The organism is Paraburkholderia bannensis NBRC 103871, from assembly GCF_000685015.1.
In the GTDB taxonomy this organism is placed as follows: domain Bacteria; phylum Pseudomonadota; class Gammaproteobacteria; order Burkholderiales; family Burkholderiaceae; genus Paraburkholderia; species Paraburkholderia bannensis.
Genome location: NZ_BAYA01000005.1, coordinates 1 through 453,527, shown reverse-complemented (window position 1 = coordinate 453,527; position 453,527 = coordinate 1). Strand labels below are relative to the sequence as shown.

Annotated in this window: 408 protein-coding genes and 4 pseudogenes (1 of these 412 running past the window's edge); 203 read left to right on the top strand and 209 right to left on the bottom strand. The window is 64.3% G+C overall.

The features are described 5' to 3' along the window. Nucleotides 1-611, top strand: the 3' portion of a protein-coding gene (hutG, locus tag BBA01S_RS10845) for an N-formylglutamate deformylase (RefSeq protein WP_027816454.1). The gene continues 199 nt to the left of window position 1, outside the view; 611 of the gene's 810 nt are visible here — the last part of the coding sequence; the start codon falls outside the window, past its left edge; the stop codon is at nt 609-611. 221 nt (nt 612-832) lie between these two features. Here hutG and BBA01S_RS10840 read toward each other — a convergent pair whose 3' ends face one another. Further along, nucleotides 833-1,435, bottom strand: coding sequence for a helix-turn-helix domain-containing protein (locus BBA01S_RS10840; RefSeq protein WP_027816453.1), 603 nt, complete (start codon nt 1,433-1,435; stop codon nt 833-835). A 297-nt stretch (nt 1,436-1,732) separates the two neighbouring features. Between BBA01S_RS10840 and glnT the strand changes: the two genes are divergently transcribed. From glnT to BBA01S_RS10810, 6 genes are all read left to right on the top strand, one after another. After that, on the top strand, nt 1,733-3,121 hold the full coding sequence (gene glnT, locus BBA01S_RS10835; RefSeq protein ID WP_084162053.1) for a type III glutamate--ammonia ligase: 1,389 nt from the start codon (nt 1,733-1,735) through the stop codon (nt 3,119-3,121). 11 nt (nt 3,122-3,132) lie between these two features. Next, nucleotides 3,133-4,041 carry a class II glutamine amidotransferase gene (locus BBA01S_RS10830; RefSeq protein ID WP_027816451.1) on the top strand — a complete coding sequence of 303 codons (909 nt, stop codon included), beginning with the start codon at nt 3,133-3,135 and terminating at the stop codon, nt 4,039-4,041. Beyond that, entirely contained in the window at nt 4,029-4,718 is a 690-nt protein-coding gene (locus BBA01S_RS10825; protein ID WP_027816450.1) for a GltB/FmdC/FwdC-like GXGXG domain-containing protein, read from the top strand. Before BBA01S_RS10830 ends, BBA01S_RS10825 begins: the two co-directional genes overlap by 13 nt. A 54-nt stretch (nt 4,719-4,772) precedes the next feature. Next, nucleotides 4,773-6,134 (top strand): FMN-binding glutamate synthase family protein, encoded by a 1,362-nt coding sequence (locus tag BBA01S_RS10820; protein WP_027816449.1) that lies wholly within the window; start codon nt 4,773-4,775, stop codon nt 6,132-6,134. Nucleotides 6,135-6,326: 192 nt separating this feature from the next. Beyond that, a complete protein-coding gene (locus BBA01S_RS10815) occupies nt 6,327-7,718 on the top strand; it encodes an ammonium transporter (protein ID WP_027816448.1) in 1,392 nt (463 codons plus the stop codon). Between the two features lie 181 nt (nt 7,719-7,899). Then, nucleotides 7,900-8,586 carry a GntR family transcriptional regulator gene (locus BBA01S_RS10810; RefSeq protein WP_027816447.1) on the top strand — a complete coding sequence of 229 codons (687 nt, stop codon included), beginning with the start codon at nt 7,900-7,902 and terminating at the stop codon, nt 8,584-8,586. Between the two features lie 49 nt (nt 8,587-8,635). On the opposite strand, the gene BBA01S_RS10805 is transcribed toward BBA01S_RS10810, so the two are convergent. Continuing rightward, nucleotides 8,636-9,565: a LysR family transcriptional regulator gene (locus BBA01S_RS10805; protein WP_027816446.1), complete on the bottom strand. Its 930-nt coding sequence runs from the start codon at nt 9,563-9,565 to the stop codon at nt 8,636-8,638. Between the two features lie 130 nt (nt 9,566-9,695). Between BBA01S_RS10805 and BBA01S_RS10800 the strand changes: the two genes are divergently transcribed. After that, nucleotides 9,696-9,962: a DUF2798 domain-containing protein gene (locus BBA01S_RS10800; RefSeq protein WP_027816445.1), complete on the top strand. Its 267-nt coding sequence runs from the start codon at nt 9,696-9,698 to the stop codon at nt 9,960-9,962. 28 nt (nt 9,963-9,990) lie between these two features. Here BBA01S_RS10800 and BBA01S_RS10795 read toward each other — a convergent pair whose 3' ends face one another. Then, nucleotides 9,991-10,539 carry a GNAT family N-acetyltransferase gene (locus BBA01S_RS10795; RefSeq protein ID WP_027816444.1) on the bottom strand — a complete coding sequence of 183 codons (549 nt, stop codon included), beginning with the start codon at nt 10,537-10,539 and terminating at the stop codon, nt 9,991-9,993. A gap of 36 nt (nt 10,540-10,575) precedes the next feature. Continuing rightward, complete coding sequence (locus tag BBA01S_RS10790) at nt 10,576-10,842, bottom strand: hypothetical protein (protein ID WP_027816443.1); 267 nt, start codon at nt 10,840-10,842, stop codon at nt 10,576-10,578. A gap of 348 nt (nt 10,843-11,190) precedes the next feature. Here BBA01S_RS10790 and BBA01S_RS10785 point away from each other — a divergent pair, with 348 nt between their 5' ends. The 6 genes from BBA01S_RS10785 to BBA01S_RS10760 all read left to right on the top strand — a co-directional run bounded on the left by BBA01S_RS10785 (nt 11,191) and on the right by BBA01S_RS10760 (nt 16,956). Further along, nucleotides 11,191-12,153 carry a flavin reductase family protein gene (locus BBA01S_RS10785; RefSeq protein WP_027816442.1) on the top strand — a complete coding sequence of 321 codons (963 nt, stop codon included), beginning with the start codon at nt 11,191-11,193 and terminating at the stop codon, nt 12,151-12,153. A 134-nt stretch (nt 12,154-12,287) separates the two neighbouring features. After that, nucleotides 12,288-13,319, top strand: a complete 1,032-nt coding sequence (locus tag BBA01S_RS10780; protein WP_027816441.1) for an ABC transporter substrate-binding protein — start codon at nt 12,288-12,290, stop codon at nt 13,317-13,319. 133 nt (nt 13,320-13,452) lie between these two features. Further along, nucleotides 13,453-14,337 (top strand): ABC transporter permease, encoded by an 885-nt coding sequence (locus BBA01S_RS10775; RefSeq protein ID WP_027816440.1) that lies wholly within the window; start codon nt 13,453-13,455, stop codon nt 14,335-14,337. Between the two features lies 1 nt (nt 14,338). Further along, nucleotides 14,339-15,145 carry an ABC transporter permease gene (locus BBA01S_RS10770; protein WP_027816439.1) on the top strand — a complete coding sequence of 269 codons (807 nt, stop codon included), beginning with the start codon at nt 14,339-14,341 and terminating at the stop codon, nt 15,143-15,145. A 21-nt stretch (nt 15,146-15,166) separates the two neighbouring features. After that, nucleotides 15,167-16,255, top strand: coding sequence for an ABC transporter ATP-binding protein (locus BBA01S_RS10765; protein WP_027816438.1), 1,089 nt, complete (start codon nt 15,167-15,169; stop codon nt 16,253-16,255). Next, the gene (locus tag BBA01S_RS10760; protein WP_245641466.1) at nt 16,252-16,956 is read left to right on the top strand and encodes a GntR family transcriptional regulator; all 705 of its coding nucleotides are present in this window, start codon (nt 16,252-16,254) and stop codon (nt 16,954-16,956) included. Before BBA01S_RS10765 ends, BBA01S_RS10760 begins: the two co-directional genes overlap by 4 nt. Before the next feature lie 73 nt (nt 16,957-17,029). Here the strand turns inward: BBA01S_RS10760 and BBA01S_RS10755 are convergent, their stop codons facing one another. Then, nucleotides 17,030-18,541 (bottom strand): CoA-acylating methylmalonate-semialdehyde dehydrogenase, encoded by a 1,512-nt coding sequence (locus BBA01S_RS10755; protein WP_027816436.1) that lies wholly within the window; start codon nt 18,539-18,541, stop codon nt 17,030-17,032. Between the two features lie 203 nt (nt 18,542-18,744). Here BBA01S_RS10755 and BBA01S_RS10750 point away from each other — a divergent pair, with 203 nt between their 5' ends. Continuing rightward, a complete protein-coding gene (locus BBA01S_RS10750) occupies nt 18,745-19,686 on the top strand; it encodes a LysR family transcriptional regulator (protein WP_027816435.1) in 942 nt (313 codons plus the stop codon). Between the two features lie 5 nt (nt 19,687-19,691). Here BBA01S_RS10750 and BBA01S_RS10745 read toward each other — a convergent pair whose 3' ends face one another. The 7 genes from BBA01S_RS10745 to BBA01S_RS10715 all read right to left on the bottom strand — a co-directional run bounded on the left by BBA01S_RS10745 (nt 19,692) and on the right by BBA01S_RS10715 (nt 26,609). Further along, on the bottom strand, nt 19,692-20,930 hold the full coding sequence (locus BBA01S_RS10745) for an SAM-dependent methyltransferase (protein ID WP_027816434.1): 1,239 nt from the start codon (nt 20,928-20,930) through the stop codon (nt 19,692-19,694). Beyond that, nucleotides 20,927-21,718 carry a DUF1365 domain-containing protein gene (locus tag BBA01S_RS40860; protein WP_042296793.1) on the bottom strand — a complete coding sequence of 264 codons (792 nt, stop codon included), beginning with the start codon at nt 21,716-21,718 and terminating at the stop codon, nt 20,927-20,929. Before BBA01S_RS40860 ends, BBA01S_RS10745 begins: the two co-directional genes overlap by 4 nt. Next, nucleotides 21,715-23,037: an NAD(P)/FAD-dependent oxidoreductase gene (locus tag BBA01S_RS10735; RefSeq protein WP_042296695.1), complete on the bottom strand. Its 1,323-nt coding sequence runs from the start codon at nt 23,035-23,037 to the stop codon at nt 21,715-21,717. Before BBA01S_RS10735 ends, BBA01S_RS40860 begins: the two co-directional genes overlap by 4 nt. A gap of 110 nt (nt 23,038-23,147) precedes the next feature. Continuing rightward, nucleotides 23,148-24,239, bottom strand: coding sequence for an SAM-dependent methyltransferase (locus BBA01S_RS10730; protein ID WP_027816432.1), 1,092 nt, complete (start codon nt 24,237-24,239; stop codon nt 23,148-23,150). Next, on the bottom strand, nt 24,236-25,108 hold the full coding sequence (locus tag BBA01S_RS40855; RefSeq protein ID WP_042296693.1) for a DUF1295 domain-containing protein: 873 nt from the start codon (nt 25,106-25,108) through the stop codon (nt 24,236-24,238). Before BBA01S_RS40855 ends, BBA01S_RS10730 begins: the two co-directional genes overlap by 4 nt. A 140-nt stretch (nt 25,109-25,248) precedes the next feature. Next, nucleotides 25,249-26,007, bottom strand: a complete 759-nt coding sequence (locus BBA01S_RS10720) for an anti-sigma factor (RefSeq protein ID WP_027816431.1) — start codon at nt 26,005-26,007, stop codon at nt 25,249-25,251. Further along, the gene (locus tag BBA01S_RS10715; protein WP_027816430.1) at nt 26,004-26,609 is read right to left on the bottom strand and encodes a sigma-70 family RNA polymerase sigma factor; all 606 of its coding nucleotides are present in this window, start codon (nt 26,607-26,609) and stop codon (nt 26,004-26,006) included. The genes BBA01S_RS10720 and BBA01S_RS10715 overlap by 4 nt, the downstream gene beginning before the upstream one ends. Nucleotides 26,610-27,058: 449 nt before the next feature. Between BBA01S_RS10715 and BBA01S_RS10710 the strand changes: the two genes are divergently transcribed. The 3 genes from BBA01S_RS10710 (at nt 27,059) to BBA01S_RS10700 (ending at nt 28,844) form a co-directional block, all read left to right on the top strand. Further along, the gene (locus tag BBA01S_RS10710; RefSeq protein WP_027816429.1) at nt 27,059-27,451 is read left to right on the top strand and encodes a DUF4148 domain-containing protein; all 393 of its coding nucleotides are present in this window, start codon (nt 27,059-27,061) and stop codon (nt 27,449-27,451) included. Between the two features lie 88 nt (nt 27,452-27,539). Beyond that, a complete protein-coding gene (locus BBA01S_RS10705) occupies nt 27,540-28,328 on the top strand; it encodes an alpha/beta fold hydrolase (protein ID WP_027816428.1) in 789 nt (262 codons plus the stop codon). 180 nt (nt 28,329-28,508) lie between these two features. Continuing rightward, a complete protein-coding gene (locus tag BBA01S_RS10700; RefSeq protein ID WP_027816427.1) occupies nt 28,509-28,844 on the top strand; it encodes a hypothetical protein in 336 nt (111 codons plus the stop codon). An 88-nt stretch (nt 28,845-28,932) separates the two neighbouring features. Here the strand turns inward: BBA01S_RS10700 and BBA01S_RS10695 are convergent, their stop codons facing one another. Further along, nucleotides 28,933-29,661, bottom strand: coding sequence for a YceH family protein (locus BBA01S_RS10695; protein WP_027816426.1), 729 nt, complete (start codon nt 29,659-29,661; stop codon nt 28,933-28,935). 325 nt (nt 29,662-29,986) lie between these two features. On the opposite strand from BBA01S_RS10695, the gene BBA01S_RS10690 reads away from it, so the two are divergent. Then, nucleotides 29,987-30,214: a hypothetical protein gene (locus tag BBA01S_RS10690; RefSeq protein WP_245641465.1), complete on the top strand. Its 228-nt coding sequence runs from the start codon at nt 29,987-29,989 to the stop codon at nt 30,212-30,214. Between the two features lie 77 nt (nt 30,215-30,291). Here BBA01S_RS10690 and BBA01S_RS10685 read toward each other — a convergent pair whose 3' ends face one another. From BBA01S_RS10685 to BBA01S_RS10670, 4 genes are all read right to left on the bottom strand, one after another. Then, complete coding sequence (locus BBA01S_RS10685) at nt 30,292-32,181, bottom strand: phospholipase D-like domain-containing protein (protein WP_027816424.1); 1,890 nt, start codon at nt 32,179-32,181, stop codon at nt 30,292-30,294. 246 nt (nt 32,182-32,427) lie between these two features. Further along, nucleotides 32,428-33,165 (bottom strand): hypothetical protein, encoded by a 738-nt coding sequence (locus BBA01S_RS10680; protein ID WP_156965913.1) that lies wholly within the window; start codon nt 33,163-33,165, stop codon nt 32,428-32,430. 35 nt (nt 33,166-33,200) lie between these two features. Next, on the bottom strand, nt 33,201-34,007 hold the full coding sequence (locus BBA01S_RS10675) for a copper chaperone (RefSeq protein ID WP_063750537.1): 807 nt from the start codon (nt 34,005-34,007) through the stop codon (nt 33,201-33,203). Then, nucleotides 33,988-34,752 (bottom strand): DUF899 domain-containing protein, encoded by a 765-nt coding sequence (locus tag BBA01S_RS10670; protein ID WP_027816421.1) that lies wholly within the window; start codon nt 34,750-34,752, stop codon nt 33,988-33,990. Before BBA01S_RS10670 ends, BBA01S_RS10675 begins: the two co-directional genes overlap by 20 nt. Before the next feature lie 151 nt (nt 34,753-34,903). Here BBA01S_RS10670 and BBA01S_RS40850 point away from each other — a divergent pair, with 151 nt between their 5' ends. Next, nucleotides 34,904-36,163, top strand: coding sequence for a hypothetical protein (locus BBA01S_RS40850; protein ID WP_042296690.1), 1,260 nt, complete (start codon nt 34,904-34,906; stop codon nt 36,161-36,163). Beyond that, nucleotides 36,160-36,819: a Vgb family protein gene (locus BBA01S_RS10660; RefSeq protein WP_027816420.1), complete on the top strand. Its 660-nt coding sequence runs from the start codon at nt 36,160-36,162 to the stop codon at nt 36,817-36,819. The genes BBA01S_RS40850 and BBA01S_RS10660 overlap by 4 nt, the downstream gene beginning before the upstream one ends. Here the strand turns inward: BBA01S_RS10660 and BBA01S_RS10655 are convergent. Both BBA01S_RS10655 and BBA01S_RS10650 read right to left on the bottom strand, forming a co-directional pair. After that, nucleotides 36,816-37,529, bottom strand: a complete 714-nt coding sequence (locus tag BBA01S_RS10655; RefSeq protein ID WP_042296688.1) for a Type 1 glutamine amidotransferase-like domain-containing protein — start codon at nt 37,527-37,529, stop codon at nt 36,816-36,818. The genes BBA01S_RS10660 and BBA01S_RS10655 overlap by 4 nt on opposite strands. Before the next feature lie 75 nt (nt 37,530-37,604). After that, on the bottom strand, nt 37,605-38,564 hold the full coding sequence (locus tag BBA01S_RS10650) for a LysR family transcriptional regulator (RefSeq protein WP_027816418.1): 960 nt from the start codon (nt 38,562-38,564) through the stop codon (nt 37,605-37,607). Between the two features lie 129 nt (nt 38,565-38,693). Here BBA01S_RS10650 and BBA01S_RS10645 point away from each other — a divergent pair, with 129 nt between their 5' ends. The 9 genes from BBA01S_RS10645 to BBA01S_RS10605 all read left to right on the top strand — a co-directional run bounded on the left by BBA01S_RS10645 (nt 38,694) and on the right by BBA01S_RS10605 (nt 50,480). Beyond that, on the top strand, nt 38,694-39,860 hold the full coding sequence (locus BBA01S_RS10645) for a mandelate racemase/muconate lactonizing enzyme family protein (RefSeq protein ID WP_027816417.1): 1,167 nt from the start codon (nt 38,694-38,696) through the stop codon (nt 39,858-39,860). Between the two features lie 179 nt (nt 39,861-40,039). Then, nucleotides 40,040-40,888 carry an ABC transporter ATP-binding protein gene (locus tag BBA01S_RS40845; RefSeq protein WP_042296686.1) on the top strand — a complete coding sequence of 283 codons (849 nt, stop codon included), beginning with the start codon at nt 40,040-40,042 and terminating at the stop codon, nt 40,886-40,888. Nucleotides 40,889-41,072: 184 nt separating this feature from the next. Next, complete coding sequence (locus tag BBA01S_RS10635; protein ID WP_027816416.1) at nt 41,073-42,017, top strand: TauD/TfdA dioxygenase family protein; 945 nt, start codon at nt 41,073-41,075, stop codon at nt 42,015-42,017. A gap of 88 nt (nt 42,018-42,105) precedes the next feature. Continuing rightward, nucleotides 42,106-43,194 (top strand): ABC transporter substrate-binding protein, encoded by a 1,089-nt coding sequence (locus BBA01S_RS40840; protein WP_063750536.1) that lies wholly within the window; start codon nt 42,106-42,108, stop codon nt 43,192-43,194. 17 nt (nt 43,195-43,211) lie between these two features. Then, nucleotides 43,212-45,557 (top strand): TonB-dependent receptor, encoded by a 2,346-nt coding sequence (locus tag BBA01S_RS10625; RefSeq protein WP_027816415.1) that lies wholly within the window; start codon nt 43,212-43,214, stop codon nt 45,555-45,557. A gap of 44 nt (nt 45,558-45,601) precedes the next feature. After that, on the top strand, nt 45,602-47,212 hold the full coding sequence (locus BBA01S_RS10620; protein ID WP_027816414.1) for an ABC transporter permease: 1,611 nt from the start codon (nt 45,602-45,604) through the stop codon (nt 47,210-47,212). Nucleotides 47,213-47,275: 63 nt separating this feature from the next. Next, on the top strand, nt 47,276-48,901 hold the full coding sequence (locus tag BBA01S_RS10615) for an arylsulfatase (RefSeq protein WP_027816413.1): 1,626 nt from the start codon (nt 47,276-47,278) through the stop codon (nt 48,899-48,901). Nucleotides 48,902-49,045: 144 nt separating this feature from the next. Beyond that, nucleotides 49,046-49,885 (top strand): Crp/Fnr family transcriptional regulator, encoded by an 840-nt coding sequence (locus BBA01S_RS45130; protein ID WP_052391724.1) that lies wholly within the window; start codon nt 49,046-49,048, stop codon nt 49,883-49,885. A 46-nt stretch (nt 49,886-49,931) separates the two neighbouring features. Continuing rightward, a complete protein-coding gene (locus tag BBA01S_RS10605; protein WP_027816412.1) occupies nt 49,932-50,480 on the top strand; it encodes a glutathione peroxidase in 549 nt (182 codons plus the stop codon). A gap of 36 nt (nt 50,481-50,516) precedes the next feature. Here the strand turns inward: BBA01S_RS10605 and BBA01S_RS10600 are convergent, their stop codons facing one another. After that, nucleotides 50,517-51,944 (bottom strand): MFS transporter, encoded by a 1,428-nt coding sequence (locus BBA01S_RS10600; protein WP_027816411.1) that lies wholly within the window; start codon nt 51,942-51,944, stop codon nt 50,517-50,519. A 96-nt stretch (nt 51,945-52,040) separates the two neighbouring features. After that, nucleotides 52,041-52,847 (bottom strand): alpha/beta hydrolase, encoded by an 807-nt coding sequence (locus BBA01S_RS10595; RefSeq protein ID WP_027816410.1) that lies wholly within the window; start codon nt 52,845-52,847, stop codon nt 52,041-52,043. A 165-nt stretch (nt 52,848-53,012) separates the two neighbouring features. On the opposite strand from BBA01S_RS10595, the gene BBA01S_RS10590 reads away from it, so the two are divergent. From BBA01S_RS10590 to BBA01S_RS10570, 5 genes are read left to right on the top strand one after another with little or no spacing between them, the layout of a single operon-like run. Continuing rightward, a complete protein-coding gene (locus BBA01S_RS10590; RefSeq protein ID WP_027816409.1) occupies nt 53,013-53,762 on the top strand; it encodes a class I SAM-dependent methyltransferase in 750 nt (249 codons plus the stop codon). Nucleotide 53,763: 1 nt separating this feature from the next. Continuing rightward, a complete protein-coding gene (locus BBA01S_RS10585; protein WP_042296683.1) occupies nt 53,764-54,780 on the top strand; it encodes a phosphotransferase enzyme family protein in 1,017 nt (338 codons plus the stop codon). Further along, entirely contained in the window at nt 54,777-55,634 is an 858-nt protein-coding gene (locus BBA01S_RS10580) for a GTP 3',8-cyclase MoaA family protein (RefSeq protein ID WP_027816407.1), read from the top strand. The genes BBA01S_RS10585 and BBA01S_RS10580 overlap by 4 nt, the downstream gene beginning before the upstream one ends. Beyond that, the gene (locus BBA01S_RS10575; RefSeq protein WP_027816406.1) at nt 55,631-56,698 is read left to right on the top strand and encodes an asparagine synthase-related protein; all 1,068 of its coding nucleotides are present in this window, start codon (nt 55,631-55,633) and stop codon (nt 56,696-56,698) included. Before BBA01S_RS10580 ends, BBA01S_RS10575 begins: the two co-directional genes overlap by 4 nt. A gap of 7 nt (nt 56,699-56,705) precedes the next feature. Then, complete coding sequence (locus BBA01S_RS10570; RefSeq protein WP_027816405.1) at nt 56,706-57,938, top strand: glycosyltransferase; 1,233 nt, start codon at nt 56,706-56,708, stop codon at nt 57,936-57,938. Here BBA01S_RS10570 and BBA01S_RS10565 read toward each other — a convergent pair. Further along, on the bottom strand, nt 57,892-58,584 hold the full coding sequence (locus tag BBA01S_RS10565; RefSeq protein WP_027816404.1) for a cephalosporin hydroxylase family protein: 693 nt from the start codon (nt 58,582-58,584) through the stop codon (nt 57,892-57,894). The two genes, BBA01S_RS10570 and BBA01S_RS10565, sit on opposite strands and share 47 nt — an antisense overlap. A 25-nt stretch (nt 58,585-58,609) precedes the next feature. On the opposite strand from BBA01S_RS10565, the gene BBA01S_RS10560 reads away from it, so the two are divergent. Beyond that, on the top strand, nt 58,610-59,578 hold the full coding sequence (locus tag BBA01S_RS10560) for an aminoglycoside phosphotransferase family protein (protein ID WP_027816403.1): 969 nt from the start codon (nt 58,610-58,612) through the stop codon (nt 59,576-59,578). Here BBA01S_RS10560 and BBA01S_RS10555 read toward each other — a convergent pair. Next, entirely contained in the window at nt 59,546-60,142 is a 597-nt protein-coding gene (locus BBA01S_RS10555) for a polysaccharide deacetylase family protein (RefSeq protein ID WP_027816402.1), read from the bottom strand. The genes BBA01S_RS10560 and BBA01S_RS10555 overlap by 33 nt on opposite strands. Nucleotides 60,143-60,277: 135 nt before the next feature. After that, nucleotides 60,278-60,538 carry a DUF1488 family protein gene (locus tag BBA01S_RS10550; protein WP_027816401.1) on the bottom strand — a complete coding sequence of 87 codons (261 nt, stop codon included), beginning with the start codon at nt 60,536-60,538 and terminating at the stop codon, nt 60,278-60,280. Between the two features lie 168 nt (nt 60,539-60,706). Here BBA01S_RS10550 and BBA01S_RS10545 point away from each other — a divergent pair, with 168 nt between their 5' ends. Next, on the top strand, nt 60,707-61,033 hold the full coding sequence (locus BBA01S_RS10545; protein WP_027816400.1) for a DUF4148 domain-containing protein: 327 nt from the start codon (nt 60,707-60,709) through the stop codon (nt 61,031-61,033). Nucleotides 61,034-61,255: 222 nt separating this feature from the next. Beyond that, nucleotides 61,256-61,513, top strand: a complete 258-nt coding sequence (locus BBA01S_RS40830; RefSeq protein ID WP_027816399.1) for a DUF6723 family protein — start codon at nt 61,256-61,258, stop codon at nt 61,511-61,513. Nucleotides 61,514-61,522: 9 nt separating this feature from the next. Here the strand turns inward: BBA01S_RS40830 and BBA01S_RS10535 are convergent, their stop codons facing one another. The 3 genes from BBA01S_RS10535 to BBA01S_RS10525 all read right to left on the bottom strand — a co-directional run bounded on the left by BBA01S_RS10535 (nt 61,523) and on the right by BBA01S_RS10525 (nt 66,449). Next, nucleotides 61,523-63,076, bottom strand: coding sequence for a methyl-accepting chemotaxis protein (locus BBA01S_RS10535; RefSeq protein WP_027816398.1), 1,554 nt, complete (start codon nt 63,074-63,076; stop codon nt 61,523-61,525). 365 nt (nt 63,077-63,441) lie between these two features. Further along, complete coding sequence (locus tag BBA01S_RS10530) at nt 63,442-64,578, bottom strand: porin (protein WP_042296678.1); 1,137 nt, start codon at nt 64,576-64,578, stop codon at nt 63,442-63,444. Between the two features lie 278 nt (nt 64,579-64,856). Further along, entirely contained in the window at nt 64,857-66,449 is a 1,593-nt protein-coding gene (locus BBA01S_RS10525) for an MFS transporter (protein WP_084162047.1), read from the bottom strand. A gap of 119 nt (nt 66,450-66,568) precedes the next feature. On the opposite strand from BBA01S_RS10525, the gene BBA01S_RS10520 reads away from it, so the two are divergent. Next, nucleotides 66,569-67,489 (top strand): LysR family transcriptional regulator, encoded by a 921-nt coding sequence (locus BBA01S_RS10520; RefSeq protein ID WP_027816395.1) that lies wholly within the window; start codon nt 66,569-66,571, stop codon nt 67,487-67,489. An 11-nt stretch (nt 67,490-67,500) separates the two neighbouring features. Here the strand turns inward: BBA01S_RS10520 and BBA01S_RS10515 are convergent, their stop codons facing one another. After that, nucleotides 67,501-68,418, bottom strand: coding sequence for a LysR substrate-binding domain-containing protein (locus BBA01S_RS10515; protein WP_027816394.1), 918 nt, complete (start codon nt 68,416-68,418; stop codon nt 67,501-67,503). Nucleotides 68,419-68,556: 138 nt separating this feature from the next. Here BBA01S_RS10515 and BBA01S_RS10510 point away from each other — a divergent pair, with 138 nt between their 5' ends. Genes BBA01S_RS10510 through BBA01S_RS10490 form a run of 5 tightly spaced genes read left to right on the top strand, consistent with a single transcriptional unit; the run spans nt 68,557 to nt 72,650 of the window. Further along, the gene (locus BBA01S_RS10510; RefSeq protein ID WP_027816393.1) at nt 68,557-69,231 is read left to right on the top strand and encodes an RraA family protein; all 675 of its coding nucleotides are present in this window, start codon (nt 68,557-68,559) and stop codon (nt 69,229-69,231) included. A gap of 16 nt (nt 69,232-69,247) precedes the next feature. Continuing rightward, nucleotides 69,248-69,937 (top strand): RraA family protein, encoded by a 690-nt coding sequence (locus BBA01S_RS10505; RefSeq protein WP_245641464.1) that lies wholly within the window; start codon nt 69,248-69,250, stop codon nt 69,935-69,937. Beyond that, nucleotides 69,937-70,578: an RraA family protein gene (locus BBA01S_RS10500; protein WP_027816391.1), complete on the top strand. Its 642-nt coding sequence runs from the start codon at nt 69,937-69,939 to the stop codon at nt 70,576-70,578. The genes BBA01S_RS10505 and BBA01S_RS10500 overlap by 1 nt, the downstream gene beginning before the upstream one ends. Nucleotides 70,579-70,589: 11 nt before the next feature. Next, on the top strand, nt 70,590-71,804 hold the full coding sequence (locus tag BBA01S_RS10495; protein WP_027816390.1) for a pyridoxal phosphate-dependent aminotransferase: 1,215 nt from the start codon (nt 70,590-70,592) through the stop codon (nt 71,802-71,804). A gap of 12 nt (nt 71,805-71,816) precedes the next feature. Beyond that, nucleotides 71,817-72,650 carry an alpha/beta fold hydrolase gene (locus tag BBA01S_RS10490; RefSeq protein WP_027816389.1) on the top strand — a complete coding sequence of 278 codons (834 nt, stop codon included), beginning with the start codon at nt 71,817-71,819 and terminating at the stop codon, nt 72,648-72,650. On the opposite strand, the gene BBA01S_RS40825 is transcribed toward BBA01S_RS10490, so the two are convergent. The 3 genes from BBA01S_RS40825 to BBA01S_RS10475 all read right to left on the bottom strand — a co-directional run bounded on the left by BBA01S_RS40825 (nt 72,607) and on the right by BBA01S_RS10475 (nt 76,481). After that, nucleotides 72,607-74,283 (bottom strand): tannase/feruloyl esterase family alpha/beta hydrolase, encoded by a 1,677-nt coding sequence (locus tag BBA01S_RS40825; protein ID WP_084162046.1) that lies wholly within the window; start codon nt 74,281-74,283, stop codon nt 72,607-72,609. The two genes, BBA01S_RS10490 and BBA01S_RS40825, sit on opposite strands and share 44 nt — an antisense overlap. Continuing rightward, nucleotides 74,280-75,389 carry an OpgC domain-containing protein gene (opgC, locus tag BBA01S_RS10480; protein WP_027816388.1) on the bottom strand — a complete coding sequence of 370 codons (1,110 nt, stop codon included), beginning with the start codon at nt 75,387-75,389 and terminating at the stop codon, nt 74,280-74,282. The genes BBA01S_RS40825 and opgC overlap by 4 nt, the downstream gene beginning before the upstream one ends. A 228-nt stretch (nt 75,390-75,617) precedes the next feature. Further along, complete coding sequence (locus BBA01S_RS10475; RefSeq protein ID WP_027816387.1) at nt 75,618-76,481, bottom strand: NmrA family NAD(P)-binding protein; 864 nt, start codon at nt 76,479-76,481, stop codon at nt 75,618-75,620. Between the two features lie 148 nt (nt 76,482-76,629). Between BBA01S_RS10475 and BBA01S_RS10470 the strand changes: the two genes are divergently transcribed. Next, nucleotides 76,630-77,562 carry a LysR family transcriptional regulator gene (locus tag BBA01S_RS10470; RefSeq protein ID WP_027816386.1) on the top strand — a complete coding sequence of 311 codons (933 nt, stop codon included), beginning with the start codon at nt 76,630-76,632 and terminating at the stop codon, nt 77,560-77,562. Nucleotides 77,563-77,577: 15 nt separating this feature from the next. On the opposite strand, the gene BBA01S_RS10465 is transcribed toward BBA01S_RS10470, so the two are convergent. Genes BBA01S_RS10465 through BBA01S_RS10435 form a run of 7 tightly spaced genes read right to left on the bottom strand, consistent with a single transcriptional unit; the run spans nt 77,578 to nt 85,760 of the window. Further along, nucleotides 77,578-78,774: an efflux RND transporter periplasmic adaptor subunit gene (locus tag BBA01S_RS10465; RefSeq protein ID WP_027816385.1), complete on the bottom strand. Its 1,197-nt coding sequence runs from the start codon at nt 78,772-78,774 to the stop codon at nt 77,578-77,580. After that, nucleotides 78,774-80,354 (bottom strand): efflux transporter outer membrane subunit, encoded by a 1,581-nt coding sequence (locus BBA01S_RS10460; protein ID WP_027816384.1) that lies wholly within the window; start codon nt 80,352-80,354, stop codon nt 78,774-78,776. Before BBA01S_RS10460 ends, BBA01S_RS10465 begins: the two co-directional genes overlap by 1 nt. After that, nucleotides 80,351-81,307, bottom strand: coding sequence for a glycosyltransferase family 2 protein (locus tag BBA01S_RS10455; RefSeq protein ID WP_027816383.1), 957 nt, complete (start codon nt 81,305-81,307; stop codon nt 80,351-80,353). The genes BBA01S_RS10460 and BBA01S_RS10455 overlap by 4 nt, the downstream gene beginning before the upstream one ends. A 30-nt stretch (nt 81,308-81,337) precedes the next feature. Next, the gene (locus BBA01S_RS10450) at nt 81,338-82,909 is read right to left on the bottom strand and encodes a DHA2 family efflux MFS transporter permease subunit (RefSeq protein WP_027816382.1); all 1,572 of its coding nucleotides are present in this window, start codon (nt 82,907-82,909) and stop codon (nt 81,338-81,340) included. Continuing rightward, nucleotides 82,906-84,216: a glycosyltransferase gene (locus tag BBA01S_RS10445; RefSeq protein WP_027816381.1), complete on the bottom strand. Its 1,311-nt coding sequence runs from the start codon at nt 84,214-84,216 to the stop codon at nt 82,906-82,908. The genes BBA01S_RS10450 and BBA01S_RS10445 overlap by 4 nt, the downstream gene beginning before the upstream one ends. A gap of 16 nt (nt 84,217-84,232) precedes the next feature. Continuing rightward, a complete protein-coding gene (locus BBA01S_RS10440; RefSeq protein ID WP_027816380.1) occupies nt 84,233-84,802 on the bottom strand; it encodes a methyltransferase family protein in 570 nt (189 codons plus the stop codon). 49 nt (nt 84,803-84,851) lie between these two features. Continuing rightward, nucleotides 84,852-85,760, bottom strand: a complete 909-nt coding sequence (locus BBA01S_RS10435) for an alpha/beta fold hydrolase (protein WP_027816379.1) — start codon at nt 85,758-85,760, stop codon at nt 84,852-84,854. A 1,066-nt stretch (nt 85,761-86,826) separates the two neighbouring features. On the opposite strand from BBA01S_RS10435, the gene BBA01S_RS10430 reads away from it, so the two are divergent. Then, entirely contained in the window at nt 86,827-89,883 is a 3,057-nt protein-coding gene (locus BBA01S_RS10430) for a beta strand repeat-containing protein (protein WP_245641463.1), read from the top strand. 195 nt (nt 89,884-90,078) lie between these two features. Further along, nucleotides 90,079-90,717, top strand: coding sequence for a hypothetical protein (locus BBA01S_RS40820; protein WP_042296674.1), 639 nt, complete (start codon nt 90,079-90,081; stop codon nt 90,715-90,717). 23 nt (nt 90,718-90,740) lie between these two features. Here the strand turns inward: BBA01S_RS40820 and BBA01S_RS10420 are convergent, their stop codons facing one another. Then, the gene (locus tag BBA01S_RS10420) at nt 90,741-91,661 is read right to left on the bottom strand and encodes a 3-hydroxyacyl-CoA dehydrogenase family protein (protein WP_027816377.1); all 921 of its coding nucleotides are present in this window, start codon (nt 91,659-91,661) and stop codon (nt 90,741-90,743) included. 180 nt (nt 91,662-91,841) lie between these two features. Here BBA01S_RS10420 and BBA01S_RS10415 point away from each other — a divergent pair, with 180 nt between their 5' ends. Beyond that, nucleotides 91,842-92,996, top strand: coding sequence for a peptidyl-alpha-hydroxyglycine alpha-amidating lyase family protein (locus BBA01S_RS10415; protein WP_042296672.1), 1,155 nt, complete (start codon nt 91,842-91,844; stop codon nt 92,994-92,996). Between the two features lie 28 nt (nt 92,997-93,024). Here the strand turns inward: BBA01S_RS10415 and BBA01S_RS10410 are convergent, their stop codons facing one another. From BBA01S_RS10410 to BBA01S_RS10380, 8 genes and pseudogenes are all read right to left on the bottom strand, one after another. After that, on the bottom strand, nt 93,025-94,464 hold the full coding sequence (locus tag BBA01S_RS10410; protein WP_042296669.1) for a gamma-aminobutyraldehyde dehydrogenase: 1,440 nt from the start codon (nt 94,462-94,464) through the stop codon (nt 93,025-93,027). A 77-nt stretch (nt 94,465-94,541) separates the two neighbouring features. Beyond that, nucleotides 94,542-95,351 (bottom strand): ABC transporter permease, encoded by an 810-nt coding sequence (locus tag BBA01S_RS10405; RefSeq protein ID WP_027816374.1) that lies wholly within the window; start codon nt 95,349-95,351, stop codon nt 94,542-94,544. Further along, complete coding sequence (locus BBA01S_RS10400) at nt 95,341-96,303, bottom strand: ABC transporter permease (protein WP_042296781.1); 963 nt, start codon at nt 96,301-96,303, stop codon at nt 95,341-95,343. The genes BBA01S_RS10405 and BBA01S_RS10400 overlap by 11 nt, the downstream gene beginning before the upstream one ends. 2 nt (nt 96,304-96,305) lie before the next feature. Beyond that, complete coding sequence (locus BBA01S_RS48065; protein ID WP_245641475.1) at nt 96,306-96,545, bottom strand: TOBE domain-containing protein; 240 nt, start codon at nt 96,543-96,545, stop codon at nt 96,306-96,308. Nucleotides 96,546-96,904: 359 nt separating this feature from the next. Beyond that, nucleotides 96,905-97,228 (bottom strand): annotated as a pseudogene (locus BBA01S_RS48060) (ABC transporter ATP-binding protein); the annotation flags it as partial. Between the two features lie 156 nt (nt 97,229-97,384). Continuing rightward, on the bottom strand, nt 97,385-98,551 hold the full coding sequence (locus tag BBA01S_RS10390; protein WP_027816372.1) for an ABC transporter substrate-binding protein: 1,167 nt from the start codon (nt 98,549-98,551) through the stop codon (nt 97,385-97,387). A 293-nt stretch (nt 98,552-98,844) separates the two neighbouring features. Beyond that, a complete protein-coding gene (locus BBA01S_RS10385) occupies nt 98,845-99,762 on the bottom strand; it encodes a LysR substrate-binding domain-containing protein (protein WP_027816371.1) in 918 nt (305 codons plus the stop codon). A gap of 112 nt (nt 99,763-99,874) precedes the next feature. Beyond that, on the bottom strand, nt 99,875-100,696 hold the full coding sequence (locus BBA01S_RS10380) for a hypothetical protein (protein ID WP_156965912.1): 822 nt from the start codon (nt 100,694-100,696) through the stop codon (nt 99,875-99,877). 141 nt (nt 100,697-100,837) lie between these two features. On the opposite strand from BBA01S_RS10380, the gene BBA01S_RS10375 reads away from it, so the two are divergent. The 3 genes from BBA01S_RS10375 (at nt 100,838) to bla (ending at nt 103,949) form a co-directional block, all read left to right on the top strand. Next, a complete protein-coding gene (locus BBA01S_RS10375; RefSeq protein WP_156965911.1) occupies nt 100,838-101,863 on the top strand; it encodes a hypothetical protein in 1,026 nt (341 codons plus the stop codon). A 143-nt stretch (nt 101,864-102,006) separates the two neighbouring features. Continuing rightward, on the top strand, nt 102,007-103,035 hold the full coding sequence (locus tag BBA01S_RS10370; protein WP_156965910.1) for a hypothetical protein: 1,029 nt from the start codon (nt 102,007-102,009) through the stop codon (nt 103,033-103,035). A 38-nt stretch (nt 103,036-103,073) separates the two neighbouring features. Continuing rightward, nucleotides 103,074-103,949 carry a class A beta-lactamase gene (gene bla / locus BBA01S_RS10365; protein WP_027816367.1) on the top strand — a complete coding sequence of 292 codons (876 nt, stop codon included), beginning with the start codon at nt 103,074-103,076 and terminating at the stop codon, nt 103,947-103,949. A gap of 31 nt (nt 103,950-103,980) precedes the next feature. Here bla and BBA01S_RS10360 read toward each other — a convergent pair whose 3' ends face one another. Both BBA01S_RS10360 and BBA01S_RS10355 read right to left on the bottom strand, forming a co-directional pair. Continuing rightward, on the bottom strand, nt 103,981-104,385 hold the full coding sequence (locus BBA01S_RS10360) for a DUF934 domain-containing protein (protein WP_027816366.1): 405 nt from the start codon (nt 104,383-104,385) through the stop codon (nt 103,981-103,983). Then, the gene (locus BBA01S_RS10355; protein WP_027816365.1) at nt 104,382-106,172 is read right to left on the bottom strand and encodes a nitrite/sulfite reductase; all 1,791 of its coding nucleotides are present in this window, start codon (nt 106,170-106,172) and stop codon (nt 104,382-104,384) included. Before BBA01S_RS10355 ends, BBA01S_RS10360 begins: the two co-directional genes overlap by 4 nt. A gap of 218 nt (nt 106,173-106,390) precedes the next feature. Between BBA01S_RS10355 and BBA01S_RS10350 the strand changes: the two genes are divergently transcribed. From BBA01S_RS10350 to BBA01S_RS10340, 3 genes are read left to right on the top strand one after another with little or no spacing between them, the layout of a single operon-like run. After that, nucleotides 106,391-107,557, top strand: coding sequence for a phytanoyl-CoA dioxygenase family protein (locus tag BBA01S_RS10350; RefSeq protein ID WP_027816364.1), 1,167 nt, complete (start codon nt 106,391-106,393; stop codon nt 107,555-107,557). A gap of 53 nt (nt 107,558-107,610) precedes the next feature. Beyond that, on the top strand, nt 107,611-108,060 hold the full coding sequence (locus tag BBA01S_RS10345; protein WP_027816363.1) for a MarR family winged helix-turn-helix transcriptional regulator: 450 nt from the start codon (nt 107,611-107,613) through the stop codon (nt 108,058-108,060). A gap of 37 nt (nt 108,061-108,097) precedes the next feature. After that, nucleotides 108,098-108,418 carry a hypothetical protein gene (locus BBA01S_RS10340; RefSeq protein WP_027816362.1) on the top strand — a complete coding sequence of 107 codons (321 nt, stop codon included), beginning with the start codon at nt 108,098-108,100 and terminating at the stop codon, nt 108,416-108,418. Between the two features lie 31 nt (nt 108,419-108,449). On the opposite strand, the gene BBA01S_RS10335 is transcribed toward BBA01S_RS10340, so the two are convergent. Beyond that, on the bottom strand, nt 108,450-109,004 hold the full coding sequence (locus BBA01S_RS10335; RefSeq protein ID WP_027816361.1) for a flavodoxin family protein: 555 nt from the start codon (nt 109,002-109,004) through the stop codon (nt 108,450-108,452). 166 nt (nt 109,005-109,170) lie between these two features. Between BBA01S_RS10335 and BBA01S_RS10330 the strand changes: the two genes are divergently transcribed. From BBA01S_RS10330 to pdeM, 6 genes are all read left to right on the top strand, one after another. Further along, on the top strand, nt 109,171-110,127 hold the full coding sequence (locus BBA01S_RS10330; protein WP_027816360.1) for a LysR family transcriptional regulator: 957 nt from the start codon (nt 109,171-109,173) through the stop codon (nt 110,125-110,127). Nucleotides 110,128-110,233: 106 nt separating this feature from the next. Beyond that, complete coding sequence (locus BBA01S_RS40810) at nt 110,234-110,602, top strand: carboxymuconolactone decarboxylase family protein (RefSeq protein WP_042296779.1); 369 nt, start codon at nt 110,234-110,236, stop codon at nt 110,600-110,602. Nucleotides 110,603-110,748: 146 nt separating this feature from the next. Beyond that, a complete protein-coding gene (locus BBA01S_RS10320; RefSeq protein ID WP_027816359.1) occupies nt 110,749-111,786 on the top strand; it encodes a ligase-associated DNA damage response exonuclease in 1,038 nt (345 codons plus the stop codon). Further along, complete coding sequence (locus tag BBA01S_RS10315) at nt 111,783-113,432, top strand: ATP-dependent DNA ligase (protein WP_027816358.1); 1,650 nt, start codon at nt 111,783-111,785, stop codon at nt 113,430-113,432. The genes BBA01S_RS10320 and BBA01S_RS10315 overlap by 4 nt, the downstream gene beginning before the upstream one ends. Further along, on the top strand, nt 113,429-116,062 hold the full coding sequence (locus BBA01S_RS40805; RefSeq protein ID WP_042296665.1) for a ligase-associated DNA damage response DEXH box helicase: 2,634 nt from the start codon (nt 113,429-113,431) through the stop codon (nt 116,060-116,062). The genes BBA01S_RS10315 and BBA01S_RS40805 overlap by 4 nt, the downstream gene beginning before the upstream one ends. Continuing rightward, on the top strand, nt 116,052-116,717 hold the full coding sequence (pdeM, locus tag BBA01S_RS10305) for a ligase-associated DNA damage response endonuclease PdeM (RefSeq protein WP_027816357.1): 666 nt from the start codon (nt 116,052-116,054) through the stop codon (nt 116,715-116,717). Before BBA01S_RS40805 ends, pdeM begins: the two co-directional genes overlap by 11 nt. 33 nt (nt 116,718-116,750) lie before the next feature. Here pdeM and BBA01S_RS47860 read toward each other — a convergent pair whose 3' ends face one another. Then, nucleotides 116,751-117,398 (bottom strand): DUF2628 domain-containing protein, encoded by a 648-nt coding sequence (locus BBA01S_RS47860; RefSeq protein WP_218004236.1) that lies wholly within the window; start codon nt 117,396-117,398, stop codon nt 116,751-116,753. A 369-nt stretch (nt 117,399-117,767) separates the two neighbouring features. On the opposite strand from BBA01S_RS47860, the gene BBA01S_RS10295 reads away from it, so the two are divergent. Beyond that, nucleotides 117,768-119,564 (top strand): tannase/feruloyl esterase family alpha/beta hydrolase, encoded by a 1,797-nt coding sequence (locus BBA01S_RS10295; protein ID WP_042296663.1) that lies wholly within the window; start codon nt 117,768-117,770, stop codon nt 119,562-119,564. Between the two features lie 66 nt (nt 119,565-119,630). On the opposite strand, the gene BBA01S_RS10290 is transcribed toward BBA01S_RS10295, so the two are convergent. Further along, the gene (locus BBA01S_RS10290; RefSeq protein ID WP_027816354.1) at nt 119,631-120,473 is read right to left on the bottom strand and encodes a DMT family transporter; all 843 of its coding nucleotides are present in this window, start codon (nt 120,471-120,473) and stop codon (nt 119,631-119,633) included. Between the two features lie 122 nt (nt 120,474-120,595). Here BBA01S_RS10290 and gcvA (BBA01S_RS10285) point away from each other — a divergent pair, with 122 nt between their 5' ends. After that, nucleotides 120,596-121,486 (top strand): transcriptional regulator GcvA, encoded by an 891-nt coding sequence (gcvA, locus tag BBA01S_RS10285; protein ID WP_027816353.1) that lies wholly within the window; start codon nt 120,596-120,598, stop codon nt 121,484-121,486. Between the two features lie 258 nt (nt 121,487-121,744). After that, nucleotides 121,745-122,830, top strand: a complete 1,086-nt coding sequence (locus BBA01S_RS10280) for a porin (RefSeq protein WP_027816352.1) — start codon at nt 121,745-121,747, stop codon at nt 122,828-122,830. 25 nt (nt 122,831-122,855) lie between these two features. Here BBA01S_RS10280 and BBA01S_RS10275 read toward each other — a convergent pair whose 3' ends face one another. Then, nucleotides 122,856-123,749 (bottom strand): LysR family transcriptional regulator, encoded by an 894-nt coding sequence (locus BBA01S_RS10275; RefSeq protein WP_027816351.1) that lies wholly within the window; start codon nt 123,747-123,749, stop codon nt 122,856-122,858. Nucleotides 123,750-123,843: 94 nt separating this feature from the next. Here BBA01S_RS10275 and BBA01S_RS10270 point away from each other — a divergent pair, with 94 nt between their 5' ends. Then, the gene (locus BBA01S_RS10270; protein WP_042296661.1) at nt 123,844-124,371 is read left to right on the top strand and encodes a lactoylglutathione lyase family protein; all 528 of its coding nucleotides are present in this window, start codon (nt 123,844-123,846) and stop codon (nt 124,369-124,371) included. Continuing rightward, a complete protein-coding gene (locus tag BBA01S_RS10265) occupies nt 124,371-125,396 on the top strand; it encodes a zinc-binding dehydrogenase (protein ID WP_042296659.1) in 1,026 nt (341 codons plus the stop codon). The genes BBA01S_RS10270 and BBA01S_RS10265 overlap by 1 nt, the downstream gene beginning before the upstream one ends. A gap of 121 nt (nt 125,397-125,517) precedes the next feature. On the opposite strand, the gene BBA01S_RS40800 is transcribed toward BBA01S_RS10265, so the two are convergent. Continuing rightward, on the bottom strand, nt 125,518-126,444 hold the full coding sequence (locus BBA01S_RS40800) for an MBL fold metallo-hydrolase (protein ID WP_042296657.1): 927 nt from the start codon (nt 126,442-126,444) through the stop codon (nt 125,518-125,520). A gap of 477 nt (nt 126,445-126,921) precedes the next feature. Between BBA01S_RS40800 and BBA01S_RS10255 the strand changes: the two genes are divergently transcribed. From BBA01S_RS10255 to BBA01S_RS10185, 16 genes and pseudogenes are all read left to right on the top strand, one after another. Next, nucleotides 126,922-127,725: a DeoR/GlpR family DNA-binding transcription regulator gene (locus BBA01S_RS10255; protein ID WP_027816348.1), complete on the top strand. Its 804-nt coding sequence runs from the start codon at nt 126,922-126,924 to the stop codon at nt 127,723-127,725. A gap of 49 nt (nt 127,726-127,774) precedes the next feature. Next, nucleotides 127,775-128,158, top strand: a complete 384-nt coding sequence (locus BBA01S_RS10250) for a VOC family protein (RefSeq protein WP_027816347.1) — start codon at nt 127,775-127,777, stop codon at nt 128,156-128,158. 43 nt (nt 128,159-128,201) lie between these two features. Continuing rightward, nucleotides 128,202-129,377, top strand: coding sequence for an MFS transporter (locus BBA01S_RS10245; protein WP_027816346.1), 1,176 nt, complete (start codon nt 128,202-128,204; stop codon nt 129,375-129,377). Nucleotides 129,378-129,778: 401 nt separating this feature from the next. Next, complete coding sequence (locus BBA01S_RS10240) at nt 129,779-131,032, top strand: MFS transporter (protein ID WP_027816345.1); 1,254 nt, start codon at nt 129,779-129,781, stop codon at nt 131,030-131,032. A 293-nt stretch (nt 131,033-131,325) separates the two neighbouring features. Beyond that, a complete protein-coding gene (locus tag BBA01S_RS10230; RefSeq protein WP_027816344.1) occupies nt 131,326-132,255 on the top strand; it encodes a LysR family transcriptional regulator in 930 nt (309 codons plus the stop codon). A 126-nt stretch (nt 132,256-132,381) separates the two neighbouring features. Next, nucleotides 132,382-132,876, top strand: coding sequence for a cupin domain-containing protein (locus BBA01S_RS10225; protein WP_027816343.1), 495 nt, complete (start codon nt 132,382-132,384; stop codon nt 132,874-132,876). Between the two features lie 41 nt (nt 132,877-132,917). Continuing rightward, nucleotides 132,918-133,937, top strand: a complete 1,020-nt coding sequence (locus BBA01S_RS10220) for a hydroxyquinol 1,2-dioxygenase (protein ID WP_027816342.1) — start codon at nt 132,918-132,920, stop codon at nt 133,935-133,937. A 32-nt stretch (nt 133,938-133,969) separates the two neighbouring features. Beyond that, on the top strand, nt 133,970-135,436 hold the full coding sequence (locus BBA01S_RS10215) for an aldehyde dehydrogenase family protein (RefSeq protein WP_027816341.1): 1,467 nt from the start codon (nt 133,970-133,972) through the stop codon (nt 135,434-135,436). 7 nt (nt 135,437-135,443) lie between these two features. After that, the gene (locus BBA01S_RS10210; protein WP_027816340.1) at nt 135,444-136,511 is read left to right on the top strand and encodes a maleylacetate reductase; all 1,068 of its coding nucleotides are present in this window, start codon (nt 135,444-135,446) and stop codon (nt 136,509-136,511) included. A 40-nt stretch (nt 136,512-136,551) separates the two neighbouring features. Beyond that, nucleotides 136,552-136,701: pseudogene (locus BBA01S_RS48055) on the top strand (6-chlorohydroxyquinol-1,2-dioxygenase); the annotation flags it as partial. A 2-nt stretch (nt 136,702-136,703) separates the two neighbouring features. Next, the gene (locus tag BBA01S_RS10205) at nt 136,704-137,015 is read left to right on the top strand and encodes a YciI family protein (protein WP_027816339.1); all 312 of its coding nucleotides are present in this window, start codon (nt 136,704-136,706) and stop codon (nt 137,013-137,015) included. Between the two features lie 3 nt (nt 137,016-137,018). Continuing rightward, the gene (locus BBA01S_RS45840; protein WP_084162044.1) at nt 137,019-137,354 is read left to right on the top strand and encodes a Rieske (2Fe-2S) protein; all 336 of its coding nucleotides are present in this window, start codon (nt 137,019-137,021) and stop codon (nt 137,352-137,354) included. A gap of 91 nt (nt 137,355-137,445) precedes the next feature. Then, nucleotides 137,446-138,534, top strand: a complete 1,089-nt coding sequence (locus BBA01S_RS10200) for a porin (protein WP_027816338.1) — start codon at nt 137,446-137,448, stop codon at nt 138,532-138,534. A gap of 401 nt (nt 138,535-138,935) precedes the next feature. Next, nucleotides 138,936-141,452 carry a DNA ligase D gene (gene ligD, locus BBA01S_RS10195; protein ID WP_027816337.1) on the top strand — a complete coding sequence of 839 codons (2,517 nt, stop codon included), beginning with the start codon at nt 138,936-138,938 and terminating at the stop codon, nt 141,450-141,452. Between the two features lie 77 nt (nt 141,453-141,529). Beyond that, complete coding sequence (gene ku, locus BBA01S_RS10190) at nt 141,530-142,462, top strand: non-homologous end joining protein Ku (protein WP_027816336.1); 933 nt, start codon at nt 141,530-141,532, stop codon at nt 142,460-142,462. Continuing rightward, the gene (locus BBA01S_RS10185) at nt 142,462-143,298 is read left to right on the top strand and encodes a tetratricopeptide repeat protein (protein ID WP_027816335.1); all 837 of its coding nucleotides are present in this window, start codon (nt 142,462-142,464) and stop codon (nt 143,296-143,298) included. The genes ku and BBA01S_RS10185 overlap by 1 nt, the downstream gene beginning before the upstream one ends. A gap of 507 nt (nt 143,299-143,805) precedes the next feature. On the opposite strand, the gene BBA01S_RS10180 is transcribed toward BBA01S_RS10185, so the two are convergent. After that, entirely contained in the window at nt 143,806-144,009 is a 204-nt protein-coding gene (locus BBA01S_RS10180; protein ID WP_027816334.1) for a cold-shock protein, read from the bottom strand. Between the two features lie 437 nt (nt 144,010-144,446). On the opposite strand from BBA01S_RS10180, the gene BBA01S_RS40795 reads away from it, so the two are divergent. Continuing rightward, complete coding sequence (locus tag BBA01S_RS40795; RefSeq protein WP_063750535.1) at nt 144,447-145,295, top strand: PoNe immunity protein domain-containing protein; 849 nt, start codon at nt 144,447-144,449, stop codon at nt 145,293-145,295. Between the two features lie 41 nt (nt 145,296-145,336). Here BBA01S_RS40795 and BBA01S_RS10170 read toward each other — a convergent pair whose 3' ends face one another. The 3 genes from BBA01S_RS10170 to BBA01S_RS40790 form a co-directional block, all read right to left on the bottom strand. Further along, entirely contained in the window at nt 145,337-146,794 is a 1,458-nt protein-coding gene (locus tag BBA01S_RS10170) for an aldehyde dehydrogenase family protein (RefSeq protein ID WP_027816333.1), read from the bottom strand. Between the two features lie 608 nt (nt 146,795-147,402). Then, nucleotides 147,403-148,353, bottom strand: coding sequence for an agmatinase (speB, locus tag BBA01S_RS10165; protein WP_027816332.1), 951 nt, complete (start codon nt 148,351-148,353; stop codon nt 147,403-147,405). A 135-nt stretch (nt 148,354-148,488) separates the two neighbouring features. Beyond that, nucleotides 148,489-149,328 (bottom strand): helix-turn-helix transcriptional regulator, encoded by an 840-nt coding sequence (locus tag BBA01S_RS40790; RefSeq protein ID WP_042296652.1) that lies wholly within the window; start codon nt 149,326-149,328, stop codon nt 148,489-148,491. Nucleotides 149,329-149,598: 270 nt separating this feature from the next. On the opposite strand from BBA01S_RS40790, the gene BBA01S_RS10155 reads away from it, so the two are divergent. The 6 genes from BBA01S_RS10155 (at nt 149,599) to BBA01S_RS10130 (ending at nt 156,874) form a co-directional block, all read left to right on the top strand. Beyond that, nucleotides 149,599-149,946 carry a cupin domain-containing protein gene (locus BBA01S_RS10155; RefSeq protein WP_027816331.1) on the top strand — a complete coding sequence of 116 codons (348 nt, stop codon included), beginning with the start codon at nt 149,599-149,601 and terminating at the stop codon, nt 149,944-149,946. Between the two features lie 133 nt (nt 149,947-150,079). Beyond that, nucleotides 150,080-151,519 (top strand): NAD(P)/FAD-dependent oxidoreductase, encoded by a 1,440-nt coding sequence (locus tag BBA01S_RS10150; RefSeq protein WP_042296774.1) that lies wholly within the window; start codon nt 150,080-150,082, stop codon nt 151,517-151,519. Nucleotides 151,520-151,579: 60 nt separating this feature from the next. Continuing rightward, on the top strand, nt 151,580-152,509 hold the full coding sequence (locus tag BBA01S_RS10145; protein WP_027816329.1) for a LysR family transcriptional regulator: 930 nt from the start codon (nt 151,580-151,582) through the stop codon (nt 152,507-152,509). 230 nt (nt 152,510-152,739) lie between these two features. After that, complete coding sequence (locus BBA01S_RS40785) at nt 152,740-154,335, top strand: purine-cytosine permease family protein (protein ID WP_052391719.1); 1,596 nt, start codon at nt 152,740-152,742, stop codon at nt 154,333-154,335. 509 nt (nt 154,336-154,844) lie between these two features. Further along, on the top strand, nt 154,845-156,179 hold the full coding sequence (gene argG / locus BBA01S_RS10135; RefSeq protein WP_027816328.1) for an argininosuccinate synthase: 1,335 nt from the start codon (nt 154,845-154,847) through the stop codon (nt 156,177-156,179). 254 nt (nt 156,180-156,433) lie between these two features. Beyond that, nucleotides 156,434-156,874: a hypothetical protein gene (locus BBA01S_RS10130; protein WP_027816327.1), complete on the top strand. Its 441-nt coding sequence runs from the start codon at nt 156,434-156,436 to the stop codon at nt 156,872-156,874. Nucleotides 156,875-156,881: 7 nt separating this feature from the next. On the opposite strand, the gene BBA01S_RS10125 is transcribed toward BBA01S_RS10130, so the two are convergent. Beyond that, nucleotides 156,882-157,847 carry a GlxA family transcriptional regulator gene (locus tag BBA01S_RS10125; protein WP_027816326.1) on the bottom strand — a complete coding sequence of 322 codons (966 nt, stop codon included), beginning with the start codon at nt 157,845-157,847 and terminating at the stop codon, nt 156,882-156,884. 111 nt (nt 157,848-157,958) lie between these two features. On the opposite strand from BBA01S_RS10125, the gene BBA01S_RS10120 reads away from it, so the two are divergent. Continuing rightward, nucleotides 157,959-158,258, top strand: coding sequence for a muconolactone Delta-isomerase family protein (locus BBA01S_RS10120; protein WP_027816325.1), 300 nt, complete (start codon nt 157,959-157,961; stop codon nt 158,256-158,258). Nucleotides 158,259-158,297: 39 nt separating this feature from the next. Here the strand turns inward: BBA01S_RS10120 and BBA01S_RS10115 are convergent, their stop codons facing one another. From BBA01S_RS10115 to BBA01S_RS10095, 5 genes are all read right to left on the bottom strand, one after another. Next, nucleotides 158,298-159,329 carry an alcohol dehydrogenase catalytic domain-containing protein gene (locus BBA01S_RS10115; RefSeq protein WP_027816324.1) on the bottom strand — a complete coding sequence of 344 codons (1,032 nt, stop codon included), beginning with the start codon at nt 159,327-159,329 and terminating at the stop codon, nt 158,298-158,300. Then, nucleotides 159,326-160,441 (bottom strand): flavin monoamine oxidase family protein, encoded by a 1,116-nt coding sequence (locus BBA01S_RS10110; protein WP_027816323.1) that lies wholly within the window; start codon nt 160,439-160,441, stop codon nt 159,326-159,328. The genes BBA01S_RS10115 and BBA01S_RS10110 overlap by 4 nt, the downstream gene beginning before the upstream one ends. After that, nucleotides 160,438-161,124, bottom strand: coding sequence for a cupin domain-containing protein (locus tag BBA01S_RS10105; protein WP_027816322.1), 687 nt, complete (start codon nt 161,122-161,124; stop codon nt 160,438-160,440). The genes BBA01S_RS10110 and BBA01S_RS10105 overlap by 4 nt, the downstream gene beginning before the upstream one ends. Before the next feature lie 60 nt (nt 161,125-161,184). Then, nucleotides 161,185-161,529, bottom strand: coding sequence for a carboxymuconolactone decarboxylase family protein (locus BBA01S_RS10100; RefSeq protein WP_027816321.1), 345 nt, complete (start codon nt 161,527-161,529; stop codon nt 161,185-161,187). 67 nt (nt 161,530-161,596) lie between these two features. Then, nucleotides 161,597-162,376: an SDR family NAD(P)-dependent oxidoreductase gene (locus BBA01S_RS10095; protein WP_042296649.1), complete on the bottom strand. Its 780-nt coding sequence runs from the start codon at nt 162,374-162,376 to the stop codon at nt 161,597-161,599. 132 nt (nt 162,377-162,508) lie between these two features. On the opposite strand from BBA01S_RS10095, the gene gcvA (BBA01S_RS40780) reads away from it, so the two are divergent. Continuing rightward, complete coding sequence (gene gcvA / locus BBA01S_RS40780; protein ID WP_084162042.1) at nt 162,509-163,504, top strand: transcriptional regulator GcvA; 996 nt, start codon at nt 162,509-162,511, stop codon at nt 163,502-163,504. Here the strand turns inward: gcvA (BBA01S_RS40780) and BBA01S_RS10085 are convergent. Next, nucleotides 163,493-164,392: an NAD(P)-dependent oxidoreductase gene (locus BBA01S_RS10085; protein WP_027816319.1), complete on the bottom strand. Its 900-nt coding sequence runs from the start codon at nt 164,390-164,392 to the stop codon at nt 163,493-163,495. The two genes, gcvA (BBA01S_RS40780) and BBA01S_RS10085, sit on opposite strands and share 12 nt — an antisense overlap. Nucleotides 164,393-164,557: 165 nt before the next feature. Between BBA01S_RS10085 and BBA01S_RS10080 the strand changes: the two genes are divergently transcribed. The 6 genes from BBA01S_RS10080 to BBA01S_RS10055 all read left to right on the top strand — a co-directional run bounded on the left by BBA01S_RS10080 (nt 164,558) and on the right by BBA01S_RS10055 (nt 171,038). Beyond that, on the top strand, nt 164,558-165,478 hold the full coding sequence (locus BBA01S_RS10080; RefSeq protein ID WP_027816318.1) for a LysR family transcriptional regulator: 921 nt from the start codon (nt 164,558-164,560) through the stop codon (nt 165,476-165,478). A gap of 82 nt (nt 165,479-165,560) precedes the next feature. Further along, the gene (locus BBA01S_RS10075; RefSeq protein WP_027816317.1) at nt 165,561-166,235 is read left to right on the top strand and encodes a histidine phosphatase family protein; all 675 of its coding nucleotides are present in this window, start codon (nt 165,561-165,563) and stop codon (nt 166,233-166,235) included. A 27-nt stretch (nt 166,236-166,262) separates the two neighbouring features. Further along, entirely contained in the window at nt 166,263-167,279 is a 1,017-nt protein-coding gene (locus tag BBA01S_RS10070; RefSeq protein ID WP_027816316.1) for a phosphotransferase, read from the top strand. A gap of 65 nt (nt 167,280-167,344) precedes the next feature. Beyond that, on the top strand, nt 167,345-168,106 hold the full coding sequence (locus tag BBA01S_RS10065) for an SDR family oxidoreductase (protein ID WP_042296645.1): 762 nt from the start codon (nt 167,345-167,347) through the stop codon (nt 168,104-168,106). A 33-nt stretch (nt 168,107-168,139) separates the two neighbouring features. Continuing rightward, nucleotides 168,140-169,384, top strand: a complete 1,245-nt coding sequence (locus BBA01S_RS10060; protein ID WP_027816314.1) for an acyl-CoA dehydrogenase family protein — start codon at nt 168,140-168,142, stop codon at nt 169,382-169,384. Between the two features lie 409 nt (nt 169,385-169,793). Beyond that, the gene (locus BBA01S_RS10055; protein WP_027816313.1) at nt 169,794-171,038 is read left to right on the top strand and encodes an acyl-CoA dehydrogenase family protein; all 1,245 of its coding nucleotides are present in this window, start codon (nt 169,794-169,796) and stop codon (nt 171,036-171,038) included. A gap of 33 nt (nt 171,039-171,071) precedes the next feature. Here BBA01S_RS10055 and BBA01S_RS10050 read toward each other — a convergent pair whose 3' ends face one another. The 3 genes from BBA01S_RS10050 to BBA01S_RS10040 form a co-directional block, all read right to left on the bottom strand. Further along, the gene (locus BBA01S_RS10050; RefSeq protein WP_027816312.1) at nt 171,072-172,124 is read right to left on the bottom strand and encodes a threonine aldolase family protein; all 1,053 of its coding nucleotides are present in this window, start codon (nt 172,122-172,124) and stop codon (nt 171,072-171,074) included. Between the two features lie 142 nt (nt 172,125-172,266). Next, nucleotides 172,267-173,082 (bottom strand): AraC family transcriptional regulator, encoded by an 816-nt coding sequence (locus BBA01S_RS10045; protein WP_027816311.1) that lies wholly within the window; start codon nt 173,080-173,082, stop codon nt 172,267-172,269. An 86-nt stretch (nt 173,083-173,168) separates the two neighbouring features. Further along, nucleotides 173,169-174,245 (bottom strand): LacI family DNA-binding transcriptional regulator, encoded by a 1,077-nt coding sequence (locus BBA01S_RS10040; RefSeq protein ID WP_042296643.1) that lies wholly within the window; start codon nt 174,243-174,245, stop codon nt 173,169-173,171. 191 nt (nt 174,246-174,436) lie between these two features. Here BBA01S_RS10040 and BBA01S_RS10035 point away from each other — a divergent pair, with 191 nt between their 5' ends. From BBA01S_RS10035 to BBA01S_RS10025, 3 genes are read left to right on the top strand one after another with little or no spacing between them, the layout of a single operon-like run. Beyond that, entirely contained in the window at nt 174,437-175,753 is a 1,317-nt protein-coding gene (locus BBA01S_RS10035) for an LLM class flavin-dependent oxidoreductase (RefSeq protein WP_027816309.1), read from the top strand. A gap of 22 nt (nt 175,754-175,775) precedes the next feature. Then, a complete protein-coding gene (locus tag BBA01S_RS10030) occupies nt 175,776-178,199 on the top strand; it encodes a TonB-dependent receptor (protein ID WP_245641462.1) in 2,424 nt (807 codons plus the stop codon). Nucleotides 178,200-178,222: 23 nt separating this feature from the next. Continuing rightward, complete coding sequence (locus tag BBA01S_RS10025) at nt 178,223-179,203, top strand: aliphatic sulfonate ABC transporter substrate-binding protein (protein WP_027816307.1); 981 nt, start codon at nt 178,223-178,225, stop codon at nt 179,201-179,203. Nucleotides 179,204-179,220: 17 nt separating this feature from the next. Here BBA01S_RS10025 and BBA01S_RS10020 read toward each other — a convergent pair whose 3' ends face one another. Continuing rightward, a complete protein-coding gene (locus BBA01S_RS10020) occupies nt 179,221-180,078 on the bottom strand; it encodes a LysR family transcriptional regulator (protein ID WP_027816306.1) in 858 nt (285 codons plus the stop codon). A gap of 113 nt (nt 180,079-180,191) precedes the next feature. Here BBA01S_RS10020 and BBA01S_RS10015 point away from each other — a divergent pair, with 113 nt between their 5' ends. Further along, a complete protein-coding gene (locus BBA01S_RS10015) occupies nt 180,192-181,493 on the top strand; it encodes an aspartate aminotransferase family protein (RefSeq protein ID WP_027816305.1) in 1,302 nt (433 codons plus the stop codon). Between the two features lie 32 nt (nt 181,494-181,525). On the opposite strand, the gene BBA01S_RS10010 is transcribed toward BBA01S_RS10015, so the two are convergent. From BBA01S_RS10010 to BBA01S_RS40770, 5 genes are all read right to left on the bottom strand, one after another. Next, a complete protein-coding gene (locus BBA01S_RS10010) occupies nt 181,526-181,831 on the bottom strand; it encodes a hypothetical protein (protein ID WP_027816304.1) in 306 nt (101 codons plus the stop codon). 88 nt (nt 181,832-181,919) lie between these two features. Further along, complete coding sequence (locus tag BBA01S_RS40775; RefSeq protein WP_042296636.1) at nt 181,920-182,258, bottom strand: superinfection immunity protein; 339 nt, start codon at nt 182,256-182,258, stop codon at nt 181,920-181,922. Between the two features lie 237 nt (nt 182,259-182,495). Continuing rightward, on the bottom strand, nt 182,496-183,047 hold the full coding sequence (locus BBA01S_RS10000) for a cytochrome b (RefSeq protein ID WP_027816303.1): 552 nt from the start codon (nt 183,045-183,047) through the stop codon (nt 182,496-182,498). Continuing rightward, nucleotides 183,044-184,126, bottom strand: coding sequence for a catalase family peroxidase (locus BBA01S_RS09995; protein WP_027816302.1), 1,083 nt, complete (start codon nt 184,124-184,126; stop codon nt 183,044-183,046). Before BBA01S_RS09995 ends, BBA01S_RS10000 begins: the two co-directional genes overlap by 4 nt. A 122-nt stretch (nt 184,127-184,248) precedes the next feature. Next, nucleotides 184,249-185,226: a phosphatase PAP2 family protein gene (locus BBA01S_RS40770; RefSeq protein WP_052391718.1), complete on the bottom strand. Its 978-nt coding sequence runs from the start codon at nt 185,224-185,226 to the stop codon at nt 184,249-184,251. A gap of 281 nt (nt 185,227-185,507) precedes the next feature. Between BBA01S_RS40770 and BBA01S_RS09985 the strand changes: the two genes are divergently transcribed. Further along, entirely contained in the window at nt 185,508-186,242 is a 735-nt protein-coding gene (locus BBA01S_RS09985) for a metallophosphoesterase family protein (protein ID WP_027816301.1), read from the top strand. Nucleotides 186,243-186,282: 40 nt separating this feature from the next. Here the strand turns inward: BBA01S_RS09985 and BBA01S_RS40765 are convergent, their stop codons facing one another. From BBA01S_RS40765 to BBA01S_RS09960, 5 genes are all read right to left on the bottom strand, one after another. Next, nucleotides 186,283-186,753 (bottom strand): hypothetical protein, encoded by a 471-nt coding sequence (locus BBA01S_RS40765; RefSeq protein ID WP_156965909.1) that lies wholly within the window; start codon nt 186,751-186,753, stop codon nt 186,283-186,285. A gap of 153 nt (nt 186,754-186,906) precedes the next feature. Further along, nucleotides 186,907-187,527, bottom strand: a complete 621-nt coding sequence (flhC, locus tag BBA01S_RS09975) for a flagellar transcriptional regulator FlhC (RefSeq protein ID WP_027816300.1) — start codon at nt 187,525-187,527, stop codon at nt 186,907-186,909. Between the two features lie 21 nt (nt 187,528-187,548). After that, a complete protein-coding gene (flhD, locus tag BBA01S_RS09970) occupies nt 187,549-187,866 on the bottom strand; it encodes a flagellar transcriptional regulator FlhD (RefSeq protein WP_027816299.1) in 318 nt (105 codons plus the stop codon). Between the two features lie 428 nt (nt 187,867-188,294). After that, nucleotides 188,295-188,510 carry a DUF3820 family protein gene (locus tag BBA01S_RS09965; protein ID WP_027816298.1) on the bottom strand — a complete coding sequence of 72 codons (216 nt, stop codon included), beginning with the start codon at nt 188,508-188,510 and terminating at the stop codon, nt 188,295-188,297. A gap of 46 nt (nt 188,511-188,556) precedes the next feature. Continuing rightward, on the bottom strand, nt 188,557-189,372 hold the full coding sequence (locus BBA01S_RS09960; protein ID WP_027816297.1) for an AraC family transcriptional regulator: 816 nt from the start codon (nt 189,370-189,372) through the stop codon (nt 188,557-188,559). 177 nt (nt 189,373-189,549) lie between these two features. Between BBA01S_RS09960 and BBA01S_RS09955 the strand changes: the two genes are divergently transcribed. Further along, entirely contained in the window at nt 189,550-190,680 is a 1,131-nt protein-coding gene (locus BBA01S_RS09955) for an MFS transporter (RefSeq protein ID WP_245641461.1), read from the top strand. A 152-nt stretch (nt 190,681-190,832) separates the two neighbouring features. On the opposite strand, the gene BBA01S_RS09950 is transcribed toward BBA01S_RS09955, so the two are convergent. The 4 genes from BBA01S_RS09950 to BBA01S_RS09935 all read right to left on the bottom strand — a co-directional run bounded on the left by BBA01S_RS09950 (nt 190,833) and on the right by BBA01S_RS09935 (nt 194,717). Beyond that, nucleotides 190,833-191,240 carry a DUF2000 domain-containing protein gene (locus tag BBA01S_RS09950; RefSeq protein WP_027816295.1) on the bottom strand — a complete coding sequence of 136 codons (408 nt, stop codon included), beginning with the start codon at nt 191,238-191,240 and terminating at the stop codon, nt 190,833-190,835. A 43-nt stretch (nt 191,241-191,283) separates the two neighbouring features. Beyond that, a complete protein-coding gene (locus BBA01S_RS09945) occupies nt 191,284-192,141 on the bottom strand; it encodes an AraC family transcriptional regulator (RefSeq protein WP_027816294.1) in 858 nt (285 codons plus the stop codon). Nucleotides 192,142-192,226: 85 nt separating this feature from the next. After that, nucleotides 192,227-192,919 (bottom strand): phosphatase PAP2 family protein, encoded by a 693-nt coding sequence (locus BBA01S_RS09940; protein ID WP_027816293.1) that lies wholly within the window; start codon nt 192,917-192,919, stop codon nt 192,227-192,229. A gap of 130 nt (nt 192,920-193,049) precedes the next feature. After that, nucleotides 193,050-194,717 carry a hybrid sensor histidine kinase/response regulator gene (locus BBA01S_RS09935; protein WP_042296629.1) on the bottom strand — a complete coding sequence of 556 codons (1,668 nt, stop codon included), beginning with the start codon at nt 194,715-194,717 and terminating at the stop codon, nt 193,050-193,052. Nucleotides 194,718-195,136: 419 nt separating this feature from the next. Here BBA01S_RS09935 and BBA01S_RS40760 point away from each other — a divergent pair, with 419 nt between their 5' ends. Then, nucleotides 195,137-195,526 (top strand): response regulator, encoded by a 390-nt coding sequence (locus BBA01S_RS40760; protein WP_042296627.1) that lies wholly within the window; start codon nt 195,137-195,139, stop codon nt 195,524-195,526. A 43-nt stretch (nt 195,527-195,569) separates the two neighbouring features. Here BBA01S_RS40760 and BBA01S_RS09925 read toward each other — a convergent pair whose 3' ends face one another. Further along, nucleotides 195,570-196,964, bottom strand: coding sequence for a purine-cytosine permease family protein (locus BBA01S_RS09925; protein ID WP_027816291.1), 1,395 nt, complete (start codon nt 196,962-196,964; stop codon nt 195,570-195,572). Between the two features lie 331 nt (nt 196,965-197,295). Continuing rightward, the gene (locus tag BBA01S_RS40755; protein WP_042296625.1) at nt 197,296-198,951 is read right to left on the bottom strand and encodes a GMC family oxidoreductase; all 1,656 of its coding nucleotides are present in this window, start codon (nt 198,949-198,951) and stop codon (nt 197,296-197,298) included. A 222-nt stretch (nt 198,952-199,173) separates the two neighbouring features. Between BBA01S_RS40755 and BBA01S_RS09915 the strand changes: the two genes are divergently transcribed. Continuing rightward, a complete protein-coding gene (locus BBA01S_RS09915; protein ID WP_322787815.1) occupies nt 199,174-199,797 on the top strand; it encodes a VC0807 family protein in 624 nt (207 codons plus the stop codon). A gap of 19 nt (nt 199,798-199,816) precedes the next feature. Here BBA01S_RS09915 and BBA01S_RS09910 read toward each other — a convergent pair whose 3' ends face one another. From BBA01S_RS09910 to BBA01S_RS09880, 7 genes are all read right to left on the bottom strand, one after another. Further along, the gene (locus BBA01S_RS09910; RefSeq protein WP_027816289.1) at nt 199,817-201,040 is read right to left on the bottom strand and encodes a ferritin-like domain-containing protein; all 1,224 of its coding nucleotides are present in this window, start codon (nt 201,038-201,040) and stop codon (nt 199,817-199,819) included. Continuing rightward, nucleotides 200,997-201,863, bottom strand: coding sequence for a phosphate/phosphite/phosphonate ABC transporter substrate-binding protein (locus tag BBA01S_RS09905; protein ID WP_027816288.1), 867 nt, complete (start codon nt 201,861-201,863; stop codon nt 200,997-200,999). The genes BBA01S_RS09910 and BBA01S_RS09905 overlap by 44 nt, the downstream gene beginning before the upstream one ends. A gap of 17 nt (nt 201,864-201,880) precedes the next feature. Further along, on the bottom strand, nt 201,881-202,999 hold the full coding sequence (locus tag BBA01S_RS09900; RefSeq protein WP_027816287.1) for an acyl-CoA dehydrogenase family protein: 1,119 nt from the start codon (nt 202,997-202,999) through the stop codon (nt 201,881-201,883). A 296-nt stretch (nt 203,000-203,295) separates the two neighbouring features. Next, nucleotides 203,296-203,661 carry a hypothetical protein gene (locus BBA01S_RS09895; RefSeq protein ID WP_156965908.1) on the bottom strand — a complete coding sequence of 122 codons (366 nt, stop codon included), beginning with the start codon at nt 203,659-203,661 and terminating at the stop codon, nt 203,296-203,298. 320 nt (nt 203,662-203,981) lie between these two features. Then, nucleotides 203,982-204,305 carry a non-heme iron oxygenase ferredoxin subunit gene (locus BBA01S_RS09890; RefSeq protein ID WP_042296762.1) on the bottom strand — a complete coding sequence of 108 codons (324 nt, stop codon included), beginning with the start codon at nt 204,303-204,305 and terminating at the stop codon, nt 203,982-203,984. Nucleotides 204,306-204,355: 50 nt separating this feature from the next. Next, nucleotides 204,356-205,354 carry a fatty acid desaturase gene (locus tag BBA01S_RS40750; RefSeq protein ID WP_042296623.1) on the bottom strand — a complete coding sequence of 333 codons (999 nt, stop codon included), beginning with the start codon at nt 205,352-205,354 and terminating at the stop codon, nt 204,356-204,358. A 64-nt stretch (nt 205,355-205,418) separates the two neighbouring features. Continuing rightward, the gene (locus BBA01S_RS09880) at nt 205,419-206,498 is read right to left on the bottom strand and encodes a sugar ABC transporter substrate-binding protein (RefSeq protein WP_027816284.1); all 1,080 of its coding nucleotides are present in this window, start codon (nt 206,496-206,498) and stop codon (nt 205,419-205,421) included. A 173-nt stretch (nt 206,499-206,671) separates the two neighbouring features. On the opposite strand from BBA01S_RS09880, the gene BBA01S_RS09875 reads away from it, so the two are divergent. Together BBA01S_RS09875 and BBA01S_RS45125 are read left to right on the top strand one after the other, a co-directional pair. After that, complete coding sequence (locus BBA01S_RS09875; protein ID WP_027816283.1) at nt 206,672-207,709, top strand: LacI family DNA-binding transcriptional regulator; 1,038 nt, start codon at nt 206,672-206,674, stop codon at nt 207,707-207,709. Nucleotides 207,710-207,738: 29 nt separating this feature from the next. Further along, the gene (locus BBA01S_RS45125) at nt 207,739-208,554 is read left to right on the top strand and encodes an alpha/beta fold hydrolase (RefSeq protein ID WP_052391716.1); all 816 of its coding nucleotides are present in this window, start codon (nt 207,739-207,741) and stop codon (nt 208,552-208,554) included. A gap of 59 nt (nt 208,555-208,613) precedes the next feature. On the opposite strand, the gene tauC is transcribed toward BBA01S_RS45125, so the two are convergent. The 4 genes from tauC to BBA01S_RS09850 all read right to left on the bottom strand — a co-directional run bounded on the left by tauC (nt 208,614) and on the right by BBA01S_RS09850 (nt 212,554). Further along, nucleotides 208,614-209,462 carry a taurine ABC transporter permease TauC gene (gene tauC, locus BBA01S_RS09865; protein ID WP_027816282.1) on the bottom strand — a complete coding sequence of 283 codons (849 nt, stop codon included), beginning with the start codon at nt 209,460-209,462 and terminating at the stop codon, nt 208,614-208,616. A gap of 1 nt (nt 209,463) precedes the next feature. After that, on the bottom strand, nt 209,464-210,246 hold the full coding sequence (locus BBA01S_RS09860) for a taurine ABC transporter ATP-binding protein (RefSeq protein ID WP_027816281.1): 783 nt from the start codon (nt 210,244-210,246) through the stop codon (nt 209,464-209,466). Between the two features lie 70 nt (nt 210,247-210,316). Then, nucleotides 210,317-211,318: a taurine ABC transporter substrate-binding protein gene (tauA, locus tag BBA01S_RS09855; protein ID WP_027816280.1), complete on the bottom strand. Its 1,002-nt coding sequence runs from the start codon at nt 211,316-211,318 to the stop codon at nt 210,317-210,319. Nucleotides 211,319-211,540: 222 nt separating this feature from the next. Then, a complete protein-coding gene (locus BBA01S_RS09850) occupies nt 211,541-212,554 on the bottom strand; it encodes a sulfonate ABC transporter substrate-binding protein (RefSeq protein ID WP_042296620.1) in 1,014 nt (337 codons plus the stop codon). Nucleotides 212,555-212,828: 274 nt separating this feature from the next. Here BBA01S_RS09850 and BBA01S_RS09845 point away from each other — a divergent pair, with 274 nt between their 5' ends. From BBA01S_RS09845 to BBA01S_RS09835, 3 genes are all read left to right on the top strand, one after another. Beyond that, nucleotides 212,829-214,847, top strand: a complete 2,019-nt coding sequence (locus BBA01S_RS09845; protein ID WP_027816278.1) for an FUSC family protein — start codon at nt 212,829-212,831, stop codon at nt 214,845-214,847. Nucleotides 214,848-214,956: 109 nt separating this feature from the next. Then, nucleotides 214,957-215,133: a hypothetical protein gene (locus BBA01S_RS46770; protein WP_156965907.1), complete on the top strand. Its 177-nt coding sequence runs from the start codon at nt 214,957-214,959 to the stop codon at nt 215,131-215,133. Nucleotides 215,134-215,270: 137 nt separating this feature from the next. Continuing rightward, nucleotides 215,271-216,008 (top strand): response regulator, encoded by a 738-nt coding sequence (locus BBA01S_RS09835; RefSeq protein WP_027816277.1) that lies wholly within the window; start codon nt 215,271-215,273, stop codon nt 216,006-216,008. Nucleotides 216,009-216,069: 61 nt separating this feature from the next. Here BBA01S_RS09835 and BBA01S_RS09830 read toward each other — a convergent pair whose 3' ends face one another. From BBA01S_RS09830 to BBA01S_RS09820, 3 genes are all read right to left on the bottom strand, one after another. Then, nucleotides 216,070-216,456: a VOC family protein gene (locus BBA01S_RS09830; RefSeq protein ID WP_042296757.1), complete on the bottom strand. Its 387-nt coding sequence runs from the start codon at nt 216,454-216,456 to the stop codon at nt 216,070-216,072. Nucleotides 216,457-216,748: 292 nt separating this feature from the next. Then, nucleotides 216,749-217,990: a cystathionine gamma-synthase family protein gene (locus BBA01S_RS09825; RefSeq protein ID WP_027816275.1), complete on the bottom strand. Its 1,242-nt coding sequence runs from the start codon at nt 217,988-217,990 to the stop codon at nt 216,749-216,751. Nucleotides 217,991-218,286: 296 nt separating this feature from the next. Then, the gene (locus BBA01S_RS09820; RefSeq protein ID WP_245641460.1) at nt 218,287-219,687 is read right to left on the bottom strand and encodes a DHA2 family efflux MFS transporter permease subunit; all 1,401 of its coding nucleotides are present in this window, start codon (nt 219,685-219,687) and stop codon (nt 218,287-218,289) included. A gap of 155 nt (nt 219,688-219,842) precedes the next feature. Between BBA01S_RS09820 and BBA01S_RS09815 the strand changes: the two genes are divergently transcribed. Further along, nucleotides 219,843-221,072, top strand: a complete 1,230-nt coding sequence (locus BBA01S_RS09815; protein WP_027816273.1) for an SfnB family sulfur acquisition oxidoreductase — start codon at nt 219,843-219,845, stop codon at nt 221,070-221,072. Nucleotides 221,073-221,154: 82 nt separating this feature from the next. Here the strand turns inward: BBA01S_RS09815 and BBA01S_RS09810 are convergent, their stop codons facing one another. Together BBA01S_RS09810 and BBA01S_RS09805 are read right to left on the bottom strand one after the other, a co-directional pair. Continuing rightward, nucleotides 221,155-222,114, bottom strand: coding sequence for a sulfate ABC transporter substrate-binding protein (locus BBA01S_RS09810; protein ID WP_245641474.1), 960 nt, complete (start codon nt 222,112-222,114; stop codon nt 221,155-221,157). 305 nt (nt 222,115-222,419) lie between these two features. Next, complete coding sequence (locus BBA01S_RS09805) at nt 222,420-223,244, bottom strand: phosphate/phosphite/phosphonate ABC transporter substrate-binding protein (protein ID WP_027816271.1); 825 nt, start codon at nt 223,242-223,244, stop codon at nt 222,420-222,422. A 67-nt stretch (nt 223,245-223,311) separates the two neighbouring features. Here BBA01S_RS09805 and BBA01S_RS40740 point away from each other — a divergent pair, with 67 nt between their 5' ends. Next, nucleotides 223,312-224,319 carry a fatty acid desaturase gene (locus BBA01S_RS40740; protein ID WP_042296615.1) on the top strand — a complete coding sequence of 336 codons (1,008 nt, stop codon included), beginning with the start codon at nt 223,312-223,314 and terminating at the stop codon, nt 224,317-224,319. A 20-nt stretch (nt 224,320-224,339) separates the two neighbouring features. Here the strand turns inward: BBA01S_RS40740 and BBA01S_RS40735 are convergent, their stop codons facing one another. From BBA01S_RS40735 to BBA01S_RS09785, 3 genes are all read right to left on the bottom strand, one after another. After that, complete coding sequence (locus BBA01S_RS40735; RefSeq protein ID WP_042296613.1) at nt 224,340-225,815, bottom strand: APC family permease; 1,476 nt, start codon at nt 225,813-225,815, stop codon at nt 224,340-224,342. A gap of 70 nt (nt 225,816-225,885) precedes the next feature. Continuing rightward, nucleotides 225,886-227,313 carry an LLM class flavin-dependent oxidoreductase gene (locus tag BBA01S_RS09790; protein WP_027816270.1) on the bottom strand — a complete coding sequence of 476 codons (1,428 nt, stop codon included), beginning with the start codon at nt 227,311-227,313 and terminating at the stop codon, nt 225,886-225,888. A 5-nt stretch (nt 227,314-227,318) separates the two neighbouring features. Then, entirely contained in the window at nt 227,319-228,566 is a 1,248-nt protein-coding gene (locus BBA01S_RS09785; RefSeq protein WP_027816269.1) for an acyl-CoA dehydrogenase family protein, read from the bottom strand. A 354-nt stretch (nt 228,567-228,920) separates the two neighbouring features. On the opposite strand from BBA01S_RS09785, the gene BBA01S_RS40730 reads away from it, so the two are divergent. The 5 genes from BBA01S_RS40730 to BBA01S_RS09760 all read left to right on the top strand — a co-directional run bounded on the left by BBA01S_RS40730 (nt 228,921) and on the right by BBA01S_RS09760 (nt 232,493). Further along, nucleotides 228,921-229,925 (top strand): aliphatic sulfonate ABC transporter substrate-binding protein, encoded by a 1,005-nt coding sequence (locus tag BBA01S_RS40730; protein ID WP_042296611.1) that lies wholly within the window; start codon nt 228,921-228,923, stop codon nt 229,923-229,925. Between the two features lie 12 nt (nt 229,926-229,937). Next, on the top strand, nt 229,938-230,846 hold the full coding sequence (locus tag BBA01S_RS09775; protein ID WP_084162039.1) for an ABC transporter permease: 909 nt from the start codon (nt 229,938-229,940) through the stop codon (nt 230,844-230,846). Further along, complete coding sequence (locus BBA01S_RS09770; protein ID WP_027816267.1) at nt 230,843-231,598, top strand: ABC transporter ATP-binding protein; 756 nt, start codon at nt 230,843-230,845, stop codon at nt 231,596-231,598. Before BBA01S_RS09775 ends, BBA01S_RS09770 begins: the two co-directional genes overlap by 4 nt. Before the next feature lie 250 nt (nt 231,599-231,848). After that, nucleotides 231,849-232,100 carry a hypothetical protein gene (locus BBA01S_RS40725; protein ID WP_042296609.1) on the top strand — a complete coding sequence of 84 codons (252 nt, stop codon included), beginning with the start codon at nt 231,849-231,851 and terminating at the stop codon, nt 232,098-232,100. A 165-nt stretch (nt 232,101-232,265) separates the two neighbouring features. Then, the gene (locus BBA01S_RS09760) at nt 232,266-232,493 is read left to right on the top strand and encodes a hypothetical protein (RefSeq protein ID WP_042296608.1); all 228 of its coding nucleotides are present in this window, start codon (nt 232,266-232,268) and stop codon (nt 232,491-232,493) included. 14 nt (nt 232,494-232,507) lie between these two features. Here BBA01S_RS09760 and BBA01S_RS09755 read toward each other — a convergent pair whose 3' ends face one another. After that, entirely contained in the window at nt 232,508-233,443 is a 936-nt protein-coding gene (locus BBA01S_RS09755; protein WP_027816265.1) for a LysR family transcriptional regulator, read from the bottom strand. Nucleotides 233,444-233,557: 114 nt separating this feature from the next. On the opposite strand from BBA01S_RS09755, the gene BBA01S_RS09750 reads away from it, so the two are divergent. The 3 genes from BBA01S_RS09750 to BBA01S_RS09740 all read left to right on the top strand — a co-directional run bounded on the left by BBA01S_RS09750 (nt 233,558) and on the right by BBA01S_RS09740 (nt 236,644). Then, the gene (locus BBA01S_RS09750) at nt 233,558-234,166 is read left to right on the top strand and encodes an FMN-dependent NADH-azoreductase (RefSeq protein WP_027816264.1); all 609 of its coding nucleotides are present in this window, start codon (nt 233,558-233,560) and stop codon (nt 234,164-234,166) included. Between the two features lie 18 nt (nt 234,167-234,184). Further along, nucleotides 234,185-235,075: a pirin family protein gene (locus tag BBA01S_RS09745; RefSeq protein WP_027816263.1), complete on the top strand. Its 891-nt coding sequence runs from the start codon at nt 234,185-234,187 to the stop codon at nt 235,073-235,075. Between the two features lie 123 nt (nt 235,076-235,198). Beyond that, the gene (locus BBA01S_RS09740; protein ID WP_027816262.1) at nt 235,199-236,644 is read left to right on the top strand and encodes a DHA2 family efflux MFS transporter permease subunit; all 1,446 of its coding nucleotides are present in this window, start codon (nt 235,199-235,201) and stop codon (nt 236,642-236,644) included. Nucleotides 236,645-236,682: 38 nt separating this feature from the next. Here the strand turns inward: BBA01S_RS09740 and BBA01S_RS09735 are convergent, their stop codons facing one another. From BBA01S_RS09735 to BBA01S_RS09725, 3 genes are all read right to left on the bottom strand, one after another. Then, the gene (locus BBA01S_RS09735) at nt 236,683-237,357 is read right to left on the bottom strand and encodes an NAD-dependent epimerase/dehydratase family protein (RefSeq protein WP_027816261.1); all 675 of its coding nucleotides are present in this window, start codon (nt 237,355-237,357) and stop codon (nt 236,683-236,685) included. A gap of 14 nt (nt 237,358-237,371) precedes the next feature. Then, on the bottom strand, nt 237,372-238,217 hold the full coding sequence (locus BBA01S_RS09730) for an SDR family NAD(P)-dependent oxidoreductase (protein WP_027816260.1): 846 nt from the start codon (nt 238,215-238,217) through the stop codon (nt 237,372-237,374). Nucleotides 238,218-238,282: 65 nt separating this feature from the next. Further along, nucleotides 238,283-238,852, bottom strand: coding sequence for a TetR/AcrR family transcriptional regulator (locus BBA01S_RS09725; RefSeq protein WP_027816259.1), 570 nt, complete (start codon nt 238,850-238,852; stop codon nt 238,283-238,285). A 431-nt stretch (nt 238,853-239,283) separates the two neighbouring features. Between BBA01S_RS09725 and BBA01S_RS09720 the strand changes: the two genes are divergently transcribed. Genes BBA01S_RS09720 through BBA01S_RS09710 form a run of 3 tightly spaced genes read left to right on the top strand, consistent with a single transcriptional unit; the run spans nt 239,284 to nt 241,806 of the window. Next, nucleotides 239,284-240,057, top strand: coding sequence for a DUF4118 domain-containing protein (locus tag BBA01S_RS09720; protein WP_027816258.1), 774 nt, complete (start codon nt 239,284-239,286; stop codon nt 240,055-240,057). A 16-nt stretch (nt 240,058-240,073) separates the two neighbouring features. Then, complete coding sequence (locus tag BBA01S_RS09715) at nt 240,074-240,988, top strand: alpha/beta hydrolase (protein ID WP_027816257.1); 915 nt, start codon at nt 240,074-240,076, stop codon at nt 240,986-240,988. Between the two features lie 14 nt (nt 240,989-241,002). Beyond that, entirely contained in the window at nt 241,003-241,806 is an 804-nt protein-coding gene (locus tag BBA01S_RS09710; RefSeq protein ID WP_027816256.1) for a MipA/OmpV family protein, read from the top strand. A 31-nt stretch (nt 241,807-241,837) separates the two neighbouring features. Here the strand turns inward: BBA01S_RS09710 and BBA01S_RS09705 are convergent, their stop codons facing one another. Then, nucleotides 241,838-242,824, bottom strand: coding sequence for an aliphatic sulfonate ABC transporter substrate-binding protein (locus BBA01S_RS09705; protein WP_042296605.1), 987 nt, complete (start codon nt 242,822-242,824; stop codon nt 241,838-241,840). Between the two features lie 289 nt (nt 242,825-243,113). Between BBA01S_RS09705 and BBA01S_RS09700 the strand changes: the two genes are divergently transcribed. The 3 genes from BBA01S_RS09700 (at nt 243,114) to BBA01S_RS09690 (ending at nt 246,865) form a co-directional block, all read left to right on the top strand. Beyond that, nucleotides 243,114-244,604 (top strand): sugar ABC transporter ATP-binding protein, encoded by a 1,491-nt coding sequence (locus BBA01S_RS09700; RefSeq protein ID WP_027816254.1) that lies wholly within the window; start codon nt 243,114-243,116, stop codon nt 244,602-244,604. Between the two features lie 142 nt (nt 244,605-244,746). After that, on the top strand, nt 244,747-245,682 hold the full coding sequence (locus tag BBA01S_RS09695; RefSeq protein WP_245641473.1) for an ABC transporter permease: 936 nt from the start codon (nt 244,747-244,749) through the stop codon (nt 245,680-245,682). 94 nt (nt 245,683-245,776) lie between these two features. Continuing rightward, a complete protein-coding gene (locus BBA01S_RS09690) occupies nt 245,777-246,865 on the top strand; it encodes a substrate-binding domain-containing protein (RefSeq protein WP_042296603.1) in 1,089 nt (362 codons plus the stop codon). A 96-nt stretch (nt 246,866-246,961) separates the two neighbouring features. On the opposite strand, the gene BBA01S_RS09685 is transcribed toward BBA01S_RS09690, so the two are convergent. Next, nucleotides 246,962-247,324, bottom strand: coding sequence for a cupin domain-containing protein (locus BBA01S_RS09685; RefSeq protein WP_027816251.1), 363 nt, complete (start codon nt 247,322-247,324; stop codon nt 246,962-246,964). A 183-nt stretch (nt 247,325-247,507) separates the two neighbouring features. Between BBA01S_RS09685 and BBA01S_RS48770 the strand changes: the two genes are divergently transcribed. Further along, entirely contained in the window at nt 247,508-247,801 is a 294-nt protein-coding gene (locus BBA01S_RS48770; protein ID WP_456152321.1) for a DUF7661 family protein, read from the top strand. Next, entirely contained in the window at nt 247,798-248,508 is a 711-nt protein-coding gene (locus tag BBA01S_RS09675) for a hypothetical protein (RefSeq protein WP_156965905.1), read from the top strand. The genes BBA01S_RS48770 and BBA01S_RS09675 overlap by 4 nt, the downstream gene beginning before the upstream one ends. On the opposite strand, the gene BBA01S_RS09670 is transcribed toward BBA01S_RS09675, so the two are convergent. The 10 genes from BBA01S_RS09670 to phnX all read right to left on the bottom strand — a co-directional run bounded on the left by BBA01S_RS09670 (nt 248,489) and on the right by phnX (nt 262,924). Beyond that, nucleotides 248,489-249,544, bottom strand: a complete 1,056-nt coding sequence (locus BBA01S_RS09670; protein WP_042296749.1) for an HNH endonuclease — start codon at nt 249,542-249,544, stop codon at nt 248,489-248,491. The two genes, BBA01S_RS09675 and BBA01S_RS09670, sit on opposite strands and share 20 nt — an antisense overlap. A gap of 5 nt (nt 249,545-249,549) precedes the next feature. Continuing rightward, a complete protein-coding gene (locus BBA01S_RS45830) occupies nt 249,550-249,939 on the bottom strand; it encodes an HIT family protein (protein ID WP_084162038.1) in 390 nt (129 codons plus the stop codon). 39 nt (nt 249,940-249,978) lie between these two features. Next, entirely contained in the window at nt 249,979-250,800 is an 822-nt protein-coding gene (locus tag BBA01S_RS09660) for a helix-turn-helix domain-containing protein (RefSeq protein WP_027816247.1), read from the bottom strand. Between the two features lie 41 nt (nt 250,801-250,841). After that, nucleotides 250,842-251,399, bottom strand: coding sequence for a carboxymuconolactone decarboxylase family protein (locus BBA01S_RS09655; RefSeq protein ID WP_027816246.1), 558 nt, complete (start codon nt 251,397-251,399; stop codon nt 250,842-250,844). Between the two features lie 93 nt (nt 251,400-251,492). Continuing rightward, the gene (locus BBA01S_RS09650) at nt 251,493-253,982 is read right to left on the bottom strand and encodes an NfrA family protein (RefSeq protein ID WP_156965904.1); all 2,490 of its coding nucleotides are present in this window, start codon (nt 253,980-253,982) and stop codon (nt 251,493-251,495) included. Next, nucleotides 253,979-256,162 carry a glycosyl transferase family protein gene (locus BBA01S_RS09645; RefSeq protein WP_027816244.1) on the bottom strand — a complete coding sequence of 728 codons (2,184 nt, stop codon included), beginning with the start codon at nt 256,160-256,162 and terminating at the stop codon, nt 253,979-253,981. The genes BBA01S_RS09650 and BBA01S_RS09645 overlap by 4 nt, the downstream gene beginning before the upstream one ends. Further along, nucleotides 256,159-258,438 (bottom strand): cellulose biosynthesis cyclic di-GMP-binding regulatory protein BcsB, encoded by a 2,280-nt coding sequence (locus BBA01S_RS40720; protein ID WP_156965903.1) that lies wholly within the window; start codon nt 258,436-258,438, stop codon nt 256,159-256,161. The genes BBA01S_RS09645 and BBA01S_RS40720 overlap by 4 nt, the downstream gene beginning before the upstream one ends. A 945-nt stretch (nt 258,439-259,383) precedes the next feature. Next, the gene (locus BBA01S_RS40715; RefSeq protein WP_042296600.1) at nt 259,384-260,835 is read right to left on the bottom strand and encodes an MFS transporter; all 1,452 of its coding nucleotides are present in this window, start codon (nt 260,833-260,835) and stop codon (nt 259,384-259,386) included. A 62-nt stretch (nt 260,836-260,897) separates the two neighbouring features. Then, nucleotides 260,898-262,025, bottom strand: coding sequence for an iron-containing alcohol dehydrogenase PsrA (gene psrA, locus BBA01S_RS09625; RefSeq protein ID WP_156965917.1), 1,128 nt, complete (start codon nt 262,023-262,025; stop codon nt 260,898-260,900). An 8-nt stretch (nt 262,026-262,033) separates the two neighbouring features. Next, on the bottom strand, nt 262,034-262,924 hold the full coding sequence (phnX, locus tag BBA01S_RS40710; RefSeq protein WP_084162037.1) for a phosphonoacetaldehyde hydrolase: 891 nt from the start codon (nt 262,922-262,924) through the stop codon (nt 262,034-262,036). 201 nt (nt 262,925-263,125) lie between these two features. On the opposite strand from phnX, the gene BBA01S_RS09615 reads away from it, so the two are divergent. After that, a complete protein-coding gene (locus BBA01S_RS09615) occupies nt 263,126-264,010 on the top strand; it encodes a LysR substrate-binding domain-containing protein (RefSeq protein WP_027816242.1) in 885 nt (294 codons plus the stop codon). 27 nt (nt 264,011-264,037) lie between these two features. Here BBA01S_RS09615 and BBA01S_RS09610 read toward each other — a convergent pair whose 3' ends face one another. Further along, complete coding sequence (locus tag BBA01S_RS09610; protein WP_027816241.1) at nt 264,038-264,706, bottom strand: glutathione S-transferase family protein; 669 nt, start codon at nt 264,704-264,706, stop codon at nt 264,038-264,040. Nucleotides 264,707-264,942: 236 nt separating this feature from the next. On the opposite strand from BBA01S_RS09610, the gene BBA01S_RS09605 reads away from it, so the two are divergent. Both BBA01S_RS09605 and BBA01S_RS09600 read left to right on the top strand, forming a co-directional pair. Beyond that, the gene (locus BBA01S_RS09605) at nt 264,943-266,304 is read left to right on the top strand and encodes a polyhydroxyalkanoate depolymerase (RefSeq protein ID WP_027816240.1); all 1,362 of its coding nucleotides are present in this window, start codon (nt 264,943-264,945) and stop codon (nt 266,302-266,304) included. A gap of 102 nt (nt 266,305-266,406) precedes the next feature. Next, nucleotides 266,407-267,528 carry a GGDEF domain-containing protein gene (locus BBA01S_RS09600; protein WP_042296599.1) on the top strand — a complete coding sequence of 374 codons (1,122 nt, stop codon included), beginning with the start codon at nt 266,407-266,409 and terminating at the stop codon, nt 267,526-267,528. 51 nt (nt 267,529-267,579) lie between these two features. Here BBA01S_RS09600 and BBA01S_RS40705 read toward each other — a convergent pair whose 3' ends face one another. Together BBA01S_RS40705 and BBA01S_RS46760 are read right to left on the bottom strand one after the other, a co-directional pair. Continuing rightward, nucleotides 267,580-268,341 (bottom strand): YkgJ family cysteine cluster protein, encoded by a 762-nt coding sequence (locus BBA01S_RS40705; RefSeq protein ID WP_042296598.1) that lies wholly within the window; start codon nt 268,339-268,341, stop codon nt 267,580-267,582. A gap of 226 nt (nt 268,342-268,567) precedes the next feature. After that, nucleotides 268,568-268,741, bottom strand: a complete 174-nt coding sequence (locus tag BBA01S_RS46760; protein WP_156965902.1) for a hypothetical protein — start codon at nt 268,739-268,741, stop codon at nt 268,568-268,570. Nucleotides 268,742-268,804: 63 nt separating this feature from the next. On the opposite strand from BBA01S_RS46760, the gene BBA01S_RS09590 reads away from it, so the two are divergent. The 9 genes from BBA01S_RS09590 to BBA01S_RS09550 all read left to right on the top strand — a co-directional run bounded on the left by BBA01S_RS09590 (nt 268,805) and on the right by BBA01S_RS09550 (nt 279,654). After that, nucleotides 268,805-270,544: a methyl-accepting chemotaxis protein gene (locus tag BBA01S_RS09590; protein ID WP_027816238.1), complete on the top strand. Its 1,740-nt coding sequence runs from the start codon at nt 268,805-268,807 to the stop codon at nt 270,542-270,544. Between the two features lie 154 nt (nt 270,545-270,698). Continuing rightward, nucleotides 270,699-271,415 carry a gluconate 2-dehydrogenase subunit 3 family protein gene (locus BBA01S_RS09585; RefSeq protein WP_027816237.1) on the top strand — a complete coding sequence of 239 codons (717 nt, stop codon included), beginning with the start codon at nt 270,699-270,701 and terminating at the stop codon, nt 271,413-271,415. A 44-nt stretch (nt 271,416-271,459) separates the two neighbouring features. After that, nucleotides 271,460-273,229, top strand: coding sequence for a GMC family oxidoreductase (locus BBA01S_RS09580; protein ID WP_027816236.1), 1,770 nt, complete (start codon nt 271,460-271,462; stop codon nt 273,227-273,229). Between the two features lie 2 nt (nt 273,230-273,231). Further along, nucleotides 273,232-274,506, top strand: a complete 1,275-nt coding sequence (locus BBA01S_RS09575; protein WP_027816235.1) for a c-type cytochrome — start codon at nt 273,232-273,234, stop codon at nt 274,504-274,506. 209 nt (nt 274,507-274,715) lie between these two features. Continuing rightward, a complete protein-coding gene (locus BBA01S_RS47855; protein WP_084162036.1) occupies nt 274,716-275,108 on the top strand; it encodes a helix-turn-helix domain-containing protein in 393 nt (130 codons plus the stop codon). A 2-nt stretch (nt 275,109-275,110) separates the two neighbouring features. Further along, a complete protein-coding gene (locus BBA01S_RS09565; protein WP_027816233.1) occupies nt 275,111-275,923 on the top strand; it encodes an IclR family transcriptional regulator in 813 nt (270 codons plus the stop codon). 139 nt (nt 275,924-276,062) lie between these two features. Beyond that, complete coding sequence (locus BBA01S_RS09560) at nt 276,063-276,497, top strand: phosphate-starvation-inducible protein PsiE (protein ID WP_027816232.1); 435 nt, start codon at nt 276,063-276,065, stop codon at nt 276,495-276,497. A 406-nt stretch (nt 276,498-276,903) separates the two neighbouring features. Beyond that, nucleotides 276,904-277,812, top strand: a complete 909-nt coding sequence (locus tag BBA01S_RS09555) for a choline ABC transporter substrate-binding protein (RefSeq protein WP_407668303.1) — start codon at nt 276,904-276,906, stop codon at nt 277,810-277,812. 195 nt (nt 277,813-278,007) lie between these two features. Further along, on the top strand, nt 278,008-279,654 hold the full coding sequence (locus tag BBA01S_RS09550) for an APC family permease (protein WP_027816230.1): 1,647 nt from the start codon (nt 278,008-278,010) through the stop codon (nt 279,652-279,654). A gap of 162 nt (nt 279,655-279,816) precedes the next feature. On the opposite strand, the gene betA is transcribed toward BBA01S_RS09550, so the two are convergent. Genes betA through betI form a run of 3 tightly spaced genes read right to left on the bottom strand, consistent with a single transcriptional unit; the run spans nt 279,817 to nt 283,660 of the window. Next, complete coding sequence (gene betA / locus BBA01S_RS09545; protein ID WP_027816229.1) at nt 279,817-281,538, bottom strand: choline dehydrogenase; 1,722 nt, start codon at nt 281,536-281,538, stop codon at nt 279,817-279,819. A gap of 24 nt (nt 281,539-281,562) precedes the next feature. After that, nucleotides 281,563-283,032: a betaine-aldehyde dehydrogenase gene (gene betB / locus BBA01S_RS09540; RefSeq protein WP_027816228.1), complete on the bottom strand. Its 1,470-nt coding sequence runs from the start codon at nt 283,030-283,032 to the stop codon at nt 281,563-281,565. Nucleotides 283,033-283,048: 16 nt separating this feature from the next. After that, nucleotides 283,049-283,660: a transcriptional regulator BetI gene (gene betI / locus BBA01S_RS09535; RefSeq protein ID WP_027816227.1), complete on the bottom strand. Its 612-nt coding sequence runs from the start codon at nt 283,658-283,660 to the stop codon at nt 283,049-283,051. Nucleotides 283,661-283,932: 272 nt separating this feature from the next. Between betI and BBA01S_RS09530 the strand changes: the two genes are divergently transcribed. After that, nucleotides 283,933-285,075, top strand: coding sequence for a porin (locus BBA01S_RS09530; protein WP_027816226.1), 1,143 nt, complete (start codon nt 283,933-283,935; stop codon nt 285,073-285,075). A 426-nt stretch (nt 285,076-285,501) separates the two neighbouring features. Then, nucleotides 285,502-285,978 carry a hypothetical protein gene (locus tag BBA01S_RS45120; protein WP_052391714.1) on the top strand — a complete coding sequence of 159 codons (477 nt, stop codon included), beginning with the start codon at nt 285,502-285,504 and terminating at the stop codon, nt 285,976-285,978. 145 nt (nt 285,979-286,123) lie between these two features. Here the strand turns inward: BBA01S_RS45120 and BBA01S_RS40695 are convergent, their stop codons facing one another. Both BBA01S_RS40695 and BBA01S_RS09515 read right to left on the bottom strand, forming a co-directional pair. Beyond that, on the bottom strand, nt 286,124-286,498 hold the full coding sequence (locus tag BBA01S_RS40695) for a hypothetical protein (RefSeq protein ID WP_042296597.1): 375 nt from the start codon (nt 286,496-286,498) through the stop codon (nt 286,124-286,126). Between the two features lies 1 nt (nt 286,499). Then, entirely contained in the window at nt 286,500-287,507 is a 1,008-nt protein-coding gene (locus BBA01S_RS09515; protein ID WP_042296595.1) for a hypothetical protein, read from the bottom strand. 294 nt (nt 287,508-287,801) lie between these two features. On the opposite strand from BBA01S_RS09515, the gene BBA01S_RS09510 reads away from it, so the two are divergent. The 7 genes from BBA01S_RS09510 to fdhA all read left to right on the top strand — a co-directional run bounded on the left by BBA01S_RS09510 (nt 287,802) and on the right by fdhA (nt 296,157). Continuing rightward, complete coding sequence (locus BBA01S_RS09510; protein WP_027816223.1) at nt 287,802-289,187, top strand: L-serine ammonia-lyase; 1,386 nt, start codon at nt 287,802-287,804, stop codon at nt 289,185-289,187. A 40-nt stretch (nt 289,188-289,227) separates the two neighbouring features. Next, nucleotides 289,228-290,472, top strand: coding sequence for a sarcosine oxidase subunit beta family protein (locus tag BBA01S_RS09505; RefSeq protein ID WP_027816222.1), 1,245 nt, complete (start codon nt 289,228-289,230; stop codon nt 290,470-290,472). A 32-nt stretch (nt 290,473-290,504) separates the two neighbouring features. Then, nucleotides 290,505-290,819, top strand: coding sequence for a sarcosine oxidase subunit delta (locus BBA01S_RS09500; RefSeq protein ID WP_027816221.1), 315 nt, complete (start codon nt 290,505-290,507; stop codon nt 290,817-290,819). Then, entirely contained in the window at nt 290,816-293,824 is a 3,009-nt protein-coding gene (locus BBA01S_RS09495; RefSeq protein WP_027816220.1) for a sarcosine oxidase subunit alpha family protein, read from the top strand. Before BBA01S_RS09500 ends, BBA01S_RS09495 begins: the two co-directional genes overlap by 4 nt. After that, on the top strand, nt 293,814-294,458 hold the full coding sequence (locus BBA01S_RS09490) for a sarcosine oxidase subunit gamma (RefSeq protein WP_027816219.1): 645 nt from the start codon (nt 293,814-293,816) through the stop codon (nt 294,456-294,458). Before BBA01S_RS09495 ends, BBA01S_RS09490 begins: the two co-directional genes overlap by 11 nt. Continuing rightward, complete coding sequence (locus tag BBA01S_RS09485; protein ID WP_027816218.1) at nt 294,455-294,889, top strand: dihydroneopterin aldolase; 435 nt, start codon at nt 294,455-294,457, stop codon at nt 294,887-294,889. Before BBA01S_RS09490 ends, BBA01S_RS09485 begins: the two co-directional genes overlap by 4 nt. A 71-nt stretch (nt 294,890-294,960) precedes the next feature. After that, complete coding sequence (gene fdhA, locus BBA01S_RS09480) at nt 294,961-296,157, top strand: formaldehyde dehydrogenase, glutathione-independent (protein ID WP_027816217.1); 1,197 nt, start codon at nt 294,961-294,963, stop codon at nt 296,155-296,157. 87 nt (nt 296,158-296,244) lie between these two features. On the opposite strand, the gene BBA01S_RS09475 is transcribed toward fdhA, so the two are convergent. Further along, nucleotides 296,245-297,267 carry a GlxA family transcriptional regulator gene (locus tag BBA01S_RS09475; RefSeq protein ID WP_027816216.1) on the bottom strand — a complete coding sequence of 341 codons (1,023 nt, stop codon included), beginning with the start codon at nt 297,265-297,267 and terminating at the stop codon, nt 296,245-296,247. 514 nt (nt 297,268-297,781) lie between these two features. Here BBA01S_RS09475 and BBA01S_RS09470 point away from each other — a divergent pair. From BBA01S_RS09470 to BBA01S_RS09410, 13 genes are all read left to right on the top strand, one after another. After that, nucleotides 297,782-299,056: a serine hydroxymethyltransferase gene (locus BBA01S_RS09470; protein WP_027816215.1), complete on the top strand. Its 1,275-nt coding sequence runs from the start codon at nt 297,782-297,784 to the stop codon at nt 299,054-299,056. Nucleotides 299,057-299,078: 22 nt separating this feature from the next. After that, a complete protein-coding gene (locus BBA01S_RS09465; RefSeq protein ID WP_027816214.1) occupies nt 299,079-300,050 on the top strand; it encodes a dipeptidase in 972 nt (323 codons plus the stop codon). Between the two features lie 48 nt (nt 300,051-300,098). After that, a complete protein-coding gene (locus tag BBA01S_RS09460) occupies nt 300,099-300,641 on the top strand; it encodes a DUF5943 domain-containing protein (RefSeq protein WP_027816213.1) in 543 nt (180 codons plus the stop codon). A 106-nt stretch (nt 300,642-300,747) separates the two neighbouring features. After that, the gene (locus tag BBA01S_RS09455) at nt 300,748-302,811 is read left to right on the top strand and encodes an NADH:flavin oxidoreductase (protein WP_027816212.1); all 2,064 of its coding nucleotides are present in this window, start codon (nt 300,748-300,750) and stop codon (nt 302,809-302,811) included. Between the two features lie 3 nt (nt 302,812-302,814). Next, on the top strand, nt 302,815-304,749 hold the full coding sequence (locus tag BBA01S_RS09450) for a (Fe-S)-binding protein (RefSeq protein WP_027816211.1): 1,935 nt from the start codon (nt 302,815-302,817) through the stop codon (nt 304,747-304,749). A gap of 5 nt (nt 304,750-304,754) precedes the next feature. Continuing rightward, a complete protein-coding gene (locus BBA01S_RS09445; protein ID WP_027816210.1) occupies nt 304,755-305,936 on the top strand; it encodes an electron transfer flavoprotein subunit alpha/FixB family protein in 1,182 nt (393 codons plus the stop codon). Then, nucleotides 305,933-306,718: an adenine nucleotide alpha hydrolase family protein gene (locus tag BBA01S_RS09440; RefSeq protein WP_027816209.1), complete on the top strand. Its 786-nt coding sequence runs from the start codon at nt 305,933-305,935 to the stop codon at nt 306,716-306,718. The genes BBA01S_RS09445 and BBA01S_RS09440 overlap by 4 nt, the downstream gene beginning before the upstream one ends. Nucleotides 306,719-306,810: 92 nt before the next feature. Continuing rightward, the gene (locus tag BBA01S_RS09435; protein ID WP_027816208.1) at nt 306,811-308,100 is read left to right on the top strand and encodes an aromatic ring-hydroxylating oxygenase subunit alpha; all 1,290 of its coding nucleotides are present in this window, start codon (nt 306,811-306,813) and stop codon (nt 308,098-308,100) included. A 1-nt stretch (nt 308,101) separates the two neighbouring features. Beyond that, nucleotides 308,102-309,241 carry a hybrid-cluster NAD(P)-dependent oxidoreductase gene (locus BBA01S_RS09430; protein WP_027816207.1) on the top strand — a complete coding sequence of 380 codons (1,140 nt, stop codon included), beginning with the start codon at nt 308,102-308,104 and terminating at the stop codon, nt 309,239-309,241. 124 nt (nt 309,242-309,365) lie between these two features. Next, the gene (locus BBA01S_RS09425) at nt 309,366-310,223 is read left to right on the top strand and encodes a glycine betaine ABC transporter substrate-binding protein (protein ID WP_027816206.1); all 858 of its coding nucleotides are present in this window, start codon (nt 309,366-309,368) and stop codon (nt 310,221-310,223) included. 113 nt (nt 310,224-310,336) lie between these two features. Then, nucleotides 310,337-311,533, top strand: coding sequence for a quaternary amine ABC transporter ATP-binding protein (locus BBA01S_RS09420; protein WP_027816205.1), 1,197 nt, complete (start codon nt 310,337-310,339; stop codon nt 311,531-311,533). Further along, nucleotides 311,526-312,422, top strand: a complete 897-nt coding sequence (gene choW, locus BBA01S_RS09415; protein WP_027816204.1) for a choline ABC transporter permease subunit — start codon at nt 311,526-311,528, stop codon at nt 312,420-312,422. Before BBA01S_RS09420 ends, choW begins: the two co-directional genes overlap by 8 nt. A gap of 116 nt (nt 312,423-312,538) precedes the next feature. Next, nucleotides 312,539-313,558, top strand: coding sequence for a GlxA family transcriptional regulator (locus tag BBA01S_RS09410; protein WP_027816203.1), 1,020 nt, complete (start codon nt 312,539-312,541; stop codon nt 313,556-313,558). Between the two features lie 19 nt (nt 313,559-313,577). Here the strand turns inward: BBA01S_RS09410 and BBA01S_RS40690 are convergent, their stop codons facing one another. Further along, the gene (locus BBA01S_RS40690) at nt 313,578-314,690 is read right to left on the bottom strand and encodes a GlxA family transcriptional regulator (protein WP_084162034.1); all 1,113 of its coding nucleotides are present in this window, start codon (nt 314,688-314,690) and stop codon (nt 313,578-313,580) included. A 263-nt stretch (nt 314,691-314,953) separates the two neighbouring features. Between BBA01S_RS40690 and BBA01S_RS09400 the strand changes: the two genes are divergently transcribed. Further along, nucleotides 314,954-315,205, top strand: a complete 252-nt coding sequence (locus tag BBA01S_RS09400) for a hypothetical protein (protein WP_042296593.1) — start codon at nt 314,954-314,956, stop codon at nt 315,203-315,205. Nucleotides 315,206-315,297: 92 nt separating this feature from the next. Here BBA01S_RS09400 and purU read toward each other — a convergent pair whose 3' ends face one another. From purU to BBA01S_RS09360, 8 genes are all read right to left on the bottom strand, one after another. After that, nucleotides 315,298-316,191: a formyltetrahydrofolate deformylase gene (purU, locus tag BBA01S_RS09395; RefSeq protein ID WP_027816201.1), complete on the bottom strand. Its 894-nt coding sequence runs from the start codon at nt 316,189-316,191 to the stop codon at nt 315,298-315,300. 166 nt (nt 316,192-316,357) lie between these two features. Then, nucleotides 316,358-317,053 (bottom strand): hypothetical protein, encoded by a 696-nt coding sequence (locus BBA01S_RS09390; RefSeq protein WP_027816200.1) that lies wholly within the window; start codon nt 317,051-317,053, stop codon nt 316,358-316,360. 123 nt (nt 317,054-317,176) lie between these two features. Continuing rightward, nucleotides 317,177-320,035, bottom strand: a complete 2,859-nt coding sequence (locus BBA01S_RS40685) for a hybrid sensor histidine kinase/response regulator (RefSeq protein WP_052391713.1) — start codon at nt 320,033-320,035, stop codon at nt 317,177-317,179. A gap of 93 nt (nt 320,036-320,128) precedes the next feature. Beyond that, entirely contained in the window at nt 320,129-320,662 is a 534-nt protein-coding gene (locus tag BBA01S_RS09380; RefSeq protein ID WP_027816199.1) for a hypothetical protein, read from the bottom strand. A gap of 504 nt (nt 320,663-321,166) precedes the next feature. After that, complete coding sequence (locus BBA01S_RS09375; RefSeq protein ID WP_027816198.1) at nt 321,167-322,309, bottom strand: hybrid sensor histidine kinase/response regulator; 1,143 nt, start codon at nt 322,307-322,309, stop codon at nt 321,167-321,169. Nucleotides 322,310-322,322: 13 nt separating this feature from the next. Then, entirely contained in the window at nt 322,323-322,964 is a 642-nt protein-coding gene (locus tag BBA01S_RS09370; RefSeq protein WP_027816197.1) for a chemotaxis protein CheB, read from the bottom strand. A gap of 4 nt (nt 322,965-322,968) precedes the next feature. After that, the gene (locus tag BBA01S_RS09365; RefSeq protein WP_042296590.1) at nt 322,969-323,829 is read right to left on the bottom strand and encodes a CheR family methyltransferase; all 861 of its coding nucleotides are present in this window, start codon (nt 323,827-323,829) and stop codon (nt 322,969-322,971) included. A 4-nt stretch (nt 323,830-323,833) separates the two neighbouring features. After that, on the bottom strand, nt 323,834-327,400 hold the full coding sequence (locus BBA01S_RS09360; protein WP_027816195.1) for a response regulator: 3,567 nt from the start codon (nt 327,398-327,400) through the stop codon (nt 323,834-323,836). A 456-nt stretch (nt 327,401-327,856) separates the two neighbouring features. On the opposite strand from BBA01S_RS09360, the gene BBA01S_RS09355 reads away from it, so the two are divergent. Continuing rightward, entirely contained in the window at nt 327,857-328,270 is a 414-nt protein-coding gene (locus BBA01S_RS09355; protein WP_027816194.1) for a lysozyme inhibitor LprI family protein, read from the top strand. A gap of 3 nt (nt 328,271-328,273) precedes the next feature. Here the strand turns inward: BBA01S_RS09355 and BBA01S_RS09350 are convergent, their stop codons facing one another. The 8 genes from BBA01S_RS09350 to BBA01S_RS09315 all read right to left on the bottom strand — a co-directional run bounded on the left by BBA01S_RS09350 (nt 328,274) and on the right by BBA01S_RS09315 (nt 336,409). Next, nucleotides 328,274-329,338 (bottom strand): methyl-accepting chemotaxis protein, encoded by a 1,065-nt coding sequence (locus BBA01S_RS09350; RefSeq protein ID WP_027816193.1) that lies wholly within the window; start codon nt 329,336-329,338, stop codon nt 328,274-328,276. A gap of 214 nt (nt 329,339-329,552) precedes the next feature. Beyond that, nucleotides 329,553-331,424 (bottom strand): alpha/beta hydrolase family protein, encoded by a 1,872-nt coding sequence (locus BBA01S_RS09345; protein ID WP_027816192.1) that lies wholly within the window; start codon nt 331,422-331,424, stop codon nt 329,553-329,555. Continuing rightward, entirely contained in the window at nt 331,390-332,556 is a 1,167-nt protein-coding gene (gene pqqE / locus BBA01S_RS09340; RefSeq protein ID WP_084162032.1) for a pyrroloquinoline quinone biosynthesis protein PqqE, read from the bottom strand. The genes BBA01S_RS09345 and pqqE overlap by 35 nt, the downstream gene beginning before the upstream one ends. Beyond that, the gene (pqqD, locus tag BBA01S_RS09335) at nt 332,549-332,830 is read right to left on the bottom strand and encodes a pyrroloquinoline quinone biosynthesis peptide chaperone PqqD (protein ID WP_042296588.1); all 282 of its coding nucleotides are present in this window, start codon (nt 332,828-332,830) and stop codon (nt 332,549-332,551) included. Before pqqD ends, pqqE begins: the two co-directional genes overlap by 8 nt. Before the next feature lie 14 nt (nt 332,831-332,844). After that, entirely contained in the window at nt 332,845-333,597 is a 753-nt protein-coding gene (pqqC, locus tag BBA01S_RS09330) for a pyrroloquinoline-quinone synthase PqqC (RefSeq protein WP_027816189.1), read from the bottom strand. A gap of 93 nt (nt 333,598-333,690) precedes the next feature. Further along, nucleotides 333,691-334,602 carry a pyrroloquinoline quinone biosynthesis protein PqqB gene (gene pqqB / locus BBA01S_RS09325; protein ID WP_027816188.1) on the bottom strand — a complete coding sequence of 304 codons (912 nt, stop codon included), beginning with the start codon at nt 334,600-334,602 and terminating at the stop codon, nt 333,691-333,693. Between the two features lie 109 nt (nt 334,603-334,711). Continuing rightward, a complete protein-coding gene (gene pqqA, locus BBA01S_RS45820; RefSeq protein WP_084162062.1) occupies nt 334,712-334,783 on the bottom strand; it encodes a pyrroloquinoline quinone precursor peptide PqqA in 72 nt (23 codons plus the stop codon). 312 nt (nt 334,784-335,095) lie between these two features. Next, nucleotides 335,096-336,409 (bottom strand): citrate synthase family protein, encoded by a 1,314-nt coding sequence (locus tag BBA01S_RS09315; RefSeq protein ID WP_027816187.1) that lies wholly within the window; start codon nt 336,407-336,409, stop codon nt 335,096-335,098. Nucleotides 336,410-336,658: 249 nt separating this feature from the next. Here BBA01S_RS09315 and BBA01S_RS09310 point away from each other — a divergent pair, with 249 nt between their 5' ends. After that, the gene (locus tag BBA01S_RS09310; RefSeq protein WP_042296736.1) at nt 336,659-336,949 is read left to right on the top strand and encodes a DUF4148 domain-containing protein; all 291 of its coding nucleotides are present in this window, start codon (nt 336,659-336,661) and stop codon (nt 336,947-336,949) included. A gap of 165 nt (nt 336,950-337,114) precedes the next feature. On the opposite strand, the gene BBA01S_RS09305 is transcribed toward BBA01S_RS09310, so the two are convergent. From BBA01S_RS09305 to BBA01S_RS09295, 3 genes are all read right to left on the bottom strand, one after another. Continuing rightward, the gene (locus tag BBA01S_RS09305; protein ID WP_027816185.1) at nt 337,115-338,293 is read right to left on the bottom strand and encodes a porin; all 1,179 of its coding nucleotides are present in this window, start codon (nt 338,291-338,293) and stop codon (nt 337,115-337,117) included. Between the two features lie 151 nt (nt 338,294-338,444). Continuing rightward, nucleotides 338,445-340,877, bottom strand: coding sequence for a membrane-bound PQQ-dependent dehydrogenase, glucose/quinate/shikimate family (locus BBA01S_RS09300; RefSeq protein WP_027816184.1), 2,433 nt, complete (start codon nt 340,875-340,877; stop codon nt 338,445-338,447). A 346-nt stretch (nt 340,878-341,223) separates the two neighbouring features. Further along, nucleotides 341,224-341,883 carry a TetR/AcrR family transcriptional regulator gene (locus BBA01S_RS09295; protein ID WP_027816183.1) on the bottom strand — a complete coding sequence of 220 codons (660 nt, stop codon included), beginning with the start codon at nt 341,881-341,883 and terminating at the stop codon, nt 341,224-341,226. Between the two features lie 156 nt (nt 341,884-342,039). On the opposite strand from BBA01S_RS09295, the gene BBA01S_RS09290 reads away from it, so the two are divergent. Further along, nucleotides 342,040-343,332: an NAD(P)/FAD-dependent oxidoreductase gene (locus tag BBA01S_RS09290; protein WP_027816182.1), complete on the top strand. Its 1,293-nt coding sequence runs from the start codon at nt 342,040-342,042 to the stop codon at nt 343,330-343,332. 94 nt (nt 343,333-343,426) lie between these two features. Here BBA01S_RS09290 and BBA01S_RS09285 read toward each other — a convergent pair whose 3' ends face one another. Beyond that, nucleotides 343,427-344,398, bottom strand: a complete 972-nt coding sequence (locus BBA01S_RS09285) for a LysR family transcriptional regulator (protein ID WP_027816181.1) — start codon at nt 344,396-344,398, stop codon at nt 343,427-343,429. 281 nt (nt 344,399-344,679) lie between these two features. Then, nucleotides 344,680-345,612, bottom strand: coding sequence for a hypothetical protein (locus BBA01S_RS09275; RefSeq protein WP_027816180.1), 933 nt, complete (start codon nt 345,610-345,612; stop codon nt 344,680-344,682). 278 nt (nt 345,613-345,890) lie between these two features. On the opposite strand from BBA01S_RS09275, the gene BBA01S_RS09270 reads away from it, so the two are divergent. The 4 genes from BBA01S_RS09270 to BBA01S_RS09255 all read left to right on the top strand — a co-directional run bounded on the left by BBA01S_RS09270 (nt 345,891) and on the right by BBA01S_RS09255 (nt 350,487). Then, the gene (locus BBA01S_RS09270; protein ID WP_027816179.1) at nt 345,891-346,925 is read left to right on the top strand and encodes an acyltransferase family protein; all 1,035 of its coding nucleotides are present in this window, start codon (nt 345,891-345,893) and stop codon (nt 346,923-346,925) included. A 55-nt stretch (nt 346,926-346,980) separates the two neighbouring features. After that, nucleotides 346,981-347,637 (top strand): glutathione S-transferase family protein, encoded by a 657-nt coding sequence (locus tag BBA01S_RS09265; protein ID WP_027816178.1) that lies wholly within the window; start codon nt 346,981-346,983, stop codon nt 347,635-347,637. Between the two features lie 203 nt (nt 347,638-347,840). Continuing rightward, nucleotides 347,841-349,430 (top strand): aspartate:alanine exchanger family transporter, encoded by a 1,590-nt coding sequence (locus tag BBA01S_RS09260; RefSeq protein ID WP_027816177.1) that lies wholly within the window; start codon nt 347,841-347,843, stop codon nt 349,428-349,430. A 61-nt stretch (nt 349,431-349,491) separates the two neighbouring features. Next, on the top strand, nt 349,492-350,487 hold the full coding sequence (locus BBA01S_RS09255; RefSeq protein ID WP_027816176.1) for a 2-hydroxyacid dehydrogenase: 996 nt from the start codon (nt 349,492-349,494) through the stop codon (nt 350,485-350,487). 9 nt (nt 350,488-350,496) lie between these two features. On the opposite strand, the gene BBA01S_RS09250 is transcribed toward BBA01S_RS09255, so the two are convergent. The 7 genes from BBA01S_RS09250 to BBA01S_RS48435 form a co-directional block, all read right to left on the bottom strand. Further along, on the bottom strand, nt 350,497-350,892 hold the full coding sequence (locus BBA01S_RS09250) for a hypothetical protein (RefSeq protein ID WP_027816175.1): 396 nt from the start codon (nt 350,890-350,892) through the stop codon (nt 350,497-350,499). 154 nt (nt 350,893-351,046) lie between these two features. Next, complete coding sequence (locus BBA01S_RS09245) at nt 351,047-352,024, bottom strand: SphA family protein (RefSeq protein ID WP_042296581.1); 978 nt, start codon at nt 352,022-352,024, stop codon at nt 351,047-351,049. A 146-nt stretch (nt 352,025-352,170) separates the two neighbouring features. Further along, entirely contained in the window at nt 352,171-353,205 is a 1,035-nt protein-coding gene (locus tag BBA01S_RS09240; protein WP_027816173.1) for a DUF1254 domain-containing protein, read from the bottom strand. 550 nt (nt 353,206-353,755) lie between these two features. Then, complete coding sequence (locus BBA01S_RS09235; RefSeq protein ID WP_052391712.1) at nt 353,756-354,064, bottom strand: hypothetical protein; 309 nt, start codon at nt 354,062-354,064, stop codon at nt 353,756-353,758. After that, entirely contained in the window at nt 354,061-354,435 is a 375-nt protein-coding gene (locus BBA01S_RS09230) for a phage holin family protein (protein ID WP_027816171.1), read from the bottom strand. Before BBA01S_RS09230 ends, BBA01S_RS09235 begins: the two co-directional genes overlap by 4 nt. Before the next feature lie 114 nt (nt 354,436-354,549). After that, on the bottom strand, nt 354,550-355,410 hold the full coding sequence (locus BBA01S_RS40680; RefSeq protein WP_042296577.1) for a mechanosensitive ion channel family protein: 861 nt from the start codon (nt 355,408-355,410) through the stop codon (nt 354,550-354,552). Between the two features lie 264 nt (nt 355,411-355,674). Beyond that, nucleotides 355,675-355,809 carry a hypothetical protein gene (locus BBA01S_RS48435; protein WP_275692885.1) on the bottom strand — a complete coding sequence of 45 codons (135 nt, stop codon included), beginning with the start codon at nt 355,807-355,809 and terminating at the stop codon, nt 355,675-355,677. A gap of 392 nt (nt 355,810-356,201) precedes the next feature. Between BBA01S_RS48435 and BBA01S_RS09215 the strand changes: the two genes are divergently transcribed. The 4 genes from BBA01S_RS09215 to BBA01S_RS09200 all read left to right on the top strand — a co-directional run bounded on the left by BBA01S_RS09215 (nt 356,202) and on the right by BBA01S_RS09200 (nt 361,445). Next, entirely contained in the window at nt 356,202-357,749 is a 1,548-nt protein-coding gene (locus BBA01S_RS09215; RefSeq protein ID WP_245641472.1) for an ABC transporter substrate-binding protein, read from the top strand. Between the two features lie 206 nt (nt 357,750-357,955). Beyond that, nucleotides 357,956-358,783, top strand: a complete 828-nt coding sequence (locus BBA01S_RS09210) for a p-hydroxycinnamoyl CoA hydratase/lyase (RefSeq protein WP_027816169.1) — start codon at nt 357,956-357,958, stop codon at nt 358,781-358,783. Between the two features lie 139 nt (nt 358,784-358,922). After that, nucleotides 358,923-360,842, top strand: a complete 1,920-nt coding sequence (locus tag BBA01S_RS09205; RefSeq protein WP_027816168.1) for a feruloyl-CoA synthase — start codon at nt 358,923-358,925, stop codon at nt 360,840-360,842. Nucleotides 360,843-360,854: 12 nt separating this feature from the next. After that, complete coding sequence (locus BBA01S_RS09200; RefSeq protein ID WP_042296572.1) at nt 360,855-361,445, top strand: DUF3237 domain-containing protein; 591 nt, start codon at nt 360,855-360,857, stop codon at nt 361,443-361,445. A 33-nt stretch (nt 361,446-361,478) separates the two neighbouring features. Here the strand turns inward: BBA01S_RS09200 and BBA01S_RS09195 are convergent, their stop codons facing one another. Further along, nucleotides 361,479-362,282: a helix-turn-helix transcriptional regulator gene (locus BBA01S_RS09195; RefSeq protein WP_027816166.1), complete on the bottom strand. Its 804-nt coding sequence runs from the start codon at nt 362,280-362,282 to the stop codon at nt 361,479-361,481. 132 nt (nt 362,283-362,414) lie between these two features. Here BBA01S_RS09195 and BBA01S_RS09190 point away from each other — a divergent pair, with 132 nt between their 5' ends. Next, nucleotides 362,415-363,830 (top strand): APC family permease, encoded by a 1,416-nt coding sequence (locus BBA01S_RS09190; RefSeq protein WP_027816165.1) that lies wholly within the window; start codon nt 362,415-362,417, stop codon nt 363,828-363,830. 54 nt (nt 363,831-363,884) lie between these two features. After that, nucleotides 363,885-365,021, top strand: a complete 1,137-nt coding sequence (locus tag BBA01S_RS09185; RefSeq protein ID WP_027816164.1) for a DmpA family aminopeptidase — start codon at nt 363,885-363,887, stop codon at nt 365,019-365,021. A gap of 100 nt (nt 365,022-365,121) precedes the next feature. Here BBA01S_RS09185 and BBA01S_RS09180 read toward each other — a convergent pair whose 3' ends face one another. Together BBA01S_RS09180 and BBA01S_RS47520 are read right to left on the bottom strand one after the other, a co-directional pair. Beyond that, the gene (locus tag BBA01S_RS09180; protein ID WP_027816163.1) at nt 365,122-365,544 is read right to left on the bottom strand and encodes an organic hydroperoxide resistance protein; all 423 of its coding nucleotides are present in this window, start codon (nt 365,542-365,544) and stop codon (nt 365,122-365,124) included. Nucleotides 365,545-365,626: 82 nt separating this feature from the next. Further along, nucleotides 365,627-365,935 (bottom strand): DUF4148 domain-containing protein, encoded by a 309-nt coding sequence (locus tag BBA01S_RS47520; protein WP_052391711.1) that lies wholly within the window; start codon nt 365,933-365,935, stop codon nt 365,627-365,629. A gap of 282 nt (nt 365,936-366,217) precedes the next feature. Here BBA01S_RS47520 and BBA01S_RS09170 point away from each other — a divergent pair, with 282 nt between their 5' ends. Both BBA01S_RS09170 and BBA01S_RS09165 read left to right on the top strand, forming a co-directional pair. Beyond that, entirely contained in the window at nt 366,218-367,618 is a 1,401-nt protein-coding gene (locus BBA01S_RS09170; RefSeq protein WP_027816161.1) for an amidase family protein, read from the top strand. Between the two features lie 183 nt (nt 367,619-367,801). Further along, on the top strand, nt 367,802-368,845 hold the full coding sequence (locus BBA01S_RS09165) for an alpha/beta fold hydrolase (RefSeq protein WP_027816160.1): 1,044 nt from the start codon (nt 367,802-367,804) through the stop codon (nt 368,843-368,845). Between the two features lie 81 nt (nt 368,846-368,926). Here BBA01S_RS09165 and BBA01S_RS09160 read toward each other — a convergent pair whose 3' ends face one another. Continuing rightward, complete coding sequence (locus BBA01S_RS09160) at nt 368,927-369,799, bottom strand: LysR substrate-binding domain-containing protein (RefSeq protein WP_245641458.1); 873 nt, start codon at nt 369,797-369,799, stop codon at nt 368,927-368,929. A 140-nt stretch (nt 369,800-369,939) separates the two neighbouring features. Between BBA01S_RS09160 and BBA01S_RS09155 the strand changes: the two genes are divergently transcribed. Beyond that, entirely contained in the window at nt 369,940-370,125 is a 186-nt protein-coding gene (locus BBA01S_RS09155; RefSeq protein WP_027816158.1) for a 4-oxalocrotonate tautomerase, read from the top strand. 86 nt (nt 370,126-370,211) lie between these two features. Here BBA01S_RS09155 and BBA01S_RS09150 read toward each other — a convergent pair whose 3' ends face one another. Together BBA01S_RS09150 and speB (BBA01S_RS09145) are read right to left on the bottom strand one after the other, a co-directional pair. Then, nucleotides 370,212-371,297 (bottom strand): polyamine ABC transporter substrate-binding protein, encoded by a 1,086-nt coding sequence (locus BBA01S_RS09150; protein WP_027816157.1) that lies wholly within the window; start codon nt 371,295-371,297, stop codon nt 370,212-370,214. 56 nt (nt 371,298-371,353) lie between these two features. Then, nucleotides 371,354-372,316, bottom strand: a complete 963-nt coding sequence (gene speB / locus BBA01S_RS09145) for an agmatinase (RefSeq protein WP_027816156.1) — start codon at nt 372,314-372,316, stop codon at nt 371,354-371,356. Between the two features lie 179 nt (nt 372,317-372,495). On the opposite strand from speB (BBA01S_RS09145), the gene BBA01S_RS40675 reads away from it, so the two are divergent. Beyond that, entirely contained in the window at nt 372,496-373,395 is a 900-nt protein-coding gene (locus tag BBA01S_RS40675; RefSeq protein ID WP_084162030.1) for a LysR substrate-binding domain-containing protein, read from the top strand. A 59-nt stretch (nt 373,396-373,454) separates the two neighbouring features. Here the strand turns inward: BBA01S_RS40675 and BBA01S_RS09135 are convergent, their stop codons facing one another. After that, entirely contained in the window at nt 373,455-374,021 is a 567-nt protein-coding gene (locus BBA01S_RS09135; RefSeq protein ID WP_027816155.1) for a thioredoxin family protein, read from the bottom strand. Between the two features lie 356 nt (nt 374,022-374,377). Between BBA01S_RS09135 and BBA01S_RS09130 the strand changes: the two genes are divergently transcribed. Next, complete coding sequence (locus BBA01S_RS09130; RefSeq protein WP_027816154.1) at nt 374,378-376,216, top strand: cytochrome c biogenesis protein DipZ; 1,839 nt, start codon at nt 374,378-374,380, stop codon at nt 376,214-376,216. Nucleotides 376,217-376,261: 45 nt separating this feature from the next. Here BBA01S_RS09130 and BBA01S_RS09125 read toward each other — a convergent pair whose 3' ends face one another. After that, entirely contained in the window at nt 376,262-376,510 is a 249-nt protein-coding gene (locus tag BBA01S_RS09125; RefSeq protein WP_027816153.1) for a hypothetical protein, read from the bottom strand. A gap of 337 nt (nt 376,511-376,847) precedes the next feature. Between BBA01S_RS09125 and tehA the strand changes: the two genes are divergently transcribed. Next, complete coding sequence (gene tehA, locus BBA01S_RS40670; RefSeq protein ID WP_042296566.1) at nt 376,848-377,840, top strand: dicarboxylate transporter/tellurite-resistance protein TehA; 993 nt, start codon at nt 376,848-376,850, stop codon at nt 377,838-377,840. Between the two features lie 74 nt (nt 377,841-377,914). Here tehA and BBA01S_RS09115 read toward each other — a convergent pair whose 3' ends face one another. From BBA01S_RS09115 to BBA01S_RS09095, 5 genes are all read right to left on the bottom strand, one after another. Then, complete coding sequence (locus BBA01S_RS09115; RefSeq protein WP_042296564.1) at nt 377,915-378,307, bottom strand: hypothetical protein; 393 nt, start codon at nt 378,305-378,307, stop codon at nt 377,915-377,917. 64 nt (nt 378,308-378,371) lie between these two features. After that, complete coding sequence (locus BBA01S_RS09110) at nt 378,372-380,207, bottom strand: S10 family serine carboxypeptidase-like protein (protein WP_027816151.1); 1,836 nt, start codon at nt 380,205-380,207, stop codon at nt 378,372-378,374. Nucleotides 380,208-380,736: 529 nt separating this feature from the next. Further along, the gene (locus BBA01S_RS09105) at nt 380,737-381,846 is read right to left on the bottom strand and encodes an S-(hydroxymethyl)glutathione dehydrogenase/class III alcohol dehydrogenase (protein WP_027816150.1); all 1,110 of its coding nucleotides are present in this window, start codon (nt 381,844-381,846) and stop codon (nt 380,737-380,739) included. 157 nt (nt 381,847-382,003) lie between these two features. Next, nucleotides 382,004-382,279 (bottom strand): formaldehyde-responsive transcriptional repressor FrmR, encoded by a 276-nt coding sequence (gene frmR, locus BBA01S_RS09100; protein ID WP_042296561.1) that lies wholly within the window; start codon nt 382,277-382,279, stop codon nt 382,004-382,006. Nucleotides 382,280-382,472: 193 nt separating this feature from the next. Then, complete coding sequence (locus BBA01S_RS09095; protein WP_027816148.1) at nt 382,473-383,306, bottom strand: helix-turn-helix transcriptional regulator; 834 nt, start codon at nt 383,304-383,306, stop codon at nt 382,473-382,475. Nucleotides 383,307-383,469: 163 nt separating this feature from the next. Between BBA01S_RS09095 and BBA01S_RS40665 the strand changes: the two genes are divergently transcribed. Together BBA01S_RS40665 and BBA01S_RS09085 are read left to right on the top strand one after the other, a co-directional pair. After that, nucleotides 383,470-385,230 (top strand): amidohydrolase, encoded by a 1,761-nt coding sequence (locus BBA01S_RS40665; protein ID WP_042296559.1) that lies wholly within the window; start codon nt 383,470-383,472, stop codon nt 385,228-385,230. 36 nt (nt 385,231-385,266) lie between these two features. Beyond that, nucleotides 385,267-386,463, top strand: coding sequence for an MFS transporter (locus tag BBA01S_RS09085; RefSeq protein ID WP_027816147.1), 1,197 nt, complete (start codon nt 385,267-385,269; stop codon nt 386,461-386,463). Here the strand turns inward: BBA01S_RS09085 and BBA01S_RS09080 are convergent. The 7 genes from BBA01S_RS09080 to BBA01S_RS09050 all read right to left on the bottom strand — a co-directional run bounded on the left by BBA01S_RS09080 (nt 386,460) and on the right by BBA01S_RS09050 (nt 392,314). After that, a complete protein-coding gene (locus tag BBA01S_RS09080) occupies nt 386,460-386,966 on the bottom strand; it encodes a DoxX family protein (protein ID WP_027816146.1) in 507 nt (168 codons plus the stop codon). The genes BBA01S_RS09085 and BBA01S_RS09080 overlap by 4 nt on opposite strands. Beyond that, the gene (locus BBA01S_RS09075; RefSeq protein ID WP_027816145.1) at nt 386,966-387,748 is read right to left on the bottom strand and encodes an HvfC/BufC N-terminal domain-containing protein; all 783 of its coding nucleotides are present in this window, start codon (nt 387,746-387,748) and stop codon (nt 386,966-386,968) included. The genes BBA01S_RS09080 and BBA01S_RS09075 overlap by 1 nt, the downstream gene beginning before the upstream one ends. Continuing rightward, a complete protein-coding gene (gene bufB, locus BBA01S_RS09070) occupies nt 387,738-388,592 on the bottom strand; it encodes an MNIO family bufferin maturase (protein ID WP_084162026.1) in 855 nt (284 codons plus the stop codon). The genes BBA01S_RS09075 and bufB overlap by 11 nt, the downstream gene beginning before the upstream one ends. Nucleotides 388,593-388,628: 36 nt before the next feature. Then, nucleotides 388,629-388,940, bottom strand: coding sequence for a BufA1 family periplasmic bufferin-type metallophore (locus BBA01S_RS09065; protein WP_027816143.1), 312 nt, complete (start codon nt 388,938-388,940; stop codon nt 388,629-388,631). Nucleotides 388,941-389,082: 142 nt separating this feature from the next. Next, on the bottom strand, nt 389,083-390,234 hold the full coding sequence (locus BBA01S_RS09060) for a porin (protein ID WP_027816142.1): 1,152 nt from the start codon (nt 390,232-390,234) through the stop codon (nt 389,083-389,085). Between the two features lie 106 nt (nt 390,235-390,340). After that, nucleotides 390,341-391,135, bottom strand: coding sequence for a transporter substrate-binding domain-containing protein (locus BBA01S_RS09055; protein ID WP_027816141.1), 795 nt, complete (start codon nt 391,133-391,135; stop codon nt 390,341-390,343). Nucleotides 391,136-391,168: 33 nt separating this feature from the next. After that, nucleotides 391,169-392,314, bottom strand: coding sequence for an amidohydrolase (locus BBA01S_RS09050; RefSeq protein ID WP_042296731.1), 1,146 nt, complete (start codon nt 392,312-392,314; stop codon nt 391,169-391,171). A 149-nt stretch (nt 392,315-392,463) separates the two neighbouring features. Here BBA01S_RS09050 and BBA01S_RS09045 point away from each other — a divergent pair, with 149 nt between their 5' ends. Next, complete coding sequence (locus BBA01S_RS09045; protein ID WP_084162022.1) at nt 392,464-393,378, top strand: LysR family transcriptional regulator; 915 nt, start codon at nt 392,464-392,466, stop codon at nt 393,376-393,378. 100 nt (nt 393,379-393,478) lie between these two features. Here the strand turns inward: BBA01S_RS09045 and BBA01S_RS09040 are convergent, their stop codons facing one another. The 6 genes from BBA01S_RS09040 to BBA01S_RS09015 form a co-directional block, all read right to left on the bottom strand. Further along, nucleotides 393,479-394,651, bottom strand: a complete 1,173-nt coding sequence (locus BBA01S_RS09040; protein ID WP_027816138.1) for a porin — start codon at nt 394,649-394,651, stop codon at nt 393,479-393,481. 64 nt (nt 394,652-394,715) lie between these two features. Then, a complete protein-coding gene (locus BBA01S_RS09035; RefSeq protein ID WP_027816137.1) occupies nt 394,716-396,851 on the bottom strand; it encodes a phosphocholine-specific phospholipase C in 2,136 nt (711 codons plus the stop codon). 193 nt (nt 396,852-397,044) lie between these two features. After that, a complete protein-coding gene (locus BBA01S_RS09030; RefSeq protein ID WP_042296556.1) occupies nt 397,045-397,314 on the bottom strand; it encodes a hypothetical protein in 270 nt (89 codons plus the stop codon). A gap of 26 nt (nt 397,315-397,340) precedes the next feature. Continuing rightward, nucleotides 397,341-399,473, bottom strand: coding sequence for an alkaline phosphatase family protein (locus BBA01S_RS09025; RefSeq protein ID WP_027816135.1), 2,133 nt, complete (start codon nt 399,471-399,473; stop codon nt 397,341-397,343). A gap of 99 nt (nt 399,474-399,572) precedes the next feature. Further along, a complete protein-coding gene (locus tag BBA01S_RS09020; protein ID WP_027816134.1) occupies nt 399,573-400,490 on the bottom strand; it encodes a LysR substrate-binding domain-containing protein in 918 nt (305 codons plus the stop codon). Between the two features lie 127 nt (nt 400,491-400,617). After that, on the bottom strand, nt 400,618-401,532 hold the full coding sequence (locus tag BBA01S_RS09015; RefSeq protein ID WP_027816133.1) for a LysR family transcriptional regulator: 915 nt from the start codon (nt 401,530-401,532) through the stop codon (nt 400,618-400,620). A 101-nt stretch (nt 401,533-401,633) separates the two neighbouring features. Here BBA01S_RS09015 and BBA01S_RS09010 point away from each other — a divergent pair, with 101 nt between their 5' ends. Then, a complete protein-coding gene (locus BBA01S_RS09010; protein ID WP_027816132.1) occupies nt 401,634-402,656 on the top strand; it encodes an aldo/keto reductase in 1,023 nt (340 codons plus the stop codon). An 18-nt stretch (nt 402,657-402,674) separates the two neighbouring features. Beyond that, on the top strand, nt 402,675-403,088 hold the full coding sequence (locus BBA01S_RS09005) for an SRPBCC family protein (protein WP_027816131.1): 414 nt from the start codon (nt 402,675-402,677) through the stop codon (nt 403,086-403,088). Between the two features lie 71 nt (nt 403,089-403,159). Here the strand turns inward: BBA01S_RS09005 and BBA01S_RS09000 are convergent, their stop codons facing one another. The 3 genes from BBA01S_RS09000 to BBA01S_RS08990 all read right to left on the bottom strand — a co-directional run bounded on the left by BBA01S_RS09000 (nt 403,160) and on the right by BBA01S_RS08990 (nt 405,745). Beyond that, nucleotides 403,160-403,579, bottom strand: a complete 420-nt coding sequence (locus BBA01S_RS09000) for an SRPBCC family protein (protein ID WP_027816130.1) — start codon at nt 403,577-403,579, stop codon at nt 403,160-403,162. Between the two features lie 89 nt (nt 403,580-403,668). After that, nucleotides 403,669-404,475: a 2,5-didehydrogluconate reductase DkgB gene (gene dkgB, locus BBA01S_RS08995; protein ID WP_027816129.1), complete on the bottom strand. Its 807-nt coding sequence runs from the start codon at nt 404,473-404,475 to the stop codon at nt 403,669-403,671. Nucleotides 404,476-404,506: 31 nt separating this feature from the next. After that, nucleotides 404,507-405,745, bottom strand: a complete 1,239-nt coding sequence (locus BBA01S_RS08990) for an MFS transporter (protein WP_027816128.1) — start codon at nt 405,743-405,745, stop codon at nt 404,507-404,509. 104 nt (nt 405,746-405,849) lie between these two features. Here BBA01S_RS08990 and BBA01S_RS08985 point away from each other — a divergent pair, with 104 nt between their 5' ends. Beyond that, nucleotides 405,850-406,752 carry a LysR substrate-binding domain-containing protein gene (locus BBA01S_RS08985; protein WP_027816127.1) on the top strand — a complete coding sequence of 301 codons (903 nt, stop codon included), beginning with the start codon at nt 405,850-405,852 and terminating at the stop codon, nt 406,750-406,752. Between the two features lie 312 nt (nt 406,753-407,064). Next, the gene (locus BBA01S_RS08980) at nt 407,065-407,478 is read left to right on the top strand and encodes a DUF3331 domain-containing protein (RefSeq protein ID WP_052391709.1); all 414 of its coding nucleotides are present in this window, start codon (nt 407,065-407,067) and stop codon (nt 407,476-407,478) included. Between the two features lie 174 nt (nt 407,479-407,652). Here the strand turns inward: BBA01S_RS08980 and moaD are convergent, their stop codons facing one another. From moaD to BBA01S_RS08930, 10 genes are all read right to left on the bottom strand, one after another. Further along, nucleotides 407,653-407,910 (bottom strand): molybdopterin converting factor subunit 1, encoded by a 258-nt coding sequence (gene moaD / locus BBA01S_RS08975; protein ID WP_027816125.1) that lies wholly within the window; start codon nt 407,908-407,910, stop codon nt 407,653-407,655. Between the two features lie 60 nt (nt 407,911-407,970). After that, nucleotides 407,971-408,501: a molybdenum cofactor biosynthesis protein MoaE gene (locus BBA01S_RS08970; protein WP_027816124.1), complete on the bottom strand. Its 531-nt coding sequence runs from the start codon at nt 408,499-408,501 to the stop codon at nt 407,971-407,973. 29 nt (nt 408,502-408,530) lie between these two features. Then, nucleotides 408,531-409,595, bottom strand: coding sequence for a GTP 3',8-cyclase MoaA (moaA, locus tag BBA01S_RS08965; protein ID WP_027816123.1), 1,065 nt, complete (start codon nt 409,593-409,595; stop codon nt 408,531-408,533). Nucleotides 409,596-409,732: 137 nt separating this feature from the next. After that, entirely contained in the window at nt 409,733-410,644 is a 912-nt protein-coding gene (locus tag BBA01S_RS08960) for a bestrophin family protein (RefSeq protein ID WP_027816122.1), read from the bottom strand. A gap of 116 nt (nt 410,645-410,760) precedes the next feature. Then, a complete protein-coding gene (cydB, locus tag BBA01S_RS08955) occupies nt 410,761-411,768 on the bottom strand; it encodes a cytochrome d ubiquinol oxidase subunit II (RefSeq protein WP_027816121.1) in 1,008 nt (335 codons plus the stop codon). 4 nt (nt 411,769-411,772) lie between these two features. Next, on the bottom strand, nt 411,773-413,161 hold the full coding sequence (locus tag BBA01S_RS08950) for a cytochrome ubiquinol oxidase subunit I (RefSeq protein ID WP_027816120.1): 1,389 nt from the start codon (nt 413,159-413,161) through the stop codon (nt 411,773-411,775). Nucleotides 413,162-413,219: 58 nt separating this feature from the next. Continuing rightward, nucleotides 413,220-415,502, bottom strand: a complete 2,283-nt coding sequence (locus tag BBA01S_RS08945; protein WP_027816119.1) for an FdhF/YdeP family oxidoreductase — start codon at nt 415,500-415,502, stop codon at nt 413,220-413,222. A gap of 464 nt (nt 415,503-415,966) precedes the next feature. Beyond that, nucleotides 415,967-416,953: a cytochrome d ubiquinol oxidase subunit II gene (gene cydB / locus BBA01S_RS08940; protein ID WP_027816118.1), complete on the bottom strand. Its 987-nt coding sequence runs from the start codon at nt 416,951-416,953 to the stop codon at nt 415,967-415,969. Nucleotides 416,954-417,002: 49 nt separating this feature from the next. Beyond that, complete coding sequence (locus tag BBA01S_RS08935) at nt 417,003-418,397, bottom strand: cytochrome ubiquinol oxidase subunit I (protein ID WP_027816117.1); 1,395 nt, start codon at nt 418,395-418,397, stop codon at nt 417,003-417,005. A gap of 27 nt (nt 418,398-418,424) precedes the next feature. After that, complete coding sequence (locus BBA01S_RS08930; RefSeq protein WP_027816116.1) at nt 418,425-420,752, bottom strand: FdhF/YdeP family oxidoreductase; 2,328 nt, start codon at nt 420,750-420,752, stop codon at nt 418,425-418,427. A gap of 212 nt (nt 420,753-420,964) precedes the next feature. Between BBA01S_RS08930 and BBA01S_RS08925 the strand changes: the two genes are divergently transcribed. After that, nucleotides 420,965-422,389 carry an aminotransferase-like domain-containing protein gene (locus BBA01S_RS08925; protein WP_027816115.1) on the top strand — a complete coding sequence of 475 codons (1,425 nt, stop codon included), beginning with the start codon at nt 420,965-420,967 and terminating at the stop codon, nt 422,387-422,389. 12 nt (nt 422,390-422,401) lie between these two features. On the opposite strand, the gene fdhD is transcribed toward BBA01S_RS08925, so the two are convergent. The 3 genes from fdhD to BBA01S_RS40660 form a co-directional block, all read right to left on the bottom strand. After that, nucleotides 422,402-423,220, bottom strand: a complete 819-nt coding sequence (fdhD, locus tag BBA01S_RS08920) for a formate dehydrogenase accessory sulfurtransferase FdhD (RefSeq protein WP_027816114.1) — start codon at nt 423,218-423,220, stop codon at nt 422,402-422,404. A gap of 21 nt (nt 423,221-423,241) precedes the next feature. Beyond that, nucleotides 423,242-424,162, bottom strand: coding sequence for a bestrophin family protein (locus tag BBA01S_RS08915; RefSeq protein WP_027816113.1), 921 nt, complete (start codon nt 424,160-424,162; stop codon nt 423,242-423,244). A gap of 145 nt (nt 424,163-424,307) precedes the next feature. After that, nucleotides 424,308-425,288, bottom strand: a complete 981-nt coding sequence (locus BBA01S_RS40660; protein WP_245641456.1) for a sensor domain-containing diguanylate cyclase — start codon at nt 425,286-425,288, stop codon at nt 424,308-424,310. Nucleotides 425,289-425,471: 183 nt separating this feature from the next. On the opposite strand from BBA01S_RS40660, the gene BBA01S_RS40655 reads away from it, so the two are divergent. Beyond that, complete coding sequence (locus tag BBA01S_RS40655) at nt 425,472-427,073, top strand: methyl-accepting chemotaxis protein (RefSeq protein ID WP_042296547.1); 1,602 nt, start codon at nt 425,472-425,474, stop codon at nt 427,071-427,073. On the opposite strand, the gene BBA01S_RS08900 is transcribed toward BBA01S_RS40655, so the two are convergent. Then, nucleotides 427,064-427,963, bottom strand: coding sequence for a LysR family transcriptional regulator (locus tag BBA01S_RS08900; RefSeq protein ID WP_027816112.1), 900 nt, complete (start codon nt 427,961-427,963; stop codon nt 427,064-427,066). The two genes, BBA01S_RS40655 and BBA01S_RS08900, sit on opposite strands and share 10 nt — an antisense overlap. Before the next feature lie 439 nt (nt 427,964-428,402). Between BBA01S_RS08900 and BBA01S_RS08895 the strand changes: the two genes are divergently transcribed. After that, a complete protein-coding gene (locus tag BBA01S_RS08895; RefSeq protein WP_245641455.1) occupies nt 428,403-429,548 on the top strand; it encodes a GGDEF domain-containing protein in 1,146 nt (381 codons plus the stop codon). Nucleotides 429,549-429,561: 13 nt separating this feature from the next. Here the strand turns inward: BBA01S_RS08895 and BBA01S_RS08890 are convergent, their stop codons facing one another. Beyond that, nucleotides 429,562-430,683 (bottom strand): NADH:flavin oxidoreductase, encoded by a 1,122-nt coding sequence (locus BBA01S_RS08890; RefSeq protein WP_027816110.1) that lies wholly within the window; start codon nt 430,681-430,683, stop codon nt 429,562-429,564. A gap of 210 nt (nt 430,684-430,893) precedes the next feature. Here BBA01S_RS08890 and BBA01S_RS08885 point away from each other — a divergent pair, with 210 nt between their 5' ends. Then, entirely contained in the window at nt 430,894-431,241 is a 348-nt protein-coding gene (locus BBA01S_RS08885) for a winged helix-turn-helix transcriptional regulator (protein WP_245641454.1), read from the top strand. Between the two features lie 133 nt (nt 431,242-431,374). After that, nucleotides 431,375-432,115, top strand: coding sequence for an SDR family oxidoreductase (locus BBA01S_RS08880; RefSeq protein WP_027816108.1), 741 nt, complete (start codon nt 431,375-431,377; stop codon nt 432,113-432,115). 1 nt (nt 432,116) lies between these two features. On the opposite strand, the gene BBA01S_RS08875 is transcribed toward BBA01S_RS08880, so the two are convergent. Continuing rightward, complete coding sequence (locus BBA01S_RS08875) at nt 432,117-432,686, bottom strand: TetR/AcrR family transcriptional regulator (RefSeq protein WP_027816107.1); 570 nt, start codon at nt 432,684-432,686, stop codon at nt 432,117-432,119. Between the two features lie 88 nt (nt 432,687-432,774). On the opposite strand from BBA01S_RS08875, the gene BBA01S_RS08870 reads away from it, so the two are divergent. Further along, nucleotides 432,775-433,362 carry a 2-hydroxychromene-2-carboxylate isomerase gene (locus tag BBA01S_RS08870; protein ID WP_042296545.1) on the top strand — a complete coding sequence of 196 codons (588 nt, stop codon included), beginning with the start codon at nt 432,775-432,777 and terminating at the stop codon, nt 433,360-433,362. A 61-nt stretch (nt 433,363-433,423) separates the two neighbouring features. On the opposite strand, the gene BBA01S_RS08865 is transcribed toward BBA01S_RS08870, so the two are convergent. The 4 genes from BBA01S_RS08865 to BBA01S_RS40650 all read right to left on the bottom strand — a co-directional run bounded on the left by BBA01S_RS08865 (nt 433,424) and on the right by BBA01S_RS40650 (nt 437,889). Beyond that, nucleotides 433,424-434,926, bottom strand: coding sequence for a DEAD/DEAH box helicase (locus BBA01S_RS08865; protein ID WP_027816105.1), 1,503 nt, complete (start codon nt 434,924-434,926; stop codon nt 433,424-433,426). A 104-nt stretch (nt 434,927-435,030) separates the two neighbouring features. Next, entirely contained in the window at nt 435,031-435,615 is a 585-nt protein-coding gene (locus BBA01S_RS08860; protein WP_245641453.1) for a GNAT family N-acetyltransferase, read from the bottom strand. A 697-nt stretch (nt 435,616-436,312) separates the two neighbouring features. After that, entirely contained in the window at nt 436,313-436,783 is a 471-nt protein-coding gene (locus BBA01S_RS08855; RefSeq protein ID WP_027816103.1) for a MaoC family dehydratase, read from the bottom strand. A gap of 68 nt (nt 436,784-436,851) precedes the next feature. Further along, nucleotides 436,852-437,889: a carboxymuconolactone decarboxylase family protein gene (locus BBA01S_RS40650; protein WP_063750533.1), complete on the bottom strand. Its 1,038-nt coding sequence runs from the start codon at nt 437,887-437,889 to the stop codon at nt 436,852-436,854. 236 nt (nt 437,890-438,125) lie between these two features. Between BBA01S_RS40650 and BBA01S_RS08845 the strand changes: the two genes are divergently transcribed. From BBA01S_RS08845 to BBA01S_RS08825, 5 genes are all read left to right on the top strand, one after another. Then, nucleotides 438,126-438,884 (top strand): SDR family NAD(P)-dependent oxidoreductase, encoded by a 759-nt coding sequence (locus BBA01S_RS08845; RefSeq protein ID WP_027816102.1) that lies wholly within the window; start codon nt 438,126-438,128, stop codon nt 438,882-438,884. A gap of 76 nt (nt 438,885-438,960) precedes the next feature. After that, entirely contained in the window at nt 438,961-440,250 is a 1,290-nt protein-coding gene (gene ccrA / locus BBA01S_RS08840) for a crotonyl-CoA carboxylase/reductase (RefSeq protein WP_245641452.1), read from the top strand. Between the two features lie 32 nt (nt 440,251-440,282). Further along, nucleotides 440,283-444,158 (top strand): type I polyketide synthase, encoded by a 3,876-nt coding sequence (locus BBA01S_RS08835; protein ID WP_027816100.1) that lies wholly within the window; start codon nt 440,283-440,285, stop codon nt 444,156-444,158. Between the two features lie 18 nt (nt 444,159-444,176). Next, nucleotides 444,177-444,503, top strand: coding sequence for an acyl carrier protein (locus BBA01S_RS08830; RefSeq protein WP_027816099.1), 327 nt, complete (start codon nt 444,177-444,179; stop codon nt 444,501-444,503). An 89-nt stretch (nt 444,504-444,592) separates the two neighbouring features. Next, complete coding sequence (locus BBA01S_RS08825; protein WP_027816098.1) at nt 444,593-445,585, top strand: beta-ketoacyl-ACP synthase III; 993 nt, start codon at nt 444,593-444,595, stop codon at nt 445,583-445,585. Here the strand turns inward: BBA01S_RS08825 and BBA01S_RS40645 are convergent. Next, nucleotides 445,554-446,369, bottom strand: coding sequence for an EAL domain-containing protein (locus BBA01S_RS40645; protein WP_063750532.1), 816 nt, complete (start codon nt 446,367-446,369; stop codon nt 445,554-445,556). The two genes, BBA01S_RS08825 and BBA01S_RS40645, sit on opposite strands and share 32 nt — an antisense overlap. Before the next feature lie 639 nt (nt 446,370-447,008). Here BBA01S_RS40645 and BBA01S_RS40640 point away from each other — a divergent pair. Beyond that, complete coding sequence (locus tag BBA01S_RS40640) at nt 447,009-449,375, top strand: CHASE2 domain-containing protein (protein WP_052391708.1); 2,367 nt, start codon at nt 447,009-447,011, stop codon at nt 449,373-449,375. Between the two features lie 38 nt (nt 449,376-449,413). Next, nucleotides 449,414-450,118 carry a response regulator transcription factor gene (locus tag BBA01S_RS40635; protein ID WP_042296540.1) on the top strand — a complete coding sequence of 235 codons (705 nt, stop codon included), beginning with the start codon at nt 449,414-449,416 and terminating at the stop codon, nt 450,116-450,118. 130 nt (nt 450,119-450,248) lie between these two features. Here the strand turns inward: BBA01S_RS40635 and BBA01S_RS08805 are convergent, their stop codons facing one another. Next, complete coding sequence (locus BBA01S_RS08805) at nt 450,249-450,980, bottom strand: response regulator transcription factor (RefSeq protein WP_027816097.1); 732 nt, start codon at nt 450,978-450,980, stop codon at nt 450,249-450,251. Nucleotides 450,981-451,722: 742 nt separating this feature from the next. On the opposite strand from BBA01S_RS08805, the pseudogene BBA01S_RS48615 reads away from it, so the two are divergent. Both BBA01S_RS48615 and BBA01S_RS40630 read left to right on the top strand, forming a co-directional pair. After that, nucleotides 451,723-452,100: pseudogene (locus tag BBA01S_RS48615) on the top strand (hypothetical protein); the annotation flags it as partial. A 27-nt stretch (nt 452,101-452,127) separates the two neighbouring features. Continuing rightward, a pseudogene (locus tag BBA01S_RS40630) lies at nt 452,128-453,527 on the top strand (adhesin); the annotation flags it as partial.

Sequence of the window (453,527 nt, the reverse complement as noted above, 5' to 3'; positions counted from 1 at the left end):
CGCGCTACGTGATCGACCTGAACCGCCCTCCGAATGACGAGAGCCTGTACCCAGGCCAGACGACAACAGGCCTGTGCCCAACCGAAACCTTCCGCGACGAGCCCATATACAAACCAGGCTGCGCCCCAGACGAAGCAGAACGCGCGACGCGAGTAGCGCACTACTGGCAGCCCTACCACAACGCATTGCACACCGAACTAACCCGCCTGCGCGAGCACCACAAAAACGTGCTGCTTTGGGAAGCCCATTCAATAGCGAGCCTCTTGCCGCGCCTGTTCGACAACAAGCTTCCGGACTTGAATCTAGGCACACAAGACGGAAAAACCTGCGCAGAAACCGTACAACAAGCCGCCATCGCGGCGATGAAATCGAGCCCCTACACATCCATAGCGAACGGCCGCTTCAAAGGCGGCTACATCACGCGCAGCATCGGCGCGCCATCGACTGGCATCCACGCGATCCAACTGGAGATGTGCCAATCGACCTACATGAACGAAGCAGCGCCATTCAACTACGACACAGCAAAAGCCGAAGCCATCCAGCCCACGCTTCGCAACATGATCACCGCGTCGCTAGACGCCCTGCAGCACCTCGCTCCGACGCTTGCATAAGCGTTCCTGATACTGGAGCGTAAGTGGCCGTCCCGTTTCAGTGCAGGGACGCGCCGCAGAAAGGAATCGCGCGCACCGCGAACAGGCAGGCAACGGTGCAAACAAAGCAGCACCCGCAAGGAACCGAACCCCGAACCACGCGCCAGGTGTTTATCTACAGGAACTTTTGATTCACGCAGATAAACATGGCACGGAGGTTGCATAAGAAAGACGCACGAGCTTCACTCCGCGCTGCCCGGCGGATAAATGAAGATCGACAGGAATTGAATGGGCGTCTTGATGAGCCGCTCGGGGCCGTGAGGAACATCGGCCTGGAAGGTGAGCGTGTCGCCGGGATGCAGGACGTAGGTGTGCTGGCCGTGGCGGTACTCCAGCACGCCCTTGAGCATGTGGATGAACTCGGTGCCGGGATGTTCGAAGGTCGGGAAACGCTCCGCCTCGTCGTCCATGGTGATGAGGAAGGGCTCGAAGGCTTTGCGCGGGCCCTGGTCGTAAGCAAGCAGATGGTAGGTGTGGCCGCGTTTGGTGCCTTTGCGCACCACTTCCATGCCCGCGCCCTTCTTGACGAGCTGTGCGCCGCCCTGCGGCACGTCGAAGCCGCGAAACAGCGTGGACAGCGATACGCCCAGCGTCTGCGCAATGCGGTTCAGGACGTCCAGTCCGGTCGAAGTCTGCGCGTTCTCGATCTTCGAGAGCATGCCGCGGCTGATGCCGGCCTGGTCGGCAACCTGGGCGATAGTCAGGCCGTGGCGCAGACGCAGTTCGCGCAAGGTCGCGCCCAGGTAGCGTTCGAGTGGTGTTTTGCTGTCGTCCCCGGTTTGCATGGTCGGTCTCGGCGCAAGGTGGCAAGTAACAAGTGGCAGGAATAGCGGCCCGGCCCGTCATGGGTTCGCCCATCTGCGCGCCGGAGGTTTAACCGCAGGAAGCATTGTTGCATGACAGTAAAGGTAGTTCCATAAGTTGCGCAGCGCACGCACAACGCAGACGCGGCGCAAGTGCAGCGTCACTGAGCATCGAGGCCGGCGTCCCCGCAATGGCGGTCAGGCCTTCAGCAAGTAATTGCCGTGTGCAAGGCGCACGGTCTCTTTCAACCGCCAATGCAGTAGTTGCAAGGAGTAGCGATGAATCTGAACGATGCGGGCAAGCTGCCGCTCAACGAGCCAGCCGGCGTGCCGCGCTTTGACTCGGCCGAGGACGCGCAAAGCTGGCTGGGCCAGCAGGGCGTGAAATATGTACTGGCGCAATTCGTCGATATTCACGGCGTCGCCAAAGCCAAGTCGGTGCCGCTCGCGCACCTCAAGAGCGTGCTCAAGGCCGGCGCCGGTTTCGCGGGCTTCGCGATCTGGGGCGTCGGCATCGAGCCGAACGGCCCCGACTATATGGCCGTCGGCGATCTCTCGACGCTCACGCCGGTGCCCTGGCAGCCGGGCGTCGCGCGCATCGTCTGCGACGGTCATGTCGATGGCGAAGCCTGGGCCTACGATTCGCGCGTCACGCTCAAGCGCCAGACCGCCCGGCTCGACGCGCGCGGCTGGACATTGTTTACGGGCCTCGAACCGGAGTTCTCGCTGCTGCGCCGCTCGGCATCCGGGACGCTTGAGCCGTGCGACCCGAGCGATACGCTCGCCAAGCCCTGCTACGACTACAAGGGCCTCTCGCGCACGCGCGTGTTCCTTGAGCGCCTGACTGAATCAATGCGCGCGGTCGGCATCGACGTCTATCAGATCGATCACGAAGACGCCAACGGCCAGTTCGAGATCAACTACACGTACACCGATTGCCTGACCTCGTGCGATCACTACGTGTTCTTCAAGATGGCGGCTTCGGAGATCGCCAACGACCTGGGCATGATCTGCTCGTTCATGCCCAAGCCGTTCGCGAACCGTCCGGGCAACGGCATGCATATGCACATGTCGATCGGCGACGGCAAGCGCAATCTGTTCGCCGATCCGGGCGACGCGCTCGGCATGGGGCTGTCGAAGCTCGGCTATCAGTTCACGGCAGGCCTGCTCAAGCATGCCCCGGCGCTCACGGCGCTGTGCAACCCGACGGTCAACTCGTACAAGCGCCTGGTCGTGGGCCGCTCGCTCACCGGCGCAACCTGGGCGCCGGCCTACGTGAGCTATGGCGACAACAACCGCTCGACCATGGTGCGCATGCCCGGCGAGCGCATCGAGTTGCGCCTGCCCGACGGCGCGTGCAATCCCTATCTGGCGACGGCGGCCGTGCTGGCAGCGGGTCTCGACGGCATCGACAACGAACTCGATCCGGGCGCGCCCTCCAACGAGAACCTCTACGAGTGGTCGAGCGACAAGCTCAAGGAGCACGGCATCGCCGTGCTGCCGCAGAACCTCGAACAGGCGCTCGACGCGCTCGAAGCCGACACGCTGATCTGCGAGGCGCTCGGCCCGGTCGCGCAGGAATTCATCAAGCTCAAGCGCATGGAGTGGCTGGAATACATGCGCCACGTTTCCGACTGGGAACTCAAGAGCTACCTCGAATTTTTCTAAGGAGAACACTTATGTGCGGAATCGTAGGCTTGCTGGTGAAGACGCCAGCGCTACGCGAGCGGCTCGGCGAACTGATGGTGCCGATGTTGATTGGCATGACCGAGCGCGGCCCCGATTCGGCGGGTCTCGCCGTGTTCGGCAAGGAACTCGATGCGAGCCAGCGAAAACTGAGCCTGTACTCGGGTTTCACCGACGAGGGTGCGCAGTTCCCCTGGCAGTCGCTGCTCGACAAGCTCAATAGCGCGATGGACGTGACGGCGCGCATCGACGCGAAATCGAATCACGCCGTGCTCACGCTGCAAGGCAGCGCGGAAAAAGTGAAGGCGTGGATCAAGGAAACGTATCCGTTGCTCTACCTGCTTTCGACGGGCCGCTCCATCGATCTCTACAAGGACATCGGCTCGCCCGCCGAAGTCGCGCAGCGTTACGACTTCTCGAAGCTCAAGGGCTCGCACCTGGTCGGCCACACGCGCATGGCGACGGAATCGGCCGTGACGCCCGACCGCGCGCATCCGTTCACGGCAGGCGAGGACTTCTGTCTCGTGCATAACGGCTCGCTGTCGAACCCGTATGGCGTGCGCCGCAAGCTGGAGCCGCTCGGGATCCGCTTCGACACGGACAACGACACGGAAGCCGCGTGCCGCTTCCTGGAATGGCGCCTGCGCGAAGGCGACGCGCTGCCCGATGCGCTGCAAAAGGGCTTCGAGGAACTGGACGGTTTCTACACGTTCCTGATGGGGACGTCGAACGAACTCGCGCTGATTCGCGATCCGTTCGCCTGCAAGCCCGCAGTCGTGGCCGAAAACGACGACTACGTGGCGATCGCGTCCGAGTTCCGCTCGCTCGCGCATCTGCCCGACATTCGCAACGCAAAGGTATTCGAACCCGCACCCGAGGAGATGTACGTATGGAAGGCGTGATTTTCGACCTGGAAAAACAGGGCGTGCGGGAACTGAACCAGTACCTGCACGGCGACGCGGCCGCGCTGAAAGGCCAGCAGATCAGCGTGAGCTCGCCTAACGGCGCACACAACATCGCGGTAGGCGTGGATGCGGACGTGCACGTGCGCGTCGAAGGCCACGCGGGCTATTACGCGGGCGGCATGAACAAGCACGCGACCATCGTGATCGAAGGCAGCGCCGGCACCGGCGTCGGCGAGAACATGATGAGCGGCAAGGTGCACGTGCGCGGCTTTGCGTCGAATGGCGCGGGCGCATCGGCGCACGGCGGCCTGCTCGTGATCGACGGCGATGCGGGCCTGCGCTGCGGCATCTCGCTCAAGGGCGGCAACATCGTGGTGGGCGGCTCGGTCGGCAGCTTCTCGGCGTTCATGGCGCAGGCCGGGCGCATGGTGATCTGCGGCGATGCGGGCGATGCGCTCGGCGATTCGCTCTACGAAGCCGTGCTTTACGTGAAAGGCCAGGTGAAGTCGCTGGGCGCCGACGCGCAATTCGAGCCGATGACCGATGCGGACATTGCCGCTGTGCGCGAACTGCTCGACGCGGCGGGCCTCGACCACGACCCGGCGCAGTTTCGCCGCATCGCCTCGGCCCGCACGCTCTACCACTGGAACGCCGACGCGGACCAGGAATATTGAAGCCTGCAGAAACTAGTAGAACCTAGTTGAACCTCATAGATCGAGAAGGTCCCCATGGAAACCAAACCGGTTCATTTCGCGCGTCTGCAACAGGAAGAGTCCAGCACCTTCGACCGCAAGACCATCGATTACATCCATACCGCCGCGCAGCGCGGCCTGTATGAAATTCGCGGGCTAGGCTCGAAGAAGACGGTGCCGCATTTCGACGACCTGCTGTTTCTTGGCGCGTCGCTGTCGCGTTATCCGCTCGAAGGCTATCGCGAGAAATGCAGCTCGCAGACCGTGCTAGGCACGCGCTTCGCGAAGAAGCCGATTGTGCTCGACACGCCCGTGACGATCGCGGGCATGAGCTTCGGCGCGCTGTCGGCGAACGTGAAGGAAGCGCTTGGCCGCGCCGCCACGGCGGCGGGCACGTCCACCACCACGGGCGACGGCGGCATGACGCAGGAAGAGCGCCAGTCGTCGAAGACGCTGGTCTATCAGTGCCTGCCGTCGCGCTATGGCTTCAATCCGGACGACGTGCGCCGCGCCGACGCCATCGAAGTCGTGATCGGCCAGGGCGCGAAGCCGGGCGGCGGCGGCATGCTGCTTGGGCAGAAGGTGAATCCGCGCGTGGCGTCGATGCGTACGCTGCCGGCGGGCGTCGATCAGCGCTCGGCGAGCCGTCACCCCGACTGGACGGGCCCCGACGATCTGGCGATCAAGATTCAGGAACTGCGCGAGATCACCGACTGGGAAAAGCCGATCTACGTGAAGGTTGCCGCCACGCGCACCTTCAACGACGTGAAGCTGGCGGTGCACGCGGGCGCGGACGTCGTGGTGATCGACGGCATGCAGGGCGGCACGGCGGCCACGCAGAGCTGCTTCATCGACAACGTGGGCATTCCCACGCTGGCGGCGGTGCGCCAGGCCGTCGATGCGCTCGAAGACCTCAACATGAAGGGCAAGGTGCAGCTGATCGTGTCGGGCGGCATCCGTACCGGCGCGGACGTGGCGAAGGCGCTGGCGCTGGGCGCCGACGCGGTGGCGATCGGCCAGGGCGTGCTGATGGCGCTGGGCTGCAATAGCGAGAGCTACTTCCAGAACGGCGCGCTGCATTCGGCCGTGGCGGACTACGCGGCGCTCAACACCGCGCCCGGCTTCTGCCACCACTGCCACACGGGCAAGTGCCCGGTGGGCGTAACGACCCAGGACGCCGTGCTCGAAAAGCGTCTGGAGCCGGAGGAGGGCGCGCGCCGCGTGCGCAACTACCTCAAGACGCTGACGATGGAGCTCACCACCATCGCGCGCGCCTGTGGCAAGCAGAACGTGCACCACCTGGAGCCCGAAGACCTCGTGGCGCTCACGGTGGAAGCGGCGGCGATGGCGCGCGTGCCGCTGGCGGGCACGTCGTGGATTCCGGGCCTCAATCGATAGGCCGCGCGCTCAAACGCAGCGATTTATTTTGAAAAGCAGTCCGTAGTAAATCGGCGTGATAGAAAGGATGCGGCCGCTTTCAAGGCCGCCGCGCGCATCGCCATCGCAGCGAGGCGCGCGACATCCTTCCTGAGAAGTCCACCACACCAGGCCGTCGCGGCGCTGCCGCACGCCTATCTACAGGATCGTGCAATGAAGAGCTTGAGCAAACTACTCGCACTGGTCGGTGCGCTGGCGCTCGCGCTGCCCGCGTGGGCGCAGGGCGCTGCCGCGCCGGTGCCGAACAAGGGCGACACCGCCTGGATGATCGTCGCAACGCTGCTGGTCGTGATGATGGCCGCCCCCGGTCTTGGCCTCTTTTACGGCGGCATGGTGCGCGCGAAAAACATGTTGTCCGTGCTGATGCAGACGCTCGTGATTTTCTGCCTGCTGGGCGTGCTGTGGGCCGTGTATGGCTACAGCGTCGCGTTCACCGAAGGCAACGCGTTCTTCGGCGGCTTTTCCAAGCTGTTCCTCGCGGGCGTGACGCCCGATACCACGGCCTCGACGTTCAGCAAGGGCGTGGTGATTCCCGAATATATCTACGTGTCGTTCCAGCTGACGTTCGCGGCGATCACGCCCGCGCTCATTATCGGCGGCATTGCGGAACGCGCGAAGTTTTCGGCCGTGCTCGCGTTCATGGTGCTGTGGTTCACGTTCTCGTACCTGCCGATCGCTCACATGGTCTGGTACTGGCCCGGCCCGGACGCCTACACGAGCGCCGCCGCCGCGGACAAGGCCAACGCCACGGCAGGCTTCCTGTTCCAGAAGGGCGCGCTCGACTTTGCGGGCGGCACCGTGGTGCATATCAACGCCGGCATTGCCGCGCTCGTGGGCGCCGTCATGATCGGCAAGCGCGTGGGTTATGGCCGCGAGCACATGGCGCCGCATAACCTCACGATGACGATGGTGGGCGGCTCGCTGCTGTGGGTGGGCTGGTTCGGCTTCAACGTGGGCTCGAATCTGGAAGCGAACGGCGCGGCCTCGCTGGCCTTCGTCACGACGCTGCTGGCGACCTGCGCGGCCACGGTTGCGTGGACGTTCGTGGAATGGGCGTTCAAGGGCAAGCCGTCGATGCTGGGCGCGGTGTCGGGTGCGATCGCGGGCCTGGTGGTCATCACGCCCGCGTGCGGCTTTGTCGGGCCGATGGGCGCGATCGTCATGGGCCTCGTTGCGGGCGCGCTGTGCTACTGGGGCGTCAACGGCCTCAAGCGCATGCTGGGCGTGGACGATTCGCTCGACGTGTTCGGCGTGCACTGCATCGGCGGGATCGCGGGGGCGTTGCTCACGGGCGTGTTCGCCTCGCCGCGACTGGGCGGCACGGGCGTCTACGACTACGTCGCCAACAAGGTGGGCGACTACGACATGGCGAGCCAGATGATCGCGCAATGCTGGGGCGTGGGCACCTCGCTGGTGTGGTCGGCGGTGGTGTCGTTCGTGGCGTTCTGGCTGGTCGACAAGGTGTTCGGCCTGCGCGTGGACCAGGAGGGCGAGCGCGAAGGGCTCGACGTCAGCTCGCATGGCGAGACCGCTTACCACGCGTAATTACCGGCTAGACCGCGCGCGTCACTGCATGCGTCAGCGGACGCGGCGCTCGCGCGCCGTTGGGCGGCACGGCGGGAGCAGGCATAATATGGCATGCCATGGGCAGGCGCACGTTACGTGCGTGCGCCGCCGATGGATTTTGCCATGGTTTTTGCCAACCCTTACCAGCCGTCCGCCGTCCATGTCCGACCTCAAAATCGACCGTAATGCCAAGACGCTGCGCGAACTCACGCTCGACAAGTTGCGCGGCGCGATCGTGCAGGGTTACTTCCGTCCCGGCGCGCGCCTTGTCGAGCGCACGCTGTGCGACGAACTCGGCGTGAGCCGCACCGTCGTGCGCGAAGTGCTGCGCCACCTGGAAACCGAAGGCCTCGTCGAGACCGTCGGCCGCCAGGGGCCAGTCGTCGCACGTCTCGACCCGCAACAGGTGGGCGAGATCTACGAACTGCGCGGCCTGCTCGAAGCCCACGCGGCGCGCGCGTGCGCCGAACAATCGACGCCCGAACTCGTGAAGGAGCTGCGCGAATTGCGCGCGGTGATCGAAGCGGCGTTTGTCGAGCAGGATCTGCCGCGCGTGCTCGATTACACCGAACGCTTCTACGACGCGCTGTTCGAAGGCGCGGGCAAGAGCGTGTCGCTGGGCGTCGTGAAGACGCTCAATGCGCGCATCAACCGGCTGCGCGCGCTGACCATCGCCACGCCCGGCCGCAGCAACGAATCGAACCGCGAGATGAACGCGCTGCTCGACGCCATCGAACGCCATGACGGCGACGCGGCGGCGGCCGCTTCGTCGGCGCATATCCGGCGCACGGCGGAACTGGCGATGGCGGCGTTGGCGCGGCTCGATGAGGACGCGGACGCGTCTTAAGGCGCACGATGCGGCGCAGTATGACCCGACACGTTGCGACACGACGCGATCAGGCAGGCTGCTGCGTGTCGGCCAGCGCCGCTTCCAGGAACTCGATCAACGTCCGCACCTTCGCGTTGAGCGCCGAACGCTCGGCGACGCAGGCGTAAATCTCCATCGGCTCGGGCTCGGCGTACGCTTTCTTGCGGCGCCCCGCTTTGGCCTCGAAGAGCGGCAGCAGGTGGCCGCTGTCGATCAGCGGCTGCGCGACGAAACTCGCGAGCCGCGCAATCCCACCGCCATTCACGGCGATCTGCGCGAGCATGTCGATATCGTCGCAAACGAACGCAGCGTTCAGCTGCGCGTCGAAGCGCTCGCCGCCACGCACGAAACCCCACGGCAGAAAGCGCCCATCGGTCGGGTAGCGCAACACCAGACAGGCATGATCTTTCAGCGCTTCCGGCGAATCGGGCACGCCCGCGCGTTCGAGATAAGCGGGCGACGCGCACACCAGAAAGGGCCGCGAGGCGATGCGCCGTGCGATCAGCCGCTCGTCGAGTTGCGCGGCGATACGCAGGCTCACATCGACCCCTTCCAGCCGGTGATCGACACGTCGGTCGGTGCTGATGAGTTCGATATCGATGCGTGGATACGCGGCCTTGAACGCCGGCATCAGCGGCGCGAGCACGTGACGCCCGAACGCCCGCGTGGTCGCGATGCACAGCGCGCCCTGCGGCTCGTTCGGGCCCGTCGCGGCTTGCGACGCGAGTTCGAGATCGTGCGGAATGTGGCGCACTTTCTCGTAGTAGCGCGTGCCGCTGTCGGTGAGCGCCATGCTGCGCGTCGTGCGCGAGAGCAGTCGCACGCCCAGATGCGCTTCGAGCCGCGAAAGATTCTGGCTGACGGCGGCGGGACTCATGCCTTGAGCGCGCGCAGCCGCCGCGATGCTGCCGCTCTCGACTACGCGGATAAAGCTGTTGATCAGACCTAGAACGTTCATCGCCGCCTCGCTGCCTTGATTCGTTGATTTTACTTAAGAATGAATCAAGCGCACGGCGCCTACCGGCGCGTGGGGCGGCTTGATACGCTGGCCGCTCTTTCCACTCCGCCCGTGTTCGAGGCTTGCGTCGATGACCACCAGAACGTCACAAAATGCGCTGCGAATCCGTTTCCCGAGACGTCTCACGCCGTATGTGTTCGCGCTTTATATGGCGACGATCATGGCGTTCCTGATGTGCCTCGTCATCACCTTCGCCGAATTCGGACTCGACGGGCATTACATGGAAAACGTGAAGAATGCCTATCGCGTGGCCATGCCGGCGGCGTTCGTCTGCGTGCTGATCGTGAGGCCGATCGTCGTGCGCCTGGTGGCATTGACGGTGCACGCCGGGGATTGACGCGCCTTAACGGCGGGCGACAGGTGCTTTAAACGCGTGCGCGGCGGTCGCTGCGCAGCAGGCCGTAAAGCGCGCTATCGGTGACTTCGTCGCCGACGATCCAGCGTTCGCGCAGCAAGCCTTCGCGCAGGAAACCCAGTCGCTCCAGCACGCGCGCGGAAGCGACGTTGCGCGGATCGATGTCGGCTTCGATGCGATTGAGCTTGACCGTATCGAAGGCGTGATCGACGACGGCTCCCGCCGCCTCGCTCATATAGCCGTTGCCCCAAAGCCGGCGTTGCAGGCAAAAGCCGATTTCGGCGCGGCGGCATTGCTCGTTGACGTGGAAGAGATCGCAGGTGCCGATCACGTCGCCCGTTTCGGGCAATTCGATCGCGCAGGTGAGGTCGGTGCCTGCGGCCAGCTTCAGGACGCGTTCGATGCGCGCAGACGCTTCGTCGACGTGATGCATCGGCGAGAACGAGAAGTAGCGCATGGCTTCGGCGTCTGACCAGATCGAGAAGAGCGCTGCAGCGTCGCTGTGACGAAGCTCGCGCACGCGCAACCGCGCGGTGGTGAGCGTGACGGATTCGAACATGTTTTATCGTTTTTAATGAGAGGCAAGCGTCAGGAATCAGCCCTGGTCGTCGCGCTTGAACCGCTTGAGGACGAGCACACACAGCGCGGGCAGATGCACGACGCCCATGCCGCCAAAAATCACCACCCACGGCGGCGCAATCGTGCCGGACAACATCGCCGAAAACGTGCCGAACGCCAACCCGACGAGCAGCAACACCGCGTGCGCGATAAAGCGCTGGCGGCGCGTGGCCGCGAAGCGCGGGATGCTCACATGAACGTAAATCATGACGAGCAGGGAAATAGTGGCGATGAGCGGAAACATGGCGATGGAGCAGCTAAGCGTGTGGTGATTTGAGTAATGCACGCGATGTTACGCGAGGCGCGCATTTTCCGAAGCTGACACTGCGCGCATCGCCGGTTTGCCTTCTGCTCCCCGCTGGCCGCAATGGCCAGCGCTGCTTCCCTCGGTTTCCCCTGCGTCACGCCATCCCGCCCCAATATCAACCCTCCTACCTATCATGGTATTCCATAATATTGACGGCCTTTTTGTCCGCTATAACATGGCATACCATAATCTCATGCAAGATGAGTCACTGCCCAGCCAGGCCCATACCGGCGGGAAACCCGGGTGAGCAGCAGGCCGCAACCGCGCCGCCCCAAGGAGTACGAGATGACCAACCCCAGCACCGAACCCTTCGACACGACCGGCTTTCGCCGCGCGCTTGGCGCGTTCGTGACCGGCGTGACCGTCGTGACGACGATCCAGGCCGACGGCACGCCGCGCGGCTTCACCGCGAATTCGTTCACGTCGGTGTCGCTCGATCCGCCGCTCGTGCTGGTGTGCGTCGCCAAAAGCGCGTCGAGTCACGACGTGTTTTCGCAGGCGCCGCAATTCGCCGTGAGCGTGCTGGCCGAGGATCAGAAGGACGTGTCGGGCGTATTCGCCTCAAAGAGCCCCGACAAGTTCGCCCAGGTCGCCTGGCAAACGCGCGCAACCGGTGCGCCCGTGATGCACGGCGCGGCGGCGCATTTCGACTGCGCGACGCATCAGGTAATCGACGCGGGCGACCACATCGTCCTTCTGGGCCGCGTGCTCGATTTCGCGCATACGGGCGTGTCGCCGCTCGGTTATTGCCGCGGCGCCTATGTGAGCTTCTCGCTCTCGCAGGACGCTATCGCCGCTACGGCCGCGAGCGAGCATGCCCAGGTGGGCGCGATCCTCGAAAACTCGGACGGCGTCGTGCTGCTCGAAACGCCCGATGGCCTGCGCCTGCCGCGCGGCACGCGCCTGGAAGCGGCCAACGATCCAGCGAGCCTGCGCGGCGTGCTGGCGAGCCTCGGTCTGGTTGCGCACCTCGACTTCATCTTTGCGGTGTTCGAGTCGGCGCAGGCGCGCCAGCAGGCCGACGACGGCGTGCGCATTTTCTATCGCGGCCGCGTCGTCGCGCAGCGCGGCATGAGCGCGCCCGAGTTGTTCATCGTGCCGCTTGCGCAGATTCCGTGGGACGAACTGAGCGATCCCGCCGAGCGTTCGATGTTGCAGCGCTACGTGAAGGAGCGTCACGAAGACGCCTTCGGCGTGTACGTCGGCGACAGCGAAGCCGGCACCGTGCAGACCCTCGCGCTGACCTGAACGCGGCCTGACGCGGCCTGAACGTGAACTGAGCCCCTCACCCGACGCGGCGCGCGTCGCCATCGCGCCATCGCATCGTTGTCATGCAGTCAACTCGCAGTCATTTCGCAGTCATTTGATCCGTGGAGAAAGTCATGAGCAGCAGATGGACCCTGTACGCCGCGCCGTTGATCGCGGCAAGCGCGATGATGCTGGCGGCCGCGCCCGCCCTGGCCGCCGATCCGATCGTCTTCACCAGCTGGGGCGGCACGACCCAGGCGTCGCAGCAGAAGAACTGGGCGCAGCCGTTCGCGCAGGCTTCGGGCATCAACGTGCTGATGGACGGCCCGACCGACTACGGCAAGTTCAAGGCGATGGTCGAAAGCGGCAACGTCAACTGGGACGTGGTGGACGTCGAAGGCGACTTCGCCTACGCCGCTGCCAAGGACGGGCTGATCGAGCCGATCGACTATTCGGTCGTGAAAAAGGACGAGCTCGACCCGCGCTTCTCGTCGCCGCAGGCGGTGGGCAGCTTCTACTATTCGTTCGTGCTCGGCTACAACAAGACGGCGTTCAAGGGCGCGCAGCCGTCCACGTGGGCCGACCTGTTCGACACGAAGAAATTCCCGGGCAAGCGCACGTTCTACAAGTGGTCGGCGCCGGGCGTGCTGGAAATCGCGCTGCTCGCCGACGGCGTGCCGGCCAGCAAGCTTTATCCGCTCGATCTCGACCGCGCGTTCAAGAAGCTCGACACCATCAAGGGCGACATCGTCTGGTGGAGCGGCGGCGCGCAGTCGCAGCAGTTGCTCGCATCCGGCGAGGCATCGATGGGCATGTTCTGGAACGGCCGTCTGCATGCGTTGCAGGCGACGGGCGTGCCGGTCGGCATCTCGTGGAACCAGAACCTCACGGCCGCCGACATGCTGGTGATCCCGAAGGGCGCCAAGCATCGCGACGCGGCGCTCAAGTTCCTTGCGGCCGCAACGAGTCCGCAGGCGCAGGCGAAGTTCGCGGCCGATACCGGCTACGCGCCGATCAACGTGAAGTCCGCTGCATTGATGACGCCCGCTGTTGCGAAGACATTGCCCGATCAATACACGCAGTCGCAGATCAACCTTGATATGAAGTACTGGGCGGCCAACCGCGATGCAATCGCCAAGCGCTGGTACGCGTGGCAGGCAAAGTAAGCATGCCGAAGCAATCGCCGGGGCAATGCATCGGCAGTCGCCCCGGCAACCTGAGCAATCTGTAGCGCGAATCACGGCGCGCGAGCGCGCGCTGTCCTTACCTAGCGACCTCCATGCAGACCCCGGAGAGATCATGCCTGACGTTCTGAGCACCGTCGCCCACGCGCCGGTCGACGCGCCGCCGAAGCGGCGCAACTGGCGCAACGCGCGGCTGCTTGCGCCCGCGTTAATACTCCTCACGATCTTTTTTGTGCTGCCGGTGCTGTCGCTGCTGCTGCGCAGCGTGATGGAGCCCACGCCCGGCCTGCACAACTACGCGCAGCTGCTCGGGTCGAGCACCTATCTGCGCGTGTTCGGCAATACGTTCCTGGTGGCGGGCGTCGTGACCGTGGTGACGGTGGCGATCGGCTTTCCGACCGCCTGGCTGCTGGCCATCGCGCCGCGCTGGCTGAGCACCACGCTGTTCTCGATCCTGCTGCTGTCGATGTGGACGAACCTGCTCGCGCGCACCTTCGCGTGGATGGTGCTGCTCCAGCAGACCGGCCCGATCAATCGTCTCTTGATGGCGCTCGGCATCATCGACCAGCCGCTCACGCTCGTGAACAACCTGATCGGCGTGACGGTGGGCATGACGTACATCATGCTGCCGTTTCTCGTCATGCCGCTGCACGCGACGCTGCGCGGCATCGATCCCGCCACGCTGCGCGCCGCCGCCGTGTGCGGTGCGAGCCGCTGGCAGGCGTTCTGGCGCATTCTCGTGCCGCTCGCCATGCCGGGGATTGCCTCGGGGGCGCTGATGGTGTTCGTGATGGCGCTCGGCTATTTCGTGACGCCCGCGCTGCTCGGCGGCCCGTCGTACATGATGCTCGCCGAGCTGATCGCCCAGCTCGTACAGGAACTGCTGAACTGGGGCCTCGCTGGTGCCGCAGCGTTCGTGCTGCTGGCGGTGACGCTCGGTCTCTATGCGCTGCAACTGCGCTTCACCGGCGGCGCGCGCCAGGTTCCCGGAGGACGCTGATATGTTGCTCGACTTCGACCGTCTTGGCGCGGTACGCGCGCTGCTCGTCGCCATCGGCGCAGTGGTGGCGTTGTTCCTGCTGCTGCCGATCCTCTTTATCGTCGCGCTGTCGTTCGGCGACTCGCAGTGGCTCGCGTTTCCCGCGCCGGGCTGGACGCTGGAGTGGTATCGCCAGCTCTTCACCGACGCGGGCTGGCTCGACTCGCTCATGACCAGCATGAAGCTGGCCGTGATCGTGACCGTGCTGTCCGTCGCGCTGGGCTTTCTCGCATCGCTTGCGCTCGTGCGCGGCAAGTTTCGCGGCCGCGCGGCCGTGCAGGCCTTCTTCCTCACGCCGATGGTGCTGCCCGTGGTCGTGCTGGCGGTCGCGCTGTACGCGTTCTTTCTGCGCATCGGCCTGGCCGGCACGATGACGGGCTTCGTGATCGGCCACCTCATCATCGCGTTGCCGTTCTCGATCATCGCCATCAGCAATTCGCTGGCGGGTTTCGATACGGCGCTGGAAGACGCCGCGCTGATCTGCGGTGCGTCGCCGCTCGCCGTGAAGTGGCGCGTGACGCTGCCCGCGATCCGGCTGGGGCTGGCGGCCGCCGCGATCTTCTCGTTCCTCGCCTCGTGGGACGAGGTGGTGGTGTCGATCTTCATGGCGAGCCCCACGCTCCAGACGCTGCCCGTGCGCATCTGGGCGACGCTGCGCCAGGACCTCACGCCCGTGGTGGCGGCGGCGTCCTCGCTGCTGGTGGCGCTCACCACCGTGCTGATGCTGGCAAGCGCCTTGCTGCGCCGCGCCCGCCAGGCGATCCAGTAAATTGACCCGGAGACGTAAGCCATGACTGCCGCATTCCTGCAAATCCAGCGCCTGCGCAAGACCTACGACGACGTGGTCGCCATCGACAGCGTGTCCCTCGACGTGCGCAAGGGCGAGTTCATGACCTTCCTCGGGCCGTCCGGCTCGGGCAAGAGCACGACGCTGTATATCGTCGCGGGCTTCCAGGAGCCGACCGAAGGGCGCGTGCTGCTCGACGGCAAGCCGCTGCTGTCGGTCGCGCCGAACAAGCGCAACATCGGCATGGTGTTCCAGCGCTACACGCTGTTTCCGCATTTGACGGTGGGCGAGAACGTCGCGTTTCCGCTGCGCGTGCGCCGTCGTCCGGAATCCGAAGTAAAAGCGAAAGTCGAGAAGATGCTGGCGCTCGTGCACCTTTCCGAATGCCGCGACCGCATGCCCGCGCAACTGTCGGGCGGCCAGCAGCAGCGCGTGGCGATCGCACGCGCGCTCGCCTACGATCCGCCGGTACTGCTGATGGACGAGCCGCTGTCCGCGCTCGATAAAAAACTGCGCGAGGAAATCCAGCTCGAACTGCGCCGCATCCACCAGGAAACGGGCGTGACGATCCTCTACGTGACGCACGACCAGGAAGAAGCGCTGCGTTTGTCGGATCGCATCGCCGTGTTCAACAAAGGGCGCATCGAGCAGGTCGGCACGGGCGAGGAACTCTACGCGAATCCGGCGTCGCGCTTTGTCGCGGGCTTCATCGGCAACTCGAATTTCCTGCCGGTGCGTGTGACCGCAAGCCGCGATGGTCTTGCCAATGGCGTGTTCCCCAACGGCCACGCGCTGGCGTGCGGCAATTTCAATCCGGCGCTCGCGGCGGGCGACGACGGCACGCTGATGATCCGCCCCGAGCAGATGCGCCTCACCGCGCCGCGTGACGGCACGGCGGCGGGCCTGCCCGTGACGGTGCGCGACATCACCTATCTGGGTGACGCGATGCATTACGCCGTGGCGACGCCCTGGGCGCAGGAAATCTCGATCCGCCTGCCTGCCGCGCAACGTCACGACAGCGGCCTGTCGATTGGCGCGCAGGCGGTCGTCGAATGGGACGCACGCGATACGCGTCTGTTCGCGCACGCATGATGAGCGATCTGGGGCACAGGGAATCGCCGCGCGCCGCGCCCGCCACGCTGCGCGTGGAGCGGCCCGCGGCGACGCTGCGCGAACTGACCTTGCAGAAGATGCGCCAGGCGATTCTCGACGCGCATTTCGCGCCGGGCGAGCGCCTGGTCGAGCGCACGCTCTGCGAGGAACTGGGCGTGAGCCGGTCGGTGGTGCGCGAAGTGCTGCGTCACCTCGAAGCGGAAGGCATTGTCGATACGCTGCCCAACCAGGGGCCGATCGTTGCGCGGCTCGACGCGAGTACGGCCGCGCAGATCTATGAGATCCGCGCGCTGGTGGAAGGCGACGCGGCGATGGCCTGCGCGCTGCGCGGCGACGCCGCGACGGTGGAGCGCCTGGCCGCCTGCGTGACACGAATCGAAGGGGCTTTCGCGGCGCACGATCACGCGGCCGTGCGCGAAATCACGGCGCAGTTCTACGAGCAGATGTTTGGCAGCGGCGCGAAGTCGGTGGCGTGGGAAATCGTGCAGAGCCTGAATGCGCGCATCACGCGTTTGCGTGCGCTGACGATTGCCTCCGACGATCGTGGACGTCAGGCCGTGGCGGAGATGAACGAGATCGTCGCGGCGATCCGTGCGCGCGATGGCGAGCGCGCGAGAGAAGCGGCGACGGCGCATGTGCTGCGCGTCGCCGAGATTGCGGCTTCGTTGCTGCCCGCTTGAGGTTTTCGCAAGCGGGCAGCAGTCTCGATTGCTTCGATTGCTTCGATTACTTCGATTACTTCGATTACTTCGATTACTTCGCGACCGGCATCGTGAATTCCGCACCCTTTTCGGTGCTTTCCGGCCAGCGCTGCATGATCGACTTCTGCTTCGTGTAGAAGCGCACGCCTTCTTCGCCATAGGCGTGCATGTCGCCGAACAGGCTGCGCTTCCAGCCGCCAAAGCCGTGCCATGCCATCGGCACCGGAATCGGCACGTTGATGCCCACCATGCCCACTTCGATCTGGCGGCCGAACTCGCGCGCCACGTTGCCGTCACGCGTGAAGCAGGCCACGCCGTTGCCGAACTCGTGATCGTTGATCAGTTGCACGGCTTGCGCGAAATCGTCCACGCGCACGCAGGCCAGCACCGGGCCGAAAATCTCTTCCTTGTAGATGCGCATGTCCGGCGTGACGTTGTCGAACAGCGTGCCGCCCGTGAAGAAGCCTTCCTCGTGGCCCGGCACCTTCAGGCCGCGTCCGTCGACCACCAGCGTCGCGCCTTCTTCGACGCCGCTCGCGATATAGCCTTCGATGCGCTCCAGCGCCTGGCGCGTGACGATCGGGCCCATTTCGGCGTCGGCTTCCATGCCGTTCTTGACGATCAGCGTCTTCGCGCGCTCGGCCAGACGCGGCACGATCTTGTCGGCGACGTCGCCCACCAGCACGGCGACCGAGATCGCCATGCAGCGCTCGCCCGCCGAACCGTAACCCGCGCCGATCAGCGCATCGACGGTCTGCTCGATGTCCGCATCGGGCATCACGACCATGTGGTTCTTCGCGCCGCCCAGCGCCTGCACGCGCTTGCCGTGCTTCGCGCCGGTTTCGTAGATGTAGTTGGCGATCGGCGTGGAGCCGACGAAGCTCACGGCCTTCACGTCGCGGTGCGCGAGCAGCGCATCGACCACGATCTTGTCGCCCTGCACGACGTTGAACACGCCATCGGGCAGGCCGGCTTCCTTGAGCAGACGCGCCATGAACAGCGACGCCGACGGATCGCGCTCGCTCGGCTTGAGGATGAACGTGCAGCCAGCGGCCAGCGCGACCGGGAACATCCAGCACGGCACCATGCAGGGGAAGTTGAACGGCGTGATGCCAGCCACGACGCCCAGCGGCTGGCGCACCGTCCAGTTGTCCATGCCGGTCGAGACCTGCTCCGTGTAGTCGCCCTTGAGCAACTGCGGAATGCCGCAGGCGAATTCGATCACGTCGATGCCGCGCGCGACCTCGCCCTGGGCATCGGCGAAGACCTTGCCGTGCTCGGCGGTGATGATCGCGGCCAGTTCGTCCTTGTGGCGGTTCATCAGTTCGAGAAAGCGCAGCATGACGCGCGCGCGGCGGATCGGCGGCGTGTCGCGCCAGGCCGGGAACGCGGCTTTCGCGCTCGCCACGGCGGCGTCGACGTCCGCGACTTCGCCCAGCACCAGACGGCGCGCGGCGGCGCCCGTGGCCGGGTTGAAGATCGCCTGGGTGCGGTCGCCCGCGCCGCGCTCGGTCTTGCCGCCGATGAAGTGGACTACGTCTGCGCTATCGGTAAAGGCCTGCATGTCATCTCCTCGCCAGTGGGTCAATTCGCCTGAATCAGGGTGATTCATTGGATGACGGCCAGTGTACGAAGCCGGCGCGGCCCTGCAAAGACACGGCGGCTGAATTGATTGTTTTCAGCAGTGAACAATCACCCGTGGAAACCCTGAAAGATGACGAGATGGGGTGCTATCATCGGCGCAGGTCAAGGACGGTGGAACCCGCTATGGATACGCAGAAAGCCGAGTCGCTCTGGATTCACCTGCACTGGCTCAACGTGCTCGCCAGCCAGGGCAGCTACACGGCGGCGGCTGCGCGGTTGGGCGTGAGCAAGGCGGCGATGAGCCAGCGCATCGCGGAACTGGAGCGCGTGGCGGGCGTGGCGCTCGTGCAGCGCACGACGCGCAGCGTGCGCTTCACGGAGGCCGGGCAGCGGCTCGTCGAGGAAACGCGCGGCGAATTCGAGCGCATCGCGGCCAGCTTCGCGGGCGTGCGCGACATGGCCGATGTGGCGCGCGGCACGGTGCGCGTGACCGCGCCCGTGGCGTTCGCGCGCCAGCAACTGGTGCCGCATCTGGCCCAGTTTTCGCGCGCCCATCCCGAAGTGCGTGTGCAACTGGAAATGTCGGATCGCCTGACGTCCATTGCGAGCGAGGGTTTCGACCTGGCGATCCGTCATAGCGCCCAGGTGCCCGAAACGCATGTGGCGTGGAAGCTCTGCGATACGCGTTCGGTGATCGTCGCGACGCGTACGTACCTGAAGCAGCGCGGCACGCCGCAAACGCCCGCCGATCTCGCCCAGCATGATTGCCTGTTTTATCCGCGCGCGTTGGGATCGGGCGCGTGGTCGTTCGAGAAAAGCGGGCGGCGCGCGGAGAACACGCGCGTGAACGTGACGGTGAACGGGCCGTTCTCGGCCAACAACAGCGAAGCGCTGCGCGACGCCGCGCTCGAACATCTGGGCATCGCGCTGCTGCCCGACTTCAGCGCGCAGGCGGCCTTGCAGGCGGGCAAGCTCGTGCTGGTGCTGCCCAACTGGCGACCCGTGGGCGCATTCGCATCGCAACTGCATGTGGTGCGCCCGTACGGCGCGCAGGTGCCGCGCGCGGTGTCGAGTTTCGCGGAGTTCCTGCGGCAGGCGTTCAAGCAGGGTTTTCCGCTGGAATAAGCGGCTTATTCGCGAGGCCGCTCGACCACGAAATGCATCACGTCCGTGCGGCCCTCGTCGAAGGCTGCCTCGCAGTACGTGAAATAGAGCCGCCAGATGCGGATGAACGCATCGTCGAAACCGAGCGCGCGCACCGCATCGAGCCTCGATTCGAAGGCCGCGCGCCACAGGCGCAAGGTCTGCGCGTAGTCGCGGCCAAACGATAAGGTTGCGCGCGCATCGAGTCCGGCACGTTGCGCCGCCGCCCCGAACTGCGCAGGACTCGGCAGCATGCCACCAGGAAAGATCGTCTCGCGGATAAAATCGCTGGACGCGCGATAGTGCTCGAACAGCGCGTCGGCAATCGTGATCGACTGGATCAGCGCGCGGGCGCCCGGCTTCAGGCAGCGCTTGAGCGTGTCGAAATAACCCGGCCAGAATGCTTCGCCCACGGCTTCGAACATTTCGATCGAGACGATCGCGTCGTACTGGCCCACGGCGTCGCGGTAGTCGCATAGCTCGACGCTGACGCGCGCGCCTTGTGCCGCGGCCATCACGCGTTCGACGGCCAATGCGTACTGCGCCTGGGAAATCGTCAGCGCGCGCACGCGTATGCCCTGACGCGCGGCATGCAGGGCAAAACCGCCCCAGCCGCAGCCGATTTCCAGCACTTCCATGCCGGGTTGCAGCCCAAGCGTGTCGATGACGCGTTGATACTTCGCGGCCTGCGCGTCGGCGAGCGGACGTTGGCTATCGCCGTCGAAACAGGCGCTCGAATACGTCCACGTGCGGTCGAGCCAGAGCGCGTAAAACTCGTTGCCCAGGTCGTAGTGCGCATGGATGTTCTGGCGGCTGCCTTCGCGCGTATTGCGGCGCAAGCGGTGCCGCAGCCCGAACCACAGCCGCGCGAACGGGCCGCCGTGCACCGTCGTGGCCACCGCGGCTTCGTTGCGGATCGCGAGCCGCAGCAGCGCGACCAGATCGGGCGAGTCGACCCATTGCTCGCGCAGCGCCTGCGCAAAGCCGATATCGCCCGCATGAAGGATCGCGCCACACGCGCGCCAGTCGTGCAGATGGAGCGTCGCGCCGGGGCCGTCGCGCAGGTCGCCGAATACATAGCAGCTGCCGTCGGGCGTCGTGAGCGTGAGGTGTCCGTGACGGATGCGGCGCAGCAGCCCGAGAAAGACGCGCGAGGACACGCTCGACGCGAGAGGAATCGGCCGGCTGGAAATGCCGGGCAGGCGCAACAGACGCGAAAGGGTCATGGACGGGCCTCGTGTTGGGGATGCGGCGCGCGCGCGCCGGGCGTCTTGCCGAGGAAGGGCACGCGCTTGAGCCAGAGCCGCAGCGCCTGCCAGTGAATGCGAAGCAGCACGCCGATGGCGTTGCCGGGCGAGCGCGCCAGCGCGGCGAATGCGCGCGAAGCGGAGAGCGGCGCGGCATGCATGGCGAGCGCGGTGCGCAACAACAATCCTTCGGCATCCTGATAGTTGATGCGCACGGCCAGCGTATCGTCGCGCTGGATTACGCGAAACGCGTAGTCGCCCTCGACACGGCAAAACGGCGATACGTGCAGCACCTTGCGGCAGACCAGCGTCGTGTGTGCATCGATTGGCGCGTGGCCCGACGCGCTCAGCAGGTAGCCGTGATGTGCGCCGAACGTGTTGCGCACATCGGCGTAAAGCGCGCGCAGGTTGCCCGCGCGGTCGTGGCAATACCAGAAGCTCACCGGATTGAACGCGTGGCCGAACAGGCGCGGCACGGTTTGCAGCCAGATCGGGCCATCGACGGGAATGGCGGCTTCGGCCAGGCGCGCGCGCATCCACGGCGCGAGCGCGCTGCCGTCGCGCGGGCCGTAGTCGCGCGTCGCGAGTGCGAACACGCGCCAGCGGTCGATGCCGAACCACCACGACGCCAGCGCGTCTAGCCGGTCGAGATCGCAACAGACCTGGAACAGCGGATACGCGAATGCGTGGCGCACGGGCCGCAGGCGCTCATGAACCACACGGCCCGTGAGCAGCAGGCCCGCGTGCGCGGTGTCGAGCGCGTTCATGGCGCGGCCCACGCGGGCATGACGCCGAAGTCGCGCGCGACGCGCAGCGCCGATTTCAGGCCGTCCTCGTGAAAGCCATAGCCCGTCCACGCGCCCGCGAACCACGTGCGGCGGCGGCCCTGCAAGTCGGGCAGGCGCTGCTGCGCATCGATGGCGGCAAGGTCGAGCAAGGGATGCTCGTAGACGTAGCGCCCGAGCAGCGTCTGCGGCGCGGGGGGCTCCACGGCGTTGAGCGTGACGACGACGGGCGTGCGAAACGGCAGCGGCTGCAACTGGTTGATGAGGTAGCTCACGCACACGGGCTGCTGGCCTCCGTGCGCGAACGCGCCCCGGCTCAGGTAGTTCCACGCCGACCAGACGCGGCGGCGGCGCGGCAGCAGCGCGGCATCGGTATGCAGCAGGGCGACGTTGCGCTGGTAGCGCACCGCACCCAGTACCGCTCGCTCCTGTGCGTCGGCATCGGCGAGCAGGGCGAGGCTCGTGGGCGCGTGGCTGGCGAGCACCACAGCGTCGAAACGTTCGGCCCCGCCCGTATCGGTGACGACGGTGACGCCTGACGCGTCGGCGGCTTCGTCGCGGCGGATCGCGCGCACGGCTGTCTTCAGCCGCACATCGTCGAGCGCTGCAACCAGACGTCCCACATACTCGCGCGACCCGCCCGCAACGGTCTTCCAGGGCGGCCGCTGGTTCACCTGCAACAACGCGTGATTGATGCAGAAGCGCAGGAAAGTGGCGGCGGGAAAGCGCAGGACGTCGTCGGCGGCGCTCGACCAGATGGCGGCGGCCATCGGCAACAGGTAATGGCGCTGGAACGGCGCGCCGTAGCCGCCCGCCGTCAGCAGCTCGCCGACGGACAGGCGCTCGCGGCGCGCGGTCTCGTAGTTCTGTGTAGCGCTGGCGTTAAAGCGCAGGATGTCGCGCAACATGCCGATAAAGCTCGGCGAAACGAGGTTGCGGCGCTGGGCGAACACCGTGTTCAGGCTCGTGCCCGCCCATTCGAGCGCGCCCCTGTCCACCGATACCGAGAACGACATGTCGCTGCGATGCGTGGCCACGCCCAGTTCGTCGAACAGCGCGACGAGGTTCGGGTAAGTGCGGTCGTTGAACACCAGGAAGCCGGTATCGACGGGATGACGCTGGCCCTCCAGTTCGACGTCCACGGTATGCGCGTGGCCGCCGGGATAGTCGGCGGCTTCGAACAGCGTGACGCGGTGACGCCGCGCGAGCAGCCACGCGCTCGCGAGTCCGGCGATCCCCGCGCCGACTACGGCCACACGCTGGCCGGGCGGCAAGGCGGCGAGTTCTTGCGTGGCGGGCATGTCGAAAGCCTCCCTGATTGTTGCTCTGTCGTTTTTGTGATTCCCCGATGCAGGCATATACGTGCCGCTTCGCTACCCGGATGCAGGCGCCGTCGCGCCTGTCGCGCCTGTCACGTCCGCTTGCGCATCAGCACATGCGCGACGCCCCACTCCTGGCCGCGCGCATAGCCGAACAGCTCCGCGACGGCCATGTAGAACATGCGCCAGCGTTGCAGCGCGACGCGCGCGTCGCCGTTCGCGCCGAGCACGGGCAGCACCTGGTCGCGCGCGCCGTCGAGCGACGCAAGCCAGTGATTCGCGGTGCGCTCGTAGTGACGCCCGTCGAGCCACCATTGGCGCGTCACGCACAGGTCGTCCTGGAAGCGCAGCAGCAGGTTCGCCGAAGGCATCGTGCCGCCGGTAAAGAAGTGGCGCGTCATCCAGTCGCTGCCGTCGCGCGAGACGAAGGCATACGCGAGCTGCCGGTGCGCGAAGTGATGGACGAACAGCTGGCCGTCGTCGGCAAGCCAGCCCGCGATCTTCGCGAGCAGCAGGCCGTAGTGCTTCATGTGCTCGAACATCTCGATCGAGAGCACGCGGTCGAAGCGCGCCGTCTGCGCGGGGAAGTCGGAGCTCGCGACGTCGCCGGTGACGATGCGCAGATTGGTCAGGCCGCGCTCGGCGGCGCGTTGCAGGATGAAGGCGCGCTGGCCATGCGAATTCGACAGGCCGACGATCTGCGCGCGCGGGAAACGCTGCGCGAGCCACAGCGAGAGCGCGCCCCAGCCACAGCCCAGGTCGAGGATGCGCTGGCCGTCCTCCACGCCCGCGCGCAGGGCGTAGAGCGCGAGCATGGCGTCCTGGGCCTCGTCGAGCGTCTCGTCGCCGCGCGGGTAGTAGCCGCACGAGTACTTCAGGTGCGCGCCCAGATGGGCCGCGAAGAAGGCGGCGGGCACTTCGTAGTGCTGGGCGTTGGCGTCCTGGGTGTGCAGCGCGATGGGACTGGCGCGCAACGTGGCGACGAGGGCTTCGAGGTTGCTCGCGCTGCGTTCGGCGTCGTCGGCGTGCTCGTCGGCCAGGCGCTGGCGGATCAGCGTGCGCATGCCCGCGCGGATCAGCCAGTCGGGCAGCCAGCCGCGTTCGCAGCAACGGATCGGCCAGCTTTCCGGGCTGGGCGCAGTGGGCGCGCTGTGCTCCGGCCGGGTCGTCGTTGTCGTTGTCATGGGTGAGGTCTCCTCTCGCTTTGATCGCGGAGTTCGTTGTGGTGTGCGTTGCGATGTTCGCTTTGATGTTCGCTTCGATAGTCGTGGTGCCCGGCGGGGCGCGGCGGCCACGGAATGAACGCGCTCGTCGTGCGCATGTACTCGCGATACCCCACGCGGCTTTGCACGAGGCGCGCTTCGAGCATCGGCACGCCCGAGACCTTGAGCAGCAGCCACGCCATCGCGCACGGCGGCGCGAGCGTGGCCCAGCCCCATGGCAGCGCGATCGACCAGAGCGTGTAGGCGCACCAGTGCAGCGATTCGAAGAAGTAGTTCGGGTGCCGCGAATAGCGCCACCAGCCGCTCGTGCAGACGCGTCCCCGGTTGGCCGGGTCGGCGATGTGGCGGCGCAGCTGACGGTCGGCGGTGGATTCGCCCATCACGGCGGCGAAGCCGGTCACGAGGGCGGCGACCACGAGCGGAATCGGCGGCCTGGCCGCGCTCCACGCGGGCACGAAGAAGGCGATCGACAGCACCATCGACGCGACCGCCTGAACCAGGTAGAAGCCCAGCATGCGCGGTGCGGCGGCGGCGCCCCACGACGCGCGCAGGGCGGCGTAGCGCGGGTCTTCCGGCTGGCCGTGATTGCGTCGCCAGAGATGGAGCGCGAGCCGGGCGCCCCAGGCGCCGCCGCCGAGCGCCACGGCGATGCGGTTGATGCCCGCGCCGGGCCCGACCAGCGCCGCGAACACGGCGACGAGGCCGAGCGTCGCCGCCCAGAGCGGATCGATCATCCCCGCGTTGCGCGTGCGCAGCTGCACGAGCCAGGCGATGAAGAAGGCGACGACGAGCGCGGCGAAGGCCAGGGCGAACGCGGCGGCGAAGGGCATGCGGACTCCGTCAGGAGGTCGATGCCGGAAATACGGACGAGAAGGGCAAACGGATGCAGAAGGTACGCAGAATGTACGCAACGAGGCGTTGCTACACGTGCGAAGTGGGTACTAACTTATTCGTGAGGCCGCGTCATGCCTCACACTGCGCCCTTCATCGGCCCGGTCGCGACAACCGGCCCGGTCGGCTGTCCGGTCGGCGAACCGCCCGGCGGTTCGATCGAGACGGCCAGCACCGCGCGTGCGCTCACGCGGGCGGCAACATCGGCGGTCAGCGTCAGCGTGGCGGGTGCATCGGCGGGGAACACGCCTAGCGGCACCGGCTTTTCGCCGGGCGGGATCAGCCAGAGTTCGGTGGCGCGACCGGCCTCGATGGTCGGCTTGACGGCGGGCACGACCACGATGTCCCGGCGGCGCTGATCGAAGGTCGCCGTCCAGTGCGCAACGCCGTCCGGGCGGGCGAGGGTCGCGACCATGTAGGGGTTCGCGCTTGCCACGACGGTCGTACCCGTCGGCCTTTGCATCCAGACGAGATTGACGGCGGCCAGCGCCAGCGCGGCCACGCTCGCGCCAATCCCGACAAAGCGCCACAGGCGCAGATCGTTCCACCAGCCGGAAGCCGCTGCCGACGCTGCCCGGGCTCCCGCCGCGCCAGGCTGGCGCGCGGGCAGGAAGCCCAGGTCGCGCTCGATGCGCGTCCACACGCGGGCGGGCGCGGCGATGGGCGCGAGATCCTCGGCGAGCGGCGCGAAGCGCTGTTCCCAGCGCGCGAGCGTGGCGGCGAGATCGGCGTCGGCGCGCGCGGCCTGCTCCAGCGCGAGGCGCGCGGCGGCGTCGAGCACGCCCAGCGCGTACTCGGCGCAGTGCAGTTCGGGGTCGTGGTCGGCGGGCGTGCTCATCGTTCCAGACAGGTCTTGAGTTGCATCAGGCTGCGCCGGATCCAGCTTTTCAGCGTACCGAGCGGCACGCTCAGTTGCGCGGCCAGCTCGCTATAGGTCGCCCCGCTGAAGAACGCCTCGCGCACCGCGCGGTGCTGCTGCGGCGCAAGTTGTTCGAGGCATTGTTCGAGGCGGCGGCGTTCCTCGCTCGCTTCGGCGAGGGCGGCGGGGGTGGGGTGATCGTCGGCGAGTTCAAGCTCGCTGTCTTCCTCCAGCGGCGCTTCGTGGTGCTGGCGCAGGCGGTCGATGGTGCGGTTGCGCGCCAGCGTGACGAGCCAGGTCATCGCGCCGCCGCGCGCCGGGTCGAACAGGCCGGCGCGGCGCCATGCGGTCGTGAAGACGTCCTGGAGCAGGTCTTCGGCCTCGGCGCGGTCGTGAACCATGCGCACGATCGTGGCGAACACGCGTGCGGAAGCCAGCCGGTAAAGCTCGGCGAACGCTGCCTGGTCGCCCTGGCCCACCTGGGTGAGCAACTGGTTCAGGTGCGCGCGCCGTGCGGCCTCGCGCGCCGGATCGGGTGCGGACGGGTCGATGCTTTCGGGACTGCCAGCCGTGTCGGTCATGCGCATGAGGGGGCGTGCTGCGCCCGCGCTGAAAGGACGTAAGGGACGGAAGGAACCGACGCAATATAGCATCGCCCGCGCCAGGCGACGCGGCGGCTGGCACAGCGGCGACTTCAGCGGCAGGTTCAGCGGCAAGTCCATCAGCGGCGGGTTCAGCGGATTCATGGCCGGCGGCGCGATCGGGCGTCACGCGTAGCGTGGGATTGACCGATATACGGGCGGCGCGCACGCCCGGACGCAGCGCGGGCGGCGAGTTTTGTACCGCAATGTATCTGCGGCGCGATCTGAAAAACTCGCTTGCAATAAGCCGGGGTTGCGGAAACAAGCGAGATACGTCCGGGGCGTCAAATACATCCAACGCAACGTTGCAGCCCAGGCGAACAAACGCAAGGCAAGCGCAACACAGCGTGCAGCACCCGCCCCGACCTTACTTGTTACTGGAGAAAATCATGAACCTCGTTCGCTCCCTCGTCGCCGCCGCCGTTGTCGTTTCCGCTGCTGTCCCCGCACTCTCGTTCGCCCAGGATCACGTGGTCACCCGCGCCGAAGTGCGCGCCGAACTCGTGCAGCTTCAGCAAGCCGGCTACAACGCGTCCAGCGACAACAACCAGTACCCGACGAACCTGCAAGCCGCGCTCTCGCGCATCGCCGCGAACCAGACCGCGAACCAGACCGCGAACGCCGCGTACGGCGGCAGCGCCAACGCATCGGAAGCGGGCGCACCGGCCGCCGCCGCCTCGCCGATGAAGCATGTCGCGCATGTTTCGGGCGTTTCGCGCGGCGGCCGTGCGAGCGACCCGCAAGACGTGGTCGGTCTTGAACCCATCTACGCCCACTCGTAATGCAGCGCCCCTGCCGTCGCGAACGACGCTTCGCGACGGCCTGAACAACAACAACCCAACAACAACCGTCAATTCCCGGAGTGATTCGATGATCCGCTTTCTTCGCCAGACCCTCGCGAGCGCGATGATGCTCGGTTCCCTGTTCGCGCTGCCTGCCGCTCATGCCGCGCAGACCGCGCCCGCCGCCGACCTGCAAGGCAAGAACGTCGTGCTCGTGCACGGCGCTTTCGCCGATGGGTCGAGCTGGGACAAGGTGATCCCGCTGTTGCAGGCGCGCGGCCTGCATGTGGTCGCGGTGCAGAATCCGCTCAATTCGCTGGCGGGCGACGTGGACGCAACGAAGCGGGTAATCGACGCGCAGCAGGGCCCGGTGGTGCTGGTGGGCCATTCGTGGGCGGGCGTGGTCGTGAGCGAAGCGGGCAACGACGACAAGGTCAAGGCGCTGGTCTATGTGGCCGCTTTCGCGCCCGATGACGGCCAGTCGATCAGCGACATCACCAAGGGCCTGCCGCCGCCCGTGTGGGCCGACCAGTTGCAGAAGGATTCGGCGGGCTACCTGACGCTGTCGACGCAAGGCGTGCTCGACGATTTCGCGCAGGACTTGCCGGTGGCGCAGCGCCGCCTGATTGCCGCGACCCAGGCGCCGTGGTTCTCGGGCTGTATCGACCAGAAAGTGACGAAGGCCGCGTGGCACGACAAGCCGTCGTTCTTCGTGATTCCGCAGCACGATCGCATGATCGATCCGAAGCTGCAGGCGCAGATGGCCGCGCATATCGGCGCACAGGTGACGAAGGTGAACGGCAGCCATGTGGCGCTCGTGAGCCAGCCGCAAGCCGTGGCCGATGCCATCATCGCAGCGGCGCGCAAGGCGGAATAAGCCTTCTGCGAAGGGGTATCCGCTAACGTCGCGCAATACCCACGGCACGTCCCTGGCAAACGTCTGCGGATACATCCGGTTGCAGAACTCACAATCCTTGGGTCAACAGCGCGGCGGGCGGCTGCGTTTTTGCGGATAGACGGCAACCTGCCGTCACCGCAGACCTCAGGGAGAACCACCATGCGCCGCTTGCCCGTTTATCTTGCCGCTCTTGCCACGCTCACGCTTGCCTTCGCAGGCACTGCTTCCGCCACGCCGTATTCGCACTGGGACGCCACGCATCCGCGCCGCGCCGAAGTCAACCATCGTCTGTCGAACCAGGATCGGCGCATCCATCAGGAAGTGCGTGAAGGCGACATGTCCCACCGCGAAGCAGCGCGCCTGCATCGCGACGACCGCCAGATCCGCGGCGAAGAACGCGCGATGGCGAGCCAGGACAACGGCCACATCACGCGCGCCGAAGACCGTGCGCTGAACCAGCAGGAGAATCACGTCAGCCGCCAGATCGGCCAATGATGTTTAAGTGGCGATAACAAAAAAGCGGTCGAACGGATGGCTCCGTTTCGACCGCCTTTTTTAGGGGGCGAAGTGAATTGCTGCCGTCTTATTCCTCGCCTTCGGGCGTCTCGATCGACATGCCCAGTTCGGCTGCCATGCGTTGAACCAGCGTCTGCAGGCGCGCGACTTCATCGGACAGACGTTGCTGTTCGGCGCGCAGGGCTTCGTAGTCGGCGTTAGACACGCCCGATCCCGCCGACGCATTCGCACCCGCATATTCGCCGTCGAAGCTGCCCGCCGCCGGCATGCTCACTTCGCCGCACAGCAGATGCATCCAGCGGCTTTCGCGCTCGCCCGGCGCACGCGGCAGTTTCACGACGAGCGGCGGTTCGCGTTCGGCCAGCTCGTCAAGGAAGGCCTCGACCGACGACACATCCGCGAAACCATGCAGGCGCGCCGAATTCAGGCGCAGTTCAGCCGCCGTCTGCGCGCCGCGCAGCAGCAGCACGGTAAGCAGCGCCACGGCCTGGCCCGGCACGCCGAGTACGCGGTTCAGGTTGTGCTCGAAACGCGGCACGCGGCTGCTGCTGCCTTCGAACACGAGACTCACATGCTTGAGGTCTTCGATCGCGCTCAGCACTTCGGCTTCGCTCACGTTCATCACCGGCGAACGCGCGGTCTTCTGGTTGCAGCCCGAGGCGAGCGCGTTGAGCGACAGCGGATAGGTGTCCGGCACCGTGTGCTGTTTCTCGATCAGCACGCCGACGATGCGGGCCTCCAGCGGCGTGAGCGCGCGCAGTGCGCGGGGCGAGGGAGCGTCGGCAGGGGTATTCATATGCGGGTCAGGCGGAGTTTTTCACGGGATTTCGATGATACCCGCTCGCCGCGCCGCTGCGCAGGGGCCTGGCCGCCGTTCTACCGTGGTTTTCTCCAGAAGTTTTCCAGGGGTTTATTAGTAGCTTTTACCCAATAACCCTTAAAGCGACTAACCGCGACCCGCCATTACCGATAAAGACCAATATGCGGGATATTCCCAACATAAAAAAACTTCTGCATAGAGATTAACGCTTATTGCACTGCAACAAGTCGTTGCCTAAACTGCTGAGGTTGCCAGGCGTTTCGAACCCGCTTCGAAACATTTTCGAAAAGGAGGGCGTGTCGTGAGCGCATCCCAATCGCCAATATTGCATACGGCCCTAAAGCTGCACGTCTTCGAACAGGAAGGCGGCTGGCACTGGGGCATTACCATTCCGCGCGCTGCGGGCGGTGGCTTCAAGGTCATTGCCTATAGCGATACGACGTTCCCCGGCGAGTCCGAAGCTCGTCGCGACGGCGGTCGCGTGCTCGACAACATGCCGGACAGTTCGGCGGCTGCGTTCGCCTGCTGAATTCCGCCAGATTTCCTGAAAAGGCGTGCGGCCTGCCGGCCACACGCCTTTCGCTTTTGCTCTTTGTTGTTTTCGCGTCACGCTATTCTTTCTCTTACTTCCAGGCCCCAGAAGCGGGCCTCGCCCGCGCTTGAATCATTGGCATAGAACTTGTTTTGCCAACTGTCATCGGGGCGTAATCCTGTCCACTCGTGCGGCGACGTCAAATGCGAAGGCCCGCCGATCGTCGTATCGCCCGCTTTGGCGTTTTTGCGTTTTGCGGGCGGCGCCATGTTGTGACGCCACCAGAAGTGATTGAACACGGCAATCGCGTTCACCGCGTAGGCGATTGCGAGATCGCGGTCGTTCTCGATGATGATGAGATTGTCGTCGTTGATCGTCGCTGCCTTAACGCCCGCGTTATGCGAGCCGGTCATGACCACCGGATGATCGCCGAGCGGATCGATCACGATGATCTTGCTATGCACGACGACAATGCCCACGCGCCCGAGGTAATCGAGAATCGGCGCGCCTTTGTCATGTTGCGTGGCGGGCAGCACGATGTCGTAGTTCGACGGCACGGCTTCGGCGCCATGCAGGAAGCCCACGGCGGTAGCGTCGCCCTCATGGGCGTGAATGGTCGGGTCGGTGTTGACCACGCCGCGAATATAGAGGTTTGCATTGGCTTCGGCCTGCTCGCGAATGTCCTGCAACAGGCTGCCTTGCCAGCCCGGATCGAGCATCAGCGTGAGGATGCCGGACTTCGCGTTCTGGATCAGCGAGCGGGCGTAGGCCAGGTCCGGCGCGTTCGCGCCAATCGACTTAGGCAGATGCGGGCTGAAAAACACTGAGGTCGTTTGCTTGCCGTGCTTGAACGTGTTGACCTGGCCATCGGAAGCGGGCGGCGGCGTGCGGAAATCGGCCTCGCGCAGCCGTTGCCATTCGGCGAGATACGCGGCGGCGATGGTCGCGTCATCGACGAGCAGGCCGTTATTCACTTGCGTGTAAAGACCGTGCGGCGTCCAGTTCGTGCTGCCTGTCCAGACCTTTTGCGCTTTGCCTTTTTTCTCGATTGGGCCGCCCGTCACGAACACCGCGAACTTGTTGTGCGCGTAGACGCCCGAGGGCTTGAGAATGCGCCGCGAAAGATCGACCTTGCCGGTCAGCGCGGCGGCGGCGCTGGCGTTCTCGTCGGTGCCTTTTTCATGGGTGCCGTTCGCGAGCACCAGATGGCAGCGCTGGCCCAGTTTGGCGAGGCGCGCGATCAGGTCGCTATCGGAGAGTTCGAACAGCACGAGATAGAGATGCATGTCCTCGGTTTGCAGCGCTTCGTCGAGCAGCGCGTGCATCTGCTTCGCGAGTTCGCCGCCGAGTTCGCTGCCGATGGTGGGCTTCGCTTTGGTGTCTGCTGCGGCGATTGCATCGGCGGGCAAGGGCAGTTGCAGCACGGTTTCCAGCGCCTGCGTGGCGACGTCGGGATCCGTGGCGTCGGTGCTGTCGTCGCTATTGTTCCTGGAATGCGTGGGCGCGAGCGCCGCGCGCAGCGCTGCGAATTGCTCGGGATAAGCCTCCGCGCATTTCGCGAACCAGCGCGCGCCTACAATGCCGACGTTAAAGAACGGCTTGTACTTTTCCGGCTGCGGCGTGGCCGGTTCGAACCACGCCGATTGAATGTTGCTTTGGGTGGGCTGCGATGTTTCGCCTGTCATGGCGACCACGCTGTATTCCACCTTGCCGTGCGCGGGCACTTCGAAATCACTCCACGTGAAGCGCTGATACGGCCACGATGTCGATGGCTGTGCGGCAGCATTCGATTGCACCGCATGCTGCGTCGAGAACCCCACGTAGGCATTCAGCGCAGTCGTGTCCTGGCCGTCCACGCGGCGCAGGACGGCATAGCCGAGGCAACCGTCAATCGCGGTATCGTGCCACCACGCAAGAAAGACGCTGTCGGTGCCGCGATACGCCTGCAATTCGATGTCGCTCATGATGTCGCTCTCCGGTGGAGGATGGTGGCCAGGGCGGCGAGGCAAATCGATCGCACGCCGCGCGCAAGGGGATAGCGCGGCGCAATGGATCGAACGGAATGAAGCGGAATGAAGCTGAAAGGGCGGCCCGCGCAAGGAGGCTGGCGGGCGTGGCTTGAGTGCCTGAAGTTTAGGCGACGCGTTCCGCTTTAATATGATTTTTCGATGACAGGTACGCGTGCGGAATGCGCGGGTGCGCAAGCCCCTTCAACCACGCGGTAGCCCCAGCTTCCCGCCGAGCAACAGAAAGATGAGCAGCCCGCAATCGGCGATCACGCTCTTTACGGCATGCGCCACCACGGTCAACGGTTCGAGCCGCGCATTGAGGCGGCGGTTATGTTCGATCTTCTCCGGCGTGTCCAGGATCAGGTCGAGGCGGCTGCCACAGCAGGTCATGAGATCGGCGCCCGTCCACGTCCCGAGCGTATTGCGATCATGCCGATGGCCGACGACGTTGCTGACCCAGACCGCGTTGAAATCGTCGCTATAGGGGTTCTTGCTCGGCACGAAACCGTATTGCCCCAGCCGGGCAAGTTCCTTGCGCGGCAGCCCGATATCGGTTGGCCGTATCTCCGGGTCATAGCCGATAAACGTCACGGTTAGACGGGAGCCAAAACTGCCGTCATCCTTGATCTGCAGATCGGCGAGATCGGCCTGGGCATACCAGGGCGTATCGGACGGCTTGATCGGAGCCGAGTGCTGCAATGGCGCGAGCGCCGCGCTGAGATTGGTATTGGGCAGCGCAAAGTCGAAATCGGAATACTGCGTGCGTACGAGCAGCCGGTCACCCGTGGCGTTGAGTTTAATCTCGTCGATTGATTCGCTTTGCGTCTTGGGATATTCGGGAAACTCGGGAACCAGATAGCACGCAGCGATAAACAACACCGCGAAAATGGCCAGATTTCGGACGATCTTCATTTTGCTTGTTGGGGTTGCCTGGCTCACAAGCATAAATGCAAATCAGGCCATTCAGGCGCACGCTAGATCAAATACGCAATCAGCATGAAACCCGCGACGATACTCGCCGCGCCCGTGATACGCGGGACAGGCGCGAGCGGCCCACGCGAAGCCGCGATGCGTTCAATGGCAATGGCCGCGCTCACGATGAGTGTCGCTTCACGGTTCATCACGCCGGTTGCGAGCAGTATGGCCATCCAGTTGCCGCAGCAACTCGCACATTGCACGGCGAAGCGCATGCCGGTGCGCAGCGCCTGAAGCGCGTGATCGGGCGGCGCAACGTGGCAATCGCGAACCGGATGGCAGGATTGCAGACGCCTGACTTTCCATGACGTGCATTGAAGAACGCCCGAAGCCATCACTACGAGACCTGCCGATAACGGCGCGGCACGCGCAATCGACGGCACGCGAATGGCCACGAACGCGAGCGCAGCGCCTACGGGAAACAGCAACATGCCCGCAAATAGCCACATCGAGAAATACGCTACGACGCTCAAGATAATTAGCCATCCAGAACGAATCGTGAGCGTCGCACGCTCGCGCCAGAGCATGGGCGCGAGCGCGGGCAACATCATCGCGGGCGTCATGGTGGCCCACATCGACACGAACGACGCAGCGGTCTGCAGCCACGTGCGCCCACACAGTGGCAGCCATACGGCTGAGAGCGTCCAGCCGCCCGGCATGGGCGTGCCGCTCATGGCGGCCATCGACGTAAAGCGCAACGCGGTCGCCGTCGCGCTGGCCGCGAACAACAGCGTGGCCAGCACGGCGAAGATTGCTCGCGCTCTTGCGGCGGGCAACATGACGGCCTCAATCCGGGCGGTATTCATCGTGCCGCTTCCACCAGATGCCCGCTTCATTGCGGCCGAGCGGCGCACGGTCGAGCCATTGATACATGCCCCAGATCGCATCGAGCCCGCGTGCGTATGTCGAATACGTGTGCCAGACGGCATCGTCCTCGCGCACGAAAGCGCTCAGGCCTGGCCGGTCGCGCGCGTAGGTCGCGGCATCGGTGCCGCAGCTTGCCGCGAATTCGGCGACGGGCGCGGGCGGCGGATCGGCGTCCATCGCGTGGCGGCCACGCGCGTAGTTGTATTCGACCTCGCCGTCGCGCTGCTGACCAGCCGTGAACGAGACGTTGAAGTCGAAGTTGAAATCGTTGCCTTGCGACGAGGCCCACGGAAAGTGCCAGCCCATACGTTCGCGATAGGCCAGCAGTTTTGCGAGCGGCGCGCGCGAGACGGTCATCAGCGTGACGTCATGATGGGCGAGATGGGCGACGTTGCCATCGAAACCATCGGCGAGCGCCGAACACGACGGGCAGCCCGCTGCATAGTCGGGGCCGAACATGAAGTGATAGACGAGCAACTGCGAGCGCCCCGCGAAGAGATCGGCGAGCGTGGCGCGGCCCTGTTCGGTATCGAAGACGTAGTCCTTGTCGACGCGCACCCAGGGCAGCGCCTGGCGTTGCTGGGCGAGGGCGTCGCTGCGCCGCGTGAGGTCTTTCTCGGCGGCCAGCAGGTCGAGCCGTGCGGCGAGCCATTGCTCGCGGGTGCCTGTTGCATGCGTGGTCATCGTTTGCTCCTGAAATGGCTGGCGGCGCGCGCCGAAAAGCGAGGCGGCGTGGCCAGCCGGTGCATGGAAAACTGCGCTGTGACTGCCGTGTTAGATTAGGTCGGGACTGCTTGACGAGGGGAGTGACAAGTATGTCGGGATTGGGCCGGGCATGGACTCGCTGATCACTGCCGCGGCGCGCGCGCTGGCCGCTGGTGATCCGCTGGGCGCGCTGAATCGCGTCGCCCTGCGCGACGATGCGCCCGCACTCGCGCTGCGCGGCATTGCGATGGCGCAGCTGGGCGATCTCGAACGCGCGAAGGCCTTATTGCGCAGCGCCGCACGCGGGTTCGGCGCGCGCGAGGCGGTGGCCCGCGCGCGTTGCATCGTCGCCGAGGCCGAAGTCGCGCTGGCCATGCGCGACCTGGGCTGGCCCGCCGCGGCGCTCGATGCGGCGCGGCAGGTGCTCGACGCGCACGGCGACGCGCTCAATGCCGCGCACGCGCGTCACCTGGCGATACGCCGCCTGCTGCTGATCGGACGTCTGGACGAAGCCGCACAAACGCTCGCCGAGTTGAGTCCCGAAGCGCTGCCGCCCGCGCTCAGGGCATCGCATGAGTTGATCGCCGCGGGCATTGCGATGCGGCAGATCCGTCCGCAGGCGGCCCGTACGGCGCTGGCCGAAGCAGCACGGGCCGTGCGCGTGGCGGGCATCGGGCCGCTTGCCGCCGAAGTCGCGCGCGCGGCGCAATCGCTCGAAGCCCCCGCTGCGCGGCTCATCGTGCGCGGCGAGGCGCGTCCGCTGCTGCTAGACGAAGTCGCGGCATGGCTGGATTCGCCCGCGCTGGTCATCGACGCCTGCCGCTACGCCGTGCGCGAAGCGCATAAGGTCGTGCCGCTCGCGCGCCGCCCGATCCTGTTCGTGCTGGCGCGCGCACTGGGTGAAGCATGGCCCGCCGACGTGCCGCGCGACGAGCTGATCGCGCGCGCGTTTCGCATGAAGCACGCGGACGACACGCATCGAGTGCGCCTGCGCGTCGAGATCGGCCGGTTGCGTGCCCTGCTGGCCGATGTCGCGGGCATTCAGGCGACGCCGCGCGGCTTTGCCCTCGCGCCGCGCACCGCAAGCGAAGTCGTCGTGCTGGCGCGTCCCGTCGAGGAGCCGCACGCCGCCGTGCTGGCGCTGCTCGCCGATGGCGAGGCGTGGTCGAGCTCGGCGCTCGCGCTGGCCTTGAGCACGAGCCAGCGCACCGTGCAGCGCGCGCTCGACGCGCTGGCGGCGGCGCGCAAGGTGCAGCCGGTGGGCGTGGGCCGCGCGCGGCGCTGGACGATGCCGCCGCTGCCTGGATTCGCGACGGCCTTGTTACTCCCCGCGCCACTGCCAGGCGAGCAGGATGAGCGCATGAACCGACCGGCAAGGAGCCCACGATGAAGCATTCCACGGCCAGCATCCTGCGCGAATATGGCCCTTTCGAAGGCGTCGAGCAGGTGGGCGGCGTCACCTGGGACGGCAAGAGCGTGTGGTTCGCGGCGGGCGACAAGCTTGCTTCGCTCGATCCGCAAAGCGGCCAGACGCAGCGCGCGATCGACATGCCCGCGCATGCGGGCACGGCCTTCGACGGCCAGCACCTGTTCCAGATCGCCGAGGCGCAGATCCACAAGATCGACCCGCAAAGCGGGCGCGTGCTCGCCACGATTCCCGCGCCGGGCAACGGCGGCGATTCGGGCCTGGCGTGGGCTGAAGGGACGCTCTGGGTCGGCGAATACCGCGCGCGCAAGATTCATCAGGTCGATCCGCAGACCGGCGCGATCCTGCGCACGATCGAATCGAGCCGCTTCGTGACGGGCGTGACGTGGGTGGACGGCGAGCTGTGGCACGGCACGTGGGAGGGCGATGAAAGCGACATCCGCCGCATCGATCCGCAAACGGGCAAGGTGCTGGAGCGGCTGGAAATGCCGCCAGGGACGGCGGTGTCGGGGCTGGAGTCGGATGGCGAGGAGCGCTTTTTCTGCGGCGGCGGCAATAGCGGCAAGATTCGCGCGGTGCGCAGGCCGCGGCATGAGGACGACGCAGGCGATGCGCCTTAGAGGCGCTGCGCCGCCAATACGCGCTCCACGACCGCGTCCCCTTCCAGGCTGACTCGACAAGCGGTCGCGCCGTCGCGCCACGCATAGACGCACTTAATCGAAGTGTCTTCATGCAGCACGGCGGCGTGGTCGTCGATCGCGAGCGAGGGCGGCACGGCTTGAGCCTTTAACGCGGCATGCAGCGTCGTGCGGCGCAACGGATCGCTGCTGTAGTGGACGGCGCAACCGCCGGGCAGCAGCCCGAGACAATCGAGCGGCCGATACCCCTCGCTCCAGAACGAATCGGTCAGGCCCGCTTCGAACCAGCACATCGCGCCCGCGCTCATGCCCGCGAGCAGCACGCCTGCGTCCCAGGCCTCGCGCAGCACGCCATCCAGGCCCCACGCGCGCCAGACCGCAAGCGCCGATTTCGTATTGCCGCCGCCCACATAGATCGCGTCCTGCTGCAACAGGTGCGCGCGAAAATCGGCGACGGGAATCGAGCGCGCATCGGGCTGGCGAAAGAAGGCGAGGTGCGCCGTTTCGCAGCCCAGCGCGCCAAAAGCATGATGAAACTTGTCGAGATGAGCGGGCAGGTCGCCGCTCGGCGTCCCGATGAAGCACACCTTCGGGTGCGCCCGGCCGGTGAGATCGCGCACGAGCGCATCGACGGGCGATGCGCCGTCTTCCATCAGGAAACCACCACCACCGATCGCGAGAATACGCCGCATGATTTGCCTCCGTCACTCGATTGGGGCGCTCAAGCCACCGCGCCCGATACGCGCTCACCGCCGCCGCTTGACGTATCAGCGTCGCGCCCGTGGAGATTTCTTTTTTTCCGCCACGGCCTGTTTGACGTCCAGCGGCACGAACGGCGCTTCAAGATGCTTCACGAGAAAGTCGATGAAGGCGCGTGCGCGGGCGGATTCGTTGCGCTGTCCAGGGTAATAAACGAACAGATCCGCCGACGGCAGGATCACCTCCGGCAGCACCAGCTTGAGCCGGCCGCTCTGGACGTATTTGGCAAGATCCCATTCCGAGCGGATCAGGATGCCGTGGCCGTCCAGCGCCCAGCGCAGCACGATATCGCCGTCATTGCTCGACAGCGAGCCGCTCACCTTGAGCGCCTCCAGCTGGTCGTCCTGCATGAAGCGCCACACGCCGAACGCGTCGTCGTTCTGCGTGTGGATGATGCAGCGATGATTGACCAGGTCTTCCTTGCGCAGTGGTACGTCGTGCCGCTCCAGATATTTCGGCGACGCGCAGAGAAACCGCCGGTTGCTCATCAGGCGGCGCGCCCTCAAGCGTTGATCGGGCAATTCGCCAAAGCGGATCGCCATATCGAACGCGCCTTCGACCAGGTCGACGGGCCGGTCGGTGACGACGAACTGGATATCGACGTGCGGATAGCGCCTGGCGAATTCCGATACCAGCGGCGCAATCGTATCGCGCCCGAAGCCCAGCGTCGCATTGATGCGCAGGCGCCCATGCGGATCGCTGGGCGATCCCGCGATGGCCTCTTCCATCTCCCGCACCTGTTCGAGAATCTGCGCAGCGTAGCGCGCGAAGGTCTCGCCTTCGGGCGTGAGGCTGACGCTACGCGTGGTGCGGTTCACCAGCCGCGTGCCGAAGCGCTCCTCCAGCACGCCCAGCCGCTTGGTCGCGGCGGGCGGCGTGATCCCCATCGAGCGGGCGGCGCCGGACAGGCTCTTGAGTTTCGCCAGCTGCACGAAAAACTCAAAGTCGGACGTGGAATCAGTTCTCACTTTTAGTAAAAAATGAAATGAATTGAGGTGAAGTATAGGCCGGTCGTGCGCCGCTATGCTACGTCTCATTGCAGCCGCATCCCGGCTAACGGGACATCCAGCCAACGCGCCATTCCAGGAGGCCACACCATGAGAATCGTCGAGATTCGCGAGAAAACCGTTCCGATCAGCTCCCCGATCCGCAACGCCTATATCGACTTCAGCAAGATGACGCTGAGCCTTGTGGCCGTCGTCACCGACGTGATGCGCGACGGCAAGCCCGTGGTCGGCTACGGCTTCAATTCGAATGGCCGCTACGGCCAGGGCAAGCTCATGCGCGAGCGTTTCATTCCGCGCATCCTGGAAGCCGATCCTGCTTCGCTCGTCAACGACGCGGGCGACAATCTCGACGCGCACAAGATCTGGGCGACGATGTTCACCAACGAGAAGCCTGGCGGCCATGGCGAGCGCTCGGTCGCCATCGGCACGATCGACATGGCCGTCTGGGACGCGGTCGCGAAGATCGAAGGCAAGCCGCTGTTTCAACTGCTTGCGGATCGTTATGGCGACGGCAAGCCCAACCGCGAAGTCTTCGTCTACGCGGCGGGCGGTTACTACTATCCGGGCCAGGATCACGACAAGCTCAAGGACGAAATGCGCAGCTACATCGACCGCGGTTACACGGTCGTGAAGAAGAAGATTGGCGGCGCGTCGCTCGACGAAGACCTGCGCCGTATCGATTCGATTCTCAGCGTGCTTGGCGACGGCCAGAAGCTGGCGGTCGATGCGAACGGACGCTTCGACCTGGACACCGCAATCCAGTATGCGAAGGCGCTCTCGCAATACGACCTGTTCTGGTACGAAGAAGCGGGCGACCCTCTGGACTTCGAACTGCAAGCCACGCTGCGCAATTACTACGACAAGCCGATGGCGACGGGCGAGAATCTTTTCTCGATGCAGGACGCGCGCAATCTGATCCGCTACGGCGGCATGCGCGCCGACCGCGACTGGCTGCAATTCGACTGCGCATTGAGCTATGGGCTCGTCGAATATCTGCGCACGCTCGACATGCTGCATCAGCATGGCTGGTCGGCCAGCCGCTGCATTCCGCATGGCGGCCACCAGATGTCGCTGAATATCGCAGCGGGCCTGGGGCTGGGCGGCAACGAATCGTATCCCGATCTGTTCCAGCCTTACGGCGGCTTCCCCGATGGCGTGAAGGTCGATAACGGCTTCATCACCCTGCCGGATCTGCCCGGTATCGGCTTCGAAGGCAAGGCCGATCTTTTCGCGGAAATGCAGAAGCTGTCCGCCTGACTGAATCCTTTCACTCACGGCGCGTAAAGCCGCGCCAGGAATATCGATAGCGCCAGATCACCGGGTAATCTGACCACTCTTTGACAGACAGCCCGGCGCAGCCTTTTTGATAATGGACGCCTTGATCCGTCGCCGCGCTCCCACGCGTCGACGCCTGCGGCCCCACAATCAGGCTTCCTATGAACTCTCCCGCATTGGCGCCGTCGGGCGGCGGCGCATCCTGTCCTTTCGTGCGCCTGCATGGCGTGAGCAAGCGCTTCCAGGTCGCGGGCAGCACGCGCGCGATTCTCGCCGATCTCGATTTCGATATTCGCCGCAAGGAGTTCGTCGCCATTCTCGGCGAGAGCGGCTGCGGCAAGTCCACGCTGCTGCGCCTGCTATGCGGGCTCGATAGCGCCTATGACGGGCAGATTCTCGTCGATGGCGTCGCGCCTGAAATCGGCAATGACGAAGCGGGCGTCGTGTTTCAGGATCCGCGTCTGTTCCCGTGGCTCACTGTCGAACAGAACATCGCGCTCGGGCTCGCACGTTTCAGGCTTGCACGCGCCGAAGTCGGGCAGCGCGTCAACGAGCACATCGCGCTGGTGGGCCTGGCAGGCTTCGAGCGCGCGCTGCCGCATCAACTGTCGGGCGGCATGGCGCAGCGTGTGGCGCTCGCGCGCGCCATCGTCGCGCGCCCCGCCTTCCTGCTGCTCGACGAGCCGTTCAGCGCGCTCGATGCGCTCACGCGTTCGCAGATGCACGATCAATTGCTGCGCATTCGCGCTGCCACCGACCTGACGATGCTGCTGGTCACCCACGACGTCGAAGAAGCCGTATACCTGGCCGACCGAGTGGTGGTGATGGCGCCGCGGCCCGGCCCACTTCGCGCGACGGTCGATATCGAACTGGGCTGGCCGCGCAACCGCGCCGACACCGCGTTCCAGCGCAACCGCGAGCGCCTGCACGCGCTGCTGGGACATGGCGCGAACGGCGCCCATGCGATCCATGCCACCCTGTCCACCCATTCTGTTCATTCGCATAGCTGATTGTGTGCTTTGGACTGTCAAGGCACAGACAGATATTCCGGCAGCGTCCCGGTAGCATGGCTGTAACGGTCGTGAACGCACCACGCAAGGCAGCGGCCACGACCTGAATGACGGAAAACCGAATCGCGATCTTCGACTTTCCGTTTTTATTAATAAGGATTCCTTTTCGTCACGGAAAGAAAAAATGTCGAAACTCAACGTAGTGGAAAACGGCGAACTGTCCATTCATCCGGTCACGGGCCGCATCGGCGCGGAGATTCGCGGCGTGCGTCTGTCCGGCGACCTGCAACCGGCGACGCTGGAGGCCATCAACGCGGCGCTGCTGCGCCATAAGGTGATTTTCTTTCGCGACCAGACGCACCTGACAGACCAGGAGCAGGAGTCGTTCGCCAAGCTGCTGGGCGATCCGGTCGCGCATCCGACCGTGCCGGTGCGCGAAGGCACCGAATATCTGCTGGAACTCGATTCGCTGCATGGCGGCCGAGCCAATTCGTGGCACACCGACGTCACCTTCGTCGACGCCTATCCCAAGGCCTCGATCCTGCGCGGCGTGACCAATCCCGAGGTGGGCGGCGACACGGTCTGGGCCAACACCGCCACCGCCTACGATGACCTGCCGGACGCGCTCAAGACGCTGGCCGGGCAGCTCTGGGCGGTGCACAGCAACGACTACGACTACGCGGCGGCCGCGAGCTACGCGCGCAACACGCTCACCGAGCAGGCAAAAGCCGCCTACGAGCGTTATCGCGAAGTGTTCGTTTCCACGCGCTACGAGACCGAGCACCCGCTCGTGCGCGTGCATCCGGAAAGCGGCGAGAAGACCCTCGTGCTGGGCCACTTCTTCAAGCGCTTCGTCGACCTGCCGGGTTCGGCGTCGAACCATCTGTTCGAAGTCTTCCAGGGCTACATCACGCGGCTGGAGAACATCGTGCGCTGGCGCTGGCAGGCCGGCGACGTCGCGATCTGGGACAACCGCGCGACCCAGCACTACGCCGTCAACGATTACGGCGATGCACGCCGCGTGGTGCGCCGCGTGACGCTGGCGGGCGACGTGCCGGTGAGCGTGGACGGGCGCAGGAGCGTCACGCGCACGGTCGAAAAGAATCCGAAGCTTGCCGCTGCGGCCTGACGTAGCGAACCCTGCGCCGCGCTGCCGCGCCTTGAGTGTGGCAGCGCGTGGCGCGGGCATTTGAAGCGCTTTATTTGTGGGGGTTCTCGTGGGACGCCGATTTTTCGCACATTTTCATGGCGCTTGCCTCGTCGCGTTCGCGCTGCTGGCTCTGGTCTCGCCGCATGCACGCGCGCAGAACGTGATCCGCATTGCGGTGCCCGATATCGGCGCTGCGTCGAAGCCGGCGGGCGGCGGCGTGGTCGACGTGCTCTACGCGAACCAGACGCTGGAAAAGGCCTTCCTGAAGGATGGCGTCAAGATCCAATGGACGTTCTTCAAGGGCGCGGGCCCGGCCGTCAATGAAGCCTTCGCGAACCATCAGGTCGACCTGGCATTTCTCGGCGATCTTGCGGGCATCATCGGCCGCGCGAATGGACTCGATACGCGCCTGATTGCAGCGCTGGCGCGCGACGTCAACGGCTATCTTGCGGTGCAGCCGGGGCAGGGCATCAAGGATCTCAAGGATCTCAAGGGCAAGCAGGTCGCGCTCTTTCGCGGCACGGCGCTGCAACTGTCGTTCGATAGCGTGCTGCGCAGCGAAGGCCTGACCGAGCGCGATTTCCGCGTGGTCAACCTTGACCTCAACAGCGCCGCCGCCGCGATTGCCGCGCATCGCATCGACGCGGTGTGGGGGGCGTCCTCGCTCTTCATCCTCAAGGATAAGGGGCTGGTCGATATTCCGGTGAGCACGCGTGGCCGCGACGGCGTCGGCACCTTCAAGGCGGGACTGGTCGCATCGAACGACTTCCTGCGTGCGCATCCCGAGTGGGCGCAGCGCATCGTCGCAAGCGTGCTGGAAGCGTCGAACTGGGTGTCCGACCGCAAGAACCTGGAAGCCTATCTGCAACTTGAACAGACCCGCGCGGGCACGCCCGCTTCGGTCTGGCGCAATGAAATTGGCGACAGCGACCCGGCCAGGTTTTTCTCGCCGCTGCTCGATCCGTACTACGTGGACGCCTTCAAGCGCGATGTCGATACGGCGAAGCAGCTTGGCATGATCCGCCAGAGTTTCGACGTCGAGCGCTGGATCGATCCCACGTACCTGAACCAGGCGCTCGCGCAGACGAAGCTCGCAGGCCGCTGGCAACCCTACCGTACCTTTAGCGATGTCGAAAAGACGGCAAAGTCGGATTAAAAGGCATTTATAACTACATGAAGGATCACCACACCTTTTATCGCCTGACGGCGCTTGCCGCAGCGATGCTCGCTACGACTTCCGCCTGGGCGCAGGACGACGGCAAAACTGAAACGACCCCGGCCGAAGCCTCGCAGAAAAAAGCCGACAACCCGGTACAGCTAAAGGAATTCACCGTCACGGCGCGCCGCCGCTCGGAAAGCGCGCAGAAAGTGCCCGCGCCCATTTCGACCGTGAGCGGCCAGGAGCTGGAGCGCCAGCGTCTCTATCGCATCCAGGACTTGCAGCAGACCTTGCCGAGCCTGAACGTCTCGTTCATCAATCCGCGCCAGTCGAGCATTTCGATTCGCGGCATCGGCAACAACCCGGCCAGCGACAACCTGGAGCCGAGCGTCGGCGTCTATCTCGACAACGTCTATCTGGGCCGCCCCGGCATGGCCGTGTTCGACCTGCTCGACATCCAGCAGGTCGACCTGCTGCGCGGCCCGCAAGGTACGCTCTTCGGCAAGAACAGCACGGCGGGCGTGCTCAATATCTCGACGCGCCCGCCGCAGTTCCATACCGAAGGCTACCTGGAACAGTCGGTCGGCAACGATGGCTATGCGCAGACCAAGGCGCACTTGAGCGGGCCGCTTTCGCAGACGCTGGCGGGCACGCTCGACCTGGAGCACACGCATAGCGACGGCAGCGTGACGAACCTCTACAACGGCAGCCAGTTGAACGGCGTGTCCAATTACGGCGTGCGCGGCCAGTTGTTATGGAAACCTAACAATGACCTGAGCGTGCGCTTCATCGCCGACTACAACACGCAGAACTCGAACACCGGTTCGATGCTGCTGTATGGCGTGCCTGCGGGCGGCACCTACCTGTCGCGCGCGGCGCTGCTGGGCGTGACGCCGGTGGTGAATCCCTCGCAGTTCCAGGTCGACACCGACACCACGCCGCACATGAACGTCCACCAGGGCGGCGTATCGACCGAGGTGAACTACCGGCTGAACTCCGGCTATTCGCTCACGTCGATCACGGCGGCGCGCTTCTGGGACTTCTCGCCGTCCAACGATGGCGACAACCTGCCCGTGCCCGCCATCAGCAACGCGGGCGTGCGCGTGGACGACCACCAGATCTCGCAGGAAGTGCGCCTCGCGTCGCCCACGGGCGGCCCGATCGACTGGGTCGTGGGCGCGTACTACTTCTACGAGCAGACCAACACGAACACCTTCACGGCGTTCGGCCCGGACGCCGATCTGTTCCAGTACGGAGTGAACCGCGGCATCCTGAACGGCGTCACGGCGGTCTCGCCCGCTTCGGTGGAGACCAATAGCGCCGCGCTGTTCGGCCAGGCGACATGGCACGTCAACACGCGCGCCGACCTCACAGCGGGCGTGCGCGGCACCTACGAGGACAAGACCGGTTACGTCAACCGACTTGCGCCCTCGGGCGGCGCGGATCTGTCGGGCGCGCTGCTCGCGCTGCGCAACGCGGCGGTGGGCGCGTATCAATCGGGGCAACTCGGCCAGCACAGCATCAGCCCGTCGATGATGCTCAACTTCAGCTACAAGCTGACGTCCGATGTGCTCGCCTACGCGACGCTCTCGCACGGCGAGAAGTCGGGCGGCATCAACATGGCGGTCGGCTCCGCGCCCACGCTCGGCGCGAATTCGCTGCTGTTCGGCCCGGAGCGCGCCAATGATGCCGAACTCGGCATCAAGAGCGAATGGCTCGACCATCGGCTGGTGGTCAACGCCAACCTGTTCTGGACGCAGATCAACGGCTACCAGGCGACGACCTACGTGACGGTGCCGTCCAGCGGTCTCGTGAGCCAGGTGCTCGCCAACGGCGCGAACGTGCGCTCGCGCGGCGCGGAACTCGACCTGCGCGCGCGCCCGTTGCGCGGCCTGACGCTCGGCCTGAACGCGTCCTATGTGAACGCGACGTACAGCTCGTACACCAACGGGCCGTGCGCCGCCGAAACCACCCTCGCCACTGGCGCGACCACCTGCAACCTCACGGGCAAGCCCGTCTCCGGCGCGCCGCGCTGGATCGCCAACCTGAGCGCGCAATACGAGTTCTCGCTGGGCCACGACATCGACCAGTACGTGAGCGGCGTGTGGTCGCTGCGCTCGAACCAGTACGGCACGCTCGACGATTCGCGCTATGGCCGACTGCCGGGCTACGGCATCTTCAATCTGGCGACGGGCTGGCGCCTGAACAGCGGCGCGCACAAGTGGGACTTCTCCATCTGGGCGCACAACCTCTTTAACCGCCACTACTACCTGGCGTCGTTCGCGAGCGTGCAGAACACCTATACGGCGATGGCGGGCGACCCGCGCATGGTCGGCGCGACGCTGCGCTTCACCTACTGATGACCTGCCGATCTCATTGATCGCAACTTTGCTGCGAGGCCGACATGCTCAACACGGCGAATTCGACGATTCTCGACGAGGCGCAGCGCGCCCCGCGTGCAAGACGCGCGGGGGGCCAGGCGATTTCCTGGTTCGCGCTGCTGCCGTGGGCGTTGCCGGTGTGCGTCTATCTGCTCTGGTGGAAGGCGGCGCAGGCGGGCTGGATGTCGGCGCAGATCCTGCCCGCGCCTGAACTCGTCTGGGAGACCGCGCGCGACCTGCTGCGCGATGGCCTCGTGTCGAACCTGCTCATCAGCCTCACGCGGCTCGCGATTGGCTTCGTGCTGGGCGCGCTGGGCGGCGCGTTGCTCGGGGCGCTGATGGGCGCGAGCGTGGTGGCGGAAGAGGTCGTCGCGCCGCTTTTCTATGCCATCGCGCAGGTGCCGCCGCTCGCGCTGCTGCCGCTCCTGATGGTGGTGCTGGGCATCGGCGAGGCGCTCAAGCTCGTGCTGATCTTCAAGGCGGTGGCGATTCCCGTCGCGATCCACACGCAAGCGGGCGTGCGGGCCATGCCCTGGCGCCTGCGCGAGGTGGCGGGCGTGTTGCGCCTGAGTGCGTGGCAGCGCGTGCGCCTGCTCGTGCTGCCCGCCGCGTTGCCCGCGTTCCTGACCGGCGTGCGCCAGGCGCTCGCGCAGGGCTGGCTCACGCTGATCGCGGTGGAGCTGCTGGCCTCGTCGGAAGGGATCGGCTACCTGATGGTCTATGGGCGGCAGATGTTCCAGCTCGACGTGGTGTTCGTCTGCATCGCGACCATCGGGCTGACCGGCTTCGCCATCGACCAGGGCGTGCAGCGGCTTGAGCGCAGGCTCGTGCGCTGGCCGCATGAAGCGCCGGGTGCGCGCATCGCGACGGCGCAGCGCGGCGTGCAGCGCTACCTGCGCGGCGCGGTCTTGCCGGTGCTGATCTTCGCGCTCTGGGCCGTGGTCGCGAACCGGCATCTCGTCGATGCGAACCTGCTGCCCGCACCGGACGTCGTGCTGCACAGCGCGCTCGACGACCTGCGCAGCGGCGCGTTGCCGGTGCCGCTCGCCCATACGCTTGCCCGCGCGGGCGAAGGGCTGGCCGTCGGCGCGCTCGCGGGTCTCGCGCTCGGCATTGCGCTGGGCGCGCTGACCTGGGTGCGGCGCGCCCTCGGCCCGACGCTCACCGCGTTGCGCCAGGTCGCGATCTTCGCGTGGATCCCGCTGCTGACCGCCTGGGCGGGCCTGGGCGACCTGTCGAAGGTGATCTTCGTCGCGCTCGCAGCGTTCTTTCCCGTCGTGCTGGCGACGAGCCGCGCCGTCGAAGGCCTGCCGCCCGCGCTCGTCGAAGTCGCGCGCACGCTGCGCCTGAATCCGTGGCAGCGGCTGCGCTGGCTGATCGTCCCGGCGATCCTGCCTGGCGTGTTCGCGGGGCTGCGCCTCGCGCTGGTCTATGCGTGGCTTGGCGCGATTGGCGCGGAGTACCTGATGCCCTCGGGCGTGGGGCTCGGCACCTTCATGATCGACGCGCAGCAGCTCTTTCGCACCGACCGCCTGCTGGCCGCCGCCGTCACGATCGGCGCGCTGGGGGCGTTGTTCGGCTGGCTCGGCGGCCGCCTCGAAGCGTCGGCGACGCGCTGGCGCACGCGGCATTGAGCGCTTTTATGTGACACGCACCGATTTTCTCTGGAACTCTCAGAACTCCCTGGACACCTCACCATGACGCAACCCTCCGCCAAACGCCCCAACTTTCTCGTGATCGTCGCCGACGATCTGGGCTTTTCCGATCTCGGCGCATTCGGCGGCGAGATCGCCACGCCCAACCTCGACGCGCTCGCGCACGCGGGCGTGCGTTTCACCGACTTCCATACGGCGTCCGCCTGTTCGCCCACGCGCGCGATGCTGCTGAGCGGCACCGACCATCACGTCGCGGGGATCGGCACGATGGCGGAGGCGCGCCCGCCCCATCTCGCCGATAAACCGGGCTATGAGGGCTACCTGAACGACCGCGTGGCGGCGCTGCCCGAACTGCTGCACGACGCGGGCTATTTCACGGCGATGGCGGGCAAGTGGCACCTTGGGCTGACGCTCGATCGCGCGCCTTCCGCGCGCGGCTTCGAGCGCTCGTTCGCGCTGCTGCCGGGCGCGGCCAATCACTACGGCTTCGAGCCCGTGGGCGAGGACGACGAGCAGCCGCGCCTGATGCGCTCGACGCGCGGCCTGTACGTGGAAGACGGCCACTATGCGGAAAACCTGCCGGAAGACTTTTATTCCTCCGACGCCTTCGCCGACAAGCTGATCCAGTACCTGGGCGAGCGCGAGGACGAAGGCGACGACCGGCCCTTCTTCGCTTACTTGCCGTTTTCGGCGCCGCATTGGCCGCTGCAGGCACCGGCCGATATCGTCGCGCATTACCGTGGCCGCTACGACGCGGGCCCCGACGCGCTGCGCGCCGAACGCCTGGCGAAGCAGAAAGCACTCGGCCTGCTGGACGCCGAAGCGACCGCTCACCCCGTCGTCGCGCCCACGCCCGAATGGGACGCGCTCACGCCCGAGGCACGCGCATTCTCGGCGCGCACGATGGAGGTCTACGCCGCGATGGTCGAGCGGCTGGACTGGAACGTCGGCCGCGTGATCGAGCACCTCAAGCAGACCGGCGAATTCGACAACACCTTCGTGCTGTTCCTCTCCGACAACGGCGCGGAAGGCGCGCTGCTCGAAGCGCTGCCGATCTTCGGGCCCGACCTGCAACGCTTTATCCGCGACTACTACGACAACAGCCTGGACAACGTGGGGCGCGGCAATTCCTATGTCTGGTACGGCCCGCGCTGGGCCCAGGCGGGCACCGCGCCGTCGCGGCTCTACAAAGCGTACACGACGGAGGGCGGCATACGCGTGGTGGCGTTCGCGCATCATGCGGCGCTGGCGCGGCGCGGTGTCGGCGAAGCGTTCGCGACGGTGATGGACGTGGTGCCGACCGTGCTCGAACTCGCGGGCGTCGAGCATCCCGGCACGCACTGGCGCGGCCGCGAGATCGCCGCCGTGAAGGGCCGCTCGCTGCTGCCGTACCTGCGCAACGAGACGCAAGCGGTACACGACGCGAGCCACGTGACCGGCTGGGAACTGTTCGGGCGGCGCGCGGTGCGCCAGGGCGACTGGAAGGCCGTGTTCATCCCCGTGCCCGCTGGCCCGGGCGTCTGGCAGCTCTACGATCTTGCGCGCGACCCCGGCGAGACCCACGATCTTGCCGCCGCCGAACCGCAGCGCCTGCAAACGCTGCTCGCGCACTGGGAAACCTATGTCGAGGAAAACGGCGTGCAGGCGTTCGAGTTCGCGCCGGCTTGACGCAGCGGCGTGCTGGCGGGCATGGCTGGGACGCGCACCGCGTTAGTGCGGCGGCGTAGATATGGATAGCAAAAAATCATGGTTTGGGCGGGCGGGGATCGAATGCTCAAATGGTTCGAACACATCACCCCCGGAGAATGGATCATGGCCGCCATTGCCAGGCATGCGCAGCGCTTTGCTGCGCATGCGCCGCCCCCCGCTTCAGCATCTTCAGCGCCTTTAACGCCTTTAGCGCCTTCCAGCTATGCCAGCCACGACGCGCTGTTCCGGCGCGCGCTCGACCCGCTGACGCGCCAGCGCGTCATCAACGCCTTTCTCACCCATCCGAGCCTGCTGCACTGGTCGGCGGGCGCGGCGGCGACGCTCGTCGATGCGGGCTACGAGAAGACCTGGCTGCAGGGCGAGCTGGTGGTGCCGTACCAGGCCGACTGCAAGGAGATCCTGATCGTGCTGGCGGGCGCGCTGGAGGCGAGCTGGGTGAGCGCGTCGGGCGCACGCGTGATCGGCGAATATATCCAGCCCGATTCGGTCATCAACATCATTCCGGCGCTCGACCGGAAGGGTTCGCTGTGTGACCTGTATGCGCGCGGCACGGTGCGGCTGTACCATATCCCGCGCGAGGCGATGCTCGACCTGTTCGAGCAGCAGCCCGCGTTGATGCGCGGCTTTTTCGAATTGATCTGCTCGCGCAACCGCGAACTGAACGACCGCTTTCGCTTCTCGCGGCTCGCGGATTTCAGCGGCCGGGTGGCCGAGCGGCTGCTCAGCCTTGCGGAGCGTTACGGCCATCCCGTCGATACCGGCGTGGAGATCGGCCTGAAGCTTTCGCAGGACGACCTGGCGGCGCTGCTGGGCGTGTCGCGGCAGAGCATCAACAAGGAACTGCGGGCGTTCGCCGATCGCGGCTGGATCGAGATTCGCTATGGGCAGGTCACGATTGTGGACAGTGCGGCCTTGCTGATGGTGCGCGAGGCCTGCGAGTGAACATGGCGAGCGCGCCGCTCAAATCAAACAGACAGAGGACACAGACATGAGCACGATTTACGACATTCCCGTCAACGCCATCGACGGTGCACAAACCACGCTGCGCCCCTACGCGGGCAAGGTACTGCTGGTGGTGAACGTGGCGTCCAAATGCGGGCTGACGCCGCAATACGAAGGACTCGAAGCGCTGTACGAAGGCAAGCGTGCCGAAGGCCTGGAAGTGCTCGCGTTTCCGGCCAACAACTTCAAGGGCCAGGAGCCGGGCACCGACGCCGAAATCCAGGCGTTCTGCACCGGCACGTTCGGCGTGAAGTTTCCGCTGTTCTCGAAGATTTCCGTGGTGGGCGACGACCAGCATCCGCTCTATCGCTCGCTCACGCAGGCCCAGCCGCAAGCGACGGGCGACGGCCCATTCCGCGCGCGCCTGGAAGGCTACGGCATTGCGCCGAATGCCGCGCCCGACGTGCTGTGGAACTTCGAGAAGTTTCTCGTGAGCCGCGCGGGCGAAGTGGTCGCGCGCTTCGCACCCGATACGGCGGCCGACGATCCGAAGCTCGTCGCCGCCATCGACGCGGAACTGGCGAAGGCATCGTAATCGCCTGCTTCTGAAGCCTCTTCCACGCGCGGAAGATCAGGAGGTTTTCTCCGCCTTCTGCGCGACCAGCACCCGGCTGCCCGCGTTCGCGGGCAGCATCAGACTGTCGATCGTGGCCAGCAGCGCCACGCACGCGATCATCCCGAACGCGAGCTGAAAATCCCCCGGCGTGGCATGGCCCGCAGGCGTGCCGTGCCACGCCTCGGCGATCGACAGCATCAGCGCGCCCACCGCAATTCCCATCCCCGCATTCATCTGCTGCAGCACCGAAAAGAGCGTGGTGGCGTCGCGCATCTGTGGCTGCGGCACATCGGCGAAACCGATCGTGTTGAGCGCCGTGAACTGCATCGAGCGCGTCATGCCCGTGAAAAACAGCAGCGCGCACACGAGCCAGTAGGGCGTGGCCGCGCTCAGTTGCGCGCAGGCCGCGAACCCCGCCGCGACCAGCAGGCCGTTGACCAGCAGCACCGTGCGAAAGCCGAAGCGATGCATGATGCGCGTGGTGCCCGGCTTCATCGCCAGGTTGCCCGCGAACAGCCAGAGCAGCAGCGCGCCCGCCTGCACGGCGCTGTAGCCGAAGCCGATCTGGAACATCAGCGGCAGCAGGAACGGCGCGGTGCCGATGGCGGTGCGAAACAGCGAGCCGCCCAGCGCCGTCACGCGAAACGTGCGGATCGCCAGCGGCGCGAGGCCGAACAGCGGCTGCGGGGTGCGGCGCAGGTGCCACACGCTCAGCGCGAGCAGCACGACGCCGCTGCTCAGCACGCCAAGCGACAGGGCGCGCGCAACATCGGCGCGGCTGACTGCCTCGATGCCCGCCATGAAGAGGCCGAAGCCCAGCCCGCTCAGCACGAAGCCCACGGTATCGAAGCGCTGCGCGAGCGGCGGGCCGTTGCGCACGAGCACGCGCGCGGCCACGAACGCCAGCACGCCCAGCGGCAGGTTCAAGAGGAAGATCCAGTGCCACGTCCAGTGCGTGCTGATCCAGCCGCCCACGGGCGGGCCGAGGATCGGCGCAACCAGCGCGGGCCAGGTGAGCAGGGCGATGGCGCGCACGATGCCTTCCTTGGGCGTTTCGCGCATCACGACGAGCCGCCCGACCGGCACCATCATCGCGCCGCCGATGCCCTGCAGAATGCGCGCGGCGGTGAAGCCCAGCAGGCCCTGGCTCAGCGCGCAGAGCAGCGAGGCGAACGTGAACACGGCAATGGCAAGACTGAACACGCGGCGTGCGCCGAAGCGGTCGGCAGCCCAGCCGCTGACGGGAATGAAGACCGTGAGCGCGACCAGGTACGCCGACACGCCCACCGAAAGATACGCGGGCGCGGTGCCGAAATCGCGCGCCATCGCGGGCAGCGACGTGCCGATCACGGTGGCGTCGAGGTTCTCCATGAAGAACACGCCCGCGACGAGCAGGGCGATGGCAAGGCGTCGCCGGGCGGCGAGAGGGGACGTGTCGTCCATGCGGGGCAATTCCGGTGCGGGTTAAAGCGACTGGCAGATCTTAGACGAGTGCCTGGCCGGACGTGCGCCGCTTCGCATTGCATCGCCAGGCGCGCTTCAATTCGCCTTCATCCACTGGAGCACCTGTTGCCATTGCGCCGCCGTCATCGCGCCGAACCAGTCGTCGTGGTCGGCGCTGCCCAGCATCATCAGGTGAGCATTGCCGTGCGCGTTCGCGAAGTGCTGGGCGTGAACCACCGGGATCAGCGTATCCAGCTGCGCCCCGACGATCACGAGCGGCCCCGTGTAATGCGCCACGGCGGCGACCGAATCGAAGCCGTCGTGCAGCAGCCAGCGCACCGGGAAAATCGGATACTTCTGCGCGGCCACATCGGCGAGCGAATCCCACGGCGTGATGAGCGCGACCCCGGCAATCGAGGCTTCATTGCCTTTGACGACCTGCGAAGCCATGCCCGCGCCCAGCGATTCGCCGACCAGGTAAACCGGGCCGCCCCAGCGCGCGAGCGTCGCGTCGAACGCCTCGCGCGACGCGGCAAGCGCCGCTTTCATGCTGCGCGGCCCCGGCCGATTGCCGTGCCCCGGATATTCGACGATCACGGCGCGATAGCCCGCGCGCAGGAAAATATCGGCGAGCGGCAGCTTGGTTTCGGCGGATTCCTCGTTGCCGTGATAGACGATGAAGGTGCCGCGCGGCGTCTCGCGCGTGGGCGTGACGACGTAGCCTGCGTATTCGTCGTGAATATGCCAGGCCTCGACGGTGTCGCCCTCGTGCGTGACCGAGCGCAGGTCGGGCGCTTCGGGCGTGGCGGGCAGCAGCAGCCGGTCTTGCATCAGGAACAGCACCAGCGCCGCGATCAGCCACGCGGCGACCGCAAAACGTAAGCCATAGGAAAGCAGCCGCATGTGGGGTCTCGCGCGTCGGGATGCGTGGAGGGACTGCGCCAGTATAAGGAGAATCGCCCGAAGGACTGTGTCAGCCAGGCCTGCGCGGCCATGCCGCGTTTTACGGTACATTACGCATCGTTTGCCGCACCGCACCCCATTTTCTGACCCATTGCGCACACGTTCATGCAGGGCACGCCTTTTCCGCTCGATCTTTCCGGTCTCGCACAAAGCCTCTACGCGCAGGGCAGCGAAGAGGCGATCCTGTCGCGCCTGATGGAGCGCATTGCGCCCACCAATCGCTTTTGCGTCGATATCGGCGCGAGCGACGGCCTGCGCAACAGCAATACCGCGCTGCTGCTGCGCGAGCGCGGCTGGCAGGGCGTGCTGGTCGAAGGCAGCGCGTACCGCTACGGGAAACTCGCGGCGAACTATGGCGGCGAGCAGCGCGTGACGCTGCGTCACGAACGCGTGCAGCCCGATACGGTTGCGCAACTGCTCGCCGATGCCAATGCGCCGCAGGACTTCGACCTGCTTTCAATCGATATCGACGGCAACGACTACTGGATCTGGCGCGCGCTGGACGCTTACCAGCCGCGTATCGTGGTGATCGAATACAACCCGTACTACGCGCCGCCCGAGCGCTGGGTCATGTGCTACAACCCGGCGCACGAATGGGACGGCTCGACCTATTACGGCGCGAGCCTCGAATCGCTTTATCACCTTGGCCAACGCATGGGTTATGAACTCGTGTGCTGCGACGACATGGGCAATAACGCGTTCTTCGTGCGGCGCGACCTGTATGCGCTGCTGGGCATCGACAACAACGCGCCTTCGGTGCTGTTTCGACCGGCCATGTACAAGGTGCGTTATGTCGGGAACAACACCTTCTTGAGCGGCCATCCTTATCGTTACGGCCCGGCCGAGGCGATCTGACATGGCGAACTTCGACGCGATCTGTGCGGCCTATGGCATCGCGCATGACGGCGCGCCGCGTCAGGTCAGCGAACGCGTCTGGTACGTGAACGATGGGCGCGACGGGCACGGTGGCGTAGCCGTGAAGCTGTATGCCGATGAACACGTAGCGCGTGCGCAGAAGGAAGCGGCGGTTCTCGCGCATCTGCAAGCGCACGGCGATGCGCGCTTTCGCGTGCAATCGTTGCAGCGCACGCTGGCAGGCGAAGCGCTTTTTGTGGGCCACGATGTGCGCGCGTTGGTGACGCGATGGGTGCCAGGACAGACGCGTACCTACGACACGTTCACGTCCCGCGAATGGGAAGCGCTCGGTGCGAGCCTCGGCGCGCTGCATGTGAGCCTCGACACGTTCGATACGTTCGATATGCTCGATACGTCAAGCCTCCCTGCGTTCGACACGCTCCACGCGCGGCTTGCCGCCATCGACGCCGACGGCGTGCGCCGTGGCCTGACCGAAGCGCTCGGCCGCGACCGCGCGAATCTGCATGACTACGTGGAGACGTCGCTGCGCCTGCTCGACGCGCACTACCCGGGCAGCCTCGCGGCGTTCCCCGCCGACGATCCGCAGCATCCGATTCACAACGACTACAACCAGTTCAACTATTTGTTCGACGGCACGCTGCCGCCGCTGATCCTCGACTGGGAAGCGGCCATCGGCGCGCCGCGCGAATATGAACTCGTGCGCTGCCTCAATCATCTGCCGCTCGAAGCGCCGCACCATGCCGCCACGTTTGTGCGTGCGTATGCACGCGTACGCGCGCCACGCCCGGAAAATATCGCGTGGGCCATCGACGCCGCGTGTCTCCAGCACGCGCTCAAGCTATGGATCGTGCAGGGCTGGCTGAACGATCCGGTGCGTTTCGCGGCGCATCTGCGCGGCGCGACGACGATGGTGGCCGCATTCGACGGTGCGCGCGAGCGATTGATCGACTTCTATTCCCGTTGCCTGGAACCCGGCGACGGCAGGACGCCAACGTGACCACGACGAACGAAACCCGCGCGCGCAAGCATGTCTTTCCGCCGCCGATGGAGCGCCACTATCGCGTGCAGCATGGCCGCGTGCAGACGCGCTCGCTCGAAGCGCACATCGTCGATCACTGCAACCTGACTTGCGCGGAGTGCTGCTCGCTTTCGCCGCTGCTGCCCGAGTGGTACGCCCAGCCAGACGCGCTCGCGAACGACCTGCGCATGGCCGCGAAAGTGCTGCAACCGGGCGTGTTCAAGCTGGTGGGCGGCGAGCCGCTGCTGCATCCCGCCATCGTCGATATCGTCGGCTGTGTGCGCGCGACCGGCATCGCGCCGATGGTGTCCGTGACGACCAACGGGCTGAAGCTGGGCGACATGGCCGACGCGTTCTGGCAGGCCGTCGATGCGCTGACGATCTCGCTTTATCCCAAGCCGCGTCTCGCGCCCGATCTCGTGGCGCATATCGAGTCGCAGGCCGCGCGCTTTGACGTGCGGCTGAACTGGAAGGTGCAGGACACGTTCACGGTGATGAACCGCGCGCAGCCCTCGACCGATCGCGCCGAAGCGCAGCGCATCTACCACGACTGCTGGATTCGCGAACGCTGCCATATGGTGCGCGACGGCATGTTCTACACCTGCACGCGGCCCGCGCATTTTCATACCTTGTTCAAGGGCACCCAGGACTTTCGCGGCGACGGCCTGGCGTTGCGCGAGGACGCGGGCATGCTGGATGCCATGCTCGCGTACCTGCAACGCGAGACGCCGCTCGAAGCCTGCCTGCATTGCCACGGCGGCAGCGCGCCGCAGGCGCCGCATCGCGTGCTCAAACGCATCGAAGTCGAGACCCTGAAGGCGTTTTATCCATGAATTCGAGCACGATTGTCGGCACGCGCGACTATTTTGGTTTCGACCGTCTGCACTATCACCCGCGCCGCGGCGCGTGGGCGGGCACCATCGCCTCGACCTTGCGAGCGGCCGGGCAAAGCGCGGGCGGCGAGCCCGATGCGGCTGCCATCGCCGGTTACCTGAGCGGCGCGCGTCTGGTGGGACGCACCGTGTTGCGCGACGTGCGCGCCGTGCCGCCCGGTTGCGCGCTGGTGCAAACGGCGCAAGCGCTGGACGTGCAGCCTGCCGCCTGCGAAGCGCTGCGCGGCGACCTGCAGGCGCGGTTGCGCGCGTCGCTGCAACGTGCGCTCGACAGCGGCAAGCGTGTCGCGCTGGCGTTGAGCGGCGGACTCGATTCGGCGTTGCTGCTGGGCCTGTTGCGCGAACTGGACGCGCTCGACCAGGTCACCGCCTATATCCTCGCGACCGGCATGCCCGACTATTGCGAGCAGGACGCCGCGCTCGAACTCGCCACGCAGATGCAGGCGCGCGTGAAGATCGTGCACTTCGACGAAGCCGATTTCGTGAACGCGCTGCCGCTCACGACTTACGCGGTCGAGGAGCCGATGTTCAACCTGCATCCCGTCGCCAAGCACCTGCTTGCCGCGTCGATGGCCGCCGACGGCATTGAAATCGCCATCACCGGCGACGGCGCGGATCAGGTCTTGCGGCGCGACCGCTCGGCCAACTATCTGCCGCTGTGCCACGCGATCTTCGACGCACAAGGCGTGGCGCTGCATCCGCCTTTTGTGGACGCGGCGGTGGTCGCCCATCTGCTGGCGGTCGAGCCCGATCCCAACAAGCAATGCCTGCGCGACATCGGCGCACGCCTCGCGTTGCCCGCGCGGCTCGTGCACGGGCCGAAGCGCGGACGTCTAGCACCTGCGATGAATCTCGACGCGCTGCTCGACTGCGAACGCACCCGCACGCTGGCCGCATCGCTCGATCTTCCCGCACCGACGCTCGAAACCGACACCGAGCGCGTGTTGTGGACGACGCTTGCGCTCATCCTCGACCATCTGGGCGCGACCCACACTCCGGCCTGAGACCCCTATGAAACGAATCCTGTTTTGCGTGGTGCCCGAGAAGGGCCACCTCAACCCCTGCATTGGGCCGGCGCAGCGGCTCCAGGCCGCGGGCTTCGAAGTCGGCTTCTATGCGCCTGCCGATATTTCGGCGCAACTCGATGCAGCGGGCGCGTTCGCCTTTCTCGGCCCGCGCGAGCAGGTGCAGGCGCGTCCCGCCGCGCTTGAGGGCGAGCGCCACGAACTGTCGCGCGGCGCGGTTTTCGCCGAGAAAATCCGCGACGCCGCGTGGCTGCGCAACTGGATCCGCACGCTGCTGATCGACGAGACGCCGGGGCAGATCGATGGCATTCGCGCGATCATTCGTGACTGGCAACCGGCTGTCGTGGTCATCGACCCGCTGCACTATGCGTCCGCGCTGGCGGCGCATCTCGAAGACAAACCGTGGGTCTCGCTGTCGAACTCGTTGAATCCGGTCTTGACCGACGATATGGATTCCGAACTGTTGAGCACCGTGCGCTGGATTGCGCCCGAACGCGACAGGCTCTTCGCATCGTATGGCTTGCAGCCGCGCTTTCGTGGCTGCGACGTGCTTTCGCCGCACCTGACGATGGCGCTGACGACCGAGGCGCTGGTGGGCGAGCCGCCGCAAGGCGTGGCGCTGGTCGGCCCTGCCATGCCCGCCGGGCCGCGCGGCGACGAGGCGGATTTCCCGTGGCATCGGCTGGATAGCAGCCTGTCGCTGGTGTATATGTCGCTCGGCAGCCAGCTTTACTACCACCCGGACGTCTTCGCCAGGGTGATCGACGCCGCGCGCGCACTGCCCGTGCAACTGGTGCTGTCCGTGGGCGAGCTCGTCGAGACGGACTTGCTGCCGCGAAGCGACGAACGCGTGATTGCCGTGCGCTACGCGCCGCAACTCGCCGTGCTGGAGCGTGCCGACGTGTTCATCAACCACGGCGGCGCGAACTCGGTGATGGAGTCGCTCGCGTGCGGCGTACCGATGCTGCTCTCGCCGTTCTGTAACGACCAGTTTCATTCGGCGCATTTCGTCGAGCGGGCGGGCGCGGGCTTGCGCCTCGATCTGCAGACGGCGTCGGTGGACGGGATCGCCACTGCACTGGCGACGTTGCTGCGCCCCGGCGCGCTGCGCGAGCGCGCGGCGCAGATCCAGGCAAGCTACGCGCGCGACGGCTCGGCCGAAGCCGCGCGCCTCATTGGCGCACTCGCTTCAGAAAGCCGCCCGGTGACAGCGTCATGAGCACGCGGTCTTCGATATCGCCATCGACTTCGAATCGATCGTCGCGTGCTAGAAAAGCCTGCGCGGCGGTCGCAGGATTGTTGCCGCGGCCATAGGGCTTGCCGTCGAACATGGACTCGGGCAGGTATTCCATGATGGTGTCCATCACGATGACGTAGCTGCCTGGCGTGACGAGTGCCGCGTAACATTCGAGTTCGCGCAGCACGTGGTCGTGCGTGTGCGTGAGATCGAGAATCGCGAGCACGGGCCCCTGCGTGCCGACCTGTTCGCGTACTGCATCGAGCGTGGAGGTCGCGCACGACTCGCCTTCGATCAGCGTCATGCGATGGGCAAGGCGGTGGGACTGCAGGCGCTGCTTGACCTCGGCGCGCAGGCGCGGCTCGATGGCGATGAGGTGGCCTTCGCCGCCCACGAGTTCGAGCATCGACGCGGAAAACACCGCGCCGCCGCCTGCCGCGATGCCGGTCTGCACGATGTAACGCGGACGCACCTGCCAGATCAGTTCCTGGATCGCGAGCATGTCGCCGGGCAAGTGGAAAAAGCGCTCGCCCAGCCAGCGCGTATGAAAGAGATGATCGAATTCGGCCGCGCGCGTGAGCCATTCGATATTGACGTCCCGCATGCGGGACGAGATGCGTTCAGACATAGTCGATGCAGGGAGAGTGAGAGTCGTGGAAACGCCGCGTGAGCTGGAAACGCTGCTTTTACAGCACTGGAACGTGCGCGCCGCGCAGCTTGAGGCGTTGTCGTCGGGCCATACTAACAAAACGTATCGCGTGCAGGAGGTTGCGCGCGCAGCGATTCTGCGTGTTTCGTGGCCCGGCAAAACGGCCACGCAGGTTCAGCGCGAGGAGGCCATGCTGCGTCATTTGAGCGACCGTGGCCATACGCCTTCATTGCCGCGACTGCTGCCGACGCTATCGGGCGAATCCTGCGTGCACGCGGCAGACGGTTGCTGGCTGCATCTGTTCGAATCGATCGACGGCGCGCCGGGCATGCCGCGCGATGCGCTTCAGGGTGCGACCGACGCCATGTGCGCGCTCGCGCATCTGCATGCAGGCATGGCGACGCTGGACGCCCACGAAGCGAGTCAGCTTGCGTGGTTGCAACTGCGCCATGCACGCGTGGCGGCGCGCGAAGCGCCGCGCCTGAGCGTCGATCTATCGCCGCACTATCCCCTGCTGATCGACAGCATGGGCGCGCTGCTCGCGCTGGCGCACGCGTGGATCGACGGCCCCGCGCAGTGGCTGCATGGCGATTATCACGCGGGCAATCTGCTATTCAGCGGGCAGGCTTTGACGGGCGTGATCGACTTCGACGATGTCGGGCTGGGATCACGCTGGCTCGAAGCGGCGTTCGCGCTGTTCGCCTTGTCGCGCGACGCGACGCTAGAAGAACGTTTTGTCTTCGATGCGAGCGTGTGGAGCAGGGGGCTTGCCGCGTATGCGGAAGCTTGCGGGCAAGCGGCGCCGGACTGGATGCACCCGGAATCCCCTGCATTAATGCACCTGTTCTGCACGGATCAACTGTTGATCCATCTGGAAGCCGCGCAACGCGGACTTTGGATTCCGGGGCCCGGCATGGGCTTTCTTGCGTGCTGGCGCGAGCTATTGCGCGCCGCGCCAGTCGGCATGGCCTAGAAGCAGGCGCACGGCTTCGACGGTGGCGGGCCGCGTGTCGCGGCGCGGGGAGCTATCGTGCAGACAAATCACCGCATCGTGCCCCGATGCAGTCTGAGCCGCGACGTGACTGAACATTGCCCCGGCAAGCGTCTGCGCGTCCGGTGCGGGCCGCCGCCAGTCATCGACGATCAAAGTCCACCCGGCGTGCGGCCGCGCAAGACGGTCGAGCACGATACGGCGCGGATCGTCGGCCTGCAGGCCGTAGGGCAGGCGCAGCGCAATCGCATGCGGCGCGCTGAAGCCCGCTTGCCGGTGCGCGGCCCGGATCAGGGCATCGGTAGCTTCGACTTCTTCGATCAAATCGTCTGCGCCCAGCTCGCCGGGGCGTGCGTGCGTCCATGTGTGATTGCCGAGCGTATGTCCCTCGCGCAGCATGCGCACCGCAAGATCCTGCGCCGCAGCGAGATGCTTGCCGAGCACAAAAAACGTGGCCTTGAATGAGGCGTCTTTCAGTACGTCCAGCAATAAAGGCGTGGAAGGGCCGGGGCCGTCGTCGAAGGTCAGTCGCAGGGAAGGGGGCATGGCGCGGCAGGGGCGATCAAAATTCGATCGTGAGATTCAGGGGCCAGGGCACACTCTAGCAGCAAGCCGGGAGCAAACCCTGTCGAGTGCAAGAGTGCAACCGAGTGCAATCCCCGGCCCCGACGACGCTTACCCTTACTTGAAGTCGTTCGTTTCGAGTTCGACCGATTGACCGCCGTTCTTCGCCAGCGCATTGCGCGCGGCCTTTTCGATCTGCGGGCGGTTTGCCTCGAATGCGCTCAGCAGCGCGTGCGACGAGGTGCCGTCGTTGGCGAAGCGGTTATTGAGCGCGTCCAGCGACACGCTGCACCAGACGGGCCGATCGTCCACCTGGGCTTCGAATGCAATGCGCGAAGCCGCCACGGCGTGACGGCGATTCGTGAATTCAATCCTCATCGGATTCCTCCTTGCTTGAGTTGCAGGGCCGCCGCGCAACGGCTGCGCGGTGTCTTCGGATCAGCAAGTCGCAGTCCCACCTGAAGCAGGCGCGCCGATTGCGCATTGACTCCGCGCTTCAGGCGCGCTGCAATAGCCTTCCTTTCCCGATGAATCTGGAGAACTGCAATGGCCACCCGTTCTTCCCTGATGATAGTCGCTGTGAGCGCGGTTTCCTTCATGCTGATGGCAGCGCAGGCCGGTGCGCAAACGGCGCCGGGCGACGATAGTGCCGCGAGCGCCGGCATGAACATGAGCGCGAGTCCGGGCACGAGCGCGAGTTCCACCAAGGCGCAGCGCAAAGCACAGCGCAAGGCGGCGCGCGCACGCAAGAACGCCGAACTGAAGCAGCTTGAGAAGAACGGCTATAGCCCGTCGAGAAATAACCTCAATTATCCAGACGATATCCAGAAGGCCGAGAAAAAGGCGGGTGCTGCTGGCGCGGCGAGCCAGTAACCCGGCTGGATTGGCCGGCCTGGAGACGCGGTGATTTTCGGCGCGCTTGCTCAAATCGCAACCACCGCGACGAGGCAGGCGCGCAACAAAGCACCGGCACGGCGATTGCTGTCCTGCGTTTGCAGGACTCTTAACGAACGACAATCCGCCGATGCGCGCTGTTTATCGCGCCTTCTTTCAAAGGCGAGGGCGCTCGCGCCTCGCACTCCTGGTCGACCGGACATGGACAAGTCAGCAGCGAATTCAGCCGGCCATTTCCGGCCCGAGGATTACGAGGTGGTATGCGGACAGAAGGTGAACGCACTCGGCCGATACATCGGCTATCTGCGCATCCGCAGGAAGCCCGACGGCAAGCTCATTTATCCCTTCGACGGTTGCCAGGTGCCGGGGCCGTTTGCGACCGGCGAGGAAGCGCGCCGCGCGGCCTGCGAAATGGCGGATGAGCTGGTGCGGCTCGATATCGCGAGTCCGGAGAGTTGAGCGCGGACTTTACGCCGCCGCGCCCTCGACCTTGAATGCCGCCACCAGCGTATTGAGCGAGTTGGCGTGATCGGCCAGCGACGACGCGGCTGCCGCGCTTTGCTCGACGAGCGCCGCGTTCTGTTGCGTGACCTCGTCCATCTGCGTGACCGCCAGGCCGACCTGCTCGATGCCGTCGCTCTGCTCGCGCGACGCGGACGCGATTTCGTGGATCAGCGTGGCGACGCGCGTGGTCGAGGTCTGGATCGCTTCCATCGCGCCGCTCGCCTCGGTCACGAGCGTCGCGCCGTCGGCCACGCGTCCCGTCGATCCCGCGATCAGCGTGCCGATCTCCTTGGCCGCCGCCGAGGCGCGCTGCGCCAGGCTGCGCACTTCGCCCGCGACCACCGCGAAGCCCCGTCCTTCCTCGCCCGCCCGCGCGGCTTCGACCGCTGCGTTGAGCGCGAGGATATTGGTCTGGAATGCGATGCTTTCGATGGTGCCGATGATGTCGGTCATCTTCGACGAACTCGCGTGAATCTCGTGCATGGTCTGCTCCATGCGCGCGACGGCGTCGTGGCCGCGACCGGCCACGTCGGCGGCGCTGAGCGCGAGATCGCGCGCCTGTTGTGCGTTGAGCGCGTTGGCCTGCACCGTGCCGATCAACTGCTGCATCGCCGACGCGGTTTGCGCGAGTGACGAAGCCTGTTCCTCGGTGCGCTGCGACAGGTCGAGATTGCCGCTGGCGATCTGCTGGGTCGCCGTCGCCATGGCGTTCGCGCCCAGGCGCACCTGTTCCATGGTTTCGCGCAGCCGCGTTTGCATCGCCGCGAGGCCGTCGAGCAGCGCGCCCATCTCGTCATCGCGATGCGCGCTGACATGCGTGGTCAGGTCGCCTGCGGCGATGGCTTCGAAATGCGCCATTGCCGCGCGCAGCGGCTCCATCACCGCGCGACGCAAGCCGCGCCAGCTCAGGAACGCAATCAGCAAGGCCAGTGCGATGCTCGCGCCGCAGATCACGCCGAGCGTGTGAAAGCGCGCGCTCGAATCGGCGTCGGCCTGACGCGCGGCATCGTCCAGGTAGCGTTCGAGCGCGCCCTGGCTCGCGTTCATGGCCGTGTAGAGGCCGATCAGTTCGGCGGCGCGGTGCTCGTCCATCCAGCTCGTGTCGCCCGCGCGGATCGCCACGACCAGGCGGTCGATGGCGTCGCGGCGCACGGCGCTGCGTTTGGCGTCGAGATCGTCGGTAAGCGTCTGCAGCTCGGGCGTCTTGGGCAGTGCGCGAAACTGCTGCCACCAGCGATCCGACTCGCCGAGCAGCGCCTGCGCGCGATCCAGTTGCGGGCCAAGCTGCGGGGAATGCGGGTTCGCCATCGCCCAGTCGAGGCCGAAGCGCGCGCGTGACATCGCCGTCCCCGATTTGCCGAGCGCCACCGCCGAAGCGAAATGCATCGTGTACGCGTCGTGCTGCGCGCGGTTGGTCATGTCCATGCCGAACAGACTGACAACGCCCATGGCGATGACCAGTGCCCCGAGCGTCACCACCGTCAGCGCGAGGCGAAGATTGATCGTCAAGCTTTTCATTATTGTTCCATATGCGAAACGATACACCGTATATGAAAAGTATAACGGCAGCCTGGGGCGAGAAATTAATCGTGTTGCGGTGGGTGTTTACCCTCGTTGCCGCAAGCGGCGCGAGTGAGTTTGCGATTCGCGGCAACCGCTTTGAGACGGTCGCGCCCGGCACCAACAAAAAAGCCCGTCCTGAAAGGACGGGCGCAAAGGACGTAGTGTGCGATAGATCTGCGCATCGCTATTGCGTTGAATTGCATAGCGATCCTGAATATATCCCGCACTCCATCCGGAGAAGAACCACTCACATCGCAAGGGGCGCGGCACATCCACGCCGGGCCCCTTCTACAGCATCAATACAGCGCTTACAGGAACGCTTAGAAGCGCGTCAGCATGCCGACTGCACCCATCACCTGGTTGCCCGTCGACGAAGCGCCGCCCGAGTTGTACATGTTCGCGACGTTCTTGTTGCCGGTCGCGTGCTGGTACATGGCTTCTGCGTAGACTTCGGTGCGCTTGGACAGCGAGTAGCGCGCGATCGCGTTCACCTGGTTCCACTTCGGATCGGCGCCGTAGGCGGTCGCGCCGTTCAGGTGGCCGTCGGTGTACGTGTACGACAGGCCGGCCTTGAATGCGGGCGTGAAGTTGTACATGCCGTTGACTTCATAGTTGTCGAAGCGCACCGAGCCGTTGCTCAGGCCGAAGGCGCTCGTGCCCTGGTACTGGCTGTGCGAATAGACAAAGCCCACGACAGCCGGGCCGAACGCGTAGTTGATGCCTGCAGCGGCAGTGCGCTGCACGTCGGACGTGAGGCTGCCCTTGACTTCGGCCTGGTCGACTGCGCCTGCGGTGTTGGTGAACGCCGTGCCCGTCTTCGAGCCCGAACCGTTCGTCTGCAGGTAGCCTGCGGCAGCCGTCAACGGGCCGTACGTGTAGCTTGCAGCGGCGCTGTAGGCGCGGCTCACGGCGAATTCGGTGCTGTTGCTGAACGCGTACATGCCGCCGAACTTGAAGCCGCCGTAGTTCAGGCTCGTGTACTTGACCGAGTTGTTGAAGCGCACGCTGTGCTGAAGGTTGTCGTTGTCGTACGGGTGCGCGAAGCCCGAGTCGCCGAAGGTGCCGGCGGTGGCCGACAGCGGCGAAACGAAGTCGACGACGTCGTCGTACTGGCGGCCCATCGTCAGCGTACCGAAGGCGTTGCTGCTCAGGCCGACATAAGCCTGGCGGCCGAACATGCGGCTGTTCTGGCCGAGCTGGCCGTTGTTGACGCTAAAACCGTTTTCCAGCAAGAAGATCGCTTTCAGGCCGCCACCGAGATCCTCGGCGCCCTTCAGGCCGAAGCGGCTGCCGCTGATGTTGCCGCTCGCGAGCGCCACGCGGCCGCTGCCGCCGACATTGTTCGTGTAAGCGATGCCGGCATCGACGAGACCGTACAGGGTGACCGAGCTTTGAGCGTGGGCGGATGCGGCGGCGAATGCGCTCAGGCACGCGACGGCGATCGAGATTTTTTTCACTGTGTGACTCCAGTTCTATAGGGATGCTGGGTTGAGACGACGGCGAGTATAGAAAAGGCATTTGACGGAAATGCGCCTTGGCTGCCGCACGGTCTCTTCCTGAAACTGGAGCAATCGATTCAAAAAACTGAAATAAATCCCGGCAAGGCAGATGTAATAACGCTCGCAAGGTCTTGCCGCGCCGCGCGTGCGCAATTTGGCGCGTTTTGCAGTCGCGTTTGCGCAACATCGCCGCGCGGAATAATCGGCGGCGATTTTCTGGTGGCGTCGGGTCGCGCTCAGGATTTGGTTTGTTTTAAGCGGAAAACGCAAAAGCTCAAGATGGCCAGCAGGCTCACTGCTGTCGCCCCATAAAGCATGAGTCCGCCAAAGCCGTGAATCAGCGCGTTGCGGCTAATCGATTCGAAACGTTCCGCGCTCATGATCGCGGCCGATTCCGCGGGCACGAGGTCGCCTGCCGCGACGCGGCTCGCCAGGGCATTCCACTGCACGTCAGCGGAAACCGCGCCCAGCGCCGCCTGTAATTTCGCGCCCACGCCCTGCACCAGCAACAGGCCCATCAACGCGATATTGATGGCGAGCGTAATCATGCGCGCGCTCATGTCGATGCCGGACGCCATGCCCGCGCGCTCGGCGCTGACCGAGCCGGTCGTCGTGTTCGTAACCGGCGTGTTGGTCAGCCCCAGGCCCGCGCCCGCGAGCAGGCAGCCGGGCAGCACGGCCAGGCCGCTGGCGTCGCCGATCCGGCTGCCCACCCACATCAGGAAGAAGCCCAGGCCAATGGTGAGCAGCCCGGCGGGAATGACCGTCGCCGCGCGGTAACGCAGCGCGAGGCGCTCGCCGATGGGCGGAAACACGAGCGTGGGCAGCGTATAGGCGAGCAGCGATAGCCCCGCCGCGACCGGCCCTTCGCCGAGGGCGCGCTGGAAATAGATCGGCAGGTAAATGATGAAGGCCCAGAAGCTGAAGTTCATGCCGACCGAACCCAGCAGCGCGCCCGAGAAGTTGCGCACCTTGAACACCGAGAAGTCGAACATCGGATGCGCGATGCGCGTTTCCACCGCGTAGAACACGGCGAGGCTCGCGGCGCTCGCCGCCAGGATCGCGAGGCCCGATGCGCTCGTGAAGCCGCTGTCGCCGCCCTGCGTGATGAACCATACGAAGCCCAGGATCGCCGCCGAAAGCGTGGCCATGCCCCACACATCCAGCCTGCGCGCCTGCGGGTCGCGCGATTCCTGCACACCGGCCACGGCCAGCGCGAGCGTCGCCACGGCAAGACCCACGTGGATCCAGAACACCCATTTCCAGTTGGCGAGCGCGACGATCGCGCCGCCCACGATCGGCCCGAATCCCAGCCCGATGCCGAGCACAATGCCCCACACGCTGAAGGCCCGCGCACGCGCCGCGCCCTGCGGGAACTGATGCGACAGCACGGCCACGAGGCAAATGAGCATCGCGCCGCCGCTTGCGCCCTGCACAGCGCGGCTCGCGATCAGCACGGCCGAGTTCCACGCGAGGCCGCACAGCCATGACGCAATGCCGAACAACAGAATCGCGCCGATAAAGATGCGCTTGCGGCCGAAGCGATCCGCAAGCGTGCCGGTCGCCATGAGCACCGTCGTGCAGGCGATGGTGTAGGCGTTCATGATCCATTGAATCTGCTTGAAGTCGCCGTGCAGCACGACTTCGAGTGTCGGCAGGATGACCGGCACGCTGGAGATTTCCAGCGAGAACATCATCGCCGCGAGACAGACGGCGATCAGTGCGATGGTGTTTCGTTGCGGACGCAACGGTATGGGCGGCTCTATGGGTGACTTGGCGGCAGTCGAGGTGACCTCGACTGCGTCCCGTTCGATTTCATTGATCTGCATGTCGGACTCCGGAAAGGGAGAGGGATGTTGCAGAGCAGTCTAGAGGAATATAATTCCCTTATTGACGTGTTTCGTTCCCACGATAGGTTCCTGAATGGAACCAATAACCGGCGCAGGCAATGACGGACAATCTCGACGGCGTGGCCACCTTCGTGCAGGTGGTGGAGGCGGGCAGCTTTGCCCTTGCGGCCGAGCGCATGAACCTCACACGCTCGGCGGTCGGCAAGGCGATTGCCCGGCTGGAAACGCGGCTTGGCGCGCGGCTCATCCATCGCAGCACGCGCAGCCAGTCGCTCACGGCGGAAGGCCAGGCGTATTACGAAGGCTGCGTGCGCGCGCTCGCCGAACTCGACAATGCGCAGGCGGCGCTCGACCATAGCGGCATCGAACCTACTGGCCGCCTGCGCGTGAGCGTGCCGGAAGCCTTCGGGCACCTGTGCGTCGCGCCGGTGCTGCTCGACCTGGCGCGGCAGTACCCGAAACTCCAGATCGACCTGTCTTTTACGGATCGCATGACCGATCTAGTCGAAGAAGGCATCGACCTGGCCGTGCGTATCGGCGAGTTGCGCGACAGCACCACGCTGGCGGCAAGGCGTCTGGGCACGCAGCATGTGGTGATCGGTGCGTCGCCTGCGTACCTCGCGCAATACGGCACGCCAGCGAGCCTCGACGATCTTGCCGGTCACATCGGCATTGCGTATTCGAGCGGCGGCAATGTCGCGCCGTGGTGGGGCGCGCAGGGGCCGATGGGCACCGACGGCGTCGTGAAGCCAGCTCCGCCCCTGCGCTCGCAGATCAGCATGGACGATATCCAGGCGATTGCCGCGGCGGCGATCGACGGCTATGGGCTGGCGTGGCTGCCGTGCTGGCTGCTCACGCGCTTCGCGCAGAGCGGGGCGCTCGTGCCGGTGCTCGACAGCTATCGCGTGCGTTCGCAGGAGATCTACGCGGTCTGGCCAAAAGAGCGCCATCTGCGCGCCAAGACGCGCGTGGCGATCGATGCGTTGAAGGCGCGCATTCCAGCGATGATCGGCGAGTAGTGCGGCGGCGCTCAGGCTGAGGGCCTGGTCTTGCGCTTGCGCACGAAAGCCAGCACTTCATCCACCATCGGATGGTGACGTTCAGGATTCCAGAGCAATGCCGCCGTCACCACCATGACTTTTTCCTTCAGGGGCCGCACGACGACGTTTTCCGGCGCGAGCCGTCGCATCGACGCGGGCACCAGCGCCACGCCCTGCCCGCAGCCCACATAGGCGATCTGCGAAGTGACCGAACGCACCTCGTGCGTGACGCGCGGCGTCAGCCCGTGCGAGCGGCACACGGCGGTGAGCATGTCGAAATAGACCGGGCTGACCTGGCGCGACGACATCACCAGTTGTTCTTCGGCCAGCGACTGCAGCCGCACGCGCGGCAACGCCGCGAGCGCATGATCGCGCGGCAGCGCCACGGCGAGGCGATCCTCGGCGAGCGGCAGCGTCGCGATTGCGCCGCCTACTTCGCCGTCCACCCGCACGAAGGCGAGATCCAGCTCTCCCGCCTCCAGTTGCGGCACGGCGTCCACACTGTCGATTTCCTTCACGAACACGCTCAGATCCGGATGCGCGCGCTTGAGCGCGTCGAGCACGGGCGGCACCGTCTCCAGCATCGCGGACGTGATCGCCCCCACATGCAGCACGCCGGTCTGCCCGGCCGCCACCTCGCGCACCACGCGCTCCAGCCGCTCCACCTGGCCCGCGAACTGCCGCACGGCGGGCAGGATCGCGGCGCCCGCGGGGCTGAGCTGCGTGCCCTGGCGCGAGCGAATGAACAGTTGCAGCTTGAGCGACTGTTCGAGCACCTTGATCTGCTCGGTGAGCGGCGGCTGGGACATGTTCAGCCGCTGTGCGGCGCGTCCGAAGTGCTGTTCCTCCGCGACGGCGAGAAACATCCAGAGCTGGCGGATCAGCCGGAAATCGATGGTCTGGTTCATGGTCGTCTGCCTGGCGAGCGGAGAAAGCGCCTGTTCCGGATTTCGTATCACGCAGATACGAAGTGCGAAATTTACATATCAGGGGCGCAAGGCGAGGATTGTCGCACTTTTCAACGGAAATCCACGGAAACAAGCGCGATGAACTCGACCCCCTTGCTCGATCGCCTCGCGGCGCTGGACACGAACACCGTGTCCGATGCCCTCGACTTTCTCGGCCTCGCTGGCGCGACGTTCGGCCTGCGGCCGCTGTGGGACTGCCCGAAGATCGTGGGCCGCGCGAGCACCATCCTGCTCGGCCCCAAGAGCGACGCGCAGCCCACCGTCCACCTGATTTCGCCGGTCATCGACGCCGTCACCACGGACGACCGCGTGCTGGTGATCGCGGGCGGCGCGCAGGGTATTTCGTGCTGGGGCGACATTCTCGCCAACGCGGCCACGGCAAGGCGCATTCGCGGCTCGGTGATCGACGGCATGAGCCGCGATATCGAGGGCAGCGAAGCGGTGGGCTATCCCGTCTATGGGCGCGGCGTGACGATGATCAGCGCGCGCAACCGCGTGATCCAGCTCGACTCGGGCTGCGCGGTCGAGGTCGCGGGCGTCACCGTGCATGAGGACGACTACGTGATCGCCGACCGCTGCGGCACGGTCTTCGTGCCTGCCGCGCGCATCGAAGCCGTGCTCGACCTGGGCGAACGCATCGCGCGGCGTCAGGACGGCATGGTCGCGGCCGTGCGGGCCGGGCGCTCTGTCGCCGAAGTCATGCACGACAAGGAATTCGAGGCCATCGCGGCCCCGCAGGCTCAACGTTCTTGATGGAGTGAGCGCGCTCATGCAACCGCTTATGCAACCGCCCAAACAAAGCGCCGAAGACCAGCACCTGGTCGCGCTGTTCGACGGACTCGACACGCCAGGCGTCTCCGACGCGCTGGACAAGCTCGGCCTGCACGGCCAGGCGCTGGACATCATGCCGCTCGCCGACGATACGCGCGTGGTCGTCGGCCCGGCCTTCACGGTGAAGTACGTACCGGCTAGCACGCCGCCGGGCACAGTTGGCGATTTCATCGACGAGGTCGCGCCGGGCGACGTCGTCGTGATCGACAACGACGGCCGCACCGATTGCACGGTCTGGGGCGACATCATGACCCAGTACGCGGGCCTGCGCGGTATCGCGGGCACGGTGATCGACGGCGTCTGCCGCGACGTGACGAAGGCGCTGGGCGAGCGCTATCCGCTCTTTACCAGAGGGCGATTCATGCGCACTGGCAAGGATCGCGTGCAGGTGGAAGCGGTCAACGCCACGGTCGGGATAGGCACGGTGCGCGTGGCCGCGCGTGACATCGTGGTGGCCGACGCGAACGGCGTCGTGATCGTGCCGCGAGCACGGGCCGAGGAGGTCGCGCAGACCGCCCGCGCGATCGAGGCCACCGAGGCGCGCATTCGCGATGCCATCGCACAGGGCAGCACGTTGGGCGAGGCACGCGCCGCGCTCGGTTATCACCATTTGCAGAGAAAAGCCTGATGGCTACGATTCGACACTATGACGCGGCGCTATTGGAGCAGGCGTGCAGGCTCGGCACTTCGACGCTGCATGAATCATGCGGAATCCTGACGAGTTCCGTCGATCCGGCAATCCGCTCCATCTGGCCGGGCGCGAGCGTGGCGGGCCCCGCATATCCGCTTGAATGTTCGCCGGGCGACAACCTCGCAATCCACGTTGCGATGGAGCAAGCGCCGCGCGGCAGCGTGCTCGTGGTATCGACGGGCGGCTTCGTCGCCGGGTACTGGGGCGAAGTGCTGACCGTGGCCGCCGAAGCGGCGGGCGTCGCGGGCCTCGTGATCGACGGCGGCGTGCGCGATATCGCGGCGCTCACGGCGCGGCGCTTTCCGGTGTTCACGCGCGGCGTGTCGATGCGCGGCACGATCAAGGCCAGCGCGCCGTCGGTGGGGCAGCCGCTGAGTTTCACCGGCACGCCGGTCGCGGCAGGCGACCTGGTCGTGGCTGACGACGACGGCGTACTCGTCATCCCCGCAGCGCTCGTGCAGGCGACGCTCAGCCGTGGGCAGGCGCGCGCGGACAAGGAGGCGGGCATCATGGAGCGCCTGCGCGAAGGCAAGACCACGCTGGATCTGCTCGGCCTTTCGCAGTGGAGGGCCGCGTGATGGAGCGCGTCATGAGTGCAAGCCAACCGGCGCTGAACCGATTTCTCGCCGCCGCGAAGCCTTCCGCCACCTACAAGGTGATCGACCGGGTCGCGGCGCGCCGCGCAAGCGGCGAACCGGTGATCTCGCTGAGCGCGGGCGAACCCGATTTCGATACGCCAGCGCATATCGGCGAAGCGGGCATTGCCGCGATTCGCGCGGGTCACACGCGTTATACGCAGGTTGCCGGGTTGCGCGCGCTGCGCGAGGCCATCGCCGCAAAATTCCGCCGCGAGAACGGCCTGGAGGTCGACTGGCGCGACACGCTGGTATGCAGCGGCGGCAAACAGGTGATCTTCAACGCGCTGGCCGCCACGCTGAACGTGGGCGACGAAGTGATCGTGCCCGCGCCCTACTGGGTCAGCTACCCGGAGATCGTGCAGCTATGCGGCGCGCAGGCCGTCATCGTGCCGTGCGATGCGGCAAGCGGCTTCAAGCTCACGCCCGCCGCGTTGCAGGCCGCCATTACGCCGCGTACCCGCTGGCTGATCCTCAATTCGCCTTCCAACCCTACGGGCGCGGTATACAGCCGCGCGGAACTCCAGGAGCTGGCCGAAGTATTGTTCGCGCATCCCGACGTGCTGGTGTTGTCGGACGATATCTACGAGCACCTGATTTTCGATGGCGTGGCTTTCTTCACGCTCGCGCAGGTGGAGCCGCGTCTGCGCGAACGCGTCCTGACGATGAACGGCGTCTCCAAGGCCTACGCGATGACGGGCTGGCGCATCGGTTTCGCGACTGGGCCGCGCTGGCTTATCGACGCAATGGAAAAGTTGCAGGGACAACAAACCTCGGGGGCGTCGAGCATTTCGCAACATGCCGCGCTGGCCGCGCTCGACGGGCCGCAGGACTTCATCGCGCAGTCGCGCGCGGTGTTCCAGCGCCGCCGCGATCTCGTGGTCGCGCAGTTGAACGCAGCGGGCCTGCATTGCGATGTGCCGCAAGGCGCGTTCTATGCGTTTGCGTCATGCGCAGCGTTGCTCGGCAAGACGACGCGCGGCGGCGTACGTCTGGCCAGCGACGAGGACGTGGTCAATGCCTTGCTCGACGAAGCGGGCGTGGCGACCGTGCATGGCAGCGCGTTCGGACTCGGCCCCTATGTCCGCATCGCCTACGCGCTGGACGACGCTGCGCTTCTACGCGCGTGCGCGGCGATCCAGCAATTCTGCGGCACGCTCGAAGCCTGAAGGAGGGCAATCATGGTTCAGCAGTTCAAGGACGCGCGCATTGCGCTGACGATTGACGGCACGGCGCTGGAGGTGAGCGCGATCCATCGCGACGGCGACAAAGCGCCGATCGTGTTCCTGCACGGCTTCGGCTCCACCAAGGAGGACTACGCCGATATCGTGCGCCACGCGCAATTCGACGGGCATGCGTTTCTGGCCTGCGACGCACCGGGTTGCGGCGCAACGCATTGCGCCGATCTCGCGCGCATCGACATTGCGTTTCTGGTGGAGACGGCGCTGGCGATGATCGACCATGCGGGCTTCGAACGCTTTCATCTGGTCGGCCATTCGATGGGCGGCCTGACGGCGTTGATGCTGGCGCACCGGCATCCGCAGCGCGTGCTCAGCTTTGTCGATATCGAAGGCAACATTGCGCCCGAGGACTGCTTTCTCAGCCGCCAGATCGTCGATCATGCGCGTGCAAGCGACGAACACTTCTTCGACGATTTCATCGCGCGCACGCGTCACGCGCCGGCGTACGCCAGCGCGCTCTACGCAGCCAGCCTGCGCCACAAGGTGCGCGCGCAAGCCGTGGGGCCGATCTTCCGCTCGATGGTCGAGCTGTCCGATCATGGCGATTTGATGGGCAAGTTCCTGGGTCTGCCGTGTCCGCGTCTGTTCATGTATGGCGCGCAGAACGCCACGCTGTCCTATCTGGATTCGTTGCGCGCGCAAGGTGTTGCGCTGGCGCAGATCGAGGACTGCGGCCATTTCCCGATGTACTCGAATCCCGTGGCGATGTGGCAGGCCATCGCGGCGTTCTTCACGGCGTCGGCGTCGCGCATTCGAAGTTCGACGCGCGGTTGATGTTGCCCTTGCCCAGGTAGCGCGGGAACGCGGGATAGCGGCACAGCGGGCGCGTGCGCCCGTTGGTCGGTTGCGCGATATCGGTGGCGACCAGGGTTTGCGGCGCGACGCCGTGCGAAACCCAGCCATCGAGCGCACCGAGCAGGTCGACCGACGGAATGAACACGCCATTGCCGTGCTGGAAGCCCGGCACCATGTAGAGGCGCATGAAGTCGTCCACGCGCTCGTCGCCGTAACGCGCAATCAGGCCGTTGTAATAGGCGATGGTCTGGTTCGGGCTGATGACTTCATCGGCGAGACCTTGCAGCGTGATGAGCTTGCCGCCGCGCGCGAGAAAACGCGAGATATCGGGGTTCATCGCGCCGATCGTCGTGGAAAGCGTGTACAGGCGCTGCTGATAGCGGCCCGGACGCGTCACGTCGAAGCTGCTCGCGTCGAAGGTCGGGTCGTGCGTGACGAAGTACTTGATGTACGCATCGCCCTGTGCGAACAGATAGCCGTTGGCGACGAAGGCAGGCTGCGGCAGGCGCTCGGGCGAATGCGCAAGGCCGAGCAGGCTCGTGAAGCGCACGCCCTGGAACACGTTGTAGCCGCGATAGCGGTCTGCGTTCCAGGCGAGCGGATAGGGCAGGCGCAGGCCGTCGCGCAGGCGTTCGAGCGTCGCAAGCTGCGCGGGCGTCACGCATTCGTCGGCGGCGACGACGCCGCCTGCTTCGTGCGCGGGGCAGCGCAGCGATTCGACGATCTCGGCTTCCCTGGCGCGGCAGCCTTCGACGTCGCTGATGATGCCGTCGGCGGCGCCGTCGAGCGCGTCGCACACCTGCATCGTGCGCTCGTAGACGTGCTCCAGCAGTTGCGGCGACAGGTAGCCGCCCGGTGTGCGGTATTCGCTTTGGCCCACCATCACGCCCAGCAGGCGCACGCCGGAAAAATTCAGGGCGGGCGCATTGGCGACCACGCCGTCGTAATCGTCGGGATAGCGCTGGATCACGGTGTAGCCCTCGCGCCCGCCCGTCGATCCGCCCGCGAAATACATGTGCTCCGGCGCGCGGCCGTAGCCTTGCTCGATCAGCGCGAGCGCCACGTCATGCACTTTCTTCAGGTGCAGGTAGCCGAAGTTGGTCACGGCCTCGTCGAGCAGGCCGAAGTTGGCCTGCGAGGAATCGCCGCGATGGCCCGAGTCGTCGCCGAAGGTGGCGTAGCCGCGCGCGAGCGGGGCGCGGTCGGGCGAGAACGGCGTCGGCCCGGTGCCGGTGACGACCACGCCGTTGTAGCCGCCGCCGCCGAACTGCACCGCGCGGCCGTTCCAGCGGCTCGGCAGGTTCAGCTCGAAATGGATGTCGGGCGTGCCCGAGGTCTGCGGGCGGATCACGCCGGTCAGGCGGCAAAAGTCGCCGTCCTGGTTGCCGATGGCGGTCGCCGCGATCATGACGGCGCTCTGCACGAGCGCGCCGCCCGTGGGCACGGCGATGGCCTCGGGCGGCAGCAGCAGGCCCGCCAGGTCAGTGCAGTGGAGCGGCAAGGCGGGCGTGCGCTGGGCGTGAACCGGCGCGCTCAGGACGAACGCCAGAAGGCACGTCGCGTAACGGCCCGATTTCCAGCAGGCAAAGCTGCGCGCGAGGCCCCGGCTCATCCGTACCCAGCGCCGTTGACGGCGGCGCGCGCTTTCTGCCGGTTGGTCACGCCGCGCCAGGTGCGCGCGAGCATCAGCGTGGCGGCAATCGCCACGATGTCGCCCGCGAGCCCTGCCGCGAAGGCCGCCGCGCCGTGCAGCGCGTGGGGTGTCGCGGTATCGACGGCCACCGAAATCAGCGTGCCGCCGACGAAGCACACGAGGCCCGTGCGCCCGACCGTGACCACCGACGGCAGCCACGCGGCGAGGCGCGCGACCGTGCCGCGATGCACGAAATACGCCGCCACCATCGCGATCACGATGAAGTTGACGACGCGGGCGAACGCCAGATGCTGTTTCATGGCTCCAGGCAAGGGTTGAGTCAGGACGAGCAGTTTAACCGCTGCGAACGCCGCTACGGCCGCAAAGGCGAGCCGCACGAGCCAGCGCGCGGCCTGCGACGCCTTGAAGTCGGCGGGCAGGGGGTGCAGGCGGCACAACATGCCGAACACGAACATCAACTGCCACGCGAACGGATTGAACGACCAGTCGGCGACATGGTTCGCGCTGAAGAGCGCGGCAAGCTGCGGCGCGAACACCCAGACCAGCAGGCTTGCGGCCAGCGTCGGCAGGGGCGCGCGGCGTGCGAGCGGCACGGTCGCCGGCACGCACAACGCGAATATGACATACATCGGCAACACGCTCGACAGGTAGGGCTGGCGCGCGAGCGTGAGCACATTGAGCGTCTCCCGGAACGGATGCAGTGCGAACGGCGCCCAGCCGCTCAGGTCGGCAGCGAGCGGATTGAGGTGGAGCACAGCAAGCAGCGCGCCCGTCAGCAGCGTGAGCACGGCGGTCAGCAGGTACGCGCGATAGATCTCCCAGCTGCGCCGTAAAAACCGCTGCTTTGCGGCGCTGACGCCGCGATGTGCATGCACGGCCATGAAAGCCGCCGCCGATGCATAGCCGCCCAGAAACACAAACACTTCGGCGGAATCGCACAGCGCATAGGCGTGCAACATGACGTGCGAAAGCGCGCTGCCGGGAATGTGATCGAGCACGATCACGATGAGCACGATACCGCGGAAAAAATCGACTTCGATGGAACGTCCCTGACGCGCTTGCATGTGTCCCTCGCCAGCATCGCGATCGCACTTTGCAAGTTGGACGATCGCTCGATGAAAGGTATGGAGCGCGACGTGCGCCACGCCGCCCATGCCCCTACGAGCGATTCAGGCCAGCAACGTTCCCTGCGAAATCCGCTGGAAAAGCATAAAGACGCGTAGATGACGGGCGCGCCATGTCGAGGCCAGTGACGCGCCAGTTTCGACGCGCGAAGCTGCGCCAACGCGCAATCAGGCGCTGCGTTCGACGAGTGCGGCGATGGCTTGTTCGAGGGTGACGCGACCTTTGAGCGTATCGGCGGGCGACTCGAATTCGATCCAGCCTTCGTTGAAGCCGTCGAGCATCTGCATGCGCGGCGCAGGGTGGTTCATGCCCTGTGCGCGGAACAGCGCTTCCCATTGTTCGCGCGGCACGGCGCGTGCCTGCACAGGCCGATGAAGCGCCAGGGCAAACGCGGCGGCGATGTCGTGGGGCGTCACGCGGCGCGGGCCTTCCAGCTCCACCACGCGCACGCCTGACCATGTCTCCTGCAACAGGCGCGCTGCAAGCTGGCCGATATCGACGGTCGAGACCATCGGCACCGGTTTGTCGAGCGGCTGCAAATAGCTTTCTATCGTGCCCTGGTCGCGCGCCGACGCCACGTCCCACGCGGCGTTCTCGAAGAACCACGCCGCGCGCAGGAACGCGACGGGCATGGGCAGCGTGCCTAGCGCCTGCTCCATGAGGCCAAGCTGGTTGAGCAGGTTCGGCTGGCTCGCCTGTGCGCCGATGGTGGAAAGCACGACCACGCGTTGCGGCTGCGCTTGCGCGAGCGCGTAGCGCAACGCGGCGATGTTGCGCTTCGATTCGGCGAAATCGGGTGAGGGATCGAACACGGGCGGCAGCAGCACGAACACGCCCTGCGTGCCTTCGAAAGCACGGCGCAGCGCCGTGCTGTCACTCATTTCCGCGACGGCGATCTCGCAGCCGCGCGCCGCCCACGTGGACGCTTTTTGTGCATTGCGCACCACGGCGCGCACTGCCTGTCGCTGTTCGATGAGCGCTTGCGCGAGTGCGCCGCCCACTTGACCTGTCATGCCGGTGATTGCAAACATCTGCCTGCTCCGCTACGAGGATTGAAGAAAAGGTATCGACGCAACGGATTCTGGGCGTTGCCAGCACGGCAATCCATGACATGAATGGCATTTGATTCATGACACAATGGCATGACCGGAACGCTGGCCAGTGCACGAGGACATCATCATGGCTTTCGACGAACGCATTCTCAACGGCATGGGCGTGCTGACGGCCATCGCCGATAGCGGCAGTTTCGCGGGCGCAGCCGAGCGCCTCGATATGTCGCAATCGGGCGTGAGCCGGGCGGTGGCGCGGCTGGAGGCGAGGCTGGGCATCCGGCTGTTCGACCGCACGACGCACACCGTCACGCTCACGGACGAAGGGCGGCGGCTCTACGAACAGGTGGTGCCGCTGCTCGAAGGACTGGAGCAGGCGGCGGCATCGGCGGCAGGCGGCGCGAGCGCCGTGCGCGGGCGCTTGCGTGTGAACGTCGACCCGTTCTTCTCGAAGATCGTGCTGAGCCCGCGTATCGGCCAGTTTGTCGAGCGCTACCCCGATCTCGACCTCGATCTCATCACGCGCGACGACCTGGGCGACATGGTTGCCGACGGCTTCGACCTGGCCGTGCGTTTCGGCGAGCCGCGCCCGTCGACGCTGGTGGCGCGCAAGCTGCTGGACACGCGCATCGTGACCGCCGCCTCGCCATGCTACCTGAAGAAGCACGGCAGGCCGCTCAAGCCTGCCGATCTCGAATGCGCGCCGCACGAGTGCATCCAGTTTCGCGAGCCGCTAACGGGGCGGCCGTTCGTGTGGGAGTTTCACCGGCCGCGCAGGAAGGTCGTGATTGCCGCGCGCGGGCGGCTCACGGTGAACGACGTATCGACGATGCACGGCGCGTGTCTCGCGGGACATGGCATCGCGCAGATCATGGCGCTGGGCACGCAGCCGCTCGTCGAAAGCGGCAAGCTCGTCGATCTCTTTCCCGACTGGCCCGACGAACGCTTTCCGCTCTATGCGCTGTATCCGTCGCGGCGGCACCCGTCGGCGAAAGTGACGGCGTTCCTGGCGTTCATCGTGAAGATCACGGGCGCGCAGGTGACGGACGTGCCGTGGTACTGAGGGCGCGGGCCCACGCTAGCTGCCCCGGTTGTCCCGGATCACCTTGTCCGCCGCTGCTTGCGCTTCGCTTGCCAGGCCGTCGTGCACGCGTGTGGCGAGCGCGGCAAGCGGCGTGTCCGAATCGAGCATGTGGCCGTCGCGTTCATGCGTATCGACCCGCACCCGCATCGACAGACCGATACGCAGGGGATGCGCGGCAAGGTCGTCCGGCTCGATGGCGATGACGACGGGCACGCGTTGCACGACCTTGATCCAGTTGCCCGCGGCGTTCTGCGGCGGCAGCATCGAAAACGCACTGCCCGTGCCCGCCGAGAACCCTTCCACGCGCCCGCGATAATTCACCTTCGATCCGTAGATATCCGAATTAATAGTTACGGGCTGGCCCACGCGCATGTTGCGGATCTGGCCTTCCTTGAAGTTCGCTTCGACCCACAGGCCATGCAGCTGCACGACCGACATCAGCGTGAGGCCCGGCCCGACCTGCTGCCCGACCTGCACGGTGCGTTGGCCGACCACGCCGTCGATGGGCGCGACGATGGTGGTGCGCTTGAGATTGCGCCACGCAAGCTTGAATTGCGCGACCGCCTGAATCACGCCCGGATTGTCCTCCACGGCGAGGCGGCTGCCGAGTGCACGCGCCGAGTCGAGTTGCGCCTGCGCCGCGCCTAGCTGCGCCTGCGCACCCGCCACGGCGGCGCGCGCGCGGGCCAGTTCCTCGGGCGACACGACTTCGACCGGCGCATGGTCGCGCGCGGCCAGCGCATGTTGCGCGAGGTCGAGATCGGCTTGCCGCGCCTTGACCGCTTCGGCGTACATGGTTGCCGAATAGCGTGCGTTGGCGGCCTGGCGCACCGCCTGCGCGAGCTGCGCCCTGGCCTGCGCGAGCGCCACCGACGCCTCGGCGTCGTCGAGCTGCACGAGCGCCTGGCCCGCGCGCACGCGCTGCGTATCGGCGGCGACGACGTCGATCACGGTGCCCGCCGTCTGTGCGGCGATCTGCACGACGTTGCCGGCGACGTAAGCGTCGTCGGTGTCCTCGCGAAAGCGCGCGGCGGTGTACCAGTAAGCGGCCGCGGCGAGCGCGGTGACGGCGGCCACCGTGCCGAAGATCGCAAAGCGCCGCCGCCGCGTCGCGCGCTTGCGCTCCAGCAGGGCGGCGTTCGCGGCGAGCGTGGCCGGATCGGGGTGCAGGTTGGCGTGGTCGTGGTGCATTAGTTGGAACGCGCTGTGGTGAGTCGATCGGTGAGTCGATCGTGTGAAGGGAACGCGACATCGAAACGCGAAATCGCCGGCCCCGGCAGCGTGCGCTCGTCGAAGCCGCCACCCAGCGCGCCGATCAGCGCCACGCGCAGCGTGCGTTGCTGCGCCTGCAGGTCGATCAGCTGCGCGCGCTCGTCGTAGAGCGTGAGCTTGGCCGTGTTGACGTCCTTTTGCATCAGCAGGCCGCGCCGGTGCCGCTCCTCGGCGATCGAGACATAGCGCTGCGCGGCATCGGCGGCGTCGCGCTCGCCGCTCACGAGGCGATCCACGGTCGAGAGCGAGACGAGCGTGCGCGCAACGTCGCCCAGCGCCGCATCGATGGTCTTGTTGTAGAGGCCGATGGCGACGTCGGCGCTGGCGGCGTCGCCCGACAGCTTCGCCTTGAGGCGGCCCCGATCGAAGATCGGCAGCGACACAGCGGGGCCGACCGATCCCGCCAGCGCCTGGCGCGAGAACATCGCACCGGGCGTGAGCGCGAGCAGGCCCGCGAAGCCCACGAGGTTCACGTCGGGATAGAACTCCGCGCGCGTGCCGTCGATGGCCGCATACGCGGCTTCCACCCGCAGGCGCGCGGCCACGATATCGGGGCGGCGCCCAAGCAGGTCGGCGGACAGGCGCGCGGGCAGCGGCTGGTCGGCGAGGCTCGACAGATTGGCGGGACGCGGGCGCGCGAGCGTGAGGCCGCGCTCGGGGCCGCCGCCCGAGAGCACGCCCAGTTGCAGTTGCGCGAGGCGGACGCGCTCGTCGGCCAGTTCGATCTGCGCGATGAGCTTGTTGCGGCGCACGGCTGCGTCGTCGGCGTCGTAGCCGTTGTCGATGCCGCGCGCGGCGCGCTCGCGCAGCACGGCGGTGATCTGGTCGCTCGCGTCGCGTTTCTCGATCAGGAGGTCGTGCAGCGCATAAGCCTGGTCGAGATCGCAATAGAGCGAGACGATGGCGACGGCAAGCGTGAGACGCGCCTGCTCCGCATCGACGCGCGCGGCGTCGCGCAGCGACAGCAGCCCGCGCGTGGCCGCCGCGTTGCGGCCCCAGAGATCGAGTTGATAGTCGAGCCCGAGGAAGATCGACGACGGCGACTGAACAGGATTGCCAAACAGTTGAACCGGCACCTCATAGCCGTTGGCCGAGACGTTGGCGACGCCATCCGATTGCGGCATGCGCGCCTTGTTGACGCTCGCACCGGCCGTGGCCGTGAGGCCCGTGAGCGACGAGAACTGCTGCAACTGCGACTGCGCTATGCCGATGCGCGCTTTCGCGACCTGCAGGTCGGGGTTGTGCGCGTAGGCTTCGGCGACCAGCTGGTCGAGCTGCGGATCGCCGAACTGGCGCACCCAGTCGGGCGCAGGCCACGCGTTGGCGCTGGCGGATTGGGGCGTATCGGCGAGCGTGCGCGAGAGCGCGTTCGCATCGGGTGCGTGCGGCTGCAAGGCTGGCGCGATGGTCGGCGCACAGCCGCAGGCGAGCAACGTCGCGGCGCAGAGCGCAAGAACGCGGAGAATGCGGCTGAGGCGAGCGATCGTGAGCGTGCTCATCCGCGCCGCTCCTGCGCGCTCACGCGCGTGGCCCAGCGTGGGTGGTCGGCGTCGATGGGCCCAAGGCGCCCCAGCAAGCCGTCGAACAGACCGTAAAGAATGCCCTTGAGCTTGGCGCGCTTGTCCTGTTCACCGACGACGACCTGGACGATCTGCCAGAGCGTCAGCAGGTTCGGCACCAGCGCGACCGGAAAGCGCGGGCCATAGAGGATCGCGATTTGCATGGCGTTGCGCGCGCTGTAATAGCGGCGCGTCCACGGATGATTCATGGTCGACATGTCGAGTGGGCCGATGCGTCGCCGTGCCTTCGCGCCGATGCGATGGCGCAACACCAGCGTAGGCACCAGGTAGAGCGGCACGTTGCGCGCGAGCGCGCGAAAACAGTATTCGGTATCGACATGATCGATGAAGAGCGCCTCGTCGAAGCGGCCGAGCGTCGCGTAGGCCTCGCGCGATACGAAGCTGCCCGACGAAATCAGGAACGCACAGCGCACCGGCGGCGAGGCGGCCGCCGCGCTCATGTTCACTTCCAGGCGGCGCACGCCGATGCCATTGGTCGCGAGTTCGGGCAGGAAGCGTCCGTCGTTCTCGTCGAAGATGCGCGGCCCGGCGATAAAGGCGCGCCCGGCCAGACGCGCGCCGAATGCGCGCATCGCCGGGAAATAGGCGTGCGGCACGACCGAGTCCTGATCGAACAGAGCGACCGCGTCGATCCTGGGGGACAACGCGAACAGATGCGCGAGCCCCGCGTTATACGCGCCTGCAATGCCGCCGCGATTGCCATGATGTATCAGCGTGTAGCCGTCGCGTCGGGCGGCTTCGAGGGCGTCGGCATCGGCGCGTGGGGTGTTATCCACGACAACGAGCGCGTCGCAGGCATCGCGCAAGGCGGCCAGCCGCGCGAGCTGCTCGCTGCTCGGGTAATAGAGAATGACAAGGGCTGCTGGCCGCATCGCGTGGTTTCCTCTCTTGTCGTTATGGCGTCAATGTCCGGGCGTCATGGCGGCGCCGCGTCTGGGACGCGTGAGCCACATCAGCGCGGCAAGCACGACGCAGGTGACGCACGCCATGAAGAACATGTCGCTCGTCGCCATCATGTAGGCCTGCTGCATCGTCACCTGATGCAGCGCGCCGAGTTCGCGCACGCCGCTCACGCCCATCGCGTGCAGCGTGGTCACGACCTGCTGCGTGCCGCCTGATTCCTTCGTCACCGATTGCGCGAGCGTGGCGTAGTGGAACGTCGCGCGATGCTCCCAGAGCGTCACGCTCATCGCGGTGCCGAATGCGGCGGCGAGCGTGCGCAGGAAATTGGACAGGCTCGATGCCGCTGCAAGCTGGTGGTCGGGCACGCGCGACAGCGTGGCCGCCGTGAGCGGAATGAAAAAGCAGGGCAGGCCGATGCCCTGAACCAGGCCGGGCGTGACGATCTGCGTGAACGTCATCGTCAGCGTGAAATGCGTGTCCCACCAGAGCACGGCGGCGAACACGAGAAAGCCGAAGGTTGCGAGCACGCGCGCGTCGAAACGATGCGCGTAGAGGCCCACGAGGATCGAGAACACCAGCGCGAGTATGCCGAGCGGCGCGGTCGCGAGTCCCGCGTGAAAGGCGTCGTAGCCCATCACGGCCTGGAGCCAGAGCGGAAACACCACGCCCACCACCGAAAAACTCGCCATGCCAAGCGAGATGATGAGCACGCAGAACGAGAACGTGCGGTCGCGAAAGAGGCTCAGGTCGATGACGGGCTGCGCTTCGCCCGCTTCCCAGAGCAGCAGCGAGACGAGCGCGAGCACGGCGACGATGGCGAGCGTGACGATCAACGTGGAGTCGAACCAGCCCGCGTCGTGGCCTAGGTCGAGCATCGCCTGCAATGCGCCCACGCCGACCACGAGCAGCGCGATGCCGATGATATCGACGGGGATGCGTTCGCCGTGTTGTTTCCGGGGCGCCTCCATGCGCAGCATGGTTGCGCAGACAACGAATGAAAAGAGACCGATCGGCAGGTTGATGAGGAAGATCCATTCCCACGAGAACGCATCGATCAGGTAGCCGCCCACGACAGGGCCGAAGATCGGCGCGAGCAGGACGGTCATGCCCCATAGCGCGAGCGCAAGCGTGCGCCTCGTGGGCGGGAACGAGCGCAGCAGGATGGTCTGCGAGAGCGGCACCATCGGGCCGGAGCAAAGTCCTTGCAGCGCGCGGCAGGCGACGAGCACATGGAGATCGGCGGCGAGCGCGCACATCAGTGAAGTGAGCGTGAACAGCAGCACCGCGCCCACGAATAGCCGCGTTTCGCCAAGGCTGCGCGCGAGCCAGCCCGTGAGCGGCACGGCAATCGCGGCGGCTACCGAGTACGAGCTGATGACCCACGTGCCCTGGCTGTTCGCCACGCCCAGGCTGCCGGAGATCGCGGGCACGGCTACGTTCGTGACGGTGGAGTCGAGCACTTCGATGAAGGTCGCGAGCGACAGCGCGAAGGTGAGCAGCGCGAGGCGCGCGCCTTTGGGCGCCGTCGTGGCGTGTGCGTCGGGCAGCGTGAACGGCGAGGCGGCGCTCATGCCGTCACCGCCTTCGTTGGTTGTGCGTGCACGGCGCTCGACGTGGCGGGCGGTATGAAGCGCTCGATGAAGCTGGCTGCGTCGGCGCATCCGTCGCGCGAGGCGGCGAGCCTGGCGCGCACCTGCGCGCAACGGGTGGCGATGCGCGGATCGTGCAGCACGCGCGCAAGGGCGTGGGCCAGTGTGGCATCCTTGATCGGCGCGTCGAGGCGCACGCCGCAACCGGCGTCGGCCACGCGCTGCGCGTTGTCGAACTGGTCGTGCGCGAACGGCGTGACGAGTTGCGGAATGCCCGCTTCGAACGCCAGCGACGCCGTGCCGATGCCGCCGTGATGCACCAGCGCGCGGCAGCGCGGCAGCAGGGCGCGCATCGGCACGTAGCGGCGTTGCAGCAGGCGTTGGCGAGGCATGTCGCGGCCGCGTTGCGCGTCGTTGGATGCTGCGTCGGAACCCAATAGCAGGCCGCGCGCGCCGGTCGCGCGCAATGCGTGCAACACGGCGCGCGCATAGTGTCCACTGTCCACGAGCGTCGATCCCGCGGTGAAGACCACGGGTGGCTCGCCGGCTGCAAGGAAGGCTTCGAGTTCGGCGTCAGGCTGGCCGTCGTCGAGATCGTTGAAGAGCGGAAAGCCGCTTTGCCGGAGTTGTGCGGGCCAGTCGGGCTGCGGGGCCGCGAACCAGTCGGGGAACAGGCACAGCACGCCGTCGGTGGAGTGCAGCCAGCGGCCGAGGATGCGCGTGGCGGGCGGCAGCGCGAGGGCCGCGCGCAACGCGTTCAGGTGCGGCCCGCACACGGCGTCGAGCACGGCGCGCTCGATCAGCGTCATGAGCGCGCTCTTGAGCGGCAACGGCAGACCGCGCGGAATCGTAAGGCGCTTGTGCGCGGGCGGCGCATGCGCGGAGAGCAAGGTCGACGGCGAGACCTGCACGGACACATAGGGCGTGCCGTGGCGTTCCTGCATCAGGCGCGCGGAAAACGCCCAGAGCGTGCCGACGAGCACCGTGTCCGGGCCGCGCAGCGCGTCGAGCGCTTCGTAGTGCGGTTGCAGCACGGGCGCGATCAGGGCCCACAGCGTCTTGAACGAGGTGCGGGGATGCCAGAGCGCCGGATTGGCGAGCGCCGCCGCGTAGTCTTCGGCGCGACCGATCGGGACGAAGGCGAAGCCCTCGCGCTGCACGGCCGCGTCGAACGGCGGGTGCGTGCAGAACACGATGCGATGGCCGCGCGCGGCAAGCGTGCGGCCCACGCCGAGCAGCGGGTGCACGTCGCCCGCCGAGCCGATCGCCGTAATGATGATCTGTGCCATCGCTGCGCCGCGCGGATCAGTAAATGCCCGGAATCAGCGCGGCGACTTCGCGTCGATAGCGCGCATAGGCATCGCCAAAATGGCCCGTGAGCCAGCTTTCCTCGACGCGCACCTTGAAGGCCAGCGACGCGAAGATCAGCACGACGCCCACTGCGCCGCGCCACGTTTCGCCGATCAGCGCCGATCCCACCAGCGCAACCAGGCAACCGGTATAGATAGGATGGCGAACGAGTGCATAAGGGCCGCTGCGGATCAGTTCATGGCCTTCCTTGAGCGTGACCGACACGCTCCAGTTCGCGCCCAGGTGCACGCGCGCCCACACCGAGAACAGCAGGCCCGCGACCACGGTCGCGAAGCCGGCGAACTGCACCGGCCCAAGGCGGGCCAGGTCGGGCAGCAGCGCGGCGAGGGTGGGATCGGGCAGGATCACGAGCGCGCCGCCCGCAATCAGCGGCAGCGACTGCCATGTGCGGGCGCTGCGTGCTTCCTTGCGGGCGGTGTTCTTGACGGCTTGCGCCGTGGCGATCCAGTAGGCGAGCCACAGGAGCCACGGCACGACGATGCCGATGCTTTGGACGATATTCATGAAGAGGTCTCGACGGTCGAGGTAAAAGGACGCTGGCGCTGCCCGCGCTTCACGACAGCGCGGGCACCTGGAACGGCAGGCGCTGCGGCGTGCTCGAATTCGCGATCGACGCATGGGGCGTGTAGGTCTCGCGCTCGCCGCAAAAGAAGTCGCACAGCACCGTGCGCATCTGCTCCTGCTGCACGCGTCCTTCGAGGTCGAGGAAGTGGCCCGCGCCGCGGATCGTCGCGAATTCGGCGCGGCGCACGTATTCGCCCAGACGACGCACATCGGCGGCCGTGGTGTATTCGTCGAGATCGCCATTGACGAATTTCACGTCGCAGCCGATGCGGCGGAATTCGTTGAGAAAGCGCTCGGGCTGCATCGCGAGAATCTGGTCGACGTGAAACGCCACCTGGTCCTGCTCGTCGCGCGGCAGGCGCGTGAGGTAGCGATAGTTATAGAGCTTCATGATGCGCGGGAGATGGCGGCCGACGGTGTCGTTGAGCAACTGGGCCGCCTGGAGATTCTGGCCCGCCGCGATATGGTCGCGCGCACGCGTGACGTAATCGGTCATCGCCGCGTTGAGGAACGGCGAGAACGAGGCGATGGCGGCGCGCTTCACGCTCGCGCAGCCGCGCGCCAGCGCGAATAGCGACGCTACGCCGCCCCACGATACGGAGAGCAGGTACGCAGGACGGAAGCGCTCGGCGAGGTGCATGAGGATATCGATTTCATCGTCCTTGGTGAGCGCGTAGTCGCACACGTTGTGCTGGCGCGACTGGCCCGCATAAGGAAGATCGAAACAGATGGCGTTGAGGCGCTCGCCCAGATAACGGATGGTCTGGCCGAACGACGCCGTGGTCGCCAGCGCGCCATTGACCAGCAGCACGGTTTCGAACGATGGGTCGAAGCAATGATGCTCGACATAGACCTTCAGGCCACCCGGCAGTGGCAATACCTGCTTCTCGACTGACATGAGACTTTCCCCCGCGTGTAAAGCCAAAAGACGAACGCACCCGCAGCCGCCGATGGAGCCAGAGGACTGCTGCACCTGATTTCGCCAGGGCCGCGCCGCGCACCGATGCGCTGCGTCGCCTGCTATGTATCGGCCTGTGGCGTCACTGTTGTCCCCTCCAGGCCAGTGGGTCGGGCGCGGCCGTGAGAGGCGGCCGCTTTGCGTCTTGTGCCAACGCATGTGCCCGATTTGCTGCACTGCTTCTAATGCAACAGGTGTGCCATTCGACTGACGATTTCGTGGCGGGCGTGGGGCGTGTTGCGCCGTAATCGTTGTGGGGCGGGCTTCTTGCGGGGCTTTGCGAAACTGCTGCCGGCGGCGCGGTCAGGGCCGATGTACGCGCAACGAACGTAACGATGCGCGCGACATTGGGCGTAACGTAATGGCTTATGGGGCGCGTTACGGAACACCCCGTAACGTCGGCCATCGCTGTAATGCAAATCGAAATTCAAAATGAATTTTCTCAATGGCCGCGAGAGGCGATGAACGCGCATTGGCGGCATTGCGCATCAGCGCTGCGCTTCATGTTTTTTGACGTGCGTAATTGACGCGCACAAGCCAGGGCGAATGGCTTTTATGACCTGCTAGTTTGGATAGGTTGCGCGGCTGCGAAGTTGCGTTCATCCTGTCGGGCCAATGTGGCGGGCGTGTTCGCAATCGATTTATTCAAATAATCAGCTATCCTTTTTATATCGGCGAGCGTGAAGGTTATCTTTCGAGGCTCATTCCGGTTTCCTTGCTTCTTATCCCTGCTTATCGCCGGCTTTCTTTCATAGCGCTTGATTCGTTGCGTACGCAGCTTTTCAGCGCACCTATGTCACGTTACGCAATTTCGTAACGCCGGTCTTTTTCCCTGTTACGTCCAGCCGTTTTGCATGGCCTGTGGGCCGAGGCGTGCCCTGGAGGCCGCGTCGTTGCGTGGTGGCAGGTGTTTTTCCTGAGTTGGCACGGTCTCTGCAGTGTCAGGTTCCGCAGCCGGGGCGCTGCGATAACCAACCTAAAGAGAGAGCTAGCGATGGGGAACAACGTGAAGACTCGAATCACCACCATGGCGTTGTGCACCGCGGCGGTTTTCGCCGCCGTGGCCAGCAGTGCGGCACGGGCGGATTCGACGCAGCCGGGGGACGGCGTGGCAGCAGGGCCGACGACGATAGCAGGCGATCCGCCGACGACGGGCGGTAGCTCCGCGCCGGGGACGATTGTGGTGGGCGGCGGCATCGCTGGCGTGGCGACGCTCAATAACGTCACGGTCGCGGTGGGCGGTGCGGTTGGACTGGCGATCAACTATGGCGGTGAACCGCTCGCGCAACTCGGCGGGGTGGTGGGGGCGTTGCAGGGCGCGGCGGGGAGTAATCCGCTTGCGCCTGTGACGGGGGCGGTGAATACGATTACTGGTGCGTTGTCAGGGGCTTCGGGTGGTGATCCGCTTGCGCCTGTGACGGGTGCGGTGAACACGATTACCGGTGCGTTGTCGGGTGCTTCGGGTGGTGATCCGCTTGCGCCTGTGACGGGTGCGGTGAATACGATTACCGGCGCGTTGTCGGGTGCTTCGGGTGGTGATCCGCTTGCGCCTGTGACGGGGGCGGTGAATACGATCACCGGCGCGTTGTCGGGTGCTTCGGGTACTGATCCGCTTGCGCCTGTGACGGGTGCGGTGAATACGATTACTGGTGCGTTGTCGGGCGCTTCGGGTGGTGATCCGCTTGCGCCTGTGACGGGCGCGGTGAATACGATTACTGGTGCGTTGTCGGGTGCTTCGGGTGGTGACCCGCTCGCGCCTGTGACGGGTGCGGTGAACACGATTACCGGCGCGCTTTCGGGTGCTTCGGGCGGTGATCCGCTTGCACCTGTGACCGGTGCGGTGAATACGATTACCGGCGCGTTGTCGGGCGCTTCGGGTGGTGATCCGCTTGCGCCTGTGACGGGCGCAGTGAACACGATTACCGGGGCGCTTTCGGGTGCTTCGGGCGGTGATCCGCTCGCACCTGTGACGGGTGCGGTGAATACGATTACCGGCGCGTTGTCTGGGGCTTCGGGCGGTGATCCGCTCGCGCCTGTGACGGGTGCAGTGAACACGATTACTGGCGCGCTTTCGGGCGCTTCGGGTACTGATCCGCTTGCGCCTGTGACGGGCGCTGTGAACACGATTACCGGTGCGCTTTCGGGTGCTTCGGGTGGTGATCCGCTCGCGCCTGTGACGGGTGCGGTGAATACGATTACTGGTGCGCTTTCGGGCGCTTCGGGTGGTGATCCGCTTGCGCCTGTGACGGGTGCGGTGAATACGATTACTGGTGCGTTGTCGGGCTCTTCGGGTGGTGATCCGCTCGCACCTGTGACGGGTGCGGTGAATACGATTACTGGCGCGTTGTCTGGTGCTTCGGGTACTGATCCGCTCGCACCTGTGACGGGCGCAGTGAACACAATTACCGGCGCGTTGTCGGGCGCTTCGGGTACTGATCCGCTTGCGCCTGTGACGGGTGCTGTGAATACGATTACTGGCGCGTTGTCGGGTGCTTCGGGTACTGATCCGCTTGCGCCTGTGACGGGTGCGGTGAACACGATTACTGGCGCGTTGTCTGGTGCTTCGGGTACTGATCCGCTTGCGCCTGTGACGGGTGCAGTGAATACGATTACCGGCGCGTTGTCGGGTGCTTCGGGCAGCAACCCGCTCGCGCCTGTGACTAACATCGCGAACGCCGCAACCGGCACGCTCACCAGCGCTGCCAACGCGACCACGGATAACCTCGCGAACACGGTCAATGCCGCGACCGGCACACTCGCGAATGCGGTCAACACTGAAGTCGCGGCGCTAAGCACGGCATCGGGTTCGACGACGGCGAATGTGGTGAACACGGTCGATTCGACGACTGGCATCGTCGCCAACGCGTTGAACTCGGGAACGGGCACGCTGGCCAGCACGCTCAACTCGCTAACTGCGGCGGCAACGAGTGCAGGCGGCAGCGATCCGCTGGCTCCGGTCACGAACGCCGTGAACACGGTAACCAGCACGCTGGCGGGTGCAGCAGGCAGCGACCCGCTCGCTCCGGTCACGAGTGCCGTGAACACCGTCACGGGCACACTGGCTAACGCAGCAGGCAGCAACCCGCTGGCTCCGGTCACGAGCGCTGTGAACACCGTCACGGGCACGCTGGCTAACGCAGCAGGCAGCGACCCGCTGGCTCCGGTCACGAGCGCTGTGAACACTGTCACGGGAACGCTAGCCAACGCAGCAGGCAGCAATCCGCTGGCTCCGGTCACGAGCGTGGTGAACGATGTCACCGGCACGCTGGCAGGCGCAGCAGGCAGCAACCCGCTGGCTCCGGTCACGAGCGCTGTGAACACCGTCACGGGCACGCTGGCTAGCGCAGCAGGCAGCAACCCGCTTGCCCCGGTCACGAGCGCAGTGAACACCGTCACGGGCACGCTGGCTAGCGCAGCAGGTAGCAACCCGCTTGCCCCGGTCACGAACGTGGTGAACGACGTCACCAGCACGCTGGCAGGCGCAGCAGGCAGCAGCCCGCTCACGCCGATCACAAGCACCGTGAACACGGTCACCAGCACGCTGGCAGGCGCCGCTGGCAGCAACCCGCTCGCACCGGTCACGACCGCACTCAGCGGTGCAAGCGCGCCGCTGACCAGCGCCGTCAACACCGTCACCAGCACGCTGGCCAGCGCCAACCCGATCACGCCGATCACTGGCGCGCTCGGCGCGGTCACTGGATCCGCTGGCACCGTGACGGGCGCGCTCGGCAACATCGCGAAGACCAACCCGGTCGTGCCGCTCGTGAGCGCGGCGACGGGCGCACTTGGCTCGACGCTGGCTTCGGCGGGCACCGTGACGGCTTCGGTGACGGGCGCGCTCGGCGCTGGCGTGAGCGTGTCCAGCGCGGCGACGAATTCGGGCGCATCGACGGCCGGGCAAACGGCGAGCACGACCGCATCGACGGCCACCGGCGCGCTGGCTCCGGTCACCGGCCTCGTTGCTGCGATTGGCTCGACGGCGACGCATTCGGCTGGCGCAAGCTCGGCGCTTTCGCCGGTCACGAACCTGCTCAGTTCGGTCACCGGCGCGCTGCCGAAGTAACGCAAGCCGTGACGCAACCAATACGTTAGTCGAGGAGAAACGGGCGCACCAAAAACACACATCCATGCGCCCACCGTAGTACCTGGAAGCCGGCCTCGCGCCGGCTTCTTCTCATTCAGCGCCAATCTCCCGCCTGAGCTATGATCCGGCGACGATCCAGCGGCTTCTGGAGACCATCAAGACACACACACGGCAATGAGCAGATTACGTTTGCATCTCTGGTCGGTTCTGGGCACGGTCGTGGTCTACCTGCTGACGCTCTGGGTCGATGAACGGCTCTTTCTCCACAGCGGCTTTCCGCGCTTCGTCGAATGGATTTACCTGCCCACCGGCATCCGTTTGTTGAGCACGCTGCTGCTGGGCATGGACGGTGCGATCGGCCTGCTGATAGCGGCGCTGCTGGTCGACTTCTTCCATTATTTTCCGCACGACCCGGTGCGGGCAGTTGCGGGCGCAATCATCAGTTCGGTGGGGCCATACGCGGTCTATCGTCTCGCGCTGGAGCGCTATGGCCTGAAGGCTTCGCTCGCGAACCTCACGCCGCGCCGCCTGCTCGTGCTGGCTTTGGCGGTCGCTTTTACGAATTCCACCTTGCATCACATCTGGTTCGCGCTGGCGGGCACGACGCCGAACCTGCTGGAGAGCTACAGCATGATGTTCGGCGGCGACCTGCTCGGCGCGCTGATCCTGCTCTATGTCGTCAAGGGGCTGCTCACGCTGCTGCCCGCGCAGCCAGGGCAATCGCGCATGAGCGACGGGCTGTTTCGCGTGCGCCTCGCGCTGGATACGGCCTATAACAACCAGTTGGGACTACGCGCGAAATCCAGCGCATAGCGCGCAGCCCATTCAATCGATATTCAGCCGCCCGCAATGAGCTTGCGTCGCGCCGCCTTCACGCGCGCGAGATGCGCCTCGTCCCACTCGTAAAAGCCCGCACCGCTGCGCACGCCCACGCGCCCGGCGTCGACCTGTTCGCGCAGCAGGTCGATCACGTCCTCGTCCTTCGCGAGTTCGGGCATCAAGTGCGATGAAATATCGACGAAGGTATCCAGCCCGCCCATGTCCGCGCTTTCGAGCGGCCCGACGATACTCCAGCGGCGGCCCAGCGACGCCTTCATCACGCGGTCGACCACCTCGGGGCTGGCCGCGCCTGAACGCACGATATTGAGCGCCTCGCGCAGCACCGCGAATTGCAGGCGGTTGCCAACGAAACCCGCAATTGCCTTCGCCAGGACGACCGGCTCCATGCCGATCCCGCTCATCAGCGCTTCGGTGCGCGCGGTGACCTCGGGCGCGGTGGCGCTGCCCGGCACCACTTCGACGAGCGGAATCATATGCGGCGGATTCCAGAAGTGCGCGATCACGAAGCGTTGCGGCGCGTGCAGTGCCTGAGCGAGCCTGTCCGGCTCGAAGCCGCTCGTGTTGCTCGCGAGAACCGCGTCGGATGCGAGCACGTCGTTCAGTTGCGCGTAAAGCCGATGCTTGAGTTCGAGCACTTCGGGCACGGCCTCGAAGACGAATTGCGCCTGCGCCATGACGTCGAGCTGCGTGCTCGTTTCGATGCGCGCGAGCGCGGCGTCACGCGCCGCCGCGTCGATGCGGCCGGCGTCGATCAATTCGTCGAGCACGGCCTGCGCCTTCGCGTTGACACTGGCAAGGCGCGCGGCATCGACGTCGTGGACGATGGTGCGCAGACCGTGCAGCGCGCATTGCGTCGCGATTCCCACGCCCATCAGTCCGGTGCCGATCACGCCGGCCACTGTCACTTTGCTGTCCATGCCCACTTCCCTCCTTGACCACGCGATGAAAACGACGAAAACAACGAAAACGTAAGCGAGCCGCAAGCATAGCGCGTCGCGCCACGCAACGCAGCGCCGCCGCGTGTGTGGACTAGACTGAAACGGTCACGCTGTTTGCCGTCTGGTTTGTCGTCTGTACACCGAGAGGGGAAAGATCCGATGACTACGCAACCTTCCACGCATCCGATGATGTGTCCGTGTTGCAGTGCGGGCTGGCCGCGTCGCCGCTTTCTGGCGGCCGCCGCAGCGTGGGCCGCGCTGCCGGAAATGGCGTTTGCACAAGGCGCTCAGGACACTAGCCCGAACGTGCCGACCATCGCCTATGAATCCGTGCCCGACCCCGTGCGCCTGCCGGTCGACGAATATTTTGGCGAATGCTCGGGCGTGGCCGTGAATTCGCATGGACATATTTTCGTACTGTCGCGCGGCAATACCAGCGGGCCGGCCTATGGCGCAGCAGCGGCACAGCTATTCGAGTTCGCGCCCGATGGCCGCTTCGTGCGCGAAATCGGCAAGCATCTGTACGCGTGGTCGTTCGCGCACACGGTGAAGATCGACCGTCACGACAATATCTGGGTCACCGACAAGGGCTCGGACATGGTCATCAAGTTCACGCCGCAAGGGCGTGTGGCCATGGTGTTCGGCCGCAAGCAGGAAGCCGCCGACGAGGAAACCGCGCCGCTCAAGCATCCCAACCCGCCGTTGCCCGCGGAGCCGGGCCGCTTCAGGCAGGTCACCGACGTGGCGTGGGACAGCAACGACAACGCCTATATCAGCGACGGCTATATCAATTCACGCGTGGCGAAGGTGGACAAGGACGGCAACTGGCTGAAATCATGGGGCGACCGCGGCAAGGGGCCGGGACAGTTTCATACGCCGCACAGCATCGCGGTCGATGCGCAGAACCGCATTTACGTTGCCGATCGCAGCAACCGGCGCATTCAGGTCTTCGATACGGAGGGTACGTTCCTGCGCCAGTTCACCATCGACGTGCCGGTGCCTGCGGGGGCGCGCCCCGCGATTGGCAATATTCCCGACGAAGCCGCGCTGGCAGCGGGCACGTTTGCGCCTGGCTCGCCGTGGGCAATCTGCATATCGCCGGGGCCGAACCCGGTGCTCTACAGTTCCGATGCATGGCCCGGCCGTATCTACAAGCTCACGCTTGACGGACAATTGTTAGGAATGCTGGGCGAATCGGGCAAGCAGCCGAAGCAGTTCGGCTGGATCCACCAGATGGCGTGTCCCGCTGAGAACACCCTGTTCGTGGCCGAATTGTTGAACTGGCGCGTGCAGAAACTGGTTCTGCACGCGTAGCCGCTCAATCGGTCAATCGCTGCTTCGCTTACGAGAAGCGCGCCATGATATGGCGCGCGCAGGTGTACTCCTCCAGCGCGAACATCGACATGTCCTTGCCGTAGCCCGAGCGCTTCATGCCGCCGTGCGGCATTTCGCTGACCAGCGTGAAGTGCGTGTTGATCCACGTGCAGCCGTATTGCAGTTCGGCGGCCACCTTGAAGGCCTTGTTGACGTCACGCGTCCACACCGAACTCGCAAGGCCGAAGTCCGAATCGTTGGCCCAGTCGATGGCCTGCTCCGTACCTTCGAAACGCGTCACCGACACGACCGGCCCGAACACTTCGCGGCGCACGATTTCGTCATCCTGGCGTGCGCCCGCGATGACGGTCGGCTCGTAGAAGAAGCCGCGCGTATCCGCGATCTTGCCGCCCGTGGTGATTTCGATGTGCTTCTGGCTGGCGGCGCGCTCGACGAAACTCGCGACGCGTCCGCGCTGGCGCTCGGAAATCAGCGGGCCCATTTCCACGCCTTCCATATGTTGCTCGCCGTAGCGGATCGAGCCGACCGCGCTCGACAGGTCGGCGACCAGCTTGTCGTAGATCTTGCCTTCCGCATAGACGCGACAGGCGGCCGTGCAATCCTGGCCCGCGTTATAGAAGCCAAACGTGCGCAGGCCCGCGACCACTTCGTCGAGATCCGCGTCGTCGAAGACGATCACGGGCGCCTTGCCGCCCAGTTCCAGATGCGTGCGCTTGACCGAGCGCGAGGCGGCTTCCAGGATGCGCTGGCCCGTCGACACATCGCCGGTAATCGAGATCATGCGCACCTGCGGCTGCGTGATGAGCGGTGCGCCCACGGTGTCGCCGCGCCCCGTCACGACGTTGATGACGCCCGCCGGGAAGATCGATGCGATGAGTTCCGCGAGCTTGAGCGTGGTGAGCGGCGTCTGTTCGGAGGGCTTGAGCACGACGGTATTGCCCGCGGCCACGGCGGGCGCGAGCTTCCACGCGGCCATCATCAGCGGATAGTTCCAGGGCGCGATGGAGGCGACCACGCCGATGGGGTCGCGCCGGATCATGCTCGTATGGCCTTCGAGATATTCGCCTGCAATCGGGCCGTGCTGCGTGCGGCACGCGCCTGCAAAGAAGCGGAATACATCGGCGACGGCGGGGATTTCGTCGTTGAGCGCACCCAGATACGGCTTGCCGCAATTGAGCGATTCGAGCCGCGCGAATTCGGTGGCGCGCGCTTCGATGGCATCGGCGAGCTTGAGCAGCAGCGTGGCGCGCTCCTTTGGCGTGCTGCGCGCCCACGCGGGCCACGCGCGGCTGGCGGCGGCGGTGGCGGCCTGCACCTGTTCGAGCGAGGCTTCGGCGACGAGCGCGATGACTTCGCCGGTCGACGGATTGAGGATGTTTTCCTTGCTGCCCTGGCCCGGCACGAATTCGCCGCCGATCAGGAGGCTGGTTTGCAACGATTTTTCCATGTGATTTCTCGTCGATAGGTCGGGGGTTGTAGCGGCTTGTCTCGGGTTGTCTCGGGGTGTCTCGGGGTGTCTTTCGGCTAGCGGCTGCTGCCCGCCGTGCTTTCGGTGTCGCGCGTGAGATACCACGCGCCAAGGATCGGCACCATCGTGACCGCCATGACCATCAGCGCGACCACGTTGGTGATGGGCACGTCGCGCGGGCGCGAGAGCTGGTTGAGCAGCCAGATCGGCAGCGTGCGCTCCTGGCCCGCCGTGAAGGTCGTGACGATGATCTCGTCGAAGCTCAACGCAAACGCGAGAATCGCGCCCGCGAGCAGCGCCGTCGCGATCTGCGGCAGCACGATCTGGCGGAAAGTCTGCCAGCCGTCCGCGCCCAGGTCCATCGACGCCTCGATCAGGCTCGCGGGCATGCGGCGCAGCCGCGCGATCACGTTGTTGTAGACCATCACCACGCAGAACGTGCCATGGCCGACGGCGATCGTCCAGAAGCCCAGGTCGAGATTCGCGGTCTTGAACGCGGACAGCAGCGCAATGCCGGTGATGATGCCGGGCAGCGCGATCGGCAGGATCAGCGCGAAGGCGATGGCGTCCTTGCCGAAGAAATTGCGCCGGTACAGCGCGAGCGCCGCCGCCGTGCCAAGCATCACGGCCAGCAGCGTGGCAAGCAGCGCGACCTTCACGGACAGCCACGCAGCGTCGAGCATGTCGCCGCGTGCGAAGGCGTCGGCGAACCAGTGCAGCGTGAAGCCCTTGAGCGGGAAGCTGAACGCGCTGGTTTCGGTGTTGAACGCGTAGAGCGCGACCACGAGGATCGGCAGGTGCAGGAACGCGAGGCCGCCCCAGGCGGCGCAGCGCAACAGGCGCGAAGGTTGGGCGTCAGAGTGCATCGAAGGCTCCGAGGCGTCGGGCGACGACGAGATACACGCCGATCAGCAGCATCGGCACGACCGTGAAAGCGGCGGCCATCGGCACGTTGCCGATCGAGCCTTGCATCGTGTAGACCATGGTGCCGATGAAGAGGCCGCTTGGGCCGACCAGCTGCGGAATGATGTAATCGCCGAGCGTGAGTGAGAACGTGAAGATCGAACCGGCCGCCACGCCCGGAAACGCGAGCGGCAGGATCACGGTGCGAAAGGTCTGGGCCGGATGTGCGCCGAGGTCGGCGCTGGCTTGCAGCAGGTTCGCGGGAATGCGTTCGATGGCGGCCTGGATCGGCAGGATCATGAACGGCAGCCAGATATAGGTGAAGACGAGAAAGCGGCCGATATTCGAAGTCGAAAGCGAATCGCCGCCAATCACGGGCACGCGCAGCAGCGCATCGAGCGCGCCGCGCAGGTGCAGCGTATCGATGACCCAGTAGAGCACGCCGCCTTGCGCGAGGATCACCGTCCAGGCGTAGACCTTGACGATATAGCTCGCCCACATCGGCAGCATCACGGCGACGTAGAAAAGCCCCTTTTTCCAGCCCTTTGCGTAGCGCGCCATGTAGTAGGCCACGGGAAACGCGAGCAGGGCGCTGGCGAGCGTCACGCAGCAGGCCATCGCCGTCGTGCGCAGCACCACGTCCAGGTTCGCCGCGTCGCGAACCAGCGCCGCGTAGTTCGCGAGCGTGAAGTCCGGGCTGACGGCCATGGTGAAGTCGTCGAAGCGCCAGACGCTTTGCAGCAGCAGCGCGAACAGCGACCCCAGATACACGACGCCGAACCACAGCAGCGGCGGCAACAGCAACAACAGCAGCGTGAGGTTTGCGTGTCGGTGCAGGAAACCGCAGGCACGGCGCACGAAGCCGTCGCGCGCTTCAGGCGCGCGCGGCACGGCTGAATTCGAGGTCGTCGCCATGCTCATCCCCGTTGCTCCAGCACGACCATGGAACGGCGTGGCCACGCAAGCGTGACGCTTTCGCCGACTGCGGGCAGGCCCTCGCCCGCATCGTCCCGGTTCGCGACCGTGACGGCGAGCATCTGGCCGGCTTCGGAGCGCACTTCGAAACGACTGATTGCGCCGTAGTACTGAATGTCGACGAGCTTGCCCGCAAGCTGAGCGTCGTCGCTGCCCGTATTTGCACCGTTGCTGAAGCGGATATGCTCGGCCGGATCGAGAACGGCTGTGCGCTGCCCACGCGTTGCAGCGAAGCGGCATCGGCGATCACATTGGACGTGCCGACGAAATCCGCCACGAAGGGCGTGGCCGGACGCGTATAGAGGTTGCGCGGCGTGTCCACCTGCTCGATGCGCCCCTTGTTGAACACGGCCACGCGATCCGACATCGACAGCGCCTCGCCCTGGTCGTGCGTCACGTAGACGAAGGTGACGCCAAGCTTGCGTTGCAGCGCCTTGAGTTCGGTCTGCATCTGTTCGCGCAGCTTGAGGTCGAGCGCGCCAAGCGGCTCGTCGAGCAGCAGGATGCGCGGACGCCGCACGAGCGCGCGCGCCAGCGCCACGCGCTGACGCTGGCCGCCCGAAAGCTGGCCGGGACGGCGCGCCCCATAGCCGCCCAGCGCGACAAGCTCCAGTGCTTCTTCCGCCTGGCGATGACGCGTGCGCTTATCGACGCCGCTCACCAGCAGCCCATACGCGACGTTGTCCCGGATGTTCATGTGCGGGAACAAAGCGTAGTCCTGGAACACGGTGTTGACGTCGCGCTGATAGGGCGGCAGGCCGGTGGCGTCGCGTCCATGCAGCACCACGCGTCCTGAAGTGGGCTGCTCGAAGCCCGCGATGAGGCGCAGACAGGTGGTCTTGCCCGAGCCGGACGGCCCGAGCATCGAGAAGAACTCGCCGTCCTCGACCACGAGCGAGACGTCGTCCACGGCGCGCACGCCGTCGTAGTGGCGCGAGACCTTCGAAAATTCGACTGCGCTGTTCATAGCGGTTCCTGCGGGATGCGTGATTAAAGGCGTGTCACCGGATAGTTCGCAATCCTATCGTCCGCCCATGATCGAGATGAAGTCCTGCGTCCAGCGGCTGTACGGCACGCATTGACCTTGCGAGCAGCTCGCCACCGGCGTCTTCCAGAAGTGGATCTGGTCGAAGCGGTCATAGCCGTTCGCCGAGCAGAAGTTCGTGCCGCCCACGGCCTTCTGGCTGCAGCCGCCCGCAATCACCGGATTGGAGCCGAACCATTCGGCAAGATCCGCTTGCAGCTTGCGGTTGAGTGACCAGTTCATCCACTTGTAGGCGCATACCGGATGCGGCGCGTCGGCGTGCATCATCGTCGTGTCGGCCCAGCCCGTTGCGCCTTCCTGCGGGATCGTCGCGGCGATCGGGAATTTTTCGGCTTGCAGCGAATTGACTGCATAGCCCCAGGCGCTCGACGCCGCAATGCCTTCGTTCTTGAAGTCGTTCATCTGCACCGTGACGTCGTGCCAGTAGCGGTGCACGAGCGGCTTTTGCGCGCGCAGCACCTTGAGCACCTCGGCGTATTGCGCTTCGTTCAGTTCATACGGATCCTTGATGCCCAGCGCCGGATTCTTGTGCATCAGGTAGACGGCGGCGTCGGCCACGTAAATCGCGCCGTTATAGGCCTGCACGCGGCCCTTGTTGCTTTTGCCGTCGGGCAGCATCTGCTGCTCGAACACCACCGACCACGAGGTGGGCGCCTTCGGGAAGATCTTCGTGTTGTAGGCGAGGAAGTTCGCCCCCCACTGATACGGCACGCCGTAATGCACGCCGTTGACGGTGTGCCACGGCGCGTTTTGCAGGCGCGGCTCGATGGTGCTCCACGCGGGGATCAGCGCGGTATTGATCGGCTGCACTTTCTTGCCGTAGACGAGGCGCAGGCTCGCATCACCCGATGCCGTCACGAGGTCGTAGCCGCCCTGATTCATCAGCGAGACCATTTCGTCCGAGGTCGCGGCCGTCTTCACGTTGACCTTGCAACCGCTTTCTTTTTCGAAGCCGGTGACCCAGTCGTATTTCTTGTCGGTGTCGCCGCGTTCGATATAGCCAGGCCACGCAATGATGTTGACCTGTCCTTCGGGCTTGCCGAGCTGCTTGAGCGGTTCCAGCGGCGCGGCGGCGCTGGCAAGGCCGGTGTTGACGAGCGCGGCAAGGGCGATGGCGGCGGCGAGTTTTGCGTTGTGCGGCATGCTCCGGATCCTCGTAGGTGGTGTTCTTTGACGGCGCCGCGCAGGCAGGGCGGGCGGCGTGTGAGGCGATGCGCTGAAGGTCGGAGCTATTCTAGGAGCCGGATTTTTTTGTCAGCCAGACCGAAACCCAGATATGAGCTATCGGCAAAACAGAATGCAGCGGGCGCGCGAGCGGCGGAAAATGCGCTGTTGAAGCCCGAGGGAAGGGGCGCTCCGTGAAAACCCGAACGCCGATATCGCGTGAATCACGGGAATTCGCTATTTACGAATGCAATCCGCCACGTATCGAATAATCAGATTGAATTCTTGTTGTGGGTGCGCGAATACTCGCGCGCGACCACCAGGAAGTGCTGCACCATCTCCGGCAGCGCGAGGCTGCGCCGCCAGGCAATGCCGATATCGACGGTGGGCAGGTCGCCCAGAATCTTGCGCACTTCAAGCCGGTCGCCGTCGAGCGACCAGGGCCGGTAGAGCACGTCGGGCAGGATCGACAGGCCCGCGCCCGTGGCGACCAGGCTGCGCACCGCTTCCACCGACGCCGTGCGCATGACCGTGTCGGGCCGCAGCCCGGCGGCGCGCCAGAAGGCCGTGGTGTTGTCCTCAAGCTCGTCGACCTTCAGCATGATCATGCCTTCGTTGGCGATCTCCTGAAGCGAGATGCTGCCAAGGCCGCGCAACGCATGATTGGCGGGCAGCCACAGACGCCAGGCCGCCTTGATGAGCGCCTCGGTTTCGATCGCCTGGCTGTTTTCGACGTTCGAGACGATCAGCACGGCGACATCGAGTTCGCCGTTCACCAGCAGATGCTCGATGTAATCGCGCTGGTCTTCGATCACCTGCACTTCGACCTTCGGATAGACGCGCTTGTAGTGGTCGAGCAGGTAGGGCAGGAAGTAGCCCGTCATGAGGCTCGTGACGCCCACGTTCAGGCGGCCGGTTTTCGCATCGGGCCGCGCGGAGAGCGCCTGCTGCGCATTGCGCACGGCCGCGAGGATCTGATGCGCGTGACGCAGGAACTGGTGGCCCGCATGGGTGAGCACCATGCCGCGTGCGTGGCGCACGAACAGTTGCGCGCCCAGTTCGCTTTCGAGTCCCTTGATGGCTTCGGTGATGACCGACTGCGAGATGTTGAGCGTTTGCGTCGCGCCGGTGACCGATTCGGCTTCGGCGACGGCGATGAAATAGCGCACGCTCTTGACGGAAAGGCTCATGCGAGGCGAACGGGTGGCGGGTTTTTGGGATGAGGAAGTATAGCCCGCGTGCCGTGATTCACCAGGGCACCAAAGCGGCAGAGGCGCTTTGCTCGCGTTGGTTCAGGTTGGGTCAGGTTCGTTTGGCCCGCGCTTTGGAAGCAGCGGCCTGTACACGATGGATCGCACGCAGTTCCGGATTGAATAGCCGCGCGATCCAGTATTGCGCGCGAATGCGCTGCACGTCGTCGAGGTGGGGCAGGAGAAAGCGTATGCCAGTGGAGCGCTCGATTTTGCGCAGTTCAAGCAAGCCGATGACGACGTGCATGCCGTATCCGAGCAGCAGGACGGGAATGCCGATTGTGCTGAGCGTCGCCACCGCCGTTTGCACATGCTCCTTGCCGAGGAACACGCCCGCGATGGTCATGGCCGCAATGCCTGCGCCGACAAACAGCGATACCCGCGCGGGAGCGGCTGCACGCGACTTGCCACGCCAGGCGATGCGGTTATCGGTTGCGTCGAGAAATCGATTCTGGCGTTGAGCCTGAAAGTCCCGCCAGTCCTTGCGGTATTGGCGGAAATAGAAGAAGCAGAACCATCCGGCGAGCCAGAGTAGCCCGGCAATGATGGGCAATATGCCGCCCGATCCGCGCAGGCCTGAATATTCCTCGCCCAACAGCACACAGGCAAGCAGCACGAATGCGATGCCCGCACCTGCGCCGAAGAGCAGGATTCCGCCCAGAAAATACACGTACGATCGACTGACGAATGCCGCCCTGAATGCCCAATAAAAACATGCGACGCATACCGCGAGCAGCGGCCATCCCAGCAGTGGATATTTGAACGCCGCGATGGCGGCGATAAACGCCCACAAGGCAGGCGTTGCGAATATCTGTCGAAAATTGATGGGCGAAGTGAAGGAGTTCATTGAGCTTTTGGGTGATAGCCGCGCCATGCGTCGATGCGGTCGCCAATTGCCATAATGGATCGAGATTGTATTTATAATCCATTTTGTATCTAGTGGGGATATTATTCGGTGCGCATAAAAATTCCATTGGACAAGTATTGAAGTTGCGTTTTGATTTGGGGTTACTTTATGGAATCCGTATTCGATAAAGAGTCGTGGGAGAAATACGTCAAGGGACGTACGATCTCCGATTGTGCAATTGGGCGGGAAAAGGGGTATGCGTTTGTGCTGGTGGAGCAGCGCCCGGATCGCAATACGCAGCCTCAAACCACGTTCATCAATATGGCTGTCGACCGCCCGATGGGATCTCGCTTCGCGGTGTACTCGGTGGGTAATTTCAGCTTTACAACTGTAGCGAGCAGCATAAATCCCCCCGAATACGTTGCCGTAGACATGGGCAACCTTGTGTACTCGGCCAATGCGAAATGGAAGGGCGTCGAAAAGGACATCGACAAAGTCACGGACATGAGCGCACCACGCGGGGGCAATATTGTCATCCTCAAGGTTGTGCGTGTCGCTGGGCAAATCTATGCGCTGGGCACGTACCGGAAGATCTATCGTCGCCTCGGCCAGGACCAGTGGACGGAGATGAAGTCGGAGGGCCACGCCGTGCCGCTACCTAACGATATAAAAAACGGTGAATATACGACGTCTTCGTTTGGCTTCAAGGATATGTGCGGATTTAACGAACACGACATGTATGCCGTTGGCGGCGAAGGCGACGTGTGGCGCTTCGATGGAAAGCAGTGGCATTATTGCCCGTTCCCGACGAATACGATTCTGGAAACGGTCGCGTGCGGTGAGGATGGCAAGGTGTACATCAGCGATATGAAGGGCTGCGTTTGGGCAGGCCGGGAGAATCGCTGGACGCAGGTTGCAGAGGCGGATTTCGGATGGGGCAGCCAGCCGCTCGACTCGGCGTGGTTCAAGGGTCGTCTATATCTGGGCTCGCAGGACGGTCTTTATACGTTGGGTGAGAACAAGAATGTCGTCGCATTGGAAAGCGTCGATTCAGACGCGCCTGGCATGGGCAACTGTGGCCGTGTCGATGTGAGCCCCGATGGGCAGTTCCTGCTGACGGCAGGATCGTTCGGCGCGACGCTCTATGACGGTACGACGTGGACGCGGCTCTTCAGTGGCTACGATTTCATGTGAACGCGCCTTTACCGAAACGCGAAACGCAATGAACATGCGGCCAGTCGCAGGCAATGGATCGGAGCGACGTGCTCCTCTACGCGGCTGGATCCATTTGTCGGGAGCGTATCCGATGCTCTCGTCAACCACTTTGATGGTGTCGTGTGGAATCCATATTTGATAGAGCGTCGTGGGAGAAGTACTTAAAAGGCTTTACGATCTATGACTGCGCTATCGTGCGCCAGCATGGATTTTGCCTTGTTCTCGTTGAGCAGAAAGAAAACCGCGATATCTTGCCGCGCACACGATTCCTGACCGTCATATATGACAAGCCGATTACTGTTGGATCACTTCCGATGGTTGAAGCAGGTTCGTTCTCGTATACAACTATCGCCTCTGGATTGAATCCCCCCGAATACGTTGCCGTAGACATGGGCAATCTTGTGTACTCGGCCAACGCCAAATGGAAGGGCGTCGAAAAGGACATCGACAAAGTCACGGACATGAGCGCACCACGCGGGGGCAATATTGTCATCCTCAAGGTTGTGCGTGTCGCTGGGCAAATCTATGCGCTGGGCACGTACCGGAAGATCTATCGTCGCCTCGGCCAGGACCAGTGGACGGAGATGAAGTCGGAGGGCCACGCCGTGCCGCTACCTGACGATATAAAAAACGGTGAATATACGACGTCTTCGTTTGGCTTCAAGGATATGTGCGGATTTAACGAACACGACATGTATGCCGTTGGCGGCGAAGGCGACGTGTGGCGCTTCGATGGAAAGCAGTGGCATTATTGCCCGTTCCCGACGAATACGATTCTGGAAACGGTCGCGTGCGGAGAGGATGGCAAGGTGTACATCAGCGATATGAAGGGCTGCGTTTGGGCAGGCCGTGAGAATCGCTGGACACAGGTTGCAGAGGCGGATTTCGGATGGGGCAGCCAGCCGCTCGACTCGGCGTGGTTCAAGGGCCGTCTGTATCTGGGCTCGCAGGACGGTCTTTATACGCTGGGCGAGAACAAGAACGTCGTCGCGTTGGAAAACGTCGATTCAGAAGCGCCTGGCATGGGCAACTGTGGCCGTGTCGATGTGAGCCCCGATGGGCAGTTCCTGCTGACGGCAGGATCGTTCGGCGCAACGCTCTATGACGGAACGACCTGGACGCGGCTCTTCAGCGGCTACGATTTCATGTAAACGCGCCTTCCCCCATTGATACCAACAGAGACAAATCCGTGACTCATTCGCTTACCCGCCGCAAATTGATGCTTGCGTTGCCCGTGCTCGCAGGCGCGGCACTCGCGCCCTCAGCTTTCGCGCAAACTGCCTCGCCACTCGCCGATATCGAACGCCGTAACAGCGGGCGCCTGGGTTTCTACGCCATCGACACGGGCTCGGGCCGCACGCTCGAACATCGCGCCGACGAGCGCTTCCTCATGTGCAGCACGTTCAAAGGCATGCTGGCGGCGCAAATACTCGCGCGCATCGACGCGGGCAAGGAGCAGATGGATCGGCTGGTGCACTACACCGGGCAAGACCTGATCTTCACGTCGCCGGTGACCAAGGCCAACGTGGCGCTGGGCGCATTACCCGTTCATACGCTCTGCCAGGCAATCGTCGAACAGAGCGACAACACCGCCGCGGTTCTCTTGATGCGCAGCGTGGGCGGCCCTGCCGCGCTCACGCAGTTCATGCGCGAGATCGGCGACGACGTCACGCGCTCGGATCGCTACGAGCCGGATTCGAACCGCTACAGCGGCGTGCTCGACACCACGACGCCGCAAGCCATCGCCACCGCCGCGCGCAAGGTTTTGCTGGGCGACGTCCTGAGCCCGCAATCGCGCGCGCAACTGGAGCGCTGGATGATCGACTGCAAGCCGGGCCTGAACCGCCTGCGCGCGGTGCTGCCCGCGCAGTGGCAGGCGGCGGATCGCCCAGGCACGAGCATCGAGGAGCAAACCAACGACTACGCGCTGGTGCGCCCGCCGGGCCGCGCGCCGTTGCTGGTCGCTGCGTACTACGACGCGCCGGGCGTGAGCATGGAGGCGCGCGAAGCGGTGCTGCGCGAAGCGGGTAAGGTCTTCGTGCAATGGGCCACCGCGTCCGCGTGACGGGCGGGCGTCACGCGCCGGTGGCCGCGCTTCAACGCCACGGCGCTTCCCTTAGCACGTCGGCCTGATAGAACGAGGCGAAGCGTTCGAGCTGGCGCTCGGCTTCGTCGCGCTCGACGCCTTCCTGGAGCACCGCGCTGCTGAATCCGGTTCGCTCCATTTGCAGCAACTGATCCGCGAGCACTTCGCCGGTCGCGCGCAGGTCGCCCTTGAAGCCCAAACGCCGCCGCACGAGCCACGCCTGGCTGAAGGCGCGCCCATCGGTGAACGCCGGGAAATGGAGTTCGACACGCGCCGCCGCTGCAATCTCCAGTGCATGCGCGAGCGGATCGGCGTCGTTGGGCAGAGCGAAAACAGCGTCCACTGCGTCGATGGTATCGAGAGTATCGGCCGCATGATCGCGGGCGCTCAAAAGGCGGATGCGTTGCTTCGTCATGCTGTTGCCTCTGCCGTGGCGCGCACGCTGTCCGCCGCCGCCTTGAAGGCGTCCACGCCCACGCGCCGCAGCGTTTCGATAAAGGTCTCGTTGCGCGCGCCGCACGGTTCGCGCAACGCAAGATAGCGCGCGATCAGCGCTTCGACGGCGTCGCACACTTCATGGGCCGCAAACGATGGCCCGATCACCTTGCCAGGCCGCGCGTCGCCGCTGCGGGTCGAACCGTCCGCGCCGCCGAGCGTGATCTGATACCACTCCGCGCCATCCTTGTCGACGCCGAGAATGCCGATATGCCCGCTATGATGATGGCCGCACGAGTTGATGCAGCCGCTGATATGCAGGTCGATTTCGCCGATGTCGTTCAGTTCGTCGAGATCCTGGTAGCGCTCCATGATTCGCTGCGCGATGGGCAGCGAACGTGCGTTGGCGAGCGCGCAAAAGTCGCCGCCGGGGCAGGCGATCATGTCGGTGAGCAGATGCACGTTGGCGCTCGCGAGCTGTTCGTCCACTGCCGCGTGCCAGAGCGCGAGCAGGTCGTCGGCGTGAACCCACGGCAGCACGATGTTCTGCGTATGCGTGACGCGCGCTTCGCCTGCGGAAAACCGCTCGGCAAGATCGGCAAGCCGTTCGAGTTGCACGGCCGACGCGTCGCCTGGCGCTTGCATGAGCCGCTTGAACGACAGCGTGACGATGCGCAGCGACGGCTCCCGGTGCGCCGCGACGTTACGTTCGAGCCAGCGCGCGAATTGCGGCGAGCGCGCCGCCTGCGCTTCACGCGCGGCGGTTGCTGCGGGGTCGGCGGGACGTTGCGCGAAGGCCTGCTCGGGCACCTGAAAAAAAGCGCTCACGCGTTCAAGCTCGGATTCGGGCAGGGTATGCGGGCCGCCGTCGCATTCGACGATCTGGCGGAACTCTTCCTCGACTTCGTCGATAAAGCGCTGTCCCTCGGTTTTCACGAGGATCTTGATGCGCGCCTTGTATTTGTTGTCGCGCCGGCCGAACTGGTTGTACACGCGCACGACGGCTTCGATGTAATTCATGATCTGCCGCCACGGCAGGAATTCGCGCAGCACCACGCCAATCAGCGGCGTACGGCCCATGCCGCCGCCCACCGCGACGCGAAAGCCCAGCTCGCCCTGCGCGTCGCGCACGAGACGCAAACCCACATCGTGCCAGTCGGTGGCGGCGCGATCCTCGGCGGCCCCGCTAATCGCGATCTTGAACTTGCGCGGCAGGTACGCGAATTCCGGATGCAGGGTCGTCCACTGGCGCATGATTTCCGCGAACGGACGCGGATCGGCGATCTCATCGGGCGCAATGCCCGCGCGCTCGTCGCAGGAGATATTGCGGATACAGTTGCCGCTTGTCTGGATGCCGTGCATATCGACCGTGGCCAGCAAGTCCATCACGTCGGCGGCTTTCTCAAGCGGAATCCAATTGAACTGAACATTGGTGCGCGTCGTGAAGTGCGCGTGATGCGTGGGCAGGTGCGTCGTGCCGAGCTTGCGCTGCGCGTCGAGTGCGCTGCGGTAGACGTCGGCGTGCGGGGCGTCGTATTCGCGAGCGATACGTGCGAGCACACGCAATTGCGCGCTCGATAGCTCGCCATACGGGACGGCGACGCGCAGCATGGGCGCATGGCGCTGCACGTACCAGCCGTTTTGCAGGCGCAAGGGGCGGAAGGCGACCTCGCTGAGCGTGCCGCGCTGCCAGCGCCCGATCTGGTCGCGAAACTGCGCGGCGCGGCTGGCCACGAAGGCCTTGTCGAATTCGTTGTAGCGATACATGGTGACTGCTTGAATGGCGGCGCAACCGGCCGGGAGGGATCGCCAACGGTATCGCGGGGCAGGCACGCTTCCAAGCAGCAGTTGATGCGAAAACGGGCGCAGCAGGGCGGATTTTTGACGGCGCTTGAGGGATTCCTGATGGGTTTGGCGTCACTCAGCGCGCCCGAACAGCGATATCTTCACGTCATCAACCCACCAGAAAACAACCCGGAGACGCCATGAAGCCGCATCGGCACTATCGCGAGGAAGATTGCTCGCTGCAGGATTTCATCGACCTGCTGGAGCGCGACCGCGATGCGGTGCAGACCCCGCACGCGCATAGCGTCCAGCAAGACGTGCCGATGTACGACTGCACGAACCTGAATCGCCTGCTGGACGACGCCGTGCGCCGCATGGCCGTGCAGGAGGAATGGGCCGATGTGCTGGAACACGGCGCGGGCGTGTTCGTGCTCAAGCGCGCTTACGCCGATACCGAAGTGATCGACGCAGCAAGCGCCGTGTTCGAAGCGATCATCCACGACGAACGCGCGGCGGGCGGCGCGGCCGCCGATCACTTCGCGAAGGCGGGGGCCAACGACCGCATCTGGAATGCGCAGCAAAAGCTCTGCTTGCGCGCGCCGGAAATCTTTGCGCGTTATTACGCGAATCCAGTGCTCGTGTCCGCGTCCGAAGCGTGGCTCGGCCCGTGTTATCAGATGACCGCGCAGGTCAATGTCGTGCGGCCGGGCGGCGCGGCGCAGCAGGCGCATCGCGACTATCACCTGGGTTTCCAGACGGTCGAGCAGGCGCAGCGCTATCCCGCGCAGGTGCATGCGATGTCGCCGTTCCTCACGCTGCAGGGCGCGGTGGCGCACAGCGACATGCCCGTCGAAAGCGGGCCGACGAAACTGCTGCCGTTTTCGCAGCGCTACGCGCCGGGTTATCTCGCGTGGCGGCGTCAGGACTTTCGCGATTATTTCGAGGCGCATCAACGGCAACTGCCGCTGGAAAAAGGCGACGTGATTTTCTTCAATCCCGCGCTCTTTCATGCGGCGGGCGAGAACCGCACGGCGCACGTGCAGCGGATGGCGAACCTGTTGCAGGTGTCGTCGGCGTATGGCCGGGCGATGGAGTCGCTCGATCGTGCGGCGATGTGCGAAGCGTTGTATCCGGTGCTGCTGGAGAAGGCCGCAAGCGAAGCTTTGACGGCAACGGAGATCGACGCCGCAATCGCCTCTTGTGCCGAGGGCTATCCGTTTCCCACCAATCTCGACAGTGACCCGCCGCTGGGCGGCCTGGCGCCCGCAAGCCAGCAAATGCTGTTTGGCCGCGCGCTCAAGGAAGCCTGGCGGCTGGAGGATTTCGTCGCGGCGATTCGCGCCCAGGAGCAGCGGCGGCTCGCCTGATATAAATACAGTCTATATGTACAGTTTAACTGTACATATGCTATGGTTCGGGAATGAACCGCCCATCGTCTTCCGAACCTGTCGATCTTGCTGCGCTCGCAGGCGAACTGCGCGTGAGCGTCGGCAAGCTGCTGCGCCGCGTGCGCGAGCATTCCCAATCCGATGACCTCACGTCCGCGCAAAAGTCCGTGCTCCTGCAACTGGAGCGCGGCGGCCCGGCGACCGTGTCGGCGCTGGCGCGCGCGGAGGGCGTCAAGCCGCAGTCCATGCGCATCACCGTCGCGGCGCTGGAAGCGCAAGGCGCGGTCAAAGGCAAAGCCGATCCCGATGACGGCCGCAAGACGCTCATCGACGTGACACCCAGGTTTCGCAAGGCGCTGCAAGCGAGCCGCGCGGCCAAGGAGGACTGGCTCGTACGCGCCTTGCAGGCGCAGCTGTCCGCTCGCGAACAGGCGCAACTCGCGGCCACCGTGGGCTTGTTGCAGCGCCTCGCGGACTTTTGACCATCCGATTCTGTTCCAGAAAAAGGGAGCACCTTTGATGCCCTGGTTGCACGCTATTGCGTATTTTTTCGGCGGTGCCTTGCTCACTAACGCCGTGCCCCATTTCGTGCGCGGCGTATCGGGCGCGCCGTTCCAAAGCCCGTTCGCGACGCCGCCCGGTAAAGGACTGTCGTCGTCCACGGTCAATGTGGTGTGGGGCTTCGCGAACCTCGTTTTCGCGTGGCTGCTGCTTGGCCACGTGGGCGATTTCGCGCTCAAGGAAACGGCGGACGCTTTGCCTTGCGGCGTTGGCATGCTAGCGATGGGCCTGTTCATGGCCCGGCATTTTGGCAGCCTGCACGGCGGGAACGCGCCGTAATAGCGTCAGCGAAGCCCGCATTACCCGTCGATTACGCGTTCTGCTTGAGCCGTCCCGCGAGTCGCGCGACGCGTTCGCCCAGATGCGCAGCGGTCTGCAGGTCGCTCGCGATGGGCGACAGTTCGGGCGAGACATCGTCCGATTGCGCCATCGCGCCGAGCCAGCCGCCAAGGCGGTTCATCTCGTCCGCGCTGCGGCCAGGCATCATGTCGACGCCCGCCCAGATCATGCCGTGCTGCGCGGCGAACAACGCCATCGCGATCAGCGAGCCAAGCTTGTCGCCGCTTTGCGCGCCCGAATTCGTGAAGCCCGCGGCGACCTTGTCGCGCCATGCCAGCGGCAACCATGCCGGGCGCGTACTGTCTTCCATGAACTTTTTCAGGCGCGAGCTGAGCGAGCCGTTATACGTCGGCGACCCGAAGATGATGGCGTCGCTGCCTGCGAGCGTTTCCCACGGCGTGTCGCCCTCGGCGACCTTGATGAGCAGCGCTTGCGCACCGGCGACGCGGCGCACGCCTTCGGCCACCGCTTCGGCTTGTTTGGCGGTGTGGCCGTAGCCGCTGTCGTAGACAATTGCAATTTTCATCTCTAACCTCTGTGCGTTTTCGGTGCTGGCATTGTCTGTATTTGCAACGCCGCCCAGAAGTTGCGCAACGGTTGAATCGCCATGAACTCAAGGTTGATAATCGCCGCAGCGTGTAGTGTTCCTGTCTGTTCCTGAGTGTTCCCGAGTATTCCCGATTGGAGGTTGGATGGATTCGTCCCAGCGTGTGCGGGCCATCATGTCGTTCGTCCAGGCAGCCGATGCCGGCAGCTTCGCGGCAGCCGGACGTATCCTGGGCGTGACGTCGGCGGCCGTCAGCAAGAACGTCGGCGGCCTTGAGCGGGCGCTGGGCGTCAGGCTGATGAACCGCACGACCCGCGCGCTCCAGTTGACCGAAGAAGGCGCGGCCTTTCTTAAGCAGGCGCGCATTGCGCTGGAGGCGCTGGACGCGGCCGTCGACACGATCGCGGCAAAGCGCAGCGGCCCTAACGGACGTATCCGCATTTCGACGAGTTCGGCCTTCGGGCGCGATCATCTGATGCCGGTGCTGCCGGGCCTGCTTGCCCGCTATCCGGGCTTGTCGGTCGAAGTGGATTTCGACGACCGGGTCGTCGATTTCGTGCGCGACGGTTATGACATTGCGATTCGCGGCGGGGCGATTCCCGACTCCAGTCTCGTTTCGCGGCCCATTTTCAAAATCAATCTCGCGCTGGTCGCTTCACCCGTTTACCTCGCCAATAAGGGCATTCCGCAGGCGCCGGACGACTTGACGCGTCATGCACTGATTGCGCGGCGCTTTCTGGGCGGGCGGGTGACGGTGTGGCATTTCAAGGGCGAGAACGACACCATCGTGTCGGTCGATCCATCGGAATCGGCGGTGTTGACGCTCTCCGCACCGGAGGCCGTGGTGCAGGCCGCAGTCGATGGCGTCGGGATCGCGCAGATCGGCGTGCATCTGGCGTGGCGGCATCTGCGCTCCGGCGCGCTCAAGATCGTCCTGGATCCCTGGCATCACCCGGGCGCATACGAAATGGCGTTGCAGTATCCGCATCGCGCGTTGATCGCGCCGCGCGTGCGCGCGACGATCGACTACCTCACGCAGGCGTTTGCCGAGGATCCGGCGCTGCACCGGCCGCTGGACGCGCTCGGCGATTTCGCGCTGTAAAGCGGTGCAATTGCACCACCTGAGGTTGAAGCACCTTCGACTTGCTCCCACGTTCTAAAGGAAATTCGCGGCATAGATAATCCGGCGGTATTCAACGAGCGAGGGCATGTCCATGACCGAATCGAATCTACCGACGCGGCGCGTCGACTTTACGGAAGTCGCTGCGGTTGCGCCCGCATTGGCCGAATACACCCGGCAATACGTTATCGGCGACCTGTGGGCGCGGCCGGGTCTTTCGAAGCGTGATCGGAGTCTTGCAACCGTCGCGGCGCTCGTCGCGCGTGGGCAGGAAGTGGGCTACAGCCATTACATCGAAGGCGCGCTGGATAACGGCGTGACGCCCGGCGAACTTGCCGAATTGCTGCTGCATCTGGCGTTCTACTCAGGCTGGCCGAATGCGCTTTCCGCGATTCAGGCAATGCGGGCGGCGTTTGTCGAGCGGGGTATCGACGCGAGCACGCTGCCGCCGGTTTGACGCCGGACGCTTGAGCCCTTAATCGTCGGACGAAATCCGTCCCCGCATTCCACCGTCTACCTCGTTCGTCTCCGGGAACACTATTCGCTTCGGGTTCGGCTAGACTCGACCGACCGGGTCATGCCGTCAACGACGAGTAGACAAAGGTGGATCATTCTTCCGATCTGATCATCGCCCGTCCCGAGGGCCTGTATTGCCCGCCAGGCGGCTTTTATATCGACCCGTGGCGGCCCGTCGAGCGAGCCGTCATTACCCACGCGCACGCCGATCACGCCCGCTTTGGCCACACGCGTTATCTGTGCGCTCAGGCGGGCCTGGGCGTGCTGCTGTCGCGCCTGCCGGGCATCGACGTGCAAGGCCTGCCCTACGGCGAAGCCGTCGATATCGAGGGCGTGCGTGTGTCGTTGCATCCCGCCGGGCATGTACTCGGGTCGTCCCAGGTGCGCGTCGAACATGGCGGGCGCGTGTGGGTGGCCTCGGGCGACTACAAAGTCGAACCCGATCCCACCTGCGCGCCGTTCGAGCCCGTGCGCTGCGATACCTTCATCACCGAATCGACTTTCGGACTGCCAATCTATCGCTGGGAGCCGTCGCAAACGATCTTCGACGGCATCGACGCCTGGTGGCAGCACAACGCCGCCGCTGGCCGCGCTTCCGTGCTGTTCTGCTATGCGTTCGGCAAGGCGCAGCGCGTGCTGGCGGGTGTGAATCGCGCCATCGGGCCGATCTTCTGCCACGGCGCGGTCGAGCCTTTGAATCGCGCGTATCGCGACGCCGGTGTCGACCTGCCGCCCACGCAACTCGTCAGCGACATTCCCGCGCGCGACAAGAGCGTGTTTGGCCAGGCGCTCGTGATTGCGCCGCCGTCCGCGCAGGGCAGCGCGTGGATGCGCCGCTTTGGCGACTACAGCGATGCGTTCGCGTCGGGCTGGATGCGTCTGCGCGGCACGCGGCGCAGACGCGGTGTGGATCGCGGCTTCGTGCTTTCGGATCATGCGGATTGGCCCGGGCTGCAATACGCCATCGGCGCGAGCGGGGCGCAGCGGGTGATCGTCACGCACGGCCAGATCGAGCCGATAGTGCGATGGCTCACCGAACAGGGGCTCGACGCTGGAGCCTTCGCGACCGAATACGGCGACGAGACCGCCGAAGCCGAAAATAGCAACCCGGACGCCGCGCAATGAAACGCTTCGCCGCGCTCTATGCCGCGCTGGACGCGACGACCTCGACCAACGACAAGCTTGAGGCGCTGGTCGCCTATTTCGCGAGCGCGCAGCCCGAGGACGCCGCGTGGGCCGCGTATTTTCTGGCAGGCGGCAAGCCGCGCCAGTCCGTGCCCACGCGGGTGCTGGTCGAATGTGCGCGCGAACGCGCGGGCCTGCCAGCGTGGCTGTTCGAGGAGTCGTACCAGGCGGTCGGCGACCTGGCCGAAACCATCGCGCACGTCCTGCCGCCCGCGACGCGCGAAACGGAACTGGGCCTCGCGCAATGGATCGAGGAGCGCGTGCTGACCTTGCGCGGCATCGACGCCGATGCGCTGCGCGAGCGCCTGCGCGGCTACTGGGACGAGCTGAACTGGAGCGAGCGCTTTTTGCTGACCAAGCTGATTGGCGGCGGCTTTCGCGTGGGCGTGTCGCGGCAACTGGTCGTGCGCGCACTCGCCCGCGTGGCCGGCGTCGATCACAAGCGCATCGCGCAGCGCATGGTCGGCTGGACGGATTCGCGACAGGCGCCGCGTGCTGCCCGCTATCTGCGGCTGATTGCGCCCGAGTCCGAAAGCGACGACGTCGATGCGCCGCATGAGAGCGATATCGGCCTGCCGTATCCGTTCTTTCTTGCGCATCCCTTGCAGGCCGATCCCGCGACGCTTGGCGCGGTGGCGGACTGGATCGTCGAATGGAAATGGGACGGCATTCGCGCGCAACTGGTCAAGCGTGCGGGGCGCACGTGGATCTGGTCGCGCGGCGAGGATCTCGTCACCGAGCGCTTTCCGGAACTGCTCGCGCTCGCCGAGAGCTTGCCCGACGGCACCGTGATCGACGGGGAAATTCTTGCGTGGGAGCCGGATGCGCTGGCGCCGCTGCCGTTCGCGCGTCTGCAGCCGCGCATCACGCGCAAGTCGCTCACGAAGAAAGTGCTCAGCGAATCGCCGGCGGCGTTGCTCGCTTATGACCTGCTCGAAGCGCAGGGGCAGGATCTGCGCATGGCGCCGCTTGCGCAGCGGCGCGCGCGGCTCGAAGCGCTTGCGCAGGCGTTGCCTGCGTTGCGCGTGTCGCCGCTCGTCAGCGCGTCGAGCTGGGGCGAACTGGCGGCGCTGCGCGAGCAAAGCCGTTCGCGCGGCGTCGAAGGGCTCATGCTCAAGGAGCGCGCGTCGATGTACGGCGTGGGCCGCACCAAGGAATCCGGCACCTGGTGGAAGTGGAAGATCGACCCGTACGCCATCGACGCGGTGCTGCTGTACGCGCAGCGCGGCCATGGGCGGCGCGCGAGCCTCTATACGGATTTCACGTTCGCGCTCTGGGACGAAGCCGATGGCGTGCGCACGCTGGTGCCCTTCGCCAAGGCCTATTCGGGCCTCACCGACGAGGAAATGCGCAAGGTTGACGCGGTCGTTCGCAAGACGACGATCGAGAAGTTCGGCCCGGTGCGCAGCGTGACGCCCACGCTCGTGTTCGAGATCGGCTTTGAAGGGATACAGGCAAGCCCGCGCCATAAGTCGGGGATTGCCGTGCGCTTCCCGCGCATGTTGCGCTGGCGAACCGACAAGTCCATCGAGGACGCCGATACGCTCGCCATGCTCAAGGGCTTTCTCGACGAGGCGCAAGCATGAATGCGCCGCGCCCGCGCCGCATTCCGCGCACGCGGGACGCACAGGCGAAGCTCGACGCCGCGGCGGCAGAGCAGTTCCATCCCGACCCGTTCGAATACGACGCCGAATTCGCTGCCACGCAGGCGCAGACGCCCATCGAGCAACGCATCGCGCAGTGGTTTGACGCACGCGGCTGGCAGCCTTTCGAGTTCCAGCGGGAAATATGGCGTGAGATCGCGCGGGGCGCGAGCGGGCTATTGCACGCGAGTACCGGGGCGGGGAAGACGTGGGCCGTGTGGATCGGCGCTCTGGCGGCTTACGCTGCCTCACCTGTCTCACGTGTCTCAGCTGCATCGTCGGGGCGCAATGCGTTGCCCGCGCCGCTCACGGTGCTGTGGATCACGCCGATGCGCGCGCTCGCAGCCGATAGCGCCCGCGCGCTGCAAAGCGCGGTGCAAGGCGTGGGCGTGCCCTGGACGGTCGGGCTGCGTACGGGCGACACCTCGTCCACCGAACGCGCGCGGCAGAACCGCCGCATGCCGTCCGCGCTCGTCACCACGCCCGAAAGCCTCACGCTGATGCTCACGCGTGCGGACGCGCAGGCAACGCTTGCGAATGTGCGTCTCGTGGTCGTCGACGAATGGCATGAGCTGCTGGGCAACAAGCGCGGCACGCAGGTGCAACTGGCGCTCGCGCGTCTTGCCCATTGGCGGCCCGCGCTCCAGGTGTGGGGACTATCTGCGACGCTGGGCAACCTTGCGCTTGCGCACGATGCGCTGCTGCATTCGGTGCGCACGCCGCGCGTGGTCGTGCGCGGCGCGCAGCCCAAGACGCTGATCGTCGACACGCTGATCCCGGCAACGATCGAGCGCTTTCCGTGGGGCGGCCACCTCGGCACGCGCCAGGTCGAAGCCGTCGCCGAGGGGATCGACGCCGCGCGAAGCTCGCTCGTATTCACGAACACGCGCTCGCAGGCCGAGATCTGGTATCGCGCGCTGCTGGAGCAGCGGCCCGACTGGGCAGGCGTGATCGCGCTGCATCATGGCTCGCTCGACAAGGAGGTGCGCGACTGGGTCGAATCGGGCCTGAAAAACGGCGTGCTGAAAGCCGTCGTGTGCACGTCGAGCCTCGACCTGGGTGTGGACTTTCTGCCCGTGGAGCGGGTGTTCCAGATCGGCTCGCCCAAGGGCGTCGCGCGCCTGATGCAGCGCGCAGGCCGCTCCGGCCACGCGCCGGGGCGCACCTCGCGTGTCACGCTCGTGCCGACCCATGCGCTCGAACTGGTCGAGGCGGCGGCAGCGCGCTGGGCGATCGAAGGCGGCCGCATCGAGGGCCGCGATATGCCGCTCAAGCCGCTGGACGTGCTCGTGCAGCATCTCGTGACCGTGGCCATCGGCGGCGGCTTCACGCGCGCGGCGATCTACGACGAAGTGCGTACGGCCTACGCCTATCGCGATCTCACAGCGGACGAGTTCGACTGGGCGCTGGCCTTCGTGGAGCGCGGCGGCACGTCGCTCGCCGCGTATCCGGACTTCCACCGCGTGCAGGCCGACGCCGATGGCGTCTATCGCGTCGTGCGCGACGACCTGGTGAAACGTCATCGCAACAATGTTGGGACTATCGTTGCTAACGCAACAATCAATGTTGCGTACCTGAGCGGCGGGCGCATAGGCGCAATGGAGGAATCGTTCATCTCGCGCCTGAAGCCCGGCGACGTATTCACGTTCGGCGGCCGCTCGCTCGAACTCGTGCGGGTGCGCGACATGACCGCGTACGTCAGGCGCGCAAGCTCGTCGCGGGGCGCCATGCCGCAGTGGGCGGGCAGCAAAATGCCCTTGTCGTCGGAGCTGGCGGACGCCGCGCTCGTGATGCTCGCGCGTGCAAACGACCAGATCTATGACGAGCCGGAAATGCGTGCAATCAAGCCGCTGCTCGACATCCAGGCGGCCTGGTCGGCGCTGCCCGGCCCAGGCGTTCTGGTCGCCGAACAGGTGCGTACGCGCGAGGGCCATCACTTCTTCTGCTATCCGTTTGCGGGACGCATGGCGCATATCGGGCTGGGATCGCTGATCGCCTGGCGCGTCGCACGCGAACAGCCGAGCACGTTTTCGATCTCGATGAACGACTATGGATTCGAGTTGTTGTCGGCGCAACCATTCGACTGGGAGGCGCTGATCGAAGTGGGGCTGCTCTCGCCGGACAATCTCGAACACGACATTCTCGCGAGCCTCAACGCGTCCGAGCTTTCCGCGCGCCGGTTCCGGGAGATCGCGCGGGTTGCGGGGCTGGTCTTTCAGGGGCATCCGGGCCAGCAAAAAAGCGCGCGCCAGTTGCAGGCGTCCAGCAGCCTCTTTTACGAGGTCTTTCGCAAGCACGACAGCACCAACCTGTTGCTCGAACAGGCCGACCGCGAAGTCATGTTGCAGGAACTCGAATTGCAGCGCATTCGCGCGGCGCTCGTGCGCATGAGCGAGAGCCGGCTGGTGCTCACGCACCCGAAGAAGCCCACGCCGTTTGCGTTTCCCTTGATCGTCGGGCGCCTGCGCGAGAAGGTCACGACCGAGAAACTGGCCGATCGCGTGGCGCGCATGCTCGCCGAACTCGAAAAGGCCGCGCCGTCCCCGTCAAACGAGGATCGTCATGAGCGCTGAAACGCTGACGATCGACGTGGGCGGTCGCATGCTGACGCTTTCGGCGTGGCGCGCGGCGTTCGATCCGGTGCTCAAGAGCCTGTTCGTTGCCGACGTGCATCTGGGCAAGGACGCCGTGTTCCGCGCGCGTGGCGTGCCGGTGCCGGTCGGATCCACGCTCGAAACGCTCGGGCGGCTGGACAACCTGATTGCCGAACATCGGCCCGAATCGATTTTCTTTCTCGGCGATTTATTGCATGCACGGGAATCGCACGCCGAGGAAATGCTCACTGCGTTGCGCGATTGGCGCTTGCGCCATAGCGGTGTGCGTCTCGTGCTGGTGGAAGGCAATCACGATAGGCACGCGGGCGCGCTGGCGGACGAATTCGGCGTGGAAACCGTGAGCGAGCCGTACCGGCTTGGGCCGTGGGCGCTCTGCCATCACGCGCGGACGGTAGACGGTGCCTATGTGCTCGCAGGCCATGAGCATCCGGTGATTCGCCTGGCGACGGGTTTCGATCGCGTGCGCCTGCCGTGTTTTCGCTTTGGGGCGCGCGTCGGTGTGCTGCCGGCGTTCGGCGCGTTTACCGGTGGCTTCGAGGTGCGCGCGGACGCAGCGGGCGACGAAGTCTATGCGGTGGCCGGCGAGCGGGTGGTGCGGGTGCGCAATAGATAAACCGGCGCAGGCTGCACCACCCGCTGCGGTGTTTCAACGCCAGCGCAGGCCCTTGAACGGATTCCAGTCGTTGTCGCCTTTTATCTGCTTCAGGTAATAGGAGTAATTCACGCTCATGGCATAAAGCATCCCCAGCGCGCAGTTGATGCCGATATCCACGCCGACCGGCACATCGATATTGGTCAGCATTTCGAACAGCAGTTCGATGACGATGCTCGCGAGCATCACGCCCCACAGCGACAGCGCCCTGCGCCACATGCCCAGATAGAGAAAATAGAGCGGGCCAAAGAAAAAGCCGGCATAGCTTGTATTGATCAGCCGTTTCTTGCCGCGCGGCAAGGCCTTGAATGCGTCGCGCGATCCGGGCGACGACAAGGGGCCATACGTTTCAAAGAACGCGAATCGCTCGCGCCACTTGGGTTTCGTCGCAGGGTCGTTCATCACCGCCGTATAGCGATCTTCGCTGGTCGCAATCGTGTTCAACGCATGGCTCCTCGTGATCGTATGTCGTACGCATACAGCAGCGAATCGATCCGCGCTGTGCATCATTATTCCTGCCGGCGTGATGATAGCGCCAGTCGCGATGTTCTTTTGTGACGGTGTGTCGGTTGTCTCCCGCGCTTTCATCCAGGAAGCGAAGCGACGGCGGTGGCGAGAATTGCGAGTTCGTTCTTTTTCCATCAGCTTTCTTTATCGTGCCGTTGCGCGGCGTATGCGCCGTGCGTGATCGCAATGCCTCCCTTACTCGTCATTACACAGGGGACGTCCCGCGTTTTCTTCATGCCGACGCGCGCGAGGACGGTGTGGTGCTCGTCGGCAAAGTCCGCATCTTGATGGTTTACCCACCCTTTGAGGCCGCGATGGCTTCCCGATATCGTTGCGCCGCAACTGCAGCCCGATGACGTTGTGTGCGCTGCCTGGTTGGCAATCCACTGGCTTTCATTATCGATAGGAATGCTGATCGAAAAAATCGCCGAAGCAATCCCACGAGAAAACCCCAAGAGCAAAGTTAACCGCCTGGTCAATGACAAGCATTCACGGAGACGAAGCATGAGATCACTACACCAGGAGCACCTGGTTCATCGCACACAGTTGCATGCATCCGCACGCGCGCGCATCGCGTCGTGGCTAACGTGGTTCGCTATCGCGCTGGTTGGCGGCCTGATGGCGGCGTGCGGCAGCGGGGGCGGCGGCAATGTGAACAGCACCGCTGCGGCCAGCGTGCCCCTGGCGGTGGTGACGCCGGTCACGGACTGTTCGAAACTTGCTGCCGTGGACATCACGGATATCGGCGGCGCGGGCAGTGCGATCAGTTCGGCGAGTGTGACGACGGCCACTATCAACGGCGCATCGGTAAGCTTTTGCACCGTGAAAGGCACGCTCGCGCCGTCCAATACCTTCGAAGTCGCGCTGCCGGTCAGCACCTGGACGCAACGCTTTGCGGAGCTGGGTTGCGGCGGCCTGTGCGGCACGCTGAGCGACCCTACGCAGCAGAGCTCGTTCAGCTTCAGCTACACCTGTCCGCTCGTGCAGCAGGGCGGTTTTGTGACCGCCGCCACCGACATGGGACATACGGGTTCAAGCAGCGACTGGACGAAGAACGACCAGCAGCGTGCGGACTTCGCTTATCGCGGCCAGCACATCACGACGCTCGCGGCCGAAAGACTCATCAAGGCGTACTACGGGCAGACCCAGAAGTACGCGTACTTCATTGGCTGTTCGGATGGCGGGCGCGAAGGCTTGATGGCGGCGCAGCGCTATCCCAACGATTACAACGGCATCGTCGCGGGCGCGCCCGCCGCGCATTTCCAGATCCAGAATTCGCTGTATCACGGCTGGAGCGTGGAATCGCAAAGCACGACCGGCGACAGCACCGGCAACGCGACGCTTTATGCCGACAAGGCGCTCGTGCTGCACAAGGCGGTCGTGGCGGCATGTGGCGGCCAGGCGGGCGTGGCCGACGGGCTGTTGGCCGACCCGCGCACCTGCAACTTCGATCCTGCCTCGATCGAGTGCGCGAAGGGCGCCACCAGCACGAGCAACTGCCTGACCGCCGCCGAAGTCGCGACGGCCAGCAAAATCTACGGTGGCCCGGTCGATGCAACGACCGGCGAGCGCATGCTGGCAGGCTCGCCGCAATTCGGATCGGAGGCGAACTGGATCGGCGTGGAAGTGCCCACCACGAATTCGACGGATGCGCCGGTGCCGGTGACGAGTCTCTTCAGCTACATGATCGTGTCGGGCGCGTACAACCTGATCTTCACCGGCACGCCGACGATGCCGACCGTCGACACCTTCGGCTTTACCGACGCAAGCTTCTATGCGAACTATCTGCAGGCGAACCACGCGCTCAACGATGCGACGAACCCGGATCTTTCCGCATTCCACAAGGCGGGCGGCAAGCTGATCCTGTGGCATGGCTGGGCCGACCAGCACATCTCGCCGCTCTTCACGATCCAGTATTACGAAGCGATGCAGAACACCATGGGCTCGACGGCGGTGAGCGATTTCGCACGCCTTTATCTGGTGCCGGGCGTGGGTCATTGCGGCGGCGGCGAAGGCTTCCCGAATATCGACCTGGTCTCGCAGATCACGGCCTGGAGCGAGCACGGCACCGCGCCGAACGCCGTCATGACGTACCAGACCGACACGTCGAACAACGTGACGGCGAGCCGTCCTGTCTATCCGTATCCGGCTGTGGCGCAATACACCGGCAGCGGCGACTGGCATAGCGGCGCAAGCTGGACGCAAGGCCCGGCGCTCTACAACGAGCCGACGCATACGTGGGCAGGCGCGAGCTTCTACACCCCGTACACGGCGACCTCGCTGGGCGTTGCCGCGCCTTGATCGACCTTAATCTGTCTTGACGGGCGAGGGCGGACGCGCAGCGCTTGACGGCTGCGCGTGCGCTTATCAAAGCCCCAGACAAACCGCGCCGGCCGCGACGACCACGCACGCGAGCCAGCGCGTCTGGCTGACCTGCTCGCGCAACACCGTCCGGCCGATCAACACGGCGAACACCACGCTGGTCTCGCGCAACGCCGACACCGCACCCATCGCGCCCGACTGGAGCGCCCAGATCACGATGCCATAGGCGGCAATCGACACGAGGCCGCCTGCGAGCGACGAGACGATGGAAAGCGGCTCGTCGCGCAACGGCTTCCAGAGCGGCGCGAAGCCGCGCATGGCGACGAACAGCACCGGCATGAGCCAATAAAACAGGAACATCCACGCTGTATACGCGATCGACTGCCCGTCGGACAGACGCACGCCCATGCCGTCGATGACGGTGTAAAGCGCGATGGTCGCGCCGGTCGTCAAGGCGGCCAGCAATCCACCGCGCGACACATGGCGTCCCAGCAGCGCGATCGCGATGATGCCGCCCGAGATCATGGCGATGCCCAGCACGTGCAGAGGGCCGATGGCCTCATGCGCGAACAGCGCTGCGCCGAGCGTGACGAGCAGCGGCGACGACCCTCGCGCGATGGGGTACGCGAGCGCCAGGTCGTTGCGCCGATACGAGCGCACCAGGCTCACGTTGTAGAAAATATGGATGAAGCCCGATGCGACGATGTAGGGCCACGCGGCGCTGGCAGGTAGCGGATTGTTCAGGATGACGAAAGAGGCGACCACGGCGATGGCAATACTCATCCACGTCATCGAAAGGAAGCGGTCGCGGTTGCCATGGAGCATCGCGTTCCAGCTTGCGTGAAGCATGGCGGCCAGGAGGACAACGCCGCCGGTGTAACTGAGCATGGAGAGAGTGGCCGAAAAGTAAGGGGTAGCATCGAATAGCGGTCTATCTGGGAGAATAACTATCTTGTAGTGACCCGACAAACCAGATAAATTGCCATTTCGCATCAGACAAACTATTTCGAATGAAGCCCGTATTGCCCCCGCTCAATGCCCTGCGCGCCTTCGAGGCAGCGGGGCGGCTTGGCAGCTTCAAGGAAGCCGCTGCCGAACTGCACGTCACGCCAGGCGCGGTGAGCCAGCAGGTGCGCCTGCTGGAGGAGTGGCTGGGCGCGGCGCTGTTCGAGCGGCACAACCGCCAGGTGGTGCTGACGCCGGCGGCCAGGGTCTATCTGGAAGAAATCGGCCCGCTATTCGAGCGCATTTCGCAGGCGAGCGCGCGATACGGCGTACCGCGAGCCGTTTCGCGCACGCTTTCGGTCAGCGCGCTTGCAACCTTCACGCTGCGCTGGCTGGTGCCGAGGCTCGCCCGGTTCCGCGCTGAGCATCCTGACGTCGAAGTCAAACTCGACACGTCGAACGAGCCGCTGGAAAGCCTGAAGGCCGATTACGACGTCATTATCCGGGGCGGCCCGGACACGTTCTACGGCTATTCGATGCAACCGTTCCTGTCCGACGAGCGCTTGCCGGTCTGCAGCCCGTCGCTGTTGCAGCGCGTGCCGCTGCGGTCGCCGGACGATTTGCAGCATCACACCTTGCTGCACACGTCGAGCCTGCCGCGCCTTTGGCCCGACTGGCTGGCGAGCGCGCAAGTCCCAGCGCTCAGGCCTGCCGCGACGCTCACCTTCGATCACTTCTTCCTGACCTTGCAGGCCGCCATCGACGGAATCGGTATCGCGATGGGGCCGACCGCGCTGGTCTGCGACGACCTTGCCGCTGGGCGTCTGGTCGCGCCATTCGATGGCCCGCGTTTGCCGTCGCGCAGCTACTGCGCGTATGTGCCGAATGAGAAAGCCGATGATGAACTCGTCGTGCTGTTTCTGGCGTGGCTCGAACGCGAAGGACGCAACGCGTAAGACGTCAGGCATAACGTGTAACGCATCGATGGGTGCTGGTTTACCCCGTCCGGAAGGCGTTCAAAAAATGCCATTCAATCTAAGTTTTATCCATGGCCCGTTGCCTTGCGCAACATTAACCTTGTCACATGATTCTTCGCTGCATTCTGCCGGGATGCGGGCGCGGATGATTGTATTTGCCAGATTATTAGCTATGCAGATCAAATTGCAATGATAAAAGCATCGGCGCTCCGATGCGGATAATGATGGAGATGCCGTTTGAAGAAATTGATTACTCTCGCATCAGGCGCAGTGCTGTCCAGCGCACCCGCTTTTCCCGTTCTTGCGCAATCGTCGGTCACGCTGTATGGCGTGATCGACAATGGCGTTGTCTATCAAAGTTCAAGCGGCGGCAATTCAGCGGTTCGTGCGGTGCCTGGCGGGCTGTTCGCGACACGCTTCGGTTTTAAGGGCAGCGAGGATATTGGCGACGGCGTACACGTCAATTTTCAGCTTGAACAGGCGTTTTCCGGGCAGTCAGGCGTGGCGACCAATCCCGCCGATGCCTTCAATCGCCTCGCCTACGTGGGACTGTCCGGCGGCTTCGGCGAAGTCCGCTTCGGCCTGCAAAACTCGCCGCAATACGATGTGCTCCAGGCGGCGATGGATCCTTCATGGGTAAAGAGCATCGCGTCGCCCATGAACAATTTCAACGGCCTGATTATTCGCGCGAACAACGGGATTTCGTATTACACGCCTACGTTTGGCGGCCTGAATGCGAAACTCATGGTGGCGTTGCGCGATTCGAGCGGCGGCGCGGGCAACGGCATCGGTTTCTATAACCTTGTCGTCCAGTACATCAACGGGCCGTTGAATGTGGCCGCGGGTTACGAGCGCGGAGACGAACCCAGCGTTGGCGCGGGCGGCAGCTATACGCTGACGGGCGGCGGCGCTGCGGGGCCTGGCGCGGTGTTCAACGTATTCAACGCGGGGGCGTCGTACACGATCGGATCCAACCGCATCTGGCTGGCCTATCACACGGAAAACCTGACCAACACGCCCAAATACATGCAGCACGATGTCTACCAGATATCGGACTCGTATCAGTTCACGCCTGCGTTCCTGGGCTCGGTGATGTATGGCTATGCGCACGACCGCACGGGCCAGGGCAATAACGCCCAGGAGCTAGGCGTATTGCTCGAATACGCGCTTTCCAAGGCCACCGAGCTTTACACCGCCGCCGGGTTCATCCAGAACAGGAACAAGGCCGCTTATACGCTGGCGGGGACGGCGTATTCGGGACTGACGATCACGCCGGGCTCCGATACACGCGGCATCGGCGTCGGTCTTGTACACAAGTTCTGAAGCGCGACGAACTTGAGCGATCGCATCAGGGACGCGCCAGCGCGTCTTTGCTCATGAGCCGTTCGCGAATCTGCTTGAGCACCCACGTCGCGCGTGAGGACAGCGGCCACTGCGCCCGATGGACGAGCCACAAGGTATCGACGACCGGCGTCGCGCATTCGATCACGCGGATCGCGTGCTGATCGGCGAATGCCTCGCGTGCATGGCGCGGGATCACCGTGAAGCCGAGCCCGCGCGCGACTGGCGCGAGAATCAGCGAAATCTGGTTGCTGAAGCCGCGCAGCGGCAGCGCGCTCACGCCCGGGCTTCCGGCGAAATGACGCGACAGCAGGCGCGTGGCCATTGCGCGTCCATCGGGATGGTCGATAAAGCCGAGCCGTTCGAGGTCGCTCCAGCCATCGACTTCTTCCCCGGCGGGCACGACGAGTTCCAGCGGCTCTTCAGCGAACGGTTCCGCTGCCAGGCGCGCATCGTCGGGACGCAGCGTCACAAGGCCCAGTTCGTAGCGCTTGTCGAGCACGGCGGCGAGCGTTTCCGGATCAGGCGCGAAGCGATGGCGGATCACGAGCCCCGGATGCGCCTGCTGCAAGTCCAGCAAGAGCGGGTAGAGCGCCAGGCCGACGCTGCCCGGCGTGACGAGGCTGACTTCGCCGCTGTCGAAGGTCGTGTCCGCCAGTTGCAACTGCAGACGCTTGTGCGCCTGCTCGATTTCACCGCAGTAAGCGAGCAGCGCGACGCCGGACGGCATGAGTTCGAGTTGCCGCCCGCGCCGGATCAGCAGCGGGCCCAGTTCGGCTTCGAGGTGCTGCACATGCTGGCTCACCGCCGCCTGGGTCAGGCCCAACTGGTTGGCCGCGCGCGTGAAGCCGCCCAGTTCCGCGACAGCCGCGAACGAGCGTAGCCATTGAGGGTTGAGCATAACGAATTCTTATCGAAGGGATAAGGAAGCATTAGAGCATGTTTGGGTTGAGCGGCGCTACGCTTGGGATATCGACTTTTTTGGAGTATCTGGCGTGTCGCAATCCGCTTCTCAATCTGTCTCGCGACCCTATCCGCGCAGCTTTTCCCACATCGGCCTGTCCGTGACCGACCTCGACGCCGCCGTGCGCTTTTACAGCGACGTGATGGGCTGGTACCTGATCATGCCGCCGACCACCATCACCGAGGACGACAGCGCCATCGGCGTCATGTGCACGGACGTGTTCGGCGCGGGCTGGGGTTCGTTCCGCATCGCCCATCTGTCGACGGGCGACCGCATCGGCGTGGAGATCTTCGAGTTCCGCAACGCGCAGAAGCCCGACAACAACTTCGAGTACTGGAAAACCGGCGTCTTCCACTTCTGCGTGCAGGATCCGGACGTCGAAGGCCTGGCGGCGAAGATCGTCGCGGCGGGCGGCAAGCAGCGCATGCCCGTGCGCGAATACTTCCCGGGCGAGAAGCCTTACCGCATGGTCTACATGGAAGACCCGTTCGGCAATATCGTCGAGATTTACAGCCACAGCTACGAGCTGACCTATTCGGCGGGGGCGTATCAATCGTGATGACGCCTGCCACTTCAACGCCGGATGCGACCCAGCAGGCCGCGCCGCGCGCGGAGCACCGCGCCTGGACGTGGCACGGCAGCGCCGCGCCGCTCGACCTGAAACTCCGGTACGTGCCCATGCCGTCGCCCGCAGCGGGCCAGGTGCTGGTGCGTAACGCCGCGATTGGCTTGAACCCGGTCGACTGGAAGGTGCTGGGCGGCGCGCTGGTGGACTGGCGCGCGGGCCATGTGCCAGGCGTCGATGGCGCGGGCGAAGTGGTGGCGCTCGGCGACGGCGTATCGGCAGACTGGCTGGGCCGCCGCGTGGCGTGGCACACGAGCCTGCATCGCGACGGCAGCTTTGCCGAGCACACCGTCGTGGACGCGCGTGCGCTGCTGCGCCTGCCCGATGCGCTCGATTTCGAAACGGCCGCGAGCTTCCCCTGTCCGGCGCTGACCGCCTGGCTCGCAATCGAGAAGGTGCCGGTCAAGCCGGGCCAGCCGCTGCTCATCAGCGGGGCGGGCGGCGCGGTCGGGCAGTACCTCGTGCAACTGGCGGCGGCGCGCGGCTTTGTGGTGACCGCAATGGCCAATGCGCGCCATCGCGACCGGCTGCTGGCGCTGGGTGCCGCTGATTGCATCGATGGGCCGCTGCCCGACGGCGGCGGCGCGTGGACAGGCGGGCGCGGCTATTTCGCGGTCATCGACGCCGTGAGCGGCGACCACGCCGCGCGCATGGCCGATGCGCTGCGCGCGAATGGCCATCTCGTCTGCGTCCAGGATCGTGTCGCGCAGTGGCCGTGCGACCCGTTTGGCTTGACCCTGTCGATGCACGAAGTGGCGCTGGGCGCGCTGCACCAGCACGGCGGCGACGAGGCGTGGACGCAGTTGCGCACGGCGGGCGAGCAGATGCTGGCGGCGCTCGCGCATGCGAGACTGCAGCCGCAAGAGCGCGTCGTGCGTCCGTTCGAGGCGCTGGCGCAACTGCTCGACGATTTGCGCTTGCGCAGTTTCAGCGGGAAGCCGGTGGTGCGGGTTCGATAAGGCGGTTTGGAGTTTGACCACGCGACGTCGTTGTCCGTGTCGCGTGTCAGCTCAACCCGCATCACTCGATGAAAACGAGGGCATTGCCACACGTTCGCGAGGCAAGGGGAAACAAGGCCGGCTAGCGCGCCTCGTGCTTTGCCGGATCTGCGTCGTAGTTCACCGGAATCCAGCGGTATCCGTTGCCGTCGGGGCTTACGTGCCCGAGACCGGGAAACGCAATATGCGCGGCGCCGACAACATAGTGCTGCCTGGCGGCCAGGGCCAGCATGTCACGCCGGGTTTGCTGGGCCACGTACGCGTTCGAGTCGTACTCGACGGTGGCGTCCGGATCGCGCAGCTGTATGGATGCGACGTGGATGATGTCGCCCCATACGAGCATTGTCTGATTTCCGTTGTGCACGACGTAGGCTGTGTGGCCGGGTGTATGGCCGGGTGCCGCCAGGGCACGGATGCCTGGCGCGAGCACGGCGTCGCCATCGAAAGGCTGAAAGCGCCCCGTGGCGACGTACGGAGCGACGGATTGAGCCGCCGCATCGAAGAATGAACTGAGGAAGGGCGGCGCAGTGCTCTTGTTGTGTGCGTCGAGCCAGTAGTCAGCCTCCGGGCGTGACGCGCGTACGATGGCGTTGGGGAAGGCGGCTTTTCCGTCCAGGTTGACACCGCCCACATGATCTTTGTGCATATGCGTGAGCAGCACCAGATCCACCTGCTCCGGCCGATATCCGGCGGCGCGAAGGTTGGCGAGCAGGCGGCCACAACAGTCTCCGTAAAGCACGCCCGCACCCGTGTCGATCAGAATCAGCTGGTTGCCCGTATTGACGAGAAACGCATTGATCGAACCCTGCACTGGCAGCGAGAGATCGTCGATTGCAAGGTCATGATCGATCTGGTCGCGCGTCACGTTCGTCATGACGGTGTCGACGGGAAAGTCGTGCGTCCCGTCGAGAAGGGCGGTGATTTCATACGAACCCAGCATCATCCGGTAGAAACCCGGGCCCTGGGTGCGGACTTGAGGCGCGGCCGCATGAGTGCACTGGACGAACATGAACAGCAGACACAGGGCCCTCGTGAGGTAGGCCGCACACGCCACGACTGCGCGGGGGCGTGCAAGGCGTCGCACTGCTGGATCGTGGAGCTCGATGATGTCCATGGCCTTCGGATGAGTTGAGAGTAGAGGGACGGGATGTTGCTCACATCGATTGTCATCGCCAGCCTGAAAAGCTGGAACTGAAGTGTTCTGAATATTCTTTAAAGCTCAGCGCGTCCCTTGAATCGTGGATTCAGATCGAATAAGCAGCGGCGCTTGCCGCGTTCGGATCGCATGATACGAACAGGCGTGCGGGCAACCTGCCCCCCGATCGTTCAACCGGCTCAAGTCACCGAGTCCCGCTCCCGCGGTGCAATCATGCCGCCGATCAACGAATAGCTGACGGGACTGCGTTGCGGCCTGGCATAAACGTGTCTCGGTGTCGTGCACGTTTATGCACGTTTACATTCTCGTTTATGCACGTTATGATGGGTCATGACTGATGACATTCCCATCGCCCGCCGTGAACTGATCGCCTCGCGTCTTGCCGCGGGGCAAGCGGTGGTTGCGGCCACGCTCGCCGCCGAATTCGACGTATCCGAAGACGCAATCCGCCGCGACCTGCGCGCGCTGGCCGCCGAAGGGCGCTGCCGGCGCGTCTACGGCGGCGCGCTGCCGCTGTCCGCCGCGTCCGCGCCAATGGCCGCGCGCATGGACGAGGCGCGCGAGCGCAAGGCGGCGCTGGCGGCCGCCGCCGTCGCGCAGGTGCAGCGCGGCGAGCTGTTGTTCCTCGACAGCGGCAGCACTCATCTCGCGCTGGTCGAACTGCTCCCCGACGATTACGAACTAAGCGTCGCGACCAACTCCATCGACATCGCCGCTGCGTTGCTCAGGCGCGCCGATATCCGCCTCATCCTGGTGGGCGGCGAGGTCAATCCCGTGGTGGGCGGCAGCGTCGACGCCGCCGCTGTCGCAAGCGTGCTGAATCTGCATATCGACCGCTGCTTCCTGGGCGCATGCGCGGTGTCGCCGCAGGAGGGCGTGAGCGCCTACGAATTCGCCGATGCCACTTTCAAGCGTGCGGTGCTGTCGTGCAGCCGTCACGCGATTGTCCTCAGTACGACTGACAAACTTGATGGGCGCGCATCGCATCGTGTCGCCGCGCTCGACGCCATCGCCTGCGTGGTGCTGGAGCATGATGCGCCGCGCGCGCAGGTTGCCGCGCTCAAGAAAGCGGGCACCACGGTGCTGCAAGCGCAGCGTCCAGCCAGCGCCGCCAGCGCGTCCAACTACAGTTGAGCGCGACCGTTTCTCCGGCGCTCGCACCCTAACCAGCCGAGGACGCGTCATGCGTGTTGCACATGTTGCCTTGTGGACCCGAAACATCGCTGGCGCAGCGAGTTTCTGGAAGCAGTATTTCGACGCCGAGGTCGGCGCGCTATACCGCAGCTCTCGTCGGCCGGGCTTCGAATCGTGCTTTGTTCGACTTCCCGGCGGCGGCGTACAGATTGAGCTGATGGCAGCGCCGTGGGCCGAAGAGAAGGGCGGGGACGAGTGCCTCGGCTGGGACCACGTCGCCATCTCCCTGGGGAGCAAGGAGGCCGTCGATGCGTTGGCTGCACGCTGTGACGGCGACGGCCGTCTCTTGTCTGGGCCGCGGACAACGGGAGACGGCTTCTACGAGGCAGTGCTTCTTGCACCTGACGGCACTCGCGTCGAAATCACCGGCTGAATTCAGCACGCCCACGAAGCAAACCCACACAGGACTACAACCGATGACGTCCGCTCTCGGCACTCTCCGTTCGCCCGCAACCATCTGGCATCAGCATGCAACACGAGCTGCATTCTTCGCGGCGGGCCTTGCGGTCGCAGCCTGGGCACCGCTTGTCCCTTTCGTAAAGAGTCGGCTCGGGATTAACGACGCGACGCTTGGCGCGCTACTGCTCTGTCTGGGCGTCGGTTCAATCCTCGCAATGATTGGCTCTGGAAACATCGTGTCGAGGTTCGGCTGCAGGCGTGTCATCAACGTCTCCCTGGCTGGGGTTGCCGCCATGCTCGCGCTGCTCGGTTCCGTTGATGGTCTGTATGCGACGGGAGTCGTGCTGGCGATTTTCGGTGCTGCGATCGGAACGCTGGACGTGGCGATGAACATCCACGCTATCTCGGTTGAGCAGCGTTCGAAGCGGCAAATGATGTCGGGCTTCCATGCGCTCTTTAGCATCGGCGGCCTCGCGGGCGCTGGCGGTGCCGCGGCAGCGCTCTCGTCGGGTATGTCGCCCGCGGCTACTGCCATCTCAGCGGCGCTATTGCTTCTGGTTGCGCTTTTCCTGTTCGGGCGACACTTCTTGAACGACAGAAGCCAGGCTCACTCCCCGTCGCTTGCGCTGCCGCGAGGCAGAGTCCTTGTACTGGGTTGCATGTGCCTGATGATGTTTCTCGTCGAAGGCGCCATGCTCGACTGGAGCGCGCTGCTGCTCGCGGGATCCAAGTCAATGCCGGAGACACAGGCAGGGATCGGATATGCGGCCTTTGCTGCAGCGATGACCACCATGAGACTAGCCGGTGACTGGATTGCAGCCAGACTTGGGTCTCGTCGGGTGGTGCGACTGGGCAGTGCTCTGGGCGCTGCGGGCACTGCCCTGGCCGTGCTGGCACCTTCCCCATACCTCGCGATTTTCGGCTTTGCGCTGATGGGCGTGGGCTGTGCAAATATCGTCCCGATTCTGTATTCGACCGCGGGTGCCGACACGTCCACGTCCAAGGAGCACGCCATTGCGGCGACCGCTACGCTTGGATATGCAGGAACCCTAGCGGGTCCCGCCGCAATCGGATTCATTGCACATGGCATCGGACTTCCATCTGCTTTCGGACTTCTGGCGGCTCTCCTCGTGGTCGTGTGTCTCTCGACGGGAATCGTGCCAAAGCGCGCACATTCGAATACCTGCGATTGAACGCAAATGCTTGAGCGCGGAGCAAATCTGTGCGCCTTCCTCGGTGGGGGTGAACCGCCGCGCTGTGATTGCGATGTCTACGAGGGATTCCCCTGGGCCGGATGTTTTGGCGTTCCTCTCGCCTTGTAAGCGGCCGTGTCGCGCCTTCCCGAAGCGGTTCTTACTCGCGTACACAGATTATTCGCATTTCGCGAATGTCGCGTTCGCGGGTTCTTCCATACCGGATAAGTCAGCCTTCCACCTATCTTTCTGCCGTCGGCCGGATAAATCCGCAATGCCTCGCATAGATGGAACGTCCGGCGATTCCTCGCGATTGACTTCGCACACAAGAGCATCGGCATTGGCCACGGCGTAGCCGCTCCCGGCGCACGCGCTGCGAACCCATGTCCACGGAGACGGAAATGAAAGCAAACGAGTGGGATACCTCCTACGAATGGAAAGCGGTGACGCTACTGGCGCTTGGCTTCGGGCTGGTTGGGCTGGATCGCTGGCTCATCGCGCCACTGTTCCCTTCAATCATGAAGGATCTCAACCTGACTGCGCAGGACGTCGGCAACTGCATCGGCGTGCTGGGTCTGTCGTGGGGGATCTTCGCGGCCCTGATGGGCGGCATCTCCGACAAGGTTGGGCGCAGGAAGGTTCTCATTCCGGCAATCCTCGCCTTTTCGCTGCTTTCTGGCTTTTCTGGGCTCGCCGGCGGCCTCTTTGGCTTGATTGCGATTCGCGGCCTGATGGGGGTCGCAGAAGGCTCGTTCTGCCCGACGAGCTTCGCGGCGACCGCCGACGCGTCCCACCCGCGCCGCCGCGGCCTGAATCTCGGCCTGCAGCAGAGTGGCTTCGCGTTGTTCGGGCTGGCGTTATCGCCCATCATCGCCACCCAGTTGCTCAATTTCGTGACGTGGCGTTGGGTGTTCGCTCTCGTGGCCATCCCTGGCCTGATTCTCGGCGCGATTATGTTCGTCGTCATCCGTGAACCGAAAGTGGTAAAGGAAGTCGCTTCAGAACACGCGCCGGCCTCGCTCGGCCATGTGCTTAGGAGTCGGAACATCATCGTCGCCATGGCTGCGTTGTGCTGCGCGATGACTGGTGTATTCGTTCTCGGAGCACTGCTGCCGCTGTACCTCACGGGCTACCTGTCGCTCGATACGCAGAAAATGGGCCTGGTGGTCTCGGCAATCGGCTTCGGCGGGTTTTTGGGGCAATTCGGGTTGCCTGGCCTCTCAGATATCGTTGGCCGCCGCCTGGCGAGCATCGTGGGCTTCGCGGGCACTGCAGTCATGCTCTACATCTTCCGGGGCCTCGGGCCGCAACCGCTTGTTCTGTTCGTTGTCCTCTTCGTGGCAGCGTTCTTCACGCTTGGCCTGGTTTCGCTGCTCTCTGGGCCCGTGGCGACTGAGGCTGCGCCCATCGGACTCGTCTCCACGTCAATTGGTGCAGTCGTTGGCGTAGGCGAAATCTTCGGTGGCGGTATTGCACCGGCAATGGGCGGCTACGTCGCTGCTCATTTTGGTATCCAGAATATCCTGTGGCTGCCGATGTGCGCCGTCGTTCTCGGCATCGTGGTCAGCATGCTTCTGAAGGAGACTGCGCCAGCCGTGCTGCAACGTCGTGTGAACCTGCAACCGGAACTCGCCGCAGGAGAGCAGCCGCGGTGAGTTTGACGTCAACCCGGCGGCGACTACCGCACGCCGCCGTGGGTGCATTGCGCTTGTCGACCCGTTTGTCGAAGGGATGGATGCTGACGCTCGGCTTCAGCCCAATCTTCGCAAACGGGTCATTTGCGTTGAAGGCAACAAGCGTGGAGGCAATAGGGGAAATCCGCAGGACAGCCGCGAGCCATCGTGCCGAGCGTGAGATTGACAACAATTTGGTGACAGTGTGACGGCCTTCGCGTGACGCCGTAAGCAGTCTGGCCCATATAAACTGGCATTTTGCAGAAAGGCGCCGTATGGACCGATTTCTGAGCATTGAAGCATTCGTGAGGGTAGCGGAGGCTAGCAGCTTCGCCGAGGCGGCAAGGCAGCTTGGCGTGACGAGCTCAGTGGTGACAAACCGCATTCAGCAGCTTGAGAAGTTCGTCAACGCGCCGCTTTTTCATCGCAGCACACGCCACGTGCGGCTATCAGAGGTGGGAGAGGCCTTCTATCGCGAATGTGCGGAGGTCGTAGGTCGCGTCAACGAACTGACCGACCAGATGCGTGAATTGCGCGCGACACCAACAGGGCGTCTGCGTATCCAGATGCTTCCAGGTTTTGCGCTAGGGCACTTCGCGAAGCCGCTGGCCGAGTTTAACCAGCGGTATCCGGGAATCCAGCTCGATATCATCGTGAATGACCGTGTTGTCGACCCCGTTGAAGAAGGGTTCGATATCGCGTTCCAGATTTTCCCCCCTATTTCCGAATCGCTCATTGAGCGTCGACTATTTACTGTTCGCCGTCTGTTCTGTGCGTCGCCACGCTACGTTGAGGAGCATGGTGCACCACAGCATCCGCGCGAATTGTTGCAGCACACCACTGCGCTTTATTCCGGATATCCCTCGCGTAATCGCTGGACAATGAGGCGTGGGGACGAGGTTGTCGAAATGGAGTTGCCGGGCATGATTCGCTCCAATTCCGTGCATCTTCTCCGGGAATATGCGCTGACGGGCGGCGGCGTTGTGTGTCTACCGACGCTGGTCGCAAGCGACGCGCTAGTGAATGGCACATTGGTGCCTATCTTGACTGACTATGACCTCTCGTCATTGAGCTTTGCTGCCGTTTATCCCGCAACGCAGCGGCAGGCGCTGAAGGTAAAGGCACTCGTTGAGTTCCTCGCTGAATATCTAGGAAACGAGCCATCGTGGGATGTGCCGTTGCTAGAGCGCGGCTGGGTGCGGTAAGCAGCGAATCTGGCAGCGGATTATTCGGGAATCGCAAATGCCGTAGTCGCTGTCCTGCAGGTTGTTGCTGTCGGGCCTAGCCCCTAGAGTTGAACCAGACAAAGCAGTTCAACACAGGAGACAGCAATGACCGACACGGCATTCCATACCGTCTTTGGCTCGCTTGAGGGTTACAGGAAGGGCGAGATTGAAATTACGAGCGGAAGTGCTCACCACTACGCCTTCTCGAATGTGTTCGAGGTGGCCTCCATATCGGCGCCCTACGAAAAGGTTGTCGCCGGCAAAAATCTCGAATACGTCATTGAAGTGCTCCGGACTGAAGGCGTGTCGCCGTGGTTCGCATGTGCACACGACGAATTCACCATCCAGATGGATGGCGAAGTTCAAATCGAATTCATCAAGCTCGACAGCCCGCTGAAGCCGGGCCGCGGCACCGTCAGTGCCGGCGCGCAACCCGTCGGCCGCAAGATGGGCCATGTCGTCCTGCGCAAGGGGCATCAGGCGCTGCTCCCTGCAGGCTGCGCCTACCGCTTCGTCGCAAGCAAGCCGGGCGTCGCGCTCGTGCAGACCACGCTCGGTGAACTGTCCGTGGAGAAGTGGGCCGATATCTGCCTGCACTAACCGCTCGACAGCCGACATTCGAATATCCCAGGAGACAAGTTATGGCCACCCTCGATACCCTCGACCATCCCGCAGGCTTTGCAGCTGACATGGTGCGCTCCACGGCGCCCGATGCTGTTACCGGCTACCGTCGCTTCCAGCTCGGCGAATTCGAGTTTCAGCGCGACGAGTATTTTGTGAAGATCAGCTGGCCGGCAAAAGGCCAGACGCGTACGCATGCCGTGCCGGCCGACGCATTCCTGCGCGCGATGATGCGGGACGTGGCTTGGGGCTTCTTCTACGGCTGGGTCAACTTCGACCACGTCTTCGGCACGCGCAATCACTACGGCAAGGTCGACGTGTACGCGGGGACGTTCAACGGCATCCTGAAGGACGCGGGCGTCGACTACACCGAAACGTTCGAGACGCCGACCATCATGGCGACCTTCAAGGCCATGCTCCACGACTGGACGAACGAAGGATTCGACCCGTTCGCTGCTCCGGAGGAAACGGGCACAGCTTTCGGCCGCAAGCACGGCGAAAACGACGCGGCTATCGAACGCACGCGTATCGCGACGCGCCGTATGCCGGGCCTGGAAGGCGACTCGCCGCTGCGTGACGACCTGCCGGTCAACCGGGCATTTCTCGACGTCGTGCAGGACGAGCCGGAAGTGCACGCCGAACCGGGCTTCGAAGGTGAGCTTCACGCTTTCAATCTCTTCAAGTACCTGTCGCGTTCGGACGTGACCTGGAATCCGTCGGTGACGTCTGTGTGCGGGCGCAGTCTGTTCTGCCCGACGACCGAAGAATTCATCCTGCCTGTGTTCCACGGCAATGACCGTGTCGAATGGTTCCTGCAGCTCTCCGACGAAATCGTCTGGGACATTGGCGACAAGAACACGGGTGCACCGCGTGCTCGAATCACCATGCGCGCAGGCGATATCTGTGCGATGCCTGCGGACATTCGCCATCAGGGCTACTCGACAAAGCGCTCGATGCTGCTGGTTTGGGAGAACGCCACGCCCAACCTCCCGCAGCGCTATGAGAGCGGCGAACTCGCTCCGTATCCCATCGAGTTCTAAGCAGCAAGCCAGCAACACATCGAGGAAGATTCATGCAAACCCAACTCTTCATTGACGGGCGCTTCGTTGACGCCGTTGACCGCGGCACCATCGACGTGCTCAACCCTCACGACGGCTCGCTCATCACGAAAATCGCTGCGGCGACCGCAGCAGATGTCGACCTCGCCGTTGAAGCCGCAACCCGCGCGTTTCCGAAATGGTCGGCGATGGCTGCGGCTGAGCGTGGCCGGCTCCTGCTTCGTCTTGCTGACGCCATCGAAGCGAATGCTGAGGAGCTGGCGCAGCTGGAATCCCTCGACACCGGTCACCCGATTCGTGATTCGCGCTCGCTCGACGTACCGCGTACTGCTGCGTGCTTCCGCTACTTCGGTGGCATGGCAGACAAGCTGCAGGGCTCAGTGATTCCCGTGGAAACGGGTTTCCTGAACTACGTGCAGCGCGCACCTATCGGTGTGGTGGGCCAGATTGTTCCGTGGAACTTTCCGCTGATGTTCACGAGCTGGAAGATGGGCCCGGCCCTGGCCGCGGGCAACACGGTGGTGCTCAAGCCTTCGGAAATTACGCCTCTCTCGACGTTGCGTATCGTCGAACTGATGGCCGAGGTGGGATTCCCTGCGGGCGTGGTGAATATCGTCCCCGGCTATGGCCACACCGCCGGTCAGCGTCTCGCCGAACATCCTGGCGTGGGAAAAATCGCATTCACGGGCTCGACCGCGACCGGCCGACGGATTGTCGAAGCCTCGCAGGGCAACCTGAAGCGCGTGCAACTGGAACTTGGCGGCAAGGGCGCGAATATCGTGTTCGACGACGCGAATCTCGATGCCGCCATCAACGGTGCCGCGTGGGCCATCTTCCACAACCAGGGGCAGGCATGTATCGCAGGTTCGCGTCTTGTCCTGCACGAACGCATCGCGGACGAGTTTCTCGAACGTTTCGTTTCGCTGGCATCGTCCATTCGCGTCGGCAATCCGCTCGACCCCGATACCGAAATGGGGCCGCTGACTTCCAGGCAGCACCTGGATCGCGTCCTGACGTTCGTCGACGTCGCGCGCGAAGAGGGCGGACGTGTCCTCACTGGCGGGAGTGCCCCGCAGGATAGCGCGCTGGCCAATGGTTATTACGTGCGCCCGACCATCATCGAGGCAAAGCACGCATCCGACCGTATTGCTCAGGAAGAGGTGTTCGGCCCATTCGTCACCGTGCTGCGTTTTGGCAGTGACGAAGAAGCGCTCGCCATCGCGAATGCAACGGAATATGGCCTGGGCAGCGGCCTCTGGACACGAGACCTCTCGCGCGCACACAAGACCGCGGCGCAAATCAACGCCGGTATGTGCTGGATTAACTGCTACAAGCGCGTGAATCCCGGTAGCCCGTTCGGCGGTGTCGGCAAGTCGGGTTACGGCCGCGAGATGGGCTTCGAGGCCATGCACGATTACACCGAGGCACGGTCGGTGTGGGTCAACGTCGACGGTAACGTGCCGCCGCATTTCAAGCGTTGAGGTCTCCATGGAGCGCTTTGTCTATCAGGGAACCCCTTCGCGTGTTGTTTTCGAATGGGGTGCGCTCGCGACGCTGCCGGACGAGTTGACGAAGCTTGGTGCCCGGCGGGCGCTCATCCTTTCGACGCCTGAGCAGCGTCACCTCGCTGACCAGGTGAAGGACATACTTGGCGAGCGCGCCGCGGGAGTCTGCGCCGAAGCGGTCATGCATGTTCCGGTCGAGGTTGCCCGTGCGGCGCGCGAGACGGCCCGCGAGCTCGGCGCAGACTGTTGCATCGCGATTGGGGGCGGCTCCACCATCGGTCTGGGCAAGGCGATTGCACTGGAGTCGTCCCTGCCCATCCTCGCGGTGCCGACGACCTACGCAGGCTCGGAGATGACGCCGATTTACGGTCTCACCGAAGGCCGTCTGAAGCGCACCGGTCGCGACGCACGCGTGTTGCCGCGCACCGTGCTCTATGACCCGTCCCTGACGCTGTCGCTGCCAGTTGGTATCTCTGCGGCGTCTGGCGTCAACGCTCTGGCGCACGCGGTCGAGGCGCTCTATGCCGAGGACGCGAACCCGGTCATCAGCCTGATGGCCGAGGAATCGATCCGTGCACTAGGCGAGGCGTTGCCGGTCATTGTGAGCGCGCCGGACGACCGCGAGATGCGTAGTCGTGCATTGTATGGCGCCTGGCTTGCGGGAACGTGTCTTGGTGCGGTCAGCATGGCGATACACCACAAGCTGTGCCATACCCTGGGCGGCACGTTTAACCTGCCGCACGCGCAGACGCATGCGGCGATGTTGCCGCACACGGTGCACTACAACCATGCTGCTGCGCCTGACGCACTGCGCCGGGTCGCACGCGCACTGGGCGGCAGCCGTGCTGCTGAGGCCGGGCCTCTGCTGTTCAAGCTGAACGAAAAGCTCGGTCTTGCGGCGGCGCTAGAGGACATCGGCATGCCGCACGACGGGCTCGATGAGGCAGCAGATATGGCGTGCAAGAACCCCTATGCAAACCCGCGGCCGATAGAGCGCGCGGCGATTCGCGAGCTTTTGCAGGACGCATGGGAAGGACGCGTACCGCATTAGGCAGCCGAAGGCATGAATGGAGACAGAAGTGACCACAGAACACCTCGATTCAGGCGCTGTCTTCGGCGTGAAGCCTTCGTTGATGGTCGAATATCTTGACAGGCCAGCCGACGGAGAACGGGCTAGTCGCTTCGGAGTGACGGGGCCGTACCGCGAAGCACGCTACGATTTTGTGCTGGGCCGGAGTTAACAATGCGCCGCTATTACGCAGTCTTTGCTACCGATAAACCTGGCATGACAGAAGTGCGCGAGCGCGTTCGGGCGAGCCACCGGACGTATTTGCGAAGTGCCTTCCAGCATGGAGTTTTTGTGCGTCTTGGCGGCCCAACCTTGGGGCCGCAGTGCAACGCGATGAACGGCACCTTGCTGGTCGTGGAGGCCGAAGATATCGATGCCGTAATGCAGTTTGTTGACAACGATCCCTATGTGAAAGAAGGGCTGTTTTCGCAAATTGAAGTGCGACCGTGGGACTGGAGTCTCGGCAATCCTGAGCTACGGGTGTAAGCGATGAATGCGACGAAGCTATGTCAATTTGTGGACGTGCCGGATGGCGGGGCAAAAGTAATCGACGAAGCGTGCGCTGGTCGTCCTGTCATTGTCGTCAGGCGTGGTGAGCAGGTGTGGGCGTACGTCAATCGGTGTCCTCATTTTTCAGTACCGCTTGATTTCGAACCGGGTAACGTTTCGTGCTATCGCTCTCAGGTGCTGATGTGCGCGCATCACAGCGCACTTTTCAGGTTCGACGACGGAGTGTGCATAGACGGGCCTTGCACCGGTGCATCGCTGGAAGCTGTACCTGTCAAAGTCGATGCAGGTGCTTGGGTTGTCGCTGCAGGCGTGTGAAGTCGCTCGACGGCGCTGATGTCAGTGAGGCGCAATTCATGCCCGGTTGCATTGCCGCGAGCCCGCATTTCATAAAGAAAACGGATAAACAATGAAGCTTCGGTTTGGAGCAGTGGCTATTTGGGTGATGACACAAGGCGCCTGGGCGCAGAGTAGCGTCACGATGTTCGGTCTTGTCGATGCTGGCGTCACGTATGTCAGCAATGAAGGTGGGTCAAAGAACGTCAAGTTCGATGACGGCATCTATGCCCCGAATCTGTTTGGTTTCCGTGGCGCAGAAGACCTCGGTGGTGGATACCGGGCGATTTTCGCGCTCGTGAATCAATTCTCAATGGCCAATGGAAGTATTGTCGGAGGCGGGCTGTTCGCGCGCAACGCATACGTTGGGCTGGAGAGTTCTCAATACGGCAGCATTACGTTGGGGAATCAGTACGAGTTTATGGTGGACTCGCTTTTTTCCAGGGGAAGTACGATATCCAATGACCTGTCTGGGCTTTATGGGTTCAGAAATGGCCCGTTCCAGCGCCTTGCGCTGCCGGACAACCCGACGGGTGCGTTTGATTGGGACAGAACCGCCGGCAGTAAGCCTATCGCCAATTCGGTCAAATACACCTCCCCCACGGTTGGCGGTTTTTCGGGTGGCGTACTGTACTCTTTTGGCGGCGTGGCCGGCTCAGTAGGCGCAGACAACGCAGTAAGCGCGGGCTTGAATTATGAGGTGGGCGCTTTCGGAGCCGGTGCTGCGTACACGAATGAGAAGTATGGCCCGGCTGCAGGCGTGCCATCGACTAGTGTGCGCAATTGGGGGGCAGGGATGCATTATTCGCTGGGCAATGTGACCGCAAAAGCGCTCGTTACCACAGTTCATAACTCTTTTAACGGCGCTGGCGTGTGGATGGCTGAAGCGGGCGCAGAATGGAAGGTTCGTCCTGCTATCTTGTTTGGTGCGAAGTATATGTATATGAAGGGTAACGAGGCGGTGAGCAACAACCATGCGCATCAGTTCACGGCATCGGTTGAGTATTTCCTGTCGAAGCGGACTGCGGTGTATGTATCGGCAGATTATCAACGTGCCAATAGTGGCGCAAACGCTCAGATAAATGGCATCCTGGATGCGAACGGTGCATCGAGTTCGGCAAACCAGCTTGCCGCGCGCATTGGGATGCATACCGTGTTCTGATTGCTGCGTTAGTGTTACGTCGCTGCAATCTGTCCGTTTGACGAGCCTGCGCTCCTCGTTACTTCGAGCAGACCATCTACTATGAAGCTTTGGTTCGAGGCTAGGGTTAAAGCCACGGGGTTGTGTCTGCCTGGCGTGCAGCAGCTAGCCCGTGGCAGGGGTTTTCGTGAAACAAGCCGCATTCGGAAAAGAAAAAGCCCGCATGTAGCGGGCTGAATCCAATCCAGGGTGGATATGGAGGAGACGCTTCAACTCTACTCCGGTCTCTGGTGCGCCGCAACATAAAACGACGCTTTTTGCGAGAGTAAGCGTTCGATTCAAAGCCTGCGTGTTTGAGCAGTAAGCGTTTCTGGCGTGGTTTGTGCTATTCGTTTGAAAAGCGGCATTTCAAGAGACTACGCATGGCCTCTCCTCGCGAAGCGGCATCGCCACCGTTATCCCGCTACAAGAAAAAGCGGGATTTCGCCGTCACGCCTGAGCCCGCGCCCAATAGTTCGGACGCAGCCACCCAGACCGGGATGCGCTTCGTTGTGCAGAAACATTGGGCGAGCCGCCTGCACTACGATTTTCGCCTTGAACTCGACGGCGTACTGCTCTCGTGGGCTGTACCGAGGGGCCCTTGCTACGACCCGAAGGCGAAGCGCATGGCCGTGCACGTCGAGGATCACCCTGCAGACTACGCCAGCTTCGAAGGAACGATTCCGGCGAAGCAATACGGCGCGGGGGACGTGATTGTCTGGGATCGAGGAACCTGGGAGCCAGTGGGAGATGGCGCAAGCGGCATGCAGGCCGGCAAGCTGGTATTCCGGCTTCACGGCGAAAAGCTCGCCGGGCTGTGGGAGCTGGTGCGCATCTCGAAGCCCGCCGACAGGCAAGACCAGTGGATACTGTTCAAGAAGCGTGATGAGTGGGCGCGGCCGCTCGCTGAGTACGACGTCATCAAGGCGCTGCCAGACAGCGTCGTGTCTCATCCGCTCGGCCTGATTGAGGTGCGTGAACCGAGGTTCGCGCAGGTGGCGCGTGGAGCGGCTCCGGAAGAAGCCGAAATCGACCTGTCCGCGGCGAGGCGCATGCCGATGCCGACCGCGCTCGTGCCTCAACTCGCCACGCTCGCGACTTCACTGCCGACTGGCAGCGACTGGATAACGGAGGCAAAGCTCGACGGCTATCGACTGCTGGCCCGCGTAGAGAAGGGGGATGTTCGTTTCATCACGCGCAACGGCAACGACTGGACGGCGAAGTTTCCCGCGCTTGCGAAAGAGGTCGAAGCGCTGCGTCTCAAGAGCGCCTGGCTCGACGGCGAAATAGCCGTGCTAGAGGACGGGATACCAAGCTTCTCCGCGCTGCAGGACGCGATAGATGGGCGCGCCAATCAGGACATCGTCTATTTCCTGTTTGACATCACGTATCTCAACGGGCTGGATCTTCGAAGGGTACCGTTGTGGGCGCGTCGTGCGCGGCTGGCCCAACTCATCGAGGATGCCGGTGAACATGTGCGGTTCAGCCAGGATTTCGAGGCGCCGCCTGCCCAGGTATTCGAGGCTGCTTCGGAACTGGGACTCGAAGGGCTGATGCTCAAGCGGCGCGATGCGCCTTACGAATCAGGGCGCACCCAGACGTGGCTGAAAGCGAAATCCCGGCTTCGCCAGGAACTGGTCATCTGTGGCTTCACAGCACGCGGTGGCAGGAGCGGAGAGGTGGGCAGCCTGCTGCTCGGCTACTACGCCAATGGCGAACTGCGCGACGCAGGCAGCGTTGGTACCGGCTGGGATTCACGAACTGCGCAGGATCTCTGGAAACGTCTCGCACAGCTGGAGATTGACGAGGCGCCATTCGACGTGGCCAACACGAAGCCGCGTCGTTGGGCGCGCCGCGCCGCTGGCAGCGAGCGCTGGGTTGAGCCGACCTTGGTTGCGGAGGTCGAGTTTGCGGAATGGACCGCAGACGGGGTCATCCGGCAGGCATCGTTCAAGGGGCTGCGCCTCGACAAGCCGGCAGAAGGCGTCGTGCGGGAAGGCGGCAGGACGCAGGTTCCGGCGGCGCTTCCCCAACTGAAAATCACCCATCCTGAGCGTGTCATCGACGCAACGGGCGGCATCACGAAGGCCGACCTCGTTCGCTACTACGCGAGCGTCGCCGAGCGGATGCTGCCGCACCTGGAAAGCCGGCCCGTGGCGCTCCTGCGCGCGCCGTCCGGAATTGCAGGCGAACTGTTCTTCCAGAAGCACGTGGAACGCACCGCGATGCCTGGTCTGACGATTCACGATCGCGAACTATGGCCCAATCATCCTTCGCTGCTTTCTGTCGATACGGCCGACGCCTTGCTGTCGGCTGCGCAGATGAACGCTATCGAGTTCCACACATGGAATTCGACAGTGAGGCGCCTGGACAAGCCAGACAGGGTCATCTTCGACCTCGACCCCGGCGACGGCGTGAAATGGGGGCATGTACAGGAGGCGGCGTTGCTGGTTCAAGCCCTGCTGTCGGAACTGAAGCTGAACGCCTGGCTGAAGACGAGCGGCGGGAAGGGGCTACATGTCGTCGTTCCGCTGGCACCGAGGCTCGGCTACGAGCCGGTGAAAGCGTTCTCGCAGGCGTTCGTCCGGCACATTGCGAAGACGATTCCCGAACGCTTCACTGCAACGTCCGGCCCGTCGAACCGCATCGGCAAGGTCTATGTCGACTATTTGCGAAACGGCATGGGGCAGACCACCGCGGCGGCGTTCTCGGCGCGTGCGCGGCCCGGCATGGGCGTCTCGATGCCAGTGTCGTGGGAGCAGTTGCGTGACCTGAAAAGCGGGGCGCAATGGACGGTGCAAACGGCGCGCGAATATCTCAGCTTCCAGACCCAGGATCCCTGGGCCGAATACGGGTCGGCGCGCCAGTCGTTGGCAGCCGCGATAAAGCTCCTAAAATGAATTGACCGTGATGCCAGGCCGCGAGGGCACGCACCTTGCGCTGCGCAATGCTAACGCTCACCCGCGAGGAGATGGTCATGCCGGCCCGTTCAATCGCTTCCCTGTCGCTCTCCTTCGGGCTGGTTTCAATCCCGGTGAAGCTCTACACGGCCACGGAGAGTTCGTCCGATGTCCGCTTCCATATGCTTGCGCCGGATGGTTCACGCGTGAAGCAGCAATATGTCTCGGAGAAGTCCGGCGCCGTGGTCGAGCGATCGAGCATGAACAAGGGCTACGAATTCGAGAAAGACCGGTTCGTCGTGTTTACCTCCGACGAACTCAAGGCACTGGAAGACGGTGCGAGTCATGTCGTTGAAATCATGGCATTCATTCCTGAAAAGGCCATCAATCCAGTTTTCTATGACAAGGCTTATTTTATTGCGCCGGACAAGCGCGGCGGCAAGCCATACAGCCTGCTGCAGAAGGCACTCGCTGAGAGCGGGCGATGCGCGCTGGCCAAATGGGCATCCAAGGGGAGAACCCGCATCGTGCAGGTGCGCCCGGAAGAGGACGGTCTTGTGTTCCAGCAATTGCTCTATGCTGACGAAGTCCGCTCCTTGAGCGACCTGCATATCGAACGCGTTGAGGTCTCCGCATCGGAACTGAAGCTCGCGCTTCAAATAATCGAGCAGGGCGCCGAGGACGACTATGACCCGGCAGCGTATGAGGACGAAGAGAAGAAGCGCATCCTTGCGGCCATCGACGAAAAGATTGAAGGCAAGCAGGTTGTCACGCACGAACAGGCGGAGGACACCGCCGGTGGTGGGCAGGTCATCGATCTCATGGATGCGCTGCGTGCGAGTCTGAAGGGCACGGCAAAAGCGAAAACAGCGGCGGCCCCTGCGCCGAAGCGCAAGGCAGCAGAGCCCGTCACCGACATCTCGGCCGCGGCGCCACGCACACGCAAGCCAGCGGCACGCGCGGCGAAGCCCGCAGCCGAAACTCCTGCCAGGGTTCGGGCGCGCAAGTGATGCCGAAAGCAGTTCCGAGGGAGATTTCGACGCGCGAGTTGCAGTCCATGCTCGGCGTTTCGCGCCATGTTGTTGCAGGGCTCGTTGCAGCAGGATTCGTGACGCCCTCGCGTGGTCCGCGCCGGCAATATCGGTTCACCTTCCAGGACGTTGTCCTGCTACGTACAGCGCTGAGGTTGCGTGCTGCGCGCGTTCCTCCTCGCAAGGTCACGCAGGCGCTCTCCCGACTCAGGGAGGAACTGCCGGATGAGCTGCCGCTGAGCGGCATTCGAGTTTCGGCCGTCGGCAACGACGTGGCGGTGAGGACAGGGCCGTCGCAGTGGGATGCGATTACCGGCCAGCTGCTGCTCGACTTCGAGGTTGCCGAAATCAAGGGCGATGTCGTGTTTCTCGACACGGCGCCAGCGCCGCAAGACCTCGCTCACCAGGCCGAAGAATGGTACGACCTTGGCGAGCAGCTCAGGAAGACCGACCTCGATGGAGCTGAGCGGGCCTACAGGAAAGCCATCGCGCTATCGCCGCAGCCGTTCTATGCCGCCTACGTCGACCTCGGCGCGCTCCTGTGTGAACGGGAGCATCGCTGCGCAGATGCACTTCAGGTGTTCGATGACGCGCTGATGCATTTCCCAGCGGACGCTGCGCTTCATTTCAACCGCGCGATAGCCTATGAAGACCTCGGCCGTCTCGACGACGCAGAAGAGAGTTACATGCGCTGCCTGGAGCTTGAACCGACGTACGCGGATGCGCACCACAACCTGGCGATGTTGTTGGAGAAGCGTGGGGACCAGCAGGGTCTTCTGCGGCATTTCAATGCTTATCGCCGGTTGACTACATGAGACTGCAGGCGGCCACAGCGCTTGCAGTGCCTGGCTGCCGGGGATTCCGGCACATCAACGGAGAAGGGCTATGAGCAAAGGAACGGGTGGCGGCAAGAGTGCGCCGAGCGGCAACAAGGGCGGTGGCTCAAAGGGCGCGAGCGGAGGACAGGCTGGCAACAGTGGAGGCCGGTCAGGCAATGGGCCTCCAGGCGGCAACTGGCCGAGTACGACAGGGAATGCTTCTGGTGGAGGCCGGGGCAACGCACCGCCGCGAGGAAGCCGGTGAGTGACAGGGGGCGTTGCGCCCCCTTGAAGATGTACGCCAGCTCGCTACGACCACTAACGTCCCTTCGACGCGATGCCAAGGGATGCGGTGCGCGCCGTGCGAAACCGCTATCGAGCTCGAAACGCATAGCGGCGCCACTCACGAACATTTGATTGCAGGCGTTGCCTTTCATGGAAGCCTGCTGTTCCGCGCTCTCCCAGGCTGGCCGGTAGACGCGCGGTGTCGAAGCGCAGCGGCAGTTATACCGGCTGGATGTTCGCGGCCTGCTTTCCCTTCGGCCCCTGTTTCACTTCAAACGTCACCTTCTGTCCTTCCTGAAGCGACTTGAATCCCTTTCCTTGCACTTCGGAGAAGTGAGCGAAGAGGTCTTCGCCGCCGTCATCCGGAGAGATGAAGCCAAAGCCCTTTGCGTCGTTGAACCACTTCACGGTACCCGTTGCCATTTTCTGCATGCTCCTGGAGTTTGAGACCATCGGCGAGGCAATCGCCAATGCGTATTGATGTTGCATACAGCAATTTAGCGAATAGACGGCTTGGGAGCAACCTCGCATGCCCTATGCAACCTGTCAGTCGCCCGAATATTCACTCATTCTCTTGAATGCGCGCACGCAATGTGGAAAACGTCTGTGAGTTACCCCACACTCCGGGTGCATCGCCGCGTGGTGCGGCCCGAATTTCTTGTACGATACGGCTCGCTCTAAAGCGCGTGCAATGCGTGTTGCATCAGTTGGCTGTGGGATAAAAGGCAATGCCGGTTCATTGCACATTCCCACTCAACAAGAAGACGACCCCGGCACGGGTCTGTTCCGGCTTCGGCGCTGCGGCACTTTTGTCGATTGTCGCTATAGCTGGCAAACGAAGAAAATTCCCATTACGTCCAATGGATTTCATCAAACAACGTCGAGAGCGCTTCGTCACCGAGCCGTATTTCAAATGGTTCACCGGCTTCCAGGTCGAGTCTATCGACCTGTGGTCCCGGACTTTGCCGGCCAATGGTACCGCCGAGGAGAAACAAGCGACGGCTGCGTTTCTTCGAGCGGATGCACGCTTCGAACTGCTCCTGCTGCGATACTCCGCTGGCGAGTCCATCGAGCCCATGCGCGCAGAGATGGATGAAATAGTTGCCGACTATGAGCAGGCAGCGAAGTGGCAGCGCCAGGTATTCGGCCGCCCCGACTGGCCGGCCTTTCGGCTGGGCGAACTGGCAGAGTATGAGCGCGCGATGCAGCTTATTGGACTGTGCTTTCTGCTGCACCGCAAGGATTTGCTTGCGCGCATCGCCGCGCTACACGACCCAGCTTATCGCGGGCAGGATACGCTTTACGAAGACCTGCTGGATTACGCTTTGGACGGACGCCTGGACGTCGACGAGTGGTTCCATGAGTCATACATAGATTGCATCAACAGTATGTATGGCGATTCAGACGAGGAGAGCGTCGCAGACCTCGATACCTATCTGGAGCAATGGTATTCGTCCATGAGCGATGTCAGCTGGTACGACAGCCATCTCAACCTGTCAGAAGGCTGGGGGCTCTATTTCGGATACTGGGCCATCGAAGCAGCGGCCATCGCGTTTATTTTGGAGCTCGACGACACGACTTTGCGCAGGCACAGCGTTTATCCCAAGGATCTCGTCGACTTCGCGCGCAGTTTTAAGCCGGATCGTGCTGTGCTGCGCGACGCTGGTGACGCCCGCGCCGGGACGCCAGACGGGTCTGGCGCGGGATAGAAGCGTATTTAAATCGGCTTTAAAAACAGATTCAAAGCGATTTAAGCCGCGTCGGTGAGTGCGTGGCGCAGTTCCTGGTAGCTGCGCAGTCCCGCAAGCCCCAGTTCACGACCGATGCCGCTCAGACCCAGCCCGCCCCAGCAGACCTGCGGGAAGATCAGTTGCGGCGTGTTGATCCACACGAGGCCTGCGCGCAGTTGCGTCTTGTAGCGGCGCGCGGCGTCCTGGTCGGCGGTCACCACGGTGGCCACGAGTCCGTAGCGCGTGTCGTTGGCGAGCGCGATGGCTTCCTCGTCGGTGCGGAACGACTTCACGCATGCGACCGGGCCGAAGACCTCGTCAGTCCAGAGCACGTTGTCGACGGCGGGCTCCGCCACCACGACGGGCGCCATGAAGAAGCCGTCGCCGCAGGCCGGATCGAGCTGGCCCGAGAACGCCACCGACGCGCCCGCTTCCACGCCTTGTGCGAGCAGCGCCTGCACGCGCTCGCGCTGGGCTGCCGAGACTAGCGGCCCCATGACAACGTCTTCGGCAGGCGGGGCGACCTGGATCGCGCGCACAGCGGTTTCGAACGCGGCCATGAATTTGCGGTAGACGTCGTCGTGCACGAGGATGCGTGCGGTCGCGGAGCACATCTGGCCTGCGTTCGTGAATGCGCCGCCTACGGCGAGTGACACCGCGCGTTCGATATCGGCGTCGGCGCGCACGATCAGCGCGGACTTGCCGCCAAGCTCAAGCGTGACGCGCTTCATGTCCTGCGCGGCGGCCTGCATCACTTTCCTGCCCGATGCGGTGCTGCCCGTGAACGAAATCTTGTCGATGAGCGGGTGAGCGGTCAGTTGTGCGCCTACTGCGCCGCCGCCGTTGACCAGGTTCACGACGCCGTCGGGCACGCCTGCTTCGGCGATGATCTGGGCGAGCATGTGTTCGACGGGCGAGGTGAATTCCGATGGCTTGAGGACGACCGTGCAGCCTGCCGCGAGTGCGGGCGCGATCTTCCATGCCGTTGTCACCATCGGGAAGTTCCACGGCACGATCAGGGCGGCTACGCCTACGGCTTCGTAGAAGCGCTCGCCGGTGACGGTGTCGTCGGGGAGCTTGAGGGTTTCTGGGGTGAAGGCGGCTGCTTCCGCGCATAGGCCCGCGTAGTAGTCGAAGGTCGCGGCGGCGTCGCTGACGTCGAGGTTCGCTTCGAAGGGGGGCTTGCCGCTTACCTGCATTTGCATCGCTGCCAGGCGGGCGCGGTCGGCTTCGATCAGTTCTGCGATCTTTTTCAGGAGCTTTGCGCGGGTCGCTGGCGATGTCGTGCGCCACGATGGCAGCGCTTTGTGCGCTTCGCGGACGGCTTTGTCGATCTGGTCGGCGGTCGCCTGTTCTTGCCAGCCGATCAGGGCGCCTGTTGCTGCGTTGTGGATCGGGGTCGAGGTTGCTGTTGTGGCGCTGCGGTGCGCGTGGCCCGAAATTGTCGCCGCTGGCAGGGTGATCGTCGTCGTTTCCATTTGATTGTCTCTGGGTGCTTGTTTCTTGCAGTTTCGCGACTCTCGCGTTTGCGCGTTTCCTTGCTTTCACGTCGGTCTGCCAGCGTTGCCCCTGTGCGGGGCGGCACCTACTTTTCTTTGCAGCGGCAAAGAAAAGTAGGCAAAAGAAAGCCGCTCAAACCGCTAGTGTGACGCAGTCCACCACTCGCCTTTTAACAGAGTGGTGACTGGGCATTGCTCGCATCTCTCGCCGTATAACGGATAGGCCGCACCCGCACATCCGGGGGCGCAAGCGCCCCGTTGGGCATAACAAAACCCCTTGTTTTGCAAGCGTTTTTGTTCTCTCTGCCGCGATCAGAACCATTGGTTTCCCCTGCATACCGTGCCGTTGCGAGCGTAGCGAGCAACGGGATGTGCGGGCGTCACCACTCTGTTGTGTGGTGCGAGAACCGAGCGCTGCCCAGTCACCACTCCGATCATGGGCGAGAGGTGGACTGCGTCACACTGGCGGTGTGAGCGGCTTTCTTTGCTTACCTTTCTTTGCCGCGGCAAAGAAAGTAAGTGCCGCCCCGCACAGGGGCAACGCTAATAGGCCGACACGCTACCAAGGAAATGCCAACAAAAGGGAATTACCGATAATTAACACCGGGCATAACACAAAGCATTTCAAACGCGAGATTAGCGCCAACAAGCGCGGTAGTCCCGGCTTGATCGTAGGGCGGCGACACTTCAACAAGATCGGCGCCGACAACATTAAGCCCCTTCATGCCGCGAATGATTTCAAGCCCTTGCTGCACGGTAAGCCCCCCGACCTCAGGCGTCCCAGTCCCAGGAGCAAAAGCAGGATCGAGCCCATCGATATCGAAGCTAAGATAAACAGGCGTATCCCCGACCCGCTCCCGAACTTGAGCCATCAGCGGCGCGAGCGACTTATTCCAGCACTCTTCGGCTTGAACGACAGTAAAACCCTGCTCCCGACACCAATCAAAATCATCAGCGTGATAACCGGTGCCACGCAGACCGATCTGCGTGACCTTGTCACACTGAAGCAGACCATCTTCAACAGCACGCCGAAAAGGCGTCCCATGCGCGATTTTTTCGCCGAACATGGTGTCGTTCACATCGGCATGCGCATCGATATGCACGACTGCCACCTTGCCGTATTTCTTGTGCAGGGCACGCAAAATAGGCCAAGCAATCGTATGGTCGCCGCCGAGCGTAATCGGCCTGCAGCCATTGGCCACGATCGCGTCATAAGCCTCTTCGATCAGCCGGATCGAGTCCTTCAGGTCGTACGGATTGGTTGCGACATCACCAATATCCGCCACTTGCAGCGAATCAAAAGGCGCGGCGCGCGTCGCCATGTTGTACGGCCTGAGCAACACCGATTCCGAACGGATCTGGCGCGGCCCAAAGCGCGCACCCGAACGGTTCGAGGTGCCAAGGTCGAGCGGCACGCCCACGAAACAGGCGTCGAGTCCTTCGGTGGTGTCGGCCTGCGGCAGGCGCATCATCGTGGCAATGCCGCCAAAGCGCGGCATGTCGTTGCCGCCGAGCGGCTGGTTGAGTTCGCGTTGCATGTGGGCTGTCTCCGATCGTTGAGTGCTGTCGAGTGATGCAGTTAAAGCGATCGGGCGATGGTAGGCGAGCCAGGTGCAGCGCGAATCACGAAGTTGAGATGTTCACATCGACAGCAATCGATGCAAGAGGCGGGTTTACAACGCTGCCAGTCGTGGGGAAGCATGTCCCCAGCCAATCAGCTCGCGCTTGGTGCGCACGCCAAGCTTCGCGAACGCGCGCTTGACATAGGACTCCGCCGTGGCGGTGCGCACGCCCAGAATCTGCGCGGCCTCGGGCACGGTCTTGCCGGTAATGAGGTGCGCACAGATTTCGTATTCGCGCTTGGACAGCTTCACGCCGTCCGCCGCAATGCGCGCGTCGAACTGCGCAAGCGGATGCAGATACGAGGTCGGATGCGCGACGCGCCGCGCCACGCTGGTGGAAGCGTGCAATTCGAGCAGCGGAAACAGGAAGTCGCTCACATGCCGAAAGCGGTTCATTTCCGCGAGCGAAAACGGCGGCGCATGCAGCGCACGTTCGAGCGCAATGGAGTGCTGTGCGTGACGCGTGCCGCGCGCGAGCACGCATTCGTGCGCAATGAGCGCTTCGTCGAACAGGCGTTGACGGAACTCGCCGGGCGGAATCGCGCCGATGTCGCGCACCACCAGCATGGTGCCGAGCTTGCCGCGAATGCCCGCGAACAGCGGATCGCTTTCGTAGAAGCGATCGTAGTAGAGCGTCATGACTTCCGAAATCGTGCCGGAGTCCATGCCCACGCCGCCGCTGCCGACCCACTCGCAGCGAAAGCCGTTGGGCATGTTGCTGTCCGCGCGCGAGCGTTCGATATGGACGACGTTCAGCGGCACGACTTCGTTGAGCAGCAGCGTGAGACGCGGCACGAAATCGGGCGTGCCGACGGCTTCGATGACATTGCCGAGGGTCTTGAACGACAGCGGGAAATTAGTTTGTTCTTGCGGGGGTACGGGAATCAGCATGGCGTGCCCCTGTTTTGAAGGCCAAACGATTATAGCCGATGGGCTGCATGGCCCGTTAGACGGGGTTTTCGGGGTTTTTAAGCCATCAATGCGCAGATTGCGCGCGCCTGCCGATATTCACGCTTAAAAGCGTCAGATCGAATCGCCAGAATCACGCGAAACGCATCTTGCCCCCCCCGAGGGGGGGCATACCGGGGCAGCGCGACCCGGCAACATGGCCGCACCGATTCAATGAACACGTCGGCAACGACGTCCGATACAGGAACAACCATGAGCAAGCTGATTCAGGACATCAAGGAACTGGGCGCAGGTCTGGGCGAATACACCAAGCTGGACTACGGCATGGACGAAGGCGACTGGCGCGCCGCAGAAGGCAAGAGCGGCAGCCATGTGATCGGCTGGTGGGAAGGCAAGGTCGGTTCGGTCGAGTTCCCCGAAACGGGCGCCGACGAAGCCTGCTGGCTCGTCGAAGGCAAGGTCGCGCTGACCGACGTGAACGGCGCGCGCAAGGAATTCTCGGCAGGCCAGGGCTACCTGCTGCCGAAGGGCTTTGCAGGCAAGTGGGAAACGATCGAGGACGCCAAGAAGTTCTACGTCCTGCTCGAACCGCAACAGTAATACGTCAATACGTCCTTAAGCGATTCTCCATCGCAAGCCGCGCCTCACGCATCGTGCGTATGGCGCGGCGCCGTCCCCCGCTTTAAGCAGTGAAGCCATCATGAGCGACAGCGCGCAACTCTACGAAGCCGGCATGGGTGCCTCCGCACCGGCCGCCAAACGCGAAGCAACGCGTCATCCCGCTGCCTTGGGCGTCGAAGAAGCGCTTTCGCGTACCAGGCTTTCTCCGTACTGGCTCGACAATCCGGCACAGCCGCCCGCCGAGCCGAAACTCACGCAGGACACCCGCGCCGATCTGCTGATCGTGGGCGGCGGCTTCACGGGCCTCTGGGCCGCCGTGCAAGCGAAAGAACAAATGCCCGAACTCGACGTCGTGGTGATCGAAGCCGGGCGGGTCGCGCACGGTGCTTCGGGCCGCGCGGGCGGCATCATTTCGACTTCGGTGATGCACGGCCTGCCCAATGCGGTGCGCGTGTTCCCGAACGACATCGCGCAACTGGAAGAATTCGGCCATCGCAACCTGGATGGTTTCGAAGAGACGCTCAAGCGCTACAACATCGACGCCGATATCGAATGGAACGGCGAGATGACGGTGGCGGTCGACCCGGATCACGTCGAGCATCTGCAGGCCGACTACGACCTGCACACGGAATACGGCCACAACGTCGAGCTGCTCGACGCACAGGCGACGCGCGAACAACTGGATTCGCCGCTGTTCGCAGGCGCGCTCTGGTCGCGCAACCGCAGCGGCATCGTGCATCCGGCCAAGCTTGCGTGGGGCCTCAAGCGCGCGGCGCTGTCGCTCGGCGTGCGGCTCTATGAACACAGCCCGCTCGTCACCGTGACCGACGAAGGCCAGACGGTGTTCGTCAAGACGCCTGAAGGCAGCGTGCGTGCGCCGCGCGTGCTGTTCGGCAGCGGCACGGCAAAGGTCGGTATCGCCGACATCAATCGCCGCGTATTGCAGGTGCGCGATCACGTGCTGGCCACCGAGCCGCTCACCGACGAACAACTCGCGCGCATCGGCTGGAAGAACCGCCAGGGCATTTACGACACGCGCACGCAGCTCAATTATTTCCGCCTCACGAAGAACAACAACATCATCTTCGGCGGACTGGTGAGCTATCACTTCGACGGCGACCCGAATCCGGCGCAGGACGAGCAGCGCGAAACCTATTACCGTCTCGCGCAGGCGTTCTACAAGACTTTCCCGCAGCTCAGCGACGTGCGCTTCTCGCACGCGTGGGGCGGCCCGATCGATTACTGCTCGCGCGGTTCGGTGTTCGCGAAGCGTTATCTCGGCGACAAGGCCGTGTTCGTCGCCGGTTATACGGGCTTTGGCGTGGCCGCGAGCCGGTTCGGCGCCTTCATGGGCCTGAACCTGCTGTTCGACCGCGAGAGCCCGGAGCGCGAGCTCGATATCGCCAAACTCAGCCCGACCTATATTCCGCCCGAGCCGGTGCGCTGGCTGGCGGCCAAGGTCACCTTCCACGCGTTCGACGGCGCGGACGATGAAGGCGGCTGGAAGCGGGCCTGGATCAAGGGCATCAAGGCCCTGGGCTTTCCGATGTGATGTGAGCGCAGCGCGGCGCTTCGCCTCCACGAAGCGCCGCCGAAGTTGATACGAAGCGGCATGTTCTCCAATACCTCCGACCTCGACCTTCGCCTCGTGCGGGTCTTCCTCGCCGTGGTGGACGCGCGCGGCATCACCGCCGCCGAAGCGACGCTCGGCGTGCGCCAGTCCACCATCAGCTCGCAGCTTTCCGCGCTGGAAGCACGCGTGGGCTTCACGCTGTGCGAGCGCGGGCGCGGCGGCTTTCGCCTGACGTCGAAGGGCGAGCGCTTCGTCAGCTCGGCGCGCGCGCTGGTGGCGGCGACGTCGCAGTTCGTCGCCCAGGTGCGCGATATCGACCGCAAGCTCGTCGGCACGCTGTCGATCGGGCTGATCGGGCAGGCTTCGCATGTGGAGAACGTGCGGCTCGCGGAGGCCATCGGCGCCTTTCGCAAGCGCGACCAGGCCGTGCGTTTCGCCATGCGCGTGGCGCCGCCTCAGGAGCTTGAGGAATGCCTCGTGAACCAGCAGCTCGACCTGGCGATCGGCTATTTCTGGCATCGCGTGGCGGGGCTCAGTTACACGGAGCTTTTCAGCGAGCGCCAGGTGATCTGCTGCGGGCGCGGCCATCCGCTCTTTCACGAAGGGCCGCACGTGACGCTCGACGACCTGCGCACGCACGACTGGATCTGGCGCAGCTATCCCGTGCCCGAGGAACTGGCGAGCATCGGCGAACGCCAGGTCACGGCGATTGCGGACAGCATCGATGCAGCTACCGTGCTGATTCTTTCCGGAAGCCATATCGGCTATTTGCCCGAACATCACGCGCAGCCGTTCGAGCAGCGCGGCTTGATCCGCGTGCTGGGGCGCACGGCTTTCGGCTTTGACGTGCCGCTGCATCTGGCCACCAAACGCGGCGCTGGCGACAAACCCATCGTGCACGCCTTCTGCGACGACCTGCTCAACGTCTACGGCGCGCAAAGCGTGGAGGAGGAGCGCGCCTGCGCCTGAAACATAGAAACGAATTACCGATTTAGATGCGCGCGCAACAAAAAATACCGAAGCGAATAAACATTGGCCGCGCATGAAGTGAACGTTTGAAATACGCAATATGGCGCGCATTCGAGTGCTTTAGAGTGACCGCCAGAGATGAGGACAGTGCGCGGACATGACCGCGCGAAGGGAAAACGGCAAGGCGAACGACCTACCCGCCACGCCCATGCCCCAAGGAGTGAGACACCATGGCAGACAACACCAGCATCACGCAGATCGAGACATTCGGTTTCGAGCGCATCCCCGATAAATCGCGTTATGCGCGACCCATCGATCTTTTCCGGCTGCTGTTCGGCGGCTGCAATACTTTTTCTACTTCCGTGCTGGGCGCCTTTCCGGTGCTCGTTGGCCTGTCGTTCAAGGCGAGCCTGTGGTCGATCGTGATTGGCGTGCTCGCCGGCACCTTCATCCTCGCGCCGATGAGCTCGTTCGGCCCGCGCAACGGCACAAGCGACCCGGTTTCGTCGGGCGCGCACTTCGGCATTCATGGCCGGATCGTCGGTTCGTTCCTCGCGATCCTGACTTCCGTGGCGTTCTTCTCGCTCGCGGTGTGGAGCTCCGGTGACGCGCTCGTGGGCGGCGCGCACAACATGGTCGGCCTGCCGCAGAACGGCTGGACGCTTGGCTTCGCGTACATGGTGTTCGCCGTGCTCGTGCTGGTCGTCTGCATCTACGGCTTTCGCTTCATGCTGTGGGTCAACAAGATCGCCGTGTGGGCCGCGAGCCTGATGTTCGTGGTTGGCGCGTTCGCGTTCGCCAAAACCTTCGACGTTCACTACGCAGGCACGCTGCAACAAGGCAGCGCGGGCTTCTGGGCCGCCTTCATCGGCGCGGTGCTGGTGGCGCTGAGCAACCCGGTCTCGTTCGCTTCGACGCTGGGCGACTGGGCGCGCTACATTCCGCAGACCACGCCGCGCTATCGCGTCATGGGCGCCGTGTACGCCGCGCAGATCGCGACCTTCGTGCCGTTCTTCTTCGGCCTCGCGACGGCGACCATCATCGCCACGCACGCCCCCAGCTTCATCGCCTCGAACGACTACGTGGGCGGCCTGCTGGCGGTGTCGCCGCGCTGGTTCCTGCTGCCGATGTGCCTGATCGCGATTATCGGCGGGATGTCGACGGGCACGACCGCGCTCTATGGCACGGGCCTCGACATGTCGAGCATGTTCCCCAAGTACCTGAACCGCGTGGGCGCGACGCTGCTGATCGGCTCGCTGGCGATCGCGTTCATCTTCATTGGCCGCTTTGCGTTCAACCTCGTGGAGAGCGTGTCGACGTTCTCGACGCTGATCTGCACGTTCAGCTGCCCGTGGATGGCGATCATGGTGATCGGCTACATGCAGCGCCGCGGCTTCTACCTGGCCGACGACCTGCAGGTGTTCAACCGCGGCGGCCGCGGCGGCCACTACTGGTTCACGCATGGCTGGAACCTGCGCGCGATGGGGGCATGGCTGCCGGCGGCGTTCCTCGGCCTGTCGTTCGTGAACCTGCCGGGCCAGTTCGTCGGGCCGCTGGGCAACCTGGCGGGCGGTTGCGACCTGAGCGTGCCGGTGTCGTTCATCGTCGGCGGCGTGCTGTACCTGGTGCTGCTGTCAATGTTCCCGGAACCCGATGGCGTGTACGGCCCGCAAGGTCGCCGCTTCGTGCGCGGCGGCCGGGCGGCGGCGGCTGCGACGCCTACGCCGGTGACGGCGCGGGTGGCCGCCAAGCCTGCCCGCAAGCGTGAGGAGCAGGACGCGGTGGGCATGCGGTCGGTGCAGGGCGTGCGCGAATACGCTGAGTAAGCTTCGCCTGATTCGCTGGAAAAGAACGGCCGACGCGCGTAGCGTCGGCCGTTTTCGCTTGTCCGGCGTTCTTGCCCCTTTCACGAATTGACCCGAAACATGCTGAAACACAGCTCGCGACGCACGAAAACGACCCTTGAACGCCCGGTTTTCGCCGAAAACCATTGAAATGGTTCGGGAAAAGTGCGAAAGGCTTTAAAATCTCCCGTTCCTTGCCGGAGCGCCGTGCCGATCCCGGCCTTTTTTCGCCGCCTGTGTGGGCGTGGAAGGCCTGATGGGGACGTATCGATGCGGTCGCTGGAACGGCCGCGCGCGGGGCTTATCGCCATCGCAGCGCCGCCGCAACGCCGGAGGGCAGGGCGCGATCGGCTAAACTAGATGGCTTGCGCGACCGGCTTCGGCGGCCCCCACGGGCAGTCCGACACGGCTGCGACCTCGCGGCCCGACCACTTTCACACCCGTTGCAGCACTAGCGGCGGCGGGTCAATGCATAGACTGGATGAACAACCATGAGCACGATTCTCGAATCTCTTCCGACCGGCCAGAAAGTCGGCATCGCGTTTTCCGGCGGCCTTGACACCAGCGCCGCGCTGGTCTGGATGCGCAAGAAGGGCGCCGTGCCCTACGCCTACACCGCCAACCTCGGCCAGCCCGACGAAGAAGATTACGACGCGATCCCGCGCCGCGCGACCGAATACGGCGCAGAAGGCGCGCGCCTGATCGACTGCCGCACGCAGCTCGTCGCCGAAGGCATCGCCGCGCTGCAAAGCGGTGCGTTCCACGTCTCGACCGCCGGCGTCACATACTTCAACACGACGCCGCTGGGCCGCGCCGTGACGGGCACGATGCTCGTCGCCGCGATGAAGGACGACGGCGTGAACATCTGGGGCGACGGTTCGACCTACAAGGGCAACGACATCGAGCGCTTCTACCGCTATGGCCTGCTCGTCAATCCGGATCTGAAGATCTACAAGCCGTGGCTCGACCAGACCTTCATCGACGAACTCGGCGGCCGTTCGGAAATGTCGGAGTTCATGAACCAGCAAGGCTTCGCGTACAAGATGTCGGCTGAAAAGGCCTACTCGACGGACTCGAACCTGCTGGGCGCAACCCACGAAGCGAAGGACCTGGAAAGCCTGGAATCGGGCATCAAGATCGTCAACCCGATCATGGGCGTGGCGTTCTGGCGCGACGACGTCAAGGTCGACCGCGAAGAAGTCACGATCCGCTTCGAAGAAGGCCAGCCGGTCGCGCTGAACGGCAAGACCTTCCCGAACGCTGTCGAACTGCTGCTCGAAGCCAACCGCATCGGCGGCCGTCACGGCCTGGGCATGAGCGACCAGATCGAAAACCGCATCATCGAAGCGAAGTCGCGTGGCATCTACGAGGCTCCGGGTCTGGCGCTGCTGTACATCGCTTACGAGCGTCTCGTGACGGGCATCCATAACGAAGACACCATCGAGCAGTACCGCGAGAACGGCCGCAAGCTGGGCCGCCTGCTGTATCAAGGCCGCTGGTTCGATCCGCAGGCCATCATGCTGCGCGAATCGGCGCAACGCTGGGTCGCGCGCGCGATCACGGGCGAAGTGACGATCGAACTGCGCCGCGGCAACGACTACTCGCTGCTGAGCACGAAGTCGCCGAACCTGACGTACCAGCCGGAACGTCTGTCGATGGAGAAGGTCGCTTCGACGTTCTCGCCGCGCGACCGTATTGGCCAACTGACGATGCGTAACCTCGACATCACGGATACGCGCGACAAGCTGCGTGTGTACTCGCAGGTCGGCCTGCTCAAGGGCGGCGATGATTCGGCGCTGCCGCTGCTGAAGACCGATAAGGAATAAGTCGTCGGTTTAGGCTGTAGGTAAAAAGCCCGCTTCGGTTTGCGCCGGGGCGGGCTTTTTTGCGTTTCGTGTTCTGGTGCGGCTTTCTGCTATGACCGTGGCACCAGGCGGAAGCCTAAGGCTACGGGTCTTCCCGAGCCACGCATCCGGCGGTGCGCGTATGATCCGGCTTCGGGGCGTGTACTGGAAACCCAGCAGTTCCCAGATGCGCCGAATGATCCCCATTCACTCGACTCGATCAACAGTAAATCACCATGGCCGAAATCAAGCCGATCCCCTCCGACGTCAACAACGAGATCGCCGAACTCGCTGCCATCGCACTCACCTTGCTGAAGCTGGACGCCGCGAGCAAGCCCGAAGACATCGTCGCCGCGATCACCGGGTTCGTGCGCGAATGCAAGGAAAAGAAATCGAATATTCCGGATGACGAAGTATTTGCGCTGGGCGCGCTGCTCGGCTGCCAGTATGTTCGCGGCTTGCAGTGGCATTGGGGATCGGTGGTGTGGGACTTCGACGAAAAGAACGGCGCGATTGGCGTGCTCAATCACGACAACTCGCTGTTCACCAATCCCATTGGATGGATCGACGACGTCCTGAAGTCCGATGGCGGCGTCCCCTTCATGTTGAGCTACAACATGATCGCGGCCAACCAGACGCCGGTGTTCGAGCCGGACAGCGCAACGGGCCTGTATTGAGCCGCTTTTAAAGCAGGTCTGCGCGCAGGTCGCGCACGCCGCGCCCAAGCCGCTGGCGCAGCAGCGTGCGCAAGGTGGCGCCATCGGCGTAACCGACTTCGGACGCGATGGCCTCGATGTCCAGGCCGCTGCCATGCAGCAACGACTGCGCGCGCTCGACGCGCAGATCCTGGAAGTACGCCAGCGGCGACTTGCCCAGCACGTCCTGGCAGCGCCGCTGCAACGAGCGCGGACTCGTTGCCAGCGCATCGGCGGCGTCCTGAAGCGAAAAGCCGTTGCGCAACTGCTTGCGCGCCCATTGCTCGAAGCGCTGGATCAGCGGATCGTGCTGCGCGAGATGATTGGGGATGATGTAGGGCGCCTGCGAGCTGCGAATATCCGCGAGCAGGTAACGCGAGACGAGCGTGGCCAGCTCCGGGCTCGCCTGGCGGATCAGCCAGAGCGCGAGATCGAGGTGGCCCAGCGCGGCGCCCGCCGTCACGCCGATATCGCTCGCCACCAGCATGCGCGTTTCGTCGAGCTTCACAAGCGGATAGCGCTGGCGGAACAGCGGTGCGAGCGACCACGTGCTGGTTGCTTCGCGGCCATCGAGCAAACCGGCTTCGGCCAGCAAGAACGTGCCGATACACGAGGCGGCGATACGCGCACCCCGCGCGCGCCATGCCTGCAATTGCGCCTTGGCGTCGGCCACATCGGGCCGCGCGAGCGCCGGAAGCAGCAACTCCGGCGTGGTGGCGTTGAGCGCCGGCACGATGACCCAGTCCGGCTTGAGCGCAGGCGTGATGGGCTGCACCGGAATCGTGAAGCCGTGGCCCGAACGAACCCTTTTACGCACACCCACCACCGTCACGTCGAAACGCGGAGAGCCGCCGAGCGCGCGCACCGCGAGCCCATTGGCCGCCCGCAGCGAATCGAGCGTGACGGCGAGGCCCGTGTCGAACAATCCTTCCAGCGCGAGTACGCAGATTCGCATGGCGTAAATGACCATAAAGTTGTCATTTACGACGATACCCGTTTGGCGGGCAGAAAGCTACATTTCTCCACGTTGCATGCCGCAACGCCCTTGAATCTACGGAGAAAACCCATGAAAGTCTTCGCAATCGGCTCGATCACCAACCCGCCCTCGCCGGAACAGCAGCCGCAGGTCATGGCGAAGGAAGTCCCGGCCACGCTTCAGCTTTACCTCGACGGGAAAATCGAACAGTTCTGGTTTCGCCAGGATCGTCCCGGCGTGTTCTTTCTGATGGACGCGCAAAGCGTCGAAGAGGCGCGCGCCGCGGTGCAGGCACTGCCGCTGGCGGCGGGCGGTTTCATGACGTTCGAGCTCACGCCCGTGGGCCCGCTCGCGCCGCTCGGACGCCTGATCCAGAAGCAAGCCGCGTAGTGCGTGTTTAAGGGCCGCCATTCAGGCGGCCTTTATCGACTAACCAGGCGCGTCGCTACAACGCAGCACCATACGGAACTTGACGTCGCCCGATTTCATGCGCTGGAACGCCTCGTTGGCGCGTTCCAGCGGCAGGGTTTCGATCATCGGGCGCACTTCGGTCAGCACGCTGAAATCCAGCGTCTTTTCGTTCTCGACCGGCGTGCCGGTGATCGATCCCAGCAAGCTGCGCTCTCCCACCACGAACGCGCCCATCGCGACCGCGAGCGGATCCTTACCGGCGCCTAGCAGTACCGCCTTGCCGTGCGGCGCGAGCGCGCCCAGCAACGCCGAGACGGTTGGCGCATGGCCGATCGTCGCGATCAGCGCCTGGACGCCGCCCATCGCCTTGAGGCGCACGACGACATCGTCGCGTGTGGTGTCGAGGTACGCGTGCGCGCCCAGTGCGAGCGCATCGTCGGCGATGTCCGCTCCGCGTCCCACCGCGACGACGCGAAACCCCATGCGCCGGGCGTATTGCAGCGCCAGGTGGCCGAGACCGCCCATGCCCAGCACCGCCACGGTGTCGCCTGCCTGCGCGCCCGATTTGCGCAACGCGTTGAACGTGGCGAGACCTGCGCAAAGCAGCGGCGCGGCTTCGACCGAATCGAGCGCGTCCGGAATCGCCACAAGGCCGGTTGCGCGCGCAACCATCATGTCGGCGTAGCCGCCGTCGCAGGTCGCACCGACGAATGGCTGGTGCTCGCATAGCTGGAACTGTCCGCGGCGGCAGGGCGCGCACGCGTTGCAATGGCCGCCCAGACGGCCCACGCCCACGCGCTGGCCGAGCTTCCACAGCGCGGGTGTGCGCGCGCCAAGCGCGAGAATGCGGCCCACGACTTCATGACCCGGCACGCGAGGCGGTTGCTGCGCCGGATCGGCGTTGTCGATGTCGGCGGCATCGGCGCCGCAGATTCCGCAGGCTTCGACCTGAATCAGCACTTCGTGGTCGCCGGGTTCCGGCACGGGGCGCTCGACGAGTTCAAGCACGCCGGGCTGCGCAATCTGCATCGCGCGATAAGTGGCTTTCATGGCGAAGTCTCCGTGAACAGGGCGTCGATGGCGGTTTGCGTTGCGTCGATGGCGCCAGCCAGATAGCCCGGATAGCGCAGCGACCACTCACTGCCGGAACCGACAAGGTGTCCTTGCCAAACGCCGCTTGTGGCTGCGTTGTCCGGCGCGCTCCAGTGATGCGGCGTCGCGAGTCGATCGGCTGCCGTCGCCGTGAGGCGGGTTGCGGCCCAGTCCTTGATCGTCTCGAAGCGAACGTCGGAGGCTTCCTTGCCGAACAGGCGCACAAGCTGCGCGCGGCAGGCGGCTAGCAGCGCGGCTTCGCCAATATGCGCGCGCACATCGGCGGGAATACCGATAAAGCCGAACAGCGCGGCCTCGCCGTCAGCGTCGCCTTCCCCGTCGCGCGTCGAGGCATCGTGAATTTCCGCGAGCGGGCCACTCCCGCTGCGCGCCTCGCCGCTCAGGCCGTGCTCGCGCCAGAACGCGCGCGGGTACACGGCAAGATACTTGGCGTGCGGGGCCATCCATGTCGGCGTTGCGCGCCATGCATCTGCGAGCGCATCGGGCAGCGCAGGCTGGAATTCGATCGTCGTTGCGGCAAGGCGAGGCGGCAACGCGAGCAGCACGCGAGCGACGCGCCACGTTGTCACGCGTTGCTGCGCGTCTTGCGCATGAACGTCGATACCGTCGGCCAGCGCGTCGATGCGCGTGACACGTTGATCGCAGTGCAGCCGTTGTGGCGCGATCCGCGAGCGTAGCGCATCGATCAGCGCCGACATGCCGCCCGCGAGCCGCATGGCCGCAGGGGCGCCCGCGTAGCCGCGCACGCGGGCAGGCGGCGAGCCGGGTGAGCGCTCGATCATGGTGTCGCCACGCTCATGCTGCGCGAAGCGCTCAAGCCCGAGTTCATGCACGAGCCGGTCGAGTTCGGGCTGGATTTCAGGCCAGAACCACGTCGGGCCGAGATCGAAACGCGCGCCGCCCGTCTGCGCCGAGACCGTTTCGATGCGGCCGCCGAACCGCGCGCCCGCTTCCAGCAGCACGAAATCGTCGCAGCCGCGTTCCTGCAGGCGCCATGCCGCGAAAAGCCCCGCGAGTCCACCGCCGATAATGGCGATCCGTGCGTTCATCGCGCGACTCCTTCGGGCAGGCCTCGAAACGCGCCGGTCTTGAGGTACAGCGTTACGCCGCGCGCTCCCGCCTTCACGTCGCGATGCATGCCTGCGGGCAGGCGCAGCCAGCCGCCTTGCAGCAAACGCGTGCCGTCTGCCAGCAATTCGCCGTCCAGCACGAGCATTTCTGCGCCCGCCACCGCGTCGACAAACACGTATTCATGCGCCGCAAGCCGGGCGAGCATTACCTCTTCGTCATCATCGGAAAAGAGCTGGCAAATCTCGCGCCCCTCGTCGTGTATCCATGCGTTGGGCGCATGCGTGTCGATGCGCAGCGTTCGCGTGTCGGCGCGCGACATCTGCCGGAGCTTGACGAAGATAACGGCGCCATGTTCGCTGGCGGGCTGATGGGAAGAACCCGGCGGATTGCGCAGATACCAGCCAGCGGGATAGTGCCGGTCGCCTTCGGAAAGACAGCCGGACAGCACGAGAATCTCCTCGCCGCCGTCGTGCGTGTGGCGCGGGAAATGCGAACCGGCTGCGTAGCGCACGATGCTGGTGGCGCGCGCCTTTTCGTGGCCGTCCGCCGCGCTGACGCGATCGAGCATCACGCGCTCGACGCCGTATTGCGGCGAGCGCACCCATTCGTAACGATCTGCCGCGATGGCGGCGCGGCGCGAGAAGTCGGCGTTGACAAGCATGAGCGTAGTCCAGGATGCCAGGGCACGGCGCCGGCAGCGAGTGCCGGCGCCCGATGCCGTTCAGGTGGTGGGCAGCGCGGCATGCGCATCGAGCACGCGCGCGGAGTAGGTGAGCGCAGCGCCCGCATTCAGCGCGATGGCCACGCCCAGCGCTTCGGAGATTTCTTCAAGCGTCGCGCCATGTTCGACGGCCTTTTTCGTGTGCACGGCGATGCAGCCGTCGCAACGCGTGGTCACGGCCACGGCCAGCGCGATCAATTCGTGGATCTTCGGTTCGAGCTTCGCGGTCTTCGCGGCGGCGCCGTCGATGGTCATCAGGCCGCGCACCACGTCCGGCGTGATCTTCGCGTAGTCGCCGACGCGTTCGAGCAGTGCGTCGCGGTAGCTGTTCCAGTCTTGCATCATGATGTTCGAGTTCCTAAAGGTTGGTTGCAGCGAGAGAGCGGCGAGAGAACGGCGTGAGAAAAGCGGATCAGGCGTGACGCCCGGCCATCACGCCGCCATCGACGGGCAGCACGGTGCCCGTGATCCACGAGGCCTGCGGCGAAGCGAGGAACAGGATCGCCTCGGCGACATCGGCGGGCTGGCCGTTGCGCCCGAGCGGGTGAAACGCGTTGAAGGCGGGCAGCGTCGCCTTCACTTCGTCGTCGCTCATGAAGGTGTTGTAGACCGGCGTTTCCACCACGCCCGGCGCAACGGTGTTGATGCGAATGTTCGACGCCGCCAGTTCGATCGCCAGGTTGCGCGTGAGCGCATGCACGCCTGCGTTCGCAGCGGAATACGCCGCCGATGGCGTCGCGCCGATCGCCTGCATGGCCCACAGCGAACCGGTCTGCACGATCGCGCCGCCGCCGCGCAGCTGCATGGCCTTCGCGGCGGCTTGCGCCATGAAGAACTTGCCCTTGAGGATGGTGTCGAGGAAGCCGTCGTACTCGGACTCGGTCACGTCGAGAAAGGCCTTGGGGCGGAAAATCCCCGCGTTATTGACGAGAATGTCGACGCCGCCGAACGCCTCGGTAGCGAGCGCGACCAGCGCGCTGGCCGTGGCGGGCAGGGCGATATCGCCCGCCAGATAGCGCACGTGCGCGCCGCTCGGGTCGATCTGCGCGGCGGCCTGGGCGAGCTTGGCTTCGTCGCGCCCGCCGATCACCACGTTTGCGCCTGCCTTGACGAGGCGCGCCGCGACTTCCTTGCCAATGCCCGAACCGCCACCGGTCACAATGGCGACCTTGTTAGAAAAACTGTTGCTCATGACAGACTCCTAAGATTATTTCAGGGGACAGAGAAGCAAGGCTTGATCTCTGTATTGAGCGTATTCTGGGCGCGTGCCATGAGGGCTTCAAATCAGATATTCTGTGCATATCTGATAGAAAAACTTTCAGCGATGACGACACCGGTTTATCTCAATGCGCTGCGCGCCTTCGAGGCGAGCGCGCGCCACCAGAGCTTTTCTGCGGCGGCGGTGGAGCTCAATGTCACGCCCGCGGCGGTCGGGCAGCTCGTGCGCAGCCTGGAGGAGTGGCTCGGCACGCCGCTATTCGCGCGTGGCACGGGCGGCCGCGCGCGGCTGGTCGCCACCGAGGTCGCCGAGCGGGCGCTGCCCGATATCCGCGCGGGCTTCGACCGCTTGACGCTAGGGATCGAGCGCCTCAAGGAAGGCGCGGCGAATGGCGTGCTGACGGTGACCGTGAGTCCCGCGTTCGCGGCGAAATGGCTGCTGCCGCGCATCGAGGGCTTTCACTCGCAATGCCCCGATACGGACTTGCGGCTCGATACCAGCCTGAAGCTGATGGATTTCACGGCGCAGGGCATCGATATCGGCGTGCGTTACGGGGCCGGGTCATGGCCCGGGCTCACGGCGCAAAAGCTGATGGACGAGGAGATCTATCCCGTCTGCTCGCCGGCGCTGGCTAAACAGGGCAAGTGGCGCACGCCGCGCGATCTGGCGCGCGAGACGCTGATTCACGACCTTTCGGTGGACAGCCACGCGGGCTTTGCGACATGGGACGCGTGGTTCGACGCCGCTGGCGTGCAGGAAGCGGCGGTGCGGCGCGGCATGAAGATCAACAACTCGGCGGCGGTGCTGCAGGCCGCCGTCGACGGGCAGGGCATTGCGCTCGCGCGCAGCGTCATGGCGCGCGACGACCTGGCCGCTGGCAGGCTGGTGCGGCTCTTTCCGGAGATTGCGTATCGTTCGGCGCTTGCTTATTACGTGGTGTATCGGCCCGAGTGCGCGAGCCTGCCGCGCCTTGTCGTGTTTCGCGACTGGTTGATGAGCGAGGCGCAAAAGCAGCAGAAACCACAGAACCCGCCGCGAAACGCAGATGCACCATCAGCGGATAAGCGCGCCGCTGGCCGTCGCGCCCGCTCACGGGCGTAGCGTTTTCCGATCCGATTCCGTGCGCTGCTCGATCGCGCGCACGACCGCCACCATGTCCTGCTGACCCAGGCCCAGCGCTTCGGTTTCGCCGTAAAGCGCGTGGCAGATATCGAGCAGCGGCGACGCGATGTTCGCGCTGCGTGCGGCTTCGGCGACCAGGCGTGCGTTTTTCAGCACATCGGTGATGGCCGCCTGCACCGAGAAGTTCTGTGCCGCGAGCTTGTCGATCTTCACGCGCGAGACGTCGCTTGCCATCGGGCCCGCATTGAGCACGTTCGCAAACAATGCAAGATCGATGCCGTGGCTCTGCGCGAAATGCGTGGCTTCGCTCAGGCCCGTGACCATCGTGATGAGGTAGAGGTTGACCGCGAGCTTCATTGTCAGCGCGGCGGGCACGCTGCCGCATACGAAGCTTTCGCGGCACAGGGGCCTGACCAGCGCGCGTACGGCTTCGACATCGTCGGGCGCGCCCGCTAGCATCACGACGAGCTGGCCCGCTTCAGCGGGTTTGCGCGAGCCGGAAACCGGCGCTTCGACGTAGCGTCCGCCCGCGGCGTCGATATCGTCGGCCAGCGCGCGCGAGTAGTCCGCCGAATTCGTCCCCATGTTCACGATCACGTGGCCGCGCACGCGCGCACCGAACGCGGGCGTGCCGCGGCCCAGCACCGCATCGATGGCGTGATCATTGGCCAGCATGAGGATGACCGTGGTGCAACTCGCGAACACGGCGTCGGCGTGCTCGACCGTGCGCGCGCCTGCCTCGCGCAGCGCGTCGTAGCGCTCCTTCGAGCGGCTCCAGACGGCAAGCGGCGTGCCGGCGCGCACGAGATTGAGCGCCATCGGCGTGCCCATCACCCCCAGCCCGATAAACCCGGTTTCCATTTGCATCGCCTGGCTCCTCGACAAGGAAAGTGGCGCGCGTGGCGCAGCGCGACCAGTCGGCGCATAGGATACCGGGCGCACGAAAATGCGCGCGCGACCGTGTCCGGTGCGGGTAGGATGATGTGCAGCCGCGTTTGCCCCCCTTTTCACCACGCTCCGGAACAATCCCGCATGCCGCTGTCCAGGATCGACCTGAATCTCTTCATCGTTTTCGAAGCGGTCTATCGCACGCGCAATCTCACGCGCGCGGCAGAGCTGCTGTTCATCACGCAGCCCGCCGTGAGCAATGCGCTTGGGCGCATGCGTAAAACCTTCGACGACCCGCTGTTCGTGAGCACGCCTGCGGGCATGGTGCCCACGCCGGTGTCGGAGAACATCATCGGGCGCGTGCGCGAAGCGCTGCAATTGCTCGATTCGAGCACGCACGCGGGCGAGCGCTTCGATCCGGCGACTTCGCAGCGCACGTTCCGGCTCAGCATGAACGATCTCACCGAGGCGATGCTGCTGCCCGCGCTCGAAGAAGTGTTGCAGCGTCTTGCGCCCGGCATCCGCATCGAGAGCTATTTCACGACGCGCCGTGAAGTGCCCGAAGCGCTGGCGAGCGGCGAGGTTCAACTGGCGATCGACGCCCCGCTGATCGACGATCCGCAACTGGAGCAGGCGCCGCTTGGCAGCGACCGCTACGCGTGCCTGGTGCGCCAGGATCACCCGTTCGCGAAGAAAAAGCTCACGCTCGACGACTACCTGGGCCTTGGCCATATTCATATCTCCAGCCGCCGCCAGGGGCCGGGACTGGTGGATACGGAACTCAACCGGCTCGGGCTGCGGCGCAACATTCTCACGCGCGTGCAGCATTACCTGGTCGCACCGCTGATCGCGATGCGCACCGACCTGGCGCTGACCGCGCCACTCACGCTGCTGCGCCGCTACGACGCGCGCATTCTCAAGCTGCCGTTCGATTTGCCGGGACTCGAATCGCATGGCTACTGGCACCGCAGCGTGGCGGGCGATCCTGCTCATCGCTGGCTGCGCGAACAGATCGCACGGCTGATGCGCAAGCCTGATCTTCAGCCCTTCGACCATCACCGTTAGTTATGGCGGCATATAAATAGAATAAACTTCCTGAATGCCTTGGGGCCCGCTATCGTTGCAGCAATCTTCACGTGAGGGCGGCATGGCGGATCTCTACTTGATACGGCACGGGCAGGCGTCGCTAGGGGCGCAGAATTACGATGCGTTGTCGCCTTCCGGGCGCATCCAGTCGACGTGGCTCGGCGAATATTTCGCGCAGGCGGACATGCAGTTCGACCGCATCGTGACCGGCACGATGCGCCGTCACGAACAGACCGCCGAAGCGCTGCTCGAAGGCATGCGCGCGCCGAAGGTCGAGGTCGTGCAGGACGCCGATCTCAACGAATACGATTTTCATGCGTTGTTCGATGCGCTTCAGGCCAGCGGCCTCATGCCGCCCGCTCCCGCCGACGGCAACGTCAAGCATTTCTACAAAGCGCTCAAGCAGGCGCTGACGCTCTGGTCGGAAGACCGCCTGCCGGGCGACCTGCCGGAAACATGGCAACAGTTCCAGGCGCGCGTGGCGCGTGCGCGCGAAGCGATCCAGCGCATGGGCGGCAAGCGCGTGCTGGCGGTGAGTTCGGGCGGCGCCATCGCGGTCTTCACGCAGCAGATACTGGAGGCGCCTGCATCCGCCGCCATCGCGCTGAACATGCAGATCCGCAACAGCAGCGTGAGCCAGTACGTTTTCAACGAAAGCGCAATGTCGCTGGTCGGCTTCAATGCGCTACCCCATCTCGAACGCGCCGAGCGACGCAAGCTCGTCACCTACGGTTGATCCGCACTTACGCACCACGAATGCCGCATGAATAACCCACTTCAATTCGACGTCGATACGCTCACGCGCTATCTCGCTGCACATGTGCCCGGTTTTCAGGGGCCAGTGAGCTTCGAGAAGTTTGCCGGGGGGCAATCCAACCCCACCTTTTTGCTGACGACACCGGGCGGGCGCTACGTCTTGCGGCGGCAGCCGCCGGGCGCGCTGCTCAAGTCCGCGCATGCCGTAGACCGCGAGTTCCGCGTGCTGACGGCGCTGCGTGAGACGCCGGTGCCGGTCGCGAAGGCGCTGCATCTGTGCGAAGACCGCGACGTGATCGGCAGCCTGTTCTATGTGATGAGTTTCGAGGACGGCGAGACCTTCTGGGATCCGGCCTTGCCCGAACTGTCAGTCGAGCGCCGCGGCGCGTACTACGACGCCCTGCTCGCCACCATGGCGGCACTGCATGACGTGGACGTCGAAGCGGCGGGCCTGGCCGATTATGGACGTGCGGGCAATTACTTCGCACGCCAGATTGATATCTGGACGACGCAATACCGCGCGGCGCAGACCGGCGAACTCGACGCGATGGAAGCGCTGATCGCCTGGTTGCCGACGCACTGTCCCACCGAATCCGGCAAGCCGACGCTCGTGCATGGCGACTTCCGCATCGATAACTTCATCTTCGAGCGAGGCGTGCCGCGCGTGCGCGCGGTGCTCGACTGGGAGCTGTCCACACTGGGCAATCCGCTTGCCGATCTTGCGTATTTTTGCATGTGCCTGCGCCTGCCGCGCCACGGGCACATCGCCGGTCTCGCGGGGCTGGATCGCCGCGAGCAGGGCGTGCCGGACGAAGAGGCGATTGTCGCGCAGTACTGCCGCCTGCGCGGCATCGACGCGATCGAGAACTGGAACTTTTACCTGGCGTTCAGCTTCTTCCGGCTCGCCTCGATCGCGCAGGGCGTGAAAAAACGCGCACTGGGCGGCAATGCGTCGAACGACAAGGCGCGCCAGGTAGGCGAAATGGCGGGCGCGCTCGCGCAAATGGGCGTCGCCCTGATCTGAATTCAGCACTGTCCAGTGCTGCCCAAGTAAAACAGGCTACATACGGAATATCGAGGTTATTTAAGATGACTAATCTGTTTGATCTGAAATCGAAGATTGCGCTGGTCACGGGCGCGAGCCGCGGCATTGGCGAAGAGATCGCCAGGCTGCTGGCGGAACAGGGCGCGCACGTCATCGTATCGAGCCGCAAGATCGAAGATTGCGAGGCGGTTGCGCGCGGCATCCGTGAAGCGGGTGGCAGCGCCGAAGCCTTCGCGTGCCACGTGGGCCGCATCGAGGACATTCACGCGATCTTCGGCCATATTCGCGAGCGTCACGGCCGGCTCGACATTCTGGTCAATAACGCCGCCGCGAACCCGTATTTCGGCCACATCCTGGACACCGATCTCGCGTCGTTCGAGAAGACCGTCGAAGTCAACCTGCGCGGCTACTTCTTCATGTCGGTGGAAGCGGGCAAGCTGATGCGCGAGCATGGCGGCGGCGCGATCGTCAACACGGCCTCTGTCAATGCACTGCAACCAGGCGACCGGCAAGGCATCTATTCGATCACCAAGGCGGGTGTCGTGAACATGACGCGCGCGTTTGCGAAGGAATGCGGCCCGTTGGGTATTCGTGTCAACGCGCTGCTGCCGGGCCTGACCAAGACGCGCTTCGCGGGCGCGCTGTTCGCGGACCAGGCGCTTTACGAGCATGCCATCGGCAAGATCCCGATGCGCCGTCACGCCGAGCCGCGCGAAATGGCCGGCACGGTGCTGTATCTCGTCTCCGACGCGTCGAGCTATACCAACGGCGAGTGCATCGTCGTGGATGGCGGCCTGACGATCTGAGCGGCGCCAATCAACCCGATAAAGGAGAGCAGGATGGACTTCGCCTATAGCCCGAAAGTCGAGGCGCTGCGCGCGCAGTTGAACGCGTTCATGGACACGCATATCGTGCCGCGCATTCACCAGTGGCACGAGGAAGTGAATGCGGGCCAGTATCCCGTGTCCTTCATGGAAGCGCTCAAGGACAAGGCGCGCTCGGAAGGTTTGTGGAATCTTTTCCTGCCGCATCTGCACGACGACGAGCCGGGCACGCGGCTGAGCAACCTCGAATACGCGCCGCTTGCCGAAATCATGGGGCGCATTCCCTGGGCCTCCGAAGTATTCAATTGCAATGCGCCCGACACCGGCAATATGGAACTGCTCCATATGTTCGCCACGCCTGCGCAGCGCAAGCAATGGCTCGAACCGCTGCTTGACGGCAAGATCCGTTCGGCGTTCGCGATGACGGAGCCGGCGGTGGCGTCGTCGGATGCGACCAATATCACCACGCGGATTCGCCGCGATGGCGACGATTACGTGATCGACGGGCGCAAATGGTTCATCACCAACGCGGCGCATCCGAACTGCCAGATTTTCATTGTGATGGGCAAGACCGATCCCGATGCGCCGAGCCACAGTCAGCAAAGCATGATTCTTGTGCCGCGCGACACGCCGGGCGTGAAGATCATCCGCAATATCACGGTCGTCAATCACATGGCGCCCGAGGGCCATTGCGAAATCGAATTCAAGGGCGTGCGCGTGCCGAAGGAGAACCTGCTGGGCGCGGAGGGTAGTGGCTTCGCGCTGGCACAGGCGCGGCTCGGGCCGGGGCGCATTCACCACTGCATGCGCTCGATCGGCGCGGCTGAGCTGGCGCTGGAACTGATGATCGAGCGCGCGCAGGCGCGCACCGCGTTTGGCAAGCGCCTGCACGAGCATGGCTCGGTGGCGGAATGGATCGCGAAATCGCGTATCGAAATCGACCAGGCCCGCCTGTTCGTGCTCAAGGCCGCTTGGATGATCGACACCGTGGGCGCGAAAGCTGCGCGCAAGGAAATTTCGATGATCAAGGCGCTGGTGCCGACCGTGCATACGGCCGTGTGCGAGCGCGCGATGCAGGTGTTCGGCGCGATGGGGCTGAGCCCGGACACGCCGCTGGCGGACAGCTGGACGTGGGGCCGCGCGCTGCGCTTTGCTGACGGCCCGGACGAGGTGCACCTGCAAAGCATCGCGCGCATGGAGATCCAGGCGCGGCCGTTCGAGGCGGGCCAGGTCAGCCCGTATCTGGCCAGGGCGGAGTAATCGCGAGGCGTGCGCCCGACGGGTGGCCCGCGGTCACCGGGAGGCGCGCGCCTTTTCCCGCAGATAATCGACATCGTCGAATGTCGCCATGAATCGCCCACTGCACTTCGACGTCGATACGCAGACGCAGACGCACACGCACACGCGCTAACCCGCTGCGCGTGTGCCCGGCTTTCAGGAGGCGCTGAATTTCGAGAAGTTTGACGGGGAACAACTCAATCTCACCTTTATTTTGATGGCACCGGGCAAGTGCTACTTTTTGCGGCGGCAGCGGCCGGGCGCGCGAAATGGCAAGCACAGTGCTGTATCTCATCTCCGATGCGCGAGCCATACCCACGGCGAGTGCATGGTCGTGGATGGCGGCCTGACGATCCGGGCGACGCCAATCAACCCGATAAAGGAGATCGAAATGGACTTTGCCTATAGCCCGAAGGTCGAGGCGCTTCGTGCGCGATTAAGCGCGTTCATGGACACGCATATCGTGCCGCGCATTCATCAATGGCAGCAGGAAGTGAATGCAGGCCAGTTTCCCGTGTCTTTCATGGAAGGACTCAGGGACAAGGCGCGCTCGGAAGGCCTGTGGAACCTCTTTCTGCCGCCACTGCACGGCGCCGAACCGGGCACGCGGCTGAGCAACCTGGAATACGCGCCGCTTGCCGAAATCCTGGGGCGCGTTCCCTGGGCCTCCGAAGTATTCAACTGCCAAGCGCCCGACAGTGGCAACATGGAGCTGCTTGAGTTGTTCGCCACGCCTGCGCAACGCAAGCAATGGCTCGAACCGCTGCTCGACGGCAAGATCCGTTCTGCGTTCGCGATGACGGAGCCCGCGGTGGCGTCGTCCGATGCGACCAATATCACCACGCGCATTCGCCGCGATGGCGACGACTACGTGATCGACGGCCGCAAATGGTTCATCACCAACGCGGCGCATCCCAACTGCCAGTTCCTCATCGTGATGGGCAAGACCGATCTCGACGCACCGAGCCACAGTCAGCAAAGCATGATTCTCGTGCCGCGCGACACGCCGGGCTTGAAGATCATCCGCAACATCACGGTGATCAATCACGTGGCGCCCGAGGGCCATTGCGAAATTGACTTCAAGGGCGTGCGGGTGCCGAAGGAGAACCTGCTGGGCGTAGAAGGCAGTGGCTTCGCGCTGGCCCAGGCGCGGCTCGGGCCGGCGCGCATTCATCACTGCATGCGCTCGATCGGCGCGGCTGAACTGGCACTGGAACTGATGATCGAGCGCGCGCAGGCGCGTACCGCGTTTGGCAAGCGCCTGCACGAGCACGGCGTGGTCGCGGAATGGATCGCGAAATCGCGGATCGAAATCGATCAGGCGCGCCTGCTCGTGCTCAAGACGGCGTGGATGATCGACACCGTGGGCGGCAAGGCCGCGCGCAAGGAAGTATCGATGATTAAAGTGCTGGTGCTGAACGTGCATACGGCTGTGTGCGAGCGCGCGATCCAGGTGTTCGGCGCGATGGGGCTAAGCCCGGACACGCCGCTGGCGGATAGCTGGACGTGGGGCCGCGCGCTGCGGATCGCCGACGGCCCCGACGAGGTGCACCTGCAAGGCATCGCGCGCATGGAGATCCAGGCGCGGCCGTTCGAGGTGGGCCAGGTCAGCCCGTACCTGGCCAGGCCGCAGTAATCTCGGGGCGCGCGCCCGGCGGATGGCCAGCGGTCACCGGAAAGCGCGCGCTTTCTCCAGCAGATAATCGACATCCTCGAACGTCGTCGAAAAAGCCGTCACGAAGCGCACGACGCCCTGGCCCCAGCGGTCGTGATAAAAACGCACGCCTGCATCGAGCAGTGCGTCGATCAGCGGCTGCGGCAGGCGGCAGAACACGATATTCGCCGTGGGTGCGCCCAGGATCTCCGCGCCGTCCAGCGCGGCAAGCCCTTGCGTGAGCCGCAACGCCGCTGCGTTCGCCTGACGCGCATTGCGCAGCCACAGATCGTCGCTCAAATAGGCATCGATCTGCGCGGCCAGGAAGCGCATCTTCGAGAACAAATGCCCCGCGCGCTTGCGACGGTAAGCGAGTTCAGTCGCCAGCGATCGATCGAACAGCAAGATGGCTTCCGCCGCGAGCACGCCGTTCTTTGTCGCGCCCAGTGAAAGCGCGTGCACGCCCGCCTTCCATGTCATCTCCGCAGGCGTGCAGCCCTGCGAAACCAGCGCATTGGCGAAGCGCGAGCCGTCCATATGCAGGCGGATATTCGCGGCCTTGCAGACATCGCCGATAGCCTCGATTTCGCCGCGCGTGTAGACGCTGCCTTCTTCGGTCGCCTGCGTGATGCTCGCGCAGGCGGGCTGCGTCGAATGCACGTCGCCGACTTTCGTGCGCGCCGCTTCCAGCAGCTTCGCGGGGTCGATCTTCGCGGCAGGGCCGTCCACGGTCACGAGCTTCGCGCCACTGGTATAGAACGCGGGCGCGCCGCACTCGTCGTTGTTGATGTGGCTGGATGCGTGGCAATAGATGTTGCCCCAGGGCGGCGTCATCGCGCTCAGGCACAGCGCGTTGGCGGCGGTGCCGGTGGGCACCAGCAGCACGTCGACCTCGCGCTCGAAGATCTCGCACAGGCGGCGCTCGACGCTCGCGGTGTACGGATCCGCGCCGTAGGGGTTGGCTTGACCCGCGCTTGCAGCGACCAGCGCCTCGATGACTTCAGGCGATGCGCCCGCGATGTTGTCGCTCGTGAAACCCAGGGCCGGCGCCCTGTTGCTGCTCGTCATGGTCGTTTCCTCAACTCGGCTGGGGCGTTTGCCCCGGATGCGGGCATCGTATGTCGAGCGAGGGGCGCGGCGCTTGTAAAAAATTGACGGTGTGGCGGGTTGCGGCGGGGTGTGGCGGGTTTTGCCTGGGCCTGCCTGAAACTCAGGCGCGAAAGCGTGACGGCGCAACGCCATAAGCCTGGCGGAACGCGCGATTGAAATGGCTCTGGTCGTAGAAGCCGACGGCCTGCGCGACCGCGGCAATGGCCTGCGAGCCTTGCAGCAGCAGTTCGCAGGCGCGCTCCAGCCGCAGGCGTAGCAGCCACGCATGCGGCGTCATGCCGATGCTCAGCTTGAACTGCTTGAGGAACTGGAAGCGGCCGAGCCCACATAGGCCGGCCAGCTCTTCGAGCGTGATTTTCTCTGCGAGACGGCTGAAACAATAGTCGCGCACGCGCGTCCATTGGCCCGGCGAGAGCGCACCCGGCACGCGTTCGGGCACGATGGCGCGCGACTGGCGCAGCAGGTTTTCGAGCAGCGTGAGCCACTGCGTCTGCGCGGCGAGGCTGCTTGCGCCGCCGTCGTGGCACATCGCGTCATGCAGGCGCACGAGGCTGTGCGCGAGCAGCGGATCGTCGAGCACGGCGCTCTTGAGTTCGGGCGCGTGGGCACGGCCGCTGATTTCTTCAGCCACGCCCGCGATCAGTTGCTGCGAAAGCCGGAAAGTCTTGAGCGTGTACTCGCCGCCGTCCTGGGCCATGCCGTCGTGGATCTCGCCGGGCGGCATCAGCGCGACGCGGCCGGGGCCGAGCAGCACCGTCTTGCCCTGGCTGCCCTGGCGCTGGATCCCCTCGCTCACGAGCCCCACGTGAAAGTCGAGGTGAAAGTGGCGATCAAAGCTGTATTCAGCGAAGCGCGCGGTACTCAGCACGAGGCCGGGCACCTCGGACACCTGCTGGTAGTGGACGTACTCGCTCATGAAACAGGGTGCGATGGCAGGAATGGACGGGCTGGGCGGAGTATACCGCCGCGCCCTGCACGCGGGCCTCAGTGACCTCGGTTGCCTCAGGTGCTTTCACGCATGACCAGTTCGCAGGCCAGCGCCCTGGGCCGCCGCAAGGCACTTGCCGCTTGCTTGCCCGATTGCTGCGCGTCGAGCTGCGCGAAGATCAGTTCCGCCGCGAGCACGCCCATCTGGCGCGCGGGCGGGCGGATCGTGGTCAGGCCTGGCGTAAGCATCTCCGAAAACGGAAAGTCGCCGAAACCCATCAACGCCACGCGCTGCGGCACCGCAATGCCCGCGCGCTGTGCAGCGAGCAGGGCGCCTGAAGCCAGGTTGTCGTTGGCGAACACGATCGCGTCGGCGGGCTCGGGGCCGTCGATCAGCGCGAAAAGCGCCTCGCGCCCGGCATGCGCGGGCTGGACTTCCTGCGGCACGTAAAAGCGCGGCTCGCAGCCCTGCTCGCGCATCACCTGCGCAAAACCGTCGCGCCGCTCCAGCGCGCTGAAGTCGCCTGCCGCGCTGTTCTGCACGAATGCGACACGGCGATAGCCGCGCTCCAGCAAGTGGCGCGCGGCCATGCGGCCCACTTCCGGATGCGAGAAACCCACTTGCCACGGCTTGCGGCGCGGCTGGTAATCCCACGTTTCGATCACCGGGACGGTGGTGCGCGCGAGCATGGCTTCGGTCGCCTGGGTGTGGAAATGCGAGGTCAGCACCAGCGCGGCGGGCGACCAGCCCAGCAGCCCACGCACGGCGTTTTCTTCCTGTTCGCTCGAAAAATAGCTGGACGCCAGCAGCAGCTGATAGCCGTGCGCGGTGACCGCGTCGCTGAAGCTCTGGATCGTCGCCGCGAAGATCGGCCCGGAGATATTGGGTATCACCATGCCGATCACCCGGCTATGCGCGGAAGCGAGCCCGCCCGCGACCAGGTTCGGTACGTAGCCCAGTTGCGCGACGGCCTGTGCAATGCGCTCGCGCAGCGGCGCCGAGATTCGTTCGGGATCCTGAAAGTAGCGCGAGACGCTGATCTGCGAGATGCCCAGGTGGCCGGCCACGTCGCGCAGCGTGACGCGTCCCGAGTTGCGCCGCAGCCGCGTAGGGGTTTCTTCTTCCGGCGCCTGTTTAGCGGGATTGCGCATATGTTCTGCTGATTTCGTTATTTGACGCATACGCGCCGGCCAAAGGAAACTGCCGCCCATGTTAGCGCTAACCAGCGAATTCGCCTAGCGTGATGAACGGGTCTGCGCGATGCGCAAAACCGCTGTTTTAACGGATGAAATCGAACGCGGGTGCGGCCCGCGTGGCAGCTGTCGAATTAATGAGGAGTTCGATGAAACGTGAGATGCATCTGGGCGCGTTCCTGATGGAGACGGGCCACCACCTGGCGGCGTGGCGACTCGCGGACGCACAGGCCGACGCGGGGCTCGATATCCGCGCGTGGATACGCCTCGCGCAGCTTGCCGAGTCGGCGTGCTTCGACGCGCTGTTCGTCGCGGACAGCGTGGCGGCCAACATCGGCCCGGGGGCCGACCGCGTGGCGCGCGCCGACCGGCTCGACCCGCTCACGCTGCTGCCCGCACTGGCGGTCTCGACCCAGCGCATCGGCCTGATCGGCACGGCCACCACCAGCTACAACGAGCCGTATCACATCGCACGCAAGTTCGCCTCGCTCGACCACATCAGTGACGGACGCGCGGGCTGGAACCTCGTGACCACCGACAATGCCGCCGAAGCGGGCAACTTCGGCCGCGCCGAGCATTACAGCCACGTCGACCGCTATGCGCGCGCCGAGGAGTTTCATCGTGTCGTGACGGCGCTCTGGGACAGCTGGGGCGAGGCAAGCTTCGTGCGCGACAAGCGCAGTGGCCGCTATTGCGACGCGGCGACGCTACGCGTGCCGCTGCATCGCGGCGAACACTTCAGCGTCGACGGGCCGTTGAACGTCGCGCGCACGCCGCAGGGCTGGCCGGTGATCGTGCAGGCCGGATCGTCGGAACGCGGCCGTGAACTGGCGGCGCGCACGGCGGAAGTGGTGTTCACGGCGCAGCGCGATTTCGGAACGGCGCAGGCGTTCTATCGCGATCTCAAGCAGCGCGTCGTGGCGGCGGGGCGCGCAAGCGATGCGCTGAAGATCATGCCGGGCCTGTCGGTAATCGTTGCGCCCACGCTTGAAGAGGCTCGCGAGCGCGAAGCGCAACTCCAGGCGCTGGTGCATCCCGAAGCGGGCCTGGCGCTGCTCGGACGCATGATCGGCAATTTCCATCTGGGTGGCGTCGATCTGGATGCGCCGCTGCCGGAGCTGCCGCTCACCGATAGCGGCCAGCGCAGCCGCCAGCAACTGCTCACGGGCATCGCGGGGAGCGAGCGGCTCACGGTGCGCCAGCTGTATCTGCGCATTGCTGGCGGACGCGGGCATTTCTCGCTGGTCGGCACGCCGCAGAGCGTGGCCGACGCCATGCAGCACTGGTTCGAAAACGGCGCGGCGGACGGCTTCAACATCATGGCCGCCGACCTGCCCGGCGGGCTCGAACGTTTCTGCGCGCTCGTCGTGCCCGAGTTGCAGCGGCGCGGACTGTTCCGGACTACGTATCAGGGAAGGACGCTGCGCGACCACCTGGGCTTGCAGCGGCCCACGCGCGAGCAGTAGATCGCACGCGAGACATAACAACATGCAGCGACACAGAACAACAACACTCTTCGACGACAACAACAACCACATGATCCAGAACCGCACGGAGCGCCCGCAGTCCGGACGCACTTTTCGCCATCGTTCTTCGCGTACCCGCGTGCCGCTCACGCGCCAGAAGCTCATCGTGAGCGCCCTTTGCGCGGCGAGCGTTGCCGCAGCACACGCGGCGGACAACATGAACAGCGCGAATAGCGCCGCACCCGCCGTAGCGGCGTCGTCGGCGGATGCGACCCGACGCACTGAATTGCCGACGGTCACCGTCACGGCCACGCGCCGCAACGAATCGGCGCAGAAGGTGCCTATTGCGCTCACCGTGGTCAGCGGCGCGGAGATGGAGCGCGCGGGCAACAACACCGTGCAGTCGCTCGTGACCGCCGTGCCCGAACTCACGTTCAAGCCGTCGCTGTCGAGCAAGGACACCACGCTGACGATCCGCGGCGTGGGCACCAATTCGACCTCGCCGGGCGTGGAGCCTTCGGTGTCCACCGTCATCGACGGGGTGGTCTACGCGCGCCCCGGCCAGGCGACGCTCGACCTGCTCGACGTCGATCATGTGGAAGTGCTGCGCGGGCCGCAAGGCACGCTGTTCGGCAAGAACGCGACGGCGGGCGTCATCAACATCGTGACGCGCGACCCCGCGAAGCAGCCGAGCGGCTATATCGACACGCAGTTCTACCAGGGCGGCGAACAACGCGTGCGCGCGGGCGTGGAAGGCACCCTGCTGCCGGGACTGCTGACGGGATCGTTCACCGCGCTTTATGGCCGCTACGACGGCAACGTCAAGAACGTCTACAACGGCGAGGAGATCAACGGATACAACCACAAGGGCTTCCGCTCGAAATTCGTCTTTACGCCGTCCAGCAATGTGAAGGCCACCGTCATCGCCGACTACATGTACGCGCATGACTCGTACGCGGCGGGCGTGATCGGCAAGGCGACGAATTCGATCTACGCAGCGGCGCTCTCGCCCGTGGTGCCGAGCCTGCAGAACCGCGAAGTGAACTACCCGTATGGGCCCTCGGTGGAAGACACCAACTGGGGCGTCTCCGCGCAGGTGGACTGGAAGCTGGGCGGCGGCTACACGCTGTCGTCGATCTCGGCGTACCGGCAGTGGCTCAACCGCCAGCGCACCGACGAAGCCTGGGTGCCGCAGGTCTATCAGCAGATTCCCAGTTCGAACGATCGCGGCGACCTGGGCTTCACGCAACTGTCGCAGGAATTGCGGCTCGCTTCGCCGAAAGGCGGTTTCTTCGATTACGTCGCCGGTGTCTATGCGCTGCATACGCAGGACAACGAGCACTACAACCGCGCGGTGACGACCTGCACGAACTCGACGTCGGCGAGCATCGTGAGCGGCCTCACGCCCTGCTACGCGGGATCGTCGACGCTCACGCACACGACCGGCGACGCGGTGTTCGGCACGCTCACCAACAGCTTCGCGGCCTACGGCGAAGGCACGTTTCACCTGACTGACCGCCTGCGCGCGATCACCGGGCTGCGCGTGACGCACGACGAAGTGGGCTATGACTTCGAGCGCACGTCGACGTCGGCGGCGGCGGTATCGGGAATCAACCCGTCATTTGCGTCGTCGGGCTGGACGAGCGCGAACGGACTGTCGGGCCGCGCGGGACTCGAATTCGACCTCACGCGCGACGTCATGCTGTACGCGATGTACTCGCATGGCTACAAGGGGCCGGCCTTCAACGTCTTCTTCAACATGCAGCAGCGCGATACGCCCGCGCTGCGTCCGGAACAGTCGAACTCGTACGAAATCGGCGCGAAGATGCAGACGCCCGATCATCGCTATACGGCCAATATCGCGCTGTACGACACGCATTATCAGAACTACCAGGCAAATTACTACGACACGGTGGCGGGGCAGGTCGTCACGCGCCTCATCAACGCGGGCACGGTCTCGACGCGCGGCGTCGAACTCGACCTGGGCGCGCGCCCGTTGCGCGGCTTGAGCCTCACTGGCGGCCTTGCCTTCACCGATGCGCATATCGACGAGTTCAATTGCCCCGTCGGCGCGCAGGCGAGCTGCAACGTGAATGGCAAGACGCTGCCGTTCTCGCCGACCTTCAAGGCCAATATTTCCGCCGATTATCGCCATCCTTTGCCGATTGGCCCGGAGCTGGAGCTGTATGCCAATTACTTCTGGCAAAGCCGCGTGCAATACGACCTGGCCCAGTCGCCGAACACGATTCAAGGCGCCTACGGCATCCTCAACGCAAGCGTGGCGCTGAATTTCGACAACGGCTGGCGTGTGGCGCTGATCGGCAAGAACCTGCTCGACAAGTCCTATGTGAGCGTGATGGCGACGGGTTCTGGCTACGTGACGATAGGCGTGCCGCGTGACGCCGACCGCTACTTCGGCATTCAGTTGCGCAAGGACTTTTTCTGATTTTCATTGGGAGGGCAGCGTTCATGCAGTCGTTCATCAAGACGTTTTCCCGCGCCCGGGTCGCGGCCTTTTTTGTCGCGCTGATGGTCTCGGCCGGACTGGTTGCGCCCGCAACGGCATCGACGCAGGCGGTGCTGAATATCGGTTACCAGAAGGGCACGCCGCTGACGCTGCTCAAGGCGCGCGGCACGCTCGACAGCGCGCTCGCGGCGAAGGGCTACGCGGTGCGCTGGACGGAGTTTCCAGCCGGGCCGCCCTTGCTGGAAGCGATGAACGCGGGCTCGATCGACATCGGCTATACGGGCGCGCCGCCGCCGATCTTCGCGCAGGCCGCGGGCAGCCGCATCGTTTATCTCGCGGCGGAACCGGCGGGGCCGCACAACGAGGCGCTGATCGTGCGCAGCGGCTCGCCGCTCAAGCGCGTGGCCGATCTCAAGGGGCATACGGTGGCGCTCGCGCGCGGCTCCAGTTCGCACTACCTGCTGGTGGCCGCGCTCGCGCAGGCGGGGCTGCGCTATGAGGACGTCAAGCCGGTGTTTCTCTCGCCTGCCGATGCGCGCGCGGCGTTCGATAGCGGTCACGTCGATGCGTGGGCCATCTGGGATCCGTACCTTGCCGTGGTGCAGGCGGCGGAGCCGACGCGCACGCTCGCCGACTATGCCTCGGGCATCGCGCAGCCGTACAGCTTCTTTCTGGGCGCGCCGGATTTCGTGCACGCGCACCGCGATATCGTCGAGACGGTGTTGCGCGCGGTGGCGGACGGCGATGCGTGGGTCGGCGCGCATCGCGACGAGACCGCGCAATTGATCGGGCGCGAAACCGGCGTGCCGCCCGCCATCGTGACGAGCTTTCTCGCGCGCTCGCGTTTTGGCATCCTGCCGCTCGATGCGCCAGTTCTTGCGAGCCAGCAGCGCATCGCCGATGTGTTCGCGACGCAGCATCTGATTCCGCATGCCGTGACGGTGAATGCGATTGCCGCGCCGGTGAAAATCGGCGCGCGGTAGCGCGCGCTACAGAAGCGCTATAGCACCGGCAGCACCGCGCGGATATGTTCCGCAAACGCCGCCGCCAGTTGCGACGGCCTCTTGCGGCTGAACTTCACGGTGATGCCGACAGCGGGCAACGGCGGCAACGCCGGATCGCCGTTGAGCGTCGCGAGATCGGACGGCACGGCCGTTTGCGTCATCACCGCGAACGCCTGCCCCGCGCGCACCAGCGCGATCATCCCCGACAGGCTGCTGCTTGCGCAGGCGATGCGCCACGCGCGGCCCGCACCTTGCAGCGCTGCGCAGGCGGCGATGTGGTCGAGCGTGTCCGCATCGGAAAGGGCCAGCGGCAGCGGATCGAAGTGCGTTGGGTCGAGGCCCGGATAGCCGATCCACACCAGTTGCTCGCGGCGAATCAGGTCTTCGCCGGGCGCCGCGTCGGGCAGGGAGATCATGGCGAGATCGACAGCGCGCTTGTCGAGCAGGTCGATCAGCCGGGGCGTGGGCGCGCACACCACCTCCACGAGCGCGTGAGGATGCTGGCTCGAAAACTGGCGCAGCAGGGCGGGCAGAAAAACGGTGGCGTAATCGTCCGGGCAGCCGAAGCGCAGGCTGCCGCTCAGCCCCGTGCCGCTCAGGTCGGCCATCGCCTCGTCATGCAGCCGCAGCATGCGCTGTGCGTGCACGAGCAGGCGTTCGCCCGGATGCGTGAGCACCACGCCGCGCCCGGTGCGCTGGAACAGCGGCTGGTCGACGATCGATTCGAGCCGCTTCATCTGCTGGCTCAGCGCGGACTGCGTGCGGCCGATGCGCTCGGCGGCGCGGCTGAGCGCGCGCACTTCGGCAATCACGGCAAACGAACGCAGCAGGTCGATTTCGAGTACGCGGCTCACAGGCGGCTCCAGGTATTAGCGTTGCTTCTAGCTCCCATTAATACTATTCGATTTTGTAAATGCAGAGCGCGTCCTAGACTGCCAGACATGCCGCCATTCACGAGGAGAAGGCCGTGTCCCGCAACGACGACGCAACGTTCTGGCGCAACGCCAGGCAACACCTGATCCGCTACGGCGGCACTTTCGAGCCCATGATCATCGAGCGAGCGCAGGGCAGTTTTGTCTACGACGCCGACGATCGCGCGATTCTCGATTTCACCTCGGGCCAGATGAGCGCCGTGCTGGGCCACAGCCATCCGGAGATCGTCGAGGTGATCCGCGAGTACGCCGGGCGGCTCGACCACCTGTTCAGCGGCATGCTTTCGCGGCCCGTGGTCGAGCTGGCCACGCGCCTCGCCGACATCACGCCGCCGGGCCTCGACCGCGCGCTGCTGTTGAGCACGGGCGCGGAATCGAACGAGGCCGCGATCCGCATGGCGAAGCTCGTCACCGGCAAATATGAAATCGTGGGCTTCGCGCAGTCGTGGCACGGCATGACGGGCGCGGCGGCGTCGGCGACCTACAGCGCGGGGCGCAAGGGCGTGGGCCCCGCGGCGGTGGGTTCGTTCGCGATCCCCGCGCCGTTTACCTACCGGCCGCGTTTCGAGCGCGGCGGCGCTTACGACTATCTCGCCGAACTCGACTACGCCTTCGACCTGATCGACCGGCAGTCGAGCGGCAATCTCGCGGCCTTTATCGCCGAGCCGATCCTGAGTTCGGGCGGCATCATCGATTTGCCGCCCGGCTATCTGGCGGCACTCAAGCGCAAGTGCGAAGAGCGCGGCATGCTGCTGATCCTCGACGAGGCGCAAACGGGCGTGGGCCGCACGGGCACGATGTTCGCCTTCGAGCGCGATGGCGTGACGCCCGACATCCTCACGCTCTCCAAGACGCTGGGCGCGGGGCTGCCACTCGCGGCGGTCGTGACGTCGGCGCAGATCGAGGAGCAGGCTCACGAGCGCGGCTATCTGTTCTACACGACGCACGTGTCCGATCCGCTGCCCGCTGCCGTGGGGCTGCGCGTGCTCGATGTGGTGGCGCGCGAAGGGCTGGTCGCCCGCGCGAACGTGATGGGCGAGCGCCTGCGGCGCGGCCTGCTCGACCTGATGGAGCGCTATGAGTGCGTTGGCGACGTGCGCGGGCGCGGCTTGTTGCTCGGCATGGAAGTCGTGAAGGACAGGCGCTCGAAAGCGCCCGCCGATGGCCTTGGCGCGAAGATCACGCGCGAGTGCATGAACCTGGGCCTGAGCATGAACATCGTGCAGTTGCCGGGCATGGGCGGCGTGTTCCGCATCGCGCCGCCGCTGACGGTGAGCGAGGCGGAAATCGACCTCGGCCTGTCGCTGCTCGACGAGGCAATCAAGCGCTCGCTTTAAAGCGACTTTGAACCCGCTTTAAAGCGGCGGCTTTAAAACTTCGGGTTGCACTGGAAGCGCAGTACGGAATCCTGTTCCGCGAGGGCTTCCACGCCTTGCCGGCTCTCTGCGGCGAAGCTCGTCTGCATTCCGCGCGCCGCGCAGTAGTCGGTGGCTTCGGCCTGGGCGCGGCGGTGCGCGCGCGCCCATGCGAGGCTGCCGCCCGCTGCGGAAGCGGTGACCATATAGACGCCGTCCTTGCCGGTGGCGGTGACGTCGCCCGCCGACGCACAGGCGGACAAGACCGAAGCGGTGGCGAACAGGGAAGCGAACAGACGGAAAAGCGAACGGGGGGACATCGACAACGGTGTATTCGACAGCATTTTTTAACTTCGTATTGGGGATAAACAGACAGGCCGGGCGGTCACGTAGCCGCCCGGCATTATTTTATGAGTAGAGGCCGGTGGCGATGCGGCGATTGCCGCTCGTCTTGTTGCGGGCTTCCTGGAGCGCGCGCAGCTTCACGTGATCGACGATCTTCTGGCTGGTGATGCGGCCGGCCAGGCTGCGGAACTTGCGGCCCGCACGTGCAAGCCGGCGATCGTCCCGACGGCGATGCGCCCAGGCGCGCGCCGCAAACCAGCCGACGATCGTCCAGCCCAGCAGGATGTTGACCAGCGTGATGGCCAGCGCGTCGCTGTGGTTGCGTGCGTCGGCTTCGATTGACGGAATCAGATAAAGGCTCAGAGCGGCAATGGCTGCGGCGCCTTCGAGGATCTGCAACATGACTACACCTCCGGATTAAGCAGCAATCTCGCGAAGCACCTGTCTTGAGGGCGTCGCAATTGCGATTGAGGGAGTGTAGAACGTTGCTATCGAAAAACAATGCTAATAGAACGAAATCAGAGTTGCGCTGGGAAAAACAATCGCGATCGGCGCTGACCGTTTCGATAAACGAAAGGGGCGAATTGAAATGGATTCAATCCGCCCCTTAAATCGATTTAAAGCACTTCAAGACGCGCTTTAACGCCAGGGCGACATTGCCTGGAACACGCCGTCGCGTCGCACGAGCGCATGAAACAGCGCCGCCGCCAGATGCACGACGATCAGTGCGAAGAAACACAGCGCGAGGAAGCGGTGCGCGTTCCACAGCATCGAGTGCAATTCGTTGCTATGGGGCAGGATCGCGGGCAGCCGGATGCCCGCCGCCACGACCGGATAGTCCGCCGCCGACAGCATGCCCCAGCCGATCAGCGGAAGCGCGATCATCAGCACGTAGAAGGCCAGATGCGAGAGCCGGGCGGCCAGTTTCATCGGCTCCGGCATGTCGGCGGGCAGCGGCGGCGCGCCCTTGACGAGCCGCGTGACGAGGCGGATCAGCGCGAGCACCAGGATGACGACGCCAAGCGGTTTGTGGATCGACACCAGCGTGAGGTAATCGGGCCGGATGGTCGAGACCATGCCCACGCCGATAAACAGCATCGACAGGATGCAGATGGCCATGATCCAGTGCAGGGCGCGCTGCAGCGGGGAAAAGCGCGCTTCAGGGGCTTCAGGGGCGTGGCTCGGCGTCATGGCTTCGCTCCTTCGGGGGGCGTGTGCGGATAGTCCTTGTCCTCCGCGGTGCGGCGGTTGAACGAGACCGAATAGGCGGCGGAGCGTGCAGCGGGGAACGGATCGTCGGAGACGTGGATGCCCGCGGGCAGCACGGTCGGGTCGAAGTTCAGGTCGCGGCACGGGCCGTCCGGCTCCGGCTCGATGGCGCTGACCACCAGCGTGCCCGCTTCCACCTTGCGGCGCTCGTCGGGCCAGGCTTTGCTGGGGTCGGCGGTGGGGTCGCCCGGGTCGGCCACGGTCACCACCATCGTCCAGCGTTGCGGCCCGGCGTGCACGCGATCCGTAATGTCGGTGGCGAGGAAGTCGTCGCCGCGCTGCTTGAGCGAATCAGGCGAGACGGGCTCCGGTTGCTGCGCGGGCACGAATGACCAGCGCACGACGTGGTCTTCGCCCTGGGCATTGGTGAACACGAAGCTGTTGAGGCTGTTGTAGCGCTCCTGCGCATAGGACGCCGTCCACGGCGCGCTGCCCGCCCATGCGCCGAAGGCCGCGAATTCCGGATGCGCGCCGATGAATTGCTTCATCGCGTCGGGGTCTTTCTTGTTGCCCGCAGCCTGGAGCAGTGCGTAGAACGCCTGGGGCGTGGCGACCGGGAAGAACGGCGCGTCGATCATCGCCGTGCGCCAGTCGCTGCCGTCGGGCGCGACGATGCGCAGGCTCATGCCGCGCACGCGCACGGTGGCGTCGGCGGCTTTGGCGTCGGCGGTGGCCAGGTTGAAGCGGCCCGTCACGGGATACGAACCGGCGGCGAACATCGGCGCTTTGGAGAGCGCGGCGGCGGCGCCGTTGGCTTCGAAGGTGCCCGTGAAGCAGATGCCCTTGGCGTGGTTGCGCCGGAAGCCGAGCGCGGGGCCGCCCGGCGGCGCGAGGCCGTTGACCACCTTGGCGGGCGTGATGCGCCCCGGCGTGAGCCAGCCGGCGGTATAGGCGAAAGCGACGACGAGAACCGCCACGATGGCGGCGATCAGCGCCAGCGAACGCGCGTTGTTGCCCGCTGACGAACCATTGGAATCCTTGGAACCGTTTCGGTCTGACATGGAAACCTCGTGGGGCGATGCTTTATTGCGTTATTGGATTCTGCTGCATGGGCTCTGCTGGGGACTTTGCGAAAGCATAAAGAATTTCTGCCGCGAGGGTGACGAGGGCGTTCCGCGACCGCTCAGGCCAGTGACGGCGATGCGGTCTTGCTCCGGGCGGCCCACCTGACCAGGCCAACGGCGCCGGCCGAAAGCGCTATTCCCGCGAGAATGTCCACAAGATAGTGAGCGCCGTCGTGAAGCGCGGCCACGGTCATCAAAGTGTTCACCGCGACAGACACGAAAAAGAGCGCTTTGATATGACGTATGGCGTAGACGAATAACACGGCGGCCGCCGCGTGCAGGGAGGGGAACGACACGAGTCCCTGACTGAACGACAGATCGACGCTTCGCAGTGTCCCGTCTCTCAGTGGATAAAACTGCGACCAGGGCGTCGTGCCGTATGGATCGGCGATCCTGTAATGGAAGTACGGATTCGATGCGGGAAAAAATGCCGAAATGGCAATCGATGCAATCGTGACCAGCGAAAATAGAAAAATGAATTCGGCCAGATCGAGATTTCTATTCGTTATCGATAGAATCACTAACGTGAAAATGATCTGCGGGGCCCAGAAAAGATACAGGTATTCCGAAATAGCCTTGATGTCGTGATGCCGTTCGTACCAGGCCGCCAGGTGATCCCAGTGGAACCCGATGCGATGGTCAAAGCTGATGAGCGCGTTGTCGACGAGCGGGGCGTTGAAGGCAACGGCAAGGGATTGCAGCGTCATCGATGCTGCCAGGAAAACTTGCATGAAGGCGATGCCGAGCAGCGCGACAATCCAGCGTCGTAGCCGGATTGCTTTCCATAGCGCAGCATATCGTTTGACTTGACTGATTGCGCATAGAAAACCGACGTATTCGAGGTTAATGGCAATCAGCTTCCATTGTCCCGCCACGACGATGTTAAAGCCGCTGAGCTTTAAGGCAGCGACGTCGAATGCGATGAGTACAGCGATGAGCGTGACCGATGCGCAGACCCAGTGCAGGCCGGGCCAGGCGTATAGATAGCGCGAAGCAAACTTGTCATGGGCCTCATAACGTGGTCTCAACGTATTCATTGGGAATATTTTGCATCAAGCGTTTTCGTGCCATTGGCTGGCGTCCCCGGAAATCGTTCGCAGACTTGATTTGAAATGTGTTGGTCTGGACGGCTATTTTTTATAATCGTTCAAACGATAGCATCAAGATATTGCCTTTGTAAGGTATGGCGGATTTGACGTGCCGATTCGATGCCGATTCGATGCCGGCGCATTGCCGGCCCGTCGCCAGGTTCGACACCAGGCGAAGCTTCAGGCGCAGACGATCATTCCCGGTTTCAAACGCAGCCCTTATGAGCCTCATGAAAATCGCCGCCGTTTCAGATGTCCACGGCAACCTGGCCGCGCTCGACGCCGTGCTGGACGATGCGCGCAGCCAGGCCGTCGATATGATCGTCAATCTTGGCGACATTCTTTCCGGCGCGCTCTATCCGTCGCAAACGGCCGACCGGCTCATGGCGCTCGGCCTGCCGACGATCAAGGGCAATCACGAACGGCAACTGCTGGCTGGCGATCCCGCTCGCATGGGGCCGTCCGACCGTTTTGCCCATCACGCCTTGAGCGCCGCTCAAATGGCCTGGCTACGCGACCTGCCCGTGACGTTGCGCCCTGTCGACGGCGTGCTGCTCGTGCATGGCACGCCCTCAAGCGACCTCGATTATTTCCTTGAAACGGTGACGCAAAGCGGTTGCCGCATCGCGACGCGCGCCGAAGTCGAAAGCCGCGCGGGCGATGCACGGGCCGCACTGATCCTGTGCGGACACACGCATCTGCAACGATCGGTGCAACTGGATGACGGGCGGCTGATTGTCAATCCCGGCAGTGTCGGCTTGCCCGCCTACGAGGACGCGCATCCATTCCCGCATCGCATGGAAGCGGGCTCTCCGCATGCTCGCTACGCGATCGTCACGAAGCGAGGGGCACAGTGGGACGTCGAGTTTAGAGCCGTCGAGTACGACTGGAACGAGGCCGCAAACGTGGCCGCGTCGAATCAGCGGCCCGACTGGGAAAAGGCGTTGCGAACAGGGTATTGCTGAAAGCGCAGGCGCTGCCTGCTGGCCGCTGATGGCCCGCGGGTCAATGCACGATCAACGCATTCGACTGCGCATTGCCTGCGCCGGCAGCGATATTGATGCCGATATTGCCGCTCGCGCCGGCGAGTGCGCCCGCACCGAGTTGGGCGCTCGCGCTGCCGCTGAGCATCTTCACGACCGCATGCACGTTTTGCTGCGTGACGATTTCCGCTTGCGACGTGGTGGCCACCACAAGCTGGTTGGCCTGCGCGTTGAGCGCCCCGGCCGCCAGGTTCACGCCCACGTTGCCGCTCGCCCCGCGCAGCACGTCCGCGCCCACGGATGCCGTCGGCGCGGTGGTTGCGTCGAGCTTCGCGCTGCCGCCAATGTCCTGAAGCGAGGTCAGTTTCACCGACGAGAACACCGTGCTGCTGTCGTCATCGGACAAAGCGCCCGACGTTCCCGCGAACGCCGACGCAGCGCCCGCACAGGTTGCAGCGCAAACGACAGAGGCAATTAACAGGCGGACTTTCATCGGTGGCTCCCGGCGTGTGCGAATCACACGGATACCCGCGATATCGACCGGCGTCGGGAAGAGGTGGAGTGAGGGTTTTCCCTAGGGTTCCACGGTTCGCCTGCGCGTCACGCACCGTTCCCCTTTTTCGTCCTCACTTCGCCACGCTCGCCCTCAAGCCGCCTGAATCGTCACCTCGTTCACGGCCTCGTCCGACACGGCGCTCGCCTCCTGCGCGCCCGCTGCGACCGCAGCAACGGCTTCCACCACCGCGCGTGCCGCTTTCCGGGTCTTGCCCGCGCGCGACGGCGGCTGGCACGCGCCGCACACCACGCCCTTCTGCAAGTCGTGCTTGTGCGCGATGAATTTGCCCGTGCAGCGGCAGCAAGGCGTCAGTTGCAGCATTTCGGCTTCGAAAAAGCGCACGAGCGTCCAGGCGCGCGTCAGGTCGAGTACGGGCATGGCTTCGGTGCGTGTGCAGTGCTCCAGATACAGCCGGTAGCCTTTGGTCAGCGCATCGAGATGCGAGCAGCTCGCTTCTTTCCTGAGGAACAGATACGTATTGAAGAAAAGCGACGCGTGAATGTTGGGCAGCCACGGCATGTACCAGTCGGCGGAGAAGGGCAGCATGCCCTTGGGCGGCGACACGCCGCGCAACTCGCGGTAAAGGCGAATCAACCGGTCGCGCGACAGCGACAATTCGCTTTCGAGCACCTGCATGCGCGCGCCGAGTTCGATCAGTGCAATTGCGCGAAAGACTTCCTGCGCATCTTCGGTGACGCTCTTGCGGGTCATTGTGTTCATGACGTATCGCGCCTAGACGAGGAGTTCGACAGGGTGGCCCGCCATCAGGATGGCGGCGTGAGTCGATGCGATTTCAACGTGTTTGGCCGGCTGCGTGAGCGCGGACAGCAGCATCTGGTCGTTGAACCGGAATGCGCAGAGCAGATGATCGGAGGAGGCTAGCTTGATGACCTGCGCGAGCGACAGGCCCATGAGAATGTCGGCGATTTCAGCGGCCAGCCCGAGGCGGAACATACCGATGGCCCGGTCTTCGCGCAACATGCGCTGTGCCAGCATCAGATACGACAGGTTCACTTCGCGAATGCTTTCCTGAGAGTCGAGAGAGTTCATGGTTTTTAGCCTCGATCGCTGGACACCAACGACTACGCTAAACGCATATCCCACAGCGGAGCCCACTTCAGCGGTTCACACTTTGCTTGATGCGGGCCGGATGAAGGCCAATGGAACAAGCGCTTAGTAGAAGTTTGCCAATTCAGGGTAGTCCGCTCACGTCCTCCTGGTCAATATTCATACGAATTGATTTCTTTAATCGATCATTAGCCTTGCTTTAAAGGTCGTTATCGGAATTTTTTATCGGGTCGGAGGCGAGCGGTCATGTCTTCCGATAGCGGATTTCAAGTGATGTTTGAACCTTAGTCATTCTGAATAGCGAAGGAATTAGCAATGCCTCGCCAATGGCAATGATCAATGCCACTTAGCCGATATTCGTAATGCCGGATTGAGCGATTGTGAATCCGGTTGTGTTACGCGCCTGCGCATCAGTCGCGCTTGCGCAGCGGCGCGAGCAGGTCGCGCAAGCCGTTGTGATCCATCTCCTGCATCAAGGCGAGCAGGCGGCCGATCTCGCCGGGCGGGAAGCCTTCGCGCGCGAACCAGTTGAGGTAATGCCCGGGCAGGTCGGCGATCAGCCGCCCTTTGTATTTGCCGAAGGGCATGGCGAGGGTGACGAGGCGTTCGAGGTCTGCGGTTTGCATGGGGCTGTATTGTGCACGGTTTTCCGCATGTGTTGCGTCCACGCCTTCAGGCGCGCTTCAGATAGTCGCGCGGCGCCGTGCCGACGATGCGCCTGAACATGGCAGAAAACGCGCTGGGGCTGTCGAATCCCAGTTCCCCGGCAATCCGGTTGATGGGCTTGCCTGCCTCCAGCATGATCAGCGCGTGCGCGAGGCGCACCTGCTGTGTCCACTGCCGGTACGTGATGCCGGTCTCCTTGATGAAAAGGCGTATCAGCGTGCGCGAACTCGCCCCGGCTACCTTCGACCATTGCTCGATGGTCTGCGCATCGGCGGGCGCCTCGATAATCCGTTCGCAGATCGAAACAAGACGGCGATCGCGCGGCCACGGTATCTCAATCGGCACGGAGCGCGAATGCTGGAGCTTGTGAAGAATGAGCGCAACGATGCTCCTGTTCGCGACGTTCTGCGGATAGAGCATCGGTTGCTCCATCAAGGCCAGGATCAGTTCGCGCAATAGCGTGTCGATTTCGATGACCTTCACGCGCGAGCCGAATTGCCGTGCCTGCTTCGGCGAAACATAGATCGTGCGGATCCATGTTTCGGTGAGCATCGCCTGGTCGTGCACGATGCCCGCCGGAATCCATAAGCCGCGCTGCGGCGGGATAAACCAGATGCCGTTGTCGCTGGACACCTTCATCAGCCCCTTGCTGGCGTAAAGGAGCTGGCCTCGCGGGTGGCTGTGCGGGACGTTGTAGCTGCCCGCTGCATGGTCGCGTGCGAACGCCGTGATGACCCGGGGCACGTCCTGATAGTCGTGGTAATCCTCGCTGCGCCCGGCGGATTTCGATGTGTCACTTTGGCGACGAATTCTGGCATTCATGCAAAACCTTGCTGGGCGATGTCGATATTAGTATGGGGCATCGGATTCACGGCGGATTCACGTCGGATTCAAGTCGGATTCAAGCGTGCGGGATGAACCATGGAGCGTCAGATGTCAGCCAATGTGCAACAGAGATCGAAATCCATCGAATGGGCCGCTGCTGCGGGCTTATTCATTATGTCATTGTCATTGCGGCCAGGCATTGTGTCGATTGGGCCGCTGATTCATTCGATTCAGGCCGAATTCCACCTGCGCCATGCACAAGGTGCGTCGCTGACCGCGATACCCGATATTTGCATGGGACTCTTTGCTATTTTCGTGCCGCGGATCGCGCGTCGTTTCGGCAGCGACCGCGTCGTGCTCTTTTCGCTGGCATTGCTGGGCGTGGCGTTGCTGGCGCGCGCGCTGGCGGGGTCGACCGCGAGCCTGCTGCTGTCGACGCTGTTCGTCGGCATGGGCGTGGCGATTTCGGGGCCGCTGATCGGTGGATGGATCAAGAGCCACTTCGCGGATCGCGCTGCGTTTTTCATGGGGATTTACGCGGCGGGCCTGGGCATCGGCGCAACGATGGCGGCCGTCGGCAGCGAGTATCTCGCGCAACGGCAAGGCGACTGGCGTCTCGCAGCGGGCATCTGGTCGGCGGTCTGCTTGCTAGCGATCGTGAGCTGGCGGCGACTGAGCGCCGCCTATCCGGCGACAGCCTCAGGCGCTCATGCCGTGGAGCGCGAAGCCGGGCAGTCGCCCTTGCGCAGTGCGCGAGCCTGGCTGATCGCGGCTTACTTCGGCATCAGCCAGTTCATCTGCTACGCGTGCTTTGCGTGGGTAGGCGAAAGCAGCCGCGAAATGCAGATCAACGGCTTGAGCTCCGGCGTCAATCTGGGGCTGTTCGCGGCCATGATCGCGCTCAGCAGTTTCGCGTCGGGGTTCCTCACGCAACATACGCAAGACCGTCGCGGCTGGCTCGCGGCCGCCGCCGTGCTGTCGATGGCGGGCGCGGCAATGCTCTGGCTCTGGCCCGGCGTGTCCGGCGCGGTGCCGGTGATTGCGATTGCGCTCGGGCAGGGCACCTGCTTCGCGCTGGCCATGACGCTGCCGCTGGACAATACGCACAACCATCGCGAAGCCAGTAGCTGGAGCGCGTTCATGCTGTTCATCGGCTACCTGGTGGCCGCGTTGGGGCCGTTTGCGTTTGGCTTCCTGCGCGACAAGACGGGCACCTTTAACGCCTCCTGGGGATTGCTGGTGGCCGCGTCGCTGGCGTTGCTGGTGCTCACGCCCATGCTCAAGAGCCGCTTGAAGTCTTCATAAAGCACTCTTGAAGCGCCCTTAAAGCCCCCGTATCCCTGCCGTTATCGTCTATTAGCCCGAATGCGCCACGATAATGCTTGCGCAAGGCATTCGGGAGAGTGGAGGCCTGGCACGGCTGGCTGGCCGTCAATACGGGCACGCCGGTTCGCGGATCAACCATGCAGCGCGAGCCCTTTCACGGCCTTGTCCACGGCTTTTTTCGCGCCGTGCAGCGCCAGGCCGACGAAATCCAGGTTGGCCGCGTCCTGGGCGCGAAACGCCTCGCGGTTCGCACTGTCGTGTCCGGTCGAGAACATGGCGTGCACATACGGCACGATGTCGAGCTCGCGCGTGAGCGCCTGCCGATGCGCGGCTTGCAGGCCCGCCAGATCGGCGGCGAACACGAGCATCGGCTGGCCCAGCATGCGGCCGTACTGCCGGCCGCTGGCGTCTTCGTAGGGCTCGCCCAGGGCGTGCGGTATCGCCGCTGCCACGCCGGTCGCGAGAAATGCGACGACATTGAGTTTTTGCCAGACGGCCAGGTCGTCTCGCACGATCAGCGCTACTTTGGTGTCGAACATGAGTGTTCCTCCTTGAACGCTCATGGTGCGCGATCCGCGGCGATCAGTCTGGAACGTTTGTGCACATCTGCCGGTAGGCGGCGGGCGTCATGCGGTAAGCGCGCAAAAACCAGCGGCCCAGATGACTCTGGTCGGCGAAACCGACCATCGCCGCCACCTGCGCGGGCCGGTGGCCGCCCGCCAGCAATCGACGCGCAGCGCGCAGGCGCAGGCGCACCAGGTACGCGTGCGGCGAGGTGCCGAAGCTGCGCTTGAAAAGACGCGTCAGCCGGAACCGGTCGACGCCGGCGGCGCTGGCCAGTTCATCGAGGCCGATATTGCCTTCCATCTGGGCGTGCAGGAGATCGCGCACGCGCAGGGCGGCGAGCGGCGCTGCCAGGCGGTCGGGCGTCGACGCATCGCGCAACTGGCCGCTCAATTTCGTCAGCAGGTGATCGAGCGCCTGATCGCGCGCGAGCCGTCCTTCGTCGTGGTGAATGGCGAAAAAAGCCGCCTGGATCGCATCGACGAGGACGCGGTCGTCCACCAGCGTATGGCTGAACGATGCCTCGACGCCGCGCATGCCGGGCAGGTTCAGCTCGCGCGTGGCGTGCTCGACCCACGCTTGCGGCAGGTACAACATCGCGTAAGTGAAGCCGCCTTCCTGCGGCGCATGGCCGTCGTGCAGCGCGCCCGGCTCGATCAGGATTGCGCGGCCCGGCACGCTCGTGTGCAGGGAGTGGTGACACTGGAAGCGTTGCACGCCTTGCTCGGTGTAGCCGATCAACATGTCGTCGTGATCGTGCGGATCGTAGGCATGGCCGCTGAAATGCGCGCGCAGCGCTTCGATTCCGGTCTGCGCATCGCGGCGGGCGACGAGCCAGTGATCGGCCCGTTCGTTGACCACGGTTGCGCTTGTCATGACTGAATCAGGCCGGGCACAGGAAATCACGGGCGCTTGATGTTCGGTTTGGCGGGAGCGCGTAGATTACACCGCCTCGCACCGCTCACGCATGCTTGAGTGCAACGATAGCCAGCGTGCGAAGCTCGTCGAACTGGGTCACGAGTTCAAGGCACAGCACAAAAGCCAGCATCGCCGATGGGCCCGGGAAGCGTTCGATCCAGCGCAGCACCGCCGATGCATAACACGCGCGGATCGCGTCGCGCGTCATGATCCAGGCGATGACCATGCCGACGGCGGCGCCCACGAGCAGATCGGTCGGGTAGTGATAGCCCAGAAAAGCCCGCGGAATGCAGATAAACACCACGGTATAGAGCATCGCCAGTACGCCGACGCTGCGCCACGCGAAGAATATTCCGGTGGCGACCGCCATCCATAGCATCGCGTGATCGCTTGGGAACGAACTCCAGCTGGTCAGGAGTGCGTCTTTGATATTGCTGCCGGCGAAATGCAGATGAAGTTCGGCGCTATAGATCGGGCGAACCCTGAACGGCAACCAGTGTGTCAGCAGTCGTCCCACGCAGAGCGCCGCGAGCCCGCTGAAAAGCGTGGCAATCGTCATTTCCCGCCGCCACGTGCGGCGCTCGTCCTGCTGGAACCACATCCACCACAGCAGCGGAATGAGCACGAGGCCCTTGAAGGTGTAAAGGTCGGCGACGCCTTCGATGGCGCCCGTCGTCAGGGGGCCTGAATACAGGCTGGAAAACCACGTCTCGATTGAAGAATCGAAGCTATTGATCATCTGCGGAAACTTGCGCTATTCACGTCGGGGCCTAGGATAGCCGACGAAAAGTACCGCGTTCCGCGTGCTTACTTTCACTGACAACTGTTACCGCACAGGCCTTTCGTCGCATGAATCGCGCGTTCGCTCAGTCCTCGCGCGCGGGCAACATGCCGCGAACCTGCTCCATATCGACCGGCTTGGCCAGGTGCGCATCGAATCCCGCATCGAGCGCCGCTCGTTGCTCCTGCTCCGATACGCGCCCCGTCAACGCGACCAGCTTGAAGCCCGCGCGAGAAGGGTGCGTGCGCAACCTTTGCGCCAGTTCCAGCCCGTCCATGCCGGGCATGCCCAGATCGACGAGTGCCAGATCGGGCGTCCAGCTTTCGAAGATTCTCAATGCGCTTTCGCCGCTATTTGCCGTCTTGACGTAGTGCCCGTCCATGTCGAGCAGCGTGGCGAGAGCAAAGCGCGCGTCCTCGCTGTCGTCGACGATCAGGATCTGTGCGGGGGCCGCCGTCGCGCAGCGCGCCACGGGCAGCGCCGCCGCCTCGGCGGTTTGCAGGGGCAGCGACAGGCGCGCCGTCGTCCCTTTGCCCGCGCCTTCGCTCGTCACCGTCAACGTCCCGCCGTGAAGCTCGGCCAGCTTGCGCGAGATGCTGAGCCCGATGCCGAAGCCGCCCTCCTGACGCGGCCGCGCGCTGGAGAACTGCGAAAACGGCTCGAACAGGCGGGGCAGCGACGCCGCATCGATGCCGATACCGTTGTCGCGCACCGCGATTTCCAGCCGCGTGCGGGCCTCATGCTGCGCACGCGCAATGGACAGTTCGACGCGGCCGCCGTCGGGCGTATAGCGCACCGCATTCGACAGGAGATTGGCCACCACCTGCACCAGCCTGACCTGGTCGCCGACGAAGCGAATGTCGCCGCTCAGTCCGCTCACCGTGAGCGTATGACGATGCGCCTTCACGCGCTCCTGAACCGAGGCGAGCGCGTCCGCGATCACGTCGTCGAGCCGCACCTCGGACAGGTTCAACCCGAGCTTGTCGTGATCGAGGCGCGCGGCGTCCTGCAACTCGTCCATCAGGCGCTTCAGGTGCAGCACCTGGCGCTGCGCCACGTTGAGCAATGGCCATTGCGCGGACTGCTCGGAGGTGAGGCGGCGCAGCCCGTCGATGGCGTTTTCCAGCGGCCCCAGCGGATTGCGAAACTCATGGGCCAACACCGCAATGACTTCGGAATAGCGCTGCGTTTCGCGGCGGCTGAAATCGCGCGCGCCCGCCATTTCCAGTGACGCGCCGGCAACCTGCGCGAGTTCGAGCAGCACCCGTTCGTCTTCCGGCCCGAACCGGCAGGTGTCGTCCATCGAGGCGACCCACAGAGCCGCAACGTTGTGGCCGTCGCGGATGACCGGCACGATGAGCGCCTCCTGTACGCCCGCGCACGAGGGGGCCAGCGCCGGAAAATCGTCGAGCAGCGACGTGAACAGCAGCGGCTTGCCGCCATTGAGCGTGAAGGCGCACGGACAATCGTCGGCGGGCACGGCCTGACCTTGCAGCGCCGCAAGCCGTCCCGCGATCGCGTGCCAGCGGAACACCGGGCTGCCGCTGGCGACTTCGGGGAGGCTGATGCCCGCAGATGCGGCGCAGCACAGGCTCAGGGCGGCATCGGCCACGCCTGCAAGCAGAGCCTCGCGCGATTCCGGCTGCAACGCGGCCAGCCCGAGCAGGGCGCGCGACTGCGCACGCCAGTCCGGCTCGCGGGCGGGGCGGGTATGGATATCGGTCAGCGAATACTTGGCAGGGGCAGGCAACATGGACGGGTCGCGCGAGACCGGGTCATGCCGTGTTCAACCGGCGGAAATTGGGCCTGCATATCAAGCGCACGCTCATGCAGGTTTCGACGGCGAGTATGGGTGCCGAGGGTGACTTGAGAGTCCACTCGTCCGCCCGTTTTCGGCAGCTTGCTGGCATCCTGTTGGCACCCTTATAAATGCCTTCCAGGTGCCGCTGGATTCAAACCGTACTCAAACCATCGTTCGCAATTTTAGCCGATCGCACCCGCGCGGACAGCGCTGGCACTTGATGCAGTGCATCAGGCGGGAATCCGCCAGGTTTCGCGCGGCGGGACTACAATCCTCAGCAGATTGAATCTTCCGGTTGAATCTCCTGGTTGAATTTCCCGCTTGCCCTTGCAGTTGCCTCTTTTCTAACGGCAGTGCCCTGCCGGCGCATCATGACACGTGTACTGCTCGTTGACGACGATTCCGCATTATTGAGCGCGCTGACCGTGGCGCTTTCGGATGAGTTCGAGATTCTTGCTGCTGCGGACGGCCTGGCGGCCTGGGCCATGCTGAACGATGGCGCGGTGGATGCGGTGATTACGGATCTGCGCATGCCCGGCATGTCGGGCGGCACGTTATGCGAAAGGATTCGCGATCGGGCCAGCATCGCGTCGCTGCCCGTGATTCTCGTGTCCGGCGAATACAGCCCGCCGGCCTTTGTGCGCTACGACTGCTATTTGCGCAAGCCGCTCGACGTGGAGCAACTCCGGGAAACGACGCGACGCCTGCTGCGCGCCGATCCGTTTCGCGCGATCGGCAATCCCGTCGGCCGCTCGCACTAGCGGTTGCAGGACTCGCTCTGCAACCGCCCGGCGACGTAACGGCTTATACGGCCTTGGCGCGACGCATCTGCGTCGTTGCGCCAAACAATTTGCAGGCGGCGTAATAGACCGCCGACGTCAGCACGAGACCCACGATCCACGAAAGATCCGCGCCATTGAGCATCTTCGCAACAGGGCCGGTATACATGTCCGTGGCGACGAACGGCAACTGCACCGCGATCCCGAACACGTAAGCGAAAATCGCCTTGCCGTTGAAGCGGCCATACACGCCGCCGTCTGCGCGGAAAAACGAATCGACGTCATATTCGCCGTGACAGACGAGGTAATAATCGATCAGGTTCACTGCCGTCCAGGGCACCAGCACATAAAGCAGCAGCAAAATGAAGTTGGTGTATTCGACCAGGAAGTTGCTCTGGCCAAACAAGGCGATCAGCAGCGAAATGCTAAAGAGAATGACGGCCGTAATCGCGCGTGCCCGTGCCTTTGCCTGCCAGTTCGGGAACAGCGTCTGGAAGATCGTGATGGTCGACAACGTGCCGCAATAAAGATTCATCGCATTGGTCGCGGCAATGCCGACCGACAGCACGATCACGACGAGCGGCGCAATGCCGTGCGTGACCTTCGTGAGGCCGTTGACGACGTCGCCGTCGCTGACGAGCAACCCCACCATCGCGCCCAGCACCATCGGGAAAATGGAGCCCAGCGAGCAGCCCCAGTAGCTCGACCAGAATGCGGTGCGTGCGCCGGTTTCTTCGGGCATATAGCGCGAATAATCGGAGACGTACGGCGCATACGCAATCTGCCAGAGCGCCGCCACCGAAATCGTGCCGAGAAAGCCCGTGAGATTGGCCGTGTTCTTCGCAAAGAAGTCGGCAGGCAGACCGTGCACGAAAATGATCCAGGCAAACGTCAGCACGAGCACGAGGCCGGAGGCCCACGTCATGAGCCGCGTATAGGCGTGAATCAGGTTGTAGCCGAAGATGGTGGCGACAAGACTCAACGCACCGACCACCAGCACGCCGTTATTGACCGTGACGGCGGGCGTCAGGCTGGCGAGCGCCTGGCCGCCCAGCACGAGATTCGACGCGAAGAATCCCAGGTACATGATGACGACGAGCGCGACCACGAGCAGCGAGCCGAGCGAGCCGAACTGGCCGCGCGTCTGCACCATTTGCGGCACGCCAAGCTGCGGGCCCTGGGCCGAATGCAGCGCCATGAAAACGGCCCCGACCAGCGTGCCGATGACGATGCCCAGCACGCCCCACCAGAACGGCTGCTTGAACACGGTCACGGCCAGTGCGCCGGTCACGATCGTGAGCATCATGATGTTCGAGCCGAACCAGATCGTAAACAGGTCGCTCGCCTTGCCGTGGCGCTCTGAACGCGGTATGCGCTGGATGGTGCTTTGCTCCAGGCGAGCAAGAGTATCTTCAGCCATGGGGTCTCCTTCTGAGTGGCGCTGTTCGATAACACCGACACTGTTCAGCAACAAAAAGGATGACGAAAGAACGAAATAGCTTGCCCTTGCATAGCTTTTTTCTGGCTTGGCAATATGGTGCATAGCCGCACCGCGACCGGGCATGCGGCCGGCCGGATTCCACGCGCAATCCAGCGCGTTCTAGCGATTTTCTCGGGAAAAGAACAGACTTTAGGCGACGCTGGACGTTGCCATTCGCGTTCGCTGCGGGCGCAGCGATCCGTCATGCACCAGAAAGGCGCGGCTTGCATTGGCAATGCTTTGCAAGCTGCGCCTGCGCGATCTAGCCGGTTTAGCCGATCGCGCCTTGCGTTGCCGCGTCGTGGGCACGCTCGCCATGCAGGATCATGTCGGCGGCGCGCTCGCCGATCATGATGCACGGCGCGTTGGTATTGCCGCTAATCAGCGTAGGCATGATGGACGCGTCCGCGACGCGCAGGCCTTCGATCCCTTGCACCTTCAGGCTCGTGGGGCTCACAACGCTCATGGCGTCCACGCCCATCTTGCAGGTGCCCACCGGATGGAACACCGTGGCCGCATAGTCGCGGATATAGGCCCAGAGCTGTTCGTCGGTTTGCACCGCCTTGCCGGGCAGCATTTCCTTGCCGCGAATCTCGTCGAATACGGGATCGGCCAGGATCTTGCGCGCCAGCTTCAGGCCTTCCACGAGCACGCGTCCATCCTCGGGATTCGACAGGAAATTGAAATCGATCACGAGCTGGCCGCTGGCATTGAGCTTTAACTCGCCGATGCTTTTAGGGCGCAGCACGCAGGTATGGACGGCGTAACCGTGGCCCCATTCGAACAGCCTGCCGCGATGGCTGCGATAACCAGGCACGAAGTGGAACTGCACGTCGGGCAGGTCGGGCGAGAGCGGCGTGCGCGCGAAGCCGCCCGCTTCCACGTAATTGGTTGTGAGCCAGCCCTTCTGGCCGAACACGTAACGCAGCGGCGCGGCGATCACGCTGGGCAGCGACGCGAGCGAAAACCCCAGCGTTTTAGGGCTTTTCGAGCGCACGGTCACGAGTCCGTCGAGGTGATCCTGCAAGTTCTTGCCCACGCCCGGCAGATCGTGGCGAACCTCGACGCCTGCCTGTTCGAGCGCGTCCTTCGGCCCGATGCCCGACGCCAGCAGAAGCTGCGGCGTGCCCAGCGCACCGGCGCTGAGGATGACTTCACGGCGCGCGACGATGGACTTCGCCGCGCCGCCCACGATTACCTTCACGCCCTTGGCGACCTTGTTTTCGAGGATGACCGATTGCACCGCGCAATCGGTCACGACCGTGAGATTCGCCCGCTCCCTGACCGGTGCAACGAACGCGCGGTAGCTGGACAGGCGCTTCGCGTCCTTTTGCGTGACGTTGTAGATGCCGCAGCCTTCGAACTGCCGCCCGTTGAAATCGTTGTTGCGCTTGATGCCGACGCGCTCGGCGGCCTTCACGAAGAGGTTCGACACGGGATTGGGGTCGCGCGGCGCATCGACGTAAAGCTCGCCGGTCACGCCATGCAAGCCGGGATCCTGCGCGAGGCGGTTGTTCTCGGACTTGCGGAAATACGGCAGCACGTCCTTCCAGCCCCAACCCTCGCAGCCCGCTGCTTCCCACTTGTCGTAGTCGCTCGCGTGGCCGCGAATATAGATCATGCTGTTCATCGAGCTTGAACCGCCCAGCGCCCTGCCACGCGGCGTATGCAGGCTGCGGCCGTTGAGGTTCTTCTGGGGCGCCGAGAAGAAATTCCAGCTGTACTTCTTGCTCTTGTAGAGCGTGATGGTGCCGGCGGGCGTCTGGATCCGCACATTGCGGTCGTGGCTGCCCGCCTCGATCAGGCACACGCTCACGTTGGGATCCGCGCTCAGGCGGTTCGCCAGCACGCAGCCTGACGAGCCCGCGCCCACGATCACATAGTCGAAGGCGCTCGTACTATCGATAGCCGTGTTTTCACCTGACATGCTTTTTCCTCTGTTTTTCGGGGCTTGTTCCGCCGTTGCACCGCAGCGCCGGAATCGGCCGTTGCTGTATCGCGGATTTTCTTCAGCACAAAAAAATCGCGAAACGATGTTTTTTGTGGTTGGTAATGAGGAAAAAACTGGTTCGAGGGGAGGGGGCGTACGGTGCGTACGCTTTGAACGTCGCCTCCATGCTGCTTCGCGCTACTATCGGCGCAGATCTCATTGCGTGCTGCCCAAATGATTCCGTCCGCCCGGTACGTTCTGGCGTTCACCGTCAACGTGGCGCTGCCCATGCTGGCGTATCGGCTGGCGTTGCCTCGCTGGGGGCTGGAGGGTGCGCTGATCGCGTCGGCGCTGCCGTTGCTGGCCTGGATCGGCTTCGATTTCGTGCGCTGGCGGCACTTCGATGCGCTAAGCGCCATCGTGCTGGCGGGCCTGGCGATGTCGCTGCTCCTGCTGGCGTCGCCCGCCGGGCTCTGGTTGCGCGAAACGCGTGAGCCGTTGATCGGCGGCTTGATCGGCGTGCTGTTTTTGCTGTCCCTGGCGCTCCATCGCCCGCTGGTGTTTTACCTCGCGCGCTCGACGCTGGCGCGCGAGCGGCAAGGTCGCGAACGGGAATTCGACGAGATGTGGCAGACGCGTCCGGCGCTCGTGAACTCGATCCGCCTCATGACCGCTGTGTGGGGCCTGGGCCTGGTGGGGGAGAACGCGATCCGGGCGTGGTTGGTGGGCGCGATGATCGACAGTCCGGGGCGTGACGACGCCCTGGTCAGATATGGCGTCTATGGTGCGCTAACGATCTGGACGATCCTGTACCGGCACGCGTATCTGAAGCGGCAGACCTGAGCGCGCCAAGCCCACGCCGCTACATAAAATTACGCGTGTGCATCAACGCGAGTTCGCGCGCATGGGCGTGGTCGAACCCGAGTCGCACCAGCCGCGTATAGCGGCCATCGGCCATGTCCCGCATCAGCGCCTGCACGAGCGCATAGCCTCGCGCCACCGCCGATGGCGTCAGTTCGCCCGCCGCGACGAGAATCAGCGCATCGAACACTTCTTCGTTGAGACCGCCCGTGCCTTCCAGCGCACCGTGACGCTGCTCGATCGCGCGTCCCAGGCGCACGCGCAGATCGGGCTCGCTCCTGAGCCGGTAGAGCAGGTGGGACATGCCCAGCGCAACATGCCGGGCCTCGTCGCGCGCGGCAAGACGCGCGATCTGCCGCGTCAGCGGATCGGGGCCGTGCGCCTGGAGGAACTGCAACAACGTGACGAACGTGCCTTCGCCCATTACCGAGAGCAGAAAACTCGCGACCGAAAAATCGGCTTCGTCGAGCAGCGTCTTGAGCGACGCCTGGCCGCCCGCCGTCGACAAGGCCGGTTCGCGGTGCCTGTGGCGAATGCGTCGGGTGAACACGTCGATATGCCGCGCTTCGTCGGCCACCTGGATTGCCAGCGCCGCCTGGAGTTCGCGATAGTGAGGATGCAACTGGCCGAGAAAGCGGGCGGGCACCACGAGCGCGGCGTTCTCGTTTTCGACCATGTAGGTCATGATCTGCACGACTGCGGCTTCCACGGGCTCAGGAAGTTCGAACTCGACCGACCAGTCGATTGCCTCGTCGGGATTCCATTGCGCGGCGACGGCCTGCGCGTAGAGATCGCCCGCATTGTCCGTCCACACCTCCTGCTTGCTGTCGAGCCGGAACGCGAACGCGGGCGAACCCGCTTCCACCTGCGCGCCGCGCGCCGCCAGTCCCCACGTGGACAGGGCGCGAGGAGCGACGGCGTCTGCCGCACGCGGGTCGCTGCGGCCAGTCTGTTGTGCGTCGCGCCAGCGCCCGTAGCGGCCGTCGCGGCAGACCATCGCCACACGCCGCCCGTCGTCGTCCGTGTGCCACTGCAACAGATGACCCTGCGCCCGGCACCAGTGCCCGAGCATGACGTCCCAGCCCGGCGCGCAACCCACGACGCGCAGGTGTTCGCCTGGCGCGAGCGCGTCCAGCGCGTGCCTGACGAGCAGGTGCGCGCCGGCGTCGAAGCCGAGCGACTCAATATCGATAAGCGGGCTCGACGATGCGGCCTTGCTCGTCATAGAAGGACTCCTCCGTCACCGCCCGGTCGAGCAGCGCGTAGCCGCTCGTGCGGCCCGGCAGCCAGCGCCGCAGCCCTTCGAGTTCGAGCAGCGGGCGCACCTTCGCGTCGTTCCAGTCCATCGACAGCAGCAGTTCGCCAAAGCGGCGCGCATCGTCCTGCGCCACGCCGGGGCTGACCGTCATGTTGCAGTGGTCGAATGCGCTGGTGGTGGCGACGACGCGCGTGGCGCCCGCGGGCAGTGTGCCTTCGTCGGCAAAGGCCTTGTAGTTGCCTGCGATCATCCACGCGGCGTCGATCTCGCCGCTCACCAGCGCCGTGGCCGCATCGCGTTCGCCGCCAATATGGTCGCCGTGCTTGCCGCCCAGCACGTCGAAACGGCGCGCCTGGAAATCGCGCCCCGCGACGAGGCCGCCCTCATGACGCAGATGATCGAGCGGAATCAGCGTGGCCTGGGGCGAGTCGATCGCGCCGAAGCCGATGGTCGTGCCGTTCAGGTCGGCGAGCGTCCTGACGCCGCTTTCGCTGCGCGCGACCAGCACCGAGTGCAAATCGATATCGGTGTCGCGCATCACGAGCGACTGGACGGTTTCGCCGCGCGCATCGGCAATGCGCTTTGCCCTGATCCAGGCGAGCGGCGAATTCCAGGCGAAGGCAATGTCGCCGGCGAATTGCGCCTCGACCTGCGTTTCGTAGTTCGAATAAAGCAGATAGTCGATGGCGAGGCCGTGCGAGGCGAACCAGGACTTGAAGCCTTCCCAGATCGTGACGACCTTCGGCGCGTAGGCCACCGCGCCGAGCATCAGGGGTGCGTTTTGCGACATGGCGTCGTTCCTCTTCGTCAGGCGAGCGGCAGGCCGCACAGCGCGCGGCCGATGAAGTCGTACAGGACGTCCGACGTCGGCCCCATGATCGAGGCGGCGCGGGCGTCGCGGAACAGGCGCTCGATGCCCGCTTCCTTGCGGAAGGCCGCGCCGCCGCACATACGCATCGCCGTATCGGTCACGTCGAGCGCGGCCTCGGCGGCGGCGGCCTTGACTTCGAGCACGCGCAGCATCGCGTCGGCGCGGCCCGTGGCGAGCGCGGCGAGCGTGTCGTCGCGCAGCGTGCGCGCCTGGTCGGCGCGAAGCTGCGCGCGGGCGAGGTAGGCGCGGATCGTCGGCAGGTCGCAGAGCGCCTCGCCGCTTTCCGCAAAACGGCTGGCCGTGATGTGCTGCGTCGCGCGTTGCAGCGTGCCGTCGGCGATGCCGATGGCGGTCGACGCGACCAGGTTTGCAAACACCGGCAACGCGTCGCCGTTCATGATGTCGCCACCGGCGCCGTCCGCGCCGAGCATGGCGCTGGCGGGCACGCGCACGGCTTCGGCGCGAACCGGCGCGGAGGCGTTGCCGCGCAGGCCAAGGCCGTCGAAGGCGGCCGGACACTGCAAGCCCTGCGCGCGGCTGTCCACGAGCCAGAGCGTGCTGGCGCCCTGCGGCGTGTGCGCGGGGCGGGACGACCACACATAGGAATCGGCGTGATCCGCCGACGTCACCATGCTCTTGTTGCCGTTGAGCACGAAATCGTCGCCGTCGGGGCGCGCCGTGCCGACCGGGGCCCAGAAATGACTGCGCGAACCGGTCTCCGACCATGCCAGCGTGGTGAGGTGCTCGCCGCGCGCGATGGCGCTCCTGATTTCGGCTGGGCCGTACTTTTCGATCAGCGCCGCGCCCGCGTAGTGCATCGTGACGACCATCGCCGTGGACGGGCAATCGCGCGCGATGCGCTCGACCACCTGGCAGGCCTGCTCCAGTCCCAGCCCCATGCCGCCGACTTCCCCGGCGCTGATCAGTCCGAGCAGGCCCGCCTCGCCGAGCGCGTCGAGCGCGGCGCGCGGAAAGCGGGCGAGTTGGTCGGTCTGCGGGGCTTCGGGGGCGATCAGGCTGCGAACAAGCGGCTCCAGCACTTCGAGGTAGGACATGGGGACGTCTCCCGGGCGGTTAGCGGAAACGGTTGTCCGGTCTGTGCTGGGGCGGCGCGCGACGCGCGCAGCGCGAAAGGGCGCGCCCGTGGGGCGTCCCCGTGCATCTGTCGCATGCAGACCTGCAACAACGACTCTCGCACTTGAAGGAACCCGCTGCGCTCACGCGCGGTTGCGGGTGCACGCATTATTGCACTTGCCGATCGGGGCGGGACGCTGGCTGCGCAGGCGCCGGGAGGCGGGCAGCGATACGCCGTGAGACGTTCTCCAACGTTGCGCCAGTGCGCGTAAAACGGTCAGAGGAATTTGAGCGCGAGCATCACCACGCTCACCACGGTGCCGATCGCGGCGATGCCCTTGCCAAGGCCGAATGCCTTGTTGTCCGTCGGCTGCGGCTTGGTGGGGTCGGGCAGGCCGAGCACGCCGTAAGTCACCGACTTGAGCGACGAAGCCGTATCGGTCGTGCTCGCGGAACCGGTCGAATCCGTTGCATCCGTTGCGTCGCTCTGGGCGCTTTTCTGCAACCCCTCATCCGATAGCGTGACCTTCGTGCTGGACTCCGGTTGCCTGCTCGCGTTGTTGTCCGGCTGCTTGCCTGCACTGGCGGTGACGGGCGTGCTTGCCGGCATGGCCGCAGTGGAAGTGGACGATGTAACCTGCATTGTTGACGATCCCCGCATATTTCGCGCCGCCGTGAAGCCTTTTATCGTTTGCGCTTCACGTTGCGATGACAATGACTTTCATTCATTGTTTATAACGACCGTGAATTTGAATTCTTTAGTTTTACTTTCATTGTGAATGTATGGAAATTAAAATAATTCAATTGCTTCCAATATATTTCATGCAGGTAAGAATTGGCGTTCTTTCGATGAATAGATGATGCGAAAAAAATAGCGATATGAACCGCGGCCCATATCGCCCACCCATGCGTCAGTGGCAAGCTCCGGCAGGTGGAGTTGCCGGATGCAATTACCCCATGCGGTTACTCGACTTCCAGCCCGATAAACACACTGTCGCCTTCGGTCTTGACCGGATGCGTCGCAAGATTCACGCACACGGGCGCACCTTGCGCCTTGCCGCTCGGAATATCGAAACGGCCCATGTGCATGGGACATTCGATGATCTCGCCGAATACGAAACCGTCCGCCAGGCGCGCTGTCTCGTGCGTGCAGGTGCCCGCCGTCGCATAGAAACCCGATGCCGTGTGATAGACCGCGTAGAGCTTGCCTTCGTGCGCGAACTCGATGACGTCTTCTTCGTCGATATCATCGGTGGTGCAGACGTGGTGCCATTGCAGGATATTCATCGTGATGTCCCGTTCGAATGATCTGGAGTGATTCGCCTGATTCAGCGTATTCACGCGACCGCGTCGCCCTGGCGGCCAGGCGGCAATTCGCGCACGACGACATAATCGGGATCGCGTTGCTGCTTTGCGAAGATCGCGAGAATCTCGCGCCACGCGGGCCACAAACCGGCGTAGGGCGTGGGCATTTGCGCTGCAACGGCGGCATGGAACTGCGGCAGCGCATGGAACGGCACGCTTGGAAACATGTGATGCTCGATGTGGTAGTTCATGTTCCAGTAGAGAAAGCGCACAGCGGGATTGAGCATCACGGTGCGGCTCGATACGCGATGATCGAGCACGTTCTCCTTGAGGCCCGTGTGCTGCGTGAGCGCGCACAGCTCGTGCAGCCAGGTGCCGTAAGCGCGTGAGACGAACAGAAACAGAATGGGCAGCCAGCTATGCGCCAGGATCGCCCACGCCAATACGCCGATATAACAGGCCAGCAGCACGCGCGAGTTATTGCGCATCTTGCGGTACTCGCTTTCGGGCACGACTTCCTTCGCGCCTTTCGTGACGATGCCAAAGCTGTGCAGCACGATCGCGCCCAGGAACTGGACGCCGTGCGAGATGCGCACGAAATCCGTCACCAGCTTGAGATAACTGAGCGGGCGCTTGAACGCCAGTTCGGGATCCTTATAAGGCGCGGCGGTCAGGTGCGTGCAGGTGTGATGCTTCGCGTGCAGCCAGCGGCTGTAGACCTGCTCGCGCCACGACATGAAACAGATGACCCAATAGACGGACTCGTTGAGCCAGCGCGTCTTGAACGCCGTGCCGTGGCCCAGTTCGTGCGCGGCGGCCTCGCTGAAGGCGAACACCGTGCCGTAAAGCAGGAACGCAGGAATCGCCCACACGGTTCCCAGCGACCACCATGCGAGCGCACCCGTGGCGACCACCAGCGCGAAGAAGCCGCCCGCCTGCACGAGTCCTGGCGCATCCGAGCGCGCGGAAAGCTCCTTGAGCGCCTTGCGGTCGATGTCCACGCGGTACCAGGACTGCATGTCGATATTCATTGCTTGACTCCGTCGCAAGAAGGAGGCGCGCCGCGCGCGCCGTTTCAGGCTGGAAATAAAGAGGTTATCGATAAGAACCGGCGTACTGCTGCACCACCGCGAGGTTCTCGCGCGTGACGAAGCTCGGCCCCGAACTCACGCTCGAACCGGTATACACGGGCTTGAGTCCGTACTTGTCGAGCCGCGCGGCGACTTTCTTGTCGGTCTTGAGCGCGGCGACGATATGCGCGGGATCGCGGCTCTTGTCGCGCACGGCAATCGCCATTGCGGCCACCGACAAATAACCCTGCAAATACGGCTGCTGGTCGATTGCGAAGGCAATCTGCCCCGACTGGATCGCCTTGAGAATGTCCGGCGAGAGATCGAAGGTCGCGAGATAGATCTTGCCGGCCTTGCCCGCGTCGTTCACGCCGCGCAGCACGCCCATCGCCTGGTCGGGGCCCAGCGCGAGAATCGCCTGCGTATCGGGATGCGAGCGCAGGTAGGCGGCCACCTTGCTCTGGATGATGGTGGGGTCTTCGCCGCTGTCCATGGTGGACTTCCTGTAGTCCGCGCCGATCGCGTCCGCGAAACCCTTGCAGCGATCCCACAGCGCCTGGATATCGGCGCCGTGATTGACGCACAGGAAGCTGTGAATGCCCGCAGCCTTCGCGCGCTCGCCCGCGGCCTTGCCAGCTTCGTATTCGGGCTGGCCAACGTGCAGTATCGCGCCCAGTTTCATGCCGTCGGCGGGGCCGCCATTGATCGTCATGAGCGGAATCTGCTTGGCCTTCACGCCACCCAGGCCCTTCTGGATCATCTCGAAGTTGGGCACCGTGGTGATGACGCCCGCGTAGTTGCGCGCGGCGGCCTGTTCGAGAATGCGCACCATGTCGCCGGTGTCACCCGTAGGCGGATTGCGATAATCGACCGGTACGTTGAAGTCCTCGCTCGCATCGCGCATGCCGTTCTTGACGGTGTTCCACCAGACATTCGAATCCGAGCCGTGACTGACCATCACGAAGCGCTCCTGCGCCGCCGCATTGCTTGCACCGAATGCGCCGGTTGTTCCGATTGCGCCGAACGCCGTGACCAGCGCGACCCCGGCAAGCGCCGTAAGCGCGGCGAGCGAGCGCCGGGCGCGGCCTGAACCGTTCCTCTGCATGATGCTGTCTCCTGTGATTTGTCGTGTGCCGTCATCGCGGTTTCAGCGTTTTTGCGGGCTGCGTCGGGGCGCGAATGACGAATAGAATGTAGTTGATGGAATTCCGGCTCTCAAACGGAATGTTGAGGACTTTTCCTCAATCTCGTCGACCGCGCTTCAACCTTGAGGTCTGCATGACGGCACGAAGAAAGCCCACCATGGAGGACGTCGCCCAGGCGGCGGGCGTGAGCTACGCGACCGTGGAGCGCGTGCTCAACGGACGCGGCGGCGTCTCGCGCGCGAAGGAGGCGAGCGTGCTGGAGGCGGCGCGCGCCCTCAAGATCGACCGCGCGCTGCATGAGGTGTCGGTGCGCTGGCTGCGCATCGCCATCGTCACGCAGGATCCGGCCACGGCCTCGCCTTATTACGCGGCGCTGCAACAGGGTTTCGAACTCGCGCAGAAGTCGTTCGAGACGTATCGCGTGCTATGCAGCGTGACCTTCTTCGAAGACCTCGAAGCGCATTCGCTCGCGCGCGTGATCGAGCGCGCCGCGCAAAAGGCCGATGCGATGATCGTCGTCGCTTACGAGCATCCCCTCGTGGTCGATGCGGTCTCGCGCGTGGCGAAGAAAATGCCGGTGGTGACGGTCGCGAGCGACCTGCCCGATAGCGGACGCCTGGCATACGTGGGGCTCGATAACCGCTGCGCGGGGCGCATGGCGGGCGAGCTGATGGGGCGTTTCGTGGGCCGCGAAGGCGGGCCGATCATCGTGATCGCGGGCTTGCGTACGTATCTGGGCCACGAGGAGCGCGACGGCGCGTTTCGCTCGGTGCTACGCAGGCGTTTTCCGGCGTGCGAGGTGGTGGCGACGGTAGAGAGCCGCGAGGATGCGCGCTCGACTGAACGCCTCACGCGCGATGCGTTCGCGAAGTATCCCGGCCTGCGCGGCATCTATAACATTTCCGTGGGCGACGAAGGCGTGGCGCGCGCGCTCAAGGCGCTAAAGCGCGAACACGAGACGGTGCTGATCGGCCATGAACTCACGCCGGTGAGCCGCGCCTTGCTGATCGAAGGCGTGATGGATGCGGTGCTCGACCAGAGCCCGTTCGTGGAGGCCGTGCGCGCGGTCGAAGTCATACTCGGCCACTACAATCGCGGCACGCCTTCCGGGCTGCCGTTGCAGACGCCGATTTCGATTTATATGCAGGAGAACCTGCCGGCGCAGTTTTAATCGTCGATCAACCGAAAGGGAATGCCGCGATGAAACGCTTGTATGGCGCGCTGGCCGCGAGCCTGATGATGGCGCAGCTGCACGCGGCGCATGCCGACCCGCTCGCACAGGGCGATCTCGCCACCTTCGCCACGCGCGAAGGCGTCACGCAGAGTCTCTTCATCGCGACACCCGCCCAGCCGCCTGCCTGGGTGATCGTACTGTTCGGCGGCACGCCGGGCGCGCTGCATCTCGGCCCGGGCGGCGCGACGACGCTCAAGGGCAACTTCCTCGTTCGCTCGGCGCAACACTGGATCGACGATGGCGAAGCGGTCGTGCTGGTGGATACGCCGTCTGATCATCCGGAAGGCGTGGACGACGATTTCCGCCATGGCAAGGACTCGTTCGTGGACACCCAGGCGATCGTGGCGAAGGTGCGTGAGCGCTTTCCGGGCGCGAAGATCGCGCTGGTCGGCACGAGCGCGGGCACGGTGTCGGTGGGCAATGCGCTGGAACGCGACGCAAAAATCGCGGACGCTTTCGTGTTGACATCGCCCGTGACGCTCTCGCGCAGGCATGAGGCGACGATTGCCGATCTCGATGTCGATGGCACGCAGGCGCGCGTCCTGGTGCTCTCCAATGCGGGCGACACGTGCCCGTCGTCGCCCGCCGATGTCGCGAAGCGGCTCGCGCAAGATCGCCGCTACGACTACATCGAAGTGAATTCGAGCGATGGCGACAGTAGCGCCGCAGGACGTTGCGGTGGCCATGCTCCGCACGGCTTTCTCGGCATCGAAACCGACGTGATCGGGAAGATCCAGGCGTGGCTCAAGGCGCAGTCGCAGAACGCCTCTTCGGCACGTTGAGATCGCGCGCGAGTTTTACGTGCGTCACGCGCGGGAAAGATCGAAACGATAGCAGGCGTTCAGCCTTCGGCGTGCCAGGGCGTGAGCTTGCGTTGCAGCGCACGCAGCCCGAGTTCGAGCACGAGCGCGATCGCGCCAATCAGCAGGATGCCGGCGATCACGACATCGGTGACGAGAAAGCGCGACGCCGAATACACCATGAATCCGAGGCCTCGCGTGGCGGCGATCAGTTCGGCGGCCACCAGCGTCGACCAGCCTGCGCCGAGCGCAATGCGCACGCCGGTGAGAATTTCGGGCAGCGCGCTGGGCAGCACCACATGCACGAGCACCTGCAGGCGTGTCGCGCCCAGCGATTGCGCGGCGAGCAGGCGGGTCTTTGCCACGCGGTTCGCGCCCGCTGCGGTCGCGATGGCCAGCGGCGCGAAGATCGTGAAGTAGATCAGCAGCACCTTCGACAGTTCGCCGATACCGAACCAGATCACCATGAGCGGCAGATAAGCGAGCGGCGGTACCGGGCGATAGAACTCGATGATGGGATCGAGCACGCCGCGCGCGATGCGGCTCGTGGCGATGGCAATGCCCGCCGGAATCGCCGTGACGACTGCGAGCGCGAAGGCCAGCGCGATGCGCGACAGGCTGGCGGCGAGATGCTGCGTGAGCGTGGCGTCGTCGAAGCCCTCGGTATACAGGCGCCCTAGCTTGCGCAGCACGGCCTCGGGCGTGGGCAGCAGCACGGGCGGCAGCCATTGCAGGTGGCTCGCGAGCCACCAGAGCGCCAGCAGCGAGCCGAGCGTCGCCGCCGTGGCGGCGTGGCCCGCATGGAAGCGCGGTGCGCGTGCAGGCGTATTGGCTTCGCGAGGGGCGTGCGCGAGCGTCAGCGTCGCGCTGGAGGAATCGTTGAGCGCCATATCAGGCTCCTTCGGTTTCGCGCATCAACTGGTCGAGCAGTTCCAGATGAATCGCGGTGAATGCCGGGTCGCTGCGGATCGAGCGCAGCGATTCGCCCTGCGCATAGCGCCGTGCGAAGTCGAGCCGATGGCGCGCAACCACGCGGCCCGGTCGCGGCGAAAGAATCAGCAGTTCGGTCGACAGCAGGACGGCTTCTTCGATGCTGTGCGTGATGAGGAAAATGCCCTTGCTGGTCTGCTTCCAGACATCGAGCAGCAGGCTTTGCATGCGCTCGCGCGTGAGCGCATCGAGTGCGCCCAGCGGCTCGTCCATCAGCAGAAAGGCGGGGTCGGCGGCGAGCGCGCGTGCGAGGCCCACGCGCTGGCGCATGCCGCCCGAAATCTCGCCGATGCGGTGCTGCTCGAAGCCGCCCAGCTTGACGAGGTCGAGCACCTGCGCCGCACGGCGCTCGCGCTGCGCGCGGCTCGCACCTTGCATGCGCAGGCCAAACGAGACGTTGTCGATCACGTTGAGCCACGGCATCAGTGCGTCGTCCTGGAAGACCACGCCGCGACTCGCATGCGGCCCGCTCACGGGCACGCCGTCGAGCGTCACCGTGCCTGAAGTGGGTGGCTGGAAGCCGGCGAGCAGCGACAGCAAGGTGCTCTTGCCGCAACCCGATGCGCCCAGCGCCACCACGATCTCGCCGCTGTTGATCGACACCGACACGTCCTGCAAAGCGGTGAGCGTGCCACGCGCGCTTTCGTAAATGACGCTGACGCGCTCTGCTTTCAGCTCCGCCATGTTCGACTCCTTCGACTCCTGGACGCGCACGAGGCGCGTCCCTTATATATTGCTTCGGATTGCCTGGCGATTATTTCGCCGCCGCGACATAGCGCGGCGTGACCGCGGCGCTGTAATCGGGCAGCGCCTGGTCGATCTTCTTCTGCTCTTCCAGGAAGCGCGCCGTCGCGGCCACGGCCTTTGCGGTGCCGCCGCCGAGCAGGGCGGGCGAGCGCTGCTCCGCTGCATCGGGATACACATTGCCCGCGAGCAGCTGCGGCACGTCGGCGGGGCTTGCGCCGGAGAGCTTCGCGATGGCGGCGACCTGCGACGAAGCGGGCGTCCACGTCTTGCCGTTGGCGCGATAGTCGGAAATCGCGCCGAGCGTCACGCCCACGAACTTCTGCACGAACTCAGGATGCGCCTGTGCGAAGTCCTTGCGCACGGCCCACAGGTCGAACGTCGGCGAGCCCCACTTGCCCACCTGCGCCGAATCCACCAGCACATGGCCGCTTTCGCGCGCCTTGCTGAGCGCCGGATCCCACGTATAGGCCGCATCGATCTCGCCGCGCGACCACGCGGCGACCGTTTCCGTCGGCCCCAGATTGACGATATGCACCTGGTCGGGCTTGATGCCCCAGTGCTTGAGCGCGGCAAGCAGGCTGTAATGCGCGGTCGACACGAACGGCGTGGCGATGGTCTTGCCGATCAGGTCTTGCGGCTTGTCGATATGCGCGCTGTTGCGCACGACGAGCGCTTCGGAGCCGCCCGTCAGCGCGTTGAGCACCACGGCCTCGACCGGCACGCCGCGGCTGACGGCGGCGGCAAACGGGCTCGACCCGACGTCGCCGATCTGGATGTCGCCCGAAGCCAGTGCGGCGACGATATCGGCGCCGGTGTCGAAGCGTCGCCAGTTGATCGTCCAGCCCGTGGCTTTTTCATAGGCCGCGCCCGCCTGCGCGAGCTTGGCCGGATCGGCGCCGTATTGATAGGCGATGTTGACGGTTTCCGCGCGTGCGGCCGTGCCGTGTGCGATGAGCAGCGCGAGTGCGGCAGGAGCGGCGATAGCCTGAATGCGTCGTTTGAATGTCATGGCGGGGTTCCCGGTGTTGCCGACGATGTGGTTGGATAGAAGCTGTGGAGAGCTTAGCGTCGGCGTTGCGAGGCGGGAACGAAGCAAACGTGCATTGCATATGCGCTGGCGCGTGTGAACGCAGTGTCTTCGCGCGAAGAAGCGGTGCATAGAAGCGGTGCGAGGAAGACGCGCGTTATCCGTGTTTTTGCGCGCGTCAAACCTCAGGCGAAGCGTTCAGGCTCAAGCCGCATCCCAGCGTGCATCGGCGACAACGAGTTTCTTCGGGATCAGCTTCAGGTCGGTGAAGGTGTCGGCGATCTGTTGCTGGTAGGCGAAGGTGGCCGGATCGAGCGCACGCACGCCGAAGGTCGTGCGCCTGAGTGCGACTTCGAGCGTGGCGGCGTCGAGTCCCACGAGCGGCGAGAGTTGCGACGCCACGGCCGCAATATTGGCGCGCGCGTAAGTGTCGACAGCGGCGATTTCTTCGAGCAGTGCATGCACGACCGGCGCATGGGCGGCGGCGAACTTGCGGCTCGCCAGGTAGTACTGCGTGTTGTTCACGAGACCCTCGCCGGTAGCGATCACGCGTGCGTTCGCCTGGCGCTCGATCGCGGCGAAGTAGGGATCCCAGATCGCCCATGCGTCCACGCTGTGGCTCGTGAAGGCCGCGCGCGCATCGGCAGGCGCGAGATACACGGGCTGGATATCGTCGTAGCGCAGGTTGGCCTTCTTGAGCGCTTCCACCAGCAGGTAATGCACATTCGAGCCGCGATTGAGCGCGACGCGCTTGCCGCGCAGATCGGCCACGCTGCGGATCGGCGAATCGTTCTGCACGACGATGGCCTCCGCGCGCGGCGCGGGCGGTTCGCTGCCGATATAGACGAAATCGACGCCGCCTGCCTGCGCGAAAATCGGCGGCGTCTCGCCCACGGTGCCCACGTCGACCGCGCCAGCATTCAGGCCTTCGAGCAATTGCGGGCCGCCCGGAAATTCCAGCCATTGCACCGTGACGCCGGAGGCCGCAAGACGCTTCTCCAGCGTCTTCTGCGCCTTTAGGACGACGAAGTTTCCATATTTCTGGTAGCCGACGCGCAACACCTTGTTGTCGTCCGCGCGCGCCGCGCTGCTGCCGAGAGCAGCGACGAGCGCGCCTGCCGTTGCGGCGACGCCGCGCAAAGCGCCCGCTGCGCCGGCTTTGAGGAGCAGACGGCGCGTGTCATTCGCGCCCTGGCGGTCGTGCAAAGGATTCGACATCGTAGTGTGGCCCTGAAGGATTGACTCAAGCGTGCATGCACGGCGAACGCGCATGATGCGTGGCGAGTCGCGCGCCGGTCAACGAAACGCTTCGAAGATTTTCTGCTACGTATTTCGCGTGGGGGAAATAGGGGGCGCGCTTGCCAGCACCCGGCGATTTGCCCGTCGTCCCGCGATTCGTCATATCAAACACGCCTCCCGAGGCATGCCGACGCCCCGTTTCTTATGGCGCCTGTACAGTGCGACTTGCCCAATCCGGCATAAAGGGAACGCCATGGTCAGCCTTGCCAGGTTCGTATCGGTGCTCAGTCGCAGGACATTCCGGGCGGAAGGCCATGTCTTTGCCATCACGCCCGAGCGCGTAGGCATTGCAGAAGGCGTGCGCGCGGCGCTGGCGATGGCGCCGCTGCTGGTCGTGGCCATACTGCTCGCGCGGCCCGAGATCGCGCTGGGCGCGGTGGCGGCGTTCTGGAACTGCCTGTGCGATCCGCAGGGCAGCAGGATCGCGCGGCTCAAGGCCATGGGCACCTTCACGGTCATGGGGGCGATCGTCCTGCCGGTTGCGTCCTGGGTCGCGCATTGGGGCTATGTGGCAAGCCTCGTCATTCTGTTCGCGCTCGTCTTCCTGTGTGGACTCACGCGCAGTTACAAGGCCGCGTTCGGCCCCATGCCCGCGCAGGCAGGCTTCATCGCCACGCTGGCGGTGGTCATCGGCATCGCGTCCGCGCGACCCTTGACGGGCGCGCTCGAACTGGGTGGCTATTTTTTGCTTGGCTCGCTCTGGACGATGCTGTTCTGCGTGTTCCTCGTGCCGATTCCGTTTCGCCAGTCCGGCAATCTCATGCTGGCGGCGATCTTCGCCAGGCTGGAAAGCATGGCCGGTTTTATCGATGAACTGGATGCGCAACCCGAAGCGGATATCGCGGGCTGGCAGACCTTCGACCTCGTTCACCGGCGGGGCGTGCGCCTGTCGATCGAGCGAGGCAGGGCGCTGGCGGCGCTCGATAGCTGCAATGGATTGCGGCTTGGCGCGTATATCGATGCGGCTGGCCGGATCTTTTCCGCGCTGATCGCCATTGGGCACGCCCAGCGGAAGTCGCCGCAACAGGCGAGCGGCCGGTCGCGTCACCTGCTGCGCGCGTTGCAGCAATGCCTGCAGGCGCTTGCCGATGAAGCCCTGCTGGATGGCCCGCTTCCCGATGCACTGATCGCGCAGGCGAAGGCGCTTTTACAGGAGGTGGAGAACCAGCACGACGTCATCGCGCGTTGCGTGAAATTCGCGGCCAGCGCCATTGTTCGTCTTGCCGAGCAAGGCGTCGTGCCCGCCGCAGGCAGCGGGCAGGTTCCGCTTGCAGCGGCGTCCGCCACGCGCGGCATCGATACGATGGTGTGGCGTCACGCGCTGAGAGTTGCGCTCGCAACGGTCGTGGCTTTCGCGATCGGCACCTGGCTGAACGTGACGCTGGCGTATTGGGGCGCGCTTGCGGCCATCGTCGTGACGCAGCCTGTCGCGGCCAACACTTGGCTGCGCATCCTGGAGCGGGCATGCGGCAGCGTGCTGGGCGGATCGATTGCCGCCGCATTGCTGGCGACGCTGCCAGGCCCCGGCGCAATGGTGCTCGCGATCCTGCCGCTTGCCGCCGTGGCGATTGCGTGCAGGCTGGTGAGCTATGGCCTCTTTGTGGTTTTTCTCTGCCCCATGTTCATGCTGTTATCGGACTTTATTCATCCAGCGGGCGGTTTGATCGCGGCGCGTTTTGCCAATGAGGTCATCGGCGCCTGCGTGGGCGTGGCCGTGAGTTTCCTGCTGTGGCCAGGCCGTAACGAAGACGTGCTGGACGCCGCAATTGGCGGGGCGATTTCCGCCAACATGGACTTCGCGTCGGCAGCGCTGCGCTTGGACGGCGATGCGGCCGCGGAGCTGGATCGTCTGCAACGGGAAGCGGGTCTTGCCAGTACGCGGCTTGAGACGGCGCGCGAGCGGATGCTGCTGGAAGGACGCTGGCGTTCCGCAGGTCTCGAACGCCTGCGCGAGGTCATCGTGGCGCTGCGATTCGTCTGCGGCGCGGCAGCGGTCATCGAAGTCCTGCGAGAAGGCGAGCCAAACGAAGCGGCCCGCCAGAGGGCGCAGGCCTACGATGCGATGGCGGGGCAGATGCGGCAGGCGCTGGCGTCGAAAGCGGGCGGGCAGATCAGCGCTGCAAAACCGGCAACGCATGCCGACGACGATCTGGGCGAAGCGATCGATCATCTCGCGGGCGCGTTGAATGCCTACGTGGCGTCGCCAACCTGAATCGAGGGAAAGGAACGGTAATGCGCGATGGAAGACCAGGCGTGGGAGTCGCTGGGGATTCATGGGAAAATGCGCGCGATATTTGAATGGTTCGCGTAAGGCATTTTCAATGAGTTCCGGCTTCAAGATCGACCGCATGGCGCGCATGACGATTGCCGCCTGCGCGCTGGCCAGCATGGTTTTGCTCCAGGGGTGTGCAACGACGCTGGGTAATATCGCGCTAGGCGCCGGCGTTGGCGTGACGGCCACGGTCTCGGCCATCTATTGCGCGTTGGCGTGCCACTGAGCGCCCTTGCGCTCACGGGGCGCGAACAGGGAAGAAAGACGCGGAAATAATCAGTAAGCCTGTGTGACGTTGTTTGTCGCATCATCTGACTTTCGATTGTCTTTGAGCCTGCTTGCTTCATGCAATATTGCGCGCCTATGCAAAAGTCCGACCTCCACGTCCTGCATGTCGACGACGACGAAATCGCTTGCCAGCTATTAGGCAGTTTCTTTGCGTCGCGCGGCGTGCGATTCACGGCGGTTCATAGCGCCGAGCATCTGGACAGCGCGATCGAGAACCTGCGTCCTTCTATTGTCGTGCTCGATCTCATGCTGCCGCGCGTGGACGGCCTCACGGCTTTGCGCCGCCTGCGCGAGCACGACAAGAACACGCCCGTCATCATGCTCACCGCGCTCGCCGATGAAACCGAGCGCATCATCGGCCTTGAAATGGGCGCGGACGATTACGTCGGCAAACCGTTCTTGCCGCGCGAATTGCTGGCGCGCATTCACGCGGTGCTGCGCTTTGGCGGCGCGCAGAGCACACGCCCGGTCGGGCCCGCGCTCGACCGTATCCAGTTTGGGCGTTTCGAACTCACGCTTTCGCGCCAAAGCCTGCTGAAAGATGGCGCGCCCGTGAAAATCGGCGAGAGCGAGATCCTGATACTCGCGCACCTGGCTTCCCGTCCCATGCAGGTCATCAGCCGCGAGGCGCTGGTGCGCCTGCTCGAATCGCGTAGCGGCAGCTCGTGTACGCGCAGCATCTATGTTGCGATCCTGCGGCTGCGGCGTATTGTCGAAGTCAATCCCGAACAGCCACGCGTGATTCAAACCGTGCGCACGCGCGGATATATGTTCGTGCCGGAAGCGGATGCGGGCGACAGCGAGATCGAATAACCGATCCTTATTTCCTGCTTCAAGAAATCATTTTCCGGCAATGCCCTTGCGGGCATGCCGCTCAATTGTCGAACGTACCTTGATATTGTTGCGCGGCGTCGCGGCGCGTATTCATTTCGAACATCACGCCGCCTGGCGCACGACAGAAAAAGCGCGAGCCGCGTCCGTTATTGAATATCTCCGTTTCCATTTGTACGCCTTCGGCCTTGAAGCGCACATAAAGCGCCTGCACGGCTTCGAGATCCGGCAATTCAAAGCCCAGGTGAAAGTTTGTCGGCCACTCGGGCGCGTCCGGGCCCGCGTAATCGATCACGACGTCATAGCCGGGACGCTTGAGAATATACGAGCGCTCCCATGTGCCTGCGATGGTGAAACCCAGGTAGTGCTCGAAGAAAGCCGCGGTGGCTTCGGTATCGGCCGACGGGAAACTCAGATGATTGAGTTTCATGGCCTGAATGATCGGTTGCGTTGCGTCGCTCATTGTTCTGTCCCATGTGCAGTGGCAGCGGCACCATGCCGTGCCTTCAGTGAGAACAGAATAAGAGTTGCGCGCGCATTCGAATACTCGCATTGCGGCGTGCTGTGTAGCACTCGCAATGCGCCGACTGGCGGGCGTTTGCGGGCGATGAAGGCGTGAGGGGGAAATCGGTGCTCGCGTTTGCGAGGAGGCGGGTGGTGAATTCCAGCCCGAGCGGCGTCGGGCCGGAATTTGAAAACAACGCGAAAACTACGACTCAGCGTTACGCAGCCAGCTTGAGCGCCTGCGCGAAGTCCGCGATCAGGTCGTCGATATCTTCAATGCCTGCCGACAGACGCAGCATCCCGTCGGAAATGCCCATTGCCTTGCGGGTTTCCGCGCCCGCTTCGTAGAAGATCGTCGGTGCGACGGGAATGATGAGCGTGCGCGTATCGCCAAGGCCGGTTGCCTTGATCGGCAATTGCAGCGCGTTGACGACGTCGATCATGCGTTCGGTTTTGAGCAGTTCGAACGACAGCAGCCACGACGCGCCCTTGAACAGCTTCTGTGCGACCTCGTATTGCGGGTGGCTCTTCAAACCGGGATAAAACACCTTGCCGATGGCCTCGTGCCCTTCCAGGAACTGCGCGAGCGCGAGCGCATTGTCGCTGCTCTGCTTCACGCGCAATGCGAGGGTTTCCGCGCCCAGCGCAATCGAGTGCGCCTGCTCGGACGACAGCGCCGCGCCCATATCGCGCAGGCCCTTCTTGCGGATCTGCAGCAGGCCCTGATCTTTCGCCGCGGAACGGCGATAGTCGTCGGCGATGTTCGGGTAAGCGCTCCAGTCGAACAGGCCGGTGTCGCTGACCGCGCCGCCCAGCGCCGCGCCGTGCCCGGCGATCGTCTTGGTCAGCGAATTGACGACGAGGCTGGCGCCGACCGCCTTCGGCTTGAACAGCGCCGCGGAAGTGATCGTGTTGTCCACCACATAGGCGATGCCGTGTTCGCGGCAGATGTCGCCAATGCCTTGCAGGTCGGGAACCTGCGTGCCCGGATTCGCGATGGTTTCGACGAACACCATGCGCGTGTTCGGGCGAATCGCGTTCTTTACGTTTTCGGCATCGCAGGCGTCCACGGTCGTGACTTCGACGCCGAGCGTGCGCAGCGTGCCAAACAGGCTGTTCGTGTTGCCGAACACGTAACGGCTCGACACCAGATGGTCGCCCGCGCGCAGCAGCGTGAGGAACGTCGCCGTGATGGCGGCCATGCCGGTGCTGAAGCAGATCGAGCCGACGCCTTCTTCCAGGCTCGTGATCTTGCGTTCCAGCGCGGCCGTCGTGGGCGTGCCCTGGCGCGCGTAGTTGAAGCCGCCTTTTTTCGTGCCCTGAAACACGCCGATCAGATCTTCGACGCGCTCGAAACCATATTGCACCGACGTATGGATCGGCTGGCGCACGCCGCCGTGCTCGCTGCCCGAGATCCTGTCGCCGTGAACGATGCTGGTGGTGAAGCCTTGCTTGCTCATTCCTTCTCCGCTGTTCAAGTCCGCATTTGAATCGATTGCCTGGCGTCGATTATCGCCTGTAAGCGGTGACGCGCGAAGCCTTACGCGGCGCATTGCGCGCGATGTGTGCATACAGATTGAATTGGCGTGGCATAGGCGGGTGACATTCGCCAGGCGATATTTTGCTTACGTTGTGCTTTCCGCGTGGGCCTGTTCCGTGTTGTATTGCAACTAACCGCCAGTCCCGGCCACCCACTTTCAACCACGCACTCCTAACCCGAGTGCGTGGCAAACCCCTGTTTTACAAGCGGAAAGCGTCAGCGTGACGTTGCTTGCCCGATCCGCATGGGCAGTTTCAATGTCGAGGCGAGGCACAAGCCGTGCAGCAGCGCGAGCACGATGAATGCGGCCAGATAGGGATGGGCGTGCGGGCTCGATGCGTGTGCCGTCGTCATGGCAAGGGCCATTGAAACCAGCGTCGTCGCGAAGGGGCCGCCAATGCGCTGCGCGATATTGAGCGCGGTATTGGCCACGGGCAGTTTCGCCTTCGGCAGCGAAGCATAGGCCGCAGCGATCGACGGAACGCTGATCGTGCCTTGCCCCAGGCCCGCTGCAAAGAGGCTCGCGGCGGCCAGAACGGGCGAATACGCGCCCAGCGTCATCCACACGAACGCCAGCGTGCCCAGCAGCGCCAGCATTGCGCCGCCTGCTGCAACCGGGCGGCAGCCAAAGCGATCGGTCAAAAAGCCAAGGAATGCGAACGAAATCATCATGCCGACACCGATGATTGCGACGAGCCCGCCCGCGTGTGCCGCGCTCAATCCGCATCCGGCGATCAGGAAAAGCGGCACAGCAAGCTGCCGGCCGAACAGGATGCCGTTGGCGAAGCATTGCGCGAGGGCGGCGACGCGCAAGCTGCGCTCCTGAAAGATCCGCACGTCGATCAACGCGCTTTCGCCTTTGTTGCGGGCGTGAAGCACGAAAGCCGCAAGCAGCGCGACACCTGCGCAAAAGCACAGGACGCTGCTCTGCAAACCATAGACCAGCGCGACAAGGCCCGGCGAAATCAAGGCGAAACCCAGCAGGTCGAATGGCCGTGCGTGCGCGGGCGCGGCATCGCGCGGCAATATCCGCGCCGCAAGCACCAAGCCGAGTGCGCCGATGGGAAGGTTCACAAAAAAGAGCCACGGCCACGTTGCGTGTGCAAGGATCGATCCGGCCAGCACCGGCCCGACAATCGGCCCGAGCAGGATGGGCAAGGTCGCATAGCCCATCACGCGCTGCATGTTCTGGCCGCCCACGCGACCGATCATCATTTGCGCCATGGGCGCCAGCACGCCGGCCACGAGCCCCTGCAACAGCCGGGCGGCGGTCAGCGCCTCGATGCTGCGTGCCGTGCCGCACAGCACCGAAGCGCAGGTGAACGCGGCGAAACAAAACAGATAGAGGCGCTTCGCGCCCACGCGATCCACGAGCCAGCCGTTGAGCGGCAGCATCAGCGCCATCGCGAGCAGGTAGCCGCTCACGATCCACTGCGTCGTCGCAATGGGCGCGCCGAGCGCGTGGCCGATCGTCGAAAGCGACACGTTCACGAGCGTCGAATCCATCTGCGCCATGAACGAGCCGATCGCGACAACGCCGACGACCTTCCAGATGCGCGCGTCGATGCGTGTGTTCGCTTGTTGGGATTGATGCTCGTGCATGGGCTTGCTGGTCATGTGCTGCGTGCGCGTTTTCGTGAATATCCGCGAAAACACGAATATAACCGCTGCAACGTGCCACGCCATGGAATATCGATCTGCCAATCGCTCGTTTGGCGCGCGTCGGGTTCATTGCTAGATTGTCCGCACCTACCTTATTGCGGAGAAAAGTCATGGCAGAGACCGGTGAGCAGGGACAGCGCGCGGGCGCAGGAGTGAGCGTGCGCGTGATCGCAAACGATGACGAGGCCATCGCCGTCGCCCGCGAGCTTGCCGCGCGTCTCGCCGAAGGCGCGGCGGAACGCGATCGCGAGCGGCGTCTGCCGCGCGAGGAGATCGAATGGTTCTCGCAATCGGGGCTGTGGGGCATCACGGTGCCGAAGGCCTATGGCGGCGCGGGCGCGTCGTTCGTGACGCTTACCGAGGTCGTCAAGCTGATCTCCGCCGCCGATCCGTCGCTTGGCCAACTGCCGCAGAACCACTTCGGCCTGGTCGACGTGATCGCGCTCACGGGCACGGAACAGCAGAAGCGCTTCTTCTTCTCCGAGGTGCTGGCAGGCAAGCGTTTTGGCAATGGCTTTTCGGAAAAGGGCACGAAAAACGTGCTCGACCTGAAAACGCGCGTGCGCCAGGAGGGCGACGATTACGTGGTGGACGGCACCAAGTTCTATTCGACGGGCGCGCTGTTCGCGCACTATGTGCCGGTGCTCGGGCTCGACGAGACGCGCCGCGGCTGGCTCGCTTATATTCCGCAAGGCACGCAGGGCCTGACGATCACCGACGACTGGTCAGGCTTCGGCCAGCGCACCACGGCGAGCGGCACGGTCACGCTGGACAACGTGCGCGTGAGCGCATCGCATGTGCTGCCCGCGTATCAGGTTTCGGATCAGCCCACGCTCAACGGCCCGGTTTCGCAGATCATCCAGGCGGCTATCGACGCGGGGATTGCCAAAGCGGCCATCGACGATACGCTCGCTTTCGTGCGCGAGCGCGCGCGGCCCTGGGTCGATAGCGGCGTCGAGCGTGCGAGCGAAGATCCGTTGACGGTGCGGGAAATCGGCCGGCTGGTCATCCAGTTGCATGCCGCCGAGGCGCTGCTTGAACGCTCGGCGAAGGTGCTCGACGAGATCGCCGCGCAGGATGTGGTCAGCGAGGACGACGTCGCGCGCGCGTCCGTGGCCGTGGGCGAAGCGAAGGTGCTGACGACCGAAGCGGCGCTGCTGGCAGGCGAGAAACTCTTCGAGCTGGCGGGCACGCAATCGACGCTTGCCACGCACAACCTCGACCGCCACTGGCGCAACGCGCGCACGCATACGCTGCATGATCCGGTGCGCTGGAAGTATCACCTCGTAGGCAATTACTATCTGAACGGCGCGAAGCCTGCACGGCACGCGTGGAACTGAACGCGATTGAAAAGAGCCGGTAAAAGCAGAAGCGGGGCGGGTGCCAAAGCACTCGCCCCGCTTTATTCATGATTCACGCGGGCTACTTGCGATCCGCGTAAATCTGGTCGAAGGTGCCGCCATCGGCGAAATGCGCAGCCTGCGCTTTCTGCCAACTGCCAAAAACCTGTTCGACCGTGAAGGTCTTGAGCGGCTTGAATTCGTCGGCGTGCTTTGCGAGCACTGCCTTGTCGCGGGGACGCAGGTGGTGCTGCGCGATGATCTCCTGCGCGGCGGGCGTATACAGATACGTGAGGTAGGCCTGCGCTTCCTTGCGCGTGCCGCGCTTGTCCACGACCTTGTCGACGACCGCGACCGGCGGTTCGGCCAGCAGGCTCACCGACGGATAAACCGCTTCGAAATCCTGAGCATTCGCACCCGCTTCGATCAGCCCGACCTCGTTTTCGAACGTGACGAGCACGTCGCCGATGCCGCGTTGCGTGAACGTGGTGGTCGCGCCGCGACCGCCTGCGTCGAGCACCGGCACGTTCTTGAGCAGCGCGCGCTCGAAATCGAGTGCCTGCGCGTCGCTTGCGCCTTGCAGCTTGCGATAGCCCCATGCGGCCAGATACGCATAGCGGCCATTGCCCGAGGTCTTCGGGTTCGCGATCACGACCTGCACGCCGGGTTTGGCCAGGTCGTCCCAGTCCTTGATGTGCTTCGGATTGCCCTTGCGCACGAGAAATACCATCGTCGTCGTGTAGGGCGCGCTCGCATCGGGCAGGCGCGCGCGCCAGTCGGCGGGCACGAGCTGGCCGCGTTCGGCGAGCAGGTCGATATCGTTGGGCTGGTTCATGGTCACGACGTCGGCCTGCAAGCCTTGCAGCACCGACAGTGCCTGGGCGCTCGACGCGCCGTGCGACTGGCGGATCGCCACTGTTTCGCCGCTCTTTTGCTTGTAATCGGCGATAAAGCTCGCGTCGATGTCCTTATAGAGTTCGCGCGTGACGTCGTACGAAACGTTGAGCAGCGAAACATCCGCATGAGCGAGCGGCGCGGCCATAGCCGAGCCGACGACGATACCCGCGCCGATAAGGCGCACGGCGCGCCCGGTTGCTGTCATGGTGATCCCCGATTGAATGGTCTGTTCGATGAAATGGCGGCAGCGCCGCGCTGGCGTTCCATTCTATCGAGCGCTCGCGCGCGCCTTATATCGATCGCTGCGTTGCTTTTCAGGAATGGCGATATAGGGCGGCTAAGCGCCTCGTGGCGGGCTTGCGCGCCTGCCGGTCATATCGATCTGCCGATTCGTTATTGGAGCCGCGCGTGGCGCGTTCTTATACTGCGTCGAAGCGTGTTCGTGAATGCTCACGAAAGTTCTGGATAGCCGAGCGCGCGGGCTTCATCGGCAAAGTGTTCGATGCTGGCGTAATCGGCGGGCGTGAGGCGCACGAAGCCACGCAGGCACAGCGTGCGGGCGCGCTGGGTATCGGCGGCACAGGCCTTATCTAGCGCATCGCGCAGCCACGCCGCCTGTTGCTCCGGCAACGTGCGAGAGGCGATGAAGGGCAGGCCAGGAGCGGCTGCGCTCATGCCGATCGTGTGCAGGCCGTGCAGCCATTCGGGCCGCGCATCGCGCACATAGGCGAGCGTCACGCAATCGATGGCCGCCACCTCCGCTTCGCCCGCGCCCAGCGCGCGCAACGCGTTGAGATGCGAGCCGACCCACGCGACCGACGAGAAAAAGCGGCCCGCTTGTGCATGGGGCGCTACGGCATGGCGCAACGCGTTCATGCCGCTATGCGAATCGGGGCCGTTGCAGGCGGCGCGCAAGCCACGGCACGCGGCAATCGACACGGCGCCGGCGTCCCAGGCGCGTGCCGATACCACCAGCGCGCTGCGATAGAACGCGCCTTCGCAACCCTCGGCGTCGAAGGCGGGCGTGGCGAGCAGTTGCACGCGATGCGCGATGCCCAGCATGCGATACGGGAAGCCGCAGGTCTGCGAAAGCAGCAGGTCAGGGCGGCGCCAGAGTTCGAGCAGGTTGTCGGGAGGCGTGTCGGGCACATCCACCGCGCGCGTGCCGCCTGCCTGCGCGTAGATGTCGAGCGTATCGCGCAGCAACGCACGCCACAGCGCGTCGTGCTGTGGCGTGACGTTGTACATCGGCAGGGTGGCGATCCAGCGGTTCATCGTGACAGTGTAGACAAACGCAGGCAATCAAGGGCAATTGCAGCTGAATTAGCCCGCGCAGGGAACCATGGCTGAATATTTCGATGCCGAACACGCGCGCGATGTCGCCGCGCTGGAAGCGAGCTTCAAGGCCCGCACGGAATGGCCCACGTGGCTGTTGATCGCCGCTGTCTATGGCGGCTGGGGCGCGACCATCGGGTTGCTGCACAGCCATGTGATTTCGCTGGCGGGCGCGACGCCGCTTTTCGTGCTGCTCTGCACGTGGCATATGTCGGTGCAGCACGAATTGCTGCATGGCCACCCGACACGCCTGGCATGGCTAAATAAATGCCTGGGTTATGCGCCGCTTGCGATCTGGTTTCCTTATACGCTCTATCGCGACACGCATCTCGAACATCATCGCGATGAAGCGCTCACGCTGCCCGGACTCGACCCCGAAAGCAATTATGTGCCTGCCGGACGCTGGCAGCGCTGGCCAGCGTGGCGACGTGCGTTGTGGCAGGCGCGCAAGCGTTTCGTCGGCCGCATGATCGTGGGGCCGCCGATGAGCGCCGCCGCTGTGCTGGGCGCGGCGTGGCACGCGCTGCGCAATCGCGATCGCCGCTATGCGCCGATGTGGATTGCGCACGCGATCAGCGTGGCCGCGCTCCTGTACGTGCTGGACGCCTGGGCTGGCGTGCCCTGGTGGTATTACCTGCTGGCCGTCACATGGCCCGCGCTGTCGCTCGCGACGATCCGCTCGTTGTACGAGCATCGCGCCGCGCCCGAGCCGAAGGCGCGTATCGTCATCAACGAAGCGGGTTTCCTCATGCGCCTGCTGTTCCTCAACAATAACTATCACCTCGTCCACCACGATCTGCCCGCGTTGCCGTGGTATTGCCTGCCGCGCGCCTGGCGTCTGCGGCGCGAGGCATATGCCCATAAATGCGGGCATTTTGTGATTCGCGGCGGCTATGGCGAACTGCTGCGCCGGTTTGCGTGGCGGGCGACCGACGCCGTCGTGCACCCCTTCGACGCAGCGAATGAGGTGCGCGAGGCATGTGTCGATCGAGACGAAACGCGTATCGCCGCGTGAAGCGGTGAATCGGTGAAGCGCTACGCGGCAGAAGCGGCTTGACCCACGGGCGCGGCGTTGGCGCGTTGCGTTGCGCCATCGTCCGAGAGTTCGGCTTCGATGTCTTGCAGCCGGTGCGGTGCAACGATGCGCAGTGCGACGAACCACGCGAAGCCCGCAGCCAGCAGCGCCGCGAACACATAGGGGAGCACGGCATAGGCGCCTGGCGCGGCAGGATAAATGCTGCCGACAAACGGAATGCCGATCAGCACGACGGCAATCACGCTGATCGCAATGTGCAGGGGCTTGAGTTCGCCACGGCGGCGCAGGAAGACCGGCGCGGCAATCGCGACGATCACGTACGTCAACAGGAAGCCGAACGTCGCAATCGTGCTCAGATAGCCGTAAGCATCGAACAGCGACGTGCCGCGTAGTTGAAACACCACGCCCACCACCAGCGAAAGCACGGCGATCAGCGTGACGGCTACGTGCGGCGTGGCGTTGCCCGCGTGCGCACGGCCCGTTGCCGAGTGCAGCAAGCCCTGACGCGCGAAGGTGTAAAGCAGCCGCGCGGCCGCGTTGATCGAGGAGAAGAACGCAGCAAAGAAGCTCAGCGCCACGCCCGCATCGATAAGCACGCCAAGTGCGCCAAGATGGATGCCGTGCGCCACGGCCGAAAGCGGGGCATTGGCCTGGTCGAGCGGCGTGGCCGCACCCTGGAACAACGCGACCAGCCCGTACGAGGCCGCGAGAAAGAGCGCTGCAGGCCCGAGAATGCTGACGATGACGGCGCGCGGAATCAGGCGGAACGGCTCGCGCGCTTCGACGCCCAGCGCGGTGACGCTTTCAAAGCCCGTGAAGCTGAAGAACGCGAGCACCATGCCCAGGCGCAACTGGTCGGGCTTGACGGCGGCCAGCGCAAGCTGCTGCGGATCGACCCAGCGATGGTGCAGGAACAGCGCCGCGCCGATCACGAACAGGATCAGCACGACGGTGCTCAGCTCGATCCAGAGCGTGGTGCGCGTGGACAGGCGAATGTCGCGCCAGGTAATGAACCATGCGCCAATCGTAACGGCCACGGTGATCGAAACTGACGCGATGACGCCAGTGCCCGCCGCGCCCACGCCGATGTCCTTGAACAACACGACCACTTCATTGACGGTGCCTTGCAGGATGCCCGCTGCGCCGACGCCATAGGCGATCAGCAACGACCAGCCCGCAATCACGCCCCAGATGGGGCCCAGGCCGCGGGCGGCATAGGTATAGAGCGCGCCCGGCGATGCAGTGCGTTTGGCGAACTGCGTGATGCTCCACGAGGCGAACAACAGGCCGATGGTGGCGAGCAGATAGGCGAGCCAGGTGCCGTTGCCAGCGGTGGCGAAGACCGCTGGAATCAGCAGCCCTGCGCCACCGGCGGCGCCGACAAGTCCAATAGACTGAGCAATTAATTCGGATAGCGAAAGATAGCCGCGCCGCAGGGCGCCGCCGTCTCCCGCCTGGGCGGCGAGGTCGGTCATGATGGGTGTCCGGGAATGAAGTAACGGGAAGACGATTCCCGCGCCGGTTGGGCGGCGCGGGTGGGTACGGTCAGGCGGTCTCTACCGGTTCGGTGGTTTCCGCGGCTTGCGTGGCTTGGGCGGCTTCGCGTTTCACGCGTTCGATGTCGCGGTAGTGTGCGGCCGGGTGGTTCTCGGGCAGTGTTGGGCCGTTGCCGAAGAGCTTTTCTCGCAGGGTGCCGGGTGCGTACTCGCGCGCATAGACGCCGCGGCGCTGCAATTCGGGCACAAGATGTTCGACGACGTCTTCGAAGGTCTCGTGCGCGATCGCATAGGCCAGATTGAAGCCGTCGACGTCGGTATGCTCGACCCACTGTTGCAGGATGTCGGCGACCGTCGCGGGCGAGCCCACGAAAACCGGCCCCAGGCCGCCTACGCCGCCCCAGCGCGCGAGTTCTTCGATAGTCCACGCCTTGTCGCCGCCTGCAAGGTGCTCGACGGCGGAGACGATCGCATTGGTTTGCACGCGGCGCACCGTGTCGGTCGGCAGGTACTGGCCGAAGTCGATGCCAGTCCAGCCCGACATGAAGACGAGCGAGCCGTCATAGGACACGTAGCGCTGGTACTCCTCGAACTTCGCCTGGGCCTTTTCGTCGGTTTCGTCGACGATCACCGTCACCAGGTTGTAGATCAGCAGCTTGCGCGGATCGCGGCCCGCGAGCGCGGCCTGGCGGCGCACCTCGGCCACGTAGTCGCGCAGCAGCGTCTGCGTGGGCGCGGCGACGAACACGCATTCCGCGTGCTGCGCCGCGAAGGTCTTGCCGGGCCCCGATGCGCCCGCCTGGAACAGCACCGGCGTGCGTTGCGGCGAAGGTTCGCACAGGTGATAACCTGGGACGTCGAAGTATTTGCCCTTGTGGCCGATCTCATGCACCTTTTCCGGGTGCGTGAACACGCCTTTCTCACGGTCGCGCACGACCGCGCCGTCTTCCCAGCTGCCTTCGAAGAGCTTGTAGAGCACTTCCACGTACTCGGCGGCGACTTCGTAGCGGTTGTTGTGGTCGGCCAGGCCGCCCTGGCCGACGTTCTTCGCGCCGCTTTCCAGATAGGACGTCACCACGTTCCACGCGAGCCGCCCCTTGGTGTGATGATCGGCGGTGGAGAGGCGGCGCGCGAAGGTGTACGGATGCTCGAAGCTCGTCGACGCCGTGATGCCAATGCCCAGGTGCTCGGTCGCCAGCGCGAGCGGCGCGGCAAGCTGGAGCGGATCGTTCACGGGAATCTGCGCGGCCTGATGCAGCGCGTGATAATTGCCGCCCTTGTAGACATCGTAATAACCGATCACGTCGGCGATGAAGATGGCGTCGAAGATGCCCCGTTCGAGAATCTTCGCCAGATCCGTCCAGTATTCGAGATCCTTGTACTGCCACGAACGATCGCGCGGATGGCGCCACAAGCCGGGCGACTGATGGCCCACGCAATTCATTTCGAAGGCGTTAAAACGAATGGTCTTGCTCATGGCGCTCACTTGCTCCCACGGCCGGGGCCGTTGCCGATCTGCCAGACGAATGGCGGCTCGGTGCCGTTGATGGCCCAGTCGCCGACGATGCGCGCCTTGTAGACGAGCGGATTGTGCGACGAGACGGTGCGTGCGTTGCGCCAGTGGCGGTCGAGCCCGAGGCGCTTGCTGATGGCCGACGCGCCCAGCGCATCGAATAGATGCGTCGCCGCGCGCAGGGCGAGTTCCGAGGCAACGAGCTGGCTTTGCGCCGAGGCGATTTCCGCGTCGACGTTGGCGGCGTGTTCGACCGCGTCATTGCCGCCGAAGCGGGCCACGTAGGCGCGTTGCGCGGGTTCAGCGGATTGCAGCGCGACCGCTTCGGCGGCATAGGCCCACGAGGCGATTTCGCCCACTACCTGCTGGATCTGCGCGTCCTCGCTTACGTGGGGCGCGTTGCCGTGGCTATAGACGCGCGTGCGGTTGCGCACCAGCGTGGCGGCGTCGCGCTTCACGGCTTCGGCAATGCCCGCGAGCGTGGCGACGTGAAAGAGTTGATAGAACGCGGTCTGGTATTTGAAGCGGCGCGAAAAGTCGATGATGTTGCGCGCTTCGACCACGGCGTCGTTGAACACGGTGGTGCCGCTGCCGGTGGTGGTCTGCCCGAAGCCGTCCCAGTCGTCCTCGCGCACGACGCCGCTTTGCTGCGTGCTGACGGCGGCGATCACGTCGCTGCCGTCTTCCGCGCGCTGCGCGTAGACGTCGATCCACTCGGCGTAGATCGTGCCGGTACTGTAGTACTTCGAACCATTGACGACAAAGCGGCCGTCGCGCTGCGCCACTTTGGTCTTTGTCTGGCCGACTGCCACGTCGCCCACTTCCGACCATGCGCTGCCCACGATCTGGCCGCTCGCGAAGCGGTCGAACCAGGCGCGCTGGTCGGCGTCGGGCGGTGCGTTGAGCCAGTCTTCCACAAATGCGAAATGCGCGCGCAACGCTTGCGGGAGGTTCGAATCGGCGGCGGCCAGTTCGATCAGCAGGCGGAACAGTTGCGGAATCGACGCCCCCGCGCCGCCATATTGAACGGGAATGCGCACCGCGCCGAAACCGGCGGCCTTGAGCGCAGCGATGGCGTCGTGCGGCAGGATGCGTTCGCGGTCGCGTTGCGCCGCGCCGCTGGCGATCTGCGCGAAGATCGGCCGGAAGCGGGCCGCGAGGGTCTCGTAATCGGTGCCCGTGGATAGTGCGATGTCGTCGGGTCGGGTTGCAGTCATGCTGTCTTCCTCTCTGCGTGCTTCGTCGATGGAGACGGAGTGGTGGCCAGAATCGCGGCCAGGGTCGCGGCCAAATTCGCGGCCACAAGCGGCCTCCGATGGCGTGAGCGACGAGTATAGAAAGGCGTGCCGCAGCGTTCCAATAACGGATTCTCGAAACGTTATCGGCGCTATCGATTAGCGGACTTGAAGCGCCGTGAATGTCTGCGCGCTGTACTTACGCTCTGGTCGAATATCGCTTTCCCTGCTTTCCATGTGAGCGAATCTTGGTTCTGTTCGAGCGCGGATTTTTCTAAGCTCGGAGATTGCGCGGTCATGCCGCCCAATACGCTACGCATAACAAAAGGAAAACAGATGGAAAACCAAACGACCAAACCGGCGCTATGGCGTCGAATCGCCGCGTTCGCGTTGCTGATCGCGCCTGCTGTTTCCGCGTGGGCCGCGGGCGCCGCGCCTGCGGAAATCAAGCTCGACTACGCCTACTATTCGCCGGAAAGCCTCGTCATCAAGCGCAATGGCTGGCTCGAACAAGCATTTGCGCCGGAGCATACGCAGGTGCGCTGGGTGCTGAGCCTGGGCAGCAACCGCGCGCTGGAGTACCTGAATAGCGGTGCAATCGATATCGGTTCGACGGCAGGGCTTGCAGCGGTGCTGGCCAAGGCCAATGGCAATCCCATCAAGACGGTCTATATCTTCTCGCGTCCTGAATGGACTGCGCTGGTCGTGCGCAAGGACTCGCCGATCAAGACGCTGGCCGATCTCAAGGGCAAGAAAATCGCGGCGACCAAGGGCACCGACCCTTATCTCTTCACGCTGCGCGCGCTGCATACGGCGGGGCTGTCGCGCGACGACGTGGAGATCGTCAATCTCCAGCATCCCGATGGCCGTACGGCGCTCGTCAACGGGCAAGTCGATGCGTGGGCAGGGCTCGACCCGCACATGGCTGCCGCGCAGATCGACAACGGCGCGCGCCTGCTCTATCGCAACGTCGATTTCAATACCTGGGGATTCCTGAACGTTCGCGAAGATTTCCTGAGGCAATATCCCGACGCGGTGACGCGCGTGCTGAAGGTGTATGAGCGTGCGCGTGCCTGGATCGGGGCGCATCCGGACGAGGCGGCACAGATTGTCTCGGAGGATTCGAAGGTGTCGCTCGCGGTGGCGAAGCTGCAATTGAGCCGCAACGATTTCAGCCAGCCGGAGCCCGGCGAAACGCAGATCAAGGCGCTTGAAGCCGCTGCACCGATTCTTGCGCAGGAACAGCTCGTGAAACCTGGCACCGACCTGAACCGGGTGATCGAGTCGCTGATCGATGTGCAATCCGCACAATCGGCGCTGGCTGCAGCGCAGCGTCAGTAAAGGAGCGGGGCGATGGGAGCCGATGAAACCGCCGTGCGGGCGCTACGGCCTGCATTGGACGCAAACGCCGATTCGCGCGCAGTGCGGGAAGTGGTGCGGGAAGTTGCGCAGGAAGGCGTGCGCGAACCGGTTGCGAGGGCGTCGTCATCCTTGCCGCGCGGCTGGCGCATCGCCGGCGCCTTGCTGCCCGTCGCTTTTCTGCTGGCTATAGAAGTACTGGTGCGCGCGCAGGTGTTGCCCGCCAACCTCGTGCCTGCACCGTCTTCGATATTCGAAGCGCTCTGGCAATTGGGCAGCGCGCATTTGATGCGCCATATAGCGGCCAGCACGGCGCGCGTGGCAGTGGGCTTTGGCTGCGGCGCGGCGCTGGCCATCGCAATCGGCGCGGCAATGGGCTTGAGCCGTCGCCTCGACGCATTGCTCGACCCCAGTTTTCAGGCGCTGCGCGCGATCCCCTCGCTCGCATGGGTGCCGGTGCTGCTGCTGTGGATGGGCATTGACGAAGCACCCAAGATCACGCTCGTCGCCATCGGGGCATTCTTTCCCGTGCATCTGAGCGTGGTGTCCGGCATTCGCAACGTCGACCGCAAGCTCGTGGAACTGGGGGCAATCTATCGTCTGCCGCCGTGGCGGTTATTTCTGCGCATTCTGTTGCCCGCTGCGTTGCCGCAGATATTCACGGGCTTGCGCACGGGCCTCGCGGTGTCATGGATGTTTGTCGTCGCCGCTGAACTGATTGCCGCCACGCGCGGACTCGGCTATCTGCTTAGCGATGGACGCGAAACGGGGCGGCCGGATATCGTATTCGGCGCCATTATTCTGCTGGGCCTGCTCGGCAAGCTGACGGATAGCGCGATGCGTGCGCTCGAAGCGCGCGTGCTGGCCTGGCGCGACACCGCTGGGGAAGGAGAACGCGCATGACGCAGGCGGCATTACTCGAACTCGATATTCGCGCCAAGCACTATGGCGAGCGCACGATTCTGGACAACCTGCGCCTTGCGCTCGCGCCGGGGCAGATCACGGCGTTGCTGGGCCCGAGCGGTTGCGGCAAGAGCACGCTGCTGCGCATCGCGGCGGGACTGGATCGCGATTTTATGGGGCGCGTTGCGATCGACGGCGTCGTGCAGCATGGGCCTTCGCCGCTGGCAGGCGTGATTTTTCAGGAGCCGCGTCTGCTGCCGTGGCTGCGCGTGGCGGACAACATTACGTTTCCCCAGCGTGCGAGCGGCGCGGCGCTTGCGCGCGCCCAGACGCTGCTCGACGAGGTGGGCCTGCGTGCCGACGATGGCGCGCGCTGGCCCAAGCATCTATCGGGCGGCATGGCGCAGCGCGTGGCGATTGCGCGAGGACTGTTTGCGCAGCCGCGCCTGCTGCTGCTCGATGAGCCGTTCAGCGCCGTGGATGCGATGACGCGCATGCGCTTGCAGCAATTGCTGCTCACGCTTGTCGAGGCGCATCGCATGGCGGCGCTCGTCGTCACGCACGATATCGACGAAGCGCTCTTTCTGGCCGACCGCATTGTGTTGCTGGAGCCCGCGAATGACGCTGCGCGGCAGCCGGTGAGCCATGTATTCGAAGTCGGCGCGGCGCATCCGAGGCGGCGCGATGACCTGACCGGCCACCCGTTGCGTGCGGTCTTGCTCGACCGGCTGGAGGCATCAGTGGCGGGTTGATAGCCCAACACCTGTTCCAGCTTGTATCGAAAAAATCAGTAATCGCGACCAAAACCGCTACACATTCTGGCGTTTTCAGAAGGGAATCGTCCGCGCGATATCCCGTAATTGGGGGTTACCAAAGACCGCCCGTGGGTGGTCAGCGCTTTCTCCACGAAGGGCGTTACCTCCACAGGCGACAGGCCGACGCGTGTTGGCGGCGCGTGTCTTTCGCCATTTACGGTTACCTTTCAAACAACGGAAACGCTCCATGAAACTCATCACTGCATTGATCGCGGCTGCGCTGGCTGTGCCCGCTGTCGCCGCTTTTGCCGCCCAGCCCGACCATTTTCCCAACCTCGTGCACGCGCAACAATTGATCGACCAGAGCAACGGCCTCATCGAGACGGCACGTCGAGACAATCACGATGATTTCGGCGGTCACGCAACGCGCGCCGAAGAACTGCTGCGCCAGGCAAAAGCCGAACTCGATCAGGCGGCGCGGTATCGCGAGCATCATTAAGGTTCGTACGCCGCGTTCCGGTTCGCAGGCGGAACGTGGCGGACAATGGCTTTAAACCCTTATCCCGAGGGCGTCAGCGGCGAAATATGAAACAAAACGCATATTTCATTGACCAAATGCTACGCAAAACGATATCGTCATATCTTTGACACTTTTTGCAATACCTTGGCTTCCGCAGAATATGAAACCACGCATCCCTTGCGTGTGGAACTGGATGGCGTGAGCTACGCCGGTTCTTATCGAGTGATGACCGGCAGCGTCATCGTCTATTTCGGCAACGAAATCAAGTTCGCCACCTATGGCAAGAACCGGCCTGAGCAAATCGCGCGCTGGCTGCTCACCGATCTATGTCGAAAGGCGGAATCGCGCAAGCGCAAAAGCACCGGGAAATAATTAGCTAGTTGGTTTTATCGAGGCGCCGATCGGCGCACACGTTCCGCCGAGCGCTCCAGCACCGTTTCACCCAGCTTTTCCACGAGAAAATCGGCAAATACCGCGACCGCAGGCGGTACGGGTGGACGGCTCGTATAAACAAGTTGCAAGCCGAGATCCGCGCTCGAACGCTGATAGGTCGGCAAGACCCGCACGAGTTTTCCCTCTTCGATCAGCGGCTCCGCCAGTAGCTGCGGCAGCAGCGCAATGCCCAGTCCGGCTGCGCAGGCCTGCACCAGCACGCGCATGTCGTTGACCGTGAACCGGCTGTTGATGACCACTTCCTGGCTGCTGCGCGGCCCTTGTAGCAACCATTTATTGCGCGCCTGGCCGCTGGAAATCGTCAGGCATTCATGATCGGCGAGTTCGCTCAGCGTGCGCGGCGCGGTGCGCTGTTTCAGGTACGCGGGACTTGCCGCAAGAATCATCGAATTCGGCGCGAGCCGGCGCACGCGAAAACCGCTGCCGGTGTCGATGCCGATGCGCAAGGCCAGATCGATGCGATCGGCGATCAAGTCGGACGGCGCATCGTCCAGCACGAACTCGATGCTGATGTGCGGATAACGTGCATAGAATTCGGCCAGCCATTCCAGATGAAAGACTTCGAATAACCCGGCCAGCGCGGTCACGCGCACCGACCCGGAAGGTGTTTGCTCGTCCGCATGCAGCCGCCCGAGTTCGAGAATCTGGTCGATGGCGGGGGCATAGCGCTCGAAGATCGTCTGGCCCTCCGTGCTGGGCGCCAGCTTGCGCGTGGAGCGATGCAGCAGGCGCGTACCCAGTTGCACTTCGAGCTGGTCGATGCGGCGGCTCAACGTATTGGCCGGCATGCGCAGGCGGCGCGCCGCTTCGGAGAAACTGCCCGCGCGCACGACTTGCACGAACATCGCCAGGTCATTGAGGTCGAGCATGTCATTGCTCCATTAATGGACGAATTCAATCCGATTCTACCATCTAGTGCGAGATGTCTTTCCTCGCCATACTGGGCCTCACATTCTGCAGTTACCCAGTCCGGAGAAAAGATCATGAAGCTCTTGCACATCGATTCCAGCATTCTTGGTGAAGGTTCCGTTAGCCGCGAGTTGTCGGCGAACGTCGTGGCGACGCTGCGTAGCAGCCATCCCCAGCTTGCGATTACGCGTCTCGACCTGGCCGCCACGCCGATTGGCCACCTGAGCGCCGCCCATCTGGCGGCTGCGCAGGGCGCGCCGATCGACGACGAGGCCCTGAAACAGGACGTGGCGCTGGGCCAGGCCGCGCTCGAAGCGTTTCTTGCCGCCGATATCGTGGTCATCGGCGCGCCGATGTACAACCTTGGCGTGCCTTCGCAACTGAAGGCGTGGATCGATCGCATCTCGGTTGCAGGCGTCACCTTCCGTTATACCGAACAAGGGCCGGTCGGGCTGTGCGGCGGCAAGAAGCTGGTCATCGCTTCTTCGCGTGGCGGCGTCTACAGCGAGGGCTCGCCCGCTGCGCCGTTCGATCATCAGGAAACCTATCTAAAGGTCGCGTTCGGCTTGCTCGGCGTCACGGACATCACGTTCATTCGCGCGGAAGGCGTGGCGATGGGGGCTGACGCACGCAACGGCGCACTCGATTCGGCCCGCAAGGAAACTGCCGCGCTCGTGGCCTAAGCGAACATCAGGAGAGCGATGATGAATGCCGTCACTTCAAGCCCGGCCACCGCCGGGGTGGAGCCGCGCCGCCACGTGGTTTTTCGCACGCGCGGTCACGCCCATGGGCCGATCGTGCGCATGGTCAGCCCGGGCGACGTGGGCCAGCTGATCAAACCGTTCGTGTTTCTCGATCTCGTCGATTCGCGCCAGGCGTCGGGCGAGCATAACTTTGGCTGGCATCCTCATTCGGGCATTGCCACCTTGACGCTCGCGATGCAGGGCACCAGCCATTACGCCGAATCCACCGGTCACGAAGGCACGATGGCGGCGGGCGATATCGAATGGATGAGCGCCGGTCGCGGAGTCTGGCACACGGGCAGCGTCGAGCCGCCTATCAAGGCGTTCCAGCTCTGGGTGGCGCTGCCGCCCGAGCGCGAACTGGCGCCCGCGTTCAGCCAGCACCTGCCGGGTGAGGCGATCCCGTCGGACGGCCCTGCGCGCGTGCTGCTGGGCCGCAGCGGCGACGCGGTCAGCCCGGTCGATGCGCCTTCAGGCATCAACTACTTCGAAGTGACGTTGAAGGCCGGGCAACGGTGGCGTTATCAGCCGCCGCCGGGCTATCGCGTGGGCTGGATCGCGGTGATGGACGGCAGCGTGCGCGTGCCCGACACGGTCGACACGTCCGACACAGTCGAGCAGGGCGAACTGGTGGTATTCGATCCGTCCGATGCAGCGCTGGAATTCGAGGCGCATGGCGACGCGCGCTTCGTGCTGGGCTCGGCCATTCCTCATCCGCACGACCTTCATCTCGGCAATTACTCGGTGCATACCAGCAAGGCTGCGCTGATCGAAGGCGAGCGCGAGATTGGCCGCATCGGCCACGCGTTGCGCGCACAAGGCGTGCTGCGCCGGTTCAATGCCGAATGAGCGTGGATCGAGCAGCGCTTCAATGAAGCCAGGCCCAATGGAACCCGCGCAATCGGGCGTATCATGACCGTCATTTCCAGGATCTCACGAAGCGATGAAAGCCGCACGGGCCGGGGCAGTGACATGACACATGGCATTGACGAACGCCAACGCTGGATCGCGCTGATCGTGCTCTGCCTTGGCGTGCTGATGATCGTGCTGGATACGACCATCGTGAACGTCGCGTTGCCGTCTATCCGTGCGGATCTGCACTTCACCGAAACCTCGCTCGTGTGGGTGGTCAACGCCTATATGCTCACCTTCGGCGGCTGCCTGCTGCTGGGTGGGTGGCTGGGCGACCTGTTTGGCCATCGGCGGCTGTTTTTGCTGGGGATCACGGGGTTCACGCTTGCGTCCGTAGCGTGCGGCCTCGCCCAATCGCAAGGAATCCTGATTGCCGCGCGCGCGATCCAGGGCGTGGGCGGCGCGGTGGTGTCGGCGGTATCGCTTTCGCTCATCATGAATCTCTTCACGTCGCCCGCCGATCGTGCGAAGGCGATGGGCGTGTACGGTTTCGTGGGCGGGGGCGGCGGCAGCATCGGCGTGCTGCTGGGCGGCCTGCTCACCAGCGCGTTGAGCTGGCACTGGATCTTCCTCGTCAACCTGCCCATCGGCGTGGCCGTCTACGCCGGATGCGTGGCGCTGCTGCCTGCGGGCAAACCCGCTGCTGAGCGCGCGAAACTCGACGTGGCGGGCGCCATAACCGTGACCGCGTCGCTGATGCTCGCGGTATATGCCGTCGTGCACGGCAACGAAGCCGGATGGACGTCGGTGCCGACGCTGCTGCAACTGGGTCTGGCCGTCGCGCTTCTCATCGCGTTCCTCGTGATCGAATCGCGCGTCTCGCATCCGCTGATGCCGCTGCATATGTTCGCGCTGCGCAACGTGGCGACGGCCAACGTGGTGGGGGTGCTGTGGGCCGCTGCGCTGTTTGCGTGGTTCTTTATCTCCGCGCTCTACCTGCAGCGCCTGTTGAACTACAGCGCGATGCAGGTGGGACTCGCGTTCCTGCCCGCCAACATCATCATGGCCGCGTTTTCGCTGGGGCTGTCGGCGAAACTGGTGATGCGCTTCGGCATCCGCGCGCCGCTGGCGGTCGGCTTGCTGCTCGCGGCAATCGGGCTGCTGCTGTTTGCGCGTGCGCCTGTTGGCGGCAGCTATTGGGTCGACGTATTGCCGGGCATGGTGCTGATGGGGCTGGGCGCGGGCGTGGCGTTCAATCCCGTGCTGCTGGCTGCGATGAGCGACGTCGCGCCCGATGAATCGGGCCTGGCGTCGGGCGTGGTCAATACATCGTTCATGATGGGCGGCGCGCTGGGCCTCGCCATTCTTGCGAGCCTTGCGGCCGCGCGCACCGATGGCCTCGCGGCGGCGGGCGCCGACGCCGCGACCGCGCTCAACAGCGGCTATCACCTTGCGTTCCTGCTTGGCGCGATTGCGGCGCTGATCGCGTTCGCGCTAGGGGCGGCGTTCGTGCGCACGCGCTCCGCGTCGCACGATCAGAAGCAGCATGACGAGGCGCTGCAATAGTGGCGATGATGTTGCTGCGCCGTTATGCCGTTATGCCGTTATGCCGCCCCAGTCGCGAGCCGGTCGATCTCCGCAGGTTTGAGCACCGCGTGCGGCACGCCTTTGCGCACGGCATTGAGCATCGCATCGCCCATGATCCGGGTCGTCAGCACGCTCTGGGGCGAGACGAGCCGGATCAGCGAAAGCAGCGGCTTGAGCACGGCATACATCCATCGATAAGAGGCGGTGCGCGACTGGATGCCGGCTTCGGGGATGATCGCCGAGGGACGGAAAATGGCGACTTGCCGGAAGGGCAGGCGCTGCAAGGCGTTCTCGGTCTGCCCGCGCACGCGCGCCCACATGCTCTTGCCCTGTTCGCTGCTGTCCGCGCCCGCACCGGATACATACACCATCGTCATCGCCGGACTCGCGTGCAGCAACGCCTGGGCGACGTGCAACGTGAGGTCGTAGGTGATCGCGCGATAAGCGGCTTCCGACATGCCGAACGACGACACGCCGACGCAGAAGAAGCACGCGTCGACGCCAGAAAACACCGCATCCGACGCGTCGAAACGCGCGAGATCCGGCACGGTGACGGTCGTGATGCGCGGATCGTCGTCGGCCGGCGCGCGCCGGCCGACGACGATGATTTCCGCGACATCCTGCGCGGCAAGGCAGGCGCGCAATACGCCCTGGCCGACCATGCCGGTTGCTCCGATCAGTACGACGCGCATTGTCTCGCTCCGTTTCATTCGGGAATGAAGCCGCGCTTGCCCTCGAACATCACCGAGCTGGCGAGTTCCTTCTGCGCCCGCAGCGCGTCGAGGTTGCGCGTATAGCTGGCTTCCAGCACCGCGTAGGCGTCGCCGCCGAGGGCCGTGCGCAGCGGCGGCTCCGGCAACTGGCTGACCGTATAGATGGCGCTGGCCATTTTCAATGGATCGCCGGAAATAAACTCTTCGCCGAAATTCCTGACCTGCTCGCGCAACTTGCCGACGACGCCATCCTTGTAGGCGTCCAGTTGCTCAGTCCAGCGGATATTCGCCACGAAGCCCGTCGCGATGGAACCCGGCTCGATGATAAGCGTCTTGATGCCAAACCCGGCCAGTTCCTGGCTGACCGATTCGGCGAAACCTTCGAGCCCGAACTTCGCGGCGTGATACATCGAGCCGCCCGCGAACGCGGCACGCCCGCCAAGGCTGCTCAGGTGAATGAACATGCCGTGCTGCCTGGCGCGCATCGCACCGAGAAACGCGCGCGTGACATGGATCGGCGCCAGCAGGTTCAGCGCGAGCTGCTGCTGGATATCGGCTTCGGTCATCTCTTCCATCGCGCCGATCACTGCGCCGCCCGCGTTATTGACGACCACGTCGACATCGGTGTGGCGGGCGGCGGCGGCGCGCACCTGCTCGGGGAGGGTCACGTCGACCGATTCCACTTCGAGCTGTTCTGGCCAGGCCGCTTTGAGCGCTTGCAGCGCTTCGGTACGGCGCACCGCGGCGACGACACGATGGCCTTCGGCCAGCAGCTTTTCGGCGAGTGCCAGTCCGAGACCGCTGGACGCGCCCGTGATGAACCACTTTTGATTCGACATGATGACTTTCCTTCTATATGAGTGAGTACGCGCTCAATAATGAGCTAAAAAAACCACGGCGTGAGTTACGGCGTGATCGCACGCCAGGCGGCATGAAACCCAAGCTGGCAATGACGTTGCGCGTCGTCGGGATGGCTTTCGACGAATTCGATGGTGGTGTCGGCAATGCGTTCGATGATGGCGTAAAGGAAGGCGATCGGCGCGTTCAGCAGCACGCCGCTTTGCACCGCGTCTTCCATCATGCGCGACACCGCCTGGAACCGTTCCGTGGCGCGCGCGCGGGTGGCGTCCTGCAGCAGCCCGGACGCCGAAAGCCGCGAAATGGCGAGGCGTTTGGCCGTGTTGGCGAGGCCCCAGCTCACATAGCGCTGGAAGATGTGCTCGACGCGCAGCCGGAACTCCAATTCATAAGGATACCCAGGCATGATGGTCTCTCCCAGGTCTTCCTTGAGATGCAGGTACAGCGCCTGAAACAGTTCGTCCTTGCTCTCGAAGTAGGTGAACAGCGTCCCTTCGGCGACGCCCGCGCCACGGGCGATGCTCGCGGTGCTGGCCTGGACGCCTTGTTCGGCGACAGCCTGCGTGGCGGCGGCCAGCAACGCGCTGCGCTTTTCCGGACTTAAGGGACGAGCCATCTTGTGCAAGCTATTTAAGAGTGAGTACGCGCTCAACTATAGACGAAGTTTTTGGCGAGGGCAACCGCAAACGGCGCGTTGAAATCGGGGCAGAACGGGTGGGCCTGGATCCGCTCTCGACAAGACTTAAGCCTTTGTTAACGCGTGTTGAAGTAATGTGTGCGCCAATGTCATCAGAATTTTCATCACATTCACGCGTCTGGGTACGGGTGATGCTGTCAGATTTAGTCCGTCAGACGAATAAGAAGGTTTGTAATCGGTGGTAACATACGCACCCGCGAAGGAACCTCACCGCACCCGCCAGCCATCGGCCAGCCAACTCGAGCCGTCCTTCCTTACAGTGATTACAAAGAGGGCGCCATTGGCCGCCCATCTGGCGTTTCCTTGCACTTCTCGCATCGGCCCGCAAAAGAACGGGGCCCTGAACAAACATGAAAGTCCGTAATGCCCTTCATTGGGCGCCCCGAGGTCCGCGACGCTGGGGCTACGCCGCTGTCGCGCTCGCCATTGCGAGCGTCGTGCGTCTCGCACTGCATCCGTTGCTTGGGCCGATGATGCCGGGCACGGCGTTCTGTATCGCCGCTTCGCTGGTCGAGTATTACTTCGGGCTTGCGCCGGCGCTCACGGTCATGGTGCTGGGTCTGGGCATTGCCGATTACCTGTTCGTGCCGCCTTACGCCGATATTTCCGTGCTCGATTTCCACGACGCCGTGCTGCTGGTCTCGTACCCGCTCGTCACGCTGATCGTGATTACGCTGATCGAGCGTCTGCGCCGCGAGCAGTTTCGTGCGCAGCTGATCGCTTCGGTCGCGCAGTCGCGCTATGAAATGCTGCTGCGCCACGACAACGAGCGCGTGCTCGCGCGCCGCGCCGAGGACGAAACGCATCGCCTGTTGCGCCATCTCGCGCAGCATCACGAGGGCTTCATCCTCATCAAGGCGCTGGAGCGCAATGCGGCGCAGCGAGCGAGCGTGGGCCAGAGCACGTCGGCGCTGCCGGCCGCCACCGAAGTGGCGCCGGGGCCGCTGTTCGACGCCGTGCATCCGGAGGACGTCCAGCGCCTCACCAATACGCTGTGGCCGGGCGCGCATCGCGTGCGCCTGCGCCGCGCGGCGAACGAGCGCGAATTCCGCCTGACCAACTGCCATTGCGAGCGCTTCACCACGCATGCGGGCGACTTCCTCGTTTTGAGCACGGAGGCCTGACGTGGCGACTGTCGAGATGGAACCGGCCGTGCGCGAAACGCCCGCCCTGCAACCGCAACGCATTTTCAGCGAAGGCGACGGTCACGCCGTCCTGCTGCTGCACGGCCTGTCGAGCTCGCCGATCGAGCTGCGCTACCTCGCCCGTTATCTGCAGAACGAAGGCTTCACGGTCTGCGCACCGCTGATCGAAGGCTATAGCGCAGGCTCCAGCGAACAGACGATGGAGCAATGGGTCGAGTCCGCGGCGCGCGAGTTCGACGCGCTTGCCGCGCGCTACGAGCGCGTGTCGATCATCGGCCTGTCGATTGGCGGCGCGCTGGCGATGCGGCTGATCCGCGAGCGGCCCAGCGCGCAGTCGCTCGTGCTGCTTTCGCTCACGCTGGCTTACGACGGCTGGGCGATCCCGTGGTATCGCTTCCTGCTGGACTGGGCCTATTACACGCCGATGCGCCACACCTACCGGTATCGCGAGTCGGAACCGTTCGGCGTGCGAAACGAAGCGCTGCGCAAGAAGATCGCGCGCGCGATGCAGCGCAATTCGTTCAGCGAAGTCGGGCCGTCGACGATCTCGCTGCCCGCGCTGCACCAGGCGTTGCGTCTCGCCCGCGCGGCGCGCAAGGACGTGGCGGCGATCGAAAACGATACGCTCGTGATTCATGCCATCGACGACGAAACGTCGAGCCCGCGCAACCCGCGCTACGTGATCGACAACATCGGCGCGAATTTCCTGCGTACGCTCTGGCTCGACGACTCGTATCACATGATCACCTCGGACAACGAACGCGAAATCGTTGCGCGCGAAACCACGCTGTTCCTTCGCGAGAGCGAAGTGGCGCATGGCGCGCGCGATACGCAAAACCAGCCGGTCGTGTCGAAGGCGCTCGCGCGCCGTCTGCGCCAACTGGCGGCAGTGGGAAGGAAGAAGGCGTGAAGCAGTCCACAACGATGAAGGCGCTCGCGTGCGCCGCCGTGCTCGCATTCGCGCAGCAGGCCTGGGCCGACGATACGGCGACGCAACCGGCTCAACCCGCTCAAGCCACGGGCGCGACGACGCCCGACGAGTCGCCCTGGAAGATCGCGATCGGGCCGGGCGCGTATTTCGCGCCGCAGTATCCCGGCTCGCGCCACATGAAGGTCTACCCGTTTCCGGCGCTCGACATCTCGTACCGCGACCGTATCTTCTCGCAGGGCCCGGACGTGCTGGGCGTCAACGTGCTGACCTCGGAGAACTATCACCTGGGCGCGTCGCTGAGCTTCGACTTCCAGTCGCGTACGGCCTCCGACGATCCGCACCTGCGGGGTCTCGGCAATGTCGACGACGGCCCCAAGCTGCGCATTTTCGGCGACTACACGATCTGGGCGTTTACGGGCGCCGTGGCCGTCTATCAGGACATTTCCGGCAACGGCCAGGGCACGACGGCAAGCGCGGATCTCTACGCGTCGCTGCCGCTCAAAGGCTGGCTCTTTTCGGTCGGGCCGGGCCTGACGTGGGCCAATGCCGTGTACACGCGCACGCTGTTCGGGATTTCGCAGGCGCAGAGCGTGGCCTCGGGGCTGCCGCAATACGGGACGGGTTCCGGCATTCGCGACGTGCACATGACGTTCTACGCCACGCACGACTTCTCGAAGCACTGGGTCGGCTCCGTGAATGCGACGCTCGGCCGTCTCGAACACTACGCAGGCGGCAGTCCAATCACCGAACGCCGCTGCGAGATCACGACCTTCGCCGCCCTCGATTACCGCTTTTAAATTACCGCTTCTAAAGCGGCGTTTCAGGCGTTCAAACGAACGTCTGCGGATACACGAAGCGCGCCACGTCGACGCGCTCTTTCACCAGCCCCAGCGCGTGGAAGGTATCGACGATATCCTGCTGCTCCTTCACGATATCGGGCGTCACGGCCACGGTCGTATAGTTGCGCCGCCCGGTTGCCAGCCTGAGCACATCGGGCCGCACGCCTAGCTGCGGCGCGAGCAGGTTCGCGGTTTCCTGCGGATGGCTTTGCGTCCACGCATTCGCTTTCGCCAGTTCCTGGAACAGCACGCGGATCACCTGTGGGTTCGCCTTGATGAACTCGGGGCGCGCCAGATGGAAGGTGCGGTTGTTCGACAGGCCGGTGCCGTCGCGCAGCACGCGCGGAGCGCTCGCCAGTTGCTGGCCCGCGAGGAACGGATCCCACAGACCGGCCGCGTCGACATTGCCCGAGAGAAACGTCGCGCTCACGTCCGCTGCGCTTGTCAGGTAGACGGGCTGGATATCGCCGTATTCGAGCCCCGCCTCGCGCAGCGCGCGCACCAGCAGATACTGCACGTTCCAGCCGCGCCCGATCGCCACTTTCTTGCCCTTCAGTTCGCGGATCGAATGGATCGGCGAGTCCGCCGCCACGAAGATGCCGATTCCCTTCGGATAGGGCTGTTCCGCGCCCAGATAGACGGCATTCACGCCCGCCGCGTTGGCGAAAGCGGACGGCGTATCGGCGGCATGGCCGAAGTCGAGGGCCTCGGCGTTGAGCGCTTCCGTGAGTTGCGGCCCCGCGGCGAACTCGGCCCAATGTACATTCCAGCCAAGCGGCTGCAAGGCGCGCTCCAGGCTGCCCGTGCCCTTGAGGATATTGAGCGTGTTGAACTTCTGGTAGCCGACGCGCAGCGTGCGCGTCTCGGCGGCCTGCGCGCGGGTCATCAGCGATGGGAGCGCACTGGCGCCCAGCGCAGTGACGCCCAGCGTGGTGACGGAAAACTGGCGGATAAAGCGGCGTCTGCTGTGCTGCATGCTGTTGGGAAGATAAAAGAAAGAGTGGTCGAAAATTCATTCGTATCGCTGAATAAATAATCGGGATCTGTCCAGCGACGATGGCCCGATTCTAGGGACGGTCGATGCGCAGCAGAACCAAGCGTTTCGCATAACCATATCCATCGAATCGCAAAGCGGGCCCGCAAAGCACAGGGCGCGCCTTAGCAAAAGCGCGCGCATGGATATGAGCATCGCTTCGTTGGGAGCGCGCGGACGGCTCGCTACGATGGACGCCATCTAGCCACCGTCTGTCTGGAGCCGCCGCGCCATGTCCGCCCCTGTATTCACCGCCCGTGCAATCGCGAAGCGCTTCGGCGCGACCGTGGCGCTCGCGCGGCTCGACCTGTCGATTGGCGCGGGCGAAGTCGTTGCCCTGATGGGGGCGAACGGCGCGGGCAAGTCCACCTTCGTGAAGATCGTGAGCGGCGTACACGCTGCCGACGAAGGCGCGATGACGCTGGACGGCCACGCCTACACGCCCGGCTCGCCGCTGGCCGCGCAGCGCCAGGGCGTCGCGACGGTGCATCAGTCCATCGCCGATGTGGTCGTGCCCACGCTGTCCATCGCGGACAACTTGCTGCTCGACGAACTCTGCGGCGGCATCGCGGCAATCTGGACGCCACGCAAGCGGCGTCATGCACGAGCGCGCGAACTGGCGGCGCGCGTGGGCCTGGAGGGCGTCGATCTCGACGCGCCGCTGGGCACGCTGTCGCTGGCGGCGCAGCAGCGCGTCGTGCTGGCGCGCGCGCTGGCCACGCGTGCGCGACTGCTGATTCTCGACGAGCCCACGGCCAGTCTTTCCGCCGCTGAAGCCGAACGTCTCTATACCTTGATCGACGGCCTGCGCGCCGAAGGCGTGGCCGTGCTGCTGGTCTCGCACCGGCTGGCCGACCTGCGCCGGCTGGCGTCGCGCGTGGTGGTCGTGCGCGATGGCCGCATCGTCGCCGCGCAGGACGCGCCTATCGATTTCGACGCGGCGCTGGAAACGATGATCGGCCGCAGATTGCCCGCTGCCAGCGACGCTAAAAGCGAAATCGCGCAACACACCCCAGCCGCCCAGGCGGCCCAAGCCGCGCTCGAACTACGCGGCCTGCAACTGGGGCCCCATTCGGAGCCCTTCGACCTCGACGTGCGCGACGGCGAAATCGTCGCCGTCGTCGGGCCCGTCGGCGCGGGCAAGACGCGCCTTGCGCAGGCAATCTTCGGCGCGACGCGTATAAGCGCGGGCGCGATGCGGCTTTACGGCGAAGCGTGGCGGCCGCGCTCGCCACGCGAGGCGATCCGCGCGGGCGTCTTCCTGGCCGGAGAGGATCGCTGGCGCAGTTCGCTCTTTCCGGATGCCGTGCCGTTTGCCTCCGTGGCGGGCACCATCGGCTTCCCGTTCCTGCCGCGCTGGAGCCGCGCGGGCGTGGTGCCACGCGAGCGCGAGCGCGACGTCGCGCGCGAAGCCATCGACACCTTCGGCATACGCTGCAGCGGGCCCGACGACCGCGTCGCGCGCCTTTCGGGCGGCAACCAGCAGAAGGTGCTGCTCGCGCGCTGGCACGCCGAACCCGCCCGTGTGCTGCTGCTCGACGAGCCGTTCCAGGGCGTCGATGCCGGTGCGCGCGCCGATATCGCCGCCACCTTGCGCCGCCGCGCCGCCGGGCGCGCGACGCTCGTGTTCGTGAGCGACCTGGAAGAAGCGCACGAGGTGGCCGACCGCATCGTCCACTTCGATCGCGGCACCGTCGAGCGCGCCGCTCCGATTCCCACTTGAGACTCCAAACGTGAAATCCGCTACAACGCCGCTCGTCACCGACTCCGCCCACACGACCCAGGCCCACGCTATCGCGCCCTCGCGCCGCCGCGCCGCGCTTGCGTGGCTCGAACGCTTGAGCCTGCTGGCCGTGCTCGCCGCCATGAGCGTCCTGTTCGCGGTGCGCGAACCGGCCTTCGTGAGCGTCGACAACCTCTTCAGCATCCTGCAGGCTGTGTCGATCGTGGCGCTGCTCGGCATTGGCGTGACGATCACGCTCGCGGCGGGCGGCTTCGACCTGTCGGTGGGCAGCGTGGCGGCCACCGCGCAGATGGCCGCGAGCTACGTGCTGGTGGTCTGGCACGGCAACGCGTGGGAAGCGGCGGCGGCCTGCCTCGTGCTCGGCGTTGCGGCGGGGCTCTTCAATGGCCTGCTCATCACGCGCCTGCACGTGCCCGACCAGCTCGCGACACTCGGCACGCTGTTCCTGCTCGCAGGCCTGCAACTGATTCCCACGGGCGGACGCTCGCTCGCCACCGGCACGATCCTGCCCGACGGCAGCGAAGCCAGCGGCGCATTTCCTGCCGCGTTCCTCGCGTTGGGCCGCGCGCGGCTGTTCGAAGTCGTGCCTGCGCCAGTGCTGGTGTTGCTGGTGCTGACGCTGGTGGTCTCGGCGGTCATGGCGCTCACGCGCTGGGGCCGCGTGATCTACGCGATCGGCGGCAACGAAACCGCTGCGCGTCTGGCCGGTGCGCCCGCTGCGCGCTATCGCGTGGCGGCGTACGTTGCATCCGGTGCGATTGCCTCGCTCGGCGGCCTGCTGATCGCGGCGCGCGTGGGACGCGGCGACGTGAGCGCGGGGCATTCGCTGCTGCTCGACGCCGTGGCGGCCGCGCTGGTGGGCTACGCGGTGTGGGGCGTGAAGCGGCCCAACGTGCCGGGCACGGTGATCGGCGCGGTGTTCGTGGGCGTGCTGCTCAACGGCCTGACCATGCTCAACGCACCTTACTACCTCCAGGACTTCATCAAGGGCGCGCTGCTGGTGGTGGCGCTGGCATTCACCTTCAGCATCGGGCATCGCGGCGGGGCGCGCGCTTAACAAGACCCGCTGTCGATGTTCCAGGTTTCAAACCAATAACCACGAAACAGCCACGAAATAACCAGGCAATCCTGACGATATGGAGAGGGGAAACATGAATACCGCAAAGCACGCTTCGCAGACCCGCAAGGCGCTGACCCGCGCCTTCGGCACGCTCACGCTCTGCGCGGCGGCGCTGCTGGGCGCTGGCGTCGCGCACGCCGGCGGGGCTGGCTCCGCGCTCAAAGGCGCGCCCGCGCCGTTCGACAAGGGCGGCGTGAAGGTCGCGCTGGTCAATTACCTGTCCGAAGGCGACTTCTTCCAGGCCTACGAATCGGGCGCGCAAAAGCAGGCGAAGGCGCTGGGCATCGACCTGCGCATCTACGAAGGCCGCCAGGACGCCGCGCAGCAGCGCGACCAGATCCAGCAGGCCATCAACCTGGGCGTCGCGGCGATCATCGTCAATCACGGCCTGCCCGAATCGCTCAAGGACGTGGTGCAGCAGGCGCTCGACAAGGGCATCAAGGTGGTGGCCTTCGACGTCGATCTCGCCAATCCGCGCGTGCCGCAGATCGAGCAGAGCGACCATGACCTGGCGTCGCTGCTGCTGCAACAGGCGGTGAAGGACAACGGCGATGCGTTTTCGGCGGGCTATGTCTATGTGGCGGGCTTTGCGCCGCTCGACCGCCGCGACGCGGTCTGGCAGGCCTTCAAGAAGGCAAACCCGAAGGTGCGCGAGCAGGCGCGCTGGGGCACCGTGGACAACCCGATTGCGCAGTCGGTGGCGAACCAGGCGTCGGCGGCGTATCGCGCGCATCCGGATATCCGCGTCGTGATTGCGCCTTATGACGAGTTCGCGCGCGGCGCGAGTCTCGCGGCGGGCGAGGCGAATCTCTCGAACAAGCTGCGCATTTACAGCGCCGATATTTCGACCGCCGATATCGAGGCGATCCGCGCGCCGAACAGCGCCTGGGTCGCGACGGCGGCGACCAATCCCGCCGTGGTGGGCGCCGTGTCGGTGCGTGCGGCGGCGCTGGAAGTGGCGGGGCAGCCACTCGATCATCACATCACGGTCAAGCCCACGCTGGTCACGCGCGACGATCTCGTGAAGAACGATATCCATACCATCGCGGAACTGGGCGCGAAGTTTCCGGCGTTTCGCGTGAGCACGGCGGCGACGGCGGGGTGGATTCCGGTGGAGTGACTTGACGCATCGTTTCAGCGCGCAGTATCAGCGTTCACCGGCGATAAAAAATCCCTGTGCCTTGCGGTACAGGGATTTTTCATTTCCAGGCTGCGTTCAGCCTTTGAACTCGACCGAAACAAACACCTTCTTGCAACGCTCGACGACTTCCCATGTGCCCTTGAACCCGGCCGGAATCAGGAAACGGTCGCCCGCCCGCACGGTGCGCTCCGCGCCTTCCTCGTCGCGCAGCACCGAAACGCCTTCCAGAATTTCGCAATACTCGTTCTCGGTGAAATTCACTGTCCATTTCCCGCATTCGCTTTCCCAGATGCCAGTCGAAAGCTGGCCGCACGCGCTCGTGAAGTGCATGTGCGCGGCCTGGCGCGGCACGCCGGAAATGACCGCCTCGGGTTTGGGCTCCCATTCGAGCGTCTCTTTGGCGGGTTGCGAGTAATCGACGATGTCCAGAATGCGCATGATGATCGGAGTAGTGGAGGGACTAGCTTGATATCCCGACAAAATGCGGCTGGCAAGCCAGGTTCGTTCCTTAGCGATTCTTTAAATGATAAAAACTAATCGGTCGATGAAATCAGACCATTTTTATTCATGGCGGTGCTTTCCTGAGATCACGGCCACTGTCCTCGCGCGCTCCCGCGCCGCATGCCGCCTGCTCAACTGATAGAGTCTGTCGATGTTCATATGAGCGGGAACTGGTGCGTTATGCCGGAAGAATATCGATTCGATGTGTTTGGCCGCCGGATGGCGATTGCCAGAAGCGGCGGCGCATGGGTCGCATATCTCCTTGGCGCTGAAGGCAAGCGCAGGCGCGCTTCGTTTGAAATCCCCGATTTCGTGAGCGCCGACGAACTCGCGCAATATCTCGACGATCTGTTCCATGAGGATGCGAGCCTGGAAAGGCCGAGTGTCGTGTCGCTTGGAGCGAGTGAGCGATGAACCCGACAAGATTGTGCTCGCGGCACGGAGAACGTCGTTTCGAGCGTGCGTCGCCACGTATTGCGCAGTGGATTCGTGATCGTGGTGCGTTTGGCGCGGGCGAACCCGTCAAGGTCTCGCTGGATCGGGCCAAATGCACGGTGGCGGCGTGGATGACGTGGACGGAACTGCACGAGCACGAGGCCGTCACGACGATGGTCGAGGGTGTGGCTCACGTGCACGCATTGCCGATGATCGCCAGGTTGCGAGGATCGTGGGAACCGGTGTGCCCCGATTGCCGCGACGAACTCCTCGTGCGCTCCGGCGCGCAGCCGGACTATCCCACCCCTGTCGAGCGTGCGTTCGATATGTCGCCCATTGCCGACAATGCCGAATCGCGCAAGCCGCTGTTCGCGTGCAGCAAGCATGGAATTCAGCGCCAGCGCCTGGCGTCGCCCGCGATCGTGAAGGCGGTCAGTCGCGGGGCGGCCTCACTGGGCGGGCGCTCGATCAAGGTGATTGTCCAGAACACGCATGGCGAACAGGTGTTGTGGTTCGACCAGGCTTTGCTGCGCTATGCGCTAGGCGACCAGATCGACGTTTCGAGTGGTGTATACCGGATCGATAACGGGAGCGAAGCCCAGTTGCTGCGCGAGCTGGGCTGGCCGGTTTGCGGACAGTGCCTGGAGGCGTGGGTGGAGGGCGATCCTAGCTCCCCAGCAAGCTGAGATAGCTGGACGTTACGGGTTCGTAGCTGGCGGCATCCAGCCATGCCCGGCCGCCCGTCGAACTTGCCGCGCCATAACCCCACGCAGCTACGCGCTTTGCGGTGCGTGCCTCATTCGCCATACCGGCCAGCATGCCGATTTCGGCGAGATCATCGTCTTTGAGCAACAGTCTTTCGAGCCAGCGTTCGAGATGGGGCCGTGCTGCTAGCGTCGCTGACTTGCTGCGGTTGCAGGTCGGATGAGCGAGAACCAGGTTGTGAACCTGATCTCGCGGGTAAAGCGAGAACGGAACGAAGTGATCGACGTCGGCGCTGACGATCGCGCATTGGCAATAGAAGCATTTTGCGCCATCGAGTTTGCGCAAGTGTGTGTCGACAATCGCCAACGACTGTCGCGAGAATGCGAACAGGAAATCTTCCAGATCGCCCGCATCGCCAAGAATGCGGTGATTCTGGCGATTGGATTTGATGTGTTCGATCCAGTGTGCCCGCGATAGCTGCTGCACCAGCGTATAAAAGCGGCGCAAACAATAGGCGATACCTGGTCGCAACGTAATGCGGCCGCGTGCGGATCTCACATAGAGAAACTCGTCGGTGAGGCCACCGAAATTCTGCAGGTAATTGAGTGGCTGAGCAGAGACCACGCTGGATACTTTCGCGAGCATCGCCGCGTAAGTGGGTGCCCTGCGGGCTTGCTGAACCGTTATGCCCGGCGCGCTCGCCCTGAAGTCGCCAATTGCGTTCAATATGGCGGCTTGAGCGCCAAGGTTCTGGACGAGGACACCCGCTTCTGTCCCGACCCGGCCTGTGCCGTACGGCATTGCCTGCTGCCAGTAGAGCCGCACGAAACGCTCAGCAATCTGTCTGATGGTGAGGGGCAACTCAGCGCCGTCATTCGTACCGGCCTCCACTGCGAGATCCGCAAGCGAAATCAACAAAGCGAACTTATATGTGGCGGTGAAATCGCCCTCGGCAAATAGCCGTTGAAGCCTGGAGAGAAAGTCGAGTTGCGCTTCGGGCGACGGGGGCGGGGACATGGCGCTCAATCTCTTGCGCTCCAATAGTCCGCCTTCGCAGGTATGATCCATCGCACACCGCCGCGCGGATCCTCAATATCTCCCTGATAGCGCGGTATCAAATGAATGTGCAAATGAGGCACCGTCTGACCCGCTGCTGCTCCGTCGTTTATGCCAATGTTGTAGGCATCGGGGCGAAATTGCTCGTCGAGTGCGAGCTTTGCGCGATCGACGAGGATAAAAAGTTGTTCACGTTCGGTTAGGGACAAGTCGAACAACGAACCCACATGCCGCTTCGAAACAATCAGCGTGTGACCCGGCGAAACTGGAAAACCGTCGCGTAAGACCGCTCCTGTGTCGTTTTGATCGACGATCCTGTCAGCCGGAATCGCGCAGAACGGACATTGAGAATGCATGATGGATCAGTGCAAGTGGGAATGACGCATTTTCTCACGTCACAAAGCCTTCTCCGCCGAAACGCCAAACACCCGCCCATGCCAGGCTTCCGTCGCATCATCGGCGGGAAACATGCATTCAAGCCTTAGTTCCTGCGCGGCCACGCTTTGCGGCGTACCCACGCTCGTGACCATCGAAAAGTAACTCCGCACCTCGCCATCGCACTCGAAACCCAACGGAATCACCGGCAAAGCCGCCGTCGAAACCGCAGCATGATGTGTGCGCCAATCCCCCGGTACATCGGGATAGTCCAGCAACGCGTCGATCAACGATTGTGTCGTCCCGTCGATCACATGCCCCACGGCTTCGCGATGCACGCGCTGCAAAAGACTGCGCGCGACATTCTGCCAATCGTGCACGTAAGGCCGCATCCCTTGCGGGTCGAACATCAGGTGCAGCATATTGCGAGGCTGGGTGCGCGCGCTCATGTCGATGAAATGGCCAAAGAAACGCGGCGCGGCGGCATTGGTCATCAGCACGTTCCAGTGCCGATCCATCACGATCGCCGGATACGGTTCATGCTGCCGCACGACGCGCTCCAGCGCACGAATGACGCCCTGCATTTCCTGCGCGTTCCAGGGCGCTTCCGAATACATCGGCGCATAACCGGCCGCGAGCAACAGCGCATTGCGCTCGCGCAGCGGCACATCAAGTGTCTGCGCGAGCGTGAGGATGGTGTCGCGGCCGGGCACGCTGCGGCCGCTTTCGATGAAGCTGATCTGCCGCTGCGAAACGCCAGCCTCCAGCGACAGGTCGAGCTGACTGACGCCGCGCACGTCGCGCCAATAGCGCAGCAATTTACCGAACCCGGCGTCTTTCATCGGCGTCTCCCTGTCGAGGCCCGTGATTGAATATATCGGAGTCAGCGCGCCCCCGCACGCCACGCGAACGCTTCGAACGGCGCTTCGAGTGGCGGTTGCGTCACGCTGCCGGTGTAGTTCGTGATGGTCGAGGCTGCGACCACGGCGATGACTTCCAGGATCTGTTCGGCACTAAAACCCGCGGCGATAAAACGTTCCTGTTCCATGTCGCCGATACGGCCACGCGTTTCGATCAGCGCGCGTGCGAGCATGGAAAGCGCCGCGTCCTGCGCGCCGAGCGGCACGCCGCCCGCGCGGATCGCATCGACATCGGCAGGCTCGACGCCTTGCTGCAATGCGAGCGCGCTATGAAAAGCGACCGCCCAATCGCTCGCGTTGGTGACGGCATTGGTGAGCAGCAGAACCTGAATCTGCGCTTCGCTCAGGCTGCTCGTGTGCACACGCTGGAACAGCCCGATGAAACCGTTGATAAGCACCGGCGACGCAGCCATTTTTGCAGCAATGTTCGGAACGATTCCAAATGCCTGCTGAAGCTGCTGCAAAACAGGCTTCGATTGTTCCGGCGCGGTGTCGAGGGCGTAAAGAGGAAAGCGGGACATGATGGCTCCTTGCCGTGGAGCGCGGCCGGTCTGGCCGCGCGACAGGCAAAGAGTAGGCGCGCCCGCGCGGCGCGCCAATTACATCGCATGTAATCAATACGAGAACGTCGCGCCAAAAAACACGCCCTTTGCGCGATCGTCGCCAGCCACGCGCACGCGATACTGCACCGATACATCGACGAACGAGCGCGGCGCGTCATACGGGCCGCCACGGAACCAGAAACGCGCCGCGACGCCCGCGCCGATACCGACCGGCACACTATGGTCGATTGCCGAATCGTAGTCCGCGCCCGCTACCAGATGCGGGAAGATCGTCAGGCGCGGATCGATCGCATCGAGCCGGAACGTGCGGCCCAGCCGCACATTGGCGGTCGCGTAGGTCGATGGATGCTCGATGTAGTGACCGACTTCGCCATACGCCACGCCCGTCCACCAGCTCGGCACGTCCTGTCGCAAGGTCGTGCCGAAGCCATCCGACCACGCCGCGCGCGCGAGCCAGTCGCCGCGCACGCTGGAGCCGATCGGCAGGATGCGCTCGAAGGCGAAGATCGCGTTGGTCGAGGTGAACGGCTTCACGCGCGCGCCCAGCGCCGCCTGCAAGGTCTGCACGCCCGAAGGCGAATCGCCCTTCACGCCGAAGTTCTCGTAGCCGCGCGCGTAAAGTTCGAAGGCGCGTTCGCCCAGGCTGCCGAAAGGACGCCAGTAGGCTTCGGTGCCCGCTTGCCAGTTGTTGGCGATGCCGGGTGTCGGGTTGGTGACGAGGCCGTTCTGGATGCCGCCGCCGCGATAGTTGAGCGAGGCGTTGAAGCCCCAGTTGCGGGTGGCGTCGGCGTGGGCGCTGCGGGCGTCGGCGAGCGCCTGCGGGGTCATCGGCGTTGCGTCGTCCGTGGCTTGCGTGCCGTGGTCGATGGCGCGTTCGAGCCACTTCGCCCCTTGCGCGTTGTGGTGCGTCTGCAAGGCGGCGTAGCCCGCGTCGCCGGTGGCGGAGGGCGGCAGCGCGCCCTGGGCGTCGGCCTGGGCAAACGCCGTGTAGGCGCGTTGCGTGTCGCCTGCACGCTGCGCGAGGTATGCGACCTGCAGCGGATCCATGCCGTCGATCGCGCCGCTTGCGAGCGCATCGCGTGCGGCGGCACGCGCCGCATGGTCGTCTCCGTTCGCGACGAGTGCGTCGATCAGTTCCAGCCGGTGCTGCGGGTCGTCGGGCGCGGCGGCCACCGCGGAACGCATGGCGGTGACGGCAGCGGCATGATCGCCGCGCGCCGTGGCTTCGCGCGCGGTGCGCACGTCCGCGAAGGCGGGATCGGCGGCGTAGAGATCGCACGATGCACCAAAGCGGTCGTCGTGACAGTCGAAGATCGGGCGCGCCAGCGGATCGATGTCCGCCATGTGGCCTGCATCACGGGCGGCCAGCATGCGATGCGCGCGCTGGCGGCGCAGGTCGATGACGGCGTCAGTGTCGTCGTGGGCCACGCCCAGCGGCGCGAGCACATCCAGCGCCTGCTGCGGGCGATGCTGCGCGAGCCGCACGTCGGCGATGATCGCACGCGCGGTGCGGGCGTCGCGTAAGGCTCGCTTCGCGTCGTCGCTTGCGTTTGCCATTGCCTGGTTATCCGAATCATTCGACGACAGCGCGATGGCATGCGAGAAGTCATCGTCAGCGCCGTTTTCATGCTGCGCCGCGCGTGCATAGCCGCGCAGCGTCCAGGCGAGCGGATTCGTGCGGTCTGCTTCGATGGCCGCGCTGGCGGCGGCTTGCGCACCCGCCATGTCGCCGCGCGCAAACAGCACGTCGAGCAGCTGCATCCGCAATGCGGCGCGATCCGGCGCATAAGCCACCGCCTGTTGCGCGAGCTTTTGCGCCGTCTCCAGGTCGCCGCGCTCACGCGCGTCATAAGCGGCGATCGACGCCTGCGGTGCGAGCTTTGCGCCGATGAACGTGCGGCGCGTGCGTAGCTCCGTTGTGTCGCCGGTTTGTGCCGTTGCGTCCTGCACGGCCACCCATGCTTCATCGTCGTGACCGGCTGCGGCAAGCGCGTCGATCAGCAGGTAGCGCAGCCGCTCGACATTGGGCGCCAGCGCAATCGCTTGCCGGGCATGGTCGATGGCGCCGTCATAGTCCTTGTGTGCGTACGCGCTATAGGCCGCGCGTGCCTCCACGCCTGCATGGCCGGGCAAGTCGCTTGCGCCGCCCGCCCCCGCAGCCGCAATCTGCGCGCGCCGCGCGACCAGCACCTCAATTGGCCCAAGTTCGCGAATCGCATCGCTCAAGGTTTGTTCGGCTTCTTTCGGATGCCCGCCCGCCGCCAGCGCATTGGCGCGCAGCACGCGCAGGTCGGCCACATCGGGCCGCTGGCGGATCGCCTCGCTAGCAAGCGTCGCGCTCTCGTCGTAGCGATGCTCGCCGTAAGCCGCATAGGCGTCGTGCGCGACACGGTACGCCGCGCCTGATAGTTCAAGCGGCAGCACCTGATCGGCATGAGCTTGAGGCGCATGGAGCACGGTGAGCGCAGCCAGCAGCCACGCGGCGGCGGCTGCACGCGGCGCGCGGTGTGAAATGGTGTTGTTGAGTACGGCGCGCGTCATCGGCCTCCCGTTTGCGCGTCGCGCAGTTGCTGTTGTGCGGCAATGGCGCTTTGCAGTGCCTCGCGCGAGATGATGTGGCGCGCCACCATGAAGTCGCCGATGCGGCCGTCGCGCTCGGGGCGATAGTCCTGCAACGCAGCGTCGAATCTAGCCCTTGAAACAAGGCCCATTTCGATCAGCAGGTCGCCCAGCAGCGGCACGCCGCGCGTCGCGCCCAGGTCGGCGGGCGACATCACGGCGACTTCGCCGTGCGCGCCGGTGAGCAAGGGTTCTTCCGCGCGGCGCAGGATGCGCAGGCCCGCCGTCACTTCGCTTTCGCGCACGATATGCAGCGACACCGTGCGCTGCGTGAGCGCATGCAGGTCGTCGATGGCGGCGTCCGATAGCAGGCTGGCCGCGACGAACACGGCATGGCCGTTCTCGTCGAGTCCCTGTGGCAGCGTGCGCAGGCGCACGAGCACGTCGATGGGCACCTGGTTGTCGGGGTCGTCGAGCTTCGCGGGCACGAAGTTGCCGCGCGGCAAGTCGGTCTGGAACGCCACGGCTTCGGCGAGCGTTTCTTCGTCGAGCCAGCCGTTGGCCATCAGCACGCGCCCAAGCGGCGCTTCGCGCGCGTGTTCTTCGTGCAGCGCGCGTTCGAGCGTCGCCGGGTCGATGGCCTGCCACGACACCAGCAATTCGCCGAGCGTCTGGCGCGTGTTGCGCAAGCCGCCCGCACTCGGGAAGTCGTGCATCGTCTTGTCCCACGTGAGGCGCTTGCCCGTGACCAGGTGGATCAGGAACAGCCTCCACGCGCGCAGCGCCGCCAGAAAATTGATGAAGTTGCTGATGACGAGGCGCGGCACGGCCAGCACGCCATGCTCCCAGCCATACAGGCGCGTCGTGAAGATCACGCGCTGCACGACGCGCAGCAACAGCGCGATGAAGTTCGCGGTGAGCAGCGTGTTCATCCACGGCGAATCGATGAACGGCGAGGGGAACAGGTCGGGCGTGAGGCCCAGCAGCGACGCCAGCGCGAACAGCATGAACTGGATCACCAGCAGGTAGCCCACCATGCCGACGAACGACGTCACCACGCCTTTGCGGTCGCGCAGCAGCAGGTAGCGGTTGGCGATCGAGCCCGTCCAGCCCGTGAGCGCCCAGCCTTGCAGGCCGATGCCCAGCGTCCAGCGCGCGCGCTGACGATAAGCGGTACGAAGCGTATCGGGGAAGTACTCGCGCACGCACAGCGGCATGGTCGTGGTGACTTCGCGCTCGGGGCCAAGGCCGAACCAGCTCGTGCGATGCGTGACGAACTGCACCGGGAAGCGCGCGAAAATCGATTGCAGCCCCATCCTGCCGATACGCTCGCCGATGTCGTAGTCCTCAGTGAGGCTTTCGGTGTTGAAGGGCTGCGCCTCGGTGTCGGCGATCAGTGCGAGCATCGCGCGGCGCGAGAAACAGGTGCCCACGCCCGCCGACGGCACCGCGCCCACCAGGCTCTCGCGCACCACCAGATCCTTCGCGTGCCATTCCGCGAATTCGTCCATATAGGTGCCCGCCACCAGCTCGCACCATTCGCGTTCAAGCGACGCCACCGGCAACTGGATCATGTCCTTGCGCGGCAGGAGGTAATTGAAGAACTTCAGTTCGAGCGGATGCAGCACGTCCTCGCTGTCGTGCATCACCACGCCCGCGAATTCGGTGCCCGCCTCGAACTCGTAGCGGAACACCGCCTGCACGATCCAGTTCAGGCAATCGGCCTTGCAGGTCGGGCCGTCGTGCGGCACCTCCACGCGATGCAGGTGCTTGTAACGATGGCGCATGCGCTCCACTTCGGCGATGGTCGCGGCATCGTTCTGGTAAGTGCCGACGAACACGCGATACGCACGGTAATCGAGCACCCGCACGAGGTCTTCGATCATCGCGGCAATCACGTCGTGCTCGTGCCAGGCGGGCACGATGATCGCGAGCGGCTGCTCGGTGCGCTGGTGCAACTGTGCGACGGTAAGCGGCTTGTACTGCCGCTTGATCGTGAAATGGCGCACCGTTTCGCGAATCCAGTACCAGAGGTCGATGAACAGGTCGTCAAGGCTCGACAGCAAAATGATGGCCGAGATGAACACGGCCGCGTGCTCCAGCCACTGGTAATACTGCGCGAGGGCGATGCGCCCATAGAAGCCGAGCGTCGCGAGCATCATGGCTTGTCTCGCGGCGGGGCGTCCTTGCTGCCGTTGTTACTGCCATTGCCATTCGCGCTGGCGGGCGGCTGTTGCGCGGCGGCGCGGCGTTCTTCGCTCGTCTGCGCGGTGCGGCGCTTGCGGGCGATCTGCGCAATGATGATCAACGCGAGCAGCAGCAACATCAGCACGAACGGAATGCCCCAGCGCGCCCAATGGTGCGTGACCCATGCGGTGCTGTCCGCGCCGGTGGCGGTGAGATCATCGGGATTCACGGTGTCGAAGCGCTTGAGCACGCCCGTCGCGTCCACCACGGCGATGTTGCCGCGCGAGAGCTGGAGCTTGTCGGTCAGCACGGGCGCGGCGCCCGTCGAGCGATAGACGATGCCGTGCGCGTCGCCCGATGTGCCCACGCTCAGCACCGCGAGGCGCGAGAGGCCGGAGACGTCGATCAGCTTGTCGCCCTTGCTGGAGCTCAGTTGCAGACGGTCGGGCGAGAACGCGACGGGATCGCTCTCGTCGGCGAGCGCGACGTCGGTGGCGAGGAACGGCCCCGACGGATGTGCGGACTGCCCCTTGCCGATCACCTCAAAACGCGCGGGCAAGGGCGCGACACCGGCTGCGCCGGTGAGCACGGCGAGGCGCGGCACGCTATGCAGCGCGTCGTCCAGGTACGCCTGCGGGACGATCACGGTCGCCGACGACGCATAACGTGCGGCCATGCCGACGAAGTCCGCACCGGGCGTGCCGTCCGCGAGCTTCAGATAGCTGCTGGGCAGCACGGCGACGGGATAGGCCTGGCGCGCCTGGCAGCCCGCATCGGGTTGTCGGCGGAACGTCACGCGCAGGTCGTTGGTGCGCGCAAGCGCATAGCGCGGGATCTTCAAACGCAGGCGTTCGCGGTGGCCGTCCACGTCGAGCAGCTTCGCGCCGATCATCACGTCGTTGAAATAGACCGTGGCGGTGGCCGCGCCGTTTGAGAGCGTGGGCGAGGCCGCGAGATCGAGCACGACTTCATCGGGCAGTTTCTTTTCGCCGGACGCGGCGGCCAGGTCGAAGCTCGCTTCCCACGAGTCGATCGAATGGACGTCGACGCTGCGCGGTTCGCCGCCAAGGTCGGACAGCAGGATGCTGTCGCCGTGCAGGCGAGCGCCCGGATCGATGTGATGCACCACCACGCGCTGCGCGACGTCGATGGGGCGCCAGCTATGTGCGAGCACGCTCGCGCCCGCGTTGTCGCCCACGACGATCACGGCGCGCCCGCCATAGTGGGCCACGCGGGCTTCGCCGGCGGCCAGCGGCGCGACGATCTGCGCCGCAGTGTTCGCGCGCCATGCGTCGAAGCCGGGCAACTCGCCGGGTGCGCTCGCCGCGACCTGCGCGCGCAAGGCGTCAAGCGCTGCATTGAAGCGCGTGCGCAAGGCGGCGTCCGCAAGCAGCACGTCGGGGCTGAAGGCGTTGCGCGGCGCGAGCGCGAGCAGCGCGCCCAGTTCGGCCTCGCTGGCGATGACGTGCTGGCTTGCGTCGGGGGCGCTCGCGGCCGTTGCGAGCGCATCGAAGGCGGGGATCGCGCGCAGCGGTGCAGGCACGGACGTCACGTCCAGGCCGCGCAGGTCGGCGGGTTGACCCACGGCGGGCACGGCCTGCATCGTGGGCCGCTTGCCGTCGCGCTGGAGCAGGGCGTCGGTGCGCCAGGCCGTGTCGAGCGAGGCCGCATCCAGTTGCGCGCCCGCGACCGTGAGCACCGGTGCGTAGGGCAGCGCGCTCCACGCGGTGCGCAGGTCGCGCACATCGGCAGGGTCGAAGCGGTAACTCAGGCGCGTGGAGGGATCGACGCGCAGCACGTTGCCAATCGCGGTCTGGTCGGTGCAGACGTTGTCATTGATGACCGAAGCGTAGCCCAGGCCCAGCCGCACGAAACCCACGGAGCGCGCCGCGCCGTCGACGCCCAGGTTCACGCTCACGCCGCCCTCGGACTTGTCGAGCGCGCGCGACGCCACCGGCGATCCGTCTAGCGACAGCAGCATGGTCGTGCGGCCGCCGTCGCCGCGCACGTAGCCGCCGTCGAATTGCAGCGTGGCGTCGCTGATCGGCACATCGGCGGGAACGGGCAGGAAAAACTCGCGGCGGGTATCGGGCGCGGTCAGCGTCACTGCGCTGAGCAGGCCGAGTTCGCGCAGCGTCACGACGCGCGTGACGGGCACGCTGCGGTTGAGCTGGGCGAAGCCGTCGGCATTGGCGTCGGCGGCAAGGGCCGGAACATTGATTAGTACGCCGAAACAGGCGGCAGAAAGCATGAGTGCGCGCGGCGCGCGATGCGTGCAGGAGATCAAGTGCAGTTCTCTCGGGACGAGTTGGGCCGGCGACGGACGATCCGTCCGGCGCATGGAGCGAAGCGTGGCGTCAGTGCGCCTGCGCTTCTGGCAATGAGTGAGTCAGGTCAGCGCGACCTGCCAGATCGGTCGGGCGGTGCGTGTGCACGCGTGCCGGTTGAAGCGACCGGTGCAGCGGCGTTGTGTAAATCGAGAAATAGGGAAGTGCATTGCTGACGAACAGCAACACGTTTTTGCGCGCGTGCACGCGTGTACGAGGCCCCGGCAATCACGCCCCATCGTCCTGCTGAAATCGACCGCGTCTTGAAGTTCATTTCGCCGCCTGTCTTTTATTCGTATTGGGTCAGATATTAATCGGTGACGAATGAGTGAAGCGGTACGAACATGTAAAAAAGTTTTTCAGCGGGAACGAAATAATCCGGGCTAGATAGTGATTCGGAAAATCTTGCGATAAAAAATAGGCAAGAAGTTAGCGTGCTATCGAACACCCAGAAAAAGATGCCGCTGGTTTTAAAAGTGGTAAAGGGAAGGCATGTATAGAGCGCTAAACAATATGAGGAATGGCGTGGTGTGAGTGCGTGCAAGCGACGCTGGCAAGCGCTTTCGACCCGACGGTGTGCTGGACGCCAGAAATGTCGATCGGCGCCGACTTTAGCGTGGCGATTTAAACCCGCCGGCTTTGGAAGGCTAAGTAAGTTGAAAGCTTGCTGGCGGTGTTGTGTCATTGTCCAGGCTCTGATCTTCTTTATTGCTAAATCGAAAAATAAGCCGACGCTTTCGCGTCCGGAATTAATTGAGTTGATTTAGCAAAAAGCGATCCCGGCCCAAAGCGCACAGCCAAAACAAAACGGCGCGAGGTTCGAAAGAACCTCGCGCCGCGCGGTACTGCATATATTCAACTGTTTTCTATCAGGCTACGTGCGGCACCCCTTCGGCAGACACGCTGAAGCCGTCGTCCACGCTGCCTTCTTCCAGCGACACGTTGCGCGTCTCGCGACCCATCATCCACCACGCTGCCGCTGCGATCGGGCCAGGCAAGGCGAGCAGCAGCAGTCCAATCAGTGCCGCCGAGGGCGTGCCTGACGCCGCGTACACATTGGTCAGCATCAGCGGGGCGATGACGGCGCCCAGTCGGCCCACCGCGACGGAGATGCCCAGACCCGTGGCGCGAATGCGCGTGGGCAGGATTTCCGACGACACCACATAGCCCGAGATGTACGCCCACGTCACGCCGAACTGGATCAGGCAATAGCCGATTACCATGCCGGGCAGCGTGTGCATCGCGTAGATCACCACAATGGCGAGCGTCGTGAAGGTGTAGCTCACGAACAGCGAGGCGCGGCGTCCCCAGGCCTCGACCAGCACGGCGGCGGTCAGGCCGCCCGCGAGCGCGGCGGCGTTGCCGTAGACGTAGTAGATCGGCATGTCGGCGGCGGAGACCTTCATATAAGGCAGGATCACGAGCGCCATCAGCGAGAGCACGCCATAGACCACAGCGGCTTGCGAGAAGTTGAGCGCGCTGGCCAGGCCGCAACGCATGCGGTACGCGCCGAACAGCTCGCGCAGGTTGCGCAGGAAGGTGGGATGCACCGGCACGAGCGCGGTTTTCGGATAGCGCTGCACGGCCTGTGCGCGTTCCTGCTGCGTGAGCTTGCTGTGCGCGGCGCTGGAGGCGATTTTTTCGACGATCGCTTCGGCTTCGGCGACGCGGCCTTGTTGCAGGAGCCAGCGCGGCGATTCGGGAATCACGCGGCGAATCCAGAAGAACAGCAGCGCCATGGTGGTGCCGAAGCCAAAACCCACGCGCCAGGAGATCGCGCCGGGCAGATGGTTGAGCACGAGGTACGAAATCGCCGCCGAAAGCAGTGCGCCTACCGGGAAGCCCGAGAGAATCAGCGAATCGGTGCGACCGCGGTGGCGGCGCGGGATGAACTCGCCCATCGTCGCCGTGACCGCCGAGTATTCGCCGCCCACTGCGAGCGCGGTCATGGCGCGGAAGAACAGGAACGACTCGTAGTTCCACGAGAACACCGTGGCGACGCTGAAGAATGCGTACCACAGCAGCGTGGCGAGAAAGAGTTTCTTGCGGCCGTAGCGATCGGCAAGATAGCCAAAGCCGATTGCACCCACCAGCATCCCGAACACCCAGATGCTGACGGCGAGCGATCCCTGGGCGGAGCTCAGGTGCCATTGAGTCTTCAGGACACCGAATACACTGCCGATGATGTTGGTCTCGAACGAGTCGAGCGCCCAGCCGACGCCAAGGGCGACCAGCATCAGCGTATGAAAGCGCGTCCACGGCATGTTGTCGAGGCGCGCGAGCGCGTCGGTTTCGACGGCGCGCGGTGCAGGGGTTTGCATAGTCACGCTGGATTCTCCTGAGCGGTGAATATCGATGAGTTCAGTTGAGCGACGTTTCAGTTTCAGTGCACCGCGGCGGCGGGCGCTTGCGGGGCGAAGTCGATGTGCGGAAAGTTCGCGCGCTGGCCGATGAAGTTGCGCCCGCGCGCACCGTCGAAGGCGTGATCGACGATGGTTTCCCATTGCTGCGCGTCCACGCCGTATGCCGAGGGATGGCTCGATACGCCCAGCTTGTCGAGCAGCGCGGCGAGGCGTGCAGGCGCCTCGTCGATATCGCCGAAGATCTCGCCCAGTGCCGCGTCGCAATCGGCGTCCACACCCAGCGCCGCTTCCATCACGGCGGGCAGGCAGAACGAGCACGCGATGCCGTGCGCCACGCCGCGCGAGAGCGTGATGGCGTACGAGATGTTGTGAGCGAGTGCGGTGCGCGTATTGGAGAATGCGAGACCGGCGCGCAGCGCGCCGAGCGCCATCGCACCGCGTGCTTCCAGATCCTGGGGATTGGCGCTCACGCGTTGCAGGCCGGAAATCAGCTCGCGCGCCGCGTGAATCGCGAGGCCGCGCGTGACGGGATTCGCGTGGACGTTCCAGATGCTCTCCAGTGCGTGCGAAAGCGCATCGAGGCCGCTGGCGATGGTCGGCTGCATCGGCAGACCGACCATCAGGCTCGGATCGACGATCACGGCTTCCGCATAGAGGTCTTCGCGCGAGAGCGAGAGCTTGCGGTCGTTCTGCGGATCCCACACCGTGGCCCAGCAGGTCACTTCGCTGCCGGTGCCCGCCGTGGTGGGAATCGCGATGATTGGCAGCGCGCGGCGGCCCGTCGCTTCGGCGCCTTCGAGGTAGGCGAGCACGGGTTCGAATGCGCCGTGCTCGGCGGCCAGCACTTTCGCGCTGTCCATCACGGAGCCGCCGCCCAGCGCGATCAGCACTTCGGGTGCGTCTTCGAGCGCGGCCAGTTGTTCGCACGCGCGGCGCAGCATCGGCACCGAGGGATTCGCTTCGACCGAATCGATGCGTCCGAGTGCGGGGCCGTTGCGCGCTTCGATACGATCCGCGAGATCGGCGAACAGGGCATCGGGGTAAGTCACGATGACATAGCGGCGGCCTGCAATGGCTTCGCCGATTTCATCGAGCGAGCCCGCGCCAAAGCGCACGCGCACCGGGTTGTGAAAATTCCACGTATGCAGGTTGCCGCTCATGCTGCTTCTCCTGCGGCCAGTGCGCATTCGATGGCGTCGATCACGCCGGGCAGTTCCGCGATGCTATCGATCAGGAAATGCGCGCCGGTGCGAGCGAGTTTGTCGCGCGCGGGGGCCAGCAGCGCTTCGCGCGCATCGGCGTCGAGCGCCTGCCATTGCGCGAGCGAGAGGCCCACTTCGTTGCCGGTCGCCACGATGCCCACCGTCCACATGCCGGCGGCAAGGCCCGCTTCCAGGCCAGTGGGGCTGTCGTCCACCACCACGCAGCTTTGCACGTGCGCCGCGCCCAGTGCGAGCGCGTTGGCAAGGCACATGTCGGGCCACGGACGGCCGCGCGCCACGTCGCTCACGGTGCAGCAGAAGTCGGGCGCGTAACCGTGCGCGGCGGCAATCGGCTGAAGGTTCTTCATCACCTCGCGCGGATAGCCCGTGGTGCTGCCGATGGCGATGCCGCGTGCGCGCAGCGCCGCGATCGTTTCCAGGGCGCCCGGAATCAGTGCGCTGTATTTGGCGACGTTGATTTCGTCGATGCGCAGGAACGAGGCGTAGAGCGCGTCGATATCGCCTTCATTGGAAGCGCGGCCAAACTGCGCCTGCCAGCGCGCCTGCACGTTGGCGTCGCGCAGGATCATGGCGATGTGCTCGCGCTTGGCGGCGCCCATCGGCGCACGCGCTTCTTCCACGCTGATCGGCAGTTCGGCGAGCGCGAACGCTTCGCAGAAGGCCTCGACCGGCGCAATGCAGCCAAAGTCCAGCACCGTGCCGGCCCAGTCGAAGATCGCGGTGGTGACCGGGCCGCGATACGGCGTCGCGCGGCGCGGATTGCGTGCGCGCGCATCGAGTGCCTGATTAAGGGAGTGAACGTCGAGGGCAGGGGTAGTCGTCATGCTCGCACCGAAAAAGCCAGGGGGTCGGGGTGGGGACTTCACATCAGACGAATCCGGCGATTCGCGATGTATTCCGTCCGGGTGTGAGCAGCAGAATAGTTTTGACACATGACGCCGCTATGATCGAAATACCCGTTGAAATTCGGTGCATTCACCGAAAAACTCGATCGATCGAACATCGGTCATTAAGATGACGTGCCTATGACATTGACCCAGATCCGCGCCTTTATCGCAGTGGTGCATCACGGCGGCTTCACGGCGGCCGCGCGCGCGCTGAACATGAGCCAGACCACCGTGACCTCGCAGATTCAGGCGCTGGAGCAGGAACACGGCGTTCAGCTGTTTCATCGGCGCGGGCGGCGCGTCGAGCTTTCCGATGTCGGGCTCGATCTGTTGCCGATTGCACGCCAGATCGGAGGGCTGGAGAACGATGCGATCTCGCTGCTGCGTGACAGCGGCGCGCTCACGCATGGCTCGCTCAAGATCGGCGCGGTCGGGCCGTTTCATGTGACGGAAATGATCGAGGCCTATAACGCGCGCCATCCGCAGATGCACCTGTCCGTCACGCTCGGCAATTCGGAGCATGTGATGCGCGAACTCGACGCCTACACCTGCGATGTGGGCGTGGTTGCGCGCGCATCCGACGACGAGCGCTATCACATGCAGCTCTACGCGCGCTATCCCGTGGTGGTGTTCGTGCATGCGGCGCACGCATTCGCGCGGCGGCGCTCGATCAGGCTGGCCGAACTGGCGGACGAGCGGCTGCTGATGCGCGAGGCCGGTTCGACCACGCGGCTGGCGCTGGAAGAAGCGCTGGCCGGTATTGGCGCGGCGCCACGTGTCGCGATGGAGATTGGCAGCCGCGAGGCGTTACGTGAAGCGGTGGCGCGCGGGCTGGGCGTGGGGACGGTGTCGGAGTCCGAATACGTGGCCGACGAGCGGCTGCGCAAGGTGCGCATCGAGGGCGACCCGATCTCGACGCACATTCATGTGTGTTGCCTGAAGGAGCGCCGCGAGAGCCGCCTGGTCGCGTCGTTCTTTACGGCGGTGCAGGCGTTGTGTTCGCCAATGAATTGCCATGTATGACGAAATAATGGGCGTGCGGATTGCCGCCTAGAATTCCATATCCAGTTCGTCGATGTCCACGGTTTCCGCCTGCGCTGCTGCGATCCATTCCGCCACGTAGGGCTGCTTGAGCACGCGCAGGCAGTAGTCGCCAATGTCGGCGTCGATGGGCACTTCGTAGGTGAGCAGGCGCGTGACGACTGGCGCATACATCGCGTCCGCCGCGCCGATTTCACCGAACAGCCACGGGCCGCCATATTGCGCGAGGCACTCGCGCCAGATCGTCACGATGCGTTCGATATCGTCTTGCGCGCGCGACCAGATGCGGAAATTCGGGAAGCGGCCGCGCAGGTTCATCGGCAGCGCGGAACGCAATGCGCTGAAGCCCGAGTGCATTTCTCCGCAAACGGAGCGGCAATGCGCGCGCGCTTTGCGGTCGGCGGGAAGCAATTGCGCCTGCGGGCTGATTTCGTTGAGGTATTCGCAGATCGCGAGCGTGTCCCAGATCTCGATGCCGTCGTGCCGCAGGCAGGGCACGAGAATCGACGGCGAGAGCAGCAGCAGTTCTGCGCGCGCGGCAGCGTCGTCGACGGGCACCGTCACGGTTTCGAATTCGAGGCCCGCGAGCTTCGCGAGCAGCCAGCCGCGCATCGACCACGACGAATAATTGCGACTGCTGATCGTAAGGCTCGTATTCATCGTATTCGTCTGATTCATGCAGCTCTCCTGAGCACTGTGCACGGCTTGAGCGCACCTCGCGGGCGAACGCGCACCGTGAATGTCGCGCCCATGCACTACGTTGAGGCATTCATGACACGCCATGTGCGCGCAAAGCGCTGCAAGGAGGGCGTGACGTCGCGTTGATCGATTTGGGTGCAAGGCGCATGCCAATGTGCGCGGCGTTGGCATAGCTATTGCCTGCCATTGAAGGACTTTTACCGCATGGGCGCGACATGAACCTGCTTGCTTATCCCGCCTATCAGGCGTACGCGGATCTCATGCTGCCGTGGCGCGCCGCCGCGTCGCTCACGCGCGCGTCGCTGGCTGCGTGGCCCGCGCTCGCAACGGGTTTCGATGTGCGCGAACTCGACGCCTGGTGCGAAATGATCGAGATGGCCGGACTCACGCACGCGAGGCCGCCGTTCGGCATCGATTTCGTCGACGTAGAAGGCGAGCGTGTGGCGGTGACGGAGGAGGTCGTCAAGCGCACGCCGTTTGCCACGCTGCTGCGTTTTCGCAAGGAGTGGCCGCAAGGCAGTGCGCCGCAGCCGCGCGTGCTGCTGGTTGCGCCGATGTCCGGGCACTTCGCCACGCTGCTGCGCGGCACCGTGCGCACGATGCTGGCCGATCACGACGTCTATATCACCGACTGGCACAACCCGCGCGACGTGCCGCTTGCCGCTGGGCGCTTTGGCTTTGACGAATACGTCGAGCACGTGATGGCCTTTATCCGCCGCATCGGCCCCGACGCGCATCTGGTGGCGATCTGCCAGCCGACCGTCGCCGCGCTCGCGGCGGTCGCGCTGATGGCCGCCGACAACGATCCCGCGCAGCCTGCGAGCATGACGCTCATGGCCGGGCCGATCGATTGCCGCGTCAATCCCACGACGGTGAACGACCTGGCCAACAGTAAGCCGATTGAATGGTTCGAGCGCAATCTGATTGGGGCGGTGCCGGGCGGTTTCGCGGGCGCGCACCGGCGCGTCTATCCAGGCTTCGTGCAGTTGAGTGCGTTCATGTCGATGAATCTCGAACGGCACCTGGCGTCGTTTGCCGAGATGCGCCGCGAACGCGCCCAGGGCGATGCCGCGAAGGCGCAGGCGATCCGTGTTTTTTATGAGGAATATTTCGCCACCAGCGACCTCACGGCAGAGTTTTATCTGGAGACCGTGCGCACCGTGTTTCAGGAATATGCGCTGCCGCTGGGCAAACTGAAAGTGGGCGATCGCCTGGTCGAGCCGCACGCGATCCGGCGCACGGCGCTCTTGACGGTCGAAGGCGAGAAGGACGATATCTGCGCAGTGGGTCAGACCGTGGCGGCGCAGGAATTGTGTTCCGGGCTGCGGCCTTACATGAAAACCCATCACGTGCAAACGGGCGCGGGGCATTACGGCGTATTCAACGGGCGGCGCTGGGACACGCAGATCTATCCGCTGGTGCGCTCGACGATTCACGCGCATGAACCGCGCGCGCGGCGCATCGGCGCTACCTCTGAGGCGCTCGCGTCCAGCCAGGTGACCTTGCGTGCCTTGCTCGACGCGCAGACACATGCGGCCGCCGCCATCGCCAAGGCCGCCGAAGTGCAGCCCAAATGAGGGGCGCGCACGTGAAACCGCCAATGAATCATTGCGTAAATCGCACTAAAGCCGCAAAGCAGAACTGCCGATAAGCACGGGATATCCACACCCGGTGTTCCTGTGACCGAATCGACCAATATCGGCGAGCGCCTGCGTTCGCTCGTGAACACCGTCCAACGCAACGAGCGTGCGCTGCAACGCTTCCAGCAAATCGAGCTGCGCCTGATCGAGGCGGAGGATTTCGCGGCCTTTCTCGACATATTGACGGGCGAACTCGTGCAGGTGTTCGAGCTGCGCGCGGCAACGCTCTGGCTGGACGACGGCGCGCGCCTGGCGGCCGAATTGCACGCGGCCGTTGCGCAATCCGCACCGGCGAGCGGGCAACTACGCTGGGGCCGCACGGCGGGACTCGATCTGAGTGCGAGCGCGCCACAACTCGGCCCGGTGGACATGTTGAGCGAGGACGTGCAGGCGGCGCTGCTCGGCGCGACGCCAGACAATGCGAGCGCGGCGATCCTGCCATTGCGGCACCGCTCCGGTCTGCTTGGCTACCTGAGCCTGGTGAGCGAGAGCAGCGAGCGTTTCGCCGAAGGCATGGCGACCGATCTGCTGGCGCGCTTCGCGGGCTTTGTGAGCGCGGGGCTCGTGAACGTCGCGCAGCGCGAGCAACTGAAGCATCTGGGCATGACCGATTCGCTCACGGGCTTGCCTAACCGGCGATACTTCGAAATGCGGCTCGAAGAGGAATTGCAGCGCGCCGCACGTCATGCGGTGTCGGTCGCATGCCTCTTCATGGATCTCGACTATTTCAAGCTGGTCAACGACACGCACGGTCACGCCGTGGGCGATCGCGCGCTGGCGGCGGTGGGGGCGTGCATCCGTTCGGCGGTGCGGCTCGGCGAGACGGTTGCGCGCTTCGGCGGCGAGGAATTCGTGGCCGTGCTGCAAGGCGACCGCGCGAATGCGAACGTGGTCGCCGAGCGCGTGCGCCGCGCCGTGCAGGCGCTGGTGGTGCGCGACAACGATGGCGGCGAAGTGCCGGTCACGCTGTCGATTGGCGTGGCGGTCACGCCGGGGACGACGGCGGACAAGGGAGCGGCGGCCCGCGCGCTGATCGAGGCGGCCGATGGCGCGCTCTATCGCGCGAAACGCACGGGACGCAACCGGATCGTGTTCGCCGATTGCAGCGAGGACGAGGCCGCCGTGGACGCAACGCCGGACGAAGCGGACTCGCAGGACTGATTTAAAGCGGATTTAAACGCTGAATTTAAATCCAGCGTTTAAAGACACCCCTTAAAGCCCGATGTACTGGTTGCCGTCGCGGCTGGCATCGACATCCATCGCACCATGTGCACCCACCTGAATCAGCGTATCCACCGTCGCACGGCGGTTCGATACGAGCGTCCATGCTTGCGGCGGCGCACTGTGCGCGCCCGCATCGTTCTGCACGTCGATCAGCGCCTGAAGCAGGCGCTCGCGTTCTGGCGTGACGCACACAAAACCTTCATTGGCCACCGAAGCCTGGTCGACACCCAGGCGCTCGCATAGCGCACGTTTCATCTCGACGGACGATTCGTCCGCGCGACGGCTTGCGTCGATCGCATCGCGCGTGACCGCGTCGACCAGCACGCCGTCGATGGCGAACGGCGTCGGCGCTTGCCACGCGTCTTGCGGGCAGAGCTTGAATTCCGGCTTCAACGTAAAGAACGGATTGATTTCGGCGGGATAGACGCGGCACACAAGCGGCCGCGTTTCATAAATGCCGCAACGCTTGTCCTCGCCGAGATTCGGGCATGGGCCCGAAAACGTCGCGGCCAGTGTCACGCCCACGCGGATCGGCAATTCACCGCTATCGGCCGCGAACGTGCGCTTGCGTTTGTAGGCGGCGTAAGCGTTGTCGGCCTCCGGCTCGACGGGCCACGGCAGCGCTTCGCACAGCAAATCCACCTGTCCGCCGCGCTCCAGCCAGCGAACAGCTTCGGGGAAGGTCAGGGGCAGGCGCAGGTCGGTGCAGCATTTGCCACAGCCGGTGCAATTGAAATGAGTACTAGCCAACGGCGGGGATCCTTGTGTTCGCGCGCCAGAAAGCCGGCCGCGTCAGGCTAAACAATAGCGCCGTTCGAGGTAATGCGATGTAAGGATCTGCCGAAGATTTTGGGCTCAGTTTAGTGGTTTCGCATTACATTTTTGTCAGCTTTTGTGCATCACCAATTGCGCAATCCGCCCCCACCACCCGCCACATTGATTCAAAAAACGCACGTTCGTGCGCGTTATTTCGCCGTTAAGCGCAGGCAATCGAATTTTTAACTAAAGTTTTACTTTCAAATGCCGATACCCCGGCTGTCACGGTGACGAGCGAAGATAAACGCCGCGCCGCGATGATCGATTCGCGCGCAACGATTAAAGCAGACGGGTTGCAAAAGACCTGCAACGAATCGACCGAAGAAAAGACCACTCCAGCTCCTGGTGGCGACAGTAACGGAAGAGACAATTTTTTAATTCAAGGGGTTTGTCTCTTATGCAACTTTCGCGACTTAGGGTGGGCACGCGCCTCACCGTGGGTTTCGGCGCGCTGCTCGTGCTGTTCGCCGTTGTCGTCGGATCTGCACTGTTCGTGCTGCACTCGCTCAATACGGTCATCTATTCGGGCCTCGATATCGGCACTGCCCAGATCGGCCAGTTGGGCCGGGCACTTGGGAAGGCACAGGGCGCGTCGCTCGCGATGCAAAGACTGATCGTTGCGCACGACCCGTCCGATATGCAGGAGCAAAAGCGCAACGTCGAAGAAAAGCTCGGCGCCTATCATGAAGCCATGACGCGCGTGCAAGACCTGTTTGCACACAGCGATACCACCGACGCCCGCGAACGCGATTACATCGCGCAGATCGTCCAGCTAGGCGACGTTGCGGAGCCGCTCGTCAAGAAGAATGCCGAACTCGGCATGCAGGGCGATCCCGGCGCGCCGGACATGCTGTCGAAGCAGACCGGCCCGGCGCTCTCCACCTGGACTGACGTCCTCGGCAAGCTGCGCGACTACGAAGTGAGCCGCGCCTCGGCCGCCGCCGCCGATGCCGACGCGATGTATGCAACGGGCCGCAATACCCTGATTGGCGCGTCGCTGCTGGGCCTGATCATCTCGGTGGGCTTTGCCGTGCTCATCACGCGCAGCATTCTCAGCCAGCTTGGCGGCGAGCCGGATTACGCGCAGGAAATCGCCCGTGATATCGCCGAAGGCCGCCTGGACGTGCCCATCAATATCGATGCGCGCGACCGCACGAGCCTGCTCCATTCGCTGCGCCAGATGCGCGATCAGCTCGCCGATACCGTGCGTGGCATTCGCGACGCGACCGAAAGCGTGCGCACGGCGTCCGTCGAAATCGCCGCGGGCAATACCGATCTGTCCGCTCGCACCGAGCAGCAGGCGGCGTCGCTCGAAGAAACCGCGTCGAGCATGACGCAGATTACGACCGTGGTGAGCCAGAGCGCCGAAAACGCACGCCAGGCAGCGGGCCTTACGACTACGGCAATCGAGGTGGTCGATGCGGGCGCAACGACCGTCGAAGGCATGGTGAGCACCATGTCGCACATCAGCGAGAACTCCAGCAAGGTCTCGGACATCACCACGCTGATCGAAGGCATTGCATTCCAGACCAATATTCTCGCGCTCAACGCCGCGGTGGAAGCCGCGCGCGCGGGCGAGCAGGGACGCGGCTTCGCCGTGGTGGCGAGCGAAGTGCGCAGCCTTGCACAGCGTTCGGCGGCAGCGGCGAAGGAGATCAAGGACGTGATCGGCGCGTCGGCGACGTCGATCGAAGGCGGCGCGCGTCTGGCCTCCGAGGTGAGCGGGGCCATGGCGCAGATCAAGCAGTCGATCCGTCACGTTTCCGATATCGTCAGCGAAATCTCCGCAGCGGCAGAAGAGCAGAGCACCGGCATCGCGGAGGTGAACCAGGCCGTGGGCCAGATGGACATGGTGACGCAACAGAACGCGGCGCTCGTGGAAGAGGCCGCCGCCGCGTCGAAGTCGCTGGAAGATCAGGCCGAGCGTTTGCGCACCGCCGTGTCGGTGTTCCGCCTTTCGGCGCAGGCGCAGTCGCACACCCACACGCACACAACGGCCGCGCCTCAATCGACGGCTGCACGACCGATGGCCGCCCCGGCCGCCGTTGCGCAACGCGCGCCCGTCAAGCGCGAGCCCAGGGCCGCCGCTCCCGCAGCCGCACCACGCATGCAAAAGGTTGCGCGCGCATCCAAATAGCCGCAAGCAGGTGCGCCCGCTGCGCCGGTGCGCGACACCGCTGCGCCGGTTTCCGATCCCAACCAGGATTGGGAAACCTTCTAGACATGAATGCGCGGGGCCTTAAGTCCCCGCGCTTCGCAGTTTCACCCATAAAAAACGGAGCGGCTTCACGATGTCGTCCCCACAGTTCTCACGACGAAAATTCCTTGTTTCTTCATTGCTTGCCTTGCCCGCGCTGGGCATTGCCGTGCATGGCATGAGTGCCGCCCAGGTTGCCGACATCGCGGCGCCTGACCTGGCCGCTTACCACCCGGTGTTCTTTTCCGCCGACGAATGGCGCTTTCTGCTGGCCGCCTGCGACCGCCTGATCCCCGCCGATGGACGCGGCCCCGGCGCGCTCGAAACCAACGTGCCCATCTTCATCGACCAGCAACTGCACGGCGAATTCGGCCACGAGATCTATCTGCAAGGGCCATTCGACGTGAAGGCGCCGCCGACGCTCGGCTATCAGCTGCCTTATACGCCGCAGGAGATCTACCAGCGTGGCATCAAGATCGTCGATAGCTGGTGCCAGCAGCAGCATCAAAAGCGCTTTTGCGAACTCGACGCCGCGCAGCAGGACGCCGCGCTCAAGGCGCTGCAGGGCAATGAAATCGACTTTGCGCAGTTTGGCGAGGCGGCGCTCAAGGGCAGCCAGCTCTTCGGCGAGATGCTCTCGGACTCGAAGAACGGTTACCTGTCCGATCCGATTTACGGCGGCAACAAGGGCATGAAAGCGTGGATCGCCATTGGCTTTCCGGGCGCGCGCGCGAGCTTTCTCGAATGGGTCACGCAGCACAACGTGAAATACCCGCTCGGCCCTGTGAGCCTGAGCGGCCTGCGTGCCTGATGCGCCTTCGCTAACGAAATGACAGCATAGATTCAAGGAATATCGTGGCAAACATCACTAATGACGCGGTAGACGTCGTCGTCGTGGGACTCGGCTGGGCCGGCTCGCTCATGAGCATGGAACTCGCCCAGGCGGGCCTCAAGGTGCGCGCGATCGAGCGCGGCGAAGACCGCAGCAACAGCGACTTCGCGTACCCGAAGCCCGCCGATCAATACGCTTACGCCGTGCGCAACAAGGTCATGGTCACGCCGCGCGACGGCGCGCTGACCGTGCGTCACTCGGCCAGCGACACGGCGCTGCCGACCCGCAAGTGGGGCGCTTTCGTGCCTGGCACGGGCGTGGGCGGATCGGGGCTGCACTGGACGGGCGTGTTGATCCGCCCGACGCCGACCGACCTCAAGCTCAAGACCTATGCCGACCAGGCCTATAAAAAAGGCCAGCTCGAAGAAGGCATGCAGGTGCAGGACTTCCCGTTCACGTGGGACGAGATCGAGCCGTATTACGACTTCTTCGACAAGGTCTGTGGCCTGTCCGCGAACACCGGCAATCTGCGCGGCAAGATCATGGAAGGCGGCGATCCGTTCGAAGGGCCGCGCTCGAATCCCGCGCCGCTGCCCGCGCTGGAAGACACGCTCAATACGTCGATGTTCGCGGACGCCGCGCGCAAGCTCGGCTATCACCCGTTCCCGAATCCGTCTGCGAATGTCTCGCGCGCCTGGACGAATCCGTACGGCTGCCAGATCGCGCCGTGCAATTACTGCGGCTTCTGCAGCAAGTATCCGTGCCTGAACTTCTCGAAGGCGTCGCCGCAGACGGCCGTGCTCGACGCGCTCAAGCGCATGGACAACTTCTCGTACCGCACCAACGCAAACGTGCTGCGCGTGGACATGCACGAAGACGGCAAGACCGCGAAGGGCGTCACCTACGCCGACGAGCACGGCAACGAAGTGTTCCAGCCCGCAAAGATCGTCGTGCTGGCGGCGTTCCAGTTCGTGAACGTGCGCCTGATGCTGCTCTCTGGCATCGGCAAGCCGTACGACCCGGTCAGCGGCACGGGTGTGATCGGCAGAAACTATGCATTCCTGAGCAATGGCGGCGCCACGCTGTTCTTCAAGGACAAGAACTTCAATCCGTTCGCGACTGCGGGTGCGACGGGGCAGATGTTCAACGATGTTTCGCCGGGCAATTTCGACGGCCCGTCGCTGGGCATCATTGGCGGCGCGAAGATCCATAGCTCGCAGTCCTCGGGCGCACCGATCGGCACCGCGCTGCCGCACGGCACGCCTGCGTGGGGCAAGGGCTGGAAGGAGGGCATGCAGGACTGGTACGGTCACTCCATGAAGATCAGCATCACGACGAGCTGCATGTCGTATCGCGATCACTACGTCGACCTCGACCCGAACTATAAGGATCCCTGGGGCCAGCCGCTGCTGCGCATCACGTTCGACTGGAAACAGAACGAGCTGAAGCTTCAGCAGCATCTGCGCAAGATCGTGCTGGACGTCACGAAGGAACTCAATCCGGACAGCTATACGGAGAGCTTCCTCTCGCTCGATTCGCACTGGGATATCACCAAATACGTGTCCACGCACAACGTGGGCGGCGCGGTGATGGGCGATTCTCCGCAGACCAGCGCGCTGAACCGCTATTTGCAGAGCTGGGACGTGCACAACGTGTTCGTGCCGGGCGGCAATGCGTTCCCGCAGAACTTCCAGGCGAATCCCACTGCCACGATTGGCGCGATCACGCTGTTCGCCGCGCGCGCGATCAAGGAGCAGTACCTCAAGAACCCCGGCCCGCTCGTGCAGGCATGACCATGAAACTATTCAAGACTTTGACGGCTGCAATCATGACGGTTGCGGCGGGGTTGAGCGTGAGCGCCGCGCATGCTCAAGACCAGCAGCAGGATGCGCTGATTCACCAGGGCGAATATCTCGCACGCGCGGGCGACTGCATGGCCTGCCACAGCGTCGCGAGCAGGAAGCCCTATGCAGGCGGCCTTGCAATCGAAAGCGGCCTGGGCACGATCTACTCGACCAACATCACGCCGAGCAAGACGGCGGGTATCGGCAACTATACGGAAGCGCAATTCGCAAACGCGCTGCGCAAGGGCGTGCGCGCCGACGGCACGAATCTCTACCCGGCCATGCCTTACCCGTCGTACGCGAAGCTGACCGACGCCGACGTGCATGCGCTCTACGTGTACTTCATGCAGGGCGTCGCGCCGAACGACGATCCCGCACCGGCGACGAAGCTGAGCTTCCCGTTCAACCAGCGCTGGGGCATGGCGCTGTGGAACTGGGCGTTCACGTCGGACAAGCCCTTTGTCGCGCCGGCCAACGCCAACGCCGAAGTGCAGCGCGGCGCGTACCTGGTCGAAGGCCTTGGCCATTGCGGCAGTTGCCACACGCCGCGCGGCGTCGCGATGAACGAGAAGGCATTCGACGGCAGCGATGCGCTGTATCTCTCGGGCGGGAACCTCAATGGCTGGAGCGTGCCGCCGCTGCGTGGCATTGCGAAGTGGTCGCGCGCGGATATCGTCGATTACCTGGCGATGGGGCGCAACAGCAAGGCGTCGGTGGCGGGCGAGATGACGTCGGTGGTCTATAACAGCACCTCGCACCTGAACGATGCCGACCTGAACGCCATCGCCGCCTATCTGCAAAGCCTGGGCGGCGATGCGGCGGCAGCGTCCGCAACGGGCGCTTCGAGCGCTTCTGGCGATACCGCAGCGCATCTCACGGCAGCGAAGAATCTCACGCTGGGCGAGCGCCTGTACCTGGACAACTGCAGCGCGTGTCACTTCGTGCATGGCGGCGGTGCGCCGCGCGTGTTCCCGCGTCTTGACGGCGCGAGCGTGGTCAATGCATCGAATCCCGATGCGCTGCTGCACGTGATCCTCGCGGGCGCGAAGACGCCATCGACGGCGAAGGCGCCTTCCGTGTTGCCGATGCCTGGCTTCGCGGCGCGTCTGAACGACGACGAAGTCGCTGCGCTCGCCACGTTCGTGCGCAGCGGCTGGTCGAATCGCGCGGGCGCCGTGGAGGCGGGCGACGTGCGCAAGGTCAGGGCCACGCTGGCTGCGAAGTAATCCGCGAAGTAATCCGCGAAGTAAGGCGTACTGGACGCTGCGGGCGGCATGTTTTTCAGGCCGCCGGCAGCGCATCCAGGTAACAACCCGGATTCGCGCGGACACCAAAGCGCCGCGCGAACGGTGTAGCATTTCTCAGGTTAAGGCGCGCGGCGCATGACTCGATAACGGCGCGCCCTCCCATCCAGTCGCGGAAACGGAGGCGTCCCATGGCTCCTGCCAGATCCCTGGCGCCGGTCGGCGAGAACGTGCGTCCCGGCCTGCATTGCACGGATATCGCCGCGGGGCCAGAGGCCGGTCACAACCGGGACATACGGAACAACCGGGACAACCGGGACAACGACCCCATGGTCGTGCCGCTTGCGCGCGGCCTTGCGATTCTCTGCGCGTTTGGGCGTGGCCGGGCCTGGCTCGGCAACCTGGATATCGCGCTGGAGACGGGCATACCGGCTCCCACGGTGTCTCGTCTGATCCATTCGCTGCTCGTGCTGGGCTATGTGCAGCAGGACGAGGCGACGCGCCTGTACGCGCTGGCTCCCGCGGCGCTCGCACTGGGCTACGCGGCGATTGCCAATGCGGCTTCCGGCACCGGTGAGGCGTGACCATGTCGCACGATACGCCGGTCACCCTGACGCTCGATCGCGGCCTGCAGGTGCTGCGGGCCTTCCGCGCCGACCGTACGCCGCTCACCGATGCCGAACTCGCGCGGCGCACGGGCCTTTCCCGTTCCGCGGTTCTGCGACTCACTTCGACGCTGCTCCACCTGGGCTATCTGCGCCATGCCGCTGGCGGCGCGCGTTTCGAACTGGCTTCGGGCGTGCTTGGTATCGGCCAGGCGTGGCTGGACGCCGATCCCATCTCGCGGGCGGCCACGCCCGTCATCCAGGCGCTGGCGGACAAGCTGGGCATGGCCGTCGCGCTGGCGGTGCCTGACCAGCTCGATATGCTCACCATTGCGTCGGGCGCGGGCGGGGCGGCGGCGTGCGTCGAATCGCCGCGTCTGGGCGTCGGCGCCCTCGCGCCAATGGCGTGCACCGCGATAGGGCGCGCGTGGCTTTGGGGCCTGCCGGAATACGAGCGGCGCCGCTATCTGATGCGGCTGCTGGAGGCGGCCGACGCACAGGCATCGATGCTAAGGAAAGCTATGGAATCGGCGTTTGAGGAACTGCGCGAGTGGGGCGCGTGCGCCTCGCAGGAGACGTTTGAGCTTGCCGATAACGGCTCGATTCACGGCTCAATCGCGTTGCCGCTGCGCGCCGGGCAATGGCGCATGCCGATGGCGCTCGCCGTGACGGCTGTCGATTCGCAACGCGATATCGCATCCATGCGTGAGCGCATCGTGCCCGAACTCAGCCAGACGGCGCGCGAACTGACCGTGCTGCTGGCCGATGTTCGCGTGGGCCCGCCGGGACATTGATACGCCCGCGTTGCCGTCGTGACCTTACAACAGGGTTTCAAACACATTTTCTTGCGTTCATATTCTCGCGATACGATTGCCCGTTCCATTCGACCGGTTTGATGGATTGACTGGCGTTATTCAAAGGAACTCAGGGAATATGAAATACGAACACGCGTTGCAAAAGGCGATCAAGGGGCGGCTGGAGCGCGCGATGGAAATGGCGGAGCTGTTTGGCCTTTTCATCATCGGGATCGGCACCGTCGCGGCGATGGTGCACCTGATCTGGCGCATGGTGAATTCGGATGGCGTGTCGCTGACCGACCTGCTGCTGATGTTCCTCTACCTCGAAGTGTTCGCGATGGTCGGCCAGTACCTCAAGGCGGGTCAGTTGCCGGTGCGGTTTCCGCTTTACATCGCCATGGTGTCGATCGCGCGAGACCTGATCCTGCGTGCGGGCATGAATACCGAGCTGCACCTGCTGGCTTCGGCCGGGGCGATCGTGCTGATTGCACTGGGCGTGCTGATGATTCGCTACGGCCAGTACAAGTACCCCAGCGATACCGTCGAACAGAAGACCGAGGAGACGAAGTAAGGGCTTTTATTCTCCCCGCTTAAAAGTCGTTCAAAGGTTGTTCAAAGGTCGTTCAGAAGTCGCTTAAAGAACGCATAAAAAACCGCGTGCGCCTGCACGCGGTTGATCGAATCCCCTCCTCAGGCTTTTCCCAAAGCGTCAGGTTTTCGTAACCCCGACGCAGGCTTTCAGCGCTTCCACGCAGCGTCAAAAGCCGCCTCTTTCTCCCTTGTCGTTTCCGCGCAAGTCATCGTCGCGTTTGCTACGTTCGCGCGCATTTTGCCGCGCGAGGATTGAGCATCGGACGGCCGTGCATGCCTGATGGCGCGCCACGCCGCTCCGCCACACGTTAGCGATCGACACGACGACTACCAAGGAGAATGAGATGGCCCGATTCAGGACAGTCCCGGTTTGCGCCGCCGCGCTGATGGCGTTCGCGTGCTCCAGCGCCTTCGCCGCCGACCCGGCCGCGTGCAGGAGCGTGCGCTTTGCCGATGTCGGCTGGACGGATATCGCCGCGACCACGGGGCTCGCCTCGACCATTCTCGCGGGGCTCGGCTATGCGCCGACGACGACCCTCGCTTCGGTTCCCATCACGTTTGCGGGCCTTAAATCGAAGCAGATCGACGTGTTCCTCGGCTACTGGTCGCCGACGATGGATCCGATCATCGAGCCGTTCGTGAAGGCGGGCACGATCAAGGTGCTCAACACGCCCAATCTCACGGGCGCGAAATACACGCTGGCCGTGCCCGATTACGTCTATCAGGGCGGCCTGCACTCGTTCCAGGACATCGCGAAGTACGCGGACAAACTGCAAGGCCGCATCTACGGCATCGAGCCGGGCAACGACGGCAATGCGCTGATCCAGAAAATGATCGGCGCGAATCAGTTCGACCTCGGCAAGTTCAAGCTCGTGGAGTCGAGCGAAGCGGGGATGCTCGTGCAGGTCAACCGCGCGATCCGCGAGAAGCAGTGGATCGTGTTCCTGGGCTGGGAACCGCATCCGATGAACGTGCAAATGAAGATCGACTATCTCACGGGCGGCGATGCGGTATTCGGCCCGAACTATGGCGAAGCGCGCGTGCTGACGGCCGTGCCGCCCGACTATAGCGCGCGCTGCCCGAACGTCGCGAAGTTCGTTTCCAACCTGCAATTCACGACCTCGATCGAAAACCACCTGATGGTGCCGATCATGAACAAGGAGGATCCGCAAAAGGCCGCGGCTGCCTGGCTCAAGGGCAATCCGCAGATGCTCGACAAATGGCTCGCGGGCGTGACGACCTTCGACGGCAAGCCGGGTGCGCCGGCTGTGCGTGCTTACCTGGGCGCGCAGTGAAGTCGTGAATTAAAGCAGTCGAACAGGGCAGCAGGCATGGGGTGTGCGCACTTTTGCCATTTTGTCTGCGGATTTCCGGTGTTCGCGGCGTGCGTCCAATGCGCGACGCGACACCGCAAATTCCGGAAATCCCGCAACAAATCCCAATAGGCCCGGCAATTTTGTTCGATTAGCGTTGAACAAAGGAGGAGATAGATGGAGCAAGCGGGAATCAGCACAGGCAGCGCGGAACAAGGCCGCACCAGCGAAAGCCAGGGCTCGGGACTGCGGCGCGGTCTCACCTGGAAAGACGCGTTCTGGGTCACGAGCGGCGTGCCTGCAGGCGTGCTGTTCACACTGGGCGGCGTGTGCGCCACCATCGGCCAGCCCGCATGGGCAATCTGGATCGCGTCGATCACGATGGGCTTGATCCAGAGTGCAACGTATGCAGAAATTTCAGGGCTTTTTCCACACAAGTCAGGCGGCGCATCGGTGTATGGTGCGATCGGCTGGGTGCGCTACAGCAAACTGGTCGCGCCCGTTTCCGTATGGTGCAACTGGCTTGCGTGGTCGCCTATGCTCGCGCTCGGTTGCGGCCTCGCGGCCAATTACGCGCTCGCCACGCTGTTTCCGCCCGAGGCGGCGGTGCGCCAGTGGCATTGGACGATCGCCAATCTCGGCTTCATCCAGCACGGTCTCACGCTGCGCATCAACGCCACGTTTCTGATTGCAGCGGCGTTTTTGCTCATCACGTTCCGGCTGCAACATAGCGGTGCGTCGAAAGCGGCGCGCACGCAGAAGATTCTCGGCATTGCGTCGCTCACGCCGCTGCTGATCGTCGGCATCGTCCCGTTCGTGACGGGCGACATTCCCGCGAAGCATCTGTTTCCGCTGCTGCCGCTCGGTCACGATGCGCGCGGCAATCTCACGGCTTCGCTGTTCGGTGCATGGAATGGGCAGGGCGTGGTGATGGCGCTCGGCGCGATGTTCATGGCGGGCTGGGCCTCTTATGGCTTCGAAACAGCGGTCTGCTATACGCGTGAGTTCCGCGACCCGCGCCGCGATACGGCGCGTGCGATCTTCTGGTCGGGCGCGTTGTGCCTCGTCGTGATGACCCTCGTGCCACTCGCGTTCCAGGGCGCGCTCGGCACCCAGGCGATGCTCGATCCGAGTATCGGCGACGGCACCGGCGTGGGCATGGCGATGGCCTCGATCGTGGGCGGCGGCGCGTGGATCGGCAACGCGATCGTTGTCATGCTGATGCTCTCGATCCTGCTGATCGTGATGACGTCGATGATGGGCTCGTCGCGCACGCTTTATCAGGCTTCGGTCGACGGCTGGCTGCCGCGTTATCTCTCGCGCGTGAACGAGCATGGTGCGCCCACGGCGGCGATGTGGACTGACCTCGGCTTCAATCTCGTGCTGCTGGCGATGTCGGACTACATGACTGTGCTGTCGATCTCGAACGTCTGCTACATGCTGTTCGTGTTCCTGAACCTGCAGTCGGGCTGGATTCATCGCATGGATCGACCGGCGTGGCACCGGCCGTTTCGCTGCCCGTCGTGGCTGCTGGCGGCGGGCGCGGTGTGCGGTTACGCGAATCTCGTGTTCGTAGGCGCGGGGGCCAACCTGCAAGGCGAAAACACCTTGCGCGATGGGCTTTTCGCGGTGTTGCTGATCGTGCCGGTGTTTGCGTACCGGCATTACTGGCAGGATCGCGGCCGCTTTCCGGCGGGCAGTGCGCACGACATGGAGCTGCAGACGACTACGCGCAGCCGATGGAAATCGCTGGCGCCTTATGGCGCGCTGTTGCTCGCCGTGTTGACGGTTGCGGTTTCGCATTACTTCGCGGCGCGGGTTTGAGCGGGCTTTAAAGCGGTCTTTTAGATGCGGCGTGATACGCGACGGGAAATACCGTTGCATATCACGCCGTTTATCTTTTGAGCGTTATGCCAGGACGTAAAAAAGCCCCGAATTCCTGAGCGAGGAATTCGGGGCTTTGTACTTGAGGGAAGCTTGCCGCGCTTAAACCGTCGCGGGTTGTCCATTGCGCTTCGATGCGGGATTCGCCGCAACGGCGCCGCCGCGCGCAGGCGCGCCATTCGCGACGTAATACGGCGTCTGCACGCGCGCGAGCGGTGCACGGCCGCGAATCCGGTCGGCGATTTTCTCGGCCATCATGATGGTCGGCGCGTTGAGGTTGCCCGTGGTGATGAGCGGCATGATCGATGCATCCACCACGCGCAGGCCTTCCAGGCCGTGCACGCGGCCCTCGGCGTCCACCACGGCCATGTTGTCGTAACCCATCGGGCACGAGCAGGACGGGTGAAAGGCTGTCTCCGCGCGGCCGCGCACGAAGGCGTCGATCTGCGCATCGGTCTTCAGATCCGCACCCGGATTCAGCTCGCGTCCCCGGAAACGATCGAGCGCGGGCTGCGCGATGATCTCACGCGTAATGCGAATAGCGTCGCGGAACTCGCGCCAGTCGAGCGCCTCGGACATATAGTTGAAGAGGATCGACGGATGCTGGCGCGGATCGCGCGAGCGCAGCTTCACGCGGCCACGGCTGGGCGAGCGCATCGATCCCACGTGCGCCTGGAAGCCGTGCATTTCGATGGCATTGCTGCCGTTGTAATTGATCGCGATGGGCAGGAAGTGATACTGGATGTTGGGCCAGAGATCGTCGTCGCGCGTGCGGATAAAGCCGCCCGCCTCGAATTGATTGCTCGCACCAATGCCCGTGCCGCGCAGCATCCATTCCAGGCCGATAGCGGGCTGATTGCGCAGCTTCAGTGCAGGGTAGAGCGAGACCGGTTCCTTGCACTCGTACTGCATGTACATTTCCAGGTGATCCTGAAGATTTCGGCCCACGCCCGGCAAGTCCAGCACGACGGGAATATCGAGTTCGCGCAGCCATTCGCCGGGGCCGACGCCCGAGCGTTGCAGGATCTGCGGTGACGCAATCGCACCCGCACAGAGCAGCACTTCGCGGCGCGCATGACGCGTGACGCGCGCGGGGCCGTCCATGAACACCACGCCGCGCGCCCGCTTGCCGCTGAACAGGATGCGGTCGGTGACGGCATGCGTGACGATGTCGAGATTGGGCCGATGACGCGCCTGGTCGAGATAGCCGCGTGCGGTGCTGGCGCGCCGCCCCTTCGCCGTCACGGTGCGATCCATCGGGCCGAAGCCTTCCTGGCGGTAGCCGTTCAGATCGTCGGTGCGTGGATAACCTGCCTGCACGCCGGCTTCGACCATCGCTTCAAAGAGCGGATTCACGCCGGGCTTGCTGGTCGTCACATGCACGGGGCCATCGCCGCCGTGATAGTCGTTTGCGCCGACGTCGCGCGTCTCGGCCTTGCGGAAGTACGGCAGGCAGTCCAGATAACTCCAGTTTTCAAGGCCTTTTATCGCGCTCCAGCCATCGTAGTCGAGCGCATTGCCGCGGATATAGCACATGCCGTTGATGAGCGACGATCCGCCCAGCCCCTTACCGCGCCCGCATTCCATGCGGCGGTTGTCCATATGCCGCTCGGGGTCGGTTTCGTAGGCCCAGTTGTAGCGGCGGCCCTGCAAGGGGTAGGCCAGCGCCGCGGGCATCTGCGTGCGGAAATCGAAGCGATAGTCCGGGCCACCGGCTTCGAGCAGCAGCACCTTGACGTCCGGATCTTCGGTGAGGCGCGTGGCGAGCACATTGCCCGCCGATCCCGCGCCGATGATGATGTAGTCGTACTCCTGCGCGGCCATCTGCGGTTCCTCCTTTCGGCGCGTTTAGAAAACTGGCTGATACGGGCCCAGTTCAACCTGCACGGACTTGATGCGCGTGTAGTGCTCCAGCGTGGTGATGCCGTTTTCGCGTCCCACGCCGGACTGCTTGTAGCCGCCCACGGGCATTTCGGCGGGCGATTCGCCCCACGTGTTGATCCAGCAGATCCCGGCTTCGAGCTGATGGATCACGCGATGGGCGCGAGACAGGCTTTCCGTGACGACGCCTGCTGCAAGGCCGTAAAGCGTGTCGTTCGCACGCGAGATCACTTCGGTTTCCTCATCGAAAACGAGTATGCTCATGACCGGGCCAAAAATTTCTTCGCGCACGATCTGCATGTCGTCGCGGCAATCGCTGAATACCGTGGGCAGCACGAACTGGCCGTGCGCGAATTCGCCGTCGACCAGGCGCGCGCCGCCTGCGAGCAGCCGCGCGCCTTCGCGCTTGCCGCTTTCGATATAGCCCAGCACCTTGTCGAGCTGCGCCGCGCTCGCGAGCGGGCCGAAGTTGGTGGCGGGATCGCTCGGCAGACCCACGCGGATACGCGCTACGCGCTCGATCACACGCGCCTCGAAGGCGTCGCGCACGCTGCGATGCACGAACACACGCGTGCCGTTGGTGCAGACCTGGCCCGCGCTGAAGAAGTTGGCCGTCACGGCGATATCGGCGGCACGGTCGAGATCGGCGTCTTCGAACACGATGAGCGGCGACTTGCCGCCCAGTTCCATCGTCACTTCCTTGAGCGACGAACCGCCTGCGGCGGCCATCACTTTCTTGCCCGTTTCCACGCCGCCCGTGAACGAAATCTTCTCGATGCCGGGGTGCGTGCTGAGCAGGGCGCCCACGCGCGCATCGCCTTGCACGACGTTGAATACGCCAGGCGGCACACCCGCTTCGATATAGATTTGCGCCAGACGCGAGGCGGACAGCGGCGTGACTTCGCTGGGCTTGAAGATCATCGCGTTACCGGCGGCAAGTGCGGGCGCGGACTTCCAGCAGGCGATCTGCAAGGGGTAGTTCCATGCGCCGATACCAGCGGTCACGCCCAGAGGCTCACGCCGCGTATAGACGAACGAGCTTTCGCGCAACGGAATCTGCTGGCCTTCCAGCGCGGGCGCGAGACCTGCGTAGTACTCGATCACGTCCGCGCCGGTGACGATGTCGACGCTGCGCGTTTCCGCGATGGGCTTGCCGGTGTCGAGCATCTCCAGCTCGGCGAGTTCGTCGTTGCGCGCGCGCAGCAGTTCGACGGCGCGGCGCAGGATGCGCGAGCGCTGCATCGCCGTCATGGCGGCCCAGACGCGCTGGCCGTCGCGCGCGGACTGCACCGCGCGGTCGATATCGGCGGCGCTGGCTTGCTGCACGCTCGCGAGCGTGGCGCCGGTGGCGGGGTTGCGCGTTTCGAAGGTTTCGCCGCTGGTGGCGTCGGTGTAGGCGCCGTCGATGAAGAGGCGTTCGAGGCTGGTCGAAGTCATGCGGTGTCGCTCCGGTTCAGGCGGGCTGGCGCGCACGCGCCGCGGCGTGCGAGTCCAGCAACAGGTCGATGTAGTCGTTGGCAAGGCGCAGCGCGGCTTTGGTGTCGAACGGCTCGCCCGTGGTCGCGCCGCGCAGCCACAGGCCGTCGATCATCGCGGCAAGGCCGCTGGCGGCGCGGCGCGCGGCCGTGCGCGGCATGGCCTTGCCGAATTCGGCGCAGAGGTTCGAATGGAGCCGCCGCGTGTTGACGTGCTGAAGCCGCCGCAAGGCGCTCACGTGCATGCTCTCGGCCCAGAAGGCGAGCCAGGTTTTCATGACCGGGCCGCTGACCTGCGAGACGTCGAAATTGGCCGCGACGATGGCGCGCAGGCGCGCACGCGGCTGGGGTCTCGCGGCCTTCAGGCGGCGTTGCGCGGCCGCGCCGAGGTCGCGCAGCACATGGCGCATGGTGGCTTCGAGCAGCGCGTCCTTGCCGCCGAAATAGTGGCTGACGATGCCCGTTGAAATGCGCGCGCGCTGCGCGACGGTGGCGAGCGTCGTGCCGGACATGCCTGCCTGGTCGATGCTTTCGAGGGTCGCATCGATAAGCTGGGCGCGGCGGATTTCGCGCATTCCGACTTTGGGCATGGGGGCTCCTGGTGCATCGTGAAGGGCTCTACTCTAATTATTTTTTATTGAACGATCAATCAATAAAAAACCTGGGGGCGGCTGGGGTGGCGTGTTTGGGCAGCTGTGCGGCGGGTTTGCGATGGTCGTGGCCCGGCATGTCGTTTGAAGCCTGGCGCCTGTCGTTTGACCACAAGTCGGCTGAGATTTGGCTTTATACGTTTTGCAGGTCCGTGCGCTGCATGCAGCACGCGGCCCTTCAACCGTAGTGCGAGTCTGGAGAAACCGACACCATGAAAAGAACGAATGCGGCGGCACTGAGCGCCATTGCGCTGGCGACAATGCTGATGTCCAGCACCTCCCGGGCGCAAAGCAGCGTGACCCTCTACGGCATCATCGACGCGGGCGTGACCTGGGTGAATAACGCCGGTGGCTCGCATCAGGTGAAGTTCGACGACGGTATTTCCTATGCGAACCGTTTCGGGCTCAAAGGCACGGAAGACCTGGGCGGGGGGCTCAAGGCCGTGTTCGAACTGGAGAGCGGGTTTCACCTCGGCAACGGGCAGCTCGCGAATGGCGGGTCGTTGTTCGGGCGCGCGGCTTATGTGGGACTGCAGAGCGACTGGGGCACGCTTACGCTCGGTAACCAGATCGACATGACGCAGGAGTTTGTTTATCTCTTCAATGTCACCGCGTGGGCAAGTGGGTATGCGATCAACCAGGGCGACTTCGACCGGATGAACGGCGACCATCTGCCTAACTCAATCAAGTTCATGTCGAATACGTATGGCGGGTTTCAGTTCGGCGGCATGTATTCGTTCAGCAATACGCCCGGGGACTTTCATACGGGCAGCGCCTGGAGCGTAGGAGCGCAGTATCAGCATGGCGATTTTGCGATGGGGACTGCTTATACGCAGTTGAATAATCCTTCTGGGATCTATGCCTTCGATCCTTACGCGATGATCGGCGTGCGGTCGTTCTTTGGGCGGCCTACGGTGAATGTCGATGCCACTACCGGGGCTGTTACCGATCTTTATTCCAGCGATTCATTTCCTGTCGACAAGCAGGGGACGTTTGGGATCGGGGCTAGTTATGTAATCAATGCTGTTACGCTTTCTGGTGATTTCACTTATACCCAGATCAAGGCGTTTGGGGAGAGCGAGCATATGCTCGTCGCAGAAGGCGGCGTCAATTGGCAAGTTACGCCGGCTTTTAGTGCCATTGGCGGGTATCAGTACACCCACTTCGACGGGCATCACTGGAATCAGATCTCCGCTGGGTTGCACTATCTGCTTTCTAAAAATACCGATGTCTATGTGTCCGGCGACTGGCTCAAGGCTTCGCAAGGCGTCGATGCGGTTATTGGGTATAGCTTTACGCCTTCTTCTACAACTACTCAAGCCGATGTGCGGATTGGGATGCGACATTCGTTCTGATTTCTTTTTTGGGGTGCGGGCGGGGTTGGCATTTCCTTGCTTTCGTGGCGGTCTGCCAGCGTCGCCCCTGTGCGGGGCGGCACCTACTTTTCTTTGCCGCGGCAAAGAAAAGTAGGCAAAAGAAAGCCGCTCACACCGCTAGTGTGACGCCGTCCACCTCCTGCCCATTAGCGGAGTGGTGACTGGGCATTGCTCGCATCACGACCCGTACAACGGATAGGCGGCACCCGCACATCCGGGGGCGCAAGCGCCCCGTTGGGTACAATAAAAAAACCTTGGTTTGCAGGCGCTTTCGCTTGAGACAGACGAAACACCCCCAATGTCACGCTGTCGAGGAATGCCAGGGCGGAATCCGGTACATTTACGGGCGCTATCACAGCGCTGCGCTCGCGGTCATTCTGGCAAAATCACCACTGATACTGTTTCATGCGCCAAGCATTTCTATATACCGCAGCGTTGGGCATCCTTTTCAGCTTCTCTGGAGCGGTACACGCGCAGCACGCACCGACCTTCAAAGATTGCCCGGCCACCGTTCAGGCGAAGCACGCATTGCCACGTCTAATCTTCGACGCGCGATCAAGGGCATACCGCAGTGCCATTGCCGATGCTGCACGCGGCCCCGTCAATTTCGCCGGGCGATACATACTCGCCGAGTGGGGTTGCGGCGCCGGCTGTGTCATGGCGGCGGCCATTGATACCCACTCCGGACGCGTCACTTCGCTGCCGTTCACGGTCTCAGACTGGCCGCTAGACGTGACCGAGCCGCTATCGTATCGCGCGGATAGCTGTCTGATCAGCGTCCAGGGAAGCCGCAACGAAAGCCGCAAACACGGTACGTTCTGGTACGCCTTCAACGGCAAGACATTCAAACTGCAAACCACCTTGCCATCACGCGGTCGCTAGAGCGTTCTTGCGCTAGACCTCGTATCGCGGCCGGATGGCAAACGCGAACCCTATCCGACGGATGTGTCGAACGAGAAATGGAGCTTCGCGGCCCCCCTGTCTGAGTTAGGATCTGCACGAGATGTTCAACGCGTTGCACTGGACGCTACTCGGATTCGACTTCGACCGAGTCAAATTCGATGAGCAGTTCAGCCCCGATGGATGCGCTAATCGATGCAATCGACTTCGGTGCCTTATCTTTCCCCCACGGGTAAGATGCATCAAGGTCTGAGCGCGCTTGAATAAATTCTTTCGATTCGAAATCCGAAAGGATATCTATTGAGTAAATGATGTTCTGGATCAAAAGATCCTTCACCAGGCAGCGCGTCGCACCCTTAAAAGTCACGCGGGCACGATCCTTCCGGTTGTCGAACATCAGTCTCAGTTCGACAACCGAATCGAACATGTCCGTCGAAACGCTGCACAAATACCAGTCGTGAAATGAGTTGTACCGCGCAATAACACTTGAATTTGATTCCATTTCAGGGGTTCCATGGGCTGAAGGGAACGACGTCACTATCACCGTCTCTTACGTCCGCATTCCAATTGTGAGCGTGTGGGCGAAGTCCGTTGTGTACGTGGTCGAAATCAAGGTCGATCACAGGTGCACCAGTATCGCCATATAGACGCATCTGGCCACTGCCGGGGTTCGTATACCACGTCCCCGGATCGCCGATGTTCGGTGTCTTGGTCTTCTGCGATGCAATGTCGAATAGGTCGCCGTCGCTCGGTTCAGGCTGATATTCGAAAGGCTGTGCGTTTGCAAAGAGGCTGGCACCGCTTCGGTCGCCGTCCCCGAAACTTGCGAATATCGAATCGTCGCCACCGTTGTCGGGCGCCGCAACTCCAGCGAGCGTTGTTCTGGCGGCCGCTTCGACGCTGCCAAACCAATCGACACTCCTGCTGGTGGCGCTCACGCGGCTAAGGCCTGCACGTCTATTTAACACAGTGTCCGCTGCGTGCATTGCCGCAGCAAATGGGCCTGTGAATCGGCCCGTCGGCGTGCTGCCTCCACCGTCACTCGTGACGGGACAACCTCCGCCGCCGCCGTGTGGCCAATATTGCGGTGCATAACGTTTGAACACCCGCCGCCCGCCATACCACTCGCGATCGATCACAGGAATGACGCGGCCGTCACGCACGGCATGGCGTAACACGCGAGTGACGCCGTCGCCGTCGCCTGGAATAGTCCAGTGCGAGGATCTCAAGGTGTCGCGGATGAAGTCCGTGTAGTGTCTGAATTCGGACGAGGTTGCTGCTTCGCGTCGTGAGGTATCCACTCTGAACAGTCGCTGAAAATCGGCCTTGTCTTCTGACATCTGCTGCTTGCGCCTCTCTCGCCTCTTTTCGCGTTCATCGAAAGACAGCGACCAGTCGATACTGTCGTCTGCCTTCACTTCCGCTGCTGGCATCAATGCGCATAGCCAACCCCAATGGCGCAACGGCAAATAGATGGCGTTGTACGAATGTCCCCATTCGGGAAACGTCATGGCACCTCCTTTGAGATGAACAGAGGTGCCGATCCTAAGCGAGTGCACCGAGTGGCACGTTGATGTGACTCAAATTGCAACACCGGCAAACCGGCACGGCAGCGCTAACCCTGCAAGACCCCCCTTTCGTTTTCCCGTCAAAAACCATCGCCAACCCGCCCACCAACGCCCCCGCCAGCCCCGCCTGGCGTCACCGTCATAACCCCATGCCGTTTTTGTTCTATCGGCGGGTGCCGCAAATTTGGTCTACTGGTTCCATCGCCGCGCAAGCGGCCGCACCCCAGGGAAAACCAGATGAACGTCAGCGTCTTCGACCTGTTCAAGATCGGCATTGGCCCGTCGAGCTCGCACACGGTCGGCCCGATGATCGCCGCTTGCCGCTTCGCATCGCATATCGAGGACGCCAACCTGCTCGGCTTCGTGCGCCGCGTGAAGGCCGATCTGTTCGGTTCGCTCGGCGCGACCGGCAAGGGGCACGGCACCGATAAGGCCGTGATCCTCGGGCTCGAAGGCAATCTTCCGCACGCCATCGATCCGGATGCCATCGAGCCGCGCCTCGCCGCCATCCGTCGCGACCGCGAGTTGATGCTGCTCGGCAAGCAGCCGGTTCGCTTCGAAGAGCGCGAGTGCATCGGTTTCTATCGCAAGACCATGGGCGGCGCGAATACGCTGCACTCGAACGGCATGCGTTTTCAGGCCTTCGATGAGCAGGGCCAGTTGCTGGTGGAGAAGGAGTATTACTCGGTGGGCGGCGGCTTCGTCGTGAATCGCGAAGGGGATCGCGTCAACGGCGTGCGCGGTGCGCAAGAGGTGCCCTGGCCGTTCCGCACCGGCGACGACCTGCTGCGCGTATGCCGCGAAAGCGGTCTCTCGATCGCCGAGGTGGTGTTCGCCAACGAATGCGCGTCGCGCTCGCCCGAAGCCGTGCGCGAAGGGCTCATGGCGATCTGGCACACCATGGCCGCCTGCGTGGAACGCGGCTGCCGCATGCACGGCCAGTTGCCCGGGCCCATGCAGGTGCGCCGCCGCGCGGCCGATCTGTGCGCGAACCTGCGGGCGCGTTCGGAAGAATCGTTGCGCGATCCACTATCCATGCTCGACTGGGTCAATCTCTATGCGATGGCCGTCAACGAGGAAAACGCCGCGGGCGGGCGCGTCGTCACGGCGCCCACCAATGGCGCGGCCGGCGTGATTCCCGCTGTACTCCATTACTACGTCAAGTTCACGCCGGGCGCGAACGACAAGGGCATTGCCGATTTCCTGCTCACGGCGGCGGCCATCGGCATCATTTACAAGGAAACGGCCTCGATTTCAGGGGCCGAAGTGGGCTGCCAGGGCGAGGTAGGCGTGGCCTGTTCGATGGCCGCGGCGGCGCTCGCGGCCGTGATGGGCGGCACGCCGCTGCAAGTGGAAAATGCCGCCGAAATCGGCATGGAACATAACCTGGGCATGACCTGCGATCCGGTTGGCGGCCTCGTGCAGATTCCCTGCATCGAGCGCAATGCCATGGGCGCGATCAAGGCGCTCAACGCGTCGCGCATGGCGCTCAAGGGCAATGGCGAGCACTACGTCACGCTCGATAACGTCATCAAGACCATGCGCGAAACCGGCGCCGACATGAAAACCAAATACAAGGAAACGTCGCGGGGCGGTCTCGCCGTGAACGTCATCGAATGCTAATGGAACATGCGCAGACAGCGCGCAACGAGGGAACCGTGAAATGAGCCGCTATTCGATATTCAGTCTCTTCCGCAACGGGTTGTCGTATCACGAGAACTGGGAGCGGCAATGGAAAAGCCCGGAGCCGAAGAAGGAATACGACGTGGTGATCGTCGGCGGCGGCGGGCATGGTCTCGCGACCGCCTATTACCTCGCGAAAGAGCACGGCGTGAAGAATATCGCCATTCTGGAAAAAGGCTGGATTGGCGGCGGCAATACGGCGCGCAATACGACCATCGTGCGTTCGAACTATCTCTGGGACGAATCGGCCGGGCTCTATGAGAAGGCGATGAAGCTCTGGGAAGGCCTCGCGCAAGACCTCAATTACAACGTGATGTTCAGCCAGCGCGGCGTGTTGAACCTGGCGCACACGCTCCAGGACGTGCGCGATACCGAGCGCCGCGTGAACGCGAACCGCCTTAATGGCGTCGATGCCGAGTTCCTCACGCCCGCGCAAATCAAGGAAATCGAGCCGACCATCAACCTGAACAGCCGCTATCCCGTGCTGGGCGCGTCGATCCAGCGCCGTGCGGGCGTGGCGCGTCACGATGCCGTCGCCTGGGGCTTTGCGCGCGGCGCCGACCGCCTGGGTGTGGACATTATTCAGAATTGCCAGGTAACCGGCATTCGCCGTGACGGCGCGCGCGTGACGGGCGTGGATACGGTCAAGGGTTTCATCAAGGCGAAAAAGGTTGCCGTGGTGGCCGCAGGCAATACCACCACGCTCGCCGATATGGCCGGCGTGCGCCTGCCGCTCGAAAGCCATCCGTTGCAGGCGCTGGTGTCCGAGCCGATCAAGCCCGTGGTCAACACAGTCATCATGTCGAACGCCGTGCACGCCTATATCAGTCAGTCCGACAAGGGCGACCTGGTGATTGGCGCGGGCGTCGACCAATACACGGGTTTCGGCCAGCGCGGCAGCTTCAACATCATCGAAGGCACGCTGCAGGCCATCGTCGAGATGTTCCCGGTGTTCTCGCGCGTGCGCATGAACCGGCAGTGGGGCGGCATTGTCGATGTCTCGCCCGACGCGTGCCCGATCATCAGCAAGACCGACGTGAAAGGCCTGTATTTCAACTGCGGCTGGGGCACGGGCGGCTTCAAGGCCACGCCGGGTTCGGGCTGGGTGTTCGCCCATACCATCGCCAACGACGAGCCGCATCCGTTGAATGCACCGTTTTCGCTCGACCGCTTCTACACCGGTCACCTGATCGACGAGCACGGCGCAGCCGCTGTTGCGCACTGATTCAAACACGGACTGAGTAAGGAGAACACGCTATGTTGCTGATCGAATGTCCGTGGTGCGGCCCGCGTGCCGAAGCGGAATTTACCTGTGGCGGCGAGGCGGAAATTGCCCGCCCGCTCGAAACCGAAAAACTCACGGATAAAGAGTGGGGCGATTACCTGTTCATGCGCCATAACCCGCGCGGCGTGCACAAGGAGCAATGGCTGCATACGCAGGGCTGCCGCCGCTGGTTCATGGTGACGCGCGACACCGTGAGCTACGAAATTCACGGCTATGAGAAGTTCCGCACAGGCAGCACGAGTGCCGCGAACGCACAGGATAAAAGCACGCAAGGGAGCAAGGCATGAGCCAGAAAAATCGTCTGGGCGGCGGCGGTCGCATCAACCGCGCGATTCCCTTGACCTTCACATTCAACGGTCGCACGTATCAGGGCTATCAGGGCGACACGCTGGCGTCGGCGTTGCTCGCCAATGATGTACATTTTGTCGCGCGCAGCTTCAAGTATCACCGTCCGCGCGGCATCGTCACGGCCGATGTGGCGGAGCCGAATGCCGTCGTGCAACTGGAAACCGGCGCCTATACGGTGCCGAATGCGCGCGCCACCGAAGTCGAGCTGTACCAGGGCCTGGTGGCGAGCAGCGTGAACGCCGTGCCGAACCTGGAAAACGATCGCATGGCCGTCAACCAGAAGTTCTCGCGCTTCATGCCTGCCGGTTTCTATTACAAGACCTTCATGTGGCCGCGTAAATTCTGGCCGAAGTATGAAGAGAAGATCCGCGAAGCGGCGGGCCTGGGCAAGGCGCCCGAAGCGCTCGACGCCGATCGTTACGACAAGAGCTTCGCGCATTGCGACGTGCTCGTGGTGGGCGGCGGCCCGGTTGGCCTGCTTGCGGCGCTGACGGCGGGACGCAGCGGCGCGCGCGTGATGCTCGTCGACGATCAGCGCGAGCTGGGCGGCAGCCTGCTCGCGGGCAAGACCGAAATCGACGGACGGCCCGCGATCCACTGGATCGAAAAGGTCGAAGCCGAACTCGCGGCGCTGCCCGATGTGCAGGTGCTCTCGCGCAGCACGGCCTTCGGTTATCAGGATCACAACCTCGTCACCGTGGCGCAGCGTCTGACCGATCATCTGCCGGTCTCCACGCGCCAGGGTTCGCGCGAGCTGCTGTGGAAGATCCGCGCGAAGCGCGTGATTCTCGCCACGGGTGCGCACGAGCGTCCGATCGTGTTCGGCAACAACGATTTGCCGGGCATCATGCTGGCGTCGGCGGTGTCGACCTATATCCATCGCTATGGCGTGCTGCCGGGCCGCAATGCGGTCGTGTTCACGAACAACGACGCGGGCTATCGCTGCGCGCTCGATCTCAAGGCCTGCGGCGCATCGGTGACGATCGTCGATCCGCGCGGCCAGAGCACGAGCGAATGGCAAGCCGCCGCGCGCCGCCAGGGCGTGAAGATCATGAACAACGCCGCGATCATGAGCGCACGCGGCAAGACGCGTGTGAACTCAGTCGAGGTCGTGGCCTGGAACAAAGGCCAGACCGGCGCGAAGCAGGCCGATCTGCCCTGCGACCTGGTCGCCATGTCGGGCGGCTTCAATCCAGTGCTGCACCTGTTCGCGCAATCGGGCGGCAAGGCCGCGTGGAGCGACGCGAAATCGTGCTTCATTCCGGGCAAGCGCATGCAGCCCGAAGTGAGCGCGGGCGCGGCAGTGGGCGAGTTCAGTCTTGCACGCGGTCTCACGCAAGCCGTCGACGCGGGCGTGGACGCCGCGCAATCGCTCGGTTTCGCCGTGACGCGTCCTGCCGTGCCCAAGGTCGCGGAGCATGCGGAAGCGCCGCTGCAACCGCTCTGGCTCGTGGGCAGCCACGCCGCCGCAGCGCGTGGCGCGAAGCAGTTCGTCGACTTCCAGAACGACGTGGCCGCCGCCGACATCCTGCTGGCCGCGCGCGAAGGCTTCGAGTCGATCGAGCACGTCAAGCGCTATACGGCGATGGGGTTCGGCACCGATCAGGGCAAGCTCGGCAATATCAACGGCATGGCGATCCTCGCCAACGCGCTCGGCAAGTCGATTCCGGAAACGGGCACGACGACGTTCCGCCCGAATTACACGCCCGTCACGTTCGGCACGTTCGCGGGCCGGGAGCTGGGCGACATGCTCGACCCGATCCGCAAGACCTGCGTGCACGAATGGCACGTCGAACACGGCGCGCTGTTCGAGGACGTGGGCAACTGGAAGCGTCCCTGGTACTTCCCGAAGAAGGGCGAAGACCTGCACGCAGCGGTCGCGCGCGAATGCCTCGCGGTGCGCAATAGCGTGGGGATCCTGGATGCTTCCACGCTCGGCAAGATCGATATTCAAGGCCCCGATGCGGCGAAGCTGCTCAACTGGGTCTATACGAATCCGTGGAGCAAGCTCGAAGTGGGCAAGTGCCGTTATGGCCTGATGCTCGACGAAAACGGCATGGTGTTCGACGACGGCGTGACCGTGCGCCTCGCGCCCGAGCACTACATGATGACCACGACGACGGGCGGCGCGGCGCGCGTGCTCACGTGGATGGAACGCTGGCTGCAGACCGAATGGCCCGACATGAAGGTGCGCCTGGCTTCCGTGACGGATCACTGGGCGACGTTTGCAGTGGTCGGCCCGAAGAGCCGCAAGGTGCTGCAAAAGGTCTGCGCGGATATTGATTTCGCCAACGCGGCGTTTCCGTTCATGTCGTATCGCAACGGCACGGTGGCGGGCGCAAAGGCGCGCGTCATGCGCATCAGCTTCTCGGGTGAACTGGCTTATGAGGTGAACGTGCCGGCCAATGCGGGTCGCGCCGTGTGGGAAGCGTTGATGGCCGCGGGCGCGGAATTCGATATCACGCCATACGGCACGGAAACGATGCACGTGCTGCGCGCGGAGAAGGGCTACATCATCGTTGGTCAGGATACCGATGGATCGGTGACGCCGTTCGATCTGGGCATGGGCGGGCTGGTTTCGCAAACCAAGGACTTCCTTGGCAAGCGTTCGCTGGCGCGCTCGGATACGGCCAAGGAAGGGCGCAAGCAGTTCGTCGGCCTGCTCACCGATGACGCGCAGTACGTGCTGCCCGAAGGCGGCCAGATCGTGGCGTCCGATGCACGCGCCGGTGTGGACGGCACGATGCCGATGATCGGTCATGTGACGTCCAGTTACTACAGCCCGATCCTGAAGCGCTCGATTGCGCTTGCGGTGGTGAAGGGCGGTCTCGGCAAGATGGGCGAAAAAATTGTAGTGCCGATGGCCGATGGGCGGCGCGTGAGCGCCACGATCGCCAGCCCGATTTTCTACGACACGGAAGGGGTGCGTCAGCATGTTGAATGAAACGTTGGAACCGATGCCCCTCGCGGAGCGTGTGGCCGCAGTGCGGCTGGAGTCGCCCTTTATCGGCGCGACGGACGTGGTGAGCGCGCATGTCGCGCGGCCATCGAAGGCGTTTGCGATGCGCGAGCTGCCGTTCCGCGACCTGGTCATGGTGCGCGGCGAGCCGGAAGACCCTGCATTTACTGGGGCGTTTGCGCAGGCCGTGGGTTGCAGCCTGCCCACGCAGCCGAATACGCGCTCGGTGGGCGCGGAGCACGACGTGCTCTGGCTCGGCCCCGATGAATGGCTCGTACGCTCAGCGGGGCCCGTGGACGCGGGTGTGCTGGAAGAGAAACTGACGGGCGCACTGGGCGGCAACAGCGGCTCCTGGGCCACGGCGGTCGACGTCGGCAGCGGCTATACGGTCGTCGAGCTGAGCGGCACGCGCGTGCGCGAAGTGCTCGCGCGCGGCTGTCCGCTCGACCTGCACCCGCGCCTGTTCAAGGAAGGCCAATGCGCGCAGAGCTTCTTTTTCAAGGCGTCGATCGTGTTGATTCCCACGGGCGCCGATCGCTATGAAATCGTCGTGCGGCGCAGCTTTGCCGATTACTTCTGCCGCATTCTGCTCGACGCCGCCGCGCCGCTGATGTCATGAAGGTCGTCGAAGAAGGCCTGGTGCAGGCGCTTGCACCGCTAGCATCGCGTGGCCGGGGCTGGAGCGTGTTCGTCGAAGGGCTGAGCGTGCCCGTGCGCGTGGGCATTCACGCGTACGAGCACGAAGCGCCCCAGCCCGTCGTGATCGACGCGCAGCTGGGCTACCGCTGCGAGCCGAACGAGGCCGCCGAGTGGATCGACTACGACGGCTGGTGCACGCGCGTAGCCGACTGGCTTGCGCATCGGCCCCATACGCGGCTGCTCGAAACGCTGGTCGCCGACCTTGCGGCGTTCTCGTTTCGCGAGTGGCCCGCGTTGCAGACGCTCACGCTCGCCGCGCACAAGCCGAAGATTCGCCCCGGCACGCGGCGCGTGGGCGTTGCGCTCGACTGGACGCGCGCCGATTTCCTCGCGTGGAACGGCGCGCAGTAAGGCATCAATTGGCTCATTAAAAGTAACAGGGAGAAAGAGAAGCAAAGCCCATCACAAAGGAGACAGCAACGATGAGCAATAATCGAGGCGTGGTGTATCTAGGAGCGGGCAAGGTCGAAGTCCAGAATATCGACTACCCGAAAATGGTCGATCCGGCAGGACGCTCGATCGGCCATGGCGTGATTCTGAAGGTGGTCAGCACCAATATCTGCGGCTCCGACCAGCACATGGTGCGTGGCCGCACGACGGCGCCCGTCGGTCTCGTGCTCGGTCACGAGATCACCGGCGAAGTGGTCGAAGTGGGCCGCGACGTCGAAACGCTCAAGATCGGCGACCTGGTGTCGGTGCCATTCAACGTGGCGTGCGGACGCTGCGCAATGTGCCGCGAGCAGCACACGGGCGTGTGCCTGAACGTCAATCCCTCGCGCGCGGGCGGCGCGTATGGCTACGTGGACATGGGCGGCTGGATTGGCGGCCAGGCGGAATACGTGCTCGTGCCGTACGCCGATTTCAACCTGCTGAAATTCCCCGACCGCGACCAGGCGATGTCGAAGATCCGCGATCTCACCTGCCTGTCGGATATCCTGCCGACGGGCTATCACGGCGCGGTCACGGCGGGCGTGAAGCCCGGCTCGACGGTCTATATCGCGGGCGCGGGGCCGGTCGGGATGGCGGCGGCTGCGTCGGCGCGTCTGCTGGGCGCAGCCTGCACGATCGTCGGCGATATCAACGCCGAACGTCTCGCGCATGCAAAGGCGATGGGTTTCGAAGTGGTCGACCTGTCGAAGGATGCGTCGCTGGGCGAGCAGATCGAGCAGATCCTGGGCAAGCCGGAAATCGATTGCGCCGTGGATTGCGTGGGTTTCGAGGCGCATGGCCACGGTGCGTCGGGCCATGCGGAGGAAGCGCCCGCCACGGTGCTCAATTCGCTGATGGAGATTACGCGGCCTGCGGGCATGATCGGCATTCCGGGTCTTTATGTGACCGACGATCCGGGCGCAACCGACGTGGCCGCCAAACACGGCAGCCTGAGCATCCGCTTCGGGCTGGGCTGGGCGAAGTCGCATACGTTCCATACTGGCCAGACGCCGGTGCTCAAATACAACCGCAACCTCATGCAGGCGATTTTGTTCGACCGTTTGCCGATCGCGAAGATCGTCAACGTGACGGTGATTTCGCTGGAAGAAGCGCCGGAGGGTTACAAGAAGTTCGATGGCGGCGCGCCGCGTAAATTCGTGATCGACCCGCATCGCATGCTGGCCGCGTAAGGTTTTAAAACGCTTTATTCGCGTGCATTAAAAAAGGCAGCCCGTAGTCATGGGCTGCCTTTCGGTGTTTCTATTTTTTTGGGGCTCTCAGGCGTGCACGGGCAAAGCCGGTAAATGCCGCAATGGCGCATCCACGCCCGCCATCGGCGCGACACGCTTGCGGCGCTCGCCGGTGGGCGCGATGCCAAATGCGTCGCGATAACTCTTGCTGAAGTGACACGCCGACTGGAAGCCGCACGCCATCGTGATCTGCATGATCGACATATCGGTTTGCAGCAGCAGCTCGCGCGCGCGGCGCAGGCGCAGCGTGAGGTAGTAGTGCGTGGGCGTCATGCCCAGGTGCTCGTGAAAGAGCCGCTGCAATTGCCGTTGCGACATGTTCGCCAGGCGCGCCAGTTCTTCGCGCGAAAGCGGCTCTTCGATATTGCTCTCCATGAGCGAGATGACTTCGAAGAGCGACTTGTTGGCCGAACCCAGTCGCGCCACCAGCGGCATGCGCTGCTGTGCGCTGGTGTCGCGGATATGCTCGACCACGAACTGTTCGGCGATCTGCGTGACGCGCGCCGTGCCCACGCGCGGCGTGATGAGGTGCAGCATCATGTCGAGCGGCGCGACGCCGCCCGTGCAGGTCACGCGATCGCGGTCGATCACGAACAGCTCCTTGAGAAAGCGCGTGGAAGGAAACTCCTCCTTGAGCGCCGACATGTTCTCCCAATGAATCGCGCAGGCATAGCCCGCCAGTAACCCCGATTTCGCCAGTGCGTAGGTGCCGGTGCACAGGCTGCCGAGCGCCACGCCCATGCGCGCGAAGCGGCGCAGCGTATTGAGGTGCGCGGCACTGGTGACATGCTGCACGTCGATGCCGCCGCAAACGAACACGATATCGGGCTGTCCGGCGCATTCCGCCGGGCCGGTGTCGAAGCCGATGCCGCTGCTGGACGTGACGGTGCCGCCTTCGGGGCTGATGATCGACCAGCGGTAAAGCGGCTGGCCGCTCAGGTAATTAGCCATGCGAAGCACTTCGATCGCGTTGGTGAAGGCGATCATCGTGAAGTTCGGCAGCGGCATGAACGCGAAATGCGCTAGCGACGCGGTGCGCTCGGGTGACATGGGGAACCATTTCCTTTTATTCGTCGGCGGCGCTCGGGGCGCGACCAGGCTACGGCATTCTGGAGTCGGGCGCCATCGCTGTGCCATGCGGCAAAACCCTGATGAGGCCGGCCCCTTACAACGAGCTTCGATTGCTTGGTGGTTCCTTTCCCCAGACGAAACGGTTGTGCTATTCGCGGCGCATGAAGCGCATGACTCATTCCGTTTAACGACAGCCCGAAAACGGCAACCCTAAACGGCGACCCAACTTATCGGGGATTGGCCGTTTTGAGTGTACGAGAAATTTATTCGGATCAGAAAGAATTTGAAGCCAGGCGGGCAGGCGTGTTGGCGAGGGCGCGCGATTCAACACGACTTGTGAAAAACGGACGCCGATGGCGGAAAAGGAAAAGAACGCGTCTGAATTCGGATATCGGCCAAAAAGCCGAGCGACAAGAATAGAGCCGTCGGTAGCCACTCAAGCGCAAGGCTGCGCGGGCAGGCTTCCACCCCCATCTCTCGTCATGGATGCCCTATGTCGAACTCGCAAGCTTTCTTCTCGCAGCCGCTCGCCCAGCGCGATTCCGCGGTGCGCAACAGCCTCCTGAAAGAACTGGAGCGTCAGCAGTCGCAGGTGGAAATGATCGCCTCCGAAAACATCGTTTCGCGCGCCGTGCTGGAAGCGCAGGGTTCGGTGCTGACGAACAAATATGCCGAGGGCTATCCCGGCAAGCGCTATTACGGCGGCTGCGAATTTGCCGACGAAATCGAAACGCTCGCCATCGACCGTCTCAAGCAGCTTTTTGGTGCAGGCTTTGCCAACGTGCAGCCCCATTCCGGCGCACAGGCCAACGGCGCGGTCATGCTGGCGCTGGCGAAGCCGGGCGACACGGTGCTGGGCATGTCGCTGGATGCGGGCGGCCACCTCACCCACGGTGCGAAGCCGGCGCTGTCGGGCAAGTGGTTCAACGCGGTGCAATACGGCGTGAACCGCGACACGATGCGCGTCGATTACGACCAGGTCGAGGAACTCGCGCACCAGCACAAGCCGGGTCTGCTGATCGCGGGCTTTTCCGCCTACCCGCGCGAGCTGGACTTTGCACGCTTTCGCGCCATCGCCGATAGCGTGGGCGCGAAGCTCATGGTGGACATGGCGCACATCGCGGGCATCATCGCGGCGGGCCGCCACGCCAACCCGGTCGAGCACGCGCACGTCGTCACCTCGACCACCCACAAGACGCTGCGCGGCCCGCGCGGCGGCGTGGTGCTCACCAACGACGAAGACATCGCGAAGAAGATCAATTCGGCGGTCTTCCCCGGCTTGCAGGGCGGCCCGCTCATGCACGTGATCGCAGGCAAGGCGGTGGCCTTCGGCGAAGCACTCGACGCAAGTTTCAAAACTTATATCGACAACGTGCTGGCCAATGCGCAGGCGCTGGGCGAGGTGCTCAAGGACGGCGGCGTGGATCTCGTCACGGGCGGCACCGACAACCATCTGCTGCTGGTCGATCTGCGCCCCAAGGGTCTCAAGGGCGCCCCGGTCGAACAGGCGCTGGAGCGCGCGGGCATTACCTGCAACAAGAACGGCATTCCCTTCGATACGGAAAAGCCCACGGTCACCTCGGGCATTCGCCTGGGCACGCCCGCGGGGACGACGCGCGGCTTCGGCGTGGCGGAATTCCGCCAGATCGGCGCGCTGATCCTGCAAGTGTTCGACGCGCTGCGCGCGCATCCCGAAGGCGACGCCGCCACCGAACAACGCGTGCGCCGCGAGATCTTCGCGCTGTGCGAACGCTTTCCCATCTATTGAGACCCCACGGAGCACAAGCACGATGAGCACCCTGCACGACAACAGCATCATCATCGACGGCCTGAATATTTCGAAGTTCGAGCGCTCCGTGTTCGAGGACATGCGCAAGGGCGGCGTCACCGCCGTCAATTGCACGGTGTCGGTCTGGGAAGACTTCCAGAAGACGGTGGACAACATTGCGGAGATGAAGCAGCAGATCCGCGAATACAGCGAGATCCTCACGCTCGTGCGCACCACCGACGACATCCTGCGCGCGAAGAAAGAGAACAAGACCGGCATCATCTTCGGCTTCCAGAATTCGTATGCGTTCGAGGACAACCTCGGCTATATCGAGGTGTTCAAGGAACTCGGCGTGAATGTCGTGCAGCTTTGCTACAACACGCAAAACCTCGTGGGCACCGGCTGTTATGAGGCCGATGGCGGTCTTTCGGGCTACGGCCGCGAAGTGATCCAGGAAATGAACCGCGTGGGCATCATGGTCGATCTCTCGCATGTGGGCGGCAAGACCTCCTCCGATGCGATCGCCGTGTCGAAAAAGCCGGTCACGTATTCGCACTGCTGCCCGTCGGGGCTCAAGGAGCATCCGCGCAACAAGAGCGACGAGCAATTGAAGGAAATCGCGGACGCCAATGGTTTTGTCGGCGTGACGATGTTCGCGCCGTTCCTCAAGCGCGGCCCGGACGCCACCGTCGAGGACTATCTGGAAGCAATCGAATACGTGGTCGACCTGATCGGTGAGGATCGCGTGGGGATTGGCACGGACTTCACGCAAGGCTATACGACCGAGTTCTTCGACTGGATCACGCACGACAAGGGCCGTTATCGCCGCCTGACGAATTTCGGCAAGGTGGTGAATCCGGAAGGCATTCGCACCATCGGCGAGTTTCCGAACCTGACCGCCGCGATGGAGCGCGCGGGCTGGAGCGAGACGCGCATCAAGAAGGTGATGGGCGAGAACTGGCTGCGCGTGTTCGGTGAAGTCTGGAACGTCTGAAGCGCATTGCATCTCCACCTTTATAAATCCCACGATCAGGAAAAAACGATGCAACCGCAACTGCCCATCGACGTGAACCCGGAAACCGGCGTCTGGACGACCGACGCGCTGCCGATGCTCTACGTGCCGCGCCACTTCTTCACGAACAACCATACCGCCGTGGAAGAAGCGCTGGGCCGCGACGCCTACGCGCAGATCCTCTACAAGGCCGGCTACAAGTCTGCATATCACTGGTGCGCGAAGGAAGCCGAAAAGCACGGCATCGAAGGCATGGCCGTATTCGAGCACTATCTGAAGCGCCTGTCGCAACGCGGCTGGGGCCTCTTTACGATCGTCGAAGCCGATCCGGCCAGCGCCCGCGCACGCATCGAACTGCACAACTCGTCCTTCGTGCTCGCCCAGCCGGACAAGCACGGCACCGACGAAAAACTCTGCTACATGTTCGCGGGCTGGTTCGCGGGCGCGATGGACTGGGTGAACGACACCGTGCCGGGCGGCAAGGACGCGCCGCGCGCCCAGTCGCGCGAAGTGCGCTGCGCCGCCGAAGGCCACGCGCATTGCGTGTTCGAGGTGTCGCCGCTCACGAACTGAGACGCGTGCGCAGAACCTGAGAAAAGCACGGCATGCCGGTTGATAAGCATGCCGAACAAAAGATAGCAAGGCCGCAATACACCCTGAACGCCTGAGGTCGTCCGCGATGCGTTATCCCAATCTGTTCAAGCCCCTGACGCTCAACCAGCTCACGCTGCGCAACCGCATCGTCAGCACCGCCCATGCCGAGGTCTACGCGGAGCCTGGCGGCCTGCCGGGCGACCGCTACATCCGTTACTACGAGGAAAAGGCCAAGGGCGGCGTGGGTCTCGCCGTCTGCGGCGGCTCCAGCCCCGTGTCGGTCGACAGCCCGCAAGGCTGGTGGAAGTCGGTGAATCTCTCGACCGACCGCATCATCGATCCGCTCGCGCGCCTGGCCGAAGCGATGCATCGTCACGGCGCGAAGATCATGATTCAGGCCACCCACATGGGCCGCCGGTCGGCGTTTCATGGCGAGCACTGGCCGCACCTGATGTCGCCTTCGGGCATTCGCGAGCCGGTGCATCGCGGCAACGCCAAGATCATCGAGGTCGAGGAGATCCGCCGCATCATCGGCGACTTCGCGACGGCGGCGAAGCGCGTGCAGGACGCGGGCATGGACGGCATCGAGATTTCGGCGGCGCACCAGCACCTGATCGACCAGTTCTGGAGCCCGCGCACCAACTTCCGCACCGACGAATGGGGCGGCTCGCTCGAAAACCGCCTGCGTTTTGGCGTCGAAGTCCTGCAGGCCGTGCGTGAAGCGGTGGGCAAGGACTTTTGCGTGGGCCTGCGCATGTGCGGCGACGAATTCCACGAAGACGGCCTCGATCACGAGCAACTGAAGGAAATCGCCCAGGCGATGGCCGAAACCGGCCTGATCGATTATCTGGGCGTGATCGGCTCCGGTGCGGACACGCACAACACGCTCGCCAACTGCATGCCGCCCATGGCGCTGCCGCCTGAGCCGTTCGTGCACCTGGCGGCGGGCATCAAGTCGGTGGTGAAGCTGCCGGTGATGCACGCGCAGAGCATTCGCGACGCGGGCCAGGCCGAGCGCCTGCTGGCGAGCGGCGCGGTCGACCTCGTCGGCATGACGCGCGCGCAGATTGCCGATCCGCACATGGTCATCAAGATCCGCGATGGCCGCGAGGACGAAATCAAGCAGTGCGTGGGCGCGAACTACTGCATCGACCGCCAGTACAACGGTCTGGACGTGCTGTGCGTGCAGAACGCCGCGACCTCGCGCGAAGCGACCATGCCGCATGTGATCGCGCGCACGAAGGGCCCGAAGCGCAAGGTCGTGGTGGTGGGCGCGGGCCCGGCGGGCCTGGAGGCGGCGCGCGTCGCGCGGCTGCGCGGCCATGACGTCGTGCTGTTCGAGAAGGGCGACGCTGTGGGCGGACAGATCCTGCTGGCCGCGAAAGCGCCGCAGCGCGAGCAGATGGCGGGCATCGTGCGCTGGTTCGACATGGAAACGAAGCGTCTGGGCGTCGATCGCCGCATGGGCGTGGAAGCCGACGAGGCAACCATCTTCGCTGAGCAGCCGGACATCGTTGTGCTCGCAACGGGCGGGTCGAGCTTCACGCAACAGGTGCCAGGCTGGGGCGTGGCCGAAGGCCTTGCCGTGAGTTCCTGGGACATCCTCTCGGGCCGCGTGGAGCCGAAGCAGAACGTGCTGATCTACGACGGCGTGAGCACGCATGCGGGCGCGGGTGTGGCGGACTTTATCTCCAGCCGCGGCTCGAACGTGGAAATCGTCACGCCCGACGTGAAGGTGGCCGACGACGTTGGCGGCACGACCTTCCCGATCTTCTATCGCCGCCTCTACGCGCAGGGCGTGATCCATACGCCGAACTACTGGCTCGACCGCGTGTACGAGGAAAACGGCAAGAAGATCGCCGTGCTGCGCAACGAGTACACGGAGGAGCAGGAAGAGCGCGCGGTCGATCAGGTGGTGATCGAGAACGGCAGCACGCCCAACGACGCGCTCTACTGGAAGCTCAAGCCCGAGTCGCTCAATCGCGGTCAGGTGGACGTGCACAAGCTCTTTGCCTCTGAGCCGCAGCCGTGCCTTTCCGAAGAGCTGGGCAATGGCCGCTTCCTGCTGTTCCGCGTGGGCGACTGCATCTCCCTGCACAACATCCACGGCGCGATCTACGACGCGCTGCGTCTCGTCAAGGACTTCTGAGCCATGAAGCCTGCCTACCTCATCACCGCGCTGCTTTGGCTTTCGATGGCGGGGCTCGCGTTCGCGGTCGCGAAACGCGCCGCCTACTGGCGGCTCGGGCGCGCGGCGGCGTCCGGGGCTAACGGCCAGTTCGGCGTCGGCAATCTGTTCAGCATCCCGAAGCGTTATTTCGTCGACCTGCATCATGTGGTGGCGCGCGATCCGTATATCGCGAAGACCCACGTGGCCACGGCGGGCGGCGCGATTGGCGCGCTGGTGCTGGTGTTCGTCAACTATGGCCTCGCGATCTACTCGCCGTGGCTCGACAAGCTGATCCTGCTGGCGGCGCTGGCGATGCTGGTGGGCGCGGTGTTCGTGTGGCGTCGTCGTCACGCGAAGCAGGTGCCCGCCCGGCTCTCGCGCGGGCCGTGGAATACGCTGCCGTGGATGCTGGGCGCGTTCGCGCTGGGCTTCGTGCTGTACACGGCGGTGCCGGCGGGGGCGATGTCGGGCGCATTCGCGCTGCTCTGCGCGCTGCTGATCGTGGCGGGCGCCTACACGATGACGTTTGGCGCGGCGCAGGGCGGCCCGATGAAGCACGCGGTCGCGGGCCTGCTGCACCTGGCGTTTCACCCGCGCCAGGAGCGCTTCGCCGCCGATCGCACGGGCTGGACTGGCGCAGGCAAGGCCACGCCGCCCACGGCGCTCAAGCTGCCCGATATCGAGCAGCAGGAATACGGTGTGGCCAAGCCCGTCGAGTTCCGCTGGAACCAGCTGCTGAGCTTCGACGCCTGCGTGCAGTGCGGCAAGTGCGAGGCCGCTTGCCCGGCCTTCGCGGCGGGCCAGCCGCTCAATCCCAAGAAGCTGATTCAGGATCTCGTGACCGGCATGGCGGGCGGCACCGACGCCGCGTATGCAGGCAGCCCGACGCCCGGCATCGCCGTGGGTGCTCACAGCGGCCAGCCCAACGGCCCGATCGTCTCGGGCCTGATCGAGGCGCAGACGCTCTGGTCGTGCACCACCTGCCGCGCCTGCGTGCAGGAGTGCCCGATGCTGATCGAGCACGTGGACGCCATCGTCGATATGCGCCGCAACCAGACGCTCGTGCATGGCACGGTGCCGGGCAAGGGCCCGGAAGTGCTCGCCAACCTGCGCGAGACCGGCACCATGGGTGGCTACGACAAGGCCGCGCGTTACGACTGGTCGGTCGACCTGGACGCGCCGGTCGCGCAGCCGGGCAAGCGCGTCGATGTCCTGCTGGTGGCGGGCGAGGGGGCCTTCGACATGCGTTACCAGCGCACGCTGCGCGCACTGGTGAAGGTGCTCAACAAGGCGGGCGTGGATTACGCGGTGCTGGGCGCAAGCGAAGCCGACACGGGCGACGTCGCGCGCCGTCTTGGCGACGAAGCGACCTTCCGGCAGATGGCGCAGACGATGATGGGCACGCTGGGCGCACTGCAATTCGGCCGCATCGTCACCGCCGATCCGCACGTCATGCACAGCCTGCGCAACGAATACCGCGCACTGGGCGCGCGCTACGAGGTGCTGCATCACACGATGCTGCTCGCAGAGCTGGCCGATCAAGGCCGCATCGAGCCGAAGGCCCTCGAAGCGCTGCGCGACAAGCGCACGACGTATCACGATCCCTGCTACCTGGGCCGCTACAACGGCGAGACCGAAGCGCCGCGCAAGCTGCTCAAGACCATCGGCATCCGCGTGGTGGAGATGGAGCGCAACGGCATGCGCGGTCGCTGCTGCGGCGGCGGAGGCGGTGCGCCGCTCACCGATATTCCCGGCAAGCAGCGCATTCCCGATATCCGCATCGCCGACGCGCGCGCCGTGGGCGCGGACGTGGTCGCGGTCGGTTGTCCTAACTGTACGGCGATGCTCGAAGGCGTCGTGGGCCCGCGCCCCGAAGTCCTCGACGTGGCCGAACTCGTCGCCGCCGCGCTGGAGTAAAGCCGATGAACGCCATCAAACGAATCGATCCGCGCCGGCCTTTCGTCATCACCGCCGACGGGCTGCGGCGCATCACACTGGGCGAGCAGGGCAGCGCCGATCTGGACGCCTTGCAGCGCGCGTCGCACGGTCATGGCGCCAGCGCTGCGAAGCCGCGCCGTGAAGTGCGCGAGCGCAGGCATGTGCTGCTGGCGGTCGCGCACAGCGAACGCGGCGCGCTCGACGACCACGCGTGCCAGACGATTGCCGCCGCCGCCTTGCTGGCCGACGAGTACACCGAAGTCGCGCTGCTGGTATTCGGCGAGCTGAAAGAGGATGTCGCTGCGCGCGGCGTGGACAAGCTCATCGAGTTGCCGGGTTTCGAGCGCCGCGCCTTCGCGCCCGAAAGCGAATTGCGCGCGTTGCAGGCCTGCGCGGCGGCGCTTGCGCCCCGCCACGTGCTGCTGCCCGACAACGCCTATGGCGACGGCGACCTGGGCCGCCGTTTCGCGGCTGCCGCTGGGGCGAGCGTGGCCACCCACGTCGTCGAAATCGACGCGCAACACGTGGGCGTCTACGAACAGGCGAAGAGCGCCTTCGCCACCCGTGCGCTGCCCGACGTGATCCTGCTCGCGCCGAACGCCGTGGAAACGAAGCTGCCGTTCGTGGGCGCGGGTGAAAAGCTCGCGGGCGATTTCATTCGTCCCGCGACGGCGCTGGCGCAGCCGTATCGCGACCTGGGCCTGGAGGAAATCGACGCCGCCCAGGTCGCGCTGGAAGAAGCCGATTTCATCGTCGCGGCGGGCAATGGCGTGAGCGATGTCGCCTCGTTCGAGCGGCTGGCGGGCGTGTTCGGCGCGGCCATCGGCGCGAGTCGGGTGGCGGTCGACAACGGCCACTTCACGCGCGACAAACAGGTGGGCGCGACCGGCAAGACCGTCGAGGCGAGTGTGTATATCGCCTTCGGCATCTCGGGCGCGGTGCAGCATTTGCAGGGCATCAAGGACTGCCGCCACGTGATCGCCGTGAATACGGACGCCAGCGCGCCCATCGCCAAGCGCGCGAACCTGACCGTGGTGGGCGACGCGCAGGCGACCATCGCCGCGCTGATCGCCCAGGTGCAGGCCGCGCGCGCGGCGCGCCAGCGCGGCGGAGTCGGCACGAACGCCAACGTAGAAGAGCGCAAGCCCGCAGGAGTCGCCGCATGAACGCCAATGCCAAACTGCAACGGATCGCCGTGCTGGTTTCCACGGGCCGTCATCCCGTGAGCGGCGCGCCGCGCTACAGCCGCAACGACGCGGCAGCGCTCGAACTGGGCCGCAAGCTCGCGCAGCGCCACGGCGCGCAACTCGACGTGATCCACGCGGGCGATCCTGCCGATGCGGCGCTGCCCGACTATCTCGCGCTGGGCGCACCGAAGGTGGATGTGCTGAACTGCGCGGCGGGCGACGACATCGCTCAGGCGCTGGCCACGCGCGTGCGCGAGCACGACCTCGTGCTGACCGGCACGCGCGCCGAGGGCGCCCACGACAGCGGCATGCTGCCGTATCGCGTCGCGGCGCTGCTGGGTTACGCGCTGGTGGGCGCGGCGGTCGATGTCGACGTCGAGGCGGGCCACGCGAAAGTGCGCCAGTTCCTGCCCAAGGGCTTGCGCCGCCGCGTGGAAGCGGCGTTGCCCGCCGTGGTGGCCGTGCACCCGCTCGCCGATGCCAAACCGGCTTACGCCTACGCGCGCCTGCGTGCCGGATCGATTGCGCCGAACGCCATCGCGCGTGTTGCCGATGCCGAAGCCGCAGCCTGGCGATCCGGCCCCGTCGAGCGCAAGCCGGTCAGGTTCGCCGCCGCCGAACGCCGCTCGGGCCACGCCCGGATGCTGGGCGCGACCACGACCGAAAGCCGCGGCGGTAACGTCGTAAATGCGGGGACTTCGGTCGAAAAAGCACAAGTGATCCTGGCTTATTTACGCGAGCATCAACTCATCGACGACTGATTTCCGCGAGGCGAAAAAGCCCGCGCGAATGAGGTTCGTAACAACGCCTGCACTAAACAGACGCACCAAGGACGCAGAATCCGGAGCACACGATGAACGTATCGGCAGACGTATCAGCAACAATGCGCGCGCTGTTGGAGCGGCGCAAGACGGGCTACAGCCTCGAAGCGCCTTTCTATTTGAGCGACGAGATTTTCGCGCTCGATATGCAGGCGATTTTCCGGGAGCACTGGATCCAGGTGGCCACGGAGCCGGAACTTCCGGAGCCGGGCGACTATGTGACGGTCGAGCTGGGCAGCGACTCGATCCTGATTGTGCGCGACGACGACATGCAGGTGCGCGCGTTCCACAACGTCTGCCGCCATCGCGGCGCACGCCTGTGCAACGAGGAAAAGGGCACGGTCGGCAATATCGTCTGTCCCTACCACAGCTGGACGTATAACCTGAACGGCGACCTGATGTTCGCCGAGCACATGGGCGAGCAGTTCGACCGTTGCAAGCACAGCCTCAAGCGCGTCCATGTACAAAACCTGGCAGGCCTGATCTTCGTGTGTCTGGCCGACGAACCGCCTGCCGATTTCGAATTGATGCGCGCGGCGATGGAGCCGTATTTGCTGCCGCACGACCTGGCCAACTGCAAGGTGGCGGCGCAGGTCGATATCGTTGAAAAGGGCAACTGGAAGCTCGTGATGGAGAACAATCGCGAGTGCTACCACTGCGTCGCGAACCATCCGGAACTGACGATTTCGCTCTACGAATATGGCTTCGGCTACCAGCGTTCGGACGCCAACGCCGAAGGCATGGACGCGTTCGAGCGCACCTGCGTGGAGCGCGCGCGCCAGTGGGAACAACTCGACCTGCCGTCGGTGGAAATCGAGAAGCTGCTGGACGTGACGGGTTTTCGCACCCAGCGCCTGCCGCTCGACCGCAGCGGCGAATCGCAGACGCTCGACGCCAAGGTCGCCTGCAAGAAACTGCTGGGCGAGTTCCGCAGCGCCGACCTGGGCGGCCTCTCGTTCTGGACGCAGCCGAATTCCTGGCATCACTTCATGAGCGACCACATCGTGTCGTTCTCGGTGATTCCGCTATCGGCGGGCGAGACGCTGGTGCGCACGCGCTGGCTCGTGCACAAGGACGCGCGCGAGGGCATCGACTACGACGTCGCCAACCTCACGGCGGTCTGGAACGCCACCAACAACCAGGATCGCACGCTGGTGGAGTATTCGCAGCGTGGCGCGGCTAGCAGCGCCTACGAGCCGGGCCCGTATTCGCCCTATACCGAAGGGCTCGTTGAAAAATTCTCGGCCTGGTATGTGGGCCGTATCGCCGCGGCGCTGGAGCGCAAGCGAACCATTCCCCTGCGCGTGGAAAGCGGAGTCTGACATGATGCGAGATGCGGCCCAATTCGATCCCGCCCACAGCCGCGTGACGCGCCCGGCGTTCTGGGGCGCGCTGCCGGAAAAATGGACGAGCGACGCCGAGGAGACGCTGGAGTGCTGCCACGTGCGGCAGGAAACGCATGACGTGAAGAGTTTTTTCCTGCGCTCGCCGCAAGGCCGCACGTTTTCATTCGAGCCGGGCCAGTTCATCACGCTCGAACTGGAGATCGACGGCGAGACGGTGAACCGCTGCTATACGATTTCGTCGTCGCCCGCGCGCCCGCACACGCTGTCCATCACGGTCAAGCGCGTGCCGGGCGGCAAGGTGTCGAACTGGCTGCACGACAACCTCATGCCGGGCGCGATGATCCGCGTGCTAGGGCCCGCCGGTGAGTTCACCTGCGCGCGCCACGCGGCGCTCAAATACCTGTTTCTTTCGGCGGGATCGGGCATTACGCCGCTGATGTCGATGAGCCGCGCGTACCACGACCTGGCTGAGGATCGCGACATCGTGTTCGTGCACAGCGCGCGCACGCCCGACGACGTGATCTTCGCGCGCGAACTGGAACTGATCGCCGCGAGCCATTCGAGTTTTCGCACCTCGTTCGTGTGCGAGCGCGTGGGCGCGCGCACGCACTGGTCGGGCGTGACGGGCTTTCTCACGCTGCCGCTGCTCAAGCTGATCGCACCGGATTTCATGGAGCGCGAGATCTTCACCTGCGGCCCCGCGCCGTATATGAAGGCGGTGCGCGACCTGCTCGACGAAGCGGGCTTCGCGCGCGAGCGCTATCACGAAGAGAGTTTTTCGTTCGAGACGCTGGCGGCCGACGACGCGCCACTGAGCGCGCCCGCAGAAGCCACGCCCGCATCAACCGAAGCCGCCACTTTCAAAGTGACGTTTGCAAAGAGCCATCGCGAGATCGACTGCGGCGAACACCAGCACGTGCTGGCGGCGGCGCGCGAGGCGGGCGTGCGCCTGCCCGCGTCCTGCACCCAGGGGATGTGCGGCACCTGCAAGGTCAAGCTCGTTTCGGGCCAGGTGGAGATGAAGCACAACGGCGGCATTCGTCAGCGCGAAATCGATCAGGGCATGGTGCTGCTGTGCTGCAGCACGCCGCGCTCGGATCTCGTCGTCGACAAATAAATCTGCAAATGCGCACCGCGTCGCGGCTGGACAAGATCGCGTCGGAAAACAACGGTATCGACCATTTGTGACGGGTGAATCTGGAGGTGTGGGGCGCTCATCGCCCGGATCACAGGAGACTGCCGTGAAGCTGCTAGCAAGATTGTTGGGCATGGGTGTGATGTCGGTGGCCTTGAGCGCTGCGGCGCTCGCGGACAGCAAGCCGACGCTGAAAATCGGCTACGTCGAAGGTTGGGACGACAGCGTGGCGACCTCGAACGTGGCGGCGCGCATCATCGAAAAACGCCTCGGCTATCAGGTCGAACTCGTGCCGGTGGCCGCCGGCATCATGTGGCAGGGCGTGGCGCGCGGCGACCTCGACGCCACGCTGTCCGCCTGGCTGCCGGTCACGCAGGGCGCGTACTGGGATCAGTTCAAGGGCAAGGTGGTCGACCTGGGCACCAACTTCACCGGCGCGAAAATCGGCCTCGTCGTGCCGCAATATGTGACGGCCAAAAGCATCGACGATCTCAACGCGCAGAAGTCGGCGTTTGCCGGGCGCATCGTCGGCATCGACGCCGGTGCGGGCGTGATGAGCAAGACCGACCAGGCGATCAAGCAATATGGTCTGAACTATACGGTCATGCCCAGCTCCGGCAGCGGCATGACGGCGGAACTGGCGCGCTCGGTCAACGCGAACAAGCCGGTGATCGTCACGGGCTGGACGCCGCACTGGATGTTCGCGAAGTACAAGCTGCGCTTCCTCGACGATCCGAAGAACGTATTCGGCGCCGCCGAGCACGTGGACAGCGTCGCCAATCCGGCGCTGGAAACCAAGGCGCCGCCCGTGGTCGCGTTCCTCAAGAAGTTTCAGTGGAAGCCGGGCGAGATCGACAGCGTGATGCTGGCGATCCAGAGCGGCACCAAACCCGAAGCCGCCGCCGACAGCTGGATCGCCGCGCACGGCGAGCGCGTGCAGGACTGGGTGGCGTCCACGCAGTAACCGTAGTCGAAGCCACACAGTAAGGCATCCGAAACGTGTCGCCGCGCGCCGCGCCGGCATGCGTGTTTTGACACAGTGCGGGCCGGCGCCTGCATCACGAGGAGATGGACTCGATGAAATCCCCCAAGATCGTGGTCGACGGACTCTGCAAGGTGTTCGGGCCGAACCCCAAGCTAGCGCGCGAGATGTTGGCGCGCGGCGCGACCAAGGACGACCTGTTTCGCCAGACCGGTTATGTCCTTGGCGTCAACAACGCGAGCTTCGAAGTCCAGGAAGGCGAGATCTTCGTGCTGATGGGGCTGTCGGGCTCCGGCAAGTCGACGCTGATCCGCCTCATCAACCGGCTGGTCGAACCGACGGCCGGGCGCGTGGTGATCGATGGCCGCGATATCGCGGCGGTGCGTAAATCGGAACTGGTCGCGCTGCGCCGCACCGACATGAGCATGGTGTTCCAGTCCTTCGCGCTGATGCCGCAGCGCACCGTGCTGGCCAATGCGGCCTTCGGCCTGGAAGTGGCGGGCATGGGTCGCAAGGCGCGCGAGCAGCGTGCGCTGGAGGTGCTGGAGCAGGTGGGGCTTGCCGCCTTCGCGCACAAGCTGCCCGCCGAGCTGTCGGGCGGCATGCAGCAGCGCGTGGGGCTGGCGCGCGCGCTGGCGGTCAATCCTTCGCTGATGATCATGGACGAAGCGTTTTCCGCGCTCGATCCGCTCAAGCGCAAGGAAATGCAGAACGTGCTGCTGCAACTGCAGAAGGAGCAGCGCCGCACCATCATGTTCGTCTCGCACGATCTGGAGGAGGCGCTGCGCATCGGCAGCCGCATCGCGATCATGGAAGGCGGGCGCATCGTGCAGATCGGCACGCCGCGCGAGATCATCAGCAATCCTGCCGATGAATACGTGCGCGCCTTCTTCGACGGCGTGGACACGAGCCGCTACCTCACCGCAGGCGACCTCATGCAGAAGGAGCGCGTGCCGCTGGTGCGCTCGCTCGACGCGACCAGCGTCGCCGCCTCGCTCAACGGCAGCGCCGAGTACGCCTTCGTGCTGGACGCCGAACGCCGCATCAGCGGCTTCGTCACGCGCGACGCAATTGGCGTGACCCAGCCGCAGGTCAAGAAAATCGAATGCATTTCGCGCGGCGCGACGCTCGAACAGGTCGTCTCGCGCGTATGCGCAAACCCGGTGGCGCTGCCCGTCGTCGACGAGGAAGGCCGCTTCTGCGGCTCGATCGACCAGGCGGCCGTCCTCAAGGTCATGATGCGCAACGGAAATCACCAGGCGAACCACCAGGGGAGTCACCACCATGTCTGAGATCATCCCGCTCGGCCACTGGGTAGACCAGTCGGTTCACTATCTGCTCGATCACGACGCCAATACGTTCGACACCATCGGCCGTGCGATCGAGAGCTTCGCCAAGCTCATCGAACAAGGCCTGCAAGGCATTCCCATGCCGCTCCTGATGGGGATTTTCGTGGTGGGGGGCTTGTGGCGCGTGGGCTGGCGCTTTGCGGTGTTCGCACTGGCGTCGCTGCTTTTGATCTATGCGACCGGCTTCTGGGATCAGACCGTCGTGACGCTCGCGCTCACGCTGTCGTCGACGCTGATCAGCCTGGTGCTGGGTGTGCCGCTGGGCATCTGGACGGCGAAGAGCAAGCTCGTGCAGACCATCGTGCGGCCGATTCTCGACCTGATGCAGACCATGCCCGCCTTCGTCTACCTGATCCCGGCGGCGATGCTGTTCGGTCTTGGCCGCGTGCCGGGCATTCTTTCGACCGTGATCTTCGCCATGCCGCCCGCCGTGCGGCTCACGAGCCTGGGTATTCGCCACGTGAACCGCGAGATCGTCGAAGCCGGCCAGGCGTTTGGCTGCACGCCGTGGCAGCTGCTCTACAAGGTGCAGTTTCCCAATGCGCTGCCGTCGATCATGCAGGGCGTGAACCAGACCATCATGATGGCGCTGTCGATGGTCATTATCGCGTCGATGGTGGGCGCGGGGGGACTGGGCAACGACGTGCTGGCGAGCATCCAGCGCCTGGATATCGGGCTGGGTTTCGAAAGCGGCTTGTCCGTGGTGCTGCTGGCGATCATTCTTGACCGTATCACCGAAAGCTTCGGACGTGCGCCGGGCGCCGCGAAAGCCCCGCTGTTTTCTGGCCTCAAACAGGTGCTGCGCGTGCGCGCCGTGCCTGCCGAGGCTTGAGCTGAAGTCGTTGTTCGTCCACGTATGAAGAGGCGAGCCGGTGGAGCATCCCACGCGGCTCGCCTGAATCGTCTCCAGAGAAGGGGCGTAATGTGATTGCGGACATCAGTACGGACATCGGTACGGAAAATGAAGTCGACCTCGCCGAGGCAGCCCCGCAGGCTGACAAGGCATCGTCGCAGGCATCGACGTTCAGGCATTTCGGCTTCCTGACTTTGCCGCACTTCTCGATGATCGCGTTTTCGAGCGCGGTCGAAGTGCTGCGCATGGCCAATTACGTCGGCAACGGCGAGCATTACCGCTGGTCGATTTTCTCGCTGGACGGCCAGCCCGCGCGCGCGAGCAACGGCATCACGGTGCGGCCGACCCAGGCGCTCGATATCGAGAACCTGCCCGATGTGCTGATCGTGTGCGGCGGCATCCGGATTCGCGACGTGGTGGACGATGGCGTGCGCGCCGCGCTGACGCAGATCGCACGCAGCGGCAGGCCGCTAGGCGGCATTTGCACGGGCGCGTATGCGTTGATGGCCAGCGGCCTGCTCGACGGTTATCGTTGCGCGGTGCACTGGGAGAGCCTGTCGGCGCTGCACGAGGAGTTCCCGCGCGTGCGTTTCGCCGATGAGCTTTTCGTGGTCGATCGCGACCGCCTGACCTGTACGGGCGGCACCGCGCCGCTCGACCTGATGCTCGATATCGTGAGCGCGCGCCTGGGTCAGGCGTTGGCCGCGAAAGTCTCCGAGCAATTCATCCTCGAACGCATTCGCAGCGCCAGCGACTTGCAGCCGATTCCCGTCGACGCGCGCGTGGGTTTTTCTCGCGCCGAACTCGTGGAAGTCGTGCGCTTGATGGAAGCGAACCTCAAGGAACCGCTCTCGCTTGAAGAGCTCGCGCGGCTCGTGCGGCTTTCGCAGCGACATCTGCAGCGTATGTTCAAGGCGTACCTGAACATCTCGCCCGCCCATTACTACCTGACGCTGCGCCTCAAACGCGCGCGCGAACTGCTGCGCACCACCGATATGTCGGTCGCGCATATCACCTCGAATTGCGGCTTTAATTCGCCTTGTCATTTCAGCAAGGCGTATCGCGTGCAGTTCGGCCATGCGCCCAGTTTCGAGCGGCGCGCCGGGCGCGCCTGACGCGCAGGCGTCGGCAGGCTCAATCGGGATCGACTTCGAGCGGCGTCTGTCCAGCAGGGACGCCGCTGCGCATGAAGTCGTCAAAACTCTCGATACGCGTGTCCTCCTGGCCGCTGCGCTGCTCGCGGAACATCATCGGCGGCACGCCAAACTGCTTGCGGAATTCGCGGCCCAGGTGCGAGGCGTCGGAGAAGCCGCAGCTCGACGCGATGTCGGCGACGGTGCGGTCGGAACTCGTCAGCAGCCACGCGGCGGTGCGCAGGCGCAGGCCGTTGGCGAAGGTGCGCGGGCTCTTGCCGGTTTCGGCCTTGAACAGCCGTTCGAGCTGGCGCGGCGACAGGTTGAGCTTGCCCGCCAGTTCTTCTAGCGGCACGTTGCGCCCGACGTGCTGCTCCATCAGCAGGATCGCGCGCTTGACCTTGGGATGCGTGGCCGGGTCGAGACCCGGCGGATGCGGCTGCGGCGCGTTGCCCTTTTGCAGCTCGCCGACCAGCAGGATGCGCAGCGCCTTCTGCACGGTGGCGTGGTCGAAGTGGCGCAGCAGAATGGCGGCGGCAACGTCGATCGACGCGCGCCCGCCCGAGCAGGTGATGCGGCGGCGATCGATCACGAACAGGCGGTCGGCGACCAGCGCATCGGCATTGACGGCCGGAAAGCGCTCGATGAAATCCCAGTAGTGGAACCAGCTCACGCACACGCGATGGCCGTCCAGCACGCCCGCGCGCATCAGCGTGAACGCTCCCGTGCAGATGCCCACCAGCGTCGCGCCGCGCTGGGCCGCCGCGCGGATGAAGCGCAGCGTTTCCTCGCTTGCCTGCGGCCCCGAATGCAGCAGGCCGCCCACCACGACCACGTAATCGAATTCGCCCGCGTCCGGGAAGGTCTCCCACGGCGCGATCTGGATGCCGCAACTTGCCCGCACCGGCGTGAGCGTTTCGCCGACGATGCTCCACGAGCAGCGCACCGGTTTGCTGAAGTCGCCGTCGTCGGCCGACAGGCGCAGCATGTCGACGAAGCCCGAGAAGGCCGTGAGCGTGAAATTCGGCAGCAGCACGATGCCAAAGCGGATACGGCCCTCGGCCTGGGCGGAGGAGGCGGGCGATGCAGCGGGCGCGACGGGTTCTGCGTGCATGGTGGTCGTTCGGTGCTGCGTTGGAGGCGGTTCAATGTGACAAAGGGGGACGAAGCCCGTCAGGCAAGCGTCGCCGATCCGGCGCGCCCGCATTTGTCATTTTGCGCCATCAATCATCGCGAATGCGCGCGGCGGCGGCGCGATTCCAGCGCCATGCCGCGCACGTTCTATCGGCGTCGCGGGCGGGTGGGCGATGCTGGGGGATCGGCCACCCTGCTAGCCTGGCCATTCCCCGCCACACTCACGCCGCAATGCCCGCCAGTATGCGCCCACAGACCATCGAACTCACAGAACGCGCCACCGCGGGCGACGCCCAGGCCGCGCTCGCCCTGCTGGAGTTGAGCATGGCGCGCGGACATAGACGCATCGCGCTGTTGCGCTATTTGCAGGCGCAACACCTGAGCGCGCCTTTGCAGCCGCATCATCACGACTATGTGCAGCGCATCGCGCAACGTCTGAGCGCCGACACGCTTGCCGGACTCGCCGCCGAAGCGAGGCGGCGGCGCGGTGCCTGAAACACCGCCTGAATCCGCCTTTTAGACTTGGCTCTAGACCGCGCTTCAAGCTGTGTTTAATGCCGAGATTAAACCCGCGCTTCAAGCCGCTTTCAAAGCACGACAGTCCTCGCCCCGTTGATAAACACGCGATGCTCCAGCACGGCCTTGAGCGCACGCGCGAGCGTCACGCATTCCAGGTCGCGCCCGACCGCGAGCAGCCGCTGCGGCCCATACGCATGATCGACGCGCTGGACTTCCTGTTCGATGATCGGGCCTTCGTCGAGATCGGCGGTGACGAAATGCGCCGTCGCGCCAATCAGCTTCACGCCGCGCGCATGCGCCTGGTGATAGGGCCGTGCGCCCTTGAAACCGGGCAGGAACGAGTGGTGAATATTGATCGCACGGCCCGCGAGCTTCGCGCTCGTGGCATCCGTGAGGATCTGCATATAGCGCGCTAGCACCACGAGTTCCGCGCCGCTGGTCTCGACCAGCTTGAGCAGTTGCGCTTCCTGCTGGTCGCGCGTCTGCGCATTCACGGGCAGGTGGTGGAACGGCAGCCGGTGCTGCTGCGCAATTGCTTCGAAGTCCGGATGATTCGACGCGATGCCTGCGATCTCCATTTCCAGCTCGCCCACGCGCCAGCGGAACAGCAGGTCGTTCAGGCAATGTTCGAGCTTCGAAACAAGGATCAGCACTTTGGGCCTGCGGCGCAGGTCGTGAATTGCCCAGTCCATGCAGTGCGCACGGCCCGTGGGCGCGAAGTCGTCGCGCAGCGCGGCGATGTCCAGCTGGCTTGCGGCGCCGGTTTGTTCGCCGTTGCTTTCGACCTGGTGAAAGACGCAGCGCAGGAAGAAGCGCGTGCTTTCGGCGTCGTCGAAAACGGTCAGCTCGTCGATATAGCAGCGATGGCGGTCGAGAAAGGCGGCCACGGCCGCGACCTGGCCTGCTGCGCTCGGGCAGGAGAGGGTGAGGGCGTAGGCGTGCGGACGAACGGCTTCGGACATGCGGGTCTCCTGGTGTCATCGGGCTCGCGCGGCGCGAGGGACGAACACGGCCGCGCGCGGGGATGACATGCACGGTACGGGAGCGGCGCGGCGGCGCATAGAACGTTCGCGCTATGTTGTTGGTATGCGCGCGCCACCCAGGCAAAAGACCCTTTTACGGTTTCGGCTAGCGCTGTCGCCGGTAGACGCCGCTGAAGCTCACGTTTTCGCCGCCGCACATCTGGTTGTCGCCGACGACAAGCCATTCACCGACCAGCGAAGCGCTGACGCGGCAAACGTCGCTTGAGGAGCCCTCAGAGCCTTCCACGAATTTCACGGTGTTTTGGGCCGGGGTCGCCACCGCCTCCAGGTCGCCGAGATTCGGGCCGCCGGGAAACTGCGCGGACGGCTGCTTCGACGGCCAGTACGCTTCTCCCGTCGCATGCAGCGCCTTGCCGCGCATGCCCAGCACGATCTTGTTGTCGCCATCCGTCCACGTGCCCGTCCATTGCCGCAGGGCGGGCGCCTTATCGACGGCGATTGCCTCAATGCGATCCTCCGTCACCCAACCCGCCGATCCGCCGCCCTTGTTCGGATAGAACGCGCAGCGAAAGCCGTTTCGCTGCTTGCTCACCAGCAGGGTGTCGCCGGGCAGTACGTAGGCGCGCTGTTCGCATGCACTGCCGCCTTTTTCGGGGCAGCCCGACAGGTCGTCGAGAAAGTGGAGCTTGCCGGCCCCGGCGACCCGGGCCAGAGAAAACGTCGTGTTTTCGCGGGGAAACAGACCGTTTCGGCACATCTGCTCGTCGCTTTGCGCGTGGGCGAGCAGCGGCAATGGCAGGAGGAGGGCCAGCAAGGCGATGCGTGTGGAGCGGCGCGTCATCGGTGGATCGATTGAGGTCGAGGTGGGCCAGTGTAAAGCACGCAATGGCGCGAAGGAGCCCACGTTGTGCGCCACTGCACCGCCCACGCCGCTCACGCCGCCCACGCCGCTCCAGCGAGGCGCCTAGCCTTGCCGTCCCACCTGTGCAATCAGCAGTTGATGCAGCGCGCGCATGTCCACGGGCTTGACCAGGTGGAAGTCGATGCCCGCAGCTTTCGAGCGCCGCCGGTGCTCGTCCTGGCCCCAGCCGGTCAGCGCGATCAGCACCACCCTGGCGCCTGCCGGATGGGCGCGCACGCGCCGCGCGACCTCGTAGCCGTCCATCCCCGGCATGCCGATGTCGAGCAGCGCGACTTGCGGCGTCCAGCTATCGAACATCGCGAGCGCGGCGGGGCCGTCGCGCACGATCCGCACCTGTGCGCCGAGCAGTGCGAGCAACTCGCCCAGGCTATCGGCGGCGTCGCGGTTGTCATCGACGATCAGGATGTTGCAGCCGATCAGCGTGTGGGCGGGCAGCGTGGGCCGCTCGTCGGGCGCGTTGCCTTGGCCGTGGCCGTTTCGGTGGCCGGGTGTGGCGGCGGCCATCGGCAGGCGCACGACGAATTCGCTGCCGCGCCCTAGACCTTCGCTCACCGCCTCGACGGTGCCGCCGTGCAGCTCCGCGAGGCTGCGCACCAGTGTGAGGCCGATCCCCAGCCCGCCCTGGGCGCGGCTATACGCGCGTTCGCCCTGGACGAACAGGTCGAACACCTTCGGCAGCATCGCCGCCGCAATGCCCACGCCGGTGTCGCGGATCGACACCACGGCCTGGCGGCCGCGTTCGCCGCGATCGTTGCAATGGGCGGTGAGCCAGATCTGGCCGCCCGGATCGGTGTACTTCGCGGCGTTGTTGAGCAGATTGGCGACCATCTGCGCCAGCCGCACCGGGTCGGCGTCGAGCACCAGCGGCTCGGGCGGCAGGTTCACCGTGAGCCGGTGGCCGGCGGTGTCGATCAGCGCACGGCTCGTTTCCACTGCCTCGCGCAGCACGGCGCCCAGTTCGACGGCTTCCTTGCGCAGCTCGATCTTGCCGCCTGTGATGCGCGAGACCTCCATGAGGTCGTCCACGAGGCGAACCATATGGTCGAGCTGGCGCTCCAGCATGTCATGGGTGCGCTGCGTGGCGCTGCGGCCCCCGCCCGCTCCCGCGATGCGCAGGATGTGCAGGCCGTTGCGGATCGGCGCGAGCGGGTTGCGCAGTTCGTGGGCGAGCGTCGCGAGGAATTCGTCCTTGCGGCGGTCGGCTTCGCGCAGCGCCTGTTCGGCGGCCTTGAGCTGCGTGATGTCCTGCACGACCACGCAGGCGCCTATCACGCGAGCGCTAACGTCGCGCAGCGGGGCGGCGCTCGCCCGCATCCAGTGCTGCTCGCCATCGTCGTCGGTGTAGCGCATCTCGATGCCAGGCATGACCGTTTCGCCGCGCAGCGCGCGCTTGCCGGGCCAGTTGTCGGGCGCAACCGGGTTGCCCTGCGCGTCCCATGCACGCCAGCGCGGGATCTGCTCGGCCTGCATGGACGGAATGCCCACCGGCAGCCAGCGCTTCATCGCGGCGTTGCTCAAGATCCACTTGCCGCCCGGATCCAGCACGCCGACGCCCGCGGGCAACTGCTCGATGATGGTCAGCAGGCGTTTTTCGTTGGCGTGCTGGGCTTCGCGGGTCTGCTCGCGCACGCGGCCGTCTGCGCCGTGGGAGACGTCGTGAGAGAACTCGGGCAGCGAATCGACGAGCGAATCGACAATCTCTTGCACGTGCCGCGCGTTGCGATGAAGCGACTCGACGCGCTCGCGCGGCCAGGGCGCGTCCGGCTGCGCGAGCCCATCCTCAAGCGGGCCGAGCAGCAGCGCGAGCGGCGTGCGCAACGCGTGGCTCGTGCTGGAGACAAAGGCTGTCCTTGCGAGGTCGATTTCGGCGTCGCGGCGCTCCTGCTCGTAGGCGAGCGCGCCGGCGAGCGCCGAGCCAGTCTGCCCGGCGACCAGGTCGAGGAAAGTGCCGTAGGCGTTTTCGAGCGGGCGGCGCGGGCTCACGCCCAGCACGATCAGGCCGTCGATGCTGGTGTCGCTGCCCCAGCGCAGCGGCAGCACGCGCGCTGCGGCGCAGACTTCGGGCCACGCGCCGCCCGGCGCTTCGAGGCCGCGCGCGGCCAGATCGACGTCGACCGCGCGGCCTGTGCGAAGCACTTCATTGAGCGGCCACGCGCCGCTGTCGTGCGCCGCCGGGGCGTTCGCGAGGCCGGTCGAGGCGAGCCGTTCGAAGCGCGTATCGGCCGTGCGTGCGTGGGAGTCCGTGTGGCAGCGATAGACGATGGCAAACGGCACGTCGTGGCGGTTCTGCGCGAGCACGCCGGTCACATGCTCGCAGGCCGCGACAATGCCACGGGTCTGTGGCGCGTGCATGCCCAGCATGCGTAGCGTCTCCAGCCGCCGCGCGCTCACAACGCGCTCGGTGGTCTCGGTGCACGGACAGAACACGCCTTCGACGGTGTGCCCGTCGGCCGCGAGGATCGGCCCGTAGGTGCAGGTGAGATAGACCTCTTCGAGCGGCAGGTCGCGTTCGAAGAAGTACTGGCCGTCGTCCGACCAGACGGCCTTGCCTTTGCGCGTGACGCCTTCGAGCATCGGGCCGATGGTCGGCCAGATCTCGCCCCAGCATTCGCTGCCCGGCTGGCCGAGCGCGACCGGATGCCTGGCCGCGCCCAGAAAGGGAATGTAAGCATCGTTGTAAAGAATGCGATAGTCGCTGCCCCACCAGATCACGATGGGAAAGCGCGAACTGAGGCACACGCTCAGCGCCGCGCGCAGGCTCGGCGACCAGCCGCCCGGGCCGCCCAGCGAGGTGCCCGCCCAGTCGTACGCGCGCACCCGCCGCGCCATCTCGCCGTGGACGGGGAGAAATTCGAACGGGTTGTCGGGCTCGGCTGCGAGCGCTGTCTTGACGTCTTCCATCAGGGTTCTCGCGATGCTCTACGAACCGGAGAGCACGGCGCGCGCCCGCTAATCGTCCGACGATGGAATGCGCCTGCAAGAATCCTGGAAGAGTCAGAACCCGTGGCGCACCGTCAGCGTCGCGCCGGAATCGTGCGAGTGCAGCACGGCCACGCGCGCGGTGCCGGAGAAGACCCAGTCGTCGACGGTCAGCGACAGCCTGCGCTGCGGCGCAGCGCCAAGCGCCGTGTTCGAAGACGGCAACTGGACGATGGAGATTTGCGGCGCGGTGGACGCGCCGGTATCGAGGAACTGCGCGGCAGGCGTTGCGTCGGCAGCGGCCGTGCCGGCGCCCGATCCCGGTGCGGCCTTTTTAACGAACGTATAAGTGTGGCCAAGCTGGGCGCTATAGAACTGATCCATCTGCGCGAAGAAGGCCTTGGGCTGGCTTGCCTGGTATTCCATCTCGTAGTGGAACAGGTAGGCCTGCGTTTCGGGCACGGGCGTGCCGACTTCGACCGGCAGCGGCGGCGCGATATTGGCGACGGTCATCGCCTCGGGCAGGTCGGTCGCGGCACCGCCCGCGAATGCAGAACCGCTTAGCACGAGCAAAGCGGCGCCGACCATCCTTTCGTTCAGGCACGTCATGGGCATGCCTCCATGAAGAAGGAATCGAAACGTCACACGACCGATGATTACGTCTGAACTGACCTGCTGCGCGAGGTGTTCTTATGGTGTTGCGCGCACTCGATGCACCAGATCATTGTAGTCAGGTATTCGCATCGCGCTAGCCGAATGTGTGCGCTGGCGAGCATGTTAGGGACGACGAACGATGCCGATGAGCCCCCCGCAGCCTGGCGTGCGTGCGGGTTAAGCCAGGCGAAGGGGAGATGAAATCGATGACGAAACAACCTGACGGTTGCAGACGCGACGCATTCTGCGAGGCATTCGCAAACGAGTAGCGCGCCCACGCCGTGAACAGGAAAAGGAAACGTCAGGGAAAATGCCAGGGACTCGATATTGAACCGGCATACGTCTGCGCCATGCAGCACCATGTAGCACCAGGCCGTACCACGCAATGTGGCGAGCCGCACGGAAGGCAAGAAGTAAAACGCAGGAGGGCACGCGAATTGCGCGCCCTCCTGGTGCAACTCAGATCACCGCAAGCTCGCTCGTCGGCGCACCCTGTTGCGGCGCGCGAGGCAACCGGATGGTGAAGACAGTGCCTTCGGTTTCGTTCGACAGCACGTTCACGTCGCCGCCATGCGTGCGCGCGATCAGACGCACGATGTGCAGCCCAAGGCCCAGCCCCGACCCCTGACGCTCCGCGCGCGTCGCCGTGCTGAACGCGCCGAACAGCAGCGGCATCACATCGGCGGGAATCGCGCCGCGGTTGGCAACGGTCACGAGCGCTTCGGCGGGCGATTCGCCGCTTGCTCGCACGCGCACGGGCGCGTCGGCTTCGCCGTGGGTGAGCGCGTTGAAGACGAGATTCGACACGGCCTGGGCAATCAGATCGGAGTCCCAATGGCCCGCAAGGTCGCCCTGCGACTCGAACACGACGCGGCCGTCCGCGACCGCCGCCGTGTTCGCGGTGAACTCCTCGATCACCGACTGGCAGAGCGTGTCGAGCTGTACGTCCGAGCGCCGCAGCGGCAGCCGCCCGCCCTGCAGGCGCGCGAGGTTGAGCAACTGCTCGACCATGCGCGACATGCGCCGTCCGCAATGTTCGATCCGGCGTCCCACGGCGATGGTCTTCTCGTCGGTGGACGCGCGCATCAGGTATTCCGCCGAACTCATCACCGCCGACAGCGGCGTGCGCAAATCGTGGCTAAGCACGGCCATCAGCATCTCGTTCGCTTCGAGCATCTGGCGCGTGGCCGCGAGCTGCTCGGCGAGCTGGCGCTTCTGCATTTCGAGCTGCACGAAGATGCCGACCTTCGATTGCACGATGCGCGGCTCGATGGGCTTGTAGAGGAAGTCGACCGCGCCCGCCTCGTAGCCCTGGAAGGTGCGCAGCGCATCCTGCGAAGTGGCCGTGAGGAAGATGATCGGCACGTGCGCGGTGCGCGGGCTGCCGCGGATCAGCGAGGCCAGCTCGAAGCCGCTCATGCCCGGCATGTTGACGTCGAGGATCGCGACGGCGACGTCGTGTTCGAGCAGGTGCTCAAGCGCCTCGACGCCTGAGCGGGCCACGAGCAGCCGCACTTCGGGCCGCGCGAGCAGGGCCGACAGCGCGGTGAGGTTGTGCTCGATGTCATCGACGATCAGCACATTGACGGTGGGCAGGTTCATGCGGTTCATCCGGTCAATCCAGTTTCATCTGCGGCCACGCGGCAAGCCGCGCGCCGAGTGTGGCGGGTGTCAGGGTGGCGTCGACGGCGCCGAGCGCAATGGCGGCTTCGGGCATCTGCGGCGCGGCGGCGGTGGCGGGCGTCTGCGCCCAGGTCGTTCCGCCGGCCGCGCGGATCGCGGCCAGGCCGCGCGCGCCGTCGTCGTTGGCGCCCGAGAGCAGCACGCCCAGCAGGCGCGCGCCATAAACATCGGCGGCCGATTCCATCAGCACGTCGATGGAAGGCCGCGAGTAACGCACCGGGCCGCCGATCGACAGCGCAATGCACGCCTGCGTCCCCACGCGCTCCACGAGCATGTGATAGTCGGGCGGCGCGACATATACGCGCCCGCCGACGATGGGCTCGCCCGCGTCGGGTTCGGCGACCGGCAGCGCGCAGCGCGAGGACAGGGCGCTTGCCAGGAAGCTAGGCGAGGCGGGCGGCAGGTGCAGCACGATCAGCACGGCCGCGCCGAAATGCGCGGGCAGCATCGGCAGGATCTGGCCGAGCACGTCGACGCCGCCCGCCGACGCGCCGATCACGACGGCGTCGAACGCTCCCGCGACGGCGCGTGCTTCGGCGCGTGTTCTGGCGGGCTGGGGTTGATGGCCTGACATGGGTTCAGCGCTTCTGGTAAATGCGTTCGGCGGCGCGGAATTCGTCGAAGGCTTCGTGGCGTTGCGAGAAGCGCAGGTTTTCCTTGCTGCCGAGGCCGAGGAACCCGCGTCGCACCAGCGCACGCTCGAACAGGCCGATGGCGCGATCCTGCAACGGGCGGTCGAAATAGATCAGCACGTTGCGGCACGACACCAGGTGCGCCTCCAGGAATACTTCGTCGGTGGCGAGGCTGTGATCGGCGAACACCACGCGCTCCTTGAGCGTGCTGGACAGCCGCGCGCCGCCATAGGCCGCGTGATAGTAGTCGGACAGCGTGCGCCGCCCGCCCGCGGCCAGATAGTTCTGGCTGAAGCCCGCGAAACGGTCGACCGGATAGATGGCGGATTCCGCGCGTTCCAGCGCCTGCGGGCTGATGTCCGTGGCGTAGAAAATCGTGCGCTCGGCAAGGCCTTCCTCTTCGAACAGGATCTTGAGCGACCAGAGTTCCTCGCCCGAGCTGCAGCCCGCGACCCACACCTTGAGCGACGGATAGGTCTGCAGCACCGGCAGCACGTGCTGGCGCAGCGCGAGAAAGTATTCCGGGTCGCGGAACATGTCGCTCACCTGGATCGTCATGTAGCCGAACAGGCGCGAGAAGTCCTCGGGGCTGCGCAATACGCGATCCTGCAACTGGCTCAGCGACGCCACGCCGAAGTCGCGCCGCGCTTCTTCCAGGCGGCGGCGCAGCGACGGCAGCGAGTAGTGCCGGAAGTCGTGCTGGTAGCGCAGGTAGATCGCTTCGAGCAGCAGGCGCAACTCGATGTCGAACAGGCTCAGCGAGGGGCGGGCGGCGTGCGCGCCCAGGTTCTGGGTCGGATCGGTCATGGTCTTACTTGCGCAGCCAGACGCGGCACAGCGACACCAGCTTGTCCACGTCGATGGGTTTGGAAACGTAGTCGTCCGCGCCCGCTTCCAGGCAGCGCTGGCGGTCGTCGGCCATTGCCTTCGCCGTGAGCGCGATCACCGGCAGGCGCGCGGCGTGCGTGAAGCGCGCGTCGGTGCGCAGCGCGCGCATGGCGGCGAGGCCGTCCATCTCCGGCATCATCACGTCCATCAGCACGAGGTCGATGCGCTCCTGGCCGCCCAGCATCTCCAGCGCCTCGCGGCCATTGCGGGCGATCAGCAGCTTCGCGCCCAGCGGCTCGATCACATGCGAGAGCGCGAAGATGTTGCGCACGTCGTCCTCGGCCAGCAGGATCGTCTTGCCTTCGAAGGTGTCGTCGCGCTGGCGCACCGCGCGCAGCATGCGCTGCTGTTCGGGCGCGAGCTGCGATTCCACGCTGTGCAGGAACAGCGTGACTTCGTCGAGCAGGCGTTCGGGCGAGCGCGCGCCCTTGATGATGATGGACTTCGAATAGCGGCGCAGGCGCTGCTCGTCGTCGTCGGAGAGCATGCGGCCCGTGTAGACGATCACCGGCAGGGGCGCGACGCCCGCATCGCCCGCGAGCGTTTCCAGCAGGTCGTAGCCGGTGCCGTCGGGCAGCGTGAGGTCGGTCACGATGCAGTCGAACGCGCCTTGCGCGATCTGCGCATGCGCGTCCGCGAGCGTGCCCACCGCGACGATTTCGACGCCGTCGCCCACCAGCAGCGCACGGATGCTTTCGCGCATCGCGTAGTCGTCCTCGATCACCAGCACGCGCTTGACGCGCTGCTCAAGGCGCGATTCGAGCCGGCGGATCGCCGCTTCGAGCGTGCTGCGCGCCGTGGGCTTGAGCGTGTAGCCGATCGCGCCCAGATGCAGCGCCTTGTCGGCATGGTCGGTCGCCGAGACGATGTGCACCGGAATATGGCGCGTGAGCGGATCGCTCTTGAGCCATTCGAGCACCGACAGGCCCGAGCGGTCGGGCAGGCCCACGTCGAGCAGCACGGCGACTGGCGCTTCGTCCTTGACCATCGCGAAGCCGGTGGCGGCGTCGGCGGCGTGCAGGAAATCGAATTGCAGTTCGTGGACGAGGTCGCGCAGGATTTCGGCGAAGGAAAGGTCGTCTTCGATCACGAGGATCGCGCGCTTGCCGTGATGGCGCTGCGCGCGGTCGTCGGCGATGGGCGAGACGGCGTGCGCGGCGGCGGTGCTGGCGGCCACGATGGCCTCGCCCGCGCGTGCGGCGGCGTTGAGCGTGGTGGCGGCTTCGGCGACCGCCGTTTCGGCAATCGCTTCGGCGCGAACCGGCGCGGCATGCGTGGCGGCGGCGCGCGGGCGTGCGACCACGGCGTTTGCCGCGTCTTCGGCCTGCGCGAGCTTCGCGGCGGCCGTGCTGTCGAGCGGCAGCCAGAGCGTGAACACGCTGCCCACGCCCGGCTCGCTCGCCACGCCGATGCGCCCGCCCAGCAGGCGCGCCAGCTCGCGCGAGATCGACAGCCCCAGGCCGCTGCCGCCGTATTCGCGGCTCGTCGAGCCGTCGGCCTGCTGGAAGGCCTCGAAGATCATCTCCAGCTTTTCTGCGGGAATGCCGATGCCGGTGTCGCGCACGTCGAAGCGCACCACGTTCGCATCGACCGGCGAGACCGTGAGCGACACCTCGCCCTGCGCCGTGAACTTCAGCGCGTTGGACAGCAGGTTGCGCAGGATCTGCAGCACGCGCTGGCCGTCGGTCGTGAGCGTGTCCGCGACGCCGGGCAGGCGGTCGATGGTGAGCGCCACGCGCTTCTCGCGCGCGAGCGGCGCGAAGGTCTCATGCAGCGACGACGTCACATCGTCGAGCTTCACCGTTTCCAGCAGGAGCTGGACCTGGCCCGCCTCGACCTTGGACAGATCGAGAATGTCGTTGATGAGCGCGAGCAGGTCGGTGTTCGACGCGTGGATGGTGGCCGCGTAACGCACCTGTTCTTCGCTGAGATTGCCGCTGCGGTTCTGCTGCAGCAGCTTCGCGAGGATCAGCGAGCTATTGAGCGGCGTGCGCAGCTCGTGCGACATGTTGGCGAGGAATTCGGACTTGTAGCGGCTCGACTGCGCGAGGCGTTCCGCGTTGCGCGTGAGTTCGCCCTGGGCGCGTTCGAGTTCGCTCTTTTGCGTCTCCAGGCGCCGCGCGTATTCCTCCAGTTGCACGTTGGTCTGTTCCAGCTCGACCTGCTGCGCTTCGAGCCGCGCCTGCGAATCCATCAGCGCGCGGCCGCGTTCTTCCAGGCCTTCGTTGGCCACGCGCAGCTCTTCCTGCTGCACCTGGAGCTCGTGGTTGAGCTGCTGCGCGTCGGCGTACGCGACCTGGAGGCGTTCGCGCGAAATCGCGGCCTCGACCAGGTCGCCCATCGTGCCCGCGACGCGCGTGAGGAATTCGGTGTCGCGCGGCAGCAGCGCGCGCATGAAGGCCAGCTCGACCACGCCGTTGATCTGGCCGGTCGCGTCGATCGGCGCAATCAGCAGCGACGTGGGCGTGGCCGATCCCAGCCCCGATTCCACCTTCAGATAGCCGGCGGGCGCTTCGCGCAGCTCGATCACGCGGCGCGAGGCGGCGGCCTGGCCCACCAGCGTCTGGCCGCTTTGCAGCATCGGCACGTTGTAGCCGCTTTCCTCGCCGAAGCCGAACGTCGCCACGCGGCGCAGCGAGGCATCGTGGCCGTCGCGCACATAAAGCGTCGCGACGCTCGCGCTCAGGTAGCCCGCCAGGCAGTCGAGCATCGCGCCGCCCACCTCGGCAAGCGCCTCCTTGCCCATGCCGCTTTCGGCGAGCAGGCGCTGGCCCGAGCGGAACCACACCTGTTCCGCGAGCGCTTCGGCCTGTTCGGCCTGGCCGCGCAGCGCGCCGTCGTAGGTGGAGGAGAGCGCGGTCAGTTCGCGGCGCCCGAGGAACGCGAGCAGGCCGTTCACGAACACCGTGAGCGCGAGGAAAACGGCCACCGTCGTGAAGGTGAGGCTGCGCGCGGCCGTCGTGCGCGCTTCGCGCAGGCGGCCTTCTTCGGCGAGAAAGTCGGCGAAGTCGCGGCGCAGCGCGTCGGCGCTCGGCTGGCCCTTGTCGTTCTGCACGGTGGCGAGCACGGCGTCGTGATCGCGGCGCAGTTGCACCGCCTGGATCGCGGACTCGTCCCACTGGTGCGAGAGCGCGAGGATGCGCTTGAGGCGCTCCACCTGCGGCGGGTTGTCGGCGACAAGCTCCGACAGGCTGCCCACCTGCGCCTCGAAGCGCGGGCGGCCGACCTCGAATGGCGCGAGTCCGCGCTCGTCGCCGTTGAGCAGGAAGCCACGCAGGCTCGATTCGCGGTCGGCCTGCACGCGCAGCAGTTCGTAGGCTTCGCCAATCACGCGTTCCGAGTGCTCGGCCCAGTTCATCGTCGAGACGAGATAGGCGATCAGCGCGACAAACGCCACGGCGGTCGCGAAGCCCGCGAGCAGCGGCAGTGCGACGTTTCTTTGGATGATGCGTTTGAAACGCAACGGGTCGATCGCATTCAGTGCAGGCATTATTTTCCGATTCTTTCCGATGGTTCGTGGGTCGATGCGGGTCAAGCGGGAATATCGACCGGTTTTTCACGCCATTTGCGAACCATTTGCAAGCAATAGCGCGCCCTCTACGGGGCAAAAGGGGTGAAATCGATGCAAATGCAATCATACAAAAAGCCCGCGGTTCGCGCGCAGGCGACTTGCGGGCCAAAGTGGTGTAGGCCACCGATGGGCGAGGTGCGGTGATTCTTCGCGCCGATGGGCTCGCGCCGCGATGCCCGGCGCTCGAAGTCGTTGAAGGAAGCCCGGAAAAAGCTTCGGATATCTGAATGATTGCGTTGCCATGACGCGTCTGCTGCAAGACCGTCGCTGCGGCTTTATGAACGCCGCCAGCGCCGCGCATAACGCCGCTCACCCGGCGTTGAGCGTCCCGGCATCTATGGCATAGTCACGCACCCTTATCCGGAGTGTCGTGACATGCGTCTTTCCCGCCATTATGCGAGCGCGTTGCTTGTATCCAGCGTGTTTGCCACTGCTTCATCGTGTTTCGCTGCCCAGCCCGAATGCCTGAACAGCGCGCCCACGCAACTCGCGATGGACGAGTGCGTCGGCCGCGCCATGAACGCCGACGACGCGAAACTCAACGAGACCTATAAGGCGCTGCTGGCGAAAGTCAGCAAGAACGGCGCAAACCAGCTGCGCAAGGCGCAGCGCGCCTGGGTGGCATGGCGCGACGCGCAATGCGAATTCAACACCATGGGCACGACTGGCGGCAGCATCAATTCGTCGATGTACGGACTGTGCATCGACGAACTGACGCAGGAGCAGACCCGCCGCCTCGACGCCCAGGTGCACTGCAAGGAAGGCGACCTGTCCTGCGGCGCGCAGTAAAAACTAGGCGTTTTGCGCGGGCTTCTGGCAGATCACGCCGTACCAGCCGAGTCCGCGATAGGTCTCATAACCGGGCGTCGCCGCAAACGACACGACGGTGCCGTCGTGCGCCCGATAGTAACCCGCCTGCTTGCCTTCCACCTGCAAGCGGAAGCGCTCGTCGAGGATCCCCTTGTCGTCGGACGAGGCAAGCACGCGAAACGTCGAATCGACGATCATGCAGCGCGTGCGGCTCCATTCCTCGTCGCTCAGGCGCACGCCTTTGACGACCGCGCCCGCCTGCGGCGCCCAGTCGAAGAAGACCGCCAGCACGCCCAGCACGCGGCCATTCGCGCGGCCGTGCTCGCGGATCGCCGTTGCGTAGGTCGCGACCTGCGCCTGGCGCAGCGGCGCGAGCGTCTCGATATCGGCGGCGACATAGTCCGCGCCCGATTTCGTTTTCATCGCCGACCTGAACCAGGCGGTTTCGCTGACGTTCTGGCCGCGCACGGGATATTGCCCGTGGCGTCCGTTTGCGATCACGACGCCGTGTTCGTCGATCACCCAGAGGTCGCGATACACCGTGTAGCTGTCGAGTATCACGGAGAGCCGTTCGGCGGCGTGCGCTGCTTGCGTGGCAGCATCGGCGGCATCGGCCGCGTTGCGTGCCGCGAGGCATTCGACCACGGCGGAATCGGTGGCCCACCAGCGCACGTCGCAGGAGCGCTCGTAGAGATTGCGGTCGATCACGTCGATCATGTTGAGCGCGAGGTCGGCGCAACGCTGGCCATCGTGCGAGCGCAGGCGGTCGATCATGCTGTCGCCCAGTTGCGTGAGCGTGGAGAGCGAGCCTGCCAGATCCTTGTTCAGCGCCGTCGTGATCTCGGAGATGCGGCGCGACACGTGCTTGACCTGGTTGGCGACCACGGCAAAGCCTTTGCCTGCATCGCCCGCGCGCGCCGCTTCGATGAGCGCGTTCAGCGCGAGAAAGGTGGTTTCCCGGTTGATGTCGTTGATGTCGCTGATCTTGCTGGTGGCAAGGCGTTTGACTTCGTGCGTGAGATCGACAATGGCTTGCGGATTCGACATGCAGGGTTCCGTGACATGAGTGTGAATATCACGGTGCATGCATGCAATGTTTGGGCCTGTGTGTCTGGCCGCGATTGTTGCGTGAGCAAGCGTTCTGAAATGATCGCAAACGTTTTGCGCGCGTCGTGCCTTTCGCTGCTCGTGTCAATTCAGCAGCCGGCATGCCGATGCGCACCAGGTTGGCTCATCGGCATGCACGGTTTTGGACGCCCGGTTATAGCGGCGCCTGCTCCAGGATCCCGCAGTAGAACGCGTATTCCGCTTGCAGTGCGTGCGCCTGGTTGACGGCCTTGCGAAAGCCGTGGCGCTCGTCGGCGTAGTAGTGCGCCTCGGTGGGGATGCCGTTGGCCTGCAACGCGCTCACCATGCTGCGCGTCTGGTCGGGCGTGACCACGGCGTCCAGTTCGCCCTGGAAGAAGGCCACGGGCACGCGAATGCGCTCGGCGTGCAGCAGCGGCGTGCGCTCGCAATAACGTTCGGCGTCGGCCACGGCGTCGCCGATCAGCCAGTCCAGATAGTCGGCCTCGAACTTGTGCGTGTGCTTGCCCAGCGTGAGCGGATCGCTCACGCCATAGAGGCTCGCGCCGCCGCGAAACACATCGCGGAAGGCGAGCGCGCACAGCGTCGTGTAGCCGCCCGCGCTGCTGCCGCGAATGAAGGCGCGGGCGGCGTCCACGCGTTGCGCGGCGGCCAGGTGCGTGACGACGTTGCAGGCGTCGTCGACGTCCACGACGCCCCAGCTTTCGTGCAGGGCCTGGCGGTAGGCGCGTCCGTAGCCGGTGCTGCCGCGGTAGTTGAGGTTGACGACGGCGAAGCCGCGTTGCGTCCAGTAGGGAATGCGCGGATCGAAGACGGGATAGCAGGCCGAGGTCGGGCCGCCATGGATGAACACGACGACGGGCGGCGCGCTTTGCGCGCTCGCAGCGCCCTCCGGCGCGTAGAAGTACGCATGCGATTCGCTGCCGCCGCTGGCGAAACGCACGGGCTCCGGCACGGGAATGCGCGCGACGGGCATCATCGGCGAGACGTCGGCGAGCACCTGGACGCTGAAGTCGTCGCGCCGGATCGCGAGCACGGCGGCGGGGCAGGTGGGCGACGCAGCGAGGCAGTAAAAGTGTTGCCCGTCCGCCGCGAGATTGCGAAAGCGGCTGTATTGCGGCGCAAGCGTGCGCAATGCGCCGTCGGCGGCACGATAGCCGAGGATGCCCCAGCCTTCGTCGCTCCATGCGCCAAGGCTCGATCCATCGTCGAGCGCGATCCAGCTGCACCCGCCCAGTTGCCACGGCGCGGCGGCGTGATCGGCCGGTGCTGCGGGCAGCGCCTGCAGCGCGCCGTCCTGCTCGCGCCACGGCTGCCAGAAGCCGCCACGATCGCTCAGGCAAAAGAGCGTGCCATGAGCGTCGAACTGCGGCTGTTGCAGCGCGTCTTCAATACTGCTGCCTGCAAGCGTGCGCGGCGCTTGCCACGCACTGTTGTTGTCGCCCGTCGCACGCTCGCTGCTGCACAACCGTGTTGCCGTCCACGGCTGATGCGGGCGTGACCATTCGATCCATGCGAGGCGCCGGCCATCGGCGCGCAGGCAGGGCGCGGCGTAAAAGTCCGCGCCTTCTGCGAGCACCGTGCGGGCGCCGTCCGCAAGCGCGATCGATACGAGGCGATGCGTGCCGCCGTCTTCTTCCACCGCGAGCACTGCGCCGCTGCTGTAGCGCAGGTCGCCGTAGCGGCAACCCGGCTCGGTGAGCGCGACGGGTGCTGCATCGCCGTCGATCGGCTGGCGATAGAGGCGCTGGTCTTTTTCGTTGGCGAATACTACGGCATCCTCAGTAATGCAGAAGGCGCCGCCGCCGTATTCATAGACGCGCCCGCGCACGCTGAAGCCATCCGGCGTCAGGCAGCGCGCTGCCGATTCGCGGTTCGATTCACGGTTCCAGTACCAGATGCGCGTGGCTGCATCGGCGGGGTCGTAGGCGCTCCAGAATACGCCGCGCGCCGACGCAGCCAGTTCGCCAAAGTCCTTGCCGGCGGCGACGGCCTGTTCGGCGCTGACGCGCTCAGGGCTTGCCGAGTTCTCGGGAGTTCCTGTCATTGCGGAAGATGAGTCGCTGGATCGGTTGGACGGGTTTTTCGGCTTCGCTGCGGGCTTGCAGGATGATGCGGTGCTCGGACGACTTGCTGCAGACCGGGTCGGTATTGGCGGCGTCGCCGGTCAGCATGAAGGCCTGGCAGCGGCAGCCGCCGAAGTCCTTCTCTTTCTCGTCGCACGAGCGACACGGCTCGGGCATCCACGCGTTGCCGCGAAAGCGGTTGAAGCCGAACGATTCGTACCAGATGTGGCGCAGGTCGTGGTCGCGCACGTTGGGGAAATCGATGGGCAGCATGCGCGCGCCGTGACAGGGCAGCGCCGTGCCATCCGGCGTGACCGTGAGGAAAATGCTGCCCCAGCCGCCCATGCAGGGCTTCGGGCGCTCCTCGTAGTAATCAGGAGTCACGAAGATCAGGTTGCACGGGTTGCCGCTCGCTTCCAGCTTTGCACGATACTCGTTGGTGATGCGCTCCGCGCGTTCGAGCTGTTCGCGTGTGGGCAGCAGCATCTCGCGGTTGAGCTTGGCCCAGCCGTAGAACTGGCAGGTCGCCAGTTCGACGAAATCGGCTTCCAGCGCGATGCACAGCTCGATGATGCGGTCGATATCGTCGATGTTGTAGCGGTGCGTGACGAAGTTCAGCACCATCGGGTAGCCGTGCGCCTTCACGGCGCGCGCCATCGCGAGCTTCTGCGCGAACGCCTTGCCCGAACCGGCGAGCATGTTGTTCACTTCCTCGTCGCTGGACTGGAAGCTGATCTGGATGTGATCGAGCCCGGCGCGCTGGAAATCGGCGAGTTTCTGCTCGTTCAGGCCAATGCCCGAGGTGATGAGGTTCGTGTAGTAGCCGAGCTTGCGCGCGTGCGCGATCAGCTCCACGAGATCCTTGCGCACCAGCGGCTCGCCGCCGGAAAAACCGATCTGTGCGGCGCCCATCTGGCGCGCTTCGGTCATCACGCGGATCCATTGCTCCGTGCTCAGCTCCTCGCCCTGACGCGCGAAGTCGAGCGGATTGGAGCAGTAAGGGCATTGCAGCGGGCAACGGTAGGTCACCTCCGCGAGCAGCCACAGGGGCAGGCCCACGGCGGGTTGAGCGGCGGTGGCGGGCAGGCTGGCAGTGAGGCTTTGGTCAGACAAGATCGATCCAGTGCTTTTCGCGGGCGACCAGCATGAATTGCTCGACGTCTTCGCCCAGTTCGGGCACGCCCGGGAATTGCGTGTCCAGGTGCGCCACGATGGCCGCGACGCTGCGCTCGCCGTCGATCAGGCCGCCGATGGCGGCGGCGCTGTCGTTCAGCTTGATCATGCCTTCAGGATAGAGCAGGACGTGCGCGTTTTGCGCGGGCTCGAACTGAAAGCGGTAGCCGCGTCGCCAGACGGGTTTGAGGTTGCGGTCGAAGGGCGTGTTCATCGTGCTCCCAGTGTTCACAGTGCAATTCCCTTGTGCCAGGCGCGTTCGGTCGTGACCGTATGGTAGGGCGGGCGGCCCAGTTCATAGGCCATTGACATCGCGTCGAGCATCGTCCAGAGAATGTCGAGCTTGAATTGCAGGATCTCCAGCATACGCTGCTGGGCTTCATACGTCGTGTAGTGCTGCAGCGTGATGTGCAGGCCGTGCTCCACGTCGCGGCGCGCCTGGCCCAGGCGCGAGCGGAAATATTCGTAGCCGCGCGGGTCGATCCACGGGTAATGCTTCGGCCACGTGTCCAGGCGCGACTGATGGATCTGCGGCGCAAACAGTTCGGTGAGCGAACTGCTTGCCGCTTCCTGCCAGCTGGCGCGGCGCGCGAAATTCACGTACGCATCCACGGCGAAGCGCACGCCCGGCAGCACCAGTTCCTGCGAACGCAGCTGGTCGGGGTCGAGCCCGACGGCTTCACCCAGGCGCAGCCACGCCTCGATGCCGCCGTCCTCGCCCGGCGCGCCGTCGTGATCGAGCAGGCGCTGGATCCACTGGCGGCGCACTTCGCGGTCGGGACAGTTGGCGAGGATTGCCGCGTCCTTCATCGGGATATTGACCTGATAGTAGAAGCGGTTCGCCACCCAGCCCTGGATCTGTTCGCGGGTCGCGCGGCCTTCGTACATCGCCACGTGATACGGGTGGTGGATGTGATAGAACGCGCCCTTTGCGCGCAAGGCCTGTTCGAATTGTTCGGGAGTGAGGGCGGCCTGGCTCATGATTCTGTCCAATTCCAATGAATGCTGCTGCGCACAGCGTGCAGCAGTGAAATGCAAGGCGGCGCGCAGACATCTCGCGCGCCGCGCGGGTTATTACAGGTCGATGCTCATGCCATCGAAAGCGACTTCGACGTGACGCAGCGCGAGTTCGGCGCGCTCCGCCGAATCTTCGTCGAGGATCGGGTTCGTGTTGTTGATGTGCGTGAGAATCTTGCGGGCGTTCGGGAACTGCTCCAGTACTTCGAGCATGCCGCCGGGGCCGCTTTGCGCGAGGTGGCCCATCTGGCGGCCCGTGCGCGTGCCGACGCCGCGGCGCTGCATTTCGTCGTCGTGCCAGAGCGTGCCGTCGACGAGCAGGCAATCGGCTTCGTGCATGCGCGCGAGCAGCGCTTCGTCGACTTCGCCCAGGCCCGGTGCGTAAAACAGCTTGCCGCCCGTGCGCGTGTCTTCGATCACGAGGCCGATGTTGTCGCCCGGATGCGGGTCATGCCGATGCGGCGAATAAGGCGGCGCGGCGCTGCGCAGCGCGAACGGCGTGAAGCGCAGGTTCGGGCACGCGGCGATCGTGAAGGCTTCGCCGGAGACGATCGGGTTCCAGCGCAGGCCGCCGTTCCAGTGCGTGAGCATCGGGAAGATCGGGAAGCCAGTGCTCAGGTCTTCATGAACCATGTCGGTGCACCAGACTTCGTGCGGGCAGCCTTCGCGCAGGCTCAGCAGCCCGGTCGTGTGGTCGATCTGGCTGTCCATCAGCACGATGGCGGCGATGCCGGTGTCACGCAGTGCGCGGCCCGGTTGCATGGGCGCGAATGCCTGCAATTGGGCGCGGATATCGGGCGAGGCGTTGCAGAGAATCCAGGATTCGCCGTCGTCGGAGACGGCAATCGACGATTGCGTGCGCGCCTTCGCGTTGAGGCGGCCATTGCGGAAGCCTGCGCAGTTCGCGCAATTGCAGTTCCACTGGGGAAAGCCGCCGCCGGCTGCGGAGCCGAGAATGTGAATGTGCATGCTTGCTAAACGAGGCTGCGGATCGAGGCTGCGGATGGAACGCGCCAGATAAATAGCCCCGGCGGGCCGGGGCTATGAGGATCCTGCTAGAGGATGCTGACGCTACGAATTAACGGTTCGAAATGTACATCGTGATTTCAAAACCGAAACGCAGGTCGGTGTAAGCGGGCTTGGTCCACATGGCGGAACTCCTTGAAAAATGGATGGGCAGGCGGACGTCCGGCAAAGCGGACACACCGGTAAAGCGGGAAACTGCGGCCATTGCGGCAGGCGGAATGAACTGCACGCCTGATATGCAATGCGCCACAATTCTCCTCGCGCGTATGGTATCAAATTTGCACGCGCCGCGACGGCTCGCCGGCAACGGGATAGCCTGAAAATGCAGCGTAAAACGCTGCAAACCCGTGCACGAAACACTTTATTTCGGATGCAGCAATACTCGTGTGCGATCCGCTTAAGAAACAGTAATAACCGCGTAATGACTCGCCGAAAGCTACGTAATCTTGAACAAGGTCGTGAACATGTCGGGGCCGGGCGGGGTTTCGCGCGGCGTTTTGGCGTTGCGTTTGCGTGCGCTATGGCGGGAGACGTTTGCGTTGCCGCTTGAATCGCTCGCGGGCGGCCGCAAGCCCGTATAGACCGCACGCGGGCGGATCAGGTGCGGATTCTGCCGCTGCTCCAGTCCGTGCGCGATCCAGCCCACCGAGCGGCCCAGCGCGAACAGCCCGAACGCAGCCCCCATCGGCAGATTCAAGTGACGCCGCAGCGCCACGAGCGCGAGATCGAGCGAGGGTTGCTGTCCCACCTGCGCGCTGCCCAGGTCGAGCAGCTTTTTCCACGCGGGATGACGCGGCAGCACGCGCGCGAGCAGCCATGCCGCGCGCACGTCGCCGTCGGGATAAAGCGGGTGGCCGAAGCCCGGCAGGTCGTCGCCGCGGGCGAGACGCTCGCGCAGCTTGCGCTCCGGGTTTGCTTCGCCAAGTTCGTCCCACAGCGCCTCGCAGCGCGCCGTGGTTGCGCCGTGACGCCCACCTGAAAGTCCCGCAAGACCGCCGATCACCACCGAGCGCAGGCTCGCATCGGTGGAGGCGATGCAGCGAGCGGTGAAACTGGAGGCATTCAGTTCGTGATCGGCGCACAGCACCAGCGCCATGCGGATCAACTCGGCACCGTCCTTGCCGACGCCCCAGGCGCGCGCGCATTGCTCGTGAATCGGCGCGGCGCGGGTCGCCTGGTCGGGCGCGGCGCCCAGCAGGCAAGCGGCCAGCAGGCGCACGAGGTCGCCGCAACCTTGCGCCTGGCGCGCGGCGTTGCGCTGCCAGATGGCGGTCGGCGCGTCTTCGCTTGCCACTGAAAAGAGCGGCAACAGCGCGGCTTCCGCACGCTGGTTCCGGTAATGCGCCTGCAGCGTTTTCAGCACGTCGGGCGCTTGCGGCGCGGGCGTTGCGAAGGCCGCGCTTTCGTCGCATTGCCACAACAGCGCCGCCACTTCTTCGAGACTTGCGCGCGCCGCCAGATCGAGCGCATCGACGCCGCGATACGAAAGGCGTCCGTCTTCGATCAGCGTGATGGCCGATGCGAGCACCGGCGCGCCCCAGTCGAGCGCCGCGCGTGCGACTTCCTTCGGTTTGCGCCCGCGCGCCCGGTTGGCGGCGAGCCGTTCGACATCGCTGGCCAGATAGCGGCTTTCGCGCGTGACGGGATCGCTTGAAGCGCGCAGCAGGCCGCGGCTCACATAGGCGTAGAGCGTCTGGCGCGCGACGCCCAGGCGTGTGGCGGCTTCGGTGGAGCTCAGGTAGGTCGGCATGGTGTCCGGTGACGATTCCGGCGACGGTTCTGGCGAGTTGCTCGCGAATATCGCCCAGCATAATCAACGTTGACGATTCGTGCCCGCGCGGTGTTTCAAATCTGCGCTAACCCCGCGCCGTAGCGGCGTTTCGTCCGGCAGCGCGCCACATAAAAAAACTTACATCTGACCGATGATGTTCCCATACCCACGCTCGCCTAAGCTCTCGACTCATTACTTCGAACTCACAATCTCTACTGGATGGCCGACATGGGAGCAAAACTGCGATATCTAGCTGCGCTTGCCGCAGCGACCGTTAGCCTGGCGGCGTATGCCGGGCCTCATCTCACGCCGAAGCAATGCGTCGGCTACCCGTTCAAGCACGTGGCGGCGGGCAAGATCACGCATGCGCAGCTGATGGACGAACTGGGCGAACTGGAAGCGCGCGGCTATCACCCCGGCGACGACAACGGCATCTACCCGGCCGATCTGCAAGCCGCGCAAAAAGTCCTGACCGCCGATTACGCCGCGGACTGCCTCAAGCTGCACCGCAAGACCTGACGGTTGCGCGCCGATGCTTTCATCAATGCGTGCACCAATGCGTGTACCAGGCCGCGCGCATAAAAAAAGCAGCGAGACGGGAGGGTTCCCGTGTCGCTGCCTGAAATTGCGCGGTAGATTGCGCGTTGCTTAGCTTAAAACTGTAATTGGCGGGTTAAATCCGCTTTAGAAAGCAATCGCCACGCCGAACATGGCGACGAACTGATTGCCTGTCGACGACGCCGAGGTGTTCTGCGAGTCGCCGACCATCGCCACTGCATCGACGACATCGCCCGCGCCGTTCGCGCCCAGCGTATGGCCCGAGGCGTGCTGGTATGCCTGGATCGTGTACAGCGTCGTGCGCTTCGAGAGGTGATACATCTCGCGCAGCGACACCTGCTGGTAGCGCGCCGCGTCGTGAATGCCGTTCGCGCTCGATGCGCGCGTATAGCTGTAGCCGCCCGACACTTCGAACGGCGTGCTCACGTGGTAGCTCACCAGCGCGCCGTAGGTATTGAACACGGCGGTATCGGTAAAGAGCGAATGCCCGCCCGGGCGATAGACCACGTTCGAATAGTTCACGCCAAACAGCAGGTTGCCGAACGTATAGGTCGCCAGCGCCGCCGCGTGCTGCACCGTGCGCGCGGACAGGTAGCCGGTATTGATCGTCGAATGCGGGAACGTGGCGCTCGCGTTGGGATCGAATCCGCCCGTGTATTCCGTGTTGTCCATGCGCAGGTAGCCCAGGCCAACCGACAGCGGGCCGCCGTCGTAGCGCAGCGCCGCGCTGAACATGCTGCCGCTCTTCATGCTGCCCGCCACGCCGCCAAAGCCGTATTGCACGCTGCCGCGCACGCCGTCGATGGTCGGCGATGTGTAGGTAACCGAACTATTCGCGCGGATGTCCGTGTCGAAGCCGTCGATGTCGCCCGGGTGCGCGCCCGTTGCGCCGGTCAGGTACGTGACCGGGCCAAGCGTGCCCGCGAGCAGGTAGTACGGCGTGTACTGGCGGCCCATCGTGAGCGTGCCCAGGCGGCTGTCCTGCAGGCCGACGAAGGCGTAGCGGTTGAATGCGAGACCGGCCGACTGCTGCGCGCCGGTGCCCGGATCGAAACCTTCCTGCAAATCGAAAATCGCATTGAGCGTGGAGCTGAGCTGCTCCGAGCCCTTGAAGCCGAACTTCGACGCATACAGGTTGCCGTTGCGCATGTACACGTTCGAGTGGCCGCCCTGGTTGTTCGCGTAGGTAATGGCTTCGTCCACGTTGCCATACAGCGTCAGGCTGTTTTGCGCCATGGCCGGTTGCGACATGGCCGCTGCGCACACCAGCAGCGAGCCGCCCCAGAAAAAGTGTTCTGATTTCATCGTAAGACGCACAAGCGATCCGGATGATGGCCGTCACGGCAAGCCATCCCGGATTCGGAAAAATATTTGATCTAACTGGTTAAAACTAGCGAAGCAAGAAGCAGAAAAGCGGCGGGGCGCGCATCGCACGCGCCCCGCCGCCCGGTGCCGCTTAGTGCGTCTGCGGCAGCGCGTAGGCGATCACATAATCGCCGCGATCCGGCGACTGGCGTGCGCCGCCTGCCGAGATCACGATGTACTGCTTGCCGTCGATCGTGTAGCTCATCGGCGTGCCCTGGCTGCCCACCGGCAGACGGGCCTTCCAGACTTCCTTGCCGGTCGAGCTGTCGAACGCGCGCAGGTAGTAATCCTGCGTTGCGGCGAAGAACACCAGGCCGCCGCCCGTCGTCAGCGAACCGCCGATGGTCGGCATGCCGATCGGCGTGGGCATGTGCATCTGCACGCCATAAAGGCGCGTGTCCTTGACCGTGCCGAGCGGCACTTGCCACGCCACGCTGCGCGTCTTCAGGTCGATTGCCGTGAGGCTGCCGAACGGCGGCTTCTGGCACGGAATGCCCAGCGGCGAGAAGAAGCGATCCTTCGTCACCGAGTACGGCGTGCCGCCGAGCGGCACGGCGCCCATGCCCGCATTGACGGCTTCGTTGCCGTCCGAGGTGCCGCCGCGCTGCTGTTCCTTCACGAGGTGCACCCACAGGCCCAGGCGCATGTCGTTCACGTAGATCATGCCGGCGTTCGGGTCGTACGACAGGCCGCCCCAGTTCATGCCGCCGAGCGAACCCGGGAAGCTCAGCGCGTAGTCCGTATCCGGCGCGGTGAACAGGCCGTCGTAGCGCATGCCGCGGAACGTAATGCGGCACATCAGCTGGTCGATCGGCGTGACGCCCCACATGTCGGCGTCCTTGAGCACTTCGGCGCCGATCTGCGGCATGCCCACGGACAGCGGCTGCGTCTTCGCGTACGGCTCGTTCGGGATCGTGCCCGGCTTGACCGGATGCTCGACGACCTTGGTGAGCGGCTTGCCGGTCAGGCGGTCGAGCACGAACAGCTGGCCCATCTTGGTGCCGACGATCAGCGCCGGCACCTTCTTGCCGTCTTCCATCGGGAAGTCGATCAGCGTCGGCTGCATCGGCACGTCGTAGTCCCACAGATCGTGGTGGACGGTCTGGAAGTGCCACTTCTCCGCACCCGTGGTCGCGTCGAGCGCGAGCACCGAGCCGCCGTACTTCTCGTCGAGCGCCGTGCGCTTGACGCCCCACAGGTCGATCGCGGCGTTGCCGGTCGGCATGTAGATGGTGTTCGACGACGCGTCATAGGTCATCGGCGCCCAGACGTTCGGGGTCGAACGCACGAAGGTCTTGCCGGTGGCCGGTGCGGCGTGGTCTTCCGGGCTGCCCGGATCGAACGCCCACTTCATCTTGCCGGTCATCACGTCGAAGCCGCGGATCACGCCGCCAGGCATGTCGAGCGAGACGTTGTCGGCCACGCGCCCGCCCACGACCACGGTCGTGCCTGCGACGGTCGGCGCCGAAGTCAGCTGGTACAGCGGGCTCTTGGCTTTGCCGAGGCCTGCCTTCAGGTCGATGATGCCGTGATCGCCGAAGTCGTCGCAGAGCTTGCCGTTGTCGGCGTCGAGCGAGACCAGCTTGCCGTCGATCGTGTTCATGTAGATGCGGCGGCGGCAGGCGGCGGGGTCACCCGACGCTGCGATTGCCGACACCGGCGTCGAGCCTGCCACGGTGGGCTGCACGAGCGGCTGGGTGGCGTCGAAGTAGGCGAGGCCGCGGCAGCGCACCCAGACCGTGGTTTTGGTCGGGAACGCGTGGCGCCATTTTTCGGCGCCGCTGGCGGCATCGACGGCGATCACCGTGTTATGCGGCGAGCACAGGAACAGCGTCTTGCCCACCTGGAGCGGCGTTTCCTGGTCTTCCGAGCCGCCGCCATCCGGGCTGAGCGGCGTGTCGCCGGTGTGGAACGTCCAGGCGACCTGGAGATCCTTCACGTTGTCGCGGTTGATCTGCGCAGCGCCTGCGAAGCGGTCGCCGCCAGCCGAGTGGCCGTAAGCCGTCCAGTCGCCCATGCCGGCCGTGCCCGCGACGGGCGTCGTGGTTTCGGCGCCGAACTTGCCGTGCGGCACGAACATGCCCCACACGAACGCGGCGTTGCACACGGCCAGCAGGGCGGCGACGCCCCAGGCCTTGCCGCAGGCGGGCGACTTGCCTTCGCCCTTGCGCAGCACGGGGACGAGCGGCGCGAGCAGCATGCCGATCATCGAGAACATGAAGATGCGCGTGTTGAGCGGCCAGAAGTCGAAGCCGACTTCCCACACGGCCCACAGCGCCGTGGCGATCAGGAACACGAGGAAAATCGTGAATGCGCTCGAACGGCGGCGCGCCAGCTGCACGCCGGTGGCGCACAGCGCAAGGCCGGCGAGCAGGTAGTACCAGCTGCCGCCGCGGGCGATCAGCATGCCGCCGCCGATGAGGAAATACAGCCCGAGCAGCAGGCCGACGACCCCGATCAGGGGTAGGCCGATACGCACGGCCTTTGAAATCTGTTTATCTGAATCTGTAGGTTGCTTCGACATCGTTTTGTTCTCGATTGGACGCTAAAGGCTCGCCTCGGAGGTCGGCTGGCGTGCGCCTTTATATGGGGCGCAAACGTCAAGCCTTGTTCTAGATTAACTAGTTGGTACATTTTATTAAGAAAACTGAAATCCTGCCCGCGAAATCGCAAGCTTGTGGGTCAAAAAACCACTTGCGCAGATGCGGGATCGCTGTTTAGGGACGAGCGAACAGGTCGCGTGGGTGCCGGATCCGTGGAGGATTCGGTGGGGAGGCGGGGCGGGCGGGGCTGCTGGGGCCGCTTGTCTGGCAGGGCAATTGAAGCGGCGGGCTGGCGTCACCCGCGCGCGAGGTCGAGCGCGTTCGCGCTCAGGAGAGCAGTTCGAGCGTGGTTTCCAGCACCGAGCGCTTGAACTTCTTCGGATTCTTGGGCAGCGACGAAAACGCCAGCATGAGGTGGCCGTAGCCCACGGTCTTGCTCACGCCGTTGAGCAGTACGAAGAACAGCATGGCCGCGTCCTTCACTTTGAGCACGCCCTGTTTCGCGGCGTCGTCGAGCAGCGGCACCATTACGTCGTAGTAGGGCCGCATGAGCCGCTCGACCAGCAGATCGAGGCGCGCGCCTTCTTCGGTCGTGGCCGTCGAGAAGAACAGGCCGATATCGGGCTCGTCGAAGACCTTGTCGACGTAAAGCTCGATGGCGCGATCCACGCGCGCCTTTGCGTCCAGATCCGATTCGCGCAGCGCGGCGGTGGCCGAAATCATCGGGCTGGCGTGCGCGACGATCTGCTCGACCACGGCTTCCCAGAGTTCGTCCTTCGAGCCGAAATGATGCGCGAGCAAGGCCGGATCGACCCCCGATTCGCGCGCGATCTCGCGCACGCTGGTGGCGTCGTAGCCACGCGTGCCGAAGGTCTTGCGCGCGTTGCGCAGCAGCACATCCCGGCCCACCGAGGCTTGCTGCGCCGGTCGCCCGCGGCCGCGCCGCACGGGCGTGGACGCTGGAGATGCAGTGGCCTTCTCTTTCATGCGGATAAGCGTTCCCGTTTTTCGATGGACGTGAGTGTAACCGAGCACCGGCGGGTTGCCGCCTGGGGTCTGCGTGAGGTCATGCGTGCGCGCGTTTGACACAGGTCGCGTTAAGGGTTTACCATCGACTTTTATTCATTGCGTGTTGAATTAAACATGACGAATCCGGTACGCATCGTAATTGTGGGCGGCGGCATCGCCGGCATCCTGTTGGCCACGAAGCTGGGCGATACGCTCGGGCGCGCGGGCAAGGCGCAGATCAGGTTGATCGACAAGAGCCCGACGCACATCTGGAAGCCGATGTTGCACACGATCGCGGCCGGTACGCGCGATGTCCAGCAACAGCAAGTGATCTTCCTCGCGCACGCGAGCGAACATGGCTACACCTATGAGCCGGGCGAGATGCTCGGGCTCGACCGCGCGCGGCGTCACGTGCAACTCGGTGCGCTCACAACGACCGATGGCGACACGGTGCTGGAAGCGCGTGAGCTCGCCTACGACGTGCTGGTGCTGGCGCTGGGCAGCCACGCGAACGATTTTGGCGTGCCGGGTGTGGCGCAGCACAGTTACTTCATCGACAGCCAGAAGCAGGCGGAAGTCTTCAATGAGGCGCTGCGTGCGCGCGCGTTCCGCAGCGTGGCGCGCGACGAGGCGTTGCGCGTGGCGATCGTCGGCGGCGGGGCGACCGGCGTGGAACTGGCCGCTGAATTGAGCCGCCTGCTGGAAGTGGCGAGCGCGTATGGCGATGCGAAAGTGCGCGAGCGCCTGCAACTGACGCTGCTGGAAAGCGGCCCGCGCATCCTGGGCGCGTTTCCGCCCAATATTTCGGCGTCGAGCCAGCATCAGCTCGAAAAGATCGGCTTTAGCGTGAAGACCGGCACGCGCGTGACCGAGGCGACGCCCAATGGCTTTGTCTACGATGGCGGCGCGGTGGCGCAAGCCGACCTGATGGTCTGGGCCGCAGGCGTGAAGGCCGCCGATTTCCTGAACGGCATTGGCGGCCTGACGACCAATCGTGCGAACCAGATTGTCGTGGGCCCGACTTTGCAATCCACGGAGGACGATCATGTGTTTGCGCTCGGCGACTGTGCCAGCCTCACGCCAGCCGGGGCCGAACGTGCGCTTGCGCCTACCGCGCAGGTCGCCACGCAGCAGGCCGAATATCTCGCGCGACACCTGCCGGCCTGGCTCGCGGGCAAGCCGTTGCCCGCGTTTGCGTTTCATGATTTTGGCTCGCTGGTCTCGCTGAGCGACTACGATGCGTTCGGCACGCTGGGGCGCTTTGGCTTCTTCCGTGGCGGCTTCATTCGCGGCAGGCTCGCGCAACTGAGCCATGCGATGCTGTACCGGCGCCATCAGCAGGCCTTGCACGGCCTGCGCAAAGCGACGCTGCTCTGGACTGCCGAGCGCATCAACGGCTGGGTGCAGCCTAAGATCCGCCTCGCTTGATGCCGATGCAAAAAACGCCGCGCGCCATGACATTGCATGGCGCGCGGCGTTTTTACAGGGATCGTTCGGTTAGCTAATTACCTGAGCGATCAAGTCAAGCGGTACACATCGCCGAGCGGCCATAACGCGCATTCCACAGCCCCAGTTCCTGCTCGTGCTCGGCGACGCGCTGCGGTACGGCATCGCGTAAAAATTCCACCAGGGTCTTGATCTTGGCGTCGAGATACTGGCGCGATGCGTACAGCGCGTGCACGTTGATCGGCTTGAGGCGCGCGTGCGGCAGCACCTGCACGAGCGAGCCGTCACGCAGGCCTTGCAGCGCGGTCGGGATCGGCAACATGCCAATGCCCATGCCCGCGCGGATCGCTTCGCCCAGCGCCTCCGCGATATTGACCGTGAAGGGCGCTTCGCTCTGCGGACGCAGTATGTGCTCGTTGCCCGCGGCGTCCTCGAAAAGCCACGGCAGCGACGGTTGATCCTGGAGCGAAAGCTGCACGCAGGTGTGCGCCTGCATGTCGTCGAGCGATTCGGGCTTGCCGCGCCGCGCCAGATATTGCGGCGATGCGCACAGCACCGAGCGCGTCATGCCCAGGCGCTGCGAGACCAGCGACGAATCCTTGAGCGTTTGCGCCACCATGATGGCCACGTCGAAACGCTCTTCAAGCAGATCCGGCGTGCGCTGCGAGAGGACGAGGTCGACCGAGACCCCTTCGAATTGCTGCGTGTAGCGCGCGAGCAGCGGGGTCAGATAGTGCTGGCCGAAGGCCGCGGGCGCGTGCACGCGCAGCCGTCCGTTGGGCTGGGCGGCGGCGCCCATGGCTTCGGCATCGGCGAGCGCGACCTCGTTGAGGATGCGCTCGCAGTGCTCCAGGTAGCGGCGCCCCGCTTCGGTCAGCGAGATCTGGCGCGTGGTGCGGTTGAAGAGGCGCGTCTGGAGACTGGCCTCAAGATCCATGATCGCGCGCGACACGGCCGCGGTACTGAGGGAGGCGCGCGCGGCGGCCTTGGCGAAACCGCCGGCTTCCGCGACGCCCACGAACATCTTCATGCTGCCCAGCTTGTCCATTGGATTGCACTTCAGGGAATGGCCATCCGGGTTGGCGCGGCAAGCGCAGCGATGAAACGGGCATGGCATCGGATGGCTGATATCGCCGCGCCCCATATATTCAACGCATGATGAAATAATTCTACTGCGGGCGCGGGGACAATGTCAAAGACGGCGCGCCGTCCTTGACAGGGTTTTCAATGCCGTCAATGCCAGAACAGCGCGATCAGGATGATGATTGGAATGGGTACGCCAAGCAGATAGAGAAGAATCGAGCGCATGTCGGTCTCCAGGAAAAGTGATCAGAATTCACGCAGGCGGCCGCCCACGGCCGCCATATAGCTCGCGGCGAACGCCCCCATCAGCAGGGAAACGAACAGCCAGAGCGTGGCGTGGATGGTGGCCTTGCGCGCCTCGTCGGCGGCGGCGCGCGCGGCGTTGTCGAGCGCGTTCATCTTGTCCTGCAGGCGCGTGTAGGTGGTGCTCACGCGGGCTTGCGCGTCGGCGGGCGAGAGCCCCGTGTGCTGCGCGACGACCTGCGCGACGTAGTGCGTGTCTTCCGGCGAAAGCGCGCCGCCCGAGGGCAGCGTGTTGAGGAAGATGCGCGCGATTTCCTGCTTCTGCGCGACGCTCGCGAGCGCTTGATCCGACGCGGTTTGTGTTTGCGCAGGCGCGCCGTCGACGGGGCGCAACATGCCGTCGATCAGATAGCCCATCGGCCAGGTTTGCCACGCCGCCTGGGCGTTGCCCCGATCCACGCCGCCCAGGCCCGCTGCCGTGTGTGCGCCGCTTTCGGCGGCAGCGATGGCGGCGGTGCGGCCCAGTCCCGACACGGACGAGGCGAGCAGCCCCGCCATCAGCAGCGTTGCCAGCGCCCACGCGAGAAAGCCGTGCGCCGTGTCGCGGAAGTGGGTTTCGTCGCCGCTGATGGCAGGCCAGTGACGGCGCAGGCGACCGGCCAGATAGCCGCCCAGGCCGGAAGCCATGATCTGCGAGACGAAGATCCAGATGACGACGGCCGCGCCAAAGGTCTTGGCGTGCGCGCCGCTGCCCGGCCACGGCGAAAGCGACGAAAGCCCGAGGCCCGTGCCCAGAGTGAGCAGGATCAGCGAGAACGCGGCCATGCCGACCGCGCCCGCGAGGATCGCTCCCCAGGACACGGCCTCGCGCGCCAGGACATGCTGCGATGCCGCGAGCGGTGTCGCCACCCCCGCGCCCAGTTCAGTCTGATTCATGCGCTCCTCCTCCGTCTGGTGAGGCGCCGTGCGCTGCGTCGTGCGGTTTGCGCCGGGCCGATGCGAAGCGTTTGAGCAGAATCCGTGCCGTTGACGGGCGCAGCGGCTGCGCGGCGGGGGACGGCCGCTTTAAAGGCGCTTTAAAAACGACATTTAAAGAGGATGCAATGGGTGTTTATCGTTTGTTCTTTTCCCGCTACAGCCCGCATTAATTGAAATACATGAGTGCTATAGTCCGCGCTGCTTCGGGGAAGTTTACAAACGTAAGATAACAACGCGTGCATCAAAATAACTTCAATCTCTTGCGGCTGCTATTCGCGGTCGGGGTGATCTTTTCTCATTCGTTCGAGCTGCTGCGCTACCTGGATCCGCTTGAGGGATTGTCGGCGGGCATGTCCGTGGGGACGCTCGGCGTCTGCGGCTTCTTTTTGCTCAGCGGCTACCTGACTGCGCAAAGCTGGACGCACGAGCCGCGCGCGCTCGCGTTTTTGAAGAAGCGGGCGTTGCGGCTTTATCCGGCGTTTATTGTGGCTTCGGCACTGTCGGTATTCGTGGTCGGGCCGTTGGGCGCGAGCACCGCGCATTATTTCAGCGACTGGTCGGCCCATAAATTCTTCGCCGATCTCGTGGGGCTGCGCCAGCCGCGCGCGCCTGACGTATTCGTGAATTCACCGGTGCCGTCGGTCAATGGTTCGATGTGGACGATTACCTTCGAACTGCGCTGCTATGTGCTGATGACCGTGCTCGGTTTGTGTGGTGCGATGAAACGGCGTTGCGCCATTTTCGTGCTCGCACTGGCCGTCAATGGCGCGGCGCTTTACGGTGCGCCGTCGCAGGCGGGCGAGCAGGGCGATGCGCTGTTCGGCGTGTCGGGCTTCATGCTGTGGTTCGCCTCGCTCTATCTGGCAGGGGTGTGCTTTTATCAGTTCCGCGAGCGTCTGCCATTGCGCGGCCGCTATGCGGCGATCGCGCTGGTCGCCTTTGGCGCGGCGCTGTTTGCGCCCACTGCCGTCATGCGTGCGGCCACTGTGACGCTGGGCGCCTACGGTCTTTTTTACGTTGGGCAGCGCCAGTCGGCGTGGCTCGCGAAACTGCGTATGCGCGACGACCTGTCTTATGGGCTCTATCTGTACGGCTGGCCCGTGACGCAATTGCTCGCGCTCTGGCTGCCGGCGGTCGCGCCGCTCGCGCTTTTCGTGTCCGTGACGGCGATCTGCGCGCCGCTCGCGTTCGTGAGCTGGCGCGGCATCGAATTGCCTGCTCTGCGCCTGAAGCGCGCGCGCCAGCCGCAAGGCCGTCCCGTCGCCGCCTGAATGCGGTAGTCTGGCGAACGTCGCCAGCCGCCACTGCGGCACGGGAGGTCTCAAGATGTCGCTTGCGCTCTACGGTCATCCTTTCTCCTCGTACACGCAGAAGGTGCTGGTTGCGCTGTACGAGAACGCCACGCCGTTCGAGTTCCGCGCGATCGGCCCCGATTCGCCGCACACGGCGGACTGGCTGCAACGCTGGCCGCTGCGTAAATTCCCGCTGCTGGTGGACGGCGCGCGCGACGTGGCCGAAACCAGCATCATCATCGAATACCTCCAGCTCACCCATCCCGGCCCCGTGCGCCTGCTGCCCGCCGATCCCATGGCGGCGCTCGACGTGCGCTTTCTCGACCGTTTCTTCGATTGTCATGTGATGACGCCGGTGCAGCGCGCCGTCGATGGCGCGTTGTCGGGCGACGACACGAAGCGCGCGGAAGGTCTCGCTCACGCGGTGCAAAAGCTCGATCTGGCCTACGCGTGGCTGGACGCACAGCTGGCGGGCCGAAGCTGGGCCGCAGGCGTTGACTTCACGCTGGCGGACTGCGCCGCCGCGCCCTCGCTCTTCTATGCGGACTGGACGCATCGCATCCCGGCGCAATTCGCCGCGCTGCGTGCGTATCGCGAGCGGCTGCTGGCGCGGCCGTCTTTTGCGCGTGCGGTGGACGAGGCGCGGCCCTATCGGCCGCTCTTTCCGCTTGGCGCGCCGGATCGCGATTGACGCGCTGCGGGTTAATTAACTTTCGACGTGTTTTTGTCGCCGTTGAGCAGGTTGGCGCGACGCAAACGCAGGGCGCGGAATAATGGCAGACAATTCGGCGCTGCCGACGTTGCGCATTGCCCGGGGCATGCGATTGCCCCGCGCGTGACCCCTGTACGCAAACGCAGCGACGGCACACCAACTCTTCAAAAGGGATGGCTTGCATGGACACGATCAAGACGCTGCTCGAAGCCCAGCCTTTGCTCACGCTGTTTGTCACGGTGGCGCTCGGTTATGTTGTCGGCGAGTGGAGCATCAAGGGCGTCTCGCTCGGGTCGGGAGCCGTGCTGTTCGTGGGGCTGGCAATAGGAGGATGGGCGCCGAAGTCGTCGCCGCCTGCCTTGCTCGGCACGCTCGGCCTGCTGCTGTTTCTTTATGGCATCGGCATTCAATACGGCGAGCAGTTCTTCAAGGGGCTGACCAGCGCCAACGGACTCAAGGCCAATGCAGCGGCGATTGCGGGCGTGATCGCCGCGGGCCTGGTCTCCCTTGCGCTGATGCCGCTGTTCGGCGTGAAGCTCGACCAGGCGCTGGGGATGTTCGCAGGCTCGGGCACCAGCACCGCGAGCCTGCAAGCCGCGGTGGCCTCCCTGAAAAGCGATGGTGCTGCGGTCGGTTATAGCGTGTCCTATCCGTTTGGCGTGGCGGGGCCGATCCTGTTTCTCTACGCGCTGGGCGCCGTGCTGAAACCTAAAATCGAGCGCCCGCCGCCCAAACTGATCGAGACCGCCGAGATCGCGCTGAGAAATCCGGAACTCGTCGGCATGACGCTGGCCGATCTCATCAAGCGCCTGCCGCAGGGCGTGTTCATCGCGGCCGTGCGCCGCGCGCATCACAATCACACGCCAGAGGCTGAACTTATTCTGCAACCCGACGACGTGCTGCTGGCGACCGCGACCGATCCGGCCTTGTTGCGCGACGCCACCGCCTTATGCGGCGAATTGCAGCCCGGGCGCATGACCAATCATCGCGAAGACCTGGCGTATATGCGCGTGTTCGCGTCGAGCCGCCTGGTGGTGGGGCACGCGTTGCGCGATTTGCGCTTTCCCGAAGGCGTGGCGTGTTCGATCGCGCATGTGCGGCGGGGCGATGTCGACATGATGCCGGGGCAGGAGCTGATTCTCGAATTCGGCGACCGGGTCGGGCTGCTCGTCAATCAGGTGCACCAGAAGTCCATGCGCGCGTTCTTTGGCGATTCGATTAAAGGCACTGCGGAACTCGGGTTTATTTCGATTGGCGTCGGCGCGGCGCTTGGCTTGATCGCGGGCGTGATTCCGGTACCGATCCCGGGTGTCGGCAGATTGACGCTCGGCCTGGCTGCGCTGCTACTGGTCGCGCTGTGTCTCGGGCGTGTGCGGCGCTTTGGCCCGTTCGTCTGGACGATGCCGTTGACCGCGAACCTGGTGTTGCGCAATTTCGGCCTGACTATTTTTCTGGCGCAAGTGGGGCTGGCGTCCGGGCCCAAATTCTTCGCGACAGTCGGCACGACGGGCGTGTCCTTTCTGTTGTACGGGCTGGTCATCGTGCTGGCGCTGCTGATCTTCACAGCGGTCTTTTGCCTGTGGATCTTTCGCTTGCCGTTTGACGTGACGATGGGCGTGATCAGCGGCGCGACCGGCAACCCGGCCATACTCGCATTCGCCAACCGTGTGGCGCCGACAGACCTGCCGGACGTTGGCTATGCGATGATTTTCCCTTCGATGACTATTGTGAAGATTCTATTTGTGCAGATCGTCGTCGCGTTGATTGGCTGATCGCCTGGCCGGGCGATCAACGCGACGCACGCAGCAGCAAACCCGCATCCGGAGAAAGCAGATGGAAATAGCCGTATTCAGCGCCAAACCCTACGATCGCCAGTTTCTCGATGCGGCCAACGCGCAGCACGGTCATAAGCTGCGATACCTGGACGATCCACTTGATGAGGATACCGTAGGACTGGCGGCGGGTTATCGCGGAGTCTGCATCTTCGTCAACGACAAAGCCGATGCGGGCATTCTCGAAACGCTCGCGCGTGGCGGCACGCAACTGGTCGCGTTGCGCTGCACCGGCTTCAATAACGTCGACCTGGAGGCCGCTGCGAGACTGGGCATCAAGGTGGTGCGCGTCGTCGATTACTCGCCCAATTCGGTGGCCGAGCACGCGGTTGCCTTACTGATGGCGATCAACCGCAAGGTTCACCGCGCGTATAACCGCACACGCGACTTCAATTTCGCACTCGACGGCCTGATGGGTTTCGATCTGTGCGGCAAGACGGTCGCCGTGATCGGCACCGGCAAGATTGGCCGCGCGTTCACGCGCATCATGGTGGGCTTCGGCTGCGACGTGATCGGCTATGACGCGTATCCGTCGCCGGAATTCGAGGCGCTGGGCGGCCGCTATGCGACGGACGGGGCCATCGGCATGAATGCGGACATTGTCTCGCTGCATTGCCCGTTGACGCCTGAAACCTATCACGTCATCAACGCCGACACGCTGGCGCGCGCGAAGCGTGGCGCGCTGCTCATCAACACGAGCCGCGGAGGGCTAGTGGATACGGAAGCGGTGATTGGCGCGCTCAAGAGCGGGCAACTGGGCGGACTGGCGATCGACGTGTATGAGCAGGAAGCCGATGTGTTTTTCCGCGATCTCTCGGGCACGATCGTCGATGACGACGTGTTGCAGCGCTTGATGACGTTTCCCAATGTGATCGTGACAGGGCACCAGGCGTTCATGACGCGCGAGGCCGTATCGACGATCTGCGAGACGACGATGCGCAGCATCACCGAATTCGAAACCGGGCAGCCGCTGACGAATGAGATTCGCGTGGATTGATCGCCGCGTTCAACCGGCGATGCGCGCCCAGAGTGCGCGTAGCCGCCGGGCCCGGTCTTCGAAAAGGAACGATGCGGCCAGCGTGATCAGGCCCGACACCGTGCCGGTGAGGAGCGCTTCAGGAAAGGTGTAGTGGCTGGGATGCGAATAGGCGTCGCCGATTGCGCTCAGGCCGCCCATGACGAGCGCATTGCCGTAACGGTTCGAATAGAGCTTCGCGAACGGCGTGAAGGTGAGCAGCACCGCGAGCAGGCCCGTAAAGAGACCGGTTTTGAGCGCCAGCGTCCAGTGCGCGAGGCTCATGAGGTTGCCCCAGCTGCCGGGCATGCAGGTCATGCAGGCACTGGTGGGCTGCCAGAAACGCTGCACGAACAGGCGGAGTCGGCCTTTCCAGTTGGCGGGCATGGGGCTTCCGGGGGCGCTGATGACGGGGGACTTCTGGGCTTGCTGGTGGGGGAAATGCTACACCACAAGCGTCCTCATCTGGCGCAGAACGACGCCTACCAGGCGATTTCGCGGCAGGCTCCGTTGTCGCTTGAAAAAGTACTAAGAGGCGGTGCTAAAAGGCAAGCATGGCGGTTGCCTGGAAGCTCGCCGTACTTTTGAGGCGATTGCTGCTCGCAATGGTCGGCACCCAGCGCAGGCTTGCCGAAAGCGGATGCTTGCCGCCGATTTTCGTGTCGTAGGTAATGATGGGGCCCATGGCAAAATCACGCCCCACAAAGCCGTCAAGCTTGTCAGCCGTGGGGCCCGAATCATTGCCGAGCTGCTGCACCGTGCCCATCACGAGGCCCAGGCCGACACCATTCGCGAACCGCTTCAGCGCCATGACATCGAGCGTAAGCAAGGGGGCGTTCTGGTAATCGGTAGCGGAATTGCGCGTGTAGAACTGCAGGCCCAGCACGGCATCGAACTCAAGGTTGTACTGGGGCACAAGCTTCGTGTAGGCGACCTGTGGCACGAACGTCCAGTTGTTCAGGCTGGCGTTTGCCAGCGAGTGCGGATCGTATTGTCCCGTAGGCGCCCAGAAGTTGAAACTGAATGCGATATGGTCGGTCTTGCTCAAGTGATAGCCGGCGACAATCGGCGTGAAGTACATGTCGAAAAGATTCGAGACCCGGTCTGTCGTCGATCTCGTCGCCGACCCTGCCGAGAAAGTGCCCGTGACCTCTTCCCACGTATAGGGCAGCGTGTAGGCCGATGCAAAGTCCCAGCCGCCGATTCCCCCCCAGACATGCTCGATGGTCGCGAGTGTAAGGGCGAGCTGGCCTTCCGCGCCCAGCGATGTCTTGCCGGCAAGCGGCACGCTGCGGCTCCCGCTGACAGAGCCGTCGATATAAATCTGCTGCAGGCTTACGATCGTCAGAGGATCCGGCGGGACGATCCCCACTCCCGACAGCACGCTCATGCCGGCAACTGGCCGACCCAACGCGCCTTCAGTCGCCGTGGCCGCAAGGGGTGCGAACGCCGCGGCAGCGGCCAGGCAGCGAAATGCATGGCGCTTGAACTTGTTGCGAACACGCCTCACAGAATTCATGTCAACGTCCTTGTTGCGGCTGGAACTTGGGGGAGTGGTTTGCGTCGAGCTTCACGCTCTGCTACAAGCTTCGCGTCCCGATATGTAGATAATTAGGACAATGAATTATGTTATGGGCAGAGCCAGCGTAGCGCACCCGGAGAACGTCAGTTCGCCAGCACTGCCGACGGAAACTGCCAGTGTCCGTCCAGGACGGCAGCCCGCGGCCGGTAAAGCCGAACCATGTAGTTCCAGCCGTCGGTAATCGGCAGGCAGTTCGGAATCTTGCCGTCACAGCCGCCGAACTGCACTGCAACCGAGCCGTCCGCTTCGCGCTTTGCCGTCACGTTGTTGATCGTGTAGGCGTTGAGATCGTTCTTCTCGAAGAAGCCATGAGCGTTATAGACGCTGACAGACCAGAACCCGTCCACCGGCACGTCTTTCGCTCGCAGGCGGTAGATTGTCTTGCCGTCGTTCTGCTTTGGCGTGATGTTCAGGTAAATGGCGGCCTCACGAGGATTGCCGCCCCACTCGGTAGCCGCGCCGATCAAATGATGCACCGGGTCGACCTCGCTCTTCGCGCCAAACATGCCGTTGGAGTCGGAGAGGTCGGCGCCAAGCACTCGCAGCGCATCGCGCACCTGCTTCTGGCTCTCTGGATCCCAGTCCGGGATCTCGAACTTTCCGGCGCTGGCCTGCTTTACGCCAATCGCATCCTGAAGACGATGCGCCTTCTCAAGGTCGGCCGGATCGCTGGGATCGACGAGCGTGCGCACGGCCACGGCGACATAGCGGGTACCGATCTTTTGACGAGTGAACGTATAGGCTCCCGGTCGATAGACGACCATAGGGGTGTACTCGTCTTCAGTGATGACCTGCATGGCCATGAAGCGACGGCTGGCATCCGGCAGCGTAATGGTGAGTGGACTCGCATCGAGATCGAATACACCCACTGAATAAAGCGTATCGCGGTTCGGCCGGACAACGGGTTGATTGTCGATGGGCGCGACGTCGCGGTTGTGAGAGAACTTGCCGAATCCACCAATCTTGACAAAGTTCGCAAACGATACGTCGCTTTCAGCACGAGAAAAATTGTCGACCGTAACGGGCACGTGAGCCGCTGCACTGGACTGGGCATAGATTGAAATTGCACCCAGCATGAGTGATGCAAGCAAAGTCGGGGATAAAGTTGGTTTTTTCATATCCTTGTTTTATTTAACAAATACGGATATCGACGAAAACATTACGCTAGATCGCAGCAAGGTGACAATCCCTGCTTTCCTGCAAAATGCTAACGGTTAAATTGTTTTCAAACCCGCGACTCATTCGGCATCGCCGCACGCTCGTTTATTTTTGTTTCCCTGTTCAGGCAAAGGCGGCAGTCACCGTCACTCTACGCAATCTTCACATAGTTCGCTACCCCCTAAGTGAATTACCAATACAGCGTATCCGCTCTCTTGTAAAGGGCTGCGAAATGGGCAGCCGGGCGTCAACCACGGTGCAATAGACGTTAGCGAACGCATGGCCTGGCAACACGCGTCTGGATCGCGCATTGCATCGGCTGATAGACCGGATTAGAAGGCGAGAAGTCGTTCGACAGATCCGTTGAATGGAATTTTCGTTCAGGCTATAAGAATTAAGTTGATTCCCGGAGAACCCGGAATCGCATTTCAGGAATTGAAGCGCTATAAAGCGCACAAAAGAAAAATGGCGCATTGCACGCCAAGGAGATGAAATTAAATCAAATGCAGTTCATCGACTCTGCAAGCGAATATTGCGCACGACCCAGCCAAGCAAGCCGGTACGCGCGAGAATCGGCACAACGCGTTTAGGCCCAAATACGATAGACCCCATTAGCGCCGATCCCAGCAGCGTGACGCGTGGCGCGGCCGCCAGCGCATGCCCGAGATTCGCAAGCGACAAGGCATTGTCTCGCGCGCCAGCAGGATGCTGGCCCAACCGCAAGCCGATATTGGCGATCAGCAATTGCGTGCGGGCGAGTTCCATGCGAGCAAGCACGACGGATTCGTGTTCCCGGCGCAAACGGGTGCGCTGATTCATTTGAGTGCCTCCTTGACCGTTTCGAGATCGGCGCGCAATTCGTCCCTGAGGATGCCGAACGAATGTGCATGCCGCTGCGCGCGCAGCATCAGAAACGCCACGAGCGACAAAAACAGCCACGCCGCCGCAATGCCCCAGACCACGGTCAGAAAATACGCCGTTTGCCACGCCGATGCGATCAGCGCAAAGCAGAAAAACGACAGCGTGAACAGCACCGTGACCGCGAGCGCCACCAGCGCGAACATTTCACGCATCAAGCGCACGCGCGTCTCGGCCAGTTCGATCGAGAACAATTCGCCGTAGTCCGCCATGCGGGCAATGAGGAACCGCGACACATTGCGCCAGCGGTCGAGCTTTGCTTGCATCGACATGGCCATCCTCCCGCGAAATGCGCGGCCCCGCAGCCTGGCAGGGGCCGCGCGTCATCGACACGCGACGCTTGAAACGGTCGCAACATCCCCAGGCGCAGTACAACAAAGCTCACATCACGAATGCGACAGCGCCGCGTTCATCTCGTCGCGCTCGCGCATGCCAGGCACGCCCGCCACGGCAAGATCGGCGCTCTCCAGTGCGTCGCACGCGTGACTGCGCAGATCGTCGGCGGCATAGGCCGCGTCGGCGTTGCGCACCCACGCGCCAATGCGCAGGCGCGCGCCGCCCTTCGACGGATAGCTTTCCACGGCCACGGTCGGCGCGAGTGTCGTCCCGGCGAGCACGCGGGGCTCGTCGGCGACCATTTTCTTGAGTTCGGCGATGGCGGAGTCGACCTGGTCGCGGCGCGCAAGGTCGATCGTCACGTCGACACGCTGGGTGCCGCCGCTGCTGTAGTTGATGACGGGATTGCTCCAGATCTGGCTGTTCGGCACGAAGACGTCGTTGCCGTCGCCGCGCTCGATGCGCGTCGTGAAGAGGCCCACTTCGCGAACGATGCCGGCTGCCGCGCCGCTGCCTTCGATCACGTCGCCGGCGCGAAATGGCCGCAGCAACAGCAACATGATGCCCGCAGCGATGTTTTGCAGCGTGCCCTGCAAGGCGAGACCGATCGCCAGCCCGGCGGCGCCCAGCGCAGCCAGCACGCTGGCGGTCGCGATGCCGACTTCGCTCAGCGACGCAACAATCGCGATCACGCGCACGGCCCACGCGGCGATGCCGGCGAGCATCGGCGCAAGCGTCGGATCCGCGTGCGAGCGCACGAGCATGTTGGCGAAAAGCTGGGCGATGCGGTTCGAGATCCACCAGCCGATCGCGACGATCAGGATCGCGACGATCAGATGGAGCACGTCTTGCGTGACCGTCGCGACGAGCGACGGCTGCAAATGGAACAGCCGATTGAAGAAGTCGTCCATGGTTCGGGCCATCCGTTGAGATGGCACTGACACAGCAGGCGGCGTGCCCATGAACGGGGGCGCAACGATGGCGGGTGCGTACGGTGGGGCTCAAGCGCCCCCCGCCGCACAAATGAGTGCACAACCGAGTCCACAAACGCAAACGCCGAAAGCGAGCGCTTCCGGCGTGCGGTCAAGCAACAGCCAATCCACCTACAGTCGCAACTAACAGCGACTTCGAGGGCTACGAATCAATGCTACGGACGCCCTCTGTCCGCGTTCCGCTTAGTAGCGGCGCTGGGCTTCTGCGAGCAGTTCGCAGTATTCCAGGTGGCGATTGAGCGCCTTAACGCCAAGGCGGCCAAGCGCCTCAACAGCTTGATTGACGTTAGACGAAAGTGCAGCGATGAGCGCAGCCATGATGTCCTCGAAAGTCCGGGTAGTTACCTAAGGGTTTTCCCTATTATAGGCTCCCTTTCGCGGAATGCAAGAACGTCGTGCGGCGATGCAGCAAGTTGACGCTTCTATGTGGCCCCAAAACTACGAGCGGGCGTGCCGGGCCACGCAAGGCCGGACGCAACTTGCCGATTGCCTTAGGACCCTGGCTGCTAATGTTATGCGCATAAATTGGTAGTTGGCGGCGTACAGGCTGCGCAAAATCGAGCGGAAATCGCAGAAAAATCCGCAGCTTATGCGCCACTGGCGCACTCCATCCGGACGCCTCCATGCCACTTCGAACCTCCACCCTGCGGCGCTTTGCCCAGGTTCTCGCGAGCGCCGCCGTGCTCGCCGCACTCCCGCCCATTGCTGCCATGGCTTACGGCGCGCCCAAAGGCACGCTGGTGTTTTGCAGCGAAGGCAGCCCCGCAGGTTTCGACCCCGGCCAGCACACGACCAGCACCGATTTCGACGCCAGCACCGACACGATCTACAACGAGCTTGTGCAGTTTAAGAACGGCACGCTCGATCTCGAACCGGGGCTTGCGACGAGCTGGGACAGTTCGTCTGACCAGCGCGTCTACACGTTCCATCTGCGGCACGGCGTGAAATTCCAGACGACGGCCTGGTTCCGTCCCACGCGCGATTTCAACGCCGACGACGTGCTGTTCACGTTCAACCGCATGCTCGATGCGCAGCAGCCGTTCCGCAAGGCGTATCCGACGAGCTTTCCGTATTTCAGCGACCTGGGCTTCGACAAGAACATCGCGCAGATCGACAAACTCGACGACTACACCGTGCGCTTCACGCTCAAGACGCCCGACGTGATCTTCGTGCGCAACCTGGCGATGAGCTTCGCGTCGATCCTGTCCGCCGAATACGCGGCGCAGCTGAGCGCCGCCCATCGCGAAGCCGATATCAACCAGTTGCCGGTGGGCACGGGGCCGTTCGTGTTCCGCTCCTATCAGAAGGACGCGCTGATCCGCTACGACGCGAATCCCGATTACTGGCGCCCGCAGGACGTCAAGCTCGCGCACCTGATCTTCTCGATCAATCCCGATCCGGCCGTGCGCATCCAGAAACTTGCGAGCGGCGAGTGCCAGGTGTCGGTATTTCCGCGTCCGGCCGACCTGGAGGTGGTCAAGCGCAATCCGTCGCTGCGGCTCGTGTCGGGCGTGGGCTTCAACGTCGGCTTCGTCGCCTATAACACGCAGCATCCGCCGCTCGATCGCGTGGAGGTGCGCCGTGCGCTCGATATGGCGATCGACAAGCCCGCGATCATCCAGGCCGTGTTCGCCGGCAACGCGAAGATCGCCGCCAATCCCATGCCGCCGTCGCAATGGTCGTATAACCCGAGCCTCAAGGACGCACCCTACGATGCCGCGAAAGCCCGCGCGCTGCTCGCGCAGGCCGGCTTTGCGAACGGCTTCGAGATCACGCTCTGGGCGATGCCGGTGCAGCGTCCCTACAACCCGAATGCGCAATTGATGGCGCAACTGATCCAGCAGGACTGGGCGAAGATCGGCGTGCGCGCGAAGATCGTGAGCTACGAGTGGGGCGAATACAACCGCCGCGCCAAGCAGGGCGGCGAGCATGACGCGCTGCTCTACGGCTGGTCGGGCGACAACGGCGACCCGGACAACTGGCTTGGCGCGCTGCTCGGCTGCGACGCCGTGCATGGCAGCAACGTGTCGAAGTGGTGCAATCCGGCGTTCAACAAGCTGATCGAAAAGGCCCGCGCCGACGCCGACGTGCAGCAGCGCACCGCGCTCTACGAGCAGGCGCAGGTCATCTTCAAGCAGCAGGTGCCGTTCACGCCGATCGCGCATTCGATCGTGTCGCTGCCCGTTTCGAACCGCGTGCAGGGGCTGGTGTTCTCGCCGCTGGGCAGCCATCGCTTCGACGGGGTGTCGGTGCAGTAGTCCGCAGCAAGTCCCATTGCTTGTCCCTGAACGACGCGGCATGCCGCGTCGTTGTCCATTTCTCCCCGCAATCTCCTCGCAAAAACTCGCTTTCCCGTTCGTTCAGGGTTTGTACCGACACGCTCATTTTCCGCTTTACATATCAGGTAGCCTGATAGTAAATTGACTTCAAGCCGCGAGTGCGGCACTGTCCACGGAGAGAGACGATGAGCTACGAAGGTCGCTGGAAAACGGTCAATGTCACGGTGCAGGGCGGGATTGCGTGGGTGGCGTTCAATCGCCCCGACAAGCGCAATGCCATGAGCCCGACGCTCAACAAGGAGATGATCGACGTGCTGGAAGCCGTCGAGCTCGACCCCGAAGCGCAGGTGCTCGTGCTGACCGGCGAGGGCGATGCCTGGACTGCGGGCATGGATCTCAAGGAGTATTTCCGCGAGGTCGACACCGGCCCGGACGTGTTGCAGGAACGCATCCGGCGCGACGCAAGCCGCTGGCAATGGCAGCTCCTGCGCATGTATTCGAAGCCGACGATTGCGATGGTCAACGGCTGGTGCTTCGGTGGCGGGTTCTCGCCGCTGGTGGCCTGCGACCTGGCCATCGCCGCCGACGAAGCCGTGTTCGGCCTGTCGGAAATCAACTGGGGCATCCCGCCGGGCAACCTCGTCAGCAAGGCGATGGCCGATACGGTGGGCCACCGCCAGGCGCTGTACTACATCATGACCGGCGAGACCTTCACGGGGCCGCAGGCCGCGCAGATGGGGCTCGTGAACAAGAGCGTGCCGCGGGCGCAATTGCGCGAGGAAACGCTGGCTTTGGCCGCGAAGCTGCTCGACAAGAACCCGGTTGTGCTTCGGAATGCGAAGCATGGCTTCAAGCGCAGCCGTGAGCTGACGTGGGAGCAGAACGAGGACTATCTCTACGCCAAGCTCGACCAGGCCAACTATCGCGATCCGGAAGGCGGCCGCGCGAAGGGTCTCAAGCAGTTCCTCGACGACAAGAGCATCAAGCCGGGTCTGCAGGCTTACAAGCGCTAAACGCGCCAGCAGTGCAGTCAAGCTGTCCGGTCGACGCGGCGCGCGCGAGGTGTGCGCCGCGATAAGGAAGCCACGCCGCCCCGGCTGCAAGGTGCCTGCCAGAGAGCGCACCAGGGGCGGCACAACCAGGAGACAGGTTTTGGAATCGCACCAAAGCCACGCAGGCGGCGCACCCGGATACCGGGGCGTCGCCATCGGTTCCGTCTCGCCGCGCATCGAGCGGCGCGGCGAGTGCTGGTATCTGGAGGCAGGCGAGCCGTTGGGCGCCTATCCCGAGCGCTTCACCGAATGCCTCGAACGCGGTGCGCGCGAATACCCGGAGCGCCTGCTCGTCGCGCGGCGCGATGCGCACGGCGCCTGGCGCGGCGTGACCTACGCGCAGATGCTGGAGAATGCACGCGCCATCGGCTCGGCGCTGTTGCAGCGCGGCTTGAACGCGCAGCGGCCCGTCGCGATTCTTTCGGGCAACAGCATCGAGCACATGCAGATGGCGCTCGGTGCGATGTGGGCGGGCATTCCTTATGCACCCATTTCGCCGGCGTATTCGCTGATTTCGGGCGACTACAGCAAACTGCGCCACGTGCTGGACGTGCTCACGCCGGGCCTCGTTTTCGCCGACGATATCGATGCCTATGCGAAGGCGCTCGACGCCGTGCTCCCGGCCGATGTCGAGCGCGTGAGCGCCGCGCCCGCCGAAGCCAGCGATAGCAATAGAAATAGCAACGGCAACGGCAACGTGACGCGTTTTGCGGCGCTGCTCGATACGCCGCCCGATCAAGCCGATGCCGCCCACGCAGGCGTCAACGGCGACACCATCGCCAAGTTTCTTTTCACCTCGGGATCGACGCGCCTGCCCAAGGCCGTGCCCACCACGCACCGCATGCTCTGCGCCAATCAGCAGATGCTGCTGGAGACGTTTCCGCAATTCGGTATCGAGCCGCCCGTGCTGGTGGACTGGCTGCCGTGGAACCACACCTTCGGCGGCAGTCATAACGTGGGGATCGCGCTTTATAACGGCGGCACGCTGTATATCGACGACGGCAAGCCCGTCGCGGGCAAGTTCGAGGAAACGCTGCGCAACCTGCGCGACATTGCGCCGACGATCTATTTCAACGTGCCCAAGGGTTGGGAGGAACTGACCGCCGCGCTCGAAACCGATGCCGCGCTGCGCGAGCGCTTTTTCTCGCGCGTGAAGATGTATTTTTTCGCAGGCGCGGGGCTTTCGCAGGCAGCGTGGGAGCGACTCGGACGTGTGACGCTCAAGCATTGCGGCGAGCGTATTCGCATCATGGCGGGGCTGGGCATGACCGAGACCGCGCCGTCGTGCCTGTTCACGACCGGGCCGGTGGCGCGCGCCGGTTATATCGGCCTGCCTGCGCCGGGCTGCCTCGTGAAGGTCGCGCCGGTGGACGGCAAGCTGGAAGTGCGCTTTCGCGGCCCGAACGTCATGGGCGGATACTGGCGGGCGTCGACGGAGCACCGGCAGGACGTGTTCGACGACGAAGGCTATTACCGAAGCGGTGACGCAGTGCGTTTTGTCGACCCCGAACGGCCTGAACTGGGCCTGGCCTTCGACGGGCGCATTGCAGAGGACTTCAAGCTCGCGTCGGGGACGTTCGTGAGCGTGGGGCCGATGCGTGCGCGCATCATCAGCGAGGGCGCACCCTACGTGCAGGACGCCGTCGTGACGGGCATGAATCGCGACGATGTGGGCGTGATGATCTTCCCGCGCCTGGACGCATGCCGTGCGCTGGCAAAACTCGCCAGCCATGCGAGTGCAGCCGATGTGCTGGCCACAGCGTCGGTGCGCGGATTTTTCGCGGATCTGGCGGCGCGCCTTAACGCGAGCGCCACAGGTAGCGCAACCTATATCGCGCGTCTGCGCCTGCTGGCTGTGCCGCCTTCGCTCGACCTGGGCGAGATCACCGACAAAGGCTCGATCAACCAGCGTGCGGTGCTCCAGCATCGCGAGGCGCTGGTCGAAGCGATGCACGCGCCCGACGCCGACGATCCCGATGTGCTGCTCTCTCGCGCGCGCAGCGTCGCCGCAAGAAATTAAAGAGGATACCGAATGACAAAGACATTCAGGCGGCTATTTGCCTCGGCATTCATGACGTTTTGCGTCGGGCAGTCGATGGCCGCCGAAGCGGACGTTGCGCCCGCAGCCTTCGACCCGCCGAAGCCGCAGCTCACCTATATGGGCCGCTTCAGCGTCGATCTCACGGCGCCCATCTGGGAACTGGGCGCGAGCAACGACGCGGGCAAGCGCCGCATCATCCCGATTACGGGCGGGCGCGTCGACGGCCCGCTCGTGAAGGGCGAGATCCTGAATAACGGCGCCGACTGGCAGGTCGTGACGAAGGACGGCGTGGCCGTGATCGACACGCGCTACCTGCTGAAGATGGACGACGGCGAATACGTCTATCTGCAGACTCGCGGCATGCGCTATGGCCCCGCGGGCGTGATGGCCGAGGTTGCGCAAGGCAAGCCGGTCGATCCTTCGAAGTACTACTTCCGGCTGTATATGAACTTCGAGACCTCGTCGAAGAAGTACGCATGGCTTAATCGCGCGATGGCGGTGGGCTATGCGATGCGCCTGGGCAACGCGGTGGTCTACGACGCCTATCTGCTGGACGCGGCGCAACCGCCGCAACAGCCGTAATAACGGCTCTAGCCGCAATAGTCGCAACAGCCGCTAAAGCGCTTCATCGTTGCCCAGTGCTTCGATGAAGCGCGAGAACAACTCCGGCTGCGTGGAAACCCCTAGCTTGGTGTAGAGATGGCGGCGGTGCACCTTCACCGTTTCCGGCGAAATGGCGAGCCGCTCGGCAATCGCCTTCGAGGAATTGCCGCGCAGCACCATCCGTGCGATCGCCATTTCGCGTTCGGTCAACAGCCCCGCGCCAAAGCGCGCGAGCGCCGCCTCCACGCGCGCGCCCAGACCGGCGGCGCTCGGCACGATGGGCGCCGTGTCGCCGGCCAGCCGCCAGTGCTGGCGGATCGCGGCGAGCACCCACGGCAGCGCGGCCGTGAGCTTGCCGAGCGGCTCGGCATCGAAACGCATGGCCGCCCCCATCGACAGCGAGAGCAGCACGTCAGGCTGCGGGCGCAGCAGCACCTGGATCTCGTCCTCGCCAACCGCATCGCGGAAATAGCTCAGAAAATACTCGCTCTGCCGGAACAGGTCGGGCGCGACTTCTTCCAGCCGGTAGCAGCCGTCTGCGAGGCCGTCGTGCGCCGCCTGCAAAAACGGATCGAGCAGGTAGAGGCCGTTGAGATAGAGCGGCACCGGCGAGGGCGTGTCGCTGCCGCCTGCATCGTATTCATCGAGCACAATGGGCACGCCGTCGCTGCCTATGGCCGTCGCTAGCGCGTTGTCGAACGGCACCATCTCGTTGAGCAGCAGCACCAGAAAGCGCCAGAAACGCGGCTGACCCAGATGGTCGAGCACGCGCCCGAGCGCCTGATGCATCGCGATTTCCGTAAAGAGTCGATCCATGTCCTGTTTGTCCGGTACCACAGGGCGTAACCCAAAATGGGAATAGCGGCCAAAAAAATGGCTTCCTAGACTGCAACGCAATCTGTGGCCCCGAGTATGGGCGTTCAAAAAAGCGCAGCATAGGAGAGCAGGATGGAGATGATGTCGGAATCCACGGGCACGATGCAATCGTCGTCCGCACCAGGTGACGCCGGTGAAACGCGCCGCACGCTCACGCAAACGCTGAGCGTGCGCGACGCCGTGATGATCACGGTCTCGGGCGTCACGCCCGCCAGTTCGATCTTCGTGATCGCGCCGTTCGCGATCCAGCAGGCGGGCAGCGGCGCGGTGATGTCGTTCCTGCTGGGCGGCGTGCTCGCGTTCGCCTTCGCGCTTTGCTATGCGGAGCTAAGCGCCGCGCACCGCAGCGCGGGCGGGGAATACGTCATGGCCAAACGCGTGTTCGGCACGCTGCCTGGCTACCTGACCTTCATCACGGTGCTGGCGGTCAGCGTGTTTATTCCCGCGGTGCTGGCCAGCGGCGCGGCGCCTTACCTCAACAACGCGCTCGGCACGCACTTCGGCAATCAGTCCGTTGCGCTCACCATCGTGCTGCTCAGTTACGTGCTGGGCATGCTCAACATCAAGACCAATGCGTGGATCACCGGGGCATTTCTGGTGGTCGAGGTGGGCGTGCTGATGCTGATTGCGGCGCTGGGCTTCAGCGCCCCGCATCGCGGCGCGGGCGCGTTGATGCACCCACTGGTGGCGAGCGGCGGCGCGCTGATTCCAGCCACGGCGGCGGCCATCGTGCCCGCCATCGGCACGGCGATCTTTTGCTACAACGGCTTTGGCTCCGCGGTGTTTCTTGCGGAAGACCTGCGTGGCGGAAATCGCAACGTGGCGCGCGCCGTGATCTATTCGCTGCTCGTGATCCTGGTGGTCGAACTCGTGCCGCTGATCGCGATTGTGCTGGGCGCGCCTTCGCTCAGCGAACTGTCGAAGAGCGCCGACCCGATCGGCTACGTCGTGCGCGAACTCGGCAATCCGGCGCTTTCGCGCGTGGTGAGCGGCGGCATTTTCCTTTCGGTATTCAACGCGATCATCGCTATCGTCATTACGATGGGGCGCCTGCTGTATAGCAGCGGACGTCACGCGCTGTGGCCGCGTGGCTGCAATCGCGCGTTTTCGACGATCCACCCACGCTTCGATTCGCCGTGGCTCGCGACGCTTGCGCTCGCGGTGCCTTCGGCGGGACTGGTGTTCGTGTCGAGCCTCGACGAATTGACGGCCTTTACCGTGGACTTGCTATTGCTCGTGTACCTGGTCGTCGGACTGGCGGCGCTGGCGAGCCGTCTCGTGCGTCGCGACGTCGAGCATCACTACCGCATGCCGCTATGGCCCGTTACGCCTATCGTCGCGATTGCGGGCGCGGGATACACGCTCTATACGACGCTCGCGACGGCGACGAAGGCGGCCGATCTCTACATCATCGGCGCTCTGCTGGTTGTCGCGCTGGCGATGTATGTGGCTTGCGCGCGGCGCAGCGAGACGTTCCGCGCGCTTTGAAACGCATTTCGAATAACACTCAAATAGACATTGCAATAACGGAGGACAGGCATCATGCGTACGAGGGAACTCGGCATTCGGATCGGACTTGGCAAGCCGGGGCGCTTCAACGCGATCACGGACGTCGCGGGTGTGCGTGTCGGGCATTGCACGCTGCAAGCCGACGAGCGCGACGAGCGCGACGAGCGCGACGACGGTGATGCGTCGGTGCGCACCGGCGTGACGATCATCGAACCGCGCGCGGGCGCGGCGCACGACGATCCTTGCTTTGCGGGCGTGCACGTGCTCAACGGAAACGGCGACGCGACCGGACTTGAATGGATCCGCGAGGCCGGTTTGCTGACCACGCCCATCGCCTATACGAACACGCATAGCGTGGGCACGGTGCGCGATGCGTTGATTGCCGCCGAGCGGGACAGCGCCCGCGAGCGCGTTTACTGGTGCATGCCGGTCGTGATGGAAACCTATGACGGACTGCTGAATGATATCTGGGGGCAGCACGTCACGGCTGCGCATGTGCGCGATGCGCTTGCGGCGGCGCGCAGCGGGCCGGTCGAGGAAGGCAGCGTGGGCGGCGGCACGGGCATGATCTGCCACGAGTTCAAAGGCGGCATTGGCACGGCGTCGCGCGTGCTGGACGCCGAAGCGGGCGGCTGGACAGTGGGTGCGCTCGTGCAGTCGAATTACGGCGTGCGCGAGATGTTGCGTGTCGGCGGCTATCCGGTGGGCGAGGTGCTGCGCCATGTTCACTCGCCGTTTCGCGAGCCGCACGCGAAGGGGGAGCCGGGCATGGGTTCGATCGTCGTTACGCTGGCGACCGATGCGCCCTTGTTGCCGCATCAATGCACGCGGCTCGCGCAACGTGCGAGCGTGGGCCTTGCGCGCGTGGGCGGCGGCACCGAGGATTCGAGCGGCGATATCTTTATGGCGTTTGCGACGGGCAATCGCGGCTTGCCTGCGGCGAACTATGGCCGCAAGGGCGCGCCCACGAGCGACGTGAAGATGGTCAACAACGACCATATTTCGGCGCTGTTCGTCGCGGCGGCGGAGGCTGTGGAGGAGGCGATCATCAACGCGCTGGTAGCGGGCCGCGATGTGGCGTCGCGCGGCGCGAAGGTGGAAGGGCTGGGCGCAGCGCGGCTGGTCGATGCGTTGCGCGAAGTGGGGTGGCGGCCGGGACGCACTATCTGATCGGTCGACAATAAATCTTCGACGCAACACGCGAGGGCGCGGGGTATATCGATATGGATTCCGTACGATATACCCCGCGCCCTTCTTCATTCCTCTACGCTTAAACCTCAGCCAGCGTAATCTCCACATCGATATTGCCGCGCGTCGCCTTCGAATACGGGCAGGTTTGATGCGCGAGTTCGATCAGCTGATGCGCCACGTCGCGCTCGACGCCCGGCAGCGACACGTTCAGGCGCGCGCGCAGCGAGTAGGCTTCGTCGCGCATCACCAGGTCGATTTCCGCATCGACTGCCGTATCGCGCGGCAGCGCCACCTTCAGGCGACCCGCCGCCAGTCCCATCGCACCGATGAAACATGCCGACCAGCCCGCACCGAACATCTGCTCGGGGTTGGTGCCCGGCGCGCTCGATCCCGGCGGCGCGAGCTTGACTTCTAGACGCCCATCGTTGCTGCGCGTGGCGCCGTCACGGCCGCCGGTGGTGTGGGTCTTGCCGGTGTACAGGACTTTTTCAGCGTTGCTCATGGTGATTTCCTTGTAGATTGATGACGAGGTGAGCTGGATATCAGCGTGGTTATGCGCGTTGGTTGATTAACAGTGCGATGGTTTAGCTGCCGCGATACAGGCTGCGCAGCGCGTCGAGCTGGCCGTTGTGCTCGGCGTCGACCAGTTCCTGGCGAACCTGGGCGCGCGTGATCTTCGTGTTGGCGTTTTGCTGTGCCGGCGCCCACGACTGGGCTTGCGATTGCGCTTGCGTCGCCACCGGGGCGGGGTTATCGACGGCTGCCGGCACGGCGGCGAACGAGGCAGAAGCGGCAACGAGTGCAGCACCAGCGGTGAGAGCCAAAGCGATCTTGGAAACTTGCATGACGTTCTCCTTGAAGCGGTAGAGGAAGAGGGCGACCGGGTGATCCATCAGGCTCGTGCCCAGCAGATTTCGGCGTTGATGAATTAAAACGAGCTTACGTATCTGGCATGTTTCGTAATCTGGCCTTATTGCAATTCCCTGTATCTGGGCGAAGCGCAGATACATAGCGACACAAACGAAGCCGCCCGCGCGGCGCAAGGCCCGTGCGGCGCGGGTCGGGCGTGCTGGACACAATCCAGATACATGCGGCTGCTTCAATCGCATCCACGCTGTTCGCCACAGAAGATCCCGGCGAGCGACACAGATTCAGTCATTCATCACGGAGGAAGCATGTCTGAACTTTGGCAATTGACGGCTGCAGAACTGGCAAAGCACATCAAGTCGCGTGAAGTGAGTGCGCGTGAAGCGGCGCAATCTGCGCTCGCGCGTCTGGATGCGGTGAACCCGATCATCAACGCCGTTGTGGCCGTGCATCCCGAAGAAGTCCTGCAACAGGCCGATGCCGTCGACCAGGCGATTGCGCGTGGCGAGAACCCCGGCCCGCTGGCAGGCGTGCCCGTCACTACCAAGATCAACGTCGACCAGGCAGGCTTCGCGACGACGAATGGCCTGCGCGCGCAGGAGAACCTGATTGCCCAGGCCAACAGCCCGGCCGTGGACAACCTGGTGCGCGCCGGCGCGGTGCTGCTTGGCCGCACCAATTCGCCGACCTTCGCGCTGCGCTGGTTCACCTCGAACCAGGTGCATGGCCGCACGCTCAATCCGCGCGATCCCTCGCTCACGCCGGGCGGGTCGAGCGGCGGCGGCGCGGCGGCGGTCGCGGCGGGGATCGGGCAACTGGCGCTGGGCACGGATATCGGCGGGTCGGTGCGCTATCCGGCCTACGCTTGCGGCATCCACGGCCTGCGTCCGACGCTGGGCCGCGTGCCGGCCTTCAACGCATCGTCGCCGGAGCGGGCGATTGGCGCGCAACTGATGTCGGCGGCGGGGCCGATGGGCCGCACTATCGAAGATCTGCGCCTGGGCCTCGTGGCGCTGGCCGCACCCGATCTGCGCGATCCGTGGTACGTCGCGCTGCCCGTCGACGGCCCGCAAGTGCCGCGCCGCGCGGCGCTATGCGTGCGTCCTGGCGGCCTGGCAACCGTCAAGGAAGTCGAGGACGCACTGCGCGATTCGGCGAACCGTCTGCGCGACGCGGGCTGGGAAGTCGAGGAAATCGACGATGTGCCGTCGATCCGCGAAGCCGCGCTGCTGCAGGAGCGCCTGTGGCTGGGCGACGGCTTCGACGCGCTGGTCAATGCGGTGGAGAAGGACGGCGATCCGGGCGCGGCTGCCGTGATCGCGGCGGCCCGTGAGAAAGTGCGCGGCCTGCCCGCCGATGTCGTCAGCCAGTCGCTGGTGCGCCGCACGACACTCACGCGCCAGTGGCGCCTGTTCCTCGATCAATATGCGGTCGTGCTGATGCCGGTGTCGAGCGAGCTGCCGTTCGCGAGCGACCTCGACATGCAGGGCAAGGAAGGCTTCGATCGCGTCTGGGAGGCGCAACTGACGCTGCGCGCGCTGCCCGCGATGGGGCTGCCGGGACTCGCGGTCACGACGGGTCTCGTGAACGGCGTGCCGGTGGGCGTGCAGATTGTCGCCGCACATCATCGCGAGGATCTCTGCTTGCTGGCGGGCCGCGATATCGAGGCGCGCGGCGTGCCCGCATCGCCGGTCGAACCGCGCGCGTGAGGCGATAAAAAGCGTGTTTTCGCGGCGATTTTGATTCGTCGTGTGTACGTACGGCGGGCAGACACATTGGGATACATGGCGTTTGCCCGCCTCCGATATAAATGCGCTGAAGCGTTTATGCGCCTGTATTTGCCGCAGACAATCGGCGGCCACATCCGAACGATCAACAAGGAGAAATGCGTCATGTCAGATCCCGTCAATGTCCGGCGCCGTCGGATTCTCGGCACTACGTTGGCGAGCCTGAGCCTCGCGGAGCTGGGCTTCAGCGGCCTGGCCAACGCCCAGTCGGCGGACGGCGCCGCGACGAACTCGCGCACGGGCGGCAATGCGTCGTTCGGGCCGATCCAGCAGATCGACGCGGGCCTGCTCAACGTCGGCTATGCCGAGGCGGGCCCGAAGAACGGCCAGCCGGTGCTGCTGCTGCACGGCTGGCCCTACGACATCCATAGCTTCGTCGAAGTCGCGCCGATGCTGGCCGCCGCGGGCTATCGCGTGATCGTGCCGTATCTGCGCGGCTATGGTTCGACGCGTTTTCTCTCCGCCGATACGCCGCGCAATGGCCAGCAGGCCGTGACGGCCGTGGACATCATTGCGTTCATGGATGCGCTGAAGATCGACCAGGCGATTCTGGGCGGCTATGACTGGGGTGGCCGCACGGCGGACTGCATCGCGGCGCTATGGCCCGAGCGCGTGAAGGGGCTGGTTTCAGTAAGCGGTTATCTGATTGGCAGCCAGGCCGCGAACAAGAACCCGCTGCCGCCGAAGGCCGAATTCCAGTGGTGGTATCAGTTCTACTTCTCGACCGAGCGCGGTGCGCAGGGCTACGCGGCAAACCGCGATGCGTTCAACAAGCTGATCTGGCAACTGGCGTCGCCGAAGTGGAATTTCGATGACGCTACGTACGAGCGCACGGCGGCGTCGTTTCAGAATCCGGATCATGTGGCCGTGGTGATTCACAACTATCGCTGGCGTCTGGGGCTCGTGCAGGGCGAATCGCGCCTCGATGCAATCGAGCAGCGCCTGGCCGCCGGCCCCGCCATCACGGTGCCGACGATCACGATGGAAGGCGACGCCAACGGCGCACCGCATCCGGAACCCGCCGCCTACGCGAAGAAGTTCACGGGCAAATATCTGCACCGCAATCTGACTGGCGGGATCGGCCATAACCTGCCGCAGGAAGCGCCGAAAGCGTTTGCCGAAGCGATCTTGCAGGTGACGCATCTGTGACGCATCTGTGATGATGCGCACGCGGTAAATGCCCATTGACGCTGTAAAACAAGTGCCCGGCGCGATCCGGGCATTTGTTATTCAATCGGCGGAAGCAAGCTGCTTCACGAGAAAATCAATCGCAGTCCGCAACATTGCGGTGGGCCGCAGATCGCGTGAATGCACGAGATGCATCGGCGTATGCACATGGCTCCACTGCGGCAGCACCGCAACAAGACGGCCTTCGGCCAGGTCGTTTTCGAGCAGCATTTCCGGTTGCAGCACGATGCCGGTGCCGCGCAGGGCCGCCGCGCGCAATGCACGGCCATCGTTCGCGCTGAAACGGCCCTCGACGGGCACGTGGCAAATCTGCCGCTCAGGCCCGACCAGCGTCCAGAAGAATTCCTTCTTGCGCCAATACGAAAGGCCGAGGCACGCGTGTTCGCGCAAGCGTTCCGGCGTTTCCGGCTGACCGTGGCGCTCGATATAGGAGGGGGCCGCCGCAAGCACGCGCCGATAGGCGTGCACGGCATGCGCCACCAGATCCGCGCTATCGAGGTCGCCGATATGGATGGCGAGGTGGTAGCCCTCGCGCATCAGGTCGACGGGCGCATTGTCCAGTGTGAGATCGACGCTGACTTCAGGATGGCGTTCGAGATAGTCGGCCAGCACCGGCGCGAGCCGTTCGCTGCCGAAGCTGACCGGCGCGACGATTTTCAGCGTGCCGCGCGGGCTGCTGCGCAGCTCGGCTGCGCTGGCTTCGGCCTGCTCGAATTCGTGCAGCGCGCGTTTGCATCGCTCGTAATAGAGCGCGCCAATTTCCGTGAGCTGATGCTGGCGCGTGGTGCGATGAAGCAGTTTCGCGCCGAGCCGTTCCTCGATCTCGCGCACCTGCTTCGCGGCCATCGTGGCGCTCACCTGGCTAAGCGCCGCCGCCGCCGCAAAACTCCCGGCTTCGACGACGCGGACAAACATCTGCATTCCCGCGAGCTTATCCGCCATTCGATACCTCGCGGTTCAGGCTGTCCCAACCCCACGCCCGTTTATCCATGATTCGTGCTTCCCCATAATGACTGCGTCCGCGTTGCTGGAACGCGGTAGAAAACGGAGTCATTATGCCTATCCTGCGAATCGAAATGCACCCTGGCAAGACGCTTGAGCAAAAGCGCGAACTGGCGCGCGGCATTACGGATGTGTTCGTAGAAACCTTGTCCTGCCCGCCCGAAGTGGTCGAAATTGTCTTTAGCGAAATCCCAAAGGACGCGTGGGCGACGGGTGGGAAGCTCAAGTCGGAGAGCTGATTCATTCCGCGATCGAAAGGGAAATGGCCTTCCAATGCAGCGGAAGGCCATTTTTCAATGCAGCGCGAGTCGGCGCCAGGCGCTTTCTAACCGCCCGATTTCAACTGCGTCCACAGCCGGCTTTCCAGCCGCTTGATCGGCGCCGGAAGCGGCTTGAGGAGATAGAGCGTTTTCAATACCGATTCAGGCGGATAGACCGTCGGATCGTTCAGGATTTCAGGGCGCACGAACTGGCGCGCGGCGGTATCGGCGTTCGGATAGAACACCTCGTTGGTGATTGCCGCGTGGACTTCGGGGCGCTCGATATAGTTGATCCATTCGAGCGCCGCCTGGGGATGCGGCGCATCCTTTGGAATCGCCATCATGTCGAACCACACTGGCGCGCCGCCTGCGGGGATGAAGTATTTCAGCTCGTAGTTCTTGTGGGCGTCGCGCGCGCGATGGCTTGCCATCGACACGTCGCCCGACCAGCTCAGCGCAAAGCAGATATCGTCGCCCGCGAGATCGTTGATATAGGTGGTCGCGTTGAATTGCGTGATGTAAGGGCGAATTTTTTTCAGCGCCTCGTAGGCGGCCTGATAGTCGGTGGGATTCTCGCTATTGGGATCCTTGCCGATATAGTGCAGCGCGACGGCGAATACATCGGCGGGCGCGTCGAGCACGGAAACGCCGCAGCTTTTCAGCTTGCTCAGGTACTCGGGCTTGAAAAGCATGTCCCAGCTATCGAGCGGCGCGTCGTTGCCCAGGATCGCCTTGACGCGCGTGACGTTATAGCCGAGTCCCGTCGTGCCCCACGCCCACGGCACCGCATATTGGTTGCCGGGATCCGCATTGGCGACGAGCTTCAGCAGGTTACGGTCAAGATTGACGAGATTGGGCAGTTTCGATTTATCGAGTTTCTGGTAAATGCCCGCGTCGGTCTGTCGGGCGAGAAAATTCGACGTGGGCACCACGACGTCGTAGCCCGTCGATCCGGTGAGCAGCTTGGCCTGCAGGGTTTCGTCGCCGTCGTACACGTCATAGCGCACGTGGATGCCGGACTCTTTTTCGAAGTTCGGCACGGTGTCTTTCGCAATGTAGTCCGCCCAGTTGTACAGATTGAGCTGCTTGTCTTCGGCGTGCACGCCTGCGCCGGATGCACAGAGCAATAGCGCGGCGAATATCGGCTTCATGTGGGGTTGGGGCATGATGTTCGATCCATTGAATACTGCACGGGTAATCGGGATTCCTATGTGTTCTGGAGGCGACTTAACTTCTGGTTGCGCATCAGGCACAGGATATCGGCGGCAAGATGGGCGGCGGCCAGTGCGGTCACGTCGCTGTGATCGTAGGGCGGCGACACTTCCACCACGTCCGCGCCCACGAGGTTGACGGGGCCGAGTGCGCGCACCATCTCCAGCGCCTGCGCCGAACTCAGGCCCCCCGCGACCGGCGTGCCCGTGCCCGGCGCGAAAGCCGGATCGAGGCAGTCGATGTCGAAGGTCAGGTAGACCGGCGCGTCGCCAACGGTCGCCAGCACTTCGCGGATCGCCGCCTGCGTGCCGTTGCGATGCACCCACGGCGCATCGAGCACGCGCACGCCCATGAAGTCTTCATTCCACGTGCGAATGCCCACCTGCACGGATCGCGCGGGATCGATCAGCCCCTCGCGAATCGCCTTGTAGAACATCGTGCCGTGATTGAGCGACGCGGGATTGTCGTCGGGCCACGTATCGCAATGCGCGTCGAAGTGGATCAGGCTCAGCGGCTTGCCATATTTTTCCGCGTGCGCAATGAGCAGCGGATACGTGATGTAGTGATCGCCGCCGAACGTGAGCATGCGTGTGCCGGTCGCCAGGATGGCGCGCGCGTGATTGACGATCGCGTCGCGGATACCCAGCGGATTGTGGGCGTCGAACCCACAGTCGCCGTAATCGACCACGTTCAGGTGATCGAACGGGTCGATGCCCCACGGAAACGCGCCGAGTTCCGCCAGTTGCACCGACGCGGCCCGCATGGCCGCCGGGCCGAAGCGGGTGCCCGGACGGAAGGTCGTGGCGAGGTCGAGCGGAACGCCGGAAACGGCCACATCGACGCCGTCCAGGTTGCGCGTGTAAGGGCGGCGCATGAAAGACAGCACGCCCGCGTAGGTGGGAGCGGGCGGCTGGCCGTCCAGGCCGGCGGCGGCGGTAGGGGTGAGATGCGAGGTCATGCTGAGCGATCCAGTCGAGGTTCTTTTGGGCGTCATCACACAAATATTCTTCATATCTGCTGACTGTGCGGCGACGATGGGTGACGGCTGGCGTTATCATTGCGGCTAGAAATTCCGCTGAAAAGCGAAGAATCTTGCTGGAAGTATCGATATTTCTAATACCTCAAGGCCGCTCGCGCATGCGTAGACTTCCCCCTCTCCAGGCGTTGCTCGCGTTCGACGCCGCCGCGCGGCTGGGCAGCTTCACGCGCGCGGCGCAGGAACTCGCGCTGACGCAATCGGCGATCAGCCATCAGATCCAGCAGCTGGAGGAGTGGACGGGGCAGCCGCTGTTCCGGCGCATCGGGCGCGGTGTCGCGTTGACCGCGGCGGGCACGCTCTACGCGCAGACCGTGAGCGCCGCGCTCGCCACGCTTGCCGATGGGCGCGACCGGATCGAGCCGTATGGCAATCCGGATTCGGTGATCGTGGTTTGCGCGGCGGAGTTCGCGTCGGGCTGGCTGATGCCGCGCATGGGCGAGTTTTCCCGCGTATTGCCGAATATCGAGCTCTGGCTCGTGACGGGCGAAAAGGTCAACGAGATCGATCGGGTCGACGTCGATCTCGTCGTATCGACGCAGGAAATGCGTGCGCCCGATGTGATCTGCGAACCGTTGATCGGTGAAGAGGCCGTGGCGATCTGTGGGCCGCAGACGGCGCGCCGTTTGCGTTCGGAGTCCTTTCCCGAAGTGCTGGCGCAGGCTCCGCTGCTGGTTGACGAGGCGCGTCCGGACTGGGCGCCCTGGCTGCCGGAATTGCGGCGCGGCGGCTTGAAAACGCGGCGTGCGATGACGGCCAACGATCCGCGTTTTCTGGTGTCGGCAGCCGAACAGGAAGTGGGGATCGCGATGGTGTCGCGCCTGACCGCCGGCGAGTCATTGACGAGCGGGCGCGTCGAAATCCTGCCGCAGGTGCCGGGCTTCGCGCTGGCGCCGTTCTGGCTGATGCGCTCGGCGCAGCCCGCGCGTTGCGCGGCGGTCGATGCGGTTTATGCGTGGATCACGGGGCTGTGCTGGACAAGGCAAGCGGGCCGCGCCTGAATGCAGAAAAGCGCGCCATTCAAGGCGCGCTTTCCTTCCCGCATTCCATCACGCTCTCATCAGCCCTTCTTCGCGTCGAGGCCCAGCAAGCCGCGAATGGTCTGCTCGGTCTGGTCGTATTCGCCTTCGCCGAAATGGCTGTAGACGATCTTGCCGTTCTGGTCGATCAGGTACAGCGCGGGCCAATACTGGTTGTTATACGCATTCCACGTCGCATACGAATTGTCCTGCGCAACCGGATATTCGATGCCGAAACGCGCGACCGCTTTCTTCAGGTTGTCGGTGCTGCGCTCGATCGGCAGCTCGGGCGTGTGCACGCCGACCACCACGAGCCCCTTGTCGTGATAGCGCGAATACCACTCCTTCACATAAGGCACGGTGTGCGCGCAGTTGATGCAATCGAAAGTCCAGAACTCGACCAGCACGACCTTGCCGCGCAACTGTTTGAGATCGAGCGGCGGGCTGTTGATCCACGTATTGATGCCGGTGAAATCGGGTGCGGGTGCACCGTTCTGCACGGCGGCCGGTTCGGTGGCCGCGGGGCTGGCGGTGGACGCGAACACGGCATAGGCAGCGGTGGCGGCCAGTGCGGTGGCGATGGCGGCGATCTTGAGACGTTCGAACATGACGGGCTCCATGAAGGGGTGGGGTACGGGTGCATTGGAACGCTTGCACGTATCTCGTACATGTCCCCCACTGCGGCTCCCTGCAACGTAGTGTGTCGCCGCCCGCGCCGGATACTTTGCGATACAAAACACCGGCGTCCTGCCAGGCTCTCTCCCTTGTTTCAGTCCGTTTTTCAGCCCATTTGTACTGGCATGTGTCCCAGCCGCCGCGCGACACATGCCGATGCAGCCCGCGCGGTTTCCCGACATTCCGCCGATACATCCAGGCCTTGAAATACCGCACATGGCGGGGCGCTACGACAGCTTCAGATCGAACGCCCCTCGAATTCTGTGTGGATCTGTCTGGAGTCCGACTCATGTTACTGATCGTCGTCGCGTTCATCGGCGGTGTGTTCACCGTCCTCAGTCCCTGCATCGTGCCGGTCGTGCCGTTCGTGTTCGCGCGCTCTGACCAGCCCTTTGTCACCGGGCGGCTGCCCTTGCTGATCGGGCTGGGAACCACCTTTGCGCTGCTCACCGGGCTGGGCGCGGCCGGGCTCAATGGCGCGGCCCAGTTGAGCGAATATGGACGGGATCTCGCGCTCGCGCTGTTCGCGGTTTTCGGCGCGGCGCTGCTGTTTCCCACGCTGGCCACGCGCCTTGCGCAGCCGCTGACGCGGCTCGCCGATCGCTTTGTCGCGCGCTCGAATCCGCAAGGCGCGGTTGGGCAGGTGGGCTCGGCGTTGCTGCTCGGTGCGGCGACGGGGCTGCTCTGGGCGCCGTGCGCAGGGCCGATCCTCGGCCTGATCCTCACGGGCGCGGTGCGCTACGGCGTGACGTGGCAGACGTGGGCGTCGCTGGGCGCGTATGCGGTGGGGGCGGCCTGTTCGCTGGCAGTCGTCGCGGGGCTCGGCAAGCGGGCGATGGATGCGCTCAAGCGCTCGCTGGGCGCGGGCGAGCATCTTCGCCGAGCGTTGGGCGCGCTGGTGCTGGTGACGGTGGGCGCGATTGCGACTGGCGTCGACACGCGTGTGCTCGCGCATTTGCCCGGCTCGCCGACGGAAAGCCTGGAAAACCGCCTGACCCGCCAGTTGAGTGCGAAGACGACGGTGCCTGCCGCGCCGGTGACCGTGCCCACGGTCGTGCGCCAGGCACGGCAAGCCGCGGCGGCGCATATCGTGCGTGTGTCGGCGTCGGTTCCTGCTGCTACTGCTACTGGTGAGTCTCCTGCGGCCGCGTTGCCCGTGGAGGGCACGCTGCCTGCGTTCGACGGCGCATCGACCTGGCTGAACTCCACGCCGCTCACGCCACAGGCTCTGCGCGGCAAGGTGGTCGTCGTCAACTTCTGGACGTATTCGTGCATCAACTGCCTGCGCACGCTGCCGTACCTGAAGACGTGGGCGCAGCGCTATCAGGACGCCGGCCTGGTGGTGGTCGGCGTGCATACACCCGAGTTCGCCTTCGAGCACAACGTCGGCAACGTGAAGCGCGCGCTGGGCGAGCTGGGCATTCGCTATCCGGTGGCGCTCGATAACGACTATCGCATCTGGAACGCCTTCGGCAACTCATACTGGCCGGCGTTCTATATCGTCGATGCGCAAGGCCGCGTGCGCTATCACCACTTCGGCGAGGGCGGCTACGGGCAGGCCGAGCAGGCGATCCGCCAGTTGCTCGCCGAGAACGGCCGGGCGACCGACGCCCATGCGTCGCATGTCGTGCAAGCGGGCGGCGCGCAGGCTCCGGCGGATGCGGCCGATACCGGCTCGGGCGAAACGTATCTGGGTTATCGCGAGGGGCGTGGCTTTGCCTCGCCGCAGCGCCCGCAGCCCGACGCTGCTGCCAGCTACACGCTGCCCGCCGATTTGCCGCTCAACGCGTGGGCGCTTGATGGCCGCTGGAACATCGGCGCCGAATCGGCGGTGGTAGCCGCGCCTCAGGCAGGCGTTGCCTATCGGTTTCATGCGCGCGACCTGCATCTGGTGCTTGCGCCGTCGGCGGACGGCAAGCCGGTGCGCTTTCGCATCACGATCGACGGGGCGGGGCCGGGCGCTTCGCATGGCGCGGACGTGGCGGCGGACGGCACGGGCGTCGTGACGTCCGCGCGGCTCTATCAACTGGTGCGCCAGAGTGGCGCGTTGGGGGCGATTGGCGACCGGACGTTCGAGATCCGTTTTCTCGATGCGGGCGCGAAGGTGTACACGTTCACGTTCGGCTGAGCGTAGCGTGGCATCGCGCGGACGGGGCGGCAGGCAGAGTGCCGATCAGTCGTCGCCCCAGCGCCAGCGCGGCGGCTCGCCTTTAAGCCAGCAGATGCCGACCAACACGAGGCTGAGCAGCGCGACCACGAGGATGAACGCGGCCATGTGGCGATTCGGCCCGAAGGCGTGCACCGTCGCGCCCAGCAGCACGAAATAGCCGACGAGGACGAGCCAGCCCTGCCAGCGCGTCGGCAATCCCCAGCCCCAGCCGTAGCGTTTGGCGGGGAACCAGTAGTCGCGGTTGGGTGACATGGCTTTGCTCCTCGGGGCGGTGTGCAGCGTCGATTCTCGCGACATTGTCGCTTTTTTTGCGGAGGGGCCTGCGGGAGAGGCGGTGTGGCCGGTGCGGTTGCCGTAGTTTGATAAAAATTACTGCAATTTCCTCCGGCGCACCCCCAGCCCGACCTCGAAGACGCGCTGGGCCTCTGAGACGTACTTGCGCGCCAAAAGGGCCCGAGCAAAATCCACCTGAGACGATCGGGCATGTTGTTGACACGGCCTGGCATTCGCGCCGGACGCGCCCGAGCCTAAAGTCACTCCATCGACGGCGGCCTTCGCTGCCACTCGTCAAACCGACAGGAGTGAAGTCATGAACACATGGATCGCCAAACATGAACCGATGCCCGCAGGCTTTTTCGGCATCGCCGTGGGGACGCTCGCGCTGGCGGGGGCATGGCGGGTCGCCGCGAAGCTATGGGAAGTGCCGGCCTCCATCGGCACGGCGCTGACGATCGTGGCGCTCGTCGTATGGGCCGCCGTGATGGCGATGTACGGCCTCAAGTGGGTCGCGCACCGCGAAGCCGCACAAAAGGAATGGCAGCACGAAGTGCAGTCGTCGTTCGTGGCGCTGGGCCCGGTTTCGACGATGCTGGCCGCGCAGGCCGTCAAGCTCTGGTCGCACGATGCAGGCCTCGCGCTGTTCGTCGCGGGGGCAATTGGTCAGGTCGCCGTGGGCGTGATGCTGCATGGCCGCCTCTGGCAAGGCGGGCGCAACGCGGAACTCGTGACGCCCGCGATCTATCTGCCGACCGTCGCCGCGGGATTCGTGGCGGCTGCCACGGCTGCCGCGTTCAACCTGCCGGAGCTGGCGGTGATGTTCTTCGGCAGCGGCGCGCTCTCGTGGCTCGCGATCGAGTCGAAGCTGCTCAACCGCGCCTCGCTCGCTGCACCGACCGCGGCAGCGCTGCGCCCGACCTTCGGCATTCAACTCGCGCCGCCGGTCGTGGGTGGCGTCGCGTGGATGGCGATCATGAACAGCATGCATCTGCCGTTGACGGGTGCAGCAGGCATCGTGGCTTACGCACTGCTCGGCTATGGCCTCTATCAAGCGCTCCTGCTGCTGCGTCTCTTGCCCTGGATCCGTGCTCAAGCGTTCACACCGTCGTACTGGGCCTTTAGCTTCGGTGTTGCCGCGCTGCCGACGCTCGCCATGCTCATCGCGCAACACGGCGGCCCGCTCTGGGTGCATGAACTCGCCTTCGTGCTCTTCGCTGCCTCGACGGGCGTGATCGGGCTGCTGTTCGTCAAGACGGTCGCGTTGCTCGTGGAAGGCAAGCTGCTGCCGGCTCGCGTGCTGCAATAAGCCGACCTGCAACACCGCTGTCGATTTAAAAAGGCCTCACCGATTGCGGTGAGGCCTTTTGCTTTACGGCGCGCTCATTGCTGCTGTTGCTTCTGCAGATACTGGCGCACATCGTCAATCGAAACGCGGCCCGAATGCGCCGTGTCGATCTGGTCGAAATGCTGCGCGATATAGCCGAGGCCCTGGGTCTGCGCCTGCGCCTTCGTCACCGTGGCGCCCTGGCTCAACACTGAGTTCGCGCCCAACCGCGCTTCGATGCGCTTCTGCGCTTCCTGCTGCAACTGCGTGCCTGTCGAGGGCGTCACGGCTTCGGGGCGGCTGGCCGGAAAAAACGGGCCGTCCACGCCGTGTCCGCCCTTGGGCAACTGAACCGGCGCGACGGACTGGGTTGCCGCCTGCGCCGCGCCGATTGCGGCAACGGCCAGGATGAGCGGCGCGATGCGCCACAGCTTGTCGGATGGAAACATGATCGCTCGCATTCAAAGAGGTCAAAGAGTTCAATTGGATCGATGGGATCGGGCATGCCGGCGTTCAAGGTTCGATCGCGGCCTGCGCCGTTGCAGTCGGCGTACCGGCCGGGCTTTCGTCGGGCCACGGCGCGGGCAGCGTCCACACCGAAAGCGCCAGCGGAATCGGCTGGCCCGCGTAGTACTTGACGAGGTCGCTCTTCATCTTCGGACGCGCGGTGTCATCCAGATAAATCATGTGGCCGCCGGGGAAGAAGTTGACCTGCAGGTTTGCGTTCAGGCCCGACACCGTTTGCAGGCGCGCGAGCTGTTTCTCCGTATTGAAGAACGGCGTGGCGAGGTCGTGATAGCCGTTCTCCGCGAGTATCTTCAGTTGCGGATTGAGCGTGATCGCGCCGACCAGGTCGGGCAGCGTGTCGGGCAGCGGCTGGCCGTCGTGCGAGAAGTCCCAGAGATTGATGATGTTGTCGTTCAGCGGCATGAAGGTCGCGTTGGGCGCGCTATAGCCGAGATAATCCGGCAATTGCGTGGCCAGCGCCGTCGTGAACGGCTGCGAGATCAGGATGTCCGAGGGGTCGCCATCGGCTTGCAGGCGCGGATCCGAATTCGGCAGCGAAACACGCCCGTCATAACGGCCGATGGTGGTGCCGGGAATCAGCGCGTTACTGAACGGATTCGTGTTGAAGTAGCCCTGCAAGGCCTGCAACGTCAGGCTCGAAGGCCACTGCCACGACTCCAGCGTGCGCGCGGGCGGAAATACCGGCGTGCCGAGCGCATCGGGAATGCCCAACTGGCTGAGCACCCAGGTCTGCGCGTACTTCTTGAAGTGGTTGTACTGGCCCGTCGCGAAGATCTCCGATTGCTGCGCGAACAGTCCCTGGTCGATCAGGCGCGGCGAGACCAGGTTGAAATACGCGGCCACCTCCGCGTAGCCGGGGTAATAGCCCGCGAGCGTATCGGTATCGAGCTGCAGGCCTGCCGTCGAATTGGTGATGGCCGTGGCCTCGATCGCATCGGCGTAGTAGTTCAGGATCGACGACTGCAACACGATGCCGGTGAGCGGCACGCCCGCGGTTTCCAGCGAGAGCGCGAGCATGTCCGTGCGCGGCGTGCCATACGATTCGCCATAGAGATAGATCGGCGAGCTGCTGCGGTTGTTGACGGCGATATAGCGTTCGATGAAATCGCGCATCACGCCGACATCGGCATCGCAGCCCCAGAATTTCTGGTTCGTGTTGGGTAGAACCGCTTCCGAAAGACCCGTGCCCGGCGGATCGATAAAGACCATGTCGGTGGTGTCGATCAGGCTGTCGGCGTTGTCGACGACGGGGTAATTCGGCCAGTTCGTGAGCAGCGGGTCGGGCGTGGCCACGCGCGTGGGCGCGAACGAGCCCAGGCGCAACCAGATCGACGATGAGCCCGGGCCGCCGTTATAGATGAACGTGACGGGACGCGGTGAACCATTTGTCGATGGCGCGGTATAGGCGACATAGGACATGGTGGCTTCGGGATTGCCGTTGGCGTCCGACGCCGTCAAATGGCCGGTGGTGGTCGTGTAATTGATCGTGGTTTTTCCCGATTTCCATTGGTAATGCATGACGGCGGCTTTTTCCGCGACCAGCGATGCGTCAAGCCCGTCTTTGGCATTGGGCGAATAGGCGATGGGGTCGGTATAAGGCCGGTTGGCGCTGGCATTCGCATTGGAACCGGCACTCGCATCGGCGGCCAGGTTCTGCTGCGCGCCGGCGACCTGTTTCATTGCGGTGGCGGAAGTGCCGGAGCCGCTGTCGCCGCCCCCGCAACCTGCCAGCATCAAGATTGCCGCGATCATCGCACCCGGCCCGCTCAGGCTGCGCAAGGAGCGGGGGCGGCGATTGCTGTTACGGCTGTCCGCATTCATATCTGTCCCTGTTGAATGGTGAATGCCACATGCAGAGAAGCCGCAAGCGCCGGACGCGCAATTTAAAAAGACAAAGCGAATCCACGTCGGCTCGCATTGCGGCTGACAATTAACTTTCTATAACCGACATTTCAAATACAGTCTGTTGCGGCGAAATTAATCAGGATGCCTATTAAAAAGACAAAGGGGAGCCCCTGAAGCCAGGACGGCCTCTGGTGGTTCCCCGTGGAAAGATTTGGTAATGAAAAGATGCAGAGGAAAAATAGAGGGTGTTGCAGTGCTTTGTCAAACACTTTTACATGCTATGCCGCATGGATGAATGGATGGCTTTAAAGGCTATTTAAAGCTGGATTTTGAATGGCGGAAAATAAATCGGCAGATGCAAAGGTCGAATTCGATCCGTGTAATTGCATATGCAATTACCGTGGCGGAAAGAAAATCGGAAAAGAGAGAGGAGTGGCGTTTACCCGCTGTCGAATACGACAGCGGGTAAAGCAGGGCGGCACGGATGACGTGCCGCGCGCAGGCTTTAGTAGTGAACGACGGTGCGGATCGACTTGCCTTCGTGCATCAGGTCGAACGCTTCGTTGATGCCGGAAAGCGGCTTCGTGTGCGTGACGAACGGTGCGAGCTGGATCTTGCCGCTCATCGCGTCTTCGACCATGCCCGGCAGTTGCGAGCGGCCCTTGACGCCGCCGAACGCCGTGCCCAGCCAGCGACGCCCCGTGACGAGCTGGAACGGACGCGTGGAGATTTCCTGGCCCGCTCCGGCCACGCCGATCACCACCGACTGGCCCCAGCCGCGATGCGCGCATTCGAGCGCGGCGCGCATGACATTGACGTTGCCGATGCACTCGAAGCTGTGATCGACGCCCCAGCCCGTCATCTCGACGATCACTTGCTGGATGGGCTTTTCGTGATCCTTCGGGTTCACGCAATCGGTCGCGCCGAAGGCCTGCGCCAGCTCGAACTTGCCCGGGTTGGTGTCGACGGCGATGATGCGGCCCGCCTTGGCGAGCTTCGCGCCCTGGATCACGGCAAGACCAATGCCGCCCAGGCCGAACACGGCCACGGTGTCGCCTTCCTGAACCTTGGCGGTGTTCTTGACCGCGCCCAGGCCCGTGGTCACGCCGCAGCCCAGCAGGCAAACCTGCTCGGGGTTGGCGTCGGGGCTGATCTTCGCGAGCGACACTTCCGCCACGACGGTGTATTCGCTGAACGTCGAGCAGCCCATGTAGTGATAGACGGGCTGGCCGTTGTAGCTGAAGCGCGTCGTGCCGTCGGGCATGACGCCCTTGCCCTGGGTGGCGCGCACGGCCACGCACAGATTGGTCTTGCCGCTCTTGCAGAACAGGCACTCGCCGCATTCGGCGGTGTAGAGCGGGATGACGTGATCGCCGGGCTTCACGCTCGTCACGCCTTCGCCGACTTCGACAACAATGCCCGCGCCTTCATGGCCCAGCACGGCGGGGAAGAGGCCTTCGGGATCGTCGCCGGAGAGCGTGAAGGCATCGGTGTGGCACACGCCGGTGTGCGTGATCTTCACCAGCACTTCGCCCTTGCGGGGCGGTTCGACGTCGATCTCGACGATTTCGAGGGGCTTGCCCGGCCCGAATGCAACGGCTGCACGTGATTTCATAGCAATCCTGGTGAGAAAGACAAAGAGTCCGGGCCGAATGGGCGGCTACCGGCGCGAGTGGGTCAATAAATGGCGCAACGTCTAGATCAACGCACGTTCAACGCATGGGCCAGGAAGCGACGCAGCCTGAGCGAACGCAGTATCAACGAACGCAGCATCAACGAAGATAGGAACGCACGAGCGAAACGACTTCGTCAATGGATTTTTTCGAACTGTCGTCGGCGGGCGCGAGGCTTGAAAACTCCTCGCGCAAATGGCTTTCGAGCACGCCGGCCATCAGGCCGTTGATGGCGCCGCGCATGGCCGCAATCTGCTGGAGAATCGGCCCGCAGTCCGCGCCTTCTTCAAGCGCGCGCTCAAGCGCGTCCAGCTGGCCGCGCACACGGCGAACCCGGGCGAGGACACGTTTCTTTTCTTCAACGGTGTGGGGCATGATGGCTCCCTGTCACATACTGGACGGGAGTATGCCATAGTACTGCGGGGGAGTATACGCTGGCGGGCAATTTGTCGCGCGATGCGGCCCTGCTTTGAACCTGGCGTGTCCGCGCCATGTCGACAATAAATAATCAGGATGACGATTTAATTGGGGCGTGCCGGAAGCCGCTCCAGCTTGAGCTATTCAGCGCTCAATCGTACGAATGGGCCCACTGAAGCAGCTCCCATTTCGTGCGGATCTTGAGCTTGGCGAATGCGCGCTTGACATACGACTCGGCAGTCGAGAGCTTCAGTTCCAGCATCTGTGCGCTTTCAGGAATGGTCTTGCCGCTTAGGAGGCAGCGGCAAATCTCGCCTTCGCGCCGGGAAAGACGGATTTCCTCGCGCGCGATCCGCTCCTCGAAGCGCGACACGGGCGTGCCTTCGCGGCGTGGCGTGCTGATGCGTCGCGCTGCTGCGCTTCTCGCGTGCATCTCGCACAGTGGAAACAGAAATTCGCTCATTTGCCGCAGCAGGGCCAGTTCGCGCAGGGTGAAGGCGGCGCGCCCCTCGCTGCGTGCGAGGCCCAGCGAATAGCGCTCGTTGCGCGTGCCGTGCGAAATCACGCATTCCTGGGCGATGCGCGCGGGCACGAAAATTTCCTTTTTGAAGCCGTCGTCGGCGAGCGCGCCCACGTCGCGCTGTACCAGAAGCGTGCCGGTTGCGCCCCGGATCGAAACGAACAGCGGATCGCGGTCGCAATACGCGGCGTAGTAGCGATCCATGATTTCGCAGATGAAGGCGTGTTCGTCGCCGGTGCTGCCGATCCATTCCGTCGCGTAGCCCGAGGGATTGCGATCATCGGGCCGGACGCGTTCGAGGTGGATGGCGTCGGCCTGGATGTCGCCGGTCACGAACTGGCCGAGCGAGCGCACGAAATCCGGCGTGCCCACGCGAGCGACCAGCTCGCCCAGCGCGCGCGGGGAAATCGATAGCGAATTGAAGTTGTCGTGCGTACGCGCAGATGCCGAAGCGTGAAGGGCCATCAGTGTCACCGTTGCTCCTCGGGGTAGCCGCGATGCTACCTGACCAGAATGGCGCTGTCTGCCAGGGCAACGCCTGTCCCCCCAAAGCAGGGCAGACCGTCGTTTTGCGGCTGGATACATTCGCGCCACATCGATTGAGAACCCGAGCGCAAAGGAGCGACAGATGGCGACACAGACTCACAACAACATCGCAGCGGCCAATGAAGCCGTCGAGCACGCGGACACCGTGTTTCGCAACGCCCGCGTCTACACCGTGGATCCGCACAAGCCGTGGGCCGACGCCGTGGCCGTGCGCGGCGACCGCATTGTCCATGTCGGCAGTGAAGCGGGTATAGAACGCCTGATCCGCGAGAACACGACCGTCGTGGACGTGGGTGGCCGCTTGATGCTGCCGGGCTTTGTCGAATCGCACTGGCATTTTTCGACAACGGCTTTTGCGTTCCAGGCTTTCGTGAATTACGAAGATCCGCAGAAAGTGCTCGCAGCACTGGCCGATTACGTCGCGGCGCATCCGGAGGAGAAAAGCATTACGGGCATGGGCTGGATCCAGGCCACGATTCCCGCAGACATGCTGCGCAAGGAAACGCTCGATGCGATCTGCGCGGACAAGCCGGTCTGCCTACTGTCGACCGATTTTCATAGCATGTGGGTGAATTCGAAGGCGCTGGAGATTGCCGGCATCGACGCCTCCACGCCGCCTGTCGAAGAGGGTTCGAGCTGGTTCGAGAAAGACCCGGTGACGGGCGAGCCGACCGGCCTCGTCGTGGACGGCGCGGCCTATTCGCTGCTGATGCGCCGTATCAGCGACGCGGGCTATCTGCCGACCGGCATCGACCTCTATCTCCAGTCGATTGGCGTCTGGCAGGAAAAGCTGGTGGCGGCGGGCATTACGACTGTATTCGACGCCGGGTTCCTCGACCCGAGCGGCGACCAGACGCTGCTCTACGAGACGCTGCAAACCATGGAGCGGGCGAACAATCTCAAGCTGCGCGTGGTGGGCAGCTACGCGGCGCTCGGGCCGGTGGATGACCCGGTGGGCACGCTGGTCGACTATCGCGCGAAATACCAGTCGCCGCTGGTCAAGGCGCAGGCGTTGAAGCTTTTTCTCGACGGCACGGAAGCCAATCACACAGCGTATCTCCTCGCGCCGTATGCCGACCGCCCGCACACCTGTGGCGAGCCGACCATGCCCATCGACCAGTTCAAGCAATACCTGCTGCAAGCAGACAAGGAACACATCGACGTCATGGTGCATTGCGTTGGCGACGCGGCGGTGCGCACGGCGCTCGACGGCTTCGAACTGGTGAACGCGACCAATCCGCCGCGCGAGCGCCGTCACGTCATCACGCACGCGTTCCTCACGCATCCCGACGACATTCCGCGTTTCCGCCGTCTGGGCGTGATGGCGAACACGCAACTGCAATGGGGCGTGGTGGACGTCTATACCGAGCTGATTCGCGAGCATTACGGCACCGAGCGCTGGAGCAACATGTACAAGTTCCGCACCTTCATCGAGGAGGGCGTGACGGTGTCGATCGGCATGGACGGGCTTGCGTGCCAGTGCCGCTGCCAGCACCGCCCCGTCGAGCACATCGAATCGGGCCACACGCGCCAGCTGGCTGGCGAACCCGACGCGCCCGTGTTCCCCGATATCGACGAGCGCCTGAGCGTGCCGCAACTGATCGCCGCGTACACGATCAACGGCGCCTATCAATTGCGCATGGAGCACGAAATCGGCTCGCTGACGGTGGGCAAGCGCGCTGACCTGATCGTGCTCGAAGACAACCTCTTCGAAGTGAAGAAGCACGATATCGGCCGCGTCAATATCGGCGTGACGATGATGAACGGCGCCGTCACCTACGCGCAAGGAACGTTGCGCGAGCAACTGATTGGTGAAAATGCCAATGCCACGGTGTGCGCTTGAGCAGGCGCATCGTCATTCCCTTTCGGAGACCGGATCGTGGATCAACCTTCGTCTGAAGGCGATGCTGCTGAAACGCAAAGCGGCGCGCTGTTCCTGATGGCGATGCTGGCGCTGGGCACCGTCGCACCGACGGTGTTCTGGGGCCTGCCCGTGATTGTTGGCCAGATCGCGCAGCAATGGGGCTTTGGTGCGGCGGAGTTGGGCATTGCCGTGCTGGGCGAGGTGTTCGGCATGGCGGCGGGCACCTTGCTGATGGCAACCGTGCTCGCGCGTCGCCCGCTGCGCATCACGCTCGCGGCCACCATTGCGCTCACGGCGGCCGCGAACTTCGCCACGCCTTTTGCCCACTCGTTGCCGCTTTTTATTGCGGCGCGCGCGGTCGCGGGCATCGGCGCGGGTGCGTTGAGCGGCATTGCCATGAGTTGCCTGTCCTATACGAAGGCGGCGGAGCGCAACATCGGCTGGCTGGTGCTGCTTCAGGTGCTGTGGAGCATGGCGCTGCTCGGCTACGTGCTGCCTGTCGTCGGCGCGATGGCGCAGGCTACGGGCACGTATGTGTGCATTGGCGTGCTGGCGCTGGTGTTTCTGCCTGCGATTGCGCTGTTCAAGCGCACAGAGGCCTTCGTCAGCGCCGAAGCCGATAACAGCGCGCGTGTCGACGTACGCGGCGTCATGCTGTTGCTGGGCTGCATCTTCGCGCTCTACTTCGGCGTGGGCGTGCTGTGGACGTTCCTCGAACAGATCGGCATGCGTGCGGGCTTAAGCGAGGCGCGCGTCGCGACCACGCTGGTCTATGCCAATCTCGCGAGCCTGGCCGCGTGCGTGGTGATGCCGCGTCTGGGACAAGGCAACGGCCTGCGGCGCTGGGCGATCGTCAATATCGGCGCATGCGTGGCTTCGGCCGCGGCGCTCACCTTGCCGCAAACCGCGGATCGTTTCGCCATCGCGGCCATCGTCTTCATCGTGGCGTGGACTGGCGCGGCGACGCTGATCTTCGCGACCATGCCGCGCGTCGATACGGTCGGGCGTTACGCGACGCTGTCGCCGGGCGTGCTGTCGCTGGGCTTCGGCATCGGGTCGGCGGCGGGCGGCGAGCTGATCGAACTGCTCGATGCACGCGCCGCCGTCGGGCTTGCGTGTGTGTTCTGCTGCCTGTCGCTGTTGTGCTATGCGAGCCTGGGACGCGCACGCGAAGCGGCGCAGGACGCGCTTGCACGCGCGAGCCAGAGTTAGCGCGTGCGGCTTGCGCGGTCGCCCAGCAGCCAGTCGATGGAGATCTTGCCCGGCCCCCACGCGGCGATGCCCAGCGCCATCGCCGCCCACGTGATGTGAATGGGCCAGCCGTCGGGCACCGTCAATTCGATGATGCAGGTCATCAGGAACAGACCTGTCGCAGCGAAACGCGTGCCCAGCCCCAGCACCAGCAGCACCGGAAAGCCGACTTCCCCGCACGCGGAAAGAAACGCGAAAACCGCGGGCGCCGGGAATGGGTAAGGGCCGCCAGGCAGGTGCAGCTGGAATTCATCGGTAAATAGCGTGATGGCCGTGTCGTTGAGCTGCAGGAAGCCGTGCCATTTGAGCACGCCGGATCGCCAGAACGGCACGGCTAGCGCAATGCGCAGGACGAGTTGCACGAGCCACGGTTGCGCGAGCGTTTCGATCGCGTGGCGCGCCCGCACGATTGCGCCGGTGACGAACGCAGACGCGGACGGCTTGAGATCTTGCTGGGTCGACATCATGATGGAACTCCAGGGCGAATGGCGGTGAATACGCCTGCAGCAATCATCGCTTGCAGATTGATATGGATATCGAAGTATTCGCTTTCATGGAAGGCGGCTTCCACGGCTTCAGCCAATGGTGAGCCTGCCATGAGCGCGAGCAGGAACGCCGCGCCGCCCGCAGGCAGTTGCGAGACGATCACGTCCTGATCGGGTCGCGTGATGAGCGCATCTTGCGCATCGCTTGCGTGCAGCGGTTCGACCGGGCCGTCCTTGCGGTTCATGGCAAAAATAGCCACTGCCGGATAGCGCGAGCGCACGATCCGCGCCGCGGGGTGAGCGATGAAGCACACTTGCGCGAGCGATTGCGCATCGATGGCGGCGAACGCCTGCGCGTCCAGCGTCACGGCGTCCGCAGCGTGATAGGCGTCGAGCCACGCGCGTTCGATGCGCGCCGTGTCCGCAAGCCAAGGCATGTCGCGGGCGTATTCGTACGATTCGATGAAAGCCGGAAACGCCCGGCCGTACTCGAAAAGCAGCGGCGAATGCGGCGGCGTCGCGCGCACATGAAAGCGCGCCATTGCGCGGAAGAACTCGACGCCGGTGATGCGCTGTACTGCCGGATAAATCGCGGCGAGCGCATCGATCAGGCTCACCGTCACGTTGTTTCGATAGACGTTGTAGCGATTGACGACACCTTTGCCGCGCGGCGCGACGACATCGGCGGGCGCCATGATCGCGGGGTCGATCAACCCAGGAGCGAATGCCGCTGCATAGGCGGCGGTTTCTTCAGGCTTCATGGCAGAGCCTCTCGTTCAGGAGCTGCCGCGCCGCTTCGGCCTGCGCGCGCAGCACCGGCCATGCGGGCAAGTCGCTGTCCCATTCGATCAGCGTCGGCACGGGGCCGATACGCGCAATAAGTGCCGCGTAAAGATCCCATACTTCATCGGCAACAGGCCGGTCGTGACTGTCGATAAGCAGTGGCTGGTCTTCGTCGTCGCGTTGTTCGCTGTGACCGGCCAGATGAATTTCGCCCACGTATTCGAGCGGGAACGCAGCCAGATAGTCACGCGGCGAATCGCCGTGATTCGTCGCCGAAACAAAGACGTTATTCACGTCGAGCAGCAGGCCGCATCCCGTCCTTTGCGCGACGGCACGCAGAAAGTCCGTTTCGCTCATCGTCGACGACGCGAACATCACATAGGTCGAAGGGTTTTCCAGCAGGATCGGACGGCCAATGGCGGCCTGCATCCGGTCGATGTGCGCGCATACATGGTCGAGCGTTTCGCGTCGATACGGCAGCGGCAGCAAGTCGTTAAAGAATGTACCGCCGTGCGACGACCACGCGAGATGTTCCGAAACGAAGGCCGGTTCGTAACGCTCGACCAGCTCGCGAAAACGCGCGAGGTGCGTTGAATCCAGCGCATCGGGGCCGCCAATCGACATGCACACGCCATGCAGCGAAAGCGGATAACGCTCGCGGATCGCTGCAAGCGCACGATGCGGCGGGCCGCCCGCGCCCATGTAATTCTCGGCGTGAACTTCAAAAAAGCCTTGCTGCAAGCCTTGATCGAGTATCGCGCCCAGGTGCTCGTGCTTGAAACTCGTGCCCACGAGAGCGGGACGGCTGAATGAGTCGTTCATGATCGTCCCGCTCCTGGGAAAGCGATAACGGTGCGATCAGGACTTCATCGGCGTGAGCGAGCCGTGGCCGCCGCCCGGCACCTGGATGCTCGTGCACGTGCCGCCCTGGACGAACTTCCACGAATTGCCCTGGAAGTCCATCGCCGACGTGCCCTGGCAGGTCGTGCCCGGCCCGGCCGCGCAGTCGTTCTGTCCTTTGAGCGCCACGCCGTAGCACTTTTCCTTGTGGGCGGCGATGGCGGCGCTGGCTTCGGCCTGGGTCAGCGGCGCGGCGTGGACGGTGGAAGCGAGCAGGCTTGCGACGGCGCCTGCGAGCAGGGCGGCATTGACGTTGAGCTTGGCGGACATGAGTGTTCTCCGGTGGTAGAGGTAGTGGGTATCCGCAGCGGATACACCAGCTAATTCGCGCACGCCGCGCCACCGGTTACAGCAGGGAAGAAAATTATTCGAGGGCGCACGCAGGGCCGCCGCCCCCGTCGGTTCAACCTGATCAGAACTTGTGCCGCAGGCCGACCCGGCCAACGAATTGCCGCTGATTCGACGAACTGTCGTCGGCGCCGCCTGCATAGGCCAGGTCGAGCGCGGTGCCGCTGTTCGCGCTGTTGGCGCGTTGGTAGCTGGCCATCGCGTAGACGTCGGTGCGTTTAGTGAGGTTGTAATCGAGCATCAAGCCGAATGTATGGTATTTCGGCCGGTACGAGCCAGACGTCGTCGCGAGCTTCGCCTGGGTGTAGTCGTACATCGCGCCGAACATCAGCGCCGTCGTGATCGCCCAGTTCGCGTTGACTTCGAAATTATCGAAAACCAGCGACGACGCATGCTGTCCCGCCGGCACGATCGCGCCGCTGATATACGAATAGGCCGTGGGATTGCTGAGATTCGTATGCGTGTACACGAAGCCAAGCGTCACGGCATCGATCTGATAATTGACGCCCGCGCCGTAGACGCGATGACGCGCCGCGACAAAACCGGCGTCGTCGGTGGTCACCGCGCCCAGCGCGTTCGCGCCGGGATTCGTCACGTTGAGCCACGCCGCGCCGAACGTGAGCCCGTTCACGGCGTAGCTGACACCCACGCTCTGGGCGTTGTTGGTCGACACCTGGCCTGGCAGGTTAGAGAACGCATAGGTTGCGCCGACGCGCAGTCCGCCCAGGTTCGCGCTGTTGAATTGCACGGCGTTGTCGAGCCGGAACGAGTTGTCGGTGTTGTCGTTGTCGTAGGGATGCTCGAACAGGAAGCCACCCCAGTTGCCGTTTGCCGTGAGCGGCGCAAGGTACTCGACGAGCGAATCGTACTGGCGCCCGAACGTGAGCGTGCCGATATCGTCGTGCGCGATGCCGGCCCACGCCTGGCGCCCGAACATCCGGCTGCCTTCCATTAGCCGTCCTGAACTGGCGTCGATGCCGCTTTCCAGCTGGAACACGGCGGAGAGCTTGCCGCCCAGCGCTTCCGTACCGCGCAGCCCCCAGCGGCTGCCCTGGGCCGCGCCGCTCAGCATTTCCGTGATGGCGTGGCCGCGCACGTTGCTGGTGTAGTCGATGCCCTCGTCGACCAGGCCGAACAGGGTGACCGAACTTTGCGCCCACGCGGGCGTGAACGCCATTCCCGCGAGCACGCTCACGAGCAGATGTGTCTTTTTCAATGGATGTCCCGAATGTTGTTATCGATCGTCGTCGCGAACGGCGCCTGCCGTTCGCTGTGTGTTTGCTTTGTGGTGACTGCGTGCTTATTTCGTGGCTATTTGGCGGCTATTTGGCGGCTTGCGCGTCGCCCAGATAGTGCTGTTCAAGGCGCTCGATCGTGCCGTCCTGCTTGAGGCGCGCGAGTGCGGCGTTGAGCGCCTCCAGCGTGCGGCCGTCGCCCTTGCGCACGCCCATCACGCTGCTCGCGCCCATGATGGCGGGATCGTCGATACGCGGGCCCGCCAGTTCGAAGCGTGCGCCTTGAGGCTTGGCAAGAAAGCCCAGGCGCGCCGCCGAACCCAGCACGACGGTGGCGTCGAGCCGCCCATTGGCCAGGTCGGCGTAGATGCTGTCCTGATCCTGGTACTCCTGAATGCTCACGCCATGCGTGGCCCAGTTCGACTTCGCGAAGGCCGCTTGCGTCGAGCCTTGCAGCACGCCTACGCGCTTGCCCGCCAGTGCCTTGACGTCGGGCGTCAGGTGCGCGTCGCGCGCCGCCACGAGCCGGATATCCGCGGGATAGACGGGCTGCGTGAAATCCATCACCGCGCGGCGTGCGGCTGTCGGCGCGAGCGATGCGTCGATCGCATCGAACTTGCGCGACTGCAGCCCGGCGATCAGCCCGTCGAAGCTGCTCTCGACCCAGACGCACTGCACCTTGGCCGCCGCGCAGATGGCATTGCCGATGTCGATGTCGAGGCCCGCGAGCTTGCCGTCGGGCAGCTTGTATTCGTAGGGCGGGTAGCTGGGATCGGTGCCGAAGCGCAACGTGGCGGCAGACGCATGGGCGCACAACGATGCACCTGCTGCGCAAAACAGGGCGGCGGCGACGCGCCGGAAAGCCGGTTTGAAGTGTTTCATCGAATAGTCCTTGATCGTGTTCCGGGCGAGCGCTCAGGCCGCAAGGCGGGCGTGAGCGAGCGAGACGAAAAAGCGCACGCCGAACGGCAGCACGTCGTCGTTGAAATCGAATTCCGGGTGATGGCAATAGACGCCGCCCTGGCCAAGCAGGGCATAAGCGCCGGGGCGGCGCAGCAGGAACTCGGAGAAGTCCTCGGAACCATTGAGCGGCGGGAAATCGCGCAGCACGTTGTCCGCGCCGAAAATATCGGCGGCCACGCGCGCCGCCGCCTCGGCCTGCTCGCGATGATTGATCGTCGCGGGCGAGCTGTTGCGGAACTCGACGGCGATCGAGCAGGTGCTGAGCGTCGCGATGCCCGCGCAGATTTCCTCGATGCGCGACCTGGCCAGCGCACGCACGTTTTCGTCGAAGGCGCGCAGCGTGCCGGTCAGTTCGGCGTGCGACGGGATCACGTTCGGCGCACTGCCCGCGTGCATGCTGCCGATGCTCAGCACGGCGGTCGCGCTGGGCTCGATCGAGCGGCTGACGACGGTCTGCAGCGCGCAGATCAGCTGCGCCGCGGCCATGACCGGGTCGCGGGTTTTCTCCGGCGCGGAGCCGTGTCCGCCGACGCCGTCGATACGGACTATCACTTCGTCGCACGACGCCAGCATCGCGCCGTCGAGCACGCCGAACGTGCCCGGCGCGAAATGGGGCGCGTTGTGCAGCGCGAAGATTTCGTCATACCCAAAGCGCGCTTCCAGCCCGTCCGCGAGCATGGCGTTGGCGCCGCCGCCGGTTTCCTCGGCGGGCTGGAACACGAGCACCACGGTGCCGGCAAAGTCGCGATGGCGGCTGAAATGGCGGGCCGCGCCCAGCAGCATCGCGGTATGGCCGTCGTGGCCGCAGCCGTGAAAGACGCCTTGCCGCATCGAGCGGTGCAGCGGGCGGCCTTCCTCTTCCATCGGCAGGGCGTCCATGTCGGCGCGCAGCGCGATCGTGCGACCCTTGCCGCGCTGCCCGTGCACGACGCCCACCACGCCCGTGCCGCCAATGCCGGTATGGGTTTCGATGTCCCACGCGCGCAGCTTCGCGGCCACCAGTTCACTCGTGCGATGCTCGTCGAACGCCACTTCGGGGTTGGCGTGAATGTCGCGCCGCAGCGCGACCAGTTCGTCGATGTCGATATCGACGGCGATGTCTGCCGTATCCGTTGCCCATGTTGCCCACGTTGCTTCTGGTGCCACTGTCGCCTCCTTGTATACTTCCGGCCTTCGGTTGTGCCGGAGCTCGCATACTAGGGGCGGCGTGTCGGACGCCGATTTCCAATTTCTCATGCATATAGCGAATGCTTATGGAACGCGGCACGCTCAAGACGACGCAGTTGCAGATGCTCGTGGCCATCGCCGAGCACGGCACGCTCATGGCGGCGGCCCACGCGCTGAACGTGTCCCAGCCCGCCGTCACCAAGAGCATCAAGGAGCTGGAGGCGCGCCTGGGCGTGCAACTGCTGGAGCGCAGCGGGGCAGGCGTGCGCCTCACGCGCTATGGCGAAACGCTGCTGCGGCGCGCCCGCGCCGTGGTCGCGGAAATCGCCAGCGCGGAGCGCGAGCTTGAGGAGATGCGTTCGGGGGCGCAACGCACGCTGTCCATCGGCGTGTCGCTGCTCGCGTCGTCGTTTGCGATGCCCGAGGCGCTGCGGGCGTTTCGCGCACGCTTGCCCGACGTGCGGCTCAACGTCTACGAATGCCTGCCGACGCAGATCATCGACGGGTTGCGCGACGGCTCATTCGATCTTTGCGTGGCCTTTGTCGCCAGCAGCGACGTGACGGCGGAATATCGCGTGATCGCGCTCAGCGAGACCGCCCAGGTGCTGGCCGTGCGCAAGGACGATCCGCTCGCGCAGGAGACGCAACTGGCCAACCTCGCCCGCGCGCGCTGGCTGTACAACCACACGCGCGAAAGCCTGCCCGCGTACTGGCGCGAGCTGGGCGGGGAGCGGGTGCTGCCGATGCCTTCGCATGTCAACGTATGCACGTCGCAGCGGCTCTACGCGCAGCTTGCGCAGGAGCCGGGCACGGTGAGCGTGTGGCCCGCGTTCTTGCTGGAGGAGCAGCTCAGGAACGGCACGTTGCAGAAGCTGCAGACCGATGCGCGCGAGCCGCGCCTGACGCTGGGACTCATGCACCGGCGCGATCTCGTCCTGACGGCGGCGCTTGAGTATTTTGTCGAGTGCGTGGAGCGCACTCAAAGAGCGGGCTGAAGCGGGTTTCGGGCGCGCATAAAAAAAACCGCGCATCATCGATGCGCGGCCTTTCAATCCGGATAACAGCGCTGAAACAGCGCTGAAAACAGCGAGCCGGTCAGAACTTGTGGCGGATACCCACGGTGGCAATCGCCTGCACCGTGTCGTTCGACGAGTAACCGTACGAGCCGATCGACGCTTCTGCCGGGGCCGTGCCGCCCTTGCCGTTGCCCTGCGTGCCGCTCGCGTGCTGCCATGCACCCATCAGGTAGACGTCCGTGCGCTTCGACAGCGAATAGTCCGCGCCTGCCGACACCTGGTGGTACGTCGCCGACGTATTGCCATCGGCCTTCGTATAGATGTAGCCGAGGCCCAGCAGCAGCGCCGGCGTCGCCTGGTAGCCGACATACGCGCCGCCCACGTTGTAGCGCTCCGTGCTGCCGAACGCCGATTGCGCGTCCGGACGATATTGCGCATTGCTATAGCGCAGGTTCATCTTCACCGACCCCACGACGTACTGCACCGCCACCGACGCAATGCCGATCGACTTCGCCGTGATATAGCCGTTGTTGATCGGCGTGTTGGGATCGAAGTTGCCGTCGAACGTGCCGTCCGACGTGCTGCTCCAGCCGGTGCGCTTGACGCTCGACGTTGCGTTGGCAGCATAGAAATAGCCCGCCGCCGCGCTGAACTGGCCCATCGAGTAGGTGGCCGCGCCCGACCACGTCTGGCCCGAGCCGGTCTGCCCCGCGACGCCGCCAAAGGCGTAAAGGCCTTCGAACTGGAAGCCCGACATCACCGGCGACACATACTTCACGGCGTTGTTCGTGCGCGAGCTGTTGTCGTTGTTGTCGACGTCGCCCGGCGTGGAGAACATGCTGCTGAAGTCGTTATCGGCCGTGAGCGGCTGCACCATGTCGACGAGCGGGTCGTACTGGCGGCCGAGCGTCACCGTGCCCCACTGGTCGCCGGACAGGCCCACGAACGCCTGGCGGCCGAACATGCGGCCGCCCTGGTGGAAGCCGCCGCTATTCGGATTGAAGCCGCTTTCCAGCTGGAAAATCGCCTTGAGGCCGCCGCCCAGGTCTTCTGCGCCCTTGAGGCCCCAGCGGCTGCCCGACAGGTTGCTGTCGGCCATGCCCCAGCGATGGTCGCCCTGCGAGTTGGCGTGGCTCACGTACTGGATCGACGTGTCGATGACGCCGTAGAGCGTGACGCTGTCCGCCGCGAAGGCAGCGGTGCTCACGCCCAGCAGGGCGATGGAGAGGACGGAAAGTCGAAGCGTGTTCATCTGTTGTGTTGTCGTGTGACGGTGGTTGAATTAAAAAAAGTGGCTTTTTTATGGGGTGTTTCGATCAGCTTGCCGCGCCCATCGCCGGGTCGCTGACGCTGTCCTTGCCGGTTTCGACGCGCCCCGCGAAGCGGCGCGTCACGCCGTTTTCCGCTGCGAGCGTGAAGTCGTACCAGCCGTTCGACGCCGTGAGCGACCAGTACGGCTCGACCTGCATGCCGGCGGGCACGCTATAGGCCCAGGGGCCGTCCGTGCGATAGGCGTTGCTCGTGACCGTGACGCTTGTCGTGGACGTGCCCGTGTTCATGATGGTCAGGTACACGGCGTTATTGGTTTCGTCGTAGCACACGCGCACTTCGGGCTTCGGGCCCGTTGCGGCCGCAACGATGTTGCCGGTGAACTCGCGATGGAAACCATTGGGGCCCAGCACCCAGAGGCTGTATGCGCCGCTGTCCGTGGTGGCGGGCGTCCAGATATCCGACAGTTCCTTGCCCGCTTCCACGGTGTAGCGGCGCGGCGCGCGATCCAGGTGCAACTGGTCGTAGACATGGAACACGGCACCCGCGCTGCCGGTATTGCTGAACACGAGCCACACGGCGCCGTTCTGCGTATCGACGTTCGCGCTCGTGTGCAGGTGATAGGGCAGCGCGCGCGAGGGACGCAGCACCAGCGCCTGTTGCGGCATCGACTGCGTGGCGACCGACGGCACCGGCACCGCGCCAAGTGCGCTTTGCTGGGCGCTTTGCGCATCGGCGGCGGCCTTGGTCGGCGCGGCGATGGCGGCGGGCGTGGCGTCGTTCGGCGTCGCGAAGTTGAAGCACGAGGTCAGGTCGCCGAACACGGTGCGCCGCCACGGGCTGATGTTCGGCTCGCTCACGCCAAAGCGCGCTTCGAGAAAACGCAGCACCGACGTATGGTCGAACACCTGCGAATTGACGTAGCCGCCCGTGCTCCACGGCGAGATCACGAACATCGGCACGCGCGGGCCCGGGCCGTACGGCAGGCCGTCGGGCTTGAGCGGCGACGAATCGCCAGGCGGGTTCGGCACCGTGAAGTATTCGTACTGCGTCGTGACCGTGGACTTGCCTGCATAGGTGCCGTCGCCGTTGGGCGAGGGCGCGTCGGGCGGCGGCATGTGGTCGAAGAAGCAGTCGTTCTCGTCGTAGTTCACGATGAGCACGGTCTTGCTCCACACGTCCGGATTCGCGGTCAGCGCGTCGAGCAGCAATTGCAGGTAGTACGCGCCCTGGCCCGGCGTGGACGCGCCGGGATGCTCGCAATAGGCTTGCGGCGAGACGATCCAGCTCACCTGCGGCAGTTGCCCGGCGGCGATATCGTCGCGCAGCGCCTGCAGGAAGCCGCCGTCGGGCATGGTGTTGCCGATGCCCTTATAAAGCGGCGAGAGCGCCTCCATCGCCGCCGTATAGGGCGCGTTCGGCGAACCGGGCACGGTCTCGTTGACCTTGCGGAAGGTGGCGAAACCCGCAAGCGGGTTGTCGGTGTAGTTGTCCGGCTGGTTTTCGTAGACCTTCCAGCTCACATTGGCGGCTTGCAGGCGCTCGGCGTACGTCGTCCACGTGAGGCCCGTTGCCGATGCACCCAGGCCGTCCCAGCCGTTGTTGTTCACCACGGCGTAGTTCGAGCCGGTCGGGCCGTTGGTGCCTGTCCACATGAAGATGCGGTTCGAGTTCGTGCCGCCGTGCAGCGAGCAGTGGTACGCGTCGCAGATCGTGAAGGCATTGGCCAGCGCGAAATGAAACGGCAGGTCGGCGGACTGCAGGTAGCCCATCGACACATCGCCTTTCGACTTCGGCCATTGCGTCATGCGGCCGTTGTCCCACGCGCTATGCGAATCGCTCCACGAATGCGCGCCGCCCGCGAGCAGCGCGTTGCCCTTCGTGCTGTCCAGGTGGAAGGGCAGCACGGTGCGGCTGCCGTCGCTTTGCTGCCAGACATTCGCGCCATTGGGCTGCGGGATCGTGAAGCGGTCGGCGAAACCGCGCACGCCGGGCAGCGTGCCGAAGTAATGGTCGAACGAGCGGTTTTCCTGCATGAAGATCACGACGTGCTGCACGTCGTTGATCGTGCCGGTCGTGTTGTTCGCGGGAATCGCGAGCGCACGCCGGATCGCAGGCGGAAACAGGCTGAGCGACGCGCCCGCGGCGGCGCGCAGGAAGTGACGGCGATCCATTGAAGTCATGATGGGCAGTGTTTTTTTCGGTGATGGCGCGCGCGCAGGCAGGCGCGACCGGCGAGCCAGCGCGCGCGTTGACGGTGTATTCGCTGGGGTGCGTCTGGGTGCGTTCGGTCGCGTTCGAGTGCGTTCAGTTGCGTCTGCCGGAAGCGAGCCGCGCGGCCCTTGTTTCAAGGGCGATTCGCGCGGCCCGCCTCGATCAGGGCGCGCAGTCCAGTTGCGTGTTGAGCAGGGGCTGCGAGGCGGCGACGCCCGACGCCGCGCAACTGCCGGAGGCAGGCGCTGCGACGATCGCGACCGGCGCGCTTGCGCCGCCCGCACCGGCTGCGGCGGTATTGGCCGTTGCGCCCGCACCCGATGCGTTGCTGTTCGAGCCGTCGCCGCAAGCGGCCAGCGACACAGCAAGGGCGGTTGCAAGAAGCGCCGCCGCGCCGAAGCGAATGCCTTGAGGCATGAAAGCGTGATTCATCGTCGAATATCTCCGGGCAATATCGTTCAAGGCAACAGCGTGGACAGCGGCTTGCCCGAACCGTAGACAGTCTGCAATTCGGCTTCCGTCACGGTGCGCTTCCAGAACGCGAGGTCGCCGAACGACTGCACATCGGGCGGCGTCGCCGCGCATTTGCCGGCCGTATAGGGCGGCGTGTCCTTGCAGGCGTTCATGTAGTACTGGCCCGTGCCGTCCTCGTTCAAGCCGAAGGAGCCCAGACCCGGCAGCTTCGCGACATTCACCGTAAGCGACGCGGTGTACTTCTGTTCGCCCAGCACCGGGTCGAACACATAGCCCGTCATCGTCTTGCCGCTCGTGTCGATGCTCAGCGCGACATAGGCCCACTTGTTGGCCGTGACGGTCGCCGAATTCATGTCGTTGCGGGTACTACCATCGCCCACGTTGAAGCGCACGTTGCAGCTCGTGGTCGATCCCGGGAACAGGCCGATGGCGATACCCGCATTGCCGCCCGAGTAGTAGTTCTTGTTCGACAGCACCGGCGTGCCGTTGCCCGTGAGGTTCTGGCACGACGTCATGAACCAGAAGCCCAGCGTGAATTGCGTCTGCTTAGTCACGTCGTTGGTCTGCTGGAGGCGATAGCCGTCGAAGCCGTTCGTATCGACGATGCTCGTATCGATCTTGAGACCCTTGCCGCCGAACGGATCGGCCGTGAGCGAGCCGCCGTCCGCGTCCGAGGCCCACGCGGCCAGCGTGCTGGCGCTCATCTTGTCGACGGCAGGCAGCGCGCCGAACGGGTAATACGTCGACAGCCCGTTCGTCAGCGTGGTGGCGAGCGCGGGCGGCGGAGGCGGGGGCGGCGGCGGGGCTACATAGGCCACGCGAATCAGCGACGAAACTGGCGCTGCGCCCGCTGCAACCGCGTAATTGAAGGTATAGGCGCCCGTCGTGCTCACGCCGAGGTTGCTGTCCGTATAGGTCGTCGTGCCTGCGGGCAGGCTGGCGATCTGCTGGCCGTCGCGCAGCACGGTGATCGCACCGGCCGTGGGCGCGGCCCACGTGAGCACGGTGCTGGCGTTGTCGCTGCCCGTCACGCCGCTCAGTTGCGAGACCGGCTGCTGTCCCGTCAGCTCGCCGCCGTCGAGCGCATACGTCGCGGCAGACGGCAGCGCGCCTTGCCACGCGAGCAGCGTGGGCGCGATATCGGCGATGCTCGCACGCGTATAGAGGTCGGCGAGCGAAGTGGGCGCGGCGCTGCTGCCCTGGCGGCCGTTGCTCTGCGTATTGATGCCGATAAAGCTCGTGGATTCGGCTGCGAGCGGCAGGCCGTCCGTGCCGCCTGCCGCGTTCAGGCCGTGGCTCGCGCTGACCATCACGAGCCAGTTTTCGCCGCTGCGTTTGGCGGTCTCTGCAACCAGCGAGCCCACGGCGTTGTCGAGTTGCGTGAGCGTGCTCGCGTAATTCGACGAATTGAGGCCCCAGTTCAGGGCCGCGTCCTGCGCCGAATGATATTGCGCGACGACGAGCGAATAGCCGTTGTCGATCATGCTCAGGCCTTGCTTCGTCACGCAGCTGTCCACGGACGCGCAATTGACGACGCTGTCGAGGTAACCCGCGTTCTGATCGGCGGCGAGGATCGCGGCAAAGCCCGGCGAATCGAGCGCCGCGCCGAGCGTGCCCGCACCCGCCGATTTGAGCATCGAGAACACGGTTGGCGCGTGCAATGCCTGCCCGGCAGCATCGGAATTGATCTGGTGGCGATCGGCCCACGTGCCGGTCACAAGGGTTGCCCAGCCGGGCGTATCGAGATTCGGCTGCTGGCTCAGGGTGCTGTTCACGCCGCCGCTGTAGGCGGGCGCGAAGTTGAGCTTTGCAAGGTTCGGCAGCTTGCCCGCTGCAATCGCCGTGGTGAGCGCGTTGTACGTCACGCCGTCCAGTTCGATCACGAGCATCTTGTTGACCGGCGTGGTGCTGCCGGTGCCAGTGCTGGTGCCCGCGCCCGAGCCGGTGCTGCCCGCAGCGTTGTTCGCCGCGCCCGACGAGCCCGATGCGCCCGACGCGTGCGTCGTCTCGCCACCGCATCCCGCGAGTGCGCCAGCGAGCGCGAGCGCGCACAGCGCCTGCACGCCTGCCGCTATGGCTGCCTTCGTAGCTGCCTTCGTGGCTGCCTGCCTTGTCATCGTTTGTCCCCTGCTGTTCGTATCGCCGGACAGTCCGGCGAGTGCAGGAAATCTTACGAAGCCGGTAAGACGGGCTTATTTCGTTTTACGCAAGATTACCTATAGGCGTATCGGCATTTTTTGGGTGGGCGCGTGCGTCCCGTTCAGTGGCGGGTTCAGCGTGTCATTGAGCGTCGCCATGAACGCGACGATCATGCGCGTGTTCGCGCGGCTGCGCAGATGGTAGAGATACTCGTGAACCACCGGGCCATCGGGTGCGATCGGCACCGCGACCAGCGACGCGCCGCGCGGCACCTCGCCCGATGGCATGAGCGCACAACCGAGTCCATGACGGATCGCTTCGCAGATTGCCTCGCGCCCGCCGATCTCGATGAGCGACGCGGGTTCGATGGCGTCGCGCGCCAGCGCCGCTTCCGTGGCGTCGCGCGTGCGCGAACCGGGTTCGCGCAGCAGCAGCGTTTCGGTCTTGAGCACTCCCAGTTCGACCGGCCCCTTGCCCGCCAGCCGATGGCCGGGCGCCACGACGAGCACAAGCTTGTCGTCCGCGATCCGGTGGCATACGAGGTTCGGGTCGTCCACGGCGTTCGACGACACGGCCACGTCGACGCGAAACTCCATCAGCGCATCGAGCACGCCCTGCGAGTTGTCGATCTCGATGCCGAGCTGCACCTGCGGATAGCGGCGGCGAAACGCGGCGATGGTCGGGAGAATGTAGTACGGGCCCGTCGCGCCCAGCCGGAAGCTGCCCGCAAAGAGTTCGCGCTCGTTGCGCAGCGCGAAATCGATGTCGTGCTCGGTCTGCATCATCCGGTCGATGAGCGGCATGATCGTCGCGCCGGTCTGCGTGAGGTCGAGCCGGCTGCCGCGCCGGAAGAACAGCTCGACGCCATAGTGCTTTTCGAGCTGCTGGATGCGCGAGGTGACGGTGGGCTGGCTGACGTCGAGACGCCGTGCGGCGGCCGTGATGCTGCCTTGCCGGACGGTCTCGTAAAATGCGGCCAGTAACGAAGCGAGCATGGTCGATGCGTAAAATGGCCGACACTTTACTGTGTTATTGCGACGATTTTGTTACGGTCTTACACGGCGGGTAAGGAATTGGCCGCGTTCGACGGGTCAGGCATGCTGTCCATTGCACGGTAAATAATCAGGTCGCCGAATTAATTATCGGCGTGCTCGACTGCAACAGCACCTTGCGGAAGTGCTCCACCAGCGGCCGCAGGTTGACCCGGTGCCACGCGGCCCAGAGCGCCGTGCGATAGCTGAACCACGACAGCTCGCGCAGCACGACGCCCGCTGGCGCCTGATGGCGCAGGCTTTGCTGCACCATCGTCAGCCCCAGTCCCGCAGCGACGAGTCCCAATGCGGCCAGCGGCTCGGTGGCCTCCAGCGCGATATCGGGCGTGAATCCCGCCTTGGCGCAGGCCGCTATGAAGTTGTCGTGGCGCAGCGCGCCTTCCGTGCGCATCACCCCAATCCATTTCTGCGCGGCCAGATCGTCGGGCGTGACCTTCGCCGCTTTGGCGAGCGGGTGATCCTCGGGCATCGCGATCAGCATGGGATCGTCGAGCACCTGGGCGGCCAGCAGGTCGGGGTCGTCGGCGGGCGGCGGCTCGGCCACGAGCGCGATGTCCAGGCTGCGCTGCCGCAGGCCCGTGAGCTGGTCGGCGGACTGATGGTTGTAGAGCGCGATGTGCGTGTCGGGACGTTCCGCGCGAAGCTGGCGCAACGCGTGGGGCAGCACGCCCGAATGCATGGCGTTTTCCAGGTAGCCGATGCAAAGGCCGCCTTCGTCGCCGCGCCCCAGCCGCCGCGCGAGCGATTCCAGGCGCTTCGCATGCGTGAGAAAGGCCTGCGTTTCAGCGAGAAACGTGCGCCCGTCTCTCGTCAGACGAATGCGCTGCTGCGAGCGCTCGAACAGGGTCAGGCCGAGATTTTCTTCGAGCTGGGCAATCTGGCGGCTCAACGGCGACTGCGAAATATGCAGCCGTTCGGCGGCGCGGCCGACGTGTTCTTCTTCGGCGACCGCCACGAAATAGTGCAACTGGCGAATGTCCAGCATTCAAGACCTCCGAGGACTCAAGTTTGTCGAATTATGTCTTGGACAGACTTAAATCCGCAACCTAGACTGCCTTCTACCGACTCACACACAGGAGCAAGTCGATGAGCATCAAGGATAAATTGCCGGCTGGCACGCAGCTTGGCTTTGGCGCTGCGCCGCTGGGCAACATGTTCCGCAACATCCCCGAAGACGAAGCGCTCGCGACGGTCAAGGCCGCGTGGGACACGGGCGTGCGTTACTTCGATACGGCCCCGCTGTATGGCGCGGGCCTTTCGGAAATCCGCCTGGGCGACGCGCTCGCCGCTTACCGGCGTGACGATTACGTGCTGAGCACGAAAGTGGGCCGCGTGATTCTCGACGAAATCGAGGATGTGAGCGCTCGCGACCTTGGCGAAAAGGGCGGCGTATTCGAATTTGGCCGTCCTAACAAAATCGTCAACGACTATTCGGCCGACGCGACGCTGCGTTCGATCGACGAAAGCCTGAAGCGCCTGAAGACCGATCGCCTGGATATTGTCTGGGTGCACGACGTCGCGCAGGACTTTTATGGCGACGAATGGCTTGCCGTATTCGAACAGGCCCGCACGGGTGCATTCCGTGTCCTGTCGCGGTTGCGCGACGAGGGCGTCATCAAGGCGTGGGGCCTGGGCGTCAATCGCGTGGAGCCCTGCGAACTGCTGCTCGATCTTTCCGAAACGAAGCCCGATGGCTTCCTGCTCGCGGGCCGTTACACGCTGCTCGACCACGAGCGCGCGTTGCAGCGCCTGATTCCGGCCGCCGCCGCACAGGATGTTGAAATCGTCGTGGGCGGCCCGTATAGCTCGGGCGTGCTGGCAGGCGGGACGCATTTCGAGTATCAGAAGGCCTCGCCCGAGATTCTCGCGAAGGTGGAGCGCATCAAGGCGATTGCCGCGCGTCATAACGTCAGCGTCAAGGCGGTAGCGCTTCAGTTCGTGCTGGCCAATCCGGTGGTCGCCGCCGCGATCCCAGGTGCGAGCAAGCCCGCGCGTATCGCAGAAGATCACGCGGCGCTCAAGGAAACCGTGCCCGCCGATCTTTGGCGCGAACTGCGCGAACAGGGTCTGGTCGCGGCCAATGCGCCGCTGCCGATCGATCGCGCCTAAGCAAACCTGGAGAACGATATGGCCCATGCAAGCGCATCCATCCGGATCGCTGCCACACCCGATGTGGTGTGGCAGTTGATCGGCGGCTTCAATTCCCTGCCTGACTGGCTGCCCTTTATTCCGAAGAGCGAACTGAGCGAAGGCGGCCGCGTGCGCCACCTCGCGACGCCTGGCGGCGACGTGATCGTCGAGCGGCTCGAAGCGTTCGACCAGCAGGCGCGCAGCTACAGCTATTCGATTCTGCAAGCGCCGTTTCCGGTCACGGGTTATCGCTCGACGTTGAGCGTGACGGCGATCGAGGGCGGTCATGAGGCGCAAGTGGACTGGAGCGGTGAATTCACGCCGAATGGCGTGAGCGACGAAGAGGCGACCCGTCTGTTCGAAGGTATTTATCGTGACGGCCTGAACACCCTGGCGGCATCGTTCGCGTAAGCGATCATGACGGTTAAGCCCGGCGGGCTGCCTGATGGCAACCCGCCGAGCTTTTTTTTGCCAGCTTTTATCTAGTGCTTTTCCACAAGCGATTTAAGGCGATTCAAACCGGCGCGGTACAGCACTTCGTAATTGCCTGAGAGCGCAGTAGTCTGCGCCGCATCGACGGGCTCAAAGCTGCTTGCCCACGTCACCGTCGTCGTATTCGCGCCGTTGCGGCGCGCGCTGACCGTGGCGACGTAATGGCGCACCGGGTCTGGGCCTTCGACAATCGAGTAGCGATAGAACGTGCCCGCATCGCTGTGTTCAAGCAATGCCTCGACGATGACGGCGCCGTCCAGCGCTTCCAGATGACGCACGCGGCCTTCTTCGGTGAGGCGCGACGAACGAATAAATTCAAGCCAGTTAGGCAGCCCATTGAAATCGCCGAGCAGATTCCAGACCGGTTCAACGGGCGCGGCGATATCGAGCGAAACGCTGACGCTTGCCATGGTATTTCCTTGATTAATGCAGGTGTAAAAAAAGCGGCGCGCCTGGGTGCGCGCCGCGACTTCTTCAGTTCAGACCAGCGCGAGACGGCTCAGTCCCACTGCGCGGCCAGACCTTCGGGGCTCACTTCGCGGCCATTGCGTTCGAGCGCGGCGATCTGCGCCATATCGTCGGCCGTGAGTTCGAGCGTCTGTGCCAGCAGGTTGCTTGCCAGGTTCTCGCGCTTCGTCGACGACGGGATCACCGAATAGCCCAGATGCAACGCCCAGGCGAGCGCGACCTGTGCGGGCGTGGCGTGATGGCGTTCGGCAACCGCGCGGATCACCGGGTCGCCCAGCACCTTGCCGTAGGCAAGCGTCATGTACGACGTGACGTGAATGCCTTCCTGCTGCAGAAAGCTCACGAGCTTGTGGTTCTGCAGGTACGGGCTCAATTCGATCTGGTTGGTGGCGATGTTGTCCTTGCCGACTGCGGCAATCGCCTGCTTCGTCAGTTCGATGTTGAAGTTGGACACGCCAATCTGCTTCGTCAGGCCTTGCGCTTTCGCTTCGGCCAACGCGCCCATGGTTTCTTCGAGCGGCACGCCGTTGTTCGGCGCGGGCCAGTGGATCAGCGTGAGATCGACGGCGTCGGTGCGCAGCTTGCGCAGGCTTTCCTTGAGGCTCGGAATCAGCTTTTCACGCGAGTAATGATCGACCCAGATCTTGGTGGTGAGAAACAGCGCGTCGCGCGCGATGCCGCTGGCGGCAATGGCTTCGCCGACTTCGGCTTCGTTGCCGTAGATCTGCGCGGTGTCGATCGTGCGGTAGCCCACTTCAAGGCCGTTGCGCACGGAATCGATGACGACCTGGCCTTGCAGGCGGAAAGTGCCCAGACCGAAGGCGGGAATATGGCTCATGATTGGCTCCGTAAAAATGGGTGAGTGGCGATTAAAAATTTGTCGTTGAAATTTCGCGTGCTGCGTTCGACGTGTCCTGGCGTTTCAGTGCCATTTGCGCAAGCACGAGCAGCAAGCCGGAAGCCGCGATTAGCGCGCCGACGATGGGCACCGCGGCATAGCCAAAGCCCGCCGAAATCGCCGCGCCGCCTGCCGCCGCGCCCACTGCATTGCCCAGGTTGAAAGCGCCGACATTCACCGAAGACGCCAGCCCCGGCGCCTGTGCAGCGGCACGCATCACGCGCATCTGCAAGGGCGGCACGACGGCGAACGTCGCGAGACCCCACACGACGACAGCAAGCGCGGCCCCCAACTGCGTTTTCACCAGCAGCGGGAACGCGAGCATCACGGCGACGAGCAGGACGAGAAACACGATCAGGCTGCCATTGAGCGAGCGATCCGCGAGTCGGCCGCCGGCAACGTTGCCGATCGAAAAGCCCACGCCCACGAGCACCAGCATGATCGTCACGAAACCCGGCGTGGCGCCTGCGAGATGTTCGAGCGTCGGCGCGATATAGGTGTAGAGCGTGAACATCGCGCCAGCGCCGAGCACGGTGGTCGCGAGCGCCATCAGCACGACGGGGCGCACGAGCACCTGCAACTCGCCGCGCACGTGCGGGGCCTTGCCGGCTTCGCCACGCGGCAGCGCGAAACGCAGGGTCAGCATGGTGAGCACGCCCAGCGCCGCCGTGGCCGCGAACGACATGCGCCAGCCGATTGCCTGGCCGAGCCACGTCGCGGCAGGCACGCCGCCGATATTGGCGATGGTGAGGCCCATGAACATGGTGGCGACGGCGCTGGCCTGCTTGTGACGCGGCACGACGCTCGCGGCCACGAGCGAGCCCAGCCCGAAGAACGCGCCGTGATTGAGGCTCGTGACGAGGCGCGCGACCAGCAGCGTGGTGTAGTCGGTCGAGAACGCCGAAAGCAGGTTGCCGACGGTGAAAATCGCCATCAGCGCGATGAGCGCCGAGCGCCGCGACCAGCGCGACAACGCGAGCGTCATCAGCGGCGCGCCGATCATCACGCCGATGGCGTAAGCCGTGATGAGCATGCCCGCGCTGGGAATGGAGACGTGCACGCCTGCCGCGATGACGGGCAGGAGGCCCATCGGAGAGAACTCGGTGGTGCCGATGGCGAATGCACCCATCGCGAGCGCGAGCAGGGTGAGCCACGCGTTGCCCTGCGCATCCTGCGCGGTGCTGGACGAAGCGGATTGATCGAGAGACATGGAGAGCGATCCTGGGGTTGGCTGGAAACGAACCGCAGTGTGCGCTCTTTACTTTTGCCTAAAAAGTCACCTATAAACCAATATGTTTTGATTTCAAATCAACAATGAAAATCACTCTGGACGAGCTTCAGGCCTTTGTGACCGTGGTGGACAGCGGCTCCATCACGGCGGCGGCGCATCAGCTTGATCTCACGATTTCGGCAACCAGCCGCACGCTGGGACGCCTGGAGGACAAGCTCAAGACCACGTTGCTGCGCCGAACGACGCGGCGGCTCGAATTGACCGAGGAAGGGCGGGCGTTTCTCGCCGACGCGCGCGCGATCATCGCTTCCGTGGAGGGCGCCGAGGAGCAAATGGCCGCGCGCCGCGAACGGCCATCGGGGCGCCTGCGCGTGGATGCGGCGACGCCGTTCATGCTGCACGTGATCGTGCCGCTCGTGCAGGGCTATCGCGAGCGCTATCCGCAGGTCGAACTGGAACTCAATAGCAACGAAGGGATCATCGACCTGCTGGAGCGCCGCACGGACGTGGCGATCCGCATTGGCCCGTTGAAGGACTCGACGCTGCACAGCAAGCCGGTGGGCCGCAGCCGCGTGCGCGTTCTTGCCTCGCCCGCGTACCTGAAAGCGCACGGGCACCCACGGCGCGTGAAGGAACTGGACAAGCACACGCTGCTGGGCTTTACGGAACCCGATTCGCTCAACCTCTGGCCGGTTGCGGGGCCGGACAGCGAGCCGTATCGAATCGCGCCCGCTGTTCGCTCGTCGAGCGGCGAGACCTTGCGTCAGCTCGCGCTGGCGGGCACCGGCATCGTGTGCCTGTCGGACTTCATGACGGCGCGCGATCGCCGTGACGGAGCGCTGGTGCAGCTTTTCGCGGGCCAGACGCAGGATGTCCGGCAGCCCATCAATGCGGTCTATTACCGCAATACGGCGATTTCCGCACGTATTGCTTCGTTTGTCGATTTTCTGATTGAAGCCGTGCGCGGCACGGAATTCGAACGTTAATTGGCAAGTTCGCGCGCCGCGAACTGTACTCCCTTCAACAGCGCAGGAGTGTGATTCATCAGACGCTTTAACGGGCACTAGTATGAAGCCTGTACCGTTGATTCACGATTCTGCCTTGCCAGAGCGATATACCCCGATGAATGCACACCAATTCATTGTATCGGGTCGAAAAGAATCATTTCCCTCATGCCGGTGCTAGCATGCAAATTCACGTGTTGGTTCTATCGATGAATCGCAGTTGGATCGCTCGCGCATGACAGAATGATCGTATGAATCTGGCCTGACAATTCACCATTGAAGGGAAGACAGACGATGCACCAAGTCAGTATCGACCATGCCTGGCAATACACGCTCACGCTGCTGGGCGGCGGCTCCGTTCTCCACGATGGCGTGCATGACAAAGCGTGCCACGCCGCGAACGGCCTCTCAAGATCCTCTCATCCCGACATCATGAACGGCGCTCCCGCACGGCGCGCCAATCTGGCCTTTGTCGAGGTCTGCAAGGACAAGCTCATATCCGTATCGTGGAGCGATCCCACCAGCGGACACTATACGGAGCAGCTCTGGCGCCTGTGCATCGCGCGAAAACGCGGCCAGTGCGCGCTCACGGGCAACGATATCCTGCGCGGCGACAAGGTCTACCGGCCTTTCGTGCGCGGCACCACGCCCATCAACGCGGACTGGGCCGTGCTCGCCTCGGCGCTGGAAATCGAATCGGACGAGTAAAGTCGGCACGCCAGAAAAAAATCCCCAAAGCGGGGGGACTTTGGGGATAGCGGAGGCCTTTACTATGGACGTCGCGCAAGCTGCGCGACCGGTGAGGATATTACCTTCGCATCGCTCGCCGGCGAAAGGCACATGCGCCGATATCAATTATCGGCCGCATGCGCGCCTTGAATGTTAGCCACCCGTCACAGGCGGAAAGAACGCAATTTCGCTGTCCTGCCGAACCACAAAGGTATCGGCGACCATTTCGTGATTCACGGCTACGCGCACCGGGCGCGCCATGTCCAGCGCTTCGGCGGCTTGCGGGCTGCGGGCAATCAGCCTGTCGCGCAGGCCATTGATCGTAATGAGCGGCGCATCGATGTCGATGGTTTCCTGCGTCAGCCCGAGTTGCTCGCGAATGCTCGCGAAATACTTGATGGTGAGTTTCATTGAATCATTCCCTGGTTCATTTCCTGCGTACCGCTCATCGTGCTGCGTCCATGACCGGGTTCAGCCCCAGCGCAGCATCGCCTGTTCGTCGCGCGAGCGGGCATCGACCCAATGCGCGCTGCCATCGCGGCTGACTTCCTTCTTCCAGAATGGCGCATGCGTTTTCAGGAAGTCCATGATGAATTCGCAGGCCTCGAAAGCCGCCGAGCGATGCGGCGAGGCCACCACGACCAGCACCACGGCATGCCCCAGCGCGATGCGGCCCACGCGATGCACGATCTTCACGGCGTCCAGTTTCCAGCGCGCCGAAGCCTCTTCGACGATGCTCCAGAGCGAATGCTCGGTCATGCCCGGATAGTGTTCGAGTTCGAGCGCGACGACATCGTCGGTATCGCCGTTATGGCGCACGATGCCGATGAAATCCACGACCGCGCCCACGTTGGGGTTGCGCATGATCGGCGAGACTTCGGCGACGATGTCGATGGGCGCGGGCTGCACGCGCACTTCGAAGCCCGCCGCGATGCCGCCAGGCAGCGAAGGCGCGTCGACGCGCGATGGCGCGGTTTCAGGATCGGTTTGATGGGTCGTCATGGCTATTCCGGGTAGGGGCGAAACGCGGCTCAGCCGCCGACCAGCGACATCCGTACGGTGGGCCAGCTTTTGCGCTGCCCGCTGCGCCGGCGGTCGGCGTTGAGTTCCGAATACTGGTCGTCGCGGTTTTGCCAGCGCGTGCTGATCGCGTCGATCAATTCATCGCTGGACACGGCGTCGCCAAGCCACGGCTTCAGGTCGGCACCCTGCTTGGCAAAAAGGCAGGTAAATAGCTGACCATCGGCCGACACGCGCGCGCGCGAGCATTTGCCGCAAAACGGCTGCGAGACGCTGGCGATAAAACCCACTGTGCCTTTCGCATTTGCAATGCGGTAATTCACCGATGTGGAAGATTCGTCGGCGTAGAGTGGCAGCAGCGCAAATTCGTTTTCGACGATGGCCCGCATGTTTTGTGCGGTGAGCACCGTCGAATTCGACCAGCCGGCCGCGCCGCCCACGTCCATGAATTCGATGAAGCGCACGGCGATATCGGTATTCATGAAGTGGCGCACGAGCGGCAGGATCTGGCTGTCGTTCACGCCGCGCTCGATCACGGCGTTGACCTTGACGGGCGCGAGGCCAACGGCCTGCGCCTGTTCGATACCGTCGAGAATCTGCGCGACAGGCATGTCCACGTCGCTCATGCGGCGGAAGATGGCGTCGTCGAGCGCGTCGAGACTCACCGTGACGCGCGAAAGCCCAGCGTCACGCAGGCCGCGCGCTCGCGCCGCAAGCAGCGAACCATTGGTCGTGAGGGCGATATCCAGCGGCGCGCCGCTTAACGTCGTCAGGCCTGCAAGGCGTTCGATGAAGGATTCCAGCCCGCGGCGCAGCAACGGCTCGCCGCCCGTGATGCGAACCTTTTCGACGCCCAGCGCGACGAAGCCGCGCACCAGCTTCATCATCTGGTCGAAGGAGAGCCGCTCCGATGCGTTCAGGAAGCGGTAATTCGCGTCGAACACCTCGCGCGGCATGCAGTACGTGCAGCGGAAATTGCACTGATCGATGACGGACAGGCGCAGGTCGCGCAGCGGGCGAGCGAGTTCGTCGCGCGCGGGCGCACTGGCGGTGATGGCTTCAGCGATGGCGTTCACTTTGTTTCCCGGAGCCGTGGCGAACAGCAACGTAGGTGATGTCGAAAACTTGCAGAGTGAAGCATAGGGCCGCGTCGCGGTCTGGCTGGTGCACAGTCCGTGACGCTATGAAGCAGTACAGTTGGGCTCAGTTGAGTTCAGGTCAGCTGATAGGGGCGCACGGGCTGCACGGGATCGGGAATCGGGCAGCCGCAGAGTTCGAGCACGGAGCGCTCGATATTGCGCGACATCGCGTCCAGCGCGAGCGCATTGGGCGCGACGCTGAACGGGTCGGCGACTTCGCTGGCGATGGCTTCCAGCGCAATCAGCGTGTACGAAATGAATACGCACAGCAGCGGCGTGAAGAACTCGGTGGAATCGACCAGGCCGAATGGCAGCAGCACGCAATAGGCGTACACGGTGCGATGCAGCAAGACGTTATAGGCGAAGGGAATGGGCGTCGATGCAATGCGCTCGCAGCCGCCCAGCGAGCGGCCCAGTTCGAGCAGCTGCGCGTCGAACATCCACAGCTTCGTATCGGATGTATGCATACGATGTTGCGGCATGGAGAGGTCGCGGCGAATTTCGTTGAGCAGCGCGGCGGGTTTGTAGCATTGATCGGCCAGCCGTGCGGCCTGGTCGCTGCCCAGCAGCCGCGTGAGATCGGGCATGGGATCGGTGCCGCGCAATTCGTGCTTGAGCGCGTAGATGAAGGCTATCAGCCGTTGCGCGATCAGCAGGGTATCGACGCGCTCGGGCACGTAGCAGAGCATTTGCGAAGTGAGCGTGCGCGAGGCGATCAGCAGGCTGCCCCATAAATGGCGCGCTTCATTGAAGCGTTCGTAACTCGCGTTATTGCGAAAGGCCAGAAAGATCGCCAGCGCCACGCCAAATAGCGTGAAGGGCGCGGTATTGAGCGGGATCTTTTCGCCGAATACGCGGCCATGCGTGAGCACGGCCAGGATGCTGACGACCGCCATGAAACAGAGCTGCGGAATGATCGACGAGAGCACCGAGCCGTTCCAGATGAACAGCAGCCGGAACCAGTTTTCGCGGGGCCGGACGATCATGATGTCGATGGATCGCAGGATGGGCCGATGGATAGACCGACGGGTAGACAGATAAACAGGTCGATCGGCCGTGTGCGCCAGGTAGGCGCGCACGACCTTCCACGCGGGCAGGCGCTTCAGTGATAGCCGTGGTCGCCCTCGCGCACCTTGCCCCGGAACACGCGATATTGCATCGCGTTATAAATGAGGATGATGGGCAGAACAATCACAGTGCCCACCAGCGCGAATAGCTGGCTGGAATGACTGGACGACGCCTCCCAGATCGTCAGCGAAGGCGGAATGATATACGGCCAGATGCTGATGACAAGACCCGTATAGCCCAGAAAACAGATCGCGAGCGAGAGCAGGAAGGGCATGGATTCGTGCTCCCGGTTCAGCGAGCGATAAATGCCCCACACGCACAGCACCACGAGAATCGGCACTGGCAGGAAGTAGCCCAGGTCGCCGCTCAGGAACCAGCGCTGGCGCACGGAAGGCAGCCCCAGCACCGTCCACAGGCTCACAATCGCAATCGCCAGCAGCAGGATGGCGACGAGCGGGCGCATCACGAAGCGCATCTTGCGTTGCAGTTCGCCGTCCGTCTTGAGGATCAGCCAGCCGCAGCCGAGCGTTGCATAGGTGAGCAGCACGCCAAAGCCGCAAAAGATGCTGAACGGAGAGAACCAGTCGAACGGGTCGCCCGCGAATTTATCGTCGACGATCTTGATGCCTTGCAAAAGCGAGCCGAGCGTAATGCCCTGGCACATCGCCGCAAGCGCCGACCCGCCGATGAACGCGAGATCCCACGCGTGCTGCGTGCGGGTCGCCTTGGCGCGCAATTCGAAGGCCGCGCCGCGAAAGATCAGGCCGACCACCATCAGGATCAGCGGCATGTAATTGGCGGGCAGGAGCGTCGAATACACCACGGGAAACGCGCCATACAGGCCCGCGCCGCCGAGCACCAGAAACGTCTCGTTGCCGTCCCACACGGGCGCAACGGTATTGAGCATGACTTCGCGCTCGCCCTTGCCTTCGAAGAACGGAAACAGCAGGCCGATGCCCAGATCGAAACCGTCGAGCATCACGTAGATAAACACGCCGAGGCCAATGATGGCGGCCCAGATCACAGGAAGGTCGATTTCCATGGCCTTATTCCCCCACGACGGCGTCGAGCGCGCGATTGTGCAGTCCCGGATACTTGAGCGACTCCATGCTTTCCACGCCGGTCGCCGGGCCTTTCTTCATCATTTTGAGCATGTAATAGACGCCTGTTCCGAACACGAGGAAATAGACGATCACGAAGATCAGCAGCGACACGCCAGCCTGTTGTGCGCCAATTGGCGAGACCGAATCGATGGTGCGCACGACGCCATACACCGTCCACGGCTGGCGGCCCACCTCGGTCGTGATCCAGCCTGCCAGCAACGCCACGATGCCCGACGGCCCCATGCAGAACACGAGCCACTGGAACCAGCGTGCTTCATAGAGCTTGCCGCCGCGCCGCAAAATGAGGCCCAGCACGGCGGTCAGCAGCATCAGCATGCCCAGCCCCGCCATGATGCGGAACGTCCAGAACACGATGGGCGAGAACGGCCTGTCCTGCGGCGCGAATTCCTTCAGGCCGCGAATTTCGCCGTCCCAGCTATGGGTGAGAATCAGGCTGCCCAGATGCGGAATCTGGATCGCGTAGCGCGTGACCTCGGCATTCATATCGGGCAGGCCCACGAGATTGAGCGCGGTGCCGCCGTGTTCGGTTTCCCAGAGGCCTTCGATGGCGGCGATCTTGGCGGGCTGATATTCGCGCGTATTCAGGCCGTGCGCGTCGCCCACCAGAATCTGGATTGGCGCGAGAAAGAGCAGCATCCACAGCGCCATCGAAAAGCTGCGCTTGACCGGCATGTCGCGCCGCCCTTTGAGCAGATGATAAGCGCCGCAAGCGGCCACGATGAACGCGGCGACGATAAAGGCCGCAATCGTCATATGCGCGAGGCGGAACGGGAATGACGGATTGAAGATGATCTTCCACCAGTCGACCGGAACGATGCGGCCGTTCTGCATCGCATAGCCTTGCGGCGTCTGCATGAAACTATTCGACGAGAGAATCCAGAACGTGGAAATCAGCGTGCCGATCGCAACCATCACCGTGGCGAAGAAGTGCGACTTCGGGCTCACGCGGTTCCAGCCGAACAGCATGACGCCCAGAAAGCCGGCTTCCAGGAAAAACGCGGTCAGCACCTCGTAGGTGAGCAGCGGCCCGGTAATATTGCCCGCCACCGTCGAAAAGCCGCTCCAGTTGGTGCCGAATTCGTACGCCATCACGACGCCCGACACCACCCCCATGCCAAAGCCCACGGCAAAGATCTTCACCCAGAAGCGGTACATGTCCTTGTAGGCCGCGTCGCCGGTGAGAAGCAAGCGCCATTCCAGCACGGCGAGAAAACTCGCCATGCCAATGCTGATGGCGGGAAACGCAATATGGAAGGAGACCGTAAATGCAAACTGCAGCCGGGCCAGATGAAATGCGTCGAAGATATTCATGATTCTTGTGAACTCCTTGTGACGACTTCCTGCGTTTGCATATACGGACGAAAACGCATTACGGCTGCAGGTTCGACGCGCGCACGACATGCACCGGAACGGACTTGTACGACGGCGTTCCGCTTTCCTTGTCGATGTAATCGAGCGGCACCAGTACGTTGGCTTCCGGGTAATACGCCGCGACGGAGCCTCTAGCAATGCTATACACAATTGCCGTAATGTTCTTCATTTTGAGCACGCGGCCCGAGGTGACGGTCTCGATATCGACCAGGTCGCCATGGTCGATGCCGTGGGCGGCCATGTCGTCGGCGTTCATGAACAGCACGTCGCGCCGCCCGAACACGCCGCGATAGCGGTCGTCCATCGCGTAGATCGTCGTGTTGTACTGGTCGTGGCTGCGAATGGTGATGAGGCGCAGCACGCTCTCTGCACCTAGTACTTCTGCATCCTCGTGAACGCCGTCGTAGACGGAGAACTCGGCCTTGCCCGAGGGCGTGTGCCACTCGCGTTCGGTCGGCGGCAGCGGCAGGCGAAAGCCGCCGGGCACCCGGATGCGCCGGTTGAAGTCCTCGAAGCCGGGCACGGTCTGCTCGATGAGGTCGCGGATCTTGTCGTAGTCGGAGACCAGATCCATCCAGTCCACCTTGGAGTTCGGCATGGCCGCACGCGCCATGCCCGCTACGATGGCCGGTTCCGAGCGCAGCTCGTCGGACGCGGGCTTGAGCTTGCCGGCGGACGCGTGAACCATCGACATCGAATCTTCCACCGTGATCGACTGGCGGCCGCTGCTCTGCATGTCCAGTTCCGTGCGGCCCAGGCACGGGAACAGATAGGTTTCCTTTGCGACCAGCAGGTGCGTGCGATTGAGCTTGGTGCCGATATGCACGGCGACGTCGAGCGTCGCCATCGCGGGGAAGGCCTGCTCCGGATCGGGCAGCGCCACCGCGAAGTTGCCGCCCAGGCACAGCAGCGCCTTGGCCTTGCCGTCGATCATCGCCTGCATGGCCTGTACCGCATCGTGGCCGTGGCCGGAGGGCGGCGTGAATCCGCAGGCGTCCTCGATCAGCTTGAGGAATGCAGCCGAAGGCTTTTCGGTGATGCCGACCGTGCGGTTGCCCTGCACATTGGAGTGGCCGCGTAACGGGCAGATGCCCGCGCCAGGCTTGCCGATATTGCCGCGCATGAGCAGCAGGTCGGCGATCAGGCGCACGTTCGCCGTGCCCTTGTTGTGCTGCGTGACGCCCATGCCGTAGGTGACGATGGTGGCGTTGGACTTCGCATAGGCGAGCGCCACGTGTTCGAGGTCGGCGCGCGCGAGCCCGCTGGCTTTTTCGATGTCTTCCCACGACGTCGCTTCCAGGTCCGCTGCGCAGGCGTCGAAACCTTCCGTGTGCGCCGCGATGAATTCCTTGTCGAGCACGCCGCCTTGTTCCGATTCCATCTGCAAGAGCGCTTTCATCACGCCTTTGAGCGCGGCGGCGTCGCCACCGGCATCGACCTGGAAATACGTCGAGGCAATCCGCGTCGAACCAAACGTCGCCATTTCCATCATGCTCTGCGGGTCGGCGAAACGTTCCAGCGCGCGTTCACGCAGCGGATTGAACACGATGATCGGCACATTGCGGCGCGCGGCCTCGTGCAGCGTGCCCATCATGCGCGGGTGATTGGTGCCCGGATTGTGGCCAATGGCGATGATGAGTTCGGTCGTATCGAAATCGTCGAGCGACACCGTGCCCTTGCCAATGCCGATCGATTGCGGCAGGCCGACGCTGGTGGGCTCGTGGCACATGTTCGAGCAATCGGGGAAATTGTTGGTGCCGAATTCGCGGGCGAATAACTGGTAGAGGAAAGCGGCTTCGTTGGACGCGCGCCCCGAGGTATAGAACTCCACCTGATCAGGCGTGAGCGTGCGCAGTATTTCGCCGATGCGCGCAAAGGCGTCTTCCCAGTCGACGGGCCGCAAGGTGTCGGATGCGCGGTCGTACACCATCGGGTGCGTGAGACGGCCCATGTCTTCCAGCTCGTAATCGGTCTTTTGCAGGAGCGACGTGACGGTATTGGCCGCGAAGAACTCCGGCGTGACACGTTTGGTTGTGGCTTCCCAGGTGACGGCTTTCGCGCCGTTTTCGCAGAACTGGAAGGTCGAGCGGTGCTCCTTGTCCGGCCACGCGCAACCGGGACAGTCGAAGCCGTCGGGCTGATTGGTTCGCATCAGCGTAATCGGCGCCTCGATGCTTTCCATCTGGTCGTGAATCGCCTGGGCGGTGGCTTTGAGTGCGCCCCAGCCGCCCGCGGGGCCGGTATAGGTGTGAACGCCGGGCACATCACGTAGTTTCGTCATGGGAAACTCCTTGGGTTTTGCGCGCGCGCGACAAAGCGTCGGCCAGGTCTGTCTAGCGGGTTTTAAGTATCGATAAAGCGTTGCACCGAAAGCGGGCAGGTAACTGAAGCCATGCCCTGGAGACGCCAGGGTTTCAGTTTAGTTATTGAATTGCCCGAAACAAGAAATAAATGAAAGCTACCTGATTGTCGGGATTATCGTCGCGAAAGCGATATGTTTTTCAAAACACATCGTTATTCCGCGTTATTCAAATGCGCCATTTTCCCAATCCAGTTCATTGCCAATCATCAGTGGAATATGTCCGCCTGATGGCGTGCTGATGCATGGCGATAAAAAGCAGAAAGCCCGCTTTGCGGCGGGCTAATCGGGAAAGTGAATGGCCGCTATCCCATTCTAGGGAGGCGGCGCACAGGCGTGAACCAGGTCGCAACCGATACAAGGTATCGGTTCGGCAGGGCAGTCCTTCAGTGCTCGACTGGCACGACCTTGCCCCGGAACAGGTGATACTGATAGAGGTTATAGCCAATCATGATCGGGAACACGATGCCGATGCCGAACAACATGAAGGTCAGCGTCGTCGCATCGGAAGCGGCTGCCGCGACCGTGAGCTGCCCCGGCACGATGTATGGGAACATGCTGATCGCCAGACCCGCGAACGACAGCACGAACAGCAGTGTCGCGCCCACGAACGGGCCGTGTTCGCCGCGCATATGAATCGAGTAGAGCACGTAGACGAAGGTCAGCGCCGCCAGGATGCCCAGCGCGACCAGCAGATGGAACACGCCCGAATCTTGCCAGCGCGTGATGCCGACCGGGCTGAGTTCGAGCGTGGCGAACGACACGACCAGTGCGGCCGCCACGGTCGTGAACACGGCGACGATCGCATGACGGCGCGACGTGCTTTCGATCGTGCCGGTGGTCTTCTTGATGAGCCATGTCGCCCCCAGCAGGCAATAGCCGGACACCACGCCAATGGCCGTGACGATCACGAAGCCGGTGCTCGCCAGGCCCGGCACGAAGCCGGTGAGGATCTTGCCCAGCACGACGCCTTGCGAGATTGCCGCAAGCAGGCTGCCGAGGCCGAACACGCGATCCCACATCGTCTTGCTCGTGTGCGCGGCGTGACGGAACTCGATGGCCGCGCCGCGCATGATGAAGCTTGCGATCAGCACCATCACGGGCACGTAGAGATCCGAAAGGATCATGGCGTAAGCGGTGGGGAAGGCGCCGAAGAGTGCGCCGCCCAGCGCGACGAGCCACGTTTCGTTGGCGTCCCAGACGTGGCCGATCGACTGAACCATGAGATCGCGGTCGGCCTCACGGCGGCGCAGCAGCGTGAGGATGCCGACGCCCAGATCGAAACCGTCGGTGACGACGTACAGCACGAGCATCAGGCCGATGAGCCCGAACCACGCGTGGTTGAGCAGATCCTGAGTTGAAGCGGGATTCATGATGACTTCCTGTTCGATGAATGCGCGAGGAGCGCTTGGGATGCGGCGATCAATAGTCGACGGTATGCGGCACCGGCTGGTGCGCGACTTCGACCGGCGGCATGAGCGTGAGATCGGGGCCGCGGCGCAGCCAGCGGCGAGCGAACACGAAGAACGAGCTGATCAGGATGACGAAGAATGCGGCGAACATGATCATGCTGCCCGTGATCTCGCCGGCGGGAATCGCGGAAGCCGCGTGCTCGGTGCGCAGCAGGCCATAGACGACCCACGGCTGGCGTCCCACTTCGCGCACGATCCAGCCGCATTCGACGGCGATATACGGCAGCGGAATGGCCAGCACCCACGCGAGCAGCAGCTTGCGCTGCGCGAGCAGTTTCTCCAGGTGGCCGCGCGACTGGCTGAGCGCATAGAGCGTCCAGAACGCGAGCACCATGAACAGGAAGCCGATGCCGGCCATTGCGCGGAAGGCGTAGTAGAGCAGCGGCAGCATCGGCGGCTGGTCGGCGACGGGAATGTCGCGCATGCCGGTGACCTTGCCGTGCAGGCTGTGGGTGCCCAGAATGCTCAGCATGCCCGGCACTTCGAGCGACCAGTCGTTGTCTTGCTTCGCTGCATCGGGCCATGCAATCAGCGACCAGCTTGCGCCCGTGCCCGGCGCGTTGGTTTGCCAATGGCCTTCGATGGCCGCGCCCTTGGCGGGCTGCGTCTCGAACACGTCCACGCCGCTCGAATCGCCCAGCCAGATCTGCACCGGCGCGACGAACGCGAGCAGCAGCAACGCGAGCTTGAACGAACGCACGAAGAATTCCGGGTTGCGACGCTTGAGCAGGTAGTAAGCCGAAATCCCCGCGATCACGACCAGCCCCGTTTCGAGCGCGGCGAACCACATGTGCGAGACGCCCCAGGCCATGTCGGGATTGAAGATCGCCTTTACGTAGTCGGTGACGACGAGCTTGCCGTCGACCAGCGCGACGCCGCGCGGCGTTTGCAGCCACGAATTGGCGACCATGATCCAGAACGCGGAAATCGACGAACCGAGCGCGACCATGGACGTGGCGAACAGATGCACGCCCTTGGGCACGCGTCCCCAGCCCAGCATCATGATGCCGACGAAACCGGCTTCGAGCATGAAGGCCATCGCGCCTTCAAAGCCCAGGATATTGCCGAAGAACTGTCCCGTGTATTGCGAAAACGGCCCCCAGTTCGTGCCGAACTGGAATTCCATCGGAATGCCGCTCACCACGCCAACGGCGAAGTTGAGAATCAGCAGCTTGCTCCAGAAACGGGCGTGGCGATACCAGACCACATTGCTGGTCTTGACCCACAGCGTCTCGACGACGAGCAGAAAAGCGGAAAGGCTGATCGTGAGAATCGGCCAGAGTATGTGGAAGATCGCGGTCATGGCGAACTGACCGCGCGCCAGATTAAGGGCTTCGAGAGACATGAGCGTCACCAGGCTGGTTTGAATGACTTAGAAAGCGGGCAGTTCGAGCGGCTCGGACGACGCGTGCAGCAGCACCGGAATCGACTTCGACGTAGGCGTATTGCAGACGTCGCCCACGCTCTTGAGCGGCACGAGCGGATTGGTTTCCGGGTAATACGCGCCAATGCAGCCGCGCGGGATGTCGTATTCGACGAGGCGGAAGTGATCCGCGCGGCGCTCGATCCCGTCGTCCCATACCGTGGTCATGTCGACCCAGTCGCCGTTCTTGAAGCCGAGCATGGCAATATCGGCGGGATTGATGAAGACCACGCGGCGCTGGCCGAATACGCCGCGATAGCGGTCGTCGAGTGCGTAAATCGTCGTGTTGTATTGATCGTGCGAACGCGTCGTCATGAGCGTCATCAGGCGCTCGCCGTGCTGCGCCTTTGCGCGCGCAATCGGCGTGTCCTGCTGCACCGGATGCACCATGAAATTGGCCTTGCCGGTGTCGGTTTTCCAGTCGCGTTCGCGCGAGGCGACGCGCAGATGGAAGCCGCCCGGATGCTGGATGCGTTCGTTGTATTGATCGAAACCTTCGATCGTCTGTTCGATAGCGTCGCGGATCTTCGCGTAGTCGCCCGAATGCGCGAGCCAGTCCACCTTGTCGTCGCCGAGCGTGGCGCGTGCGATATTCGCCACGATCGCCGTTTCCGACATCAGGTTCGGCGAGGCCGGTTTGTTCATGCCGTACGAGATGTGCACCATGCTCATCGAGTCCTCGACGGTCACGCCCTGGGCGACGCCGTTTTGCACGTCGATTTCCGTGCGGCCGAGCGTCGGCAGGATCAGGGCGTTTTCGCCGTGCACGAGGTGGCTGCGATTGAGCTTGGTGGTGATATGCACCGTGAGCTTGCACGAGCGCAGGCCGTCGAACGTGCGCAGCGTGTCAGGCGTCGCCATCGCGAAGTTGCCGCCCAGTCCCATGAACACTTTCACTTCGCCTTCGATCATGTGCTCGACCGTTTCCACCACGTCGAGCCCGTGCTCGCGCGGCGGCTCGAAATCGAACACCTTGCCGAGGCGGTCGAGAAACGCCTGCGAGGGCTTTTCCTCGATGCCGACCGTGCGGTTGCCCTGCACGTTGGAGTGGCCGCGCACGGGGCACAGGCCCGCGCCTTCGCGGCCGATGTTGCCGCGCATCAGCAACAGGTTGGAGAGCATATGCACGGTCTGCACCGAATGCTTGTGCTGCGTGATGCCCATGCCCCACGTTGCAATCACGCGCTTGCCGTTGGCATAGATGCGAGCGAGCCCTTCGATGTCCTCGCGCGCCACGCCCGATTCGGCTTCGAGCAGCGGCCAGCTTTCATTGCGCAGGTCTTCGGCGAAGGCATTGAAACCCAGCGTATGTTGCTGGATGAAGTCGAGATCGATCACGCGCTCGGTGCCGTTTTCGAGCGCCTCGTCGTCCAGTTCGATCAGGCGCTTGGCGACGCCTTTAATAAGCGCGAAGTCGCCGCCGAGTTTCGGTTGAATGAAAGTCGATGCGATCTTCGTGCTGCCGAAGGTGATCATTTCCAGCGGGTGCTGCGGGCTGGTGAAGCGTTCGAGCCCGCGCTCGCGCAGCGGATTCACCGACACGATGGTTGCGCCGCGCCGCGAGGCCTCGCGCAGTTCGCCGAGCATGCGGGGATGGTTGGTCGCCGGATTCTGGCCGAAGATGATGATGGTGTCCGCGATCTCGAAGTCGTCGAGCGTCACCGTGCCCTTGCCGATGCCCACTGTCGTCGGCAGGCCGCGGCTCGTGGCTTCGTGACACATGTTCGAGCAATCGGGGAAGTTGTTGGTGCCGTACATGCGCACGAACAGCTGGTAGAGAAACGCGGCTTCGTTGCTCGCGCGGCCCGAGGTGTAGAACGCGGCCTCGTCGGGCGACTTGAGTTCCTTGAGGTGTTTCGCGACCAGTGCGAACGCGTCGTCCCAGGCGATGGGCTTGTAGCGGTCGGTGATGGCGTCATACACCATCGGGTCGGTGAGGCGGCCGTGCTGTTCGAGTTCGTAGTCGGTCTGCTTCATCAGCGACTCGACCGTGTTTGCCGCGAAGAAGTCGGGCGTCACGCGCTTGGTGGTCGCTTCGGCGGCGACGGCCTTGACGCCGTTTTCGCAGAACTCGAAGGTGGAGGCGTGCTCGCGGTCGGGCCACGCGCAACCTGGGCAGTCGAAGCCGTCAGGCTGGTTCTGTTTGAACAGCGTGCGGTAGTTGCCGCCCGACACGCGTTCCTTGATGAGGTTGATGGCGACGTACTTGAGCGCGCCCCAGCCCGCGGCCGGATGATGATAGGCCTCGATTTTGCCCTTTGGTTTCTGCTTGTCCATTACGCCTGGCTCCGTTGTCGTTCGCGCGGCCTCGCGAGGGTTTCACGAGACGGGCCGCGCGCACTGCTTGGTAATTGCTTGGATAGGCGACAGCGTAAAAGTTAAGGACTACGCGCATGACACACAGAATCAGGGCATCACTTAGAGTACAGTTTCGCCCGCAGCAGTACACTGCGTTGGCAGTGCTGTGAGCGACCTCCGGGGAGAAAGCAGTGAAACTCTATGAAAAGCTCGCGGACGATATCGAAACGTTGATCCGCAAGGGCGTATTCCGGCCAGGCGACCGCGTGCCATCAGTGCGCCAGGCTAGCCAGCAGCATCGCATCAGCATTACCACCGTCATTCGCGCCTATTTGCTGCTGGAAAGCCGTGGCGTGCTGGAAAGCCGCCCGCAATCAGGCTATTTTGTGAGCCAGCGCGCGGCAGAAAGCGGCACGCACGCGGACGACCTGCGCGCGAGCCGACCCGTTGCGACGTCCGCGGAAGTGGATGTGAGCCGCCTCGTGCTCTCCACGCTGCGCTCGATCGGCGTGGACGATGCGGTGCCGCTGGGCTCGCCTTATCCCGATCCCCAACTGTTCCCTTACGAAAAGCTCAATCGCTATTCCGCCGCTGTGGGACGCAAGCGTTCGTCGTGGGGCGTGACCAATGCGTTGCCGCCAGGCAGCCCGGAGCTCATGCGACAAATTGCCCGACGCTACCTGGAAAACGGCATCGCCGTCGACCCGAGCGAAATCATCATCACGGTAGGTGCAACCGAAGCGATCAACCTGTGTCTGCAGGCCGTCGCCAAACCCGGCGACGTGATTGCCGTGGAATCGCCCACGTTTTACGCGATGCTGCACGCCATCGAGCGTTCGGGCATGAAGGCGATCGAAGTGGCCACGCATCCGGAATACGGCATCGAGGTGGATGCGCTTGCAAAGATCATCGCATCGCAGCCCATTGCCGCGTGCATGGTGATGCCGAATTTCCAGAACCCGCTTGGCTTCCTGATGCCCGACGAGCGCAAGCGCGAACTGGTCGACCTGCTCGCAAAGGCGAACATTCCAGCGATTGAAAATGGTGTGTATAACGAACTGTATTTCGGGGAGTCGCATCCCACCACGCTCAAATCGTACGATAAGAGCGGCATGGTGCTGCATTGCGGGTCGTTTTCCAAGAGCCTGACCGCCGCGTACCGTATTGGCTGGGCGATGCCGGGCCGCTATCGCGACCAGGTCGAAAAGCTCAAGTTCCTGAATACGCTGACCACGGCGGTCGTGCCGCAACTGGCGATTGCCGAATACCTTGAACGCGACGGCTACGAACATCACTTGCGGCGCATCCGCAAGAGCTACGCGCAGCAGGCCAACCTGATGAAAGCGATGGTCACGCGGTTCTTTCCGGCGGGTACGCGCATGTCGAGTCCCGCAGGCGGCTACGTGTTGTGGATCGAGCTGCCCGCCAAGGTCGATTCGATGAAGCTATACGAGCTGGCGCTCGCGCGCGGCATTACGATCGGGCCGGGCTCGATGTTTTCCGTCTCGGACAGTTACCGCAACTTCATTCGCCTCAATTACAGCACGCCTTGGTCGCCGGAAATTGAGCAGGCGATTATCACCGTGGGCAAGCTTGCGGCGTCGTGCGCGCGGTGACGGCTCTCAGGCTTAAGCGTTTTCTGGCGTGACGTATTCGACGAAACCGTCGCCACGGCAAAAGCTCAGGAGGCGAATGCCCGCTTCCTGGGCGACGGAAATGGCGAGCGAAGTTGGCGCGGAAATCGTCGCAAGCGTATGCACGGGTACGCGCGCGGCCTTGCGCACCAGCTCGTAACTCGCGCGGCTGGAGAGAAAGACAAAGCCCTGCACGCTATCGACGCGTGTGCGCGCCAGCCAGCCGATTAATTTGTCGAGCGCATTGTGGCGGCCCACGTCCTCGAAGACCTGCACGATATTGCCTTCAAGGTCGCACCATGCAGCCGCGTGAATACCGCCTGTTTCATGCATCAAACGTTGATGGTCGCGTAGTTCGCGCGAGGCGCGCTCTATTGCGCGCCTTGAAACCGCTGGAGCATTCGCAGTCATGCGATCAGGGTGCAGATCGAGCAGCTCGATGCTTTCAATCCCGCACACGCCGCAGCCCGAGCGTCCGGCCAGCGCACGGCGCTTTCCCTTGAGCGCCAGGAAGGCTTCCTGCGAGACCCGCAGATGCACTTCGGCGCCTTCGGCATGCAGCAACGTTTCGATATCGAAGACGTCGCTGGCTCGCTCGACAATGCCTTCGCTCAAGGCGAATCCCAACGCGAAATCGTCGAGATCAATGGGCGTCGCCATCATGACGGCGTGTGAAATACCGTTGAAAACCAGCGCGACCGGGACTTCTTCCACGACATGATCGGTGGCCCTGGTTGTCGCGTCGCCCTGGTGGCGCAGCACGTCGCGCACGACGCTGCCTGTGCTGTCTTCGGTTCGTGTGGGGCAGTGCATGATGGGCGCTCCAATGCGGGTTCAGGTCAGTTGATAGTAGGGGCCGGGGCGGGTGGCCGGCGGCAACGCTTCGTCGCAGAGTTCGAGCACCGATCGCTCGATTGTGCACGTCATCGAATCGAGCGCGAGGTTGTTGGGCGCGAGTCCGAAGGGATCGGAAATTTCCCCTGCAATCGCCTCCAGTGCGAGCAGCGTGTAGGACACGAATACGCAGATGAGCGGCGTCGCAAAGCCAATCGAATCGATCAACCCGAACGGCAGCAGCGCGCAATACGCGTACACCGTGCGATGCAGCAGCACGCCATAGGCGAAAGGAAGCGGCGTGCTGAGGATGCGCTCGCAGCCGCCCACGGTTGCCGCAAGCTCGTTGAGCTGGTGGTCGAGCATCCAGAGTTTCGTATCGGAAAGCGCGCCCGCGCGATTGAGCGCCGCCAGATGGCGACGCGCTTCGTCGATCAGCATGATCGGCTGGAATACGCGTTGCGCGAGTGCGGCGGCCTGTTCCGGGCCGAGCAGGCGCGCGAGATCGGCGCTTGCATCCGAGCGGCGAAGCGTGTGCTTCAACGCGTACGCATAGGCGATGAGCAGGCGCGGAATGCGGCGGCTTTCGAATGGCGCCGAACTGGGCGGCACGTAATGGCGGAACTGCGAAACCAGCGCACGCGCGGCGATCAACGCGTTCCCCCAGAGACGGCGCGCTTCCCAATAGCGTTCATAACTCGCGTTATTGCGGAACGCCAGAAAGATCGTGAGCGCCACGCCGCATAGCGTGAACGGCGTCGTATTGAGCGGGATTTTCTCGCCGAGAATGCGGCCATGCGTGCACATGGCGAGCACGCTCACCAGCGTCATGAAGACCAGTTGCGGAATGATGGCCTTGAGAACGGAGCCATGCCAGACGAAGAGCATGCGAAACCAGTTCGGCGCGGGGCGAATGATCATGAATGAGTGGTCGAGTGAATCGTCGAAGCGCGCCCGGTGGCGGGCGTGGGGCGCAATGGTTGAGTGGCAAGGTTACGTGTGCGCGCCGCACGTGAGTACGCACACTTCGCGGGCGAATCGAGGAGTACAGTTTGGCGAGTAGGGGTCAGTGGATGACCACCGCGTTGCGTCCTGCGTGCTTGGCGCGATAGAGCGCCAGATCGGCGGCGGCAAAGGCTGCCTGGCTGCTGGTCGAGCCTTGTGTCAGCGCCGCGCCCACGCTCACGGTCACCACGCCCGCCTGCGAATGGCGATGCGCAATGGCAAGCGCCATGACGCCGCAGCGCAACTGTTCCAGTATCGGCGCGATCCTGGGGCGCGGCAGGCCGCTCAACAGCAGGCCGAATTCCTCGCCGCCCATGCGGCCCGCAATGACCTGATGTTCGTCGGCAATGCCCTGCAAAACGGCGGCGACCTTTTGCAGGCAGACGTCGCCTGCCGGATGACCATAGGTATCGTTGAACTGCTTGAACCAGTCGATATCGACCATGACAGCGGCGAGCCATTGATCGGGCGCGGCCTCGCGCCAGGTGCGGCGGATGCTTTCCAGCATGAAGCGCCGGTTGAACAGGCGCGTCACGGGATCGGTCGCGGTGGCGCAGCGCAATTTCAGGTCGTTTTCGATCATGGCGCGCAGATGTTCGAACACCTCGCGCCCGGACTGGACGAGCGTGCGCGGCGCGGGATCCATGGCGCAAAGCGCACCGACGAGTTCGCCGTCCGGCGCGCGCAGCGCGATGGCCGCGTAGAAGCGCACGAAGGGGGCTTCGCGAACGAGGACGCATTGTGCGAAGCGCGCATCGGCGCGCGCGTCTTCGACGAGGAACAGCGCGTTGCTCTGCACGGCGTAATGGCTGAGCGACTGCCGTCGCGGGATCGGATGCACCGACAGGCCGACTTCCGCGCGATAGTGCTGATGCTCGGCGTCCAGCAACAGCACGGCCGTAATCGACGCGCCCGTGACCGTCTTGAGGATCGCCGCCGCATGCCGGAAGCACTCGCGCATCACCTGATCGTCGTGCAACAGCCATTCGATGATCGGCGAATCGCCGGTCTGGCGATGGAATTCTTCAGGGTTGAAAGACAAGGCGTGCATCCGTAGTGGCCGTCGATTCCGGGTCAACGGCCTGCGTCGCGCAAACTTGAGTGGCGTTGGGCTCTAAAGGCGTGTTAAAGCACCGTGCTTCAGGCGATGCTAAGTATCGGTTCGGCTGGATCAACAAAGAGGCGATTTTTTATCCTGCTACGCATAGACTGTGCGCGCCTTGAAATGAACGTTTTCCCTGGAGTGTCGCTTGTGAAGCTGAAGATTGGTGCAAGATTGATGGCGACATTCGCCATAGTGTTGGCATTCCTGATTATTGTCTGCGCGGTCGCCACGCTGCAAATGGCCAGCATGAACCGGACGACGCAGGCTATCGTCGGCCTGCGCGCCGAAGAACTGAGCCTCACCAACCGGATTGCGGCAGGCACGTTCCGCGCGAATGCATTCGCCTACGAAGCGCTGGAAGCGCAGACGCCGCAGGCGCAAGTCGCGGAGGTCGAGCAGGCCGAAGCCGTGGCGATCGAGAACAAGGCGCTCTATGAGGCCATGGCGAAACTCGTCAACACCGCAACGGGTCAGGAGATTTTCAGCCGGGTGTCCGATGCTCACGCGGCCTATGAAGCGGCGATGGCGCCGGTCTACGCGCAATTGCGCGCCCACGACAGCGCCAATGCGCGCGTCGCCTTGCTGCAGGCCGCGCCGGTGCGCGACGGTCTCATCAGGCAGCAGCGCGATTTTCTCGACCATGTGCAGGGCTTGATGGACGCGTCGGGCAAGGAGACGGGCGGCGCCTATGCCGCCGCGCGCGAAGTGCTGTGGATCACGGCCCTGATTGCGGTGATCGTCGCCTGCGTGCTGGCTGTGATGGTGACGCGCTCGATCGTGCGCCCGCTCCAGCACGTGGTGGATGGCGCGAATGCGCTTGCGCGCGGCGACCTGAGCGTGCACCTGGATGCGTCGCGCCAGGACGAAGTGGGCGTGCTGGCTGGCGCGCTCGATACCGCGATCGCCCAGTTGGGGCAGATCGTCAGTGGCGTCAAGCTGGCGAGCCAGTCGATATCGAGCGCGACGCACCAACTCGCGGCGGGCAATACCGATCTCTCGCAGCGTACCGAGGAACAAGCCGCGTCGTTGCAGGAAACCGCGTCGAGCATGGAGCAACTCACGGCCACGGTGCGCCAGAACGCCGACAACGCGCGCGAGGCGAGCGAACTGTCGAATGCCGCGAGCCACGTCGCCCATCGTGGCGGCGACGAAGTCGAGCGCGTGGTGCAGACCATGCGTCAGATTTCGGATAGCTCGATGAGGGTCGCGGAGATCGTGAGCGTGATCGAAGGCATTGCATTCCAGACCAATATTCTCGCGCTGAATGCCGCCGTCGAAGCGGCAAGGGCGGGCGAAGAGGGCCGGGGCTTTGCCGTGGTGGCGGGCGAAGTGCGTTCGCTCGCGCAACGCAGCGCGAGCGCGGCGCGTGAAATCGCCGAGCTGATCGGCGAATCCGTCACCCGCGTCAAAGCGGGCGAAGCACTCGTGGCGGACGCGGGCGGCACGATCCGCGAGATCGTGCGTTCCGTGAAGCGCGTCACGGAAATCATGAGCGAGATTTCGGCGGCTTCGTTCGAGCAGAGCACCGGCATCGAGCAGGTCAACCAGGCGGTGAGCCAGATGGACGAGGTCACGCAGCAAAACGCGGCGCTGGTCGAAGAGGCCGCGGCAGCGGCGCAATCGATGGCGCAGCAGGCGCGCACGCTGGTCGAGAGCGTGGCGATCTTCAGGCTCGATGAATCGCAGGCCGCCGCCACGCCGGGTTACGTCGTTCAGCCCTGAAGCGCCTCGCTAACAAAGGCCTTCAAGGTATCGACGATCTTTCGCACGCGCGCGGGCACCGGGCGCTGCGGACGGATCAGCAGGTTCAGTGCGAGCGGCGGAACCTCGTAATCGGGCAGCACGCGCACCAGGCGGCCATCGGCAATGGCGGCAGTTGCCGCCGGTTCCTCCAGCACGCCAATCCCCACGCCGGCTAGCACCATCTCGTACATCGGCCGCCAGTGCGTCGTTTTAATGGCAGTCCGAATCGTTACGCTATCGACAATCTGCGCATCGGACGACAGAGGCAATTGATCCGCGTCGAACGTGCCCTTCACGCGAATGAAGCTGTGGCTCGCGAGCTGCGCGGGCGAGTCGATGGCTGCATGGCGTTGCAGATAGGCAGGCGACGCCACCAGCAGACGCCGGATCTGCCCGAGCGGCCACGCGATATACGCGCTGTCGCCCAGCGGCCCCAGGCGAAACGAAATGTCCACGCCTTCAGTCACGAGATCGGCGACCTTGTCATTGAGGGCGAGCTCGATGTCAAGGCGCGGATAGCTGTCCATCACGCGTTTGAGCCCTTCCGGCAAGATGGTTTCGCCAAAACAATGCGGCGCGGCAATACGGATCGTCCCCTTGACGATCTGCTCGTCGTTCGCCACTTCGGCAAGCGCCTGCTCGACCGCGCCGAGCACCGACTTGCTGCGCTCGTGGAAGATTGAACCTTCGGGCGTGCACTGGAACGTGCGCGCGTTACGCAGCAGCAACTGGCAGCCCAGATACTTCTCCAGCCGCTCGATGCGCTCGCTCACCGCGGGCTGGCCGATATCCAGGTCGCGCGCCGCGCCGGAAATGCTGCCGCGCTCGACGACTCTCACGTAGATCCGCATGGCTTCCAGCAGGTTCACGCGCCGCTCCCTGCCGTGTGCGGGGCGCTTGCCGGTTTGCTGTGGAGAGGACAGGTCGTGCCTCGACATAGGGCTCCTTTCATTCTTCAGACTCCTGATTGGGTGACGCCGTCGAATAGAGGCGGCGTCATCATGGAGTGAGATTAAAAGAGCACAGTCGAAGCCGGTATGCACACCTAAGAGGGGTTGCACAGAGTACAGTTTGACGAGAACGTCACCGCGTCTGCCGAAAACTGTAATTGTCGAGTTGCGGCGGTGCGATACGATATGCGTTCCGCAACGGGGTGAGGCACGCGGCAAGATATTTCAAATAGCTTTCGATTTACGGATTTGCGCCAGCCACACTCCCGTCTGACCCGCTTACCTGTCGTTGCCCTGATCCAGCCTGTTCATGCCTAGCGCCGTCGCTCTATTGGGCACCCTGATCGTTTCTTGTCTGATGAGTGTGGCCATCCTGGGCTCACTGGCGCGCACCGCGCTGCCGGGCGTGCTCCGCTGGTGCCTGGGCTATGCGCTGCTCGCGGCGGCGTCGGCGTGGATCCTGTGCGCCGGCATGCGGGGCGGCGCAGCCACCATCATCGGCGTTTCGTTCCTCACGCTGGGCGCGGTGCTGCTGCTCCTGCAGGGCACGCGGTGTTTCTTCGGCGCGCCTGCCGTGCGGCGCGACGAGTGCCTGGCGTTCGCCGTATGCGGCGCCGCGCTGGTGTATTTCACGGTGGTCTCGCCCAATATCGGCGCGCGGGGCGTGCTGATCTCGCTGGGGCTCATCTATGGACGCATCGCCGTCGGCGTGCTGGCGCTGCGCCATGCATCGGGCGAGCGCACGCGCTACGCGTGCCGCCTGATTGCGGCTTCGGCGTGGCTCGGCGCGCTGTTCTATTTCGCGCGGATCGGCGCAATCGTCTCCGGCTTGGCGCCGACGCTCTCGTTCGTTCAGCCGTCGCCGTGGAATGTCGTGTTGCTGGGCCTCGCGATTGTCACCTTGCCTGGCATGTCGACCGGCATGGTGATGCTGGCGCACGCGCGCATCCTGGAGCGCATGGAAAAGCTCGCGACCGTCGATGAATTGACGGGTGCATTGACGCGCCGCGCTTTCATGGAGCGTGCCCATGCGTCGTTGTGCGCCGTGCGTGCGCAAGGCGGTGCGCTGTCGATTGCCGTGCTCGATATCGACAAGTTCAAGGCCGTAAACGATAGCTTCGGGCACGCGGTGGGCGACCGGCTGCTTGCGCAGGTGTCGTCGGCCGTGGCGGGCCAGTTGCGGCGGTGCGACCTGTTGGGGCGCATGGGCGGCGAGGAATTCGCGGTGCTGTTCGTGAATGCGCGCAAGGACGATGCAATCAGGATGACGAACGAATTGCGCATGGCCGTGGAGCGGTCATCGGCGGACGGGGTGAGCTGCACGCTTAGCGCGGGCGTCGATGGCATTGGCGTGCACGATACGCTGGAGAGCGCCATCGTGCGCGCCGACGCCGCGCTGTATGTCGCGAAGGCGTCGGGGCGTAACCGCGTCACGGTGGCCCCGGACATCGACGCGAGCAGTGGCGCATGTGCTGCCGCGCCACGTCGCGCCGAGCCCGTTTGACGCTTATTGACGCTTAAACCAGCTCGCGCAGCGCTGCGGGTTCGAAGCCTCGCAGGCCGTCCACATTGCCGTCACGCACCTTGGCGACCCAATGCGAGTCGGTCAGCAGCGCGCGGCCCACGGCGATCAGGTCGAACTCGTCGCGCTCCATGCGTTCGAGCAGGCGCTCAAGCCCCACGCTCGTCGAGCTTTCGCCGCCAAACGCCGCCATGAAGTCGCCCGACAGCCCCACGGAGCCGACGCTGATCGTCGCCGCGCCCGTCAGCTTCTTGGCCCAGCCTGCGAAGTTCAGGCCCGCTTCGCCATCGATCTCGGGGAATTCCGGCTCCCAGAAACGGCGCTGCGAGCAGTGCAGGACATTGGCGCCCGCCGCGACGAGCGGTTCGAGCCATTGCGCCATTTCCTGCGGGGTATGCGCGAGGCGCGCCTTGTAATCCTGCTGCTTCCACTGGCTCAGGCGAATCACGATCGGGAAATCCGGGCCGACTGCTGCACGCACGGCCGCGACGATTTCCGCCGCAAACCGTGCGCGTTCGCCAATGCTCGGGCCGCCATAGCGGTCGTCGCGCTGGTTGCTGCCCGACCAGAAGAACTGGTCGATCAGGTAGCCGTGCGCGCCGTGCAGCTCGATGGTGTCGAAGCCGAGGCGCTTCGCGTCGGCGGCGGCCTGGGCGAAGGCGGCGATGGTATCGGCGATATCGGCATCGGCCATCGCGACGCCGCGCGCCACGCCCGGCGCGTCAATGCCGGAGGGGCTTTCGACCGGCGCATCGGGCACCCAGTCGCTCATGAAGCTCTTGACCGCGCCCGTGTGCCAGAGCTGCGGGCCCATCTTGCCGCCGGCCGCGTGCACCTCGTCGATCACGTGTTGCCAGCCGGACAGCGCGGGGTCGCCGTGGAAGAACGGAATGCCGGGATCGTTGCGCGCGGCGGGGCGGTTGACGACCGTGCCTTCGGAGAGGATCAGGCCCACGCCGCCTTCGGCGCGGCGGCGGTAGTAGGCGGCGTTGTGCGCGCCGGGTATGCCCTCGGGCGCGAACGAGCGCGTCATGGGCGCCATGACGATGCGGTTAGGCAGGGTCAGCGAGCCGACGGTGAAGGGCTGAAACAGGATATCGGACGAAAACGACGGCATGGAAAAAGTGGCTCCGTGTCGATTGAATCGGGTGTTGTCTCGTGGATCTGGCTGAATTCACGTTGAATTTACGTTGAACGTCCGTTGAAATCCGGACGAATTCAGCCGCACCCCGAATGGTATATTCTGGATACCAGACGTCAATAACGCACTTTGTTTCGCCCAGGTATCTTTGAGGAAACCATGCCCGACTGCCGAGAACATTTTTCTGTGAATTGTCCAAGCCGGCTGTTGTTCGACCAGATCGCCGACAAGTGGTCGATGATGATCTTGACCGTGCTCGATGGCGGCCCGATGCGTTTCAACGCGGTCAAGCGCCATCTGGAAGGCGTGACGCAAAAGGCGCTGACGCAATGCCTGCGCAGGCTGGAGCGCAACGGACTGGTGTCGCGCCGCGTGATTCCGGTGTCGCCGGTGGCGGTCGAGTATGAGATCACGCCGCTCGGGCGCTCGTTGCAGGCGCCGTTCAAGGCCCTGTACGGATGGACGCTGCGCAACATGGACGCCGTGGAGGCCGCGCGCGCGGAGTTCGATGCGCGGATGGAAAGCGCGGGCTGACAAGGTTCAAAGCCGGTATTGGAAGGCATGCCGCGGGTGGTCGATCTGCCCGCAACCGCTGCATAGTATTGACAAGTCGCGTGCTTATAATTAACGTTCGTTTACTGAACGATCGTTCTATAAAGGAGACAGCATGCAGTCAGGGAACGCGCAGGCCAAGGTCGTACTCGTGATTGGTGCAGGCGACGCCACAGGTGGCGCGATTGCCGCCCGCTTCGCCCGCGAAGGCTACATCGCATGCGTGAGCCGACGTTCGGCGGACAAGCTCGAACCGCTCGTCAACCGGATCCGCGAGCAGGGCGGCCAGGCCTATGGCTATGGCAGCGACGCGCGCAACGAAGAGGAGGTCGCCGCGCTGATCGAACGCGTGGAAGCCGAACACGGCCCAATCGAAGCGATGGTGTTCAATATCGGCGCGAACGTGCCGTGCAGCATCCTGGAAGAGTCGGCGCGCAAGTACTTCAAGATCTGGGAGATGGCCTGCTTCAGCGCGTTTCTCAATGGCCGCGAAGTGGCGAAGCGCATGGTGCAGCGTGGGCGCGGCACGATCCTGTTTACCGGGGCGACGGCGAGCGTGCGAGGCTCGGCCAATTTTGCGGCGTTCGCCGGTGCGAAACACGCTTTGCGCGCACTCGCCCAGAGCATGGCCCGGGAGCTGGGGCCCCGCAATATCCACGTCGCGCATGTGATCGTCGATGGCGCGATTGACACCGACTTCATTCGCACGACGTTCCCGGAGCGCTACGCGCTGAAGGAACAGGACGGCATTCTCAATCCTGAACATATCGCCGACAACTACTGGTATCTGCACCAGCAGCCGCGCGACGCGTGGACTTTCGAACTCGACCTGCGTCCTTATATGGAGCGCTGGTAAATCACTTGAGCTTGTCCAGTTCAAGCGCCTCGGCGAGAAAGCGCCGGCTTGAAGCGAGAATGTCCTTGCGCGTGCGGTCGCTTTCCACCGCGCGCGCAAGCAGCAGGGCGCCCACACATTGAGCCATGACGGCCCAGGCGGTATCGGGATCGTCGATCTGCGAGCCCCAGCTTTTTTGAATGCGCTTGAGCGATTTTTCGACTTCGGCGCGCGCTTCGGGCGTTGCGCGCGCGATTTCCGCGCCGAGCGCCGGCAGCGCGCAACCCGATTCGGGATGCAGGGCGTGCGCCGTGCTCAGGTAGCTGCGCAGACGTTTGGCCAGGTCGCCTTGCGGCGCGTTGGGCCCGGTGGCGAGCAGGTCGACGCTATTGGAGGCTTCCTCGCTCACCAGCGCATCGAAAAGCGCCTGTTTGGAGGGGAAATGCGTGTAGAACGCGGCGCCCGTCAAGCCGATCGAGGCCATCAGCGCGTCGACACCCGTGGTCGCAAAGCCGCCTTGTTTGGCGATCGCGCGGCTGCTCTCGATGAGCTTGCGGCGCGTTTCTTCCTTGTGGGTGCTCGAATAACGCATGGCGGATTCCAGGTTGAATGTCGGGCGAGAATAGCATAACCATCGTTCAGTTAAGGCTTGTTCATCTATAGAGAGGGGGAGACTGGGAATGAAAACGGTCGAGTTTTATTTCGATTTCGGCAGTCCTGCGAGCTATCTCGCGTGGACGCAACTGCCTGCCATCGCGGCGCAATCTAACGCACAGCTAATTTACCGGCCGATACTGCTAGGCGGCATTTTCAAGGCGAGCAATAACGCATCGCCCGCTGCGATTCCGGCGAAGGGTGCATGGATGCGGGTGGATCTCACGCGCTTCGCGCGCCGGTATGGCGTCCAGTTCGAGTACAACCCGCATTTCCCCATCAACACGCTCATGCTCATGCGCGGCGCGACGGGCTTGCAGATGCAGGATGAAGCGCTGTTCCGGCGCTATGTCGACGTGGTTTACCGCGCGATGTGGGCGCAGCCGCGCAATATGGCCGATCCGGCGACCATCGGCGAAGTGCTCAGCGAGGGTGGGTTGGATGCGGCGCAGCTGTTGCACCTGGTCGAAAGCCCAGCCGTGAAGGAAAAGCTCAAGCAGGATACCGAAGCGGCGGTGGCGCGCGGGCTCTTCGGTGCGCCGACGATGTTCGTGGGCGATGAGATGTTCTTCGGCCAGGATCGGCTCGATTTCGTCAAGGAGGCGCTGGGCTAGCAGCTAAGGCCCGACATCATGCTGGGAGAAAACGCCCGGCATGATGTCGATTCAGGCTCGATTAGCGGCTGCCGCGGCTACCCGCCGGTTTGCCTGCGGGCTTCTTGCCTGAACCCGCAGCGGATTTACCGGCGGGCTTATTAGCGCCTTTATTCGTGGGCTTATTAGCGGGCTTATTTGCAGGTTTATTGGCAGGTTTGCTACGCGGTTTTTGAATAACGAACGGGTTGCCGTTGGGCAAGCTCGGTTCGTCCGCCGCGGCCCCGGCGTACTGCGCCACCGGCTTATGCCGGTTTTCACCGCCTTGCGGGCGAGCCTTCTTGCCGGGCGCCGGTTTGGCGGCGGGCGCCGCTTGCGGCACTTTAGGCTTCTTGGGCTTTTTCGGTTTCTTGATGATCTCGCCCGTCGCGCTGGTTTCCGGCACACGGTGGTCGGCTTCGAAACCTGGCTCTTCTTCACGACGCAGCGTCTGGCGGATCAGCGTTTCGATCGCGGCCAGTTGCGGCGCTTCGTCGGCGCACACGAGGGACACCGCCACGCCGCTCGCGCCCGCGCGGCCAGTTCGGCCAATACGGTGCACGTAGTCCTGCGCCACGATCGGCAGGTCGACGTTGATCACCAGCGGCAGATCGTCGATATCCAGCCCGCGCGCCGCCACGTCGGTGGCGACCAGCATATTGACTTCGCCGGCCTTGAAGCGCTCCAGCGCGCGCAGACGCGCGGGCTGCGGCTTGTCGCCGTGGATGGTGTCGACCGCATAGCCTGCCTCATCCAGCATGGCCGCCAGGTAGTCCACGCCATTGCGCGTCTTGACGAACACCAGCGCGTGCTCCCACTTGTTCCTGGCCACGAGGTGCATGAAGAGGTCGGGCTTGTTGCGCTTGTCGACCGTCACGACCCATTGCTTGATCTTGCTGGCGGTGGCATTGGGCGGGCTGACGCTGATATTGACGGGGCTGCGCAGGATGCTCGCGGCCATCGCGCGGATATCGTCGGTAAAGGTGGCGGAGAACAGCAGTGTCTGCCGCTGGGTGGGCAGCGCCGCAAAGACCGCGTTGAGTTCGCGCGCGAAGCCCAGGTCGAGCATCCGGTCGGCTTCGTCCAGCACCAGGGTCTGCACCTGGTCGAACTGCACCGCATTCTGGCGATTGAGGTCGAGCAGGCGGCCAGGCGTGGCGACGAGTACGTCCACGCCCTTGCGCAGCTTCATCATCTGCGGATTGATGCTCACGCCGCCGTAGGCAGCCAGAAAACGCAGGTCGAGGCCCTTGCCGTATTCGATAAAGCTTTGCAGCAGCTGTTCGGCCAGTTCGCGCGTGGGCACCAGCACCAGCACGCGCGCGCGGTTGCTGGACACTGCCGGGCCGTGTTGCACCAGCCGTTGCAACAGCGGCAGCGCAAAACCCGCCGTCTTGCCCGTGCCGGTCTGTGCCGCCGCCATGACGTCCTTGCCGCTGAGCACGGCAGGAATCGCCTTGGCCTGCACCGGCGTAGGTGTCTGGTAATGGAGTGCCTGCACATTACGCAGCAAGGGTTCGATCAGGCCAAGCGAGGCAAAAGACATGGGGCGAATTCCGGACTAAAACCGTAATTCTAGCGGTTGCTCCAGGGGTTGCGGCGCTGATTGCGCCGCGCCGCCTTGCAGCCTTGCAGAAAGCGTCCCATCCGTCACCAGGCAGGCAAACCCGCAGCCCGGCGCAGAACCGTCACTTCCTTGGTCTTGTAGATCACGTTGCGATCCGCCCGATAAGAGAACTTGCCGGCCAGCTTCATTGAGTCGACGTTGTCAGGCGAGATAATGCACACCGTGCCGACGCCGGGCCAGCGCATATCGGCCCATCGCAGCGCAGCTTCCAGTGACTCGCTCGCGTAGCCCTGCCGGTGCGCCTGCCTTGCCAGCATCCAGCCCGTTTCGGGGGCGTTGTCGAAATCCTCGCCGATGCCGCGCATGAAATTGACGAAGCCCACTTCGCCGACAAACGCGCCACTGCGTTTGTCGCGGACGATCCAGTGACCGAAGCCCAGTGCAGTCCAATGGCCTAAACTGCGAAGCAGCCGCGCCCATACGTCTTCGCGTGTCAGCGCGGCGCCCGTGACGTGGCGCACGACCTCCTCGTCGGCCCACATGCCATAGAGGTCTTCAAAGTCGTCTCGCTCCGGCGGGCGCATGACGAGACGTTCGGTTTCGATTGAGGTTCCGGAAACGGGCATATTCAGAGGGGCAAAGTTGTCGCATTTAACGGATCGAATCATAACTTCTATCGCGACCGGCGGCTTGCGCCACGCAGAACATCGCCTGCTCCATCGAATGAGCATGGTGGAGTTTATCGTCGCGGGTCTCGCGCTATGGGGCGTGACGATGTTCGCGTTGCTGCTGCTCGCGCGTCGCCGGCCGAACAGACGGAAATCACGCGACAAACGCAAGCCTGAGCGGCGACCGGTGCGCTCAAAGGCTCGACGCAGCTAGCCTGTTTGCCATGTGCTGGCTCGACAGAAACGCGCGATGGCGCGGAAAAATTCGCCGCAACCCGGGAGGGCGCGGCGAAAAGACCTCATCCGGAGCGGAGTTGGTCTGGAGGTATCCGCAGCAATCACTCCACGGACAGGAAAACGGTAGCAGGGCCGTCCCGGTGCGTCTATTTGGGCAAATTACGGCCGCTTACGTAGCGCAAGGCAGATCGGTTGTCCAGCGAATCGACGCGTGATTCGGCCTATTTCGGCTATTCGTAAGCAAAGTGTTGGCTGCTGCGATTTAGCAATATTGATGCGGATTTCACGCTCGCTTATCGTCTTGCCACGCCGCCACTCATGAGCGGCGATACGCTTGAACCTGAGAGACCTATCCCCCTGTAGCAGCAAGCATCGCAATCCATCCGTGCGAGGCGGCAATGAAACGCCGCTCGCGCATCCATTTCGTTGCCGCCAAAGATGGCTGGCCGCGCCTTAAGTTCTACGCCTCTGCGCCCGCAAGGGCTGCCGTCTCCTTCGTGCGCTGCGCGGCGCAGGTCGGCATGACCACAGCGGTGCCTTCCACCACGACCAGGCCGTTCGCTTCGCACCGCGTTTCCAGAACGACGCGGCGGCGAGCCGTGAGAATCTCCTTGACGGTCACGGTCGCGCATACGGTTTCACCCAGCTTGACCGGACGCCGGAATTGCAGGTCTTGTGAAAGATAGATCGACCCGGGGCCCGGCAGACGGGAAGCGATCGCCGCCGAAATGACCGACGCGGAAAGCATGCCGTGCGCGATGCGACCGCCGAAACGCGTCTGCTTTGCATACTCCTCGTCGAGATGCACGGGGTTCTGGTCGCCCGATGCGCTAGCAAACAGGAAGACGTCGCGTTCGGACAGCGTTTTCATGAAACGTGCGCTCATGCCGGGCACCAGGTCTTCCAGGTCGTATCCGCCTGCATCATTCATGGCCATTTCCTGTGTTATTCGTACTGCGTAGTATTGGATGGTGAATCGCGTAAAGCGATGTGCTGGGTTCAGTGCGATTGCAGTGCGTCTGCGTCGTTGTATTGCCGTACTGCATCGGCGATTGGCGCGGGGAGCAGCGGATTCGCGATGCGCAGCGCAGACTGCACGGCGAGCACGCCTGCGTGAGGCAGCGCCTGCATGATTGCGCTGACGATCTCCCGCCGCGTTACGCCAAGCGAAAGCGCCTCCTGAACATGCGCGGCGAGCGTTTCCGCGTCGGCGCTTCTTGCCAGGCACGTCAGGCACGCAATGTCCGTGAGATGCCGCGCCTTGGCGTGTTCGACCGATTCGAACCCGGAAGCGCCAGGATCGTGTGCTTCCATGTCGACGTCGATGCCGCAAAGCGTGTCAGCGATGGGGGCCTCGACGTCGCCCGCTTCGCCGGATGCGTCCGCGTCCGTTGCAGCAAATACGTCGAGTGCTACGCGCGTCAGCGGCAACACAATCGGCCAGCCGATATAGCCGGTGAGCTGAATCAGCACCTCAGTCAGCTCGCTGCGCGTCCAGCCAAGCTGCAGGCAGGTCTTCAGGTGCTGCCGCACGGCCGCGTGCTGGTTCCCCTGGGCCATGACGATCGCAAGCGTCGCCAGCTGGCGGTCTTTTTGCGTGAGCGCCCCGGAGGACGCGTGGCCGGACTGGAGCAGCCGGGTAATCGACGATGCGTCGCGCAGCCTGCGATATGCGTCGCTGTGAACGATCAGGCCGCGTTCCTGCAAGAGCATCACAACAATCCGCACGCCGGCCATTGCCACCGGCGCGCCCGAATACGCGAGGGTATGAATCGCTGTTTCGAGCAGGGCTTCGGGCGCCCAGCCCGTATTCAGCATTCCGCCCGCGTGATATTTAAGTGCGGCTTCGGCGTTGCCCATCGACGTCAGGACGGCGACCGTAACCAGTTCGCGAGTTTTGAGCGAAAGGTTGGGGCGCGCAATGATGTCCGCATAGGCGCCCTCAACAAGCAGCTGCTTGAAATCCGGATCGAGTTTGTCCAGCGCCGCGCTCAAGTTGTTGAATCCGTCATCCCCAATCGCGCGGATCGTGGACATGCCAATTTCATGTTTATCTACTCGTTGTGCATACATATAAATCCCATTCGAATGAACGCGAAGATGAATGACGCTCTGCATGATATTCGCGGGGATGTTTGGCAATTCTGAACTTTTGTGAAATTACATCGACTCGTGTTTCTTGCCGCCTAGAATCGTTCCCGAATCGCGCTGCCAATCACTGCCGCCGATGCCGAATGGATGGACTGTCACGTCAATGTAACCGGGAGAATGCAGTGCAGAAGCTTGAAGGGAAAGTGGCGCTTGTCACGGGTGGAAGCTCGGGTATTGGTCGAACCACGGCGATGCTGTTCGCAAGAGAAGGTGCAAAGGTCGCTATTGCTTCGCGTCGTAACGAAGAAGGCCTCGCCGTTGTCGATGCAATCCATCGCGCGGGCGGCGAAGCCATCTTCGTCAAGACCGACGTATCGAAGGCCGAGGATTGCGCGAATGCGGTAGCGCAAACCGTTCAATCTTTCGGCAAGCTGGATATTGCTTTCAATAATGCAGGCGTCGAGCAATTCGGCAAGCCTGTTGCGCAGACGGACGAAGCGAGCTGGGATTTTGTCGTGGACATCAACCTCAAGGGGATGTTCCTTTCGATGAAATACGAAATTCCCGAGATGCTGAAAGCGGGTGGCGGCGCGATCGTCAATATGTCATCCACATATGGGCTCGTGGCTTCTGCGTTCGGCGGCTGCGCTTATCACGCATCGAAGGCGGGCATTATCGGGCTGACAAAAGCCGCCGCGCTTGAATATGCGAAGCAGAACCTTCGCGTCAATGCCATTTGTCCGGCTTTCGTCGCGACCGCCATGGTCGAGAAGTTTCTCGGCGAAACCCAGATGACCGACCAGATCAAGGCGTTTCATCCCGTGGGCCGCCTGGGCACGGAAGAAGAAATTGCCCAGGGCGTCCTGTTCCTCGCGAGCGACGCTTCCTCCTTCATGACCGGCACGGCGCTGTCGGTGGACGGCGGCATGATCGCGGCCTGATGCTCACAGCCTGATGTTCCCCGCATTGTCTCCAGACTCGTAGCGCTAGCGCTCAGTCTTCCCAAGCAAGTCTTTCATGGATATCGATATGGATACCGAAGTGTTGGATTTCGTTGAAGAAACCCGCACCGCCCAGCCGGAGCTGTTCGAGATCGGCCGTCCCGTGCCGCTGGGCGTCGTGCCCAGGACAATGCACGCGTGGACGATCCGCCGGGAGAACCACGGCGAGCCGCAGGGCGCGTTCACCAGGGAAATCGTGCCGGTGCCCTCTATCGGCGCGAACGAGGTGCTGATTCTCGTGATGGCGGCGGGCGTCAATTACAACGGTGTGTGGGCGGCGTTGGGCCAGCCGTTCTCGGTGCTCGACCTGCATGGCGACCCGTATCACATCACCGGATCGGATGCCTCGGGCATTGTGTGGGCGGTGGGCGCGAACGTGCGCAAGTGGAAGGTCGGCGACGAGGTCGTTGCCCATTGCTCGCAGGTGGACGGCGAGGACGAGGAGTGCAACGGCGGCGACCCGATGCTGTCGCCTTCGCAACGCATCTGGGGCTACGAAACCACGCACGGCTCGTTCGCACAGTTCGCGCGCGTGCAGGCCACGCAGTTGATGCCGCGACCTAAACACCTGACGTGGGCCGCTAGCGCCTGCTACACGCTCACGCTCGCGACGGCGTTCCGGATGCTGTTTGGCCACAAGCCGCACGCGCTGTCGCCGGGTCAGTCAGTGCTCGTGTGGGGCGCGGCTGGCGGCCTGGGCACCATGGCGATCCAGCTTGCGGCGCTGGCGGGCGCGCGTCCCGTCGCGGTGGTCTCCGACGATTCGAAGGCGGAGTTCGTCAAGAGCCTGGGCGCAGTCGGCGTCATCAACCGCTCGCAGTTCTCCTGCTGGGGCGTGCCGCCGTCGGTCGACGACAGCCTCGCTTACGCGTCCTATATCGACAATGTGAAGAAGTTCGGCAAGGCGATCTGGGATGCGCTCGGCGAAAAACGCGACGTCGACATGGTGTTCGAGCATCCGGGCCGCAACACCTTCGCGCCGTCCTGCTACGTCGTGAAGCGCGGAGGCATGGTCGTGTTCTGCGCGGCGACGAGCGGTTATGACCTCACCTGCGATGCGCGCTATGTGTGGATGCGCCAGAAGCGCATCCAGGGCAGCCACTTTGCGAGCCTCAAGGAAGCCGCACAGGCCAACCGGCTCGTGATGAGCGGCAAGATCGACCCGTGCCTCTCGGAAGTCTTTCCGTGGAACCGCCTGCCCGAGGCGCACGCGAAGATTCGCGCGAACCAGCATCTGCCCGGCAACATGGCGGTGCTGGTGCAGGCGAGCAGCAGCGACGATCTCGACGCGGCGCGTCACCACTAGACATGCAGCATTCTTCGAGCAGCGAGTCCGCAATGAACCAGTCCAGCGCACCCGCAAGACGGGTCGCCATCATCGGCATGTCGTGCCGCTTTCCGGGCGGCGCGTCCTGCGCTTCGAGTTATTGGGCGTTTCTCAATTCAGGGCGCAGCGCGATCCGGGAGACGCCGCGCGAGCGCTTCGATATCGACGCGTTCTATTCACCGGATCCCGACGAGCCGGGCACGACTTATTCGCGCGTCGCCGGTTATGTCGACGATCCGTTTTTCTTCGACCACAAGTTCTTTCGCACGTCCGCAGCCGAAGCCGTGGAAATGGATCCGCAGCAGCGCTGGATGCTCGAACTCGCCTGGTCGGCACTGGAGAATGCGGGTTATGCGCCGGGCCAGCTTCGCGGCAAGAACGTCGGCGTGTTCATGACGACCGGGGAGGCCGATTATGGCCGCCGCACGGTCTGGTCGGGAGACCCGGCTGGCATCACGACTTATTCGAAGCTCGGCAATTTACGGGCGATGGCGCCGGGGCGCGTCGCGCATGTGCTGGGCCTGAACGGGCCGGCGATTTTTGTCGATACGACCTGCTCGTCGTCGCTCGTCGCCATTCACCTGGCCGCGCAAAGTCTGCAAGCGGGCGACTGCGATGTGGCGATTGCGGGCGGCGTGAACCTGATTCTCGGGCCCGAGGAAACGATTGGCGTCGCGCGGCTTCAGGCGATGTCGCCATCGGGGCAATGCCGTCCGTTCGACGCGCTGGCCGATGGCTATATTCGCGGCGAGGGCGGCGGCGCGATCGTCATGAAGCGGCTGGACGACGCGCAGGCGCACGGCGACCGCATCGATGCCGTGCTGGCCGGTTCCGCGCTCAATAGCGACGGCGCGAGCAATGGCCTGACCGCGCCCAATGGCGCGGCCCAGGAAGCGGTGATCCGGCGCGCACTGGCGCGCGCGGGGGTGGCGGCGCAGTCCGTTGCGTATGTAGAGGCACACGGCACCGGCACGTCGCTCGGCGATCCGATTGAATTGTCCGCACTCCGAAACGTCTACGCGCGCGACATGGCGCGTGCAAGGCCGATTCTGGTCGGCTCGGTGAAGTCCCAGGTCGGCCACCTCGAAGGCGCGGCGGGCATGGCCGGTTTCATCAAGGCGATGCTGATACTGCGTCATCGCCGCGTGCCTGCCCAGGTGAACTTCACGACGCCGAATCCGCGCTTTCACTGGGAAGGCGCGCAACTCGACGTCGTGCGAGACAGCACGGTGCTCGACGATGGCGAGGCCCTGGTCGGCGTCAGCGGTTTTGGTATTACGGGCACCAATGTGCACATGATCCTGGCCGCGCCCGAGCCAACGAATTCGCCGGATACCGCTGCGAATGTCGCTGCAAATGTTGCCCGCGAACGGGTGCTGACGCTTTCCGCGCGCACGCCGCAGGCTCGCCAGCGCCTGGCGGCTGCGTGGCGTGACTGGCTTGCCGGCACGCCCACGCCGCTGCGCGACGCATGCCATACGGCGAGCGTGCGGCGCGATCACTTCGATCATCGCGTGGCGCTGGTCGGCTCGACGCAGGCGGACTTCATCGCTGGCCTGGACGCTTTCCTCGCGGGCAATCCCACGGGCCAATGGCATGCCGGCGAGCAGGCCCGCAAGCCGCGTCTCGCGTTCCTCGTGCCTGGGCAGGGCGCGTGGCAGCCGGGTGTGGGCGGCGAGCTTTACGAAGGCAACGGCTTTTTCCGCAAACATGTGGACGCGTGCCTGCGCCATCTCGACCCGGACACGGCGCGCGCCGTACTCGATGCGATGCATGGCCGCGACGCCGTTTCGGTGCGCCATCATCCGGGCCAGCTTGCGCACTTCAGCGTGTGCTACGCGCTTGCGCGGACGTGGATGGATCTGGGCGTGCAGCCCGACCTGCTGATCGGGCATTCGCTGGGCGAGCACGTGGCGGCCGTGATCGGCGGCGTCATGACGCTGGCGCACGGCATCAAGGCCGTCGAGGCGCGCGGGCGCCTGTTCGACAGCGCGACGCCGGTGGGCGCGATGCTCGCCGTCGCGGCCAGTGCCGATGAGATCGGCAAGCAGTTTGCGTTTGGCGAAGACCTGTTCGTGGCGGGCATCAACTCCCCGGAGCAGACCGTCGTGAGCGGCACCCAGGAAGCCGTGGCGAAGGTGCAGGAAGCGATGGTGGCGGCGGGCAGGCGTGTCTCGCTGCTCAAGACCTACGGCACGCCGGGCCATTCGCCGATGCTGCGTTCGATGCGCGAAGCCTTCCGGGCAGCGCTGGAACCGTTGACGTTCAAGCCGTGCGCCATCCCGATCGTGTCCACGCTCACGGGCGCGCTCGCGACCGGGTCGATCGCGACCGTCGATCATTGGCTCGATCTCGTCGAACAACCGGTGCGATTTCACGAAGCGTTGCTCGCGGCGTGCGACGGCAAGACGCTGTTTGTCGAAGTCGGCCCCGGCGCGGCGCTTGCGAGGCTCGCTCGCGCGGCTTCGGGCGGTGACTGGCAGAGTGCGATTGCGTCGCTTGCCGATGGCCCTGAAGGCGACGACGAAACTGAAAACACCGGCTTCGCCCATGCCTGCGCGCATCTGTACGGCGCGGGGCAGACGCTCGCGTGGAGCAAGCTCTACGGCAACGCGCCGCGCGCGGCTGAAGCGCCCGGCTATTGCTTCGACGCCGAGCGCTTCGAGTTGCCGTTTGCCAACACGACGGGCACTGCTGCCACGCGCCGCGTTGCGCAGCAGTCCTATGAATCTGCCGTGGGTGACGGCGTCGCGCAAGCGGCTCAATCCGCGCAAGAAGGCATAACCGAAGTCAACGCTGAGGCATTGCTCGTTGCGATACGCACGATAGCCGCTTCGGTGGCATCGGAGGGCGTCAGTCTGGCCGATGCGCATTCTCTCGTCAGCCAGGGACTCGATTCGCTCGCGTTGACCGAAATGCGCGTCCGGCTGCATCAGCGTTTTGGCAAGATGCCGCCGATGTCGATGCTTGCACGCGGCGCGTCGATCGATTCATTGGCCGCGTGGTACGGCGAGGCAAGCGCCGGGGCGACCCGCGAAGCCACAAAAGTACCGCAGGCAGGCGACGACGATCGCGCGCTTGTCGTGACCTTGCGCGAGGGTCACGGGCCGCTTGTCGCGCTCGTGCACCCCGTTGGCGGCGACGTGCTGTGCTACGAGGAACTGGCCGCAGCGTGGCCCGGCGATCCGACCATCGTCGCGTTCCGTCATCCGTATGCCGACCAGCACCGCGTGCCGGTGTATCTCTCGATCGGGCAACTCGCGGCGCGTTATCGCGCGGCGCTATTCAATACGTATGGCAAGCAGCCCGATCTGCTCGGCGGCTGGTCGTTCGGCGGGATCGTCGCGCACGAGATGGCGGCGCAATGGGAAGCACAGGGCACGGGTTCGCCGCCGCTGCTGCTCGTCGACAGCCCGCTTTTCGAGGGCGCGTTTGCGATCCGGCTGCGCCAGCTCGCGAGCGACTTCGAGGCGCTGGACGAGGCGCAACTCGTGGATCGATGGCTCGCCGACGCGCGCTTCGACGCGATGCTGGATCAGGACTTCCATCTCGCGGACGTGCGACGCCGCGCACACGCCGATACGTTTGCACACCTCGCCCGGCTGCACGCAGCGAGCGCGGCGGCGCTGGCGCGTCATCGTCCGCGCCAGGTGAATGCGCGTATCGAATATGCGCTCGCGACGCGCAACGAGAACGGCGTGTCGGCCGCACAGGCGGCGCAGCATCTGCGCATGCTCACGCGCGGCGGCATTACGGTGAGCGCGTTCGATGACGACCACAACTCCATCGTGCGCGAACCGTCCGCGCGACGGCTCGCCGCGCTGCCCGGCATCAACGTCGACCGCGTCGGCAATGTCCATGCATCACCTTCACTTTCCACCATCTGACTTTAGGGAATCGACGTCATGAGCGACCAACTCCAAGCCGCAACCGTCAACGGATCCAAGGTGACCGCGCAGGCGATCCTCGTCTGGATCCAGGAATGGACGGAAGCGAATCATCTCCAGGTGCCGACCGATCTCGACCAGACCTTCGCCGATGCGGGATTCGATTCGATGCACTCGGTCGAACTCGCGTTCTTCCTGGAAGAGCGGCTCAAGATCAAGATTGACGATACTGTGCTGTTCGACTATCCGACCTTCGCATCGCTGGCCGACTATCTGGTTTCGCGCGTTCAGCCGGAGACGGCCGATGCGCAGCCGGACGATGCGGCCAGCGCGGGTAGCTGGTAAGACCTTCGCGCCGGTGCGTGTCTTGTGCTCGCCCGGCGCGACGCCAAATTTAATCGGAGTGCGTAGGGAATACTGAGGGAGTGCTGAGGATGGCGGAAATCAACGGCGCGGGCCGCTGGATCTCGCGTGTGGTCGGCTGCGGCTCTGCGCTGCCCGAGCGCCGCATGACGAACCTGGACATCGCGCGCATGGTCGACACAACGGACGACTGGATCGTCCAGCGCACGGGCATCAAGGAGCGGCGCATCGCAGCGCGTGGCGAGCTTACCTCCGATCTCGCGACCGGCGCGGCGAATGCGGCGCTCAAGCAGGCGGGTATCCGTGGCGCCGACGTCGACCTGATCGTACTCGCGACCTGCACGCCCGATCACACCATGCCTTCGACGGCGGTGAAGGTACAGGCGGCGATCGGCATGAACGGCGGCGCGGCGTTCGACGTGCAGGCGGTGTGCTCGGGCTTCGTGTTCGCGCTTTCGGTGGCGGACAACATGATCCGGCTTGGCCAGGCGCGCACGGCGCTCGTAATTGGCGCGGAGACAATGTCGCGTGTGGTGAACTGGCAAGACCGCAATAGCTGCGTGCTGTTCGGCGACGGTGCGGGCGCGGTGGTGCTGCGCGCCGAGCGCCACACCGATGGCGCGCCGCGCGGCATTCTCTCCACGCACCTGCATTCGGACGGGCGGCACCAGGACAAGATCCAGACCGACGGCGGCGTGTCGTCCACGCAGACGGCGGGCACGATGCATCTCGCGGGGCGCGAAGTGTTCCTGCATGCAGTGGTGAATCTCGCCGAGGCTTCGCAGGAAGCGCTCGCCGCGAACGGCCTGAGCCAGGACGATCTCGACTGGGTCGTACCGCATCAGGCGAACCAGCGCATCGTGCAGACGCTGGGCGAGAAACTGCATCTGCCGATGGAGAAAGTCGTGCTGACCGTCGATCATCACGGCAATACATCGGCGGCGTCGATCCCGCTCGCGCTCAGCGAAGCGGTGGCCGACGGACGCATCAAGGAAAACGACCTGGTTCTCACGCCGACGATGGGGTCGGGCTTTACCTGGGGAGCGGCCTTGATTCGCTGGTAGGAGGCATTGTCTGGACGCTGGCAGACGAGGCGTCGTAACGGTCGATCAATTCGCCGATGCGCGCCTCGTCAAGCGGCTTGTCGATGTAAAAGCCCTGCACATCCACCTCGCGCAGCGACTGGGCCCAGGCAAACTGCTCCTGCGTTTCCACGCCGGAAAGCACGATCTGCTTGCCCTGTGCATGCGCGAACTTGACGAGCATTTCGATCATGCGCGTGGCTTCGCTGTCGGCAGGCACGTTCGCAAGATACGAGCGATCGAACTTGACGATATCGGCGGGCAGTTGCTGAAGCAGGGTCAAGGAGTTATAGCCGCCGCCCAGGTCGTCGAGGGCGACCCGTGTGCCGATGGCCTGCACCGCGCGAATGGCCTCGGCGAGGCGATCCAGACAATCGGGTTGAACCGCGCCCGTCAATTCGATTTCCAGTCGTGCGGGCATGACTTCGCGTGCCGCGAAAATCGACCGGATGCGTTGCGGCAGGTCGGCGCTTGCCAGTTCCGCCGCGCCAAGATTGATCGCCAGGCAGAGATCGCCGTGGCCGGAGCGCTTCCATCGTTGCAGCGTGTCGGCGGCGCGCTCGATCAGCATTTCCGTGAAGCGGCGGGCCAGTGCCGAATCTTCCACGACGCTGATAAAGCGCGCGGGCGCAAGCACGCCGTCGTCCGGGTGCCGCCATCGCATCAGGTATTCGAAGCCCGAGAGCCGTTTCTCGTGCAGGCGCAAAATCGGCTGGGCGACGAAGAAGAACTCGCCGCGTTCCAGTCCGAGTTCTGCATCGCTCAACAGGCATCGAGGATGACGCAGGGGCATCTCTTGAGTCGATGGCGATCCGTCGAATGGGACACGAGCGGTGCGCCAGAGCGAACTCAACCTTTGTTTGACCGGAACTCGCATAGACAGATAGCTGGCGTGGACTACGTCGACACTTTCGTTTGCGTTGGGGGCGTGCGGTTATGCGCAACGGGTATTGCGCCGTCGAGACTAACACATCGAACCTGATGACAAAAGCGTCCTTGGGGCTTTGCATTGCCTGGATGCGAGAACGAATCGTCAATCGGGTCATTTTATTATTGCGTATTTCCCGTTTATTTTTAAGGAAATTAAACTGTTTTCAAGGGGATTTAATATCGGTGACTTAAACGGAAATTGACGGGAAATTTCCTTGAATCCACTTGGTTGCGCGCGCAAACGTCTGACAAATGGACAATTTGTTTCATTTTGTGACAAATGCTGACGACCGCTTAACTATTTGGATAATTCAGGCTCCAGCCAAGGTTTCGCGATCGTGCGAAGCAATCCGAAGTCCAAAGAGTTGAGATTCACCGGTGTCACAATTTCGCTGCATTCGCTCAGCAGGCGCATCGCGCAACCGCATCCGTGCGCCGCACGATTCCCGCCGCATGACGGTGCCGCCGCGCTGAAATGAGAGGCCGGTTCTTCTTCGGTGCGCGCCAGCCCTTGCGCGGCGCTCGCACGTCATCCGGGCGCACCCACCCGGATCTTTCGCGCGAGTGGCCCGGGCTGCTCGCCGCGCTGGTCATTGCCTGCCTCGCGCTTTCCTGTACGCGGGCGCTGCATCGCGCCGACCTTGCTTTCCTCGATATCGCGTCGCGTTCCCTGCATCAGGTCGCGCCCCGGCGCGTCCTCGTCATCGCGATCGACGATCGCACGGTGTCCGCGCTCGGACGCCTGCCGCTTGCGCCCAGCATTCACGCGCGCCTGCTCAACCGGCTGACGGACAGCGGCGTCGCGGCCGTGGGGCTCGTGCCGTGGGGGCGCGCCGAAGGCAGCGCCTCGACCGCCGAACTGATGCCGCTCGTGGCCGCTGTGCGGCGCAACGGCAAGGTGGTGATTCCGCTGCCCGCGCCGCATACCGACGGCGACAAGCTGCTGATCCGGTCGAGCTATGGGCGGGCCTTTGCCGGTGCGCGGCAGGACAGCGACGGCCTGTATCGAAGCGTGCAGCTCTGGTCGGGCGTGCAACAGGCCGATGGCCACATCGCAGCACTCGTGCTGCGTGCCGCGGGCGATGCGGTGCCGATCTGCAGCAGGGACGATCAAGCGAGCGAGCGCGCCGGCGGCAGGGGCTGCGTGCGCTATGTGCCGTTGGGCGCTGAGCCTGCGTTCGATAGCGTGTCGTATCTCGACGTGCTGGAAGGGCACATTCCCGCCAGTTTCCTGAGTGGGCGCGTGGTGCTGGTGGGGGTGACGGCCAGCGGCTATGACGAACGCCTTCCGACCCCGCTGGTCGATGGCGCGTCCTTGAGTGGGGTCGAATTCCTTGCGCAAGCAACCAATGCGCTCGCAACGTCCACGCTCATCAAGCCGGCCCGTTTCTGGGAGCAGCTCTTTTTCGACCTGGGTGTCGTGCCGTTCGCCTGTCTCGCGCTCTATCTGCTGGGGCCGCGCTGGAGCCTGTGTGTCTCGGCGGGGCTTGCCTGCATGAACGTGCTGGCCGCCTGGCTGGCGATGCGGCTGGGACACGTGTTCCTTGCGCCCGCGGTCGGGGTCGTAACCTGCCTGATTGCGTGGCCGTTATGGGCGTGGCGGCGCCAGGAGGCGCTGCTTGGCTACCTGGCGCGCGAAACGGCGAGGTCGCTGCGGGAATCCACCTTGCCGCCAGGCTCGACGCGCATCCGGCGCTTTGTCGATCCGATCCAGCATCGTCTGGAGGTCATGACGTCGCTGGTCGAGCGTGTGCATCGCTATCGCGAACTCGTCGCGGACTGGGTCGATACACTGCCTGAAGCCACGCTCGTGGCGGACTATGCGGGCACGGTGCTGCTGGCCAACGCACAGGTCGTCGCGCTGCCCTTGCAGCCGAACGGCAATGGCGTGAGTGCGTCGCCGACGGGGCGTCAGGCCGCCGATGTCCTGTTCGACATCACCGCTTCGCATCGTGCGGTCGATTTCGTGAAGCAGGCGCTGGCGCTGCTCGAACTGCAATACGGCGGCAAGACGCTGCCCGTGAGCGCCACGAGCCTGCTTTCGCAGGGGATCGAAATTACGAGCGCGCGCGACGGGCGTTCCTTGCTGATCAAGTGCGCACTGATTCGTCCTGGCGCCGATCGCGGCAGCGCACTGATCTTTTACGTCACCGACCTGTCTTCGATTCGACGCGCCGAGCGCCAGAGAGACATGGCGCTGCGCTTCATGTCGCACGATATGCGTTCGCCGCAAGCCGCCTTGCTCGCGCTCGTCGAGCAGATGCGCCAGGATCCGCCGCGCCTCGCGCAGAAACAGTTCGTCGAACTGGTCGAACACTATGCGACGACGGCGCTGAGCCTTTCGGACGATTTTCTATTTCTCGCGCGTGCTGAATCGGTCGCGCCCAATTTGAGCCGCGTGGATCCGGCGCTGGCGCTCGGCGATGCGGTCGATGACTTCTGGCCGCAAGCCAGCGCGAAATCGATCGAAGTGAACCTGATCGCCGAGCCTGGCGTCAACACCATTGCCGATACCCAGCTTCTGCGTCGCGCGTTCGGCAACCTGATCGGCAACGCGATCAAGTACAGCCCGCCGTCGTCGGCGATCCGCGTGCGTCTGTCGGTGACGCGACAGCACTTCAAGGTGTCGGTGGTCGATCAGGGTATTGGCATTGCCAGAGCCGACATCCGGCGGCTATTTCATGAATTCGGCCAGCTCGAACACGCGCGGGCCTGGTCTGGCCACGGGTTGGGACTGGCGTTCGTGAAGTCCGTGGTCGATGCGCTGGGCGGCCGTGTTTTTGTGCGCTCGGCGTTGGGCAAAGGGACGGTATTTACGGTTCGCCTGCCGAGGCTGGGATAAGTGTGGGTGGCTGCAACGGGATGTTCGGAATACAAAGCATGCATATTTTGATTGTCGAGGACGATCCGGTTCAGGCGCAGGCCGTAGCGGGCGTATTGTCGCGGCATGACTTCATGGTCAGCGTCGTCAACGATGGCGAAGCGGCGATTCGCTTTTTGCAGGCTGAAAGCGTCGACGCTGTCGTGCTCGACTGGCATTTGCCCGGCATAAGCGGCATTGAGGTTCTGGGCTGGATACGCGAAGGCGTCGGCGCGGAATACGGCGTGTTGTTCCTGACCAGCCGGATTCAGGAGCTCGATGTGGTTCGCGCACTGGAGGCTGGCGCCGACGATTACCTTGCCAAACCGTTCCGCTCCGATGAACTGGTGGCGCGTGTCCAGGCGCTGGTGCGCCGCATCGTTCGCCACGCAAACGACAAGGTCGTACGGGCGGGAGAATACGTGCTGGATCCACGGGCCAGGACGATCGCGCTACGCGACACCGATATTGCGCTGACCACGAAGGAATATCAGCTTGCCGCGACGCTCTTCAATAACTTCGGAAAAATCCTGTCGCGCGAGTTGCTGGCAATGACCGCATGGGGACGCGAACTCGGCGCGGAATCCCGCTCGCTTGACACGCATATTTATCGCATCAGGCAGAAGTTGAAGCTGCGTCCGGAAAACGGTGTACGTCTTACCTCGGTCTATACGGCCGGATACCGTCTTGAAGCGGCCGTGCCACTTGATTCGGATAGCGAATGATTGGGTGTTGAAGGCTGAGGAAAGGGAAAAGGAAAAAGCGGCCGACGCGCAATGCGTCGGCCGAAAAGACGCAGCGACGGGGTTTCGCTACGCCAAGAGAGAGGTAAGGCGGGTGGCGTCCAGAGCGGCGCTACAGGCATTCGCCGACGACAACCTGGTCGCCATTGAGGCCCGTTTCGGCCGCCGCCATTTCGTCGAGCCGGTAGCCGACGGTATAGACCGAAGACAGACGCAGGCGATTTTCCGGGCGCAACTGCAACTTCTGGCGGATCCGGTAGACGTGCGTGTCGAGCGAGCGCGAGTCCATTTCGCGCCCCCACGCGGTTTTCGCCAGCATGTCGCGCGACATGATCTTGCCGAGATTGTTGAACAGCGCGGCCGCGACGTCGTATTCCTTGGGCGTGAAGTCGATGGCCTTGCCGCGCAGCGACACCGACCGGCCCTGGCGGTCAAGCACATATTCACCGGCCTTGAGCAGGCTCTGCGGCGCTCCCTTGCGCGCGGCGCGGCGGGTGAGCGCCTTCATGCGTGCGGCGAGCTCGTCGGGCCTGAACGGCTTGGTGAGGTAGTCGTCGGCACCGGCGTCAAGGGCGGTGACGACATCGCATTCTTCAACGCGGCTCGTCAATAGCAGCACGCCATACGTGCCGCCGACGCCGTTCCTGATCCAGTGCAGCACATCGATTCCCGACATTTTCGGCAAGTGCCAGTCGAGCACGACCGCGTCGATAGGCTGTACGCGCAATGCCCGGATCGCGCTTTCACCGTCGCGCGCGAAGTGCACGGAATAACCGAGCCGTGACAGGACACCGGCCACCCCTTCAGCCTGAACGGGATCGTCCTCTACAACCAGAATGTGCACTGAGTCATCTCCTTTTGCGTGATGCCGGACACACGGGTCAGGATCTTATTTGGGTGGGACACATTCGTTTGTGAACAATTGTGAACTCCGGCGTGACATTGCCGATAAAAATGCGGATTGATGTATTCGGCCCATTTCAAAGAGGCCGTTTCAAATATGGGCAGGTTTTTTAGCCTGCTGATTCGATTTGGTTTTTCAGGCTTGTGAACCTGTTAAAACGTCGATTTCAAAACCTTCCTGAATATTTGTGTATTTCAAGCCACAGTGCCCGGTTGCGCACTGGATCGGAATGCGTTATTGGCTGCCCCTCTGTGGCCTTTGGCACCTGTCTGCACGGTGGTTTAGCGATTTTTGTCCAGCACGCGCCGCCTGTATCCCGGCACGTATCCGCTGCCGCGAGTCCTTTCAAAAGTTGACAAAAGTTCAGTTTTTCTTTCGTCAGACTGCCAATATTATTCGTCCCTGAAAGATTTGGTAGGTATTGGAAACGGAGTCGGAAACACCGTCGTCGATTCTTTGAATGATTCCTGAAGCATAAAAAGCGGCCGGGAATCACGACGATTTCACGCGCCTCAAGCGCCGACGTCATAAGAATTTCCAGGCCGCACGCTCTCGGTGGTTTGACCAGTCCACAGCAATAACTCGATGCGCCGCATGACGTCCATTGCGGAACGTATTGAGTAGTCATGCTAAGCATTTTTTCGAAATCAATCAGAAGCCGATAACCCGGAGTGGGGCCCTTATGGCTGGAAAGTCAAAAAATCGTCTGAATTCAAATGGATCCGGCGCTGCCGACTCGCTGAAACTGCGGCCGGTTGTTTCTGTTCTCAGTCTCGTCCTGGCGGCCCTGCCCGGTGCCGCGATGGCGCAGGCCAACGGTTCCGTGATTGTGAACGGGAGCACGTGTGCCGCTAACTCGGCGGTGCTCAACGGCGTCGCAATTGGCTGTACAGCAATTGCAGGAAGCGGATCGACGGCCATCGGATTTGATGCCGAGGCGTCAGGGGGAAATGCCGAAGCATTGGGTGAGCACGCAACGGCAAGTGGAAGCGGTGCGACTGCGCTGGGCGCCGCGACGATTGCCTCTGGTAGTCGTGCAGTGGCGCTAGGTGTTTTCGCGACGGCGTCCGGAGATAACTCAGCGGCATTGGCACCGCAGGCGACTGCTGCCGGATCCGATTCCATTGCTTTTGGCAACCAGGCGGTCACGACTGCGACTGCTGCAGCAGGTACGGCCATCGGCTCGGGTGCTTCGGTCAGCGGCGCGTCGGGCATCGCCATCGGCGCCAACAGCGGCGCCTCCGGGACGGCCGCTGTCGCGATCGGCTGGGGCGGTACGGCTGGCGTGCCGGGCTCGGGTACGCAGGCAAGCGGCGACAACTCCGTGGCGCTAGGCTCCAACGATCTCGCCAGCGGGGCGAACTCTCAAGCCTATGGCATCAACTCGACGGCGAGCGCAGACAGTTCCATTGCGATGGGTAACGGCGCAGTGGCGTCGGCACAGTACGGCATTGCCCTTGGCAATGCCGCGCAGGCTAGCGGCGTTTCCACGCTCGCGCTGGGCGCTGGCGCACAGGCAACCGCGCTCAACGCGTCGGCGCTCGGCATCAATTCGAGCGCGACGGCAGCGGGCAGCACGGCGCTGGGCGGCACTGCCACGGCCAGCGGCACCTTCTCGCAGGCGGTCGGCTATGCCGCCATCGCCTCGGCCGCGGGCGCGACCGCGATGGGGCCGTCAGCGCAGGCGCTGGCGGCGGAGACGGTGGCCTTTGGCAATAGCGTCACCGTCGCCGCAGCGGCTGGCACCGGCTCGATCGCAGGCGGACACAACTCGCAGGTGACGAGCGGCACGGGCGCAGTCGCGCTGGGCGAAGGCCAGACGGCCAGCGGCAATGGCGCCGTGGCCCTGGGCGATCCGAACGTCGCGACCGGCAACGGCGCGGTCGCCATCGGCGCGAACAATACCGCCACCGGCGACGGCGCGGTGGCTATCGGCGACAGCACGGTCGCCAACGGCATCGGCGCGGTCGCGCTCGGCAATGCGTCGCAGGCCAATGCGGCGGGTGGCGTGGCGCTCGGTAGCGGCGCGGTGGTTCAGGGCGCGGCGACGAACGGCGTCGCGCTGGGCACGAACGCCGTGGCGAACAACGCATCGGATGTCGCACTCGGTTCGAACTCGACGACTGCCGCGCCGCATACGGGCACGTTCGATCTGACGGGCGGCACGGCAGCGGCGACGGCGCCGACTTCGGTGGTCTCGGTGGGCGCCGCGGGCGCGGAACGCCAGATCCAGAACGTGGCGGCGGGCGTCGTGTCCGCAACTTCGACCGATGCGATCAACGGCTCGCAGTTGTACTCGGTCGCGAGCGCATCGAACGCAACCGGTTCGACGGTTGCCAGCGCGCTGGGTGGCGGCTCGACCTACACGCCGGGCAGCGGCGTATCGGCTCCCAGCTATACCGTGCAGGGCTCGACGTATGACAACGTGGGCGGCGCGCTCAGCGGCCTGGACACGAGCCTGACCAACGTCGAAAACGAAATCGGCAG

Excerpts from the sequence above, each read along its gene's own strand:
- BBA01S_RS10840 (WP_027816453.1), bottom strand. The coding sequence starts at position 1,435 with ATGCAAACCGGGGACGACAGCAAAACACCACTCGAACGCTACCTGGGC.
- glnT (WP_084162053.1), top strand. The coding sequence starts at position 1,733 with ATGAATCTGAACGATGCGGGCAAGCTGCCGCTCAACGAGCCAGCCGGC.
- BBA01S_RS10830 (WP_027816451.1), top strand. The coding sequence starts at position 3,133 with ATGTGCGGAATCGTAGGCTTGCTGGTGAAGACGCCAGCGCTACGCGAG.
- BBA01S_RS10825 (WP_027816450.1), top strand. The coding sequence starts at position 4,029 with ATGGAAGGCGTGATTTTCGACCTGGAAAAACAGGGCGTGCGGGAACTG.
- BBA01S_RS10820 (WP_027816449.1), top strand. The coding sequence starts at position 4,773 with ATGGAAACCAAACCGGTTCATTTCGCGCGTCTGCAACAGGAAGAGTCC.
- BBA01S_RS10815 (WP_027816448.1), top strand. The coding sequence starts at position 6,327 with ATGAAGAGCTTGAGCAAACTACTCGCACTGGTCGGTGCGCTGGCGCTC.
- BBA01S_RS10810 (WP_027816447.1), top strand. The coding sequence starts at position 7,900 with ATGTCCGACCTCAAAATCGACCGTAATGCCAAGACGCTGCGCGAACTC.
- BBA01S_RS10805 (WP_027816446.1), bottom strand. The coding sequence starts at position 9,565 with ATGAACGTTCTAGGTCTGATCAACAGCTTTATCCGCGTAGTCGAGAGC.
- BBA01S_RS10800 (WP_027816445.1), top strand. The coding sequence starts at position 9,696 with ATGACCACCAGAACGTCACAAAATGCGCTGCGAATCCGTTTCCCGAGA.
- BBA01S_RS10795 (WP_027816444.1), bottom strand. The coding sequence starts at position 10,539 with ATGTTCGAATCCGTCACGCTCACCACCGCGCGGTTGCGCGTGCGCGAG.
- BBA01S_RS10790 (WP_027816443.1), bottom strand. The coding sequence starts at position 10,842 with ATGTTTCCGCTCATCGCCACTATTTCCCTGCTCGTCATGATTTACGTT.
- BBA01S_RS10785 (WP_027816442.1), top strand. The coding sequence starts at position 11,191 with ATGACCAACCCCAGCACCGAACCCTTCGACACGACCGGCTTTCGCCGC.
- BBA01S_RS10780 (WP_027816441.1), top strand. The coding sequence starts at position 12,288 with ATGAGCAGCAGATGGACCCTGTACGCCGCGCCGTTGATCGCGGCAAGC.
- BBA01S_RS10775 (WP_027816440.1), top strand. The coding sequence starts at position 13,453 with ATGCCTGACGTTCTGAGCACCGTCGCCCACGCGCCGGTCGACGCGCCG.
- BBA01S_RS10770 (WP_027816439.1), top strand. The coding sequence starts at position 14,339 with ATGTTGCTCGACTTCGACCGTCTTGGCGCGGTACGCGCGCTGCTCGTC.
- BBA01S_RS10765 (WP_027816438.1), top strand. The coding sequence starts at position 15,167 with ATGACTGCCGCATTCCTGCAAATCCAGCGCCTGCGCAAGACCTACGAC.
- BBA01S_RS10760 (WP_245641466.1), top strand. The coding sequence starts at position 16,252 with ATGATGAGCGATCTGGGGCACAGGGAATCGCCGCGCGCCGCGCCCGCC.
- BBA01S_RS10755 (WP_027816436.1), bottom strand. The coding sequence starts at position 18,541 with ATGCAGGCCTTTACCGATAGCGCAGACGTAGTCCACTTCATCGGCGGC.
- BBA01S_RS10750 (WP_027816435.1), top strand. The coding sequence starts at position 18,745 with ATGGATACGCAGAAAGCCGAGTCGCTCTGGATTCACCTGCACTGGCTC.
- BBA01S_RS10745 (WP_027816434.1), bottom strand. The coding sequence starts at position 20,930 with ATGACCCTTTCGCGTCTGTTGCGCCTGCCCGGCATTTCCAGCCGGCCG.
- BBA01S_RS40860 (WP_042296793.1), bottom strand. The coding sequence starts at position 21,718 with ATGAACGCGCTCGACACCGCGCACGCGGGCCTGCTGCTCACGGGCCGT.
- BBA01S_RS10735 (WP_042296695.1), bottom strand. The coding sequence starts at position 23,037 with ATGCCCGCCACGCAAGAACTCGCCGCCTTGCCGCCCGGCCAGCGTGTG.
- BBA01S_RS10730 (WP_027816432.1), bottom strand. The coding sequence starts at position 24,239 with ATGACAACGACAACGACGACCCGGCCGGAGCACAGCGCGCCCACTGCG.
- BBA01S_RS40855 (WP_042296693.1), bottom strand. The coding sequence starts at position 25,108 with ATGCCCTTCGCCGCCGCGTTCGCCCTGGCCTTCGCCGCGCTCGTCGTC.
- BBA01S_RS10720 (WP_027816431.1), bottom strand. The coding sequence starts at position 26,007 with ATGAGCACGCCCGCCGACCACGACCCCGAACTGCACTGCGCCGAGTAC.
- BBA01S_RS10715 (WP_027816430.1), bottom strand. The coding sequence starts at position 26,609 with ATGACCGACACGGCTGGCAGTCCCGAAAGCATCGACCCGTCCGCACCC.
- BBA01S_RS10710 (WP_027816429.1), top strand. The coding sequence starts at position 27,059 with ATGAACCTCGTTCGCTCCCTCGTCGCCGCCGCCGTTGTCGTTTCCGCT.
- BBA01S_RS10705 (WP_027816428.1), top strand. The coding sequence starts at position 27,540 with ATGATCCGCTTTCTTCGCCAGACCCTCGCGAGCGCGATGATGCTCGGT.
- BBA01S_RS10700 (WP_027816427.1), top strand. The coding sequence starts at position 28,509 with ATGCGCCGCTTGCCCGTTTATCTTGCCGCTCTTGCCACGCTCACGCTT.
- BBA01S_RS10695 (WP_027816426.1), bottom strand. The coding sequence starts at position 29,661 with ATGAATACCCCTGCCGACGCTCCCTCGCCCCGCGCACTGCGCGCGCTC.
- BBA01S_RS10685 (WP_027816424.1), bottom strand. The coding sequence starts at position 32,181 with ATGAGCGACATCGAATTGCAGGCGTATCGCGGCACCGACAGCGTCTTT.
- BBA01S_RS10675 (WP_063750537.1), bottom strand. The coding sequence starts at position 34,007 with ATGAATACCGCCCGGATTGAGGCCGTCATGTTGCCCGCCGCAAGAGCG.
- BBA01S_RS10670 (WP_027816421.1), bottom strand. The coding sequence starts at position 34,752 with ATGACCACGCATGCAACAGGCACCCGCGAGCAATGGCTCGCCGCACGG.
- BBA01S_RS40850 (WP_042296690.1), top strand. The coding sequence starts at position 34,904 with ATGGACTCGCTGATCACTGCCGCGGCGCGCGCGCTGGCCGCTGGTGAT.
- BBA01S_RS10660 (WP_027816420.1), top strand. The coding sequence starts at position 36,160 with ATGAAGCATTCCACGGCCAGCATCCTGCGCGAATATGGCCCTTTCGAA.
- BBA01S_RS10655 (WP_042296688.1), bottom strand. The coding sequence starts at position 37,529 with ATGCGGCGTATTCTCGCGATCGGTGGTGGTGGTTTCCTGATGGAAGAC.
- BBA01S_RS10645 (WP_027816417.1), top strand. The coding sequence starts at position 38,694 with ATGAGAATCGTCGAGATTCGCGAGAAAACCGTTCCGATCAGCTCCCCG.
- BBA01S_RS40845 (WP_042296686.1), top strand. The coding sequence starts at position 40,040 with ATGAACTCTCCCGCATTGGCGCCGTCGGGCGGCGGCGCATCCTGTCCT.
- BBA01S_RS10635 (WP_027816416.1), top strand. The coding sequence starts at position 41,073 with ATGTCGAAACTCAACGTAGTGGAAAACGGCGAACTGTCCATTCATCCG.
- BBA01S_RS10625 (WP_027816415.1), top strand. The coding sequence starts at position 43,212 with ATGAAGGATCACCACACCTTTTATCGCCTGACGGCGCTTGCCGCAGCG.
- BBA01S_RS10620 (WP_027816414.1), top strand. The coding sequence starts at position 45,602 with ATGCTCAACACGGCGAATTCGACGATTCTCGACGAGGCGCAGCGCGCC.
- BBA01S_RS10615 (WP_027816413.1), top strand. The coding sequence starts at position 47,276 with ATGACGCAACCCTCCGCCAAACGCCCCAACTTTCTCGTGATCGTCGCC.
- BBA01S_RS45130 (WP_052391724.1), top strand. The coding sequence starts at position 49,046 with ATGGCCGCCATTGCCAGGCATGCGCAGCGCTTTGCTGCGCATGCGCCG.
- BBA01S_RS10605 (WP_027816412.1), top strand. The coding sequence starts at position 49,932 with ATGAGCACGATTTACGACATTCCCGTCAACGCCATCGACGGTGCACAA.
- BBA01S_RS10600 (WP_027816411.1), bottom strand. The coding sequence starts at position 51,944 with ATGGACGACACGTCCCCTCTCGCCGCCCGGCGACGCCTTGCCATCGCC.
- BBA01S_RS10595 (WP_027816410.1), bottom strand. The coding sequence starts at position 52,847 with ATGCGGCTGCTTTCCTATGGCTTACGTTTTGCGGTCGCCGCGTGGCTG.
- BBA01S_RS10590 (WP_027816409.1), top strand. The coding sequence starts at position 53,013 with ATGCAGGGCACGCCTTTTCCGCTCGATCTTTCCGGTCTCGCACAAAGC.
- BBA01S_RS10585 (WP_042296683.1), top strand. The coding sequence starts at position 53,764 with ATGGCGAACTTCGACGCGATCTGTGCGGCCTATGGCATCGCGCATGAC.
- BBA01S_RS10575 (WP_027816406.1), top strand. The coding sequence starts at position 55,631 with ATGAATTCGAGCACGATTGTCGGCACGCGCGACTATTTTGGTTTCGAC.
- BBA01S_RS10570 (WP_027816405.1), top strand. The coding sequence starts at position 56,706 with ATGAAACGAATCCTGTTTTGCGTGGTGCCCGAGAAGGGCCACCTCAAC.
- BBA01S_RS10565 (WP_027816404.1), bottom strand. The coding sequence starts at position 58,584 with ATGTCTGAACGCATCTCGTCCCGCATGCGGGACGTCAATATCGAATGG.
- BBA01S_RS10555 (WP_027816402.1), bottom strand. The coding sequence starts at position 60,142 with ATGCCCCCTTCCCTGCGACTGACCTTCGACGACGGCCCCGGCCCTTCC.
- BBA01S_RS10550 (WP_027816401.1), bottom strand. The coding sequence starts at position 60,538 with ATGAGGATTGAATTCACGAATCGCCGTCACGCCGTGGCGGCTTCGCGC.
- BBA01S_RS10545 (WP_027816400.1), top strand. The coding sequence starts at position 60,707 with ATGGCCACCCGTTCTTCCCTGATGATAGTCGCTGTGAGCGCGGTTTCC.
- BBA01S_RS40830 (WP_027816399.1), top strand. The coding sequence starts at position 61,256 with ATGGACAAGTCAGCAGCGAATTCAGCCGGCCATTTCCGGCCCGAGGAT.
- BBA01S_RS10535 (WP_027816398.1), bottom strand. The coding sequence starts at position 63,076 with ATGAAAAGCTTGACGATCAATCTTCGCCTCGCGCTGACGGTGGTGACG.
- BBA01S_RS10525 (WP_084162047.1), bottom strand. The coding sequence starts at position 66,449 with ATGCAGATCAATGAAATCGAACGGGACGCAGTCGAGGTCACCTCGACT.
- BBA01S_RS10520 (WP_027816395.1), top strand. The coding sequence starts at position 66,569 with ATGACGGACAATCTCGACGGCGTGGCCACCTTCGTGCAGGTGGTGGAG.
- BBA01S_RS10515 (WP_027816394.1), bottom strand. The coding sequence starts at position 68,418 with ATGAACCAGACCATCGATTTCCGGCTGATCCGCCAGCTCTGGATGTTT.
- BBA01S_RS10510 (WP_027816393.1), top strand. The coding sequence starts at position 68,557 with ATGAACTCGACCCCCTTGCTCGATCGCCTCGCGGCGCTGGACACGAAC.
- BBA01S_RS10505 (WP_245641464.1), top strand. The coding sequence starts at position 69,248 with ATGCAACCGCTTATGCAACCGCCCAAACAAAGCGCCGAAGACCAGCAC.
- BBA01S_RS10500 (WP_027816391.1), top strand. The coding sequence starts at position 69,937 with ATGGCTACGATTCGACACTATGACGCGGCGCTATTGGAGCAGGCGTGC.
- BBA01S_RS10495 (WP_027816390.1), top strand. The coding sequence starts at position 70,590 with ATGAGTGCAAGCCAACCGGCGCTGAACCGATTTCTCGCCGCCGCGAAG.
- BBA01S_RS10490 (WP_027816389.1), top strand. The coding sequence starts at position 71,817 with ATGGTTCAGCAGTTCAAGGACGCGCGCATTGCGCTGACGATTGACGGC.
- BBA01S_RS40825 (WP_084162046.1), bottom strand. The coding sequence starts at position 74,283 with ATGAGCCGGGGCCTCGCGCGCAGCTTTGCCTGCTGGAAATCGGGCCGT.
- opgC (WP_027816388.1), bottom strand. The coding sequence starts at position 75,389 with ATGCAAGCGCGTCAGGGACGTTCCATCGAAGTCGATTTTTTCCGCGGT.
- BBA01S_RS10475 (WP_027816387.1), bottom strand. The coding sequence starts at position 76,481 with ATGTTTGCAATCACCGGCATGACAGGTCAAGTGGGCGGCGCACTCGCG.
- BBA01S_RS10470 (WP_027816386.1), top strand. The coding sequence starts at position 76,630 with ATGGCTTTCGACGAACGCATTCTCAACGGCATGGGCGTGCTGACGGCC.
- BBA01S_RS10465 (WP_027816385.1), bottom strand. The coding sequence starts at position 78,774 with ATGCACCACGACCACGCCAACCTGCACCCCGATCCGGCCACGCTCGCC.
- BBA01S_RS10460 (WP_027816384.1), bottom strand. The coding sequence starts at position 80,354 with ATGAGCACGCTCACGATCGCTCGCCTCAGCCGCATTCTCCGCGTTCTT.
- BBA01S_RS10455 (WP_027816383.1), bottom strand. The coding sequence starts at position 81,307 with ATGCGGCCAGCAGCCCTTGTCATTCTCTATTACCCGAGCAGCGAGCAG.
- BBA01S_RS10450 (WP_027816382.1), bottom strand. The coding sequence starts at position 82,909 with ATGAGCGCCGCCTCGCCGTTCACGCTGCCCGACGCACACGCCACGACG.
- BBA01S_RS10445 (WP_027816381.1), bottom strand. The coding sequence starts at position 84,216 with ATGGCACAGATCATCATTACGGCGATCGGCTCGGCGGGCGACGTGCAC.
- BBA01S_RS10440 (WP_027816380.1), bottom strand. The coding sequence starts at position 84,802 with ATGAATATCGTCCAAAGCATCGGCATCGTCGTGCCGTGGCTCCTGTGG.
- BBA01S_RS10435 (WP_027816379.1), bottom strand. The coding sequence starts at position 85,760 with ATGTCAGTCGAGAAGCAGGTATTGCCACTGCCGGGTGGCCTGAAGGTC.
- BBA01S_RS40820 (WP_042296674.1), top strand. The coding sequence starts at position 90,079 with ATGAGCAGATTACGTTTGCATCTCTGGTCGGTTCTGGGCACGGTCGTG.
- BBA01S_RS10420 (WP_027816377.1), bottom strand. The coding sequence starts at position 91,661 with ATGGACAGCAAAGTGACAGTGGCCGGCGTGATCGGCACCGGACTGATG.
- BBA01S_RS10415 (WP_042296672.1), top strand. The coding sequence starts at position 91,842 with ATGACTACGCAACCTTCCACGCATCCGATGATGTGTCCGTGTTGCAGT.
- BBA01S_RS10410 (WP_042296669.1), bottom strand. The coding sequence starts at position 94,464 with ATGGAAAAATCGTTGCAAACCAGCCTCCTGATCGGCGGCGAATTCGTG.
- BBA01S_RS10405 (WP_027816374.1), bottom strand. The coding sequence starts at position 95,351 with ATGCACTCTGACGCCCAACCTTCGCGCCTGTTGCGCTGCGCCGCCTGG.
- BBA01S_RS10400 (WP_042296781.1), bottom strand. The coding sequence starts at position 96,303 with ATGGCGACGACCTCGAATTCAGCCGTGCCGCGCGCGCCTGAAGCGCGC.
- BBA01S_RS10390 (WP_027816372.1), bottom strand. The coding sequence starts at position 98,551 with ATGCCGCACAACGCAAAACTCGCCGCCGCCATCGCCCTTGCCGCGCTC.
- BBA01S_RS10385 (WP_027816371.1), bottom strand. The coding sequence starts at position 99,762 with ATGAGCCTTTCCGTCAAGAGCGTGCGCTATTTCATCGCCGTCGCCGAA.
- BBA01S_RS10380 (WP_156965912.1), bottom strand. The coding sequence starts at position 100,696 with ATGGCGCGGCTATCACCCAAAAGCTCAATGAACTCCTTCACTTCGCCC.
- BBA01S_RS10375 (WP_156965911.1), top strand. The coding sequence starts at position 100,838 with ATGGAATCCGTATTCGATAAAGAGTCGTGGGAGAAATACGTCAAGGGA.
- BBA01S_RS10360 (WP_027816366.1), bottom strand. The coding sequence starts at position 104,385 with ATGACGAAGCAACGCATCCGCCTTTTGAGCGCCCGCGATCATGCGGCC.
- BBA01S_RS10355 (WP_027816365.1), bottom strand. The coding sequence starts at position 106,172 with ATGTATCGCTACAACGAATTCGACAAGGCCTTCGTGGCCAGCCGCGCC.
- BBA01S_RS10350 (WP_027816364.1), top strand. The coding sequence starts at position 106,391 with ATGAAGCCGCATCGGCACTATCGCGAGGAAGATTGCTCGCTGCAGGAT.
- BBA01S_RS10345 (WP_027816363.1), top strand. The coding sequence starts at position 107,611 with ATGAACCGCCCATCGTCTTCCGAACCTGTCGATCTTGCTGCGCTCGCA.
- BBA01S_RS10340 (WP_027816362.1), top strand. The coding sequence starts at position 108,098 with ATGCCCTGGTTGCACGCTATTGCGTATTTTTTCGGCGGTGCCTTGCTC.
- BBA01S_RS10335 (WP_027816361.1), bottom strand. The coding sequence starts at position 109,004 with ATGAAAATTGCAATTGTCTACGACAGCGGCTACGGCCACACCGCCAAA.
- BBA01S_RS10330 (WP_027816360.1), top strand. The coding sequence starts at position 109,171 with ATGGATTCGTCCCAGCGTGTGCGGGCCATCATGTCGTTCGTCCAGGCA.
- BBA01S_RS40810 (WP_042296779.1), top strand. The coding sequence starts at position 110,234 with ATGTCCATGACCGAATCGAATCTACCGACGCGGCGCGTCGACTTTACG.
- BBA01S_RS10315 (WP_027816358.1), top strand. The coding sequence starts at position 111,783 with ATGAAACGCTTCGCCGCGCTCTATGCCGCGCTGGACGCGACGACCTCG.
- BBA01S_RS40805 (WP_042296665.1), top strand. The coding sequence starts at position 113,429 with ATGAATGCGCCGCGCCCGCGCCGCATTCCGCGCACGCGGGACGCACAG.
- pdeM (WP_027816357.1), top strand. The coding sequence starts at position 116,052 with ATGAGCGCTGAAACGCTGACGATCGACGTGGGCGGTCGCATGCTGACG.
- BBA01S_RS47860 (WP_218004236.1), bottom strand. The coding sequence starts at position 117,398 with ATGGAAAAAGAACGAACTCGCAATTCTCGCCACCGCCGTCGCTTCGCT.
- BBA01S_RS10295 (WP_042296663.1), top strand. The coding sequence starts at position 117,768 with ATGAGATCACTACACCAGGAGCACCTGGTTCATCGCACACAGTTGCAT.
- BBA01S_RS10290 (WP_027816354.1), bottom strand. The coding sequence starts at position 120,473 with ATGCTCAGTTACACCGGCGGCGTTGTCCTCCTGGCCGCCATGCTTCAC.
- gcvA (WP_027816353.1), top strand. The coding sequence starts at position 120,596 with ATGAAGCCCGTATTGCCCCCGCTCAATGCCCTGCGCGCCTTCGAGGCA.
- BBA01S_RS10275 (WP_027816351.1), bottom strand. The coding sequence starts at position 123,749 with ATGCTCAACCCTCAATGGCTACGCTCGTTCGCGGCTGTCGCGGAACTG.
- BBA01S_RS10265 (WP_042296659.1), top strand. The coding sequence starts at position 124,371 with ATGACGCCTGCCACTTCAACGCCGGATGCGACCCAGCAGGCCGCGCCG.
- BBA01S_RS40800 (WP_042296657.1), bottom strand. The coding sequence starts at position 126,444 with ATGTTCGTCCAGTGCACTCATGCGGCCGCGCCTCAAGTCCGCACCCAG.
- BBA01S_RS10255 (WP_027816348.1), top strand. The coding sequence starts at position 126,922 with ATGACTGATGACATTCCCATCGCCCGCCGTGAACTGATCGCCTCGCGT.
- BBA01S_RS10250 (WP_027816347.1), top strand. The coding sequence starts at position 127,775 with ATGCGTGTTGCACATGTTGCCTTGTGGACCCGAAACATCGCTGGCGCA.
- BBA01S_RS10245 (WP_027816346.1), top strand. The coding sequence starts at position 128,202 with ATGACGTCCGCTCTCGGCACTCTCCGTTCGCCCGCAACCATCTGGCAT.
- BBA01S_RS10240 (WP_027816345.1), top strand. The coding sequence starts at position 129,779 with ATGAAAGCAAACGAGTGGGATACCTCCTACGAATGGAAAGCGGTGACG.
- BBA01S_RS10230 (WP_027816344.1), top strand. The coding sequence starts at position 131,326 with ATGGACCGATTTCTGAGCATTGAAGCATTCGTGAGGGTAGCGGAGGCT.
- BBA01S_RS10225 (WP_027816343.1), top strand. The coding sequence starts at position 132,382 with ATGACCGACACGGCATTCCATACCGTCTTTGGCTCGCTTGAGGGTTAC.
- BBA01S_RS10220 (WP_027816342.1), top strand. The coding sequence starts at position 132,918 with ATGGCCACCCTCGATACCCTCGACCATCCCGCAGGCTTTGCAGCTGAC.
- BBA01S_RS10215 (WP_027816341.1), top strand. The coding sequence starts at position 133,970 with ATGCAAACCCAACTCTTCATTGACGGGCGCTTCGTTGACGCCGTTGAC.
- BBA01S_RS10210 (WP_027816340.1), top strand. The coding sequence starts at position 135,444 with ATGGAGCGCTTTGTCTATCAGGGAACCCCTTCGCGTGTTGTTTTCGAA.
- BBA01S_RS10205 (WP_027816339.1), top strand. The coding sequence starts at position 136,704 with ATGCGCCGCTATTACGCAGTCTTTGCTACCGATAAACCTGGCATGACA.
- BBA01S_RS45840 (WP_084162044.1), top strand. The coding sequence starts at position 137,019 with ATGAATGCGACGAAGCTATGTCAATTTGTGGACGTGCCGGATGGCGGG.
- BBA01S_RS10200 (WP_027816338.1), top strand. The coding sequence starts at position 137,446 with ATGAAGCTTCGGTTTGGAGCAGTGGCTATTTGGGTGATGACACAAGGC.
- ligD (WP_027816337.1), top strand. The coding sequence starts at position 138,936 with ATGGCCTCTCCTCGCGAAGCGGCATCGCCACCGTTATCCCGCTACAAG.
- ku (WP_027816336.1), top strand. The coding sequence starts at position 141,530 with ATGCCGGCCCGTTCAATCGCTTCCCTGTCGCTCTCCTTCGGGCTGGTT.
- BBA01S_RS10185 (WP_027816335.1), top strand. The coding sequence starts at position 142,462 with ATGCCGAAAGCAGTTCCGAGGGAGATTTCGACGCGCGAGTTGCAGTCC.
- BBA01S_RS10180 (WP_027816334.1), bottom strand. The coding sequence starts at position 144,009 with ATGGCAACGGGTACCGTGAAGTGGTTCAACGACGCAAAGGGCTTTGGC.
- BBA01S_RS40795 (WP_063750535.1), top strand. The coding sequence starts at position 144,447 with ATGGATTTCATCAAACAACGTCGAGAGCGCTTCGTCACCGAGCCGTAT.
- BBA01S_RS10170 (WP_027816333.1), bottom strand. The coding sequence starts at position 146,794 with ATGGAAACGACGACGATCACCCTGCCAGCGGCGACAATTTCGGGCCAC.
- speB (WP_027816332.1), bottom strand. The coding sequence starts at position 148,353 with ATGCAACGCGAACTCAACCAGCCGCTCGGCGGCAACGACATGCCGCGC.
- BBA01S_RS40790 (WP_042296652.1), bottom strand. The coding sequence starts at position 149,328 with ATGCTGATTCCCGTACCCCCGCAAGAACAAACTAATTTCCCGCTGTCG.
- BBA01S_RS10155 (WP_027816331.1), top strand. The coding sequence starts at position 149,599 with ATGAGCAAGCTGATTCAGGACATCAAGGAACTGGGCGCAGGTCTGGGC.
- BBA01S_RS10150 (WP_042296774.1), top strand. The coding sequence starts at position 150,080 with ATGGGTGCCTCCGCACCGGCCGCCAAACGCGAAGCAACGCGTCATCCC.
- BBA01S_RS10145 (WP_027816329.1), top strand. The coding sequence starts at position 151,580 with ATGTTCTCCAATACCTCCGACCTCGACCTTCGCCTCGTGCGGGTCTTC.
- BBA01S_RS40785 (WP_052391719.1), top strand. The coding sequence starts at position 152,740 with ATGGCAGACAACACCAGCATCACGCAGATCGAGACATTCGGTTTCGAG.
- argG (WP_027816328.1), top strand. The coding sequence starts at position 154,845 with ATGAGCACGATTCTCGAATCTCTTCCGACCGGCCAGAAAGTCGGCATC.
- BBA01S_RS10130 (WP_027816327.1), top strand. The coding sequence starts at position 156,434 with ATGGCCGAAATCAAGCCGATCCCCTCCGACGTCAACAACGAGATCGCC.
- BBA01S_RS10125 (WP_027816326.1), bottom strand. The coding sequence starts at position 157,847 with ATGCGAATCTGCGTACTCGCGCTGGAAGGATTGTTCGACACGGGCCTC.
- BBA01S_RS10120 (WP_027816325.1), top strand. The coding sequence starts at position 157,959 with ATGAAAGTCTTCGCAATCGGCTCGATCACCAACCCGCCCTCGCCGGAA.
- BBA01S_RS10115 (WP_027816324.1), bottom strand. The coding sequence starts at position 159,329 with ATGAAAGCCACTTATCGCGCGATGCAGATTGCGCAGCCCGGCGTGCTT.
- BBA01S_RS10110 (WP_027816323.1), bottom strand. The coding sequence starts at position 160,441 with ATGAACGCACGGATCGCCATTATCGGCGGTGGACTCGCGGGGCTTTTC.
- BBA01S_RS10105 (WP_027816322.1), bottom strand. The coding sequence starts at position 161,124 with ATGCTTGTCAACGCCGACTTCTCGCGCCGCGCCGCCATCGCGGCAGAT.
- BBA01S_RS10100 (WP_027816321.1), bottom strand. The coding sequence starts at position 161,529 with ATGATGCAAGACTGGAACAGCTACCGCGACGCACTGCTCGAACGCGTC.
- BBA01S_RS10095 (WP_042296649.1), bottom strand. The coding sequence starts at position 162,376 with ATGAGCAACAGTTTTTCTAACAAGGTCGCCATTGTGACCGGTGGCGGT.
- gcvA (WP_084162042.1), top strand. The coding sequence starts at position 162,509 with ATGACGACACCGGTTTATCTCAATGCGCTGCGCGCCTTCGAGGCGAGC.
- BBA01S_RS10085 (WP_027816319.1), bottom strand. The coding sequence starts at position 164,392 with ATGCAAATGGAAACCGGGTTTATCGGGCTGGGGGTGATGGGCACGCCG.
- BBA01S_RS10080 (WP_027816318.1), top strand. The coding sequence starts at position 164,558 with ATGCCGCTGTCCAGGATCGACCTGAATCTCTTCATCGTTTTCGAAGCG.
- BBA01S_RS10075 (WP_027816317.1), top strand. The coding sequence starts at position 165,561 with ATGGCGGATCTCTACTTGATACGGCACGGGCAGGCGTCGCTAGGGGCG.
- BBA01S_RS10070 (WP_027816316.1), top strand. The coding sequence starts at position 166,263 with ATGAATAACCCACTTCAATTCGACGTCGATACGCTCACGCGCTATCTC.
- BBA01S_RS10065 (WP_042296645.1), top strand. The coding sequence starts at position 167,345 with ATGACTAATCTGTTTGATCTGAAATCGAAGATTGCGCTGGTCACGGGC.
- BBA01S_RS10060 (WP_027816314.1), top strand. The coding sequence starts at position 168,140 with ATGGACTTCGCCTATAGCCCGAAAGTCGAGGCGCTGCGCGCGCAGTTG.
- BBA01S_RS10055 (WP_027816313.1), top strand. The coding sequence starts at position 169,794 with ATGGACTTTGCCTATAGCCCGAAGGTCGAGGCGCTTCGTGCGCGATTA.
- BBA01S_RS10050 (WP_027816312.1), bottom strand. The coding sequence starts at position 172,124 with ATGACGAGCAGCAACAGGGCGCCGGCCCTGGGTTTCACGAGCGACAAC.
- BBA01S_RS10045 (WP_027816311.1), bottom strand. The coding sequence starts at position 173,082 with ATGAGCGAGTACGTCCACTACCAGCAGGTGTCCGAGGTGCCCGGCCTC.
- BBA01S_RS10040 (WP_042296643.1), bottom strand. The coding sequence starts at position 174,245 with ATGCGCAATCCCGCTAAACAGGCGCCGGAAGAAGAAACCCCTACGCGG.
- BBA01S_RS10035 (WP_027816309.1), top strand. The coding sequence starts at position 174,437 with ATGAAACGTGAGATGCATCTGGGCGCGTTCCTGATGGAGACGGGCCAC.
- BBA01S_RS10030 (WP_245641462.1), top strand. The coding sequence starts at position 175,776 with ATGCAGCGACACAGAACAACAACACTCTTCGACGACAACAACAACCAC.
- BBA01S_RS10025 (WP_027816307.1), top strand. The coding sequence starts at position 178,223 with ATGCAGTCGTTCATCAAGACGTTTTCCCGCGCCCGGGTCGCGGCCTTT.
- BBA01S_RS10010 (WP_027816304.1), bottom strand. The coding sequence starts at position 181,831 with ATGTCCCCCCGTTCGCTTTTCCGTCTGTTCGCTTCCCTGTTCGCCACC.
- BBA01S_RS40775 (WP_042296636.1), bottom strand. The coding sequence starts at position 182,258 with ATGTTGCAGATCCTCGAAGGCGCCGCAGCCATTGCCGCTCTGAGCCTT.
- BBA01S_RS10000 (WP_027816303.1), bottom strand. The coding sequence starts at position 183,047 with ATGACGCCGAGCCACGCCCCTGAAGCCCCTGAAGCGCGCTTTTCCCCG.
- BBA01S_RS09995 (WP_027816302.1), bottom strand. The coding sequence starts at position 184,126 with ATGTCAGACCGAAACGGTTCCAAGGATTCCAATGGTTCGTCAGCGGGC.
- BBA01S_RS40770 (WP_052391718.1), bottom strand. The coding sequence starts at position 185,226 with ATGAATACGTTGAGACCACGTTATGAGGCCCATGACAAGTTTGCTTCG.
- BBA01S_RS09985 (WP_027816301.1), top strand. The coding sequence starts at position 185,508 with ATGAAAATCGCCGCCGTTTCAGATGTCCACGGCAACCTGGCCGCGCTC.
- BBA01S_RS40765 (WP_156965909.1), bottom strand. The coding sequence starts at position 186,753 with ATGAAAGTCCGCCTGTTAATTGCCTCTGTCGTTTGCGCTGCAACCTGT.
- flhC (WP_027816300.1), bottom strand. The coding sequence starts at position 187,527 with ATGACCCGCAAGAGCGTCACCGAAGATGCGCAGGAAGTCTTTCGCGCA.
- flhD (WP_027816299.1), bottom strand. The coding sequence starts at position 187,866 with ATGAACTCTCTCGACTCTCAGGAAAGCATTCGCGAAGTGAACCTGTCG.
- BBA01S_RS09965 (WP_027816298.1), bottom strand. The coding sequence starts at position 188,510 with ATGCAAACCGCAGACCTCGAACGCCTCGTCACCCTCGCCATGCCCTTC.
- BBA01S_RS09960 (WP_027816297.1), bottom strand. The coding sequence starts at position 189,372 with ATGAATGCCAGAATTCGTCGCCAAAGTGACACATCGAAATCCGCCGGG.
- BBA01S_RS09955 (WP_245641461.1), top strand. The coding sequence starts at position 189,550 with ATGTCATTGTCATTGCGGCCAGGCATTGTGTCGATTGGGCCGCTGATT.
- BBA01S_RS09950 (WP_027816295.1), bottom strand. The coding sequence starts at position 191,240 with ATGTTCGACACCAAAGTAGCGCTGATCGTGCGAGACGACCTGGCCGTC.
- BBA01S_RS09945 (WP_027816294.1), bottom strand. The coding sequence starts at position 192,141 with ATGACAAGCGCAACCGTGGTCAACGAACGGGCCGATCACTGGCTCGTC.
- BBA01S_RS09935 (WP_042296629.1), bottom strand. The coding sequence starts at position 194,717 with ATGTTGCCTGCCCCTGCCAAGTATTCGCTGACCGATATCCATACCCGC.
- BBA01S_RS40760 (WP_042296627.1), top strand. The coding sequence starts at position 195,137 with ATGACACGTGTACTGCTCGTTGACGACGATTCCGCATTATTGAGCGCG.
- BBA01S_RS09925 (WP_027816291.1), bottom strand. The coding sequence starts at position 196,964 with ATGGCTGAAGATACTCTTGCTCGCCTGGAGCAAAGCACCATCCAGCGC.
- BBA01S_RS40755 (WP_042296625.1), bottom strand. The coding sequence starts at position 198,951 with ATGTCAGGTGAAAACACGGCTATCGATAGTACGAGCGCCTTCGACTAT.
- BBA01S_RS09910 (WP_027816289.1), bottom strand. The coding sequence starts at position 201,040 with ATGACGAGCAAGGCCGCATCGTCGAGCCCGCTTATCGATATTGAGTCG.
- BBA01S_RS09905 (WP_027816288.1), bottom strand. The coding sequence starts at position 201,863 with ATGTCGCAAAACGCACCCCTGATGCTCGGCGCGGTGGCCTACGCGCCG.
- BBA01S_RS09900 (WP_027816287.1), bottom strand. The coding sequence starts at position 202,999 with ATGTCCTACCTCGAAGTGCTGGAGCCGCTTGTTCGCAGCCTGATCGCC.
- BBA01S_RS09895 (WP_156965908.1), bottom strand. The coding sequence starts at position 203,661 with ATGCAGGTTACATCGTCCACTTCCACTGCGGCCATGCCGGCAAGCACG.
- BBA01S_RS09890 (WP_042296762.1), bottom strand. The coding sequence starts at position 204,305 with ATGAATATCCTGCAATGGCACCACGTCTGCACCACCGATGATATCGAC.
- BBA01S_RS40750 (WP_042296623.1), bottom strand. The coding sequence starts at position 205,354 with ATGAATATCGACATGCAGTCCTGGTACCGCGTGGACATCGACCGCAAG.
- BBA01S_RS09880 (WP_027816284.1), bottom strand. The coding sequence starts at position 206,498 with ATGCAGAGGAACGGTTCAGGCCGCGCCCGGCGCTCGCTCGCCGCGCTT.
- BBA01S_RS09875 (WP_027816283.1), top strand. The coding sequence starts at position 206,672 with ATGACGGCACGAAGAAAGCCCACCATGGAGGACGTCGCCCAGGCGGCG.
- BBA01S_RS45125 (WP_052391716.1), top strand. The coding sequence starts at position 207,739 with ATGAAACGCTTGTATGGCGCGCTGGCCGCGAGCCTGATGATGGCGCAG.
- tauC (WP_027816282.1), bottom strand. The coding sequence starts at position 209,462 with ATGGCGCTCAACGATTCCTCCAGCGCGACGCTGACGCTCGCGCACGCC.
- BBA01S_RS09860 (WP_027816281.1), bottom strand. The coding sequence starts at position 210,246 with ATGGCGGAGCTGAAAGCAGAGCGCGTCAGCGTCATTTACGAAAGCGCG.
- tauA (WP_027816280.1), bottom strand. The coding sequence starts at position 211,318 with ATGACATTCAAACGACGCATTCAGGCTATCGCCGCTCCTGCCGCACTC.
- BBA01S_RS09850 (WP_042296620.1), bottom strand. The coding sequence starts at position 212,554 with ATGTCGAATCCTTTGCACGACCGCCAGGGCGCGAATGACACGCGCCGT.
- BBA01S_RS09845 (WP_027816278.1), top strand. The coding sequence starts at position 212,829 with ATGGTCAGCCTTGCCAGGTTCGTATCGGTGCTCAGTCGCAGGACATTC.
- BBA01S_RS46770 (WP_156965907.1), top strand. The coding sequence starts at position 214,957 with ATGAGTTCCGGCTTCAAGATCGACCGCATGGCGCGCATGACGATTGCC.
- BBA01S_RS09835 (WP_027816277.1), top strand. The coding sequence starts at position 215,271 with ATGCAAAAGTCCGACCTCCACGTCCTGCATGTCGACGACGACGAAATC.
- BBA01S_RS09830 (WP_042296757.1), bottom strand. The coding sequence starts at position 216,456 with ATGAAACTCAATCATCTGAGTTTCCCGTCGGCCGATACCGAAGCCACC.
- BBA01S_RS09825 (WP_027816275.1), bottom strand. The coding sequence starts at position 217,990 with ATGAGCAAGCAAGGCTTCACCACCAGCATCGTTCACGGCGACAGGATC.
- BBA01S_RS09820 (WP_245641460.1), bottom strand. The coding sequence starts at position 219,687 with ATGACCAGCAAGCCCATGCACGAGCATCAATCCCAACAAGCGAACACA.
- BBA01S_RS09815 (WP_027816273.1), top strand. The coding sequence starts at position 219,843 with ATGGCAGAGACCGGTGAGCAGGGACAGCGCGCGGGCGCAGGAGTGAGC.
- BBA01S_RS09810 (WP_245641474.1), bottom strand. The coding sequence starts at position 222,114 with ATGGCCGCGCCGCTCGCTCATGCGGATGTTTCGCTGCTCAACGTTTCG.
- BBA01S_RS09805 (WP_027816271.1), bottom strand. The coding sequence starts at position 223,244 with ATGAACCGCTGGATCGCCACCCTGCCGATGTACAACGTCACGCCACAG.
- BBA01S_RS40740 (WP_042296615.1), top strand. The coding sequence starts at position 223,312 with ATGGCTGAATATTTCGATGCCGAACACGCGCGCGATGTCGCCGCGCTG.
- BBA01S_RS40735 (WP_042296613.1), bottom strand. The coding sequence starts at position 225,815 with ATGACCGACCTCGCCGCCCAGGCGGGAGACGGCGGCGCCCTGCGGCGC.
- BBA01S_RS09790 (WP_027816270.1), bottom strand. The coding sequence starts at position 227,313 with ATGAGCAAGACCATTCGTTTTAACGCCTTCGAAATGAATTGCGTGGGC.
- BBA01S_RS09785 (WP_027816269.1), bottom strand. The coding sequence starts at position 228,566 with ATGACTGCAACCCGACCCGACGACATCGCACTATCCACGGGCACCGAT.
- BBA01S_RS40730 (WP_042296611.1), top strand. The coding sequence starts at position 228,921 with ATGGAAAACCAAACGACCAAACCGGCGCTATGGCGTCGAATCGCCGCG.
- BBA01S_RS09775 (WP_084162039.1), top strand. The coding sequence starts at position 229,938 with ATGGGAGCCGATGAAACCGCCGTGCGGGCGCTACGGCCTGCATTGGAC.
- BBA01S_RS09770 (WP_027816267.1), top strand. The coding sequence starts at position 230,843 with ATGACGCAGGCGGCATTACTCGAACTCGATATTCGCGCCAAGCACTAT.
- BBA01S_RS40725 (WP_042296609.1), top strand. The coding sequence starts at position 231,849 with ATGAAACTCATCACTGCATTGATCGCGGCTGCGCTGGCTGTGCCCGCT.
- BBA01S_RS09755 (WP_027816265.1), bottom strand. The coding sequence starts at position 233,443 with ATGCTCGACCTCAATGACCTGGCGATGTTCGTGCAAGTCGTGCGCGCG.
- BBA01S_RS09750 (WP_027816264.1), top strand. The coding sequence starts at position 233,558 with ATGAAGCTCTTGCACATCGATTCCAGCATTCTTGGTGAAGGTTCCGTT.
- BBA01S_RS09745 (WP_027816263.1), top strand. The coding sequence starts at position 234,185 with ATGATGAATGCCGTCACTTCAAGCCCGGCCACCGCCGGGGTGGAGCCG.
- BBA01S_RS09740 (WP_027816262.1), top strand. The coding sequence starts at position 235,199 with ATGACACATGGCATTGACGAACGCCAACGCTGGATCGCGCTGATCGTG.
- BBA01S_RS09735 (WP_027816261.1), bottom strand. The coding sequence starts at position 237,357 with ATGCGCGTCGTACTGATCGGAGCAACCGGCATGGTCGGCCAGGGCGTA.
- BBA01S_RS09730 (WP_027816260.1), bottom strand. The coding sequence starts at position 238,217 with ATGTCGAATCAAAAGTGGTTCATCACGGGCGCGTCCAGCGGTCTCGGA.
- BBA01S_RS09725 (WP_027816259.1), bottom strand. The coding sequence starts at position 238,852 with ATGGCTCGTCCCTTAAGTCCGGAAAAGCGCAGCGCGTTGCTGGCCGCC.
- BBA01S_RS09720 (WP_027816258.1), top strand. The coding sequence starts at position 239,284 with ATGAAAGTCCGTAATGCCCTTCATTGGGCGCCCCGAGGTCCGCGACGC.
- BBA01S_RS09715 (WP_027816257.1), top strand. The coding sequence starts at position 240,074 with ATGGAACCGGCCGTGCGCGAAACGCCCGCCCTGCAACCGCAACGCATT.
- BBA01S_RS09710 (WP_027816256.1), top strand. The coding sequence starts at position 241,003 with ATGAAGGCGCTCGCGTGCGCCGCCGTGCTCGCATTCGCGCAGCAGGCC.
- BBA01S_RS09705 (WP_042296605.1), bottom strand. The coding sequence starts at position 242,824 with ATGCAGCACAGCAGACGCCGCTTTATCCGCCAGTTTTCCGTCACCACG.
- BBA01S_RS09700 (WP_027816254.1), top strand. The coding sequence starts at position 243,114 with ATGTCCGCCCCTGTATTCACCGCCCGTGCAATCGCGAAGCGCTTCGGC.
- BBA01S_RS09695 (WP_245641473.1), top strand. The coding sequence starts at position 244,747 with ATGAGCGTCCTGTTCGCGGTGCGCGAACCGGCCTTCGTGAGCGTCGAC.
- BBA01S_RS09690 (WP_042296603.1), top strand. The coding sequence starts at position 245,777 with ATGAATACCGCAAAGCACGCTTCGCAGACCCGCAAGGCGCTGACCCGC.
- BBA01S_RS09685 (WP_027816251.1), bottom strand. The coding sequence starts at position 247,324 with ATGCGCATTCTGGACATCGTCGATTACTCGCAACCCGCCAAAGAGACG.
- BBA01S_RS48770 (WP_456152321.1), top strand. The coding sequence starts at position 247,508 with ATGCCGCCTGCTCAACTGATAGAGTCTGTCGATGTTCATATGAGCGGG.
- BBA01S_RS09675 (WP_156965905.1), top strand. The coding sequence starts at position 247,798 with ATGAACCCGACAAGATTGTGCTCGCGGCACGGAGAACGTCGTTTCGAG.
- BBA01S_RS09670 (WP_042296749.1), bottom strand. The coding sequence starts at position 249,544 with ATGTCCCCGCCCCCGTCGCCCGAAGCGCAACTCGACTTTCTCTCCAGG.
- BBA01S_RS45830 (WP_084162038.1), bottom strand. The coding sequence starts at position 249,939 with ATGCATTCTCAATGTCCGTTCTGCGCGATTCCGGCTGACAGGATCGTC.
- BBA01S_RS09660 (WP_027816247.1), bottom strand. The coding sequence starts at position 250,800 with ATGAAAGACGCCGGGTTCGGTAAATTGCTGCGCTATTGGCGCGACGTG.
- BBA01S_RS09655 (WP_027816246.1), bottom strand. The coding sequence starts at position 251,399 with ATGTCCCGCTTTCCTCTTTACGCCCTCGACACCGCGCCGGAACAATCG.
- BBA01S_RS09650 (WP_156965904.1), bottom strand. The coding sequence starts at position 253,982 with ATGACGCGCGCCGTACTCAACAACACCATTTCACACCGCGCGCCGCGT.
- BBA01S_RS09645 (WP_027816244.1), bottom strand. The coding sequence starts at position 256,162 with ATGATGCTCGCGACGCTCGGCTTCTATGGGCGCATCGCCCTCGCGCAG.
- BBA01S_RS40720 (WP_156965903.1), bottom strand. The coding sequence starts at position 258,438 with ATGCTTTCTGCCGCCTGTTTCGGCGTACTAATCAATGTTCCGGCCCTT.
- BBA01S_RS40715 (WP_042296600.1), bottom strand. The coding sequence starts at position 260,835 with ATGCAAACCCCTGCACCGCGCGCCGTCGAAACCGACGCGCTCGCGCGC.
- phnX (WP_084162037.1), bottom strand. The coding sequence starts at position 262,924 with ATGACGACTACCCCTGCCCTCGACGTTCACTCCCTTAATCAGGCACTC.
- BBA01S_RS09615 (WP_027816242.1), top strand. The coding sequence starts at position 263,126 with ATGACATTGACCCAGATCCGCGCCTTTATCGCAGTGGTGCATCACGGC.
- BBA01S_RS09610 (WP_027816241.1), bottom strand. The coding sequence starts at position 264,706 with ATGAATCAGACGAATACGATGAATACGAGCCTTACGATCAGCAGTCGC.
- BBA01S_RS09605 (WP_027816240.1), top strand. The coding sequence starts at position 264,943 with ATGAACCTGCTTGCTTATCCCGCCTATCAGGCGTACGCGGATCTCATG.
- BBA01S_RS09590 (WP_027816238.1), top strand. The coding sequence starts at position 268,805 with ATGCAACTTTCGCGACTTAGGGTGGGCACGCGCCTCACCGTGGGTTTC.
- BBA01S_RS09585 (WP_027816237.1), top strand. The coding sequence starts at position 270,699 with ATGTCGTCCCCACAGTTCTCACGACGAAAATTCCTTGTTTCTTCATTG.
- BBA01S_RS09575 (WP_027816235.1), top strand. The coding sequence starts at position 273,232 with ATGAAACTATTCAAGACTTTGACGGCTGCAATCATGACGGTTGCGGCG.
- BBA01S_RS47855 (WP_084162036.1), top strand. The coding sequence starts at position 274,716 with ATGGCTCCTGCCAGATCCCTGGCGCCGGTCGGCGAGAACGTGCGTCCC.
- BBA01S_RS09565 (WP_027816233.1), top strand. The coding sequence starts at position 275,111 with ATGTCGCACGATACGCCGGTCACCCTGACGCTCGATCGCGGCCTGCAG.
- BBA01S_RS09560 (WP_027816232.1), top strand. The coding sequence starts at position 276,063 with ATGAAATACGAACACGCGTTGCAAAAGGCGATCAAGGGGCGGCTGGAG.
- BBA01S_RS09555 (WP_407668303.1), top strand. The coding sequence starts at position 276,904 with ATGGCGTTCGCGTGCTCCAGCGCCTTCGCCGCCGACCCGGCCGCGTGC.
- BBA01S_RS09550 (WP_027816230.1), top strand. The coding sequence starts at position 278,008 with ATGGAGCAAGCGGGAATCAGCACAGGCAGCGCGGAACAAGGCCGCACC.
- betA (WP_027816229.1), bottom strand. The coding sequence starts at position 281,538 with ATGGCCGCGCAGGAGTACGACTACATCATCATCGGCGCGGGATCGGCG.
- betB (WP_027816228.1), bottom strand. The coding sequence starts at position 283,032 with ATGACTTCGACCAGCCTCGAACGCCTCTTCATCGACGGCGCCTACACC.
- betI (WP_027816227.1), bottom strand. The coding sequence starts at position 283,660 with ATGCCCAAAGTCGGAATGCGCGAAATCCGCCGCGCCCAGCTTATCGAT.
- BBA01S_RS09530 (WP_027816226.1), top strand. The coding sequence starts at position 283,933 with ATGAAAAGAACGAATGCGGCGGCACTGAGCGCCATTGCGCTGGCGACA.
- BBA01S_RS45120 (WP_052391714.1), top strand. The coding sequence starts at position 285,502 with ATGCGCCAAGCATTTCTATATACCGCAGCGTTGGGCATCCTTTTCAGC.
- BBA01S_RS40695 (WP_042296597.1), bottom strand. The coding sequence starts at position 286,498 with ATGGAATCAAATTCAAGTGTTATTGCGCGGTACAACTCATTTCACGAC.
- BBA01S_RS09515 (WP_042296595.1), bottom strand. The coding sequence starts at position 287,507 with ATGACGTTTCCCGAATGGGGACATTCGTACAACGCCATCTATTTGCCG.
- BBA01S_RS09510 (WP_027816223.1), top strand. The coding sequence starts at position 287,802 with ATGAACGTCAGCGTCTTCGACCTGTTCAAGATCGGCATTGGCCCGTCG.
- BBA01S_RS09505 (WP_027816222.1), top strand. The coding sequence starts at position 289,228 with ATGAGCCGCTATTCGATATTCAGTCTCTTCCGCAACGGGTTGTCGTAT.
- BBA01S_RS09500 (WP_027816221.1), top strand. The coding sequence starts at position 290,505 with ATGTTGCTGATCGAATGTCCGTGGTGCGGCCCGCGTGCCGAAGCGGAA.
- BBA01S_RS09495 (WP_027816220.1), top strand. The coding sequence starts at position 290,816 with ATGAGCCAGAAAAATCGTCTGGGCGGCGGCGGTCGCATCAACCGCGCG.
- BBA01S_RS09490 (WP_027816219.1), top strand. The coding sequence starts at position 293,814 with ATGTTGAATGAAACGTTGGAACCGATGCCCCTCGCGGAGCGTGTGGCC.
- BBA01S_RS09485 (WP_027816218.1), top strand. The coding sequence starts at position 294,455 with ATGAAGGTCGTCGAAGAAGGCCTGGTGCAGGCGCTTGCACCGCTAGCA.
- fdhA (WP_027816217.1), top strand. The coding sequence starts at position 294,961 with ATGAGCAATAATCGAGGCGTGGTGTATCTAGGAGCGGGCAAGGTCGAA.
- BBA01S_RS09475 (WP_027816216.1), bottom strand. The coding sequence starts at position 297,267 with ATGTCACCCGAGCGCACCGCGTCGCTAGCGCATTTCGCGTTCATGCCG.
- BBA01S_RS09470 (WP_027816215.1), top strand. The coding sequence starts at position 297,782 with ATGTCGAACTCGCAAGCTTTCTTCTCGCAGCCGCTCGCCCAGCGCGAT.
- BBA01S_RS09465 (WP_027816214.1), top strand. The coding sequence starts at position 299,079 with ATGAGCACCCTGCACGACAACAGCATCATCATCGACGGCCTGAATATT.
- BBA01S_RS09460 (WP_027816213.1), top strand. The coding sequence starts at position 300,099 with ATGCAACCGCAACTGCCCATCGACGTGAACCCGGAAACCGGCGTCTGG.
- BBA01S_RS09455 (WP_027816212.1), top strand. The coding sequence starts at position 300,748 with ATGCGTTATCCCAATCTGTTCAAGCCCCTGACGCTCAACCAGCTCACG.
- BBA01S_RS09450 (WP_027816211.1), top strand. The coding sequence starts at position 302,815 with ATGAAGCCTGCCTACCTCATCACCGCGCTGCTTTGGCTTTCGATGGCG.
- BBA01S_RS09445 (WP_027816210.1), top strand. The coding sequence starts at position 304,755 with ATGAACGCCATCAAACGAATCGATCCGCGCCGGCCTTTCGTCATCACC.
- BBA01S_RS09440 (WP_027816209.1), top strand. The coding sequence starts at position 305,933 with ATGAACGCCAATGCCAAACTGCAACGGATCGCCGTGCTGGTTTCCACG.
- BBA01S_RS09435 (WP_027816208.1), top strand. The coding sequence starts at position 306,811 with ATGAACGTATCGGCAGACGTATCAGCAACAATGCGCGCGCTGTTGGAG.
- BBA01S_RS09430 (WP_027816207.1), top strand. The coding sequence starts at position 308,102 with ATGATGCGAGATGCGGCCCAATTCGATCCCGCCCACAGCCGCGTGACG.
- BBA01S_RS09420 (WP_027816205.1), top strand. The coding sequence starts at position 310,337 with ATGAAATCCCCCAAGATCGTGGTCGACGGACTCTGCAAGGTGTTCGGG.
- choW (WP_027816204.1), top strand. The coding sequence starts at position 311,526 with ATGTCTGAGATCATCCCGCTCGGCCACTGGGTAGACCAGTCGGTTCAC.
- BBA01S_RS40690 (WP_084162034.1), bottom strand. The coding sequence starts at position 314,690 with ATGCACGCAGAACCCGTCGCGCCCGCTGCATCGCCCGCCTCCTCCGCC.
- BBA01S_RS09400 (WP_042296593.1), top strand. The coding sequence starts at position 314,954 with ATGCGCCCACAGACCATCGAACTCACAGAACGCGCCACCGCGGGCGAC.
- purU (WP_027816201.1), bottom strand. The coding sequence starts at position 316,191 with ATGTCCGAAGCCGTTCGTCCGCACGCCTACGCCCTCACCCTCTCCTGC.
- BBA01S_RS09390 (WP_027816200.1), bottom strand. The coding sequence starts at position 317,053 with ATGACGCGCCGCTCCACACGCATCGCCTTGCTGGCCCTCCTCCTGCCA.
- BBA01S_RS40685 (WP_052391713.1), bottom strand. The coding sequence starts at position 320,035 with ATGGAAGACGTCAAGACAGCGCTCGCAGCCGAGCCCGACAACCCGTTC.
- BBA01S_RS09380 (WP_027816199.1), bottom strand. The coding sequence starts at position 320,662 with ATGACGTGCCTGAACGAAAGGATGGTCGGCGCCGCTTTGCTCGTGCTA.
- BBA01S_RS09375 (WP_027816198.1), bottom strand. The coding sequence starts at position 322,309 with ATGAACCTGCCCACCGTCAATGTGCTGATCGTCGATGACATCGAGCAC.
- BBA01S_RS09370 (WP_027816197.1), bottom strand. The coding sequence starts at position 322,964 with ATGTCAGGCCATCAACCCCAGCCCGCCAGAACACGCGCCGAAGCACGC.
- BBA01S_RS09365 (WP_042296590.1), bottom strand. The coding sequence starts at position 323,829 with ATGACCGATCCGACCCAGAACCTGGGCGCGCACGCCGCCCGCCCCTCG.
- BBA01S_RS09360 (WP_027816195.1), bottom strand. The coding sequence starts at position 327,400 with ATGCCTGCACTGAATGCGATCGACCCGTTGCGTTTCAAACGCATCATC.
- BBA01S_RS09355 (WP_027816194.1), top strand. The coding sequence starts at position 327,857 with ATGCGTCTTTCCCGCCATTATGCGAGCGCGTTGCTTGTATCCAGCGTG.
- BBA01S_RS09350 (WP_027816193.1), bottom strand. The coding sequence starts at position 329,338 with ATGTCGAATCCGCAAGCCATTGTCGATCTCACGCACGAAGTCAAACGC.
- BBA01S_RS09345 (WP_027816192.1), bottom strand. The coding sequence starts at position 331,424 with ATGACAGGAACTCCCGAGAACTCGGCAAGCCCTGAGCGCGTCAGCGCC.
- pqqD (WP_042296588.1), bottom strand. The coding sequence starts at position 332,830 with ATGAACACGCCCTTCGACCGCAACCTCAAACCCGTCTGGCGACGCGGC.
- pqqC (WP_027816189.1), bottom strand. The coding sequence starts at position 333,597 with ATGAGCCAGGCCGCCCTCACTCCCGAACAATTCGAACAGGCCTTGCGC.
- pqqB (WP_027816188.1), bottom strand. The coding sequence starts at position 334,602 with ATGCACATTCACATTCTCGGCTCCGCAGCCGGCGGCGGCTTTCCCCAG.
- BBA01S_RS09315 (WP_027816187.1), bottom strand. The coding sequence starts at position 336,409 with ATGCCGACCTACCTGAGCTCCACCGAAGCCGCCACACGCCTGGGCGTC.
- BBA01S_RS09310 (WP_042296736.1), top strand. The coding sequence starts at position 336,659 with ATGGGAGCAAAACTGCGATATCTAGCTGCGCTTGCCGCAGCGACCGTT.
- BBA01S_RS09305 (WP_027816185.1), bottom strand. The coding sequence starts at position 338,293 with ATGAAATCAGAACACTTTTTCTGGGGCGGCTCGCTGCTGGTGTGCGCA.
- BBA01S_RS09300 (WP_027816184.1), bottom strand. The coding sequence starts at position 340,877 with ATGTCGAAGCAACCTACAGATTCAGATAAACAGATTTCAAAGGCCGTG.
- BBA01S_RS09295 (WP_027816183.1), bottom strand. The coding sequence starts at position 341,883 with ATGAAAGAGAAGGCCACTGCATCTCCAGCGTCCACGCCCGTGCGGCGC.
- BBA01S_RS09290 (WP_027816182.1), top strand. The coding sequence starts at position 342,040 with ATGACGAATCCGGTACGCATCGTAATTGTGGGCGGCGGCATCGCCGGC.
- BBA01S_RS09285 (WP_027816181.1), bottom strand. The coding sequence starts at position 344,398 with ATGGACAAGCTGGGCAGCATGAAGATGTTCGTGGGCGTCGCGGAAGCC.
- BBA01S_RS09275 (WP_027816180.1), bottom strand. The coding sequence starts at position 345,612 with ATGAATCAGACTGAACTGGGCGCGGGGGTGGCGACACCGCTCGCGGCA.
- BBA01S_RS09265 (WP_027816178.1), top strand. The coding sequence starts at position 346,981 with ATGTCGCTTGCGCTCTACGGTCATCCTTTCTCCTCGTACACGCAGAAG.
- BBA01S_RS09260 (WP_027816177.1), top strand. The coding sequence starts at position 347,841 with ATGGACACGATCAAGACGCTGCTCGAAGCCCAGCCTTTGCTCACGCTG.
- BBA01S_RS09255 (WP_027816176.1), top strand. The coding sequence starts at position 349,492 with ATGGAAATAGCCGTATTCAGCGCCAAACCCTACGATCGCCAGTTTCTC.
- BBA01S_RS09250 (WP_027816175.1), bottom strand. The coding sequence starts at position 350,892 with ATGCCCGCCAACTGGAAAGGCCGACTCCGCCTGTTCGTGCAGCGTTTC.
- BBA01S_RS09245 (WP_042296581.1), bottom strand. The coding sequence starts at position 352,024 with ATGAATTCTGTGAGGCGTGTTCGCAACAAGTTCAAGCGCCATGCATTT.
- BBA01S_RS09240 (WP_027816173.1), bottom strand. The coding sequence starts at position 353,205 with ATGAAAAAACCAACTTTATCCCCGACTTTGCTTGCATCACTCATGCTG.
- BBA01S_RS09235 (WP_052391712.1), bottom strand. The coding sequence starts at position 354,064 with ATGAATCAGCGCACCCGTTTGCGCCGGGAACACGAATCCGTCGTGCTT.
- BBA01S_RS09230 (WP_027816171.1), bottom strand. The coding sequence starts at position 354,435 with ATGTCGATGCAAGCAAAGCTCGACCGCTGGCGCAATGTGTCGCGGTTC.
- BBA01S_RS40680 (WP_042296577.1), bottom strand. The coding sequence starts at position 355,410 with ATGGACGACTTCTTCAATCGGCTGTTCCATTTGCAGCCGTCGCTCGTC.
- BBA01S_RS48435 (WP_275692885.1), bottom strand. The coding sequence starts at position 355,809 with ATGGCTGCGCTCATCGCTGCACTTTCGTCTAACGTCAATCAAGCTGTT.
- BBA01S_RS09215 (WP_245641472.1), top strand. The coding sequence starts at position 356,202 with ATGGCTTACGGCGCGCCCAAAGGCACGCTGGTGTTTTGCAGCGAAGGC.
- BBA01S_RS09210 (WP_027816169.1), top strand. The coding sequence starts at position 357,956 with ATGAGCTACGAAGGTCGCTGGAAAACGGTCAATGTCACGGTGCAGGGC.
- BBA01S_RS09200 (WP_042296572.1), top strand. The coding sequence starts at position 360,855 with ATGACAAAGACATTCAGGCGGCTATTTGCCTCGGCATTCATGACGTTT.
- BBA01S_RS09195 (WP_027816166.1), bottom strand. The coding sequence starts at position 362,282 with ATGGATCGACTCTTTACGGAAATCGCGATGCATCAGGCGCTCGGGCGC.
- BBA01S_RS09190 (WP_027816165.1), top strand. The coding sequence starts at position 362,415 with ATGGAGATGATGTCGGAATCCACGGGCACGATGCAATCGTCGTCCGCA.
- BBA01S_RS09185 (WP_027816164.1), top strand. The coding sequence starts at position 363,885 with ATGCGTACGAGGGAACTCGGCATTCGGATCGGACTTGGCAAGCCGGGG.
- BBA01S_RS09180 (WP_027816163.1), bottom strand. The coding sequence starts at position 365,544 with ATGAGCAACGCTGAAAAAGTCCTGTACACCGGCAAGACCCACACCACC.
- BBA01S_RS47520 (WP_052391711.1), bottom strand. The coding sequence starts at position 365,935 with ATGGATCACCCGGTCGCCCTCTTCCTCTACCGCTTCAAGGAGAACGTC.
- BBA01S_RS09170 (WP_027816161.1), top strand. The coding sequence starts at position 366,218 with ATGTCTGAACTTTGGCAATTGACGGCTGCAGAACTGGCAAAGCACATC.
- BBA01S_RS09165 (WP_027816160.1), top strand. The coding sequence starts at position 367,802 with ATGTCAGATCCCGTCAATGTCCGGCGCCGTCGGATTCTCGGCACTACG.
- BBA01S_RS09160 (WP_245641458.1), bottom strand. The coding sequence starts at position 369,799 with ATGTTTGTCCGCGTCGTCGAAGCCGGGAGTTTTGCGGCGGCGGCGGCG.
- BBA01S_RS09155 (WP_027816158.1), top strand. The coding sequence starts at position 369,940 with ATGCCTATCCTGCGAATCGAAATGCACCCTGGCAAGACGCTTGAGCAA.
- BBA01S_RS09150 (WP_027816157.1), bottom strand. The coding sequence starts at position 371,297 with ATGAAGCCGATATTCGCCGCGCTATTGCTCTGTGCATCCGGCGCAGGC.
- speB (WP_027816156.1), bottom strand. The coding sequence starts at position 372,316 with ATGACCTCGCATCTCACCCCTACCGCCGCCGCCGGCCTGGACGGCCAG.
- BBA01S_RS40675 (WP_084162030.1), top strand. The coding sequence starts at position 372,496 with ATGCGTAGACTTCCCCCTCTCCAGGCGTTGCTCGCGTTCGACGCCGCC.
- BBA01S_RS09135 (WP_027816155.1), bottom strand. The coding sequence starts at position 374,021 with ATGTTCGAACGTCTCAAGATCGCCGCCATCGCCACCGCACTGGCCGCC.
- BBA01S_RS09130 (WP_027816154.1), top strand. The coding sequence starts at position 374,378 with ATGTTACTGATCGTCGTCGCGTTCATCGGCGGTGTGTTCACCGTCCTC.
- BBA01S_RS09125 (WP_027816153.1), bottom strand. The coding sequence starts at position 376,510 with ATGTCACCCAACCGCGACTACTGGTTCCCCGCCAAACGCTACGGCTGG.
- tehA (WP_042296566.1), top strand. The coding sequence starts at position 376,848 with ATGAACACATGGATCGCCAAACATGAACCGATGCCCGCAGGCTTTTTC.
- BBA01S_RS09115 (WP_042296564.1), bottom strand. The coding sequence starts at position 378,307 with ATGTTTCCATCCGACAAGCTGTGGCGCATCGCGCCGCTCATCCTGGCC.
- BBA01S_RS09110 (WP_027816151.1), bottom strand. The coding sequence starts at position 380,207 with ATGAATGCGGACAGCCGTAACAGCAATCGCCGCCCCCGCTCCTTGCGC.
- BBA01S_RS09105 (WP_027816150.1), bottom strand. The coding sequence starts at position 381,846 with ATGAAATCACGTGCAGCCGTTGCATTCGGGCCGGGCAAGCCCCTCGAA.
- frmR (WP_042296561.1), bottom strand. The coding sequence starts at position 382,279 with ATGCCCCACACCGTTGAAGAAAAGAAACGTGTCCTCGCCCGGGTTCGC.
- BBA01S_RS09095 (WP_027816148.1), bottom strand. The coding sequence starts at position 383,306 with ATGGCCCTTCACGCTTCGGCATCTGCGCGTACGCACGACAACTTCAAT.
- BBA01S_RS40665 (WP_042296559.1), top strand. The coding sequence starts at position 383,470 with ATGGCGACACAGACTCACAACAACATCGCAGCGGCCAATGAAGCCGTC.
- BBA01S_RS09080 (WP_027816146.1), bottom strand. The coding sequence starts at position 386,966 with ATGTCGACCCAGCAAGATCTCAAGCCGTCCGCGTCTGCGTTCGTCACC.
- BBA01S_RS09075 (WP_027816145.1), bottom strand. The coding sequence starts at position 387,748 with ATGAAGCCTGAAGAAACCGCCGCCTATGCAGCGGCATTCGCTCCTGGG.
- bufB (WP_084162026.1), bottom strand. The coding sequence starts at position 388,592 with ATGAACGACTCATTCAGCCGTCCCGCTCTCGTGGGCACGAGTTTCAAG.
- BBA01S_RS09065 (WP_027816143.1), bottom strand. The coding sequence starts at position 388,940 with ATGTCCGCCAAGCTCAACGTCAATGCCGCCCTGCTCGCAGGCGCCGTC.
- BBA01S_RS09055 (WP_027816141.1), bottom strand. The coding sequence starts at position 391,135 with ATGAAACACTTCAAACCGGCTTTCCGGCGCGTCGCCGCCGCCCTGTTT.
- BBA01S_RS09045 (WP_084162022.1), top strand. The coding sequence starts at position 392,464 with ATGCTTATGGAACGCGGCACGCTCAAGACGACGCAGTTGCAGATGCTC.
- BBA01S_RS09040 (WP_027816138.1), bottom strand. The coding sequence starts at position 394,651 with ATGAACACGCTTCGACTTTCCGTCCTCTCCATCGCCCTGCTGGGCGTG.
- BBA01S_RS09035 (WP_027816137.1), bottom strand. The coding sequence starts at position 396,851 with ATGACTTCAATGGATCGCCGTCACTTCCTGCGCGCCGCCGCGGGCGCG.
- BBA01S_RS09030 (WP_042296556.1), bottom strand. The coding sequence starts at position 397,314 with ATGAATCACGCTTTCATGCCTCAAGGCATTCGCTTCGGCGCGGCGGCG.
- BBA01S_RS09025 (WP_027816135.1), bottom strand. The coding sequence starts at position 399,473 with ATGACAAGGCAGGCAGCCACGAAGGCAGCTACGAAGGCAGCCATAGCG.
- BBA01S_RS09020 (WP_027816134.1), bottom strand. The coding sequence starts at position 400,490 with ATGCTCGCTTCGTTACTGGCCGCATTTTACGAGACCGTCCGGCAAGGC.
- BBA01S_RS09015 (WP_027816133.1), bottom strand. The coding sequence starts at position 401,532 with ATGCTGGACATTCGCCAGTTGCACTATTTCGTGGCGGTCGCCGAAGAA.
- BBA01S_RS09010 (WP_027816132.1), top strand. The coding sequence starts at position 401,634 with ATGAGCATCAAGGATAAATTGCCGGCTGGCACGCAGCTTGGCTTTGGC.
- BBA01S_RS09005 (WP_027816131.1), top strand. The coding sequence starts at position 402,675 with ATGGCCCATGCAAGCGCATCCATCCGGATCGCTGCCACACCCGATGTG.
- BBA01S_RS09000 (WP_027816130.1), bottom strand. The coding sequence starts at position 403,579 with ATGGCAAGCGTCAGCGTTTCGCTCGATATCGCCGCGCCCGTTGAACCG.
- dkgB (WP_027816129.1), bottom strand. The coding sequence starts at position 404,475 with ATGAGCCATATTCCCGCCTTCGGTCTGGGCACTTTCCGCCTGCAAGGC.
- BBA01S_RS08990 (WP_027816128.1), bottom strand. The coding sequence starts at position 405,745 with ATGTCTCTCGATCAATCCGCTTCGTCCAGCACCGCGCAGGATGCGCAG.
- BBA01S_RS08985 (WP_027816127.1), top strand. The coding sequence starts at position 405,850 with ATGAAAATCACTCTGGACGAGCTTCAGGCCTTTGTGACCGTGGTGGAC.
- BBA01S_RS08980 (WP_052391709.1), top strand. The coding sequence starts at position 407,065 with ATGCACCAAGTCAGTATCGACCATGCCTGGCAATACACGCTCACGCTG.
- moaD (WP_027816125.1), bottom strand. The coding sequence starts at position 407,910 with ATGAAACTCACCATCAAGTATTTCGCGAGCATTCGCGAGCAACTCGGG.
- BBA01S_RS08970 (WP_027816124.1), bottom strand. The coding sequence starts at position 408,501 with ATGACGACCCATCAAACCGATCCTGAAACCGCGCCATCGCGCGTCGAC.
- BBA01S_RS08960 (WP_027816122.1), bottom strand. The coding sequence starts at position 410,644 with ATGATCGTCCGGCCCCGCGAAAACTGGTTCCGGCTGCTGTTCATCTGG.
- cydB (WP_027816121.1), bottom strand. The coding sequence starts at position 411,768 with ATGGAAATCGACCTTCCTGTGATCTGGGCCGCCATCATTGGCCTCGGC.
- BBA01S_RS08950 (WP_027816120.1), bottom strand. The coding sequence starts at position 413,161 with ATGAATATCTTCGACGCATTTCATCTGGCCCGGCTGCAGTTTGCATTT.
- BBA01S_RS08945 (WP_027816119.1), bottom strand. The coding sequence starts at position 415,502 with ATGACGAAACTACGTGATGTGCCCGGCGTTCACACCTATACCGGCCCC.
- cydB (WP_027816118.1), bottom strand. The coding sequence starts at position 416,953 with ATGAATCCCGCTTCAACTCAGGATCTGCTCAACCACGCGTGGTTCGGG.
- BBA01S_RS08935 (WP_027816117.1), bottom strand. The coding sequence starts at position 418,397 with ATGTCTCTCGAAGCCCTTAATCTGGCGCGCGGTCAGTTCGCCATGACC.
- BBA01S_RS08930 (WP_027816116.1), bottom strand. The coding sequence starts at position 420,752 with ATGGACAAGCAGAAACCAAAGGGCAAAATCGAGGCCTATCATCATCCG.
- fdhD (WP_027816114.1), bottom strand. The coding sequence starts at position 423,220 with ATGCACTGCCCCACACGAACCGAAGACAGCACAGGCAGCGTCGTGCGC.
- BBA01S_RS08915 (WP_027816113.1), bottom strand. The coding sequence starts at position 424,162 with ATGATCATTCGCCCCGCGCCGAACTGGTTTCGCATGCTCTTCGTCTGG.
- BBA01S_RS40655 (WP_042296547.1), top strand. The coding sequence starts at position 425,472 with ATGAACGTTTTCCCTGGAGTGTCGCTTGTGAAGCTGAAGATTGGTGCA.
- BBA01S_RS08895 (WP_245641455.1), top strand. The coding sequence starts at position 428,403 with ATGAGTGTGGCCATCCTGGGCTCACTGGCGCGCACCGCGCTGCCGGGC.
- BBA01S_RS08890 (WP_027816110.1), bottom strand. The coding sequence starts at position 430,683 with ATGCCGTCGTTTTCGTCCGATATCCTGTTTCAGCCCTTCACCGTCGGC.
- BBA01S_RS08880 (WP_027816108.1), top strand. The coding sequence starts at position 431,375 with ATGCAGTCAGGGAACGCGCAGGCCAAGGTCGTACTCGTGATTGGTGCA.
- BBA01S_RS08875 (WP_027816107.1), bottom strand. The coding sequence starts at position 432,686 with ATGCGTTATTCGAGCACCCACAAGGAAGAAACGCGCCGCAAGCTCATC.
- BBA01S_RS08870 (WP_042296545.1), top strand. The coding sequence starts at position 432,775 with ATGAAAACGGTCGAGTTTTATTTCGATTTCGGCAGTCCTGCGAGCTAT.
- BBA01S_RS08865 (WP_027816105.1), bottom strand. The coding sequence starts at position 434,926 with ATGTCTTTTGCCTCGCTTGGCCTGATCGAACCCTTGCTGCGTAATGTG.
- BBA01S_RS08860 (WP_245641453.1), bottom strand. The coding sequence starts at position 435,615 with ATGATTCGATCCGTTAAATGCGACAACTTTGCCCCTCTGAATATGCCC.
- BBA01S_RS08855 (WP_027816103.1), bottom strand. The coding sequence starts at position 436,783 with ATGAATGATGCAGGCGGATACGACCTGGAAGACCTGGTGCCCGGCATG.
- BBA01S_RS40650 (WP_063750533.1), bottom strand. The coding sequence starts at position 437,889 with ATGTCCACGATCCGCGCGATTGGGGATGACGGATTCAACAACTTGAGC.
- ccrA (WP_245641452.1), top strand. The coding sequence starts at position 438,961 with ATGGATATCGATATGGATACCGAAGTGTTGGATTTCGTTGAAGAAACC.
- BBA01S_RS08835 (WP_027816100.1), top strand. The coding sequence starts at position 440,283 with ATGAACCAGTCCAGCGCACCCGCAAGACGGGTCGCCATCATCGGCATG.
- BBA01S_RS08830 (WP_027816099.1), top strand. The coding sequence starts at position 444,177 with ATGAGCGACCAACTCCAAGCCGCAACCGTCAACGGATCCAAGGTGACC.
- BBA01S_RS08825 (WP_027816098.1), top strand. The coding sequence starts at position 444,593 with ATGGCGGAAATCAACGGCGCGGGCCGCTGGATCTCGCGTGTGGTCGGC.
- BBA01S_RS40640 (WP_052391708.1), top strand. The coding sequence starts at position 447,009 with ATGAGAGGCCGGTTCTTCTTCGGTGCGCGCCAGCCCTTGCGCGGCGCT.
- BBA01S_RS40635 (WP_042296540.1), top strand. The coding sequence starts at position 449,414 with ATGCATATTTTGATTGTCGAGGACGATCCGGTTCAGGCGCAGGCCGTA.